This window comes from Pseudomonas sp. KH_021 (assembly GCF_057838865.1).
On sequence record NZ_CM174477.1, the window covers coordinates 793,723 to 1,253,820 of the forward strand.

General features: G+C 59.7%; 397 protein-coding genes, 2 tRNA genes, 1 other RNA gene, 15 pseudogenes and 1 riboswitch (1 of these 416 only partly in view). Of the genes and pseudogenes, 247 read left to right on the top strand and 168 right to left on the bottom strand.

Annotated features, from left to right (window positions below):
- Positions 1–428, bottom strand: the 5' portion of a protein-coding gene (locus tag AC3IX4_RS03805; RefSeq protein WP_489259301.1) for a DUF1780 domain-containing protein. Its footprint begins 202 nt before the window's first position; only the first 428 of its 630 coding nucleotides appear in the window; the start codon lies at positions 426–428; the stop codon falls past the left edge of the window.
- A gap of 146 nt (positions 429–574) precedes the next feature.
- Between AC3IX4_RS03805 and AC3IX4_RS03810 the strand changes: the two genes are divergently transcribed.
- Positions 575–1,273, top strand: coding sequence for an energy-coupling factor ABC transporter permease (locus tag AC3IX4_RS03810; RefSeq protein ID WP_489259302.1), 699 nt, complete (start codon positions 575–577; stop codon positions 1,271–1,273).
- A 6-nt stretch (positions 1,274–1,279) separates the two neighbouring features.
- Here AC3IX4_RS03810 and yacG read toward each other — a convergent pair whose 3' ends face one another.
- From yacG to AC3IX4_RS03835, 5 genes and pseudogenes are all read right to left on the bottom strand, one after another.
- Positions 1,280–1,483 (bottom strand): DNA gyrase inhibitor YacG, encoded by a 204-nt coding sequence (gene yacG / locus AC3IX4_RS03815; RefSeq protein WP_489259303.1) that lies wholly within the window; start codon positions 1,481–1,483, stop codon positions 1,280–1,282.
- Positions 1,480–2,103 carry a dephospho-CoA kinase gene (gene coaE, locus AC3IX4_RS03820; RefSeq protein WP_489259304.1) on the bottom strand — a complete coding sequence of 208 codons (624 nt, stop codon included), beginning with the start codon at positions 2,101–2,103 and terminating at the stop codon, positions 1,480–1,482. The genes yacG and coaE overlap by 4 nt, the downstream gene beginning before the upstream one ends.
- Entirely contained in the window at positions 2,103–2,972 is an 870-nt protein-coding gene (locus AC3IX4_RS03825) for a prepilin peptidase (RefSeq protein ID WP_489259305.1), read from the bottom strand. The genes coaE and AC3IX4_RS03825 overlap by 1 nt, the downstream gene beginning before the upstream one ends.
- A 2-nt stretch (positions 2,973–2,974) precedes the next feature.
- Entirely contained in the window at positions 2,975–4,192 is a 1,218-nt protein-coding gene (locus AC3IX4_RS03830) for a type II secretion system F family protein (protein ID WP_489259306.1), read from the bottom strand.
- Positions 4,193–4,195: 3 nt separating this feature from the next.
- Positions 4,196–5,302 (bottom strand): annotated as a pseudogene (locus tag AC3IX4_RS03835) (ATPase, T2SS/T4P/T4SS family); the annotation flags it as partial.
- Positions 5,303–5,707: 405 nt separating this feature from the next.
- Between AC3IX4_RS03835 and AC3IX4_RS03840 the strand changes: the two are divergent.
- From AC3IX4_RS03840 to AC3IX4_RS03850, 3 genes are all read left to right on the top strand, one after another.
- Positions 5,708–6,136 carry a pilin gene (locus AC3IX4_RS03840; RefSeq protein ID WP_489259307.1) on the top strand — a complete coding sequence of 143 codons (429 nt, stop codon included), beginning with the start codon at positions 5,708–5,710 and terminating at the stop codon, positions 6,134–6,136.
- Positions 6,137–6,244: 108 nt separating this feature from the next.
- Positions 6,245–6,583: a pilin gene (locus tag AC3IX4_RS03845; protein WP_489259308.1), complete on the top strand. Its 339-nt coding sequence runs from the start codon at positions 6,245–6,247 to the stop codon at positions 6,581–6,583.
- A gap of 75 nt (positions 6,584–6,658) precedes the next feature.
- A tRNA-Thr gene (locus AC3IX4_RS03850) sits at positions 6,659–6,734 on the top strand.
- Between the two features lie 273 nt (positions 6,735–7,007).
- On the opposite strand, the gene AC3IX4_RS03855 is transcribed toward AC3IX4_RS03850, so the two are convergent.
- The 3 genes from AC3IX4_RS03855 to nadC form a co-directional block, all read right to left on the bottom strand.
- On the bottom strand, positions 7,008–7,187 hold the full coding sequence (locus AC3IX4_RS03855) for a hypothetical protein (protein ID WP_489259309.1): 180 nt from the start codon (positions 7,185–7,187) through the stop codon (positions 7,008–7,010).
- 194 nt (positions 7,188–7,381) lie between these two features.
- Positions 7,382–8,173, bottom strand: coding sequence for a type I methionyl aminopeptidase (gene map / locus AC3IX4_RS03860; RefSeq protein ID WP_489259310.1), 792 nt, complete (start codon positions 8,171–8,173; stop codon positions 7,382–7,384).
- Positions 8,174–8,340: 167 nt separating this feature from the next.
- Positions 8,341–9,189 (bottom strand): carboxylating nicotinate-nucleotide diphosphorylase, encoded by an 849-nt coding sequence (nadC, locus tag AC3IX4_RS03865; RefSeq protein ID WP_489259311.1) that lies wholly within the window; start codon positions 9,187–9,189, stop codon positions 8,341–8,343.
- Positions 9,190–9,398: 209 nt separating this feature from the next.
- Here nadC and AC3IX4_RS03870 point away from each other — a divergent pair, with 209 nt between their 5' ends.
- From AC3IX4_RS03870 to AC3IX4_RS03885, 4 genes are all read left to right on the top strand, one after another.
- Positions 9,399–11,531, top strand: a complete 2,133-nt coding sequence (locus AC3IX4_RS03870) for a DUF1631 domain-containing protein (protein WP_489259312.1) — start codon at positions 9,399–9,401, stop codon at positions 11,529–11,531.
- Positions 11,532–11,631: 100 nt separating this feature from the next.
- The gene (ampD, locus tag AC3IX4_RS03875; protein WP_489259313.1) at positions 11,632–12,180 is read left to right on the top strand and encodes a 1,6-anhydro-N-acetylmuramyl-L-alanine amidase AmpD; all 549 of its coding nucleotides are present in this window, start codon (positions 11,632–11,634) and stop codon (positions 12,178–12,180) included.
- A 12-nt stretch (positions 12,181–12,192) separates the two neighbouring features.
- A complete protein-coding gene (ampE, locus tag AC3IX4_RS03880) occupies positions 12,193–13,029 on the top strand; it encodes a regulatory signaling modulator protein AmpE (RefSeq protein ID WP_489259314.1) in 837 nt (278 codons plus the stop codon).
- A 167-nt stretch (positions 13,030–13,196) separates the two neighbouring features.
- Positions 13,197–13,595 carry a hypothetical protein gene (locus AC3IX4_RS03885; protein WP_489259315.1) on the top strand — a complete coding sequence of 133 codons (399 nt, stop codon included), beginning with the start codon at positions 13,197–13,199 and terminating at the stop codon, positions 13,593–13,595.
- Here the strand turns inward: AC3IX4_RS03885 and AC3IX4_RS03890 are convergent.
- Entirely contained in the window at positions 13,577–14,362 is a 786-nt protein-coding gene (locus AC3IX4_RS03890) for a TatD family hydrolase (protein WP_489259316.1), read from the bottom strand. The two genes, AC3IX4_RS03885 and AC3IX4_RS03890, sit on opposite strands and share 19 nt — an antisense overlap.
- Positions 14,363–14,367: 5 nt before the next feature.
- Positions 14,368–15,363: a catabolite repressor/activator gene (gene cra, locus AC3IX4_RS03895; RefSeq protein ID WP_489259317.1), complete on the bottom strand. Its 996-nt coding sequence runs from the start codon at positions 15,361–15,363 to the stop codon at positions 14,368–14,370.
- A gap of 324 nt (positions 15,364–15,687) precedes the next feature.
- Here cra and ptsP point away from each other — a divergent pair, with 324 nt between their 5' ends.
- The 3 genes from ptsP to AC3IX4_RS03910 are packed head-to-tail and all read left to right on the top strand — an operon-like array spanning position 15,688 to position 21,241.
- Positions 15,688–18,549, top strand: coding sequence for a phosphoenolpyruvate--protein phosphotransferase (gene ptsP, locus AC3IX4_RS03900; protein WP_489259318.1), 2,862 nt, complete (start codon positions 15,688–15,690; stop codon positions 18,547–18,549).
- The gene (gene pfkB / locus AC3IX4_RS03905) at positions 18,549–19,505 is read left to right on the top strand and encodes a 1-phosphofructokinase (RefSeq protein WP_489259319.1); all 957 of its coding nucleotides are present in this window, start codon (positions 18,549–18,551) and stop codon (positions 19,503–19,505) included. The genes ptsP and pfkB overlap by 1 nt, the downstream gene beginning before the upstream one ends.
- Positions 19,502–21,241, top strand: coding sequence for a PTS fructose transporter subunit IIBC (locus AC3IX4_RS03910; protein WP_489259320.1), 1,740 nt, complete (start codon positions 19,502–19,504; stop codon positions 21,239–21,241). Before pfkB ends, AC3IX4_RS03910 begins: the two co-directional genes overlap by 4 nt.
- 1,519 nt (positions 21,242–22,760) lie before the next feature.
- Here AC3IX4_RS03910 and AC3IX4_RS03915 read toward each other — a convergent pair.
- Together AC3IX4_RS03915 and AC3IX4_RS03920 are read right to left on the bottom strand one after the other, a co-directional pair.
- A complete protein-coding gene (locus tag AC3IX4_RS03915) occupies positions 22,761–25,322 on the bottom strand; it encodes a PepSY domain-containing protein (protein ID WP_489259321.1) in 2,562 nt (853 codons plus the stop codon).
- A 124-nt stretch (positions 25,323–25,446) separates the two neighbouring features.
- The gene (locus AC3IX4_RS03920) at positions 25,447–27,729 is read right to left on the bottom strand and encodes a TonB-dependent receptor (protein WP_489259322.1); all 2,283 of its coding nucleotides are present in this window, start codon (positions 27,727–27,729) and stop codon (positions 25,447–25,449) included.
- Positions 27,730–27,949: 220 nt separating this feature from the next.
- Between AC3IX4_RS03920 and AC3IX4_RS03925 the strand changes: the two genes are divergently transcribed.
- The 3 genes from AC3IX4_RS03925 to AC3IX4_RS03935 all read left to right on the top strand — a co-directional run bounded on the left by AC3IX4_RS03925 (position 27,950) and on the right by AC3IX4_RS03935 (position 30,129).
- Positions 27,950–28,630 (top strand): Fe2+-dependent dioxygenase, encoded by a 681-nt coding sequence (locus AC3IX4_RS03925; RefSeq protein ID WP_489259323.1) that lies wholly within the window; start codon positions 27,950–27,952, stop codon positions 28,628–28,630.
- Positions 28,631–28,633: 3 nt separating this feature from the next.
- The gene (locus tag AC3IX4_RS03930; RefSeq protein WP_489259324.1) at positions 28,634–29,386 is read left to right on the top strand and encodes a tetratricopeptide repeat protein; all 753 of its coding nucleotides are present in this window, start codon (positions 28,634–28,636) and stop codon (positions 29,384–29,386) included.
- Positions 29,387–29,577: 191 nt separating this feature from the next.
- A complete protein-coding gene (locus tag AC3IX4_RS03935; protein WP_489259325.1) occupies positions 29,578–30,129 on the top strand; it encodes a hypothetical protein in 552 nt (183 codons plus the stop codon).
- 60 nt (positions 30,130–30,189) lie between these two features.
- Here AC3IX4_RS03935 and AC3IX4_RS03940 read toward each other — a convergent pair whose 3' ends face one another.
- Positions 30,190–31,353 (bottom strand): type III PLP-dependent enzyme, encoded by a 1,164-nt coding sequence (locus tag AC3IX4_RS03940; protein WP_489259326.1) that lies wholly within the window; start codon positions 31,351–31,353, stop codon positions 30,190–30,192.
- Between the two features lie 423 nt (positions 31,354–31,776).
- Here AC3IX4_RS03940 and AC3IX4_RS03945 point away from each other — a divergent pair, with 423 nt between their 5' ends.
- Together AC3IX4_RS03945 and AC3IX4_RS03950 are read left to right on the top strand one after the other, a co-directional pair.
- Entirely contained in the window at positions 31,777–33,021 is a 1,245-nt protein-coding gene (locus tag AC3IX4_RS03945) for a sigma-70 family RNA polymerase sigma factor (RefSeq protein WP_489259327.1), read from the top strand.
- Between the two features lie 129 nt (positions 33,022–33,150).
- The gene (locus tag AC3IX4_RS03950) at positions 33,151–35,595 is read left to right on the top strand and encodes a TonB-dependent siderophore receptor (protein ID WP_489259328.1); all 2,445 of its coding nucleotides are present in this window, start codon (positions 33,151–33,153) and stop codon (positions 35,593–35,595) included.
- 132 nt (positions 35,596–35,727) lie between these two features.
- On the opposite strand, the pseudogene AC3IX4_RS03955 reads toward AC3IX4_RS03950, so the two are convergent.
- Positions 35,728–35,847 (bottom strand): annotated as a pseudogene (locus AC3IX4_RS03955) (choline ABC transporter permease); the annotation flags it as partial.
- A 317-nt stretch (positions 35,848–36,164) separates the two neighbouring features.
- Between AC3IX4_RS03955 and AC3IX4_RS03960 the strand changes: the two are divergent.
- Positions 36,165–36,758, top strand: coding sequence for a hypothetical protein (locus AC3IX4_RS03960; protein ID WP_489259329.1), 594 nt, complete (start codon positions 36,165–36,167; stop codon positions 36,756–36,758).
- A 123-nt stretch (positions 36,759–36,881) separates the two neighbouring features.
- Complete coding sequence (locus AC3IX4_RS03965; protein ID WP_489259330.1) at positions 36,882–38,465, top strand: peptide chain release factor 3; 1,584 nt, start codon at positions 36,882–36,884, stop codon at positions 38,463–38,465.
- 167 nt (positions 38,466–38,632) lie between these two features.
- On the opposite strand, the gene AC3IX4_RS03970 is transcribed toward AC3IX4_RS03965, so the two are convergent.
- From AC3IX4_RS03970 to AC3IX4_RS04010, 9 genes are all read right to left on the bottom strand, one after another.
- Complete coding sequence (locus AC3IX4_RS03970; RefSeq protein WP_489259331.1) at positions 38,633–39,601, bottom strand: peptide ABC transporter ATP-binding protein; 969 nt, start codon at positions 39,599–39,601, stop codon at positions 38,633–38,635.
- A complete protein-coding gene (locus tag AC3IX4_RS03975) occupies positions 39,601–40,569 on the bottom strand; it encodes an ABC transporter ATP-binding protein (protein ID WP_489259332.1) in 969 nt (322 codons plus the stop codon). The genes AC3IX4_RS03970 and AC3IX4_RS03975 overlap by 1 nt, the downstream gene beginning before the upstream one ends.
- Before the next feature lie 10 nt (positions 40,570–40,579).
- The gene (locus AC3IX4_RS03980) at positions 40,580–41,503 is read right to left on the bottom strand and encodes an ABC transporter permease subunit (protein ID WP_489259333.1); all 924 of its coding nucleotides are present in this window, start codon (positions 41,501–41,503) and stop codon (positions 40,580–40,582) included.
- Positions 41,504–41,513: 10 nt separating this feature from the next.
- Positions 41,514–42,524 (bottom strand): ABC transporter permease subunit, encoded by a 1,011-nt coding sequence (locus AC3IX4_RS03985; RefSeq protein ID WP_489259334.1) that lies wholly within the window; start codon positions 42,522–42,524, stop codon positions 41,514–41,516.
- Between the two features lie 73 nt (positions 42,525–42,597).
- Positions 42,598–44,193 (bottom strand): ABC transporter substrate-binding protein, encoded by a 1,596-nt coding sequence (locus AC3IX4_RS03990; RefSeq protein ID WP_489259335.1) that lies wholly within the window; start codon positions 44,191–44,193, stop codon positions 42,598–42,600.
- A 72-nt stretch (positions 44,194–44,265) separates the two neighbouring features.
- The gene (locus tag AC3IX4_RS03995; RefSeq protein WP_489259336.1) at positions 44,266–45,639 is read right to left on the bottom strand and encodes an OprD family porin; all 1,374 of its coding nucleotides are present in this window, start codon (positions 45,637–45,639) and stop codon (positions 44,266–44,268) included.
- 154 nt (positions 45,640–45,793) lie between these two features.
- On the bottom strand, positions 45,794–47,389 hold the full coding sequence (locus AC3IX4_RS04000; protein ID WP_489259337.1) for an ABC transporter substrate-binding protein: 1,596 nt from the start codon (positions 47,387–47,389) through the stop codon (positions 45,794–45,796).
- Positions 47,390–47,685: 296 nt separating this feature from the next.
- The gene (locus AC3IX4_RS04005) at positions 47,686–49,311 is read right to left on the bottom strand and encodes an ABC transporter substrate-binding protein (RefSeq protein ID WP_489259338.1); all 1,626 of its coding nucleotides are present in this window, start codon (positions 49,309–49,311) and stop codon (positions 47,686–47,688) included.
- 523 nt (positions 49,312–49,834) lie between these two features.
- Positions 49,835–50,545 (bottom strand): SIMPL domain-containing protein, encoded by a 711-nt coding sequence (locus AC3IX4_RS04010; RefSeq protein ID WP_489259339.1) that lies wholly within the window; start codon positions 50,543–50,545, stop codon positions 49,835–49,837.
- Between the two features lie 190 nt (positions 50,546–50,735).
- Here AC3IX4_RS04010 and AC3IX4_RS04015 point away from each other — a divergent pair, with 190 nt between their 5' ends.
- The 5 genes from AC3IX4_RS04015 to AC3IX4_RS04035 all read left to right on the top strand — a co-directional run bounded on the left by AC3IX4_RS04015 (position 50,736) and on the right by AC3IX4_RS04035 (position 56,936).
- The gene (locus AC3IX4_RS04015; protein ID WP_489259340.1) at positions 50,736–51,992 is read left to right on the top strand and encodes an ATP-binding protein; all 1,257 of its coding nucleotides are present in this window, start codon (positions 50,736–50,738) and stop codon (positions 51,990–51,992) included.
- The gene (locus AC3IX4_RS04020) at positions 51,989–52,549 is read left to right on the top strand and encodes a response regulator transcription factor (RefSeq protein WP_489259341.1); all 561 of its coding nucleotides are present in this window, start codon (positions 51,989–51,991) and stop codon (positions 52,547–52,549) included. Before AC3IX4_RS04015 ends, AC3IX4_RS04020 begins: the two co-directional genes overlap by 4 nt.
- Before the next feature lie 87 nt (positions 52,550–52,636).
- The gene (locus tag AC3IX4_RS04025; protein WP_489259342.1) at positions 52,637–54,370 is read left to right on the top strand and encodes an ABC transporter ATP-binding protein/permease; all 1,734 of its coding nucleotides are present in this window, start codon (positions 52,637–52,639) and stop codon (positions 54,368–54,370) included.
- A gap of 194 nt (positions 54,371–54,564) precedes the next feature.
- Positions 54,565–55,506, top strand: a complete 942-nt coding sequence (locus AC3IX4_RS04030; RefSeq protein WP_489259343.1) for an AEC family transporter — start codon at positions 54,565–54,567, stop codon at positions 55,504–55,506.
- 47 nt (positions 55,507–55,553) lie between these two features.
- Positions 55,554–56,936, top strand: a complete 1,383-nt coding sequence (locus tag AC3IX4_RS04035; protein WP_489259344.1) for an amino acid permease — start codon at positions 55,554–55,556, stop codon at positions 56,934–56,936.
- An 18-nt stretch (positions 56,937–56,954) separates the two neighbouring features.
- Here the strand turns inward: AC3IX4_RS04035 and AC3IX4_RS04040 are convergent, their stop codons facing one another.
- The 5 genes from AC3IX4_RS04040 to gatC form a co-directional block, all read right to left on the bottom strand.
- Positions 56,955–57,992, bottom strand: coding sequence for a calcium/sodium antiporter (locus AC3IX4_RS04040; RefSeq protein WP_489259345.1), 1,038 nt, complete (start codon positions 57,990–57,992; stop codon positions 56,955–56,957).
- Between the two features lie 62 nt (positions 57,993–58,054).
- Entirely contained in the window at positions 58,055–58,426 is a 372-nt protein-coding gene (locus AC3IX4_RS04045) for a septal ring lytic transglycosylase RlpA family protein (protein ID WP_489259346.1), read from the bottom strand.
- A gap of 177 nt (positions 58,427–58,603) precedes the next feature.
- Positions 58,604–60,049 carry an Asp-tRNA(Asn)/Glu-tRNA(Gln) amidotransferase subunit GatB gene (gatB, locus tag AC3IX4_RS04050; RefSeq protein ID WP_489259347.1) on the bottom strand — a complete coding sequence of 482 codons (1,446 nt, stop codon included), beginning with the start codon at positions 60,047–60,049 and terminating at the stop codon, positions 58,604–58,606.
- A gap of 11 nt (positions 60,050–60,060) precedes the next feature.
- Positions 60,061–61,512 (bottom strand): Asp-tRNA(Asn)/Glu-tRNA(Gln) amidotransferase subunit GatA, encoded by a 1,452-nt coding sequence (gatA, locus tag AC3IX4_RS04055; protein WP_489259348.1) that lies wholly within the window; start codon positions 61,510–61,512, stop codon positions 60,061–60,063.
- A 17-nt stretch (positions 61,513–61,529) separates the two neighbouring features.
- A complete protein-coding gene (gene gatC, locus AC3IX4_RS04060) occupies positions 61,530–61,817 on the bottom strand; it encodes an Asp-tRNA(Asn)/Glu-tRNA(Gln) amidotransferase subunit GatC (RefSeq protein WP_489259349.1) in 288 nt (95 codons plus the stop codon).
- Positions 61,818–62,025: 208 nt separating this feature from the next.
- Here gatC and mreB point away from each other — a divergent pair, with 208 nt between their 5' ends.
- The 8 genes from mreB to tldD all read left to right on the top strand — a co-directional run bounded on the left by mreB (position 62,026) and on the right by tldD (position 73,189).
- Positions 62,026–63,063, top strand: a complete 1,038-nt coding sequence (mreB, locus tag AC3IX4_RS04065; RefSeq protein WP_015093487.1) for a rod shape-determining protein MreB — start codon at positions 62,026–62,028, stop codon at positions 63,061–63,063.
- A gap of 200 nt (positions 63,064–63,263) precedes the next feature.
- On the top strand, positions 63,264–64,298 hold the full coding sequence (gene mreC, locus AC3IX4_RS04070) for a rod shape-determining protein MreC (RefSeq protein ID WP_489261203.1): 1,035 nt from the start codon (positions 63,264–63,266) through the stop codon (positions 64,296–64,298).
- Positions 64,298–64,786: a rod shape-determining protein MreD gene (mreD, locus tag AC3IX4_RS04075; RefSeq protein ID WP_489259350.1), complete on the top strand. Its 489-nt coding sequence runs from the start codon at positions 64,298–64,300 to the stop codon at positions 64,784–64,786. Before mreC ends, mreD begins: the two co-directional genes overlap by 1 nt.
- Before the next feature lie 52 nt (positions 64,787–64,838).
- Positions 64,839–65,438 (top strand): Maf family protein, encoded by a 600-nt coding sequence (locus AC3IX4_RS04080; RefSeq protein WP_489259351.1) that lies wholly within the window; start codon positions 64,839–64,841, stop codon positions 65,436–65,438.
- Positions 65,439–65,517: 79 nt separating this feature from the next.
- Positions 65,518–66,975 (top strand): ribonuclease G, encoded by a 1,458-nt coding sequence (gene rng / locus AC3IX4_RS04085; protein WP_489259352.1) that lies wholly within the window; start codon positions 65,518–65,520, stop codon positions 66,973–66,975.
- An 87-nt stretch (positions 66,976–67,062) separates the two neighbouring features.
- Positions 67,063–70,878, top strand: a complete 3,816-nt coding sequence (locus AC3IX4_RS04090) for a YhdP family protein (RefSeq protein WP_489259353.1) — start codon at positions 67,063–67,065, stop codon at positions 70,876–70,878.
- Between the two features lie 14 nt (positions 70,879–70,892).
- Positions 70,893–71,744 carry a carbon-nitrogen hydrolase family protein gene (locus tag AC3IX4_RS04095; protein ID WP_489259354.1) on the top strand — a complete coding sequence of 284 codons (852 nt, stop codon included), beginning with the start codon at positions 70,893–70,895 and terminating at the stop codon, positions 71,742–71,744.
- 2 nt (positions 71,745–71,746) lie between these two features.
- Positions 71,747–73,189, top strand: a complete 1,443-nt coding sequence (gene tldD, locus AC3IX4_RS04100; RefSeq protein WP_489259355.1) for a metalloprotease TldD — start codon at positions 71,747–71,749, stop codon at positions 73,187–73,189.
- A 41-nt stretch (positions 73,190–73,230) separates the two neighbouring features.
- On the opposite strand, the gene yjgA is transcribed toward tldD, so the two are convergent.
- Positions 73,231–73,752 carry a ribosome biogenesis factor YjgA gene (gene yjgA, locus AC3IX4_RS04105; RefSeq protein WP_489259356.1) on the bottom strand — a complete coding sequence of 174 codons (522 nt, stop codon included), beginning with the start codon at positions 73,750–73,752 and terminating at the stop codon, positions 73,231–73,233.
- A gap of 108 nt (positions 73,753–73,860) precedes the next feature.
- Between yjgA and pmbA the strand changes: the two genes are divergently transcribed.
- Together pmbA and aspA are read left to right on the top strand one after the other, a co-directional pair.
- On the top strand, positions 73,861–75,207 hold the full coding sequence (pmbA, locus tag AC3IX4_RS04110; protein ID WP_489259357.1) for a metalloprotease PmbA: 1,347 nt from the start codon (positions 73,861–73,863) through the stop codon (positions 75,205–75,207).
- Between the two features lie 337 nt (positions 75,208–75,544).
- A pseudogene (gene aspA / locus AC3IX4_RS04115) lies at positions 75,545–75,799 on the top strand (aspartate ammonia-lyase); the annotation flags it as partial.
- 216 nt (positions 75,800–76,015) lie between these two features.
- Here the strand turns inward: aspA and AC3IX4_RS04120 are convergent.
- The 10 genes from AC3IX4_RS04120 to AC3IX4_RS04165 all read right to left on the bottom strand — a co-directional run bounded on the left by AC3IX4_RS04120 (position 76,016) and on the right by AC3IX4_RS04165 (position 83,033).
- The gene (locus tag AC3IX4_RS04120; RefSeq protein ID WP_489259358.1) at positions 76,016–76,288 is read right to left on the bottom strand and encodes an HPr family phosphocarrier protein; all 273 of its coding nucleotides are present in this window, start codon (positions 76,286–76,288) and stop codon (positions 76,016–76,018) included.
- A gap of 16 nt (positions 76,289–76,304) precedes the next feature.
- Complete coding sequence (gene rapZ / locus AC3IX4_RS04125; RefSeq protein WP_489259359.1) at positions 76,305–77,162, bottom strand: RNase adapter RapZ; 858 nt, start codon at positions 77,160–77,162, stop codon at positions 76,305–76,307.
- 2 nt (positions 77,163–77,164) lie between these two features.
- A complete protein-coding gene (gene ptsN / locus AC3IX4_RS04130) occupies positions 77,165–77,629 on the bottom strand; it encodes a PTS IIA-like nitrogen regulatory protein PtsN (protein ID WP_489259360.1) in 465 nt (154 codons plus the stop codon).
- A 12-nt stretch (positions 77,630–77,641) separates the two neighbouring features.
- Complete coding sequence (hpf, locus tag AC3IX4_RS04135) at positions 77,642–77,950, bottom strand: ribosome hibernation-promoting factor, HPF/YfiA family (protein ID WP_489259361.1); 309 nt, start codon at positions 77,948–77,950, stop codon at positions 77,642–77,644.
- 82 nt (positions 77,951–78,032) lie between these two features.
- Positions 78,033–79,526 (bottom strand): RNA polymerase factor sigma-54, encoded by a 1,494-nt coding sequence (locus AC3IX4_RS04140; RefSeq protein WP_489259362.1) that lies wholly within the window; start codon positions 79,524–79,526, stop codon positions 78,033–78,035.
- Between the two features lie 169 nt (positions 79,527–79,695).
- Positions 79,696–80,421 carry an LPS export ABC transporter ATP-binding protein gene (lptB, locus tag AC3IX4_RS04145; protein ID WP_489259363.1) on the bottom strand — a complete coding sequence of 242 codons (726 nt, stop codon included), beginning with the start codon at positions 80,419–80,421 and terminating at the stop codon, positions 79,696–79,698.
- Positions 80,421–80,963 (bottom strand): lipopolysaccharide transport periplasmic protein LptA, encoded by a 543-nt coding sequence (gene lptA, locus AC3IX4_RS04150; RefSeq protein WP_489259364.1) that lies wholly within the window; start codon positions 80,961–80,963, stop codon positions 80,421–80,423. Before lptA ends, lptB begins: the two co-directional genes overlap by 1 nt.
- Positions 80,950–81,525 carry an LPS export ABC transporter periplasmic protein LptC gene (gene lptC / locus AC3IX4_RS04155; RefSeq protein WP_489259365.1) on the bottom strand — a complete coding sequence of 192 codons (576 nt, stop codon included), beginning with the start codon at positions 81,523–81,525 and terminating at the stop codon, positions 80,950–80,952. Before lptC ends, lptA begins: the two co-directional genes overlap by 14 nt.
- 8 nt (positions 81,526–81,533) lie before the next feature.
- The gene (locus tag AC3IX4_RS04160) at positions 81,534–82,058 is read right to left on the bottom strand and encodes a KdsC family phosphatase (protein ID WP_489259366.1); all 525 of its coding nucleotides are present in this window, start codon (positions 82,056–82,058) and stop codon (positions 81,534–81,536) included.
- A complete protein-coding gene (locus AC3IX4_RS04165) occupies positions 82,059–83,033 on the bottom strand; it encodes a KpsF/GutQ family sugar-phosphate isomerase (protein ID WP_489259367.1) in 975 nt (324 codons plus the stop codon). It abuts the gene before it with no gap.
- A gap of 234 nt (positions 83,034–83,267) precedes the next feature.
- Between AC3IX4_RS04165 and AC3IX4_RS04170 the strand changes: the two genes are divergently transcribed.
- The 10 genes from AC3IX4_RS04170 to hisC all read left to right on the top strand — a co-directional run bounded on the left by AC3IX4_RS04170 (position 83,268) and on the right by hisC (position 91,198).
- Complete coding sequence (locus AC3IX4_RS04170) at positions 83,268–84,077, top strand: ATP-binding cassette domain-containing protein (protein WP_489259368.1); 810 nt, start codon at positions 83,268–83,270, stop codon at positions 84,075–84,077.
- On the top strand, positions 84,077–84,874 hold the full coding sequence (mlaE, locus tag AC3IX4_RS04175) for a lipid asymmetry maintenance ABC transporter permease subunit MlaE (protein WP_489259369.1): 798 nt from the start codon (positions 84,077–84,079) through the stop codon (positions 84,872–84,874). Before AC3IX4_RS04170 ends, mlaE begins: the two co-directional genes overlap by 1 nt.
- Entirely contained in the window at positions 84,874–85,341 is a 468-nt protein-coding gene (mlaD, locus tag AC3IX4_RS04180; RefSeq protein WP_489259370.1) for an outer membrane lipid asymmetry maintenance protein MlaD, read from the top strand. Before mlaE ends, mlaD begins: the two co-directional genes overlap by 1 nt.
- Positions 85,342–85,357: 16 nt before the next feature.
- Positions 85,358–86,020, top strand: coding sequence for an MlaC/ttg2D family ABC transporter substrate-binding protein (locus tag AC3IX4_RS04185; protein ID WP_489259371.1), 663 nt, complete (start codon positions 85,358–85,360; stop codon positions 86,018–86,020).
- The gene (locus tag AC3IX4_RS04190) at positions 86,017–86,322 is read left to right on the top strand and encodes an STAS domain-containing protein (protein ID WP_489259372.1); all 306 of its coding nucleotides are present in this window, start codon (positions 86,017–86,019) and stop codon (positions 86,320–86,322) included. The genes AC3IX4_RS04185 and AC3IX4_RS04190 overlap by 4 nt, the downstream gene beginning before the upstream one ends.
- Positions 86,323–86,428: 106 nt before the next feature.
- The gene (locus AC3IX4_RS04195; protein ID WP_489259373.1) at positions 86,429–86,668 is read left to right on the top strand and encodes a BolA family protein; all 240 of its coding nucleotides are present in this window, start codon (positions 86,429–86,431) and stop codon (positions 86,666–86,668) included.
- A gap of 22 nt (positions 86,669–86,690) precedes the next feature.
- A complete protein-coding gene (gene murA, locus AC3IX4_RS04200; protein WP_489259374.1) occupies positions 86,691–87,956 on the top strand; it encodes a UDP-N-acetylglucosamine 1-carboxyvinyltransferase in 1,266 nt (421 codons plus the stop codon).
- Positions 87,957–88,066: 110 nt separating this feature from the next.
- Positions 88,067–88,702 carry an ATP phosphoribosyltransferase gene (gene hisG, locus AC3IX4_RS04205; RefSeq protein WP_489259375.1) on the top strand — a complete coding sequence of 212 codons (636 nt, stop codon included), beginning with the start codon at positions 88,067–88,069 and terminating at the stop codon, positions 88,700–88,702.
- Positions 88,703–88,826: 124 nt separating this feature from the next.
- Positions 88,827–90,152, top strand: coding sequence for a histidinol dehydrogenase (gene hisD, locus AC3IX4_RS04210; protein ID WP_489259376.1), 1,326 nt, complete (start codon positions 88,827–88,829; stop codon positions 90,150–90,152).
- Positions 90,153–90,154: 2 nt separating this feature from the next.
- A complete protein-coding gene (gene hisC / locus AC3IX4_RS04215) occupies positions 90,155–91,198 on the top strand; it encodes a histidinol-phosphate transaminase (protein WP_489259377.1) in 1,044 nt (347 codons plus the stop codon).
- A gap of 155 nt (positions 91,199–91,353) precedes the next feature.
- Here the strand turns inward: hisC and algW are convergent, their stop codons facing one another.
- A complete protein-coding gene (gene algW, locus AC3IX4_RS04220) occupies positions 91,354–92,508 on the bottom strand; it encodes a Do family serine endopeptidase AlgW (protein ID WP_489259378.1) in 1,155 nt (384 codons plus the stop codon).
- A gap of 221 nt (positions 92,509–92,729) precedes the next feature.
- Between algW and AC3IX4_RS04225 the strand changes: the two genes are divergently transcribed.
- The 3 genes from AC3IX4_RS04225 to cysN all read left to right on the top strand — a co-directional run bounded on the left by AC3IX4_RS04225 (position 92,730) and on the right by cysN (position 96,466).
- On the top strand, positions 92,730–93,488 hold the full coding sequence (locus tag AC3IX4_RS04225) for a Nif3-like dinuclear metal center hexameric protein (RefSeq protein WP_489259379.1): 759 nt from the start codon (positions 92,730–92,732) through the stop codon (positions 93,486–93,488).
- 144 nt (positions 93,489–93,632) lie between these two features.
- A complete protein-coding gene (gene cysD, locus AC3IX4_RS04230; RefSeq protein ID WP_489259380.1) occupies positions 93,633–94,550 on the top strand; it encodes a sulfate adenylyltransferase subunit CysD in 918 nt (305 codons plus the stop codon).
- 14 nt (positions 94,551–94,564) lie between these two features.
- Positions 94,565–96,466: a sulfate adenylyltransferase subunit CysN gene (cysN, locus tag AC3IX4_RS04235; RefSeq protein WP_489259381.1), complete on the top strand. Its 1,902-nt coding sequence runs from the start codon at positions 94,565–94,567 to the stop codon at positions 96,464–96,466.
- A gap of 570 nt (positions 96,467–97,036) precedes the next feature.
- Here the strand turns inward: cysN and AC3IX4_RS04240 are convergent.
- Positions 97,037–97,474 (bottom strand): Z-ring associated ZapG family protein, encoded by a 438-nt coding sequence (locus AC3IX4_RS04240; protein ID WP_489259382.1) that lies wholly within the window; start codon positions 97,472–97,474, stop codon positions 97,037–97,039.
- A 139-nt stretch (positions 97,475–97,613) separates the two neighbouring features.
- On the opposite strand from AC3IX4_RS04240, the gene AC3IX4_RS04245 reads away from it, so the two are divergent.
- The 3 genes from AC3IX4_RS04245 to zapE all read left to right on the top strand — a co-directional run bounded on the left by AC3IX4_RS04245 (position 97,614) and on the right by zapE (position 100,803).
- The gene (locus tag AC3IX4_RS04245) at positions 97,614–98,249 is read left to right on the top strand and encodes an alpha/beta hydrolase (protein WP_489259383.1); all 636 of its coding nucleotides are present in this window, start codon (positions 97,614–97,616) and stop codon (positions 98,247–98,249) included.
- A 25-nt stretch (positions 98,250–98,274) separates the two neighbouring features.
- Entirely contained in the window at positions 98,275–99,621 is a 1,347-nt protein-coding gene (locus AC3IX4_RS04250) for a tryptophan--tRNA ligase (protein WP_489259384.1), read from the top strand.
- An 87-nt stretch (positions 99,622–99,708) separates the two neighbouring features.
- Positions 99,709–100,803, top strand: coding sequence for a cell division protein ZapE (gene zapE / locus AC3IX4_RS04255; RefSeq protein ID WP_489259385.1), 1,095 nt, complete (start codon positions 99,709–99,711; stop codon positions 100,801–100,803).
- Positions 100,804–100,920: 117 nt separating this feature from the next.
- On the opposite strand, the gene AC3IX4_RS04260 is transcribed toward zapE, so the two are convergent.
- Both AC3IX4_RS04260 and AC3IX4_RS04265 read right to left on the bottom strand, forming a co-directional pair.
- A complete protein-coding gene (locus AC3IX4_RS04260; RefSeq protein WP_489261204.1) occupies positions 100,921–101,817 on the bottom strand; it encodes a GlxA family transcriptional regulator in 897 nt (298 codons plus the stop codon).
- Between the two features lie 216 nt (positions 101,818–102,033).
- Positions 102,034–103,074 (bottom strand): NADP(H)-dependent aldo-keto reductase, encoded by a 1,041-nt coding sequence (locus AC3IX4_RS04265; protein WP_489259386.1) that lies wholly within the window; start codon positions 103,072–103,074, stop codon positions 102,034–102,036.
- Between the two features lie 247 nt (positions 103,075–103,321).
- On the opposite strand from AC3IX4_RS04265, the gene rplM reads away from it, so the two are divergent.
- From rplM to AC3IX4_RS04305, 8 genes are all read left to right on the top strand, one after another.
- Positions 103,322–103,750, top strand: a complete 429-nt coding sequence (gene rplM / locus AC3IX4_RS04270) for a 50S ribosomal protein L13 (protein ID WP_166568140.1) — start codon at positions 103,322–103,324, stop codon at positions 103,748–103,750.
- Between the two features lie 14 nt (positions 103,751–103,764).
- Entirely contained in the window at positions 103,765–104,157 is a 393-nt protein-coding gene (gene rpsI / locus AC3IX4_RS04275; protein ID WP_489259387.1) for a 30S ribosomal protein S9, read from the top strand.
- Positions 104,158–104,444: 287 nt separating this feature from the next.
- Complete coding sequence (gene petA / locus AC3IX4_RS04280; protein WP_489259388.1) at positions 104,445–105,038, top strand: ubiquinol-cytochrome c reductase iron-sulfur subunit; 594 nt, start codon at positions 104,445–104,447, stop codon at positions 105,036–105,038.
- On the top strand, positions 105,038–106,249 hold the full coding sequence (locus tag AC3IX4_RS04285; protein ID WP_489259389.1) for a cytochrome b: 1,212 nt from the start codon (positions 105,038–105,040) through the stop codon (positions 106,247–106,249). The genes petA and AC3IX4_RS04285 overlap by 1 nt, the downstream gene beginning before the upstream one ends.
- Positions 106,249–107,031, top strand: coding sequence for a cytochrome c1 (locus tag AC3IX4_RS04290; RefSeq protein ID WP_489259390.1), 783 nt, complete (start codon positions 106,249–106,251; stop codon positions 107,029–107,031). Before AC3IX4_RS04285 ends, AC3IX4_RS04290 begins: the two co-directional genes overlap by 1 nt.
- Before the next feature lie 202 nt (positions 107,032–107,233).
- The gene (locus AC3IX4_RS04295) at positions 107,234–107,851 is read left to right on the top strand and encodes a glutathione S-transferase N-terminal domain-containing protein (RefSeq protein ID WP_489259391.1); all 618 of its coding nucleotides are present in this window, start codon (positions 107,234–107,236) and stop codon (positions 107,849–107,851) included.
- Positions 107,852–107,866: 15 nt separating this feature from the next.
- A complete protein-coding gene (locus tag AC3IX4_RS04300; RefSeq protein ID WP_489259392.1) occupies positions 107,867–108,301 on the top strand; it encodes a ClpXP protease specificity-enhancing factor in 435 nt (144 codons plus the stop codon).
- 88 nt (positions 108,302–108,389) lie between these two features.
- Positions 108,390–109,493 carry an IS110 family RNA-guided transposase gene (locus tag AC3IX4_RS04305; protein WP_489261185.1) on the top strand — a complete coding sequence of 368 codons (1,104 nt, stop codon included), beginning with the start codon at positions 108,390–108,392 and terminating at the stop codon, positions 109,491–109,493.
- A gap of 373 nt (positions 109,494–109,866) precedes the next feature.
- Here the strand turns inward: AC3IX4_RS04305 and AC3IX4_RS04310 are convergent, their stop codons facing one another.
- The 6 genes from AC3IX4_RS04310 to arcD (AC3IX4_RS04335) form a co-directional block, all read right to left on the bottom strand.
- Positions 109,867–111,378: a sigma-54-dependent transcriptional regulator gene (locus AC3IX4_RS04310; RefSeq protein WP_489259393.1), complete on the bottom strand. Its 1,512-nt coding sequence runs from the start codon at positions 111,376–111,378 to the stop codon at positions 109,867–109,869.
- A gap of 556 nt (positions 111,379–111,934) precedes the next feature.
- Complete coding sequence (locus AC3IX4_RS04315; RefSeq protein WP_489259394.1) at positions 111,935–112,294, bottom strand: DUF5064 family protein; 360 nt, start codon at positions 112,292–112,294, stop codon at positions 111,935–111,937.
- 59 nt (positions 112,295–112,353) lie between these two features.
- On the bottom strand, positions 112,354–113,283 hold the full coding sequence (arcC, locus tag AC3IX4_RS04320) for a carbamate kinase (protein WP_489259395.1): 930 nt from the start codon (positions 113,281–113,283) through the stop codon (positions 112,354–112,356).
- 10 nt (positions 113,284–113,293) lie between these two features.
- On the bottom strand, positions 113,294–114,304 hold the full coding sequence (locus tag AC3IX4_RS04325) for an ornithine carbamoyltransferase (RefSeq protein ID WP_489259396.1): 1,011 nt from the start codon (positions 114,302–114,304) through the stop codon (positions 113,294–113,296).
- Between the two features lie 69 nt (positions 114,305–114,373).
- Positions 114,374–115,630, bottom strand: a complete 1,257-nt coding sequence (gene arcA / locus AC3IX4_RS04330; protein WP_489259397.1) for an arginine deiminase — start codon at positions 115,628–115,630, stop codon at positions 114,374–114,376.
- Positions 115,631–115,662: 32 nt separating this feature from the next.
- A complete protein-coding gene (arcD, locus tag AC3IX4_RS04335; RefSeq protein ID WP_489259398.1) occupies positions 115,663–117,090 on the bottom strand; it encodes an arginine-ornithine antiporter in 1,428 nt (475 codons plus the stop codon).
- A 387-nt stretch (positions 117,091–117,477) separates the two neighbouring features.
- Between arcD (AC3IX4_RS04335) and arcD (AC3IX4_RS04340) the strand changes: the two genes are divergently transcribed.
- Positions 117,478–118,905 carry an arginine-ornithine antiporter gene (gene arcD, locus AC3IX4_RS04340; protein WP_489259399.1) on the top strand — a complete coding sequence of 476 codons (1,428 nt, stop codon included), beginning with the start codon at positions 117,478–117,480 and terminating at the stop codon, positions 118,903–118,905.
- Positions 118,906–118,929: 24 nt separating this feature from the next.
- On the opposite strand, the gene gap is transcribed toward arcD (AC3IX4_RS04340), so the two are convergent.
- Positions 118,930–119,931, bottom strand: coding sequence for a type I glyceraldehyde-3-phosphate dehydrogenase (gap, locus tag AC3IX4_RS04345; RefSeq protein WP_489259400.1), 1,002 nt, complete (start codon positions 119,929–119,931; stop codon positions 118,930–118,932).
- Between the two features lie 267 nt (positions 119,932–120,198).
- Here gap and edd point away from each other — a divergent pair, with 267 nt between their 5' ends.
- From edd to AC3IX4_RS04360, 3 genes are all read left to right on the top strand, one after another.
- Positions 120,199–122,025, top strand: coding sequence for a phosphogluconate dehydratase (gene edd / locus AC3IX4_RS04350; protein ID WP_489259401.1), 1,827 nt, complete (start codon positions 120,199–120,201; stop codon positions 122,023–122,025).
- Positions 122,022–123,011 carry a glucokinase gene (locus tag AC3IX4_RS04355; protein WP_489259402.1) on the top strand — a complete coding sequence of 330 codons (990 nt, stop codon included), beginning with the start codon at positions 122,022–122,024 and terminating at the stop codon, positions 123,009–123,011. Before edd ends, AC3IX4_RS04355 begins: the two co-directional genes overlap by 4 nt.
- 101 nt (positions 123,012–123,112) lie before the next feature.
- On the top strand, positions 123,113–124,495 hold the full coding sequence (locus AC3IX4_RS04360) for a T6SS phospholipase effector Tle1-like catalytic domain-containing protein (RefSeq protein ID WP_489259403.1): 1,383 nt from the start codon (positions 123,113–123,115) through the stop codon (positions 124,493–124,495).
- An 823-nt stretch (positions 124,496–125,318) separates the two neighbouring features.
- Here AC3IX4_RS04360 and AC3IX4_RS04365 read toward each other — a convergent pair.
- Positions 125,319–126,410 (bottom strand): group II intron reverse transcriptase, encoded by a 1,092-nt coding sequence (locus AC3IX4_RS04365; protein ID WP_489259404.1) that lies wholly within the window; start codon positions 126,408–126,410, stop codon positions 125,319–125,321.
- A gap of 41 nt (positions 126,411–126,451) precedes the next feature.
- Here AC3IX4_RS04365 and AC3IX4_RS04370 point away from each other — a divergent pair.
- From AC3IX4_RS04370 to AC3IX4_RS04380, 3 genes and pseudogenes are all read left to right on the top strand, one after another.
- A pseudogene (locus tag AC3IX4_RS04370) lies at positions 126,452–126,673 on the top strand (DUF5372 family protein); the annotation flags it as partial.
- A 40-nt stretch (positions 126,674–126,713) separates the two neighbouring features.
- A complete protein-coding gene (locus AC3IX4_RS04375) occupies positions 126,714–126,878 on the top strand; it encodes a hypothetical protein (protein ID WP_489259405.1) in 165 nt (54 codons plus the stop codon).
- On the top strand, positions 126,871–129,084 hold the full coding sequence (locus tag AC3IX4_RS04380) for a recombinase family protein (RefSeq protein ID WP_489259406.1): 2,214 nt from the start codon (positions 126,871–126,873) through the stop codon (positions 129,082–129,084). Before AC3IX4_RS04375 ends, AC3IX4_RS04380 begins: the two co-directional genes overlap by 8 nt.
- A gap of 14 nt (positions 129,085–129,098) precedes the next feature.
- Here the strand turns inward: AC3IX4_RS04380 and AC3IX4_RS04385 are convergent.
- The 3 genes and pseudogenes from AC3IX4_RS04385 to AC3IX4_RS04395 all read right to left on the bottom strand — a co-directional run.
- Positions 129,099–129,677 (bottom strand): annotated as a pseudogene (locus tag AC3IX4_RS04385) (reverse transcriptase N-terminal domain-containing protein); the annotation flags it as partial.
- A 614-nt stretch (positions 129,678–130,291) separates the two neighbouring features.
- Positions 130,292–131,844 (bottom strand): IS3 family transposase gene (locus AC3IX4_RS04390; protein ID WP_489259407.1). Its coding sequence is split into 2 segments (ribosomal slippage): positions 130,292–131,382 and positions 131,382–131,844, totalling 1,554 coding nucleotides; the frame shifts between segments, so codons are not numbered across the junction.
- A 1,546-nt stretch (positions 131,845–133,390) separates the two neighbouring features.
- Entirely contained in the window at positions 133,391–134,251 is an 861-nt protein-coding gene (locus AC3IX4_RS04395) for a MurR/RpiR family transcriptional regulator (RefSeq protein ID WP_371924738.1), read from the bottom strand.
- A 214-nt stretch (positions 134,252–134,465) separates the two neighbouring features.
- On the opposite strand from AC3IX4_RS04395, the gene zwf reads away from it, so the two are divergent.
- From zwf to AC3IX4_RS04410, 3 genes are read left to right on the top strand one after another with little or no spacing between them, the layout of a single operon-like run.
- The gene (zwf, locus tag AC3IX4_RS04400; protein ID WP_489259408.1) at positions 134,466–135,935 is read left to right on the top strand and encodes a glucose-6-phosphate dehydrogenase; all 1,470 of its coding nucleotides are present in this window, start codon (positions 134,466–134,468) and stop codon (positions 135,933–135,935) included.
- Positions 135,922–136,635, top strand: coding sequence for a 6-phosphogluconolactonase (gene pgl / locus AC3IX4_RS04405; RefSeq protein ID WP_489259409.1), 714 nt, complete (start codon positions 135,922–135,924; stop codon positions 136,633–136,635). Before zwf ends, pgl begins: the two co-directional genes overlap by 14 nt.
- 17 nt (positions 136,636–136,652) lie before the next feature.
- Positions 136,653–137,330 (top strand): bifunctional 4-hydroxy-2-oxoglutarate aldolase/2-dehydro-3-deoxy-phosphogluconate aldolase, encoded by a 678-nt coding sequence (locus AC3IX4_RS04410; RefSeq protein ID WP_489259410.1) that lies wholly within the window; start codon positions 136,653–136,655, stop codon positions 137,328–137,330.
- 71 nt (positions 137,331–137,401) lie between these two features.
- Here the strand turns inward: AC3IX4_RS04410 and AC3IX4_RS04415 are convergent, their stop codons facing one another.
- The 4 genes and pseudogenes from AC3IX4_RS04415 to AC3IX4_RS04430 all read right to left on the bottom strand — a co-directional run.
- Positions 137,402–137,590, bottom strand: coding sequence for a hypothetical protein (locus tag AC3IX4_RS04415; protein WP_489259411.1), 189 nt, complete (start codon positions 137,588–137,590; stop codon positions 137,402–137,404).
- Between the two features lie 9 nt (positions 137,591–137,599).
- Positions 137,600–138,796 (bottom strand): aminotransferase class V-fold PLP-dependent enzyme, encoded by a 1,197-nt coding sequence (locus AC3IX4_RS04420; protein ID WP_489259412.1) that lies wholly within the window; start codon positions 138,794–138,796, stop codon positions 137,600–137,602.
- A 16-nt stretch (positions 138,797–138,812) separates the two neighbouring features.
- Positions 138,813–139,043, bottom strand: a complete 231-nt coding sequence (locus AC3IX4_RS04425; RefSeq protein ID WP_489259413.1) for a DUF3820 family protein — start codon at positions 139,041–139,043, stop codon at positions 138,813–138,815.
- A gap of 201 nt (positions 139,044–139,244) precedes the next feature.
- Positions 139,245–139,415 (bottom strand): annotated as a pseudogene (locus AC3IX4_RS04430) (IS30 family transposase); the annotation flags it as partial.
- Positions 139,416–139,593: 178 nt separating this feature from the next.
- Between AC3IX4_RS04430 and AC3IX4_RS04435 the strand changes: the two are divergent.
- Positions 139,594–139,785 (top strand): hypothetical protein, encoded by a 192-nt coding sequence (locus tag AC3IX4_RS04435; protein WP_489259414.1) that lies wholly within the window; start codon positions 139,594–139,596, stop codon positions 139,783–139,785.
- A gap of 794 nt (positions 139,786–140,579) precedes the next feature.
- On the opposite strand, the gene AC3IX4_RS04440 is transcribed toward AC3IX4_RS04435, so the two are convergent.
- Genes AC3IX4_RS04440 through AC3IX4_RS04455 form a run of 4 tightly spaced genes read right to left on the bottom strand, consistent with a single transcriptional unit; the run spans position 140,580 to position 146,884 of the window.
- Entirely contained in the window at positions 140,580–141,965 is a 1,386-nt protein-coding gene (locus AC3IX4_RS04440; protein WP_489259415.1) for a heavy metal sensor histidine kinase, read from the bottom strand.
- A complete protein-coding gene (locus AC3IX4_RS04445) occupies positions 141,940–142,617 on the bottom strand; it encodes a heavy metal response regulator transcription factor (protein ID WP_489259416.1) in 678 nt (225 codons plus the stop codon). Before AC3IX4_RS04445 ends, AC3IX4_RS04440 begins: the two co-directional genes overlap by 26 nt.
- An 8-nt stretch (positions 142,618–142,625) precedes the next feature.
- A complete protein-coding gene (locus tag AC3IX4_RS04450) occupies positions 142,626–145,724 on the bottom strand; it encodes a multidrug efflux RND transporter permease subunit (RefSeq protein ID WP_489259417.1) in 3,099 nt (1,032 codons plus the stop codon).
- Positions 145,721–146,884: an efflux RND transporter periplasmic adaptor subunit gene (locus tag AC3IX4_RS04455; protein WP_489259418.1), complete on the bottom strand. Its 1,164-nt coding sequence runs from the start codon at positions 146,882–146,884 to the stop codon at positions 145,721–145,723. The genes AC3IX4_RS04450 and AC3IX4_RS04455 overlap by 4 nt, the downstream gene beginning before the upstream one ends.
- Before the next feature lie 278 nt (positions 146,885–147,162).
- Between AC3IX4_RS04455 and AC3IX4_RS04460 the strand changes: the two genes are divergently transcribed.
- Positions 147,163–147,429 (top strand): hypothetical protein, encoded by a 267-nt coding sequence (locus AC3IX4_RS04460; RefSeq protein ID WP_489259419.1) that lies wholly within the window; start codon positions 147,163–147,165, stop codon positions 147,427–147,429.
- Here the strand turns inward: AC3IX4_RS04460 and AC3IX4_RS04465 are convergent.
- From AC3IX4_RS04465 to norR, 3 genes are all read right to left on the bottom strand, one after another.
- Positions 147,416–147,736, bottom strand: coding sequence for a hypothetical protein (locus AC3IX4_RS04465; RefSeq protein ID WP_489259420.1), 321 nt, complete (start codon positions 147,734–147,736; stop codon positions 147,416–147,418). The two genes, AC3IX4_RS04460 and AC3IX4_RS04465, sit on opposite strands and share 14 nt — an antisense overlap.
- 77 nt (positions 147,737–147,813) lie before the next feature.
- Entirely contained in the window at positions 147,814–148,752 is a 939-nt protein-coding gene (locus tag AC3IX4_RS04470) for a chemotaxis protein CheV (RefSeq protein WP_489259421.1), read from the bottom strand.
- A 73-nt stretch (positions 148,753–148,825) separates the two neighbouring features.
- Positions 148,826–150,385: a nitric oxide reductase transcriptional regulator NorR gene (gene norR, locus AC3IX4_RS04475; RefSeq protein ID WP_489259422.1), complete on the bottom strand. Its 1,560-nt coding sequence runs from the start codon at positions 150,383–150,385 to the stop codon at positions 148,826–148,828.
- A 153-nt stretch (positions 150,386–150,538) separates the two neighbouring features.
- Here norR and hmpA point away from each other — a divergent pair, with 153 nt between their 5' ends.
- The 8 genes from hmpA (at position 150,539) to alaC (ending at position 159,558) form a co-directional block, all read left to right on the top strand.
- A complete protein-coding gene (hmpA, locus tag AC3IX4_RS04480) occupies positions 150,539–151,717 on the top strand; it encodes an NO-inducible flavohemoprotein (RefSeq protein WP_489259423.1) in 1,179 nt (392 codons plus the stop codon).
- A 587-nt stretch (positions 151,718–152,304) separates the two neighbouring features.
- The gene (locus AC3IX4_RS04485; RefSeq protein WP_489259424.1) at positions 152,305–152,820 is read left to right on the top strand and encodes a disulfide bond formation protein B; all 516 of its coding nucleotides are present in this window, start codon (positions 152,305–152,307) and stop codon (positions 152,818–152,820) included.
- Between the two features lie 556 nt (positions 152,821–153,376).
- Positions 153,377–154,315, top strand: coding sequence for a ubiquinol oxidase subunit II (gene cyoA / locus AC3IX4_RS04490; protein WP_489259425.1), 939 nt, complete (start codon positions 153,377–153,379; stop codon positions 154,313–154,315).
- Positions 154,316–154,318: 3 nt separating this feature from the next.
- Positions 154,319–156,337, top strand: coding sequence for a cytochrome o ubiquinol oxidase subunit I (gene cyoB, locus AC3IX4_RS04495; RefSeq protein WP_489259426.1), 2,019 nt, complete (start codon positions 154,319–154,321; stop codon positions 156,335–156,337).
- 3 nt (positions 156,338–156,340) lie between these two features.
- Positions 156,341–156,964 (top strand): cytochrome o ubiquinol oxidase subunit III, encoded by a 624-nt coding sequence (gene cyoC, locus AC3IX4_RS04500; RefSeq protein WP_489259427.1) that lies wholly within the window; start codon positions 156,341–156,343, stop codon positions 156,962–156,964.
- Positions 156,964–157,296: a cytochrome o ubiquinol oxidase subunit IV gene (gene cyoD / locus AC3IX4_RS04505; protein ID WP_489259428.1), complete on the top strand. Its 333-nt coding sequence runs from the start codon at positions 156,964–156,966 to the stop codon at positions 157,294–157,296. The genes cyoC and cyoD overlap by 1 nt, the downstream gene beginning before the upstream one ends.
- Before the next feature lie 10 nt (positions 157,297–157,306).
- Complete coding sequence (gene cyoE, locus AC3IX4_RS04510) at positions 157,307–158,194, top strand: heme o synthase (protein ID WP_489259429.1); 888 nt, start codon at positions 157,307–157,309, stop codon at positions 158,192–158,194.
- Between the two features lie 155 nt (positions 158,195–158,349).
- Complete coding sequence (gene alaC, locus AC3IX4_RS04515; RefSeq protein WP_489259430.1) at positions 158,350–159,558, top strand: alanine transaminase; 1,209 nt, start codon at positions 158,350–158,352, stop codon at positions 159,556–159,558.
- 104 nt (positions 159,559–159,662) lie between these two features.
- Here alaC and AC3IX4_RS04520 read toward each other — a convergent pair whose 3' ends face one another.
- From AC3IX4_RS04520 to AC3IX4_RS04530, 3 genes are read right to left on the bottom strand one after another with little or no spacing between them, the layout of a single operon-like run.
- The gene (locus AC3IX4_RS04520) at positions 159,663–160,712 is read right to left on the bottom strand and encodes an alkene reductase (protein WP_489259431.1); all 1,050 of its coding nucleotides are present in this window, start codon (positions 160,710–160,712) and stop codon (positions 159,663–159,665) included.
- 19 nt (positions 160,713–160,731) lie between these two features.
- Complete coding sequence (locus AC3IX4_RS04525; RefSeq protein WP_489259432.1) at positions 160,732–161,898, bottom strand: MFS transporter; 1,167 nt, start codon at positions 161,896–161,898, stop codon at positions 160,732–160,734.
- An 11-nt stretch (positions 161,899–161,909) separates the two neighbouring features.
- Positions 161,910–162,212 (bottom strand): ArsR/SmtB family transcription factor, encoded by a 303-nt coding sequence (locus AC3IX4_RS04530; protein ID WP_489259433.1) that lies wholly within the window; start codon positions 162,210–162,212, stop codon positions 161,910–161,912.
- Between the two features lie 155 nt (positions 162,213–162,367).
- On the opposite strand from AC3IX4_RS04530, the gene AC3IX4_RS04535 reads away from it, so the two are divergent.
- A complete protein-coding gene (locus AC3IX4_RS04535) occupies positions 162,368–162,937 on the top strand; it encodes an acyl carrier protein phosphodiesterase (protein WP_489259434.1) in 570 nt (189 codons plus the stop codon).
- Positions 162,938–163,075: 138 nt separating this feature from the next.
- Here the strand turns inward: AC3IX4_RS04535 and AC3IX4_RS04540 are convergent, their stop codons facing one another.
- Complete coding sequence (locus AC3IX4_RS04540) at positions 163,076–163,858, bottom strand: lysophospholipid acyltransferase family protein (protein ID WP_489259435.1); 783 nt, start codon at positions 163,856–163,858, stop codon at positions 163,076–163,078.
- Positions 163,858–164,613 carry an L-ornithine N(alpha)-acyltransferase gene (gene olsB / locus AC3IX4_RS04545; protein ID WP_489259436.1) on the bottom strand — a complete coding sequence of 252 codons (756 nt, stop codon included), beginning with the start codon at positions 164,611–164,613 and terminating at the stop codon, positions 163,858–163,860. Before olsB ends, AC3IX4_RS04540 begins: the two co-directional genes overlap by 1 nt.
- 133 nt (positions 164,614–164,746) lie before the next feature.
- On the opposite strand from olsB, the gene AC3IX4_RS04550 reads away from it, so the two are divergent.
- From AC3IX4_RS04550 to AC3IX4_RS04570, 5 genes are all read left to right on the top strand, one after another.
- Entirely contained in the window at positions 164,747–165,640 is an 894-nt protein-coding gene (locus AC3IX4_RS04550; RefSeq protein ID WP_489259437.1) for an acyl-CoA dehydrogenase middle domain-containing protein, read from the top strand.
- A 36-nt stretch (positions 165,641–165,676) separates the two neighbouring features.
- A complete protein-coding gene (locus tag AC3IX4_RS04555; RefSeq protein ID WP_489259438.1) occupies positions 165,677–166,771 on the top strand; it encodes a serine hydrolase domain-containing protein in 1,095 nt (364 codons plus the stop codon).
- Positions 166,768–167,073, top strand: coding sequence for an amidase (locus AC3IX4_RS04560; RefSeq protein WP_489259439.1), 306 nt, complete (start codon positions 166,768–166,770; stop codon positions 167,071–167,073). Before AC3IX4_RS04555 ends, AC3IX4_RS04560 begins: the two co-directional genes overlap by 4 nt.
- Positions 167,074–167,142: 69 nt before the next feature.
- The gene (locus tag AC3IX4_RS04565; RefSeq protein WP_489259440.1) at positions 167,143–167,724 is read left to right on the top strand and encodes a YceI family protein; all 582 of its coding nucleotides are present in this window, start codon (positions 167,143–167,145) and stop codon (positions 167,722–167,724) included.
- A 1-nt stretch (position 167,725) separates the two neighbouring features.
- Positions 167,726–168,883, top strand: a complete 1,158-nt coding sequence (locus AC3IX4_RS04570; RefSeq protein ID WP_489259441.1) for a phospholipase D-like domain-containing protein — start codon at positions 167,726–167,728, stop codon at positions 168,881–168,883.
- A 325-nt stretch (positions 168,884–169,208) separates the two neighbouring features.
- Here AC3IX4_RS04570 and AC3IX4_RS04575 read toward each other — a convergent pair whose 3' ends face one another.
- Together AC3IX4_RS04575 and AC3IX4_RS04580 are read right to left on the bottom strand one after the other, a co-directional pair.
- Positions 169,209–170,513, bottom strand: a complete 1,305-nt coding sequence (locus tag AC3IX4_RS04575) for an IS4 family transposase (protein ID WP_489261189.1) — start codon at positions 170,511–170,513, stop codon at positions 169,209–169,211.
- Positions 170,514–171,125: 612 nt separating this feature from the next.
- The gene (locus AC3IX4_RS04580) at positions 171,126–172,649 is read right to left on the bottom strand and encodes a fumarate hydratase (protein ID WP_489259442.1); all 1,524 of its coding nucleotides are present in this window, start codon (positions 172,647–172,649) and stop codon (positions 171,126–171,128) included.
- Positions 172,650–172,920: 271 nt separating this feature from the next.
- Between AC3IX4_RS04580 and AC3IX4_RS04585 the strand changes: the two genes are divergently transcribed.
- Positions 172,921–173,835, top strand: coding sequence for an iron-sulfur-binding ferredoxin reductase (locus tag AC3IX4_RS04585; protein WP_489261205.1), 915 nt, complete (start codon positions 172,921–172,923; stop codon positions 173,833–173,835).
- An 83-nt stretch (positions 173,836–173,918) separates the two neighbouring features.
- Here the strand turns inward: AC3IX4_RS04585 and pyk are convergent, their stop codons facing one another.
- Entirely contained in the window at positions 173,919–175,370 is a 1,452-nt protein-coding gene (gene pyk, locus AC3IX4_RS04590; RefSeq protein WP_489259443.1) for a pyruvate kinase, read from the bottom strand.
- Positions 175,371–175,522: 152 nt separating this feature from the next.
- Here pyk and AC3IX4_RS04595 point away from each other — a divergent pair, with 152 nt between their 5' ends.
- The 3 genes from AC3IX4_RS04595 to sbcB all read left to right on the top strand — a co-directional run bounded on the left by AC3IX4_RS04595 (position 175,523) and on the right by sbcB (position 177,837).
- Positions 175,523–175,879 (top strand): tetratricopeptide repeat protein, encoded by a 357-nt coding sequence (locus AC3IX4_RS04595; RefSeq protein WP_489259444.1) that lies wholly within the window; start codon positions 175,523–175,525, stop codon positions 175,877–175,879.
- Positions 175,880–176,002: 123 nt separating this feature from the next.
- Positions 176,003–176,362: a PilZ domain-containing protein gene (locus AC3IX4_RS04600; protein WP_489259445.1), complete on the top strand. Its 360-nt coding sequence runs from the start codon at positions 176,003–176,005 to the stop codon at positions 176,360–176,362.
- Between the two features lie 44 nt (positions 176,363–176,406).
- Entirely contained in the window at positions 176,407–177,837 is a 1,431-nt protein-coding gene (gene sbcB / locus AC3IX4_RS04605; RefSeq protein ID WP_489259446.1) for an exodeoxyribonuclease I, read from the top strand.
- Positions 177,838–177,921: 84 nt separating this feature from the next.
- Here sbcB and mvaT read toward each other — a convergent pair whose 3' ends face one another.
- Positions 177,922–178,302 carry a histone-like nucleoid-structuring protein MvaT gene (mvaT, locus tag AC3IX4_RS04610; RefSeq protein ID WP_489259447.1) on the bottom strand — a complete coding sequence of 127 codons (381 nt, stop codon included), beginning with the start codon at positions 178,300–178,302 and terminating at the stop codon, positions 177,922–177,924.
- 341 nt (positions 178,303–178,643) lie between these two features.
- Between mvaT and purU the strand changes: the two genes are divergently transcribed.
- Positions 178,644–179,495, top strand: a complete 852-nt coding sequence (gene purU / locus AC3IX4_RS04615; RefSeq protein ID WP_489259448.1) for a formyltetrahydrofolate deformylase — start codon at positions 178,644–178,646, stop codon at positions 179,493–179,495.
- A 516-nt stretch (positions 179,496–180,011) separates the two neighbouring features.
- Here the strand turns inward: purU and gpgF are convergent.
- The 3 genes from gpgF to gpgS are packed head-to-tail and all read right to left on the bottom strand — an operon-like array spanning position 180,012 to position 182,891.
- Positions 180,012–181,007 (bottom strand): glucosaminyl phosphatidylglycerol flippase, encoded by a 996-nt coding sequence (gene gpgF, locus AC3IX4_RS04620; protein ID WP_489259449.1) that lies wholly within the window; start codon positions 181,005–181,007, stop codon positions 180,012–180,014.
- A complete protein-coding gene (gpgD, locus tag AC3IX4_RS04625) occupies positions 181,004–181,777 on the bottom strand; it encodes an N-acetylglucosaminyl phosphatidylglycerol deacetylase (protein WP_489259450.1) in 774 nt (257 codons plus the stop codon). Before gpgD ends, gpgF begins: the two co-directional genes overlap by 4 nt.
- Positions 181,770–182,891 carry an N-acetylglucosaminyl phosphatidylglycerol synthase gene (gpgS, locus tag AC3IX4_RS04630; protein WP_489261206.1) on the bottom strand — a complete coding sequence of 374 codons (1,122 nt, stop codon included), beginning with the start codon at positions 182,889–182,891 and terminating at the stop codon, positions 181,770–181,772. The genes gpgD and gpgS overlap by 8 nt, the downstream gene beginning before the upstream one ends.
- A 171-nt stretch (positions 182,892–183,062) precedes the next feature.
- On the opposite strand from gpgS, the gene AC3IX4_RS04635 reads away from it, so the two are divergent.
- Complete coding sequence (locus AC3IX4_RS04635; protein ID WP_489259451.1) at positions 183,063–184,544, top strand: helicase HerA-like domain-containing protein; 1,482 nt, start codon at positions 183,063–183,065, stop codon at positions 184,542–184,544.
- Between the two features lie 184 nt (positions 184,545–184,728).
- Here AC3IX4_RS04635 and AC3IX4_RS04640 read toward each other — a convergent pair whose 3' ends face one another.
- Positions 184,729–186,201, bottom strand: a complete 1,473-nt coding sequence (locus AC3IX4_RS04640) for an inorganic phosphate transporter (protein WP_489259452.1) — start codon at positions 186,199–186,201, stop codon at positions 184,729–184,731.
- Between the two features lie 350 nt (positions 186,202–186,551).
- Positions 186,552–186,752: a hypothetical protein gene (locus AC3IX4_RS04645; protein WP_489259453.1), complete on the bottom strand. Its 201-nt coding sequence runs from the start codon at positions 186,750–186,752 to the stop codon at positions 186,552–186,554.
- A 672-nt stretch (positions 186,753–187,424) separates the two neighbouring features.
- Here AC3IX4_RS04645 and pcaR point away from each other — a divergent pair.
- The 7 genes from pcaR to pcaC all read left to right on the top strand — a co-directional run bounded on the left by pcaR (position 187,425) and on the right by pcaC (position 194,375).
- Positions 187,425–188,267: a pca regulon transcriptional regulator PcaR gene (gene pcaR, locus AC3IX4_RS04650; RefSeq protein WP_489261207.1), complete on the top strand. Its 843-nt coding sequence runs from the start codon at positions 187,425–187,427 to the stop codon at positions 188,265–188,267.
- 402 nt (positions 188,268–188,669) lie between these two features.
- Positions 188,670–189,527: a CoA transferase subunit A gene (locus tag AC3IX4_RS04655; RefSeq protein WP_489259454.1), complete on the top strand. Its 858-nt coding sequence runs from the start codon at positions 188,670–188,672 to the stop codon at positions 189,525–189,527.
- The gene (locus AC3IX4_RS04660; RefSeq protein WP_489261208.1) at positions 189,524–190,306 is read left to right on the top strand and encodes a CoA-transferase subunit beta; all 783 of its coding nucleotides are present in this window, start codon (positions 189,524–189,526) and stop codon (positions 190,304–190,306) included. Before AC3IX4_RS04655 ends, AC3IX4_RS04660 begins: the two co-directional genes overlap by 4 nt.
- Positions 190,303–191,508, top strand: coding sequence for a 3-oxoadipyl-CoA thiolase (gene pcaF, locus AC3IX4_RS04665; RefSeq protein WP_489259455.1), 1,206 nt, complete (start codon positions 190,303–190,305; stop codon positions 191,506–191,508). The genes AC3IX4_RS04660 and pcaF overlap by 4 nt, the downstream gene beginning before the upstream one ends.
- A 300-nt stretch (positions 191,509–191,808) precedes the next feature.
- Complete coding sequence (locus AC3IX4_RS04670) at positions 191,809–193,173, top strand: 3-carboxy-cis,cis-muconate cycloisomerase (RefSeq protein WP_489259456.1); 1,365 nt, start codon at positions 191,809–191,811, stop codon at positions 193,171–193,173.
- 10 nt (positions 193,174–193,183) lie between these two features.
- Complete coding sequence (pcaD, locus tag AC3IX4_RS04675) at positions 193,184–193,972, top strand: 3-oxoadipate enol-lactonase (RefSeq protein WP_489259457.1); 789 nt, start codon at positions 193,184–193,186, stop codon at positions 193,970–193,972.
- 10 nt (positions 193,973–193,982) lie between these two features.
- Positions 193,983–194,375: a 4-carboxymuconolactone decarboxylase gene (gene pcaC, locus AC3IX4_RS04680; protein ID WP_489259458.1), complete on the top strand. Its 393-nt coding sequence runs from the start codon at positions 193,983–193,985 to the stop codon at positions 194,373–194,375.
- A 106-nt stretch (positions 194,376–194,481) separates the two neighbouring features.
- Here the strand turns inward: pcaC and AC3IX4_RS04685 are convergent, their stop codons facing one another.
- The 4 genes from AC3IX4_RS04685 to AC3IX4_RS04700 all read right to left on the bottom strand — a co-directional run bounded on the left by AC3IX4_RS04685 (position 194,482) and on the right by AC3IX4_RS04700 (position 201,745).
- A complete protein-coding gene (locus tag AC3IX4_RS04685; RefSeq protein WP_489261209.1) occupies positions 194,482–195,696 on the bottom strand; it encodes an OprD family porin in 1,215 nt (404 codons plus the stop codon).
- A 290-nt stretch (positions 195,697–195,986) separates the two neighbouring features.
- The gene (locus AC3IX4_RS04690) at positions 195,987–197,432 is read right to left on the bottom strand and encodes an AdeC/AdeK/OprM family multidrug efflux complex outer membrane factor (RefSeq protein ID WP_489259459.1); all 1,446 of its coding nucleotides are present in this window, start codon (positions 197,430–197,432) and stop codon (positions 195,987–195,989) included.
- Positions 197,429–200,581 (bottom strand): efflux RND transporter permease subunit, encoded by a 3,153-nt coding sequence (locus tag AC3IX4_RS04695; protein WP_489259460.1) that lies wholly within the window; start codon positions 200,579–200,581, stop codon positions 197,429–197,431. Before AC3IX4_RS04695 ends, AC3IX4_RS04690 begins: the two co-directional genes overlap by 4 nt.
- Before the next feature lie 3 nt (positions 200,582–200,584).
- Positions 200,585–201,745, bottom strand: coding sequence for an efflux RND transporter periplasmic adaptor subunit (locus tag AC3IX4_RS04700; protein ID WP_489259461.1), 1,161 nt, complete (start codon positions 201,743–201,745; stop codon positions 200,585–200,587).
- Positions 201,746–202,005: 260 nt separating this feature from the next.
- On the opposite strand from AC3IX4_RS04700, the gene AC3IX4_RS04705 reads away from it, so the two are divergent.
- A complete protein-coding gene (locus AC3IX4_RS04705; protein WP_489259462.1) occupies positions 202,006–202,638 on the top strand; it encodes a TetR family transcriptional regulator in 633 nt (210 codons plus the stop codon).
- A gap of 59 nt (positions 202,639–202,697) precedes the next feature.
- On the opposite strand, the gene AC3IX4_RS04710 is transcribed toward AC3IX4_RS04705, so the two are convergent.
- Positions 202,698–204,221, bottom strand: a complete 1,524-nt coding sequence (locus AC3IX4_RS04710) for an MDR family MFS transporter (RefSeq protein WP_489259463.1) — start codon at positions 204,219–204,221, stop codon at positions 202,698–202,700.
- Positions 204,222–204,312: 91 nt separating this feature from the next.
- Positions 204,313–205,497, bottom strand: a complete 1,185-nt coding sequence (gene pobA / locus AC3IX4_RS04715) for a 4-hydroxybenzoate 3-monooxygenase (RefSeq protein WP_489259464.1) — start codon at positions 205,495–205,497, stop codon at positions 204,313–204,315.
- Between the two features lie 179 nt (positions 205,498–205,676).
- On the opposite strand from pobA, the gene AC3IX4_RS04720 reads away from it, so the two are divergent.
- A complete protein-coding gene (locus tag AC3IX4_RS04720) occupies positions 205,677–206,570 on the top strand; it encodes a helix-turn-helix domain-containing protein (RefSeq protein ID WP_489259465.1) in 894 nt (297 codons plus the stop codon).
- Between the two features lie 227 nt (positions 206,571–206,797).
- Here AC3IX4_RS04720 and AC3IX4_RS04725 read toward each other — a convergent pair.
- A pseudogene (locus AC3IX4_RS04725) lies at positions 206,798–206,917 on the bottom strand (LysR family transcriptional regulator); the annotation flags it as partial.
- Positions 206,918–206,950: 33 nt separating this feature from the next.
- Complete coding sequence (locus tag AC3IX4_RS04730; RefSeq protein ID WP_489259466.1) at positions 206,951–207,832, bottom strand: LysR substrate-binding domain-containing protein; 882 nt, start codon at positions 207,830–207,832, stop codon at positions 206,951–206,953.
- A 122-nt stretch (positions 207,833–207,954) separates the two neighbouring features.
- On the opposite strand from AC3IX4_RS04730, the gene AC3IX4_RS04735 reads away from it, so the two are divergent.
- Together AC3IX4_RS04735 and AC3IX4_RS04740 are read left to right on the top strand one after the other, a co-directional pair.
- A complete protein-coding gene (locus AC3IX4_RS04735) occupies positions 207,955–209,595 on the top strand; it encodes a 5-guanidino-2-oxopentanoate decarboxylase (RefSeq protein WP_489259467.1) in 1,641 nt (546 codons plus the stop codon).
- Positions 209,592–211,031, top strand: a complete 1,440-nt coding sequence (locus AC3IX4_RS04740; RefSeq protein ID WP_489261210.1) for an aldehyde dehydrogenase family protein — start codon at positions 209,592–209,594, stop codon at positions 211,029–211,031. Before AC3IX4_RS04735 ends, AC3IX4_RS04740 begins: the two co-directional genes overlap by 4 nt.
- Before the next feature lie 5 nt (positions 211,032–211,036).
- Here the strand turns inward: AC3IX4_RS04740 and AC3IX4_RS04745 are convergent.
- A pseudogene (locus AC3IX4_RS04745) lies at positions 211,037–211,438 on the bottom strand (helix-turn-helix domain-containing protein); the annotation flags it as partial.
- A 362-nt stretch (positions 211,439–211,800) separates the two neighbouring features.
- On the opposite strand from AC3IX4_RS04745, the gene AC3IX4_RS04750 reads away from it, so the two are divergent.
- Together AC3IX4_RS04750 and AC3IX4_RS04755 are read left to right on the top strand one after the other, a co-directional pair.
- Positions 211,801–212,136 (top strand): putative quinol monooxygenase, encoded by a 336-nt coding sequence (locus tag AC3IX4_RS04750; RefSeq protein ID WP_489259468.1) that lies wholly within the window; start codon positions 211,801–211,803, stop codon positions 212,134–212,136.
- Between the two features lie 5 nt (positions 212,137–212,141).
- Positions 212,142–212,372, top strand: a complete 231-nt coding sequence (locus AC3IX4_RS04755; RefSeq protein ID WP_489259469.1) for a hypothetical protein — start codon at positions 212,142–212,144, stop codon at positions 212,370–212,372.
- A gap of 9 nt (positions 212,373–212,381) precedes the next feature.
- Here the strand turns inward: AC3IX4_RS04755 and AC3IX4_RS04760 are convergent, their stop codons facing one another.
- From AC3IX4_RS04760 to AC3IX4_RS04770, 3 genes are all read right to left on the bottom strand, one after another.
- Positions 212,382–212,993, bottom strand: coding sequence for a flavin reductase family protein (locus AC3IX4_RS04760; protein ID WP_489259470.1), 612 nt, complete (start codon positions 212,991–212,993; stop codon positions 212,382–212,384).
- A 178-nt stretch (positions 212,994–213,171) separates the two neighbouring features.
- On the bottom strand, positions 213,172–214,608 hold the full coding sequence (gene rhlB / locus AC3IX4_RS04765; protein WP_489259471.1) for an ATP-dependent RNA helicase RhlB: 1,437 nt from the start codon (positions 214,606–214,608) through the stop codon (positions 213,172–213,174).
- Between the two features lie 102 nt (positions 214,609–214,710).
- On the bottom strand, positions 214,711–215,367 hold the full coding sequence (locus AC3IX4_RS04770; protein ID WP_489261211.1) for an alpha/beta hydrolase: 657 nt from the start codon (positions 215,365–215,367) through the stop codon (positions 214,711–214,713).
- A 337-nt stretch (positions 215,368–215,704) separates the two neighbouring features.
- Between AC3IX4_RS04770 and AC3IX4_RS04775 the strand changes: the two genes are divergently transcribed.
- From AC3IX4_RS04775 to AC3IX4_RS04815, 9 genes are all read left to right on the top strand, one after another.
- Positions 215,705–216,733: an amino acid ABC transporter substrate-binding protein gene (locus AC3IX4_RS04775; protein WP_489259472.1), complete on the top strand. Its 1,029-nt coding sequence runs from the start codon at positions 215,705–215,707 to the stop codon at positions 216,731–216,733.
- A 65-nt stretch (positions 216,734–216,798) separates the two neighbouring features.
- Positions 216,799–217,977, top strand: a complete 1,179-nt coding sequence (locus AC3IX4_RS04780) for an amino acid ABC transporter permease (protein ID WP_489259473.1) — start codon at positions 216,799–216,801, stop codon at positions 217,975–217,977.
- Between the two features lie 10 nt (positions 217,978–217,987).
- Complete coding sequence (locus AC3IX4_RS04785) at positions 217,988–219,082, top strand: amino acid ABC transporter permease (protein ID WP_489259474.1); 1,095 nt, start codon at positions 217,988–217,990, stop codon at positions 219,080–219,082.
- 10 nt (positions 219,083–219,092) lie between these two features.
- A complete protein-coding gene (locus AC3IX4_RS04790) occupies positions 219,093–219,857 on the top strand; it encodes an amino acid ABC transporter ATP-binding protein (RefSeq protein WP_489259475.1) in 765 nt (254 codons plus the stop codon).
- 146 nt (positions 219,858–220,003) lie between these two features.
- The gene (locus tag AC3IX4_RS04795; protein ID WP_489259476.1) at positions 220,004–220,663 is read left to right on the top strand and encodes a FadR/GntR family transcriptional regulator; all 660 of its coding nucleotides are present in this window, start codon (positions 220,004–220,006) and stop codon (positions 220,661–220,663) included.
- Positions 220,653–221,951: a CynX/NimT family MFS transporter gene (locus tag AC3IX4_RS04800; RefSeq protein WP_489259477.1), complete on the top strand. Its 1,299-nt coding sequence runs from the start codon at positions 220,653–220,655 to the stop codon at positions 221,949–221,951. Before AC3IX4_RS04795 ends, AC3IX4_RS04800 begins: the two co-directional genes overlap by 11 nt.
- A 41-nt stretch (positions 221,952–221,992) precedes the next feature.
- On the top strand, positions 221,993–222,457 hold the full coding sequence (locus AC3IX4_RS04805; RefSeq protein ID WP_489259478.1) for a nuclear transport factor 2 family protein: 465 nt from the start codon (positions 221,993–221,995) through the stop codon (positions 222,455–222,457).
- A 150-nt stretch (positions 222,458–222,607) separates the two neighbouring features.
- Positions 222,608–222,898, top strand: coding sequence for a GIY-YIG nuclease family protein (locus AC3IX4_RS04810; RefSeq protein WP_489259479.1), 291 nt, complete (start codon positions 222,608–222,610; stop codon positions 222,896–222,898).
- 34 nt (positions 222,899–222,932) lie between these two features.
- Positions 222,933–223,868 (top strand): glutathione S-transferase family protein, encoded by a 936-nt coding sequence (locus AC3IX4_RS04815; protein WP_489259480.1) that lies wholly within the window; start codon positions 222,933–222,935, stop codon positions 223,866–223,868.
- Between the two features lie 160 nt (positions 223,869–224,028).
- On the opposite strand, the gene yejK is transcribed toward AC3IX4_RS04815, so the two are convergent.
- Entirely contained in the window at positions 224,029–225,036 is a 1,008-nt protein-coding gene (gene yejK, locus AC3IX4_RS04820) for a nucleoid-associated protein YejK (RefSeq protein ID WP_489259481.1), read from the bottom strand.
- 395 nt (positions 225,037–225,431) lie between these two features.
- Here yejK and AC3IX4_RS04825 point away from each other — a divergent pair, with 395 nt between their 5' ends.
- Positions 225,432–225,713 (top strand): HU family DNA-binding protein, encoded by a 282-nt coding sequence (locus AC3IX4_RS04825; protein ID WP_489259482.1) that lies wholly within the window; start codon positions 225,432–225,434, stop codon positions 225,711–225,713.
- A gap of 51 nt (positions 225,714–225,764) precedes the next feature.
- Here AC3IX4_RS04825 and rlmF read toward each other — a convergent pair whose 3' ends face one another.
- From rlmF to AC3IX4_RS04850, 5 genes are all read right to left on the bottom strand, one after another.
- Positions 225,765–226,727, bottom strand: a complete 963-nt coding sequence (gene rlmF, locus AC3IX4_RS04830) for a 23S rRNA (adenine(1618)-N(6))-methyltransferase RlmF (protein ID WP_489259483.1) — start codon at positions 226,725–226,727, stop codon at positions 225,765–225,767.
- A 121-nt stretch (positions 226,728–226,848) separates the two neighbouring features.
- On the bottom strand, positions 226,849–229,695 hold the full coding sequence (locus AC3IX4_RS04835) for a valine--tRNA ligase (protein ID WP_489259484.1): 2,847 nt from the start codon (positions 229,693–229,695) through the stop codon (positions 226,849–226,851).
- Between the two features lie 520 nt (positions 229,696–230,215).
- Positions 230,216–230,575: a DNA polymerase III subunit chi gene (locus tag AC3IX4_RS04840; RefSeq protein ID WP_489259485.1), complete on the bottom strand. Its 360-nt coding sequence runs from the start codon at positions 230,573–230,575 to the stop codon at positions 230,216–230,218.
- A 7-nt stretch (positions 230,576–230,582) separates the two neighbouring features.
- Positions 230,583–231,011: a DNA polymerase III subunit chi gene (locus AC3IX4_RS04845; protein WP_489259486.1), complete on the bottom strand. Its 429-nt coding sequence runs from the start codon at positions 231,009–231,011 to the stop codon at positions 230,583–230,585.
- A 53-nt stretch (positions 231,012–231,064) separates the two neighbouring features.
- The gene (locus AC3IX4_RS04850; protein WP_489259487.1) at positions 231,065–232,558 is read right to left on the bottom strand and encodes a leucyl aminopeptidase; all 1,494 of its coding nucleotides are present in this window, start codon (positions 232,556–232,558) and stop codon (positions 231,065–231,067) included.
- 298 nt (positions 232,559–232,856) lie between these two features.
- Between AC3IX4_RS04850 and lptF the strand changes: the two genes are divergently transcribed.
- On the top strand, positions 232,857–233,972 hold the full coding sequence (lptF, locus tag AC3IX4_RS04855) for an LPS export ABC transporter permease LptF (protein WP_489259488.1): 1,116 nt from the start codon (positions 232,857–232,859) through the stop codon (positions 233,970–233,972).
- Positions 233,965–235,026 carry an LPS export ABC transporter permease LptG gene (gene lptG / locus AC3IX4_RS04860; RefSeq protein WP_489259489.1) on the top strand — a complete coding sequence of 354 codons (1,062 nt, stop codon included), beginning with the start codon at positions 233,965–233,967 and terminating at the stop codon, positions 235,024–235,026. Before lptF ends, lptG begins: the two co-directional genes overlap by 8 nt.
- 62 nt (positions 235,027–235,088) lie before the next feature.
- Here lptG and AC3IX4_RS04865 read toward each other — a convergent pair whose 3' ends face one another.
- From AC3IX4_RS04865 to AC3IX4_RS04910, 10 genes are all read right to left on the bottom strand, one after another.
- On the bottom strand, positions 235,089–235,577 hold the full coding sequence (locus tag AC3IX4_RS04865; protein WP_489259490.1) for an RDD family protein: 489 nt from the start codon (positions 235,575–235,577) through the stop codon (positions 235,089–235,091).
- A 101-nt stretch (positions 235,578–235,678) separates the two neighbouring features.
- The gene (locus AC3IX4_RS04870) at positions 235,679–235,891 is read right to left on the bottom strand and encodes a cold-shock protein (RefSeq protein ID WP_007931076.1); all 213 of its coding nucleotides are present in this window, start codon (positions 235,889–235,891) and stop codon (positions 235,679–235,681) included.
- Between the two features lie 377 nt (positions 235,892–236,268).
- The gene (gcvT, locus tag AC3IX4_RS04875; RefSeq protein ID WP_489259491.1) at positions 236,269–237,393 is read right to left on the bottom strand and encodes a glycine cleavage system aminomethyltransferase GcvT; all 1,125 of its coding nucleotides are present in this window, start codon (positions 237,391–237,393) and stop codon (positions 236,269–236,271) included.
- A 9-nt stretch (positions 237,394–237,402) separates the two neighbouring features.
- A complete protein-coding gene (locus AC3IX4_RS04880; protein ID WP_489259492.1) occupies positions 237,403–238,779 on the bottom strand; it encodes an L-serine ammonia-lyase in 1,377 nt (458 codons plus the stop codon).
- A 100-nt stretch (positions 238,780–238,879) separates the two neighbouring features.
- Positions 238,880–241,741 (bottom strand): aminomethyl-transferring glycine dehydrogenase, encoded by a 2,862-nt coding sequence (gcvP, locus tag AC3IX4_RS04885; RefSeq protein WP_489259493.1) that lies wholly within the window; start codon positions 241,739–241,741, stop codon positions 238,880–238,882.
- A 15-nt stretch (positions 241,742–241,756) separates the two neighbouring features.
- Complete coding sequence (gcvH, locus tag AC3IX4_RS04890) at positions 241,757–242,134, bottom strand: glycine cleavage system protein GcvH (protein WP_489259494.1); 378 nt, start codon at positions 242,132–242,134, stop codon at positions 241,757–241,759.
- A gap of 399 nt (positions 242,135–242,533) precedes the next feature.
- Positions 242,534–243,112, bottom strand: coding sequence for a BON domain-containing protein (locus AC3IX4_RS04895; protein WP_489259495.1), 579 nt, complete (start codon positions 243,110–243,112; stop codon positions 242,534–242,536).
- Entirely contained in the window at positions 243,109–243,702 is a 594-nt protein-coding gene (locus AC3IX4_RS04900) for a phosphoheptose isomerase (protein ID WP_489259496.1), read from the bottom strand. Before AC3IX4_RS04900 ends, AC3IX4_RS04895 begins: the two co-directional genes overlap by 4 nt.
- Positions 243,703–243,843: 141 nt before the next feature.
- A complete protein-coding gene (locus tag AC3IX4_RS04905; protein WP_489259497.1) occupies positions 243,844–244,215 on the bottom strand; it encodes a YraN family protein in 372 nt (123 codons plus the stop codon).
- A complete protein-coding gene (locus AC3IX4_RS04910) occupies positions 244,215–246,029 on the bottom strand; it encodes a penicillin-binding protein activator (protein WP_489259498.1) in 1,815 nt (604 codons plus the stop codon). Before AC3IX4_RS04910 ends, AC3IX4_RS04905 begins: the two co-directional genes overlap by 1 nt.
- Before the next feature lie 209 nt (positions 246,030–246,238).
- Here AC3IX4_RS04910 and rsmI point away from each other — a divergent pair, with 209 nt between their 5' ends.
- The 18 genes from rsmI (at position 246,239) to lpxC (ending at position 265,658) form a co-directional block, all read left to right on the top strand.
- Positions 246,239–247,111 carry a 16S rRNA (cytidine(1402)-2'-O)-methyltransferase gene (gene rsmI, locus AC3IX4_RS04915; RefSeq protein WP_489259499.1) on the top strand — a complete coding sequence of 291 codons (873 nt, stop codon included), beginning with the start codon at positions 246,239–246,241 and terminating at the stop codon, positions 247,109–247,111.
- A 116-nt stretch (positions 247,112–247,227) separates the two neighbouring features.
- Positions 247,228–247,587: RNase P RNA component class A (gene rnpB, locus AC3IX4_RS04920), an RNA gene on the top strand.
- A 307-nt stretch (positions 247,588–247,894) separates the two neighbouring features.
- Positions 247,895–248,350: a division/cell wall cluster transcriptional repressor MraZ gene (gene mraZ, locus AC3IX4_RS04925; RefSeq protein WP_489259500.1), complete on the top strand. Its 456-nt coding sequence runs from the start codon at positions 247,895–247,897 to the stop codon at positions 248,348–248,350.
- Complete coding sequence (gene rsmH, locus AC3IX4_RS04930) at positions 248,347–249,294, top strand: 16S rRNA (cytosine(1402)-N(4))-methyltransferase RsmH (protein ID WP_489259501.1); 948 nt, start codon at positions 248,347–248,349, stop codon at positions 249,292–249,294. The genes mraZ and rsmH overlap by 4 nt, the downstream gene beginning before the upstream one ends.
- Positions 249,291–249,584, top strand: coding sequence for a cell division protein FtsL (ftsL, locus tag AC3IX4_RS04935; RefSeq protein WP_489259502.1), 294 nt, complete (start codon positions 249,291–249,293; stop codon positions 249,582–249,584). Before rsmH ends, ftsL begins: the two co-directional genes overlap by 4 nt.
- Complete coding sequence (locus tag AC3IX4_RS04940; RefSeq protein ID WP_489261212.1) at positions 249,584–251,314, top strand: peptidoglycan D,D-transpeptidase FtsI family protein; 1,731 nt, start codon at positions 249,584–249,586, stop codon at positions 251,312–251,314. Before ftsL ends, AC3IX4_RS04940 begins: the two co-directional genes overlap by 1 nt.
- Positions 251,314–252,777, top strand: a complete 1,464-nt coding sequence (locus AC3IX4_RS04945; RefSeq protein ID WP_489259503.1) for a UDP-N-acetylmuramoyl-L-alanyl-D-glutamate--2,6-diaminopimelate ligase — start codon at positions 251,314–251,316, stop codon at positions 252,775–252,777. Before AC3IX4_RS04940 ends, AC3IX4_RS04945 begins: the two co-directional genes overlap by 1 nt.
- Positions 252,770–254,137, top strand: a complete 1,368-nt coding sequence (locus AC3IX4_RS04950) for a UDP-N-acetylmuramoyl-tripeptide--D-alanyl-D-alanine ligase (RefSeq protein WP_489259504.1) — start codon at positions 252,770–252,772, stop codon at positions 254,135–254,137. Before AC3IX4_RS04945 ends, AC3IX4_RS04950 begins: the two co-directional genes overlap by 8 nt.
- Complete coding sequence (gene mraY / locus AC3IX4_RS04955; protein WP_489259505.1) at positions 254,137–255,219, top strand: phospho-N-acetylmuramoyl-pentapeptide-transferase; 1,083 nt, start codon at positions 254,137–254,139, stop codon at positions 255,217–255,219. The genes AC3IX4_RS04950 and mraY overlap by 1 nt, the downstream gene beginning before the upstream one ends.
- A gap of 5 nt (positions 255,220–255,224) precedes the next feature.
- Positions 255,225–256,571, top strand: a complete 1,347-nt coding sequence (murD, locus tag AC3IX4_RS04960; protein WP_489259506.1) for a UDP-N-acetylmuramoyl-L-alanine--D-glutamate ligase — start codon at positions 255,225–255,227, stop codon at positions 256,569–256,571.
- Positions 256,568–257,782 (top strand): putative lipid II flippase FtsW, encoded by a 1,215-nt coding sequence (ftsW, locus tag AC3IX4_RS04965; RefSeq protein ID WP_489259507.1) that lies wholly within the window; start codon positions 256,568–256,570, stop codon positions 257,780–257,782. The genes murD and ftsW overlap by 4 nt, the downstream gene beginning before the upstream one ends.
- Positions 257,772–258,842 carry an undecaprenyldiphospho-muramoylpentapeptide beta-N-acetylglucosaminyltransferase gene (gene murG / locus AC3IX4_RS04970; RefSeq protein ID WP_489259508.1) on the top strand — a complete coding sequence of 357 codons (1,071 nt, stop codon included), beginning with the start codon at positions 257,772–257,774 and terminating at the stop codon, positions 258,840–258,842. Before ftsW ends, murG begins: the two co-directional genes overlap by 11 nt.
- Complete coding sequence (gene murC / locus AC3IX4_RS04975; protein WP_489259509.1) at positions 258,835–260,292, top strand: UDP-N-acetylmuramate--L-alanine ligase; 1,458 nt, start codon at positions 258,835–258,837, stop codon at positions 260,290–260,292. The genes murG and murC overlap by 8 nt, the downstream gene beginning before the upstream one ends.
- Positions 260,289–261,245: a D-alanine--D-alanine ligase gene (locus AC3IX4_RS04980; protein ID WP_489259510.1), complete on the top strand. Its 957-nt coding sequence runs from the start codon at positions 260,289–260,291 to the stop codon at positions 261,243–261,245. Before murC ends, AC3IX4_RS04980 begins: the two co-directional genes overlap by 4 nt.
- Positions 261,246–261,249: 4 nt before the next feature.
- Positions 261,250–262,116, top strand: a complete 867-nt coding sequence (locus AC3IX4_RS04985; protein WP_489259511.1) for a cell division protein FtsQ/DivIB — start codon at positions 261,250–261,252, stop codon at positions 262,114–262,116.
- Positions 262,117–262,129: 13 nt separating this feature from the next.
- Entirely contained in the window at positions 262,130–263,386 is a 1,257-nt protein-coding gene (gene ftsA, locus AC3IX4_RS04990; protein ID WP_489259512.1) for a cell division protein FtsA, read from the top strand.
- Between the two features lie 57 nt (positions 263,387–263,443).
- Positions 263,444–264,634, top strand: coding sequence for a cell division protein FtsZ (ftsZ, locus tag AC3IX4_RS04995; protein ID WP_489259513.1), 1,191 nt, complete (start codon positions 263,444–263,446; stop codon positions 264,632–264,634).
- Between the two features lie 112 nt (positions 264,635–264,746).
- Positions 264,747–265,658, top strand: a complete 912-nt coding sequence (gene lpxC, locus AC3IX4_RS05000) for a UDP-3-O-acyl-N-acetylglucosamine deacetylase (protein WP_489259514.1) — start codon at positions 264,747–264,749, stop codon at positions 265,656–265,658.
- 555 nt (positions 265,659–266,213) lie between these two features.
- Here the strand turns inward: lpxC and AC3IX4_RS05005 are convergent.
- Positions 266,214–266,672 carry a DUF721 domain-containing protein gene (locus tag AC3IX4_RS05005; RefSeq protein ID WP_489259515.1) on the bottom strand — a complete coding sequence of 153 codons (459 nt, stop codon included), beginning with the start codon at positions 266,670–266,672 and terminating at the stop codon, positions 266,214–266,216.
- Positions 266,673–266,955: 283 nt separating this feature from the next.
- Here AC3IX4_RS05005 and secA point away from each other — a divergent pair, with 283 nt between their 5' ends.
- From secA to AC3IX4_RS05025, 4 genes are all read left to right on the top strand, one after another.
- Entirely contained in the window at positions 266,956–269,700 is a 2,745-nt protein-coding gene (gene secA / locus AC3IX4_RS05010) for a preprotein translocase subunit SecA (RefSeq protein WP_489259516.1), read from the top strand.
- A 127-nt stretch (positions 269,701–269,827) separates the two neighbouring features.
- Positions 269,828–271,045 carry a bifunctional glutamate N-acetyltransferase/amino-acid acetyltransferase ArgJ gene (gene argJ / locus AC3IX4_RS05015; protein WP_489259517.1) on the top strand — a complete coding sequence of 406 codons (1,218 nt, stop codon included), beginning with the start codon at positions 269,828–269,830 and terminating at the stop codon, positions 271,043–271,045.
- A gap of 167 nt (positions 271,046–271,212) precedes the next feature.
- Complete coding sequence (locus AC3IX4_RS05020; RefSeq protein WP_489259518.1) at positions 271,213–271,845, top strand: glutathione S-transferase family protein; 633 nt, start codon at positions 271,213–271,215, stop codon at positions 271,843–271,845.
- On the top strand, positions 271,842–272,789 hold the full coding sequence (locus AC3IX4_RS05025) for a Nudix family hydrolase (protein WP_489259519.1): 948 nt from the start codon (positions 271,842–271,844) through the stop codon (positions 272,787–272,789). The genes AC3IX4_RS05020 and AC3IX4_RS05025 overlap by 4 nt, the downstream gene beginning before the upstream one ends.
- Positions 272,790–274,713: 1,924 nt before the next feature.
- Here the strand turns inward: AC3IX4_RS05025 and tnpC (AC3IX4_RS05030) are convergent.
- A pseudogene (tnpC, locus tag AC3IX4_RS05030) lies at positions 274,714–275,301 on the bottom strand (IS66 family transposase); the annotation flags it as partial.
- 156 nt (positions 275,302–275,457) lie between these two features.
- On the opposite strand from tnpC (AC3IX4_RS05030), the gene AC3IX4_RS05035 reads away from it, so the two are divergent.
- Genes AC3IX4_RS05035 through AC3IX4_RS05045 form a run of 3 tightly spaced genes read left to right on the top strand, consistent with a single transcriptional unit; the run spans position 275,458 to position 278,616 of the window.
- Entirely contained in the window at positions 275,458–276,684 is a 1,227-nt protein-coding gene (locus AC3IX4_RS05035; protein WP_489257779.1) for a tyrosine-type recombinase/integrase, read from the top strand.
- The gene (locus AC3IX4_RS05040) at positions 276,681–277,625 is read left to right on the top strand and encodes a tyrosine-type recombinase/integrase (protein WP_489257780.1); all 945 of its coding nucleotides are present in this window, start codon (positions 276,681–276,683) and stop codon (positions 277,623–277,625) included. The genes AC3IX4_RS05035 and AC3IX4_RS05040 overlap by 4 nt, the downstream gene beginning before the upstream one ends.
- Positions 277,618–278,616, top strand: a complete 999-nt coding sequence (locus AC3IX4_RS05045; RefSeq protein ID WP_489257781.1) for a tyrosine-type recombinase/integrase — start codon at positions 277,618–277,620, stop codon at positions 278,614–278,616. The genes AC3IX4_RS05040 and AC3IX4_RS05045 overlap by 8 nt, the downstream gene beginning before the upstream one ends.
- Before the next feature lie 76 nt (positions 278,617–278,692).
- Here AC3IX4_RS05045 and tnpC (AC3IX4_RS05050) read toward each other — a convergent pair.
- The 6 genes and pseudogenes from tnpC (AC3IX4_RS05050) to AC3IX4_RS05075 form a co-directional block, all read right to left on the bottom strand.
- Positions 278,693–279,646: pseudogene (gene tnpC, locus AC3IX4_RS05050) on the bottom strand (IS66 family transposase); the annotation flags it as partial.
- Between the two features lie 81 nt (positions 279,647–279,727).
- A complete protein-coding gene (tnpB, locus tag AC3IX4_RS05055; RefSeq protein ID WP_489259520.1) occupies positions 279,728–280,063 on the bottom strand; it encodes an IS66 family insertion sequence element accessory protein TnpB in 336 nt (111 codons plus the stop codon).
- On the bottom strand, positions 280,060–280,443 hold the full coding sequence (tnpA, locus tag AC3IX4_RS05060; protein WP_489259521.1) for an IS66-like element accessory protein TnpA: 384 nt from the start codon (positions 280,441–280,443) through the stop codon (positions 280,060–280,062). Before tnpA ends, tnpB (AC3IX4_RS05055) begins: the two co-directional genes overlap by 4 nt.
- A 269-nt stretch (positions 280,444–280,712) precedes the next feature.
- Entirely contained in the window at positions 280,713–281,288 is a 576-nt protein-coding gene (locus tag AC3IX4_RS05065) for a cob(I)yrinic acid a,c-diamide adenosyltransferase (RefSeq protein ID WP_489259522.1), read from the bottom strand.
- A 3-nt stretch (positions 281,289–281,291) separates the two neighbouring features.
- The gene (locus tag AC3IX4_RS05070; RefSeq protein ID WP_489259523.1) at positions 281,292–283,328 is read right to left on the bottom strand and encodes a sensor histidine kinase; all 2,037 of its coding nucleotides are present in this window, start codon (positions 283,326–283,328) and stop codon (positions 281,292–281,294) included.
- A gap of 46 nt (positions 283,329–283,374) precedes the next feature.
- The gene (locus AC3IX4_RS05075) at positions 283,375–284,292 is read right to left on the bottom strand and encodes a putative 2-dehydropantoate 2-reductase (RefSeq protein WP_489259524.1); all 918 of its coding nucleotides are present in this window, start codon (positions 284,290–284,292) and stop codon (positions 283,375–283,377) included.
- A gap of 99 nt (positions 284,293–284,391) precedes the next feature.
- Here AC3IX4_RS05075 and AC3IX4_RS05080 point away from each other — a divergent pair, with 99 nt between their 5' ends.
- Positions 284,392–284,877 (top strand): YajQ family cyclic di-GMP-binding protein, encoded by a 486-nt coding sequence (locus AC3IX4_RS05080; protein ID WP_489259525.1) that lies wholly within the window; start codon positions 284,392–284,394, stop codon positions 284,875–284,877.
- Positions 284,878–284,960: 83 nt separating this feature from the next.
- Entirely contained in the window at positions 284,961–285,794 is an 834-nt protein-coding gene (locus tag AC3IX4_RS05085; RefSeq protein WP_489259526.1) for a mechanosensitive ion channel family protein, read from the top strand.
- 146 nt (positions 285,795–285,940) lie between these two features.
- Here the strand turns inward: AC3IX4_RS05085 and AC3IX4_RS05090 are convergent, their stop codons facing one another.
- Entirely contained in the window at positions 285,941–287,518 is a 1,578-nt protein-coding gene (locus AC3IX4_RS05090) for an AmpG family muropeptide MFS transporter (RefSeq protein WP_489259527.1), read from the bottom strand.
- Between the two features lie 42 nt (positions 287,519–287,560).
- A complete protein-coding gene (locus tag AC3IX4_RS05095; protein ID WP_489259528.1) occupies positions 287,561–287,914 on the bottom strand; it encodes an MGMT family protein in 354 nt (117 codons plus the stop codon).
- A gap of 155 nt (positions 287,915–288,069) precedes the next feature.
- Here AC3IX4_RS05095 and AC3IX4_RS05100 point away from each other — a divergent pair, with 155 nt between their 5' ends.
- The 5 genes from AC3IX4_RS05100 (at position 288,070) to groL (ending at position 292,657) form a co-directional block, all read left to right on the top strand.
- Complete coding sequence (locus AC3IX4_RS05100; RefSeq protein ID WP_489259529.1) at positions 288,070–289,077, top strand: DUF481 domain-containing protein; 1,008 nt, start codon at positions 288,070–288,072, stop codon at positions 289,075–289,077.
- A gap of 80 nt (positions 289,078–289,157) precedes the next feature.
- Positions 289,158–289,889, top strand: coding sequence for a HugZ family pyridoxamine 5'-phosphate oxidase (locus AC3IX4_RS05105; RefSeq protein WP_489259530.1), 732 nt, complete (start codon positions 289,158–289,160; stop codon positions 289,887–289,889).
- A gap of 65 nt (positions 289,890–289,954) precedes the next feature.
- Entirely contained in the window at positions 289,955–290,425 is a 471-nt protein-coding gene (locus AC3IX4_RS05110; protein WP_489259531.1) for an FxsA family protein, read from the top strand.
- A 250-nt stretch (positions 290,426–290,675) separates the two neighbouring features.
- The gene (locus AC3IX4_RS05115) at positions 290,676–290,969 is read left to right on the top strand and encodes a co-chaperone GroES (RefSeq protein ID WP_489259532.1); all 294 of its coding nucleotides are present in this window, start codon (positions 290,676–290,678) and stop codon (positions 290,967–290,969) included.
- A 47-nt stretch (positions 290,970–291,016) separates the two neighbouring features.
- Positions 291,017–292,657, top strand: a complete 1,641-nt coding sequence (gene groL, locus AC3IX4_RS05120) for a chaperonin GroEL (RefSeq protein WP_489259533.1) — start codon at positions 291,017–291,019, stop codon at positions 292,655–292,657.
- Positions 292,658–292,873: 216 nt separating this feature from the next.
- Here the strand turns inward: groL and AC3IX4_RS05125 are convergent.
- Positions 292,874–293,266 (bottom strand): annotated as a pseudogene (locus tag AC3IX4_RS05125) (phosphatase PAP2 family protein); the annotation flags it as partial.
- 240 nt (positions 293,267–293,506) lie between these two features.
- On the opposite strand from AC3IX4_RS05125, the gene colR reads away from it, so the two are divergent.
- From colR to AC3IX4_RS05150, 5 genes are all read left to right on the top strand, one after another.
- Positions 293,507–294,190, top strand: coding sequence for a two-component system response regulator ColR (colR, locus tag AC3IX4_RS05130; RefSeq protein ID WP_489259534.1), 684 nt, complete (start codon positions 293,507–293,509; stop codon positions 294,188–294,190).
- Positions 294,180–295,463 carry a sensor histidine kinase gene (locus AC3IX4_RS05135; RefSeq protein ID WP_489259535.1) on the top strand — a complete coding sequence of 428 codons (1,284 nt, stop codon included), beginning with the start codon at positions 294,180–294,182 and terminating at the stop codon, positions 295,461–295,463. The genes colR and AC3IX4_RS05135 overlap by 11 nt, the downstream gene beginning before the upstream one ends.
- Before the next feature lie 139 nt (positions 295,464–295,602).
- Positions 295,603–296,283 (top strand): class I SAM-dependent methyltransferase, encoded by a 681-nt coding sequence (locus AC3IX4_RS05140; protein WP_489259536.1) that lies wholly within the window; start codon positions 295,603–295,605, stop codon positions 296,281–296,283.
- 7 nt (positions 296,284–296,290) lie between these two features.
- Entirely contained in the window at positions 296,291–297,010 is a 720-nt protein-coding gene (locus AC3IX4_RS05145; RefSeq protein ID WP_489259537.1) for a lipopolysaccharide kinase InaA family protein, read from the top strand.
- A complete protein-coding gene (locus tag AC3IX4_RS05150) occupies positions 297,007–297,234 on the top strand; it encodes a hypothetical protein (protein WP_489259538.1) in 228 nt (75 codons plus the stop codon). Before AC3IX4_RS05145 ends, AC3IX4_RS05150 begins: the two co-directional genes overlap by 4 nt.
- A 187-nt stretch (positions 297,235–297,421) precedes the next feature.
- On the opposite strand, the gene AC3IX4_RS05155 is transcribed toward AC3IX4_RS05150, so the two are convergent.
- From AC3IX4_RS05155 to AC3IX4_RS05195, 9 genes are all read right to left on the bottom strand, one after another.
- Entirely contained in the window at positions 297,422–300,472 is a 3,051-nt protein-coding gene (locus tag AC3IX4_RS05155; RefSeq protein ID WP_489259539.1) for a multidrug efflux RND transporter permease subunit, read from the bottom strand.
- Positions 300,473–300,487: 15 nt separating this feature from the next.
- Positions 300,488–301,639 (bottom strand): efflux RND transporter periplasmic adaptor subunit, encoded by a 1,152-nt coding sequence (locus tag AC3IX4_RS05160; RefSeq protein WP_489259540.1) that lies wholly within the window; start codon positions 301,637–301,639, stop codon positions 300,488–300,490.
- A 135-nt stretch (positions 301,640–301,774) separates the two neighbouring features.
- Complete coding sequence (locus AC3IX4_RS05165; RefSeq protein WP_489259541.1) at positions 301,775–302,872, bottom strand: DUF1513 domain-containing protein; 1,098 nt, start codon at positions 302,870–302,872, stop codon at positions 301,775–301,777.
- Between the two features lie 2 nt (positions 302,873–302,874).
- A complete protein-coding gene (locus tag AC3IX4_RS05170) occupies positions 302,875–303,939 on the bottom strand; it encodes an imelysin family protein (RefSeq protein ID WP_489259542.1) in 1,065 nt (354 codons plus the stop codon).
- A 16-nt stretch (positions 303,940–303,955) separates the two neighbouring features.
- Positions 303,956–305,383, bottom strand: coding sequence for a di-heme oxidoreductase family protein (locus tag AC3IX4_RS05175; protein ID WP_489259543.1), 1,428 nt, complete (start codon positions 305,381–305,383; stop codon positions 303,956–303,958).
- Positions 305,384–305,587: 204 nt separating this feature from the next.
- A complete protein-coding gene (locus tag AC3IX4_RS05180; RefSeq protein ID WP_489259544.1) occupies positions 305,588–306,916 on the bottom strand; it encodes an imelysin family protein in 1,329 nt (442 codons plus the stop codon).
- Positions 306,917–307,077: 161 nt separating this feature from the next.
- The gene (locus AC3IX4_RS05185; RefSeq protein ID WP_489259545.1) at positions 307,078–309,129 is read right to left on the bottom strand and encodes a putative bifunctional diguanylate cyclase/phosphodiesterase; all 2,052 of its coding nucleotides are present in this window, start codon (positions 309,127–309,129) and stop codon (positions 307,078–307,080) included.
- Between the two features lie 165 nt (positions 309,130–309,294).
- Positions 309,295–309,891 carry a superoxide dismutase gene (locus AC3IX4_RS05190; protein WP_489259546.1) on the bottom strand — a complete coding sequence of 199 codons (597 nt, stop codon included), beginning with the start codon at positions 309,889–309,891 and terminating at the stop codon, positions 309,295–309,297.
- A 193-nt stretch (positions 309,892–310,084) separates the two neighbouring features.
- Positions 310,085–310,684 (bottom strand): LysE/ArgO family amino acid transporter, encoded by a 600-nt coding sequence (locus AC3IX4_RS05195; RefSeq protein WP_489259547.1) that lies wholly within the window; start codon positions 310,682–310,684, stop codon positions 310,085–310,087.
- A 129-nt stretch (positions 310,685–310,813) separates the two neighbouring features.
- Between AC3IX4_RS05195 and AC3IX4_RS05200 the strand changes: the two genes are divergently transcribed.
- The 10 genes and pseudogenes from AC3IX4_RS05200 (at position 310,814) to AC3IX4_RS05245 (ending at position 320,671) form a co-directional block, all read left to right on the top strand.
- A complete protein-coding gene (locus AC3IX4_RS05200) occupies positions 310,814–311,710 on the top strand; it encodes a LysR family transcriptional regulator ArgP (protein ID WP_489259548.1) in 897 nt (298 codons plus the stop codon).
- A 48-nt stretch (positions 311,711–311,758) separates the two neighbouring features.
- The gene (locus tag AC3IX4_RS05205) at positions 311,759–312,757 is read left to right on the top strand and encodes an NAD-dependent epimerase/dehydratase family protein (protein ID WP_489259549.1); all 999 of its coding nucleotides are present in this window, start codon (positions 311,759–311,761) and stop codon (positions 312,755–312,757) included.
- A gap of 97 nt (positions 312,758–312,854) precedes the next feature.
- The gene (locus AC3IX4_RS05210) at positions 312,855–313,691 is read left to right on the top strand and encodes an ATPase (protein ID WP_489259550.1); all 837 of its coding nucleotides are present in this window, start codon (positions 312,855–312,857) and stop codon (positions 313,689–313,691) included.
- 219 nt (positions 313,692–313,910) lie between these two features.
- Positions 313,911–314,300 carry a YkgJ family cysteine cluster protein gene (locus tag AC3IX4_RS05215; protein WP_489259551.1) on the top strand — a complete coding sequence of 130 codons (390 nt, stop codon included), beginning with the start codon at positions 313,911–313,913 and terminating at the stop codon, positions 314,298–314,300.
- Positions 314,301–314,355: 55 nt separating this feature from the next.
- A riboswitch (cobalamin riboswitch) is annotated at positions 314,356–314,561 on the top strand.
- A gap of 107 nt (positions 314,562–314,668) precedes the next feature.
- Complete coding sequence (locus AC3IX4_RS05220; RefSeq protein ID WP_489259552.1) at positions 314,669–316,813, top strand: TonB-dependent receptor; 2,145 nt, start codon at positions 314,669–314,671, stop codon at positions 316,811–316,813.
- Positions 316,814–316,913: 100 nt separating this feature from the next.
- Positions 316,914–317,699 carry an ABC transporter ATP-binding protein gene (locus AC3IX4_RS05225; RefSeq protein WP_489259553.1) on the top strand — a complete coding sequence of 262 codons (786 nt, stop codon included), beginning with the start codon at positions 316,914–316,916 and terminating at the stop codon, positions 317,697–317,699.
- Positions 317,696–318,667, top strand: coding sequence for an ABC transporter substrate-binding protein (locus AC3IX4_RS05230; RefSeq protein WP_489259554.1), 972 nt, complete (start codon positions 317,696–317,698; stop codon positions 318,665–318,667). The genes AC3IX4_RS05225 and AC3IX4_RS05230 overlap by 4 nt, the downstream gene beginning before the upstream one ends.
- A gap of 59 nt (positions 318,668–318,726) precedes the next feature.
- Complete coding sequence (locus AC3IX4_RS05235) at positions 318,727–319,689, top strand: FecCD family ABC transporter permease (protein ID WP_489261213.1); 963 nt, start codon at positions 318,727–318,729, stop codon at positions 319,687–319,689.
- Positions 319,690–319,746: 57 nt separating this feature from the next.
- Positions 319,747–319,858 (top strand): annotated as a pseudogene (locus AC3IX4_RS05240) (IS1096 element passenger TnpR family protein); the annotation flags it as partial.
- A 420-nt stretch (positions 319,859–320,278) separates the two neighbouring features.
- Positions 320,279–320,671: a hypothetical protein gene (locus AC3IX4_RS05245; RefSeq protein WP_489259555.1), complete on the top strand. Its 393-nt coding sequence runs from the start codon at positions 320,279–320,281 to the stop codon at positions 320,669–320,671.
- Positions 320,672–321,359: 688 nt separating this feature from the next.
- Here the strand turns inward: AC3IX4_RS05245 and AC3IX4_RS05250 are convergent.
- Both AC3IX4_RS05250 and AC3IX4_RS05255 read right to left on the bottom strand, forming a co-directional pair.
- Entirely contained in the window at positions 321,360–323,723 is a 2,364-nt protein-coding gene (locus tag AC3IX4_RS05250; protein WP_489259556.1) for a TOTE conflict system archaeo-eukaryotic primase domain-containing protein, read from the bottom strand.
- A gap of 218 nt (positions 323,724–323,941) precedes the next feature.
- Positions 323,942–324,026: transfer RNA gene (locus tag AC3IX4_RS05255), tRNA-Leu, on the bottom strand.
- A gap of 109 nt (positions 324,027–324,135) precedes the next feature.
- Here AC3IX4_RS05255 and queA point away from each other — a divergent pair.
- From queA to AC3IX4_RS05285, 6 genes are all read left to right on the top strand, one after another.
- A complete protein-coding gene (gene queA / locus AC3IX4_RS05260; RefSeq protein WP_489259557.1) occupies positions 324,136–325,185 on the top strand; it encodes a tRNA preQ1(34) S-adenosylmethionine ribosyltransferase-isomerase QueA in 1,050 nt (349 codons plus the stop codon).
- A gap of 14 nt (positions 325,186–325,199) precedes the next feature.
- Positions 325,200–326,315, top strand: a complete 1,116-nt coding sequence (gene tgt / locus AC3IX4_RS05265) for a tRNA guanosine(34) transglycosylase Tgt (protein ID WP_489261214.1) — start codon at positions 325,200–325,202, stop codon at positions 326,313–326,315.
- 45 nt (positions 326,316–326,360) lie between these two features.
- Positions 326,361–326,699, top strand: coding sequence for a preprotein translocase subunit YajC (gene yajC / locus AC3IX4_RS05270; protein WP_489259558.1), 339 nt, complete (start codon positions 326,361–326,363; stop codon positions 326,697–326,699).
- A gap of 64 nt (positions 326,700–326,763) precedes the next feature.
- Complete coding sequence (gene secD / locus AC3IX4_RS05275; protein ID WP_489259559.1) at positions 326,764–328,632, top strand: protein translocase subunit SecD; 1,869 nt, start codon at positions 326,764–326,766, stop codon at positions 328,630–328,632.
- Between the two features lie 9 nt (positions 328,633–328,641).
- Entirely contained in the window at positions 328,642–329,553 is a 912-nt protein-coding gene (gene secF, locus AC3IX4_RS05280; RefSeq protein ID WP_489259560.1) for a protein translocase subunit SecF, read from the top strand.
- Between the two features lie 601 nt (positions 329,554–330,154).
- Positions 330,155–330,706 (top strand): glycine zipper 2TM domain-containing protein, encoded by a 552-nt coding sequence (locus AC3IX4_RS05285; RefSeq protein WP_489259561.1) that lies wholly within the window; start codon positions 330,155–330,157, stop codon positions 330,704–330,706.
- Between the two features lie 60 nt (positions 330,707–330,766).
- On the opposite strand, the gene suhB is transcribed toward AC3IX4_RS05285, so the two are convergent.
- Positions 330,767–331,582, bottom strand: coding sequence for a type III secretion system regulator SuhB (gene suhB / locus AC3IX4_RS05290; protein WP_489259562.1), 816 nt, complete (start codon positions 331,580–331,582; stop codon positions 330,767–330,769).
- Between the two features lie 144 nt (positions 331,583–331,726).
- On the opposite strand from suhB, the gene trmJ reads away from it, so the two are divergent.
- From trmJ to AC3IX4_RS05400, 22 genes are all read left to right on the top strand, one after another.
- The gene (trmJ, locus tag AC3IX4_RS05295) at positions 331,727–332,497 is read left to right on the top strand and encodes a tRNA (cytosine(32)/uridine(32)-2'-O)-methyltransferase TrmJ (RefSeq protein ID WP_489259563.1); all 771 of its coding nucleotides are present in this window, start codon (positions 331,727–331,729) and stop codon (positions 332,495–332,497) included.
- A 2-nt stretch (positions 332,498–332,499) separates the two neighbouring features.
- Positions 332,500–333,282: a serine O-acetyltransferase gene (gene cysE, locus AC3IX4_RS05300; RefSeq protein WP_489259564.1), complete on the top strand. Its 783-nt coding sequence runs from the start codon at positions 332,500–332,502 to the stop codon at positions 333,280–333,282.
- Between the two features lie 152 nt (positions 333,283–333,434).
- Positions 333,435–333,926, top strand: coding sequence for a Fe-S cluster assembly transcriptional regulator IscR (gene iscR, locus AC3IX4_RS05305; protein ID WP_489259565.1), 492 nt, complete (start codon positions 333,435–333,437; stop codon positions 333,924–333,926).
- A gap of 45 nt (positions 333,927–333,971) precedes the next feature.
- Positions 333,972–335,186 (top strand): IscS subfamily cysteine desulfurase, encoded by a 1,215-nt coding sequence (locus AC3IX4_RS05310; protein WP_489259566.1) that lies wholly within the window; start codon positions 333,972–333,974, stop codon positions 335,184–335,186.
- A gap of 46 nt (positions 335,187–335,232) precedes the next feature.
- Complete coding sequence (iscU, locus tag AC3IX4_RS05315) at positions 335,233–335,619, top strand: Fe-S cluster assembly scaffold IscU (RefSeq protein ID WP_002552476.1); 387 nt, start codon at positions 335,233–335,235, stop codon at positions 335,617–335,619.
- Between the two features lie 28 nt (positions 335,620–335,647).
- Positions 335,648–335,971 (top strand): iron-sulfur cluster assembly protein IscA, encoded by a 324-nt coding sequence (gene iscA, locus AC3IX4_RS05320; RefSeq protein ID WP_489259567.1) that lies wholly within the window; start codon positions 335,648–335,650, stop codon positions 335,969–335,971.
- A gap of 8 nt (positions 335,972–335,979) precedes the next feature.
- Complete coding sequence (hscB, locus tag AC3IX4_RS05325; protein ID WP_489259568.1) at positions 335,980–336,501, top strand: co-chaperone HscB; 522 nt, start codon at positions 335,980–335,982, stop codon at positions 336,499–336,501.
- Positions 336,502–336,544: 43 nt separating this feature from the next.
- Positions 336,545–338,407 (top strand): Fe-S protein assembly chaperone HscA, encoded by a 1,863-nt coding sequence (hscA, locus tag AC3IX4_RS05330; protein WP_489259569.1) that lies wholly within the window; start codon positions 336,545–336,547, stop codon positions 338,405–338,407.
- 2 nt (positions 338,408–338,409) lie between these two features.
- Complete coding sequence (gene fdx / locus AC3IX4_RS05335; protein WP_489259570.1) at positions 338,410–338,751, top strand: ISC system 2Fe-2S type ferredoxin; 342 nt, start codon at positions 338,410–338,412, stop codon at positions 338,749–338,751.
- Between the two features lie 13 nt (positions 338,752–338,764).
- Complete coding sequence (iscX, locus tag AC3IX4_RS05340; protein WP_489259571.1) at positions 338,765–338,965, top strand: Fe-S cluster assembly protein IscX; 201 nt, start codon at positions 338,765–338,767, stop codon at positions 338,963–338,965.
- 90 nt (positions 338,966–339,055) lie between these two features.
- Positions 339,056–339,481: a nucleoside-diphosphate kinase gene (ndk, locus tag AC3IX4_RS05345; RefSeq protein ID WP_008092560.1), complete on the top strand. Its 426-nt coding sequence runs from the start codon at positions 339,056–339,058 to the stop codon at positions 339,479–339,481.
- 30 nt (positions 339,482–339,511) lie between these two features.
- The gene (gene rlmN, locus AC3IX4_RS05350) at positions 339,512–340,660 is read left to right on the top strand and encodes a dual-specificity RNA methyltransferase RlmN (RefSeq protein ID WP_489259572.1); all 1,149 of its coding nucleotides are present in this window, start codon (positions 339,512–339,514) and stop codon (positions 340,658–340,660) included.
- 13 nt (positions 340,661–340,673) lie between these two features.
- Positions 340,674–341,432 (top strand): type IV pilus biogenesis/stability protein PilW, encoded by a 759-nt coding sequence (gene pilW, locus AC3IX4_RS05355; protein ID WP_489259573.1) that lies wholly within the window; start codon positions 340,674–340,676, stop codon positions 341,430–341,432.
- Positions 341,432–342,466 (top strand): RodZ domain-containing protein, encoded by a 1,035-nt coding sequence (locus tag AC3IX4_RS05360; RefSeq protein WP_489259574.1) that lies wholly within the window; start codon positions 341,432–341,434, stop codon positions 342,464–342,466. Before pilW ends, AC3IX4_RS05360 begins: the two co-directional genes overlap by 1 nt.
- A 3-nt stretch (positions 342,467–342,469) precedes the next feature.
- On the top strand, positions 342,470–343,579 hold the full coding sequence (gene ispG / locus AC3IX4_RS05365; RefSeq protein WP_489259575.1) for a flavodoxin-dependent (E)-4-hydroxy-3-methylbut-2-enyl-diphosphate synthase: 1,110 nt from the start codon (positions 342,470–342,472) through the stop codon (positions 343,577–343,579).
- 36 nt (positions 343,580–343,615) lie between these two features.
- On the top strand, positions 343,616–344,905 hold the full coding sequence (gene hisS / locus AC3IX4_RS05370) for a histidine--tRNA ligase (RefSeq protein WP_489259576.1): 1,290 nt from the start codon (positions 343,616–343,618) through the stop codon (positions 344,903–344,905).
- A 39-nt stretch (positions 344,906–344,944) separates the two neighbouring features.
- A complete protein-coding gene (locus AC3IX4_RS05375; RefSeq protein WP_489259577.1) occupies positions 344,945–345,586 on the top strand; it encodes a YfgM family protein in 642 nt (213 codons plus the stop codon).
- Between the two features lies 1 nt (position 345,587).
- Positions 345,588–346,730: an outer membrane protein assembly factor BamB gene (gene bamB, locus AC3IX4_RS05380; RefSeq protein ID WP_489259578.1), complete on the top strand. Its 1,143-nt coding sequence runs from the start codon at positions 345,588–345,590 to the stop codon at positions 346,728–346,730.
- A 116-nt stretch (positions 346,731–346,846) separates the two neighbouring features.
- A complete protein-coding gene (gene der / locus AC3IX4_RS05385; protein ID WP_489259579.1) occupies positions 346,847–348,310 on the top strand; it encodes a ribosome biogenesis GTPase Der in 1,464 nt (487 codons plus the stop codon).
- An 856-nt stretch (positions 348,311–349,166) separates the two neighbouring features.
- Positions 349,167–350,315: a pyridoxal phosphate-dependent aminotransferase gene (locus AC3IX4_RS05390; protein WP_489259580.1), complete on the top strand. Its 1,149-nt coding sequence runs from the start codon at positions 349,167–349,169 to the stop codon at positions 350,313–350,315.
- A complete protein-coding gene (locus AC3IX4_RS05395; protein ID WP_489259581.1) occupies positions 350,303–351,094 on the top strand; it encodes an amidohydrolase in 792 nt (263 codons plus the stop codon). The genes AC3IX4_RS05390 and AC3IX4_RS05395 overlap by 13 nt, the downstream gene beginning before the upstream one ends.
- A gap of 81 nt (positions 351,095–351,175) precedes the next feature.
- A complete protein-coding gene (locus AC3IX4_RS05400) occupies positions 351,176–352,279 on the top strand; it encodes an IS110 family RNA-guided transposase (RefSeq protein ID WP_489261215.1) in 1,104 nt (367 codons plus the stop codon).
- A gap of 419 nt (positions 352,280–352,698) precedes the next feature.
- Here the strand turns inward: AC3IX4_RS05400 and leuA are convergent, their stop codons facing one another.
- The 3 genes from leuA to xseA all read right to left on the bottom strand — a co-directional run bounded on the left by leuA (position 352,699) and on the right by xseA (position 356,890).
- Positions 352,699–354,369, bottom strand: coding sequence for a 2-isopropylmalate synthase (gene leuA / locus AC3IX4_RS05405; protein WP_489259582.1), 1,671 nt, complete (start codon positions 354,367–354,369; stop codon positions 352,699–352,701).
- A 311-nt stretch (positions 354,370–354,680) separates the two neighbouring features.
- Positions 354,681–355,508, bottom strand: coding sequence for a peptidoglycan DD-metalloendopeptidase family protein (locus AC3IX4_RS05410; protein WP_489259583.1), 828 nt, complete (start codon positions 355,506–355,508; stop codon positions 354,681–354,683).
- Positions 355,509–355,510: 2 nt separating this feature from the next.
- Complete coding sequence (gene xseA, locus AC3IX4_RS05415; protein WP_489259584.1) at positions 355,511–356,890, bottom strand: exodeoxyribonuclease VII large subunit; 1,380 nt, start codon at positions 356,888–356,890, stop codon at positions 355,511–355,513.
- A gap of 109 nt (positions 356,891–356,999) precedes the next feature.
- Between xseA and AC3IX4_RS05420 the strand changes: the two genes are divergently transcribed.
- From AC3IX4_RS05420 to guaA, 3 genes are all read left to right on the top strand, one after another.
- Positions 357,000–357,557, top strand: a complete 558-nt coding sequence (locus AC3IX4_RS05420) for a sugar ABC transporter ATPase (RefSeq protein WP_489259585.1) — start codon at positions 357,000–357,002, stop codon at positions 357,555–357,557.
- Between the two features lie 83 nt (positions 357,558–357,640).
- Positions 357,641–359,110 carry an IMP dehydrogenase gene (gene guaB, locus AC3IX4_RS05425; protein ID WP_489259586.1) on the top strand — a complete coding sequence of 490 codons (1,470 nt, stop codon included), beginning with the start codon at positions 357,641–357,643 and terminating at the stop codon, positions 359,108–359,110.
- Positions 359,111–359,190: 80 nt separating this feature from the next.
- Complete coding sequence (guaA, locus tag AC3IX4_RS05430) at positions 359,191–360,768, top strand: glutamine-hydrolyzing GMP synthase (protein WP_489259587.1); 1,578 nt, start codon at positions 359,191–359,193, stop codon at positions 360,766–360,768.
- Between the two features lie 69 nt (positions 360,769–360,837).
- On the opposite strand, the gene AC3IX4_RS05435 is transcribed toward guaA, so the two are convergent.
- Positions 360,838–363,786, bottom strand: a complete 2,949-nt coding sequence (locus AC3IX4_RS05435) for a membrane-targeted effector domain-containing toxin (RefSeq protein WP_489259588.1) — start codon at positions 363,784–363,786, stop codon at positions 360,838–360,840.
- Between the two features lie 201 nt (positions 363,787–363,987).
- Here AC3IX4_RS05435 and AC3IX4_RS05440 point away from each other — a divergent pair, with 201 nt between their 5' ends.
- On the top strand, positions 363,988–365,370 hold the full coding sequence (locus AC3IX4_RS05440; protein ID WP_489259589.1) for a multicopper oxidase family protein: 1,383 nt from the start codon (positions 363,988–363,990) through the stop codon (positions 365,368–365,370).
- Positions 365,370–365,852: a tRNA adenosine(34) deaminase TadA gene (gene tadA / locus AC3IX4_RS05445; protein WP_489259590.1), complete on the top strand. Its 483-nt coding sequence runs from the start codon at positions 365,370–365,372 to the stop codon at positions 365,850–365,852. Before AC3IX4_RS05440 ends, tadA begins: the two co-directional genes overlap by 1 nt.
- Before the next feature lie 111 nt (positions 365,853–365,963).
- On the opposite strand, the gene mltF is transcribed toward tadA, so the two are convergent.
- A complete protein-coding gene (mltF, locus tag AC3IX4_RS05450) occupies positions 365,964–367,424 on the bottom strand; it encodes a membrane-bound lytic murein transglycosylase MltF (protein ID WP_489259591.1) in 1,461 nt (486 codons plus the stop codon).
- Between the two features lie 227 nt (positions 367,425–367,651).
- Here mltF and purL point away from each other — a divergent pair, with 227 nt between their 5' ends.
- Both purL and AC3IX4_RS05460 read left to right on the top strand, forming a co-directional pair.
- A complete protein-coding gene (gene purL, locus AC3IX4_RS05455; RefSeq protein WP_489259592.1) occupies positions 367,652–371,548 on the top strand; it encodes a phosphoribosylformylglycinamidine synthase in 3,897 nt (1,298 codons plus the stop codon).
- Between the two features lie 2 nt (positions 371,549–371,550).
- On the top strand, positions 371,551–371,862 hold the full coding sequence (locus tag AC3IX4_RS05460; protein ID WP_489259593.1) for an NGG1p interacting factor NIF3: 312 nt from the start codon (positions 371,551–371,553) through the stop codon (positions 371,860–371,862).
- Positions 371,863–372,217: 355 nt separating this feature from the next.
- On the opposite strand, the gene AC3IX4_RS05465 is transcribed toward AC3IX4_RS05460, so the two are convergent.
- The 3 genes from AC3IX4_RS05465 to AC3IX4_RS05475 form a co-directional block, all read right to left on the bottom strand.
- Positions 372,218–373,522 (bottom strand): IS4 family transposase, encoded by a 1,305-nt coding sequence (locus tag AC3IX4_RS05465; protein WP_489261189.1) that lies wholly within the window; start codon positions 373,520–373,522, stop codon positions 372,218–372,220.
- A 532-nt stretch (positions 373,523–374,054) separates the two neighbouring features.
- Entirely contained in the window at positions 374,055–374,576 is a 522-nt protein-coding gene (locus AC3IX4_RS05470; protein ID WP_489259594.1) for a L,D-transpeptidase family protein, read from the bottom strand.
- 66 nt (positions 374,577–374,642) lie between these two features.
- Positions 374,643–375,197, bottom strand: coding sequence for an NUDIX hydrolase (locus tag AC3IX4_RS05475; RefSeq protein ID WP_489259595.1), 555 nt, complete (start codon positions 375,195–375,197; stop codon positions 374,643–374,645).
- 131 nt (positions 375,198–375,328) lie between these two features.
- Between AC3IX4_RS05475 and AC3IX4_RS05480 the strand changes: the two genes are divergently transcribed.
- The 5 genes from AC3IX4_RS05480 to AC3IX4_RS05500 all read left to right on the top strand — a co-directional run bounded on the left by AC3IX4_RS05480 (position 375,329) and on the right by AC3IX4_RS05500 (position 382,657).
- Positions 375,329–375,928 (top strand): CoA pyrophosphatase, encoded by a 600-nt coding sequence (locus tag AC3IX4_RS05480; RefSeq protein WP_489259596.1) that lies wholly within the window; start codon positions 375,329–375,331, stop codon positions 375,926–375,928.
- 42 nt (positions 375,929–375,970) lie between these two features.
- Positions 375,971–376,498, top strand: a complete 528-nt coding sequence (locus AC3IX4_RS05485) for a gamma carbonic anhydrase family protein (protein WP_489259597.1) — start codon at positions 375,971–375,973, stop codon at positions 376,496–376,498.
- Positions 376,495–376,695, top strand: coding sequence for a DUF1289 domain-containing protein (locus AC3IX4_RS05490; RefSeq protein WP_489259598.1), 201 nt, complete (start codon positions 376,495–376,497; stop codon positions 376,693–376,695). Before AC3IX4_RS05485 ends, AC3IX4_RS05490 begins: the two co-directional genes overlap by 4 nt.
- A 66-nt stretch (positions 376,696–376,761) precedes the next feature.
- On the top strand, positions 376,762–377,943 hold the full coding sequence (purT, locus tag AC3IX4_RS05495) for a formate-dependent phosphoribosylglycinamide formyltransferase (RefSeq protein WP_489259599.1): 1,182 nt from the start codon (positions 376,762–376,764) through the stop codon (positions 377,941–377,943).
- A gap of 124 nt (positions 377,944–378,067) precedes the next feature.
- On the top strand, positions 378,068–382,657 hold the full coding sequence (locus AC3IX4_RS05500; RefSeq protein ID WP_489259600.1) for a dermonecrotic toxin domain-containing protein: 4,590 nt from the start codon (positions 378,068–378,070) through the stop codon (positions 382,655–382,657).
- A 513-nt stretch (positions 382,658–383,170) separates the two neighbouring features.
- Here the strand turns inward: AC3IX4_RS05500 and AC3IX4_RS05505 are convergent.
- The 3 genes from AC3IX4_RS05505 to AC3IX4_RS05515 all read right to left on the bottom strand — a co-directional run bounded on the left by AC3IX4_RS05505 (position 383,171) and on the right by AC3IX4_RS05515 (position 386,640).
- Positions 383,171–384,475: an MFS transporter gene (locus AC3IX4_RS05505; protein WP_489259601.1), complete on the bottom strand. Its 1,305-nt coding sequence runs from the start codon at positions 384,473–384,475 to the stop codon at positions 383,171–383,173.
- A gap of 116 nt (positions 384,476–384,591) precedes the next feature.
- Positions 384,592–385,821 (bottom strand): transporter associated domain-containing protein, encoded by a 1,230-nt coding sequence (locus AC3IX4_RS05510; protein WP_489259602.1) that lies wholly within the window; start codon positions 385,819–385,821, stop codon positions 384,592–384,594.
- Positions 385,822–385,827: 6 nt separating this feature from the next.
- Positions 385,828–386,640, bottom strand: coding sequence for a cytochrome C assembly family protein (locus AC3IX4_RS05515; RefSeq protein WP_489259603.1), 813 nt, complete (start codon positions 386,638–386,640; stop codon positions 385,828–385,830).
- A 145-nt stretch (positions 386,641–386,785) separates the two neighbouring features.
- Here AC3IX4_RS05515 and ffh point away from each other — a divergent pair, with 145 nt between their 5' ends.
- The 11 genes and pseudogenes from ffh to AC3IX4_RS05570 all read left to right on the top strand — a co-directional run bounded on the left by ffh (position 386,786) and on the right by AC3IX4_RS05570 (position 396,214).
- A complete protein-coding gene (gene ffh, locus AC3IX4_RS05520; RefSeq protein ID WP_489259604.1) occupies positions 386,786–388,168 on the top strand; it encodes a signal recognition particle protein in 1,383 nt (460 codons plus the stop codon).
- A gap of 240 nt (positions 388,169–388,408) precedes the next feature.
- Positions 388,409–388,660: a 30S ribosomal protein S16 gene (gene rpsP, locus AC3IX4_RS05525; RefSeq protein ID WP_489259605.1), complete on the top strand. Its 252-nt coding sequence runs from the start codon at positions 388,409–388,411 to the stop codon at positions 388,658–388,660.
- A gap of 5 nt (positions 388,661–388,665) precedes the next feature.
- Positions 388,666–389,202 carry a ribosome maturation factor RimM gene (gene rimM, locus AC3IX4_RS05530; RefSeq protein WP_489259606.1) on the top strand — a complete coding sequence of 179 codons (537 nt, stop codon included), beginning with the start codon at positions 388,666–388,668 and terminating at the stop codon, positions 389,200–389,202.
- 2 nt (positions 389,203–389,204) lie between these two features.
- Positions 389,205–389,957, top strand: coding sequence for a tRNA (guanosine(37)-N1)-methyltransferase TrmD (gene trmD / locus AC3IX4_RS05535; RefSeq protein ID WP_166568941.1), 753 nt, complete (start codon positions 389,205–389,207; stop codon positions 389,955–389,957).
- A 42-nt stretch (positions 389,958–389,999) separates the two neighbouring features.
- Positions 390,000–390,350 carry a 50S ribosomal protein L19 gene (rplS, locus tag AC3IX4_RS05540; RefSeq protein WP_489259607.1) on the top strand — a complete coding sequence of 117 codons (351 nt, stop codon included), beginning with the start codon at positions 390,000–390,002 and terminating at the stop codon, positions 390,348–390,350.
- 138 nt (positions 390,351–390,488) lie between these two features.
- Positions 390,489–391,385: a site-specific tyrosine recombinase XerD gene (xerD, locus tag AC3IX4_RS05545; protein ID WP_489259608.1), complete on the top strand. Its 897-nt coding sequence runs from the start codon at positions 390,489–390,491 to the stop codon at positions 391,383–391,385.
- A gap of 109 nt (positions 391,386–391,494) precedes the next feature.
- On the top strand, positions 391,495–392,223 hold the full coding sequence (gene dsbC, locus AC3IX4_RS05550; RefSeq protein WP_489259609.1) for a bifunctional protein-disulfide isomerase/oxidoreductase DsbC: 729 nt from the start codon (positions 391,495–391,497) through the stop codon (positions 392,221–392,223).
- 79 nt (positions 392,224–392,302) lie between these two features.
- Positions 392,303–393,607, top strand: a complete 1,305-nt coding sequence (locus tag AC3IX4_RS05555; protein WP_489259610.1) for a homoserine dehydrogenase — start codon at positions 392,303–392,305, stop codon at positions 393,605–393,607.
- 27 nt (positions 393,608–393,634) lie between these two features.
- Complete coding sequence (gene thrC / locus AC3IX4_RS05560) at positions 393,635–395,044, top strand: threonine synthase (protein ID WP_489259611.1); 1,410 nt, start codon at positions 393,635–393,637, stop codon at positions 395,042–395,044.
- 354 nt (positions 395,045–395,398) lie between these two features.
- Positions 395,399–395,773: pseudogene (locus AC3IX4_RS05565) on the top strand (response regulator); the annotation flags it as partial.
- Positions 395,774–395,923: 150 nt separating this feature from the next.
- Positions 395,924–396,214, top strand: coding sequence for a DUF3509 domain-containing protein (locus AC3IX4_RS05570; protein WP_489259612.1), 291 nt, complete (start codon positions 395,924–395,926; stop codon positions 396,212–396,214).
- Between the two features lie 172 nt (positions 396,215–396,386).
- Here the strand turns inward: AC3IX4_RS05570 and AC3IX4_RS05575 are convergent, their stop codons facing one another.
- Positions 396,387–397,268, bottom strand: coding sequence for a TIGR02285 family protein (locus AC3IX4_RS05575; protein ID WP_489259613.1), 882 nt, complete (start codon positions 397,266–397,268; stop codon positions 396,387–396,389).
- Positions 397,269–397,318: 50 nt separating this feature from the next.
- On the bottom strand, positions 397,319–398,518 hold the full coding sequence (locus AC3IX4_RS05580; protein WP_489259614.1) for a CaiB/BaiF CoA transferase family protein: 1,200 nt from the start codon (positions 398,516–398,518) through the stop codon (positions 397,319–397,321).
- 154 nt (positions 398,519–398,672) lie between these two features.
- Between AC3IX4_RS05580 and AC3IX4_RS05585 the strand changes: the two genes are divergently transcribed.
- From AC3IX4_RS05585 to AC3IX4_RS05600, 4 genes are all read left to right on the top strand, one after another.
- Positions 398,673–399,215 carry a YaeQ family protein gene (locus AC3IX4_RS05585; RefSeq protein WP_489259615.1) on the top strand — a complete coding sequence of 181 codons (543 nt, stop codon included), beginning with the start codon at positions 398,673–398,675 and terminating at the stop codon, positions 399,213–399,215.
- Positions 399,216–399,288: 73 nt separating this feature from the next.
- A complete protein-coding gene (gene recJ, locus AC3IX4_RS05590; protein WP_489259616.1) occupies positions 399,289–400,998 on the top strand; it encodes a single-stranded-DNA-specific exonuclease RecJ in 1,710 nt (569 codons plus the stop codon).
- 151 nt (positions 400,999–401,149) lie between these two features.
- On the top strand, positions 401,150–402,256 hold the full coding sequence (locus tag AC3IX4_RS05595; protein WP_489259617.1) for an NADH:flavin oxidoreductase/NADH oxidase: 1,107 nt from the start codon (positions 401,150–401,152) through the stop codon (positions 402,254–402,256).
- 317 nt (positions 402,257–402,573) lie between these two features.
- Positions 402,574–402,975 (top strand): hypothetical protein, encoded by a 402-nt coding sequence (locus AC3IX4_RS05600; protein ID WP_489259618.1) that lies wholly within the window; start codon positions 402,574–402,576, stop codon positions 402,973–402,975.
- Between the two features lie 7 nt (positions 402,976–402,982).
- Here the strand turns inward: AC3IX4_RS05600 and AC3IX4_RS05605 are convergent, their stop codons facing one another.
- Entirely contained in the window at positions 402,983–404,095 is a 1,113-nt protein-coding gene (locus tag AC3IX4_RS05605; RefSeq protein ID WP_489259619.1) for an enoyl-CoA hydratase/isomerase family protein, read from the bottom strand.
- A gap of 131 nt (positions 404,096–404,226) precedes the next feature.
- Here AC3IX4_RS05605 and ung point away from each other — a divergent pair, with 131 nt between their 5' ends.
- Both ung and AC3IX4_RS05615 read left to right on the top strand, forming a co-directional pair.
- On the top strand, positions 404,227–404,925 hold the full coding sequence (gene ung / locus AC3IX4_RS05610) for a uracil-DNA glycosylase (protein WP_489259620.1): 699 nt from the start codon (positions 404,227–404,229) through the stop codon (positions 404,923–404,925).
- A 423-nt stretch (positions 404,926–405,348) separates the two neighbouring features.
- Positions 405,349–405,705: an OsmC family protein gene (locus tag AC3IX4_RS05615; RefSeq protein ID WP_489259621.1), complete on the top strand. Its 357-nt coding sequence runs from the start codon at positions 405,349–405,351 to the stop codon at positions 405,703–405,705.
- A 368-nt stretch (positions 405,706–406,073) separates the two neighbouring features.
- On the opposite strand, the gene AC3IX4_RS05620 is transcribed toward AC3IX4_RS05615, so the two are convergent.
- The 5 genes from AC3IX4_RS05620 to AC3IX4_RS05640 all read right to left on the bottom strand — a co-directional run bounded on the left by AC3IX4_RS05620 (position 406,074) and on the right by AC3IX4_RS05640 (position 411,471).
- Positions 406,074–407,120, bottom strand: coding sequence for an AbrB family transcriptional regulator (locus AC3IX4_RS05620; RefSeq protein WP_489259622.1), 1,047 nt, complete (start codon positions 407,118–407,120; stop codon positions 406,074–406,076).
- Positions 407,113–408,627, bottom strand: coding sequence for a tripartite tricarboxylate transporter permease (locus tag AC3IX4_RS05625; protein WP_489259623.1), 1,515 nt, complete (start codon positions 408,625–408,627; stop codon positions 407,113–407,115). Before AC3IX4_RS05625 ends, AC3IX4_RS05620 begins: the two co-directional genes overlap by 8 nt.
- Before the next feature lies 1 nt (position 408,628).
- On the bottom strand, positions 408,629–409,087 hold the full coding sequence (locus AC3IX4_RS05630) for a tripartite tricarboxylate transporter TctB family protein (protein ID WP_489259624.1): 459 nt from the start codon (positions 409,085–409,087) through the stop codon (positions 408,629–408,631).
- A gap of 79 nt (positions 409,088–409,166) precedes the next feature.
- A complete protein-coding gene (locus AC3IX4_RS05635) occupies positions 409,167–410,153 on the bottom strand; it encodes a Bug family tripartite tricarboxylate transporter substrate binding protein (protein ID WP_489261216.1) in 987 nt (328 codons plus the stop codon).
- A 28-nt stretch (positions 410,154–410,181) separates the two neighbouring features.
- Complete coding sequence (locus tag AC3IX4_RS05640; protein WP_489259625.1) at positions 410,182–411,471, bottom strand: OprD family porin; 1,290 nt, start codon at positions 411,469–411,471, stop codon at positions 410,182–410,184.
- Between the two features lie 210 nt (positions 411,472–411,681).
- On the opposite strand from AC3IX4_RS05640, the gene AC3IX4_RS05645 reads away from it, so the two are divergent.
- Entirely contained in the window at positions 411,682–412,353 is a 672-nt protein-coding gene (locus tag AC3IX4_RS05645) for a response regulator (protein ID WP_489259626.1), read from the top strand.
- Positions 412,346–413,722: a sensor histidine kinase gene (locus tag AC3IX4_RS05650; RefSeq protein ID WP_489259627.1), complete on the top strand. Its 1,377-nt coding sequence runs from the start codon at positions 412,346–412,348 to the stop codon at positions 413,720–413,722. Before AC3IX4_RS05645 ends, AC3IX4_RS05650 begins: the two co-directional genes overlap by 8 nt.
- A gap of 110 nt (positions 413,723–413,832) precedes the next feature.
- On the opposite strand, the pseudogene AC3IX4_RS05655 reads toward AC3IX4_RS05650, so the two are convergent.
- Positions 413,833–414,560: pseudogene (locus AC3IX4_RS05655) on the bottom strand (Tn3 family transposase); the annotation flags it as partial.
- Positions 414,561–414,603: 43 nt separating this feature from the next.
- Here AC3IX4_RS05655 and AC3IX4_RS05660 point away from each other — a divergent pair.
- Together AC3IX4_RS05660 and tnpB (AC3IX4_RS05665) are read left to right on the top strand one after the other, a co-directional pair.
- A complete protein-coding gene (locus AC3IX4_RS05660) occupies positions 414,604–414,846 on the top strand; it encodes a transposase (protein ID WP_489259628.1) in 243 nt (80 codons plus the stop codon).
- An 87-nt stretch (positions 414,847–414,933) separates the two neighbouring features.
- Positions 414,934–415,287 (top strand): IS66 family insertion sequence element accessory protein TnpB, encoded by a 354-nt coding sequence (gene tnpB, locus AC3IX4_RS05665; RefSeq protein ID WP_489259629.1) that lies wholly within the window; start codon positions 414,934–414,936, stop codon positions 415,285–415,287.
- A gap of 482 nt (positions 415,288–415,769) precedes the next feature.
- On the opposite strand, the gene AC3IX4_RS05670 is transcribed toward tnpB (AC3IX4_RS05665), so the two are convergent.
- The 3 genes from AC3IX4_RS05670 to AC3IX4_RS05680 all read right to left on the bottom strand — a co-directional run bounded on the left by AC3IX4_RS05670 (position 415,770) and on the right by AC3IX4_RS05680 (position 420,048).
- The gene (locus AC3IX4_RS05670) at positions 415,770–417,026 is read right to left on the bottom strand and encodes an OprD family porin (protein ID WP_489259630.1); all 1,257 of its coding nucleotides are present in this window, start codon (positions 417,024–417,026) and stop codon (positions 415,770–415,772) included.
- A 176-nt stretch (positions 417,027–417,202) separates the two neighbouring features.
- The gene (locus AC3IX4_RS05675) at positions 417,203–418,975 is read right to left on the bottom strand and encodes an acyl-CoA dehydrogenase family protein (protein WP_489259631.1); all 1,773 of its coding nucleotides are present in this window, start codon (positions 418,973–418,975) and stop codon (positions 417,203–417,205) included.
- Between the two features lie 365 nt (positions 418,976–419,340).
- Positions 419,341–420,048, bottom strand: a complete 708-nt coding sequence (locus AC3IX4_RS05680) for a TetR/AcrR family transcriptional regulator (protein ID WP_489259632.1) — start codon at positions 420,046–420,048, stop codon at positions 419,341–419,343.
- A 146-nt stretch (positions 420,049–420,194) separates the two neighbouring features.
- On the opposite strand from AC3IX4_RS05680, the gene AC3IX4_RS05685 reads away from it, so the two are divergent.
- From AC3IX4_RS05685 to AC3IX4_RS05725, 9 genes are all read left to right on the top strand, one after another.
- The gene (locus tag AC3IX4_RS05685) at positions 420,195–421,019 is read left to right on the top strand and encodes an enoyl-CoA hydratase (RefSeq protein WP_489259633.1); all 825 of its coding nucleotides are present in this window, start codon (positions 420,195–420,197) and stop codon (positions 421,017–421,019) included.
- Positions 421,020–421,030: 11 nt separating this feature from the next.
- Positions 421,031–422,626: a long-chain-fatty-acid--CoA ligase gene (locus tag AC3IX4_RS05690; protein WP_489259634.1), complete on the top strand. Its 1,596-nt coding sequence runs from the start codon at positions 421,031–421,033 to the stop codon at positions 422,624–422,626.
- On the top strand, positions 422,626–423,435 hold the full coding sequence (locus AC3IX4_RS05695; protein WP_489259635.1) for a crotonase/enoyl-CoA hydratase family protein: 810 nt from the start codon (positions 422,626–422,628) through the stop codon (positions 423,433–423,435). Before AC3IX4_RS05690 ends, AC3IX4_RS05695 begins: the two co-directional genes overlap by 1 nt.
- A 188-nt stretch (positions 423,436–423,623) precedes the next feature.
- Complete coding sequence (locus AC3IX4_RS05700) at positions 423,624–425,015, top strand: MFS transporter (RefSeq protein ID WP_489259636.1); 1,392 nt, start codon at positions 423,624–423,626, stop codon at positions 425,013–425,015.
- Between the two features lie 708 nt (positions 425,016–425,723).
- Positions 425,724–427,829: a 3-hydroxyacyl-CoA dehydrogenase NAD-binding domain-containing protein gene (locus AC3IX4_RS05705; RefSeq protein ID WP_489259637.1), complete on the top strand. Its 2,106-nt coding sequence runs from the start codon at positions 425,724–425,726 to the stop codon at positions 427,827–427,829.
- A 40-nt stretch (positions 427,830–427,869) separates the two neighbouring features.
- Positions 427,870–429,066, top strand: coding sequence for an acyl-CoA dehydrogenase family protein (locus tag AC3IX4_RS05710; protein WP_489259638.1), 1,197 nt, complete (start codon positions 427,870–427,872; stop codon positions 429,064–429,066).
- Positions 429,067–429,080: 14 nt separating this feature from the next.
- Positions 429,081–430,223: an acyl-CoA dehydrogenase family protein gene (locus tag AC3IX4_RS05715; protein ID WP_489259639.1), complete on the top strand. Its 1,143-nt coding sequence runs from the start codon at positions 429,081–429,083 to the stop codon at positions 430,221–430,223.
- A 47-nt stretch (positions 430,224–430,270) separates the two neighbouring features.
- Complete coding sequence (locus tag AC3IX4_RS05720) at positions 430,271–431,020, top strand: electron transfer flavoprotein subunit beta/FixA family protein (protein WP_489259640.1); 750 nt, start codon at positions 430,271–430,273, stop codon at positions 431,018–431,020.
- 2 nt (positions 431,021–431,022) lie between these two features.
- Positions 431,023–431,952, top strand: a complete 930-nt coding sequence (locus tag AC3IX4_RS05725) for an electron transfer flavoprotein subunit alpha/FixB family protein (RefSeq protein ID WP_489259641.1) — start codon at positions 431,023–431,025, stop codon at positions 431,950–431,952.
- Between the two features lie 64 nt (positions 431,953–432,016).
- Here AC3IX4_RS05725 and AC3IX4_RS05730 read toward each other — a convergent pair whose 3' ends face one another.
- The 5 genes from AC3IX4_RS05730 to AC3IX4_RS05750 all read right to left on the bottom strand — a co-directional run bounded on the left by AC3IX4_RS05730 (position 432,017) and on the right by AC3IX4_RS05750 (position 437,794).
- Positions 432,017–432,805, bottom strand: coding sequence for an IclR family transcriptional regulator (locus tag AC3IX4_RS05730; RefSeq protein WP_489259642.1), 789 nt, complete (start codon positions 432,803–432,805; stop codon positions 432,017–432,019).
- A gap of 175 nt (positions 432,806–432,980) precedes the next feature.
- On the bottom strand, positions 432,981–434,309 hold the full coding sequence (locus AC3IX4_RS05735; RefSeq protein WP_489259643.1) for a hypothetical protein: 1,329 nt from the start codon (positions 434,307–434,309) through the stop codon (positions 432,981–432,983).
- Complete coding sequence (locus AC3IX4_RS05740; protein WP_489259644.1) at positions 434,306–434,737, bottom strand: PaaI family thioesterase; 432 nt, start codon at positions 434,735–434,737, stop codon at positions 434,306–434,308. Before AC3IX4_RS05740 ends, AC3IX4_RS05735 begins: the two co-directional genes overlap by 4 nt.
- Positions 434,738–434,883: 146 nt before the next feature.
- Positions 434,884–436,068 carry an acetyl-CoA C-acyltransferase gene (locus tag AC3IX4_RS05745; protein ID WP_489259645.1) on the bottom strand — a complete coding sequence of 395 codons (1,185 nt, stop codon included), beginning with the start codon at positions 436,066–436,068 and terminating at the stop codon, positions 434,884–434,886.
- 52 nt (positions 436,069–436,120) lie between these two features.
- Positions 436,121–437,794 carry a long-chain fatty acid--CoA ligase gene (locus AC3IX4_RS05750; protein ID WP_489259646.1) on the bottom strand — a complete coding sequence of 558 codons (1,674 nt, stop codon included), beginning with the start codon at positions 437,792–437,794 and terminating at the stop codon, positions 436,121–436,123.
- Between the two features lie 675 nt (positions 437,795–438,469).
- Here AC3IX4_RS05750 and AC3IX4_RS05755 point away from each other — a divergent pair.
- On the top strand, positions 438,470–438,691 hold the full coding sequence (locus tag AC3IX4_RS05755) for a PAS domain-containing protein (protein ID WP_489259647.1): 222 nt from the start codon (positions 438,470–438,472) through the stop codon (positions 438,689–438,691).
- Between the two features lie 6 nt (positions 438,692–438,697).
- On the opposite strand, the gene AC3IX4_RS05760 is transcribed toward AC3IX4_RS05755, so the two are convergent.
- The 3 genes from AC3IX4_RS05760 to AC3IX4_RS05770 are packed head-to-tail and all read right to left on the bottom strand — an operon-like array spanning position 438,698 to position 439,925.
- Positions 438,698–439,255, bottom strand: coding sequence for a recombinase family protein (locus AC3IX4_RS05760; protein ID WP_489259648.1), 558 nt, complete (start codon positions 439,253–439,255; stop codon positions 438,698–438,700).
- Positions 439,249–439,638 (bottom strand): HepT-like ribonuclease domain-containing protein, encoded by a 390-nt coding sequence (locus tag AC3IX4_RS05765; RefSeq protein ID WP_489259649.1) that lies wholly within the window; start codon positions 439,636–439,638, stop codon positions 439,249–439,251. The genes AC3IX4_RS05760 and AC3IX4_RS05765 overlap by 7 nt, the downstream gene beginning before the upstream one ends.
- Positions 439,635–439,925, bottom strand: coding sequence for a nucleotidyltransferase family protein (locus AC3IX4_RS05770; protein WP_153438977.1), 291 nt, complete (start codon positions 439,923–439,925; stop codon positions 439,635–439,637). The genes AC3IX4_RS05765 and AC3IX4_RS05770 overlap by 4 nt, the downstream gene beginning before the upstream one ends.
- A gap of 159 nt (positions 439,926–440,084) precedes the next feature.
- Between AC3IX4_RS05770 and AC3IX4_RS05775 the strand changes: the two are divergent.
- Positions 440,085–441,038: pseudogene (locus AC3IX4_RS05775) on the top strand (DUF4158 domain-containing protein); the annotation flags it as partial.
- Here the strand turns inward: AC3IX4_RS05775 and ygfZ are convergent.
- The gene (gene ygfZ / locus AC3IX4_RS05780) at positions 441,035–441,976 is read right to left on the bottom strand and encodes a CAF17-like 4Fe-4S cluster assembly/insertion protein YgfZ (protein ID WP_489259650.1); all 942 of its coding nucleotides are present in this window, start codon (positions 441,974–441,976) and stop codon (positions 441,035–441,037) included. The pseudogene AC3IX4_RS05775 and the gene ygfZ overlap by 4 nt on opposite strands.
- 142 nt (positions 441,977–442,118) lie before the next feature.
- Between ygfZ and AC3IX4_RS05785 the strand changes: the two genes are divergently transcribed.
- A complete protein-coding gene (locus AC3IX4_RS05785) occupies positions 442,119–442,373 on the top strand; it encodes an FAD assembly factor SdhE (protein ID WP_489259651.1) in 255 nt (84 codons plus the stop codon).
- A complete protein-coding gene (locus AC3IX4_RS05790) occupies positions 442,357–442,809 on the top strand; it encodes a protein YgfX (protein ID WP_489259652.1) in 453 nt (150 codons plus the stop codon). Before AC3IX4_RS05785 ends, AC3IX4_RS05790 begins: the two co-directional genes overlap by 17 nt.
- On the opposite strand, the gene nadB is transcribed toward AC3IX4_RS05790, so the two are convergent.
- A complete protein-coding gene (gene nadB / locus AC3IX4_RS05795) occupies positions 442,778–444,394 on the bottom strand; it encodes an L-aspartate oxidase (protein WP_489259653.1) in 1,617 nt (538 codons plus the stop codon). The two genes, AC3IX4_RS05790 and nadB, sit on opposite strands and share 32 nt — an antisense overlap.
- A gap of 522 nt (positions 444,395–444,916) precedes the next feature.
- On the opposite strand from nadB, the gene rpoE reads away from it, so the two are divergent.
- From rpoE to AC3IX4_RS05815, 4 genes are all read left to right on the top strand, one after another.
- Positions 444,917–445,498, top strand: a complete 582-nt coding sequence (gene rpoE, locus AC3IX4_RS05800; protein ID WP_489259654.1) for an RNA polymerase sigma factor RpoE/AlgU — start codon at positions 444,917–444,919, stop codon at positions 445,496–445,498.
- 31 nt (positions 445,499–445,529) lie between these two features.
- Entirely contained in the window at positions 445,530–446,120 is a 591-nt protein-coding gene (locus tag AC3IX4_RS05805; RefSeq protein WP_489259655.1) for a sigma-E factor negative regulatory protein, read from the top strand.
- An 8-nt stretch (positions 446,121–446,128) separates the two neighbouring features.
- Entirely contained in the window at positions 446,129–447,094 is a 966-nt protein-coding gene (locus AC3IX4_RS05810) for a MucB/RseB C-terminal domain-containing protein (protein WP_489259656.1), read from the top strand.
- Positions 447,095–447,435: 341 nt separating this feature from the next.
- Positions 447,436–448,812 carry a DegQ family serine endoprotease gene (locus tag AC3IX4_RS05815; RefSeq protein ID WP_489261217.1) on the top strand — a complete coding sequence of 459 codons (1,377 nt, stop codon included), beginning with the start codon at positions 447,436–447,438 and terminating at the stop codon, positions 448,810–448,812.
- Between the two features lie 219 nt (positions 448,813–449,031).
- On the opposite strand, the gene AC3IX4_RS05820 is transcribed toward AC3IX4_RS05815, so the two are convergent.
- Genes AC3IX4_RS05820 through dapE form a run of 3 tightly spaced genes read right to left on the bottom strand, consistent with a single transcriptional unit; the run spans position 449,032 to position 451,409 of the window.
- Positions 449,032–449,409, bottom strand: coding sequence for a hypothetical protein (locus AC3IX4_RS05820; RefSeq protein WP_489259657.1), 378 nt, complete (start codon positions 449,407–449,409; stop codon positions 449,032–449,034).
- A 39-nt stretch (positions 449,410–449,448) separates the two neighbouring features.
- Entirely contained in the window at positions 449,449–450,258 is an 810-nt protein-coding gene (locus tag AC3IX4_RS05825) for a putative RNA methyltransferase (protein ID WP_489259658.1), read from the bottom strand.
- Positions 450,258–451,409 (bottom strand): succinyl-diaminopimelate desuccinylase, encoded by a 1,152-nt coding sequence (gene dapE, locus AC3IX4_RS05830; protein ID WP_489259659.1) that lies wholly within the window; start codon positions 451,407–451,409, stop codon positions 450,258–450,260. Before dapE ends, AC3IX4_RS05825 begins: the two co-directional genes overlap by 1 nt.
- A 295-nt stretch (positions 451,410–451,704) precedes the next feature.
- On the opposite strand from dapE, the gene AC3IX4_RS05835 reads away from it, so the two are divergent.
- Positions 451,705–452,334: a DUF1120 domain-containing protein gene (locus AC3IX4_RS05835; protein ID WP_489259660.1), complete on the top strand. Its 630-nt coding sequence runs from the start codon at positions 451,705–451,707 to the stop codon at positions 452,332–452,334.
- A gap of 212 nt (positions 452,335–452,546) precedes the next feature.
- Here AC3IX4_RS05835 and AC3IX4_RS05840 read toward each other — a convergent pair whose 3' ends face one another.
- Positions 452,547–452,726: a hypothetical protein gene (locus AC3IX4_RS05840; protein ID WP_489261396.1), complete on the bottom strand. Its 180-nt coding sequence runs from the start codon at positions 452,724–452,726 to the stop codon at positions 452,547–452,549.
- Between AC3IX4_RS05840 and AC3IX4_RS05845 the strand changes: the two genes are divergently transcribed.
- The 7 genes from AC3IX4_RS05845 (at position 452,658) to AC3IX4_RS05875 (ending at position 459,791) form a co-directional block, all read left to right on the top strand.
- Positions 452,658–453,179 carry a DUF1120 domain-containing protein gene (locus tag AC3IX4_RS05845; protein ID WP_489261218.1) on the top strand — a complete coding sequence of 174 codons (522 nt, stop codon included), beginning with the start codon at positions 452,658–452,660 and terminating at the stop codon, positions 453,177–453,179. The two genes, AC3IX4_RS05840 and AC3IX4_RS05845, sit on opposite strands and share 69 nt — an antisense overlap.
- Before the next feature lie 31 nt (positions 453,180–453,210).
- The gene (locus AC3IX4_RS05850; RefSeq protein ID WP_489259661.1) at positions 453,211–453,873 is read left to right on the top strand and encodes a DUF1120 domain-containing protein; all 663 of its coding nucleotides are present in this window, start codon (positions 453,211–453,213) and stop codon (positions 453,871–453,873) included.
- A 67-nt stretch (positions 453,874–453,940) separates the two neighbouring features.
- Positions 453,941–454,606, top strand: coding sequence for a DUF1120 domain-containing protein (locus AC3IX4_RS05855; protein WP_489259662.1), 666 nt, complete (start codon positions 453,941–453,943; stop codon positions 454,604–454,606).
- Between the two features lie 183 nt (positions 454,607–454,789).
- Entirely contained in the window at positions 454,790–455,482 is a 693-nt protein-coding gene (locus AC3IX4_RS05860; protein ID WP_489259663.1) for a fimbria/pilus chaperone family protein, read from the top strand.
- 1 nt (position 455,483) lies between these two features.
- Positions 455,484–457,919, top strand: coding sequence for a fimbria/pilus outer membrane usher protein (locus AC3IX4_RS05865; RefSeq protein ID WP_489259664.1), 2,436 nt, complete (start codon positions 455,484–455,486; stop codon positions 457,917–457,919).
- 11 nt (positions 457,920–457,930) lie between these two features.
- Positions 457,931–459,079 carry a DUF1120 domain-containing protein gene (locus tag AC3IX4_RS05870; RefSeq protein WP_489259665.1) on the top strand — a complete coding sequence of 383 codons (1,149 nt, stop codon included), beginning with the start codon at positions 457,931–457,933 and terminating at the stop codon, positions 459,077–459,079.
- Positions 459,080–459,137: 58 nt separating this feature from the next.
- Entirely contained in the window at positions 459,138–459,791 is a 654-nt protein-coding gene (locus AC3IX4_RS05875; RefSeq protein ID WP_489259666.1) for a DUF1120 domain-containing protein, read from the top strand.
- Positions 459,792–460,098: the final 307 nt, after the last annotated feature.

The window sequence follows — 460,098 nt, forward strand, 5'->3', positions numbered from 1 at the left end:
GCGATGATATCCAGTTCACTCAAATCCAGCCCACGTTCGCGGTAGTTGTGCGATTTTTTGCGCAAGGTCGGTGCCAGCCGCTGCAACAGCTCCTGGGCACTGATACGTCGGGGCTTGGCTTCGCGGCGCACCAGTTGGCTGAGCGAAAAGGCGCTGCGCCTGCGCTGTAGCTCTTCGCGCCATTCATCATTGAGGCGGCGCCCCTCGTCTAGCACGAAAAACACTTCAAAACTGGCATCGCGAAACAGCACATCCGGTGGTTCTTGCCCGGCAGGGGTGAAGTCTTCGCCGCGGTAGGGAATATTCAGGCCTTGCAGCAGGCGCTGGCAGACCCAACGCTCACGTTCCCATTTACGAGCATTGGAGAGGAACGCATTGGCTTGTTCGGCCTGAATCGTGAGCAGGCGCAAGTAATCTGAGTCATCCATGAGAAACAGCTTAGCGTCCAATTGCTGACAAAATTGATTTAACGCGATGGGTGCGAAAGAAATTCTTGCACAGCGTATGAACCCGCTCGTGGTCTGGGCAGGCGATGTAGACTTTGGCTTGCACCGTCGATAAAGGAATCTGATGCATGATTTCCGCCCAGGTTTTGTCCGACCAGAGCCTGACCTTCGGCTGGCTGATCTATGTGCCTTTACTGGCCTGGGCCATTGCCAAGGCGCCGTGGGTCGAGCTGTTCAGCGACAGTCGCCGTCAGCATTTGCTGTTCGGGACGGTGTTTGCGCTGTTCGTGCTGTGGCTGATACGACGGGATTTCGATACCGGCGTGTCGTATCACTTTATCGGCATGACCGCAGTCACGCTGTTGCTGGACTGGCCGCTGGCAATCATCGGCGGCCTGATCGCGCAGATGGGCCTGGTGGCGCTGGGGCGTCAGGACTTGATGGCGGTGGGGGTGAACGGCATATTGCTGATCGGCCTGCCGGTGCTGGTCACCGAAGCCTGCGCAATGCTGGTGGAATACAAACAGCCGCGTAATCCCTTTGTGTACATCTTCTGCTCGGGCTTTCTGGCCGCGGCGTTGTCGGCTTTGTGCTGTTTGCTGGCGGGGCTGGGTTTGCTGTGGGTCGATGGGCGCTTCGCCATGCCGGAATGGATCACCGACTTTATCGGCTACCTGTGGTTGATCATCTTTCCCGAGGCCTTTATCAACGGCATGATCGTCAGTGCGCTGGTGGTGTTCAGCCCAGAGTGGCTGGAGACCTTCAATCGCACCCGTTACCTGCAGGCCCCCTGGAAAGACGACGAACCGCCGGGCGGCGGTTCGTGATGATACTCAGTGCCCGCGTGGCGTGAGCTCTTCGGAAAACAGCTCGTCCTCGGCATCCGGTGCGACAGGGATCTTGTGTTCCTCCGAGGCCCAGGCCCCCAGGTCGATCAGCTTGCAGCGATCGGAACAGAAAGGGCGGTTTTTGTTGGCGGCGGTCCATTCCACGGGGGCGCCGCAGGTAGGGCATTCAACGGTCAAGGGCTGGCTCATGGCTGGCCTCCACGTAATGTCAGGTAAAAGTGATGCAGGCGGTCGATTTCTGAATGCAACCAAACCAGGTCGCGGTCATTGACCAGAACATCATGGGCATGGCGCAGGCGTTCTTCGCGGCTGGCCTGGGCCTTGAGGATGGCCGCCACCTGCTCGGGGGTGGTGTTGTCGCGCAGCAGGGTACGCTGCACCTGCAAGGTCTCGGGTGCATCGATCACCAGGAGGCGCTGGGTGTTGCGCACTTGTCCGGATTCGATCATCAGCGGCGAGACCAGCACGGCATAAGGTGATTCAGCCTTGGCCAGGTAACTGAAAATCTCTTGGCCAATCAAGGGATGCAAAAGCGCTTCCAGCCAGCGTCGCTGTTCGGGGTCCTCGAAGATCAGCTTGCGCAGGGCAGCGCGGTCGAGCTGGCCGTCCCCTTGCAGCACGCCAGGCCCAAAGCGCTCGACAATACTGGCCAGCGCAGGGCGCCCAGGCTCCACGACCCAGCGTGCGGCCTGGTCGGCATCCACCAAGTGGACACCCAGCTCGACGAAGCGCTCGGCGGCGGCACTCTTGCCGCTGCCAATGCCACCGGTCAGGCCGAGAATCCAGGGAGTAAAAGCGGGTTTGGTCATCACAGGCCAGCAAATTGCAGATAGGAAGTGGTTATTTGACCACCCCAGAGCAATGCGATCCAGCCCGCGATCGCCAAGTAGGGCCCAAAGGGAATCGGCGTGCTGGTTTGGCGATTGCTCAAGCGCAACAGCAAAAGGCCCAGCAGGGCGCCCACCAGCGACGACATCAACAGGGTCAGCGGCAAAATCTGCCAGCCGCCCCAGGCCCCCAGCATGGCCAGCAGCTTGAAGTCGCCATGGCCCATGCCGTCCTTGCCGGTGACCCACTTGAATACCCAGAAGACCGACCAGAGGCACAGATAACCCGCCACGGCGCCCCAGATCGCATCGTGCAGCGGCACGAACAGTTCGAAGGCATTGACGATCAAGCCCAGCCACAGCAGCGGCAACACCAGCACATCGGGAAGCAGTTGGTGGTCGGCATCGATCAGGCTCATCGCCAGCAATCCCCAGCTCAGCAGCATGAAGCAGGCGGCGGCCCAGCCAAAACCGAAATGCCAGGCGATAAAGCCGGTGAGCGCGGCACTGGCCAGTTCGACCAATGGGTAACGTGCACTGATCGGCGCCTTGCAGCCCGAGCAGCGGCCGCGCAGAAACAGGTAGCTGAGCAGCGGCAGGTTTTCCCAGGAGCGAATGCGATGGGCGCAGTGCGGGCACTCTGAGTGCGGAAGCATCAGGTTGTAGCGCGGTTGCTCCGGCGTTGCCGGCAGGCTCAGGATCTCGCGAGCCTGCGTTTGCCAGTCGCGTTCGAGCATTTTTGGCAGGCGATGGATCACCACATTGAGAAAGCTGCCGACGATAAGCCCCAGAATAATTGCGCAGGTGATGAAGGCCGGCGGGTACTGCGCCAGAAGATCGAAGAAAGACATGCTTAGATAACGTCGCCCAGTTGGAAGATCGGCAGGTACATGGCAACCACCAGGCCACCGACCAGTGTGCCGAGAACCACCATGATAAGCGGTTCCATCAGGCTGGTCAGGCTGTCGACCATATTGTCGACCTCGGCTTCGTAGTAAGTGGCGACTTTATCGAGCATGTCATCCAGCGCACCCGACTCCTCGCCAATGGCGGTCATCTGCACGGCGAGGGTCGGGAAAACCGCTGTGGTACGCATCGAGAAGTTCAACTGCATGCCGGTAGAGACGTCCTGGCGGATACGCTTGACCGCTTTGCGAAAGACCACGTTGCCTGTGGCACCCGCCACCGAATCCAGAGCTTCTACCAGTGGAACCCCCGCGGCAAAGGTTGTGGACAGCGTGCGGGCATAGCGGGCCACGGACGATTTGTAGATAAGCCCGCCAATGATCGGGAACTTCAACAGGCCACGGTCGACCAGATCCCGAAATTTCTGGTTGCTGCGGTGGGCGTGACGCCAGCCGAAAAAGGCCGCGACGATGCCGATGAGGATTATCCACCAGGCTTTCTGCACGAATTGTGAGAGCCCCACCACTTGCTGGGTGAACCACGGCAGTTCGGCGCCGAAGCCTGCAAACAGCGACTCGAACTGCGGCACCACGTTCACCAACAGAATCCCGGTGACCACCACGGCCACGATCAGCACCATGATCGGGTAGGTCATGGCTTTGCGAATCTTGGCCTTCAGGGCTTCGGTCTTTTCCTTATAGGTGGCCACGCGATCGAGCAGGGTGTCCAGCGCGCCGGCCTGCTCGCCGGCGTCTACCAGGTTGCAGTACAGCTCATCGAAATATTGCGGCTTCTTGCGCAGCGACGTGGCGAAGCTGTTACCCGCGGCGACCTCCTGTTTGACCTCATCGACCAGCTTGCGCATGTTCGGGTTGTCGAAGCCTTCGCCAATGATGTCGAACGACTGCAACAGCGGTACACCGGCCTTCATCATGGTTGCCATTTGCCGGGTGAAGAGGGCGATGTCCAGCGGCTTGATACGCTTGCCCGCGCTGAACAGCGAGAAGCCTTTCTTGCGGACTTTGCTGGGGTTGATTCCTTGCTTGCGCAGCTGCGCCTTGACCAGCGTCGGGTTCTGGCCACTGAGTTCGCCAGAGATTTTCGCGCCTTTCTTGTCGACGCCTTCCCAGGTATAGGTGCTGATTTTCGCCGCTTTCGCCGCCATCGGTTAATCCTTGGTGACGCGGTTGACTTCTTCAAGGCTGGTGACGCCTTGTATGACTTTGAGCAGCCCGGATTTACGCAGGTCGTTGAAACCGTCCGCCCGCATCTGCCGGGAAATATCCAGCGCGTTGCCTTCGGACATGATCAATTGCTGCATGGCCGGGGTGTTCTTGACTACTTCATAGATGCCGACCCGTCCTTTGTAGCCATTGTTGCAGTGGTCGCAGCCCTTGGGCTCATAGACCGTGAAGGTGCCGATCTGTTCAGGCGCGAAACCCTCCTTGATCAGCGCCTCGCGCGGTACGTCGATCGTCCGCTTGCAATGCGGGCACAGTTTGCGCGCCAGGCGCTGGGCGATGATCAGGTTAACGGAGGTGGCGATGTTGAACCCGGCCACGCCCATGTTCTGCAGGCGCGTAAGGGTTTCGGCGGCGCTGTTGGTGTGCAGGGTCGAGAGCACCAAGTGGCCGGTCTGGGCGGCCTTGATGGCGATCTCGGCGGTTTCCAGGTCACGGATCTCGCCGACCATGATCACGTCCGGGTCCTGGCGCAGGAACGAGCGCAAGGCCTGGGCAAAGTCCAGCCCCTGCTTGGGATTGACGTTAACCTGGTTGGCGACTTCACGCAGAATGCCGTCGGTACGCACTCGCACGCGATAGGATTTTTCGTAAGGCTCAAAGTGCAGGTCGGACGAGCCGCCCCTGATCGCGTCCAGCAGCATTTTGTTGACGAAGCGCACCACGGGCGCGTCCTCGGCATCCTGCCCGCCGTGAGGGTCGTGTTCCTTATCGTCGACCGCCTCGACATCGACGCTGTCCAGGTCCACATCGGCCATGTCTTCCAGGCCGGTGTGGCCGGTATCGAACAGGCGCTCGATGGCTTCGGCAAGCTTGTCCTCTTCAACCAGAATCGCTTCGGTGATCAACCCGGTACTGAACTGGATATCAGTAATGGCTTGATGGTTGGTCGGGTCAGAAAGGCCGACAAACAATTTATTGCCACGGCGCCACAAGGGCAGGGCATGGTGCTGGCGCACCAGCTTTTCGCTGACCAACCACTTGGGTTGGCTGTCTTTATCCAGGCAACTGAGGTCGAACAGGGCCACGCCGTAATGTTCGGTGGCGATTTCAGCGACTTCGCGGCTGTGCACCATCCGGTTCTGCACCAGAAAATGCACCAGCGGGACCTTATTGCGACGGGCTTGCTGCAACGCCTGCTGCGCGGATTTTTCGGTCAGCAGTTCGGCATCGACCAACTGCCTGGCCAGACCTGTGAGGGCTAAATCATTCATTTGAAAACCAGGCTCCTGCGGTCAGAGGTTTATAGCCTAGACGAGCGCGGGTGCCAACTTGGAGAGTGGGGCGGTGACAAAAAGTGTCAGCTTTGGCCCTTGAGGGGCATCGGTAGTGATGCCCCGACGCGCTGGGGCTGTAACAAGTCATTGAAATAGAACAATGGCATGGCACTTGCTCTACTCTGTGCAGGTCAACAGGCCTCATTCTCAGGGAGACGTTCTATGAAAGGTCAGAATCAGAAAGGTTTCACCCTAATCGAGCTGATGATCGTGGTTGCGATCATCGGTATTCTTGCGGCAATTGCGATTCCGGCGTATTCGAAGTATCAGGCGAGGGCGAAGGTGACGGCGGGTTTGGCTGAAGTCTCTGCACTGAAGGCCGGTTTCGAAGACGCTGTTAATAACGGCGCGGCAGTGACCCCAGTAACAATCATTGGTGCTGCCCAGGAAACCACTTCGAACTGTGCACTGACTGCATCGTCTACAGCATCCGGGACTACAACCGGCGTGATGACCTGTACTTTGCAAAATCCTCCAGCCGCTGTTACCGGTGGCGTGATTACACTGACTCGTCAGACCAACGGTGGCTGGATATGCACGACCAACGTTGCGGACGATTACAAACCCAAAGGCTGTACTGCAGCATCTTGATAATTGGGTGAGCGGTAGCGATACGGCTGCCGGCGGCTAAACAAAATTCCCGCTCACGTAGCGGGAATTTTGTTTTCAGAGCCCCATCAGGGGCAGGAGAAAGTAGTCATGAATGACAACCGCGGCTTCACTCTGATAGAAATCATGATCGTGGTCGCCATCATCGGTATCCTGGCAGCCATCGCGATTCCCAGTTACAACAACTATCAATCGCGGGTGAAAGTCTCTGCGGGGTTGGCAGAAATCTCTGCGCTGCGAACGCCTTTCCAGGACAGCCTCGACCAGGGCATCGACATTGCGAGCACCGCCGCACTCGGCGGTCAACCCAACGCCCCCGCCCAAGTGCAAGGCAAAACCATCACCCTGACCCATTCCAACGCCAACGGCTGGGTGTGCACCACCAACAGCGGCGCGGCCTACGCCCCCAAGGGCTGCACCAGCTCCTGACCGCTGCAGGCTTTTCAAACCGTTATTAAACAGTGAGTTGTACAACGCCAACGGCAGTGGTAGCGTTAGCGCCACGCCGGTGTAGCTCAGTCGGTAGAGCAGCGCACTCGTAACGCGAAGGTCGCAGGTTCGATTCCTGTCTCCGGCACCAATCTCTACAAAACACCATCAAACCTGTGTAGGAGCCAGGCTCGCCTGCGATACAGCCACCGCGCAGTGTCAGGCACGACGCCTCGCGGGTAAACCCTGCTCCTACCGTTCAGTCCCGCAGGAAAATCATGGGTTTGTCAGCAACCTGAAAGCCAATTGTGCGCAGTGCCTGACCCATGAGCGCCGAATGGCCCGCCTCATCAATGCAAGCTTCAAGACGTAGTAAGGTGGCCGGTGATAATCCACCTGGTCAGCCTAATGGTCATACCTGTAATTACTTTGGCGTGTGTGTATTGAACCGGTCGACGTGCTTAGGCTGGAGCATTTCATTGGCCTGGGCCTTGCCGAACAATCCCGGCAACACGTCGCTCGCCGGCCTGGCCTTGGCGAAGTCTTCGAGCATCCACTCAGGGTTGGTCTCATTGACCCTTTCAGATTTGAGCTGCTTGCTCATAGCTTTTGACTTCCCGTTTATTGGCTTTTCGAAAACTGATGACGTGAACGGCATCGTCTCGAGGGGCGCCGAACCGTCGCGATTCAGACGCCGTGGTGAACCAGCTATACCGTGGTGATTTCATCGCAAGCAAGCTTTGCTCCTACAAAATGAGCGAGCTGAGCAGCTCCTCAGGTTGCTGTCAGCAAGAGCCATCAAACCATCACCGGAAACTCTTCCGAGCTATCCGGCCAAGGCGTCAGCACTTCAAACCCGTCCTCAGTCACCAGCACCATATGCTCCCACTGGGCCGACAATGACTTGTCCTTGGTGATCACCGTCCAACCATCGCTGAGCATTTTCACCGCGTGTTTGCCAGCGTTGAGCATTGGTTCGATGGTGAAGATCATCCCGGCCTTGAGTTTCATGCCGTGGCCTTTGATGCCGTAGTGCAGCACCTGGGGTTCGTCGTGGTAGACCTTGTTAATGCCGTGGCCGCAGAACTCGCGTACCACGCTGTAGCCGTCGCGATGGGCGACGGTCTGGATGGCGTGGCCGATGTCGCCCAGGGTGGCGCCGGGGCGCACGGCCTTGATGCCGGCCCACATGGCTTCAAAGGTGGTGTTCACCAGGCGCTTGGCCTCGGGGGAGGCTTCGCCCACGTAGTACATGCGGCTGGTGTCGCCGTACCAACCGTCTTTGATGACGGCGATGTCGAGGTTGATGATGTCGCCGTCTTTAAGGGTTTCGCTGGAGGGGATGCCATGGCAGACCACATGGTTGACCGAGGCGCAGACGGTTTTCGGAAAGCCCTGGTAGCCGACGTTGGCCGGCACCACTTTTTGCACTTTGACGATGTAGTCGTTGCAGAGCTGATCGAGCTCGTCAGTGGTCACGCCCGGTTTGACGAAGGGGGTGAGGTAGGCGAGCACCTCGGCGGCCAGTTTCCCGGCTGCGCGTGATTTGGCGATGTCTGCCGGGGTGTTGATGACGACTTGCTTATTCATGTGCGGTATCCGTTTCTAAAGCAACAGCAGCGGTACTTTCAAAGCTCGAAAGCCCGGAAATCCATTTGCCGGAAAATCGCGGGCAAGCCCTGATGCCAGTCAGTTAAGGCAACCGCGGTGTGCCCATCGCGGCTAAAGCCTGCTCCTACCCTGAAGTCAAAGCCGTCTCAGAGACTCAAGCGCATCGACAGATCCACTGCCTTCACGTCTTTGGTCAGCGAGCCGATCGAGATGTAGTCCACGCCGGTTTCAGCGATTTCTACCAGGGTGCTTTCATTCACGCCGCCGCTGGCCTCAAGCTTTGCCTTGCCTGCGGTCAGGCGGACGGCTTCGCGCATGTCATCCAGGCTCAGTTCGTCGAGCATGATGATGTCGGCACCGGCGTCCAGGGCTTCACGCAGCTCGTCCAGGCTTTCGACTTCAACTTCCACAGGTTTGCCGGGGGCGATTCGATGGGCTGCGGCCACGGCCTGGGCAATGCCGCCTGAGGCCGCGATATGGTTTTCCTTGATCAGGAAGGCGTCATACAGGCCAACGCGATGGTTGTGGCAGCCGCCACAGGTAACAGCGTACTTCTGGGCCAGGCGCAGGCCAGGGACGGTCTTGCGGGTGTCGAGCAACTTGACCTGGGTGTGCGCCACCTTGTCGGCCATGAACTGCGAACGCGTTGCCACGCCAGAGAGCAATTGCAGGAAATTAAGTGCGCTGCGCTCGCCGCTCAACAGCGCGCGGGCGGGGCCTTCGAGGTGGAACAACACCTGGTTGGCTTCGGCCCGGTCGCCGTCACTCACTTGCCAATGCACGGTCACACGAGGGTCCAGTTGACGGAATACGGCATCGACCCAAGCGGTGCCGCTGATCACACAGGCGTCACGGGTGATGATTCTGGCGGTGGCCAGGCGTTCTTCAGGGATGAGCTGGGCGGTGATGTCGCCGCTGCCGATGTCTTCCAACAGTGCGCGGCGCACATTGGCTTCGATTTCGGCAGTCAGGTCGGCGAGGCGAAGATTTGGCATGGCAGGCTCCAATACTAAGTGGCTGGGATTATAGGGCAGTGGACCCAGCGGGGCGACAAGCGTGTTGCAAGCAGCTGCCCGTCAAGCATTTGGTCGCGTCAATGGACCTTTTCGCGTTTTTTTCGGTCTCTTTTTTGAGGCGCTCCGCTGTTCCGGTTTCCGGGCAGGGGGAGGGAGGTGCAAACCAGCACCTTTGCATGGAGACCGGTATGCACAATGACGGGAAAGTGGTGCCACTCAAGGGCACTGCCGATCAATCGAGCTCAACGCCACTGCTGCGTTTTCCCGTCGCCTTGTTGCAGGTGCGTGACTTGGCCGTGATGCAACTGCGCCAGAACTTGCGTGTGTTGTTCGACAACGCCGACGACACACTGTTCGAAATGGCCGACAAGGCCTGTGATGTTGCCGATCAGAATCTCTTCTTCGAAGCCATGCGTGACCTGCGCCTCAAGCGCAAGCGGATCGAGTGCGACTTTATCGAGAAACTCCAGCTGACCTTCACCGATCTTGCCCAGCCTGGGCGCCGTGCCCCGATCAGAGGCGAAACACTGTTGTTGGTCGAGAATGATGAGCTCGAGCGCACGGTGGCCATCGATACCATGGTGGATAAAGTCTTTGCCCATGAAGGCTTCGCGCTACGGCAATTGACCATGCGCTTGGCAGAGCTGCTTGGCCGTCCTCTGGAGGACCGTGAAAACCCGTTGGCACCGGGGATGTTATGTGAGTGCTTTTTACAGTCCGGCCGCGGCCTGGGCGTGGTCATCACGGTCGAGCTGATTGTGCTTAAGCTGTTCGAGAAATATGTCTTGGGCAATGTGCGCCAACTCTACACCGACGCCAATCAACTGTTGGCCGCCGCCGGCGTGCTGCCGAACCTGGCGATGTCGCCCGGCCGGCGCAGCATGGATCGCAGGGCTCCCCCGGCAATGCGAGCGGTGCCGGGAACGTCCGCTGCCGCTGCGCCCATGGCTTTTGCCCAGTGGAAAGGCCTGCTTGAACCGCGGCGAGGGTACTTCGCGCGGTGTGGCGATGACAGCACGGAGGTCCAGCCGATCGCCACGCGTGACTTGCTGCGCTTGCTTTCCCATCTTCAGCACGTTGTGCCGGTGCAAGAGGCGCGGGTCGAGTTTGACCTGCGCGACCGGCTCAAGCAGATGTTGTCCCAAATCAACGTCAAGAAGGGTATCCGGCGGGGGCTCGCCGGGGTCGATGAAGATGTACTCAACCTGATGGCCCTGTTGTTTGAAACCATCGACAGCGAACAGAGGCTGCCCCCTGCCTTCAAGACCTTGATCGCTCGTTTGCAGATCCCTCTGTCGAAGGTGGCGCTATCGGACCCTGGGTTGTTCAGCCGAACCCAGCATCCGGCGCGACGCTTGCTCAACGAGGTGGCGAATGTGGCCCGAGGTTGGGATGAGAAAGACGCCACTTCACAAGACGATCCGCTGCCCTTTATCGAGCAGATCGTTCAGCGCTTGCTCGATGGATACGCCGACGACCCGACGATCTTTTCCGAGTTGCTGGCGGAGTTTCTGGCCGTGAGTGGCGAGCAGCGTCGGCGCAGTGAATTGCTGGAGCAGCGCACCCGTGATGCGGAGCTTGGGCGCGCCAATGCCGAGCGCGCGCGCCTGCGAGTGGAAGATGAGCTGAACCTGCGCCTGGTCGGCAAGACGTTGCCCGAGGACGTGGTGTGCTTGATTGAGGAAGCCTGGAGTCAGTATCTGTTGCTGGTCTGGCTCAAGCATGGCGAAGCCTCGGTTCAATGGCGCGAAGGTCTGGCGACTCTGGATCAGTTGATCTGGAGTGTGGCGCCCGCACAAGAGCCCGACTTCCAGTTGCGTTTGCTTGAATGCGTGCCCGAATTGCTCAAGGCGCTGCGTGATGGCCTCACACGCTCGGCGTTCGATCCCTTTGCCACGGGAGATTTCTTTGCCCGCCTGGAGGTCCTGCATCTGCAGGCTTTACAAAGCAGTACACCGGCACTTGATTCAACGTGGCTTTGGGTCACTCGCCCTATCGTGCTTCACGCGCTTGGAGAGCCACAACAGCCATCATCGGGTATCGACCTGACCTTCGATGATGCCAGTATGTTGAAGGTTGATACTTTGCTGCCCGGCACCTGGTTCGCGATGATCGTGCCTGGGGGTAACGAGATACGCTGCAAGCTGGCGGCACTGATTAACGCTACCGGAAAATACCTGTTTGTGAACCGCAATGGGCTCAAGGTGCTGGAGATGTCGCGCCTGGAGCTTGCGGCTTGCTTGCACCGTGGCCATGCGCAGCCGTTGGATGATTCGCCGTTGTTTGACCGTGCGCTGGAGCGGGTGCGTGCATTGCTTTAAAAAAATTGAATTGTTTGTGGGCCAAATGTATCGAGGCGCTGCCCAGCAGGCGCCTGGCGCGGCATACTGAGGCCCTGATGTCCGCGATCAAGGAACGCCCATGCAGCTGGACCCCGCAAGTGGTTGGTGCGACGGCATAACGCATTGCCCATCGCCCAATTTCAATACTCGCCCCCAGGGCGAAATCTCCCTGTTGGTTATCCACAATATCAGCTTGCCGCCGGCGCAGTTCGCCACCGGCAAGGTGCAGGAGTTCTTCCAGAACACCTTGGATGTAACTGAGCACCCTTACTTTGAAGGCATCGCCGAACTGCGTGTTTCCGCTCATTTTCTGATTGAGCGCAACGGCCATGTGACGCAGTTTGTCTCGTGCCTGGACCGCGCCTGGCACGCAGGGGTTTCCCGCTTCGAGGGGCGCGAGGGTTGCAACGACTTCTCATTGGGGATTGAGCTGGAAGGCACTGATGACCTGCCGTTCACCGATGCCCAGTATCATGCCCTGGCAACATTGACCCGGCAGTTGCAGGCCGCTTGGCCTGCCATCACCGCGAAACGTATCCAGGGTCATAGTGACATCGCTCCGGGACGCAAGACCGACCCGGGCCCGGAGTTCGATTGGCCGCGTTATCTGGCCAACCTTCAGGATTGAAGAGGAATGACGATGAGTTTTCTGGTGTTGTTATTGGTGCTGTGGGTCGAGAAATTTTCCGCCTTGCGCCAGCGTATTCAGCATGATGGCTTCTATTTACGTGAGCTGGCCCGCCTTGAGCGTGGCCCCAGGCTCAAGGCGCAGCCCTGGCAGGTATTGGCCGTTTGCGTGTTCCTGCCAGTGCTGGTGCTGGCGTTTCTGTTATATGCGCTGGAGCCGGTGGCCTATGGCTTGCTGGCGTTTCCAATCCATCTGTTGGTGATCATCTATAGCCTGGGTCGTGGCGACGTCAAAGCGTCTCTGGGCCCGTTTCGTGATGCCTGGCGTCGGGGTGATCTGCAGGCCGCCGAGCATGTGGCCGAACGCGACCTTGGGCTGGGGGCCGACAGTGGTGCACAGCTTCTGGAACGGGTGCAGGGGCATATGCTCTGGCAGGCGTATCAGAGTTTCTTCGCCGTCATCTTCTGGTATTTCCTGATGGGGCCGGCAGTGGCCCTGGGTTATCGTTTGTTGGCCCTGACCGAGGCGCACGCACACAACACCGAAGTTCGGCGGCTGTCTCACCAATTGCGCCATGCCTTCGACTGGCTCCCGGTACGCTTGCTGGCGGTGAGCTTTGCCCTGGTGGGTAACTTCGTCGCCGTCGTGCGGGTGATGATTCATGAGCTGCTGAACTGGCACCTGTCCGCCGCGCACCTGATTGCTCAGGTCGGCCGTGCCGCAGGTGAGTTGCCGGTGCCCGCCACGGGTGCTGATGGCGTGGCCAGTCTCGACAACCTGTGGGAACTGTTATTGCGTTCGGCTGTGCTGTGGTATGCGGTGTTCGCCCTCTGCACTGTGATCTTGTGATCCCCTGCCTGAATCGAGCCTCGCCCTGAGGCTCGGTCGTTCAGGACCTTTCCCTGTAGGATCAGTCCTGTTTTTGTGTAGCCTGATTCTGTTTATGACATTACTGTTACAGGGGATTTTGCACAGTCGCAGAAAGCGCACACGTATTCCAACGCAAGGAAGTGGTCGTGAAGGAGAACAACGAAGTTCGAGGCGTTTGCAGCCATTGTCAGGTGACGTTCGCGCTGCGCCATTGGCAGATCAATGCACTGGCTATCGATGAGCCATTGTCGTGCCGTGGTTGCGGCCGCAGTTTGTTGCTCCACGGCCCTAGTGAGCGGCGCAAATTGCACAGGGGTAACTACAAGACTTGGTTGAAGTTCGCCCTGATGCTGGTGGTGGTAAAGACACTCATGCTGACATGGGGTCTCAAGACCATTGGAGTCCTTAGCCATACCCAGCAGTATGTAAGCTCGGCAGGCGTGGTCCTGGTGTGCCTGGCCGTCATGTGGGGCATTCGTGCCAGGCGGCAATCGACGTTGACGCTAAAAGCCGTGTCGAGGCCCGGTCACAAATCCCCCCATTGAAACACCTGCTCGCTATTGCGCGTGCTGGCGCTGGCCAGTGCCTCGACATCGATACCCATCAGCTCAGCCAGCGCGCTGGCAATGTGTGGCAAGTGCTCGGGGCTATTGCGCACGCCGGGGAACATCGCCGGCGCCATGTCCGGTGAGTCGGTTTCCAGCACCACCGAGTCCAGTGGCAGGGCGGCAATGACCTTGCGCAGGCGCAGGGCCTGGGGCCAGGTGGCGGCGCCGCCCAGCCCCAGCTTGAAGCCGAGCTTGAGGTATTCACGGGCTTCTTCGAAGCTGCCGGCAAAGGCATGAATAATACCGGCCCGCTTGAGCTTGAAGCGCTTGAGCGTTGCGATCACAGCGGCGTGGCTGCGACGCACATGCAACAACACCGGTAGTTCGAATTCCGCAGCCAGTTTGAGTTGGGCTTCGAACAGTGCCTGCTGGCGCTCACGGTCCAGGTGTTCCAGGTAGTAATCCAGCCCGAACTCACCGACGGCACACAACTGCCGATGGCCGGCCAACTGGCTCAGCCAGTGCTTGAGCTCAACCAGATGCTCGGGGCGATGGTCGTCCAGATAGACCGGATGCAAACCAAAGGCGGCATAGAGGTGAGGATCACGTTGCACCAGCTCCCACAGCCGCTGCCAATTACCCTGGTACACCCCCAAAACGACCATGCGCTCGACACCCAAGGCGCGGGCGTTGTTCAGCAGCGCCTGGCGATCCACGTCGAAATCCGGGAAGTCCAGATGCGTATGGGTGTCGATCAGGCGCATGTTTTTCAGCTCTCGAAGATACGCTGCTTGAATGTCCGGGCAATGGCATGCACGCCGGGCTCGTAGCGTTTCTCTTCGATCGCTGCCAATGCTAGGCGTAGCGCGGTTTCGGCTATCGCTGCGTGCTGTTGGCCCATGGCGTTGATGGGCAGAGGCAAGAAGTCCAGCAGTTGGGTATCACCAAAGGTACCCAAGTGCAGCGAACGCGCATTGGCAGGCTGTTGCGCAAGCTCGTCAAATACGCCCTGCAGCAGCACATAAGAGGTGGTGACCAAGGCATCGGGCAGTTGTCCGAGGCGCGCGACCAATGCCTGCATGGCTTGGCGCCCACACTCGCGGCTGAACGAGGAAGCCTGCTCGATGACGACCGTTGCGCTAAACCCTTTCACAGCCTCATTGAAGCCTGCGGCCCGATCACGGCTGACGCTCAGCTCCGGCCGGGCGCCGATCAAGGCGATATGTCGAGGGGTGGGCGTCAGCAGACTGCGGGTCAATTGCAGGCTGGCCTGGTGATCGTCACTGACCACCGAGCAGAAATGCGCGGCGTCCATGGCCCGGTCGATTGCAATCACCGGCATGCCCTTGGCTTGCAATTGGCGATAGCAATCATCGTCTTCAGGCAGACAACTGGCGACAAACAGGGCGTCACAACGGCGCGCGCGGAACAGCTGTAGCAGTTGGCGTTCGCTGTCTGGATCATCGTCGCTGCTGGCGATCAACAGTTGATAACCCTGGGCGCGGGCGCCTTGCTCCAATTGCTTGGCGATGCGGGCGTAGCTGGGGTTTTCCAGGTCCGGCAGGATAAAGCCCAGGGTGCGCGTGTGTCGGCTGCGCAGCCCGGCAGCTTGCGGGTTGGGCGTGAATCCATGTTGGTCCACCACCGCACGCACGCGTTCGACGGTGGCATTGCTGATGCGTTGCTTCTCGGCCTTGCCATTAATGACATAGCTGGCAGTTGTCACAGAAACCCCTGCCAGGCGGGCGATATCGCTGAGTTTCAACCGTATATTCCTTGTAGTACAGGCGAAGCGTAGGGGCATTCTCGCTTATCTGTAGGCCACTGGCAGCCCGCGAATGTCTCAACGGGCTGACGGGATGGGGCTTTATGGTTGGTAGAATATCGAGTAACGTGCCAACTGTTGAAGGTTAAACGATTCAGCCTACATATTTTCTGCCAAAAAACAGCAACCAAGGCGGCTGGAAAATTATTCCGACTGCGTGTCCGCTGGGTCTGCGTTCAAGCGGTAGGGGCATCGAACAGCCTTATGCTGGAAACATTCACAACAATACCTCAGCGTCTGCCGGGCGCTGCAAAGGAGAGTGTCATGCTTGAACTCACTGCAGAGCAGATCTGCATGGGCCAGAAGGCCGTGGACAAACCCGCCGCTTTGCAATTGCTGGCTGACCAACTGGTTGCCGATGGTTTGGTCGCCGACGGATACCTGGCCGGTCTGCAGGCGCGTGAAGTCCAAGGCTCGACCTTCCTGGGCCAGGGCATTGCCATTCCCCACGGAACGCCGCAAACCCGTGACCTGGTCTTTGCCACCGGTGTGCGTTTGCTGCAGTTCCCCGAGGGCGTGGATTGGGGCGACGGGCAGATCGTCTACCTGGCCATTGGTATTGCTGCCAAATCCGATGAGCACTTGCGCTTGCTGCAATTGCTCACCCGAGCGCTGGGCGAAACTGATCTGGGTGAGGCATTGCGCCGTGCCAGCTCGCCCGAGGCACTGCTGAAGTTACTGCAAGGCGCACCGCAGGAATTGGCGCTCGATGCGCAACTGATCGGCCTGGGCGTGCCAGCTGATGATTTTGAAGAGTTGGTCTGGCGAGGTGCCCGCCTGCTACGCCACGCCGATTGTGTGAGCAATGGCTTTGCTGGCGTACTGCAACAAGTTGAAGCCTTGCCGCTGGGCGAGGGCTTGTGGTGGCTGCACAGCGAGCAGACCGTCAAGCGCCCAGGCCTTGCTTTCGTCACCCCGGAAAAACCGCTGCGTTATCTGGGGCAGCCACTGACGGGGCTGTTCTGCCTAGCGAGCCTGGGAGAGGCCCATCAGGCCTTGTTGGAGCGCCTGTGTGGCCTGTTGATCGAAGGGCGGGCCCAGGAACTGGGACAGGCCACCAACCCCCGTGTGGTGCTACAAGCTTTGGGCGCGGATGTGCCGGCCGACTGGCCGACTGCCCGTATCGCGCTGGCCAATGCCCATGGCCTGCATGCCCGCCCAGCCAAGGAGCTGGCGCAAGTGGCCAAGGCGTTTGAGGGCCAAGTTCATTTGCGCGTGATCGACTCCAATCAGCCACCGGTCTCGGCGAAAAGCCTGAGCAAGTTGTTGAGCCTGGGGGCCCGGCGTGGCCAGATCCTCGAGTTTATTGTCGAGCCCGGCATTGCCGCCGATGCCTTGCCGGCGCTGCTGGCGGCGGTGGAGCAGGGCCTGGGTGAAGAAGTCGAAGCCTTGCCAATCGCTGTCGTGATCGCCGAAGAGGTGGTAGAGCCAATCGCTCAGGTACTGGCGCCCACGAAAGGGTCGGTGGTGCAAGGTATTGCTGCATCACCTGGGATTGCCATGGGGCCTGCGCATGTTCATGTCGTGCGTGAGTTCGAATACCCGCTGCGGGGTGAGTCATTGAGCGCCGAGCGCGAGCGCCTGCAGCACGCGTTGGCCCATGTTCGCCAGGATATCGAAGGGCTGATCCAGCGCAGCAAGGCCAAGGCCATCCGGGAAATTTTCATCACCCATCAAGAGATGCTCGATGATCCGTCCTTGAGCGACGATGTCGCGCAGCGCCTCAAGCAGGGCGAAAGCGCAGCAGCGGCCTGGAACAGTGTGATCGACAGTGCTGCCCGCCAACAGGAATCGTTGGCCGACGCCTTGCTGGCCGAACGCGCCGCGGACCTTCGCGATATTGGTCGTCGAGTGTTGGCGCAGCTGTGCGGCGTGCACACCCTGGAAGAGCCCGAGCAGCCTTACATTTTGGTCATGGACGAAGTGGGCCCCTCGGATGTCGCGCGCCTGGACCCGGAGCGCGTAGCGGGCATTCTGACCGCGCGTGGCGGAGCAACAGCACACAGCGCCATCGTTGCTCGCGCGCTGGGCATTGCGGCGGTGGTCGGGGCGGGTGAGGGCGTGTTGCTGCTGGAATCCGGTTGCCCCTTGTTGATTGATGGCCAGCGAGGTCGCCTGACCGTTGCCCCTTCGCCTGAAGCCCTGGCGCGCGCCATCGAAGACCGTGACAACCGCGCTGCCCGGCTCCAGGCAGCCGCCGCCCAGCGTCATGAGCCTGCGCGTACCCGCGATGGGCATGGCGTTGAAGTGGCCGCCAATATCGGTGAAAGCGCAGGGGTTGCCCTGGCGGTTGAACAGGGCGCCGAAGGCATCGGCCTGTTGCGCACCGAACTGATTTTCATGGCCCACTCCCAAGCCCCCGATGAGGCCGTGCAAGAGGCTGAGTATCGCCGTGTGCTCGATGGCCTGGGCGGTCGCCCGTTGGTGGTACGCACCCTCGATGTGGGGGGCGACAAGCCGTTGCCCTATTGGCCGATCGCCAAGGAAGAAAACCCGTTTCTAGGCGTGCGCGGTGTGCGCCTGACCCTGCAACGCCCACAGATCATGGAAGCGCAATTGCGTGCGCTGTTGCGTGCGGCCGACAACCGGCCGCTGCGGATCATGTTCCCCATGGTCGGCAGTGTCGAAGAATGGCGGCAGGCCCGCGACATGACCGAGCGCCTGCGCCAGGAAATCCCGGTTGCCGACCTGCAACTGGGGATCATGATCGAGGTGCCGTCCGCGGCCCTGCTTGCGCCAGTGCTGGCGCGCGAAGTGGATTTTTTCAGCATCGGCACCAATGACCTGACTCAGTACACCCTGGCCATCGACCGAGGTCATCCCACCCTTTCGGCCCAGGCCGACGGCTTGCACCCGGCCGTGCTGCAACTGATCGATATCACCGTGCGCGCTGCCCATGCCCATGGCAAATGGGTGGGGGTGTGCGGAGAATTGGCCGCCGACCCTGCAGCGGTGCCGCTGCTGGTCGGGCTAAAAGTTGATGAGCTGAGCGTTGCGGCGCGCAGCATTCCCGAGGTCAAGGCTGCGGTGCGCGCCTTGAACTTCAGTGAGGCCATTGAGTTGGCCCAGCGAGCCTTGGTGCTCGGCAGTGCCAGCGATGTTCGCGCGCTGGTGGAGAATCTGTAATGGCAAGCATCCTGACGATTACCCTCAACCCGGCGCTGGACTTGACCGTGGAGCTGGCAGCCCTGCGCGTGGGCGAAGTGAACCGTAGCGAGCTGATGCACAGCCATGCGGCCGGCAAGGGCCTGAACGTGGCCCAGGTACTGGCTGATCTTGGCCATCAAGTGACCGTTAGCGGCTTTCTTGGGCTGGACAATGCCCAGCCGTTCGATGCGCTGATTGAGCGGCGCGGTTTTGCCGATGCCTTTATCCGTGTGCCGGGCGAGACGCGCACCAATATCAAGTTGGCCGAACGCGACGGCTGCATTACCGATGTGAACGGGCCAGGCCTGCAGGTTGATGAGGCCGCACAAGTGGCCTTGCTGGAGAAGCTGTCGCAGATCGCGCCGGGGCACGACGTGGTGGTGGTGGCCGGCAGCCTGCCGCGGGGCGTCAGCCCACAGTGGTTTCAGCAACTCCTGCTGCGTATCAAGGGTATGGGCCTGAAGGTGGCACTGGACACCAGCAGCGAGGCGTTGCGTGCCGGGCTGCAGGCGCAACCCTGGTTGATCAAGCCCAACACCGAGGAGTTGGCCGAGGTGGTCGGCTGCAGCGTGCAAACGCTTGGCGCACAACAACGGGCCGCCGCGCAGTTGCGGGCGCAAGGCATCGAGCATGTGGTGATCTCTCAGGGCGCCGAGGGTGTGAACTGGTTCAGCGCCCAGGCAGCGTTGCATGCCCAGCCGCCCCAGGTGCGGGTCGCCAGCACCGTGGGTGCCGGTGATTCATTGCTGGCCGGTATGGTTCACGGCCTGCTGGGAGGTGACAGCGCCGAGCAATGCCTGCGAACCGCTACCGCCATCGCGGCCATGGCAGTGACCCAGATCGGTTTTGGGGTCGACGACCCACTTCAATTGAAGCAGCTTGAAGAAGGCGTGAGCGTGCGCGCTCTGACAGAAGAACAAGAGGAACGCCCATGAATGTCGCGATTATTACGGCCTGCCCCAATGCCATGGTTTCGAGTGTACTCAGCGCCCGCCTGCTGGCGGCTGTGGCGCAACGCCTGGGCTGGAGCACGAGTGTTGAAGTGGTCGATGCGCAACACCCGGAACGGCAACTCTCGCAAGCGGTGATCAATGCCGCCGACTGGGTGCTGGTGATCAGCAGTGGGCCGGTCGCACTTGATCGTTTTGTCGGCAAGCGTTTGTTGCAGAGCACGCCCGCGCAAGCCTTGCAGGACAGCGAAGCGTTTCTGACCGCAGCGGCGGAGCGGGCCCAGATTTATTCGCCGCAGGTCGCTGACGCGCCAGCCGATACGGTGGCCGCGACCCCTCGCATTGTGGCGATCACGGCGTGCCCGACCGGGGTGGCGCACACCTTCATGGCCGCTGAGGCCTTGCAGCAGGCCGCCACCCAGTTGGGCTTCAAGCTGCAAGTGGAAACCCAGGGCTCGGTGGGCGCGCGCAACCCGCTGTCTGCCGCGGCTATCGATGAGGCAGACGTGGTGCTGTTGGCAGCGGACATCGACGTGCCCACCGAGCGCTTTGCTGGCAAACGCATTTATCGCTGCGGCACCGGTATTGCGTTGAAGCAGGCGCAGGCCACCTTGAAAAAAGCCTTGGCCGAGGCCAAGACAGAAACGGCGGCCAGCACCACCAAGAGTGCCTCGGCCACGGAGAAGAAGGGCGTCTACAAGCACTTGTTGACCGGCGTGTCATTCATGCTGCCGATGGTGGTGGCGGGGGGGCTGCTGATTGCCCTGTCGTTTGTCTTCGGTATCAACGCGTTCAAGGAGCCGGGCACTTTGCCAGCGGCTTTGATGCAGATCGGCGGTGAGGCCGCCTTCAAGCTGATGGTGCCACTGCTGGCCGGTTATATCGCCTATTCGATTGCCGACCGCCCGGGCCTTGCGCCGGGGATGATCGGTGGCTTGCTGGCCAGTACCTTGGGGGCGGGTTTTATCGGTGGCATCGTGGCGGGTTTTCTGGCCGGCTACAGCGCCCAGGCGATCAACCGTTGGGCCCGCCTGCCCAGCAGCCTTGAGTCGCTCAAGCCGATCCTGATCATTCCACTGCTGGCCAGCCTGTTTACCGGCCTGGTCATGATCTATGTGGTGGGTGCGCCGGTGGCCGGCATGTTGACGTCGTTAACCCACTTCCTCGACAGCATGGGCACCACTAACGCGATTCTGTTGGGTGTCTTGCTCGGTGGCATGATGTGCGTCGACTTGGGTGGGCCGATCAACAAGGCTGCCTATGCATTTTCGGTCGGCCTGTTGGCCTCCCAGAGCTATGCCCCGATGGCGGCGACCATGGCCGCCGGGATGGTACCGCCGATAGGGCTGGGCCTCGCCACTTTCCTGGCCCGGCGCAAGTTTGCCCAAAGCGAGCGTGAAGCCGGCAAAGCCGCGTTGGTGCTGGGGTTGTGCTTTATTTCCGAAGGCGCCATTCCCTTTGCCGCCAAAGACCCGCTGCGGGTGATTCCGGCGAGCATCGCAGGCGGAGCCTTGACCGGTGCGCTGTCGATGTATTTCGGCTGCAAGTTGATGGCGCCCCATGGTGGGCTGTTCGTGATGCTGATCCCCAATGCCATCAACCATGCCTTGCTGTACCTGCTGGCGATTGTGGCAGGCAGTGTGCTGACGGCAGTGGTGTATGCGCTGATCAAGCGAGGTGAAGGCGTGGAGCTGGTCGCGGGCGAGCCAGCCAAAGCGTGACCCACACCGTGGGCAAGCCACAACATTGGGGGTTCGGCTTTTGATTTTTGTGGTTTCGGTGGGGATTGCGCGTGGCTGGCAACTCCAATCTCACAGGCCATGGCACGTTGCAACCAATGTAGGAGCCGGCTTTAGCCGCGATGCGCCGCGCGGGCGGCGCTCGATCTCAAGAACAAAGAAAAAACCAAGGCGGGCACCATGCGGCTCATGCGATCTGTTGCCAGGCACTCTAGAGGTGCACCATGAGAATGAAGAGGATCGCATCAAGGCTTCCAGGCGCTTGCCTTGGGTTTTGCGGTGTTGCCCAAATCGAGCGCCGCCCGCGCGGCGCATTCGCCGGCTCAAGCCGGCTCCCACATTTGTTGCAACGTGCCATTTTCTGTGGGATCGGCGTTGTTAGCCTTGGTGGTTCGGCTTTGGATTTTTTGGGGTTTCGGTGGGATTGCGCGTGGCTGGCAACGCCAATCTCACAGGCCATGGCACGTTGCAACCAATGTAGGAGCCGGCTTTAGCCGCGATGCGCCGCGCGGGCGGCGCTCGATCTCAAGAGCAAAAGAAAAACCAAGGCGGGCACCATGCGGCTCATGCGATCTGTTGCCAGGCACTCTAGAGGTGCACCATGAGAATGAAGAGGATCGCATCAAGGCTTCCAGGCGCTTGCCTTGGGTTTTGCGGTGTTGCGTAGATCGAGCGCCGCCCGCGCGGCGCATCGCGGCTAAAGCCGGCTCCTACATTTGTTGAAACGTGCCATTTTCTATGGGATCGGCGTTGTTAGCCTTGGGGGTTCGGCTTTGGATTTTTGTGGGATCGGTGGGGATTGCGTGATTGCGCGTGGCTGGCAACGCCAATCTCACAGGCCATGGCACGTTGCAACCAATGTAGGAGCCGGCTTTAGCCGCGATGCGCCGCGCGGGCGGCGCTCGATCTCAAGAACAAAGAAAAAACCAAGGCGGGCACCATGCGGCTCATGCGATCTGTTGCCAGGCACTCTAGAGGTGCACCATGAGAATGAAGAGGATCGCATCAAGGCTTCCAGGCGCTTGCCTTGGGTTTTGCGGTGTTGCCCAGATCGAGCGCCGCCCGCGCGGCGCATCGCGGCTAAAGCCGGCTCCTACATTTGTTGAAACGTGCCATTTTCTGTGGGATCGGCGTTGTTAGCCTTGGGGGTTCGGCTTTTGATTTTTGTGGTTTCGGTGGGGATTGCGCGTGGCTGGCAACGCCAATCTCACAGGCCATGGCACGTTGCAACCGATGTAGGAGCCGGCTTTAGCCGCGATGCGCCGCGCGGGCGGCGCTCGATCTCAAGAGCAAAAGAAAAACCAAGGCGGGCACCATGCGGCTCATGCGATCTGCTGCCAGGCACTCTAGAGGTGCACCATGAGAATGAAGAGGATCGCATCAAGGCCTCCAGGCGCTTGCCTTGGGTTTTGCGCGGTTGCGTAAATCGAGCGAATGAAAGCACCGAGTTTCTTCAGGCGTTGCGCGTCGCATTCATTCGCGGTGTGGGAGTGGGCCAGCGTCAGTAGACATCCCGGCGATAGCGCCCGGTTTCGATCAGGCGCTCGACTTCAGCGGCGCCCAGTACTTCGTTCAACACCTCATCCACTCCCGCCGCCATGCCTTGCAAGCTACCGCAAATGTAAATGGCGGCGCCTTCGGCCAGCCAGGAGCGGAGTTCGTCGGCGTTTTCGCGCAGGCGGTCCTGGACGTAGACCTTGGTCGCCTGATCCCGCGAAAACGCCAGGTTCAGCCGCTGCACATCACCTCGGGCCAGCCACTCATGCAGTTCATCCTTGCAGAGGAAGTCGTGGGCAACATTGCGCTCGCCGAACAGCAGCCAATTACGTGTCTCACCGGCAGCAATGCGTGCCTTGAGCAGGCTGCGCAAGCCCGCCAGGCCCGTGCCATTACCCAGCAGAATCAGTGGCACTGGATCCTGGGGCCGATGAAAGTTGCTGTTGCGGTGCAGGCGCAGGCTGATGTTTGAGTCCAGCGCTGCATGTTCGGTCAGCCATCCCGAACCCAGGCCCAGCGAGCCGTCGATGTGTCGCTCTTGGCGGATCATCAGTTCCAGTCGGCGGTCGCTGGCAATCGAGGCGATCGAGTATTCCCGTGGGGCGATCGGTATCAATGCCTCGACCAGCGCCTGGGCATGCAAGCCCACCAAATGCTCGCGGCTGCGGGGCAGTTGACGGCTGGCCAGCGCCTGGATCAGGGTTTCGCGCAAGCCGTCTACCAGGACCTGAGTGTCGGCGTTCAGCCCCAGGCCTGCAAGGAACTGGGTGAGTGCGTCGGCACTGTTGCGTGGCAATACATCGACCAGGTCACCCGCTTCCCAATAGGCGTCGGCAGGTGGGGTCAATGCGATCAGATAAATAGGTTCACCCTGACTGCCGGGGTTCAGCACCTGGCGACGGCTTAGGGTCCAGGATTCAAAACTGGGTGCCTGCCAGGTCGTCGCGGCTTGCGCGCCGGTCAGCCGTGTCAGTTGTTGCTGCCAGTGCTGCAAGGCAGCCGGATCGGCGCTATCGACCTCCACCGGGGCGAAGGCGGCGCTGGCGCCTCGCTCGCTCAGCCAGCCATGCAAGCGATGGGCGAAGCCGCAGAACTGCGGATATTGCCGATCACCCAAGGCCAGCAAGGCGTAGTTGAGATTGTTCAGCGCCCAGGGCTGGCCCAGTACTTTACGCTCGAAACCCCGCGCACTGTCCGGCGCCTCGCCGTCACCAAAAGTACTGACCACGAACAGCGCTTTTTGCGACTCGCGCAAGTCCGCTTCAGTCAGGGCGGCTAGCGGTTCAACGCGCACCGGGTAGCCTGCCGCCTGCAGTTGGCCGGCACTTTGCCAGGCCAATTGTTCGGCAAAGCCGCTCTGGCTGGCAAAACCGATCAGCCAACCTTCGGCCTGGGTGTCGGTGGCGGCCAGGCTTTTACGAGCCTCGCGAACCTTGCGTTTCTTGCGTCGACGATCCAGGTACAGCAGCCAGCCGGTCACAAAGAACAGCGGCATCGCGACACTGGCCAGGGTGTTGAGGATCCGCCCGACCATGCCGAAGTAACTGCCCACGTGCAGGGCATAGATGCTGGTCAGCAGTTGGGCCTTGAGTGACTTGTCGGCATAGCGATCAACCTTGCTGATCTTGCCGGTGGCAGGGTCCAGGGTAATGGTGTTCAGCGCGCGGTCGTGGGTCGAATCGCTGAGCAGGTAAAAGACGGTTGCCGGTTGCCCGCCGACCGGTGGCAGGCGAAGGTTCCAGGCACTGAGTTTGGGCCCCGCGGTTTCGCGGATGCTGTTCCACACCGCGTCGTAGTCGACCACCAGCTTAGGCGCGTCCTTGTCGATTTGTGGCGGGCCTCGACGACCGCCCTGGCGGCCTTCGCCACCCTTGCGCTGTTCGCCTGCGGCAGGAGCATCGCTCAGTAATTTGGTCAGGCCTTCGCGGTACCAGTCGTAAGACCAGAACAACCCGGTCAGCGCCAGCAGCAGATAAAAGAACAGGCACCAGGTACCCGCCACCGCGTGCAGGTCCCAATTGAAGCTGCGACCTTTCTTGGCCCAGTCCAGCGTCAGCCAGACCCGCCAGTTCAAGGCCTTGCGCGGCCAGCGCAGGTACAGGCCCGAGAGGCAGAAAAACACCAGGATCAACGTACAGGCGCCGGTGATCTGCTGACCGGTGTCACCCATGGCCAGGAAGCGGTGCAGTTTCAGCATCAAGCCGAAGAAGCCTTGCCCGGCCGCTTCGTCTTGCAGCTCGCCGGTGAAAGGGTCGAAATAGCGCATGGGGCCGCGACGTTCACCCGGCGGTGGGGTAAAGAACACCCGCGAGGCGATGCCGCTGTCCATCTCGACCCACAGGGCTGAAACGGTCTTGGCTTCGATCGCTTCAATCTTGCTGACCAGTTCTGACGGTGGCAGCACACCGGCGTCCTGCACTTGGACAGTCAACTCCTGCGGGTTGATCAGGCGCAGCAGTTCGTCCTGGAAGGACACCAGGGCACCGGTGATGCCCATCAGCGCCAGGACCAGCCCCGCGGTGATGCCGAAGAACCAGTGCAGTTGAAACAGCGTTTTCTTGAACACGTGCGAGCACCCTTGCTAATTCATGCAGCCTTTGCCGGTGCGCATTATGCCGCGCCCGATACCCCTTGCCTTACACACAAAAGCCCCGCTCACCGAAGTGAGCAGGGCTTTGCGACCAAACGTCTTAGAAGTGGACGTTGGTCGAGAACAGCGCCGTACGGCCCGCCGCCTGGTTGGCGAAGTGAGTCGAGAAGGCTTTATCGTAGTAGGTTTCGTCGGTCAGGTTCTGCACGTTCAGCTGCAGGTCGACGTTTTTGGTCAGCTTGTAGCTGGCCATCGCGTCGTAGCGAACATAGGAGTCGACCATGGTGGTGTTGGCCACGCTGCCGAATACGTCGTCGACGTAGAACGCACCGCCGCCGATGGTCAGCTTTGGCGTAACGGCGTAGGTCGTCCAGACCGAGGCGCTGTTGCGCGGGGTGTTAGGCATTTCGTTGCCATCGTTGGCGGTATTGAATGGGCCACCTTTGACCAGTTCGCTGTCCATGAACGCGTAACCTGCGAAGACTTGCCACTGATCAGTGATCTTGCCGGTTGCCGACAGTTCGATACCGTCTACACGGGATTTGCCGACGTTTTCATAGGTGGTGGCGTCGACCTGCGCACGAGCATTGTCTTTCTCGGTGCGGAAAATCGCGCCGGTCAGGGACAAGCGTTCGTTCAGCAGATCCCACTTGGTGCCGATTTCGTAGTTCTTGGTGGTTTCAGGTTCCATGTCGCTGCTTAGCAAGGCGGTGGCAAACGGGTTGCCTTCCTGTCCTTCGCCCACGGCGTTGCCTGGTGGTGTGGCCGAGGTGGCATAAGAGGCATAGATGCTGCCGTTTTCAGCGGGCTTGTAGACAACACCGAACTGGCCGGTCACGAATTCGCTGGTGTCTTTGGCCTTGGCGGTGGTGGTGCCCGCTGCGGTATGGGTTTTGAACTTGGTGTCGAAATGGTCATAACGCAGACCCATGTTCACCAGCCATTGTGGCGACAGTTCCAGCGTATCGAAGATGTAGATAGCGCGAGTGTTGGCGTCGGTGTCGGTGCTGGTGTAGTTACGCGAGATCGCGCCATTCCACGGATCATTCGGGGTCGGGTTGGACAGTGAGGTGCAGTTGTAGTTGCTGGCTGCACCAATCATGGCCGGTGTGCACGTGTTCGTGACAGCCGCTGTGCCTGGCGTGGTGTCGGTATTGACGTTGTAGGTCGACTTCTCGGATTCCTCACGGGTGAACTCGATACCGGTGGAGAAGCTGTTCTTGAAGCCTGCGATGTACACGTCGCCAAACAGATCGGTTTGGTTGGTGGTGGTGTCGGTGTTGCTGACACGAGTGTTAGCACGACGCCAGACGGTGCCGTTGTTCACGTTGCCTTTGCTGTCGTCGGGCTGGGTCAGGATGTAATCCTGCATGCTGCTGCCGTGGCGCAGGGTGTTCTTGATGGTCAGCGCGTCGGTCAGGTCGTGCTCGATCGCGAGGGTGGCGATGTCGGTGCGGCCTTTACGGAAGTCACGGTCCAGGCCATAGAAATTGCTGGAATCGCCGCCGTCGTTCGGCTTGTCCGGGTTGGACTTGTTACGGGCCGCCGAGCCACCGGTAGGAATCGTATAAGGAATCCCCGAATCCGGTGTGTCGTTGCTTTCCAGATGGTAGTAGTCGAGGTTTACGCGGGTGTCGGTGCCCAGGCCGAAGACCACCGAGGGTGCGATACCCCAACGGTCGTATTCGACTTTGTCGCGGCCAGCGACATTGCTCTCGTGGCTCATCAGGTTCAGACGTCCAGCGGCAGTGTCGGTGAACTGGTAGTTGCCATCCAGGGTGTAACGGCGAGTCTGGTCCGAACCGTAGGTGAAGCCACCGTCGAACGAATTACCCAGGTGGGCTTTCTTGCTCACCATGTTGATGCTGCCGCCAGCAGCGCCACGACCGCCGATAGCGGAGTTCGGGCCTTTGCTGACTTCAATGGATTCGATGGAAAAGATCTCGCGGCTCTGGGAGCCGGTATCACGCACGCCATCCAGGTAGGTGTCGCCCTGGGCGTCGAAACCGCGAATGAACGGGCGGTCGCCTTGAGGGTTGCCGCCTTCACCGGCGCCAAAGGTGATGCCAGGCACTGTGCGCAGGGCATCCTGCATCGAGAGGGCGTTGGTGTCCTTGAGGACCTGTTGTGGCACAACGGTTACAGAGCGCGGCGTATTGACCAGCGGCGCGGTGTACTTCTGCGACTGGGCTTTTTCGGTCTTGTAGGAGGTCTGCTCCTGGACGGCTTGACCGCTGATGCTGGTGGCATCCAGGGCGATCGACTTTTCGGTGCTCTCGGCAGCCTGGATATGGGCCACGGAAGTCGCAGAAATCGCCACGCCGATGGCGCAGGTGAGCAATCGTGGTGAACTGACAGACGTTGGCACGTGTTGGCGCGGCATGGTGAATGTTCCTTCCCCAAGGAGTTGAGGCCGCGGAATATAGGGTAAACAAGTATTTGTATCAATTGAGATAAATTGTTATTCGCACTAAATTTACATTCTTTACAAAGTTTTCTGGCGGTTTTTTGCGACTCGTCCGTCTGGAACCCTAATGGGGGCTATGCCAAGACAATAAGAATCAATACCATTGGCATCTTTTCCTGCTTCCAGGTGCCGAGCCATGCTTTTACATATCCCCGGCGTTTTCTCCCGCGATGAGGTGCTGCGCATCCGTCAGGCCCTGGAGCAGACCGATTGGGCCGACGGCAAGATCACGGCCGGCTTCCAGTCGGCCAAGGCCAAGCACAATTTGCAGTTGCCCGAAGGCCATCCCTTGGCTCGCGAAATCGGTGAGGCCATGCTGGAGCGGTTGTGGGCCAACCCTTTGTTCATGTCGGCAGCCTTGCCTCACAAGGTGTTCCCACCCCTGTTCAACTGCTATCAGGCCGGCAACAATTTCGGCTATCACATCGACAACGCAGTGCGCCAACCCAAGGGCAGCCCGGAGCGGGTGCGCACCGACCTGTCCGCGACGCTGTTCTTCAGCGACCCTGATGAATACGACGGCGGCGAGTTGGAGATCCAGGACACCTACGGTGTTCGTCAGATCAAGCTGCCAGCCGGCGACATGGTGCTATACCCCGGCACCAGCCTGCACAAGGTCAATGCCGTCACCCGTGGGGCGCGGTATGCCTCGTTTTTCTGGACCCAGAGCCTGGTGCGTGAAGACAGCCAGCGGGCACTGCTGTTCGAGATGGACGAGGCGATTCGTAAGCTGACTGCGGATGTGCCCGATCACCCCGCGCTGATCCAGCTCACCGGTACTTACCACAACCTGTTGCGTCGCTGGGTCGAGGTGTAAGCGATGACCTTCCAGATTCGTCGCGAAGAGCTGCTGGATACCGAGCAGTTGGGCCAGATGCTCGAACACAGCCCGGCCAAGGCGGCCCAGGCCCTGCTGCTGGCAGCCGGGCAAAATAATGTCGAAGCGCAGGCGCTGTTGGGGCAGATCCTGCTCGATGGCCGCGGTATTGAAAAAGACCCGGTATTGGCCCGCCGTTGGTTTGCCATCGCAGCCCAGGGCGGCAGCGCCATGGCCCATAACATGCTCGGGCGTTGCCTGGAGCATGCGTGGGGAGGGGAGTCGGATGCGGTCGGCGCTGCCCGGCATTACCGCGCCGCAGCGGAGTCAGGCCTGGACTGGGGGCTCTACAACTACGCCAATTTGCTGGCCACAGGTCGTGGTGTCATTCAGAACCAAGCGGCGGCACTAGAATGCTATCGCCAGGCGGCCGAGCTTGGGCATGCCAAATCAATGAATTTATTGGGGCGCTATCTGGAGCAGGGCTTGGCCTGTAATGCCGACTCCGCGCAGGCTGAGCATTGGTATCGGCGCTCGGCCGAGGCCGGGGACTTTCGTGGGCAGTTCAGCCACGCCAGTGTTCTGCTTGAGCAAGGTCAAGTCGATCAAGCGTTGCATTGGTATAAGCAGGCACTGGAGACAGGCAACCTGAATTTTTTGCGCGTCTGCACACCGCTGCTGCAACGTCATACTGACCCACGTCTACAGGGCATCGCACAGGCCTACGCCCAGCGCTTGAGCGAACTGCACGGGTAGGAGCCGGCTTTAGCCGCGATGAATGCACCGCGGTTTGCCTGGTGAACCGCGGTGTGTCCATCGCGGTGGTCCGGCACACCGGTAAAGCCAGCTCCTACCCTGGAATTGTTCTCCAGGCAGGAGATTTTTCAGTCTGACCGTGAGCCTCTTGATCCTTCACTTTGTGAACTCACTTTGAAGGAGAAAAGATCATGTACGAATACAGCCAACAGCTTTCGTTCATTGCCCGGTTCAGCGCCGACACCCCATCCGGCAGGGCAAGCCTGATTGCCGGTGAGTTGAAGAAATCTCGCGGGAGTTTTGGCAGCAACGAGGTCAATCGTGTCCGTCATGTGACCATGGCCGACCCTACATTCGGCCCGATGGATTCATTCTGGTTTGGTTGCACGGCCGACGACCCGGAGCTGACGTATGAAATTCGGACCTATGCGCCAGGCCAGCCTCATCACAATCTGCGGTTGTGCTGGGGCAGCAATGGCCGCTTGCAGTTAGAAGCCGCGACCAAGGACACGCTTGGCATCTGGACCTTCACACGCAACGGCGGTCCGGTTGTACCCGGTGATTTCGGGGAAGGGGGCACTCGCTACGGATTCAGGCTGCTCAGTGATGGCTGCGCACTCAAGTGTGGTGCTCGAGTCGCGGTCAGTGGGTCAGGGTGGTATCACACCCTAGGCCTGCGCGAGGGCAATGAGCTTGATCTTTCGCTGGCAGTTACTTCGGTAAACGCAAGCGAGCCGCGTTAAGCAAAAAAGGCGACGGGCCTGTACGCCCCGTCGCCTTTTGAGTTAACGCTTGGAAAGCGCTTAGATGTAGAACGACTTCAGCGGCGGGAAGCCGTTGAATTCCACCGCGCTGTAGCTGGTGGTGTAGGCGCCGGTCGACAGCCAGTACAGGCGGTCACCGATGGCCAGGTTCAGCGGCAGGCCGTACTTGTAGTTTTCGTACATGATGTCGGCGCTGTCGCAGGTTGGGCCTGCAATCACCACTTCTTCCACTTCTCCGTTCTTCTCGGTCCAGATCGGGAACTTGATGGCTTCGTCCATGGTTTCGATCAGGCCGGAGAATTTGCCCACATCGGTGTACACCCAACGCTCGACGGCGGTACGCGATTTACGCGCAACCAGCACCACTTCGCTGACCAGGATACCGGCGTTGGCGATCAACGAACGGCCTGGCTCCAGGATGATTTCCGGCAGCTCGTCACCGAAATCTTCCTTGAGGAAACGGATGATTTCTTCAGCGTAGGTTTCCAGGCTGTTGGTACGGGTGATGTAGTTGGCCGGGAAGCCGCCACCCATGTTGATCAGCTTCAGTACGATGCCGTCTTCTTCTTTCAGGCGCTCGAAAATCACTTTGACCTTGGCGATCGCCGCGTCCCAGACACTGATGTCACGCTGCTGGGAGCCGACGTGGAAGGAGATGCCGTACGGCACCAGGCCCAGGTCGCGAGCGAGGATCAGCAGGTCCATGGCCATGTCGGTCTGGCAGCCGAATTTACGTGACAGAGGCCAGTCGGCGGTGGTCGAGCCTTCGGTCAGGATGCGCACATAGACTTTCGAGCCTGGCGCGGCCTTGGCGATGTTGCGCAGGTCCGCTTCGGAGTCGGTGGCGTACAGGCGCACACCCTTCTCATAGAAGTAGCGGATGTCCTTGGACTTCTTGATGGTGTTGCCGTAGCTGATGCGATCAGCGCCGACGCCACGGCTCAGGACCTTGTCCAGCTCGTAGATCGAGGCGATGTCGAAGCTCGAGCCTTTTTCCTTGAGCAGGTCGATGACTTCGACCGCAGGGTTGGCCTTGACCGCGTAGTAGACCTTGGCGAACTCGAAACCGGCGCGCAGGTCATCGTAGGCCTGGCTGATCATCTGGGTATCGATGAGTACGAATGGGGTTTCTTGCTTGTCGGCGAATGCCTTCATTTTTTGGAAGGTATCGCGCGCGAAATAGTCTTCGACCTGGATCGACATGCTAGGGCTCCTACTGGCAAACGTTGTAATTCAATGGGTTCAAATGAACGCCCTCCGTATCCCCACTTTGGTTCGCCTACTTCCCAAGGCATGTCCGCCGAAAGCAAAAAGGCCATTGGAAACGGGGTTTCCTCATGGCCTTGCTGTCTCGTCGTCAGTACTTGAGCCGGATGGATCGTTTCCAGCATGGACGTTCGGCGCGAACTTTAGGGCGTGAGACGTCTGAGATCAACAAAAAATGTCGCGTTTTTACACACGCTCGTCGCGACTGGCCGTGCAGCCTCCTTTTAACCGACTCCAATGACAGCCTGATGTTCCCGCTGGTCGGTTGCCGCCGGACGGCCTGCGTGTCGAGCAGTTGGCGATTGCTCGCGTTAATAAGAAACATTACTATTCGCGCCTCCTTCATCTCAGCCCCTGCCGATGACCTCCAAGCCGCCCCGAGATTCCGGTTTCCTGGCTCACTATCAAGAATTGATCGGGACCTGGACGCGCCGGCTACGCAATCGCGAGCAAGCCGAAGACCTGGCCCACGATGCATTCGTGCGCGCGCTGGAAGCCCGGCAGGAGCATGTCGAGCAGCCGCGTGCCTACCTGCATCAGATCGCGCGCAATATCGCAGTCGATAAATTGCGTCGCGAAGAGCGCCGTGCCGGGCTTGAACAGGACGCCATCAGCGCCGAATCGATGCTCGGCGATGGCCCGGAGGCGGATATGCACGCTATTGAATTGGCCGACGCCATCGAGCGAGCCCTGGCAGAGCTGCCGCTGAACTGCCGCAAGGTGTTTGTCTGGCAGAAACTGGAGGGTTTGAGCCAGGCCGAGATCGCCGAGCGCATGGGCTTGAGCCGCAACATGGTCGAGCGGTACATGATCCGCACCCTGCGGCATCTGCGCGAGCAACTGGAACCCGATGATGTCAAAGTGCTCCCGCGGCGCCGTTGGCCACGCTATGCCATCGCTGTCAGTGTGCTGGCCTGCGCGTTCGGTCTTGGGTTGTTTTCGGCTCTACGTGACAACAGCTTCGATGCCCAGTACCAGACGGTGGCTGGGGAGCGGCGCCAAGTCGAATTACCCGACGGTTCAGTGATTGAGCTCAACAGCCGCACCGTCCTGAGCGTACATTTTGAATCCGCGAGGCGCTCGGTCGAACTGAGCCAGGGCGAAGCCATGTTCAGCGTCCATCACGATACGAGCCGACCCTTTGTGGTTTCGGCCGGGGCGGGGCAGGTGACGGTGACGGGGACGCGTTTTGATGTGCGCCACGACAATGACTTGACCCAGGTGGCCGTTGAATCAGGTTCGGTGAAGGTGCAAGGACGCGAGCAGCCGAACCTCAAGGCGGTCATGCTCAGCGCAGGCCTCGGCTCACGCATTGATGCCCAGGGCCAGGTTGCTCCGGCCTATGCGGTGAATACCGCCAACCTCACGGCCTGGCGCAAGGGCAAGCTGGTGTTCGACAACACCCCTTTAAGCGAAGTGGCACAGGAAGTCTCGCGCTACCGCGACAAGCCGTTACGAGTCGCCCCCGATAAAACGGCCGATCTGCGCGTGAGCAGCGTGTTCGATTCCGATGACACAGACGCTCTGCTACGGGCCTTGCCGGGCATATTGCCCGTCAGTGTCCGGACCTTGCCGGACGGCTCCGAAGAAATATTTTCACGTTAGATTCAGGTTTTCTTTCAGTGGTTCGTCTTCTGCTTATCTGAGACTGGTTTGCATTTTCAGTCGCATCAAAATCCCACTGAATCAGCACCACCAGGACCTGTCTCCGACGTGAACAAAAACACACCTTGCATGTTATCCCTCGCCGTCCATTGCGCCTCCCGATCACGCTTGCTGCCGTGGGTCCTGGCCCTGGCGGTCAGCGGCCCGATCGCGGCCAGCCACGCCGAACAAGGCGTCAGCAGCATTCATATCCAGGCCCAGCCGCTGGCGTCGGCACTGACCCAACTGGGCCAGCAAAGCTCGCTGCAGTTGTTCTTCAAGCCGGAACTGGTGGCTGGCAAGCAGGCGCCTGCGGTCAACGGTGATCTGGCCCCGGAAGCCGCGCTTCGCGCCCTGCTGCAAGGCAGTGGTCTGGATTACGAAATCTCCCAGGGCACCGTTGTCCTGCACCCTCAACAAGACGGTGCCAGCCTGACGCCCAGCGGCTCCCTGGAACTGGCCCCGACCGATGTGAAAGTGGTCGGCGACTGGCTGGGCGATGCCGACCAGGCTGTGGTGCAGAACCACCCCGGTGCGCGAACGGTGATCCGCCGCGAAGCCATGATTGAGCAGGGTGCGATGAACGTGAAGGACGTGCTGCGCAAGGTCCCCGGTGTGCAAGTGCAGGACTCCAACGGCACCGGTGGCAGTGATCTGTCGCTGAACGTCGGGGTGCGCGGCCTGACCTCGCGCTTGTCTCCGCGGTCTACCGTGTTGATCGATGGCGTGCCCGCCGCCTTTGCGCCCTACGGCCAGCCACAGTTGTCGATGGCGCCCATTTCGTCCGGCAACCTGGACAGCATCGACGTGGTGCGCGGCGCCGGCTCCGTGCGTTACGGGCCACAAAACGTCGGCGGCGTGATCAACTTTGTCACCCGCGCCATCCCGGAAAAACTGACCGGTGAAGTCGCCACCACGCTTGAAACGTCGCGCACGGGTCACTGGAAACACATCGAGTCGGCGTTTATCGGCGGCACGGCCGACAATGGCATCGGCGCGGCGTTGCTGTACTCGGGCGTGAACGGCAATGGCTACCGCAGCAGCAACCAGAGCAATGACATCGACGATGTGTTGCTCAAGACCCACTGGGCGCCCACCGAGGCCGATGAGTTGTGGTTGAACTTCCACTACTACGACGGCAAGGCCGACATGCCTGGTGGCCTGACCCAGGCGCAGTTCGATGACGACCCCTATCAGTCGGACCGCGACTACGACAACTTCAGCGGTCGTCGCAAGGACGTCTCGCTCAAGTACAAACGCCAGCTCGACGACGTGACCCAGTTCGAAGTGCTGACCTATTACACCGACAGCTTCCGTGGCAGCACCATTGCCGCGCGCGACCAGAAAACCCTGTCCTCCTACCCGCGCACCTACCACACCTTCGGCATCGAACCGCGAGTGTCACGCCTGTTCTTCGCAGGCCCCACCACTCAGGAAGTCAGTGTTGGCGCGCGCTACCTCAAAGAAGCGATGCATGAGCAGTCCAGCCGCCTGGCGCTGGTCAACAACACGCCAGTGGTGCGTCCGGGTTCCGATGGCCACGTGTTTCAGGACCGCACCGGCGGTGCCGAAGCCACTTCGGTCTATATCGATGACAAGATCGATGTCGGCAACTGGACCATCACCCCGGGCGTGCGCTTTGAACACATCAGCACCGACTGGCATGAGCGTGCGGTGATCGGTACCAACGGCACGCGTGTGCAGGCAAAGAACCGCAGCATCGAGAGCAACGAACCGCTGCCGGCCCTGAGCGTGATGTATCACCTGTCCGATGCCTGGAAACTGTTCGCCAACTACGAAACATCGTTTGGCAGCCTGCAGTACTTCCAGTTGGGCCAGGGTGGTATTGGCGATCAGCCAGCCAATGGCCTGGAGCCGGAGAAGGCCAAGACCTACGAGATCGGTACGCGCTATGACGACGGCGTCTGGGGCGGCGAGCTGACAGCGTTCTACATCGACTTCGATGACGAGCTGCAGTACATCAGCAATGACATCGGCTGGACCAACCTGGGGGCAACCAAGCACCAGGGCATCGAGGCCTCCGTGCACTATGACCTGGCGGCCCTGGATGCGCGCCTGCAAGGCCTGACCGCCAACGCCGGTTTCACCTACACCCGCGCCACCTATGAAGGTGATATCCCCGGCTTCAAGAGCCGTGACCTGCCGTTCTATTCGCGGCAGGTCGTCAATGCCGGCCTGCGTTATGAGGTCAATCGCTGGACCTGGAACCTGGACGCCTTTGCCCAATCCAAACAGCGCGCGCCCGGCACCGGCATGAACGCCGATGGCAGTTTCAATGGCAACTACATCACCGAACCGAGCGCCGACGGCCAGTACGGCAACATTCCCGGCTACGTGACCTGGAGTGCCCGCGGCGGTTATGACTTTGGCAAGGAGCTGTCGAACCTGAAGGTAGGCGTGGGCGTGCGTAACCTCTTCGACAAGCAGTACTACACCCGTTCCAGCGACAACAACTCAGGGATCTACCTGGGCGAGCCGCGCACAGTGTTCGTACAGGCGAGCGTCGGATTCTAACCTTGTGGCCCTGGGCCCTGTAGGAGTCGGGTTTACCGGAGTGCCGGACCACCGCGATGAACGCGCCGCGGTCTTCCTGAATAACGGCGGTGCATTCATCGCGGTGGTCCGGCACTCCGGTAAACCCGGCTCCTACAGGGGGCAGTTTACCCGCGATGCGCGGCGCATTAGCAGGTCGGCGATGATCGCCAAGAGGATGACCAATACCGCGCCGACGATCAGCATCGACATATCGTTGCGGCCCGTGGCAGCTGCCATTCCAGGCAGCAGGCAATGTGTTCGCGATAAGCAGCTCGTCGCCACCCAAGCGGGCGGTCGAAGTAAGCCATAAGCGCAGCCTCGTCAGACCAAATTGCAGGTATTACATGCCCTGACGAATGGTCGTATCAGGGGGATGGACGTCTCCACGCTTTAAAAGCGTTCCCATCTAAAGCTCCGTTTGGCCAGCATTGATTGTCCCGCAGGGGATATTTCCCGGGCTTCAATCGCCTCCAACAACCTGTAGTTTGAAACTTGGCGCAGGGTAGGTGCGCCATCACCAGACGACTTAAGGGCAGGAGGTCCGAACAATGATGAGGCATAACTGGAACAAATCATTTGTGGCATTTGTTGAGTGTAATACCGAAGGTTTCGAAGGCTATCTGGATGCGTGCAAGTTGAAGATGGGCCCGATAAAGGGTGATCCCGAGGGCCGAGAGGCTGCCTATCGGCTTGACGCGGATTGGTTGTCGGTGACCTCATACAAGGGCAAGGATCCCCATCGGTTCTGGTTCCGTTGCTTTGAAGACAGCGCGGGCAAAAATTTCTACGACATTCAGTCCTGGGACCGCAGAACAGGTCGTAACTTCAACAGCAAACTTCGTCATTTCTATCTCAATGACGACGGCTTTATCGGCTTGTATCAACTGCCCCCTGCGCAAGAGCAACTCTGGAGCGTCGAGATATTCGAAGACGGGAAATACAGCGATCTGGCCGAATTGTCCGCCAAGAGTCGGGTCGCTTCCGTACGGATCACGACCTTTAGAGGCACCGTGCTCTGTGCCGAGCAACGCAAACAGACAGGCGATTATTGGTATGGTTACGCCTCGCAGAAGGGCGTCCCTCTGCTGCTCACGCTGGATATCCAGGATATCGGCGAAGAACTGCTGGATTCGCAGGCCTGATAATACCCGGCGACTCCCACGGTCTGGATGTTGCGCATGCCGTTGGGAGCCGTCGATTTTGGTCTGCTGGTAAGTTCGGGTATAATTTTCGCCCTTTTGAATCCCCCAGTCAGGCGATTTCCCATGACCCACCAGGCCGCCGAAGTCGCGAAGCGCCGCACTTTCGCAATTATTTCCCACCCCGATGCGGGTAAAACCACCATCACCGAGAAACTCTTGCTGATGGGCAAGGCCATTTCCGTCGCCGGTACGGTGAAATCGCGTAAATCCGATCGCCACGCCACCTCCGACTGGATGGAAATGGAGAAACAACGCGGCATCTCCATCACCACCTCCGTGATGCAGTTCCCGTACCGCGAGCACATGATCAACCTGCTCGACACCCCCGGGCACGAAGACTTCTCTGAAGACACCTACCGCACCCTGACGGCCGTGGACTCGGCGTTGATGGTGCTCGACGGCGGTAAGGGTGTAGAGCCCCGGACCATCGCCCTGATGGACGTTTGCCGCCTGCGCGACACGCCCATCGTCAGCTTCATCAACAAGCTGGACCGTGATATCCGTGACCCAATCGAGCTGCTCGACGAAATCGAAGCGGTCCTGAAGATCAAGGCCGCGCCGATCACTTGGCCAATCGGCTGCTACAAGGATTTCAAGGGCGTCTACCACCTGGCGGACGACTACATCATCGTCTACACCCCGGGCCACGGCCACGAGCGGACCGAGACGAAGATCATCGAAAAGCTGGACTCCGACGAAGCCCGTCACCATCTGGGCGATGAGTACGAGCGCTTTATCGAGCAGCTGGAACTGGTGCAGGGCGCTTGCCATGAGTTCAACCAGGACGAGTTCATCAACGGTCAACTGACGCCGGTGTTCTTCGGCACCGCCCTGGGCAACTTCGGCGTCGATCATGTGCTTGATGCCGTGGTTGACTGGGCACCTCGCCCGCTGGCCCGTGTGGCACGCGAGCGGAGGGTGGAGCCGATCGAAGAGAAGTTTTCCGGCTTTATCTTCAAGATCCAGGCGAACATGGACCCCAAGCACCGCGACCGTATCGCGTTCATGCGCATCTGCTCGGGCAAGTACGAGAAGGGCATGAAGATGCGCCATGTGCGCACCGGCAAGGACGTGCGGATCGGCGACGCGCTGACCTTCTTCTCGTCCGAGCGCGAGCAGCTGGAAGAGGCGTTTGCCGGCGACATCATCGGCTTGCACAACCACGGCACCATCCAGATCGGCGATACCTTCAGCGAAGGCGAAAGCCTGGGCTTTACCGGTATCCCGCACTTCGCCCCGGAACTGTTCCGTCGCGTGCGCCTGAAAGACCCGCTCAAGTCCAAGCAATTGCGCCAGGGCCTGCAGCAGTTGGCGGAAGAGGGTGCCACCCAGGTGTTCTTCCCTGAGCGCAGCAACGACATCATCCTCGGCGCCGTCGGTGTGCTGCAGTTCGATGTGGTCGCCAGCCGCTTGAAGGAAGAATACAAAGTCGAGTGCGGCTATGAGCCGATCACCGTCTGGTCGGCCCGCTGGATCGAGTGCGCCGATAAGAAGAAGCTGGAAGAGTTCAAGGTCAAGGCGGTGGAAAACCTGGCACTGGACGGCGGTGGTCACCTGACCTACTTGGCGCCAACCCGGGTCAACCTGGCGCTGATGGAAGAGCGCTGGCCAGATGTGAAATTCCGCGCAACCCGCGAGCACCACTAAACCTGTAGGAGCAGAGTTTACTCGCGATGGCATCGCCGCGGTCTATCCAAATACGGCGGTGATGCCATCGCGACCAAGGGCTAGGCGCCCCCGTCGCTCCTACAGAGCCGTGAGTTCAATGGTCCACCTCAATGCCCGCGATGGCGACATCGCGGGCATTGTCGTTTTTAGAGGAACTGCTCGGCGTAGTGACACGCCACCTGCCGCGTTCCTACTCGGCGAAATTCCGGCACTTCATTGGCGCAGCGCTCAGTCGCATACGGGCAGCGCTTATGAAAAGCACAGCCGCTGGGCGGGTTGAGCGGGTTGGGCAATTCACCGACGATCTTGATCTTTGGCTTCAGAGGATCCGGGTGAATGGTCGGCGTCGCCGAGAGCAATGCCTGGGTGTAAGGGTGCAGCGGCTTGGTGTAGATATCCTCCTTGGGCCCCATTTCAGCAGGCCGGCCCAGGTACATCACCAACACGTCATCGGCCACATGGCGCACCACCGCCAAGTTGTGGGAGATGAACACATAGGCCGTCTGGTATTGCTCCTGCATGTCCATGAACAGGTTTAGCACCTGCGCCTGGATCGACACATCGAGTGCCGAAGTGGGCTCATCGGCCACCAGCACCTTGGGGTGCAGCATCATCGCCCGCGCCAGGGCGATCCGCTGGCGCTGCCCTCCGGAAAACATGTGCGGATAGCGCTGGTAATGCTCAGGCCGCAGCCCCACCTGCTGCATCATCGCCTGGACTTTTTCCCGGCGTTCGGCACGGGACAGGTTGGTATTGATCAACAGCGGCTCGCCCAGTTGGTCACCGATTTTCTGCCGTGGGTTGAGCGAGGCGTAGGGGCTCTGGAACACCATCTGCACATCGCGGCGCAGTTGCTTGCGCTGCTGCTTGTTGGCACCGGTGACTTCCTGGCCGGCAATTTTCAGCGAGCCGGAAGACGGCTCTTCGATCAGGGTCAGGGCGCGGGCGAGGGTGGATTTGCCGCAACCCGATTCGCCGACCACGGCGAGAGTCTTGCCGGATTCCAGTTCAAACGACACACCATTGAGGGCGCGCACCAGCGCATGGCCCTTGAACAGGCCGCGAGAGACTTCGTAGTGACGGGTAAGGTCGCGGGCGGTAAGAACGACGCTCATCACGCCACCTCCTGGTTCAACGGGTAGAAGCAGCGGGCCAGGCTGTGGGCCTTGGGATCAAGGCCTGGGCGCTGTTGGCGGCAGTTGTCTTTGACATAGGGGCAGCGAGGCGACAGCAGGCAGCCCTGGGGGCGGTCATAGCGACCGGGGACAATGCCTGGCAGGGTCGCCAGCCGTTCTGCGCCTTCGCTGTGCTCGGGAATCGCCGCCAGCAAGGCCTCGGTATAGGGGTGTGCCGGGATGTCGAACAGCTCGGGTATCTGGCCGACTTCAACGGCTTGGCCGGCGTACATCACGCAGACGCGCTGGGCGGTTTCGGCCACCACGGCCAGGTCATGGGTAATCAGGATCAGGGCCATGTTCTGCTCGCGCTGCAGGTTCAGCAGCAGCTCCATGATCTGCGCCTGAATGGTTACGTCCAGGGCCGTGGTGGGTTCGTCGGCAATCAGCAACTTGGGTTCGCCGGCGATGGCCATGGCAATCGCCACCCGTTGGCTCATGCCGCCGGAGAGCTGGTGGGGGTAGGCATCCAGGCGGCTTTCGGGGGCCGGGATCTCTACCTTTTTCAGCAGCTCCAACGCCCGCTGGCGCGCGGCCTTGCCGGACAGCCCAAGGTGTTGGCGGATCACTTCTTCGATCTGAAAGCCTACGGTGTAGCTGGGATTGAGCGCGGTCATCGGGTCCTGGAAGACCATGGCGAGGTCCTTGCCGACCACTTTGCGGCGTTGCCGGTTGCTCAGTTTGAGCATGTCGTTGCCATCGAAGCTGAGGGCGTCGGCCGTGACTTTGCCAGGGGCATCGATCAGGCCCATCAACGCCATCATGGTCACGGACTTCCCCGAACCGGACTCACCGACGATGGCCAGTACTTCACCTTTGTCCACAGAGAGGTCCAGGCCATCGACCACCGGTACCGCGCTGGCATCGCCAAAGCGCACATTGAGATTCTTGATTTGCAGCAGTGACATGGGAATCTCCTCAGGCGGCATTCTTGAGTTTAGGGTCCAGGGCATCACGCAGCCCGTCCCCCATCAGGTTGATGGCCAGCACGCTGAGCAAAATAGTCAGGCCAGGCAGGCTCACGACCCACCAGGCGCGTTCGATGTAGTCGCGCGCGGAGGCCAGCATGGTCCCCCACTCAGGCGTAGGAGGTTGAACGCCCAGGCCAAGGAAACCCAAGGCAGCGGCATCCAGAATCGCCGAGGAAAAACTTAAAGTGGCCTGCACGATCAGCGGCGCCATGCAGTTGGGCAGCACGGTGATGAACATCAGGCGCGGCAAGCTGGCACCGGCCAGGCGCGCCGCGGTGACGTAGTCACGATTGAGCTCGCCCATCACGGCCGCGCGGGTCAGGCGTACATAGGAAGGCAGCGAGACGATGGCAATGGCGATGACGGTGTTGATCAGGCCAGGGCCGAGGATGGCGACAATGGCCACGGCCAGCAGCAGCGATGGCAGTGCCAGCATCACGTCCATCAGGCGCATGATGCCGGGGCCCAGGAGACGCGGGAAGAAACCGGCCAGCAGGCCGAGCAGGATGCCCGGGATCAACGACATCACCACCGATGACAAACCGATCAGCAGCGACAGCCGTGAACCGGTAATCAAGCGGGACAGCAAATCACGCCCCAGCTCGTCGGTGCCCAGGATAAATTGCCATTGGCCGCCTTCCAACCACACCGGAGGGGTGAGCAGAAAGTCGCGGTATTGCTCGCTCGGGTCATGGGGCGCGACCCAGGGGGCGAACAGGGCGCAGAACACCACCAGCAGCATGAACAGCAAGCCGGCGACAGCCCCCTTGTTCTTGGAGAAGTGCTGCCAGAATTCTTTGTACGGCGACGGATACAGCAGGCTCTGGTCGGGCGCTGCTGCGGGCACGGGGGTGGGGATAGGGGTATTCATTGCTTGGACCTCAGCGCTGATGACGGATGCGTGGGTTGGCCAGGCCGTAGAGGATGTCCACGACGAAATTGACCAGGATCACCAGGCAGGCGATCAGCAGGATGCCGTTTTGTACGACGGGGTAGTCTCGGGCGCCGATGGCTTCGATCAGCCATTTGCCGATGCCGGGCCACGAGAAGATGGTTTCGGTCAGTACCGCGCCAGCCAGCAGGGTGCCGACTTGCAGGCCGAACACGGTCAGCACCGGGATCAGCGCGTTGCGCAGGCCGTGGACAAACACCACGCGGGCCGGCGACAGGCCCTTGGCACGGGCGGTACGCACATAGTCTTCGCGCAATACTTCAAGCATCGAGGAGCGCGTCATGCGCGCAATCACTGCAAGCGGAATGGTGCCGAGCACAATCGCCGGCAAAATCAGGTGCATGAGGGCATCCTTGAAGGCGCCTTCTTCATCGCTTAGCAGCGTGTCGATCAGCATGAAGCCGGTTGTCGGCTCGATGTCGTAGAGCAGGTCGATGCGCCCGGAGACCGGCGTCCAGCCAAGGCTCACCGAGAAGAACATGATCAGGATCAGGCCCCACCAGAAGATCGGCATCGAGTACCCGGCCAGGGAAATGCCCATCACCCCATGGTCGAACAGCGAGCCTCGCTTGAGCGCCGCGATGACGCCCGCCAAAAGGCCCAGGGTGCCGGCGAAGATCAGGGCGGCAATCGACAGCTCCAGCGTCGCGGGAAACAATTGAGTGAACTCATGCCACACGCTTTCGCGGGTGCGCAACGACTCGCCCAGATCGCCCTGGGCCAGTTTGCCGACATAGTCCAGGTATTGCGCGTACAGCGGTTTGTTCAGACCGAGCCGTTCCATGGCCTGGGCGTGCATTTCGGGATCGACTCGGCGTTCACCCATCATGACTTCTACCGGGTCACCGGGTATCAGGCGTATGAGGGCGAACGTCAGCAGGGTGATGCCGAAAAAGGTCGGGATTAACAATCCCAGGCGTCGGGCAATAAAACTAAACATCTTCTGTGGTACCTCATCAGCCGGTCTGGCGTTCCCGCCGCAAGCCCTTGCGGGCTGCGGGCGAGCGTTCGATCTACTTCACCTGGGTGGTGGCAAAGTTATTATTGGTCAGCGGGCTGATCTGATAGCCCTCTACGTTGCTGCGCATTGCGGTGAACATTTTCGGGTGGGCCATGCTGATCCATGGCAAGTCCTGGTGGACGATGGCCAGGGCTTTTTCATAGAGGGCGGCGCGCTCGCTCGGTTCGGTTTTGATGCGCGCGCTGTCGATCAGGTCCTGGAAGGTCTTGTTGCACCAACGAGCGTAGTTTTCGCCGTTTTTGGCGGCATCACAACCCAGTAATGGTGTGAGGAAGTTATCCGGGTCGCCGTTGTCACCGGACCAGCCGGTCGACACCAGGTCGTGTTCACCGTTTTTGGCCCGCTTGAGCATCTCGGCCCATTCCATCACACGGATGTCCAGGGTGAGGCCTATCTTGGCCAGGTCCGCCTGCATCATCTGGGCGCCGAGCAGGGGGTTGGGGTTGGTCGGGCCGCCGCCGTTGCGAGTGAACAGCGTCAGGACGGTGCCGGGTGGTACCCCGGCTTGCTTGAGCAGATCGCGGGCGTGGTCCAGGTCTCGCGGCGCATCTTTAAGCGTGGCATTGAAGCCCAGCAGCGTCGGTGGGTAAGGGTTGATTGCCACCCGTGCGTTGCCTTTGCCATACAGGCTGTTGGTGTAGGCCTGCTTGTCGAATGCGATATTGATCGCTTGGCGCACCCGCACATCGCCTAGGTATTTGTGCGTGGTGTTGATGGCGGTGTAACCGGTCATCAAGGCTTCCAGTTCGGTCACCTTGAGATTGGGGTCGGCTTTCATGCCGGGAATGTCATCGGGTTTGGGGTACAAGGCGATCTGGCATTCGTTGGCCTTGAGCTTTTGCAGGCGCACGTTGTTGTCGGTGGTGATCGCCAGCACCAGCGTCTTGCTGGGCGGCGCGCCCCGGAAGTAATCCGGGTTGGCCTTGAAGCGCACCTGGGCATCCTTGGCGTAACGCACGAAGATGAACGGCCCGGTGCCGACGGGCTTGCTGTTGAGCTCCTGGGGCTTGCCGGCCTTGAGCAACTGGTCGGCGTACTCGGCGGAATAGATCGACGCAAAGCCCATCGCCACGTCACGCAAGAAGGGTGCCTCGGGGCGAGTCAAGGTCATGCGCACCGTGTGCTCGTCGACCTTCTCGACGCTTTTGAGCAGTTCCTTGAAGCCCATGCTTTCGAAGTAGGGAAAGCCCACGCTGGTCTTGTTATGCCAGGGGTGTTTCACATCGCGCTGGCGCTCGAAGCTCCAGACCACATCATCGGCGTTGAACGCGCGGCTGGGTGTGAACCCGTCAGTGGTGTGGAACTTCACGCCTTGGCGCAGATGAAAGGTATAGGTCAGGCCGTCCGGGCTGATCTCCCAGGACTCGGCCAGGGCTGGCTCGATATCGGTGGTGCCTGGCTTGAAGTCGACCAGGCGATTGAAGACGGTTTCGGCAGCGGCATCAAAGGTGACTGCGGTCGTGTACTGGACCACATCGAAGCCCTCGGGGCTTGCCTCGGTGCAGACCACCAGCGGTTTGGCCGAGATGCCCATGGTGACGCTCAACAGGGCGGCTGCCAGGGCAGCCTGTGGGGAAAGCAGTTTCATGTATGCCTCTGCAATCAATAATCCAGATTAGCCGCTGCGGCCGATTCGTCGAATCGGCCGCCCCGGTTGAACCTACAGAATGTTGAACGGAATGGTCGTCACCACGCGGAACTCGTTGATGCTGCCATCGGCCTGGAACTCGCTGGCGCGGTGGGTGGTGTAGGTGGCCCGGATCGAGGTGCTTTTCAGTGGGCCGCTCTGCACAGCGTAGGACGTGCCGACGCCGTACTCATAATGGTGTTCACCATCTTGATCACGCACGTCATAGGCGGTGCCCTTGTAGTGGGTGCCATCAATACCCCAGCCACGTGCCTGGTAGATATTGAATTTCAGGCCTGGAACGCCGTATTGGGCCATGTCCATCACGTATGAGATCTGGAAGGACTTCTCGTTCGGGCCGTTGAAGTCCGAGAGCAGGGAGTTGGCCAGGTAGATACCGTTGGTTTCATGCAGGTAGTCGAAGTACTCGTTACCCGACACTTGCTGGTAGGCGAAGCTTAAGGTGTGGCCCAGGTGACGCAGGCCCAGGGACAGGCTGAAAGTGTCATTGTCTATGTCGCCCAGTTTCTTGCTGCCCGAATCCTGGGTCTTGTAGTAATTCAGGCCGGTGGTCAGGCCGAGCACCGAGCTATCACCCAGTTCGTGGTTGGCACCGAAGTAGTACTGGTCCCAGAAGTCCTCCGCACGGGTGGCATAGAGGCGGGTGGTCAGGCTATGGAGTGGCTGGTAGGTCAGCCCGGCAACCCGCACGTGGTCCGTCTCGGCCCCGTTGGCCGAATATACGGAGCGAAACTTCGACAGGCTCTGCTCGGTTCGTGGCGAGACCCGATCAAAGGTCGCCAGGTCAAAGGACAGGTTGTCGAACTCGGCGCTGTGCAAGCTGATGCCCTGGAAGCTCGACGGCAGCGCGCGGTTGCCGATTACATCAACCGTGGGGCTGGAAAAGTTCTGCCGGCCGGCCGTCAGGGTGGTGTTGGAAATCCGCGCCTTGACGTTGGCCAGGCCCAACTTGCTCCACTGATCCACTGCATCGCCGTTGTTCTTGGCCAGGGTCCGGTTGGAGCCGTTGGCGATGTCCTTGCGGCTGTGGTCCAGCACCAGGGCGTTGTAGGCGGCGACCTCGGTGCTGATGCCGACGGTGCCTTCAGTGAAGCCTGAGGTGTAGTTGAGAATCGTGCCCTGGACCCAGTTGATCCGGCGTGGCGTTTCGAGAAATTCGCCATGCTTCTGGTAGACGAAGCTGTCGCCGCGGCGCAGCAACTCGTTTGCGTACCAGTTGCGGGTCGAGCCCCCCAGGCTTTGCCCCTCGATGAACCCTGGCGCTTCGGCCTGGGCGTTGCCTTTGAGTGAGAAGGGCACGTATTCCTGACTGGCGGATTCGCCGTGGGCCAGGGTCGATAACCCGCTTATGGAAAGTGCCAGTATTGCCTTTTTGGTCAATCGCAAGGTGAAGCTCCTTTATTTTCTATTTTTATGGTTGACCTCATGGGTCGGTGCTGCGGTGAAACCTGGTCAAAAACGGCTGCTCACATTTTTTGAGCAAAACCGGCCTCATCGCGGCTGTTGTGAGCAGTCGCGAAGAGAGGTGAAAAGGGTTAGGTCACTCGATACTTACACCCGAAAACACCGTGCGGCCGAAGGGGCTGACGACAAATCCTTCCACCTTGGCGCTCAGCGGCTGGTGGACAGTGGAGTGGGCAATCGGAGTGATGGGCACTTGCTGCTTGAGGCGTTGTTGCGCCTGCTTGTAGAGGTTGGAGCGCTCGTCCTGGTCGGTGATGGCCTTGGCTTGCTTGACCAGCGCATCGAACTGCGGATCGCACCACAGCGACATGTTGTTGCTGCCGATCGAATCGCAGCTGTACAGGGTGCCGAGCCAGTTGTCAGGGTCGCCGTTGTCGCCGGTCCAGCCCAGCAGGACGACGTCGTGTTCGCCGTTCTTGGCACGCTTGACGTACTCGCCCCACTCATAGCTGACGATCCTGGCCTTGATACCGATTTTCGCCCAGTCAGCCTGGAGCATCTCGGCCATCAGTTTGGCGTTGGGGTTATACGGACGCTGGACCGGCATGGCCCAGAGGGTGATCTCGGTACCTTCCTTGACCCCGGCTTCCTTGAGCAGGGCCTTGGCTTGCTCAGGGTTGTAGGGGGCGTCCTGGATGCTGTCGTCATAGGACCACTGGGTCGGCGGCATGCTGTTGCTGGCCAACTGGCCAGCCTGTTGATACACGGCCTGGATGATCGCGGGTTTGTTGACCGCCATGTCCATGGCCTGGCGCACTTTGAGGTTATCGAAGGGGGCGTGCTGGACGTTGTAAGCGATGTAGCCGAGGTTGTAGCCGGGGTGCTCGATCACTTGCAGTTTCGGGTCGGCCTTGAGCGCAACCAGGTCGGCCGGGCGTGGGTTTACCGTCAACTGGCATTCATTTTTGCGCAGCTTCTGTACCCGTACCGAGGCATCGGTGTTGATGGAGAAGATCAGCTGGTCCAGCTTGACCTGGTCCGGGTCCCAGTACTGTTTGTTGGCGGCATAGCGGATCTGCGTGTCTTTCTGGTAGCGCTGGAACACGAAGGGGCCGGTGCCGATCGGTTTCTGGTTGATATCGCTGGGTTTGCCGGTGGCCAGCAGTTGGCCTGCGTACTCGGCGGAGAGGATGGCGGCGAAGCTCATCCCCAGGTTCTGGATAAAGGCAGCGTCTACCGAGTTGAGCGTGATCACGACCGTGTGATCGCCGGCCTTTTCGACGTTGGCGATGTTCTTGTCCAGGCTCATGCTCACGAAGTAGGGGAACTCGGTGGGATAAGCCGCGCGGAAGGGGTGTTGCTTGTCGAGCATGCGATTGAAGGTGAACAGCACGTCGTCGGCGTTGAAGTCTCGGCTGGGTTTGAACGCCTTGTTGGCGTGGAACTTGACCCCTTGGCGAAGGTGGAAGGTATAGGTCAGGCCATCGGGGGAAATTTCCCAGCGTGTGGCCAGCGCAGGCTGCACCGAAGTGCCGCCTTTTTCGAATTCGACCAGGCGGTTGTAAAGAGGCTCGCTGGCGTCGTTGTCGGTCGCGGTGGTGTGCTGCGCCGTATCGAAGCCGGCCGGGCTGCCTTCGGAGCAAAATACCAGACTGCTGGTGGCCTGGCTGGGCAGGGCGAGGGCGAACAGGCCCAGGCCCAGCAATGAGGCGAATGTACGAGTGTGGCGCATGGCAATCCCTAATCTCTTTTTGTCCAGGAGCTGGCCCGAGGCGTGCGAATTCATGCGAAGCCGACGAACCAGGGCGAGTCGCGCCACTGATTCAACGCAAAGCAGCGGCTACCCATGGACGGTATGTGGTCAATGGGAGCGCGCCTATGCGCGAAAGCTCTTAGGCTTGTAGGAAGTGTCCGATTAAGACGAGCGTGCTTGTGAAAGCACGGACTCCAGGTGCCTGCATGAGTACACATCGGGCCAATGGCGATGCGTCCCGGTCATACCGTCCTTGGCGTACCGGGAGCCGTTCGCTATTTGCTGACGCTGACCCCATAGAAGGAGTTCAGGCCGAACGGGCTGATCTTGAAGCCCTGCACGGTCTTGCTCATCGGCTGGTACACCGTCGAGTGGGCGATCGGGGTGATCGGAACGTCGGCCTTGAGGATGTGCTGGGCCTGTTTGTACAGTTCGGTGCGCTTGGTCTGGTCGGGGGTGGCCTTGGCGTCCTTGATCAACTTGTCGTAGTCGGCTTTGCACCACTTGGAGAAGTTGTTGCCGTCGATGGCATCGCAGCCATAGAGGGTGCCCAGCCAGTTGTCCGGGTCGCCGTTGTCACCGCTCCAGCCAATCAGCATGGCGCCTTGCTCACCGCCTTTGGAGCGCTTGATGTACTCACCCCACTCGTAGCTGACAATCTTGGCCTTGATACCAATCTTGGCCCAGTCGGACTGGAGCATCTCGGCCATCAGCTTGGCGTTGGGGTTGTAGGGGCGCTGGACCGGCATGGCCCATAGCGTGATTTCAGTGCCTTCCTTGATACCGGCTTCCTTGAGCAGGGCCTTGGCTTTTTCCGGGTCGTAAGGGGCGTCCTTGATGCTGGTGTCGTATGACCACTGGGTCGGCGGCATGGCGTTGACCGCCAGCTGTCCGGCGTCCTGGTACACCGATTCGATGATCTTTTTCTTGTCGACCGCCATGTCCAGCGCCTGGCGAACCTTGAGCTGGGCCAAGGGGTTGGGCTGGTCGCTACCTTTGATCTTGTCCATCACGTTGTAGGCGATATAGCCCAGGTTGAAGCCGGCCTGGTGCGGCATCTGCAGTTTCTCGTCGGCTTCCAGCGGCTTGATGTCGGCCGGTCGCGGGAACAGAGTCACCTGGCATTCGTTTTTCTTGAGCTTCTGCATGCGCACCGAGGCATCGGTGGTGATGGCGAAGATCAGGTTGTCGATCTTCACATCGTCCGGCACCCAGTATTCCTTGTTGCCCTTGAAGCGAATCTGCGCATCTTTCTGGTACTTGCTGAACACGAACGGGCCGGTGCCGATCGGTTTCTGGTTGATGTCTTGCGGCTTGCCGGCCTTGAGCAACTGGCCGGCGTATTCGGCGGACTGGATCGAGGCGAAGCTCATGGCCATGTTCTGGATAAACGCGGCGTCGACGCTGGCGAGGGTGAACTTGACGGTGTGGTCGTCGACTTTCTCAACCTTGGCGATGTTCTTGTCCATGCCCATGTCGGTGAAGTACGGGAACTCGGTGGGGTAGGCCTTGCGGAACGGCATGTCCTTGTCGAGCATGCGGTCGAAGGTGAAGACCACGTCGTCGGCGTTGAACGCGCGGGTCGGCTTGAAGTAGTCGGTGGTGTGGAATTTCACACCTTCGCGCAAGTGAAAGGTGTAGCTCAGGCCATCATCGGAAATGTCCCAGTTTGTTGCCAGGCCGGGTACGACGGCGGTGCCGCCCCGTTCGAACTGGCTCAGGCGGTTGAACATGGTTTCGGCGGAGGCGTCGAAGTCGGTTCCGGTGGTGTATTGGCCAGGATCGAAACCGGCCGGGCTCCCTTCGGAGCAGAACACCAGGTTAGTCGCTGCATGGGCGAACGGTGCGCTGGCGAGTAAACCTGCACCAACTAATAGCGGAATGACTGCGTTCTTGAGCATGGTGGCCTCATTGTTGTCATTTTTGAGTGAGGGCAGCCTTGTGGGCCGACCTGCGGATGTTTATGCAGGGGCCGTACCCAATGCAAGACCTCAAAACGCACGCGCACCGGATTAGTGGGACGTTCGTACAGGAATGTCGCATTGGTGTAACTAATGACGAAGTTGTACCTTGGATAGTGGCATTTTGCTAATTTTTGCAGAAATTAAGGGTTGTTCGGTAGGTGTCCGCCTTGGTTTTTCCTTTGTTCTTGAGATCGCGCGCCGCCCGCGCGGCGCATTCGCCGGCGAAAGCCGGCTCCCACATTTTTTGCAACGTGCCATGGCCTGTGGGGTTGGGGTTGTTAGCCTTGGTGGTTCGGCTTTGGATTTTTGTGGTTTCGGGGGGCGCGCGTGGCTGACAACTCCAATCTCACAGGCCATGGCGCGTTGCAACAAATGTGGGAGCCGGCTTGAGCCGGCGAATGCGCCGCGCGGGCGGCGCTCGATTTGGGCAACAGCGCAAAACCCAAGGCAAGCGCCCTCATCACGGCATCAACACTTCAATCATGCCATCGGCATTAAGCGTCACCTGGCTGGTCCCCGCTTCGATCTCAGGCGTGACCGGCGCAGCATCGGCCATGCTCGCCTTCATCATCATCGGCCCGCGCGGATAGGGGTGTGGATAACCACTACTGCTCAAGTTCAGATTGACCACCTTGTAACCTTTACCGCCCAGGGCCTCGGTGGCCAGTTGTGCCCGTGCCTTGAACGCTGCCACGGCTTCCTTGAGCAAAGCATCTTCGCTGGCCTTGCGAGTGGGGGTAGCAATGGCGAAGTCCATGCCGCCCATCTTCAGGTCTTGCAGCAGTTCGCCGGTCAGCTTGGAGAGGGCGGCGAAATCGGTGCTTTCCAGGCGCAACTCGGCGCGTTCGCGCCAGCCGGTGATCTTCTGGCCCTTGTCGTCATAGATCGGGTAGCTGTTGCGGCTGCCCTGGCTCAATTTGATGTCTTTGACCTGGCGTGCCTGCTCCAGCGCCTTGTTCAGGGTCTGGGTGATTTCGCCGGCCAGTTTGCCCGGGTCGATGTTCTGCGCTTCGCTGTAGAGCGTGACGATCATCAGATCGCGAGGGACTTCCTGGCTGACTTCGGCGCGCAGGGACACCTGGTTGTAGCGCGGCTCCTCGGCCAAGGCCGGCAGGCTGACGAGGGTGCTCGCGGCCAGTGCCCAGGCGGCGTGGCGACTGAGGTTGTGCATGTGAAACTCCTTGAGAACGAGGGCGTGGCGTATCGAAGGTCCGTGCCACGCAGATTCATCAGACTCTAGCGCCTGGGGGCGGGTTCACAAGCGGGCAAAAAACTGTGGCGCTTTGCCGCACCAGGCCTGCGTCGGTCGCCGCTTGGTTATACTCAGCACGATCCGCCTGGAGCGCTCATCAGGAGAGCTCATGCTCGCCCCCATACAAATGCTGTCTGCCTCCCGCCAGAACCTCTGGCGACTGACCTTTATCCGTATCCTGGTCCTGGCGGCCCAGGCCGGTTCCGTGGGCGTTGCCTACTGGACCGACTTGCTGCCACTGCCCTGGTTCGAACTCTGTATCACCTTGGGATGCTCCACGGCGCTGTGCCTGCTCACCGCGATCCGTTTGCGCACCTCGTGGCCGGTCACCGAACTTGAATACGCGGTGCAGCTTGCCTGTGACCTGCTGATCCACAGCGCCTTGCTGTATTACTCAGGCGGCTCGACCAACCCGTTCGTCTCCTATTACCTGGTGCCGCTGACGATCGCGGCGGTCACGTTGCCCTGGATCTATTCATTGATCCTGTCGGGCATCGCCCTGGTGGCCTATACCTTGTTGCTGGTGCAGTTTTATCCACTGGAAACGCCGTTGTCGCGCGAAAAGCTGCAGATCTACGGCATGTGGCTGAGCTTTGCGCTGGCTGCCGGGGTCATCACCTTTTTTGCCGCGAAAATGGCCGAAGAGCTGCGCCGCCAGGAACAATTGCGCGGTCAGCGCCGCGAAGAAGGGCTGCGCGACCAGCAATTGCTGGCCGTGGCCACCCAGGCCGCCGGCGCTGCTCACGAACTGGGTACGCCCTTGGCGACCATGAGCGTGCTGATCAAGGAGATGCGCCAGGATCACAATGACCCGTTGCTGCAGGACGACCTGCAAGTGCTGTCCGATCAGGTCAAGATGTGCAAGGAAACCCTGCAGCAGCTGGTGCGCGCCGCCGAAGCCAATCGCCGGCTGGCCGTCGAAGACCAGGAAGTGACCTTCTGGCTCGATGAAGCACTCAATCGCTGGCACCTGATGCGCCCGGAGGCCAGTTATCGCTTCCAACGCTTGGGCCAGGGCTGCGTGCCGCGCCTGGCGCCGCCACCGGACCTGACCCAGGCCCTGCTGAACTTGTTGAACAACGCGGCCGACGCCTGCCCCGAAGGGTTGGAAGTGCATCTGGACTGGAGTGCCGAAGACATCGTCATCAGCATTCGTGACCACGGACCGGGCGTGCCACTGGCGATTGCCGAACAGATCGGCAAACCGTTTTTTACAACCAAGGGCAAAGGCTTCGGCCTGGGCCTGTTTTTGAGCAAGGCCAGCGTGACACGCGCAGGCGGCTCGGTGAAACTCTACAGTCACGAGGAAGGCGGCACGCTCACCGAGCTGCGCCTGCCCCGCGACGCCCGAGGAGACGAAACATGAGTGACGAAACCCAGGTCGAAGTCGAAGAGCTGCCGCACCTGTTGCTGGTTGATGACGACGCTACCTTTACCCGCGTGATGGCCCGTGCCATGGCCCGTCGTGGTTTTCGCGTCAGTACTGCAGGCTCTGCTGAAGAGGGCCTGGTCGTGGCTCAACAGGACTTGCCTGATTACGCGGCGCTGGATTTGAAGATGGACGGCGATTCGGGCCTGGTGCTGCTGCCCAAGCTGTTGGAACTCGACCCGGAAATGCGCGTGTTGATCCTCACCGGCTACTCGAGCATCGCCACGGCGGTCGAAGCCATCAAGCGCGGCGCCTGCAACTACCTGTGCAAACCTGCCGACGCCGATGATGTATTGGCCGCGTTGCTGTCCGAGCACGCCGACCTGGACACCCTGGTGCCAGAGAACCCCATGTCGGTCGACCGCCTGCAATGGGAGCACATCCAGCGTGTGCTGACTGAGCACGAAGGCAATATCTCCGCCACTGCCCGCGCCCTGGGCATGCACCGCCGTACCTTGCAACGCAAGCTTCAGAAGCGGCCGGTTCGGCGCTGAGCCCCTGTGTCATGCGCACCGTCACAGCCTGGAAGATCGTTATCGACCTGCCAGGCTGTGCATCACCTCTTTCCAAGAGCCTGAACGATGAATCAGAACGCTGAATATTCCGCGGTCAACGATGCCGTGCACGGTCACTTCTGGCGGCGAGTCTGGGGCCTGATCACACCCTATTGGCGCAGCGAAGAAAAACGCATGGCCTGGCTGCTGCTGATTGTGGTGATCGCGCTGTCGCTGTTCGACGTCGCCGTATCGGTGGCCATCAACCGCTGGTACCGGGGCTTCTACAACTCGCTGGAAAGCAAGGATCTGGCGACCTTTACCCACCTGATGCTGGTGTTTTGCGGCATCGCGGCAGTGGCGATCCTGGCGGCGGTGTACAGGCTCTACCTCACGCAGATGCTGACCATCCGCTGGCGGCGTTGGCTCACCGAGCAGCATTTTGGTCGCTGGCTTTCGCACAAGAATTTCTACCAACTGGAGCAGGGCGGCTACACCGATAACCCGGACCAGCGCTTGAGTGAAGACTTGAACAGCTTCACCGCCGACACCCTGACCCTGTCACTGGGGCTGATCAGTACGGTGGTCAGCCTGGTGTCGTTCTCGATCATTCTGTGGGGGGTGTCCGGCAGCCTGGAGGTGTTCGGGGTGACGATACCGGGCTATATGTTCTGGTGCGCACTGATCTATGCCGGCGTCGGTAGCTGGCTGGCACACTTGATCGGTAAACGCCTGATCGGCCTGACCAACAACCAGCAACGCTTCGAGGCGGACCTGCGCTTTGCCATGGTGCGGGTGCGCGAAAATGCCGAAAGCATAGCCTTGTACAACGGCGAAGCCAGCGAAAATCGTCGCTTGAGTGCGCGCTTTAGCAAGGTATGGCAGAACTTTCGCGACATCATGATGGTGCAGAAACGCCTGAAGTTCTTCACCACTGGTTACGGCCAGATCGCGATCATCTTCCCCTTCGTGGTCGCCGCGCCGCGCTATTTTTCCGGCAAGATCCAGCTGGGCGAGCTGATGCAAATCAACTCTGCGTTCGGCAACGTGCAAGAAAACTTCAGCTGGTTTATCGATGCCTATGTGACCCTGGCCGGGTGGCGGGCGACCTGCGATCGACTCTTGAGTTTCCGCCAGGCCATGCTCGACAACGAAACGCGACATGCGCAAATCCATGTCCAAGAGCAGGGCGATGCCGTCGATGTGAAACACCTGACGCTGGACATTGCCAACGGCAGGCGCTTGCTCGATAACGCCAGCCTGAGCGTCGCCGCGGGTGAGCGGGTCATGCTCAGTGGCCGCTCCGGCAGTGGCAAGAGCACACTGCTGCGGGCCATGGGTAATTTGTGGCGCAATCGTGAAGGCCAGATCCGTATGCCGAGCCAGCGGGCGTTGTTTCTGCCGCAAAAGCCGTATCTGCCGATTGGCAGCCTGCGCGAGGCGATGAGTTATCCACAAGCGGTGGACACCTATGCCACAGAACGGTATCCGCAGGTGCTGGAAACTTGCCGGCTGGCGCACCTGATCCCACGCCTGGATGAAAGCAACCACTGGCAGCGCATGCTATCGCCGGGCGAGCAACAGCGGCTGGCCTTTGCGCGTGCCCTGTTGTTTGAGCCGCAATGGATCTATATGGATGAGGCGACCTCGGCCATGGATGAAGAGGATGAAGCGGCCATGTATCAGGCATTGATCGATCAGTTGCCGGGGTTGAGCGTTATCAGCGTGGGGCACCGCAGCAGCTTGCGACGCTTCCATCCGCGCCATGTGCGGATTGAAGGAGGGCATCTTCACACAATGCCGGCCAGTGTAACGATGTAGCCGCTGCCGATAGGCTGCGATCGCCCGCAGAGCGGGCGCCATGGGATTGTGATACAGCGTTGGCGCCCCTGACGGGCCGCATCGCAGCCTTCGGCAGCGGCTACAATGCGCCGACCTGTAGATTTACCAGACCTTCAAACCGCGCGGTGGCTTATCATGAGCCACCTGACAACAGGCCATAGGTCCTCTCTCGCATGCTTGCTCTTTTTATCCAGACCCTGAACATCACGGCACCTGTGTTTACCATGCTGTTCATGGGCGTGTTTCTCAAGCGTGTAAAACTGATCGACGACTCTTTTATCCACAGCGCTTCGACGCTGGTGTTCAACGTCTGCATGCCGGCGCTGATGTTCCTGGGGATCTACCACGCCGATCTGGGCGCGGCGATGAATCCTGGCCTGTTGATCTATTTCACCCTGGCCACCTTCGCAGGCTTCGCCCTGGTTTGGGGGGTTGCGATCTGGCGTTGCCGGCCAGAGGATCGCGGTATCTACACCCAAGGCGCGTTTCGCGGCAACAATGCCGTCATTGGCCTGGCGTTGGCGGGCAGTATGTATGGAGACGCCGGCATCTCGCTGGGGTCGGTCCTGGCCGGGTTGGTGATCCTGTTGTACAACTCGCTGTCGACAGTGGTACTGGCGATCTACAGCCCCAGCATCAAGTCCGACCCGTGGAGTATCTTCAAAAGTGTTCTGTGCAACCCGCTCGTCATGGCCGTATTGGTGGCGACGCCCATGGCCTATGGGCAGGTCCCCTTGCCCAATTGGTTGCTGACCTCCAGCGATTATCTGGCCCAGATGACGCTGCCGCTGGCGCTGATCTGCATTGGCGGTACGCTGTCGTTGGCATCGCTTCGGGCCAGCGGCAAGCTGGCGGTCAGTGCGAGCCTTTGGAAAATGGTCTGGCTGCCCGCGTTGGCTACACTGGGCGCTTTCCTGTGGGGTTTTCGCGGTGTGGAGCTGGGCATCCTGTTTCTTTACTTCGGTAGCCCCACTGCAGCGGCCAGCTATGTCATGGCCCGCTCGGCCAATGGCAATCATGAGCTGGCCGCTGCAATCATTGTAATCACCACCCTGGCGGCGGCAGTGACGACCAACGTCGGCATCTTCGTGCTGCAATGGGGTGGTTGGATCTAGAACGCGTTAGAAAAAACAGTGCTGCCGCGGCAGTCAAAGGAACTCCAATGGAAGAACTATCTGCCCCCGAGCGTCAGCTGCATCGGGGCCTGAAAAACCGACATATCCAACTGATCGCCCTGGGGGGCGCCATCGGTACGGGTTTGTTCCTGGGCATTGCCCAGACCATTCAACTGGCCGGGCCATCGGTGTTGCTGGGCTATGGCGTTGCCGGGTTGATCGCCTTTTTCATCATGCGCCAGCTGGGCGAGATGGTGGTGGAGGAGCCGGTTTCCGGCACCTTCAGCCATTTTGCCCACAGTTATTGGAGCGAGCTGGCCGGCTTTATGTCGGGCTGGAACTATTGGGTACTTTACGTGCTGGTGGGGATGGCCGAACTGACCGCCGTCGGTATCTATATCCAGTACTGGTGGCCGGATTTCCCGACCTGGGCTTCGGCGGCGGTGTTTTTCGTGCTGATCAACTTGATCAACTTCAGCGAGGTGAAGGTCTATGGCGAAATGGAGTTCTGGTTCGCACTGATCAAGGTAGTGGCCATTATCAGCATGATCGCCTTCGGCACCTGGATGCTGGCCACCGGCACCGGTGGGCCGGATGCCAGCGTTGCCAACCTATGGCAGTTCGGTGGGTTCTTTCCCAATGGCGTAGGCGGCCTGATGATGGCCATGGCCGTGATCATGTTTTCCTTTGGTGGCCTTGAACTGGTGGGCATCACTGCCGCCGAGGCCAGCGACCCGAAGCACAGCATCCCGCGCGCCACCAACCAGGTGATCTACCGCATCCTGCTGTTCTATATCGGCGCCCTGGCGATTCTGTTGTCGCTCTACCCGTGGACCAAAGTCGCTTCCGGTGGCAGCCCATTCGTGATGATTTTCCACGCGTTGGACAGCAACGTGGTGGCCACCGTCCTTAACCTGGTGGTGTTGACTGCGGCATTGTCGGTCTATAACAGCTGCGTGTATTGCAACAGTCGCATGCTGTTCGGCCTGGCCGTGCAGGGTGATGCGCCGCGTAGCCTGCTGAAGGTCAACAAGCGTGGCGTGCCGCTCTCGGCACTGGGGATCTCCGCACTGGCCACGGGCCTTTGCGTGGTGATCAACTATGTCATGCCGGCCGAGGCGTTTGGCCTGTTGATGGCGCTGGTGGTGTCTTCGCTGGTGATCAACTGGGGCATCATCAGTATCACCCACCTCAAGTTTCGTCGCGCCAAGGAAGCGGCCGGGCAGACCACCTTCTACAAGAGCTGGGGCTACCCGCTGACCAACTACATCTGCCTGGCCTTCCTGGCAGTGATCCTGGTGATCATGTACATGACCCCTGGCATCCGCATCTCGGTTCTGCTGATCCCGGTGTGGTTGGTCGTGTTGGGTGTGACCTACTGGCTCAAGAAAAAGAGCGATAAGGCCACCAAGACGCCTGTGGCCTCCTGACGACTGGCCTGGCCTCTCCTAGTGTTGGCGACGCCAGGCCCGCACCGTACTGAACAGCAAATACAGGGCAAGCACTGGCATCAGGTAGAACTGCATCAGGTGCTCGAGCCGGTTGGCCAATGGCATGCCGGTGGTAAACGACACCACATGCAGGCCATAGGCAAGGTAGAGGCTCAGAAACAGCAGGCCTTCGGCGCGGGTCACGCGGTAGCCGGAGTAGAAGACTGGCAAGCTCAGGACAGCGACCGCGAGCATCACCGGCAGGTCGAAATCCAGCGCATTGGGCGACACCGACAAGGGCGCTGGTGCGAGCAGGGCGGTGATCCCCAGCACGCCCAGCAAGTTGAACAGGTTGCTGCCAATCACGTTGCCCACGGCAATTTCGCGCTCGCCGCGAATGGCTGCGATCAGCGAGGTGGCCAGTTCCGGCAATGAGGTGCAGACAGCTACGACGGTCAGGCCAATGATCCGCTCGGAAAGCCCCAGGTCAACGGCAACCTCGACGGCGGCTTCCAGCACCAGATGGCCGGCGATGATCAGCAGTGCCAGTGCGCCAAGCATGAGTGCTGCGCAACTGAGCCAAGGCACACGCGTGGCTGTTTCACTGGCATGTGGATAAGTACGGCCATGATGACGAGACTGATGCCACAACAGGCCCAGGTAACCCACCAGCGCGACCATCAACAGCAGGCCCTCCAGTGGTCCGAGCACTTCGTTCCAGGCCAGCACGCACACCAGCAGGCTGGCGCCAATCATCAGTGGGATGTCCAGGCGCACCAATTGCCGGGAAACCCGCAGTGGGATGATCAGTGCCGAGAGGCCCAGGGTGACCAGGATATTGAAGATGTTGCTGCCCAGCACGCTGCCCACGGCGATGTCGGGCGCGCCGCTGATCGTGGCTTGCAGGCTGACCGCCAGTTGGGGGGCGCTGCTGCCGAAGGCGACCATGCTCAGGCCCATGATCAGCGGGCGAACCTTGAGGCCGGCCGCCAGGCGAATGGCGGCACGCACTAACAGCTCTGCACCCAATACCAGCAGCAACAGGCCAAAGATCAATTGCAGCAGGCTAAAGGTGGGTAAGGCGGCCAGGTCGAAAATGGTCGAGGCTCCGAGGCAGGTCAGTCGTCGAGGCTTTGTATTCGAACACGGGCGGTACCACTGCGCACCATGCCCAGCTTGTTGGCGGCAGCCTTCGACAGGTCGATCAGGCGCCCACGGGTGTACGGGCCGCGATCATTGATACGCACCACAACATACCGGTCATTGGCCTGGTTAGTCACGCGAACGCGAGTGCCGAAAGGCAAACTGCGGTGGGCGGCGGTGAGGCCGTGTTGGTTGAAGCGCTCGCCACTGGCCGTGCGCTTGCCATGGTGGCGAGAGCCGTAATAGGAGGCGACGCCTTTTTCGTCATAACCGCGAGGGTTGATGTCGTGGCTGGCGCAACCGGCCAGCAGGGTGAGCATCAGGCTCGCAGTCAACAGTCGCCACATTCAATGAACTCCACTCGTTGTAGGAGCCGGCTTTAGCCGCGATGGGATCACCGCGGTATATCCGACAGATCAAGGTGACCCCATCGCGGCTAAAGCCGGCTCCTACCGTCCTGTGTAGGAGCCGGGTTTACCGGAATGCCGGACCACCGCGATGAACGCACCGCGGTTTGCCGGCAATCAGCCTTCGAGTTTGCTTTTAAGCAATTGGTTCACTTGCTGCGGGTTGGCCTTGCCTTTGGAGGCTTTCATCGCCTGGCCGACAAAGAAGCCGAACATCTTGCCGCGCTTGGCTTCGTCAGCGGCGCGGTACTGTTCGACCTGCTCGGCGTTGGCCGCCAGCACTTCGTCGAGTACCTTCTCGATGGCGCCGCTGTCGGTGACCTGTTTCAAGCCGCGCGCTTCGATGATCTGGTCAGCATCGCCTTCACCGGCGGCCATGGCCTCGAAGACCATCTTGGCGATTTTGCCGCTGATGGTGTTGTCGGTGATGCGCTGGAGCATGCCGCCCAATTGTTCGGCCGTGACCGGCGCCTGGTCGATTTCCAGGCCCAGCTTGTTGAGCAGGCTGCCCAGCTCGACCATGACCCAGTTAGCGGCAAGCTTGGCGTCGCCAGCAATGCTCACGACTTTCTCGAAGTAGTCCGCTTGCTCACGGCTGGAGGCCAGCACGCTGGCGTCGTAGGCCGAAAGCCCGAACTGGGCCTGGAAGCGCTCGCGTTTTTGCGGTGGCAGTTCCGGCAAGGTAGCGCGAGTAGCGACCAGGAACGAGTCCTCGATGACCACCGGCAGCAGGTCAGGGTCGGGGAAGTAACGGTAGTCGTTGGCTTCCTCCTTGCTGCGCATGGCGCGGGTTTCGTCCTTGTTCGGGTCGTACAGGCGAGTTTGCTGAATGACCCTGCCGCCGTCTTCGATCAGCTCGATCTGGCGTTGCACTTCGGTGTTGATCGCGCGCTCGATAAAGCGGAACGAGTTGACGTTCTTGATCTCGCAGCGGGTGCCGAATTCGACCTGGCCCTTCGGGCGCACCGACACGTTGCAGTCGCAACGCAGCGAGCCTTCGGCCATGTTGCCGTCGCAGATCCCCAGGTAGCGCACCAGCGCGTGGATCGCCTTGACGTAAGCCACGGCTTCCTTGGCGCTGCGCATGTCCGGCTCGGAGACGATTTCAAGCAAAGGAGTGCCGGCGCGGTTCAGGTCGATGCCGGTCGAGCCGCTGAAGTCTTCGTGCAGGCTCTTGCCGGCATCTTCTTCAAGGTGCGCGCGGGTGATGCCGACGCGCTTGACCGTACCGTCATCCAGGGTGATGTCCAGGTGGCCCTTGCCGACGATCGGCAACTCCATCTGGCTGATCTGGTAGCCCTTGGGCAGGTCCGGGTAGAAGTAGTTCTTGCGCGCGAACACGTTGTGCTGGCCGATTTCGGCATCGATGGCCAGGCCGAACATGACGGCCATGCGCACGGCTTCCTGGTTCAGCACTGGCAGAACGCCAGGCATGCCCAGGTCAACCAGGCTGGCCTGGGTGTTCGGCTCGGAGCCGAACGTGGTGGCGCTGCCGGAGAAAATCTTCGACTGGGTGGCAAGCTGGGTGTGAATCTCCAGCCCGATGACAACTTCCCATTGCATGTGTGGACCCCTCAGAAGCCGGTTGGTGTGCGCGTGTGCCAATCAGTCACTTGCTGATAGCGGTGCGCAACGTTGAGCAGGCGGCCTTCCTGGAAATACGGAGCCAGCAGCTGTACGCCGACCGGCAGACCTTCGACGAAACCGGCCGGCATCGACAGGCCAGGCAGGCCGGCGAGGTTGGCGGTGATGGTGTAGACGTCTTCCAGGTAGGCTGCGACCGGGTCGTTGTTCTTGGCGCCGATTTTCCAGGCCGGGTTCGGTGTGGTCGGGCCCAGGATCACGTCGACTTCACCAAAGGCGGTCATGAAGTCGTTCTTGATCAGGCGACGGATTTTCTGCGCCTGCAGATAATAGGCATCGTAGTAGCCGGCCGACAGGGCGTAGGCACCGACCATGATCCGGCGCTGTACCTCGGCACCGAAACCTTCGGCGCGCGAGCGCTCGTAGAGGTCGGTGAGGTTGGCCGGGTTCTCGCAGCGATAGCCAAAACGCACGCCATCGAAACGCGACAGGTTGGAGGAGGCTTCGGCCGGCGCGATCACGTAGTACGCCGGGATGGCGTGCTGCATGTTCGGCAGGCTGATTTCCTTGACCACGGCGCCGAGCTTCTCCAGCTCCTTGACGCTGGCCATGACCAGCTCGGCGATGCGTGGGTCCAGGCCTGCCCCGAAGTATTCCTTCGGCAGGCCGATGCGCAGGCCTTCGAGCGAACCGTTGAGGTTGGCACTGTAGTCGGGCACCGGTTCGTCGATGCTGGTGGAATCCTGCGGATCGAACCCGGCCATGCCTTGCAGCAGCAGCGCGCAGTCTTCGGCGGTGCGGGCCATCGGGCCGCCCTGGTCGAGGCTGGAGGCGTAGGCAATCATGCCCCAGCGCGAAACGCGACCGTACGTCGGTTTCAGGCCGGTCAGGTTGGTCAGTGCCGCCGGCTGGCGAATCGAGCCGCCAGTGTCGGTACCGGTGGCGGCAGGCAGCAGACGAGCGGCAACGGCCGCGGCCGAACCACCTGACGAGCCGCCGGGAACGTGTTCAAGGTTCCAGGGGTTCTTCACCGCGCCATAGTGGCTGGACTCGTTGGCCGAGCCCATGGCGAATTCGTCCATGTTGGTCTTGCCCAGCGTGACGGTGCCGGCCGCGGCCAGTTTGGACACCACGGTGGCGTCGTACGGGGCCTTGAAGTTGTCGAGCATCTTCGAGCCGCAGCTGGTGCGGATGCCCTGAGTGCAGAACAGGTCCTTGTGCGCCAGCGGGGCACCCAGCAGGGCGCCGCTTTCGCCGGCTGCGCGCCGGACGTCGGCTGCCTGGGCCTGGGCGATGGCCAACTCGTCAGTGACGCTGATGAAGCTGTTAAGCTGCGGGTCGAGTTGATGGATGCGCGCAAGTAGCGCACGGGTCAGCTCTTCGGAGGAGAACTTCTTGTCGGCGAGTCCGCGGGAGATCTCGGCCAGAGTCAATTCATGCATGGCAGGCTCTTTTTCCCTTACTCGATGACTTTCGGAACCAGGTACAGGCCGTTTTCGACGGACGGTGCGATGGCTTGATAAGCGTCGCGCTGGTTATGCTCGGTCACCACGTCTGCGCGCAGGCGCTGACTGGCTTCCAGCGGGTGGGCCAGGGGTTCGATGCCGGTGGTGTCGACGGCTTGCATCAGGTCGACCAGCCCGAGAATACGGTTTAATGCATCGGTAGTGCGTGGGAGATCGGCTTCATTAAGGCCCAGACGGGCCAGATGAGCGATTTTTTCCACGTCGGAGCGTTCAAGCGCCATGGGGTTCTCCAGTGGAAAACGAAACGGAATTTTACCGTTCGTCGATATTGGAACACTTCAACGATTCTACGGTCAGATGGCCGCGATCGGGTGAGGGCATGCTCGGAAAAACAGCCAATTTAACATATTGGCGCCTTGCCCAAAATCCCTGCCATTGTTAGAGTTTGCCGCACTTTTTTACCCACGCGTTGCCTAGGGTCACTTTCCCATGTTCAAGAAACTGCGTGGCATGTTCTCCAGCGATCTTTCGATCGACTTGGGAACGGCCAACACCCTTATTTACGTGCGTGAGCGCGGTATCGTCCTGAATGAGCCATCGGTTGTGGCCATTCGCACCCACGGCAACCAGAAAAGTGTCGTCGCTGTCGGTACCGAAGCAAAGCGCATGCTGGGCCGTACGCCTGGCAACATTGCTGCCATTCGTCCGATGAAGGACGGCGTCATCGCCGACTTCAGCGTTTGCGAAAAGATGCTGCAATATTTCATCAACAAGGTTCACGAGAACAGCTTCCTGCAGCCCAGCCCTCGCGTGCTGATCTGCGTGCCGTGCAAATCCACCCAGGTGGAGCGCCGTGCCATCCGTGAATCGGCCCTTGGTGCCGGTGCGCGTGAAGTATTCCTGATCGAAGAGCCGATGGCCGCTGCCATCGGTGCCGGCCTGCCGGTTGAAGAAGCGCGTGGTTCGATGGTCGTCGATATCGGTGGCGGTACCACTGAAATCGCGCTGATCTCCCTGAACGGCGTGGTCTATGCCGAATCCGTGCGTGTGGGTGGCGACCGATTCGACGAAGCGATCATCACTTACGTGCGCCGCAACTACGGCAGCCTGATCGGTGAATCCACCGCAGAACGCATCAAGCAGGAAATCGGTACTGCCTACCCAGGCGGCGAAATACGCGAAGTGGACGTTCGCGGCCGTAACCTGGCCGAAGGCGTGCCGCGTGCCTTTACCCTGAACTCCAACGAAGTGCTCGAGGCCCTGCAGGAATCCCTGGCCACTATCGTTCAGGCAGTCAAGAGTGCCCTGGAGCAATCGCCTCCAGAACTGGCTTCGGACATTGCCGAACGTGGCCTGGTGCTGACCGGTGGTGGCGCGTTGCTGCGTGACCTGGACAAACTGCTGGCCCAGGAAACCGGCCTGCCAGTCATCGTCGCCGAAGACCCGTTGACCTGCGTGGCGCGTGGCGGTGGCCGTGCGCTGGAAATGATGGACAAACACACCATGGACCTGCTCTCCAGCGAATAAGCCGGGGGCCGCACTTCATGTTGCGCCGTTTACAGGTCGCGCCAGCGGTGCTACCTGTATGCGTCGTGCCGGCGCCTGTTGGGCGTCGTTTTTTGTCAATCAATCCGCATTCAGACCGGTTCGCTGCCGCATGACTGACCTACTGATCATTTGCCCACGAGGAGCGGCTTATTAAACCGCTTTTCGCCAAAGGCCCCTCACTGGGCGTTCGCGTACTGGTGTTGGTCGTGCTATCGGTCGCACTGATGGTGGTCGACGCCCGCTTCACGGTGTTGAAGCCCGTGCGCAGCCAGATGTCTCTGGTATTGATGCAGTCCTACTGGGTGACTGACCTGCCGCAGCGCTTGTGGCAGGGCGTGGCCAGCCAGTTCGGCAGCCGCACCGAGCTTGTCGCCGAAAACGAAAAACTCAAGACCGAAGCCTTGCTGCTTCAGGGACGCCTGCAGAAATTGGCAGCCCTGACCGAGCAAAACGTTCGGCTGCGCGAGTTGCTCAATTCCTCGGCGCTGGTCAACGAGAAAGTCGAAGTGGCCGAGTTGATCGGCATGGACCCGAACCCCTTCACCCATCGCATCCTGATCAACAAGGGTGAGCGCGACGGCGTCGTGCTCGGCCAGCCTGTGCTCGATGCGCGCGGCCTGATGGGGCAGGTGGTCGAGTTGATGCCCTACACCTCACGGGTTCTGCTGCTGACCGACACCACCCACAGCATCCCGGTGCAGGTCAACCGCAACGGCCTGCGCGCCATCGCCAGTGGCACCGGCAACCCGGAACGCCTCGAGCTGCGCCACGTGGCCGACACCGCCGATATCAAGGAAGGCGACCTGCTGGTCAGTTCCGGTCTGGGTCAACGGTTCCCTGCCGGCTACCCCGTGGCGACCGTCAAGGAAGTCATTCATGACTCCGGCCAGCCATTCGCCATTGTTCGCGCCGTACCGACCGCCGCATTGAACCGCAGCCGCTATTTGTTGCTGGTGTTCACCGACAGCCGGTCACCCGAACAGCGCGCCAGCGATGCAGCCCAAGCCCAGGAAGCGGCCGACCGGCAAGGTTTGCCTGGGGGAGCACAGGCGGCTCCAGCTGCTCCGGCTGGCCCGACCATTTCCCCTGCGCCGACCGGTAATCCGGTTACCGCTCCCGCGGCGCCTGTCGTAACGCCGATAGCGCCTGGCGCTACACCTGCGCCCAACACTAGCCACGGCGCTGCGTCGAACACTTCTCGGGAGAGGCACTGATGGTGACTACACGTGCCAAAAATGGCTGGGTTGTCTGGCTTACGTTCCTCATTGGCCTGCTGCTCAGTATCTCGCCCTTGCCGCAATTCATGGAAATCCTGCGGCCGCTCTGGCTGGCCTTGCTGCTGGCCTTTTGGTCATTGGCGCTGCCGCACAAGGTGGGCATGACGACAGCGTTCCTGTTGGGATTGGCCGAGGACGTGTTGTACGGCACATTGCTAGGCCAGAACGCCTTGATCCTGACGCTGATCACCTTCCTCGTATTGACGTTGCAGCAGCGCCTTCGCATGTTTCCCATGTGGCAGCAAAGCCTGGTGATCCTGGTGATCTTCGGCCTTGCCCAACTGGTTCAGCTCTGGCTCAGTGCCTTGACCGGCAATCGCCAACCGACCCTCGCCTTGCTATTGCCTGCTGTCGTCAGCGCCTTGCTCTGGCCGTGGGTCAGCTACGGGCTGCGCGGTCTGCGTCGTCGACTGAGTATCAATTGAGTCAGGTACGAGCCGCGTTCCACTATGTCGGCTCTGACAGGGAGAAGTCTTGATGAACCCGCTTTACCTGGCCTCCGGGTCACCTCGTCGACGCGAATTGTTGACCCAGATCGGCGTGCCTTTCACCACTCTCAGCGCCACCATCGATGAAACCCCCAGGCTCGGCGAGAGCCCTGCAGCCTATGTCGAGCGCCTGGCGTGTGACAAGGCCGCAGCAGGCCTGGCCCTGCTGGCGACAGTCGACACACCGACCGTCGTGCTCGGCGCTGATACCGCTGTGGTGCTCGATGGTCAAATCCTCGGCAAGCCGGTTGATGAGGCCGATGCACTGGCCATGCTGGCGGCCTTGTCCGGGCGCGAGCACGAAGTACTGACGGCCGTAGCTGTACTCGATGGCCAACGCTGCGAAGTCCGTCATGTGCGCAGCCAAGTCGGTTTTCGCCCTATCACGGCGCAAGAAGCGCAGGCCTATTGGAACAGCGGCGAGCCGCAAGACAAGGCAGGCAGCTATGCGATCCAGGGCCTGGGTGCAATCTTCGTGACCCACTTGCACGGCAGTTATTCGGCCGTTGTCGGCTTGCCCCTGTGCGAAACCGCAGCACTACTGGCCGGTTTCGGCATACCCTGCTGGCAAAGCCTGCGGGCGCGCTGAGTGCGCGTACCCTAGCCGACTCACAGACAGCCGGCGCAGGATTCATCATTTAGCTTGTACATCTTGACGAGACCCAGCCATGAGTGAAGAGATCCTGATCAACATCACGCCAATGGAATCGCGTGTGGCGGTGGTAGAAAACGGTGTTTTGCAAGAAGTACATGTCGAGCGGACCCAGCGTCGGGGCATCGTAGGCAACATCTACAAGGGCAAGGTCGTACGCGTACTGCCTGGCATGCAGGCGGCCTTTGTCGACATCGGCCTGGACCGCGCGGCGTTCATTCACGCTTCGGAAATTTCCATGCGTGAAGGGCCGTCGGTGGAAACCATCAGCGCACTGGTACACGAAGGGCAAAGCCTGGTGGTGCAAGTCACCAAGGACCCCATCGGCTCCAAGGGCGCACGCCTGACCACTCAGTTGTCGATCCCCTCGCGCTATCTGGTCTATATGCCCAAGACCAGCCACGTCGGCATTTCCCTGAAGATCGAAGATGAAGCCGAGCGTGAGCGGCTCAAACAGGTGGTCAGCGACTGCGTCGCGCAAGAAGGCATCAAGGAAGTCGGCGGGTTTATTTTGCGCACCGCGGCGGAAGGCGCCGGTGCAGACGAAATCCTGATGGACATTCGCTACCTGCGCAGGCTCTGGGATCAGATCGGCGCACAGATCAAGACCGTGGGAGCCCCGAGCGAGATCTACGAAGACCTGGGCCTGGCCCTGCGTACGCTGCGCGACTTGGTCAATCCGAAAATCGAGAAAATCCGCATCGACTCGCGGGAAACGTTCCAGAAAACCACGCAGTTCGTCGGCGAGCTCATGCCAGAGATCGCCGACCGCCTGGAGCATTACCCGGGCGAGCGGCCAATCTTCGACCTGTACGGCGTGGAAGATGAAATCCAGCGTGCGCTGGACCGCAAGGTGCCGCTCAAGTCTGGCGGCTACCTGGTGGTGGACCCGGCAGAGGCCATGACCACCATCGACGTCAACACCGGCGCGTTCGTGGGCCATCGCAATCTGGAAGAGACCATCTTCAAGACCAACCTGGAAGCGGCCACCGCCATTGCCCGGCAACTGCGCCTGCGCAATATCGGCGGCATCATCATCATCGACTTCATCGACATGGAAGATGAAGAGCACCAGCGCCAAGTGCTGCGCACCCTGGAAAAACAACTGGCGCATGACCACGCCAAGACCAACATCATTGGCATCACTGAGCTTGGCCTGGTGCAGATGACCCGCAAGCGCACCCGTGAAAGCCTTGAGCAAGTGCTCTGCGAGCCATGCTCCTGCTGCCAGGGGCGCGGCAAGCTGAAAACCCCTGAGACGATCTGTTACGAGATTTTCCGCGAAATTATGCGAGAAGCGCGGGCTTACCAGGCGGAAGGCTATAGAGTGCTGGCCAATCAAAAGGTCGTCGACCGGCTGCTGGACGAAGAGTCGGGCAATGTCGCCGAGCTTGAGGCCTTTATTGGGCGAACCATTCGCTTCCAGGTCGAGTCCATGTATTCCCAGGAACAATACGACGTGGTGCTTCTCTGAATCAGGATGTACAGGCCCGGCGCCAGGTACTGGCGAAAACCAGACTCAAGGCCATAGTTATTCCAGCATATTTCGGGGACCGCTGACATGGAGCGTCTGACTCGCTTTCTGGCTGCCGCGATCCGATGGGGTCTAGGGTTGTGTGCGCTGGTGTCGGTGCTCGTGGCCTTGTATGTCAGCCTTGGCCGCGAGCTGGTGCCGCTGGTCGCCGAATACCGCGATCAGGTTCAGGATAAAGCCGAGCAGGCGCTGGGCTTGCCCGTTCAGATCGGCAGCCTCGAAGGTCGCTGGAGCGGTCTGGCACCTGTACTGCTGGCGCATGATGTACAGGTAGGCGAGGGCGCCAGCAGCCTGCGCCTGGATCAGGTGCGCGTGGTGCCGGATGTCTGGGCCAGCCTGGTTGATCGCAGTGTGCGTATTGCTCACCTTGAGCTGGGCGGCCTGCAACTGAACCTGTCGGAAGATGAAAGTGGTCGCTGGACCCTCAGGGGGCTGCCGGCGCAGGATGACAAACCCATCGACCCGGAACAGTTACTCAAGCAGATGCAAGGGGTGACCCGGCTGGCGGTGCTGGACAGCCAGGTCACCGTCGAACCTTTTCAGCACGACCCGATAACTTTTACCTACGTGGGCGCGAGCCTTCAGACCGGCAGCGTGCGCCAGCGCCTGGACGTGCGCCTGACCTTGCCGGACGGCCAGCCGATGGCCATGAACTTGCGCTCGCGCCTCCGTGCCAGCCAGTGGCGCGAAGCCGAAGTCGAGGCTTACCTGAGCCTGCCGCAAAGTAACTGGGCGGCTTGGTTGCCGTCACGTCTGACGCGGGAATGGAGACTCAAGGAGGCTCGCGCAGGCGGCGAGCTCTGGCTGACCTGGGGGCAGGGTGCGCTGCAGAGCGCGGTGGTCCGCCTCAATGCTCCGGCCCTTCGGGGGGCTTATGCCGACCGCAAGCCGGTCGGTGTCAGCAACCTGGCACTCAATGCCTGGTTCCAGCGCAATCAGGGCGGCATGGAAGTGCTGGTCAATTCCCTGGCCATGAATCTGGGCGAAAAACGCTGGGAGTCGCATGTGCACGCTCGCCAAACAACGGGCGCCGAGCCGAGCGAAGAACACTGGCACATCCAGGCTGACCGTCTGGACCTGACCCCCCTGACTCCGCTGATCGACGCTTGGGTGCCTTTGCCGGAAAAGGTCGCTGCGGTGGTCGATGGCTTGAAGGTGACCGGCGGCGTTCGCAACCTCTTGCTGGATGTGCGCCCCAAGGCCACCGGCGACAAGCGCCTGAGCTTCGCCGCCAACCTCGACAACGTCGGCTTCAATGCCTATCACGGCGCGCCGGCGGCCGGAAATGTCAGCGGCAGTATCAGCGGCGATCTGGGGCAGGGCGAACTGCGCCTGGACACCGAAAAATTCATGTTGCACCTGGACCCGATCTTCGCCGACCCCTGGCATTACCTCAAAGCCAATGCCCGTCTGACCTGGAAACTTGATCAAGAAGGTTTCACCCTGGTAGCGCCCTACCTGAAAGTGCTGGGCGAAGAAGGCAAGATTGCCGGCGATTTCCTCATCCGCCTGTTGTTCGATGAGGCGCGTGAAGACTACATGGACCTGCGCGTGGGCCTGGTCGATGGCGACGGCCGCTATACCCCCAAATACCTGCCCAAAATGCTCAGCCCGGCTGTGGATCAGTGGCTGCGTACCGCTATTGTCAAAGGCGCGGTGGATGAGGGTTATTTCCAGTATCAAGGCTCGCTGGCCCATGGCGCGCCAGAGCATTCACGCAGCATTAGCCTGTTCTTCAAAGTCCATGACGTCACCTTGGATTACCAGCCCGGCTGGCCGGCTGTCAGCAAGGTCGACGGCGACGTGTTTATCGAGGGCGGTGGCGTACGCATCAAGGCGCGTAGTGGCCAGTTGCTCGATACCCAGGTGCGCAATGTCAACGTCAGCGTGCCCCATGTACCCAGCGGCCAGCACCCGCATCTGTACCTGGACGGCGAGTTCGACGGCGGGCTAGGCGATGGCATCAAGATCCTGCAGGATGCCCCTATCGGCACCGGGCCGACCTTCGCGGGCTGGGAAGCGCAAGGTCCATTAAAGGGCAAGCTGAACCTCGATATCCCACTGCACAAGGGTGAACACCCCAAGGTGGTGGTCGATTTCAATACCCGCAATGCCCGCCTGAAAATCCGCGAGCCAGAACTGGAACTGACCCAGCTCAAGGGAGATTTCCGCTTTGACTTCGATAAGGGTTTGAGTGCCCAGAACATCGGCGCCCAGGCTTTCGGCAAACCCATCACCGCGCAAATTTTCGCTGAAGGCAAACCCGATGCCTTGCGCACCCGAGTCATGGCCAAGGGGCTGGTGGAAGTCGGAAAACTCACCGACTGGCTGAAGGTGCAGCAAAAATTGCCGGTGAGCGGCCAGATTCCCTACCAGCTGCAATTGACCCTGGGCGGAAACGACAATCTGCTGAGCATCAATTCCAACCTCAAGGGCGTGGCGATCGATCTGCCAGCGCCGCTTGGCAAGCCGGCTGACGAAAGTCGGAACACTGTGTTCAGCATGACCCTGCAGGGCGACGAGCGACGCTACAACGTCGACTACGCCGATGTGGCCAACCTGGCCTATGCGGCGCCATCGGCCAGCCCTTCAGAGGGGCGAGGTGAGCTGGTGCTGGGCGGTGCCGATGCGCAGTTGCCTGGCACCAAGGGCGTGCGTGTTCGTGGTGTGCTCAAAGAGCTGGACCTGGCACCTTGGCGGGCCCAGACCGAACGCTATGCCGGCGTCGACGCCGAAGGCAGTGCCAAGCAGTTGCTGCGCAGCGCCGACATCTCCATCGGCCGTGTGATCGGTGGTGGTGTCGACCTGGACCAGGTGGTACTGGCGTTGCGCCGCAATCCGGACAGTTGGGCCTTGCGGCTCGACAGCAAGCAGGTCACTGGCAACCTGCACGCGCCCGATGCCAAGGGTGCACCGATTGCGATCAAATTGAGTTCCGTGCGCCTGCCAGCGCCTGATCCCGCCACCGTCATCGATGACAATCCACCCGATCCATTGGCGTCCAGCGATCCGCGCAAGATCCCCTCTATGGATGTACATGTCGCCAAACTCTATCAGGGTGATGATTTGTTGGGCGCCTGGTCGATCAAGCTGCGCCCGACAGCGACGGGTGTTGCCTTCAACAACATGAGTCTTGGTTTGAAGGGCATGACGCTCAACGGCAGCGGCGGTTGGGAAGGGGCTCCGGGTGCGAGTAGCAGCTGGTTCAAGGGTCGCCTGGAGGGCAAGAACCTTGCCGACGTGCTGAAGGCCTGGAAGTTTGCCCCCACGGTGACCAGCGAGGACTTCCATCTGGACGCCGATGGCCGTTGGCCGGGCTCGCCGGCCTGGGTCGGCGTCAAGCGCTTTTCCGGCAGCCTCGATGCGACCTTGCGCAATGGTCAATTCGTTGAAGTCGAAGGCAGCGCCCAGGCCTTGCGCGTCTTTGGCTTGCTCAACTTCAATTCCATCGGCCGCCGCCTGCGCCTGGATTTCTCCGACCTGTTCGGCAAGGGGCTGGCCTATGATCGGGTCAAGGGCCTGTTGCAAGCCAGCAAGGGTGTGTACGTGACCCGCGAGCCCATCACCATGACCGGTCCTTCCAGCAACCTTGAACTCGATGGCACCTTGGACATGGTTGCTGACCGCGTCGATGCCAAGCTGATGGTGGCCTTGCCGGTCACCAATAATCTACCGCTGGCAGCCTTGATCGTGGGCGCCCCGGCTATTGGAGGTGCACTGTTTCTGGTCGATAAGCTGCTGGGTGATCAGGTAGCCCGCTTCGCCAGCGTGCAGTATCGAGTCGAAGGTCCGTGGAAAGCGCCTAAGATTACTTTTATCAAACCTTTCGAAAAGGCCCGCTAGGCCCGGAGTCGAGCATGTCGTTAGCGGTGATTCAAATGGTCAGCCAGAGTGATGTGCTGGCCAACCTGGCCCAGGCCAGGGCATTGCTTGAACGGGCCGCCGAGGGTGGTGCGAAGCTTGCGGTTCTACCGGAAAATTTTGCAGCCATGGGCCGCCCTGATGCGGCCGCCATTGGCCAGGCCGAAGCCCAGGGCCTGGGCCCGATCCTGCCGTGGTTGAAACAGGCCGCCCGCGACCTCAAGTTATGGATAGTGGCCGGGACCTTGCCCCTGCCGCCTGTGGATCAACCTCACGGCAAGTCCCATGCCTGCTCGCTGCTGGTGGACGAGCACGGTGAAACGGTGGCCCGCTATGACAAATTGCACCTGTTTGATGTGGATGTAGCCGACAGCCGGGGCCGCTATCGTGAGTCAGATGACTACGCCCATGGTCAAAACGTTGTCGTGGCCGATACACCCGTTGGGCGGGTTGGCCTGAGCGTGTGTTATGACCTGCGCTTTCCAGAGCTCTACACAGCGCTGCGCGAAGCCGGTGCCGAGATCATTACCGCACCTTCGGCGTTTACCGCCGTGACCGGTGCGGCCCACTGGCAGGTGCTGATACGCGCACGTGCCATCGAAACCCAATGCTATGTCCTGGCCGCGGCCCAGGGCGGTGTTCATCCAGGGCCCCGGGAAACCTACGGGCATGCGGCCATTGTCGACCCCTGGGGGCGCATTCTGGTCGAACAGGATCAAGGCGAAGCCGTACTGCTGGCCGAACGTGACAGCAGTGAACAAGCGTCCATCCGGGCGCGGATGCCGGTGTCCAGTCACCGGCGATTTTTCTCGCAGGACGCATTGCGGCCTGCGCACACCTCGGAGTGACTATGAGCGAGTTGTTATCCACTGTCAGTGACCACCTGCTTGCGCCGGGAGGCTTGACCATCGAGAGCCTGCAGTCGGTGTTGAGCGAATTGGCAGGCCCCGGCATCGATGCCGCCGACCTGTATTTCCAAGGCCAGATTTCCGAGTCATGGGCCCTGGAAGATGGCATCGTCAAGGAAGGCAGCTTCAACCTTGACCAAGGGGTGGGCGTGCGCGCTCAGTCGGGTGAAAAAACCGGCTTCGCCTACAGCAACACCATCACCCAGGATGCCTTGCTGCAAGCTTCCCACGCGGCGCGCTCCATCTCTCGCGCCGGCCAGAACGGCACCGTCCAGGTATTTGCCCCTCAAGACATTCCTCGCCTGTACGGTGAAGACAACCCACTGGAAGTGCTCAGCCGTGCAGAGAAGGTCGACCTGCTCAAGCGTGTCGACGCTGCAACCCGTGCGCTAGACCCACGCATCCAGCAAGTAACCGTCAGCATGGCCGGGGTTTGGGAGCGCATCCTGATCGCCGCAGCCGATGGGAGCCTGGCCGCCGATGTTCGCCCGCTGGTGCGTTTCAACGTCAGCGTGATTGTCGAACAGAACGGTCGTCGCGAGCGGGGTGGACACGGTGGTGGCGGTCGTACCGATTACCGTTATTTCCTCAGTGACGATCGAGCCATGGGCTATGCCCGCGAAGCCCTGCGCCAAGCGCTGGTCAACCTTGAAGCCATTCCGGCGCCGGCCGGTACCTTGCCCGTGGTGCTGGGTTCTGGCTGGTCGGGTGTGCTGCTTCACGAAGCGGTCGGTCATGGCCTGGAAGGCGACTTCAACCGCAAGGGCAGTTCTGCCTACAGCGGCCGCATGGGCGAAATGGTTGCTTCCAGCCTGTGCACCATCGTCGATGATGGCACCCTGGCGGGTCGTCGTGGCTCGCTGAGCGTCGACGACGAAGGCACCCCGACCCAGTGCACCACCCTGATCGAGAACGGCGTGCTCAAGGGCTATATGCAAGACAAGCTCAATGCGCGCCTGATGGGTGTGGCCTGCACGGGCAACGGTCGTCGCGAGTCCTACGCGCACCTGCCGATGCCGCGCATGACCAACACCTACATGCTCGGCGGCCAGAGCGACCCTGCCGAGATCATCGCCTCGGTGAAAAAGGGCATCTATTGCGCCAACCTGGGTGGTGGCCAAGTGGACATCACCAGCGGCAAGTTTGTGTTCTCCACCAGTGAGGCTTACTTGATCGAAGACGGCAAGATCACCACGCCCGTCAAGGGCGCGACCTTGATCGGCAATGGGCCGGAGGCGATGAGCAAGGTATCGATGGTCGGCAACGACCTGTCGCTGGACAGCGGCGTGGGCACGTGTGGCAAGGACGGGCAATCGGTGCCGGTCGGCGTGGGCCAGCCGACATTGAAGATCGATGCGATCACGGTGGGTGGCACCGGCGCATGAAAAAAGGCGCGGGCAGCGTTATCGGCTGCCCGCGTTGACGGTCAGCGCAAGCCGCGCTGGGTTTCGTCCAGCTCGCGGATGTACTTGAAGATCTTGCGGCTGGCGGCAGGCGGTTTGTTCTGCGCCTGTTCGTGCTGGGCCTGACGAATCAGGGAGCGCAGTTGCTGGCGATCGGCCTCGGGGAACTCGCCAACGAAACGCTCCAGGTCCTCGTCGGTGCCAGCGATCAGGCGATCGCGCCAGCGTTCGAGGTTGTGGAAACGTTCGTTGTATTGCCGGGTGGAGGCATCGAGTTGGTCGAGCAGCACCAAAATCGCGTCGATCTCCTGATCACGCATCAGCTTGCCAATAAACGACAAATGCCGTTTACGGGCGATATGCGCGGTGTGCTTGGGCGCATCGGCCAGCGCCTTGCGCAGTGGATCGGTCAGGGGCAGGCGAGCCAGGGTGTCGGGCTTGAGTGTGGTCAAGCGCTCACCAAGATCAACCAGCGCATGCAGCTCGCGCTTGACCTGAGATTTGCTTTTTTCGCCGTCGTCGAAGGCGTCGTCGTAATCAACCATGGGGGCAGTCCGCTAATAAACGCCGCCATGATAACCAGTCGGGGGCCGCTTGTCCGGCCCGGTCGTAGCTTGACCCGCGCCGAAAGCAGAATTTGAGTGGAGAAAACTATGAACGCAGTCCAAAGCGTCGGTCCGCAGGCCTTGCCGGCTTTGCAGGAGCAGGTCGAGCAGATCATCGAAGAAGCTCGCCGCCAGGGCGCCAGCGCCTGCGAAGTGGCAGTGTCGCTGGAACAGGGCCTGTCCACCAGCGTACGCCAGCGCGAAGTCGAAACCGTTGAGTTCAACCGCGACCAGGGTTTCGGCATCACCCTTTATGTTGGGCAGCGCAAAGGCTCGGCCAGCACCTCGGCCAGCGGCCCTGAGGCCATTCGTGAAACCGTGGCGGCTGCCCTGGCAATCGCCAAGCACACCTCCGAGGACGAATGCTCGGGCCTCGCCGACAAAGCGTTGATGGCTCGCGATCTGCACGATTTCGATCTATATCACGCCTGGGACATCACCCCCGAGCAAGCCATCGAGAAAGCCTTGATCTGCGAGGCGGCGGCTTTTGACGCCGATTCGCGCATCAAGAACGCCGATGGCACCACGCTCAATACCCACCAAGGCTGCCGTGTGTACGGCAACAGCCACGGCTTTATCGGTGGTTATGCCTCGACTCGCCACAGCCTCAGCTGCGTGATGATTGCCGAAGGCGATGGCCAGATGCAGCGCGACTACTGGTACGACGTTAACCGCGAGGGCAAGTTGCTGGCTGCTCCCGAGATCATCGGGAAGCGTGCCGCAGAGCGTGCGGCTGCCCGCCTGGGTGCACGGCCGGTGCCGACCTGTGAAGTGCCGGTGCTGTTTTCGGCAGAACTGGCGGGCGGCTTGTTCGGCAGCTTCTTGTCGGCCATTTCCGGCGGCAACCTGTACCGCAAGTCTTCCTTCCTGGAAGGTACCATGGGTCAGCGCCTGTTCCCCGAGTGGCTGACCCTGGACGAGCGTCCTCACCTGCCGCGTGCCTTGGGCAGCGCATCCTTCGACGGAGACGGGCTGGCGACCTACGCCAAACCGTTCGTCGAAAATGGCCACTTGGTCTCCTATGTGCTGGGGACTTACTCAGGTCGCAAGCTGGGCCTGCCCAGTACCGCCAACTCCGGTGGCGTGCATAACCTGTTCGTGACTCACGGGGATGAAGACCAGGTAGCGCTGTTGCGCCGTATGGGCCGTGGGCTGCTGGTCACCGAACTGATGGGGCAGGGGCTGAACATGGTCACTGGCGATTATTCGCGTGGCGCGTCGGGTTTCTGGGTCGAAAACGGCGAGATTCAGTTTGCAGTCCAGGAAGTGACGATTGCCGGGAATATGAAAGACATGTTCAAGCAAATAGTCGCGATTGGCAGTGATCTTGAAACCCGCAGCAATATTCACACTGGGTCGATCCTGATCGAAAAAATGACCGTGGCCGGTAGCTAAAACGCTTCGCGGTGGTCCGGGATACCGGCAAGCCTACTCCCACATTCAATCAAAAGCCTTGACCTTGTGGGAGTTGGCTCTGCCAGCGAATGAGACCCTCAAAGCCCCATTGAGGGCTTGGATGGGTGGAGCCGGGTGGGGGCTTATCCGCTGTGTGATGTGGCTTTGCAGGGTATTTCTGTGGTGGGCCTATTCGCTGGCAGAGCCAGCTCCCACAAAAGCCAGCGCACCTCCCTTAAAGCCCGACCACCGTGTCGGGCTTTTTGCTGTCCGTCGCACACAGATGTTGTAATGATTCTATTTATTATTTAGTAATTAATACCATTACCTAGGTGGTCAGCTGTTGGCCGACAAGGCGATCGCCACCTTCAAGGTCAACGAAGCCAAGCTCAAGGAAGCGTTGGCGCGCAACCCGATTCTGGTGACGGCCCTGAACCCGATCATCGGCTACCAGAAGGCTGCCGAAATAGCCAAGACTGCCTACAAGGAAGGGCGCCCGATCATCGATGTGGCGCTGGAGCACACCGACCTGGATCGTCAGCAGCTTGAAGTGCTGCTGGCCCCGGAAAAACTCACTGCGGGCGGCGTGTAATCACGCGTGATGCCGCCCTGGCCAGCCTTGGCTTGTGCATCGGGTTTTGTTTGATGATGGTGATGGATACGGCGTTGGCTTGAGGCCGTCATCGCGGGTAAACCCGGCTCCTACACCGACCCTTGTAGGAGCGCGGCTTGCCGGAACGCCGGACCGCAGCGATGGCTGCACCGCGGTGTGTCAGGCAGACGGTGTAGTTTATCGGGGGGGGGGCTGTCACTCGCCTTCATCAAAGTAGTTGTTGATCAACTTCACCAGCGCATCCAGCGCTTCCTGTTCGTTGTCGCCTTCCGTTTTCAGGTGAACATGGGTGCCCTTGCCGGCAGCCAGCATCATGACGGCCATGATGCTCTTGCCGTCGACCATGGTCTCGGGTGTGCGCCCGACTCGGACCTGGCAGCGGTGCTGGCCAGCGACGCCGACGAACTTGGCTGCCGCGCGAGCGTGCAAGCCAAGCTTGTTGATAATGGTGATTTCAAGAGCGGGCATCGCGGGGAGGGTCCTTTCAGCTGAGGTCGCGGTGGCGAACCTGAACATTCTTGAGGGATTGCTGCAGGACTTGGCCCAGGCGCTCGGTCAGATAAACGGAGCGATGGTGTCCGCCTGTGCAGCCAATGGCGATCGTGACGTAGGCACGGTTACTGGCGGCAAAGCGCGGCAGCCACTTGAGCAGATAGCTGGAGATGTCCTGGAACATTTCCTCGACATCGGGCTGGGCAGCGAGATAGTCGACCACGGGTTGTTCAAGCCCTGAATGATCGCGCAGTTCCGGCTTCCAGTAGGGGTTGGGCAAGCAGCGCACATCAAACACCAAGTCGGCATCGACTGGCATGCCGCGCTTGAAGCCGAACGATTCGACCAAAAACGCCGTACCCGCCTCGGGTTTGTCCAGCAGGCGCAACTTGATGGTGTCACGCAGTTGGTAGAGGTTGAGGTTGGTGGTGTTGATCTTGAGGTCGGCAAGGTCTGCGATCGGGCCCAGCAGATCGCTCTCGACACGGATGGCTTCTGCCAGCGAGCGCGAGGGATTGGTCAGTGGATGGCGCCGACGTGTCTCGGAGAAACGCTTGAGCAGGGTTTCTTCATCGGCATCCAGGTACAACACGTCGCAATGGATGTGCCGGCCACGTGCTTCATCGAGCAGTTCGGGAAAGCGCGTCAAGTGGCTGGGCAAGTTGCGCGCATCAATGGAAACGGCAACCTTGGGTTGCAGCAACTCGGTATTGATCAGCGCATTCTCGGCCAATTGCGGCAGCAGGCCTGCCGGCAAGTTGTCGATGCAGTAGAAGCCGTTATCCTCCAGTACATCGAGTGCAGTACTTTTACCTGAGCCGGATCGGCCGCTGACGATGATCAAACGCATGATTAGTGACCGCTCTGTTCATCCAGGACGACTTGATACAGGGCTTCGTTGCTGCTCGCGGTACGCAGGCGATCACGAACGTCCTTGCGATCAAGCATGCTGGCTATCTGGCGCAGCAGCTCCAGGTGAGCATCGGTGGCAGCCTCCGGGACCAGCAGAACGAACAGCAGGTCTACCGGTGCGCCGTCGATGGCGTCGAAATCTATGGGTGCATCAAGGTGAAGCAGGGCGCTGATGGGGCCGTCGCACCCCTTTAGCCGGCAGTGAGGAATGGCAATGCCATTGCCGAAACCGGTAGAGCCCAGTTTTTCACGGGCAATCAGGCTTTCGAACACAAGTTGCATATCCAGCTGGGGTACTTCCCGGTGGATCAGATTTGCAATTTGTTCGAGTACACGCTTTTTACTGCCGCCCGGCACGTTCACAAGAGAACGGCCGGCGGTCAGGATAGTTTCAAGTCGGATCATGTGAGGGGGGTGTCAGCGAGCAGCCTGGCCATTCAGGAGGCTCTGCTGTTTTTCCTTGTGTTTTTTCAGTTGGCGATCGAGCTTGTCGGTAAGGGAGTCAATAGCGGCATACATGTCTTCATGCTCGGCATTGGCAACAACCTCATTGCCGGGAATCTGCAGGGTAGCCTCGATCTTCTGCTGCAACTTTTCGACCTTGAGGATGATCTGCACATTGGTAATCTTGTCGAAGTGACGCTCCAGTCGATCGAGTTTTTCCCCGATGTAGGTGCGCAATGGCTCGGTGACTTCTACATGTTGTCCACTGATGTTGACTTGCATACAGCTTCTCCTATGTTGCCAGTGCATAAAGAGGCAAGCCCACGGGCTTGCCACTGAAACGCTGTGGCTCATCTCAAGGCCGTTACATCAATCGCTTGCGTTCGCTCGACGGTGCAATGCCGAGGGACTCGCGGTACTTGGCGACGGTGCGACGGGCTACCTGGATGCCCTGTGCCTCCAGTAAACCAGCGATCTTGCTGTCACTCAATGGCTTTTTCTGATTTTCCGCGGCAACCAGTTTTTTGATGATCGCGCGGATGGCTGTAGACGAGCATTCACCGCCTTCAGAGGTGCTGACGTGGCTTGAGAAAAAATACTTCAGCTCGTAGATACCGCGCGGGGTATGCATGTATTTCTGGGTGGTAACCCGCGAAATAGTTGACTCATGCATGCCTACTGCCTCGGCGATATCGTGCAGCACCAAAGGCTTCATGGCTTCGTCGCCGTGGTCCAGGAAGCCGCGCTGGTGCTCGACGATCTGGGTGGCAACTTTCATCAGCGTTTCGTTGCGGCTTTGCAGGCTCTTGATGAACCAGCGGGCTTCCTGCAGTTGATTGCGCATGAAGGTGTTGTCGGCGCTGGTGTCGGCGCGACGAACGAAGCCTGCGTATTGCGGATTGACGCGCAAACGCGGCACTGATTCCTGGTTCAGCTCCACCAGCCAGCGCTCGCTGTCCTTGCGCACGATCACGTCTGGCACCACGTACTCGGGTTCGGACGACTCGATCTGTGAACCGGGGCGCGGGTTGAGGCTCTGCACCAGCTCGATCACCTGGCGCAGTTCGTCTTCCTTGATTTTCATGCGGCGCATCAGCTGGCTGTAGTCACGGCTGCCGAGCACGTCGATGAAATCGGTAACCAGACGCTTGGCTTCCGTTAGCCAAGGCGTCTTGGGCGGCAGTTGGCGCAGTTGCAACAACAGGCACTCGCCCAGGTTGCGGGCGGCGATGCCGGCGGGCTCGAATTGTTGCACGCGGTGCAGGACGGCTTCGATCTCGTCCAGTTCGATGTCCAGCTCCGGGTCGAACGACTCGCAGATTTCCTCGAGGGTTTCGTCCAGGTAGCCCTGGCTGTTGATGCAGTCGATCAAGGTGACGGCAATCAGGCGGTCGGTGTCGGACATCGGCGCCAGGTTCAACTGCCAGAGCAGGTGGCTCTGCAGGCTTTCGCCGGCGGACGTGCGGGTGGTGAAGTCCCACTCGTCATCGTCGTTGCTGGGCAGGCTGCTGGCGCTGGTCTGGTAGATGTCTTCCCAGGCCGTATCGACCGGCAATTCGTTGGGGATGCGTTCGTTCCACTCGCCTTCTTCAAGGTTCTCCACGGTCGGTGCGTTTTCCTGGTAGCTGGGCTCCTGGAGGTCCGACGGGGTTTTCTGTTCGATGTTATCGGCCAGTGGGTCACTGTTGTCGAAGTCGTCGCCTTCTTCCTGGCGTTCGAGCATCGGGTTCGATTCCAGTGCTTCCTGGATTTCCTGTTGGAGGTCCAGGGTCGACAGCTGGAGCAAACGGATGGCCTGTTGCAACTGAGGTGTCATCGTCAGTTGCTGGCCCATTCTTAGGACGAGCGATGGTTTCATGGCAGGGGCTTTACACCTTATTTGCCGGCGCACATGCGCCATCCACTACAGGGCGCCGGAGCGCCAAACATAAGCAAGTTATATGCCTGAATCTGAAGTGTTTGCCTAGAGCACCGTAACAATTTAGTGACAGTCAAGCGCTCCAGGCAACTCGCCAAACACCTCGAAATTACAGGCGGAACTCGTGGCCGAGGTAAACCTCTTTCACCAGTTCGTTGGCCAGGATGGCGTCCGAGTCGCCCTCGGCGATCAGTTGGCCATCATTGACGATGTAAGCGGTTTCGCAAATATCCAGGGTTTCACGAACATTGTGGTCGGTGATCAGAACGCCGATGCCCTTGGCTTTCAAGTGATGGATGATCTGCTTGATATCACCTACGGAGATCGGGTCGACACCGGCAAAAGGTTCGTCGAGCAGGATGAACTTGGGCGCGGTTGCCAGTGCGCGGGCGATTTCGACCCGGCGCCGCTCGCCACCCGACAGGCTCATCCCCAGGTTGTCGCGGATATGGCTGATGTGGAACTCCTGCAGCAGGCTTTCCAGCTCCTTGACCCGGCCGGCCTTGTCCAGCTCCTTGCGGGTTTCCAGGATGGCCATGATGTTGTCGGCCACCGACAGCTTGCGAAAGATCGAGGCTTCCTGCGGCAGGTAGCCGATACCGGCACGGGCGCGACCGTGCATGGGTTGGTGGCTGACGTCGATGTCATCAATCAGCACGCGGCCCTGGTCAGCCTGCACCAGCCCTACGATCATGTAGAAACAGGTGGTCTTGCCAGCGCCATTGGGGCCCAGCAGGCCGACGATCTGACCGCTGTCGATGGACAGGCTGACGTCGCGCACGACCTGGCGGCTTTTGTAGCTTTTGGCCAAGTGTTGGGCTTTCAGAGTCGCCATTACGGGGCCTTTTGCTCGTCGGTTTTCTTTTTCGGCTGGATGACCATGTCGATGCGTGGGCGTGGTGTTTTCACACCGCCTCCAGCGCGGCCAGCGGTTGCCACCTGAGTGGCGGTGTCGTAGACGATCTTCTCGCCTTCGGTGGTGTTGCCCTGGTTGATCACCTTGGCCTGGTCGATCAACACGATACGGTCTTGCGTGGAGTGATACTGGATGGTCACAGCATAGGCCTTGACCTTTTCCGGGTCGGTGGCTTTTTGCTGTTGCTCGAAGTACGCCAGGCTACCGATGGCGGTCACCACATCGACATCGCCAGCGGGGGTGCGGGTCAGAGTGACGGTGTTGCCGGTGATCTTCATCGAACCTTGAGTGATGATGACATCACCTTTGTACGTGGCAATGCCTTGCTTGTCATCGAGCTGCGCGTCATCAGCCTGAATACGGATAGGCTGGTCGCGGTCGGTCGGCAGAGCCCAGGCGCTCACGCTTCCCAGTGCTGCGCCCACGCTGAGCAAGAAAGGAAGGGTTTTAACGAGCCTCATACTGTCCTCTTACGTTGGACAGCAGGTTGATCCTGCTGTCGTTCAAATACGCTTTCATGCCTGTGGCCGTGGTCACGCCGCCAGCGCCCTCGATTCTAACGGCTTGCTCGGTTTGCGCATATTCCTTCTGCGGGAATACCGTGATGCGCGAGGAAGTGATGAGCGTGGCGCGGTTTTTCTGGTCGGTGCGGGCGATGCGCACGGAGTCGATCAGCTCGACCTCGGTGCCGTCGGGGTTGACCTCGCCGCGCTCGCTCTGCACATGCCAGGGGTAGGCGGTACCGCGATACATCTGCAGGTCGGGTTTGGTCAGCAGGGTGACCTCGCTGGCCATGACATGCTCCACCTTGTCGGCGGTCATTTCATATTGCAGCTTGCCATCGGGCAGGAACTGCACGCTGCGCGCATTGAGGGCGTAGTAGTCGATGGCGTTCTCGTCGACGGTCACGACCGGTTTATTGTCGAGAAAGCTTTGCGGGCTGATGTTCCAGTAGCCGACGGCTGCCAGCAGCGCGGCAGCGACACAGAACAGCGCAATATTGCGGGCTTTTTTAATGAACATGAATCGCTCTACAGATAATGGGCGTGAGCCGCTTCAAGGTTGCCCTGGGCACGCAGGATCAGCTCGCAGAACTCACGCACGGCACCTTCGCCGCCGCGTGCCTGGGTGACACCATCGGCGTGCTCGCGCACAAAGGCGGCAGCATTGGCCACGGCCATGCCCAGGCCCACCCGGCGAATCACCGGCAGGTCAGGCAGGTCGTCACCCAGATAGGCCACTTGTTCATAGCTTAGGTTGAGTTGGCCGAGAAGCTCGTCCAGAACCACCAATTTATCTTCCCTGCCCTGATAAAGATGCGGGATGCCGAGGTTGCGGGCGCGTCGCTCCACTGCTGGGGTCTTGCGGCCACTGATGATGGCGGTGGTCACGCCACTGTTCATCAGCATCTTGATGCCTTGGCCGTCCAGGGTATTGAACGACTTGAATTCGCTGCCATCTTCGAGGAAATACAGGCGACCGTCGGTCATCACGCCGTCCACGTCGAAGACAGCCAGCTTGATGGCTTTACCGCGTTGCAGTAGATCGTTACTCATTTACATCACTCCGGCGCGCAGCAGGTCGTGCATGTTGAGGGCGCCCACCGGCTTTTCGGCCTTGTCGACCACCACCAGCGCGCTGATTTTGTGGTCTTCCATGATCTTCAAGGCTTCGGCGGCCAGCATGTCCGGGCGGGCGGTCTTGCCGTGCGGGGTCATGACATCTTCGATTTTTGCGGTATGGATATCGATGCTGCGGTCCAGGCTGCGGCGCAGGTCGCCGTCGGTAAAGATCCCGGCCAGGCTGCCATCGGCTTCCAGCACCACGGTCATGCCCAGGCCCTTGCGGGACATTTCCAGCAGGGCGTCCTTGAGCAGGGTGCCACGGACCACCTGCGGCAGTTCTTCGCCGCCGTGCATGACGTTTTCCACTTTCAGCAGCAAGCGACGGCCCAGGGCGCCGCCGGGGTGCGAAAAGGCGAAGTCTTCGGCTGTAAAGCCGCGGGCTTCGAGCAGGGCTATGGCCAGGGCGTCGCCCAGCACCAGTGTTGCGGTGGTCGAGGAGGTCGGTGCCAGGTTCAGCGGGCAGGCTTCCTGGGCAACGCGCGCGTCGAGGTTGACCTCGGCGGCCTTGGCCAGGGGCGAATCAGGGTTGCCGGTCAGACTGATCAGCTGGATGCCCAAGCGCTTGATCAGCGGCAGCAGGGTGACGATCTCGGCGGTGGAGCCTGAGTTGGACAGCGCCAGGATGATGTCATCCTTGGTGATCATGCCCATGTCGCCATGACTGGCTTCGGCCGGATGCACAAAAAAGGCGGTTGTGCCGGTGCTGGCCAAGGTGGCGGCTATTTTGTTGCCGATGTGGCCAGACTTGCCCATGCCGACCACGACGACGCGGCCCTTGCTGGCCAGAATCATCTCGCAGGCACGGACGAAATCGGCATCGATGTGCGCCAGCAAGCCTTCAACGGCCTCAAGCTCGAGGCGGATGGTGCGCTGTGCGGATTGGATCAGGTCGCTGGATTGGCTCATGTCGGAAATCGGATTGCCTGATGAAAAGGCGACGATTATAGCGGTAATGCGCGAAAGCCTCACCTGCGATCGTCGCCAAGCGCCTGTCGCAGGGCTGAACAAGCGCGGCGCAGGCCTTGGGGCGAGGGTGTCAGCGGTGATATAGTTCGCCGCCAGTTCGGCCCGCCCAGTGTCCGCGTGCCTCCAAGAAGGGGGTGAGCGTCTGAGTAAGAGGCTGCATCGCAAGGAGTTTAGATGAGTGCCGATAACGCCTACGCGGTCGAGCTGAAGGGCCTTACCTTCAAGCGCGGTGCGCGCAGTATCTTCAATAACGTCGATATTCGTATTCCGCGTGGCAAGGTCACCGGAATCATGGGGCCATCGGGGTGCGGTAAGACGACGCTGTTGCGGTTGATGGGGGCGCAGTTGCGGCCTACCAGTGGCGAGGTCTGGGTCAATGGCCAGAACCTGCCGAAGCTCTCGCGCAGCGATCTGTTCGATGCCCGCAAGCACATGGGCGTGCTGTTCCAGAGCGGCGCCCTGTTCACCGATCTGGATGTATTCGAGAACGTCGCCTTTCCGCTGCGGGTGCACACCCAACTTCCCGAAGAAATGATTCGAGACATTGTTTTGATGAAGCTGCAGGCCGTTGGCCTTCGCGGTGCCATCGAGTTGATGCCTGACGAGCTTTCCGGTGGCATGAAGCGCCGTGTAGCGCTGGCCCGGGCCATTGCCCTGGATCCGCAGATCCTGATGTATGACGAACCCTTCGTGGGTCAGGACCCGATCGCCATGGGCGTGCTGGTGCGCCTGATTCGCCTGCTCAATGATGCCCTGGGCATTACCAGTATCGTGGTCTCCCACGATCTGGCCGAAACCGCGAGTATTGCCGACTACATCTACGTGGTCGGCGACGGCCAGGTATTGGGGCAGGGCACGCCGCAGGAGTTGATGAACTCCGATAACCCGCGCATTCGTCAATTCATGAAAGGCGACCCGGACGGGCCAGTCCCTTTCCACTTTCCTGCGCCGGATTACCGCGCTGATTTACTGGGGAAGCGTTGATGCGCAGAAAATCTCTACTGGAACGCATTCGGCGGTTCGGTCGCTCGGCCATCGATGTGTTGGCGGTGATGGGGCGCTCGACGCTGTTCCTGATCCATGCCCTGGGCGGGCGTGGCGGCATCGGCGGCGGCTTTCAACTGCTGGTCAAGCAGCTCTACTCCGTCGGCGTGATGTCGCTGGCAATCATCGTGGTCTCGGGTGTGTTCATCGGCATGGTGCTGGCCCTGCAAGGCTTCAGCATCCTGACCAAATATGGCTCGGAGCAGGCCGTGGGGCAGATGGTCGCCCTGACGCTGTTGCGTGAGTTGGGGCCGGTGGTCACCGCATTGTTGTTCGCCGGGCGCGCAGGCTCGGCGCTGACAGCTGAAATCGGCAACATGAAATCGACCGAGCAGCTTTCCAGCCTGGAAATGATCGGTGTCGACCCCCTCAAATATATCGTTGCGCCCAGGCTTTGGGCCGGATTCATTTCGCTGCCACTGCTGGCCATGATCTTCAGCGTGGTCGGCATTTGGGGTGGTTCGTGGGTGGCGGTTGACTGGCTGGGCGTCTATGAAGGCTCGTTCTGGGCCAACATGCAAAACAGCGTGTCGTTCACCGATGACGTACTCAATGGCGTGATCAAGAGCCTGGTGTTTGCTTTTGTGGTCACGTGGATTGCCGTTTTCCAAGGGTATGACTGCGAGCCCACCTCAGAGGGGATCAGTCGTGCCACGACCAAGACCGTGGTATATGCCTCATTGGCAGTGCTGGGCCTGGACTTTATTTTGACCGCCTTGATGTTTGGAGATTTCTGATGCAAAACCGCACCCTGGAAATCGGTGTCGGCCTGTTTTTGCTGGCCGGGATTCTGGCGCTGCTACTGTTGGCGCTGCGCGTCAGTGGCCTGTCGGCTACTCCGAGCACCGACACTTATAAACTTTACGCCTACTTCGACAATATCGCAGGTTTGACTGTCAGAGCTAAAGTGACCATGGCCGGTGTGACCATCGGCAAGGTCACTGCAATCGATCTGGACCGCGACACCTTTACCGGTCGGGTGACCCTGGAGCTGGAAAAACGCGTGGACAACCTGCCCGCCGATTCCACTGCCTCGATCCTGACCGCGGGGTTGCTGGGTGAAAAGTACGTCGGCATCAGCGTGGGTGGTGAAGACAAACTGCTCAAGGATGGCGCAACGATTCACGACACCCAGTCCTCGCTGGTGCTTGAGGACCTTATCGGCAAATTCCTGCTCAATAGTGTTGGCAAAGAAGCCAAGTGAAATGAGGAGTTATTCCATGATGTCTATTCTGCGACGTGGCCTGCTGGTTCTGTTGGCGGCCCTGCCGATGCTGGCGCATGCCGTTACTGGCCCGTCGGCCCATGAGCTGATCCAGGACACCACCACGCGTCTTCTGGCAGACCTTGAGAAAAACAAAGAAATCTACAAGACCAATCCGAGTGCGTTCTACGATGCGCTGAACGGCATCGTCGGGCCGGTCGTGGACGCCGACGGTGTCTCTCGCAGCATCATGACGGTCAAGTACTCGCGCAAGGCGACCCCGGAGCAGATGGCCCGCTTCCAGGAGAACTTCAAGCGCAGCCTGATGCAGTTCTATGGCAACGCGCTGCTGGAGTACAAGAACCAGGGCATCACCGTTTCGCCTGCCAAGGATGAAAGTGGCGATCGCACCAGCGTTGACATGAAGGTCAAGGGTCAAAGCGGCGCCATCTACCCGGTTTCCTACACGCTGGAAAAAATCAATGACGAGTGGAAAGTCCGTAATGTCATCATCAATGGCATTAACATTGGCAAACTGTTCCGTGACCAGTTCGCCGATGCCATGCAGCGCAATGGCAATGACCTGGACAAGACCATCAATAACTGGGCCGGCGAAGTAGCCGACGCCAAGGCCAAGACCGACCAAGCCGCTGAAACACAGAAGCAGAACTCACAATGACGACCAGCGAAGTACGCGCTGACGCTCCAGGGCAGTTGAGCCTGCATGGCGTGCTCGACTACCGCTCGGGACCCACCTTGCTTAAGCAAGGCCAGGCGCTGATCAAGGCCTGCGCGGAACCGGCGTTGGTGGTTGACTGTTCTGGTGTTGAGAAGTCCAGCAGCGTGGGCTTGTCCTTGCTACTGTCTTTTATGCGCAGTGCCCGGTCGTTGGGTAAAACGCTGTCGATCAGGACCATGCCCGACGATATGCGAGAAATTGCCCAGGTCAGCGAGTTGACCGAATTGCTGGTCCAGGATTGAAATCCCGAGGCCCTTTGTCAGAGTTCCCCATTGCGGGGTTCGCAGGCGAAGGGCTTTTTTGTATGATGGCCGACCCGCGCGCGTTGGGCGCCGATTGAGGTTGAGCATGCAGGCCGTAGAAGTTAAGAGCTTTCTTGAAGGAAAGTTGCCAGGAATCCAGGTCGAAGTTGAAGGCGAAGGCTGCAACTTCCAGTTGAACGTGATCAGCGACGAGTTGGCAGGCCTGAGCCCTGTCAAGCGTCAGCAGGCGGTTTATGCTCATCTGAACCCTTGGATTGCCGATGGCAGCATCCACGCGGTCACCATGAAATTTTTCAGCAGCGCAGCCTGGGCTGAGCGTACCTGAGCCAATTGGCGTCGAGATCCCTATGGACAAACTGATTATTACTGGCGGCGTTCGTCTTGATGGCGAAATCCGCATCTCCGGGGCAAAGAACTCTGCCCTGCCGATTCTTGCCGCGACTCTGTTGTGCGATGGCCCGGTCACGGTCGGCAACCTGCCGCACCTGCACGACATCACCACCATGATCGAGCTGTTCGGGCGCATGGGCATTGAGCCTGTGATCGACGAAAAGCTGTCGGTGGAAATCGATCCACGCACCATCAAGACCCTGATCGCGCCCTACGAGCTGGTGAAAACCATGCGCGCCTCGATCCTGGTACTGGGCCCGATGGTTGCTCGCTTCGGTGAAGCCGAAGTCGCGCTGCCGGGCGGTTGCGCCATCGGCTCGCGCCCGGTTGACCTGCACATTCGCGGCCTGGAAGCCATGGGCGCGAAGATCGAGGTCGAAGGTGGCTACATCAAGGCCAAGGCGCCTGAGGGTGGCCTGCGCGGTGCGCACTTCTTCTTCGACACCGTCAGCGTGACCGGTACCGAGAACATCATGATGGCCGCGGCCCTGGCCAAAGGCCAGAGCGTACTGCAGAACGCTGCGCGCGAGCCAGAAGTGGTGGACCTTGCCAACTTCCTGATTGCCATGGGCGCCAAGATCAGCGGCGCCGGTACCGACACCATCACTATCGACGGTGTCGAGCGCCTGCATCCGACGTTCTACAACGTGATGCCTGACCGTATCGAGACGGGTACCTATCTGGTGGCCGCAGCCGTTACCGGTGGCCGCGTCAAGGTCAAGGACACCGATCCGACCATCCTTGAAGCGGTACTGGAGAAACTCAAGGAAGCGGGCGCCGAGATCACCACCGGCGTTGACTGGATCGAGCTGAACATGCACGGCAAGCGGCCCAAGGCTGTCAACCTGCGTACCGCGCCGTACCCTGCCTTCCCGACTGACATGCAAGCGCAGTTTGTCTCGCTGAACGCCATTGCCACCGGCACCGGCGCTGTGATCGAGACCATCTTCGAAAACCGTTTCATGCACGTCTATGAGCTGCATCGCATGGGCGCCAAGATCCAGGTTGAAGGCAACACTGCCATCGTCACTGGTACCGAAAAGCTCAAGGGCGCGCCGGTCATGGCGACCGACCTGCGGGCTTCGGCCAGCCTGGTCATCTCGGCACTGGTAGCCGAGGGCGATACCCTGATCGACCGCATCTACCACATCGACCGTGGTTATGAATGCATCGAGGAAAAACTGCAAATGCTGGGCGCGAAGATCCGTCGCGTGCCGGGCTAGTTTTTCTTGAGGGGCGCAGGGAGGCGCCCCGACATGCCGGACTGAATTGATTCGCGTCGAATCGGCTTACCATTCGACGAGAAGTATCCTGATAAGGAACGACGTTTCCCATGTTGACCATCGCGCTGTCCAAGGGCCGTATTCTTGACGATACCCTGCCGTTGTTGGCAGAGGCCGGCATTGTGCCGACCGAAAATCCGGATAAAAGCCGCAAGCTGATCATTCCTACCACTCAGGCAGATGTTCGCCTGCTGATCGTCCGGGCGACTGACGTGCCGACTTACGTCGAGCATGGCGCCGCCGACCTGGGCGTTGCTGGCAAGGACGTGCTCATGGAGTACGGCGGCCAGGGCCTGTACGAGCCACTGGACTTGCAGATTGCCCGTTGCAAGCTGATGACCGCGGGTGCTGTCGGTGCGGTCGAGCCCAAGGGCCGTCTGCGCGTGGCAACCAAGTTCGTCAACGTTGCCAAGCGTTACTACGCCGAGCAAGGCCGTCAGGTCGACATCATCAAGCTGTATGGCTCGATGGAGCTGGCGCCGCTGATTGGCCTGGCTGACAAGATCATCGACGTTGTCGATACCGGTAACACCCTGCGTGCCAACGGCCTGGAACCCCAGGAGATGATCGCTGAGATCAGTTCCCGGCTGGTGGTCAACAAGGCATCGATGAAGATGCAGCACGCCCGCATTCAGAGCCTGATCGACGTCCTGCGTCAGGCTGTGGAATCGCGACACCGCGGCTGACAGTATTGCGCGACCCCAGGTCGCGCCCGTCTATCCGTGTCATAGCCAGAATTCTCAGGTGCCCGCGCGGATCGACTGCTACTTTAGGGCGCCTGAGCATTTGCCAATTATCGAGGCCCACGCTATGACCACGTCCACTGCAATTCGCCGACTCAACGCTGCTGACCCGGATTTCGCCCGACATCTGGATCATCTGCTGAGCTGGGAAAGCGTGTCTGACGATTCGGTCAACCAGCGCGTGCTCGACATCATCAAGGCGGTGCGCGAGCGCGGCGACGCGGCGCTGGTGGAGTTCACCCAACGTTTCGACGGTGTCCAGGCGACCTCCATCGACGACCTGATCGTCAACCGCGAGCGCCTGGAACTGGCGCTGACCCGCATCACGCCCGAACAGCGCCAGGCCCTGGAAACAGCTGCCGAGCGTGTGCGCAGCTACCACGAAAAGCAAAAACAGGATTCCTGGAGCTATACCGAAGCCGACGGCACCGTGCTTGGCCAGAAAGTCACGCCATTGGATCGTGCTGGTTTGTATGTCCCTGGCGGCAAGGCTTCCTATCCTTCGTCGGTGCTGATGAATGCCATTCCTGCCAAGGTGGCTGGCGTGACTGAAGTGGTCATGGTGGTGCCGACGCCTCGCGGTGAGATCAACGAACTGGTACTGGCGGCGGCCTGCATCGCCGGTGTCGATCGGGTTTTCACCATCGGTGGCGCCCAGGCCGTTGCAGCCTTGGCCTATGGCACTGAAAGCGTGCCGCGTGTCGACAAGGTGGTTGGCCCAGGCAATATCTATGTGGCCACTGCCAAGCGCCATGTATTTGGCCAGGTCGGCATCGACATGATCGCCGGCCCTTCGGAAATCCTGGTGGTGTGCGATGGCCAGACTGACCCGGACTGGATCGCCATGGACTTGTTCTCCCAGGCCGAGCACGACGAAGATGCCCAGTCGATCCTGGTCAGTACCGATGCCGAATTCCTCGACAAGGTCGCCACCAGCATCGACAAGCTGCTGCCGACCATGGACCGCGCCGACATCATCAAGACGTCGATCAACACTCGCGGCGCCCTGATTCTGGTCAGTGACATGCAGCAGGCTATCGAAGTCGTCAACCGTATCGCGCCTGAACACCTGGAATTGTCGGTCGCCGACCCGCAAGCCTGGTTGCCACAGATCCGCCACGCGGGCGCGATCTTCATGGGGCGCCACACCAGCGAAGCGCTGGGCGACTACTGCGCAGGCCCCAACCACGTATTGCCCACCTCGGGCACCGCGCGGTTCTCCTCGCCGCTGGGGGTATATGACTTCCAGAAGCGCTCCTCGATCATTTTCTGCTCGCAGCAGGGCGCCTCGGAGTTGGGCAAGACCGCATCAGTACTGGCCCGGGGTGAATCCTTGAGTGCCCACGCCCGCAGCGCTGAATACCGCATCATCGCCGACAAGAAAGGGGAATGAACATGAGCAAATTCTGGAGCCCCTTCGTCAAGGACCTGGTGCCTTACGTGCCGGGTGAGCAGCCGAAGCTGACCAAGTTGGTCAAGCTCAACACCAACGAGAACCCTTACGGGCCGTCGCCCAAGGCGCTGGAAGCCATGCGCGCCGAGGTCAACGACAACCTGCGCCTGTACCCGGACCCGAACGGTGACCGCCTCAAGCAGGCCGTGGCCGAGTACTACGGTATCGAAACGCGCCAGATTTTCCTCGGCAACGGTTCGGACGAAGTACTGGCGCATGCCTTCCACGGCTTGTTCCAGCACGGCAAGCCGCTGCTGTTCCCGGATATCAGCTACAGCTTCTATCCGGTTTACTGCGGCTTGTACGGCATCGAGTTCGACGCGCTGCCCCTGGATGAGCAGTTCCAGATTCGCGTCGAAGACTATGCTCGCCCCAATGGCGGGATCATTTTCCCCAACCCCAATGCCCCCACCGGTTGCCTGATGGCGCTGGAGGCCGTGGAGCGCCTGCTCCAGGCCAACCCGGACACCGTCGTGGTGGTCGATGAGGCCTACATCGATTTTGGTGGCGAAACGGCGATCACGCTGGTTGATCGATACCCGAACCTGCTGGTTACCCAAACGCTCTCCAAGTCGCGTTCGCTGGCAGGCCTTCGGGTTGGTCTGGCGGTTGGGCACCCGGATCTGATCGAGGCGCTGGAGCGCATCAAGAACAGCTTCAACTCCTACCCGCTGGACCGCATGGCCATCGTTGGCGCAGCGGCTGCGTTCGAAGACAAGGCTTACTTCGAGCAAACCTGCAAGGCTGTGATCGACAGTCGCGAGCAATTGGTTACGGCGCTTGAACGGCGTGGTTTTGAGGTGTTGCCGTCGGCTGCGAACTTCATCTTCGCTCGCCACCCTCAACAGGATGCGGCCACCCTGGCGGCGCGTCTGCGTGAGCAGGGCGTGATCGTTCGGCACTTCAAGCAGGAGCGGATTGCTCAGTTCCTGCGGATCAGCATCGGTACCCAGGAACAGAACCAGGCGCTACTCGACGCTCTTTGATTCGTTGTAGGAGCCGGCTTTAGCCGCGATGGCTTCACCGCGATGCATCAGGCAAACCGCGGCGACTTCATCGCGGCTAAAGCCAGCTCCTACATTAGTCCGTGTAGGAGCCGGCATTAGCCGCGATGGGCGCGACGCAATCCACCCGTTCGCGGTTATTCTTCCTGGGCTGCTGGAGCTGGCGGTGGTCGCAGGCCGATTTCGGCGGTCAGCTTCATTTCCTTGCCGTTGCGTATGATCTCGATGGGAACCCTGTCGTTGGGCTTGGTCTGCGCAACCTGGTTCATGGAGCGACGTCCATCTCCGGCCGGCTGACCGTTGATGCTGAGGATCACGTCACCCAGTTGCAGACCGGCCTTCTGAGCCGGGCCATCGCGGAAAATACCGGCTACAACGATGCCAGCGCGGCCTTGCAGGCCAAACGACTCGGCCAGTTCCTGGCTCAGAGGCTGCACTTCAATCCCCAGCCAACCACGAATCACCTGACCATGCTCGATGATGGCCTTCATTACGCTTAGCGCCAGCTTGGTGGGAATGGCGAAGCCGATCCCCTGGGAGCCACCGGATTTGGAGAAGATCGCGGTGTTGATACCCGTCAGATTACCGTTCGCATCGACCAGCGCGCCGCCTGAGTTGCCGGGGTTGATCGCGGCGTCGGTCTGGATGAAGTCTTCATAGGTATTGAGGCCCAGCTGATTACGGCCGGTGGCACTGATGATGCCCATGGTCACGGTCTGGCCAACGCCGAAGGGGTTGCCGATGGCCAGCGCCACGTCACCAATATGAATATTGTCAGAGCGGCCGATGGTGATCGATGGCAGGTTTGGCAGGTCGATCTTCAGCACCGCCAGGTCTGTTTCAGGATCGCTGCCGATGACCCGGGCCAGCGTCTCGCGACCGTCCTTGAGGGCCACTACGATCTGGTCGGCACCGGAGGTCACGTGGTTGTTGGTCAGCAGATAGCCTTCCGGGCTCATGATCACCGCCGAACCCAGGCTCGATTCCCAGCGCCGCTGCTTGGGCAGGTTATCGCCGAAGAAGCGCCGGAACTGTGGGTCTTCGAACAGCGGATGGCTGGACTTGTTCACAACCTTCGTCGTGTAGAGATTGACCACGGCCGGTGCGGCGGTGCTGACCGCATCGGCGTAGGAAACTGGCCCCTGCATCACTTTCGTGGTTTGCGGCGCCTGCTGCAGGTTGACGTCCTGGCTCGGCAATCCCACCCACTGCGGAAAGCGCAGAATGATCAGCAGGGCGATGAGTACGCCTGTCAGCAGTGGCCAGCCAAAATAACGCAGTGCCTTGAACATTGAGCGAGTCCCGGAAAATCTAAAAAGCCAGAGGGCAGCAGGGGAGAATCAAGCGCGCGATCATACTCAAGCCGGGCCCGTGCAGGAATAAGCAGGGTAATAAAAGCTGTAAGGATTGCGTAAAGCTGGCCGGCGGTTTCCCCCACGTCATCCGACGGCTCATAATGGCGGGCATTATAGAGGGCGCAAGCTCGCTTGACGGTTAAATCGGGAGTCTTTTCATGGCAGTTGCACTCAGTACGCTGGTTGAAGAAGCGGATCGCTACCTGGGTAGCGCCCGAATCCAGGATTACTGCCCCAACGGGCTGCAAGTCGAAGGGCGCCCGCAGGTTTCCCGGATTGTTACCGGCGTCACTGCAAGCCAAGCCCTGCTCGATGCAGCTGTTGAAGTCGACGCTGACCTGGTGCTGGTGCATCACGGTTATTTCTGGAAGGGCGAGAACCCTTGCATCACTGGCATGAAACAGCGGCGCCTGAAAACGCTGTTGACCAACGACATCAGCCTGCTCAGCTATCACCTGCCGCTGGATCTGCACCCGGAGGTCGGCAACAACGTGCAGTTGGCACGCCAGTTGGACATCACCGTTGAAGGCCCGCTGGACCCTGACAATGCCCGTGTGGTCGGCCTGGTGGGCTCGCTGGCCGAGCCGATGACCGCCCGCGACTTTGCCCGTAAGGTCCAGGAGGTATTGGGTCGCGAACCGTTGCTGGTCGAGGGCAGCGCAATCATTCGTCGGGTGGGCTGGTGCACCGGGGGCGGCCAAGGCTATATCGACCAAGCCATCACAGCGGGTGTCGACCTGTTTATCAGCGGCGAAGCGTCCGAGCAGACATTCCACAGCGCCCGCGAAAACGACGTCAGCTTTATTGCCGCTGGCCACCACGCCACCGAGCGCTATGGCGTCCAGGCGCTGGGCGACTACCTGGCCAAACGCTTCGCGTTGGAGCATTTGTTCATCGACTGCGCCAATCCGGTCTGAGGTCAGAGCGCTAAAACGGCGGGGTATATTCTTATACCGTTTCGATCTAGTTGGCCTGATCTATAGAATAGATCGCTGTGCTAGAGTGGCTCGCTCGAACACGGCCCGCTGGCCGTCCATAAGATCGATATTCCGTGAGTAGCCATGGTCGACAAACTGACGCATTTGAAACAGTTGGAGGCGGAGAGCATCCACATCATTCGTGAGGTGGCCGCCGAGTTCGATAATCCGGTGATGCTGTACTCCATCGGCAAGGACTCTGCCGTCATGCTGCACCTGGCGCGCAAAGCCTTCTTCCCGGGCAAACTGCCGTTTCCGGTGATGCACGTCGACACCCAATGGAAATTCCAGGAGATGTACAGCTTCCGTGACCGCATGGTCGAGGAAATGGGGCTGGACCTTCTGGTACACGTGAACCCCGAAGGTGTGGCGCAGGGCATCAACCCCTTCACCCACGGCAGTGCCAAGCACACCGACATCATGAAGACCGAGGGCCTCAAGCAGGCGCTGGACAAGCACGGCTTCGATGCAGCCTTTGGCGGCGCGCGTCGCGACGAAGAGAAGTCGCGAGCCAAGGAACGTGTCTACTCCTTCCGCGACAGCAAGCACCGTTGGGACCCGAAAAACCAGCGCCCGGAGCTGTGGAACGTCTACAACGGCAAGGTCAACAAGGGCGAGTCGATTCGCGTATTCCCGCTGTCGAACTGGACCGAGCTGGACATCTGGCAGTACATCTACTTGGAAGGCATCCCGATCGTGCCGCTGTACTTCGCCGCCGAGCGTGAAGTAATCGAGAAAAACGGCACCCTGATCATGATCGACGACGAGCGCATCCTCGAGCACCTGAGCGATGAAGACAAAGCCCGTATCGTCAAAAAGAAAGTACGTTTCCGTACCCTTGGTTGCTACCCGTTGACGGGCGCGGTGGAGTCCGAGGCCGAAAGCCTGACGGACATCATTCAGGAAATGCTCCTGACGCGAACTTCCGAGCGCCAGGGCCGGGTCATCGACCACGATGGCGCAGGCTCAATGGAAGACAAAAAACGTCAAGGCTATTTCTAAGTTAGGGTCAGACCATGTCGCACCAATCCGAATTGATCAGCGAGGACATCCTCGCGTACCTGGCCCAGCACGAGCGTAAAGAACTGCTGCGCTTCCTTACCTGCGGTAACGTCGACGATGGCAAGAGCACCCTGATCGGGCGCCTGCTGCACGACTCCAAGATGATCTACGAAGACCATCTGGAAGCCATTACTCGTGATTCGAAGAAAGTCGGTACCACCGGTGACGATATCGACCTGGCGTTGCTGGTAGATGGCCTGCAGGCCGAGCGCGAGCAGGGCATCACCATTGACGTGGCCTACCGCTACTTCTCGACGGCCAAGCGCAAGTTCATCATTGCCGACACCCCAGGCCACGAGCAGTACACCCGCAATATGGCCACCGGCGCCTCGACGTGCGACCTGGCGATCATCCTGGTGGATGCTCGCTACGGCGTGCAGACCCAGACCCGTCGCCACAGCTATATCGCCTCTTTGCTGGGCATCAAGCACATCGTCGTTGCGGTCAACAAAATGGACCTCAAGGGCTTCGATGAGCAGGTGTTCGAGTCGATCAAGGCCGATTACCTGAAGTTCGCCGAAGGCATCAACTTCAAGCCGAGCAGCCTGCACTTCGTGCCGATGTCGGCGCTCAAGGGCGACAACGTGGTCAACCACAGCGAGCGTTCGCCGTGGTACACCGGCCAGTCGCTGATGGAAATCCTCGAGACCGTGGAAGTGGCGGGTGATCGCAACTTCACCGACCTGCGTTTCCCCGTGCAGTACGTCAATCGCCCGAACCTGAACTTCCGTGGCTTTGCCGGCACCCTGGCCAGCGGCGTCGTGCACAAGGGCGACGAAGTGGTTGTGTTGCCGTCGGGCAAGAGCAGCCGGGTCAAGTCCATCGTTACCTTCGAAGGTGAGCTGGAGCAGGCTGGCCCAGGCCAGGCCGTGACCCTGACCATGGAAGACGAGATCGACATCTCTCGTGGCGACTTGCTGGTGCATGCCGACAACGTACCGCCGGTCACTGACCAGTTCGACGCCATGCTGGTGTGGATGGCTGAAGAGCCAATGCGCCCGGGCAAGAAATACGACATCAAGCGCGCCACCAGCTACGTGCCAGGCTCGATTGCCAGCATCACCCACAAGGTCGATGTGAACACCCTGGAGCACGGCGCTGCCAGCGAGTTGCACCTGAACGAGATCGGCAAGGTCAAGGTCAGCCTGGACGCACCGATTGCCCTGGACGGCTACGAGAGCAACCGCACCACCGGTGCCTTCATCATTATCGACCGCCTGACTAACGGCACCGTCGGTGCCGGCATGATCATCGCCCCGCCGGTGGTTCCGCACGGCAGCATTGGCCACCACGGCAAGCAGGCCCACGTGGCCACCGAAGAACGTGCCTTGCGCTTCGGCCAGCAGCCGGCGACCGTGCTGTTCAGCGGCCTGTCGGGCGCTGGCAAGAGCACCCTGGCCTACGCGGTGGAGCGCAAGCTGTTCGACATGGGCCGTGCGGTCTACGTGTTGGATGGTCAGAACCTGCGTCACGACCTGAACAAGGGCCTGCCACAGGACCGCGCCGGCCGTACCGAGAACTGGCGCCGTGCCGCGCACGTTGCACGACAGTTCAACGAAGCGGGCCTGCTGACCCTGGCCGCTTTTGTTGCCCCGGATGCCGAAGGCCGTGAACAGGCCAAGGCCCTGATCGGCAAGGAGCGCTTGGTCACTGTCTACGTCCAGGCTTCGCCACTGGCTTGCCGCGAACGTGACCCGCAAGGTCTCTACGCGGCAGCTGGGGATAACATTCCAGGCGAGTCCTTCGCGTATGACGTGCCTCTGGATGCGGACCTTGTGGTCGACACCCAGAGCGTGTCGGTGGAAGAGGGCGTGAAATTGGTGTTGGATGTGCTGAAGGCACGCGGCGCGATTTAAGCGCTGTCTGCAACTAGAAAAACCCGTCATGGCGCAGGCCCTGACGGGTTTTTTTATGGTGCCTGCGGCACCGGGCTGAGAACACCAATCTCACCACAAAAATCTAAAGCCGAGCCACCAAGGCTAACAGCGCCGATTCCACAGGCCATGGCACGTTGCAACAAATGTAGGAGCAGACCTTGGTCGCGATGCGCCGCGCGGGCGGCGCGCGATCTCAAGAACAAAGGAAAAACCAAGGCGGACACCTCGTGTAGCTCATGCGATCTGTTGACAGGCACTCTGCGGTTCACCCTGAGGATGAAGGGAGAGAGACCGTATTAAGGCTTCCAGGTGCTTGCCTTGGCTTTTGCGCTGTTGCCAAAATCGAGCGCCGCCCGCGCGGCGCATCGCGACCAAGGTCTGCTCCTATGTTTGGTTGCAACGTGCCATGGCCTGTGGGGTTGGGGTTGTTAGCCTTGGTGGTTCGGCTTTAGGTTTTTGTGGTTTCGGGGGGGGATTGTGCGTTGAGCCAATAAAAAGCCCGTCACTCTTTCAAGTAGCGGGCTTTTTGTTGCGTCGGTTTAATGCGTATTAACGCTTCAACCCATACTTCTCATCCAGCATCCCCGGCGAATCCGGCGAGGTTTTTGGTGCATAGTCCAGCGGCACGCCGGGGGTGCGTGGCGGGGTGAGGCGCTCGCGTGGGCCTTGGGTGGCATCGGCGTGCAGCGACGCCAGCAGGCGTTGGCGGGTCAGTTCGTCCAGCGCCAGGCGGTTGGCGCCTTCGGCCAGATGGTCCTGGACCTCCTGGTAGCTCTGGGTGAGTTTCTTCACCAGGGCTGCCGTGCTGTTGAAGTGGGTCACGACGTCATTCTGATAGCTGTCGAAACGTTCCTGAATGTCATCCAGTTGGCGTTGGGTACTGCTGGGGGCTGCGTTAGGCAGCAACCGGGCGATGAGGAACCCGGCGACGACGCCCACGACCAGGGCCAGTGTCGGCAACAACCAAACCAAGAGCGATAGTTCCACGAGTCCTTCCTCTATAAACGGCTTTGCTTTACGTTAACGGCTCGGACCTGCGCTGTATACCGCGAAACGCTCGCAAATATGTCAGACAGAATCTTTCAGCTAGACGAGTCGACCCACTCTGAGGTCACGGAGATCTTCCTTGCTCATCCGCGAAACCCCTTTATTCATTGATGGCCCTGTCGGCCAGCTTGAGGCCCTCTATCTCGATGTTCCCGATGCACACGGCGTGGCGCTGATCTGCCACCCCAACCCAGTGCAGGGCGGAAACATGCTCAACAAAGTGATCTCGACCCTGCAGCGCACAGCGCGGGACGCCGGGCTGATCACGTTGCGATTCAACTATCGCGGCGTCGGCCAGAGCGCCGGCAGCCACGATATGAGCATAGGTGAAGTTGAAGACGCCCAGGCTGTCGCCCAATGGGTGCGCGAGAAGCACCCTGAACTGCCGCTGACGCTGCTGGGTTTCTCCTTTGGCGGCTTTGTCGCCGCGAGCCTCGGCGGGCGCCTGGAGGCGGCTGGAGTGCCTCTTGAGCATCTATTCATGGTCGCGCCCGCCGTCATGCGCCTGACCGAGCAAACACCTCTGCCGCAGGCATGCCCGCTCACGGTGATCCAGCCGGACACTGACGAAGTGGTCGCGCCGGAGCTGGTCTATGACTGGTCCGCTAAGCTCGACCGTCCCCATGAGCTGCTGAAAGTGGCAGAATGCGGGCACTTTTTCCATGGCAAGCTGACGGATCTGAAGGATCTGGTGCTGCCACGCCTTTCGAACTGAATACACGACTGACAAGCGATAAGCCATGACCACTCGTATCCTGACCGGCATTACTACCACCGGCACGCCGCACCTGGGCAACTACGCAGGCGCCATCCGCCCGGCCATTGTTGCCAGCCGCCAAAGCGACGCCGACTCGTTCTATTTCCTGGCCGACTATCATGCGCTGATCAAGTGCGATGACCCGCTGCGCATTCAGCGCTCGCGTCTGGAAATCGCCGCGACGTGGCTGGCGGCCGGCCTGGATGTCGATCGCGTGACCTTCTACCGCCAGTCCGATATCCCGGAAATCTCGGAGCTGACCTGGTTGTTGACGTGCGTCGCTGCCAAGGGCCTGCTCAATCGCGCCCACGCCTACAAGGCGTCGGTCGACAAGAACGTCGAGAACAACGAAGACCCGGATGCCGGCATCACCATGGGGCTGTACAGCTACCCGGTGCTGATGGCCGCGGACATCCTGATGTTCAACGCCCATAAGGTGCCGGTTGGTCGGGACCAGATCCAGCACGTGGAAATGGCGCGTGATATTGGCCAGCGCTTTAACCACCTGTTCGGCCAGGGCAAGGAATTCTTTGTCATGCCTGAAGCGCTGATCGAGGAAAGCGTGGCGACCTTGCCAGGCCTGGACGGTCGCAAGATGTCCAAGAGCTACGACAACACCATCCCGCTGTTCTCCAGCGCCAAGGACATGAAGGACGCGATTTCGCGGATCGTGACCGACTCGCGCGCACCGGGCGAGCCGAAAGACGCCGACAACTCCCACCTGTTCACCCTGTTCCAGGCGTTCGCAACCACCGAGCAGTCTGCTGAGTTCCGTGGCGAGCTGATGCAAGGGCTGGGTTGGGGCGAGGCCAAGGCGCGCCTGTTTACGCTGCTGGACGGCGAGCTGGGCGAGGCGCGCGAGCGCTATTACCAGTTGATCGAGCGCCCGGCTGATCTGGAAGACATCCTCCAGGCTGGCGCCCAGAAGGCCCGCAAGGTAGCGAGTCCGTTTCTCAATGAGTTGCGCGAAGCCGTAGGCCTGCGTTCGTTCCGCAGCCAAGTGCAAACCGCTGCCGGCACCAAGAAGAAAGCCGCCAAGGCCGCGCGCTTTGTCAGCTTCCGTGAAGATGACGGCAGCTTTCGTTTCCGCCTGCTGGCCGCCGATGGCGAGCAACTGCTGCTGTCGCGCAGCTTTGCCGATGGCAAGGCGGCTGGCGCGGTGACCAAGCAACTGCAGCAAGGTGGCGAACTGGACCTGCGCACCGAAGGCGAAGGTTTCAGCCTGTGGCTCGATGGCCAGTGCGTGGCAGACAGCCCGGCCTTTGCCGACGGCACTGCCTGTGAAGCGGCCATGGCCACATTGCGCGCAGCCTTGCAGCCTCAGGACTAATCGACGGGTTGTCGAAAGGTCTGATTGCCATTATCCAGGGCCGTCGCTACAGTGTCGGCCCGCTTTTGTTGCCCTGTATAACGAATTATGACGCCCCTAGAACGATACCAAGCCGACCTCAAACGCCCCGAATTCTTCCATGATGCCGCGCAAGAAACGGCCGTGCGTCATTTGCAGCGCCTGTACGACGATCTGGTCGCGGCGCAAAACAACAAGCCGGGTGTGTTCGGCAAGTTGTTCGGCAAGAAGGAGCAGGCGCCGGTCAAGGGCTTGTACTTCTGGGGTGGGGTAGGACGGGGCAAAACCTATCTGGTCGACACCTTTTTCGAAGCGCTGCCGTTCAAGCAGAAAATGCGCACGCACTTTCACCGCTTCATGAAGCGCGTACACGAAGAAATGAAGGGCCTTAAGGGCGAGAAAAACCCGCTAACCCTGATCGCCAAGCAATTTAGCGAAGAAGCGCGGGTTATCTGCTTCGACGAATTCTTTGTCTCTGACATCACCGATGCCATGATCCTTGGCACGCTGATGGAAGAGCTGTTCAAAAACGGCGTAACCCTGGTAGCGACCTCCAACATTGTGCCAGACGGTCTGTACAAGGACGGCCTGCAGCGTGCGCGGTTCCTGCCAGCCATTGCGTTGATCAAGCAGAACACCGACATCGTCAACGTCGACAGTGGCGTCGACTACCGGCTGCGTCATTTGGAGCAAGCCGAGCTGTTCCACTTCCCGCTCGACGAGGCGGCGAACGAAAGCCTGCGCAAGAGCTTCAGGGCGTTGACGCCCGAGTGCACGGCAGCCGTTGAAAACGATGTGCTGATGATCGAAAACCGTGAGATTCGTGCCGTGCGCACCTGTGACGACGTGGCCTGGTTCGACTTCCGTGAACTGTGCGACGGCCCGCGCAGCCAGAACGACTACATCGAACTGGGCAAGATCTTCCATGCGGTGCTGCTCAGCGACGTCAAGCAGATGGGTGTGGCCACCGATGACCTGGCCCGTCGCTTTATCAACATGGTCGACGAATTCTACGACCGCAACGTCAAGCTGATCATCTCGGCCGAGGTCGAGCTCAAGGACCTGTACACCGGCGGTCGCCTGACCTTCGAGTTCCAGCGCACCCTGAGCCGCTTGCTGGAGATGCAGTCGCACGAGTTCCTGGCGCGCGCGCACAGGCCTTAAATCATGATGCACCGCGGCGTAGCCATCGCGACGGTTCGGCGCCCCGACAAGCTCTGCTCCTACACGGGCCTGTAGGAGCAGAGCTTGCTCGCGATGAGCGCGCCGCGGTTTGCCTGATCAGGCCGCCTGCACGAACTGTTGGCGATACTGGTTCGGTGACAGTTCGGTGTGCTGGCGAAACAGGCGGGCAAAGAAGCTGGCATCGTCGTAGCCCACTTCATAGCTGATGGTCTTGATGCTCTTGCGGGTCCCTGAGAGCAATCCCTTCGCCGTTTCGATGCGCAGCCGCTGCAGGTAGTGCAGGGGTTTGTCGCCGGTGGCAGTCTGGAAGCGGCGCATAAAGTTGCGGATGCTCATGCCATGATCGCGGGCCACGTCTTCGAAGCGGAACTTGTCGGCGAAATGCTCCTCCAGCCATTGCTGGATCTGCAGGATGATCAGGTCCTGATGCAGCTTCTGCCCACCAAACCCCATCCTTCCCGGTGTGTAGCTGCGCTGAACCTCGTAGAGGATGTCGCGGGAGACGGCCTGGGCGACGTTGGCGCCGCAGAAGCGTTCGATCAGGTAGATGTAGAGATCGCACGCCGAGGTGGTGCCGCCAGCGCAATACAGGTTGTCGGCATCGGTCAGGTGCTTGTCCTGGTTGAGCTGAATGTTCGGGAAGCGCTCCTCGAAGGTCTTGAAGAACCGCCAGTAGGTGGTTGCTTCCTTGCCGTCGAGCAAGCCGGCCTCGGCCATCCAGAACACTCCGCTGGCCTCGCCGCACAGTACCGCGCCACGGGCATGCTGCTGGCGTAGCCAGGGCAGGACCTGTGGGTAGCGACGGCACAGGATGTCGAAGTCTTCCCAGAATGCCGGCAGTACAATCACGTCGGCATTGCCGAGTTCGCCGTCGACCGGAATGATCACATCACTGAAGCTGCGAACCGGTTCGCCGTCGGGGCTTACCAGGCGAGTCTCGAAGACCGGGGTAAGGCCCTGGCCCGTTTGCTTGCCGTAGCGCAGGCTGGCCAGGTGGAAGAAATCCTTGGCTTGCATCAGTGTGGAAGCAAACACTTTATCGATGGCCAGGATGCTGACGCGTCGCAAGGACGCCGTATTCGGATTCAACGTCATTTCTTTATTCTTATAGGGGATAGTGGTCAATGCACGGCTGGATCGTCTTATTTTTTGGCGCAAGTGTCCAGTACCGATGCATCGAGGGGCCGTGGCCCCTCGATCGACCCTGGCTTATGGCGCGGGGTTGGGTTGTTGCTGGTGGATGCCTTCCAATGCGCTGAGCACTTCTTCACTGAGGGTGAGCTCGGCGCTGGCCAGGTTGCTCTCCAGCTGTTCGAGAGAGGTGGCGCCGATGATATTGCTGGTCACGAACGGCTGCGCGGTCACATAGGCCAGGGCCATCTGTGCCGGGTCCAGGCCGTGCTCACGGGCTAGTTCGACGTAACGGCTGCACGCTGCCACCGCTTGCGGGTTGGAATAGCGCTGGAAGCGGCTGAAGAGGGTCAGGCGGCTATTGGCAGGGCGCGCACCGTGTTCGTATTTGCCAGACAGCATGCCGAAGGCCAGGGGCGAGTAGGCCAGCAGGCCGCACTGTTCGCGAATGGCGACTTCCGCCAGGCCCACTTCAAAGCTGCGGTTGAGCAGGTTGTAGGGGTTCTGAATCGAGACCGCCCGTGGCCAGCCGCGACTTTCGGCCAGCTGCAGGAACTTCATGGTGCCCCAAGGCGTTTCGTTGGACAGCCCGATATGGCGGATCTTGCCGGCCTTGACCTGTTCGTCGAGGACTTGCAGCGTCTCTTCCAGCGGTGTGAACTCATTGTCGGCCTGGTGTTGGTAGCCCAGTTTGCCGAAGAAGTTGGTGCTGCGTTCCGGCCAGTGCAACTGGTAGAGATCGATCCAGTCGGTTTGCAGGCGCTTGAGGCTGGCGTCCAGCGCGGCGACGATGTGCTGGCGGTCATGCTTGAGCTGGCCGTCGCGAATATGGGCGATGCCATTGCCTGGGCCTGCGATTTTGCTGGCCAGGACCCAGTCGGCGCGGTCGCCCTGGGCCTTGAACCAGTTGCCGATAATGCGCTCGGTGCTGGCGTAGGTTTCGGGGCGAGGCGGCACCGGGTACATTTCGGCGGTGTCGATAAAATTGATGCCGGCGGTCTTGGCCCGTTCGATCTGCGCAAACGCCTCGTCCTGCTCGTTCTGTTCGCCCCAGGTCATGGTCCCCAGGCACAAGGCACTGACGGAAATATCGGTGCGGCCGAGCTTGCGGTAGTCCATTTGCATCTCCCTAAAGGCAAAAGTCCATAAAAGCAGGTTGATATTTTTTTCGCAATCTGGATAATCGTGCAGCTCTCTGTGGTGGGAGTGATGCCCCGCCTCAAGAAGAATCTTGCCGTGTACCGGACGCGCTGACCCGAGCCCCCGATAGCGTCTGTATCCGGCTGCCTTTGACTTGTCAAAGTAAGCACTATTCAGTAAGATCCGCCGTCTTAATTTTGCTGGGCGGCCCCTGAGGCTATAGAGAATGAAAACTTTTACTGCTAAACCGGAAACAGTAAAGCGCGACTGGTTCGTCGTTGACGCTGCTGGTCAGACCCTGGGTCGTCTGGCCACCGAAATCGCCAGCCGTCTGCGTGGCAAGCACAAGCCTGAGTACACCCCTCACGTTGACACCGGCGACTACATCGTCGTGATCAATGCTGAGCAGGTACGTGTTACTGGTGCCAAAACCACTGACAAAATGTACTACTCCCACTCCGGTTTCCCAGGCGGCATCAAGGAAATCAACTTCGAGAAGTTGATCGCCAAAGCCCCTGAGCGCGTGATCGAGACCGCGGTTAAAGGCATGCTGCCGAAAAACCCGCTGGGTCGTGACATGTACCGTAAGCTGAAAGTCTATGCGGGCGCTGCACACCCTCACGCTGCTCAGCAGCCCCAAGAACTGAAGATTTAACGGAATAGTTCATTATGTCGGCGACTCAAAATTACGGCACTGGCCGTCGCAAGACTGCAACCGCACGCGTTTTCCTGCGTCCGGGCACTGGTAACATCTCCATCAACAACCGTTCTCTGGACGTGTTCTTCGGTCGCGAAACTGCCCGCATGGTAGTTCGTCAGCCGCTGGAACTGACCGAGACCACCCAGAAGTTCGACATCTACGTCACCGTTATCGGTGGTGGTGTCAGCGGTCAAGCCGGCGCAATCCGCCACGGCATTACCCGCGCTCTGATGCAGTACGACGAATCCCTGCGTGGCGCACTGCGCAAAGCGGGCTTCGTGACTCGCGATGCACGTGAAGTAGAGCGTAAGAAAGTGGGTCTGCGTAAAGCGCGTAAGCGTCCGCAGTACTCCAAGCGTTAATTCGCTGCTACATTCAAAAGAGCCCGATCCTCAAAAAGGATCGGGCTTTTTTTATGGGCAAATGAAAAAGAACTAGTATGGACATCAGCATTATCCGCACATTGAATGTGGCAACTTGCCGCATGGTCGAAACCCACGTGCTATAAGGGGTGCAGCCGTTGGTCACTGGTAATTACCTTGAAAAAACAAGGGCTTTTATTTACCATTCGGCAGTTTTTCAGCAGTTCAGAAAATAACCAAGTAGATGCCTGATTCAACAGGCCATAAAGCTGATGGGAGAGGACTGAATGAGCAATGACGGCGTGAATGCAGGCCGGCGTCGCTTCCTCGTAGCGGCCACGTCCGTGGTGGGTGCTGCAGGAGCGGTGGGGGCTGCGGTCCCGTTCGTGGGGTCATGGTTCCCGAGTGCCAAGGCAAAGGCTGCCGGTGCACCGGTGAAGGTCAATATCAGCAAGATCGAGCCGGGGCAGCAAATGATTGCTGAATGGCGCGGTCAGCCGGTGTTCATTGTTCGTCGAACCGAGGAAATCCTCACCAACCTGACCAAGATCGAAGGCCAGCTGTCCGATCCCGAATCCAAGAATTCGGTCCAGCCTGAATACGTTGATCCCAAGGTTCGCTCCATCAAGCCTCAAGTCCTGGTCCTGGTTGGCTTGTGTACTCACCTGGGCTGTTCGCCGACCTTCCGTCCAGAAGTGGCCCCGGTGGACTTGGGCAAGGATTGGGTCGGTGGCTATTTCTGCCCTTGCCACGGCTCCCACTATGACCTTGCAGGTCGCGTCTACAAGTCGCAGCCGGCGCCCCTGAACCTGCCGGTTCCTCCGCACAACTACGAGTCGGATGACCTTATCGTTATCGGCGTCGATCAGGAGAAAGCGTGATGAGCAAGTTCATGGATTGGGTAGATGCCCGCTTCCCCGCGACCAAAATGTGGGAAGACCACCTCAGCAAGTATTACGCGCCTAAAAACTTCAACTTCTTCTACTTTTTCGGCTCCCTGGCCCTGCTGGTGCTGGTCAATCAGATCGTCACTGGCATCTGGCTGACCATGAGCTTCACCCCGTCGGCCGAAGAGGCGTTCGCCTCGGTCGAATACATCATGCGTGACGTCGAATACGGCTGGATCCTGCGTTATCTGCACTCCACCGGCGCTTCGGCGTTCTTCGTCGTGGTGTACCTGCACATGTTCCGTGGCCTGCTGTACGGCTCCTATCAGAAGCCTCGCGAGCTGGTCTGGATCTTCGGCATGCTGATCTACCTGACGCTGATGGCCGAGGCGTTCATGGGCTACCTGCTGCCGTGGGGCCAGATGTCCTACTGGGGCGCCCAGGTGATTATCTCGCTGTTCGGCGCCATTCCGGTGATCGGCGGCGACCTGACTCAGTGGATCCGTGGCGACTACCTGATCTCCGGCATCACCCTGAACCGTTTCTTCGCCTTGCACGTGATCGCGCTGCCGATCGTGATCCTGGGCCTGGTGGTGCTGCACATCCTGGCGTTGCACGAAGTGGGCTCGAACAACCCTGACGGCGTCGACATCAAGAAGCACAAGGACGAGAACGGCATCCCGCTCGATGGCATCGCCTTCCACCCGTACTACACGGTGAAGGATATCGTCGGTGTCGTGGTGTTCCTCTTCGTGTTCTGCGCCGTGGTGTTCTTTTTCCCGGAAATGGGCGGCTACTTCCTCGAAAAGCCGAACTTCGAGCAAGCCAACGCCTTCAAGACGCCTGAGCACATTGCGCCGGTCTGGTACTTCACGCCGTTCTACGCAATCCTTCGGGCGATACCGGACAAACTGCTTGGCGTGATTGCCATGGGCGCGGCGATTGCTGTGCTGTTCGTGCTGCCGTGGCTGGATAGAAGCCCGGTCAAGTCCATGCGCTACAAGGGCTGGCTCAGCCGAATCTGGCTGGTGGTGTTCTGCATTTCCTTTGTCATCCTCGGCATCCTCGGGGTATTGGCGCCAACGCCAGGTCGTACCTTGCTGTCACAGGTCTGTACCTTCCTGTACTTCGCCTACTTCATTCTGATGCCGTTCTACACCAGGCTCGAGAAGACCAAACCGGTTCCGGAAAGGGTGACTGGCTGATGAAAAAACTATTCGCAGTTTTGATGCTTGCAATGTTGCCTGCCCTGGCTTTCGCCGCTGGCGAGCACGGTCCTGAGCTGGACAAGGTCGATATCGACGTGGCCGACAAGGCCGCCATGCAGGATGGCGCACGTACCTTTGCCAACTACTGCATGGGCTGTCACAGCGCCAAGTTCCAGCGCTATGAGCGTGTGGCAGACGACCTGGGTATCCCCCATGAGCTGATGCTTGAAAAGCTTGTGTTTACGGGGGCCAAGATCGGTGACCACATGACGATCGGCATGCAACCGGCAGACGCCAAGGCCTGGTTCGGCGCAGCACCGCCCGACCTGACCCTGGTTGCGCGGGTACGAGGTACCGACTGGCTGTACAGCTACCTGCGCTCTTTCTATGAAGACCCAACGCGTCCATGGGGGGTCAACAACAAAGTGTTCCCCAACGTCGGCATGCCAAACGTACTGGTAGGCCTGCAAGGTCGCCAGGTGGTGGGCTGCAAACAGGTCCAGACCGTGGCCGATGGCAAGAAGCAATACGACCCTCTGACCGGCAGCCCGTTGACCCATGAGGCCTGTGATCAGCTGACCATCGTGCCAAAATCCGGTACCCTGAACGAGGAGCAGTTCGATGAGAAGGTCAAGAATCTGGTGACCTTCCTGGCTTATTCGGCCAACCCGGTCAAGCTGCAGAGCCATCGCATCGGCACCTATGTGCTGTTGTACCTGGCTTTCTTCTTCGTATTCGCATATCTGTTGAAACGCGAGTACTGGAAAGACGTACACTGATCAGGTTGCACGATGTACTGTTGATTGCACGCGCCCTGGGGCGTCTCTGAACAGTAGCGAGCCTGGAACAGGCAAATGGGCCGCACCGGAGTGATCCGGTTCGGCCCATTTGGCACTCTGGTCCGGCAATTCGTTACAGGAGCGCCCACAGGGCGCGTTTGTATTTGGTTTTTCATAATTTTTATACGCGAGGAGGACCGCCATGGGCGTGACCAACCGGTTGGCCTGTTACTCCGACCCCGCCGACCACTATTCTCATCGGGTGCGCATCGTTCTCGCCGAGAAGGGTGTCAGCGCTGAAATCATCGATGTCGCCGCGGGCACTCAGCCGCGCAAACTGATCGAAGCCAACCCTTATGGCAGCGTCCCGACGCTGGTTGACCGTGATTTGGCCTTGTATGAGTCCACGGTAGTCATGGAATACCTGGACGAGCGCTATCCGCATCCGCCACTGTTGCCGGTATACCCGGTGGCGCGCGCCAACAGCCGTTTGCTGATACACCGCATCCAGCGCGACTGGTGTGCACTGGTGGACCTGATTCTCGACTCCAGGACCAAGGAAGCTGCCCGCGTCCAGGCCCGTAAGGAGCTGCGCGAAAGCCTCACCGGCGTATCGCCGTTGTTTGCCGACAAGCCTTTTTTCCTCAGTGAGGAGCAAAGTCTTGTGGATTGTTGTCTATTGCCAATCCTTTGGCGTTTGCCCAAGCTTGGTATTGAACTGCCGCGGCCAGCCAAGCCGTTGCTCGATTACATGGATCGTCAGTTTGCGCGTGAGGCCTTCCAGGCAAGCCTCTCTGCCACTGAACGTGATATGCGTTAGGTTTTAGGAGCCAAGATGAACTCCAGTCGTCCCTATCTGGTGCGCGCGCTCTACGAGTGGATCGTAGACAATGATTGCACGCCGCATATGTTGGTCAATGCGGAATTCCCCGGTGTACAAGTACCCCAGGGGTTCGCCAGCGATGGCCAGATCGTGTTGAACGTTTCACCCACCGCTGTGCGTCAATTGCACATGGACAACGAAGCGGTCAGCTTCGAGGGTCGCTTCGGTGGCGTCACCCATTCGCTCTACGTGCCCAGCGCTGCGATCCTGGGGATTTATGCCCGCGAGAACGGCCAGGGCATGGTTTTCGAACTGGAGCCGCCGATCAGCGATGATGACGAGCTCGAGTTTGAAGAAGACGGCCAGGGTGGTGATGACACCGACCCGCCGCCCGGCAACGAGCCTCCACGTCCAAGCGGCCGCCCGAGCCTCAAGGTTGTGAAATAACCCGTAATTACATGGACTCGCCCCAACCGAGGCGTCTATGCGCCACGGTGGCATCTATAAAGAAGCCAACGACAGCGAGGGCGAGCCCATGAAAAAGCATACGACCAACAATCACTCTTTGTCTTCAGCCGACCTAGCAACCTGTTCGACCGTCTCGGTAGATCTTGCCAAGAGGGTCTTCCAGGTGGCCGGGGAAAACGCCCTGGGCCAAGTGGTGTACGAGGACCGAATCAAATCGCGCGAAGCCTTCCAGGCGTTTCTTCGCCAACTGCCCATGAGCGTCATGGTGCTGATGGAAACAGGCCCAGGCGCTCAGGCATGGGCGCGGTTGCTGCAGGCCCAAGGCAACCCGGTGCGGATCCTGCCTGCGCAGCATGTGGCCGATCATCGCAGCGGGCCGAAGAATGATCGCAACGATGCACATGCGATCTTGCGGGCGGGTCGAGATAGTCGGATTGTCTCAGTGCCGGTCAAAAGTGCCGCGGCGCTGGCCATGCAGGCACTGCATCGCGCCCGCCAGGGCTATGTGCGGCGGCGCACGGCCATGGGTAATCAGATGCGTGGCTTGCTGCTCGAGCATGGCGTGGCCTTGGCGCAAGGTGAGGCGGCGATCAGCCGGGTGGTGCCGCGGATACTCGAGGATGCCACCCAGCCGCTGCCGGATCTGCTGCGCGAGCTGATTGCTGAGCTGCTCGGCGAATGGAGCCAGTTGGGCGAGCGCGTCAGCGTATTGACCGGCCGGCTGGAAACGGCTGCACAGCAGGATGAGACGGCAAAAAGGTTGATGACGGTGCGTGGCATCGGTCCGATCATCGCCACCGCGCTGCTGGCCAAGCAGGTCGAGCCTGAGCGCTTCGCCAACGCACGCCAGTTTGCCGCCTACTTTGGTTTGGTGCCCACTCAGCACAGCAGCGGACAGAAAATCCGGCTGGGCAAGATGAGCAAGCAGGGCGACGCCTACCTACGCAGCCTGGCGATCCAGGGCGCGCATGCGGTCTTGAGACAGGTGCGGCCTGATTCGGAACAACCCGATGACCGGCGCTTGCTGCGCTGGCTGTGTCGCTTGGGTCGCAAGGAAACGGCCGTCCGATTGGCCAACCGTACCCTACGCATCGTCTGGGTATTACTGAAAACCGAGCAGACCTATCGTCGCCACATGGGCAATGTCCAGGAGGCGACGATGAGTCACTGATCGACAGAGTTCTGCCACCGGGGCGTTAAAGCGCTCCAACCCTTGCTAAAGAACATTGACCCCAGGTCAGACCGTCGCGGATTGATGCCTGTGCTCCTACTGGCCCTTGAGGCCTTAACGTAATTGGCATACCGCGAGCTTATTGAATGTTGGCCAGAAGCCGATCAGGCTTCCTCGAGTAGGCCTTATACATAGATGCAGCCGGGTAGCAGTGTTCAAAAGCGGGTTGATAGTGGGGGCGAGTCCATACATAGGAGCAAGGCTTGCCTGCGATGGCCGCGCCGCCGTACATCAAGGCAAACCGCGTTGCCTTCATCGTAGGCAAACCGCGGTGCATTCATCGCGGGTAAACCCGGCTCCTACAGCCAAGAGATCAGTTGTTTTTGTTGGCAATGCCGTACTTGCGAAGCCGATGGGCGATGGCCGTGTGCGAGGTTTGCAGGCGGCTAGCCAATTGGCGGGTCGAGGGGTAGCTGACGTAGAGCTTTTCCAGCAGCGCTTTTTCGAAGTTCTCCACAGCCTGCTCCAGGCTGCCAACCTCGCCGTCGTTCTGTCGGGCCACCGAGGTGCCGGCGATATCCAAGTCCCCAATATCAACCAGGCTGCTTTCGCAAATCGCGGCGGCACGGAATATCACGTTTTGCAATTGGCGCACGTTGCCGGGCCAACGGTTGTCCAGCAGCGCCGGATAGGTGCCGGGCGCCAGGCGGCAAACCGGGCGTTGGATCTGGGTGCAGGCCTGTTGCATGAAATAGCGCGCCAACATCAGGATGTCCTGGCCGCGTTCACGCAACGGCGGTACTTCCAGGTTGAGCACATTGAGTCGATAGAACAGGTCTTCGCGAAAGCTGCCCTCGGCCACCATCTTTTCCAGATCGCGGTGAGTGGCGCTGAGAATGCGCACATTGACCTTGATCTCGCGATCGCCCCCCACCCGTCGGAAGCTGCCGTCATTGAGGAAGCGCAGCAGTTTGGCCTGCAGGTAAGGGGACATCTCGCCGATCTCATCGAGAAACACCGTTCCTTCGTTGGCCAGCTCCATCAGCCCTGGCTTGCCGCCGCGCTGGGCGCCGGTAAAGGCGCCCGGGGCATAACCGAACAGCTCGCTTTCGGCCAGGCTTTCGGGCAAGGCTGCGCAGTTCAAGGCGAGAAAAGGTGCGCTGTGGCGGGCGCTGATGGCATGGCTGGCCCGGGCCACCAGCTCTTTGCCGGTACCGGTTTCGCCATGGATCAACAGCGGCGCGTCCAGCGTTGCCACCCGTTGCGCCCGAGCCTTGAGGGTGCGGATCGGAATCGAGTCGCCCAGCAGGGCATCGAAACCTTCGGCGTGGTCGTGGTGCAAGGCTGACAGCCGTTCGCCGATGCGATTGGGCGGATACAGGGTCAACAGGGCGCCGGCGTCGGTGATGGGGGTGGCGTCCAGCAACAGGGTCTGGCCGTTGAGCAGCACTTCGCGCATGGGCAGGTGAAAGCCTTGATCCAGCAAGGCCCCGAGCAGGTCGGGGTCGGCAAACAGATCAGCCACCGAGACACCGGTTGGCTCCTGGCCATACAGTGCGATCAAGGCGGGGTTGGCCAGCAGCACGTTGCCACGGCTGTCCAGTGCCAGCACCGGGTCGGTCATCGCCGCCAGCAAAGCCTCCAGCTGCAGGTGACGACGCTGTCCGGGCAGAATGTCGACCACCGTCACGGCCTGCACGCCATGCACGCTGAGCAGGGCGTCATGCAGCTCCTCAAGCACCAGCGGGCTCAGGGTCGGGGCATCAATATAGACGTTCGGGGGGACCATCTCGACCGCATCCAGGTTGAGATTACGTGCACCCAATAGGGCGAGCACTTCCTGGGTGATGCCGACGCGGTCGATGAAGCTGACGTGGATACGCATGGGGTGCTACGGGTTCCGGGACAGCAGGGGCGGCAAGTATGCCTTGTCCGGGCGGATTGGTGAATTGATTCGCTTGTAGGAGCTGGGTTTACCCGCGATGGCCATAGGTATCTACACAATTCTGGGGCAGCGCGGCTCTTGTAGCCGCTGCCGAGGTACGAGGCTGCGATCGGCGGCGAAGCCGTCGTAAATTCAGGCCCTTCGGTGTGCCTGATGGATTACGGTCTCAGGTTTTACGGCCGCTTCGCTGCCGATCGCAGCCTCGTACCTCGTCAGCGGCTACATTCGTAGCAGTAGACGAGTTCAGCGAGGCCAGGTCCGGGGACGTAGTCCTCGCAAAGCCTGTACTCGCGGTGTATCTGAATACTGAAGTGCCAGGTTTTACGACTGCTGCGCAGCCGGACGTGGCCTCGTTCTACTCGTCCACTGCTACGAAATGCAGTACACCAAAAGATGTGTAGATACCTATGCCGCGATGGCATCACCGCGGTCTAGATGGCATTCACCGCGATTTATCCGGCTACGGCGGTGATTTCATCGCGAGTAAACTCTGCTCCTACGCCAGGTGTTCGGGATCTACTGGGTCGCCGGATTTTACGTCCAGTTGCTTGCGCACATCCTCGAACATCTCGTCGTAATACTTGTGCATCGAGCCGATGCTGGCGGATTTCGGCATGCCGTATTTCTGGGCGATGCGGGTGGCGTGGCGGGCGAAGTCGAAGGCCTGGTCCTTGGGCAGGAAAAACGACTCTTCCACTTCTTGTTTTTCAACGGAGCCATGCAGGCGAAACTCCATGCCTTTGCCTTCCTTGGGGTCCTGTACGACGTGATAGTCGATGCTAAGGTTGTAGCTGAAGTCATCCTTGTTCAGTGCGTGGCGCTCCATATGTAAATGACCGGGTTCGAACTGGGCCATGGCCTGTGCTCCTTCAGCGAAAGGGGGAGGGCGGGCCGCACGCGACCCGCCTCGAAGGTTCAACGATAGCTGATCCCCGGCTTGGCTGTGCTGACACGGGTACCGGCGGTGCCTTTGACGATGTCCTCAATGTCGGCCAGTGAGCCAATCACCGCGACCTTGCCGGTATGACGGGCAAACTTGCAGGCAGCCTGGACTTTCGGCCCCATGGAGCCTGCGGCGAAACCTAGCTGTTCGAGCTCGTCGGGGTGGGCCTGGGCAATGGCTTTCTGGGTTGGTTTGCCCCAGTCGACGAACGCAGCAGCCACGTCTGTGGCGATCACCAGCAGGTCGGCATCGAGCTGTTCGGCCAACAGCGCCGAGCACAGGTCTTTGTCGATGACGGCTTCAACCCCTTCGAGCTTGCCGGGCTGGCTGTACAGGGTGGGAATCCCGCCGCCGCCCGCGCAAATCACGATGCTGCCTTTCTCCAGTAGCCATTTGATAGGGCGAATCTCAAAGATGCGCTTGGGTCTGGGGCTGGCCACCACGCGGCGGAACGTGTCGCCATCGGCTGCAATCGCCCAGCCTTTCTCCTTGGCCAGGCGCTCGGCCTCTTCCTTGCTGTAGACCGGGCCGATGGGCTTGGTCGGGTTCTGGAAGGCCGGATCCTTGGCGTCCACTTCCACCTGGGTCAGCAGGGTGGCGAATGGCACCTCGAAATCCAGCAGGTTGCCCAGTTCCTGTTCGATCATGTAGCCGATCATGCCTTCGGTCTCAGCGCCCAGCACATCCAGTGGATAAGGGCTGACCGAGGTGTAGGCGGCCGCCTGGAGCGACAGCAGGCCCACCTGCGGCCCGTTGCCATGGGCCACCACCAATTGGTTGCCAGGGTAGATCTTGGCGATCTGCTCGGTGGCGATGCGGATATTGGCGCGCTGATTGTCAGCGGTCATCGGCTCGCCTCGACGCAGCAGGGCGTTACCGCCCAATGCAACAACGATACGCATGATGATGTCCTTACAGGTCGGCCAGGGTCGATACCAGGATCGCCTTGATGGTGTGCATGCGGTTTTCCGCCTGCTCGAAGGCAATGCAGGCCGGCGACTCAAACACGTCGTCGGTCACTTCGATGCCATTTTTCAGGTGCGGGTATTGCTCGGCGATCTGTTGGCCGACTTTGGTATCGGAGTTGTGAAAGGCGGGCAGGCAGTGCATGAACTTGGTTCGTGGGTTGCCGGTGGCCTTCATCATGTCGGCGTTGACTTGATAGGGCAGCAGTTGCTGGATACGTTCGGCCCAGGCTTCAACCGGCTCGCCCATCGACACCCAGACGTCGGTGTGGATGAAATCCACGCCTTTGACGGCCTGTTTCGGGTCTTCCGTCAGGGTAATGCGGGCGCCGCTTTCCTCTGCATATTGCTTGCAGCGTGCCACCAGGTCGTCATGGGGCCACAGGGCTTTCGGGGCGGCGATACGCACGTCCATGCCAAGCTTGGAACCCACCAACAGCAGCGAGTTGCCCATGTTGTTGCGTGCATCGCCCAGGTAGGCGTAGCTGATTTCATGGATTGGTTTGTCGGCGTGCTCACGCATGGTCAGCACATCGGCAATCATCTGGGTCGGGTGGTATTCATCGGTCAGGCCGTTGAACACCGGCACGCCGGCGAACTTGGCCAGTTCTTCAACGACTTCCTGCTTGAAACCCCGGTACTCGATGGCGTCGTACATGCGCCCCAGCACACGGGCGGTGTCTTTCATGCTCTCCTTGTGGCCGATCTGCGAGGAGTTGGGGTCGATATAGGTCACGTTGGCGCCTTGGTCATAGGCGGCCACTTCGAAGGCGCAGCGGGTACGGGTGGAGGTTTTTTCAAAGATCAGGGCGATGTTGTTGCCCTTCAGGTGCTGTTGTTCGGTGCCGGTATATTTGGCCCGCTTCAAATCGCGAGACAGGTCCAGCAGGTAGCGCAGTTCGCGAGGGGTATGGTGTTCCAGGCTTAGCAGGTTACGGTTATGAATATTGAACGCCATGATGATGCTCCTTGGATTCGGTGATCGCCCCGCAGGTGCCGGGTAGGCGCCTGCGAGGGGGATGGTCGTCTAGTAGTCGATAGGGTCGCGGATGATCGGGCAGGTCATGCAGTGGCCGCCGCCGCGGCCGCGGCCCAGTTCACCGGCACTGATGGTGATGACCTCTATGCCGGCCTTGCGCAGCAGGGTATTGGTGTAGGTGTTGCGGTCGTAGCCGATGACCACGCCGGGCTCCAGGGCCACCACGTTGTTACCGTCGTCCCATTGCTCGCGCTCGGCGGCGAAGCTGTTGCCGCCGGTTTCCACGACGCGAAGCTTGGGCAGGTTGAGGGATTCGGCGACCACCTCGATGAAGGGCTTGTTCTCTCGGCGCACGTCCATGCCATAAGGCTTGCTCTCGTCCTTGCGGATCACGAACGGCACGATTTCCTTGACCACTTCCGGGAAGACGGTGACCAAGTCGCGGTCGCAGAAGCTGAACACGGTGTCCAGGTGCATCGCCGCGCGGGACTTCGGCAGGCCGGCCACCACGATTTTTTCCACGGTGCTCCTGGCAAACAGCGACTGCGCCAGTTGGGCGATGGCCTGGCGAGATGAGCGCTCGCCCATGCCGATCAGCACCACACCATTGCCAATCGGCATCACGTCGCCGCCTTCCAGAGTAGCCGCGCCATGATCCTTGTCGGGGTCGCCGTACCAGACTTCAAACTCAGCCCCGGTGAACGCGGGGTGGAACTTATAGATAGCGCTGGTCAGCAGGGTTTCCTGGCGGCGTGCCGGCCAGTACATCGGGTTGAGGGTTACCCCGCCGTAGATCCAGCACGTGGTGTCGCGGGTGAACTGGGTATTGGGCAATGGTGGCAATACGAAGCTTGAGTGGCCCAGGTAGTCGCGGTACATCTTGATCACACTGGCGCCTTCGCTTTCAGGCAGGTCTTCACCGGCCACGCCACCGATCAAGAATTCCGCCAGCTTGCGTGGCTCCAGGCCCTCAAGCCAGCTACGCACTTCGTTGCTCAAGCCGACACCGACGCTGTCGGGGGTAATCTTGCGATCCAGAATCCATTTCAGCGCTTCAGGGTTCTGGACGGTTTCGGTCAGCAGGTTGTGCATCTCCAGCACTTCCACGCCACGCTCGCGCATCTTGGTGACAAAGTCGAAGTGGTCGCGCTTGGCCTGGTTGACCCAAATCACATCGTCGAACAATAGCTCATCGCAGTTGCTCGGCGTCAGGCGCTGGTGGGCAAGGCCTGGCGAGCAAACCATCACTTTGTGCAGTTTGCCGGCTTCTGAATGAACGCCGAACTTAACTTTTTCCGTGGACATTTTTCATCTCCTCCAAAGTGTCGAAACGAGTATCAAAGCGTTAGAAATCCGTCATACAGGCCATAGGCAGCCACCAGGGCGGCCACGACCACGGCGGCGAAGATCAACATCTCCACGTGGGTAAAAATCGGTTGGCCTGCTTCACGCTTGGCCTTGGCGAACAGGATCGCGCCAGGGGCGTAGAGCAGGGCGGACAGCAGCAGGTACTTGACCCCACCGGCATACAGCAGCCAGATCGCGTAGATCAGGGCGATAGCGCCGATGATCAGGTCTTTCTTGCGCTCGGCCAGGGCTTGCTCATAGGTTTCGGCACGCACCGCCAGCAAAAAGGCATAGGCCGCCGACCACAGGTATGGCACCAGGATCATCGAGGTGGCGAGGTAGATCAGCGACAGGTAAGTGCTGGCGGAAAACAGCGTGATGATCAAGAAAAGCTGGACCATGGCGTTGGTTAGCCACAGGGCATTGGCGGGCACCTGGTTGGCGTTTTCCTTGCTCAGGAAGGCCGGCATGGTGTGATCCTTCGCCGCGGCAAACATGATCTCGGCGCACAGCAGAACCCACGATAACAGTGCCCCCAATAGCGAGATGATCAGGCCGACGCTGATTAGCATTGCGCCCCAGTGACCGACCACATGTTCCAGCACCGCGGCCATCGACGGATTCTGCAACTTGGCCAGTTCCGGTTGGGTCATGATCCCCAGCGACAGCACGTTGACCAGTACCAAAAACAACAGCACGGTGATAAAGCCAATCACCGTGGCCTTGCCCACGTCCGAGCGCTTTTCGGCACGGGCCGAGAAAATACTCGCGCCTTCGATGCCGATAAACACCCACACGGTCACCAGCATCATATTGCGCACCTGGTTCATGACGCTGCCAAGCTCTGGGTTCATCGAGCCCCAGATATCAGCGGTGAAGATGTCCAGCTCGAACGCAAACAGAGCGATCAATACGAACAGCGCCAAGGGCACTACTTTCGCCACGGTGGTGACCAGGTTGATGAAGGCCGCTTCCTTGATGCCGCGCAGCACTAGAAAATGCACCGCCCACAACAGGATCGAGGCGCCAATGATAGCGGCTGGCGTGTTGCCTTCGCCAAAGATCGGGAAGTAGTAACCCAGGGTGCTGAACAGCAGGACGAAGTAGCCGACGTTGCCCAGCCAGGCGCTGATCCAGTAACCCCAGGCTGACGAAAAACCCATGTAGTCGCCGAAGCCGGCTTTGGCGTAGGCATACACCCCGCCGTCCAGGTCGGGCTTGCGATTGGCCAGGGTCTGGAACACAAAAGCCAGGGTCAACATGCCGACGGCGGTGATAGCCCAACCTATTAAAACAGCGCCGACATCGGCACTGGCGGCCATGTTTTGTGGCAGTGAAAAGATACCGCCGCCAATCATCGAGCCGACGATCAGTGCCACCAGTGCTCCAAGCTTTAGTTTTCCGGGTGATGCTGCCATTAGCTAACTCCAGTCCAGGAGAGTTGAGTCGTCAGGGTATGTCTGCGTGGCAAGTTGCTGGATGACTCAGATCAATTCATATCGACATTCCATGGCTGATTAATGAATGGCTAAGTAATAATTGATGGCGTGCGAAGACGCCGGAGTGCCAGGTTTTATTAACCTCCTGGTGAGTTTTAGAGCAACCGCTCTGATGCGTGCGAACTTTGACGCTAGCCATTTTTTGTGCGGATGCAACTTTTCGCTGAGAAAATATCTTATTAATGTGCTTTAGTTTTAAAGTGCATAAAAACCCACTGTTTAGTTCGCTGCTTATAGAAAGGTTGGCGATTAAAGTAAGTCGCAATGGCCACTTTTATACTAACTGCAGTAAAGGGAGTTGGCAGCATGAGCGAAGCAGGGCAAAAGCTGAAACTCGGGGCACTGATTGCGCTGGTGGTGGGCTCGATGATTGGTGGCGGGATCTTTTCGTTGCCGCAAAACATGGCGGCCCGCGCGGACGCGGGAGCGGTGCTGATTGGTTGGGGTATTACCGCGGTCGGCATGCTGGCGCTGGCATTCGTGTTCCAGATACTGGCCAACCGCAAGCCAGAACTGGACTCGGGCGTGTATGCCTATGCCAAGGCCGGGTTTGGCGACTACATGGGGTTTTCCTCGGCCTGGGGTTACTGGATCAGCGCCTGGCTGGGCAATGTGGGTTACTTCGTTCTGCTGTTCAGCACACTGGGCTTTTACTTTCCGATCTTTGGTGAAGGCAACACCCCGGTTGCCATCGCCTGCGCATCGCTGTTGCTGTGGGCGGTGCATTTTCTGGTGATGCGCGGCATCAAGGAAGCGGCCTTTATCAACCAGGTCACCACGGTGGCCAAGATCGTGCCGCTGGTGATGTTTATCGTCATCGCGGCGGTGGCTTTCAAGGCGGATATCTTTACGCGCGATATCTGGGGCCAGAGCAACCCCAGGTTTGGCAGTGTGATGGATCAAGTGCGCAACATGATGCTGGTGACAGTGTTCGTCTTCATCGGCATCGAAGGCGCCAGCGTGTATTCGGGCAAGGCGCAACGCCGCTCGGACGTGGGCAAGGCCACGGTCATCGGCTTTCTCGGTGTGCTGGCCTTGTTGGTGCTGGTCAATGTGCTGTCGTTGGGCGTAATGAGCCAACCGGAGCTCGAGAAGCTGCAGAACCCGTCGCTGGCGTCGGTGCTGGAGCATATCGTCGGCCCCTGGGGCGGGCTGTTGATCAGCATTGGCCTTGCGGTGTCGCTGTTGGGGGCGCTGCTGTCGTGGGCATTGTTGTGTGCCGAGATTCTGTTTGCGACCGCGCGGGACCAGACCATGCCGCGCTTCTTGACCCGAGAAAATGCCAACCATGTGCCGGTGAACGCGCTGTGGATGACCAACATCATGATTCAGCTGTTCTTGCTGATCACCTTGGTCTCTGCCGGTACCTACACCAGTCTGATCTACTTGGCATCGTCGATGATTCTGGTGCCGTACCTGTGGTCGGCGGCCTACGCTGTGCTGCTTTGTGTGCGTGGCGAAAGCTACGCGGGCCAGGGCGGTGAGCGCTGGAAAGACCTGTGCATAGGCCTGCTGGCACTGGTGTATGCGATCTGGCTGCTGTACGCCGGCGGGGTCAAATATTTGCTGCTGTCGGCGCTGTTGTATGCGCCTGGCGTGCTGCTGTTTGCACGCGCCAAGCGTGAACAGGGCAAGCCCCTGTTCACGCATTGGGAGAAGCTGATTTTCGCGGGCGTGGTGGCGGGGGCGTTGCTTGCAGCCTACGCCCTTTACAGCGGTCTGATGACCCTCTGAAAGCACTGACACCTTGCCATCAGGTCACGGCGCGTTGCACAGCGCCAGGCAGTTATCCAGCATGCGGTTGGAGAAGCCCCATTCGTTGTCGTACCAGGCCAGCACTTTGAGCAGCTTGCCATTGGCCTTGGTGTGGCTGGCGTCGAAAATCGACGACAACGGGTTGTGGTTGAAGTCGCACGACACCAGCGGCAGCGTGTTATAGCCCAGTACCCTGGAGTGCTGGCTGGCCTCCTTGAGCAGGGCATTGACCTCGTCGGCGCTGGCCTGTTGCTTGAGGTTGATGGTCAGGTCGACCAGCGACACATTGATCACCGGCACTCGCACCGCCATGCCGGTCAACTTGCCAGCCAACTCCGGCAGTACCAGGCCGACGGCTTCGGCGGCGCCGGTCTTGCTCGGGATCATTGATTGGGTGGCGGAGCGGGCCCGGTACAGGTCGCCGTGGTAGACGTCGGTCAGCACCTGGTCATTGGTGTAGGCATGGATGGTGGTCATCAGCCCCTGTTCGATACCCAGTTCTCGGTGCAGCACCTGGGCCACCGGGGCCAGGCAGTTGGTGGTGCAGGAGGCGTTGGAGATGATCTGGTGCGATTGGCGCAAAATGTCGTGGTTGACGCCATACACCACGGTGGCATCGGCACCCTTGGCTGGCGCCGAGATGATGACTTTGCGCGCGCCGGCAGTAAGATGCGCAGCGGCTTTGCTGCGGTCGGTAAACAGCCCTGTGCATTCGAACACCACATCGATAGCTTCGGCCTTCCAGGGCAGGTCGGCGGGGTTACGAATGGCGCTGACCGCAATCCGGTCACCCTTGACCGTCAGGCTTTCCTGATCGAACTCTACGCTGGCATCGAACGTCCCATGGACACTGTCGTACTTAAGCAAGTGGGCATTGATCGCGCTATCGCCCAGGTCGTTGATTGCGACGACTTGCAAGTCCTGTCGATAGCCTTGGGTATAGAGTGCACGAAGGATGTTGCGGCCGATGCGGCCAAAGCCATTGATTGCGATACGCAGCGTCATAGGGGTACCTCTGTTGTCTCTGATCGGTGAGCCCGCAAATGGGAAAACCCTCACTGAATCTGATTTTGTTGTTGGAATTACAAGATTATTCGTAAAAAAATAGAAAACAAGCCTTTTTGGTGGCAGTATTTTGTTCAACAAACAACGAGTGATCGGTAGGTTGGCCCCGCCAACCGGATTTACCCCCTGTCTTGAGCCTAGGCGGCGAACGGCAGAAAGGGAAACCCGAGCCCAAAAAGGTCACACCCATAGCCTGGAGTTCAGCACATGCATCCCCGCGTTCTTGAAGTCACCGAACGGCTGATCGCCCGTAGTCGCCAGACGCGTGAGCGTTACCTGCAATTGATCCGTGGCGCTGCAACCGATGGCCCGCAACGGGCCAAGCTGCAATGTGCAAACTTTGCCCATGGCGTAGCCGGTTGTGGCTCGGACGACAAACAGGCCCTGCGCCTGATGAACGCGGCGAACGTTGCCATTGTGTCGTCCTATAACGACATGCTTTCGGCGCACCAGCCCTACGAGCATTACCCCGAACAGATCAAGCAGGCCCTGCGCGAGATTGGCTCGGTGGGCCAGTTCGCCGGTGGTGTACCCGCCATGTGTGATGGCGTGACTCAGGGCGAACCGGGTATGGAGCTGGGCATTGCCAGCCGCGAGGTGATCGCGTTGTCCACCGCCGTGGCGCTGTCGCACAACATGTTCGACGCCACCTTGTGCCTGGGCATCTGCGACAAGATCGTCCCGGGCTTGTTGATGGGCGCTTTGCGCTTCGGTCACTTGCCCACCCTGTTTGTGCCGGGTGGGCCGATGGTCTCGGGTATTTCCAACAAGGAAAAGGCCGATGTGCGCCAGCGTTATGCCGAGGGCAAGGCTAGCCGCGAAGAGCTGCTGGAGACGGAGATGAAGTCTTATCACAGCCCCGGCACCTGCACCTTCTACGGCACCGCCAACACCAACCAGTTGTTGATGGAAGTGATGGGCCTGCACTTGCCGGGCGCCTCGTTCGTCAACCCGAATACTCCCCTGCGTGATGCGCTGACACGCGAAGCCGCGCACCAGGTCACGCGCATGACCAAGGCCAGCGGCAACTTCATGCCGTTGGGCGAAATCGTCGACGAGAAGGCCCTGGTCAACTCCATCGTTGCCCTGCACGCCACCGGCGGCTCGACCAACCACACACTGCACATGCCGGCCATCGCGATGGCAGCAGGCATCGTGTTGACCTGGCAAGACATGGCCGACCTCTCCGAGGTCGTGCCGACCCTGTCCCACGTTTATCCCAACGGCAAGGCCGATATCAACCATTTCCAGGCCGCGGGCGGCATGGCGTTCCTGATCCGTGAACTGCTCGAAGCGGGGCTGCTGCACGAAGACGTCAACACCGTGGCAGGCCATGGCCTGAGCCGCTATACCCGCGAGCCGTTCCTGGACGGTGGTGAGTTGGTGTGGCGCGAAGGTCCAAGACAGAGCCTGGACGAAGCGATCCTGCGCCCGATCGCTCGACCGTTTTCGCCCGAGGGCGGCTTGCGAGTGATGGAGGGCAACCTCGGTCGCGGTGTAATGAAAGTGTCTGCGGTCGCCGAAGCGCATCAGGTCGTCGAAGCCCCGGCACGCGTCTTCCAGGATCAGCAGGAGCTTGCCGATGCGTTCAAGGCCGGGGAGCTGGAGCGGGACTTTGTCGCCGTCATGCGCTTCCAGGGGCCGCGCTCCAACGGCATGCCCGAGCTGCACAAAATGACTCCGTTCCTGGGGGTGCTGCAGGACCGTGGTTTCAAGGTTGCACTGGTGACCGACGGGCGCATGTCCGGTGCCTCGGGCAAGATTCCGGCGGCCATCCATGTCTGCCCTGAAGCCTTTGATGGCGGCCCGCTGGCTCGCGTGCGCGATGGCGACATTGTGCGAGTGGACGGCGTTCACGGCACCTTGCAAGTGCTGCTGGAACCGGCAGAGCTCGCAGCCCGTGAGCTGGCGGTAACCACGGTGGACAGCAGCGTTGGCTGCGGTCGCGAGCTGTTCGGCTTCATGCGCATGGCCTTCAGCTCGGCCGAGCAGGGCGCCAGCGCCTTCACCAGCGGCCTTGAGGTTCTCAAATGAAACGCTCGTTGGTGGGCGATATTGGCGGCACCAATGCCCGCTTTGCGCTGTGGGAAGATGACCAGATGCATTCGGTCCAGGTCTTTGCCACGGCGGACTACAGCAGCCCCGAGCAGGCTATCCAGGCCTACATGGATAGCTTGAAGCTGGCGCGAGGCTCGATCGGTTCGGTCTGCTTGTCGGTAGCAGGCCCGGTGGACGGTGACCTGTTTCGCTTTACCAACAACCACTGGCATCTGAGCCGTCAGGCGTTCTGCAAGACCTTGCAGGTCGATGAGCTGATGCTGGTGAACGACTTTTCGGCCATGGCGTTGGGCATGACCCGATTGCAGCCGGACGAGTATCGGACCGTGTGCGAAGGCACCCCCGATGCTGGCCGCCCGGCGGTGGTGATCGGGCCAGGCACGGGGCTTGGCGTGGGCACCCTGCTGCACTTGAGCCATCAGGCAGACCAGCCGCACTGGATGGCCTTGCCGGGGGAGGGAGGGCACGTCGATCTGCCCGTCGGTAATGCCCGTGAGTCGGCGATTCGCCAGCAGATCGAGCAGCAGGTCGGCCATGTCAGCGCGGAAACCGTGGTGAGTGGTGGTGGCCTGCTGCGTTTGTACCAGGCCATGTGCGCGCTCGATGATGCTTCCCCTACCTTGCAGGCCCCCGCCGACATCACCAAGGCGGCCCTGGCCGGTGATCCGCAGGCCTTGGCTGTGATTGAGCAGTTCTGCAGGTTTCTTGGCCGGGTGGCTGGCAACCATGTGCTCACGGTGGGCGGGCGCGGCGGCGTCTACATCGTCGGCGGCGTGATTCCGCATTTTGTCGATCTGTTTCTGGCCAGTGGATTTGCCCGGTGTTTTGCCGACAAGGGCTGCATGAGCGACTACTTCGAGGGTATTCCAGTCTGGGTAGTGACGGCTGAGTTCAGCGGCCTGCTCGGCGCCGGTGTAGCCTTGCAACAAGCCTGGGCACAGGGTTCGCAACATCCGGCATGAGTGAGGGAATAATCCTTGGGTCGCAAGCCCATTGGCCGATATCCCAGGTGAGGTAAACGCGGTGCGATAGCTCCTTGTGTTCATGCATAAGGAGATGCGTCATGTTTGAGTCGCTCAAGTCCCCATCGTTACAACCCCTCCTATCCCCCAGGCGTTCGATCAACGTACGACTGGGGATATTTTTCGACGGCACAGGCAATAATCGGGTCAATAGCGAGGCTGCCGAGACGGGCAGCGATGGCAGTTACGATAACGATCCGAGCAATATTGCCCACCTGCATGCGCTGTATCACGATCAAGGCGACAGCCCGTTGGCGGAAGATGCCAGTCAGGCCTGCCTGAGTATTTACGTTGAAGGCATTGGTACTCGCACCGGCGAGGCTGACGCCCTGTTTTCCCAAGGCACGGGTCGTGGCAGTCACGGCGTGCTGGCGCGGGTCGAGCGCAGTGTCGTGTTGATCCACCAGCGCCTGCAGCAGCTGCTGGCGACCAACCCTTCTCTTGAGGTGGCTCGCCTTGAGTTCGACCTGTTCGGGTTCAGCCGAGGCGCGGTGGCGGCGCGGCACTTCGCCAATGATCTTCAAAAAGCCCAGCGCGGCTTACTGGCCTCGACCCTGGCGCATGGCTCCATGCCGTTCAAAACGGGCTTCGCCTGGCGCCAGCAGGGCGACCTGGCCATCCATTTCATTGGCTTGTTCGACAGCGTAGCGGCCTTCGTGGCGCCGCTTCGGTGTGACTTCGATCCTTCCAACGCTCGCTATCACGGCATCGAAGTAGGTCTTGCACCGGGCATCGCGGGCCGGGTGGTGCAGTTGGTCGCGCGCGATGAATGGCGCCATAACTTTCCGTTGATCGGCACCGACCAGGATATTGTCCTACCCGGCGCGCACTCGGACCTGGGCGGTGGTTATCGCCCCCGTGTGCAAGAGCGCCTGTTGTTGCACAAGCCGCTGAGTTGCCTGGTGCCCAAGACGTCAGCGGACAGCGAGAGCAAGGCTTTCGCCTGCGCCCAGGCCTTGCTAGAACAGGGGCAGCAGCAGTGGCAGGCCCAAGGGTTTTCGTTGCAAATCGTGCATTGGTCCAGGGACCAGCCCTACAACCGCCACCGTGATATGCACCCGGAAAAGCGCGTGTATGCCGCCGTACAAGGTCAACGTGAAGTGGCATCGGACCTCGCGCGGGTTTATCTGGGTATCTTGCATGCGTTGGCCGTGCGTGAACGGGTGCCATTAGCCGCGATTGCCGAGACGCTTCAACCTTGCCAGGCGTTGAAGCCCATCGCCACCAAGCTTATGGCATTCGCATTGGGTGAGGCGGCCCATCCTCACCTCACCGACACAGAAGAGGCCATGCTCAGGCGCGACTATATTCACCTCTCGTCCCATTGGAACGCTGCCAAGGGCCTGAACGACAGCGCCCTGGACGCCATCTTCCTCAATCGCCCAAGTGCCACCGGCGAGCGCGTGCGCCATCCCAATCGATAGCTCGGCGGGCGCGAGCGCCGCCCGCGCGGCGCATCGCGGGTAAACCCGGCTCCTACATTTGTTGCAACGTCCCATGGCCTGCGGGATTGGCGTTGCCAGCCACGCGCAATCCCACCGAAACCACAAAAAACCAAAGCCGAACCACCAAGGCTAACAACGCCGATCCCACAGGCCATGGCACGTTGCAACAAATGTAGGAGAGGCGGGGGCGCCTAGCCCTTGGCCGCGATGCGCCGCGCGGGCGGCGCTCGATCTCAAGAGCAAAGGAAAAACCAAGGCGGGAACCTTGTGGGGCTCATGCGATTTGTTGCCAGGCACTCTGCGGTTTCACCCTGAGAATGAAGGGAGAGAGACCGAATCAAGGCTTCCAGGCGCTTGCCTTGGGTTTTGTGCTGTTGCCCAAATCGAGCGCCGCCCGCGCGGCGCATCGCGGGTAAACCCGGCTCCTACATTTGTTGCAACGTGCCATGGCCTGCGGGATCGGCGTTGCCAGCCACGCGCAATCCCACCGAAACCACAAAAAACCAAAGCCGAACCACCAAGGCTAACAACGCCGATCCCACAGGCCATGGCACGTTGCAACAAATGTAGGAGCCGGCCTTGGCCGCGATGCGCCGCGCGGGCGGCGCTCGATCTCAAAAACAAAGGAAAAACCAAGGCGGGCACCATGGGGCTCATGCGATCTGTTGGCAGCGGCGTTTGTCGGGTAGCCAGACGCGGTTGCCCGCGTCCAGCCCCCTAAGAACCGTGCATGCGCCTTTCAACGCACACGGCTCAAGCCTCTACTAAGGCATCTTTCGACACCCGGTTACCCAACTTCGTTTTAGGCGTGTTGCTGATTTCTACGGCAATTGAGATGGTGCATTTGCAGGTTGCTTGCTGCATCTGATCCGCCGTCAGTCCGTTTTACAATACAGCGAACATCCCAAGGGGTGTTCTTTGTGATTGGTTTCTGACAGGTAGAGCACATGCCATCTTGCCTCCGCCAGACACGGTAAAGCTTCCCGCGACCTTTCGACGAGTACAGCATTTTCTTGCTCCATCGGGACTCGAAATACTGCTCCCACTGTGGGTCGTGCGGGTTCGCGTCCGCTTTGATCTTGATGTGCCGCTGTATTGGCGTATCCGACTCTGCGAGCAGGATGCGCTCCCTTTTCGCTCCATCTTTTCTTTCTTCTGTTGCGGCAAATACCCAAGTTCGGGTGCCTCTGGTCTTGAAGTAGTGCTCCTTAACCCACCGGGCTCCTTTGTTCGGGTGCCTTCTTACCGCCCATCGCCATAGCATTGACCATACGTTGGAGTCGATTCGATTAAAGGTTTTCTTGGCGACTACATGGCTGTGGTAATTCGCCCATCCTCGTAACACAGGATTGAGCTGTTTTATCAGGTCAGTCTGTTTAGCCGGCCTGTTGGCCTTTATGACTTCGCGGATTTTGTCAAGATGCGCTTTGACGTTCGCTTTCGACGGCTTCATCAACAGCTTGCCGCTGTACTTGCGGATGTTCCATCCGAGGAAGTCAAACCCATCCTTGATGTGCGTTACTTTGGTTTTTTCAGGTGACAGGACTAGCCCACGCTCTGCCAGAAATTCAACCACTGCGGGCTTGACCTCTTGTTCCAGCCACTCTTTCGAATTACCAGTAATAATGAAGTCATCCGCGTAACGCACCATGTTCATTTTCCGGCCTGTTCTCTTCGCTTTCGGGAATTTTTCCGAGAGCATCAGTTCGAGGCCATCCAATGTCATGTTTGCCAACACTGGCGATATTATGCCCCCTTGCGGGGCGCCGGAGTCGGTGGGAAAGAGTTTGTTTTGATACACGAATCCCGCCTTGAGCCACTTATTTAAAACCACCTTGTCCGTTGAGATATTGGTGATCATCCAGTCGTGACTGATTTTGTCGAAGGAAACCACGACAGACTACCCCTCTCCACGACGTTCCTGAATCGGTCGTCATCACGCGAACGGGTCACCCGTTCGAAGGCCAACGCCTCAAGGTCATCAACCGAAGGCAGCGCGCCGGACGATTGCACCTTCTGCTGATTTTTCCCGATGAGTCACGCGGATTGATTCCCGTCAATTGGACCGATTTTTTCGTCGATTCCGACGAGGTTCTCAAGGCCTCGGTGGCCGACGCGATTGGCTCACTTGCCGACTTACTCCACGCTCGCCTGATCATTGATGCTTTGCTGCGCCAGACGGAACAGGAGAGCAACGATGCAACTGAACCTAACCCTCGCAGACCTGCCCCCGGACGACGACAGTCTGTGGGAACAACTCGACGAAACAACACGCCAAGCGGTGATCGACAGGCTGGCTCAAGCGATCGCGAAGGTCATGACGGGCAACGAGCCGACCCACAGGGAGAACGCTGATGAGTGACACTGCCAACAAGATCGGTCCCAGCCATTTGCAGCGTGCGGCGTTCGTCTACATTCGACAGTCCAGCGCGAGCCAGGTAGAGCACAACCGGGAATCGACGCAACGCCAGTACGCGCTCGCACAACGGGCGACTGGCCTCGGCTGGTCCCAGCAGCAGGTTAATGTTGTCGACGATGATTTGGGACTCTCGGGGGCCAGCACCGCTCGCCGGGGCGGCTTCGCGCGGATGACCGCCGAAGTCGCGCTCGGTCACGTCGGCATTATTCTAGGATTGGAGGTCTCCCGTCTGGCGCGTAATAACGCTGACTGGTACCGACTGCTCGACCTCTGCACCATGACCGATACGCTCATCGGCGATGCCGACGGCGTGTACAACCCCGCGCACTTCAACGATCGCCTGTTGCTTGGACTCAAGGGCACTATGAGCGAGGCCGAACTGCACATTCTGCGCGCGCGTCTGGACGGCGGCATTCGCAACAAGGCTGCTCGCGGTGAGTTGCGCCGGGGGCTGCCGACCGGACTGGTGTGGGGTGAGGCCGACGGCGAAGTCAGGTTGCATCCCGATGAAGCCGTCGTGAGCGCACTACATGCCGTGTTTGCACGTTTTAACGAGTTTGGCTCTGCCCGCCGTGTTTGGCTGTGGTTGCGTACCGAGAACTTATCGTTCCCTCTGCAATTCAACCGCAACGAGCAAATCCGCTGGGTCGCACCGACCTACAACGCCATTTACAATGTGCTCACCAACCCGGTTTATGCGGGAGCCTACTGCTATGGCAAGACGCGTACGGAACGCTATGTCGATGAACACGGCACGCTCAAGACACGCTTGCGGCGTCTACCTCAATCTCAATGGGCCGTGCTCATCCGTGAGCACCATGAGGGTTATATCGATTGGGCAACCTACGAGGCCAACCAAGTGCGTCTGGCTGCAAATACCAAGCCCCGGCCCCATGAAGCAGGGGGAGCCGTGAGGGAAGGTGCCGCCTTGCTGCAAGGCCTGGCCATCTGCGGCCACTGCGGCCGGTCGCTTAAAACCCACTACCGCGGCACGAATCAGACGCCGGGTTACCATTGTTCGAACAAAGGCATCGAGAATGGCCGTGGCGTCTACTGCCTCAATATTGGTGGCCTGCAGATTGACGCCGCCGTTGCGCAGGCCTTCCTGCACGCCGTTGAGCCGGCCGGCCTCGAAGCGGCCGTACAGGCCGCAGAACGTCTTGAGGCCGATCACGATGCAGCGCTTGCGCAGTGGCGCCTGACTGTCGAACGGACGCACTACGAAGCCCTGCGTGCCGAGCGACGCTACCGTGCCGTGGACCCTGAGAACCGTTTGGTCGCGCGCGGACTTGAAACACAATGGGAGACACAGCTGCGTGAACTCGAACAGGCCCAGGCAGAGCTTTCCCGGCGCGAACAGCTTCGACCACGTACGCTGAGCCCTGAACAGCGCAAAAACCTGCTGGCACTCGGCAAAGACCTCAAACAACTGTGGGACGCACCCAATCTCACCGTGCGTGACAGGAAGCAATTGCTGCGCACGTTGCTCGAGGAAGTCTCCATCACCGTCCAACGCGAGCACTATCAGGCTCATCTGAAATTACGTTGGCGAGGCGGCAAACTCACCGAGTGCGATATCGCGCTACCGCGATCGCGACCCGCGACCATCCGCACCGACGAAGACACCATTGCCTTGGTTCGTCGTCTGGCGGAACATCATCCTGATGCCATCATCGCCGGAATCCTCAATGCTCAAGGTCGGCTGACCGCACGTGGCTTGCGTTTCAACCAAAGCCTTGTGGGCAACCTTCGACGCCATTGGCACATCCCTTGTTTCGAACGTCCCGCCGTACTCCCTGACGGCGAGTTGCTCAGCATCCGCCAAGCCGCCCGAGCGTTGGGCACTGCGCCGTCCACGCTGCATCGCTGGGTCAACGATGGCTTCATCGCCGCCGAACAAACAACGCCCGGTGCGCCTTGGCGTATTCGCATCACCGACTCGTTGCGACGCCGCTTCGTTGAACACCCCCCAGAGGGCTACGTCGTGATGCAGGAGGCAACCAGGCTACTCGGTGTTTCCCGTCAAACCGTGTTGCAACGTGTAAAGCGCGGCGAACTCGACGCCGTCCTGGTCTGCCACGGACGACGCAAAGGCTTGCGTATCAAGGCTGTCAACGATCAACCTGACCTCTTCGAACACTCTTCATGAACCAAAGGGTATTGCGATGCACGATCCAAACAGCCTTGAATATCAGCCTCCAGCACCCACTGCGCGCTCGCCTTTTGCGCCAAACAAGTGAAGCATTGTTCACCGGCATCGGCAGTTGAGCGTTCCGGCCTGAACCCATAAGAATTCAGGTCGGCGGTGGTTTCCGCGATCGGTTCCAGGGCCAGCAAGTGCAACGCTTGCATAGCCCTACACTTCATCACGGGTATGCCGAGCGGCCTCGTCTTGCCATTTTTTTTCGGAATCATCACTCTCCGAAGCGGAAGAGGCGAGTAACCTCGCCGCTTCAACGACGCAATCGCGTTGGTCTTTGCCCTCGGCGTTTTCCACGTCACCTTGTCCACGCCGGGGGTATTCTTGCCTTTGTTTTCAGTCACTCGCTTGACGGCTAATGCCTTGCCACAAAACGAGTGGGTCAGCAGCCATTGCAAGGCTTTCGCCTTGTTGTGCCTGCCGGCCTGGGTGGCCTTCACAATACGCGTTTGCAGCCGTCTTACATGGCGCTGGACATCGATCCAATTAATGCCGTCCCATGCCACGCCGGAAGGTGCACACGCCAGTGTTGCAGCATTCATTTGCTCTCCTCCCGTTTAGATGGTTCTAAAAATTCTCTTGTGAAGAGAGACCAAGAGGAAGTCTGCCCGCTTTCGCGTGGGGTGATGTTGCAATCCCTATCCGTCCCATTACAGGGCGGCGTTCGCTTTGTCCTCGATCCTGTTCCCGCACCGCCATTGGCAGACCTTGCGGCCTACTGTCCCCGCAGGGCGCGATACGGGGTTCCCACGTTCCACTTGCAGAAGTATGTCGGGTTAGGTGCCTGCTATGAGCCGGGAGGCGTGCGGGTCACGAAGGCGCACTTGAAAAGCGCTCTTCCCACCTCCGTTACCGTTTTGGTTCAAGCGCAATAGCCATTTCCGCTTGTTCAACTTAACGACCTTTAGCGCAGATTCACATGTGTTCACCATACCAACTATCTAGCACTACACCGGCGTATGGCTGCCAGAAGAGTACGCCTCTCGCGATTGATACCCCGCACCTCGCAGTGCTTCGTTACATTGTCAGAGTCGCTCTTTATTCAGACTCCTAGATTCACCAAGTGACATTGGTGGTTCCCTCAGTTGAAGCGGGAACAACTTCTACAAACGACTTCGTGTCGCACTTCAAGGTACTTGTCGCGTCAACCGTCTAACTATGCCGCTCTTTTCTCCACTTGTTGCTCTCGATCCGGGTTCAACAACACGGTACCGATCGGCTCCCAATTACGCGTCCGGCCTGACCAGCGTTCCGGGTTTTTCTCCTTGGCTCGTTCGTACACCGCATGTCGCCGGGCCAAGACTTGATAGTCCAGCCCTCGATGCCGCTCGGCTGGCGTGACGAAGCGGATACGGCTATGCCGGTGCTCGTGGTTATACCAGCGCATGAAATCCCTCACCCAAGCGCGTGCGGCGTCCAAGCTGGCAAAGCCATCCGGCGGCCATTGCGGGCAGTATTTCAGCGTTCTAAACAGCGACTCCGAGTAAGGGTTGTCGTTGCTGACCCGCGGTCGTCCCCGCGAGGGCGTGATGCCCAGGTCATACCTCTTGTTCAACAGCGTCACCGATTTCATCGGCGCTCCGTTGTCCGAGTGCAGCACCAGAGGCTCGCGCAAACACTGCTCGCCGATCACGCTGCGTTGCAGCAGCGCAGCGGCTTTCTCGCCGCTTTCCGCGTCGTAAACCTCCCAGCCCACGGCTTTGCGGCTGTAAATATCTTCGATCAAATAGAGGTAGTAATACTTTCCACGTATCGGCGACGGCAAATAGGTGATGTCCCACGACCACACCTGATTGGGCCCTTTGGCCGCATGCGTCGTCGGTGCGGCATGCCGCCTGGGGCGTTGGCTACGACCTCGGTGTTGCTGTTGACCCGCCGCCCGCAAGACGCGATAAAACGTCGCCTCCGACGCCAGATAACGCCCTTGATCGGCCAGGCGCGGCACGATCTGACTCGGCGGTAGATGGGCGTACTCAGAGCTGTTGCACAGCGTCACAATCACCTGTCGCTCGGCCTCGCTCAGTGCGTTACAGGGCGTTGGCCGCACGACCGTCGTTCGAGCATCGGCCTGAACGACTTCAGTTTCGGTCCAGCGTTGCAGGGTTCGCAGCGATAAACCGACCTCCTGGCAGGCCCGGATTTTTCTGGCTCCCGCCATGACCGCTTCACTCAGCCAGTCAACGAACAACTGCCGTTGCGGCAAAGACGTCAGTTGTCCTCGTTGTCGGTCCCCCAGTAGTCGTTGAGCTTTTTTCGCAGCACCAACAACGCGGCTGTTTCAGCGAGCGCCTTATCTTTGCGGCGCAGTTCTCGCTCAAGCTCCTGGATACGCTTCTTATCCTTGCGCGACTGCTCTCGATCCTCTTTTTGCAGGGCTTTATCCGACTTCTGGCCGGTAATGAAGGCTTGTCGCCAAGCAGTGATTTGCTCGGGGTAAAGGCCTTTGCGCCGGCAATACTCGCCCAGGTCGATCTCGGACAAGCCGGCCGCTTCAAGGACAACAGCAAACTTGGTTTCGGCTGACCAGTTCTCGGTCAGCGGCTTGTTTTCGGACACTGCATTTCCTTCAGAACTGAGCTGCTTGCGCCAGTTGGACAAAGACATTTCGCTGACCCCTTCGCGCCGAGAAACCTCGGCCATCGTCAGGCTCAGTGGGGGAAGCAGCATCTTGAGCAATGCGGCTCTGCGTTCAGGTGAATAATACGGCACGACCAGTCTCTTTCCGCCCCCGATATGCTTTTTTAGGAAAAATCGGAGAGGCGACAACTATCCTGACACCGGGGGGTTGCAACAAATGTAGGAGAGGCGGGGGCGCCTAGCCCTTGGCCGCGATGCGCCGCGCGGGCGGCGCTCGATCTCAAGAGCAAAGGAAAAACCAAGGCGGGAACCTTGTGGGGCTCATGCGATTTGTTGCCAGCCCCACTCTGCGGTTTCACCCTGAGAATGAAGGGAGAGAGACCGAATCAAGGCTTCCAGGCGCTTGCCTTGGGTTTTGTGCTGTTGCCCAAATCGAGCGCCGCCCGCGCGGCGCATCGCGGGTAAACCCGGCTCCTACATTTGTTGCAACGTGCCATGGCCTGCGGGATCGGCGTTGCCAGCCACGCGCAATCCCACCGAAACCACAAAAAACCAAAGCCGAACCACCAAGGCTAACAACGCCGATCCCACAGGCCATGGCACGTTGCAACAAATGTAGGAGCCGGCCTTGGCCGCGATGCGCCGCGCGGGCGGCGCTCGATCTCAAAAACAAAGGAAAAACCAAGGCGGGCACCATGGGGCTCATGCGATCTGTTGGCAGGCACCTAAGGGTTCACCCCTGAGAATGAAGGTTGGGAGGCCGTATCAAGACCTCCAGGCGCTTGCCTTGGGTTTTGTGCTGTTGCCCAAATCGAGCGCCGCCCGCGCGGCGCATCGCGGGTAAACCCGGCTCCTACATTTGTTGCAACGTGCCATGGCCTGCGGGATCGGCGTTGCCAGCCACGCGCAATCCCACCGAAACCACAAAAAACCAAAGCCGAACCACCAAGGCTAACAACGCCGATCCCACAGGCCATGGCACGTTGCAACAAATGTAGGAGAGGCGGGGGCGCCTAGCCCTTGGCCGCGATGCGCCGCGCGGGCGGCGCTCGATCTCAAGAGCAAAGGAAAAACCAAGGCGGGAACCTTGTGGGGCTCATGCGATTTGTTGCCAGGCACTCTGCGGGTTCACCCTGAGAATGAAGGGAGAGAGACCGTATCAAGACCTCCAGGTGCTTGCCTTGGGTTTTGCGCTGTTGCGTAGATCGAGCGCCGCCCGCGCGGCGCATCGCGGCCAAGGCCGGCTCCTACATTGGTTGCAACGTGCCATGGCCTGGGAGATTGGCGTTGCCAGCCACGCGCAATCCCACCGAAACCACAAAAAACCAAAGCCGAACCACCAAGGCTAACAACGCCGATCCCACAGGCCATGGCACGTTGCAACAAATGTAGGAGAGGCGGGGGCGCCTAGCCTTTAGCCGCGATGCGCCGCGCGGGCGGCGCTCGATCTCAAAAACAAAGGAAAAACCAAGGCGGGCACCATGGGGCTCATGCGATCTGTTGGCAGGCACCTAAGGGTTCACCCCTGAGAATGAAGGTTGGGAGGCCGTATCAAGGCTTCCAGGCGCTTGCCTTGGGTTTTGTGCTGTTGCCCAAATCGAGCGCCGCCCGCGCGGCGCATTCCGGCTAAAGCCGCACACAGGAACTGTGTCTTTCAATGCCTTATCTGACTGCCCCCTCAATTGAACTCGTCGTCGACCGGGTAACGGCTGGCGTTGAGGCTTTCCTTGATTTTGCGCAGGTGCGGCTGGAAGTCCACGCCTCGGCGCAGGGTCATGCCAGTAGCGAGTACGTCGAGCACGGTCAGTTGAATGATGCGCGAGGTCATCGGCATGTAGATGTCGGTGTCTTCGGGCAACGGGATATTCAGGCTCAGGCTGCAGGCCTTGGCCAGGGGCGAGTCGGCCGCGGTCAGGCCTAGCACCGAGGCGCCGTTTTCGCGGGCCAGGCGGGCGACTTCTACCAACTCGCGGGTGCGGCCGGTGTAGGAAATGATGACAAACAGCTCGCCGGTGTGGGCCACCGAAGCCAGCATGCGTTGCATCAGTACGTCGGCATGGGCAGACACCGCCAGGTTAAAGCGGAAGAATTTGTGTTGGGCGTCCAGCGCGACCGGTGCCGAGGCGCCGAGGCCGAAGAAGTGGATCTGGCGGGCCTGGATCAGCATGTCGACGGCGCGGCTGATCAGGGCAGGGTCCAGTTGCTGGCAAGCGCTGTCGAGCGACGCAATGGCGCTGCCGAAGATTTTTTGCGTGTAGGCCGCCGGATCATCGTCGGCTTCCACCGCACGGCTGACATAGGCTGCGCCGCTGGCCAGGCTCTGGGCCAGTTGCAGCTTGAGTTCGGGATAGCCGCTGACGCCGAATGAACGGCAGAAACGGTTAACAGTGGGCTCGCTGACATCGGCAGCGCGAGCCAAGGCTGCAATGCTGAATCGGGTGGCTTGCTGAGGGTTTTGCAAAATGGCTTCAGCGACTTTGCGCTCGGCCTTGTTCAGTTCTTCAAGACGGCCCTGGATATGCTCCAGGAGGTTGCGCACGCGGTCCATGTAAGGTCCTTGGGTCGAGGATGCAGCCGGCGGGCAGGCGCGGCCAGGCTGCTTTTCACGGGTGGCCTATCGTACTGATGGCGTGGTGGCTTAACCACTCGAATCTACCGATGGGGGAAAATGTTGTGGTTATTACTACATTTTCCCTTGAAGGGTCGCTTTAAAAAAGGTATTTCTAGTCTAACTTGATAAAAGAACAAACATCATGCCATCGATAACCGTTGAACCTTGCACGTTTGCCCTGTTCGGGGCGCTGGGCGATCTGGCGCTGCGCAAACTGTTCCCGGCCCTTTATCAACTGGATCGCGCCGACCTGCTGCACGCCGACACGCGCATCCTGGCGCTGGCCCGCGAGTCAGGTGAGGCCAACCAGCACTTGGCGAGCATCGAGCAACAATTGCGGGCTTACGTCCAGCCGGCGCAGCTGGAAGAGCCATCACTGCAACGTTTTCTGGCCAGGCTTACGTACCTGCGGGTGGATTTCCTGCAGGCTGACGACTATCGCGCCCTGGCCGAAACCGTCGGCGACAGCTCGCCGCTGATTGCCTACTTCGCCACCCCGGCTGCGGTGTACGGCGGCATCTGCGAGAACCTGTCCAAGGTCGGTCTGGCTGAGCGTACCCGCGTCGTGCTGGAGAAGCCCATCGGCCATGACCTGGGCTCTTCACGGCGAGTCAACGATGCGGTGGCGCAATTCTTCCCGGAAAACCGTGTTTACCGGATCGACCACTACCTGGGCAAGGAAACGGTCCAGAACCTGATTGCCCTGCGCTTCGCCAACAGCCTGTTCGAAACCCAGTGGAACCAGAATTACATCTCCCACGTGGAAATCACCGTGGCCGAGAAAGTCGGCATTGAAGGTCGCTGGGGCTATTTCGACCAGGCCGGGCAACTGCGCGACATGATCCAGAATCACCTGCTGCAGCTGCTGTGCCTGATTGCGATGGACCCACCCAGCGACCTGTCGGCCGACAGCATTCGTGACGAAAAGGTCAAGGTGCTCAAGGCGCTGGCACCGATCACTGCCGAAGGCCTGGGTACCCAGGTGGTGCGTGGCCAATACATCGCAGGCTACAGCGAAGGCAAGCCGGTGCCGGGGTACTTGGAGGAAGAGAACTCCAACACCCAGAGCGACACCGAAACCTTCGTGGCGCTGCGGGCCGATATCCGCAACTGGCGCTGGGCAGGCGTGCCGTTCTACTTGCGTACCGGCAAGCGCATGCCACAAAAACTGTCGCAGATCGTTATCCATTTCAAGGAACCGCCGCACTACATCTTCGCCCCGGAGCAGCGTTTGGAGATCAGTAACAAACTGATCATTCGCCTGCAACCGGACGAAGGTATTTCCTTGCGGGTGATGACCAAGGAACAGGGCCTGGACAAGGGCATGCAGCTGCGCAGCGGCCCGCTGCAACTGAATTTCTCCGACACCTACCGCAGCGCACGCATCCCCGATGCTTACGAGCGGTTATTGCTGGAAGTGATGCGTGGCAACCAGAATCTATTTGTGCGCAAAGACGAAATTGAATACGCGTGGAAATGGTGTGACCAGTTGATCGCCGGGTGGAAAAAGGCCGGTGATGCACCCAAGCCTTATGCGGCTGGCTCCTGGGGCCCGATGAGTTCCATTGCACTGATAACCCGAGATGGGAGGTCCTGGTATGGCGATATCTGATCTGCAACTACCCAAAGCCGTGCAGGCGCACGATTTCGCAGGCCCTACGGAGCTTGCGCAGGCGTTGGCCAAGCGCGTGGCGAAACAGTTGCGTGAAGCGATCAAACAGCAAGGCGTCGCCACGTTGGTGGTGTCGGGCGGTCGCAGCCCCGTCGCGTTCTTCCAGAGCCTGGCGCATGAAGCGCTGGACTGGTCGAACGTGGTCATCAGCCTGGCTGATGAGCGTTGGGTGCCGACCGAGCATCCTGACAGCAATGCGGGGCTGCTCAAGCGTTATTTGCTGGTCGGCCCGGTCGCCAAGGCGCGCTTTATCGACCTGTATGGCTCCAAGGTGTCCCAGGAGGATGCCGCCCAACAGGCCGACCAGTTGCTCGCCGACCTGCCACCGATTGACGTCTTGGTGCTGGGCATGGGCGATGACGGTCATACCGCTTCGCTGTTCCCGGGTAGCCCGAACCTGGCGCAAGCCTTGCTTGCAGATGGTAAGCAGCATTGCCTGCCGATGATGGCGCCCACCGTGCCACACCAGCGCTTGAGCATGACGCTGCCTTTGTTGGCCTCGGCACGCTTGAAGATTCTATCCGTGCAGGGCCAGGGCAAGTTGTCCACCCTGCGCACCGCGCTGGCCGGCAAGGACATCGCCCAGATGCCGATCCGCGCGTTTCTTAATACCTCTCTAGAGATTTACTGGTGCCCATGAGCCAAGGATCAGCCGCTATGTCAACGCTCGAAAACCAACAGGCGCTGCAAAACCGCATGGAGGAAAAAACAGCCCGGATCGATGCCATTTGTGCCAAGGCCCGCATTCTGCCGGTGATCACCATCGCCCGTGAGGAAGACATTCTTCCGCTGGCCGATGCCTTGGCCGCCGGTGGCCTGACCACGCTGGAAATCACCCTGCGTTCCGAGCACGGGCTGAAAGCCATTCGTGTGTTGCGCGAGCAGCGCCCGCAACTGTGTGTCGGTGCGGGCACTGTGCTGGACCGCAAGATGCTGGCCGAGGTGGAAGCCGCCGGTGCCCAGTTCGTGGTCACGCCGGGCTGTACTCAGGACATGCTTGAGGCGGGTGTAGAAAGCGCCTTGCCGATGCTGCCGGGGATCAGCAGCGCTTCGGAAATCATGATGGGTTATGCCCTCGGCTATCGACGCTTCAAACTGTTCCCAGCGGAGATCAGTGGTGGCGTGGCCGCGATCAAGGCCTTTTCCGGGCCGTTTGGCGAAGTGCGCTTTTGCCCGACGGGTGGGGTCAATCCAGGCAACCTGAAATCCTACATCGCACAGCCAAACGTGATGTGCGTGGGCGGTACCTGGATGTTTGAAAGTGCCTGGGTGAAGAGCCGCGACTGGGCGCGCATCCAGCAGTGCAGTGCAGAGGCCTTGGCGCTGTTCGACTGATACCAGAATCGTTGTGTGCTTTACGGCTTTAACGGTGCGCTCGGTCGGCGCACCGTTTTTTTTGCCCGCCGTTACTGCTGTTGCTGCTGCTGTTGCTGTTGCTGTTGCTGTTGCTGTTGCTGTTGCTCCTGCTCCTGCTCCTGCTCCTGCTCCTGCTCCTGATCTTGATCTTGATCTTGATCTTGTTGTAGGAGCCGAGCTTGCTCGCGATGAAGGCGCCGCGGTCTATCTGGCATACGTGGTGATCTCATCGCGAGCAAGCTCTGCTCCTACACATACAGCCGGCGGGTCAGGGCCTTTAGGGCGTTTACCAAGGCCTCGATATCAGCAGGCGTGGTGGTAAAGCCTGGCGTCACACGAATACACGGCCCACACGCCGAGCCCTCCCGGGCGACGGTCAGCAGGCTGTATTCCTCGAGCAGCCGCTGCGCCATGCGGGGGTGATCCGTTTCGCGGGTAAACCGAAATGAGCTGATCCCGCAGTACAAGCGTGGATCATCCGGCGTCACCACTTCGATACCGTCCAAGTCCCGGACCTGGCTGACCCACAGGTCGCGCAGGTATTTCAAACGCTCGCCCTTGGCCTTTGGACCGCCCATTTGCCGATGCTCCTCGAAGACCGTCGCCAGCGTCATCCAAGCCGGGATGTTCGGCGTCCCGTAGGGCACCCGGGAGAGGATGACGTCTGGGCGATAGTCCAATGCGGCCATATCCGGGTCGATGTCTTGCAACCGGCCCGATGCGATGTAAAGCACGCCAAGGCTCAGCGGTGCGCCGATCCACTTCTGCAGGTTAAAGGCTGCAAAGTCGACGCCCAGCTCCTCCAGGCGAAAATCCAGCTGCCCCAGCGCGTGTGCGCCGTCCAGGATGACATCGACGCCATAGTGGCGGGCGCGTTCGGCGATGGCTTTGACTGGCATTACCAGCCCCGTGCGGTGGGTGACGTGGGTAAGCACCATCAGCTTGAGGCGTGGGTACTGCTCGAAGGCTTGCTCATACCCTTGCACCAGGCTTTCGTAGGTGGCGGGGTGGGTGTGCGTGACCTCGATCAATTCCACGCCTCGGCTACGGGCCAGCCATTGCATGGTGTTTTGAACGCTGTCGTAGTCCAGGTCGCTGACCAGCACCTGGTCACCGGGTTTCAAGGCGTTGTAGTTACGGATCAGCGTCTGCACCGAGGCCGATGCGCTTTGGGTCAATGCCACCGTGCGCTCGGGCACTTCCAACAGCTGTGCCAGTGCCGTATGAGCCGATGGCGCGTCCACTTGCTCGAAACGTTGGCGTACATGGACGGAATTGCTGCGGTTGATGAATTCGATGTGCTGCTGGTAGACCTGCGCAACGCGGCGGGTCATGCGCCCGAAAAAAGCGTATTCGAGGTTGATCGGGCCGGGTGCGACATCGAAGCGGGCCGCGATTTTCTGCCAGTGGTCTTCATCACGGGCCAGCTGGGAAGCTTCGGTCATGGCATTGGGCTCGTTTTCAGGGGCGGGGGCGGGCGTATTTTTTACGCAGCGGGTCGAGCAAGGCCGACAAACCGTTGTGGTCGATTTCCTGCATCAGGGCCAGCAACCCTCCCAGTTCTCCGTGGGGGAAACCTTGGCGAGCAAACCAGTTCAGGTACTCGCCCGGCAGGTCTGCAATGACGCGACCCTTGTATTTGCCGAAGGGCATCTGGCGGGTCAACAGCAGTTCGAGTTTTTCTGGATTCATGGGCACAACCTTGCAAGCGACAACGGCAACCTACAGGCATTCTGCACGAAGGCCAATTGACAGTTCATGCAGAAAGAACGAGTACAGTCTTTGGCTTAAAAATTAACTGATTGATATTTATAGATATTTTATCGATGGCGGTCGCTGGGGCCGAGTGCAACACGGCTATTGAATTGAAGTTGGAGCAGCATGATGCATGCCCATCGCTGCGCTGAATCCCTCGACTGCCGAGGTCGCGGTGGCATCGCGCATTTTTACCAGGATCAGATAACCGCTGGTGCGCTCAACAAGTGTGCCGACCGCCGAGGCATTGTCCTTACCTTTGATCAGGTCGCCTTCCCAGTGGCCGGGCATTTGCCGTTCTTCGATCTCTTCCTGAGTGGATGCCGCCGCGAAATCTTTGTATCGGGGGGCGAGAACCTAAACTCAAGGTCCGTGTCTGATGAGGGTGGAATTCAATCGCCGGGAGGCATCATGTTTATAAGAAAGAAAAATTTTATGGTTGTTGCTGTTTGCGCCCTGATGCTTGCGGGGACAACCATGCTGCCGGGTGAGCTATCGCTCGTCTCCTCTGCTGAGGCCGCAAACGGTGGTGGTGGTGGTGGTGGTGGTGGCCATGGTGGTGGTGGTGGTCATGGTGGTGGCCATGGCGGCGGTAATGGCGGCGGTCACGGTGGCGGTACTGGCGGTGGCGCCGGTCATTCCGGTGGCTCGGCCGGACATGGCATTGGCAAGGGGCTAAGCAGCGATCACGCCGGGAAAGCCGTTCGGGATAGAGGCGACAGCGGCAAGCATTACGGCAGTACGCGCAATGATGACAATGGCCATGGTTCGGTGACATCCGGCGTGGCACATGACAGAGATACCCGGGGGTTGTCCAAGGCGACTGCGATCTCTCGCACCACGCCAAGCGATCACAATACCAAAGGCCTGCGTAATGCTGGCGCCTCAAGCAGCAAGAACGACCGCTGACGGTTGGTTTTGACTCGTGGGTGCCAATGCCGGTCAGTTGAGCAATTTGAGCGATCAATACCCTGTGGGCGCGAGCCTGCTCGCGATGGACTCAAGGATGGCGCGTTTATTCAGACAGTGCGCGTTATCCTTAACGTCTATCGCGAGCAGGCTCGCTCCCACAGGTTCTGTGTTTTAACTGACCGACATTGGGGCAGGCGCCCTCGTCAGTGTTGGGTTTGGGCGTCCTGTCCTGACCTTCGAAATAAGTCTGCGGAGTACGCGAAGCGGACTTTCTCTGCCATTCCTCATGGCCATATTTCCCTCTAAGTTGCGTTGTCCATCAGGCGCTGTGCTGTCTGTCATTCACGCCGGCATCGGCAAGCGGGCAGCTGAATTCGGCAACAGGTCAAGACCTCAAGATTCAGGCCGATAGAGTCAACAGGTGCATAGGGTTGCGCCCGGTTGCAGGCATTCCTGAACAACCTGGGCCTTGAAGGGTTTCGGGTAAGAGCTTCGTTGGCGCATGGAAATCCTGTCGGTTAAGCCCTTTGGTGATCGGTGAGGCGGCACCGTTTGCAACAGTCAACCCGGCAAGTTAATGCCAAAGGTATTGCTACCGGGTTCGCTATGAACAAACACCGTCCCCCCATGCATCAACGCAATCGCCTTGACGATAGCCAACCCCAGCCCATGATTGCCACCGGTATTGGAACGCGCAGCATCCACCCGGTAAAACCGCTCAAACAACATCGGCAAATGCTCGCGCGCAATGGCAGTACCTGGGTTGGTCACCGCAATGCTGACCTGGCCCTCTTCGGCACGAATATCCACATGAATCACCTGTTGCGCCGCCGTATGCTGCACCGCGTTGTTCAACAGATTGATAAGAGCACGTCGCAAGTGAGCCTTCTCAATCCGCACACTGGCATCCCCCCGCACTTCAACCCGTACTTGCGCGTCTTCAAGAATAAACTCCAGATAGTCCAGGGTCGTGGCCACTTCCTGAGCCAGCGACGAGGAGGTCAGTTCGGTAGCCTTGCTGCCCTGATCAGCACTGGCAAGGAACAGCATGTCATTGATGATGCTGCGCAAGCGCTCCAACTCCTCAAGGTTGGATTGCAGCACTTCAAAGTAATGTTCAGCCGACCGCCCGCGCGTCAAAGCCACTTGGGTCTGGCCGATCAAGTTGGTGAGAGGGGAGCGCAATTCGTGGGCCACATCGGCATTGAAAGCCTCCAGCCGCGAATAGGCCTGATCAACCCGCTCCAGCGTGGCATTGAACGCATTGACGAATTGGTCCAGTTCCGGTGGCAGCGGCGACAACTGCAAGCGCCCGGTGTGGCGCGGCGGTGCAAGTTTTTGCGCGGCCTGAGACAGCGCATCCAGGGGCTTGAGGCCGATGCGTGCCACCCAGTAGCCGAGCAAGGAGGCCAGCACCACGCCAATAGCAGCAAGGCTGAGCAAAGCGATCAGCAGGGTGTGCTGGGTCTGCAGAAAAGTGTCGGTGTCGATGGCGATCATGAAACGCAGGGGAGGGCGCTGGTCCTTGGCTGGCAACTCCGTGAGCAGCACGCGGTAGGGATCATCGAGCGACAGGTCGCGCATGCCCAGCGGGCCCATGGCGAAGCGGCGCATCGCGGCATCGGGCTCGCCATACTCGAAGCGCGGGTCGCTGCTGACCACCCAGAAACGGATGCGCTTGTCCTCTTCACTCAGCAGTTTGAGCTTGGTGCGAATCTTGGCCCAGTGTTCTTCGGTGCCATAACGGGTCAGGGCCGATTCGAGCACGCTGTAGCGCGCATCCAGCTCCGCTTCAGGCAGCAACCCCAGGCTCTTGTCGACCTGGCGGTAGAGCGCACCACCAATCAGCAGAAACACCAGCAGCGCCACCAGCGTGAACAACAGGCTCAAGCGCAGTGCGATGGAGTCGGGGAGGCGCCCCTCAAGACGCCCGGTTTTCCAGGACATAACCCATGCCTCGAATAGTGTGCAGCAGTTTGTCTTCAAACGGCCCGTCGAGCTTGGCGCGCAGGCGCTTGATCGCCACTTCGACCACGTTGGCGTCGCTGTCGAAATTGATATCCCAGACCAGCTCGGCAATCGCGGTCTTGGACAGGATCTGGCCCTGGCGCCGGGCCAACACGCTGAGCAGGGAAAACTCCTTGGCGGTGAGGTCCAGGCGCTGGCCAGCGCGGGTAGCCTTGCGACTGATCAGGTCGACCCACAGGTCGGCAATCTGCACTTGCACAGGCTCATGGTTGTTGCTGCTGCGGCGGGTCAGAGCCTGCAGGCGAGCCACCAGCTCGAGAAAGGAAAATGGTTTGCCCAGGTAGTCATCGGCACCTTCGCGCAGACCGTGTATTCGGTCTTCAACCCGCTCGCGAGCCGTCAGCATGATCACCGGTGTCTGCTTGCGTGCACGCAAGGCGCGCAACACACCATAGCCATCCAGGGCCGGCAGCATCACGTCGAGCACGATCACGGCGTAATCACCTTCCAGCGCCAGGTGCAGGCCTTCGATGCCATCGACGGCAACATCCACCGTATAGCCCTGCTCGGTGAGGCCGCGACGCAGGTAGTCGGCGGTTTTCTCTTCGTCTTCAATAATCAGCACGCGCATGATGGTTCTCAATGGGTCTGCGGCTGAGGTTGGGCAACGCTACGACGCCGGTGGAACAGCCGCTCCAGTGTCAAGTATATGACCGGCGTGGTGAACAGGGTCAGGGCCTGGCTCACCAGCAGTCCACCGACCACGGCAATACCCAGGGGTTGGCGCATTTCAGCGCCGGCGCCTTGGCCGAACATCAGGGGCAGGGCACCGAGCAGCGCGGCGAGGGTGGTCATGATGATCGGCCGAAAGCGCGTCACGCAGGCTTGATGGATGGCATCCTCCGGCGATAAGCCCAGCCTGCGCTGGGCATCGAGGGCAAAGTCGATCATCAGGATGCCGTTTTTCTTGACGATGCCGATCAGCAACACGATCCCGATCAACGCCATGATCGAAAAGTCCTGGCCCCATAGCCACAGCAGCAGCAAGGCGCCCAGGCCCGCCGAAGGCAGTGTGGAAATGATCGTCAGTGGGTGCACGAAACTCTCATAAAGCACACCCAGAATGATGTACACCGCCACCAACGCCGCGAGGATCAGCCACGGCTGGCTCGACAGCGAACTCTGGAAGGCTTGTGCGGCGCCCTGGAAAGTCCCGATGATCGAGTCGGGCATGCCCAGCTCGGCCTGGGTCTGGTTGAGAATAGTGACCGCATCGCCCAAGGCGACACCGGGTGCCAGGTTGAACGACAGGTTGGCGGCCGGGAACAGGCCATCATGGCTGATCGAGAGCGGACCCATGGTCGGCGGATCAACCTTGGCCAGCGCCGAGAGTGGCACCATTTGGCCACTTTGCGGTGAGCGCAGGTAAAAATAGTTGAGGCTTTCGGCCTTGCCTCGCTGTTTGGCGTCCAGCTCCAGAATGACTTTGTACTGGTTGGTCTGGGTCTGGAACTCGCTGATCTGGCGCTGGCCAAAGGCGTCATAAAGCGCCTGATCGACATCGGTGGTGGTCAGGCCGAAGCGCGCAGCAGCCTGGCGGTCAATGCTGATATGAGTGACGCTGCCGCCCAGTTGCAAGTCATTGGACAGGTCGCGAAAAGTCGGGATGGCGCGCAAGCGTTCGGTCAGGCGTTGGGTCCAGAGATTGAGTGCATCGCCGTCATTGCTCTTGAGGACGTACTGGTACTGGCTGCGGCTGGGGCCGGAGCTGAGGTTGATATCCTGCCCTGCGCGCAGGTACAGGACGATGCCCGGCACCTTGGACAGTTTGGAGCGGATGCGATCAATGAACTGGCTGACAGAAACATCCCGATCGCTTCGATCCTTGAGGGAGATCCAGAAACGACCGTTGGCGATGGTCTGGTTGCTGCCGGTCACGCCCACCGAATGAGAGAAGGCCTTCACCGCGGGGTCGGCGCCGATGATCTCGGCCAGTGCCTTGTGCTTGGCGACCATGTCCGGGTACGACACATCGGCGGCGGCTTCGGTGGTGCCCAGCACGAAGCTTGTGTCCTGCACCGGGAAAAACCCTTTGGGAATGGCGATATAGCCAACGACCGCCAGGCTCAGGGTCAACCCGAAAACACCCAGCATCAGCTTCTGATGGGCCAGGGCACGGACCAGCAGGCGCTCATACCCACGCAAAAGGCGCTCTCCGAAGGCCGGGCCGTGGCGATGGCCGGGATTGCGCATGAACTGCGCGCAGAGCATCGGCGCCAGGGTCAGCGACACCAGGGCTGAGATCAGGATGGTTGAAGTGGCTGTCAAGGCGAACTCCTTGAACAGCCGCCCGACCACGCCCCCCATGAACAGCAGCGGAATGAACGCCGCCACCAGCGAAAAGCTGATCGAAAGCACCGTAAAGCCAATTTCGCCTGCGCCCTTGATGGCGGCGGTGCGCATGTCGTCGCCGGCTTCCAGGTGGCGATGGATGTTTTCCACGACCACGATGGCGTCGTCGACCACAAAGCCTACCGCGATCACGATGGCCACCAGCGTCAGGTTATTCAGGCTGAAGCCCATCAGGTACATCAGGGCAAAGCTTGCAATCAGCGATACCCCCAGCACGCTGGTCACGATCAACGTGGCCGACCATTGACGCAGGAACATCGCCATCACTGCCACCACCAGCAAGACGGCGATCATCAGGGTCAGCTCGACTTCATGCAGCGAGGCGCGAATGGTTTTGGTGCGGTCGTTGAGCACCGAGACATTGACCGAGGCCGGCAGCATTTCTTCCAGTTTAGGCAGGGCGCCCAGCACCCGGTCGACCGTCTCGACAATGTTGGCACCCGGTTGGCGGAACACCACCAGGTTCAAGCCTTGCTCATTTCCGGACCAGGCCTGGACGTAGGCGTTTTCCGCGCCATTGATCACCTTGGCCACGTCTTTGAGGTGGACCGGTGCGCCATCGCGGTAGGACACGATCAAGCGTGCGTAGTCTTCTGGGTGAAACAGCTGGTCGTTGCTCGACAGGGTCGACACGCTGCCCTCGCCATACAGCGCGCCCTTGGCCAGGTTCAGGCTGGTTTGCTGGATGGCCAGGCGCAGGTCGGCCAGGGTCAGGCCAATGGCCGCGAGTTTTTCAGGGGCGGCCTGGACCCGAATGGCCGGCCGTTGCTGGCCGGTGATGTTGATCAGGCCAACGCCGTCGATCTGGCTCAGTTGCCGGGCCAGCAAGGTTTCGGTGTAGTCACTCAGTTCGTTGGCGGGCATTTGTGCTGAGCTTACGGTCAGGATCAGCACCGGGCTGTCGGCCGGGTTGACCTTGCGCCAGGTCGGCAGGTTGGGCATGTCCTGGGGCAGGCGCCCGGCAGCCGTGTTGATGGCGGCCTGGACTTCCTGGGCGGCGGTGTCGATGCTTTTGTCGAGGGTGAACTGCAAGGTCAGGTTGGTTGAGCCCAAGGCGCTGCTGGAGGTCATCTGGGTCATGCCGGGGATGGCACTGAATTGCACTTCCAGCGGTGTAGCCACCGAAGAGGCCATGGTTTCCGGGCTTGCACCGGGTAGCAGGGCGTTGACCTGGATGGTGGGGAACTCGGCCTCTGGCAGCGGTGCAACGGGCAGGCGTACAAAAGCCAGGACGCCGAGCAGCACCAGGGCCAGGTTCAGCAGGCAGGTGGCAACCGGGTGATCGACGCACCAGGCCGAAATCGAACCTCGACCCTTGATGTTCATGGCTGCCTCCGACTGGCGGCCACTTCTTCGTTATTGGCAGGTTCCGGGGCAATGGCAATGCGGGCCCCCGGCTTGAGCCGAGATTGCCCATCGATCACCAGCACATCGCCTGCGCCGACACCTTCGATGATGTTCTGGTCACTGTCCTGATACAGCACCTTGATCGGCACGGATTCAACCTTGTCGCCCTGCACCCGGTAGACAAAATGCTGGTCAATTCCGCGTTGCACCACCTGTGGCGGCACCACCAGGGCGTCGCGGTCCAGGGCGGTCTGGATTTTTACCGTGACCAGTTGGCCCGGCCAGAGTTTGGCTTGGGGGTTGTCGAATTCGGCCTTGACGCGGATGGTGCCGGTCGTGCCGCTGACCTGATTGTCGATCAGGCTCAAATGCCCCTCGGCCAGCAGCGAGGTTTCATCCGAGCCATCACCGCCCAGATAGGCTTTCACGTGTGCCGGTGACGGGGCAGCGATCAGCTTTTGCAGGGTGGGCAGCAGCTGTTGCGGCAAGGAAAACTCGACACCGATCGGATCGATCTGGGTCACGCTGAACAGGCCTTCAGTGTCAGCGACGCGCAGCAGGTTACCTTCGTCGACATTGCGGATGCCGACACGACCGGTGACTGGAGAGCGAATCTGTGTGTAGGAAAGCTGCACCTGCGCTGCGGCAATCGCCGCTTGGTTGCCCTGGAGGGTGGCGTTGAGCTGGTTGACCAGCGCTTGCTGCTGGTCCAATTGTTGGCGGGAGATGCCGTTGTCCTCGCTGAGCAGGCGATAGCGCTTGAGATCTACACCGGCTACCTGAAGTTGCGCCTGGCTCTGGCTGAGCTGGGCCTGTGCCTGGGCAAGGCTGGCGCGAGTCGAGCGGTCATCGATGGTGGCCAGCAGATCACCGGCCTTGACCCATTGACCCTCCTTGACCGCCAGCTTGGTCAGCACGCCTTCGACTTGCGGGCGAATCGTGACGCTGTGCAGCGACAACACTGTGCCAATGCCACTGGCGTAGCGGGGGACATCATGCTGGCCCACGGATATCACGCGTACCGGGACGGCGGCGACGCTGGCAGGTTTAGTCGTTGTTGGGCGATTGATGACCCAATAGGCCGCCGCCAGGGCAATCAGCAGGCCGACAATTAAAGAAGCTTTCAGAGGGGTACGCATGGATGCGGTGCGCCGAATAATGGGCTGACGATATTCACTTATAAACCTGAGTGCCGGTCACCAGTGTGACGGCTAACTGACAGCGCTGTCAGTTAGCTTCTGGCAGCCACCCATGGCGGTCAAGCCGAAACCTGTCAGTGAAGTCGTCATTACGGTTAATTCTTTCAGCTAATTCCTACTCATCCGCCGGAAATGCCCCGTAGAGCCAGGTGCAGCGACTGGAGAGACTTGCTGTCTTCTCTATCAGCCCAAAACAAGGCGGCCTTTTGACTAGCCTGATGCACAAGAAATTGCTGACAGTGTCGTTGGTACTGATTCCGATATTGCTACTGTCGACTTCACCCTGGCTCAATGGCATCCAGGGCAGCCTGGCACTGCTGCCCTGGATGCTTCTTACCCTACTGGCGGTGGGCAGGAATGATCCGCTGATTCGATGGGCGCTGTCCGCGAGTGTGGCAATCAGCCTGGTGCTGGTTGCCAGCCTTTATGACTCGCCGTTGCTGAGTGTATTGATCCGAGGCTTGAGCTTTTTTATCTGCCTTTAAGGACGGGTGCTGGGTTCCATTCGGTCACGAAGGCGGCCTTGCGCTTTTTGTCGAACAGGCAAAGCTCGGTGCCTTTCTGGTTTTTCATGTGCGCTTGAGGGTAACGCCCCTCCAGCAGCAGCGCGACATAGCCAACCCGGTCGTCGAACTGCGCGGTCTTGCCAACGGCCTTGGCCTCTTTCAATTCACTGACAGATAAACAGGCACGTGTGACCTGCTTGTCGAGGGCGGCCCAGGCTTGTGGGCTGGAGGCTGCGGCGTGGCCTGCAAAGGCGAGGGCCAGAAACGCTGGGATGAAAGCTTTCATGAAAACGTCCGGTGGGCACGGTGGGCTGATTATGCCGTAGCCTTTAGGATGCGCAAATCGTTTGCGCGGCCGTGTGGTTACAGTGTGTATCCTGGTGCTGGCTTAGTACTGGCAGCGTCTCCCGTCTGAAGTGTCACGGTGCGCGCTGCCCTGATCAGGCATTCGGTCAGCTCCGGCGAGGAAAACTTGGTCAACACGGCGTCGGCACCTGCGGCCCGGGCTTTTTCACTGTTCATGGCGCTGTTCAGTGAGGTGTGCAGCAACACGTAGAGGTGTTTGAAATCCGGTGTTTCGCGCAAGGTGCGGGTAAAGGCATACCCATCCATTTCCGACATTTCGATATCAGACACCACCACATTGATCTCTGCCTGGGTGCCCTGCAATTCAAGCAGCGTGGCAATGGCGTCCTTGGCGCTGCGGGCGGTGTGGCAGTCGATCCCCAGTGAGCGCAGGGCAAGCACCGATTGCTGCAAGGCCACCTGGCTGTCGTCCACGATCAGAATGTTGGCATGCCCCAACAATTCAGCCTCTTCCATCGTCAACTCCCCCAGCATGTCCTCATCGGGATTGGGCGCGATGCCATGGATGACCTTTTCGATATCCAGTATTTGTACCAGCACGCCATCGACCTGAGTCACCCCGGTGATAAACGAGCGAGCGCCGGCGCCGTAGGGCGGTGGGCGGATGTCGGCGCTCTGGCAGTGGATGATCTTGCTCACCGCCTGTACATGCAGCCCCTGTTTGGAGCGGCTGATATCGGTGACGATCAGGCAGCCGCCGTCAGGGTCGAGCAGCGGCAATTGGCCAATCGCCCGGCTCAAGTCAATGACCGACAGCGCCGCGCCACGCAGGGTCGCTATGCCTTTAACGTGCGGGTGTGATTCGGGCAAGCGCGTCAGGGTAGGGCAGGGGATGATCTCACTGACTTTCAGCAGGTTGATTGCCATGAGCTTGCCAGTGCGCAAGGTAAACAGCAGGAGTGACAGCGAGTCTGCGCGAGCATTGTTGGAAGCCATGGAAACCTTCTGGGTCAGAGCATAAAAAGAGGCATTGCCGGGTTATCGACCTGAAGAGGCTGGCCTTTAGCCTTTACTTAAGGCCCAGTCGCCGTGCCAGTCGACTCAGGTTGGCGCGATCCAGTCCCAACTCTCTGGCCGCACTGGCCCAGTTGTGTTCATGGCGGATCAAACAGGCTTCGATCAGTTGACGCTGGTAGTGGTCTAGCGCTTGGCGCAGATCGCCGCTGGGCAGTGCAGCGGCAGCCATGTCTGCGCCAGCGGTAGCAGGTTGTGTGGGGCCGATTCCGAACACGGGCAACTCCAGATCGGCGGCGCTCAGGCTCAGAATGCGGGGGCGATCGTGATGACGGCCCAGTGCCTTGAGCGCGGATCGCCCGATCAGATGTTCCAGTTCACGGACATTGCCCGGCCAGTCGTAGGCCAGCAGTGCGGCCTGGGCATCGGACGTCAGCCGCAGGCTGCCCAGGCCCATGCGCGATCGATTCTGCTCCAGCATGTAACCCGCGAGCAGCAGGACATCACGGCCGCGTTCACGCAAGGGGGGGATCTGTAGGGGATAGACGCTCAGGCGGTGATAAAAGTCGGCGCGATAGCGTCCGCTGCGCACTTCTTCTGCCAGGTCGCGGTTGGTGGCGGCGATCAAGCGCACATCGACACGATGCTCCTGGTCCGAACCCAGGCGTTGCAGTTGCCCGCTTTGCAGCACACGCAACAGTTTGGCCTGAACCTGCAAAGACAACTCGCCCACTTCATCCAGAAACAAGGTGCCGCCATTGGCCAGTTCGAACTTGCCGCGCCGATCGCTCGTGGCGCCGGTGAAGGCGCCGCGCACATGGCCGAACAATTCACTTTCGACCAGCGTATCGGGCAGCGCCGCACAGTTAAGACTGATCATGGGTTTGTTGGCGCGCGTGGAGGCCGCGTGCAGCGCCTGGGCAACCAATTCCTTGCCAACGCCTGTCTCGCCGGTGACCAGCACTGTCAGATCGCTTGCGCCGACCAGCCCGACTTCTTCGAGCAATTGCTTGTGCGGCTTGCTCTGGCCGATCAGCTCATGGGGTTGCTGGCCGCTGGCCTGGCGATAGACCTCCGCGCGCTGGTGTTCATCCTCTACTTTGAGGGCCAGACGCTCTATTCGAGCGGCCACCGTGACGGTGGCCGCTGCGAGGCTTGCGAAGGCTTGCAGCGCATCCAACTCGATGGTTTCGAAGCGTTCCGGGGCCAAGGCGTCCAGGGTGAGCAAGCCCCAGGGGCGTTCATCGACAAACAGGGGGCAACCCAGGCAGTCGTGCACCTCCAGCTGCTGGTGCAAGCCTTCGATCAGGCCGTCGTAAGGGTCGGGTAGCTCGCTGTCACTGGCAAAACGTGTGGGCTTGTGGCTCGCCAGGATGATTTTGAAGCGTGGATGATCGCTGACCTTGAATCGTCGGCCGAGGGTGTCGTCACTGAGGCCATCGACTGCCAGGGGCACCAACCATTCGCCGTCCAGGCGCAGCAAGGCCGTGGCATCGCACGGTAGCAACGAGCGCATGGCTTCGAGCAGGCGTCGATAGCGCTCACCTTCAGGCAGGTCGCGAGAAAGATCGCTGACCAGTGGCAGTAACGATGTCAGTAGGGATTTTGCGGTCATAATGACTCCATGAAGTCTTATAGACTCTAACTCCTTCTGAGTCAAAATGACCACAAATAATTTAAGTTATTGATTTTATTAGTTTTTATTGTTGGCACGAATACTGTTACCCCTAGGCATCTTTTAATAAGCCTAGCGGCTGAGGAGTCACCCATGCTGAGTGCCCAGGATCGTGCCATCATCAAAGCCACCGTGCCCCTGCTGGAAAGCGGTGGTGAGGCGCTGACCACTCACTTCTATCAATTGATGCTGCACGAATACCCACAGGTGCGACCGCTGTTCAACCAGACTCACCAGGCCAGCGGTGATCAGCCCCGTGCCTTGGCCAACGGCATACTGATGTACGCGCGTCATATCGACCAGTTGGACCAACTGGGCGGCCTGCTGGCCCGAATCGTCAATAAGCATGTGGCCTTGCAGATCTTGCCGGAGCATTATCCGATCGTTGGCAGCTGCCTGCTGCGCGCCATTGAAGAAGTACTGGGCAGCGAGATCGCGACACCTGAGGTGATTAGCGCCTGGGGAGCGGCATATCAACAGCTGGCCGATATCCTGATCGAGGCTGAAGGCGGCGTTTATGAACAGAAGGAACAGGCCGAGGGTGGATGGCGGGGCGCCCGTCGCTTCCGAGTCTCTAAAAGAGTGGAGGAAAGCCCGGAGATCGTTTCCTTTTATTTCACGCCGGTGGACGGCGGCGACATTCTGAAGTTTCAGCCAGGCCAGTACATCGGACTGAAGCTGATCATCGAGGGAGAAGAGCACCGCCGCAATTATTCGCTCTCCGCCCTGGCCGATTCCGGCTTGTACCGCATTAGCGTCAAGCGCGAGCCCAACGGCAAGGTGTCCAATTATCTCCACGATCATCTGCAGGTCGCTGACACCTTGGACCTGTTCCCGCCGTCGGGTGATTTCACCCTCGACGACAGCGACAAGCCTCTGGTGCTGATCAGTGGCGGCGTTGGCATCACGCCCACCCTGGCGATGTTGCAGGCGGCCTTGGGTAGCGGTCGTGTGATTCATTTTATTCACTGCGCGCGCAACGGTGCGGTGCATGCGTTCCGTGACTGGGTCGACGACCTGGCTGCGCGTCACCCTCAGCTCAAGCGCTTCTATTGCTATGCCGAAGACGATGGCGTCAGCCCGCCAGCCGACGCACTGGGGCTGTTGAGCCAGGAGCAATTGGGGGAATGGCTACCAGCGCGGGATGTGGATGCCTACTTCCTGGGGCCGAAACCGTTCATGGCAGCAGTCAAACGCCATCTCAACAGCCTGGGTGTGCCGGAGCAACAGAGCCGCTACGAGTTCTTCGGCCCGGCCTCGGCGCTGGAGTGATCCTGCACCTGTAGGAGCCGGCTTTAGCCGCGATGAACGCACCGCGGTTTGCCTGATGCACCGGGGCGCGTTCATCGCAGCCAAGGCTGGCTCCTACCCGGTTAGGCCCGGCCTCGGCGCTGGAGTGATTCTGCACCTGTAGGAGCCGGCTTTAGCCGCGATGAACGCACCGCGGTTTGCCTGATGCACCGGGGCGCGTTCATCGCAGCCAAGGCTGGCTCCTACCCGGTTAGGCCCGGCCTCGGCGCTGGAGTGATTCTGCACCTGTAGCCGGCTTTAGCCGCGATGAACGCACCGCGGTTTGCCTGATGCACCGCGGCGCGTTCATCGCAGCCAAGGCTGTCTCCTACCCGGTTAGGCCCGGCCTCGGCGCTGGAGTGATTCTGCACGGGTGCCGGAACGGGCAGGCGCTCGCCTGTAGGAGCAAGGCTTGCCTGCGATGAAGACACCGCGGTTGTTCAGCAGTGCGCGTCATCGTTTTTTTCGCGGGCAAGCCTCGCTCCTACATGTTTTGTTCAGCAAACCCGTATATAGGCTGGTGTAGACTTGCTCGCTGTCGAGCCAACACCTCTATTTAAGGAAAGCGAATGACTGAACAATTGCTGCGGCTGAATCGCGAGAGGCGGTTTCTCGTTCTGCTCGGGGTGATTTGCCTCGCCTTGATCGGTGGCGCCTTGTACATGCAGGTGGTGCTGGGCGAGGCGCCGTGCCCGCTGTGCATCCTGCAGCGCTATGCGTTGCTGCTGATTGCGTTGTTCGCCTTCATCGGCGCCGCCATGCGGGGGCCACGCGCCATGACCGTCTGCGAAGGGCTGGTGGTGCTCAGCTCCATCGGCGGCATCATTGCGGCCGCACGACACGTGTACATCCTGGCGAATCCGGCCGTCAGCTGCGGTATCGATACGCTGCAGCCGATTGTCGATGGCTTGCCGCTGGCGTCGATTCTGCCATTGGTGTTCCGGGTCGATGGCTTCTGTTCCACGCCTTACCCTCCCGTGATGGGGTTATCGCTGGCGCAATGGGCGTTGGTGGCGTTCGTGCTGACGACAATTCTGGTGCCGCTGGGGATCTATCGTAACCGTCGTGGTGCTCGACCTTTGTAGGGGTGCAAAACATAAACCAGTGGGTGCGCGGAACTTTTTAAAAGCGCGCCGCACTGGGCGCTTGCGATGAGATAAAACCCCTCTAATACGGGCTTTTAAGGCGAGATTGGCGGGTGCGACAATGTGTCGCGAAGCTGCCCGGAAAGGGTTGATTGTTACACATTTGGTAAAGAACTGTTGCTAAATTAGTCATAGTCAAGGGTAGGCGAGCTCACTACAATCGCCCCCAATTTCCGTTCGGCACCGCTTGCGAGTCGCAGAATCGAGTGAGCTTCAACGCTCTCTTCTGGCTGACTCGGATAAGCATCGCCTGCGGCGATGCTGGGCTGACACCCTCCAATGATATCCACACCAAATGGATTTGGTCTGAATACAGGGCACCTAGCCTAAAGAAGTCAGAATAATTAACACCGCACTACACAGGCCTTGCCGCGCAGCCGCAGCTGATTTCTGGGCATGCCCGTACTCAATTCCGATAAATGCTAACGCTTGGCAGGAAGAAGTGTTGGCGATCAAAACACAATTGCATTGAAGCAGCCGCTTTAGAGGTCCTGAGATGAGTAAAAAGCGTTACCCCAGACTGTTTGGCATTTTGCCCTTTTTAGGCATGCTTTTTCTCAGCGGGTGTGAATACACGCTGCTGGACCCAAAAGGGCAGGTCGGCATTGAGCAAAAAAACCTTATCCTGATCGCTACCGGCCTGATGCTGCTGGTGGTGATTCCCGTCATTTTCATGACCATCGCTTTTGCCTGGAAATATCGCGCTTCCAACAAGCAAGCGACCTACACGCCTGACTGGTCGCACTCGACCAAGATCGAAGTGGCTATTTGGACCATTCCCGTCCTGATCATTATCGCCCTGGGCTACTTCACCTATGTCTCCACCCATGAGCTGGACCCGTACCGTCCGCTGGAGTCCGACGTCAAGCCTGTGACCATCGAAGTGGTCGCGATGGACTGGAAGTGGCTGTTCATCTATCCGGAACAAGGCATCGCCACGGTCAACAAGATCGTCTTCCCTGCCAACACGCCGATCAACTTCAAAGTCACTTCCGACTCGGTGATGAACTCGTTCTTCATCCCGGGCCTGGGCGGCCAGATCTACGCGATGGCGGGCATGACCACCAAGCTGCACTTGATCGCCAACCAGAACGCCGAGTTTGACGGGATCTCCGCCAACTACAGCGGCGCCGGCTTCACCGGTATGAAATTCAAAGCGACCTCCACCTCTCAGGAAGATTTCGACGCCTGGGTCAGTGAAGTCAAAAAGGCACCTAAACAGCTTGAGAAAGCTGAATACGAAGCCTTGCTCAAACCAAGCGAAAACAACCCGGTTGAGCTTTACGGCAACGTGCCGGCTGACCTGTTCCAGACCATCGTCGACAAGTACGAAGGTATGAACCGTGGTAAGCCGCACAAAAAAGCCGAGGCCGAAGTCAAAGAAGTCGCCGGGCTGGACACGAGTATGCATTCAGCTGCTGGGGCAGAGGAGTAAGAGATGTTCGGTAAATTAAGTCTGGACGCGATACCGCACGATCCGATAGTCATGGTGACACTCGCCATGATCGCGCTCGGCGGGATCGCGTTGGTTGGTGCTATCACCTATTACCGCAAGTGGACCTACTTGTGGACCGAGTGGTTGACTTCGGTCGACCACAAGAAAATCGGCGTGATGTACATCATCGTCGCGATGATCATGCTGCTGCGCGGTTTTGCCGACGCCATCATGATGCGTTCGCAACTGGCCATGGCCACCGGCGGTGGCGAAGGCTACCTGCCACCCGAACACTATGACCAGATCTTCACCGCTCACGGTGTGATCATGATCATCTTCATGGCGATGCCATTCTTCACCGGCCTGATGAACCTTGCAGTGCCGCTGCAGATCGGTGCCCGTGACGTTGCCTACCCGTTCCTGAACTCCCTGAGCTTCTGGCTGCTGGTGTCGGGCGTCGTGCTGGTCAACCTGTCCCTGGGTGTGGGTGAGTTCGCCAAGACCGGCTGGGTTGCGTACCCGCCGCTTTCGGGCATTCAATACAGTCCTGGCGTGGGTGTGGACTACTACATCTGGGCGCTACAGATATCGGGACTGGGGACGACGCTAACGGGCGTCAACTTCCTGGCCACCGTTCTGAAAATGCGCGCGCCTGGCATGAAACTGATGGACATGCCGATCTTTACCTGGACCTGCACCTGGGCAAACGTCCTGATCGTGGCTTCGTTCCCGATCCTGACCGCTACCCTGGCAATGCTGACGCTTGACCGTTACATGGATTTCCACATTTTCACCAATGAACTTGGTGGCAATCCGATGATGTACGTCAACCTGTTCTGGGCGTGGGGCCACCCTGAGGTTTACATCCTGATCCTGCCGGCATTCGGCGTGTTCTCGGAAGTGATCTCGACCTTCACCGGCAAGCGCCTGTTCGGTCACAAGTCCATGATCTACGCCAGCGGCGCGATCAGTGTCCTGGGCTTCGTGGTCTGGCTGCACCACTTCTTCACCATGGGTTCGGGTGCCAGCGTCAACGCCTTCTTCGGGTTGGCAACGATGCTGATTTCCATCCCGACGGGTGTGAAGCTATTCAACTGGCTATTCACCATTTACCAGGGTCGTCTGCGCTTCACCGCGCCAGTACTCTGGACCCTGGGCTTCATGATCACCTTCTCCATCGGTGGCATGACCGGCGTACTGCTGGCCGTACCGGGTGCTGACTTCGTGCTGCACAACAGCCTGTTCGTGATCGCGCACTTCCATAACGTGATCATCGGTGGTGCTGTATTCGGCTACATCGCAGGTTTTGCGTTCTGGTTCCCTAAAGCGTTCGGTTTCACCCTGAACGAGAAGTGGGGCAAGGCAGCGTTCTGGTTCTGGATCTCCGGTTTCTACGTGGCCTTCATGCCGCTGTACGCACTGGGCTTCATGGGCATGACGCGTCGTCTGAACAACTCCGATAACCCACTGTGGGAACCCTACCTGTACGTCGCCTTCGCCGGTGCCGTGCTGATCCTGTTCGGTATCGCCTGCCAGCTGATCCAGATCTTCGTCAGTATCCGTGATCGCAAGCAGAACATGGACGTGACCGGTGACCCGTGGAACGCCCATACCCTGGAATGGTCGACTTCGTCGCCACCTCCGTTCTACAACTTCGCTCACCTGCCAGTTGATGCGGGTCTGGACGCCTTCACCGAAGCCAAGCGCAACGGTACCGCGTACAAGGTCCCAGGCAAGTACACCGCGATCCACATGCCTAACAACACCAACACCGGTGTTTATATGGGTGCGCTGATCACTGTGTTCGGTTTTGCCATGATCTGGCACATCTGGTGGCTGGCCGCTGTTGGCCTGCTGGGCACCATCGCAGTCTTCGTTGCTCACGCTGCGCGTGACGACCAGGGCTACTACGTGCCGGCCGAAGAAGTTGCACGCATTGAAGGCGAGCGCCTGAAGTCCATGGGCCTGGCGACCGGTGTACCGGCGCATGCCGCACCTGTGAAATCGTTGGAACGGGTTTAAACAATGTCCAGTCATGTAATGAATGCTGATGCTGCTCATGGTCACGACCATGGGCACGACGAACACCACGACACCGGCGGGATGACCGTATTCGGTTTCTGGATCTACCTGATGACCGACTGCATCTTGTTTGCGTCGATCTTCGCGGCCTACGGCGTGCTGTCCAACAGCTTCGCCGGTGGCCCATCGGGTCATGACATCTTCGAACTGAACTACGTTCTGGGCGAAACCGCACTGCTGTTGCTGTCGAGTATCACCTTCGGCTTCGCCATGCTGAATGCCTACAAGGGCAAGAAGGGCGGCGTGCTGGCTTGGCTGTCCGTGACCTTCCTGCTGGGCCTGGGCTTCATCGGGATGGAAATCAACGAGTTCCACCTGCTGATCTCCGAGGGCTACGGCCCTCAGCGTAGCGGCTTCCTGTCGGCGTTCTTCACGCTGGTCGGCACCCACGGTCTGCACGTGACCAGCGGTCTGATCTGGATGGGCGTGATGATGTACCAGATCCAGAAGAAGGGCCTGACCGCCACCAACATGACGCGCATGAGCTGCCTGAGCCTGTTCTGGCACTTCCTGGACGTTGTCTGGATCTGCGTATTCACCGTTGTTTACCTGCTGGGGGTTATGTAATGGCTAACGCACATAGCAGCCACGATTCGGGCAGTCACGGTAGCGTGAAGTCCTACATGATCGGCTTTGTACTGTCGATCATCCTGACCGCGATTCCGTTCGGCCTGGTGATGTACCCATCGCTGTCCAAGGAATTGACCCTGTTCATCGTCGTTGCTTTCGCGGTGATTCAGGTCCTGGTCCACCTGGTGTATTTCCTGCACCTGGACCGCTCTGCTGCACAACGCCAGAATGTCTGGGTATTCGCCTTTACCGTGATGGTCATTGCGTTCCTGGTCGTCTTGTCGCTGTGGATCATGTTCAGCATCCATCACAACATGATGGCGCACTGAGGAACACTGCATGTCCCTTAAGCACTTTATCCAAATCACCAAACCGGGGATCATTTTCGGTAACGTGCTTTCGGTGGCAGGTGGTTTCTTCCTGGCCTCGCAAGGGCATGTGGATTTCGCCCTGTTCCTGGCTGCGGTGATTGGCACTTCGTTGGTGGTGGCGTCCGGTTGCGTGTTCAACAACTGCATCGACCGTGACATCGACCTGAAGATGGAGCGCACCAAGAACCGCGTCATGGTCCAGGGTGGCATGTCCATGAAGGTAGCCTTGGCCTACGCGACCCTCCTGGGGGTTGCAGGCCTGGGGCTGCTGTACCAGCAGGCCAATGCGCTGGCAGCCCTGTTCGGGCTGATCGGCTTCGTCATCTACGTGGGTTTCTACAGCCTGTATCTGAAGCGTAAGTCGGTGCACGGCACCCTGGTTGGCAGCCTGTCCGGTGCCATGCCTCCGGTGATCGGCTATTGCGCCGTGAGCAACAGCTTCGACCTGGCTGCCTTGACCCTGCTGGTGATGTTCAGCCTCTGGCAGATGCCGCATTCCTATGCCATCGCGATCTTCCGCTTCAACGACTACCTCGCAGCGAGCATTCCGGTCCTGCCGGTCAAGCGCGGTATCGTGGTTGCCAAGAAGCACATCCTGATCTACATCCTGGCATTCCTGCTGGCGACCTTGATGCTCACGATCGGCGGTTACGCTGGCATGAGCTACCTGGCTGTCGCAGCCGCCATGGGCGTGTACTGGTTGTACATGGCTTGGACCGGCTACAAGGCTGTGGATGACCGGGTCTGGGCGCGCAAGCTGTTCGTGTTCTCGATCTTCACCATCACTGCCCTGAGCGTGATGATGTCGCTGGACACCAAGGTCCCGACCGAGCTGCTGCTGACCTACGCACATTGATCCTGATGCGCTAAAAAAGAACGCCCCGCGCCGCAAGGCCTGGGGCGTTTTTTTGCTGGACAACCTCGCACGCCAACGTCTATCTTCGCCCCACGGTCACCGCAGTGGCCGGCGTCGCTCGGACGGTTCCGGGCGCTTACGTTTGCGAGAACACCATGGCTGAACAAGGTTCGCCGCGCCGCTTTGCGCGCATCGATCGACTGCCCCCTTACGTTTTCAACATCACTGCCGAACTCAAGATGGCGGCTCGTCGTCGTGGCGAAGACATCATCGACCTGAGCATGGGCAACCCTGACGGCGCCACCCCGCCGCATATCGTTGAAAAGCTCGTGCAGGTCGCCCAGCGCGACGACACCCACGGTTACTCCACCTCTCGCGGTATCCCGCGCCTGCGCCGCGCCATTTCGCGCTGGTACAAAGAGCGCTATGAGGTGGACATCGACCCGGAAGACGAAGCCATCGTCACCATCGGCTCCAAGGAAGGCCTCGCGCACTTGATGCTCGGCACCCTGGACCACGGCGATACCGTGCTGGTGCCCAACCCCAGCTACCCGATTCACATCTACGGCGCAGTGATCGCCGGCGCCCAGGTGCGTTCGGTGCCACTGGTACCGGGTGTGGATTTCTTCAATGAGCTGGAACGGGCGATTCGCGAATCGATCCCTAAGCCTAAGATGATGATCCTGGGCTTTCCGTCCAATCCGACCGCCCAGTGCGTGGAGTTGGACTTCTTCGAGCGCGTGGTGGCCCTGGCCAAGCAATACGACGTGCTAGTGGTACACGACCTGGCTTACGCCGACATCGTCTATGACGGCTGGAAGGCGCCTTCGATCATGCAGGTACCGGGCGCCAAGGACATTGCGGTGGAGTTCTTCACGCTGTCCAAGAGCTACAACATGGCAGGCTGGCGGATTGGTTTCATGGTCGGCAACCCTGAGCTGGTGAGCGCCCTGGCGCGGATCAAGAGCTACCACGACTACGGTACTTTCACGCCCCTGCAGGTGGCGGCGATTGCTGCGCTGGAAGGCGACCAGCAATGCGTGCTCGACATCGCCGAGCAATATCGCCAGCGCCGTAATGTGCTGGTCAAAGGGCTGCATGAGATTGGCTGGATGGTGGAAAACCCCAAGGCCTCGATGTACGTCTGGGCGAAAATTCCTGAGCAGTACGCCCATCTGGGGTCACTGGAATTTGCCAAGAAGTTGCTGTCTGAAGCCAAGGTCTGCGTGTCGCCGGGGATTGGCTTTGGCGACTATGGCGACGACCATGTGCGCTTTGCCCTGATAGAAAACCAGGACCGGATTCGCCAGGCATTGCGCGGCATTCGGCAGATGTTCCGGGCCGATGGCGTGAAGCCTGCCTGAAACACCGCGGTGTTTTCATCGCCGGCAAGCCGTGCTCCTACCCGGTATGTGTACGCCACCCGCTGTAGGAGCACGGCTTGCCGGCGATGAACGCGCCGCCGTAATTACAGGCGTGGATAGTCGATATAGCCGACCGGCCCTTTACCGTAGAAGGTTTGAGGGTTCGCCTCATTCAACTCGGCACCGGCCTGCAACCGCGCTGGCAAATCCGGGTTGGCAATGAACGGTACGCCGAATGCCACAGCGTCCGCCTTGCCACTGGCTAGCGCTGCGTTGGCGCTGTCCCTGGTGAAGCGCTCATTGACGATGTAAGGGCCACCAAAGGCTTCCTTGATCAACGGCCCAATGCTGTCGTCGGCCTCTTGCTCGCGCGAGCAGATGAAGGCAACGCCACGCTTACCCAGCTCGCGAGCGACATAGGTGAAGGTCTCGGCACGGTGATCGTCGCCCATGTCGTGGAGGTCGGCGCGGGGAGACAGGTGCATGCCCACACGATTGGCGCCCCAGACATCAATGACAGCATCCGTCACTTCCAGCAGCAGGCGCGCACGGTTTTCCAGCGAGCCGCCGTAGGCGTCGGTGCGCTGGTTGGTGCTGCTCTGCAGGAACTGATCGAGCAGGTAGCCGTTGGCACCGTGGATTTCCACGCCATCAAAACCGGCCGCCTTGGCGTTCTCCGCACCAGTGCGGTAGGCCTCGACGATGTCGGCGATCTCAGCGGTTTCCAATGCGCGAGGGGTGATGAATTCACTGAGTGGGCGAACCAGGCTAACGTGGCCCTTGGGCTGGATAGCGCTCGGTGCGACCGGTGCTTCACCGTTCAGGTAGCTGGGGTGGGAGATACGCCCCACGTGCCACAGCTGCAGGAAGATTCGCCCACCGGCTGCATGGATAGCCTTGGTAACGTTTGTCCAACCGCGGACCTGGTCGTTGGACCAGATGCCGGGGGTGTCGGGGTAACCGACGCCCATTGGAGAGACGGAAGTGGCTTCGCTGAGAATCAGCCCCGCACTGGCGCGTTGCACATAATACTCAGCCATCAGGGCATTGGGGACTCGGCCTTCATCGGCACGGCAGCGGGTCAGCGGTGCCATGATGATGCGGTTAGGCAGTTCGAGGTCGCCGAGTGTAATCGGATCGAAAATCGTCTTCATGGATAGAGCCTCGTCAGTATCAGTTGGCAGTGGCCAGTTCGGCGTCGGCGCCGCGCTGGTTCAAGGTAATCAGGGTTACGATCAGGGCCAGCACCGCCAGTACGGCGGCTGCCAGCGGCACGCGGGTCAGGCCCAGGCCTTGAGCGATGACAGTGCCGCCCACCCAGGCGCCCAAGGCATTGCCCAGGTTGAAGGCGCCGATGTTGAGGGTCGACACCAGGTTCGGTGCGGCACTGCCGAAGGCCACGACGTTCACTTGCAAGGCCGGGACGGCGGCAAAGGCGGCGGTGGCCCAGAGGAACAGGGTGATTTCGGTCGGGATCAGCGCCACGCTGGTCCAGCTCAAGACGGTGGAGATCACCGCCATGGAGGCAAACACGCCCAGCAGCGTGGCGCCCAGGCGCCGGTCAGCCAGCTTGCCGCCGAGGATATTGCCCAGGGTCAGGCCCAGGCCGATCAGCAGCAGGGTCCAGGTGATACCCCGCGGCGAGACGCCGGTGACTTCGCCCAACAGCGGTGCGATGTAGGTGAACAGGGCAAACATCGAGGCGGAAAACAGCACCGTCATGCTCAGCGACAACCAGATACCCGCACCCTTGAGTGCAGCCAGCTCAGCGCGCATGTCGACCTTGGCTTCTTCGCGTTGCAGCGGCAAGAAGCGGATCAGGCCGATCAGCGCAACCACACCGATCACCGTGACCGCCCAGAAAGTCGAGCGCCATCCCGCGTATTGGCCCAATGCCGTGCCTAATGGCACGCCGAGCACGTTGGCCAGGGTCAGGCCGGTAAACATCAGGGCTACCGCCGAAGCACGGCGATTGGCCGGTACCAGGCCTGCGGCCACCACCGAACCGATACCGAAGAAGGCGCCATGGCAGAGGGCGGTGACCACGCGGGCAAACATCAGTACGTTGTAATCGCTGGCTACAGCGCAAAGCAGATTGCCGACGATAAAGATGCCCATCAACGCCACCAGCGCGGCCTTGCGCGGTAGCCTGGCGGTGGCCAGCGCCATGAATGGCGCGCCGATGGCCACGCCCAGGGCGTAGCCGGTGACCAGCCAGCCGGCGCCGGGAATCGACACACCCAAGTCCAGCGCTACATCGGGCAACAGACCCATGATGACGAACTCGGTGGTGCCGATGGCAAAGGCGCTCAACGCCAGGATAAGGAGCGGGAGGGGCATGCTGTGTCCTATCAGAGCTCTTGGCTCATTTGCTTGAGGAAGGCCTGGATGGTTTCCTCGTTGCGTTTAAAAAAATGCCACTGCCCGACCTTCTGGCTGGTGATGAGGCCTGCGCGTTGCAGGGTCGCCAAGTGGGCTGAAACGGTCGATTGCGACAGGCCGCAGCGTTGGTCGATCTGCCCGGCACAGACACCGTGCTCGGTGGTGTGGTACTGGTCGGGGAACTGCACGGCAGGGTCTTTCAACCAGTTGAGGATTTCTCGTCGGACCGGATGGGCCAGGGCTTTTATTATTTCGTCGAGATCAAGAGGCATGGCAGGGCTCGGTGATGGCTATAACGCTGTATCGCGATGGGGCGAAATGTATATCGATATTTCGCGATACACAAATATGATCTAGGACTAGCAGCCGTCAAATTCGATATATCGAGTTATAACGATATAGGCAGGTGGATGCTAAGCTGCGCTGCATGAACTATCTCGCGCATCTGCACCTCGGCGGTCAGGCCCCCCAGCAATTGCTGGGCAGCCTCTATGGCGATTTCGTCAAAGGCCGTATCGAGGGCCAATTCCCGGAGCCGCTGGCGGCGGCCATTCAACTGCATCGACGCATTGATGCGTTCACCGACAGCCACCCATTGGTGCTGACGGCATTGGGTCGATTTCCCAAGGCGCGCCGGCGCTATGCCGGGATTATTCTCGATGTGTTTTTTGACCATTGCCTGGCAGCGAACTGGCAGGACTATGCCGAGCAGCCGCTGGAACAGTTCACCGCCCACGTGTACCGGGTGCTGGCGGCCGAGCCTGCGCTACCGGGCCGTCTGGCGCGCATTGCACCGTACATGATGGCCGATGACTGGTTGGGGTCCTATCGGCAATTCGACGTGCTGGAGCAGGTGTTCAACGGCATTGCCCGGCGCTTGTCGCGACCGGAAGGGATGGCTGGAGCGATGGAGGAGCTGGAGCCGCTATACGATCCACTGATGGAGGATTTTCGGCTTTTCTACCCGCTGCTTCAGCAGTTTGCGAAACCCCTGTAGGAGCCAGCCTTGGCTGCGATGAACGCACCGCGGTTTGCCTGATGCGCCGCGGTGTGGCCATCGCAGCCAAGGCTGGCTCCTACATTAGAGGCTTTGTAGGAGCGGGCCGGAGTGCCGCGAATGATATCCCCGCCGATCTCAAGCAGCCTTGGCTCTGCGTATTTGAACCGGCTCACTTTCACCAAACAATGCCACCTGCACGGCCTGCTGCGCTTGATAGGCCAGCACTGCACGCTCTAACCCAACGCTCTGGATCGGCTCAAGCAGTTGAATCTCGACCTCTCCCGGATCATTGGCGAACAGCCGCATCAGGTGCGAGAGCAGGTCGTCATCGCCGATAAACGGCGCAATCGGGCAAGCCGCCCCCTGACGCAAGTAACGCAAGGCCACCGGTTGCAGCGGTACGCCCGCATCGATGGCGCTGGCCAGCAGGCGCCCGTGGAAGGTCCGAAGGCTGCGTCCGTCGGTGGTGGTGCCTTCGGGGAAGATCAGCAGTGAATGCTGTTTGTGCAAATGCCCGGTGATTTGCCGGCGCAACAGCTGGCTGTCACCCGCGCCTCGGCGAATAAACAGCGTCCCGGCCTTTTGCGCGAGCCAACCGGCAATCGGCCAGGTGCGCACTTCAGCCTTGGACAGGAACGACAGCGGCGCCAGCATGCCCAACAAGGGGATGTCGGTCCATGACACATGGTTGCTGACCCACAGCACCGGCTGGTTCGGCAAGGTCCCTATGACTCGGACCTTGAAGGGCAGGGCGCGGCTCAGGCGGGTCATGAAGAACCGTGACCAGCGCTGGCGCCGATCCATGGCATTGTGAACCCCCAGGCGCTCATACAGACTGAAGATTGCCGCCATGCCCATTCCCAGCATGACCACCAGCAACACCCGGATTACGCGCCCATACACGCGTAGGCGCTTCATCAGGCGGCTGCCTTGAAGTGACGGGCGTAGCGGGGGCACAGCTCATCCCGCTTGAGCAGGATAAACACGTCGGCGACCTGGAAGTCTTCATCCCAGCACGGCTCGCCGCATACTTTCGCACCCAGGCGCATATAGGCCTTGAGCAGCGGCGGCATCTCGGCGATTACATCACCTGGGACTTCCAGCGGCGGCAGGGGTTTTTTCGGCTCTGCGCGCAGGTGGTCGGTGCACAGGTAACGTTCGCGCAGGCGTTGCATAATGGCTTGGGCCTGCACGCCGCCGTCCTGCATCGGAATGCTGGCACAGCCCATCAGATAACTGTAATGGCCCTGGTTCAGCACTTCGGCAAGTTCCGCCCAGAGCACGGCGATCGTGCCGCCATTGCGGTAGGCTGGGTCGACGCAGGTGCGGCCGATTTCCAGGATCGGGCCCTGCAAGTGGCCAAGGCCGTGCAGGCTGAATTCTTCTTCGCTGTAGAAGCGCCCCAGGTCATGGGCGGCCTGATGGTCGAGCAAGCGGGTGGTGGCGACCAGACGACCGGTAGTGAGGTCACGCACACCGATATGGCTGCAGTGCACGTCATAGTCGTCCATGTCCAGGCCCAGTTCGGCACCGTTGAGGCGGGCGTTGAATTCACCGCTGAACACGTTGAAACGCAAGGTTTGGGCTTCGCGCAGGGCGGCAGGGCCCACCAGGCGTTCGGCTTGTAGACGGCGTTCAGTGCTGTTGTCGCCAGAGCGTGCGATTCGAGTCATTGCGAGTCTCCATAAGCCAGCCATGGGTTGCGGCCGGTCGACTTTGTTGTGCAATCTCAGCCTATGTAGCCCCGGTGTCATCGACATGAAGTTTCGGTGATGCTTGTATGACAGCCCCCCAAGGAGTGTTTCGATGTCCTGGCTTGATCGACTCAATGTGCGTGAACGCCTGCCGGTCTGTGCAGCGCTGGGCGACACCTATGCCGCGCTGTTGCAACAACTGGGCACGGTCACCCCCTTTGAACTGGCCGTGCTCGGCGGTCGAGCGGTATCCACCCCAGGCCTTGCATTTCTGGTGGGCTACCAGGCCGCGCTGCGCGTGCTATGGCCCAGTGCCCCGGCAAGCCTGGGTGCGCTGTGCGCCACCGAGCAACGCAGCGTGCGCCCGGTGGATATGCGCACGCGCCTGAATGATTTACGCCTGACCGGGCGCAAGGACTTCGTCACCGCCGGCAATGCCGCCGAATGGTTGCTGGTGGCGGCTCGTAGCGAGCCCGAGCAGGCGCCCGTGCAATTGAGCCTGGCGGTGGTCTATGTGGGGGAGCCAGGCGTTCGCCTGGAAACCTTGCCGGTGTTGCCATTGATGCCCGACATCGGCCATGCCCGCGTGCACCTGGACAACGCCTTGTGCGAGCGTCTGGCCGGCGATGGCTGGGATGACTATGTGAAGCCGTTTCGCTCGCTCGAGGATTTATATGTGCTCGCGGCGATGTCGGCCTGGTTGTACGGCGTCGGCCAGGAATGTGGTTGGCCTCAAGGCCTGCTACTGCGTCTGGTTGCAGTACTGGGGGGCTGCGCCGAAGCCAGTCGCCAGCACGTTGATCAGCCGGCCAGCCATCTATTGCTCGGTGGCTTGTTTGAACAGTTTGCCTTGCTCAAGCAACCGTTGAACGACGTCTTTACCGCAGGGCCGGAGTATTGGGCGCAGCTGTGGCAGCGCGATCAGGACGTGCTGGAAATGGCTGCCGCGGCGCGTGCCAAGCGGCTGGAGAAAGCCTGGCACAGCGTTGTCACAAGCCGTTGCTAAACTGGCGGGACGGAACTGTTGTTTCAGGTCGCTTCGATGTTCAATGCAACGCTGATGTCCCTTTTTCTACTGATGTGGGCCGCTCTCGCGCAGGGGCAGACCTGGCCTGGTGAGGACTGGCAGGCTCAGCTATCCCCCCCAGGCCCGGCCCTTCAGGCATTGGAGGACTATACCTTTGCGCAGCGAGACGATGAGACCCGCCAGGGCGTGCGCACCGACGCTTTGTTGGTGATTCGAGACGGCATCCTGGTCTATGAACGCTATGCGCCACCGACCTCACAAGCCACCGCTCACCTGACTTGGTCGATCAGCAAAAGTATTCTGGCGACTGTCCTGGGCGTTGCCTACGGCCAGGGACGATTCCAGATGCAGGACCCCGTGGCCCGTTACTTTCCCCCCTTTGCCGCACACCCGGCCGTCCATATGGAAGACCTGCTGCATTGGGCCAGTGGGCTGAACTGGCAAGAGGACTACGAATTCGCGCCACTGAAGTCCTCGGTGGTGGCCATGCTCTACACCCGCGGGCGTGCCGACATGGCGGGTTTTACCGCTGGGCACAAGGCGTTCGCCCAACCGGGCCAGGCCTATCGTTACTCCAGTGGCGATAGCACGGTGTTGGCCGCGGCCTTGCAGCAAATCGTAGGCGTCCAGGCTTATCCCGACTACCCATGGCAGGCTTTATTCGAACCCCTTGGCATTCGCGGTGCCGTCTGGGAAACCGATGCCAGTGGTGTCTATGTGGGTTCGTCCTATGTCTACATGACCGCTCGCGACCTGGCCCGGATCGGCCTGCTGATGCTGCGTGAAGGGCGCTGGCAAGATCGCCAGTTAGTGCCGGCCGAGTGGGTGGCGTTCAACCGCACGCCCTTTGCCATGGCACACACCGTGCCCGGTGAAGCGACACCGGGCGGGCATTGGTGGCTCAACACGCCCATCGGCGATTCGCCGAGGCCGTGGCCACAGGCGCCAGCGGATACCTTTGCGGCGCTTGGCCACTGGGGGCAGGCGTTATACATCGTGCCCAGTGAAAAACTGGTGATTGTGCGATATGGCGATGATCGCGATGGCCAGTACAGTCATGACGAACTGCTGCATCGGGTGTTGGCCGCTTTTGCCGGAGCCACGCCATGATCCGCCGCGTGCTCTGGGTGCTGTTACTCATCTTGATCGCCTGGGGCTGGCACGAGCGTGTGGCCTTGCAAGCCTTTCCCGGAATACTCAGCGCCTATTCAGCCAAGGAATATTGTTCGTGTCGTTATGTCATGCAACTGCCTGCCGACTACTGCACAGGTTATGTGAAGCAGTGGTTGCCCTTGAGCGAGCTGATTGATGACGCAGCGCTGCGCCGGGTAACGGCGTCGGGATTGGGGCGAAGCAACAGTGCCATCTGGGTTGGAGAGAGGCGAGGTTGTCGCCTGCTGCCCATCCCTTGAGCACGGGGAAGTTTGCCAGTCACGGGGTAGCCGGTTAAGGTTGACGGCAAATGTGTTTCTGGAACGTTCATGCGCCGCTCGATGCGACTTTTATTGCCCCTGCTCGGGGCCTTGGCACTGCCTGCACAGGCCAACTGGTATCTGGATAACGAGTCGTCACGGCTGTCATTCGTCACCACCAAAAATGTCGAGATTGCAGAGGTCCAGCGGTTTCTGGTCCTGCATGGCAAGGTCGACGCCAAGGGGGTGGCTGAGCTTCAGATTGAAATGGACTCGATCAACAGCGGTATCCCATTGCGTGATGAGCGCATGCGCAACGCGTTGTTCGAGGTCCAGGCGTTCCCCGATGCGCGGGTACAGGCGCAGATTGACCTGCAACCGATCAACGATCTGGCACCCGGTGCGCAGTTGGAATTGCGCTTGCCGCTGAAAGTGTCCCTGCACGGCAAGTCTCAAAGCTATAGCGCTGAACTGTTGGCCACGCGCCTGGATGATCGACGCTTTCAAGTCGTGACGCTGGAGCCTCTGGTTCTACGCGCCGAAGACTTCGACCTGGCGCCCGGTGTAGCCGCCTTGCGCAAAGTGGCGGGGCTCAAGTCCATCAGCCTTGCCGTGCCGGTCGGTGCGGTGCTGATTTTTACGGCGCGCTGACGTGGCCGGGCCGATCTTTCCGTGGCGCAGTGGCAATCAATTCGAACTGTTGATCGACGGCCCCCAATTCTTCCCGCGCATGCTCACGGCCATTGTTCGCGCCGAGTATCAGGTGGACCTGGAGTTGTATCTGGTCGAGGCCGGGGCCTGCGCCGAGGCCATGGTCCAGGCACTGGTGCAAGCGGCTGAGCGTGGTGTGCAGGTGCGCTGTCTGTTCGATGACTATGGGGCAATGGCCTTCACCCTGAGCTTGCGCCAGCGCCTGATCGACGCCGGGGTGGAGTTGCGCTGGTATAACCGTATTCGCTGGCGACGTGGCTTGCGCAATCTCTATCGTGACCATCGCAAACTCCTGCTGGTCGATCAGCAGTGGGCGGTGGTGGGTGGCACGGGGGTGACCGATGAGTTCTGGCGACCCGGCGAAGACGTCAGTGAGTGGCATGAGGCGATGGTCGCCATGGAGGGGCCATTAGTGGCCGACTGGCAGATGCTGTTCGACCGTCAGTGGCGTGCCAACGAGCGTCGTACTGCCTGGCGACCCCCCACGCATTTTGGCTTGCCGCGCCTGCCGCGTATCCCCATGACCGGCGCTGGCCTTGGCCGTGTTGCTTATGCCGACGCCCGTCAGCATCGAGATATCCTGCAATCACTGGTGCGTGCACTGAACAGCGGCCAGCAACGGATCTGGCTGGCCACCCCCTATTTTCTACCCACCTGGAAAGTGCGTCGTTCCCTGCGTCGCGCGGCTGGGCGGGGCGTTGATGTGCGGCTGCTGCTGACCGGCCCGCGCACCGATCACCCCTCGGTGCGCTACGCGGGCCATCGTTACTACCCCAGGCTGTTGCGTGCGGGGGTACGGATCTTTGAATACCAGCCGTGTTTCTCTCACCTGAAGATGGTCCTGATCGATGATTGGGTCAGCGTTGGCTCGTGCAATTTCGACCATTGGAACCTGCGTTTCAATCTGGAAGCCAATGTCGAGGCCATCGACCCACCGTTGACGCTGGCGGTGGCCGAGAGCTTTGAGCGTGACTTTGCCCGCAGCCTGCAGATCGATTTGGAGTTGTGGCAGTTAAGACCGTTCTGGCGTCGAGTGCAGCAACGGCTTTGGGGTTGGCTGGACCGGGTGGTGGTCAACCTGTTCAAGTCGCGCAATTGACCCAGCTTAGTTTGAAGGCATCGTTGGCTTTTGATTTTTCATGCCGGTGATTTAGCTCGTGCTTTTGGCTTTTGATCTTCAGACACAGATAGTCCAGACACCGCGGATGTCCCTTCAGGAGGCCGAGTGGAGCGCCTGCGTAGTGGGGTAAGGGCCATGGATGGCCCGCAAGCGCCGATGGGCCATGGACGGCCCGTCGGCGCGGCCCCACGGAGCAGGTGCGGAAGGAGGGAACCCGGAGCGAAGCGCAGGGCCGTATGCGGGGACCAGGCGTTTTGGTTACTTTTTCGCCAAAAAAAGTGACCCGCTGTAAGAGCCAGCCCTTTCAAGGTCTTTCATCTTTTTTGGCCTTGAGCACCCGGTCCGTCGATACATGAGCACGCGCAGCTTTGCCCTCGAGCCATTCCTTGGGTTTATCTACTTTGGGGCCGCGTTTGCTTTTAGCGACCTGTCGGGGCTGGATATTCCTGGCCAGCGCCAACAGACGCTCCGCCAGAGTTTCTGAGGTCGTTTGGAGTGATAGGTAATCCGAGGGCAACGCGATCTGCATCCCCTCATAACTGCTGCGCACCTGCACCGCCAGGTGGAAGATCGAAGCTTCCCAGCCCTCGGGCTGCGTCTGGCGATGGGCCTGTTCAACACTGCGCTTAAGGACCGACAAAACGTTGTAGGCCAAGATCGCCGAGGCAAAACCGAGCAAGGCCGCTCGGGGGTTGCCCAGGCTTGCGATTTCACTGTCCAGCACCGATTCCAGGCGTTGGAACATCCCTTCGATACTCCAGCGACGACGGTACAAATCAGCGATCTGCTGAGCACTGATGCTGTCGGGCAAATTGCTCCAGAATAAGAGCGTGGAGTCACCCGACTCAGTGGGCGTTCGCAAGCTCAGTTCAATTCGCCGCCAGCAGCGTCCGCCTTTCAATTCGATGGTTTGTTCACGCACCGTTCCAGCCTCGACAGACACGGGTTCTTGCCAGTCGTTTTCCTGGATCAGGCGTGGATGGTGACTCTGCTGACGAATAATGAACGAGGCGCCCGACTCCTCGCAGGCTTCCATGACGGGGAGCGTGCAATAGAGCCGATCGGCCATCCACAGCTGTCCCGCCCTCGCACTCGCCAGCAACGGCAGTACGCTGACGCGTTCACTGGCGTAGGCATCTTCGCAGGGCTGAAGGTCAACGACCTGATCCAGGTCGGGGTCATAGACCACGACCGAAAAACCAGGCCGCGCGGCGCCTCGTTCACGCCGCAAAGCCCCCAGACGTTTTTCGGTAGAAGGCAGGTGGTTGCCGTCGACGATACGCAGTTGCCAGCCGGGCAAAATGGCTGAACAGCCCAACGCTTCTATGGTCGGGGTCAACCGCTCTGCGCTGCCGGTGACCAGGGCCCGCAGCAACGCGGGTTCTGTGCGGCTGACCTTGTCATAGAGCGCTGCCAAGGTAACCGGAAGGTCCTCCATCTGACGTGCAGCGGCATGCAGTGAAGGTCGTAAACCCAATGAAACAAGGGACATCAGCTCAACGATGGTCGAAAACAAAAGCTCACGCGGGTACTGGCGTTGGCGATGGTTTTCGAACACCTGATCGACCCACTCGGCCGGGATGGCCTGCTCCAACGCCAACTTGGCCATGACGCTGGCCGGTGCTTTTTTTTCAAACCGCGCTAAGACTTCTTCCCACATCGTTTCGTCATCCTGGACCGTAGATGGGAGAGAGTTTAAACGAAGACCTTGAAAGGGCTGGCTGTAAGAGCGGAACAGTGAGTCCGCGTCTATGAATTGTCTGGATATGCTCGCTATCAGTTGAACCAAAGCCAAGGTTCTTGAATCGAGTGCTTATCCGTTTGAGAGGGTGACGCTTAGTCACCTTTCCGCCTTTACGGCGTCCTACTTTTGTTGGGGCAAAAGTAGGCAAAACCCCTGGTCCCCGCATCCGGCCCTACGCTTCGCTCCGGGTTCCCTCCCTCCGCACCTGCTCCGTGGGGCCGCGCCGACGGGCCGTCCCTGGCCCATCGGCGCTTGCGGGCCATCCATGGCCCTTACCCCACTACGCAGGCGCTCCACTCGGCCTCCTGAAGGGACATCCGCGGTGTCTGGGCTTTCTGTGTTTGAAGATCAAGATCAAGATCAAGATCAAGATCAAGATCAAGATCAAGATCAAGTGCTGGAGCTGGGCTCCAGAAAAAACAAACCCCCGCTAATAAGCAGGGGTTTGTTTTTTCTGGTGAAGGTCGCTTTTTGCGCTTACTTCACTTCCACCGCCAGGCTTTCGGCGATCTTCTTTTGCCAGATCGCAGGGCCTGTGATGTGAACCGACTCACCTTTGCTGTCAACAGCGACGGTGACTGGCATGTCTTTGACTTCGAACTCGTAGATCGCTTCCATGCCCAGTTCGGCAAAGGCTACAACCTGCGATTTCTTGATCGCCTGGGCCACCAGGTAGGCAGCGCCGCCCACGGCCATCAGGTACACCGCCTTGTAGTCCTTGATCGCCTCGATAGCGGTCGGGCCGCGCTCGGACTTGCCGATCATACCCAACAGGCCGGTTTGATCGAGGATCTGGCGAGTGAACTTGTCCATCCGCGTGGCGGTGGTCGGGCCGGCAGGGCCAACCACTTCTTCGCGTACCGGATCAACCGGGCCGACGTAGTAGATAAAGCGACCCTTCAGGTCGACCGGCAGGGTTTCGCCCCTGTTCAACATCTCGACCATGCGCTTGTGCGCAGCGTCGCGGCCAGTGAGCATCTTGCCGTTGAGCAGGACGGTCTCGCCGGGCTGCCAGGTTTGCACTTCTTCTGGCGTCAGGGTGTCGAGATTGACACGGCGAGCCGACGGGCCCGCTTCCCAGACGATTTCCGGGTAGGCGTCCAGGTCCGGCGCTTCCAACTCTGCAGGGCCCGAACCGTCGAGCACGAAGTGAGCGTGACGGGTGGCGGCGCAGTTGGGGATCATGCACACCGGCAACGAGGCGGCGTGGGTCGGGTAGTCCATGATCTTGACGTCAAGCACGGTGGTCAGGCCGCCCAGGCCCTGGGCACCGATGCCCAGCTGGTTGACCTTCTCGAACAGCTCCAGGCGGATCTCTTCGATACGGTTCTGTGGGCCACGAGCCTTCAGTTCGTGAATGTCGATGGACTCCATCAACACTTCCTTGGCCATGACGGCGGCTTTCTCGGCGGTGCCGCCGATGCCAATACCCAGCATGCCCGGTGGGCACCAGCCAGAACCCATGGTCGGAACGGTCTTGAGCACCCAGTCAACGATCGAGTCGGACGGGTTGAGCATGGCCATTTTCGACTTGTTCTCGGAACCGCCGCCCTTGGCCGCCACGTCCACTTCCACGGTGTTACCCGGAACGATGGAATAGTGGATGACTGCCGGGGTGTTGTCCTTGGTGTTTTTACGTGCGCCAGCCGGGTCGGCCAGGATGGAGGCACGCAGGACGTTTTCTGGCAGGTTGTAGGCGCGACGCACGCCTTCGTTGATCATGTCGTCCAGGCTCATGGTCGCGCCATCCCAGCGCACGTCCATGCCCACGCGGACAAACACGGTCACGATACCGGTGTCCTGGCAGATCGGGCGGTGGCCAGTGGCGCACATGCGCGAGTTGATCAGGATCTGGGCGATGGAATCGCGTGCAGCGGCCGATTCTTCACGCAGATAGGCCTCGTGCATGGCCTGGATGAAGTCAACGGGGTGGTAGTAGGAAATGAACTGCAGGGCGTCGGCAACGCTCTGAATCAGGTCGTCTTGCTTGATCACGGTCATGCGGCGCGCTCCTCTTAAAGACGGGAACATTCAATAAGGTATTCCAACAAGGTCGAGCCGACTCGTCGAAAAAACTTTTCAGGCGCGCCGACGGGTGACATCGACGCAAAAAAGGCGCGGCAGTATACCCTGCCTGAAGCCTGGGCACACGCGCCGGTGGACAGACGAAGGTCGAGTTCCTTCTATCCGCAGCGTCGACGAATGGCGACGGCCCAGTTGGCCGGGCTGTACAATCGCCCCAATTTCATGGAAAGCCCGGGAGGGCGACGTGATGCCTGAGCTGGCGGTGGGCGCTAGGCGCTGGACGGTAGAACCTGGCAGCAACCTGCTCGATGCCCTGAATACGGCAGGCTTTGCCGTGCCTTACAGTTGCCGGGCGGGCAGCTGTCACGCTTGCTTGGTGCGTTGCGTGCAAGGCGAGCCACTGGATATCAATCCAACGGCCCTCGATGCGCTAAAGCGCGAGCAAGGCTGGCGACTGGCGTGTCAGTGCCGGGTTGAAAATGACCTGAGTGTGGCGGTGTTCGATCCGGCCAGCGACGGTATACCGGCACAGGTCGTGGGCTGTGATTGGTTGCAAGGCGATGTTTTGCATCTGCGCCTGGCGCCGCAGCGGCCATTGCGTTATCAGGCAGGTCAGCATCTGGTGCTGTGGGCGGGTGCCGTGGCACGCCCCTATTCGCTGGCCAGCCTGCCTCAGGAAGACCCCTGGCTGGCCTTTCATATCGACTGCCGCTACCCCGGCGCCTTCAGCGATGCTGCGAGAGCATTGCGCCCGGGCGATCAGGTGCAGTTGGGTGAGTTGCGCGGTGGTGCATTGCATTACGACCCCGACTGGCAGGCGCGACCGCTCTGGCTGTTGGCCGCGGGCACGGGGTTGGCGCCCTTGTGGGGGGTGTTGCGCGAAGCCTTGCGCCAGGAGCATCAGGGGCCGATTCGGCTGGTGCATACCGGGGTGCAGTACTGGCAAGAGCCCTTGCAAGAGATGGCGCGACGTTTTCCGCAATTGCAGGTGGAAGGGTTTGAAGCGGGGGAGGTGCCGTCGATGCGGTTGCAGTCTCGGCAGACGGTGGCGTTGCTATGCGGGTCGCCCGCTAGCGTCGAGCTGTTTTCCCGGCAGTTGTACCTGGCGGGATTGCCCCGGAACCAGATGCTGGCGGATGTGTTTGTGGGGCGTGGGGTTTAGGCGTTGGGTGAAGTCCGTGGTGTGGCCATCGCGAGCAAGCTCTGCTCCTACAGGCGATGGCCGCGCCGCGGTATTACGCTAAATCAGACCAGCGGATCGCCCACGTGCAGGATCTTCATGCCGTTGGTGCCGCCAATGGTGTGATAGCTGTCACCTTTGGTCAGGATCACCCAGTCGCCTTGCTCGACTACGCCGCGCTTGAGCAACTCGTCTACCGCTGCCTGGCTGACTTTCTCAGGAGGCAATGCAGCCGGGTCGAACGGTACGGTGTAGACGCCACGGAACAAGGCCACGCGGGCCTGGGTTTCGCGGTGCGGCGAAAAAGCGAAGATCGGGATCGAGGAGCGAATGCGCGACATGATCAGCGGGGTGTAGCCGCTTTCGGTCAGTGCAATGATCGCTTTCACGCCCGGGAAGTGGTTGGCGGTGTACATCGCAGCCAGCGCAATGCTCTCGTCACAACGGTTGAACTGAGTGCCCATCCGGTGGCTGGAGGTCTTGCTGGTCGGGTGCTTCTCGGCGCCGACGCAGATGCGCGCCATGGCCTGGACCGCTTCGATCGGGTAGGAGCCAGCAGCACTTTCGGCCGACAGCATGACCGCATCGGTGTAGTCGAGCACGGCGTTGGCCACGTCGGACACTTCAGCGCGAGTCGGCATCGGGTTCTGGATCATCGACTCCATCATCTGGGTCGCGGTGATCACAGCCTTGTTGTGGCGGCGTGCATGCAGAATGATTTTTTTCTGGATGCCTACCAGCTCCGCGTCGCCGATTTCCACGCCCAGGTCGCCACGAGCAACCATGACCGCATCACTGGCGCGAATCAGGCCGTCGAGGGTTTCATCGTCCGCGACCGCTTCGGCGCGTTCGATCTTGGCCACCAGCCAAGCGGTGCCGCCGGCTTCGTCGCGCAGGCGACGGGCGTATTCCATGTCGGCGGCATCGCGAGGGAAGGAGACGGCCAGGTAGTCCAGGTCCATCTCGGCAGCCAGCTTGATGTCGGCCTTGTCTTTTTCGGTCAATGCCGGTGCGGTCAGGCCGCCACCACGGCGGTTGATGCCTTTGTGGTCCGACAGCGGGCCACCGATCAGGACCGAGCAGTGCAGGGAATCAGCGGTCGCGGTTTCGACGCGCATGACCACGCGACCGTCGTCGAGCAGCAGTTCGTCGCCCACGCCACAGTCTTTGACCAGGTCTGGGTAGTCGATGCCGACGATGGACTGGTTGCCATCGGTCAGCGGGTGGGCGGTCGAGAACGTGAAGCTGTCGCCCACCTGAAGTTCGATACGCTTGTTGGCGAACTTGGCGATACGAATTTTCGGGCCTTGCAGGTCACCGAGCAGCGCGACATGGCGGCCGTGTTTGGCGGCGGTGTCGCGGATCAGCTTGGCGCGGGCCTTATGCTCATCGGGCGTGCCGTGGGAAAAGTTCAGACGGGCAACATCCAGGCCGGCCAGGATCAGTTGTTCGAGAACTTCCGGCGAGTTGCTGGCTGGGCCAAGCGTGGCGACAATTTTGGTACGGCGAACGGTCATGCACAGACTCCTTTAGTGAAGCGCAGCCAAAGGCTACTCCTCAATCTTGCTGTAGTCATTGTTGCCGTTCACTACTTTTGTCAGGGCCATTTGTCGGCCGCCTTCAGATTCTCAAGGCCAGGCCGATACGCTGCCAAGCACAGGAGATGTTCATGCGAGCCTTGATTCTCATAGCCCTGGCGACCAGTGTCGTCGGCTGTACCCGGTGGTCGATGGACCACCATCTGAACAACGCTTACCGGGCGTACGATCGGGGCAATTGCGAGCGCGTGATGCTGGAGCTGTCCGAAGTCGATCGCGCCAGCCGCTCGCGGCGTTTCATCCAGCCGGAAGTCTCGATGCTGCGGGGGCAGTGCCTTGAGCGTCAGAAGCTGTACCTGGACGCGGCCCAGACCTATCACTTCATACTCAACCAGTATCCTTCCAGCGAGTACGCCTATCGGGCTCGGGCTCGGCTGCAGACCCTGGAGCAACTGGGCCATGCCGCGGCGAGCCAGTCTGCCCTTTGATGAGTAATAAAGAAGCACGTCAGATTGTGACTGTCGAGCCACATTGGGCTAGTCTTGATGTAGAGAACCATCATCAAGGTACTAGTGCGACCATACTCAATGGTCTTCGACAGTGAAATCAGCATGTTTACCGAGCGTCGCATCGAGCGTCACCAGCTCCCTTATTATCTTAAGGTGTTCAACCGCCATACTGATCAACCCATCGGCTATCTGGGCAATGTCTCAGAGTCCGGGTTGATGCTGATCAGTTCGCTGCCCTTGCTGGTGGGGCCGGACTTCGAACTCCAATTGAAGGTGCCAGGCCGCGATGGCGTGGTCCATCTGATCAACCTGACCGCCAGTTGCCTGTGGTGTCACGAAGATCAAACCCCTGGCCATTACGATTCTGGCTTCATGCTCCTGCAAGCCCCGCATGAGTACGAGCTCCTGGTCAGTGCGTTGCGCAACTATTTCAGTTTCTATCCGTTGAATGCCTCGGCCTGACCCTTGCGCTAGACTTCCCTGAATTTGATTCAAGGACAGCCCCCGTGAGTTCCAGCCTTTTCTGGTATGACTACGAAACCACCGGTATTGACCCGCGCCGCGACCGCCCGTTGCAGGTGGCGGGCATTCGCACCGACCTGGACCTCAATGAGATAGAGGCCCCCATCAACCTCTACAGCAAGCTCAGCGACGATATCCTGCCGCACCCTGCCGCTTGCCTGATCACCGGCATTACGCCTGCGCGACTGGCCGAGCAGGGGCTGGATGAGGCGCATTTCATGGCTCGGGTGCATGCCGAGCTGTCCAGGCCCGGTACCTGCGGCGTGGGCTATAACACCTTGCGTTTCGACGACGAAGTCACGCGTTATAGCCTGTATCGAAACTTTTTCGACCCTTATGCGCGGGAATGGCAGGGTGGTAATAGTCGCTGGGACCTCATTGATGTGGTGCGCGCGGCTTATGCGCTACGCCCAGACGGCATTATTTGGCCTCAAGTGGAGGGGCGCACCAGTCTGAAGTTGGAGCTATTGACCGCGGCTAACGGCATCGATCATGGCCAGGCACACGATGCATTGTCGGATGTCAGGGCAACCATTGGACTTGCACGTTTGATTCGGCAGCGACAGCCGCGATTGTATGACTGGTTATTTCAAATGCGCAGTAAACAAAAGGTGACGGAACACATCCGATTGTTGCAGCCCTTGATACATATTTCCGGGCGCTTTTCCGCCGAGCGTCATTATTTGGGCGTTGTCTTGCCACTGGCCTGGCACCCTCATAATCGAAATGCATTGATTGTCTGCGACCTTCATCTGGACCCTAAGCCGTTGCTCGAAGAACCGGCCGAGGAATTGCGCAAGCGTTTATACCGGCGTCGCGAGGAATTTGCCGAGGGTGAATTAGCGGTGCCGCTCAAGTTGATTCATATCAATCGGTGCCCGGTAGTGGCGCCGTTGAACGTGTTGCGCGCAGAAGATCAACAACGTTTGGGAGTGTCGCTGGATGATTACTTGACGCAGGCCAGGCGGCTTATTGACATGCAACCCTGCTGGCAAGAAAAACTGGCCAGTATTTATGCTGGGGAAGAGTTTGCGCCTACGCAAGACCCGGAACAGCAGTTGTATTCAGGTTTTCTCGGAGAGCGCGATCGGCGTTTATGCGAGCAGGTCCGCACTGTGCACCCGGATCAATGGGCGGGTTCACAATGGATGTTCGATGATGAGCGTTTACCGGAACTTTTGTTTCGTTACCGCGCCCGCAACTTCGCCGACACCTTGAATAGCGAAGAACAGCAACGCTGGCGCCAGTTCTGTCAGCAGCGCCTGACGCAGCCCGAGTACGGAGCGCCCAATACACTGGCCCAATTCGACCAGGCGTTGCAGGAGCAGGCTGTCAGTGCTGGCCCTGCACAGCAGCAACTGTTGCAGCAATGGCGGTTGTATGCGCAAGGCCTTGCGACACGTCTTGAAATCTAAGGCCGTCTTGAAGGTGTAATAAAAAACGCCAGCAGTGCTGGCGTTTTTTATGGCAGGCATTGCCCTTTTCAGGGCGCGGGCAATTTAGCCCAGCAGAGTTGCCCAACCTTCAACCACATCGCCGCCCCACTTGGCTTTCCATTCTTTCAGGGTCTTGTGGTTGCCGCCTTTGGTTTCGATGACTTCACCATTGTGCGGGTTCTTGTATTGTTTAACCTTGCGCGCGCGCTTGGTGCCGGTGGTTTTCACGGCGCCGCCACGGGGAGCCTTGTTAACTTTGGCTTCTGGGTCCAGCAGCGCGATGATGTCACGCAGCGACTTGGAGTATTCGCCCATCAGGGTGCGCAGTTTGCCTTCGAATTCCAGCTCGGTTTGCAGTTTGTCGTCTTGCGACAGGTTCTTCAGGCGTGCTTGCAGTTCTTTGATAGCTTCTTCGGTGGCGCGATATTCGTTGATCAACGACATGGGCATGACCTTATCTTGAAAGGGGGGAAAGGGAGACAGTGGGGGCAATAATAGTCAGACGGTTTGTTCAAGTAAACATTAAATAGTGCAGCAGGACAAATTACTTTAAATTTAACTACACCCGGAGTCGCCTGAATTAGATATAACGCCAAGGCTTCGATTCTCGCTGCGTTGTTGCTGCCTGTCGCTTGGGTACACACTCCCGCTTGGGCCTGGGCACGTTACAACCCAATGCCGCGCCGGTTCCCCTGCCAGTCGGCGTCTACTGTGCACGGAATACTGCAGATTCGTCCGGCAGTCGCTAGAATGGCGGCCTTTGCGAAGTTCTTGGAGTTTCCTACATGCGCACCTATCGGCTGGTGATTGCCTGCCCTGACCGCGTTGGCATCGTTGCCAAAGTCAGTAATTTCCTGGCTTCCTACAATGGTTGGATTACCGAAGCGAGCCATCACTCTGATGATTTGAGCGGATGGTTCTTCATGCGTCACGAAATCCGTGCCGATACCTTGCCGTTTGGCATCGAGGCGTTTCGTGAGGCCTTTGCGCCCATTGCCAAAGAGTTTTCGATGGTGTGGCACATCACCGACACCGACCAGAAAAAACGCGTGGTATTGATGGCCAGCCGTGAATCCCACTGCTTGGCGGACTTGCTACATCGCTGGCACAGCGACGAACTCGATTGCGAGATCGCCTGTGTTATTTCCAACCATGACGACCTGCGCAGTATGGTCGAGTGGCATGGCATCCCGTACTTCCACGTACCGGTCAATCCTCAGGACAAACAGCCTGCCTTTACCGAGGTCTCGCGCTTGGTCAAGGAACACCAGGCCGATGTGGTGGTGCTGGCGCGCTACATGCAAATTCTGCCGCCACAGCTGTGCCAGGAATACGCAGGTAAGGTGATCAATATCCATCACAGCTTTCTGCCGTCGTTCGTGGGTGCCAAACCCTATCACCAGGCCTCGCTGCGCGGCGTCAAGTTGATTGGCGCGACCTGCCATTACGTCACTGAAGAGCTGGATGCTGGCCCTATCATCGAGCAAGACGTAGTGCGTGTCAGTCACAGCGACAGCATCGAAGACATGGTGCGCTTCGGCCGTGACGTGGAGAAGATGGTGCTGGCCCGTGGCCTGCGTTATCACCTGGAAGACCGCGTCCTGGTTCACGGCAACAAGACGGTGGTCTTCAACTGATGTTTCTGGCCGGGCTTGCCGGCGATGGCATCCCCGCGGTGTATCTGGCAAACCGCGGTGCGTTCATCGCGGCTAAAGCCAGCTCCTACCTCGGCCGGTGATGCACCCTGTAGGAGCACGGCTTGCCGGCGATGGCATCCCCGCGGTGTATCTGGCAAACCGCGGTGTGTGTCCATCGCGGCTAAAGCCAGCTCCTACCTCGGCCGGCGATGGCATCCCCGCGGTGTATCTGGCAAACCGCGGTGCGTTCATCGCGGCTAAAGCCAGCTCCTACCTCGGCCGGTGATGCACCCTGTAGGAGCACGGCTTGCCGGCGATGGCATCCCCGCGGTGTATCTGGCAAACCGCGGTGCGTTCATCGCGGCTAAAGCCAGCTCCTACCTCGGCCGGTGATGCACCCTGTAGGAGCACGGCTTGCCGGCGATGGCATCCCCTCGGTGTATCTGGCAAGCCGCGGTGTGTCCATCGCGGTGGTCCGGCACACCGGTAAAGCCGGCTCCTACATGGACCTTGCGTTCAGGCCTGCTTGAGTTTCCTCAGCTTGTGCAGCAGCGGGCGCCCCAGCATTGCCAGAAACACGGGCCCGCCCGCAATCAGATAGAAGTAGTAGGTCACTGCCCGCCAGATCACAATGGCCGCGGCCGCCGTGGACTTGCCAACCATCGGTGCCAAGAGCGCCGCCGAGGTCAACTCGGCGGCGCCTGCCCCGCCTGGCAGCAAACTCAACTGGCCTGCACTTAGCGACAGCATCTGGATCAGAAAGCTGTAGCCCCATTGCAGATCGGCGCCCAGGCCCCTGAGCGCCAGGTACAGCACGCTGTAGCGCAATCCCCAATGCAGGCAGGTCAGGGCAAATACTTTCAACAGCACCCGCCTGGGTAATGTGCACGTATCGCCAAAGGCTTGCAGAAAGTGCAGCAGCTTGCGTGCCCAGTGTCGGCGAGTCCGAGCCGACACCTTGCATCTTCGTAGCAGCCGCCCGTTGAAGCGAATCAAACGCCGGTGCAGGCGTATCATCACTAGGCACAAGACCACCCCTGCGCCCATGACCAGGGCACTGCTGAGCAACAGGGATTCCTGGCTGCGACTGAAATTGTGCAGCAGCGCGTAGATCAGAATGCCGACCACTGCGCAGAGGAAAAACACCAGGTCACTGAATTGGTCCATCGCATACACGGCGCTGCTGCGCGCGGGGCGTACACCCAGCCGTCCCAGCAGAGCCATCAGCGTCAGTGGACCGCCACTGCCACCTGGGGTGGCGCAAATGGCGAACTCGGTCGACATCACCACGGCGAGACTGCGCAAGTACCCCAGTCGATCGACCTGTTCCCCCAGCAATAGACGCAGGCGCAGGGCGTTGATCATCCAGCAGAAGACAATCATGCCGAGCATGATCACCAAGAGATAAACAGGAAAGCGCTGTAGGCGCGGCCATAGGTCGCTGCCGCCGATCCATAAGGGAATCAGGACAGCCGCCAGCAGGGCGACCAGCAACCCGATCAAGCGATTCATGCGCCGGCCTGGCTTGCCATCCAGGCGGCCTTGGTCATGGGTTCGCGGCCTTGCGCCAAAAGGCGCTGCAACAATTCCAGCCAGTAATCCCGAGAGAAACGATGGCGCATATCGACCGGATGCAGCCCGAGGCGAATCGTCCGGGCCTTGCGCAAGCGTAGTTCCCGGGCGTCGCAGGCCAGCCTGGACACCCCGCGTCGCCAGGCACTACGAGCGCTCCAGACAAGTCCGGGAGCAGGCACGGGGCTGAAGTCGGGAAGCCGAAACAGCGTTTGCGGGGCGCTGGTATAGGCCAGTGGCAGACTGCTCAAGGCCTCTCGGGTGCCTTGGCTCATCAGCCAGGCAGGCGCGACAAAACCGTGCAGTGGCCAGCCAAAGTGTTCGAACAAAGCGATTCCGGCTTGCAATCGCGCCATCGCCTGATCACGGTTCAAGTCATAAAACTCGCCCTCCCAGGTGTAGATCCGACGCATGAAATATTCGCGAGGCGAGCGGGGAGCCGGGCTTTCGTCGGCGTGGCTATAACCATGCAGTGCCAGTTCATCGCCTCGGGCCAGGCGCTTTTCCAGGATTCTGCGAAACGGGGCATTGCCGTCCAGGGCGTTATGGCGATGAAAGTCCGGCACCACCAGCAGTGTCATCGGGACCGAGCCGATGGCATCCACAGCCTCGACGAAGGGCTGGTAATCGGCCCATGTTTGCGGCGTGACATCGTGCAACACCAACAGCAGGCTGGGCTGTTGGAATTCGTTGCAGGCGTTGTCAGGCATGGGCGTGCAGCACCAGGCTGCTACCCAGCACCGCCCGATAATGGGCCAGCAGGCCATTGACCACGGTATCCCAGGCATAGTGCTGTTCAGCGTGCAGGCGCGCCGACTGGCCGAGCTTGACCGGATCGCCCTCGAACAACTGGCAGACCGTGCGGGCCATGGCCAGGGCGTCGTTAGGTGTACAGAGCACGCCGCAGTCCGGTTGAACGATTTCGTTGAACGCGCCAGCAGCAACGGCCACCACAGGGATGCCGCTGGCCATGGCCTCGAGAATGACCAGCCCAAAAGTCTCCTGGTCTCCAGCGTGGACCAGCGCATCGGCGCTGGCCATCAGGCGGGCGACTACCTGGGGCGGGCAGAAGTGATCGATCACCGTGACATTGTCCGGGGTGCCGGCGGGCATGTGTGAACCCACCAACAGCAGGTGGTAATGCATACCCAGGCGCTTCATGCAGCCAAGCAGGATGGGCAGGTTTTTTTCCCTCGAGCCACGGCCGGCGAAGATCAGCAGATGGGTGTCATCACTGATGCCCAATTGCTGCTTCAGGCACGGTTCGCGCAGGCTTGGGTTGAAGGTGGCCAGGTCGACGCCCAGGCGTTGCACATGGACATTGCGGATACCCAGGCTGCGCAGCTTGTCAGCCATTACTTGGCTGGGGGCCAGCACGCGGTCGAAATTGCCATAGAGCTTGCTGACATAAGCCTCGACATTGGGGGTAAACCAGTTACCCATGCGGTTGCTGACCAAAAGCGGTAGGTCGGAGTGATAAAAGCCAATGACCGGCACGTCCAGTTGCCGTCGTGCATCGAGTGCGGCCCACGCCGTCAGATAGGGGTCGCCGACCTCGATCAGGTCCGGTTGCAGGTCGTGCAGTACATTACGCCAAGGGGCCAGGCGCAGTGGAAAACGGTAGCCGTTGCCGAAAGGCAGGGCGGGGGCAGGCACTTCGTAAATTCCGTTTTGCCGGGTCAAGTTGGCGCCGGGGATGAGCAAGCTGTGGCGTACACCCGGATGCAGGCCCAGGCGGCGGTGTTTGGCATCAAGATAGGTACGCACGCCGCCACTGGCTGGGGCGTAGAACATGGTGATGTCAGCGATGTGCACGATCAGCATCCCTCCGGGGTCGTCATCCATAAGGTTGACCTCTATGAAGAATAGTTGTTCGATCGCTTAGTGGTACGCCACGCGTTCGGGTCAATAAATCGTGGGCAACGGCGTGTTGTGTCCGCTAAGGTTCTAGAGTCCGTTTGCATCAACTAATGGTATGCACGAAAGGGCAAAAAAATGTCTGATTCCACACAACTATTATTGGGGGCGGACCTGCAGGGTCAGCCTGTTGCTCAGGATTGGCGCCTGGCCAACCGTCATGGCTTGATTGCCGGCGCGACCGGGACCGGCAAGACGGTGACCTTGCAGCACATGGCCGAAGCCTTCAGCGATGCCGGAGTGGCGGTGTTTGCCGCGGACATCAAGGGTGACCTGTGTGGCTTGGGAGCAGTGGGTAATCCACAGGGCAAGGTCGCCGAGCGGATTGCCGGCATGCCCTGGTTGAATCATCGACCTCAGGCTTATCCGGTCACGCTGTGGGATATCAATGGCGTCAGTGGCCACCCGCTGCGCACCACCATCAGTGAAATGGGGCCGCTGTTGCTGGGCAGTTTGTTGGAACTGACCGACAGCCAGCAGGCAGCTTTATATGCAGTCTTCAAGGTGGCGGACCGCGAAGGCTTGTTGCTGCTGGATCTCAAGGACCTCAAGGCGCTGCTCAACCACCTCAAGGACAATCCGCAATGGTTGGGTGAGGACAGCGCCCTGATGACCACCGGTTCCAGCCAGGCGTTGTTGCGCCGGCTGGCGACCCTGGAGCAGCAGGGTGCCGAGGCGCTGTTCGGAGAGCCGGCACTGCAGCTTGAAGATATTCTCCAGCCGACCGCCCAGGGGCAAGGACGCATTCACCTGCTTGATGCCAGTCGCCTGGTGCATGAAGCGCCTAAGGTGTATGCGACGTTCCTGTTGTGGCTGCTGGCGGAGTTGTTCGAGCAATTGCCAGAGCGGGGCGATGCGGACAAGCCGTTGCTGGCGCTGTTCTTCGATGAAGCCCATTTGCTGTTTGCCGGTACACCCAGGGCCTTGCAGGAGCGCCTGGAGCAAGTGGTGCGTTTGATTCGCTCCAAGGGCGTGGGGGTGTATTTCGTGACCCAGTCGCCGACCGACCTACCGGATGATGTTCTGGCTCAGTTGGGCTTGCGAGTACAGCATGGGCTGCGAGCGTTCACCGCCAAGGAGCAGAAGTCCCTCAAGGCGGTGGCCGATGGCTTTCGCCCGAATCCGGCTTTTGATTCGTTGGCCGTACTGACCGAGTTGGGAATAGGTGAAGCACTGGTTGGAACGCTACAGGACAAGGGTACGCCAGCGATGGTCCAGCGCGTACTGATCGCCCCGCCGCAATCACGCATCGGGCCTTTGAGCGAGGCCGAGCGCAAGGCCTTGATCGCGCAATCGCCGCTGCTCGGGCGTTATGACCAGGCAGTGGATCGCGAGTCGGCCTATGAAATGCTGGCTGCCCGCAAGGCTGTGGCTCCTGAAGAGCAGCCAGAACAGCCCGTGCCGGCCGAAGAGAGCTTTGGCGATAAGGCCGGGGAGTTTCTGGGTGGCATCGCGGGGCAGGCATTGAAGTCGGCTATGCGCCAAGCGGCTAACCAGATCGGGCGCAATTTGGTGCGGGGATTGATGGGGTCGTTGCTGGGAGGGAGCAAGCGGCGATGAGCGCGCTGCGGTTTGCCTGATGGATTACGCGGTGTTCATTGCAGGCAAGCTTCAGTGTAGGAGCCAGCCTTGGCTGCGATGGCTACACCGCGGAGCATCAGGCAAACCGCGTCGCGTTCATCGCGGCTAAAGCCTGCTCCTACACATGTCGGAGCAGGCTTTACGATGGACGCGATGCGGGCATTTAACCTAGCGCTTTGGTCGCTAGCCAGAACAGCCCGGCTGCCAGACCCATGGAAGCAGGCAGGGTCAACACCCAGGCCAGCAGGATGGTCCTGACGGTACCGCCTTGCAGGCCGCTCTTGTTCGCGACCATGGTGCCGGCTACACCCGAGGACAACACATGGGTGGTGGAAACCGGCAGGCTGAACACGTTGGCCATGCCGATGGCGCAGGCGGCGGTGATTTGTGCCGACATGCCCTGGGCGTAGGTCATGCCTTGCTTGCCAATTTTTTCACCGATGGTCAGTACCACGCGCTTCCAGCCGACCATGGTGCCGATGCCCAGTGCCAGGGCGACCGCGAGAATCACCCAGAACGGTGCATATTCAGTGGTGGCGGTCAGATCCTTGCGCAACTTCTCAAGGTCAGCCTTTTCACGTGGCTGAAGGCCCGGCAACTTGCCGACTTTCTTGGCAGTGTCGTCCAGGCAGAGCAGGTAGCGACGCACTTCGATGCGCTTTTCAGGCGTCAGCGTATGGTAGTCAGCCACACCATTGAGTGTGCCCAGCAAGGCTTTGATAGTCGGCTCGGTTTGCTGCGGGTTGCAGCTGAACTGCTCTGGAAGATCGCCCTCGCGCGCCTTGCCCAGGGCCAGGAATTCGCCCAGCGTATCGCTGTTGCGTTCGTAGAACTGGCTCAGGTGCAAGGTGGCATCGCGGGTGCGTTCGATCTGGTAGGTCGTGCTGTTCAGGTCCAGAACAAATTGGGCAGGCACGATACCAATCAGTACCAGCATGATCAGGCCGATGCCTTTCTGGCCATCGTTGGAACCGTGAACGAAGCTCACGCCCATGGCCGAAATCACCAACACCAGGCGGTTCCAGAAGGGAGGGTGCTTTTTATCGTCCAGCTCGCGGCGCTGCTCCGGGGTCTTGTGCATCTTGGACAGCGGACGCCACCATTTAAGCCCCAGCAATAACAGGGCAGCCACGGCAAAACCGGCCATCGGCGACACGACCAGTGAGGCGGCGATATCAATTGCCTTCTGCCAGTTGACGCCATCGCCCAGGGGGATGTCGCTGAGCAGCGCATTGGCAAGGCCCACACCCAGGATCGACCCGATCAGCGTGTGCGAACTGGAGGCGGGAATACCGAAATACCAGGTACCCAGGTTCCAAGTGATCGCGGCTGCCAATAGAGAGAAGACCATTGCCAGGCCATGCCCGGTGTTCACATTGATCAACAGTTCGACCGGCAGCAGGTGAACAATGGCGTACGCCACGCCAACCCCTCCGAGCAACACGCCAAGAAAGTTGAACACACCGGAGAAGAACACAGCCAGGTGTGGCGGCATCGCTTTGGTATAGATGACAGTCGCTACCGCGTTAGCGGTGTCATGAAAGCCGTTGATGAACTCGAAGGTGAGGACAAAGGCCAGGGCGAGCAGGAGGCTCACAAGAACCCAAGCGTCGAGCCCGCTGAATAAATCGATCATGAAGGTTTTCTGACCCGGTCATAAGGGGCGGCGATTATGCCAGAAATCACTTCTAATCAATGCACTAGCTGCCGATTGGTTACACCTCGATCGGAGGGGAATGAGGAGCAGCGGGTAGAGGGAAATCCCGCTAAATTTCCGAAAAATCTGAGTATTTTGCAGCGAACGCCCAAGAAAAAAGCGTTCCAACGTGTGAAAGAATTATTTCAAACGGTTGTATGAAATTTGTGTAATTGAGTAACCGGGTATTTTCATGGAGCGGGCGAATTGTCCGATCAGACAAAAAAATACCCTCTTCGGTTCACTGCCGAATGCACAAAATTGCACAGCGCTAATGCCACATTGCCATCTCAGGGGTGTTCGGGCTTGAGCTCCTTTTCCATTTTTTCCAGTTCCTGGGCAAAGTTCTGGTCATGGACGGTCGCCCGTTTGCGCCAGGGTTTGCGTTCAGGATCGGGTTGGGCGGCATAGGTGGTGACTTCGCCACCGTAAACTTCCTTGAAGCGTTGTTCCTGGCGCTCAAGTTCGGCGCGCAGTTCTTCTTTTGTCACATTCTTACCTTTATAGAGTTGGAGTCCATCTGGTGAATACGTGCACCCGACCATCACAGCATGTTCAGCCAGTAAATCAATCGGCGAGCAGAACAATGAGGTTAAGAAAGCACGGCCACGGCACCAGACAACAATAGCTGTCGTAGCAACAGACTGCCTGCGCTAGCTGCAAGGGGCAACGAGTATTGCCCGGGGTATCGAGCCTGCGCCTGAATGTGCACTGCCAATGTGCAGCACCCAGTATGAGAACACGCCATCAATGATAGAACGTTCGTCAATGTGTTCGATTATAGCCGGTTAACGCGATAACACTATCGCGCATCATAAACATGATGCAACTTTCGTTTAGAGGATTTGTTTCAAGCGAGTGTTGTGCCAACTCGCGAGGGCGAGCAACGCTCCCTTGAGTCTGCCTTGCCGAAAAAGGGTTTGGCCAGGATTGAGCCGGACATAGAAAAAAACGGCCTCGCTTCGTGGGCAAGGCCGTGCCTGGGACTTCTTCGGTGGGTACCTGACCAAGATCTCCAAGAAGCCACATAGTGGCAGTGGAAAGGTATAAGCAACGCGGCAAATGGTCAATTGCGATTATCGGTCGTTGGTTCGATAATCGGACTCGGATGTGTGTTTTTGAGGTGAGTCATGAGTCAAGATCAACGCCCTGGCGGCCCGGGTTTGAATGACCAGTTGCGCAATTCCTTCACGTCGTTGGCGCCTCCGATCGTCGCCTCGCCGGCCAAGCGTATTCAGGCGTTTACCGGCGACCCGGACTTTATGACCTCGCTGGCGCGGGGGCTGGCAGTGGTTCAGGCGTTCCAGGAGCGCAAACGCCACCTGACCATTGCCCAGATCAGCCATCGCACGGAAATCCCTCGCGCCGCCGTGCGGCGTTGCCTGCATACCCTGATCAAGCTGGGCTACGCGACCACCGATGGTCGAACCTACTCTTTATTGCCCAAGGTGCTGACGCTGGGGCATGCCTATCTGTCGTCCACGCCGCTGGCGGTGTCTGCGCAGCCGTACCTGGACCGCATGAGCGAGCAGTTGCATGAGGCGTGCAACATGGCGACCCTGGAAGGCGATGACATCCTTTATATAGCGCGCTCAGCGACCACCCAGCGATTGATCTCCGTTGACCTGTCGGTCGGCGGTCGTCTGCCGGCCTATTGCACGTCGATGGGCCGTATTCTATTGGCGGCATTGGACGATGCGACGCTTGAGGAATACCTGGATCACGCCGACCTGCAGCCCAAGACCAGTCGCACGATCATCGACGCTGGCGCATTGCTTGAGTGCCTGCAGTTGGTTCGTCAACAAGGCTTTTCAGTCGTCGATCAGGAGCTTGAGCAAGGGCTGCGCTCTATTGCTGTCCCGGTTTATGACGCTTCAGGCCAGGTGCTGGCGGCGCTTAATGTCAGTACTCACGCGGGCAGGGTCAGCCGTAGCGAACTTGAGCAGCGTTTTTTACCGATCATGCTGACCGCCAGCCGAGACCTGAGCGCGCAACTATTCGCGTGATCCGATAGGTACGTTCCTGTTCGAAAAGCCCTGTGGGAGCGGGCTCTTCCGGATTGCCGGACCACCGCGAACAAAGACAACGCGTAGTAACTGAAAAATCGCGGGGGCATTCATTCGCTGTGGTCCGGCAATCCGGCAAAGCCAACTCCCACAAAAGCCGTCTACGGGATTCCCGTCAACCATCTCCCACCAGGGTTGTGTCGTTCAAGGTCTTAACTGATCGGCGTTAGGTCATGGCCTTTTTCTCAGGTGATTGTTCAATGACATTTGGTTCGATAATCGAACAGATAGTCGATTATCGGATTGTGCGGCAGGGGGGCCAGGCTTAATCTGGTTTCAATTCGGCGCCGCCCGAGCGTCTCTCACCCCCTGTAATCGGCGCAGTGAACAAAGGAGTCTCCCATGGCTGAAATCCTCTCGCTCCACGATGCAGTGAAGCAATTCATCAACGACGGCGATGCTGTCGCGCTCGAAGGCTTCACGCATTTGATCCCGACTGCTGCCGGTCATGAAATCATTCGTCAGGGCAAGAAGGACCTTACGCTTGTGCGCATGACCCCTGACCTGATCTACGACCAGTTGATCGGGGCCGGTTGCGCCAAGAAGCTGATTTTCTCCTGGGGCGGTAACCCAGGCGTTGGCTCGCTGCACCGCCTGCGTGATGCCGTGGAAAAGCAATGGCCGCACGCGATGGAAATCGAAGAGCACAGCCATGCGGACCTGGCCAACGCCTACGTTGCCGGTGCTTCGGGCCTGCCGTTCGCGGTGCTGCGCGCCTACGCAGGCTCCGACCTGCCCAAGGTCAACCCGCTGATCAAGACCGTGACCTGCCCATTCACCGGTGAAGTGCTGGCCGCCGTGCCCTCGGTTCGCCCGGACGTCACCGTGATCCACGCCCAGAAAGCCGACCGCAAGGGCAACGTATTGCTCTGGGGCATTCTCGGTGTGCAAAAAGAAGCTGCGCTGGCTGCCAAGCGCTGCATCGTGACTGTCGAAGAGATCGTCGACGACCTGCAGGCCCCGATGAACGCCTGCGTGCTGCCAACCTGGGCGCTGTCGGCGGTCTGCCTGGTTCCCGGTGGTGCGCATCCTTCTTACGCCCATGGTTACTCCGAGCGCGACAACCGGTTCTACCAAGCCTGGGACCCGATTGCCCGTAGCCGTGAAACCTTCAGTGCGTGGATCGACGAGTACATTCTTGGCACCCGCGACTTCAACGAATTCAGGGCGAAACTGGCCAGCGCTTCGGAGGCTAAATAATGACTTACTCCACCAATGAAATGATGACCGTGGCGGCCGCCCGCCGCCTGAAGAACGGCTCGGTCTGCTTCGTCGGTATCGGCCTGCCGTCCAAGGCGGCCAACCTGGCCCGCCTGACGTCTTCGCCTGATGTGGTGTTGATCTACGAATCTGGCCCGATTGGCGCCAAGCCGAGCGTACTGCCGCTGTCCATTGGTGACGGCGAACTGGCTGAAACCGCGGACACCGTAGTGCCGACCGGCGAAATCTTCCGCTACTGGCTGCAAGGCGGTCGCATCGACGTGGGCTTCCTGGGGGCTGCCCAGGTGGACCGCTTCGGCAACATCAACACCACCGTGGTGGGCGACTACCACAACCCTAAAGTCCGTCTGCCGGGTGCCGGTGGCGCGCCTGAGATTGCCGGCTCCGCCAAGAGCGTGCTGATCATCCTCAAGCAGTCCAACCGTGCGTTTGTCGACAAGCTGGACTTCATCACCTCTGTCGGCCACGGCGAAGGCGGCGATTCGCGCAAGCGTCTGGGCCTGCCGGGTGCTGGCCCGATCGGCATCATCACCGATCTGTGCATCATGGAGCCGGAAGCCGAAACCAACGAGTTTGTGGTGACGTCCATCCACCCAGGCGTAACGCGTGAACAGATCGTCGCCGCTACCGGCTGGGCTATTCGCTTTGCTGACAACGTCGTTGAAACCGCCGAGCCGACCGAAGTGGAACTGGTCGCCCTGCGCGATCTGGAAGCCCGCACGGCGGCAGCCCACGGCCAGGCACCAGGAGAAGCATGATGCGTGAAGTATTCATCTGCGATGCAATTCGCACCCCGATTGGCCGGTTTGGTGGCGGTTTGTCCACTGTTCGTGCCGACGATTTGGCCGCAGCCCCGATCAAGGCGCTGATCGAGCGCAACCCCTCGGTGCGTTGGGAAGAGGTGGACGAGGTCTTCCTGGGCTGCGCCAACCAGGCCGGCGAAGACAACCGCAACGTCGCTCGCATGGCGCTATTGTTGGCTGGTCTGCCGGACACAGTGCCGGGCGTGACCCTCAACCGTCTTTGCGCCTCGGGCATGGATGCGGTGGGTACGGCCTTCCGTGCCATTGCCAGTGGCGAGATGGAGCTGGCCATTGCCGGTGGTGTCGAGTCGATGTCCCGTGCTCCGTTTGTCATGGGCAAGGCTGATGCTGCGTTTTCCCGCAACATGAAGCTGGAAGACACCACTATCGGCTGGCGTTTCATCAACCCGTTGATGAAGGCACAGTACGGTGTGGATGCCATGCCGCAAACCGCTGATAACGTGGCCGACGACTACAAGATCTCCCGCGAAGACCAGGACGCATTTGCCCTGCGCAGTCAGCAGAAGACGGCTGCCGCTCAGGCAGCAGGCTTCTTCGCTGAAGAAATCGTGCCGGTGCGCATCGCTCATAAAAAGGGCGAAACCGTGGTGTCCCAGGACGAGCATCCGCGTGCTGACACCAGCCTGGAAGCCCTGGCCAAGCTCAAGCCGGTCAATGGCCCGGACAAAACGGTCACCGCAGGCAATGCTTCGGGCGTTAACGACGGTGCCGCCGCGCTGATTCTGGCGTCGGCCGAAGCCGTCAAGAAGCATGGCCTGACCGCGCGTGCCCGTGTGCTTGGCATGGCCAGCGCCGGTGTAGCCCCGCGTGTGATGGGCATCGGCCCGGTCCCTGCGGTGCGCAAACTGACCGAACGCCTGGGCGTTGCCGTCAGCGATTTCGATGTGATCGAGCTCAACGAAGCGTTCGCCAGCCAAGGCTTGGCCGTGATGCGTGAGCTGGGCCTGGCTGACGATGCCCCGCAAGTGAACCCCAACGGCGGTGCTATCGCCCTGGGTCACCCGCTGGGCATGAGCGGCGCACGTCTGATCCTGACTGCGCTGCACCAGTTGGAAAAAACCGGTGGCAAAAAAGGTCTGGCGACCATGTGTGTAGGTGTCGGCCAAGGCCTGGCACTGGCCATCGAGCGCGTATGACCTCTCAAGGCCCGGTTTTCCGGGCCTTGACGTTAAATCCATTGCCCGAAATACAGGCAGCCTCCACGCGGGCGGTCGGTGTCTCGGGTTTTGGGCCGTGGAACGGGATTGTTTCTGAGTGTGTCTAGACTCTGATAAGTCCTCAGGAGTGAAGCAACTATGATCTCTACATCATGGGTGATGATGGCCATCGCGTTCCTGTTCAGCTTGCGGTTTCCGAAGCAGGCTGCCTATCTGCAAAACGATTATTGATCCGTTCGGGCACGTCGGCAGCGGCGCGCCATTCAAAAGGATGTTTTCATGAGTCAGAGACCGGGCAACCAGTTGTTCGATGCCTACTTTACGGCCCGTAGCATGCGTGAAGTGTTTTGCGACCATGGCCGGGTTCAGGGCATGCTCGATTTCGAAGCGGCACTGGCACGGGCCGAGGCCAGGGTAGGGGTGATCCCTGCTGAAGCCGTGGCGCCTATTGCGGCTGCCTGCAAGGCGCAGCTATATGACTTTGCTGCACTGGGCGAAGCTATCGCCACGGCAGGCAATTCGGCCATTCCCATGGCCAAGGCCCTGGGGCGGGAAATTGCTCGCAATAACCCTGAGGCTGAGCGCTACGTGCATCTGGGTGCTACCAGCCAGGATGCGATGGACACAGGCCTGGTGTTGCAATTGCGTGCTGCGCTGGCCTTGATTGAGGCAGATCTGGCGCGCCTCGGTGATGCCTTGGCCAAACAGGCCCAGCACCATGCCGACACCCCCATGGCCGGTCGCACGTGGCTGCAGCATGCAACGCCGGTGACCCTGGGCATGAAAATCGCCGGCTGGCTGGGCGCCGTCACACGCAGTCGCCAGCGTTTGCGTGAGCTTGCACCGCGCTTGTTGACGCTGCAGTTTGGTGGCGCATCCGGCACCTTGGCGGCCTTGGGCGACAAGGCTTTTGCGGTGGCCGAGGCCCTGTCTGAAGAACTGGATTTGAGCTTGCCTGAGCAGCCATGGCACACCCAGCGTGATCGCCTGGTCGAATTCGGCTCGGTGCTGGGCCTGATCGCTGGCAGCCTGGGCAAGATGGGGCGCGATGTCAGCCTGTTGATGCAGACCGAGGCGGGTGAGCTATTTGAGCCTGCAGCCCCGGGCAAGGGCGGGTCCTCGACTATGCCCCACAAGCGTAACCCGGTCGGCGCTGCCGTATTGATCGGCACCGCAACCCAGGTCCCGGGCTTGGTGGCCACGTTGTTCAGTGCCATGCCCCAGGAGCACGAGCGCAGCCTGGGTCTGTGGCACGCCGAATGGGAAACCCTGCCGCAGATTTGCTGCCTGGTGTCCGGTGCCTTGCAGCAAGCCGTGTTGATTGCCGAGGGCATGGAAGTGGATGCCGCCCGCATGCGCCGAAATCTGGAACTGACCCAGGGGCTGGTGCTGGCCGAGGCGGTCAGCATTGTCCTGGCGCAACGGCTGGGCCGCGATGCCGCCCACCATTTGTTGGAAACCTGCTGTAAACGCGCGGTGGCCGAACAGCGCCATCTGCGGGCGGTATTGGGCGACGAGCCCAAGGTGACCGCCGAACTTTCGGCAGACGAGCTGGATCGTCTGCTCGACCCCGCCCATTACCTCGGCCAGGCCACCACCTGGGTCGAGCGTGCTGTGGCAGAACATACCCGTTTGAGTGCCTGAGGAGATTGCTGTGGGACGTGTACAACTGCCTGATGGCGAACTGAATTACCAAATTGACGGCCCGGAAAACGCGCCGGTATTGGTGCTGTCCAACTCGCTGGGCACCGATCTGCACATGTGGGATACCCAGATCCCGGCCTTTGCCGAACATTTCCGGGTGGTGCGCTACGACACCCGCGGCCATGGCCAATCGCTGGTGACGCCTGGGCCTTACAGCATCGAGCAACTGGGCCACGACGTACTGGCGTTGCTGGACGCATTGCAGATCGAACGCGCGCATTTTTGCGGCCTGTCGATGGGCGGCCTGATTGGCCAGTGGCTGGGGATCAACGCTGGCGAACGACTGAATCGGCTGATCGTCTGCAATACGGCGGCCAAGATCGCCAACCCGGACGTTTGGAACCCACGCATTGAGATGGTGCTGCGTGACCGTCAAGAAGCCATGATCGGCCTGCGTGATGCTTCGATCGCCCGCTGGTTCACCCCTGATTACGCCGCCGCGCATCCTGACCAGGCCAAGCGCATTACCGACATGCTGGCGACCACCTCGCCTGAAGGCTATGCCGCCAACTGTGGGGCCGTGCGCGATGCAGATTTCCGTGAGCAGCTGGGTGCTGTAAAAGCGCCGACCCTAGTGATTTCCGGTTCCGAAGATGCGGTCACGCCGCCGTCGGGCGGGCTGTTCATTAAAGAGCACATCGCAGGGGCTGAATACGCCGAGTTCCATGCGGCGCACCTGTCCAACGTTGAAGTCGGCCAGCCGTTCAGCGATCGCGTCATCACATTCTTGAAGGCTTGAGGATTCGTTCGTGGACGAGAAAGAACGTTACGCAGAAGGCATGAAGGTTCGCCGCGCCGTGCTGGGCGAGGCCCATGTCGACCGTAGTCTGAAGAACTTGACCGATTTCAACGGTGAGTTCCAGGAGATGATCACCCGCCACGCCTGGGGTGATATCTGGACTCGTCCGGGGCTGCCACGGCATACCCGCAGCCTGATCACGATTGCCATGTTGATCGGCATGAACCGCAACGATGAGCTCAAACTGCATCTTCGCGCCGCCGCCAACAACGGCGTGACCCGTGATGAAATCAAGGAAGTGCTGATGCAGAGCGCGATCTATTGTGGCATTCCGGCGGCCAACGCCACCTTCCACCTGGCAGAGTCGGTGTGGGATGAGCTGGGCGTCGAGTCGCGCAGTTGACCTCTTGTAGGAGCCGAGCTTGCTCGCGATAGTATCTCCGCGATCTAGTAGACAGATCGCGTCGTCTGCATCGCCAGCAAGCTGGGCTCCTACATTGTTAAGCGCGTTACAGGATGTTGATTGGGTAACTGATGATCAGCCGGTTCTCGTCGAACTCGTTAGTGCTGTAGTCGCGACGGATGCTGGAATTGCGCAGCTTCATCGACAGGCTTTTCAGCGCACCTGACTGCAGCACATAGGCCAGTTCCGTTTCGCGCACCCATTCCTTGCCATCGGTGATCACGCCGGTGTGCACGTCACTGCCGCTGATATAGCGGTTCATCAAGGTCAGACCCGGCACACCCAGCCCTGCAAAGTTGAAGTCATGGCGCACTTGCCAGGACTTCTCCTTGGCGTTGTCGAAGCTTGAGTTGTAACTGTCGTTCGCCAGGGTGCCACCGCTGGTGCCGTTGACGCGCATCCAGGCGCTGTCGCCGGTGATTTTCTGCAGGCCGACATAGAAGGTGTTGCTGCCATATTTGGCCGACAGCAGCGCCGAGGCGGTCTTGTTATCCAGATCCCCTGCCAATTCACTGCCATCCTCTTTGCCAATGAAATAACCCAGGTTGGCGCCTAGTGTCCAAGCGCCCAAGGGCTGGCTGTGGACCAAATTGATGTACTGCTGGTTGTAGATGTCCTTGAGCTCGGCATTCCACAAGCCAACCATCGTGCGCTTTTCGTTGAAGGTGTATTCGCCACCGACAAAGTTGAAACGATCGGAGGTAAAGGCCGCTTTGCCGTTCATGGACATCTCTTCCATGCTCGCATCATTGCGTGGGCTGTTAGCGTGGAACTGGCCGCCATACAGGGTCAGGCCGTCGATTTCTTGCGAGGTGAGCTGGCCGCCGCGAAAGGTTTGCGGCAGCGAACGACCATCGTCGGAGCGCAAGATCGGCAGCACTGGCATCCATTCGCCGACTTTCAATTCAGTCTTGGAGATCTTGGCCTTCAAGGCGACGCCCAGTCGGCCGAAATCATCGGCCGGGCGCCCGCCATCATGGATTGGCAACAGTTGAGTGCCGCCGGTACCGCGTCCGCTATCAAGCTTGAGCGAGTAAAGCCCGAGCACATCGACCCCGAAACCCACCGGACCCTGAGTGAACCCTGAACGGGCATCGAGAATGAAACTCTGCGTCCATTCTTCCGCCTTGCCTTGAGGATAAGACGGGTTAGTGAAATTGCGGTTGATGTAGAAATTTCGCAAGTTCAGACCGACCTTAGCGTCTTCGACAAAGCCCGCTGCAAAGCTCGGCAGGCTCAGGCCGGCGAGTGCCAGGGCCATCAGGTAGGGAAGGGTGGGGCGCAGGACGCATGAGTGCATACGGGTAACCTGTTGTTATTGGTTTAGGTCGGGATGGGCATCGCCGTAGCGAGTGGAGCCGATGGTGCTGGCTTGGGAGGGGTGAATCAATTCGTCCTGGGTGGATTTGTGCGATAAACGAACACTAACTGACTGGTTAATTCATTTTGAGAGGGGGTTTTGAAGCGCAAAAAGCATCGCGGGCAAGCCCAAATCCGTGTAGGAGCCGGGCTTGCCCGCGATTGGGGCACAGACGATTTAAAGCCTTGCGATCAACCTCTAGGCGCAGTGCTCGCCGGGTTCTGCGCCGTCTGCTCGTACCAGCCTCCACCGAGGGCCTTGTACAGATTGACCTCACTGACCAGCTGCGACAGGCGGTCGCTGATCAGCGATTGCTGGGCGCTGAACAGCGAGCGCTGGGCATCCAGGAAGGTCAGGTTGCTGTCCACACCGATACGATAGCGACGCTCGGCCAGGCGGTAGTAGTCCTGGTTGGCAGCTACCAAATCGCGCTGTGCCTGCAACTGATCGTTGAAGGTCTGGCGTGCGGCCAGACCATCGGAGACTTCCTGGAAGGCGGTCTGGATGGTCTTTTCGTACTTGGCGATGTTGATGTCTTTCTGGATCTTGGAGTAGTCCAGGCTGGCCTTAAGAGCACCGGCATTGAAGATCGGCAGGCTGATGTGCGGCTGGAACAGCCAGGTCCCTGAACCACCCTTGAACAGGCCGCCCAGGTCCGGGCTCAAGGAGCCGGCATTGGCCGTCAGGCTGATGCTGGGGAAGAAGGCTGCACGGGCAGCGCCAATATTGGCATTGGCGGCCTTGAGCAAGTGCTCGGCTTCAAGGATGTCCGGGCGACGCTGCAGCAGGTCAGACGGCAGGCCTGCTGGCACCTCACGCAATACATCGGCGTCCAGCGGCTGGCCGGTGGGCAGGTCGGCCGGGATACCGGCACCGACCAGCACGGTCAGGCTGTTCAGGTCCTGGGCCACCAGGCGTTGGTACTGGGCCAGCTTGACCTTGGCGCCTTCAACCGAGGTACGGGCCTGGCTCAGATCCAGCGCCGAAGCGACACCCACTTCGTTGCTGCGCGAGGTCAGCTTGTAGCTTTGCTCGTAGGTCTTCAGGGTTTCCTGGGTCAGCTTGAGCAAGGCCTGGTCGGCCTGCCAGGTGAAATAGGCATTGGCGACGCTGGCGACCAGACTGATCTGGGTCGAACGCCGTGCTTCTTCACTGGACAGGTAGGTTTCCAGGGCCTGTTCGCTCAGGCTGCGCACCCGGCCAAACAGATCCAGCTCATAGGCACTCACACCCAAGGTCGCCGAATACTGGCTGGTGATAGTCGACTGGCCAGTGGTGGAGAGGTTGCCCGGGATGCGCTGGCGGCTGCCAGCGGCATCGGCGCTCACGGCCGGGAACAGATCGGCGCGCTGAATGCGATATTGGGCGCGATAAGCGTCGATGTTCAGGGCTGCCACGCGCAGGTCGCGGTTGTTGACCAGCGAACTCTGGATCAGCTGCTGCAGCGCCGGGTCCTGGAAGAACTGGCGCCAGCCTTGCTCCGCCGCCGCGACGTTGGCCGACTCGATCGGCGAGTAGGCCGGACCTTGCGGCCACTGTGCCACCACGGGCGACGCGGGCTGCTGGTAGTCGGGGATCAGCGAGCAGCCGCTCAGAACAATGGCGGTTACCGCCAGGGACAATAGGGACTTGCTCATTCGCCAGCCTCATAACGTGGATTTTGTGCGGTGTCTTTTTCTTCGGCTTTCTTGTCGGCAAACATCGAAGACACGGCCACGAAGAACAGCGGTACCCAGTAGATCGCCAGCACCGTTGCTGTCAGCATACCGCCGATGACGCCCGTACCGATGGCATGTTGGCTACCGGAGCCTGCACCGGTGGAGATCGCCAGTGGGACCACACCCAGCACGAAGGCCAGCGACGTCATGATGATGGGGCGCAGACGCATGCGGCAGGCCTCGACGGCAGCGTCCATCAGGCTGCGGCCCTGCTCATGCAGTTCTTTGGCGAACTCGACGATCAGAATGGCGTTTTTCGCGGCCAGGCCGATGGTCGTCAACAGGCCCACCTGGAAGTACACGTCGTTGGACAGCCCGCGCAGGCTAGTGGCCAGCAGTGCACCGATGATCCCCAGCGGTACGACCAGTACGACAGCGATCGGGATCGACCAGCTTTCGTACAAGGCCGCCAGGCACAGGAATACCATCAGCAACGACAAGGCGTACAGCGCAGGCGCTTGGGAACCCGACAAGCGCTCCTCATACGACAGGCCTGTCCAGGAGATGCCGACACCCGCTGGCAGTTTTGCGGCAATCGCCTCGACTTCCGCCATGGCCTCACCGGTACTGTAGCCTGGTGCCGGAGCCCCGAGCACTTCCATCGCCTCGACGCCGTTGTATCGCGAAAGCTTCGGCGGGCCGTAGATCCATTCGCCAGTGGCGAAGGAGGAGAACGGCACCATCTCGTTGTTGCTGTTGCGCACATACCACTTCTTCAGGTCTTCGGGGTTCATCCGCGCGCCGGGCTGGCCCTGGATGTACACCTTCTTGACTCGACCGCGGTCGATGAAGTCGTTGACGTAGCTGGCACCCAGGGCAATCGACAGGGTGCTGTTGATATCGGCGATGGTGACGCCCAAGGCACTGGCACGCTCGTCGTCGATGCTCAACTGGTACTGTGGTTCATCGTTCAGACCGTTCGGGCGCACGGCAGTGAGCACTTTGCTTTGTGCGGCCATGCCGAGGAACTGGTTACGGGCTTCCATCAGCTTCTCATGGCCGATACCGGCTCGGTCTTGCAGGTACACGTCGAAACCGGTGGCGTTACCCAGCTCCAGTACTGCCGGTGGCGCGAAGGCAAACACCATCGCATCGCGGAAACTGAAGAAGTGCTGTTGGGTGCGGGCTGCCAGGTTGAAGACACTGTTCTCGCTCGAACGCTCGCCCCATGGCTTGAGCATGATGAAGGCCATGCCCGAGCTCTGGCCGCGACCGGCGAAGTTGAAGCCGTTCACGGTAAACACCGAGCTTACGGTGTCGCTTTCCTTGTCGAGCAAATACTCGCGCATCTGATCGACCACCGCTTGCGTGCGCTCGGCCGTGGAGCCGGCTGGCGTCTGGACCTGGGCAAAGAGTACGCCCTGGTCTTCTTCGGGCAGGAACGCCGTTGGAATCCGGGTGAACAGCCAGCCCATGCCGACCACGATGATCAGGTAGGCGATCAGGTAAGGGGTCTTGTTGCGCAGGATGCTGCCGACACCGCGCTCATAGCTGCGTACGCCGCGGTCGAAATTGCGGTTGAACCAGCCAAAGAAGCCGCGCTTGGGTTGACCGTGCTCGCCGTGCGGAATGTCCTTGAGCATGGTGGCGCACAGCGCCGGGGTGAAGATCAGGGCCACCAGCACCGACAATACCATGGCCGAAACGATGGTGATCGAGAACTGTTTGTAGATCACACCCGTGGAGCCGCCGAAGAACGCCATGGGCAGCAGTACGGCCGACAGTACCAGGGCGATACCGACCAACGCGCCCTGAATCTGGCTCATGGACTTCTTGGTGGCTTCCTTGGGTGACAGGCCTTCTTCGGCCATGACCCGCTCGACGTTTTCCACCACGACGATGGCATCGTCCACCAGCAAGCCGATGGCCAGAACCATACCGAACATGGTCAGGGTGTTGATGCTGAAACCGAAGGCCGCGAGGATACCGAAGGTGCCGAGCAGTACCACCGGTACTGTCATGGTGGTGATCACCGTGGCACGGAAGTTCTGCAGGAACAGGTACATCACCAGGAACACCAGCACGACCGCTTCGATCAGGGTGTGGATAACCCCGGAAATCGACTCGGTGACGACCGGAGTAGTGTCATACGGGAAGACCACCTTCATGCCCTCTGGGAAGAAGGGTTCCAGGTCAGTGACGGTCTGGCGTAGGGCTTTGGCTGTGTCCAGGGCGTTTGCGCCGGTGGCCAGTTTGATGGCCAGGCCCGACGCGGGTTTGCCGTTGAACTGCGCGCTGACGGCGTAGTTCTCGCCACCCAGTCCGACTTCGGCGACATCGCCCAGGCGAACCTGGGAGCCATCACGGTTGACCTTGAGCAGGATATTCTTGAACTGTTCGGCGGTTTGCAGGCGGGTCTTGCCAATAATGGTGGCGTTCAGCTGCTGGCCGGCAACGGCAGGCAGGCCGCCGAGTTGGCCGGACGATACCTGCACGTTCTGGGCGGCGACGGCCGTCTTGACGTCAACCGGGGTCAGCTGGAATTTATTCAGCTTGGCCGGGTCGAGCCAGATGCGCATGGCGTACTGCGCGCCGAACACCTGGAAGTCACCGACGCCCGCGGTACGCGAGATCGGGTCCTGCATGTTGGAGACGATGTAGTTGGCCAAGTCATCCTTGGTCATGCTGCCGTCTTCAGACACCAGGCCGATCACCATCAGGAAGTTTTTCACGGCCTTGGTCACGCGGATACCCTGCTGCTGTACTTCTTGCGGCAGTAGCGGGGTCGCCAGGTTCAGCTTGTTCTGTACCTGGACCTGGGCGGTATCAGGGTTGGTACCCTGGTTGAAGGTTGCGGTAATGGTCATGCTGCCGTCGGAGTTACTTTCCGAGGAGACATAACGCAGGTTGTCGATACCGTTGAGCTGCTGCTCGATGACCTGCACCACGGTGTCCTGCACGGTTTGCGCAGAGGCACCTGGGTAGCTCACGGCAATGGCGATCGCAGGCGGAGCGATGCTCGGGTATTGGTTGATCGGCAGTTTCAGGATCGAGAGGGTGCCGACCAACATGATCACCAGGGCGATTACCCAGGCGAAAATGGGACGGTCGATAAAGAATTTCGACATGTTTTACTCCCCTTTCTCGCCCGCTGCCGTGGAGGCAGTGGCAGGTACCGCTGGCGTTTGGGCCGGCTTGACATTGGTGGCTTCCGTTGCCTTGACCTCAACCCCAGGCTTGACGAACTGCAGGCCTTCGGTGATCAGGCGATCCCCCGGATTCAAGCCTTCTTCGATCAGCCACTGGCTACCGACGGTGCGGCTGGCCTTGAGCTGGCGAAGTTCAACTTTATTGTCCTGGTTGACCACCAGCGCTGTTGGCTCGCCCTTGAGGTTACGGGTCACGCCTTGTTGTGGTGCCAGAATCGCTGAGCCGTTGACGCCCGCATTCAAGCGAGCATGCACGAACATGCCGGGCAGCAAGGTGTGATCGGGGTTGGGGAAAACGGCTCGCAGCGTGACGGAACCGGTGGTTTCATCGACCGAGACTTCGGAGAACTCCAGTTTTCCTTCATGGCGGTAGATACTTCCGTCTTCCAGTTTCAACTTGACCTGGGCTGCGTTGTTGCCTGCCTTTTGCAATTGTCCGGATTCCAATTCACGGCGCAGCTTCAGCAGATCGGCCGATGATTGCGTGACATCGACGTAGATCGGGTCCAACTGTTGGATGACCGCCATGGCGTCGGCCTGGCCATTGCTGACCAATGCGCCTTCGGTCACGGCCGAGCGGCCAATGCGGCCGGAGATCGGTGCCAGTACCTTGGTGTAGCGCAGGTCGATCTGGGCGCTCTTGAGCGTGGCCTCGGCTTGCAAACGTTTGGCTTGTGCATCGTCGTATTCCTGGCGGCTGACAGCTTGCTCGGCTACGAGTTGCTTGTAACGATCAGACAGGGATTTGGCCGATTGCAGGTTGGCCTGGGCGCTGGCCAGGGTCGACTCGTAGACAGCCGGGTCGATTTGATAGAGCTGTTCGCCGGCTTTGACTTCGCCGCCTTCCTTGAACAGCCGCTTGAGAATGATGCCATTGACCTGAGGGCGAACTTCAGCAATACGAAATGCCGTGGTGCGACCTGGCAGTTCGGACGTCAGGGTGTAGGCCTGGGATTGAAGGGTGACCACACCGACCTGAGGGGTTTGCGGGACAGGTGCCGCTTCTTCCTTTTTACAGCCACTGAGCAGCGTAGCCAGGGCGACGGCGGAAACCAGAGCGGTAACAGCTGGCTTGAATTGCATGAAGATCCTCGGGTCGTAAGCGCGAAAGACGCTCAAGAATAATTGAAAGGCGAAAAATATGTTTCGATAAGTAGCTTGCTAATGAATATACTTACATTCATGCTTGTTTGTAAATACCCTTGTCCGGGCCAATGAGTCGCGGCAGGTACAACAAAAAATAGTCACTAAATAGTCATTAGGCCGTCTAGGACGGTATTTTGACCACGATCTCGGGAGGCCAAACAGCCGACCCGGGGCTGCCAGATGGAGATCGCACTGCCATGGTTCGTCGCACCAAAGAAGAAGCCCAGGAAACCCGTAAGCAGATTCTGGAAGCTGCGCAGAAGGCCTTCTATGAACGTGGCGTGGCGCGAACCACCCTGGCGGACATCGCGACCCAGGCAGGCGTGACCCGCGGGGCTATCTACTGGCATTTCGAAAACAAGGCAGACTTGTTGCAAGCGATGCTTGATACGCTGCATGAGCCGCTGGACGCCCTGGCCCGCGCCAGCGAGAACCAGGATGAGATGGACCCTTTGGGTTGTATGCGAAAATTGTTGATCCAACTGTTTCAACAAGTGGCCCTTGACCCGAAAACCCGGCGCATTAACGAGATTCTGTTCCATAAGTGCGAATTCACCGATGAAATGTGCGATTTGCGCCGCCAGCGTCAAACCGCCACCGTGGAATGCAACATCCGTATCGAAATGTCGCTGCGCAATGCAATCAATCGCGGCCAGTTGCCCCATGACCTGGATACCGCCCGCGCCACCTTATCGTTGCACGCCTACATAGATGGCATGCTGGGGCAGTGGCTGCTGCTGCCCGAGAGTTTCGAAGTGCATGAAACCGCTGAGCGCTGGGTGGACACCGGGTTGGACATGCTGCGCCTGAGCCCGGCCCTGCGCAAATGAACCTTTGAATCCAGTTATTTCCCTGGAAACGCGTTGAATCAATATTGGCGATTATCCGTCTACTTCGAACTTTCAAATATGACTTTTTCTTCACGGCCACGCAGGATCTGGTTGGGCATCGCAATGGCTGCTGCCAATCCCAGTAGCGAGATGGCAGCGCTGCCCAATAGTAGATGCCTGAAGGTGATCAACAACTCGGCCTGTAACGCCCGCAACTGATCACCGCTGGCGGCGTTCAGGCCATCGAGCAACGGGTTGCCTGATGCGCCTTCTGCACCGATTGCCATGTTGCCCAAATGACCGAAGCTTGAATGCTCGAGCATCGCCAGCAGCAGCGCCGACATGCAGGCCACGCCCATGGCGCCGCCCAATGAACGGAACAGGTTAGTGGTGCTGGTCACCACGCCAATATCACGAGCCTGTACTGCATTCTGTGAACCCACCAGGGAGGTGGGGAACTGCATCCCGCTGGCGATCCCGGTCATCAACATGAACAGCCCGCTGGCCAGCATTGCCTGCGGCGGGCTGTAGGCCATGCCGACAATGGCGAACGGCATGATCAACGCGCCAGCAAGAATTTGCGGCTTGAAGCGGCCCGTGAACGAAGTCATACGCCCCGCGAAATAAGCGCCTATGGGTAAGCCTATGGCCAGCGGCAACAGGTGCAGGGCAGCACTGTCAGCGCCAGCACCGGTCACCGTCTGGTAGCGCAAAGGCAATAAAACGGTCAGGGAAATGGCCTGGAAACTGGTGAAAAACACCGTGCACCAGCACAGCGTCGCGTTGTGGTTGGCAAATAGCTGCATGGGCAGCAAAGGCTCGGGCACGCGCAACTCGTACCAGGCGAACAGCGTCAAGGTGAGGATGCCGGTCAGCAGCAACGCCGTCACGGCCGGGTCGCGCCAGCTATGGCCTTGGCCAATCTGAGTAATGCCGAGCAGCAGGGCGGTCAGGCCTATGATCAGCATGACCGTGCCCAGATAATCGATCACCACTGCCCGTTGGGGGATTGGCAGGCTACGCAGTGTGTTCCTGGCAATCACCCAGGCAACGAGCCCCAATGGCAGGTTCAGCCAGAACACCCAGCGCCACGACAGGTACTCGGTCAAGTAACCGCCGAGCACCGGGCCCGCCACGCTCGCCACCGCGTACATGCCGCTGAAATAGCCCTGATACCGTCCACGCTCGCGGGGCGGCACGATGTCGCCGATGATCGCTTGTGCCACCGAGATCATGCCGCCGGCGCCGATGCCCTGGATGATTCGGGCGAGCACCAGTTGTTCCATGCTCTGAGCCATCGCGCAGAACACCGACGCCAGAGTAAACAGGCCGACCCCGAACAGCATCAGGCGCCTGCGCCCATACAAGTCGCCCAGCTTGCCGTAGATGGGTACCGCCACGGTCATCGCCACCATATAGCCGGAGATGACCCAGGCCAGCAGGTTGACGTCATTGAATTGGGCGGAGATAGCCGGCATCGACACCGCCACGATGGTTTGATCGAGGGCGCCAAGAAAGATTGCCAGCATCAGCGCAACCAGCACGCTGCGCAGGGCAGGTTTGGGAGTGTTCAGATCGGTCACGGGGCAGCTCTGAAAACAGCAAATGCCCACATGCCGTTCAGCATATGGGCGGGCAGAGCGCCAGTGTACTCGATAGCTTGCTAAGAGTGTCTTATTCGATCGCTTCGTACGGCAAACCCACGTAGTTCTCGGCGATGGTCTTGCGACCGGCCTCGGAGTTTACGTAGTAGTCCAGTTCGGTCTGCTGGATGCGTTGGCTGAAGGCATCGGTGTCTGGGAACTGGTGCAGAATCGAGGTCATCCACCAAGAGAAACGTTCGGCTTTCCAGATTCGGCGCAGACAAATCGAGGAGTACTTTTCCAGCAGGTCCGTGCGGCCTTCGGCGTACACCTTACGCAGGATGTTGTACAAGGTGCTGACGTCACTGGCGGCCAGATTCAGGCCCTTGGCACCGGTCGGCGGTACGATATGGGCGGCGTCGCCCACCAGAAACATCCGACCGAACTGCATGGGCTCGACAACGAAGCTGCGCAGCGGCGCGATGCTTTTTTCGATCGAAGGCCCGGTCACCAGGCTGTCGGCCAGATCCTGTGGCAAGCGCGCCTTGAGCTCATCCCAGAAACGCTCATCGGACCAGTCCTCGACCTTCTCTTGCGCATCGACCTGCACGTAGTAGCGCGTGCGGGTGGGGGAACGCATGCTGCACAGGGCGAAGCCACGTTCGTGGTTGGCGTAGACCAACTCCTCGCTGACCGGCGGGGTGTCGGCGAGGATGCCGAGCCAGCCAAAGGGGTAAACACGTTCGAAGACCTTCAGCGACTCGGCCGGGATCGATTGCCGAGCCACCCCGTGATAGCCGTCGCAGCCGGCAATGTAGTCGCAGTCGATGCGCAGCACTTCACCGTCTTTTTCATAGGTGACGTAGGGCTGGTCCGACTTCATGTCGTGGGGGCGTACGTTGCCTGCCTGGTAAATGGTTTGTGCACCACAGGCTTCACGGGCGGCCATCAGGTCGCGGGTGACTTCGGTCTGGCCGTAGATCATGACGGTCTTGCCGCCGGTCAGCCCCTTGAGGTCGATATGCTCACGCTTGCCGCCGAAGGCCAGTTCGAAGCCGGTGTGTACCAAGCCTTCGTTGTCCATGCGCTCATTGACGCCGGCTTCACGCAACAGATCGACCATGCCTTGCTCTAGCACACCGGCACGAATACGGCCCAGTACATAGTCCGGGCTTTGACGCTCGAGGATGATGTTGGAGATGCCAGCCTTGTGCAGCAGTTGGCCGAGCAGTAGACCGGAGGGGCCAGCACCGATAATCGCAACTTGAGTCTTCATTGTTGTTGTCTCCGCAAGCTTCGGCTGAACCAGCATTCGCCGAAAGGTTTTTTATGTTTAGATGGCTTGCATTTTTCGCTTATGATCGGCGTGTATGAAGGGTGTATTCGCGTATTTATCGGTACTTTTCGCCAATCCGTGCGATTATCGGTCAATCCATTCAGAAGCCAGGATGAGAGATGAGCGCTGCCTCAAACCCGACTATTCCGGTGTTCAAGCTCTATGGCGAAGCCCAGGACTGGTCTACGCCCGACTTGATGCATTGCGAGACCATTCCCAAGCGCAGTCGTCTGCATCATTGGGAAATTCAACCGCATCGGCATGCCGATCTATGGCAGTTGCTCTATGTACACAAGGGGCAGGCCGAAATTGAAGTCGAGGGTCAGCGCCAGACTGTCAGTGAGTCGGCATTGCAACTGGTGCCGCCGCTGTGCGTGCATGGATTTCGCTTTTCGGAGAATGTCGAGGGCTATGTGATTACCCTGGCCGCTCCGCTGATCAGTCAGTTGCAGGAGCAACTCGGCACCTCCAAGGACTTCCTGGCGCGGGCCGTCAATTACCCCGCAGGCAGGGACCGTGCCTACCTCTACAGCCTGTTTTCAGCGATCCAGAGCGAATACCAGGGTAATCGCCCGGCGCGCGATCTATTGCTGCGTTCGTTGATCAACGTTTTGCTGGTCTGGATCAGCCGCCAGGCCTTGCAGCGCCGGGCTGCGAATCAGCCGGCCGAACGCGGGCACGAATACCTGAGCCGCTTCAATGAATTGGTCGAGGCGCACTATCGCGAGCATTGGAGTGTGGAGCGAATGGCCCACCAGGTCGGTATCTCGGTGGCGCATCTGAATAATGTCTGTCGAGACATGGCGGGGCAGTCAGCTTTGCAAATCATGCACAGCCGACTGTTGCTGGAAGCCAAGCGCAACCTGTTGTACACCAACATGTCCATCAACCTGCTGGCAGACAACCTGGGCTTTGCTGACCCTGCCTACTTTTCTCGGTTTTTTCGCCGCACCAGCGGCGTTTCTCCCAAGATTTACCGGCTGCAGGGCGGCAAGGCCCCGACGCCTACCTGACCGACGCCAGCGAGGCGGTATGGGGCACGCATTGCGTAAACATGCATGACGTCAGGCTGTGAGGTGCATTACGTGCTTGTTCGACACGATAAGCCGCTGCGGCATACAAGCCGATCACGGCAGCTATAGCAAAGACAAAGGCACATTTTCTTGTTTTTATGATCATGATCTTACCTCCTGCAAGAGCAAAGGTACTTTTAAAGTGTAGGACGATTTTTAGCAAGTAGTCAGAACAATCCACGATCCCATTCGGGTTGAGGGTCGAAGCGTTCAGCCAGGAAGTCCAACATGCTGCGCAAGCTCACCGGCTTGTTTTCACGAGAGGTGTACGCCGCGTATAGGGCAAGTTATCGCGACAAATGGCCAGCCCCGGAGTGAGCTCAGCGCTCGCTGGCCTGTTGGCTCAACCAGTCCATCAACTCCAGCAGCCCGGCGGACGGCGTACTGCGCGGTGGCACCACCACGTAGTACGCAAGCCCCGTCGGCACCTTCAACTCAAAGGGCATCACCAGTCGCCCACTGGCCAAATCCTCGGCGATCAAGGCCCAATCGCCAATGGCCACGCCCGTCCCTTGCGAGGCCATCGACATTGCCAGGTCCAGCGTTTCGAAATGCTGGCCCTTGCCGATATTGTTCAAGGTAATCCCCGCCACCTTCAGCCACTTTTCCCAGTCTTGTTCGTCGCAGGTCGGGTGCAGCAGCATGTGTTTGTCTAGGTCACTGAAGTCGTTCAGCGGCCGCGTGCCTTCCAGCAGCTTCGGCGAACAGACCGGTGTTAACTGCTCATCGAACAGGTGTCGTGCCGTCAGGCCATGATTGGGTGGCGGGCCATACACCACGGCGGCATCGAACGCCTCGCGACGAAAGTCCACCCCGTGGGCGACCGTGGTGGTCAGTTCCACCGGTACGTCCGGGCGTTGGGCTTGCCACTGCATCAGGCGTGGCAGTAGCCAGCGCATCACGCAGGTAGGGGCCTTGAGCTGCAACGTCTCGCGCCTGGCGCCCACCTGTTCGACCGCTTCGGTGATCAGGCTGAACACCTGCTGGATACGTGGGAACAACTCGCGCCCTTGCGGGGTCAGGCTCAAGCCACGGGCCTGGCGGAAAAACAAGGCATAGCCCAGGTGGTCTTCGAGCCCGGCGATTTGTCGGCTCACGGCGCCCTGGGTGATGTGCAGTTGTTGTGCGGCCCGGGTGAAATTGCAGCACTGGGCCGTGATCAGGAAGGTGTGCAAGGCGGGTAGGGGTGGCAGGCGCTTCATGGCAGTACCAGGCATGATCTGTGGACATGGCTAGTATGACTTTTTTTGCATTGTGCGGGTATGTCAGCGCCGGTTCCAATGAGGCCTCTTTCAGCATTACCAGATAAAACAGGCATCCGAACATGGCGACTTGTGGCGAAGTGTTGGTAAAACTGCTCGAACGTTATGGCGTCGATCAGGTATTTGGCATTCCCGGCGTGCATACCGTGGAGTTGTATCGCGGTTTGGCCCGCTTCACGATTGAGCACGTGACCCCTCGCCACGAACAAGGTGCCGGCTTCATGGCGGATGGCTATGCACGCACCCGCGGCAAGCCCGGCGTCTGCTTTATCATCACCGGCCCCGGCATGACCAACATCACCACGGCCATGGGCCAGGCCTACGCGGATTCGATTCCGATGCTGGTGATTTCCAGCGTCCAGACCAGCACCCAACTGGGTGGTGGGCGCGGCAAGTTGCACGAGCTGCCGAACCAGAGTGCCCTGGTTGCAGGTGTGGCGGCGTTTTCCCATACGCTGATGAGTGCGGACGATCTGCCCAGCGTGCTGGCGCGTGCCTTTGCCGTGTTCGAGGGGGCTCGTCCGCGTCCTGTTCATATCGAAATCCCGTTGGATGTCCTGGTCCAGCCGGCTGACCATCTGCTGGACAGTACGCCGGTGCATATTGCGCGCGCCGGTGCTGCGCCGCAGGCCGTGGCGCAAATGGCGGCTCTGCTCGCCGAAGCCCGGCGACCGCTGATTCTCGCGGGCGGCGGTGCCATCCATGCCGCTGCAGCCCTGACCCGCCTGGCCGAGCATCTGCAAGCCCCGGTGGCGCTGACCATCAATGCCAAGGGCATGTTGCCGGGCGCTCACCCCTTGCTGATCGGTTCGACGCAAACCCTGGACAGCACCCGAGCGCTGATCAGTGAGGCCGATGTGGTGCTGGCCATCGGCACCGAGCTTGCCGAAACCGACTACGACGTGACCTTCGCAGGCCAGTTCAGGATTCCGGGCACGCTGCTGCGCGTCGACATCGACGCGGATCAGACCGTGCGCAATTACCCACCGAAAGTGGCTTTGGTGGCCGATGCCGACATCGCCGCCCAGGCCCTGCTTGAGGCGGTGGTTGCCCTGCCGCTGACCGAGCGCGTGGCCGATTGGGGCCCAGCCAGGTCCGCGGCATTGCGCAAGGTCAATGAGGCGTCCTGGGATGCCGCCATGCGCGGTCAGACGCTGTTTTTGAACACGGTGCTCGAGGAGCTGCCGGACGCGGTGCTGGTCGGCGACTCGACCCAGCCGGTCTACACCGGCAACCTGACACTGAACCCAGACCATCCGCGGCGCTGGTTCAACGCGTCCACCGGCTACGGGACACTGGGTTATGCCTTGCCGGCGGCCATGGGCGCCTGGCTTGGCCTGAGCCCGTGGCGTGATTCGCGCACACCGGTGGTGTGCCTGATTGGCGACGGTGGCTTGCAATTCACCCTGCCAGAGCTTGCCAGCGCTGTTGAGGCGCAAATTCCGGTCATCGTCCTGCTGTGGAACAACCAGGGCTATGAAGAGATCAAGAAATACATGGTCAACCGTGCCATCGAGCCGGTTGGCGTGGATATTCATACCCCAGATTTTATCGGTGTGGCCAAGGCGCTGGGGTGCGCAGCGCAAGCGGCAGATGGGGTAGAGGAGCTGCGCGTGGCACTGCGTGCCGCCAGCGAGCGCAGCGGCCCGACGTTGATTGAAATTGACCAGAATGTCTGGATGAAGGGGCTCCAAGCATGCTGAGCTTCTCTCAAACCCAGCCGGGTCTCTACATCAACGGCGTGTGGCAACACGGCAACACGCTGCTGACCGTGATCAACCCTGCCACCGACCAGGCATTGGCGCAGGTGGCCGGTGGCGACGCTGGGGCGGTAGGGCAGGCGGTGGAGGCTGCGCAGGTTGCCTTTGCAGGTTGGTCCCGGACCTCGCCCAGCGAGCGCGCCGCGTGCTTGCGCGCTATTGCAGCGGGTGTTGCGGCGGGGCGCGAACACCTGATGCAGTTGCAATCGAGCAACAACGGCAAACCCCTGTTTGAGGCCGGCATCGACGTCGATGATGTGATCGCCACCTTCCACTATTACGCAGAGTTGGCCCAAGCCCAGCAGGACAGCACCGTAGAGTTGCCCAGCGAAGATTTCAGTGCCCGTCTTCGCCGCGAACCATGTGGCGTGGTGGGTTTGATCGTGCCGTGGAACTTCCCAATGGTGACCACCGCCTGGAAGCTGGCGCCCGCGCTGGCGGCAGGTTGCTGTGTGGTGCTCAAGCCTTCGGAAGTCACGCCGTTGGCGGAGCTGGAACTGGCCGCGATCATCGCCCAGAGCGGTTTGCCCAATGGAGTGTTCAACCTGGTGTGTGGCACGGGCCTGGACGTCGGCGCGCCGATGGCAGCAGACCCGCGCATCGCCAAGATTTCATTTACTGGCAGTAATGCGGTTGGCGTGCAGGTGATGCAGCGGGCGGCAGAAACGGTCAAGGGCGTCAGCCTGGAGTTGGGCGGCAAGTCGTCCTTGCTGGTGCTCGAGGACGCCGACCTGGACCTGGCCGTGGAACTGGCCAGCGGTGGAGGCTTCTTCAATGCCGGGCAGATGTGTTCAGCCACCAGCCGGGTTGTGGTTGCCGCTGCCCTGTATGAGGAGTTTTTGCAGCGCCTGAAGGTGCGTGCCGAAGCCGTCAAAGTGGGTGACCCGTTTGCGGCAGACACCGAAATGGGGGCACTGGTGAACCAGGCCCAATACGAGCGAGTGTTGCGGCATATCGATCGTGGCTTGAGCGACGGTGCCCGATTGGTGTGCGGCGGCCAGCGCCCTGCGGCATTGCCCAGCGGCTACTTTCTGCAGCCCACGGTATTTGCCGATGTGCCGCTGGACAGTGCCTTATGGCGAGAAGAAATCTTTGGCCCGGTATTGTGCGTGCGCCGTGCTGCCAGCGAGGCCGAGGCCATTGCCTTGGCCAACGACAGTGAATTCGGGCTGGTCGCCACAGTCGTCGGGGCGGATGTTGAACGGACCGAGCGGGTCGCCAACGCCTTGCAGGCCGGGATGGTCTGGATCAACGCACCTCAAGTGATTTTCCCGCAGACGGCCTGGGGTGGATACAAACAGAGCAGCATCGGTCGCGAATTGGGCCCATGGGGCTTGAGCGCCTTCCAGGAAATCAAGCACGTGGTGCGAGCGGTGTGATAGCCCTAGGGCAAACTGCGTAACCGGGCCATGTCCCGCAGCGGCGGTGCTCCATACAAGCGGCTGTATTCACGGCTGAATTGCGATGGGCTTTCATAACCCACTCGATAGCCCGCCGCAGAGGCTTCCAGCCCTTCGCTGAGCATCAGTCGTCGAGCCTCCTGCAAGCGCAGCTGCTTCTGGTATTGCAGGGGGCTCATCGAGGTCACGGCCTTGAAGCGATGGTGAAGGGTCGACACACTCAAGTTCACCTGCCGCGCCAGGTCATCGATGCGCAATGGGCTCTGGAAATTGCCATTGAGCCAATGGATCGCCTGGCTGACACGATGCGTCTGGGTGTTGCCCAGGGCGATCTCGTACAGGCGATGCCCCTGTTGACTGCGCAGCAAGCGGTAGAGGATCTCGCGGCGAAATTGTGCAAGCCTGGGCGGTAGGCGGATTCTGCGAGGTTCTTGCCTGATCCTGTCGTGGCGGCCTTGCCCGAAATGATAAACCGCGTGCTCTTCATCGCGGGCAAGCCCAGCTCCTACCTGATGGTGGCGCGATCTGGGGTAGGAGCTGGGCTTGCCCGCGATGATGGGCACGCGGTTTGTCTGAGGTGCCGAGGTGTGGCCATCGCAGTGGTCCGGCACTCCGGCAAGGCTGGCTCCTACTTACGCAGAATCAGGCAATGAATCGACAGGAATCGTCTACCGGCCGCTGGCGGCTGCCCCGTAGTCTGGGCAGCGTGGCCTGATGGGGGTCGCTATCAACCTGGGGAGAGTCCTTCATGAGCCTGCAATCACCGGTTAGTCATCTTGCGTTGGTGCGTGCCAGCGCTGGCGCGTCCGTGGCCTTGGGCGAACGCTTGCACAGCATGATCGAGCCATCCCGACAGGCACCGGGGTGCTTGCACTTCGCCTTGCAGCGTTCCCAGTGCGATGCCGATTTATGGATGGTCAGTGGTTTTTGGGCGAACGAGCCGTCCATGACGGCCTATTTCGCCTCACCCGCCATGCAAGTGTTCGGCGAGTTGGTGCAACACTTGATGGTCGACAGCCTGGACCTGCACACCTTCAGCGAGGTCTCGGCTAGAATGCCGGCCGTTGAACAATTGGCAGGGTAAATAACATGGCACGTAGAGAGTTCGCCCACTTCGAAGCCGTATCGGCCGCAGTGCCGGGCGAGGGTGGTTATAGCGCGGCAATTGCCGTCAAGGGCTTGGGTGCTGGCGGCGCACCCCGCTTTCACAAGGTGCTGGAAGGGCAACGCTTCAAGACGGCAATGAGCGCTGACGAAGCGGCCAGCGCTGAACTGGAAAAACTGCTGGATGTGAACAGCGAAGGCGAGCTGGTCTGGTAAAGCGGCCGTTTAAGGGCGGCGCATTTTGAACAGCTCGCCCAGGCGGAAATAATCGGCCGGGCCGCCCCCGCGCAGTATCGGGTCGGCGGCGGCGGTGTCATAGATGCCGTCCTTGAGCAATGCCTTGTCGATATGCACAGCCACCACTTCACCAAGAATCAGCCAGCTGGGGACCAGCACTTCATCGGCGCGTTGCAGCTGGATGACTTGCGTTACCTTGCATTCGAACGAAACGGGGCTTTCCTGCACCCGTGGAACTGATACCACGCGTGAGGCCACCGGGGTCAAATGGCTCAGGGCGAACTCATCGACTTCTGGTGGCACGGGCACACAACACTGATTCATCTGTTCGGCCAGCGGGAAGGTCGCCAGGTTCCAGACGAACTCGCCGGTTTGCTCGATGTTGTTCAGGCTGTCTTTGCGCCCGACACTGGAAAAACCAATGATCGGGGGAATGTAGTTGAAGGCATTGAAGAAACTGTAAGGGGCAAGGTTCAGTTGCCCTTCGCGGTTGTGCGAGGAAATCCAGCCAATCGGGCGGGGGCCGACGATGGCATTGAACGGGTCGTGGGGCAGGCCGTGGCCTTGTGCCGGTTCGTAGAAATACTTGTCGTCGGACATGTCAGATCCCTTGGTGTCGCGCCCGTACGTCGGTAAACCGCGGTGTCTTCATCGCAGGTAAACCTGGCTCCTACCACAGTCGGATGTAGGAGCCAGGTTTACCTGCGATGAAGACACCGCGATGGTCCGGCACTCCGGTATATCGGAGCGCTGAACCGCCGACACGCGAATGATGCGATTAATGATGCTTGCGCGGCGGAGCCTTGAGCAGCTCGGTTGGTGGCGTTTCACACTTGATCTTGCGCCCCAGCAACGCTTCAATCCCGGGCAACTGGTAGGAGTCGTCTTCACCCGCGAAGCTGATCGAAACACCGCTCATGCCCGCACGGCCCGTACGGCCGATGCGGTGCACGTAGTCGTCCGGGTCTTCAGGCAGGGTGAAGTTGATCACGTGGCTGATGCCGTCGATGTGAATGCCGCGGCCGGCCACATCGGTCGCCACCAATACGGTGATGCGGCCTTCGCGGAAGCTCTCCAGGGTCTTGATGCGCTTGTGCTGCGGTACATCGCCGGACAACTGGGCGGCGTTGACGCCGTCACGCACCAGGCGCTCTTCGATGCGGCGCACTTCGTCCTTGCGGTTGGCGAAGACGATGACCCGTTCCCACTTGTTTTCGGTGACCAGGTTGTACAGCAGCTTGTACTTGTCGCTGCCAGCCACGGCGTAGACGTGCTGCTCTACGGTCTCACTGGCGACGTTCTCCGGCTCGATCTCGACGATGGACGGCTCCGTGGTCCACTGCTTGGCCAGGTTCATCACATCTTCAGTGAAGGTCGCGGAAAACAGCAGGGTCTGGCGCTCGGTTTTGGGCGGGGTCTGGCGGATGATCTGCCGAACTTGCGGAATAAAACCCATGTCGAGCATGCGGTCGGCTTCATCCAGCACCAGCACTTCGACCATGTCCAGGTGCGCTTCACCGCGCTGGTTGAAGTCCAGCAGACGGCCGGGCGTGGCGACCAGGATGTCACAGTGGCGGGCTTCGAGGGCCTTGAGTTGCTTGTCGAAGTCCATGCCGCCGACGAAGGTCATCACGTTCAGGCCGGTGTATTTGGTCAGGGCCGCAGCGTCCTTGGCGATCTGCACCACCAGTTCACGGGTAGGCGCGATGATCAGCGCACGCGGTTCGCCCATGTAGCGTTCCTTGGGCGGTGGCGTCTGTTGCAACTGGGAAATGATCGAGATCAGAAAGGCAGCGGTTTTGCCGGTGCCGGTCTGGGCGCGACCAATGGCGTCTTTGCCGCTCAGGGTGAACCCCAGCACCTCGGCCTGGATCGGCGTGCAATAGGGGAAACCCAGGTCGTGGATGGCATGCATCACTTCTGGCGACAGCTTGAAGTCGTGGAAGCGGGTCTTGCCTTCTTGTGGTTCGACAGCGAAATCTTCGAGTTTCCAGGTCGAGGCAGCCGGTTTTGGCTTGCGTTCGCGACGTGGGCGTTCAGTGACAGGCTCGATGTGTGGCGCGGCCTGCGCCACAGCTGGGCTGGCCGAATGGGGAGCAGTGTTGGCCGACTGCGGCTCGCGGGCAGCAGGCGCCGGCGTGGTGATCGGTGCCGTGTCGGGCGCGAGCTGCTCAGCCTCGCTTTTTCCGAACATTTTCTTGAGTGCTTTGAGCACGGTTATCTCATCAATTGGTTAAGGAATGTACGCCGGGCAGTGTAAAGCAAGAAGCGGGCTCGGCGTAGTGGATTGCTGTTGCGGCTACAGGAAGTTTCGTACTTAGCGCAAGCGCTCGCTCAGCCATACGCCGATATCGTCGATTTCTTCGGGTAACACTTCGTGGCCCATTGGGTATTCCTGCCATGTCACGGTGACGCCCCATTGCTTGAGGTGCTCATACGCGGCGAGGCCCATGGCGGGTTGCACAACGTCGTCGTACTCGCCGTGCATACACAGCACTGGAATGCGCTGCTGGCTGGCCGACAGTTGCACCTTGTCATGGAAGGTGGGGGCGTAGGTCGACAGCGCCAGGACGCCACCCAAAGGTCCCTGCCAGCGCAAGAACGCCGCATGCAGGACGACCGCACCGCCCTGGGAGAAGCCCGCCAGGAAGATGCGATTAGGGTCGATGCCTTTTTGGCGCTGGCTTTCGATCAGCTCGATAACGCTCTGCGCCGAGGCTTCCAGCTGGCTCTCGTCAATCGCGCGCGCCGGGGTCATGGCCTTGATGTCGTACCAGCTCGACATTTCATAGCCGCCGTTGACCGTGACCGGGCGGGTCGGTGCCTGGGGAAACAGGAAGCGAGTGGTCAGCATTTCCCGTTGCAGGATTTCAGCCACGGGCATGAAGTCATAGCGGTCGGCACCCAGGCCATGCAGCCAGATCACACACGCATCGACTTCATTTTGAGGATCAATAACCAGCGGTTCCGAGATATTCATGCGGGCTCCAAATTAGTGCATGCGCGCAGCGACGGTGCATCGCGCTTGAGCGCACAGGGTCATTCCAGACAGAAGATGTCGCAAGGCTACAAGTTTTACGCTTGACGTGCACTGAAACGCTTAAGCGCTGGGGAGTGGTACGCGCTTTGCTATGGAACAGGTCAAGTGCCAATCGTCGTTTTCGACGGTAACACTATCAGCCAGCTAGGCTGAGACCAAACAACGATATTGCGCCAATTGACCCAAAACCAAGCCAACACGGGTCCGATGCGCCTCATAAGGGTGCGGTGCAACAGGCTCGAACACAACAAGAGCAAATTGGAGGTTGTTGATGAAGATGTTGAAATCCACCCTGGCAGTCGTGACTGCTGCAGCAGCACTGGGCCTCAGTGGTTTTGCGCAGGCAGGTGCCACCCTCGATGCAGTTCAGAAGAAGGGTTTCGTTCAATGTGGCGTCAGTGATGGTTTGCCGGGCTTCTCGGTGCCGGACGCCAAGGGCACTATCCTGGGGATTGACGCCGATGTATGTCGCGCCGTCGCCGCGGCGGTGTTCGGCGATGCCAGCAAGGTCAAATTCAGCCAGTTGAACGCCAAGGAGCGTTTCACCGCGCTGCAGTCGGGTGAAGTCGACGTGCTGTCGCGCAACACCACCTGGACCAGCTCCCGCGACTCGGGCATGGGCCTGGTGTTCGCCGGCGTCACCTACTATGACGGCATCGGGTTCCTGGTCAACAACAAGCTGGGCGTCAAGAGCGCCAAAGAGTTGGACGGCGCCACTATCTGTATCCAGGCCGGCACCACCACCGAACTGAACGTTTCCGATTACTTCCGTGGCAATGGCCTGAAGTACACCCCGATCACCTTCGACACTTCCGATGAAAGCGCCAAGTCGCTGGAAGCGGGTCGTTGCGACGTCCTGACCTCCGACAAATCGCAGCTCTATGCACAGCGTTCCAAATTGGGCACCCCGACGGACTACGTGGTCTTGCCGGAAACCATTTCCAAGGAGCCCTTGGGCCCGGTCGTGCGCAAGGGCGACGAAGAGTGGTTCGCCATCGTCAAGTGGACCCTGTACGCCATGCTCAACGCCGAAGAAATGGGCGTGACCTCGAAAAACGTCGAAGCCGAAGCCAAGTCCACCAAGAACCCGGACGTTGCTCGTCTGCTAGGTACCGACGGCGAATACGGCAAGGACTTGAAGCTGCCCAAGGATTGGGCTGTACAGATCGTCAAGCAAGTCGGCAACTACGGTGAAGTGTTCGAGAAAAACCTCGGCAAGAGCACTCCGCTGGAAATCGACCGTGGCCTGAACGCCCTGTGGAACAACGGCGGCATCCAGTACGCACCGCCTGTGCGTTGATGGGTTCGGCCTGCGCAGGCATTCGCTTGCGCAGGCTGTCTCGTTCCTTTTCTTCGGGGCACTTCATGCAAAATAAAATCGGAGCACCCAAGGGCTTGTCTCTGAGCGACCCACGGGTGCGTGCCTGGCTATTCCAGATCATTACCATTGTTGTGGTGGTCTCGCTGGGCTGGTACTTGTTCCACAACACCCAGACCAACCTGCAACACCGAGGCATCACCTCCGGTTTCGACTTTCTTGAGCGCAGCGCCGGCTTCGGTATCGCTCAACACCTGATTTCCTATACCGAGTCCGACAGCTACGCACGCGTCTTTGTCATAGGCTTGCTCAACACGCTGCTGGTGACCGTTATTGGCATCATTCTGGCGACCTTGCTGGGTTTTATCGTCGGCGTTGCACGCTTGTCGCCCAACTGGATGATCAACAAGCTGGCGACCGTCTATGTCGAGACCTTCCGTAATATCCCGCCGCTGCTGCAGATCCTGTTCTGGTACTTCGCCGTGTTCCTGACCTTGCCGGGGCCGCGAGGCAGCATCAATTTTGGCGATATGTTTTTCATCAGTAACCGGGGCCTGAACATGCCCGGAGCGTCCATGGCCGAAGGGTTCTGGCCGTTCGTGGCGGCCGTGCTGGTGGCAATTGTCGCAGTCGTGCTGATGGCCCGCTGGGCCACCAAACGCTTCGAAGAAACCGGGCAGCCGTTTCATAAGGTCTATGCGGCCATCGGGTTGCTGCTGGTGATTCCCGGCCTGAGCGTACTGGCCGTGGGCAGCCCAGTGCAGTGGGAATCGCCCGAACTCAAGGGTTTCAACTTTGTCGGTGGTTGGGTGCTGATCCCGGAACTGCTGGCCTTGACCCTCGCGCTGACGATCTACACCGCTGCCTTTATCGCTGAGATCGTGCGTTCCGGTATCCGTTCGGTCAGCTATGGCCAGACCGAGGCCGCCCGTTCGCTGGGCCTGCGCGAAGGGCCGACGCTGCGCAAGGTCATCATCCCGCAGGCACTGCGAGTGATCATTCCGCCGTTGACCAGCCAGTACCTGAACCTGGCGAAAAACTCCTCCCTGGCCGCCGGTATCGGTTACCCGGAAATGGTTTCGCTGTTTGCAGGCACCGTGCTGAACCAGACCGGCCAGGCCATCGAGGTGATCGCTATCACCATGAGCGTTTACCTTGCGATCAGCATCAGCATTTCGTTGCTGATGAACTGGTACAACAAGCGCATTGCGCTGATCGAACGGTGAGGATTTGCGCATGACTTCCCATGTTTTCAAACCCGATATGCCACCACCGGTCAAGGCCGTGGGGGTGCTGGCCTGGATGCGCAGCAACCTGTTCTCAAGCCCGCTCAACACCCTGCTGACCCTGTTTGCCGTGTACCTGGTCTGGCTGATCGTGCCGCCCTTGCTGCAATGGTCGATCTTTGACGCCAACTGGGTCGGCACCACCCGCGCCGACTGCACGAAGGAGGGCGCCTGCTGGGTCTTTATCCAACAGCGATTCGGCCAGTTCATGTACGGCTACTACCCCAGCGAATGGCGCTGGCGGGTTGACCTGACCGTATGGCTGGCGGTCATCGGTGCCGCGCCGCTGTTTATCTCACGCTTCTCGCACAAGCTGGTCTACGGCCTGGGCTTTCTGGTGCTCTACCCAGTCATCGCTTACCTGCTGCTGCACGGCGGCCTGGGCTTGCCACAGGTGCCGACCAGCCGGTGGGGCGGGCTGATGCTGACCCTGGTGATCGCCACCGTCGGTATCGCCGGTGCCTTGCCGCTTGGCATTCTGCTGGCGCTGGGGCGTCGCTCGGATATGCCGGCGGTGCGGGTGGTGTGCGTGACTTTCATCGAGTTCTGGCGCGGGGTGCCGTTGATCACCGTGCTGTTCATGTCCTCGGTGATGCTGCCGCTGTTCCTGCCCGAGGGCATGAGCTTCGACAAGCTGTTGCGGGCGATGATTGGGGTGATTCTGTTCCAGTCGGCTTATGTGGCCGAGGTGGTGCGTGGCGGCATGCAGGCCATTCCCAAGGGCCAGTATGAAGCGGCCGCGGCCATGGGCCTGGGCTACTGGCGCAGCATGGGCCTGGTGATCCTGCCGCAGGCCTTGAAGCTGGTGATTCCAGGCATCGTCAACACCTTCATTGCCCTGTTCAAGGACACGAGCCTTGTGATCATCATCGGCCTGTTCGACCTGCTCAACAGCGTCAAGCAGGCGGCAGCCGACCCCGCCTGGCTCGGCATGGCGACCGAGGGCTACGTGTTCGCGGCCCTGGTGTTCTGGATTTTCTGTTTCGGTATGTCCCGCTACTCCATGCATCTGGAGCGCAAGCTGGACACAGGCCACAAGCGTTAGGAGTGTTCTCATGAGTGAAGCGATCAAACAGCCTGTGGGCCCTGAAGGCATTATCCAGATGCAGGGCGTGAACAAGTGGTACGGCCAGTTCCACGTACTCAAGGACATCAACCTCAATGTGCGCCAGGGCGAGCGCATCGTCTTGTGCGGGCCGTCGGGCTCGGGTAAGTCGACCACCATCCGCTGCCTCAACCGCCTGGAAGAACACCAGCAGGGGCGGATCGTGGTCGATGGCGTGGAGCTGACCAACGACCTCAAGCAGATCGAAGCCATCCGTCGTGAAGTTGGCATGGTGTTCCAGCACTTCAACCTGTTCCCGCACCTGACCATCCTGCAGAACTGCACGCTGGCGCCGATGTGGGTGCGCAAGATGCCCAAGCGCAAGGCCGAGGAAATCGCCATGCACTACCTGGAGCGGGTGCGTATCCCCGAGCAGGCGCACAAGTTTCCGGGGCAATTGTCCGGTGGCCAGCAGCAGCGGGTGGCAATTGCCCGTGCGCTGTGCATGAAGCCCAAGATCATGCTGTTCGACGAACCGACTTCGGCCCTCGACCCGGAGATGGTCAAGGAGGTGCTGGATACCATGATCGGCCTGGCCGAAGACGGCATGACCATGCTCTGCGTGACCCACGAGATGGGCTTTGCCCGCACCGTGGCCAATCGGGTGATCTTCATGGACAAGGGCGAGATCGTCGAGCAGGCCGCACCGTACGACTTCTTCGACAATCCGCAGAATGAGCGGACCAAGCTGTTCTTGAGCCAGATCTTGCATTAAACCCTGTTGGTCGCGATGGCCTTACCGCGGTTTATCTTGGATCGCGGCGATGCCATCGCGACTAAAGTCTGCTCCTACGGGGATTTGCCAAATCCCGGAATTCTCTTTAGTCTCGTACATCCAAATTCGTCCGATGATTGGATGTTATGCCCGACGCTCCCCTGCTCATCAAACGCTCGCTGGTCGATCAAGCCCTTGATCAACTGCGCCAACGCATCGCCAGCGGCACCTGGGTCGTAGGCCAGAAGCTGCCGACCGAACCAGAACTTGCCGCCGAACTTGGCATCAGCCGCAACACTGTGCGTGAAGCCATGCGCGTGTTGGCGTTCACTGGCCTGATCGAAGTGCGCCAGGGCGATGGCAGTTACCTGCGTGGCTGTGTCGATCCGCTCGACACGCTCAAGGCATTGTCGCGTTGCACCCTGGAGCAGGCCCGCGAGACCCGACACCTGATCGAAGCCGAGGCCATCGGCCTGGCGGCCTTGCGGCGTACCGAAAAAGATCTGCAAGATCTGCGCGAGGCGCTGGAAGAATCCCGCAGTCACTTCCATGCCGACCTGGATTGCTACATCGCGTGCGACATGGTGTTTCACCGTCGCCTGATCGATGCCGCGCACAACCCGGCGTTAAGTGAGCTGTACCGCTATTTCTCCAATGTCGTGGCTGGTGCCATTTGCCACAGCATGAGCCAGGGCCCTCGCCAACAGCGGGTTTTCGACCTGCATGTGGACATCCTCGACGCCGTCGAGCAAGGCGACGCCGAGCGCGCCAAGGCGCTCAGTCGCATGCTCATCAATGAACCCTGATACCGAGACATCCATGACTGATCACCTGAAACAGGCCCAGCCTGCGCCAGCCCTCGAAGAGCTGTTGATTGACTGCGAGGCTGATGATGAGCAAGTGCAACGACAGCCCGTGCAGCTGAACCGGCCCTGGTTGTTGTTGCTGGGCCTGGTGTTGGTGGCACTGAACCTGCGCCCGGCGCTGTCGAGCATGGCGCCCTTGCTGAGCCAGGTCAGCGAAAGCCTTCACTTGAGCGCTTCCCAGGCAGGCTGGCTGACCACGTTGCCGGTGCTTTGCCTGGGCCTGTTTGCGCCACTGGCGCCGCTACTGGCGCGGCGCTTGGGCAGCGAGCGGGTGGTATTACTGATTCTGCTGACATTGGCAGCAGGTATTGCCCTGCGCAGTACGCTGGGCAGTTTCGGTGTGTTTGCTGGCAGCATTCTGGCCGGCGCCAGTATTGGCGTGATTGGCGTATTGCTGCCGGGCATCGTCAAGCGAGACTTTGCCAAGCAGGCCGGGACCATGACCGGGGTCTACACCATGGCCCTGTGCTTGGGCGCCGCCCTGGCGGCGGGTGCCACCGTACCCTTGAGCCATAAGCTTTCGGACACCTGGCAACTGGGGTTGGGTTTCTGGTTGATCCCGGCCTTGATCGCGGCAGTGTTCTGGCTGCCACAGGCCAAGCGGGGCCTTGGCGCTCATCAGGTGGCGTATCGGGTCCGTGGCCTTATGCGCGACCCCCTTGCCTGGCAAGTGACCTTGTACATGGGGTTGCAGTCGTCGTTGGCCTATATCGTATTTGGCTGGTTGCCTTCGATCCTGATCGGCCGCGGCCTGACCCCCACCCAGGCGGGCCTGGTGCTGTCTGGCTCGGTGATTGTCCAATTGGTCAGCTCGCTCACGGCACCCTGGCTGGCCACCCGTGGCAAGGACCAGTGCCTGGCTATCGTGATTGTCATGCTGCTCACGTTGGCCGGCCTGTTTGGCTGCCTGTATGCACCGCTCGATGGCCTGTGGGGCTGGGCGATAGTTCTGGGGCTGGGGCAGGGTGCGACCTTCGCCCTGGCCTTGACCTTGATTGTGCTGCGCTCACCTGATGCCCATGTGGCGGCAAACCTGTCGAGCATGGCCCAGGGGGTGGGCTACACCTTGGCGTCCATGGGGCCCTTTGCGGTCGGATTGGTGCATGACATGACCGGCGGTTGGAGCGCCATCGGCTGGATCTTTGCCATCGTTGGGCTGGGGGCCATCATTGCCGGCCTGGGCGCTGGCCGTGCACGGCATGTGCAGGTGGTCAGCGAGCGGGTGTGAGACTATCGTGCAGGACATTACTTCCTGCACGGATGACGTTCATGAGCGAAGCCAACAGCGCCCTGATTACCCGCTTCTATCAAGCCTTCCAGCGCCTCGATGGCGAGGCCATGGCGGCCTGCTACAGCGACGATGTGGTCTTCAGCGACCCGGTCTTCGGCACATTGCGCGGCAAGGACGCAGGGGACATGTGGCGCATGCTCACCACCCGCGCCAAGGATTTCTCCCTGACTTTCGATAATGTCCGTGCCGATGAACGCAGCGGTGGCGCCCACTGGGTGGCCACCTACCTGTTCAGCCAGACGGGTCGCACAGTGGTCAATGATATCCAGGCTCGCTTTGTGTTTCGCGACGGCAAGATCTGTGAGCATCACGACAGCTTCGACCTGTGGCGCTGGGCTCGTCAGGCGCTGGGTGCCAAGGGCCTGCTGTTGGGTTGGACGCCACTGGTGCGAGATAAGGTTCGCCAGCAGGCACTAAAAGGCCTACATAGCTTCCAGGGGTAGGAGCCAGCCTTGGCTGCGATGAACGCACCGCGGTTAGCCTGATGCACCGCGGTGCGTTCATCGCGGCTAAAGCCGGCTCCTACCCCGAGTAAACGCCGTACCCTGCGTGTTAGCATTGCGCGTCTTTCCAACCTGTTACCAGACCTGCCAGTGAACGATTCAATCTCCCCCAAGCCCTGGTTCGTCTATCTGGTGCGTGCCGCCAACGGTTCGCTCTACTGCGGCATCAGCGACAATCCCCAACGCCGTTTCGCCTCGCATCAAAGCGGCAAGGGGGCGCGCTTTTTCAGTACCAGCCCTGCGGTCGCACTGGTGTATGTGGAACCTTGGCCAAGCAAGGCCGAGGCCCTGCGCCATGAACGCTTGATCAAGCAGCTGAGGAAGAGCGCCAAGGAAAAACTGGTCGAGTCATGGGTAGGCCCGATAACGCTTGGCGGGTAAGCTAAACCCTTCCCCCAGCCAAACGGATGTCCCGATGAGCGAGCTGATCCTGCATCATTACCCGACCTCACCCTTTGCGGAAAAAGCCCGGTTGCTGATGGGCTTCAAGGGCCAGTCGTGGCGTTCTGTCCTGATAGCTCCGGTGATGCCCAAGCCGGACCTCACTGCCCTGACCGGCGGTTATCGTAAAACGCCGGTGCTGCAAGTAGGCGCCGATATCTATTGCGACACGGCGTTGATTGCAAGGCGCCTGGAACAGGACAAGGCTCTGCCAGTCCTCTTTCCAGAAGGCCGGGAAATGGTCGTGGCAAGCTTCGCCGCCTGGGCCGATTCAGTGGTATTCCAGCATGCAGTCAGCCTGGTGTTCCAACCTGAATCCGTTGCCGTTCGGTTTGCTCGCCTGGCCCCTGAAGCGGTCAAGGCGTTCGTTGAGGATCGCAAGGCGTTGTTCAGCGGCGGCAGCACTCAGCGCTTGTCAGTCGAGCAGGCCAAACACCAGTGGCCCACCATAATGGCTCGGCTGGAGCAGCAGTTGCAGCGCGAGGAGGGCGACTACCTGTTCGGCGAGCCGTCGATTGCCGATTTTTCCATGGCCCACCCATTGTGGTTTCTCAAGGCTACGCCGGTGACCGCGCCGTGGGTGGACGCATACCCTGCGGTGCATGCCTGGCTCGGACGAGTACTCGGATTTGGTCACGGCGCCTACAGCGAGCTGAGCGCCGAAGATGCACTGGCGATTGCTCATGACGCTACGCCTGCAGAGCTGCCGGAAGAAATGTTCACCGAGCCCAATGGTTTCAAACCCGGTGATCGGGTTGCGATTGCGGCAACGGACTATGGTGTGGATAGCGTGGAAGGCGAATTGGTATTCGCAGGCGTCGAGGAGCTGATTGTGCGCCGGGAAGACCCGCGGGCAGGCGTGGTACACGTCCATTTCCCACGGTTCGGCTTCAGGATCGAAGCCCGCTGAACGACACAATCCGGAAAACCCAATGCCGGACCACCGTGGTTTATCCGGACACGGCGGTGATGCCATCGCGAGTAAACTCTGCTCCTACCGGTGTAGGAGCAGAGTTTACTCGCGATGGGCGCGCCGCGGTGTATCAGGCAGGCCGCGGCGCGCGAAGTTTTTAATCCTTGCGGCGCTTGAGCTGGTCGGTCAGTTGAGTCGGCAGGCCTTTGATGATCAGCGTCCCGGCTTCTTCGTCGTACTCGATCTTGGAGCCCAGCAAGTGCGCTTCAAAACTGATCGACAAGCCCTCGGCGCGGCCAGTGAAGCGGCGGAATTGATTCAGGGTGCGCTTGTCTGCCGGGATCTCCGCTGACAAGCCGTAATCCTTGTTGCGGATATGATCGTAGAACGCCCGTGGACGGTCTTCGTCGATCAGCCCCGACAGTTCTGTCAGGGTCACCGGCTCACCTATCTTCGTCTGGCTTGTGGCGTAGTCCACCAGTGTCTGGGTCTTTTCCCGGGCGGCTTCCTCTGGCAAGTCTTCGCTTTCGACAAAATCGCTGAAAGCCTTGAGCAGGGTGCGCGTTTCGCCCGGTCCGTCAACGCCTTCCTGGCAGCCGATAAAGTCGCGGAAGTATTCCGAGACCTTCTTGCCGTTCTTGCCTTTGATAAAGGAAATGTACTGTTTGGAGTTTGGGTTGTGCTGCCACTCGGAAATATTGATCCGCGCGGCCAGGTGCAACTGGCTCAGATCCAAGTGGCGGGAGGGGGTCACATCCAGCTCGGCGTTCACCGCCACGCCATCGCTATGGTGCAGCAGGGCAATGGCCAGGTAGTCGGTCATGCCTTGTTGGTAATGGGCAAACAAGACGTGCCCGCCCACTGAGAGGTTAGATTCCTCCATCAGCTTCTGCAGGTGCTCCACGGCCACGCGGCTGAAGCCAGTGAAGTCTTTGCCGTCGTCCAGGTATTCCTTGAGCCAGCCACTGAAAGGGTGGGCGCCGGACTCAGCGTGGAACAAGCCCCAGGCTTTGCCTTGTTTGGCGTTGTAGCTGTCGTTGAGGTCGGCGAGCAGGTTTTCGATGGCAGTCGACTCGGCCAGTTCCGAATCGCGGGCATGCAGCACAGCAGGGGTGCCGTCGGGTTTCTTGTCGATCAGGTGGACGATACAGTGACGGATCGGCATGGGTTTCTCGGCTGAAAAAGGGCTGGTGGCGGCCAGGGCGCAGCCGCGCGACAAAGGCGCCAAGTGTAGCGCATCGGCCGTAAACATGGGCCCGAACGGTGGTTGTGATCGTTTTTTGATCGTTTTTTGTTCGTTTGTGCGCGAAACCTGAACAAATGGCCAGGATGAGGCGGATATTTATCTGTTCGTATGGTAGTTTTGCGCGGTCTTGCGCCGTACAGCGGCGTATAGCTTGCAGTCTGCAATGGTCTGGTCGAACCAAACGCGGTTTTTAGTATCTACATCCCCGATTGGCGTGGCTATAACCGGATCGCCAACCATCGGCAGGTCCGGCCTCGATGACTGACGTTGCACTCTGCAATCCAACTGAATTTGATTAGGGAAGGAACACCACCATGGCATTGACCAAAGACCAACTGATCGCCGATATCGCTGAAGCTATCGACGCGCCGAAAACCACCGCGCGTAACGCACTGGAGCAACTGGGCCAGATCGTTGCCGACCAGCTGGAAAATGGCGCTGAAATCACTTTGCCAGGCATTGGCAAACTGAAAGTCACCGAGCGTCCTGCCCGTACCGGCCGCAACCCTTCGACTGGCGCTGCCATCGAAATCGCTGCCAAGAAAGTCGTCAAGTTTGTTCCAGCCAAAGTGCTGACCGATTCTGTAAACAAGTAATTGTAAACAGAAACGAAAACCGCGCCCGAGCATGCTCAAGGCGCGGTTTTTTTATGCCTGTGATTTGGCCCAGCGTTGTTGCCGCCAGGCCTGACGGGCTTGCGGCGCGTGGAAGGTCCAGGCCACCAGGCGGCTTTGCTTCTGCCCTTGGCCCATCTCCACCACACGGCTGTCTTGCACGCCGGCCTTCTTCAAGGCTGTCTGAATCGCCGGTAGGTTCGAAGCCTTCGAGACCAATGTGCTGAACCACAGCACCTGCTTGGCGACGTGCGCGCTTTCGTTGATTAACTGGCTGACGAAACGAATTTCACCGCCTTCGCACCAGAGCTCGTTGTTCTGCCCGCCAAAGTTCAATACCGGCAGTTTACGCTTGGGGTCAGCCTTGCCCAAGGCGCGCCATTTGCGTTGGCTGCCACGGGTGGCTTCTTCGCGAGAGGCATGGAAGGGCGGGTTGCAGAGGGTGATGTCGAAACGCTCATCCTCGCTGAGCATGCCCAACAGGATGTGCTTGCGGTTGCCTTGGGCGCGCAAGCTGATGGCCTTGCTCAAGCCATTGGCCTTAACGATCGCCTGGGCGGCAGCCAGCGCCACTGGGTCGATGTCCGAGCCGACAAAGCGCCAGCGGTAATCGCTGTGGCCGAGAAGAGGGTAGATGCAGTTGGCACCGACACCGACGTCCAGCGCCTGCACCATCGAGCCTCGCGGAATATCCCCGGCGTTTTCTTCGGCCAACAGGTCGGCCAGAAAATGCAGGTAATCGGCGCGACCAGGAATCGGCGGGCACAAGTAATCCGCCGGGATGTCCCAATGCTGGATGCCGTACTGGGCCTTGAGCAGGGCACGGTTGAAGACTCGCACGGCCTCGGGATCGGCGAAGTCGATGCTGGGCTTGCCATAGGGGTTGGTGATCATGAAACGGCCCAGCTCGGGGCTGCTCTTGATCAAAAGCGGGAAGTCGTAGTGGCCTTGGTGGCGGTTGCGCGGGTGCAGGGTGGGTTTGTTGGGTGTGGTCATGGGTGTTCCTTAAAGCATCGCGGGCGAGCCCTGCTCCTACAGAAAACCGTGGTGGCTCTGTAGGAGCAGGGCTTGTCGGGTCGCCGCACCGCCGCGATGGCGTCGCTACAGTCAGCGAGTCTTACAAGCTGGCAATCCGCGCATGTTGCTCGGTGAAGTTGGCCAGGGCCTGTTCGGCGTCAGCCAGCTTGGCGCGTTCCTTGTCGATCACGGCAGGCGGTGCCTTGTCGACGAAGGCTGCGTTGGACAGCTTGCCGCCCACGCGCTGGACTTCGCCTTGCAGGCGCTGGATTTCCTTGTTCAGGCGAGCCAGTTCTGCGTCCTTGTCGATCAGGCCGGCCATCGGCACCAGCACCTGCAGGTCGCCAACCAGGGCCGTAGCGCTCAGCGGCGCCTCGTCCTGTTCGCCGAGCACGGTGAAGGATTCGATCTTCGCCAGCTTCTTGAGCAGCGCTTCGTTTTCTTGCAGACGGCGCAGGTCTTCGGCGCTGGCGTTTTTCAGGAACAGTTGCAGAGGCTTGCCCGGGCCGATGTTCATTTCGGCGCGGATGTTGCGCACGCCCAGCATCAGCTCCTTGAGCCACTCGATATCGCCTTCGGCAGCCACATCGATGCGGGCATCGTTGGCCACTGGCCATGGCTGCAGCATGATGGTCTTGCCTTCGGCACCGGCCAGCGGCGCCAGGCGCTGCCAGATTTCTTCGGTGATGAACGGCATGAACGGGTGCGCCAGGCGCAGGGACGCTTCCAGTACCCGCACCAAGGTGCGACGCGTGCCACGGGCGCGCTCGACCGGGGAATTTTCGTCCCACAGTACCGGCTTGGACAGCTCCAGGTACCAGTCGCAGTACTGGTTCCAGATGAACTCGTACAGGACCTGGGCGGCCAGGTCGAAGCGGAACTGCTCCAACTGGCGGGTCACTTCGGCTTCGGTACGCTGCAGCTGGGAGATGATCCAGCGATCAGCCAGCGACAACTCGTAGGCCTCGCCGTTCTGGCCGCAGTCTTCGCCCTTGTCGAGCACATAACGGGCGGCGTTCCAGATCTTGTTGCAGAAGTTGCGATAGCCTTCGACGCGGCCCATGTCGAACTTGATGTCGCGGCCAGTGGAGGCCAGCGAGCAGAACGTAAAGCGCAGGGCATCGGTACCGTAGCTGGCGATCCCTTCGGGGAACTCGGCCTTGGTCTGCTTGGCGATCTTGTCGGCAAGCTTTGGCTGCATCATGCCGCTGGTGCGTTTTTCCAGCAGCGCGTCCAGGGTGATACCGTCGACGATGTCCAGCGGGTCAAGGACGTTGCCCTTGGACTTGGACATCTTCTGGCCCTGGCCGTCACGGACCAGGCCGTGTACGTACACGGTCTTGAACGGAACCTGTGGGGTGCCATCCTCGTTCTTCACCAAGTGCATGGTCAGCATGATCATCCGGGCAACCCAGAAGAAAATGATGTCGAAACCGGTCACCAGCACGTCGGTGGAGTGGAAGGTCTTGAGGAATTCGGTCTGCTGCGGCCAGCCCAGGGTGGAGAAGGTCCACAGCCCCGAACTGAACCAGGTGTCGAGCACGTCGTTGTCCTGGTTCAGGACCACGTCGGCACCCAGGTTGTGCTTGCTGCGAACTTCTTCTTCGCTACGGCCGACATAGACCTTGCCCGACTCGTCATACCAGGCCGGAATCCGGTGGCCCCACCACAGCTGGCGGCTGATGCACCAGTCCTGGATGTCGCGCATCCAGGAGAAGTACATGTTCTCGTATTGCTTGGGCACGAACTGGATCTGGCCATCTTCCACGGCGGCAATGGCAGGTTCTGCCAAAGGCTTGGTGGAGACGTACCACTGGTCGGTGAGCCACGGCTCGATCACGGTGCCGGAACGGTCGCCTTTCGGTACTTTCAGGGCGTGGTCATCCACGCTGACCAGCAGGCCAGCGGCTTCGAAGGCCGCAACGATTTCACGGCGGGCCTGGAAGCGATTGAGGCCTGCGTATTCGGCCGGCAGGCGTGCGTCGATGCTGTCGTTCAGGGTGCCGTCCAGGTTGAACACCTGGGCTGCCGGCAACACGTGAGCATTCTTGTCGAAGATGTTCAGCAGCGGCAGGTTGTGACGCTTGCCGACTTCGTAGTCGTTGAAGTCGTGGGCCGGGGTGATTTTCACACAGCCGGTGCCGAATTCCGGGTCGCAGTAGTCGTCGGCGATGATCGGGATGCGGCGGCCTACCAGTGGCAGTTCGACAAACTTGCCGATCAGGGCCTTGTAGCGCTCGTCTTCAGGGTTTACCGCGACGGCCGCATCACCCAGCATGGTTTCCGGGCGGGTGGTGGCGACGATCAGGTAGTCCTTGCCGTCGGCGGTCTTGGCGCCATCGGCCAATGGGTAGCGCAGGTTCCACAGGTGACCTTTCTCGTCGTGGTTCTCCACTTCAAGATCGGAAATCGCCGTGTGCAACTTGGTATCCCAGTTCACCAGGCGCTTGCCGCGGTAGATCAAGCCGTCTTCGTGCAGGCGCACGAAAGCTTCCTTGACCGCTTCCGACAGGCCGTCGTCCATGGTGAAGCGCTCGCGGCTCCAGTCTACGGAGGAGCCCAGGCGGCGGATCTGGCGGCTGATATTGCCACCGGACTGCTCTTTCCATTCCCAGACTTTATCCAGGAACTTCTCGCGGCCCAGATCGTGGCGGTTCAAGCCCTGCGCTTCGATCTGACGCTCGACCAGCATCTGCGTGGCGATACCGGCGTGGTCGGTACCTGGCTGCCACAGGGTGTTGCGACCCTGCATGCGGCGGAAACGGATCAAGGCATCCATGATCGCGTTGTTGAAACCATGACCCATGTGCAGGCTGCCGGTGACGTTCGGCGGCGGGATCATGATGGTGTACGAGTCGCCCGCGCCTTGCGGGGCGAAGTAATTCTCGGACTCCCAGGTGTTGTACCAGGAAGTTTCAATGGCGTGCGGCTGGTAGGTCTTATCCATGCGCGGCGGGACCCTTAGGCATTTATTCAGGAAAGCCGGCAAGTATAACGGGGATAAGGCGCGGGGCGTAGCGCGAGGTGATGGCAGGCGGGAGAAATGTTGTGGCGTGGCCTTACCCGGGCAACGGCCCCGTGCATTCTCATGGTGAACCCGTAGAGTGCCTGTCAACAGATTGCATGAGCCACACGGGGTGCCTGCCTTGGCTTCTCCTTTGTTCTTGAGATCGAGCGCCGCCCGCGCGGCGCATCGCCGGCTAAAGCCGGCTCCCACATTGGTTGCAACGTGCCATGGCCTGTGGGGTAGGGGTTGTTAGCCTTGGTAGTTCGGCTTTAGATTTTTGTGATTTCGGGGGACGCGTGGCTGACAACTCCACTCTCACAGGCCATGGCACGTTGCAACCAATGTGGGAGCCGGCTTTAGCCGGCGATGCGCCGCGCGGGCGGCGCTCGATTTGGACAACAACACAAAACCCAAGGCAAGCGCAAAGAAGCCTTGATACGGCCCTACGCTCCGGGCAGCACTATTTCCCGAGCAACCGCTCCAGCCGAGCATCCAACCGGCGCTTGATCTCGTTTTCAATATGCGGGGCGAAGTCGTCAATCACCTCTTGCATGATCACCTGTGCCGCAGCGCGCAGTTCGGTATCCAGGTGCAACAGGGTTTGTTGGCGCTGGCTGGCTGGGTCCGGCTGTTGAGCAGGTTCCGGCTCAGCCAAAGGCGTTTGCTCAACCTGATCGGACAACAGCGGAATCTGCTCTTGCGGCTCGACGGTATCGGTCAGCAGTGGTGGTTGCAGGGTGTCGTCGCCGAGCAATTGGCGAATCGACTCAAGGTCGTCCAGCAAGAGTGCGGATTTGGGCAGGGGGTTCGGAGTGTCCATCGTGAGCTCAAAGTCGGTGTAGGCGGTGATCTTGCAAAGGATAGCCCTGTTCGCGGTAGAAACGGAAACTCTCCCGCGCGGCCTGACGAATCGCCGGGTCTTCGACCACGACCTCGGCAATCCGAGCAAATTGCTTGAAGAAGGCGGGCACGCGTAGATCCAGATTGACCAGCAGGTCGTGATGCGTGCCGGCATCAAGGGTAAAACCCAGGGCCACGACGGCCGTGGGGTCTTGCTCGACCAAGCTGTGCGGTACGAAACTCTCGCCCTTGAATTGCCACAGGCGGGCATCCAGTGCATCGCGCTGGGCTGCGTCAGTGCAATGCAGGTAAACCCGATGCCCCAGGCGCCAGGCTTTTTCCGTGAGTTTGCAGGCAAAATCCAGGCGAGCGGCCGGGTCGCTGCTCGGGAGGATATAGAAATCGACTTTGGTCATGGTCCTTCCACACCGGCCCTGCACCCCATCGGGTGCAGGGCCGGTGATCAGTTTCAGGCGTTGGCGCGATCAAGCAGGTACTGGGTCAGCAGGGGCACCGGGCGGCCGGTGGCGCCCTTGTCCTTGCCACCGCTGACCCAGGCCGTGCCGGCGATGTCCAGGTGAGCCCACTGATAGGCCTTGGTGAAGCGCGAGAGGAAGCAGCCTGCGGTGATGCTGCCGGCTTTCGGACCGCCGATGTTGGCGATGTCGGCGAACGGGCTGTCCAATTGCTCCTGGTATTCGTCGAACAGCGGCAGTTGCCAGGCGCGGTCATCGGCGCGCTTGCCGGCGCTGAGCAGTTGCTCGACCAGGGCGTCGTCATTGCCCATCAGGCCCGACGTATGGCTGCCAAGGGCAACGATGCAGGCGCCGGTCAGGGTGGCGATGTCGATCACCGCTTGAGGTTTGAAACGCTCGGCGTAGGTCAGGGCATCGCACAGCACCAGGCGGCCTTCGGCGTCGGTGTTGAGGATTTCCACGGTCTGGCCGCTCATGGTGGTGACAATGTCGCCCGGGCGGGTAGCGCCGCCGCTTGGCATGTTCTCGGCGCAGGCCAGGATGCACACCAGGTTGATTGGCAGTTCCAGCGCCAGCACCGCATGCAGGGTACCGAATACGCTGGCGGCACCGCACATGTCGTATTTCATTTCATCCATGCCGGCACCGGGCTTGAGGCTGATGCCACCGGTGTCGAAGGTGATGCCCTTGCCGACCAGCACGAATGGTTTTTCGGTTTTCTTTTTCGCGCCCTGATAATTGAGCACGATCAGGCGGGGTGGCTGGTCGCTGCCCTGGCCCACGGCCACGAACGCGCCCATGCCCAGTTCCTTGAGCTTTTTCTCGTCGTGGATTTCGACTTTAAGGTTCTTGTTGGCCTTGCCGAGGTTTTTCGCCTCTTCGGCCAGAAAGCTTGGGTGGCACAGGTTAGGTGGCAAGTTACCCAGGTCGCGCGTGAAGCTCATGCCTTCAGCGATGGCGCTGGCGTGTTTGACGGCGCGTTCGACGTCCGCCTGATTGGCCTTGGTGGTCAATAGGGTGATTTTCTTCAGCGCGGACGGCTCGCCTTTCTGGCTCTTGAAACGATCAAACACATATTCGCCGTCAAGCAGGGTTTCGGCCAGCAGGCGGGTCTTGCCATAGGCGTCGCGGCCCTTGACGACCATTTCGTCCAGTACCAAGGTGGCATCGCTGCCGCCCAGGCCCTTGAGGGTGTTGAGCGTAGCGCTGGCGATCTTGCGCCAGGTGCGATCACCGATTTCGTCATCCTTGCCGGTGCCGATCAACAGCACGCGTTCGGCCTTGAGGTTGGCGACAGCGTGCAGCAGCAGGCTTTGCCCGGCCTTGCCAGCCAGGTCGCCACGCTTGAGCACAGCGCTGATGGCGCCGCCGCTGACAGTGTCCAGTGCCTGGGCCGTGGTGCCGAGCTTGCGACCTTCGCCAACCGCGATCACCAGCGTTGCGGTTTTAATCGATTCTGCAGCTACGCTTTTTACAACCAATTCCATTTTCGGGTCCCCGAATGAACTGTCAGTGTGTGCACGGTCTAGATGTGCGCTCAATGCAGCCCGGCCCATCCGGCCAAGGCTGTGAGAAAGCCGCCAGTTTGAGCTTGCACAAGGGAGCCTGACAACCCTGATTTAGTGCATTGCGTGACGGTTTGAGTGTGCCAAGTGACAGGCAGGGGCAATCACAGGATAATGCGCCGACTTTTTCAATGGTTCGTGCGCACGAGCCGAAAACTGTCCTGGCTGCTACGTTTTCCTTGTTTGGCCGCCTGAGCCTGACAATCCTGGAGTGTCTGGTTTGATCGTCTTCCGTTATCTGTCCCGCGAGGTCATGGTGACCTTGAGTGCCGTCAGCGCCGTGCTGTTGGTCATCATCATGAGCGGGCGCTTCATCAAATACCTGGCCCAAGCGGCGCAAGGCATCCTTGATCCGGGCGTGCTGTTCCTGATCATGGGCTTTCGCCTGCCGGGCTTTTTGCAGCTGATCCTGCCCCTGGGGCTGTTTCTCGGGATCCTGCTGGCATATGGCCGGTTGTACCTTGAGAGTGAAATGACCGTGCTGTCGGCCACCGGCATGAGCCAGCAGCGTCTGCTGGCCATGACCATGGCGCCGGCGGCAGTGGTCGCCTTGCTGACAGCCTGGCTGAGCCTGAGCCTGGCGCCACAAGGTGTGACCCAGGTGGCCCAGATCATCAACCAGCAGGACGCCCTGACGGAGTTCGATACCCTGGTGCCAGGCCGATTCCAGACCCTGCGCGATGGCACGCGAGTGACCTACACCGAGGAGTTGTCCGAGGATCGCGCGAGCTTGGGCGGGGTATTCATCTCCGAGAAGCGCGTTTCGCAGGACAAGAGCAAGGACCGTGGCATTTCGGTGCTGGTGGCCGAGAAAGGTCGCCAGGAAATACACCCCGACGGCAATCGCTACCTGATCCTGGAAAACGGCTACCGCTATGATGGCAACCCGGGCCAGGCCGATTACCGCGCCATTCAGTACGAGACCTACGGGGTGCTGTTGCCCAAGCCTGAAGTCAGCGAAGACATCACCGAGCGTGAAGCCATCCCGACCCGCGAGTTGATTGGCGCCGAGGGCCTGCGTGAGCGTGCCGAGCTGCAATGGCGCCTGTCGCTGCCATTGCTGGTGTTCGTAGTGACCCTGATGGCCGTCCCCTTGTCTCGGGTCAATCCGCGCCAGGGCCGCTTCCTCAAGCTGCTACCGGCGATTCTTTTGTATATGGCTTACCTGACAATGTTGATTGCCGTGCGTGGTGCCCTGGAGAAGGGCAAGTTGCCGATAGAGTTGGGGGTATGGTGGGTGCATGGCATCTTCCTGCTGATCGGCCTGGGGCTGATGTACTGGGAGCCGATGCGCCTCAAGCGCGCCGCTCGCCGTGCGGAGGTGGCCCGTGGTTAAACTGGATCGGTATATCGGCTCAAGCGTATTGGTCTCGATCCTTGGGGTATTGGGAATCATTCTTGGCTTGGCGTCGCTGTTCGCCTTTATCGACGAGATGAGCGACATCAGCGATTCCTACACACTGCTGGATGCTGGCAATTTCGTTTTGTTGACCGCTCCTCGGCGGCTCTACGACATGCTGCCGATGGCCGCGTTGATCGGCTGCCTGATCGGCCTGGGCAACCTGGCCAGCCACAGTGAATTGACCATCATGCGAGCGGCCGGGGTCTCCATCGGCCGTATCGTCTGGGCAGTGATGAAACCGATGCTGGTGCTGATGCTGGCGGGCATCCTGATTGGCGAGTATGTGGCGCCTATCAGTGAAAACAAGGCCCAGGCCGACCGTTCGCTGGCCCAGGGCAGCGGTGATGCACAGTCGGCCAAGCGCGGCTTGTGGCACCGTCAGGGCGATGAATTCGTCCACATCAACACGGTGCAGCCCAATGGCTTGCTGTATGGCGTGACGCGTTATCGTTTCGATAAGGAGCGTCACCTGCTGACCTCCAGCTTCTCGAAAAAAGCTCAGTACGACACGGATCACTGGCAGCTCACGGACGTGACGACCACCCATTTCCGGGGTGATCACACCGAGGTCATCAAGGAACCCCAGGAGCGTTGGGAGGTGGCCTTGACGCCGCAACTGCTCAGCACCGTGGTGTTGGCGCCTGAATCCCTGTCGATTTCCGGCCTGTGGAGTTACATCCATTATTTGGCCGATCAGGGCCTGAACAATGAGCGCTACTGGCTGGCGTTCTGGACCAAGGTCCTGCAGCCACTGGTGACGGCGGCGCTGGTGCTGATGGCGATATCGTTCATCTTTGGCCCATTGCGCTCTGTCACCCTGGGCCAGCGCGTTTTTACCGGCGTGCTGGTGGGCTTTGTGTTCCGTATCGCCCAGGACTTGCTGGGGCCGTCGAGCCAGGTATTTGGCTTCTCGCCGTTGTTGGCGGTGGTGATTCCGGCGGGTGTCTGTGCATTGGCGGGCGTCTGGTTGTTACGACGAGCCGGATGACACAAACCGCAACAAAAAACGCCGACCTCAAGGTCGGCGTTTTTGTGTGCGATTGAATGTGGCTATTTTTTCTGCTTTGGAATACGCACCAATTGGGTGTCGGAATAGATGTCGTGCCAACCGCGTTTGCGCTTGTCCACCAGTGCCCAGAGAAAACCCAGTCCCAGGCATAGCCACGAACCGATAGACACCACAAAGCGCAACAAGGCTTGCCACAGGCTGATCGCACTGCCATCGGCATTCTGTACTCGAATGCCCCAGACTTGCATGCCCAGGGTCTGGCCCGAGTGGGTCCAGAATTTGGCGAAAAACCCGAACAACATGAACAGCAGAAGGGTTGAGAGCAGGGGGTCGCGGTCCAGTGCCCCGGCATCCGACAGCTCTCTCAGGCGTGCCTCGCCTATGAACGCCATCATCACCAGCTTGTAGGCCAGGGTGGTGACCATCAGCAGGGCAGTGCACAGCAAAAAGTCATAAAACATCGCTGCCAGCCGCCGACCAAGGCCAACGGCCGGGAAGTCGCCCTGGGGGCGCAACAGGTGCTTGGGCATGGTGACAGGCTCTCCTTGCGCTAAAAAACCGCCATTCTACGGAATGCCGGGCACAAAAAAGCCCTTGCTGTTGCCAGCAAGGGCTTTTTTGAAAAGACGAATCAGCCTTCTGCTTGAACTTCGTCAGCTTGCATGCCTTTCTGGCCCTGCACAGCGATGAAGGTCACTTTTTGGCCTTCTTTCAGGCTCTTGAAGCCGTTGCCCTGAATAGCGCGGAAGTGCACGAACAGATCCGGGCCGCTTTCTGGAGTAATGAAACCAAAACCTTTCTCGTCGTTAAACCACTTGACGGTACCGCTCTGACGTTGCGACATAGCTTATTTCCTATGAAACTTAGAATTAGTAACAGCTTCTTCCAAATGAAAGAGTACTGGGCTGGGTTGCAGGAAAGTAAGAGACGACGAACGGGTTGTAGCAACATTCAGAGCTACTGCCCAGGTCACGAACCATAGCGACCCATGCAAACACAGTGAACAGACTCTACGCCAACTCCCAAGGCAAAAACAAGCCCTGGAAGCCGCTGTTTTGCTACCTTTTGACCTAAGTCAGGCAGGTTATTGACTCGTCATTCCTGACAGGTTTTTCACCTGTGTTCGAATGTTACAAAAAGGTTCGATATTGAAACGTCGCTGCCCATTTGAGTGGGTAGCGACGTAACAGAATCACGTCGTTAGTATGAATTTTCAGTGACTTAGCCGCGATAGTAACGCTGGGCAACGAATGGCAACTTGGCAACTTTCATTGCCACTCGCTTGCCACGAACAATGGCCCATACTGGCGTATCAAGAGCGGTATGCGCGACATCCAGATAGCCCATGGCCACCGGGCCACCCAGGGTCGGGCCAAAACCGCCACTGCAGACATTGCCAATGATCTCACCCGCTTCATTGACGATTTCAGCGCCCTCACGCACTGGCGTGCGCTCTTGCGGCAACAACCCTACACGCTTGCGTGCCACCCCCGTCTGTTGCTGATCGAACACCCGCTCAGCCCCCGGGAAGCCGCCGGCACGCACGCCATCGGCGCGGCGGGCCTTGGAAATCGCCCACAGCAGGCTGGCTTCGATCGGCGTGGTTTCAGTGCTCATGTCGTGGCCATACAGGCACAGGCCGGCTTCCAGACGTAGCGAGTCACGCGCGCCCAGGCCGATGGCGGCGACTTCCGGTTCAGCCAGCAGGGCACGCGCCAGGGCATCTGCGCTGTCGCTCGGAACCGAGATCTCGAAACCGTCTTCGCCGGTGTAGCCGGAGCGGCTGACGTAGCACTCCACGCCCAGCAACACCACGCGGGTGAACTGCATGAAAGTCATGCTCGCCACTTCGGGCGCCAGGCGCGCCAGCACCGTGACCGCAGCCGGGCCTTGCAGGGCCAGCAGGGCGCGTTCTTCGAACAGCGGCTGGATCTCGCACTGGCCGGCCAGGTGCTGGCGCAGGTGGGCCAGGTCCTGGTCCTTGCAGGCGGCGTTGACCACCAGGAACAGTTCGTCGTTGCCTAGGTTCGCGACCATCAGGTCGTCGAGGATGCCGCCGTTGGCATCGGTGAACATCGCATAGCGCTGCATGCCCACCGGCAGGTCGAGGATGTCGACCGGCACCAGGGTTTCCAGGGCCTGGGCGGCACCTGCGCCGAGCAGGCGGATCTGGCCCATGTGCGAGACGTCGAACAGGCCGGCCTGTTCACGGGTGTGCAGGTGTTCCTTCATCACGCCCAGCGGGTATTGCACCGGCATGTCATAGCCGGCGAACGGCACCATGCGTGCGCCCAGCTCCAGGTGCAGGGCGTGCAGCGGGGTTTTCAACAGGGATGGGGTAGACATGCACAACTCCTAGCATTCGATAATGTTGACAGCCAGACCGCCGCGGGCGGTCTCTTTGTATTTGCTTTTCATGTCGGCGCCGGTCTGGCGCATGGTGCGGATCACCTTGTCGAGCGAGACAAAATGCTGGCCGTCACCGCGCAAGGCCATGCGCACGGCGTTGATGGCTTTGACCGAGCCCATGGCGTTGCGCTCGATGCAGGGCACCTGCACCAGCCCGCCAATCGGGTCGCAGGTCAGCCCCAGGTTATGTTCCATGCCAATTTCGGCGGCGTTCTCGACCTGCTGGACGGTCCCGCCGAGCACCTCGCAGAGCGCGCCGGCCGCCATCGAACAGGCCACCCCGACTTCGCCCTGGCAGCCGACTTCGGCGCCGGAAATCGAAGCGTTTTCCTTGTAGAGAATGCCGATGGCGGCGGCGGTGAGCAGAAAACGCACCACGCCGTCCTCGTTGGCACCGGGGATAAAGCGCATGTAGTAATGCAGCACCGCCGGCACGATTCCGGCCGCGCCGTTGGTGGGCGCGGTGACCACTCGCCCGCCGCTGGCGTTTTCTTCGTTGACGGCCAGGGCGTAGAGATTGACCCAGTCGAGAACCGAGAGCGCGTCGCGCAGGTTGGCTTCGGGGTGCTCGCACAGCTGTCGGTGCAGTGCTGCGGCCCGGCGCTTGACCTTCAATCCACCGGGCAGGATGCCTTCACTGTGGCAGCCAGTTTCGACGCAATCCTGCATCACCTGCCAGATATGCAACAGGCCAGCGCGGGTCTCGGCTTCGGGGCGCCAGGCCGCTTCGTTGGCCAGCATGATCTGGCTGATCGAACAACCCTGGGCTACGCAGTGGCCAAGCAACTCCTTGGCGGTCTTGAACGGGAAGGGCAGCACTGTACTGTCTTCAACAATCCGGTCGGCCCCGGCCGCATCTTCATCGACCACGAAACCGCCGCCGACCGAGTAGTACTCGCGGCTGCGAATCTGCAGGCCAGCGCCATCGAAGGCACGAAAGACCATGCCGTTGGGGTGATAGGCGAGGGGTTTGCGGATCATTGCCAGGTGCTGCTTTTCGACGAACTCGATGGCATGCCTGCCCAGCACATTCAGCCGTCCACTGCTGCGGATCTGCTGCAAGCGCTCGGGGATGGCGTGGGTATCGACGGTGTCCGGGTGTTCGCCCTCAAGGCCCAGCAACACCGCCTTGTCACTGCCGTGACCTTTGCCGGTGGCGCCAAGCGAGCCATAGAGCTCAGCCCTGATCTGGGTGGTGCTTTCGAGAAGGCCGTCGCGCAGCAGGCCTTCGGCAAAGCGAGCGGCGGCCCTCATGGGGCCGACCGTATGGGAACTGGAGGGGCCAATGCCGATCTTGAACAGGTCGAACACGCTCAAAGACATAACATAAACCCCTTGGTGTTGAATCTGGGGCCCTGGTCGCGATGGCATCCCCATGGTTTATCGTAGACTGCGGTGATGCCATCGCGACCAAGGTCAGCTCCTACAGCTCCTGGTAGCTCTCGATCGACGGGCAGGCGCAGATCAGGTTACGGTCACCGAACACGTTGTCGACACGCCCGACCGGTGGCCAGTACTTGGCTTCGATCAAGGAAGCCAGCGGGTAGACCGCTTGCTCACGGCTGTAAGGGTGGCTCCACTCGCCGATCAACTCTTCGGCAGTGTGTGGGGCGTTCTTCAGCGGGTTGTCGTCTTTGTCCAGTTGGCCGTTCTCGACTGCGCGAATTTCTTCGCGAATGCAGATCATTGCGTCGCAGAAGCGGTCGAGTTCCTGCTTGGATTCGCTTTCGGTAGGCTCGATCATCAGCGTGCCAGCTACCGGGAACGACATGGTCGGTGCATGGAAACCGAAGTCAATCAGGCGCTTGGCCACGTCGTCGACGCTGATACCGCTGCTGTCCTTGATCGGGCGCAGGTCCAGGATGCATTCATGTGCAACCAGGCCATTGCTGCCGCTGTACAGCACAGGGTAGTGCTCTTCCAGGCGACGGGAGATGTAGTTTGCGTTGAGGATCGCCAGCTGCGAAGCGCGCTTGAGGCCTTCGCCACCCATCATCCGAATATACATCCAGGTGATCGGCAGGATGCTGGCGCTGCCGAACGGCGCCGCGCAGACTGCACCTTCCTTGCGCTCCATATGGGCGTGGCCGGGCAGGAACGGGGCCAGGTGCGACTTGACGCCAATCGGGCCGACGCCCGGACCGCCACCGCCGTGAGGGATGCAGAAGGTCTTGTGCAGGTTCAGGTGCGACACGTCGCCACCGAACTTGCCGGGTGCGCAGAGGCCGACCATGGCGTTCATGTTGGCGCCATCGATGTAAACCTGGCCGCCGTTGTCGTGGATGATCGCGCAGATTTCGCGAATACCTTCCTCGAACACACCGTGGGTCGACGGGTAGGTAATCATGATCGCGGCCAAGTGCTCGCGGTGCTGGATCGCCTTGGCGCGCAGGTCTTCGATATCGACGTTGCCGCGCTCGTCACAGGCCGTGACCACAACACGCATGCCGGCCATGTGTGCGGTGGCCGGGTTGGTGCCGTGGGCGGAGGACGGGATCAGGCAGATGTCGCGACGGTCATCGCCACGGCTCTGGTGATAGGCACGAATGGCCAACAGGCCTGCGTATTCGCCCTGGGAGCCGGCGTTGGGCTGCAGCGACACGGCGTCGTAGCCAGTGGCGGCGCAGAGCATGGCTTCAAGCTCGCTAGTCAGCGCCTGATAGCCCTGGCTTTGCTCGGCGGGCGCGAAGGGGTGCAGGTTGCCGAATTCGGCCCAGGTCACCGGGATCATTTCGCTGGCGGCATTGAGCTTCATGGTGCAGGAACCCAGCGGGATCATGGTGCGATCCAGTGCCAGGTCCTTGTCGGCCAGACGGCGCAGGTAGCGCATCAGCTCGGTTTCGGAGTGATAACGGTTGAACACCGGATGAGCGAGGATCTGAGACTGGCGCTGCAGGTTAGCGGGCAGGGCAGCCTCGGTGCTGTCGGCCAGGGTGGCGAAGTCCGGCTGCGCTGCACCTGCGCCGGCAAACAATTGCCAGAGCGCTTCAACGTCGGCCTGACGGCTGGTTTCGTCCAGGGACAGGCCCAGGCGAATACCGTCGATTTCACGCAGGTTCAGGCCTGCGCCCCGCGCCTTGGCGTGCAGCTCAGCCGTTGCTGCGCCGGTGTTCAGGCTCAGTGTGTCGAAGAAGTGCGTCTGCTCGACCGTAACGCCAAGGGCCTTGAGGCCTTGGGCCAGGATCGCGGTCAGTTGGTGAGTGCGGCGGGCGATTTGTTGCAAGCCCTGTGGGCCGTGGTAAACGGCGTACATGCTGGCGATGTTGGCCAGCAGCACTTGGGCGGTGCAGATGTTACTGGTGGCTTTCTCGCGACGGATATGTTGCTCGCGGGTTTGCATGGCCAGACGCAGGGCGGTCTTGCCGAAGCGGTCGATGGAAGCACCGACCAAGCGGCCCGGCATATCGCGCTTGAACGCGTCACGCGTCGAGAAGTAGGCGGCGTGCGGGCCGCCGAAGCCCAGCGGGACACCGAAGCGTTGTGCGCTGCCGATGGCCACGTCTGCGCCGAATTCGCCTGGAGGCGTCAGCAGCGTCAAGGCCAGCAGGTCGGCCGCAACGGCAACCAGCGCATTGACGGCGTGGAAGCGTTCGACCAGCTCGCGATAGTCGAACACATCGCCATTGCTGGCCGGGTATTGCAGCAAGGCGCCAAAGTAGTCACTGACATCGCCCAGCTCGCGCTCATCAGCCACGACCACTTCGATGCCCAATGGCTCAGCGCGGGTACGCAGCACGTCCAGGGTTTGCGGGTGGCAATGAATCGAGGCGAAGAAGGTGTGGCTACCTTTGTTCTTGCTCAGGCGCTTGCAGAAGGTCATGGCTTCGGCAGCGGCGGTGGCTTCGTCGAGCAACGAGGCGTTCGCAATCGGCAGGCCCGTCAGGTCGCTGATCAAGGTCTGGAAGTTGAGCAGCGATTCCAGGCGGCCTTGGGAAATTTCAGGCTGATAAGGGGTGTAGGCGGTGTACCAGGCTGGGTTTTCCAGCAGGTTGCGCAAAATCGGAGCAGGGGTATGACAGTTGTAGTAGCCCTGGCCAATAAAGGTCTTGAACAGTTGGTTCTGGGAGGCGATCGCCTTGATCGCAGCCAGCGCATCGGCTTCGCTCTGGCCTGCGGACATGCCCAGTACGCTGGTGCCCTTGATGCTTTCCGGGATGACGCTGGCGCTCAAGGCCTCCAGCGAGTCGAAGCCCAGGGTTTGCAGCATTTGCTGCTCATCGGCCTGGCGGGGGCCGATGTGGCGGGCAATAAATTCGTTTTCGGTGCTCAGATTAACGTGGCTCATGGTGGCTCCCCGAGATCAGGCTTGGGCTTTGATCAGATTGTCGTAGGCGTCCTGATCCATCAGTTCTGTCACTTGATTGGCATCGGCAGGTTTAAAGCGGAAGAACCAGCCTTCGCCCAGCGGGTCTTCGTTGACCAGCTCAGGGCTTGAGTCGAGCGCAGGGTTGGTTTCGAGCACTTCGCCGTCGAGCGGCATGTACACACCGCTGGCTGCCTTGACCGATTCCACGGTGGCGGCTTCGCTGCCCTTGTCATAGGCCTGAAGCTCAGGGAGTTGCACAAATACCACATCACCCAGCGCATTCTGGGCGAAGGCGGTGATGCCGACGGTCACGCTGCCATCGGCTTCGGTGCGCAGCCATTCGTGATCTTCGGTAAAACGCAACTCGCTCATGGAAACTCCTCAAGGGCCAGCAGGCGCTGGCAAACGCGATTGAATGCACGGCGGTGGGCTGTGCTTTGATTGGGAGTTCTGTAGCAAATATGCGGCCATCTTTAATAAACCCATTTAATTCAAGGGTTTGATGGCTTTTTTGGCGGGGTGAGGGAAGTGCGTTTGTAACGAAATCGCTACGGGTGGCGAGGTGTCGCAAGCCGTAATGCGATCAGGGGATTGTCATTTGAAGGGCTGGAGCGATCTGTAATGAAATCATTACGTCGTAATGATTTCATTACGTGTGGCTTTGGGGCCTCATTCGCTGGCAGGCCAGCTCCCACACGTTCAGGCTTTTGCTTGAGTGTGGGAGCTGGCCTGCCAGCGAATGCCGAACCGCATAAAGCATTGTCAGTAGGGTCAGTCGATGTACTCAAATAGTTTGACGATCTTCTGCACACCGGAGACCCCCTGCACCACGCTGGTGGCACGGGCAGCTTCCGACTGTGTCACAAGGCCGAGCATGTAGACGATACCGTTTTCGGTAATCACCTTGACGCGCGAGCCTGGCACGGAAGTGTCGGCCAGCATCTGGGCCTTGATCTTGGTGGTTAGCCAGGTGTCGTTGTTACGTGCCAGCAGTGAGGAGGGTTGCAGGATCTGCAGTTGGTTGTGGACCTTCTTGACCCGCTGAACCGAGCCTGCAGCCTGTTCGGCCTGGGCCTTGAGGTCTGCGCGCGGGGTCTGGCCGGCCAGCAGCACGACACCGTTGAAGCTGCTGACAACGATGTGTGAGCCGCTGTCCAGGTCCGGGTTGGCCTTGGCAACGTTGACCGCCACCTTGGTTTCGATCAGCGAGTCGTCGATCTTGCTGCCGATGGTACGGGTGCCGCGGTCGTCTTCAATGGGTGCATCGCGGGTCGCGGTAATGAAAGAGCTGCAACCGGTCAGGGACAGGCATAGGGTCAGGGCCATCAGGCCTAGGCGATTAGGGGTCATTCTTCACTCCCGAACAATTGGCTGTCGATCAGATCGCAGAGGCAATGGATCGCCAGCAGGTGAACTTCCTGGATACGTGCAGTGACGGTGGACGGTACGCGAATCTCGACGTCCTCGGGCAGCAGCAAGGACGCCATGCCGCCGCCGTCTCGCCCCGTCAATGCTACGACAATCATTTCGCGATCATGTGCGGCCTGGATCGCTTGAATAATGTTTGCCGAATTACCGCTGGTGGAAATCGCCAGGAGTACGTCGCCTGGTTGGCCCAGGGCGCGGATCTGTTTGGAGAAGATCTCGTTGTAGCTGTAGTCGTTGGCGATCGAGGTGATGGTCGAGCTGTCGGTTGTCAGGGCGATCGCTGGCAAACTCGGGCGTTCACGCTCGAAACGATTCAACAGTTCGGACGAAAAGTGCTGGGCGTCGCCTGCCGAGCCGCCATTGCCGCAGGCAAGCATCTTGCCGTCTGCGAGCAAGGCGCCAACCATCACCTGGCTGGCTTGCTCGATGTACGGTGCAAGAACTTCCATCGCCTGCTGCTTGGTGTTGATGCTGGCCTGGAAAAGCTGGCGAATTCGGGATTGCATGTCCATCAATGTGACCTTAAGTAGCGCGGCTGGTCGAGCGCTGTCTGACGGAGGCCAGACGCTGCCCGGCACATATTAAAGTGCGGCCCGCAAAGCAAAGAGCAAAAAATCGTTGAATGAAGGGTGTTGCCTGAGGGTAATGCGCGCTCAACTGTCAAAGGCATTACGCACCCAATTGAGCGGTGCTGCACCGCCGCTGGTGCCTTCCAGGGCAATCACGTCGAATCGGCAAGGATGCCCTGACCAGCGCGCTTCCTTCTGCAGGAATGTCTGCGCAGCATGGGTAAGCCGTGCTTGCTTGCGCCGGTCGATACTGCCCAGTGCACCTCCCCAATTGGCGTGCAGTCGGTAGCGGACTTCGACGAATACTACTGTATCGCCGTCCAGCATGACCAGATCAAGCTCGCCTCCTTTGCACAGCCAGTTTTGCGCCAGCAGCCGAAAGCCCTGCTTTTCGAGAAAGATCAGGGCCTGCTGCTCGGCCTGCCTGCCGGAGTGCTGGCGAGGCGTGACTGGCATCAGCGAGGCGTATCCGGCAGGCGCTTGACTTGGCCGTGATCAAATTCGGCCCAGGGCAGTTGACGCTCGATGCGCTGGTTGGCGCTCATGGTCAGGCTGCCGGAGAAGCCTTCGATGCGGTTGTCCGGCAGCGCCTTCAACTGGCCCAGGCGCGGCGCCAGGCTATAGGCATCGATGCCCATCGCATAGAGGCGGCCCAGGCTGCCGGCAGCTTGTGGCCACTGGCGGACTACTTGTTGACGCAAGCTGTTGCCGCTGTCGAGCAGCCAAGGCGTTTCGCAGAAGCGAATGCCATTCATGTCGTTGTATTGCGCCTGGTCACCCGAGGCGCTGAACAGGTGCGAAGTGGCATAGACCGGCACATCACCTGCGTACTGAAAGTTCAGGGTCGGCTTGATTTGCTGAGCTTGTTGCGGGGTTGCGGCGAGGAAGATGAAGTCGATGTCCTGGCGGCGCGAGGGTTGTGCGGCAACGGCACCGCCCACTGTGCTTTGCAGGCTCTTGGCGCGGCCTTCGCTCTGGCGCAACTGGAACAGGTCGGCGATCTGCTGGGCCAGGGCCACAGGTGAGCTTACGTGTTCGGCGCCGATCAGGGTGCCACCGTTGGCTTCCCAGTCCTGGCGGAAAGCCTTGAGCACGCGGTCTCCCCATTCGCCTTTTGGCACCAGGGCCACAGCGCGTTGCATGCCGTCGGCGCGGGCCCGGCGGGATACTTCGCGGGCTTCGTCTTCGGCCGCGAGGCCAAACTGGAACAGTTGCGGTGGCCCGACCTGGCCTGCGTCGCTGTAGTTCAGCGCGAGGGTGGTAATCGGCAGTTGCGAGCGTGCGGCCAGTTGCTTGACCAGTGGTTTTTCCAATGGGCCAATGACCAATTGCACGCCGGCGGCCTGGGCCTGGCGGTAAAAGTCATCCAGCGAGGTCACGCGAGAGCTGTCATACACTTCAATGGCTGGCGGCTTCTGGCCAGCTTGCAGGGCCTGGTAATGGGCTGCCATGAAGCCTTCGCGCAAGGCGCGCGCCACTGCAGCCAGCTGGCCGTTTTGCGGCAGCAGCAGGGCGATCTTGGTCAAGGGTTGGCTGGCCAATTCTTTAAGCTTGGTCAGCGAGGTGGGCAATTGCTTGGCAGCCGGGTGATCGGCATATTGCTTGCGCCAGTCATCGATGGCGGCCTGTTGCTGTTCCAGGGTGCCGGCGCTTTTCACGGCCAGCGCCAGGCTCATCCAGCCAGCCAGGTCATCGTTGCCGGTGGGTTGAAGCTGCTCGGTGGGCAATGAGGCTACCAGGCTCCAGATCTCATCGTGGTTGCTGGCAGCGGCAGGGCCGCTGAGCAGCGGCGCCATGAAAATGCGCTCGCGAGCAGCGGGCAGGATCTGGCCGTCGGCTTCCAGCGCCGCGGCGCGAACCGCATGGGTACGTACCTGCTGGGTTTCTGGGAGTTTTGCCAGGTGCTCGAAGCTTGGGTGGCTGAGTGCGGCCAGTGCAGCCTTGGGCTGGTTGCGGGTCATCGCAAGCTCGGCGGCCAGGGTGTTGGCGAATATCTGTTGGGCGGGCTTGAGTTGATCGACAGGTACCTGTTCCAGGATGCGGGCGGCACGTACGTTGTCTTTTTGCCGGTAGGCGAGGTCAGCTGCACTCAGTCGCAGCAGTGCGGCAGCTTCGGGCTTCTTGCTGGTGGCGGCTTGCTCGAGCAGTTGCTCGATGCTGGCATCCGGGGTACGGGGTAATTCACCCAGGCTGGACGAAGGCGAACTGGCGCAAGCTGCCAATAGGGCAGCAAGGCAGAGGGCGGAGAGCAGCCGCAGGCAAGCAATCATGAATGAATCCCGACTTGATCGAATTAACGTGCAAGTGTACCCAAGCACTGGCAAAGGCGCGATGTTAGCGCCAATAAAGCTTGATGATGCTCATGGAAATGTTTCAACAAACTGGACGGTTGCCAGCCCTTGAGGTTTCGTCGATTGCCCACGCATCTGTTTTGACGCTGTACAATGGCGGCTTTTGACCAACAAGACAGGTGTGTGCCGTGACTGCTCAAGGTGCTTCGAATTCCTCTGCCGGCACTCTATTTGTGGTCGCCACCCCCATTGGCAACCTGGACGACATGAGTGCGCGGGCGCTCAAGGTGCTGACCGATGTTGCACTGATTGCTGCCGAAGACACGCGCCATTCCATTCGCCTGTTGCAGCACTTCGGTATCAGCACGCCTCTGGCGGCTTGTCATGAGCACAATGAGCGCGAGGAGGGCAGTCGCTTTCTGACTCGTTTGTTGGCCGGCGATAACGTCGCGCTGATTTCCGATGCCGGAACGCCATTGATCTCGGATCCAGGCTATCACTTGGTGCGCCAGGCTCGAGCGGCGGGCGTCGCCGTGGTGCCAGTGCCCGGTGCCTGCGCCTTGATCGCGGCGTTGTCGGCCGCAGGGCTGCCATCGGATCGCTTCATCTTCGAGGGGTTTCTGCCGGCCAAGTCGGTGGGGCGTCGTGCCCGCCTTGAACTGGTTAAAGAGGAAGCGCGCACCCTGATTTTTTACGAGGCACCGCACCGGATCCTTGAATGTCTTCAGGATATGGAGTCGATTTTTGGTCCTGAGCGCCCGGCTTTGCTGGCCCGTGAGTTGACCAAGACCTTTGAGACGCTCAAGGGTCTGCCGCTGGCGCAATTGCGGGAGTTTGTCGAAGCTGACAGCAACCAGCAGCGCGGCGAATGTGTGGTGCTGGTGGCGGGCTGGACGGCGCCGGAAAGTGAAGAGGCCATCAGCCCTGAAGTCGAGCGGGTGTTGGATCTGCTGCTTGGCGAATTGCCACTCAAGCGTGCGGCTGCATTGGCGGCAGAAATTACCGGCGTGCGTAAAAATGTGCTGTATCAGGTCGCACTGGATAAACAAAAAGCGCAATAAGCGGCTACGCTTATAAGTTTTGGACGCAAAATTTCCTGGCACTGAGAGTTATCAAAGTGCCATCATCACTTTTAAAGCTTGTTCTTGAACGCCTCTACCGTTAATCTTTGCAGCGGAGAGTCGATTGGACAGTCGCTGCCTTCTTTTGTTCCGCAAAAGAGGGGGGAGGAAAGTCCGGGCTCCATAGGGCAGAGTGCCAGGTAATGCCTGGGGGGCGTGAGCCTACGGAAAGTGCCACAGAAAATAACCGCCTAAGCACTTCGGTGCCGGTAAGGGTGAAAAGGTGCGGTAAGAGCGCACCGCATGACTGGCAACAGTTCATGGCTAGGTAAACCCCACTCGGAGCAAGACCAAATAGGGTTCCATATGGCGCGGCCCGCGTTGGAACCGGGTAGGTTGCTAAAGGTGTCCAGTGATGGCCATCGTAGAGGAATGACTGTCCTCGACAGAACCCGGCTTACAGATCGACTCTCCACCTTTTCCTTCCCTGCCCAATCAACAGCAGCGGCCAATTCGTAATACCGAAAAAATCTTACTCTTAATAAATTACTTTAAGTTCGGGCTGTATCCCTCTGAGTGAGTTCGATTTTCATTGTCATACAAAATGACAATTCCTTCATTTTCCTCTCGGTTACCTCCTTAAATCTCCGATCTGTAAGGGATTTCCCTATAAGCGCGCCTTGACGGTGTGGTGGGCGCATTCCTATAGTGTGCGTAAGTGGCGGAAAGTGGCATGAAGTGGGTTTTTTAGGCAGAAAAAGCTAAATTCAAGGGGTCAATGCCGTGTTTCGCGGAGCCAATGTCGTCAGTCTCGACGCTAAGGGCCGTCTCGCTATGCCGAGCCGGTACCGTGACGAGCTCGATACGCGCTGCTCCGGGCAACTGGTCATCACTATTGATGCCGCCGAAAAATGCTTATGTGTCTATCCCCTCGATGAGTGGGAAGTGATTGAAACCAAGTTACGGACATTGCCGTCGTTGCACGAAGAAACCCGCCGCCTCCAGCGATTGCTGATCGGGAATGCGGTGGATCTCGAGCTCGATGGCAGTGGTCGTTTTCTGGTGCCCCCGCGATTGCGTGGACATGCCAGCCTCGATAAGAGAGTGGTGCTGGTAGGGCAATTGAACAAGTTTCAACTGTGGGACGAGGATGCCTGGGACGCTATCAATGCAGCGGACCTGGTAGCCATTCAACAACCGGGCGCGATGCCTAACGAACTGCGTGATTTGATCCTGTGACTATAGATAGCGGCTTTAACCACATCACCGTACTGCTTGACGAAGCCGTCGAGGCCCTCGCCGTACGCGCCGATGGCTGCTACCTGGACGGTACCTTTGGCCGTGGCGGGCATAGCCGGCTGATTCTTAAAAGCTTGGGGCCCGATGGGCGGCTGCTAGGGTTCGATAAAGACCCTCAAGCGATTGCGACTGGGCAAACGCTGGCGGCCGAAGACGGCCGCTTTGTTATTGTGCAGCGCAGTTTTGCAGAGATGGGTGAAGAAGTCGCCGCTCGCGGGCTGGCTGGCAAGGTCAGCGGCGTACTGCTGGACCTGGGCGTGTCCTCGCCGCAATTGGACGACCCGGAACGCGGTTTCAGCTTCCTCAACGATGGCCCCTTGGATATGCGCATGGACCCGACGCGCGGCGTCAGTGCCGCTGAGTTCATTGCCACCGCGCCAGCGGAAGAAATCGCTCGAGTGTTCAAGGAATACGGCGAAGAGCGATTTGCCAAGCGCATGGCCAATGCTGTGGTGCAGCGCCGCGAAACCAAGCCTTTCGAGCGTACCGCGGACCTTGCAGAAGTATTGAAAGTCGCCAACCCCGCCTGGGAAAAGGGCAAGAATCCAGCGACCCGTGCATTCCAGGGGCTGCGTATCCACGTCAATAACGAGCTGGGAGACCTCGAGGCGGGTCTTGAAGCAGCCCTTGAGTCGCTGGAAATCGGCGGCCGCCTGGTGGTGATCAGCTTCCACTCGCTGGAAGATCGAATCGTCAAACTGTTCATGCGTCGCCTGGCCAAGGGCGAGGCGGACAATCTTCCGCGCAATCTTCCGGTTCGTTTCGAGGCCTTTGAACCCAAAATCCGTGTCCATGGCAAGGCTCAGTTTGCTTCCGAAGCCGAGCTCAAGGCTAATCCTCGTTCGCGCAGTGCTGTCATGCGTGTGGCGGAGAAGCTTCGGTGAGCAAGCTTTTTGCCAAGCCATTGCCAGGCGGAAGCTTCCTGATGCTTCTGCTGTTTATCGGCGTGCTCGTTTCGGCTATCGCCGTCTCGTACAGCGCGCACTGGAACCGGCAATTGCTCAACACCCTCTATAACGAACTCAGCGAGCGCGACAAGGCGCAAGCGGAGTGGGGTCGGCTGATTCTCGAGCAAAGTACCTGGACGGCGCACAGCCGTATCGAGTCGCTGGCGGCTGAGCAACTGAACATGCACATTCCAGGTGCCGCCGACGTAAGAATGGTGGCGCCATGATGAAACTCGAAGGGGCACTTTTCCCCTGGCGGTTCCGTGTCGTCCTCGGCCTGTTGGCGCTGATGGTAGGTGCCATCTGCTGGCGCATCATCGATCTGCAGGTGATCGACCATGACTTCCTCAAGGGTCAGGGCGATGCGCGCAGCCTGCGTCATATCCCGATTCCTGCACACCGTGGCCTGATCACCGACCGCAACGGCGAGCCGCTGGCGGTCAGTACTCCGGTGACCACTCTATGGGCCAACCCCAAGGAAATGCAGCTTGCCAAGGACAAGTGGCCTGAGCTTGCCGCGGCGCTCGGGCAAGATTCCAAGAAGCTGAGCGCGCGCCTTGAGCAGCAAGCCAGTAAAGAGTTTATCTATCTGGTTCGCGGCTTGACCCCTGAAGCGGGCCAGATCGTGCTCGATCTGAAGGTTCCGGGTGTCTATGGCATCGAGGAATTTCGTCGTTTCTATCCGGCCGGTGATGTAGCCGCCCATATGGTTGGTTTTACCGACCTTGACGACCATGGCCGAGAAGGTGTCGAGCTTGCCTATGATGAATGGCTGGCCGGGGTGCCCGGCAAGCGGCAAGTGATCAAGGACCGGCGCGGCCGGCTGATCAAGGACATCCAGGTTACCAAGAACGCCAAGGCCGGCAAGACCTTGGCGTTGTCCATCGACCTGCGCCTGCAATACTTGGCCACTCGTGAATTGCGCAACGCCATTACCGAAAACGAAGCCAAGGCTGGCAGCCTGGTGATCATGGACGTGAAAACCGGCGAAGTGCTGGCGATGGTCAACCAGCCAACCTACAACCCGAACAACCGCCGCACCATGTTCCCCTCGGCGATGCGTAACCGCGCGATCATCGACGTGTTCGAGCCGGGCTCCACGGTCAAGCCGCTGTCGATGAGTGCTGCCCTGGAGTCGGGTCGCTGGAAGCCGACCGACAAGGTCGAGGTCTACCCCGGCACGCTACAACTGGGTCGCTACACCATTCGTGACGTGTCCAGGAGCGAAGGCCCGGTCCTGGACCTTACCGGTATCCTGATCAACTCCAGTAACGTAGGGATGAGCAAAGTTGCCTTTGATATCGGTGGCGAAGCCATTTACCGAGTGATGTCGCAACTGGGTCTGGGCCAGTACACTGGCCTGGGCTTTCCGGGCGAGCGTGTCGGCAACCTGCCGAACCACCGCGAGTGGCGCAAGGCTGAAACGGCCACCCTGTCCTACGGCTATGGCTTGTCGGTCACTGCCCTGCAACTGGTACACGCCTACGCGGCACTGGCCAACGACGGCAAGATGGTGCCCCTGAGCATTCTCAAGACCGACAAGACGCCGGAATCGACCCAGGTGATCCCCGAGCAAACCGCCAAGACCATTCAGGGCATGCTGCAGCAGGTGATTGAAGCGCCACGCGGCGTATACCGTGCGCAAGTACCGGCCTATCACGTTGGCGGCAAGAGTGGTACGGCCCGTAAGGCCACCATTGGCGCCAAGGGCTACACCCAAAATGCCTATCGCTCATTGTTCGCAGGCTTCGGCCCGATGAGTAACCCGCGCTACGCCATAGTCGTAGTCATCGATGAACCGAGCAAGGGCGGCTACTACGGTGGCCTGGTTTCGGCACCCGTTTTCAGCAAAGTCATGTCCGGCACCCTGCGGTTGATGAACATTCCGCCAGATAACCTGGAATCAATCCCACAGCAGCAAGCAGTCGCTGCGCCGGTCAAGGGAGGGCGCGGATAATGTCCATGCCTCTGGAAAAACTGTTTCCTCAAGCGGGCCACAACCCGCTGATTCGTGAACTGACCCTGGACAGCCGTGCAGTACGTCCGGGTGATCTATTCCTGGCCGTCAAAGGCACCCGTCAGGACGGTCGCGGACATATCGCCGACGCTTTGGCGCGAGGTGCGGCAGCGGTGGCCTATGAGGCCGAAGGCGCTGCCGTACTGCCGATTACCGATGCGCCGCTGATCCCGGTACGAGGGTTGGCGGCTCAGTTGTCGGATATCGCCGGGCGTTTTTATGGCGAGCCGAGCCGTTTGCTCAATCTGGTCGGTGTCACCGGCACCAACGGCAAGACCAGCGTGACTCAATTGGTTGCGCAGGCACTGGATGACCTGGGTCAGCACTGTGGTCTGATCGGTACCCTGGGCACCGGCTTTTATGGTGCGCTGCAGAGCGGGCGCCTGACCACGCCTGACCCGATAGCGGTGCAGGCCACCCTTTACGACCTGAAAAAGGCCGGTGCTCGCGCCGTGGCCATGGAAGTGTCCTCCCATGCGCTGGATCAAGGTCGTGTCGCGGCCTTGGCCTTCGATATCGCGGTCATGACCAACCTGTCTCGTGATCACCTCGATTACCACGGCAGCATGCAGGCCTATGAAGAGGCCAAGGCCCGGTTGTTCTCTTGGCCGAACCTGCGCTATCGCGTCGTCAACCTCGATGATGACTTTGGCCGCCGGCTGGCCGCAGGGGGCCGTGAATCACGTCTGATCAGCTACAGCTTGCAAGACCCAAGGGCAACCCTGTATTGCCGCGAAGCCCATTTTGATGATGAAGGCGTGCGTGCGGTACTGGTCACCGCCCAGGGTGAGCGCACGCTGCGCAGCCAACTGCTGGGGCGTTTCAACTTGAGCAACATGCTGGCTGCGGTGGGTACGTTGCTCGCGATGGATTATCCGTTGGACGACATTCTCAAGGTCACTCCTGCGCTGGAGGGGCCGGTGGGGCGCATGCAGCGCCTGGGTGGTGGCAAGCAGCCGCTGGTGGTGGTCGACTACGCCCACACCCCTGATGCGCTGGAAAAAGTCCTTGAAGCCTTGCGTCCGCATGCCAAAGGCCAACTGCTCTGCCTGTTCGGCTGCGGCGGCGACCGGGATCGCGGCAAACGGCCGTTGATGGCTGAGGTTGCCGAACGTCTGGCCGATCGCGTGCTGGTGACCGACGATAACCCGCGTACTGAAGACCCACTGCACATTTTCGATGACATCCGTCCTGGCTTCGGTACCGCCGACGCTGTCCGCTTTGTGGCTGGCCGCGGTGAGGCGATCGCCCAGCTGATTGCGGATGCGGGTGCTGATGATGTGATCGTCTTGGCCGGCAAGGGGCATGAGGATTACCAGGAAATCCAGGGCGAGCGTCATCCATTCTCTGACTTGATTGAAGCCCGCAAGGCACTGCAAGCCTGGGAGGCTGCCCATGCTTAAGCCATTGACCCTATCTGAGTTGACAGCGCCCTTGCAGGGGCGCCTGAAGGGCAGCGACGTCGCCTTCGACGGCGTCAGCATCGACAGCCGTGCAATCAAGCCTGGGCAACTCTTTGTTGCATTGGCAGGGCCGCGTTTTGACGGCCATGACTACCTCAATGAGGTAGCGGCCAAGGGCGCGGTTGCAGCCCTGGTGGAACGTGAGGTGAAGGGCACTGACCTGCCACAGTTGATCGTGGCCGACACGCGCCTGGCCCTAGGGCAACTGGGCGCACTCAACCGTGCAGCCTTCAGTCATCTTGTGACAGCGATCACCGGTTCCAGCGGCAAGACCACCGTCAAGGAGATGCTCGCCAGCATCTTGCGCACTCGTGGCGCGGTATTGGCCACCCGTGGCAACTTGAATAACGACCTTGGGGCACCGCTGACGCTGCTCGAGCTGGCGCCTGAGCACATGGCAGCAGTCATTGAGCTGGGTGCCTCTCGCATTGGCGAAATCGCCTATACCGTTGGCCTGGCGCAGCCTCATGTGGCGTTGATCAATAATGCCGGTACCGCGCACGTCGGCGAATTCGGTGGCCCGGAAAAAATTGTCGAAGCCAAGGGTGAAATCCTTGAAGGCCTGCGCGATGGCGGCACTGCTGTGCTCAACCTGGATGACAAGGCTTTCGCCATCTGGAAGGCTCGTGCAGGCCAGCACCCGGTGCTGACGTTTGCCTTGAGCAATCCGGCTGCTGACTTTTATGCCTCCCACCTCAACCGTGATGCGCGCGGTTGCCCAGCGTTCGAACTGCACGGCCCAAGCGGTACTGCCAAGGTGCAGTTGAATCTACTCGGTACCCATAACGTACAGAACGCCCTGGCCGCTGCGGCGGCTGCGCATGCCTTGAACGTACCCCTGGCGGGTATCGTCGAAGGCCTGAGCAATGTCCAGCCGGTCAAGGGCAGGGCGGTCGCGCAGTTGGCGAGTTCAGGCGCTCGAGTAATTGATGACAGCTACAACGCAAACCCCACCTCTATGTGCGCGGCCATTGATATACTGGCCGGCTTTTCCGGTCGCACTGTCCTGGTGCTCGGGGATATCGGCGAATTGGGGCAGTGGGCAGAGCAAGGGCACCGTCAGGTTGGCGAATACGCCAAAGGCAAGGTGTCGGCACTTTATGCCGTCGGTCCGATGATGGCCCACGCTGTCACGGCGTTTGGGCCAAATGCTCGCCATTTTGCTACTCAAGCTGACCTGATCGAGGCCGTTCGCGCCGATCAGGACACCAATACCACTATTTTGATCAAGGGTTCGCGTAGCGCTGCGATGGAGAACGTCGTAGTGGCGCTGTGCGGTTCCAGCGGGGAGAAACATTAATGCTGCTACTGCTGGCTGAGTATCTGCAACAGTTTTACAAAGGCTTCGCGGTCTTCCAGTACCTGACTCTGCGCGGGATCCTGGGTGTACTGACCGCGCTGTCGCTGGCCCTCTGGTTGGGCCCATGGATGATTCGTACACTGCAGATTCGCCAGATCGGTCAGGCTGTTCGTAACGATGGCCCGCAATCGCACTTGTCCAAATCCGGTACCCCGACCATGGGCGGTGCGCTGATCCTGTCTGCCATTGGTATCAGCACCTTGCTGTGGGCGGACCTGAGCAACCGCTATGTCTGGGTGGTGCTGATCGTCACTCTGCTGTTTGGCGCCGTGGGCTGGGTGGATGACTATCGCAAGGTGATCGAGAAAAACTCCCGTGGCTTGCCGAGTCGCTGGAAGTATTTCTGGCAGTCGGTGTTCGGTCTGGGCGCCGCTGTGTTCCTGTACATGACCGCACCCAGCAGCGTCGAAACCACCTTGCTGGTGCCAATGTTCAAGGACCTGACCATTCCCCTGGGGGCAGGCTTCATTGTCCTGACCTACTTCGTGATCGTGGGTTCGAGTAACGCCGTCAACCTCACCGACGGCCTCGATGGCCTGGCGATCATGCCGACCGTGATGGTGGGCGGCGCGCTGGGCATCTTCTGCTATCTGTCCGGTAACGTGAAATTCGCCGAATACCTGCTGATCCCTTACGTGCCGGGCGCCGGCGAACTGATCGTGTTCTGCGGTGCGCTGATCGGTGCGGGCCTGGGCTTTCTGTGGTTCAACACCTACCCCGCACAAGTCTTCATGGGTGACGTCGGCGCGCTGGCGCTGGGCGCAGCCCTGGGCACCATTGCCGTGATCGTTCGCCAGGAAATCGTGCTGTTCATCATGGGCGGTGTGTTCGTGATGGAAACCCTGTCGGTGGTCATCCAGGTGGCGTCCTTCAAGTTGACGGGTCGTCGCGTGTTTCGCATGGCTCCAATCCACCACCATTTTGAACTCAAGGGCTGGCCCGAACCGCGTGTGATTGTCCGTTTCTGGATCATCACCGTGATTCTGGTGCTGATCGGTCTTGCCACCCTGAAACTGAGGTAGAACACGTGTCGTTGATCGTTTCTGACCAATTCCGCATCGTTGTCGGCCTCGGCAAGAGCGGCATGTCCCTGGTGCGTTTCCTGGCGCATCAGGGGTTTGCCTTTGCCGTGGCCGATACACGCGAGAATCCGCCGGAGCTGGCCACGATCAAGCGTGACTACCCGCAGGTGGAAGTGCGTTGCGGCGAGCTGGACGTGGAGTTCCTCTGCCGCGCGAGCGAGTTGTACATCAGCCCCGGCCTTGCCGTGTCCACCCCGGCACTGCAGCAGGCCGCTGCCCGTGGCGTAAAACTGTCCGGCGATATCGACCTGTTCGCGCGCTACGCGAAGGCGCCGATCGTGGCCATCAGCGGCTCCAACGCCAAGAGCACCGTCACCACCCTGGTGGGCGAAATGGCTGCGAAAGCGGGCAGGCGCGTGGCGGTGGGGGGCAACCTCGGCACTCCTGCGCTGGATCTGCTGGCTGACGACGTCGAGCTGTATGTACTGGAACTTTCGAGCTTCCAGTTGGAAACCACTGATCAGCTCAATGCCGAAGTCGCGACCGTACTCAACGTCAGCGAAGACCACATGGACCGCTACAGCGGCTTGCCGGCTTATCACTTGGCCAAGCACCGGATCTTCCGTGGTGCACGCCAGGTCGTGGTCAACCGTCAGGATGCCCTGAGCCGTCCGTTGGTAGGCGAAGGCTTGCCGTACTGGACCTTCGGCCTGAACGCGCCCGATTTCAAGAACTTCGGCCTGCGTGAAGAGGGCGGTGAAAAGTACTTGGCATTCGGGTTCGATAACCTGATGCCCGTGCGTGAGCTGAAAGTTCGTGGCGCACATAACCAGTCCAATGCCCTGGCCGCCTTGGCGTTGGGGCACGCTGTGGGCCTGCCGTTCGACGCTATGCTGGACAGCCTGCGCGAGTTTGCAGGCCTGGCACACCGTTGCCAGTGGCTTCGCGAGCGCAATGGCGTGAGCTGGTACGACGACTCCAAGGCCACCAACGTGGGTGCTGCGCTGGCGGCCATTGAGGGGTTGGGCGCTGATATCGCTGGCAAGCTGGTGCTGGTCGCCGGTGGTGACGGCAAGGGCGCCGATTTCTCCGCTTTGCGTGCCCCGGTTGCTGCCCATTGCCGCGCTGTTGTGCTGTTGGGTCGTGATGCCGAGCGCTTGGCCCAGACCCTGGACGGTGCCGTTGATCTGATTCGGGTCAATACCCTTGAAGAGTCTGTGCAGCAATGCGCGCAGATTGCCCAGCCGGGCGATTCGGTGCTGCTGTCGCCAGCCTGCGCCAGCCTGGACATGTTCAAGAACTTCGAAGAGCGTGGGCGTCTGTTTGCCCTGGCTGTGGAGGGTTTGTCATGATCTTTGGCATCCTCAAGCCTTATCCGTCCCCGCTGATCACTGGCCGTGGCATCGACCTCGATTTCGCCATGCTGGCCGGCTGCCTGGCTTTGTTGGGCCTGGGCCTGGTGATGATCACCTCGGCTTCTTCGGAGGTGGCCGCGGCGCAATCGGGCAACCCTCTTTATCACATGATCCGCCACCTGATTTATTTGGTGCTGGGCCTGGGTGCCTGTGTGTTGACCATGCTGGTACCGATTGCCACTTGGCAGCGCATGGGCTGGTTGTTGCTGATGGGTGCCTTCGGCCTGCTGGTGCTGGTGCTGGTGCCGGGTATTGGCCGTGAGGTGAACGGTTCGATGCGCTGGATTGGCTTCAGCTTCTTCAACGTGCAGCCGTCGGAAATCGCCAAAGTGTTCGTGGTGATCTACCTCGCCGGCTATCTGGTACGACGCCAGCGTGAAGTTAGGGAAAGCTGGATGGGCTTTTTCAAACCCTTTATCGTCCTCTTGCCGATGGCGGGCCTGCTGCTGATGGAGCCGGACTTCGGCGCCACCGTGGTCATGATGGGCGCTGCAGCGGCAATGCTGTTCCTCGGTGGGGTGGGGCTGTTTCGCTTCAGCCTGATGGTGATTCTTGCCGTGGGGGCGGTGTTCCTGCTGGTACAGGCACAGCCCTACCGGATGGCGCGTCTGATTACCTTCACCGACCCTTGGTCTGATCAATTCGGTTCCGGGTATCAATTGACCCAGGCGCTGATTGCCTTTGGCCGTGGCGAGTGGCTTGGCGTGGGGTTGGGCAACAGCGTGCAGAAGCAGTTCTACCTGCCAGAAGCGCATACCGACTTCGTGTTCTCGGTGTTGGCCGAAGAGCTGGGTATGGTCGGCTCCCTGGTGACCGTTGCACTGTTCGTCTTCGTCAGTGTGCGTGCCATGTACATCGGACTGTGGGCCGAGCGCGCACGTCAATTCTTTGCAGCCTATATGGCCTATGGCCTGGCCTTCCTGTGGATCGGCCAGTTCCTGATCAACATTGGTGTGAACGTCGGCCTGTTGCCGACCAAGGGCCTGACCTTGCCGTTCCTCAGCTACGGCGGTAGCTCCCTGGTAATCTGCTGTGCCAGCCTTGGGCTGTTACTGCGAATCGAATGGGAGAGCCGCACGCACTTGGGCAGCGAAGAGACGGAGTTCAGCGAAAGCGACTTCGCCGAGGAGCCGACTCATGGGCGCTAATGTGCTGATCATGGCCGGCGGCACCGGTGGGCATGTATTCCCGGCGCTGGCCTGTGCACGCGAGTTCCAGGCCCGTGGCTATACCGTCCACTGGCTGGGCACCCCACGCGGAATCGAGAACGAACTGGTTCCTCAGGCTGGCCTGAAACTGCACTTGATCAACGTCACTGGCCTGCGTGGCAAGGGCAAGCTGTCCCTGCTCAAGGCGCCGTTCACGCTGATCAAGGCCGTTCTGCAGGCGCGCAGCATCATTCGTCAGGTCAAGCCTGTTTGCGTCGTCGGTTTTGGTGGCTATGTCACCGGCCCCGGTGGCGTTGCAGCCAAGCTGTGTGGCGTGCCTGTGGTCATTCACGAGCAGAACGCCCGCGCCGGTACCGCGAACCGCATGCTGGTGCCTTTGGCGGCTCGTGTCTGCGAAGCCTTCCCTGAAACCTTCACCGGTACCAGCAAGCGACGCACCACGGGTAACCCGGTGCGCGGCGAGCTGTTCCTGGAAACCCCTCGCCAGTCCCTGGCCGGGCGCAAGCCACGGCTGTTGGTACTGGGCGGCAGCCTGGGCGCCGAGCCCTTGAACAAGCTGTTGCCCCAAGCGCTGGCCAAGGTCCCGGAGCACCTGCGCCCCGAGGTGTTCCACCAGGCTGGCAAGAAACACGATGAAATCACCGTGCAGCGCTACAAGGACGCCGGTGTCGAGGCGCAGGTCGCGCCGTTTATCAAGGACATGGCCCAGGCTTACGGCTGGGCTGATCTGGTGGTGTGCCGCGCGGGCGCATTGACCGTCAGCGAACTGGCCGCCGCAGGGCTGCCTTCGGTGCTGGTGCCGCTGCCCCACGCGATTGACGACCACCAGACCCACAACGCCAACTATCTGGCTCGTGAAGGCGCTGCCTTCCTGATGCCGCAAGCGACAACTGGCGCAGCCGAACTGGCTGACCGCCTGAACGAGGTGCTGATGCAACCGGAAAAACTCAACACCATGGCGACCACTGCGCGTCGTCTGGCAAAACCTGATGCCACCCGCACCGTGGTCGAAATCTGCCTGGAGGTGGCCCATGGTTGAGAATCAGAAAGCCATGCCCCATCCAGAAATGCGCCGTATCCGCCGTATTCACTTTGTGGGCATCGGTGGTGTGGGCATGTGCGGCATCGCCGAAGTCTTGCTGAACCTGGGTTATGCCGTATCGGGCTCGGACCTGAAGGCTTCGCCTGTGACCGAGCGCCTGGAGTCTTTTGGTGCCGAGATTTTCATCGGGCACCGTGCCGAGAACGCGGCCAGCGCCGACGTGCTGGTGGTGTCCAGCGCGGTCAACACCTCCAACCCGGAAGTTGCCAACGCCCTGGAGCGCCGTATCCCGGTGGTCCCGCGTGCCGAGATGCTGTCTGAGCTGATGCGTTATCGCCATGGCATCGCTGTGGCTGGCACCCATGGCAAGACCACCACCACCAGCTTGCTGGCCTCGGTGTTCGCCGCTGGCGGCCTGGACCCGACCTTCGTGATCGGTGGCCGCCTGAACGCTGCCGGTACCAATGCGCAGTTGGGCACCAGTCGTTACCTGATCGCCGAAGCCGACGAGAGCGATGCCAGCTTCCTGCACCTGCAGCCGATGGTGGCCGTTGTCACCAACATCGACGCCGACCACATGGCCACCTATGAGGGCGACTTCAACAAACTGAAGAAAACCTTTGTCGAGTTCCTGCACAACCTGCCGTTCTACGGACTGGCCGTAATGTGCCTGGACGATCCGGTGGTGCGCGAGATCCTGCCGCAGGTCAAGCGTCCAACCGTGACCTACGGCTTCAGCGAAGAAGCTGACGTGCGTGCGATCAACATCCGCCAGGAAGGCATGCTGACCCACTTCACCGTGCTGCGCCGCGACCGCGCACCGTTGAACGTGTCGGTGAACATGCCGGGCAACCACAACGTCCTGAACTCGTTGGCAACCATCGCCATTGCCACCGATGAAGGCATTAGCGACGAAGCGATCGTCCAAGGCCTGTCGGGCTTCCAGGGCGTGGGCCGGCGCTTCCAGGTCTACGGTGAACTGCCGGTGGAATACGGCAGCGTGATGCTGGTCGACGACTACGGCCACCACCCCCGTGAAGTGGCGGCAGTGATCAATGCCGTGCGCGGTGGCTGGCCGGATCGGCGTCTGGTGATGGTCTACCAGCCGCACCGCTATAGCCGCACCCGCGACCTGTACGACGACTTCGTGCAAGTCCTGGCGGATGCCAACGTGCTGCTGTTGATGGAAGTCTACCCGGCGGGCGAAGAGCCGATTCCCGGGGCCGACAGCCGCCAGCTGTGCCATAGCATCCGCCAGCGTGGCCAATTGGACCCGATCTACATCGAGCGCGGCATTGAGCTGGCGCCGCTGGTCAAGCCGCTGCTGCGTGCTGGCGACATCCTGCTGTGTCAGGGGGCAGGGGACATCGGCGGACTTGCACCGCAACTTTTGAAAAGTCCGTTGTTCGCCGGGGCGGTCGTCGCCGGTGAGGGGAAAGTGAAATGACTGCTGACTACGCCAAGCTGTTCTCGACTATCGCGCCGAAGGATTTCGGGCGCGTCGCCGTGCTTTACGGCGGCAAGAGCGCCGAGCGCGAAGTCTCGCTCAAGTCCGGCAATGCCGTGATCGAAGCGTTGACCTCGGCCGGTGTGGACGTGGTTGCCATTGATGTCGGCGACGACCTGCTGCAACGCCTGCTCAACGAAAAAATCGACCGCGCCTTTATCATTCTTCACGGCCGTGGCGGTGAAGACGGCAGCATGCAAGGCTTGCTCGAGTGCCTGGGGATCCCCTACACCGGCAGCGGCATCCTGGCTTCGGCGCTGGCCATGGACAAGTTGCGGACCAAGCAGGTCTGGCAAAGCCTGGGCATTTCCACTCCGATGCACGCGGTACTGGCCAGCGAAGCCGATTGTATTTCTGCTGGCATGGAACTGGGCTTTCCTTTGATCGTCAAACCGGCCCATGAAGGTTCCAGTATCGGTATGGCCAAGGTGAGCGACACAGACGCATTGATCGCTGCCTGGAAAGACGCCGCCACCTACGATTCGCAAGTGTTGGTCGAGCAATGGATTCAAGGCCCTGAGTTCACCGTCGCGACGCTGCGTGACCAGGTTCTGCCGCCCATCGCCCTAGGCACCCCCCATTCGTTTTACGACTACGACGCCAAGTACCTGGCGTCCGATACCCAGTACCGCATTCCCTGCGGCCTGGACAGCGCCAAGGAACAAGAACTGATCGACCTGACCGCTCGCGCTTGCGAAGCGATTGGCATCAGCGGCTGGGGCCGCGTGGATGTCATGCAGGACGCTCAGGGCAAGTTCTGGCTGCTGGAAGTGAACACTGCACCAGGCATGACCGATCACAGCCTGGTCCCCATGGCAGCACGTGCAGCCGGCCTCGATTTCCAGCAATTGGTGCTGGCAATCCTGGCGGTCAGCGTAGAGGCGCGAGGTTAATACCATGCAAGGCGCGATGTTACGTCATCAGCAACCCGCCACCGGCCGCAAGCCGGTGCCGCGCGGTGCCAGCCGAATGGTGGCCAAGGAGCCACTGTCGGCGCGCCTGCCAAAACCTGGGTTTGGCTTTCTGAAGAAAGTGCTATGGCCAGTGGCGCTGGTCGCATTGGGCTTTGGCACCTATGAGGGCGCTCAACGCCTGATGCCGTATGCCGATCAACCGATTACCAAGATCGCCGTGCAGGGCGACCTCAGCTACATCAGCCAACAGGCGGTGCAGCAGCGGATCGCGCCATATGTAGCGGCGACCTTTTTCACCATCGACCTGGCAAGCATGCGCACAGAGCTTGAAAAAATGCCGTGGATCGCCCACGCCGAAGTGCGTCGGGTGTGGCCGGATCAGGTGGTGATTCGATTGGAAGAGCAACTGCCCGTCGCCCGTTGGGGTGAAGAAGCACTGCTCAACAACCAGGGGCAGGCTTTTACCCCGCGGGAACTGGCCAACTACGAACACCTGCCACAGTTGGTCGGCCCGCAGCGCGCCCCGCAACAAGTGATGCAGCAGTATCAGGTGTTGAGCCAGATGCTGCGCCCGCTGGGCTTCTCGATTGCGCGTCTGGAGCTGCGCGAGCGTGGCAGCTGGTTCCTGACCACCGGAGCCGGCAGTTCCGGGCCAGGCATTGAGCTGCTGCTCGGGCGAGATCACTTGGTGGAAAAAATGCGCCGTTTCATTGCCATTTACGACAAAACACTGAAAGAACAGATCACGAATATCGCGCGCATTGACCTTCGCTACGCCAACGGCTTGGCTGTGGGCTGGCGGGAACCGATTGCGCTGCCGACGGCCCAACCCGCCGTCGCGAAGAATTAAGAGAGGCAGGACCATGGCAAATGTGCAAAGCGGCAAAATGATCGTTGGCCTGGATATCGGCACCTCCAAGGTGGTGGCGCTGGTGGGCGAAGTAGCGGCTGACGGCACCCTGGAAATCGTCGGGATCGGTACCCATCCATCGCGCGGCCTGAAGAAGGGTGTGGTGGTCAATATCGAATCTACCGTGCAGTCGATCCAGCGCGCGATCGAAGAAGCACAGCTGATGGCTGGCTGCCGGATCCACTCCGCCTTCGTGGGCGTTGCCGGTAACCATATCCGCAGCCTGAACTCCCACGGCATTGTGGCGATCCGTGATCGGGAAGTCAGCACGGCTGACCTTGAGCGCGTGCTGGATGCGGCCCAGGCCGTGGCGATTCCGGCCGACCAGCGCGTCCTGCATACCCTGCCGCAGGATTATGTGATCGATAACCAGGAAGGCGTGCGCGAGCCGCTGGGCATGTCGGGTGTGCGTCTGGAAGCCAAGGTTCACGTGGTGACCTGCGCCGTCAACGCCGCCCAGAACATCGAGAAGTGCGTGCGTCGTTGTGGCCTGGAAATCGACGACATCATTCTTGAGCAACTGGCCTCGGCCTACTCGGTACTGACTGACGACGAGAAAGAACTGGGCGTATGCCTGGTCGATATCGGCGGCGGCACCACCGACATCGCCATCTTCACCGAAGGCGCCATTCGCCACACGGCGGTGATTCCAATCGCGGGCGATCAAGTCACCAACGACATCGCCATGGCGTTGCGCACGCCGACCCAGTACGCCGAAGAAATCAAGATCCGTTACGCCTGCGCCCTGGCCAAGCTGGCCGGTGCCGGCGAAACCATCAAGGTCCCAAGCGTGGGCGACCGTCCACCGCGTGAGCTCTCGCGCCAGGCGCTGGCCGAGGTGGTCGAGCCGCGTTACGACGAGCTGTTCACCTTGATCCAGGCCGAACTGCGTCGCAGCGGCTACGAAGACCTGATCCCGGCGGGCATCGTACTCACCGGCGGCACTTCGAAGATGGAAGGCGCCGTGGAACTGGCCGAAGAAATCTTCCACATGCCCGTACGGCTGGGCGTTCCGCACACGGTACACGGCCTGGCCGACGTGGTGCGCAACCCAATTTATTCCACCGGTGTGGGCTTGCTCATCTATGGCCTGCAGAAGCAGTCCGAGGGCGTGTCCTTGACCGGTATGAGCAGCACTAATAGCTATGGCGATGAACCTAAGGCTCCTGTGCTTGAACGATTCAAGCGTTGGGTTCAGGGCAACTTTTAAAGTTTCAAAGCAGTAGTAGTAGGCGCGAAAACTAGAGAAATGGAAAGGAGAGGGCAAATGTTCGAACTCGTAGACAACGTCCCGCAAAGCCCGGTAATCAAGGTTATCGGTGTCGGTGGTGGTGGCGGCAATGCCGTTAATCACATGGTCAAGAGCAACATCGAAGGCGTGGAATTCATCTGCGCCAACACCGACGCACAAGCGCTGAAAAACATTGGTGCACGCACCATTTTGCAACTGGGTACCGGTGTGACCAAGGGCCTGGGTGCTGGTGCAAATCCTGAGGTTGGCCGTCAAGCCGCCCTGGAAGATCGCGAGCGCATCGCTGAAGTACTGCAAGGCACCAACATGGTGTTTATCACCACCGGCATGGGCGGCGGTACCGGCACCGGTGCAGCGCCTATCATTGCTGAAGTGGCCAAGGAAATGGGTATCCTCACCGTAGCCGTGGTGACCCGTCCGTTCCCGTTCGAAGGTCGCAAGCGCATGCAGATCGCTGACGAGGGTATTCGTGCCCTGTCCGAAAGCGTCGATTCGCTGATCACCATCCCGAACGAAAAACTGCTGACCATCCTGGGCAAGGACGCAAGCCTGTTGTCGGCTTTCGCCAAGGCTGACGATGTACTGGCCGGTGCCGTTCGCGGTATCTCCGACATCATCAAGCGTCCAGGCATGATCAACGTCGACTTCGCGGACGTACGTACCGTGATGAGCGAAATGGGCATGGCCATGATGGGCACTGGCTGCGCCAGCGGTCCAAATCGCGCGCGTGAAGCCACTGAAGCGGCCATTCGCAACCCGCTGCTCGAAGACGTCAACCTGCAGGGCGCTCGCGGTATTCTCGTCAACATCACCGCAGGTCCTGACCTGTCGCTGGGCGAATACTCGGACGTGGGTAGCATCATTGAGGCGTTCGCATCGGATCACGCCATGGTCAAGGTCGGTACTGTTATCGATCCAGACATGCGCGACGAGCTGCACGTCACCGTGGTTGCCACAGGCCTGGGTGCGAAAATCGAGAAGCCGATGAAGATCATCGACAATACCCTGCAAACCGCCGCTCAGCACGCACCTCAAGCTGCGCCTGCGCGTCATGAGCAGTCGTCGGTGAACTATCGCGATCTCGACCGTCCGACCGTTATGCGCAATCAGGCCATCGCAGGTGCTGCGGCGGCTGCTAAGCTCAACCCACAGGACGATCTGGACTATCTTGATATCCCTGCATTCTTGCGTCGTCAGGCTGATTGATGGAATTTATCAGGGGTATTAGGGTGATTGGTTTTCAGCAAAGGCCGGGTCTGCTATTATCGCCAGTCTTTGTTGATACCAGTTCGCAATTTGCGCTGAAGCGGCCAATGCCATGATTAAACAACGCACCCTGAAGAATATTATCCGTGCCACAGGTGTCGGCCTGCACTCCGGCGAGAAGGTCTACCTGACCCTCAAACCTGCGCCTGTGGATACCGGCATCGTGTTCTGCCGTGCTGACCTTGACCCTATGGTGCAGATTCCTGCCCGTGCGGAAAACGTCGGCGAGACCACCATGTCGACCACGTTGGTCAATGGTGATACCAAAGTCGATACGGTGGAGCACTTGCTCTCGGCCATGGCCGGTCTGGGCATCGATAACGCCTACGTCGAGCTCTCCGCGTCCGAAGTGCCGATCATGGACGGCAGTGCAGGTCCCTTTGTATTCCTGATTCAATCGGCTGGTCTTGAAGAGCAGGACGCTGCCAAGAAATTCATCCGTATCCTGCGTGAAGTGACAGTGGAAGACGGCGACAAGCGCGCCACTTTCGTCCCTTTCGAAGGCTTCAAGGTGAGTTTCGAGATCGATTTCGATCACCCAGTTTTCAAAAACCGCACCCAAAGTGCCAGCGTGGATTTTTCCAGCACCTCCTTCGTGAAGGAAGTCAGTCGCGCCCGTACCTTTGGTTTCATGAGTGATATCGAGTACCTGCGCAAGCACAACCTCGCACTCGGCGGCAGTGTTGAAAACGCCATTGTGGTAGACACGGACGGTGTGTTGAACGAAGACGGCCTGCGTTACGAGGACGAATTCGTCAAGCACAAGATTCTGGATGCTATCGGCGATCTTTACCTGTTGGGCAACAGCCTGATTGGTGAATTCCGTGGGTTCAAATCCGGTCACGCACTTAACAACCAGCTCCTTCGCAAGCTCATCGAGCAGAAGGATGCCTGGGAAGTGGTGACTTTCGAAGATGCCAGTACGGCACCGATCTCTTACATGCGACCGGTAGCGGCGGTGTAAGTTACAACTCTCTTTCTCTAGTTTTTTTTGAGGCCACCTTCGGGTGGCTTTTTTTTTTTGGCTGTTGATCTTGATCTTGATCTTTAAACGCCGAGTGCCTGCCAACAGATCGCATGAGCTTCACAAGGTGTCCGCCTTGGTTTTGCTTTGTTCTTGAGATCGCGCGCCGCCCGCGCGGCGCATTCGCGGCTAAAGCCGCTCCCACATTTGTTGCAACGCGCCATGGCCTGTGAGAGTGGAGTTGTCAGCCTCGCGCCCCCCCCGAAGCCGCAAAAATCTAAAGCCAAACCACCAAGGCTCACAACCCGAACCCCACAGGCCATGGCACGTTGCAACCAATGTGGGAGCGGCTTTAGCCGCGAATGCGCCGCGCGGGCGGCGCTCGATTTAGGCAGCAGCGCAAACCCCTGGTCCCCGCATCCGGCCCTACGCTTCGCTCCGGATTGCTCCTTCCGCACCTGCTCCGTGGGGCCGCGCCGACGGGCCGTCCGTGGTGTCTGGCTTTTCTGTGTTCGAAGATCAGGATCAAAAGCGCCGGCGGGGAATTGCGAGATTCTATGGGGCCTTGCGATTGGCGTGGCTGGCGAGGCGTTCCAGGGCGGCGCGCAGGCTCGGGTCGGTGATCCCTTCGGCGGTGGCCTGGATATTCTCGGCCGACTCAGTGGACAGGTCGATGGTGTGTCCCACGGCACGGCTCTGGGTGGTGATCGGTTGCACCTTGAAAAGAATGCGCGTCAGGTTGCTGAAAGCTTCCAGCGTCTGCAGCTGTCGCTGCAAGCGCTTTTGCTGGTAGCGCAGGCGAGTCGCCCAATGACCATCGGTGACGATCAGCAACAGCGTCCCCTCACGCCACGAAGCGATATGGCAGTGTTCGCGGGCCGCCGGTTGTAATTGGCTGTCGAGCAGGCGCTGCAGGTGGGCAAGTCGCTGGGCCTGGCTGAACAGCGCTTTGAGCGGACGCGCCTCGCGCAGCAGGACTGATGGAGCCCGTGCGGGAAGAGGGCGAAATGCCATGGCTGGATACCTGAAGTTACAGAGCCGCCATGGTAACAGAAAGCCTGTTTTTCTTCGTCTGCACGCCCACTAGACGCATTCTCTTGGCCTCATGGGTTGAAGTTGGCCGAAAAGGCCTTATTTTAAAAAGGCCCCGCTACAGCGCTGTGCCAGCATCGTGGAATAACGCCACTTTCCTCACCATCGTTTCCGGGTAGAATGCTCGTTCGCATGCGGCCATAAGGGCTGCACGGGCGACTCACGGGGCCGCCCTCCATCCCTACGTGTGGAAGATCCTGTCGATATGTTTGCGCCTTTGTTAAAAAAACTTTTTGGAAGCAAGAATGAGCGTGAAGTCAAACGCATGCTCAAGACGGTAGCCATCGTCAATGCCTTCGAAGAGCAGATGGTCGCCCTCTCGGACGAGCAATTGCGCGCCAAGACTGCAGAGTTCAAAGCGCGCCTGGCCAAGGGTGAATCCCTCGACGATCTGCTGCCCGAAGCCTTTGCGGTTGCCCGCGAAGCCGGTAAGCGCATCATGGGCATGCGTCACTTCGACGTGCAGCTGATCGGCGGCATGACCTTGCACGAAGGCATGATCGCGGAAATGCGTACCGGTGAAGGCAAGACCTTGGTCGCAACCCTGGGCGTTTACCTCAATGCGCTGTCCGACAAGGGCGTGCACGTGGTCACGGTGAACGACTACCTGGCCCGCCGCGACGCCAACTGGATGCGCCCGCTGTATGAATTCCTCGGCATGAGCGTTGGTGTTGTAACGCCATTCCAGCCGCCGGAAGAGAAGCGTGCTGCCTATGCCTGCGACATCACCTACGGCACCAACAACGAATTCGGTTTCGACTACCTGCGCGATAACATGGCGTTCAGCATGGAAGAGAAATTCCAGCGTGAGCTGAATTTCGCCGTGATCGACGAAGTCGACTCCATCCTGATCGACGAAGCCCGTACGCCGCTGATCATCTCCGGCCAGGCCGAAGACAGCTCCAAGCTGTACACCGAGATCAACAAACTGATCCCGCGCCTGATCCAGCACATCGAAGAAGTCGAAGGCGAAGTGACCAAGGCCGGGCATTACACGGTCGATGAGAAAACCCGCCAGGTCGAGCTCAACGAAGCCGGTCACCAGTTCATCGAAGAGATGCTCACCCAGGTCGGCTTGCTGGCCGAGGGCGAGAGCCTTTATTCGGCCCACAACCTGGCCTTGCTGACCCACGTCTACGCTGGCTTGCGTGCGCACAAACTGTTCAACCGCAACGTCGAGTACATCGTCCAGGACGGCCAGATCCTGCTGGTCGACGAGCATACCGGTCGCACCATGCCGGGCCGCCGCTTGTCAGAAGGCCTGCACCAGGCCATCGAAGCGAAGGAAAACCTGAACATTCAGGCCGAGAGCCAGACCCTGGCCTCGACCACCTTCCAGAACTACTTCCGCCTGTACGAAAAGCTGTCCGGCATGACCGGTACCGCTGATACCGAAGCGTTTGAATTCGCGCAGATCTATAACCTCAACGTTATGGTCATCCCGCCGAACAAGCCGCTGGCCCGTAAGGACTTCAACGACCTGGTGTACCTGACCGCCGACGAGAAATACGCCGCGATCATCGCCGACATCAAGGAAAGCATGACCCAGGGTCGCCCGGTACTGGTCGGTACCGCCACCATTGAAACGTCCGAACACATGTCGGCGCTGCTGCAAAAAGAAGGCATCGACCACAAGGTCCTGAACGCCAAGTATCACGAGAAAGAAGCCGAAATCATCGCCCAGGCCGGTCGCCCAGGCGCGCTGACCATCGCCACCAACATGGCCGGTCGTGGTACCGACATCCTGTTGGGCGGCAACTGGGAAGTGGAAGTTGCCTCGTTGGAAAATGCAAGCGCTGAGCAGATCGCCCAGATCAAGGCCGACTGGCAGAAGCGTCACCAGCAAGTGATCGAGTCGGGTGGCTTGCACGTGATCGCTTCCGAGCGTCATGAATCGCGCCGTATCGACAACCAGCTGCGGGGTCGTTCGGGCCGCCAGGGTGACCCAGGCTCGAGCCGTTTCTACCTGTCGCTGGAAGACAGCCTGATGCGTATCTTCGCCTCTGACCGGGTGAAGAACTTCATGAAGGCACTGGGCATGCAGTCCGGTGAGGCCATCGAGCATCGCATGGTCACCAACGCCATCGAGAAGGCCCAGCGTAAGGTCGAAGGCCGCAACTTCGATATCCGCAAGCAATTGCTGGAGTTCGATGACGTTGCCAACGAGCAGCGTAAAGTGATCTACCACATGCGTAACAGCCTGCTGGCAGCGGACAACATTGGCGATACCATCGCTGAGTTCCGCAAGGAAGTGCTGGACGCCACCGTCAGCCTGCACATCCCACCGCAATCGCTGCCGGAACAGTGGGATGTCGCAGGTCTGGAAGCTGCCCTGACCAGCGACTTCGGGGTGAAGTTGCCGATTCAGCAATGGCTCGACGAAGACGATCACCTGTACGAAGAAACCCTGCGCGAGAAGCTCATGACCGAGCTGCTCAATGCCTATAACGAGAAGGAAGAGCAGGCCAGCGCCGATGCCCTGCGTACCTTCGAGAAGCAGATCCTGCTGCGCGTGCTGGACGATTTGTGGAAAGACCACCTGTCGACCATGGATCACCTGCGTCACGGTATCCACCTGCGTGGCTACGCCCAGAAGAACCCGAAACAGGAATACAAGCGCGAGTCGTTTTCCCTGTTCCAGGAATTGCTGGACTCGATCAAGCGCGACACCATTCGCGTCTTGTCCCACGTTCAGGTTCGTCGCGAAGACCCGATCGAAGAGGAAGCACGCCTGCGTCGCGAAGCCGAAGAGCTGGCCCAGCGCATGCAGTTCGAGCACGCGGCAGCGCCTGGCCTTGAACAAGCCGTGGCGGCTGAAACCGCAGAGGAGGGCGCCGATGTTGCTGTCGCCGCTGCCCCTGTTCGCAACGATCAGAAACTGGGTCGCAACGAGCTGTGCTGGTGTGGTTCGGGCAAGAAATTCAAGCACTGCCACGGCCAGATCAACTGATCCAACCCTGGCTTGATGCCGTGTAACATTGACACCGCGCCGCGACCGGCCTCCCGCCGTCGCGGCGTTTTACCATCTCATGCGCAGGGGAAGTCCCCGGCGCGGATTATTTTCTAGGAGCGCTTTCATGGCTGTTGGTCTTGGTCCTTTGCCAACGTTGCACCCGGTTCCCGGCTTCGAGCTGGGCATCTCCTCCGCGGGCATCAAGCGCCCGGGGCGCAAGGACGTTGTAGTCATGCGCTGTGCCGAGGGCTCCAGCGTTGCTGGCGTGTTCACGCTGAACGCCTTTTGCGCAGCGCCGGTGATCCTTTCCAAGCAACGCGTGCAAGGCACCGTGCGTTACCTGCTGACCAACACCGGTAATGCCAACGCCGGTACTGGCGCCCCAGGCCTGGCTGCGGCCGAGCGCACCTGCGCGAAGCTTGCGGAGCTGACCGGTGTCGACGCCAGCGCCGTGCTGCCGTTCTCCACCGGTGTGATCGGTGAACCGCTACCGGTTGAAAAGATTGAAGGCGCACTGCAAGCCGCCCTGGACGATCTGTCGGAAAACCACTGGGCAGAAGCCGCCACTGGCATCATGACCACTGACACTCTGCCTAAAGGTGCCAGCCGTCAGTTCCAGCACAACGGCGTCACCGTCACCGTGACCGGCATCAGCAAGGGCGCGGGCATGATTCGTCCGAACATGGCGACCATGCTGGGCTACATCGCCACCGACGCCAAGGTCGCGCCAGCGGTCCTCAAGGACCTGCTACTGGACGGCGCCAACAAGTCGTTCAACCGCATCACCATCGACGGCGATACCTCGACCAACGATTGCTGCATGCTGATCGCCACCGGTAAGGCCGATGTGCCAGAAGTCACCGAAGCCAGCGGCCCATTGTTCGCAGCCCTGAAGCAGGCTGTGTTCGAAGTCTGCATGGACGTTGCCCAGGCGATCGTGCGCGATGGCGAAGGCGCGACCAAGTTTGTGACCGTTGAAGTCAATGGCGGCGGCAATCATCAAGAATGCCTGGACGTCGGCTACGCCGTGGCTCACTCGCCATTGATCAAGACTGCGCTGTTCGCCTCCGACCCGAACTGGGGCCGTATCCTGGCCGCTGTGGGCCGCGCCGGCGTGCCAGACCTGGACGTCAGCCTGATCGACGTGTACCTGGGCGAAGTCAACATCGCCAGCAAGGGTGGCCGCAGCGCGACCTACACTGAAGACCAGGGCTCGGCGGTCATGGCGCGTGAAGAAATCACCATTCGCATCGAGCTGGGTCGTGGCGATTGCAGCGAGACGATCTGGACCACCGACCTGTCCCATGAGTACGTCAAGATCAACGCCGAGTACCGCACGTAGCCGCTGCCGTCAGGCTGCGATCGACCGCACAGCGGGCGCAGTGATCTAAGCCCCGCATTGGCGCCCCTGACGGGCCGCATCGCAGCCTTCGGCAGCGGCTACAGGGTTTACCAGCAATACCAGGGGGCCAATGGCCCCCTTTCTTTCCCTGAAGATGGAGCCGAAGCATGAGCCTTCACCTGATCATCGGCGACAAACTGTATTCCTCCTGGTCCCTGCGCGCCGCCTTGGCGATCGAAATGACCGGCGCACCTTATACCGAGCAAATCATCAAGCTGAACCAGGCCGATACCCATGCGCGAATCATGGAGCATTCGGCCACCGGCAAGGTGCCGCTGCTCAAGAGCAAGCACGGTACTATCGAAGATTCCCTGGCGATTGGCGAATACCTGGCCGAGCGTTTCCCGCAGGCCAATCTCTGGCCACAGAACATCACCGCACGTGCCCAGGCGCGTTCGGCCTGTGCGCAGATGCACAGCGGCTTTTTCGCCCTGCGCGGCAATATGCCGTTTGACCTGAGTCGTGACCAGGCGCTGACACCCATGCCAGCCGACGTACAGGCAGACATCGATCGTATCGTCGCGTTGTGGGCCGAGTGCCGGGCGAAGGCTCATGGCCAAGGGCCTTATCTGTTGGGTGAGTTCAGCCTGGCCGATGCCTTTTTCGCGCCGGTGGCTGTGCGCTTGCGGTCCTATCGGGTGCAGTTGCCGAGTGAAGCGGCGGCTTATATCGATGCCATCTACCAATGGCCAGCCTTCAAGGCTTGGCAACAAGCAGGTCTGGCGGAGCGTGTGAAGTGAAGCGAGTACATGTAGCGGCCGCGGTGATTCGTGGCAATGATGGCCGGATCCTGATTGCCCGGCGTGCCGATGGCCAGCACCAGGGCGGTTTGTGGGAGTTTCCAGGCGGCAAGGTCGAGGAGGGTGAAAACGTCGCCCAAGGCCTGGCGCGGGAGCTCAAAGAAGAGCTGGGCATTACCGTCGGCGCTGCCCGGCCGTTGATTCAGGTCAAGCACGATTACCCGGACAAACAGGTTTTGCTGGATGTCTGGGAGGTCTCGGCGTTTACCGGCGAGCCTCACGGTGCGGAGGGCCAGCCACTGGCCTGGGTGACGGCACGCGAACTGCCGGGTTACGACTTCCCTGAAGCCAATCAGCCGATTGTCGCCGCGGCGCGCCTGCCAAGCGATTACCTGATCACCCCTGAAGGCCTGGAGACCCCGGCATTGCTGCGCGGTATGCAAAAGGCCATCACCAACGGTACACGCTTGCTGCAACTGCGGGCGCCCAACGGCTATGACCCCACGTACCGTGACTTGGCCGTGGATGCGGTGGGTCTGTGTGCCGGCAAGGCGCAATTGATGCTCAAAGGGCCGCTGGAGTGGCTGGGCGACTTCCCGGCTGCCGGTTGGCACCTGACCTCGGCCCAACTGCGCAAATACGCCAGCAAAGGCCGTCCGTTCCCCAAGGAGCGTTGGTTGGCGGCGTCTTGCCATAATGCCGAGGAATTGTCGCTGGCTGAGCAGATGGGGGTGGATTTTGTCACGCTATCGCCGGTGCAGCCGACCCAGACGCACCCCGATGCACAGCCGTTGGGCTGGGAGCAGGCTGCGCGCTTGATCGAAGGCTTCAGCAAGCCGGTGTATCTGCTGGGTGGCGTTGGCGCCCCGAATCGCGAACAAGCCTGGGCGGCTGGAGCGCAAGGTGTGGCGGGAATCCGCGCCTTCTGGCCACAACCTGACTGAAACGGACACCGCTTGCTGGCGATACACGCACTGCGGATTGGTGGGTGAAAAGCGGTGCGTCACCCCCTGAGCGGACCCGGCCGCGATGGGCTGCGCAGCGGCCCCAGAGGCCAGTGGCATTGCGATGCAGGCCTGCGGATTGAGTCGCTTTCAGCATCGCAAGGGCCGCTTCGCAGCCCATCGCGGCCAGGTCCGCTCCTACGAATGGCCGGTTGCCTCAAGGCTTGTCAGCACCTCGCACAATCTGCCGTAGGAGCGGACCCGGCCGCGATGGGCTGCGCAGCGGCCCCAGAGGCCAGTGGCATTGCGATGCAGGCCTGCGGATTGAGTCGCTCTCAGCATCGCAAGGGCCGCTTCGCAGCCCATCGCGGCCAGGTCCGCTCCTACGAATGGCCGGTTGCCTCAAGGCTTGTCAGCACCTCGCACGATCTGCCGTAGGAGCGGACCCGGCCGCGATGGGCTGCGCAGCGGCCCCAGAGGCCAGTGGCATTGCGATGCAGGCCTGCGGATTGAGTCGCTTTCAGCATCGCAAGGGCCGCTTCGCAGCCCATCGCGGCCAGGTCCGCTCCTACGAATGGCCGGTTGCCTCAAGGCTTGTCAGCACCTCGCACAATCTGCCGTAGGAGCGGACCCGGCCGCGATGGGCTGCGCAGCGGCCCCAGAGGCCAGTGGCCTTGCAATGCAGACCTGCGGATTGAGTCGCTTTCAGCATCGCAAGGGCCGCTTCGCAGCCCATCGCGGCCAGGTCCGCTCCTACGAATGGCCGGTTGCCTCAAGGCTTGTCAGCACCTCGCACAATCTGCCGTAGGAGCGGACCCGGCCGCGATGGGCTGCGCAGCGGCCCCAGAGGCCAGTGGCATTGCGATGCAGGCCTGCGGATTGAGTCGCTCTCAGCATCGCAAGGGCCGCTTCGCAGCCCATCGCGGCCAGGTCCGCTCCTACGAATGGCCGGTTGCCTCAAGGCTTGTCAGCACCTCGCACAATCTGCCGTAGGAGCGGACCCGGCCGCGATGGGCTGCGCAGCGGCCCCAGAGGCCAGTGGCATTGCGATGCAGACCTGCGGATTGAGTCGCTTTCAGCATCGCAAGGGCCGCTTCGCAGCCCATCGCGGCCAGGTCCGCTCCTACGAATGGCCGGTTGCCTCAAGGCTTGTCAGCACCTCGCACAATCTGCCGTAGGAGTGGACCCGGCCGCGATGGGCTGCGCAGCGGCCCCAGAGGCCAGTGGCATTGCGATGCAGGCCTGCGGATTGAGTCGCTTTCAGCATCGCAAGGGCCGCTTCGCAGCCCATCGCGGCCAGGTCCGCTCCTACGAATGGCCGGTTGCCTCAAGGCTTGTCAGCACCTCGCACGATCTGCCGTAGGAGCGGACCCGGCCGCGATGGGCTGCGCAGCGGCCCCAGAGGCCAGTGGCATTGCGATGCAGGCCTGCGGATTGAGTCGCTTTCAGCATCGCAAGGGCCGCTTCGCAGCCCATCGCGGCCAGGTCCGCTCCTACGAATGGCCGGTTGCCTCAAGGCTTGTCAGCACCTCGCACAATCTGCCGTAGGAGCGGACCCGGCCGCGATGGGCTGCGCAGCGGCCCCAGAGGCCAGTGGCATTGCGATGCAGGCCTGCGGATTGAGTCGCTCTCAGCATCGCAAGGGCCGCTTCGCAGCCCATCGCGGCCAGGTCCGCTCCTACGAATGGCCGGTTGCCTCAAGGCTTGTCAGCACCTCGCACAATCTGCCGTAGGAGCGGACCCGGCCGCGATGGGCTGCGCAGCGGCCCCAGAGGCCAGTGGCATTGCGATGCAGGCCTGCGGATTGAGTCGCTTTCAGCATCGCAAGGGCCGCTTCGCAGCCCATCGCGGCCAGGTCCGCTCCTACGAATGGCCGGTTGCCTCAAGGCTTGTCGTAAGCGTCCGGGCATCCCGTCTTGCGTAATTAAACCGGTTGCCACTGATGCGGTAGCAACTCGTCGATAGCACTCGCCCGCTGCGTTGGCAGGCGCGTGAGAACATCCTTCAGGTAAGCATACGGATCATGTCCGTTGAGCCGTGCCGACTGGATCAGGCTCATGATTGCTGCGGCCCGTTTGCCACTGCGCAACGAGCCCGCAAATAACCAGTTCGAGCGGCCAATGGCCCACGGCCGGATCTGGTTTTCGCACCAGTTATTGTCAATGGGCACCGCACCGTCTTCGAGATAACGTGACAGCGCCGTCCAGCGCTTGAGGCTGTAATCCAGGGCTTTGGCGATGGCCGAGCCATCGTGCACGAGCTGGCGCTGGGCGATCATCCAGGCATGCAGAGTGTCCATTACCGCTACGGCTTTTTCCTGCCGTATTCGCTGTCGTAAATCCGGCTCGAGGTCGCGGACTTCGCGTTCTATTTCGTACAGCAGCTGGATGTAGCGCAAGGCCTGTTCGGCGAGCTGGCTCTTGTTGGTGGTGTGCAGCTCGAAGAACTTGCGCCGCGCATGAGCCATGCAGCCGATCTCGGTGACACCGAGTACAAAGCTGGCCTTGTAGCCGCCATTATGTGTTGGAGCACATAATGGCGGTTATGTTGCGGCCTGAGTTATGTGATTCCGACCGGGCGAATAGGCAGTTTCTATGTTGTCGATAGGCGATTGACGCAACATAAATTGCAGCGCCTTGGTAGACCTTCATCCCCTGGAGTGTCTGCCATGTTCGAAAATATCTATTCTTCAAACGCTGCCTGTAAACGCCATCGTGCGGGGTCGCTGGCCGCTGAACGCGAGCGATATCTACAGCACTGTGCTGAGCAGGGCTGTACGCATGCCTCCCTTTACTTAAAGGCGTGCTGCTTGCTTTGGATCGCCGAGCGGGTGCAGCCAAGCGACCTCAATGCAATCAATTCGTCGCGGCTGCGCCAGATTATTCACGAAGGGCCATTGCCGGCCAATTCTCCTGCAACTGCTACGACGTTGATAAACACCGCGAGACCTTGGTTTAAGTTCCTAGGCTGGTGGCAAGAGCCAACGGCGGAGCCAATTCCATTCGAGGAGAATCTTGAGCTTTTCGTCTCGTGGATGCGGGACGAACGCGGTTTGACACCATGTACCATCAGTCAATGGCGCAGTCGAGCGGCAACCTTTTTACGCTGGTGCTTCAACACAGGCCGTAGATTTTCGACGCTTAGCCCCGAGGATATTGATGCCTACTTCATCACCTACGGTGCGCAACGGTGGTCGCGAATTTCGGCAGGGCACGTCGCAACAATGTTGCGGGTATTCCTGCGCTACGCGGCAACGCAGGGATCATGCAGCAGTACATTGGCCGACTCGATCCGCTCCCCGCGACATTACGCCCTGGAGTCACTTCCCTATGCACTGAGCTGGGAGGATGTTCAGCGGTTACTCGCAACTACAGATTCAAGTTCTGAACGCGATGTGCGCGATCGAGCCATTCTGATGCTTCTCGCCATCTACGGCTTACGCCGGGGAGAAGTTGCTGCACTCCGGTTGGATCAGATCGACTGGGCTGCTCGCCAATTGCGTATTTGGCGATTGAAGCGCCGTCAGCCGCAGGTTTACCCATTGGTCTCCACAGTGGCTGAGGCATTAGCGCAATACGTTGACACAGTGCGTCCGAAGGTACTGCACCCTGAGATATTCATCCGAATTCGGGCGCCGCGAATCCCCATCTCCGCTGCAGGTCTATACAACATCGTCAGCGGCAGATTGCGTCTGCTCAACATACAAGCTGCACATTTGGGGCCGCACGCGCTTCGACATGCATGCGCGGCCAGGCTGCTCGCCAATGGGCTGAGCCTCAAGGAAATTGGCGACCACCTTGGCCACCGAAGCACATCGGCGACGATGACGTACACCAAGGTTGATCTGGTCTCGTTACGTGAAGTCGGTGACTTCGACCTGGGAGACCTGCAATGAGAACCTTGGACGTAGTCAATGCCTACGTGGCTGTCCGTCGTGCCCAAGGCGTGGGCCTGAATAGCAGTGCCAGAGTGCTGCGTCAGTTTGCACGTGAGACTGGAAATCTCCCGCTCCCCGAAGTTACTCCAGAGGCTGTAGCCGCATTTCTGCACGGGCACGGTGAGCTAAGCGCTACGTGGAAGACGAAGCGAGGATTACTTGTTAGCTTTTATCGCTTCGCAATCGCACGTGGCCACACAACGATCCAGCCCCTGCCGGAACGACCACCACAGCTTCCACCGGCACAGACTCCCTATGTCTATGCCGCCGCAGAAATACAGCACCTATTAGATGCCACCGTCATACTGAGTACCTCGCTCAGTCGCCTTCAAGCTGTGACATACAGAACTCTGCTGCTGATCCTTTACGGTGCCGGGCTGCGCGTCGGAGAGGCGATCAGACTAAACCTCTGTGACGTCGACCTCGAGCAGCGAATCATCACCGTTCGTGACACAAAGTTTTATAAGACAAGGCTGGTGCCGATTGGGCCCAGGCTGGCATCGAAACTGCGAGTTTATCTACGACAACGTTGCGCGCTAGCACTTCCACTAGGCCAAGACTCTGCCCTGCTGTGCACTCGTACTGGCCATCGCCTGAACTATCAATACGTCATAACTCTGTTCCAACGCGTTCGTTTGGCGGCAGGTATTGCTCGCCCAACTGGCGAGCTACGGCCTCCGCGTCTCCATGATCTGCGGCATACAGCCGCCGTTCATCGTGTACTGGGATGGTATCGCGCCGGTAAGGATGTACAGCGGCTATTGCCGCAATTGGCAACGTATTTGGGGCATTTCGACATAAGGTCGACCCAGCGCTATTTGCATATGACTCCCGAACTGTTGCACGAAGCGAGTCGCCGATTTGCCATTTATTCAGGCCAGGAGATTGATCATGATTGACCGCAATCGCCTCGGGGCATGGGTACGTCGCTTCTTGTTGGAGTATCTGGTCGCCGAGCGCAACCTTTCCCACAACACTCAGATCAGTTACCGCGACACGCTGACACTCCTGCTTCCATTTGTCAGTCGAAGAGCCTCGGTGGCAATCGACCATTTGTCGGTGCTCGACATATCGCCCGCCATCGTGCGCGCATTCCTTGAACACGTCGAACACGAGCGCGGTTGTGGCATTGTCACGCGCAACCAGCGGCTCTGCGCGATTCATTCATTAGGGCGCTTCATCGCTATGCGATCGCCAGAGCATTTGGCGTGGTGCACAGAGATCCGTTCTATCCCGTTCAAAAAAACTACCCAGGCGGTCATCCACTACCTCGACAAGCCAGAAGTGGAGGCTCTGCTCCGGGCACCTAATCGAGCTACGAGCCAGGGTGCACGGGACTATGCGATTTTGCTTTTTCTGTACAACACTGGCGCCCGCGCTGATGAAGCTGCCTGCCTCAGCGTTGGTAATTTGCAACTTGGGACTTCACCCTCCGTGCGCATTCTGGGTAAGGGAAACAAATGGCGCGTCTGCCCCCTGTGGGCAGTAACAGCTACAGCGCTGCGGCCACTCATCGTCGAACGCAGAACAGAGGATCGCGTATTCATAGGTCGTACCGGGAATCCCATGACTCGATTCGGCATGTATCGCGTTGTGTCGGTGTATGGACGAGCAGCCGGCAAGTGGGTTGATTCCATGCAAGGCAGGCGCATCAGCCCGCACACTATTCGACACACGACCGCCGTTCACCTGTTAAGAGCCGGGGTCGATATCAATACAATTCGGGCCTGGCTGGGGCATGTCTCCTTGGACACAACCCACATCTACGCGGAAGTCGATCTCGAAATGAAGGCCAAGGCGCTTGCATGTTTGGACGTCACAAATGTGCCTGAGGCTGTGCGCCTGCGACCGAATTCAGCATCTCTCATGGCGTTCATGCGAGGGCTGTAGCATGAATTTATGTGCCACTTTTTGCGCCGAACTCCCGATTGGGAGGCGGCGCCTCTTACCCCCGCAACATAACTCAGGCCGCAACATAACCGCCAAAATCGTCGCAGACCAGCTTGCCCTTCCAGTCTTTCAGGAAGTTGCGGGCGTGTTCTCCGGCGCGGCTGGGGCTGAAGTCGTAGACCACGGCCTTCACGTCGGCAAACTGGCTGGTGGCATAGGCCCAGACATAGGCGCGATGGGTTTTCTTAGCACCCGGCGTGAGCATCTGTACCGGCGTTTCATCGGCGTGGATGACGCCATGCCCGAGCACTACATCGTGCAGTGCATCGACCAGCGGTTGCAGTTGTACGCCACACACGCCGACCCATTGGGCCAGCGTTGAGCGGGCGATGGCCAAACCGGCTCGACCAAAAATCGATTCCTGGCGGTAGAGCGGCAAATGGTCGGCGAACTTCGCGATCATCACGTGAGCCAGCAGCCCTGCGGTCGGGATGCCCTTGTCGATGACTTGCGCCGGAACCGGTGCCTGAGTCAGCGTTTCGCACTCATCGCAGACCCACTTGCCACGGATATGGCGCTCGACGGTGAACACGCCCGGCGTGTAGTCGAGCTTCTCGCTGACATCCTCGCCAATACGTTTGAGGGTGCAACCGCAGGTGCACTGCGTGTTGTCCGGTTCGTGGTGGATCAGGGTGCGCGGAAACTGCGGCGGCAAAGCCGTGCGTTTCGGCTTTTGCCGAGCCTCGGTCGAAACGGGAGCCGGTTGTAGAGCCTCAAGCTCGGCTTCGATGGCCGCGATGTCGGTGTCGATCAGGTCATCAAGCAGGCTGGCCTGGGCCGGGCTTAGCTGCTCGCTGCGCTTGGCAAACTTGAAGCGCTTGAGCTGTGCGATCTCGTGGGCCAACTTCTCGTTGACCGTTTTGTGATGGTGGATTTGTTTGTCCATTGACTCGACGCGCTGCATCAACTGCGCAGCCAGAGCGCGCAGTTGTTCAGGGTTTAGTTGGTCGAGATTTGGAAACGAAGTCATGCCGCCGATTTTGCCAGAGAGGGCTTTGGACGGCGACAGTCTGATAGGCCAATTGCGCGGGCAAGCTGGCCGTGCTGAGCATCAGAGCGCGGTGATGACACCTCCAGCGCCGACCCGTTGCCAGGGCAAACCGAGCACCAGTGCCTGAAGTTGTTCCGCATCCAGTTCGAGTTCTAATCCGTGTCGCGGGTTTGGCCAAAAAAAATGTCCTTGATTCAACCGGCGTGCCGCTAGCCAGATGCCCACGCCGTCATGAACCAGCACCTTCATGCGATTGGCGCGACGGTTGGCGAAGATGTACGCACAGTGCGGCTTCGCCGCACCGAACACTGCCACCACCCGGGCCAAAGCAACATCAGTGCCGGCCCGCATGTCCATCGGTTCGGTGGCGAGCCAAATAGCATCGATACGGATCATCTCAGTACCTCGCTGAGCACGGCGGCGCAGATGGCGGCTTGTTCGAACGGGATGCTGACAATGACCGTACCGCGCGGGTGCGGGATTTCGATGCGGATACCTTGGGGGGTACGCGGTGGTTCGAGTTTTACCGGAACGAATGCAGGTGCAGGTGCAGGTGCCGCTAATGGTCGGCGTTGCAGCGCAACGATCCATTTATGCACGAGGTTCGAGTTGAGGTTATGCCGCTGGGCCACACCGGCGATGGTGGCGCCTGGAGCAGAACATTCCTGGACGATCTGGAGCTTGAAGGTTAGGTGATGGTAACGACGTGGCGGTTTCATGCTGATCCGGCTGCGATAGAGAGAGAGGGTGTCCACCATGGATTTGGTGGACACCATGCTCCCAAGCGTTGGGATCAGGTAGATGGGTTGGCCGGACGCTTACGGCTTGTCAGCACCTCGCACAATCTGTCGTAGGAGCGGACCCGGCCGCGATGGGCTGCGCAGCGGCCCCAGAGGCCAGTGGCCTTGCGATGCAGGCCTGCGGATTGAGTCGCTTTCAGCATCGCAAGGGCCGCTTCGCAGCCCATCGCGGCCAGGTCCGCTCCTACGAATGGCCGGTTGCCTCAAGGCTTGTCAGCACCTCGCACGATCTGCAAGCTCGGCTCCTACAGAATGATGGCGGGTTGCCAGAGGATTTCAGCTACCCCTTGGCGGCGTCCGATCAGCCGCGCCGCCACAAAGAGTAAATCCGACAGCCGATTGATATACGCCAAACCCACTCCCTGCAACGGTTCTGCTGCGTTCAACGCCTGACAGCGCCGCTCGGCGCTGCGGGCCAGGCTGCGGCAGACGTGCGCCTGGGCAACCAGTCGCGAGCCGCCCGGCAGGATGAAGTTTTCCAGTGGGCCAAGCTCTTCGTTCCACAGGTCGATGATCGACTCCAGCCGCTGCACCTCGGCATCATTCAGGGCCTGATAAGCAGGCATCGCGAGTTCGCCACCCAGATCGAACAGTCGATGCTGGCAAGGTGAAAGTACCTCGATTATTTCTGATAGCGCCGGGCAGCCGGCTTGTTGCTCTGCCAACCCTGCCAGCAATACACCCAACTGGCTATTGAGGCTGTCGACCTCGCCAATGGCCTCGATGCGCGGGTGATCCTTGGGCACCCGGCGGCCGTCACCGAGGCCGGTTTCGCCCTTGTCACCGGTGCGGGTGTAAATCTTCGACAAGCGAAAACCCATCTTCTAAAGCTCCACGTTGGTTGGCAGCGCTGGCGTCACCGGGTTTGCCGTCAGTGGCAAGCGCAGGGTAAAACAGGTGCCTACGCCAGGGGTGGAATGCACTTCCATCTGGCCTTTGTGATTGTTGGTAATAATGAAATACGAGACCGAAAGCCCGAGCCCCGTGCCCTGGCCAATTTCCTTGGTGGTGAAAAAGGGCTCGAATGTACGCTTGCGAACGCTTTCAGGCATGCCGATGCCGTTGTCTTCTACCTGGATTTCGGCCCAGGGTGGATTGAGCCGGGTACGCAGGGTAATGCGCCCGGGTTCGCGGGTATCGGTGCGTTGGTGGATCGCTTGGGCCGCGTTCTTGAGCAAATTGAGCAACACTTGCTCCAGCTCGTTGGCGGTGCAGGGCACAGGACCCAGGGCCGGATCGAACTGACGCATGATGGCCTGGCCCTTGAAGTCGAATCCAATGGCCAGGTCGAAGTCATTGCTGGCAATTTCCAGGGCTTGGTCGATCAGCGCCGGCAGGTCGCAAGGTGCCAGTTGACGGTTGCTGCGGCGGCTGAAGCTGAGCATGTGGGTCACGATCTTGGCTGCTCGGGCACCGGCTTGCTGAATACCATCCAGCAGCTGGGGCACTTCGCGCCCTTGCAGGTAGCGATTGACGGTGATCAAGTCGATACCGGCTTCGTCGGCCAGCTCGATATTTTTCGGCAAGTCTGAAGACAGGCGCCGACGGATGTTCTGCACGTTGTGCAAAATGGCACCCAAGGGGTTGTTGATTTCATGCGCCATGCCGGCTGCCAACCCACCGACCGAGAGCATTTTTTCCGATTGCACCATCATTTCTTCCAGCGACAGGCGCTGGGTGATGTCGTCGATGCGGATCACCACCCCGCGCCCGGCACCTCCCATCAAGGGGTAGAACGTCAGTGCGTAATGGTGCGACACATCATCCTTTGTCCAGGTGACCCGCTCGATCTTGGCCACGGTGTGGCGCTCTACGGTGTTCTTGAGCTGCGGCAGGAAAGGCTTGAGAGGCTCGAAGGCGAGAAAGATCGGCTGGTTAAGCGCCTCATCCAGTGGTGTGCCGGAGAGCGCGCTGGCTTCCTGGTTCCACTGGGTGACGTAAAGCTGCTCGTCCAGGGCGATCAGTGCCGAGGGCATGGAGTCGATGATGCTGTTCAAGTAGTTTTGAAAGCCGGTGAGTTTTTTCTCGATCTTGCTGCGCACCTGGACCTCCAGTTCCAGCTTGCGGTTGGTGTGGCGGGTCTCCTCGGCCAAGCCCTGGGCTTGGTCGAAAGCGGCCTGGAATTCGTCTCGGGCACGCTTGAGCTGTTGCTCTCGGGCCTCGATGCGCGACAGCATGGTGTTGAAGGCTTCTGCCAGGCTGCCGATTTCGTCGTGGTTGCCGCGCTGGGCACGCAGGGCGTAGTTCTCCTCACGCGTCACCTGGCGCGACAGTTCTTCGAGTTGGTAGATCGGCTGGGTGATCAGGCGCTTGATCTGGCGAGCAATCACCATCCACAACAGAATACTGAACACCAGGATGCCCAGGCTTGCGGTCAAGGTGCCGGTATAGAACGCCATTGGCAATTCGCTGCTGGCAACCAGCAGCATATGGCCAGGTGGGCTGCCGTTGCGCGGCAGGGTAATCACCTGGGTGGTGCGAAATTCGGTCATCCGCCAACTTTCGATATGCCGGTAGCGTTTGGGCAGCGGCAGATAATCGCCGTGTTGCAGTTGCGCGAGCAGCACGCCATCACTGTCATACAGCGCCGCGGCGCGCAGGGGCGAATAGCTGTTGAGCTCATTGAGCAGGGCTTGGGCAGACAGCTCGGAGTCCAGGGCCTGCGCCGCCAGGTTCGGGTTGGACACCAGTCGACCGATGGTTTGCAGGGCTTGGGGCGCCATGCTTTCCTGGGAGATCCAGTAGGCGGCACTGATAAAAGTCAGGTTGGCGACCAACAATACCGTGGTCAATAGCACCAGCAAGGCGGCCAGTAGCTTCTGGCCGACCGGCAGGTTTTCCAGGCGTTCGCGCAATGGCATGGTGAAGGCGTGATCCCGGTGGGTGGAAGGGCAGGGTAGGCTCGATTCAGTCGCTGGGCAATCCGTGTGCTGTGAGGTGTTCGACCAGGCGCCGGTGCAGCCGTTCCAGATGCGGCAGCGACAGGTCGTGGCGAGCCGCGACACGGCAGGCATGCCCCAGCAGGTAATGGATTTCTGTACGGCGGCCCTGTGCGACATCCTGATACATCGAAGAGTAGTTGGCGGCCGTTGCCTGGATTACCCGTTCCACTTCCTCGCCTAGCTGATCGGCAGCCTCGGGCTGACCGCAGCGCTGCAGCAGTTCGGCGAGCTCCACACAAAGGGTCGCGACCTCACAGTGGTGGGCCTGCAGGCCACCGTTGCGGCAATCATGCAGCACGGTCAGGGGGTTGATCGCACAATTGAGTGCCAGTTTGCGCCACAACCGGGTGAGGATATCCGGGGTCCACTGATGAGGGATGCCGCAGTCCTGCAGGTCACTGAGCCATTCGGGTGGCAGCGGATTGGCCGGGTCGCCCAGCCAGTTGAAACCGTGGCCTGCGAAGACCACCTGCCAATCGGCCTGGCGAAAGGCGCCTTCGGTGCTGGAGGCAAAGATGCAGCGGGCATGGGGGACGCTGGCAGCCACTTCGTCCTGGCTGCCCAGGCCGTTCTGGAGCAGGATGACTTCGGCTCCGTGCACAAGCCTGGGTGCGAGCCGGGCAACCGCCTGTTCGGCGTCATAGGCTTTGCAGGCCACCAGCAAGCGATGAATCGGTGCTGGGTCATCCGGGGTTTGTGCCGGAATGGCCAGCGTCATGGGTTGGCCGTGCTCGACCAGAGTCAGGCCGCCCGCATCCGTGTAGGCCTTGAGCCGCGCACTGTCGCGCAAGATCAGTTGCACGGCCTTGCCACCGCGCGCCAAGCGGGTCGCCCATAAACTGCCTAGGCTGCCTGCGCCTAGAATGTGCCAGGTGCTGCTCATCAGAGTTTCGCAACCGTTATAATGATCCGGCATTTTAACCGTCAAACCAGGCGTGCTCCATCTTCAACCGAGCAACGCCATTTTTTTTTGGAGAAATACATGCCGTCGTTCGACGTGGTATCAGAACTGGACAAGCACGAAGTCACCAACGCGGTCGACAACGCGATCAAGGAACTGGACCGCCGTTATGACCTCAAGGGCAAAGGTAGCTTCGAATTCAAGGAAAAGGACCTGCAAGTCAACCTGACCGCCGAGGCCGAGTTCCAGCTCGAGGCGATGATCGAAATTCTCAAGCTTGCCATGGTCAAGCGCAAGCTCGATGTCCAATGCCTGGAAGTCAAGGATGCCTACCCTTCGGGCAAGGAGATGAAACAGGAAGTCAAACTGCGCGAAGGTATCGACAAGGAATTGGCGAAGAAAATCGTCGCTCATATCAAGGACGCCAAACTCAAGGTCCAGGCGGCTATCCAGGGCGAGCAGGTTCGCGTCACCGGCAAGAAGCGTGACGACCTGCAAGAGGCCATCGCAGCCTTGCGCGCCAAAGAGTTCGGCATGCCGCTACAGTTCAACAACTTCCGCGATTAAGTCCGCTGTTGGCTGCACAGGCCGGGTTTAAATCCGGCCCTGTGCAGCACGTCTTTTTTGCCCTCGGCTTTCAGGAGAAAGAAATGGATTTGAACGCCCAAGTGGACAATCTGGTCAAGCAATCGCAGACCTGGGTCCCGATGATGATGGAGTACGGCAGCCGGGTGCTGCTGGCAGTCATTACCCTGGCCATTGGCTGGTGGTTGATCAACAAGGTGAGTTACCGGTTGGGCAAGCTTCTGGCTTTGCGCAATGTCGATCTGGCCCTGCAAGGGTTTATTTGCAGCCTGGCCAATATCATTCTCAAAGTGCTGTTGATGGTCAGTGTCGCATCGATGATCGGCATAGAAACCACCTCGTTCGTTGCGGCGATCGGTGCGGCTGGCCTGGCCATCGGCCTGGCACTGCAGGGGAGCCTTGCGAACTTCGCCGGTGGGGTGCTGATTCTGTTGTTCCGCCCCTTCCGCCTGGGCGACTGGATTGAAGCCCAAGGCGTCAGCGGCACCGTGGACTCGATCCAGATCTTCCACACCGTGCTGCGCACCGGCGACAACAAGACGGTGATCATGCCAAACGGCAGTTTGTCCAATGGAATCATCACCAACACCAACCGCCAGCCGACCCGCAAGGTGGTGTTTGATGTGGGTGTCGACTACGACGCAGACCTGCACAAAGCCCGGCAAATTCTGTTGGAATTGGCCAAGGATCCGCGGGTGTTGGCGGACCCTGCGCCTGTGGCGGTGGTTTCGACCCTGGGAGACAGCTCTATCACGGTCTCCCTGCGGATCTGGGTCAAGACTGCAGACTACTGGGATGTGATGTTCATGCTCAACGAGCATGCCCGTGACCGGCTGAGGGCGGAGGGTATCGACATTCCCTTTCCGCAGCGTGTGATCCGCGTGGTCCAGGAACTGTAGGAGCAGACCTTGGTCGCGATGGCGTCGACATGGATCTTCCGTCAACCGCGGAGCATTCATCGCGGGTAAACCCTGCTCCTACAAGACGTTGCATGACCCACAAAAAAGCCCCGGTGCAGTTCGATTGCCCGGGGCTTTTTTGTGCTTTACGCCTTGCTCGAAGGTGGCTCGCTGACAGGGGTCTCAGGCGCCGGGGGCTGCACCTGTGCCTCGTCGCCGTTGCGCCGGTGCTCCTGATGCCAGTGCAAGGCAATCAGGATCAGCGTCGGCACGCCCAGCAGGGCCGTGATCAGGAAGAAATCATGGTAACCCCAATTCTCGACCATGACCCCCGAGTAGCCACCGATCAGGCGCGGTAGCAGCAGCATGATCGAACTCAACAAAGCGTACTGGGTGGCAGAGAACTTCAGGTTGGTGAGGCTGGACAGGTAAGCCACGAATGCCGACGTTGCAAGCCCAGAGCTGAAGTTGTCGAGCGAAATGGTCACCACCAGCATCTGCAGGTTGGGCCCCATACCGGCCAGCATCAGGAACAGGATATTGGTACCCGCCGAGGCGACACCGCCGATGAACAGGATCGGCAAGATGCCAAAGCGCACGATCAACAACCCGCCGAAACCGGCGCCAAGCAAAGTCATGATCAGGCCGAAGATCTTGCTGACGCTGGCGATCTGATCCTTGGTAAAGCCCTGATCGATGTAGAACACATTGGCCATGACGCCCATGACCGTATCGGACATGCGGTAGGTCGCGATCAACCCTAGCAGCAGCAGTGCCTGCCAGCGATAGCGCAGGATAAAATCATTGACCGGTGTGAGCACTGGCGCCAAGCCTCGACGTCCCATGGACGACAGACACAGGCCGGTCAGCAGCGTGTAGAGAATGGCGCGCAGGAAGGCGCGGTCTTCAAACAGCAGGTCGAGCAGGCTGCCCCCTTCGAACAGCACACTGGCAAAGTCGGTGTTGTAGAGCTGGGTGAACATGGCCGGTACCGACACCAGCAAGATGATCAGCACGAACACCGAAACCAGTTGATGACTGAAACCGTAACGGGCGGCAGACAACTGGGTTTTCAGCGACACCGGGGGTTCACGCATCAACAGGGTGGTGAGCAACGCGGGCACCATCAGCACGCCAAACAGCACGTAGGTGCCGGTCCAGGCTTTGTGCAGGTAGCTGAAACCGGTCGAGCCGAAGCCTTCGGCAAAAAACAGCGCCCCGGCGGTCGCCAGCAGTGCTGCCACCCGATAGCCGGCCATATAGCTGGCGGCCAGAGCGGCCTGGCGGCTTTCTTCGGCAATCTCCAGGCGATAGGCGTCCACCGCAATATCCTGGGTGGCGGAGGCGAACGCCACCAGCACTGCCAGGGCAATCAGCCAGGACAGATGTTTTTGTGGGTCGCAAAAGCCCATGCCAATCAGGCCGATAATCACCAGCACTTGCGATAGCATCAGCCAGGAACGCCGCCTGCCCATCCGCGCCAGCAGGGGCAGGCGCCATTGGTCGAGCAGGGGCGACCAGACCCATTTGAAGGCATAGGCCAAGCCGATCAGGCTGGCATAACCGATGGTTTCGCGCGCTACACCGGCCTCGCGCAACCACACCGAAAGCGTTGAAAACACCAGCATGTACGGCATGCCGGCGGCAAAGCCGAGCAGCAGTAGCACCAGTGTGGAAGGGCTGGCATAAGCGGCGAGCGCAGCGCGCCAGGTTTTACGGGGCATGAGCTGGAATCTGCCTCAGTTTACGAAAACAAAGCGCGCACTCTAACCGCTGTGCTCCATCGGGCGCCAGCCATGGCACTTAATATCCACACGGTTGTTCTGGACAGTGATGCCCTCGGCACGCAGTCGAGCGCGTTGTTCATTACCCGAAACCGTGCCCAGTGGCAGGCTGATTCGCCCTCCGGCGCCCACTACCCGATGCCATGGCAGGCGCGTGCCCTCGGGCAACTGGCTGAGGGTGCGGCCGACCCACCGTGCAGCGCGACCCAAGCCTGCGAGCTCCGCCAATTGACCATAGCTGACGACTTTACCCTCAGGCACCTGGCCAAGCGCCACATACAGGGCCGTTCGTCGGGCCACGGCCTCGTTGTCAGCAGAAGCCGATGCGCTGTTCATCGCCCACGCTCACTGGGCTTGAGGTGTGCCGAGCCGACATCGATATTGCCAGTGGCTATTGAACTCATCGCTATTCGTCCGGTCAGTCCTTGCTCAGGGTACGTCTATCAGGATAATGCCCGAAATTTTCGCGAACCAGAGCGTTGTATTTGCTTATGTTGTCCAGAGTCCTGATATGCCTTGCCGTTGCTGGCGCCTCGTCGGCAGCCGTCGCCGATACCGTGTGGATGAAGAATGGAGATCGCTTGAGCGGCAAGATCAAGTTCTTCGATGGCGGCAAGCTGCTGCTTGATACTGAGTATGGCGGATCAGTGGCCATCGACATGAAGAAGGTCAAGACCCTGGAAAGTGATCAGGAGCTGCTGGTCAAGCAGGATGAGTACAGCGGCGAGAAGGCCAAGTCGTTGAGCGCGGCCGAAGACGGCAAGGTCACCCTGGCCAATGGCGAGACGCCAAAGACCGTCGAATTATCCAGCATCCAACAGATCCTCAAGCCCAAGCCCGTGGTTGAAGACCTGATGATTAAGGGTAATGTCGATGTGGCTTTGGACTACAAGCAGGCCGAATCCGACACCGAAAACTACGACATCGACTTCAAGACCACTGCCCGCCACGGCCGCTGGCGCCACAACGTTGAAGGCGAATACAACCGCGAAGCCCAGGATGAGGTCACGACGACCAACAACTGGAGCGCCGAGTACGCCCTGGACCGGTTTATCACTGACAAGTGGTTCTGGCAGGGTCGCCTGGATTACAAGCGCGACCATATCGAAGAGCTTGCCCGTCGACGCACCATCGGTACCGGCCCGGGTTATCAGTTCTGGGATGACGAGCTGGGCGCCTTCTCGCTGGGTTCGCTGCTCAACCGTACCGACTTCGAATATGCCGACGGCGGCAAGGACAACTTCTATTCCCTGGGCGTGAAGTGGGACTACAACCGCTACCTGATCGGCAAGAGAGTCGAGTTCTTCACCAATGGTGAAGTCGGCAAGCCACTGGGCAACGTCGCTAACTACAGTCTCGACGCTGAAGTTGGCCTGCGCTACAAGGTCACCGAGTGGGCGTCGCTGAACCTCAAGGCCGAGAAAGACATCATCAGTGGCACCAAGGACAGCGACCTGGACAAAACCCGCTATACCGCAGGGTTTGGTGTGACCTGGTAACAGCTGCCCAGCGGTGTCTTGGCAAATGCGGGTGATAATGCTTACCTTGTGACCGAATACCGTGTTCAAGGAGTCACAGGGTGAGCCTAAAAGCTGCCAAGCAAGCGCGTACGCTTCTGCTTAAAGAATACCGGGGGGTGCTCTCCACCCACTCCAAATCGATGCCGGGCTTTCCGTTCGGCTCCGTCGTTCCTTACTGCCTGGACGCCCAGGGCAATCCACTGATCCTGATCAGCCGCATAGCCCAGCACACCCATAACCTGCAAAAAGATCCGAAGTGTTCGTTGCTGGTCGGCGAGCGAGGGGCTGAGGATGTACAGGCGGTCGGGCGTTTGACGGTGCTGGCTGAAGCCAGCCAGTTGACCGACCCGGCAGCCATCAATGCCGCCGCTGAGCGTTACTACCGGTATTTCCCCGAGTCGAGCAACTACCACAAAGCCCACGATTTCGATTTCTGGGTGCTCAACCCGGTGCGTCACCGCTATATCGGCGGTTTCGGGGCGATTCACTGGGTTGATGAACTGACCGTGGCCAATCCGTTCGCCGGCAAGGCGGAGCTGAGCATGATCGAGCACATGAACGCCGATCATGCCAAGGCCATTGCCCATTATGTCGAGCTGGCCGGATTGCCCCAGCATACCCCTGCAAAAATGGCGGGCATCGACAGCGAAGGCATGCACCTGCGCATCGGCCAGGGGCTGTATTGGCTGCCTTTCGCAGCGTCTTGCAATACGCCGACACAGGTTCGTGAAGCCTTGGTTTCCCTGGCGCATGCGGACGAATGGCCGACTGTTGTCGCGGCGGCGACTTGAAAAAACGGGAAGTCGCCGTCATTTAGGGGTTTACTGCAAGGATGTCTTGCGTAGAGGACCCCGTAATGCGTGCATTTCTACTGTTGTTTCTTCTTTTTCCGGTGCTGGAGCTGTACGTCTTCTTCAAGGTCAGCACCGCGATCGGCTTTTTCCCGGCGCTGCTATTGATCATCGCAGGCTCCGCCCTGGGTGTGCTGGTGGTGCGAGTGGCAGGTCTTGCCACTGCATTGCGTGCCCGTGAAAGCCTGCAGCGCGGCGAACTGCCCGCCGAGCAGATGTTCCAGGGCATGTTGTTGGCAGTGGGAGGCGGCTTGCTGCTGTTGCCAGGCTTTATCAGCGATGTGATCGGCCTGGTGTGCCTGCTGCCGTTCACCCGGCGCTTGCTGGGCCGCAAGATGCGCGAGCGCGCCGAGGCGCAAGCCATGCGCCAGCGTGCCTTTGCCGATGACCTCTATGCTCAGCGCCCCGATGCCACTCCCGGCAGCCCGCGCAAGCCGGATGTCATCGAAGGCGAATACGAGCGACGTGACCGCTAAGCCACCTTGTTCTGACGCGGCCCCTTCATGGGGCCGTTTTTTTTGTGCCAGGCGATGCAAAAAATTTCAGGGGTTGCACTTGTAATCCACTTGGGCGACCTCATGTATGGGTCACCGCAAGGTTTCTGGTCGCTGGCCAGACATTTAACTTACACGGCTCGCCTGGCGAGTCGTGACCGGCACAGCCGGATGAACCAACTTGCCGGTGCCGATACCGGCCGATGAAAACCACAATTAGGAGAGATCGACAATGAAGCTTCGTCCTCTGCATGACCGCGTCGTAATCCGTCGCAGCGAAGAAGAATCGAAAACCGCTGGCGGTATCGTTCTGCCGGGTTCGGCCGCTGAAAAGCCTAACCGTGGCGAAATCGTCGCTGTAGGTGCCGGCCGTGTGCTGGACAACGGTGAAGTACGTGCGCTGGCTGTGAAAGTGGGTGACAAGGTCGTTTTCGGCCCGTACTCCGGCAGCAACACTGTGAAAGTTGACGGCGAAGACCTGCTGGTGATGAGCGAGAACGAAATCCTCGCTGTCATCGAAGCTTGATTACCGCTGGTTTCCCGTTACTACAAAGTATTTAAGGAATAACGATCATGGCTGCTAAAGAAGTTAAATTTGGCGATTCCGCCCGTAAGAAAATGCTGGCTGGCGTTAACGTTCTGGCTGACGCGGTAAAAGCGACCCTGGGCCCGAAAGGCCGTAACGTGATCCTGGCCAAAAGCTTCGGCGCACCGACCATCACCAAGGATGGCGTGTCTGTAGCCAAGGAAATCGAACTGAAGGACGCCTTTGAAAACATGGGCGCCCAGCTGGTCAAAGACGTGGCTTCGCGCGCTAACGACGACGCAGGCGACGGCACCACCACCGCTACCGTCCTGGCTCAAGCCATCGTCAACGAAGGCCTGAAAGCCGTCGCTGCCGGCATGAACCCGATGGACCTGAAGCGCGGCATCGACAAGGCGACCATCGCCATCGTTGCCCAGCTGAAAACCCAATCCAAGCCATGCGCTGATTCCAAGGCCATCGCTCAGGTCGGCACCATCTCCGCCAACTCCGACAACTCCATCGGCGACATCATTGCCGAAGCCATGGAAAAAGTCGGTAAAGAAGGCGTGATCACCGTTGAAGAAGGCTCGGGCCTGGAAAACGAACTGTCGGTCGTAGAAGGCATGCAGTTCGACCGTGGCTACCTGTCCCCGTACTTCGTCAACAAGCCAGAAACCATGGTTGCCGAGCTCGACGGCCCGCTGATCCTGCTGGTCGACAAAAAGATCTCCAACATCCGCGAAATGTTGCCAGTACTGGAAGCCGTTGCCAAAGCCGGTCGTCCTCTGCTGATCGTTGCCGAAGACGTTGAAGGCGAAGCCCTGGCGACTCTGGTAGTGAACAACATGCGCGGCATCGTTAAAGTCGCTGCCGTCAAGGCACCAGGCTTCGGCGACCGTCGCAAGGCCATGCTGCAGGACATCGCCGTTCTGACTGGCGGTACCGTTATCTCCGAAGAGATCGGCCTGAGCCTGGAAAGCACCACCCTGGAGCACCTGGGTAACGCCAAGCGCGTTGTTCTGTCCAAAGAAAACACCACCATCATCGACGGTGCTGGCGTTGAAGCCGACATCCAGGCTCGCGTTGTCCAGATCCGTCAGCAAGTGGCCGACACTTCCTCGGACTACGACCGTGAAAAACTGCAAGAGCGTCTGGCCAAGCTGTCTGGCGGCGTTGCAGTGATCAAGGTTGGCGCTGGCTCCGAAGTTGAAATGAAAGAGAAGAAAGCCCGCGTTGAAGACGCCCTGCACGCTACCCGTGCAGCCGTTGAAGAAGGCGTGGTGCCTGGCGGTGGTGTTGCTCTGGTACGTGCCCTGCAAGCTATCGACACTCTGAAAGGCGACAACGCTGATCAGGACGTAGGTATCGCTCTGCTGCGTCGCGCTGTCGAAGCACCTCTGCGCCAGATCGTTGCCAACTCCGGCGACGAGCCAAGCGTTGTGGTCGACAAGGTCAAGCAAGGTAGCGGCAACTACGGCTACAACGCTGCAACCGGCGAATACGGCGACATGATCGAAATGGGTATCCTGGACCCAGCCAAAGTGACCCGTTCGGCACTGCAAGCTGCTTCCTCGATCGCCTCGCTGATGATCACCACCGAAGCGATGGTTGCCGAGGTTCAAGACGACAAGCCATCTGGCGGCATGCCAGACATGGGCGGCATGGGTGGCATGGGCGGCATGATGTAAGCCAGCCTTACCCCCGTAGCAACTAAAAGGCCCGGTGCGAAAGCACCGGGCCTTTTATTTTTGTACGCATATTCCACACGGCATGTGGCATGGGCCTGGTGTGGCCATTGCCTGTAGGAGCTAGGCTTGCCGGAGTGCCGGACCACTGCGATGGCTTCACCTCGGTCCAACAGACAACCGCGGCACCTTCATCGCCGGCAAGCCGTGCTCCTACATCTATGGGCGCTGCATGGCAGGAACAGCGGTGGTTGAAGCCTGACTCTCCCGTCGGTAGAGCACCGCATAATAGGAGCCCAGGCAGATCAGCCAGCAGAAGATCGCGGTCCAGACGTTGTGGGAGAAAAAATGCGCGCCCTGCAGCATTCGTCCAACTGAAAAGATCGTCCCCAGCGAGAATGCAAAGATGAAGGCGGCCTTGGCCAGGCGCGGGCGACGGTCTCGCAGCACGAAAAACAGCGCAAACAAGGTGAGCCCGGTTGCAGCATGCCCACCCGGCCAGCAGCGGCCTGGCTTGTCGGTGGCTGGCCGATGCTCCAGCAGCTAGCTATAGGTTTCCTTGCCGCCGAATTCTTTCAGGCTCCAGGGACACTGCACGGCAGTGACTGCTTGGGTAAAGGCATCTGGAGTCCACACGGTAATTGAATATACGGTTAGCCTGAATCAACGGCCCTGGAGTCGGGCGTAACACAACGCCGCGAAAGTGCGCGCAGGGTAGCGTCGCGAAGGTGTGAATCGTGAGTGAAAAAATGTTATGACGCCACGAATCCCACATGCCCTAGCCCTGTGCCCCGGCAGGCCTTAAGCTGCGCCTGCCACGAGGGCGAAAGCTGCGGACAAAGAGGGAGCCCAATGCGAATTCTACTGGTTGAAGACAACCGCGATATCCTGGCCAACCTGGCTGACTACCTGGGTATGAAAGGCTATATCGTTGACTGCGCCCAGGACGGTTTGTCGGGCCTGCATCTGGCGGCCACCGAACATTACGACCTGATCGTGCTGGACATCATGTTGCCTGGCATCGACGGCTATACCCTGTGCAAGCGTCTGCGAGAAGATGCCCGCCGCGATACACCAGTGATCATGCTGACCGCACGAGATCAACTCGACGACCGGCTGCAGGGGTTTCGCTCCGGTGCCGACGACTACTTGCTCAAGCCTTTTGCCTTGTCTGAGCTGGCGGCGCGAATAGAGGCTGTGCTGCGTCGCAGCCAAGGGGGTGGCAAGCGCTGCCTGCAAGTGGGCGACCTGAACTACGATCTGGACACGCTTGAGGTGACCCGCGAAGGGCGTCTGCTCAAGCTCAACCCTGTCGGCCTGAAGCTACTGGCAGTGCTGATGCAGAAAAGCCCCCATGTGCTGCGGCGTGAAGTGCTCGAAGAGGCCCTGTGGGGCGATGATTGCCCGGACAGTGACAGCCTGCGAAGCCATGTCCACCAACTGCGCCAAGTGATCGACAAGCCGTTCGACAAGCCACTGCTGCAGACCGTGCATGGTGTTGGCTATCGCCTGGCCGAGGGGCGTGATGGAGTTTAAGCAGAGCCTTGCTCAGCGGATCATCATTGCCTTTGCCTTGATGACTGCACTGGTAGCCGGGGCCTTTGCCATCGGGATCATCTCGACGGTTCATCTGGTCGAGGAAAAGCTTATCTCCGCAGGCTTGGGCGGAGACCTGCAGCGTCTGTTGTTGATGGACAAGGTCAGCGATTGGAGCCATCGCCCCGAACCCGACCAACTCTTCTATTACAGCAGTGGCACGGGAGACTTCGAGCTGCCCAAGGACCTGCGGCACCTGGACCCAGGTTTCCACGAAGTCTTTCGCGAAGAACTGTCCTACCACGCCATGGTTGAAGTGGTGGATGGTCGCCGCTACGTGCTTCTACAAGACCAGAGCGACTTCGAAGAGCGCGAGCGGGTGCTTTTTGCCGTGGTCGTCATAGGGTTCGTCCTGAGCCTTGCACTGTCGGTGGTGCTGGGATGGATGTTGGCTCGCAAGGTCATGGCACCCGTGGTGCGCCTGGCGCGCCAGGTGCGTCACCGCGATCAATTGCTGGGTCTGGCGCCACCCTTGGCACCGGATTATGCCGCGGACGAGGTGGGTGAACTGGCGGTTGCCTTCGATGCAACGCTGGGTCGACTGCGTGACACCTTGAATCGCGAGCGTCTATTCACCAGCGATGTGAGTCATGAGTTGCGCACGCCCTTGATGGTGTTGGCCAGCTCCTGTGAGCTGTTGCTGGAGAACCCTGCCCTCGATCAGCGTGCCCGTGCCCAAGTAGAGCGAATCTTCCGGGCGTGTGCGCAAATGCGTGAATTGGTTCAGACCTTCCTGATGCTGGCCCGTTCCGAGCATGAAGATACCGCAGGTGCTTCCCTGGCAACCGTGGCACAAGTCGCCGATGAACTGATAAACCTGTGGCGCGAGCCTATCGAGCAAAAGGGATTGGCCTTGAGCGTGAAGGTTCTTACGGTGTCACAAACTCTCTACAACACCACTTTCCTGCACGCGGTCATGGCTAACCTGATCCGCAACGCTGTGCACTACACTGACCATGGATTTATCCACCTGACGCTCGATGGCGACCACTTCTGGGTGGAGGACAGCGGAGTGGGGATTCCGGAAGAGAAACGCGAAGCCATGTTTCAGCCCTTTGTGCGCGGTAACAATGAGAAGCGCGGCGAGGGCCTGGGGTTGGGGCTTTCGTTGGTGCAGCGGATTTGTGATAACCAAGGCTGGACCGTCGAGCTGTCGCCCACGCAGCCTCACGGTTGCCGATTTGATGTTGAGCTGTCGCCAAAAAAACGGTGAATCTGTCAGAACGTGGTATTTAGCCCCGTAAAACCTCGAAATGTATAAGGATCCAAACTCACAAAATTTTCACATTTGTATGACCTGGCGATGACGAGCGCATGAATAAGGTGGGCTGATCAGAGCCAGGAGATGCATCATGAGCGACCCGATCAAGCTGGAATTTTCCGAGAAATATGACCAGCAGCACGCGCAGAATTATTTCATCAAGCATCAGGACGGGCTGGCGCGCAGGCTCTCTCACTATCGTGACGAACAACTGGCCCAACGCGCCCTGGCGTTGGCAGGCGAACCCAGCCTGGTGCTGGACCTGCCTTGCGGCGCCGGTCGATTCTGGCCATTGCTGGCGCAAAAAACCAACCGTGTGATCATCGGTGCCGACAATTCGGCTGACATGCTGGCAACCGCTTGCCATTCGCAACCGGCAAAGGTGGTGGAACGGGTTCGACCTTTGCAAACATCGGCGTTCGATATCGATTTGCCTGACAATGCGGTCGACAGCATTTTCTGCATGCGTCTGATGCATCACATCGGTGAGTCCTCGAACCGTTTGGCAATGCTCAAGGAGTTTCAGCGCGTGACACGTGACAGCGTGATCCTCTCGTTGTGGGTCGATGGAAACTTCAAGGCGTGGCGTCGCAAGAAGCTTGAAGAAAAACGCCGGCTGAAAGAAGGCGAGGGCAGTTTCCAGAACCGTTTTGTGTTGCCAGCTGCTACAGTCGAGGCCGAATTCAAGCAGTCGGGTTTCCGAATTCAGGAACGTTTGGACTTCTTGCCGCTCTACGCCATGTGGCGCGTTTACGTTTTGCGTAAGGAGTAAGAAGCGAATGGCAGTAGAGTGTGCAACCGAGGTCGTTTCGATGAGTGAAAACCGCTTTGAGCATTACTGGCAGCAGCGTGGCGAGTGGGTTGAAGAGCCCAACCAGCGGCGCGGCGGCGAAAGTGGCGTGCAGCGGTTACGAGGCGAAGACGGGCGCTTGTTGTATGCCAAGCGCCAGGTTGGGCACATCTATCGCAGTTTGTTGCATCCTTTGGGTCGACCTACGGTACTGCGTGAGCATGATGCACTGAGGGCGTTCCAGGCCCTGAAGGTGCGGGTGCCAGAAGTGGTTTATTGCGGTGTCGAACGCAGCGAAGATCGCCAATGGCGAGCGTTGTTGGTGACGGCAGCGCTGGAAGGCTTCGTAGAACTGGACGACTGGTATGCCTCGGGTGGTCGTGAGCGACACGGCGAGGCTGTCCATAAACAGATGCTTCAAGACTTGGCAGAAAACCTGGCCCGCATGCACCGTGGCCATTGGCAGCACGGTTGCCTGTATAGCAAGCATGTATTTGTCCGGGTGCTGGGCGAGGGGGAAAAGGCTCGCGCCGAAGTGGCCCTGCTGGACCTTGAGAAATGCCGTCGGCGGTTCAGCAGTCAGCGCGCTGCGGCCAACGACCTGCGCCAACTGCGTCGCCACTCGTCGTTCGCCGATGCAGACTGGGCCCAGTTGCTCTACTTTTATAGAAAGGCGTATGGCAGTTCTATCAAAGGTTTAGGCCAATGAAACTAGAAATAGCTCGAGGTATGTTTCTCATGATGGCGCTGGGCGTAGCAACCGTTGCAGCCGCTGCCTGGGAAATACCTCGGCCTGAGATACTTATTTCAGCAATAGGCAGCGGGCATTGCCCTCTGCCTCGGCTCGTCAAGGCTCAGGAAACCATGCGGCCCGACCAGGATCTGCTCCTGCTGATGTTCGGGCTTGCTCAAGGGAAGGGCCCGCAAGGCTGACGCTGCTTCGTAACACATGAAGGCCCCGTTTAATGACGGGGCTTTTTGGTTTCTGACAAACCCCAAATTTTCCTGAACTGCGATATGGCCATCGCCGCGGTCGGTAGGAGCCGGCTTTAGCCGCGATGAAGGCACCGCGGTTTGCCGGAAGGATTGCGGTGCATCCCATCGCCGGCAAGCCGTGCTCCTACAGAGCTTCAGGTTGCGTCTGGGGGGCTTTGTCCTTGGCCGCGAGCAAGGTGTAGACGCACGGCAACACGAACAAGGTGAACAAGGTGCCGATCGACATGCCCGTGGCAATCACAGTGCCGATATCGAACCGGCTCACTGCCCCGGCCCCCGTGGCCAATATCAACGGCACCATGCCGAACACCATGGCCGCGGTCGTCATCAGGACCGGGCGCAAGCGAATCGATGCGGCTTCTTCCACGGCTTCGCGCGCTGACAGGCCTTTTTCATGGCGCAACTGATTGGCAAATTCGACAATCAGAATGCCGTGCTTGCTGATCAGGCCAATCAAGGTCACCAGCCCCACCTGGGTGTAGATATTCATGCTCGATAGCCCCAGGAACAGCGGTATCAACGCACCGCATATGGACAATGGCACGGTAACCAGGATGACCAGTGGATCACGAAAGCTCTCGAATTGAGCCGCCAGTACCAGAAAGATGATCGCCAGCGCCAGGCCAAAGGTCACCCACAACGCACTGCCTTCCTGTACGAACTGACGCGCCTGGCCCCCATAGTCGAAGGCAAATCCTGCCGGTGCTTCTTCGCTGGCGATGTTACGCAGAATGGAAATGGCCTCACCCATGCTCACCATCGGCACACCCTGAATGATCGCCGAGTTCAACTGTTGGAACTGGTTCAACTGGCGGGGGCGGGCACGGTCGCTGACAGTGATCAGGGTGGAGAGCGGCAACATCTCGCCCTTGTTGTTGCGCACGTAATATTGAGTCAGCCAATCGGGGTTGTCGCGATAGGCCCGTTCAACCTGGGCGATGACTTTGTAGCTACGTCCTTCGATGGTGAAGCGGTTGATCTCGGCTTCACCCAGCAGTGTTGCCAGTGTGCCGCCCAGGGCATCCATGGAGACCCCCATCTGCGCCGCCTTGGCGCGATCGATGTCGACTACCACCTCCGGTTTGTCGAATGCCAGGTCAATGTCCAGGAACGCGAACTTGCCCGACGCCAGCGCCCGCTCCTGGACCCGTTCGGCGACCTGCAGCAAGGATTCATAATCGTTGGGTGTATTGATCACGAACTGCAATGGCAAGCCTTCGCCTGTGCCCGGCAGGGACGGCAGGTTGAAGCCAAAAATTTGCAGGCCGCTGATGTTGGAAAGTTTGGCCTGGACCTCTGGCAACAACTGCATCTGGGTACGGTCGCGTTCATCCCAGGGCTTGAGCAGAAAGCCGCCGATACCGGATTGCACACCGTTGAATCCGTTGATCTGGAACGAGGAGTAGTACTCGGGGAACTCCTTGAAGATCGAGATGAACTCATCGGTGTAGCTGCTCAGGTAATCCAGGTTGGTCGGCTGTGGGGCGGTGGCCATCATGAAAATAATGCCTTGATCTTCGTCTGGCGCCAGCTCCGAGCGGGTAAACATCAGCAATACCGGGATCAGGCACATCACGATGGCCGCGAATACCAGCACCACCGGCCGCGTGTTGAGCGTGCCATGGAGAGTTTTCTGGTAACGCCGTTTCAAGCGTTCGAAGATCTGGTCCAGGCGATGGGCCAGGCCGGAGGGGTTTTCGTCGTGGCGCAGCAGCAGGGCGCACATCATCGGCGAAAGGGTAAGGGCGACGATGCCGGAAATCACCACGGCCCCGGCCAGGGTCAGGGCGAACTCCTTGAACAATGCTCCCGTGAGGCCTTGCAGAAAGCCGATGGGGGCATAAACCGCAGCGAGGGTGATGGTCATCGAGACCACCGGCATGGCGATCTCCCTGGCGCCTTCCAGCGCAGCGTCGTACGGCGTCTTGCCTTCCTCGATATGGCGGTGGATGTTTTCCACCACCACAATCGCGTCATCCACCACCAGGCCGATGGCCAGCACCATCGCCAGCAGGGTCAGCAGGTTGATCGAATAGCCCATCAACTGCATGAAGAACAGCACGCCGATCATTGACAGCGGAATCGTGATAACCGGGATCAGCACCGAGCGCAGCGCCCCCAGGAACAGGAACACCACCACGATCACGATCAGCACCGCTTCGAACAGGGTCTTGACCACCTCGTTGATCGAGGCCTGGATAAAGCGTGTGGCATCGTAGGCGATTTCGACCTTGAGGTTGGGCGGCAACTGGGACTCCAGCTCCGGCATGATCTTGCGCACTTCCTTGATCACATCCAGCGGGTTGGCGCCAGGCGTGGCCTTGATGCCGATATACACCGAGGGGGTGCCGTCGAAGGAGCTGACGCTGTCGTAGTTCTCCGCGCCCATCTGCACTCGCGCCACGTCACCGAGCAGCACCCGGCTATCGCCTTCGGTCTTGAGTGGGATGGCGGCAAAGGCTTCGGCGGATTTCAGTTCGGTGGTGGCATTGATGCTGGTGACGATGTACTGGCCTTTCACTTCACCGGCCGCCGACAGAAAGTTGTAGCGGCGCACGGCGTCGGTGACGTCGGTGGCGCTCAGGCCGTAGCCGGCCAGCTTGACGGGGTCGAGCCAGATACGCATGGCGAACACCTGGTTGCCAAGGATTTCTGCCTCAGCCATGCCCGGCAAGGTCGCAAGCTTGGGCTGGATGATGCGCGACAGGTAGTCGGTGATCTGCGGGTTGCTCAGCTCACTGCTGAAGAAGCTGATGTACATCAGTGCCGAGGCGTCGGCGGCCTCCTTGCTCAACACCGGGTCTTCGGCGTCCTGGGGCAGCTTGTTCTTGACCTCATTGGCCTTGGCCAGCAGTTCGGTGAACAGCCGGTCACTGTCGGCGCCGATACGCGCGTAGATGGAAATCACCGAGAAGTTCTGGCGACTGACCGAGGTCATGTAGTCAATGCCTTCGGCGCTTGCCAGGCTCTGCTGCATGGGTTGGGTGATATAGCCCTGGATGGTCTCGGCGTTGGCGCCGGGGTAGGCGGTGGTCACGGTGATCAGAGCGTTTTCCATCTGCGGATATTGGCGGATGGTGAGCTTGCCGTAGGCCTGAAAGCCCAGCAGCACGATCAGCAGGCTGATCACCGTGGCCAACACCGGGCGGCGGATGAACGGATCTGTAAAAGCCATGGGGGTTGTCCTTGATCAGTCCGCGCGAGGCGGGCTGTTCTTGTCGGCCTCGAGGGCCTTGTCTGGGCTGATCGCGATTTCTGCACCCTGTTTGAGCTTCAACTGGCCGGCGGTCACGACCTGCTCGCCACCGTTCAAGCCCTTGTCGATCACTACCCAGCCATCGCGGCGCTCGCCGGTTTCGACAAAGCGCCGATCAGCGATCAGCACGGGGTGACCTTCGGCGTTTTTCTGGACTTGGCCGTCCTCGGCCTTTTTCTCGGCGACCACATACACCGAGTTACCGTACAAGGTGTAAGTGATGGTGCTTTCCGGCACGACGATCGACGGCCTGGGTTCTGGCAGCAGCACCTGAAGTTTGGCGAACATGCCGGGTAGCAATTTGCCGTCCGGGTTGGCCAGGGTGCCGCGCACCATCACGTTGCGGGTGGTGTCTTCGACCTTGGGGTTGATGGCGCTGATGCTGCCTTCAAAGGATTGCCCGGGATAAGCCGCGACACTGACCCTGATCTTCTGCCCCAACGCCAGTTTGGGGACCTGTTGCTCGGCGATAAAGAAGTCGACGTAGAGGCTGCTCAGGTCCTGAAGTGTGGCGATGACAGTGCCGCTGGCCAAGTAATCGCCGACATCAATCTGGCGGATGCCGATGGTGCCGGAGAAGGGTGCAGCGATGCTTTTTTTCGCCAGGGAGGCCTTGAGCTGGGCGACGGTGGCCCTGCTTTTCAGTAATACGGCATTGAGGCGGTCGAACTCGCCCTTGGAGATGGCCTGGCTGCCGACCAGTTGCGCGCCGCGACCGTAGTCGACCTGGGCCAGGCCCAAGTCCGCCTGGGCGGTGCCGAGCAAGGCGGTTTCGACATCGCTGTCGAGTTGCAGCAAGGGTTGGCCAACCTTGACCTTTTGGCCGGACTCAAATTGCACGGCCTTGACGGTGCCGGCGACTTCCAGGCTCAGGTCGACCCCTTGCAGGGCCTTGAGGCTGCCCACTGCCGGCAAGCGGATCTGCCAGGCGCGCTGTTCAGCCGTGGCGACGGCCACGCTGACGGGTGGCTGGGGCACGGAGAACTGCTGTATTTGCTGGTAGACAGAAAAGGCTTTGTAGCCCCCCAGTACCAGTACGATCAGCAACACAACCCCTAGCATGATCAACATGCGGCGTCGCAGCATATTCCAGTTCCTTGGAAAAAGACGTTGTAAGCAGGCGCGCACCTTATTCCTGCGCAGGAGGCAACGCCAATGTGCAATATTGCGAAATATTACCCTTTTGACCGCGTCTGAGAAGTCAGTTTCTCGATGTTTACTTCAAATCAGGTGCAGATGGTTGTCCCAGAGCCCTGCTGGCAACTGTAGCGGTGTAGCTGCAAGCTCGGCCTGGGTGCAATCGTAGAAGCGGCAGCGACCTTGGCCGGAAGTCACCACAAAACCATCCTTGACGGCGCCCACGCCTGCGCAGTCCGGCAACGGGGCATCGAGGCGCACGGCGGCGGTGTCCAGGTCCCAGATGAAAAAGCGATTGGCACGCGGCGCCGTCAGCGCCACCAGTCGCAGGTCGCTGTGAACGGCGACACTGGCGGTGTAGTGGGCCATCGACTGCAACTGCTGCTCGCCAACCGGGAAGGCCTTGAACGACTCGCCAGGTCGCTTGATGGCCAGTAGTTCTGCGGTTTCATGGGACGAGCCCATGAATTGCTGCCCGGCGACGACGGTGCCGTCAGTTGCGATGGCCAGGTGACGTACGCTGTTCATCGGCTGGCTGAGGACTTCCTTGCTGATCAGGGTGCCGTCGCGTTGCATGAGCACCAGGCTTGGCTCCATGGCATCGAGATTCATCTCCACACGGCTTTCGGCCTCGGTGCGGATGCCGCCGTTGGCCACCACCAGGGTTTCGCCGTCCGGCAACCACGACACCTGATGTGGACCGATGCCGTGGGTCGAAATCTCACCGCTGTGTACCAACCGCTCGCCCTCGAAGCGGTACACACCCAGTAATCCCCGACCGGGGTCGGTGGTGTCGTTCTCGGTGGTGTACAGCCATTCGCCACTTTGATGGATCACTGCGTGACCATAGAAGTGGCGATTGGGCTGCGAAACCACGGTCTGCAGCAGCGTCCCGTCACGTAGATCAACCAGGTAGCTTTCGGTCCAAGGCCTGCGTGCGACAAACAGGGCAATGGGCAGTTGCGGGTGGTTGATGATGTCGTGGCAGCGCTGGGCGACTTGCGTTGCGAACACTTGGCTGCCGTCCAGCCGATAACCGACGGCATAGTGGTTGCCATCGCTGTCGTCCCTTGCCGAAAGCAACAGGGGTTGCTTGTCCTTTGCCTGGAACAGTTTCCAGCCACCCAGCGTCAATGCGCTGAGCAGCAGGCTACCTACCGCGAGGACCTGACGTCGCAACATGATCAGTCACCGTCGTTGGCGTTGAAGCCGAGTTGAATATTCAGGGCCTTGGCCAGATCGCCTTCATGCAGGCGATGGACGACATTGAGGCGTTCGTAGAGATCGTTCAGCTGTTGGCGACCCGCCTCGCTGTCGAGCAATTCGGTCAGCGTGCCTTTAGTGTCGGCAAAGTGCTTGAGTGCATCGGCATAAGCGGCGTCGATCTTGTCTGACAGGGCCTTTTGCTCTTTGGGCAACAGGCCGCGCAGGCCTTTGTTGTCCACACCTACCCAGACGGTCTGGGCAGCGGTCAGGCTGGCTTCCAGGCTCTTGAGCGACGACTGGCTGCGCCAGGCTTCGGCCTGCATCGGTTGAGCGATGCCTTTGGTCTGGCGGCCCATGGGCGTACCGAGCTTTTTCTTCAGGGTGTCCAGGGCGGTGACTTGGGCGCGCAGCAGGTCGGCAATGGCTTCGTGCGAATCGGCATACCGCTGGTTCGGGAACTTGGTCATCTGAGCGAGCATGCCGTCTTGGGTGTTCCAGCCGCTGAGGATTTCTTCAGCCAGGAGCTTCTGACGCTCGCCGATGGCGACCAGCAATGGGCAGTAACGGGCTTTTTGGGCCGCATCGGCCACATCGGGCTTGCTGTCGAAAAGGATGTATTCGTAAGCGGAGAGGCCCTGGACCACGACGCTGGACTTGGCCAGGGAGGCGGCGTCTGGCGGCGTTTCGGCATTCGCGATTTGCTCGACCTGACGGCCGACCAGGTTCTTCTTGTCTGGCCAGAACTGTATTTGCCAGGCGCGGTTGCCCTCAGCCAATGGCCCGATCAGCAACGGTTGCAGTTCGGCCCAGGCTTTTTGCGCATGCAGGAAGTCGGCGCGGGCTGTCTCCAGGCTGGATTTGCCTTCGCAGAAGGCCAGGGCACTGACGGCCAGCTGGCGGTCAGCTTCAACCCAGCGGCTGTAGGTCGGCAGGATGACCTGCTGGGCGATGGCAGCAGAGGTCACGGCCTGCGGATCTTGCGGTGAGCAGGCGCCCAGGGCGAGGGCGGCAAGGCTGGTGAACAACAGCTTGGGACGGAACATGTCCGGCTCCTTTTCTCTAGAGTGAGTTCAAAAACGCCAGCAGCGCAGTGCGCTGATCGGCATTGAAAGTCAAAACTTTTTCTTGGGCCGCCTGGGCTTCGCCGCCATGCCAGAGCACGGCTTCGAGGAGATTGCGGGCTCGGCCGTCATGCAGGAAACGGGTGTGGCCGCTGACCGTTTCGGTCAGCCCAATGCCCCACAACGGCGCGGTGCGCCAGTCGCGGCCACTGGCCTTGAATTCGGTACGGTTGTCGGCCAGCCCCGGCCCCATGTCGTGCAGCAACAGGTCGCTGTAGGGGCGAATCACCTGATTGGCCAGTTCGGGCTCGGCGGCAGTGGCCGACGTCGTGAAAGCAGGGGTGTGGCAAGCTTGGCAGCCGGCCTGGAAGAACAGGTTTTTGCCGGCCAGGACTTGTGCGGAGTCGACATCGCGGCGTACGGGCACGGCGAGGTTGCGGGTATAGAACAGCACCAGGCGTTGAATGTTGTCGCTGACTTCCGGTTCTCCTTCGGGTCCATTGCCGTTGGGAGCGGCCAAGCAGCCGGTCTGGGCGGAAGTGCAGTCATCGAAGGGCCGCAGGGTGGTGGTCAGGCCCAAGTCACCCGAGAACGCGTGAACGTTTTGTTGATCCAAGGTTGGTTGGCCGGCTTTCCAGCCAAACCGGCCAAGCACCGTCTTGCCCAGCGCATCGTCCCAGACTTGATTGGGTCGGCCCTTGATGCCGTCACCATTGCGGTCCTGCGGGTCGGCGTTGGCCAGGATCGCTTCCTCAGGTATTGCTTCAAGCAGGCCCAGGCCAATCATGGGCGGCGCGATGCGGGCCGAGAATTGGGTCTGGGGGTGCATCGGGCCATAGCCCAGTTGGGTGATTTTCAGCGTCGGGCGTTGCAGCTCGACCTCGGTGCCATCCTTGAAACGAACGGTAACCGGACTGTAGTCAACCCGTACCTTGCCTTCGGGGATAACGCCCGGTACGGACATGTCTTGAAATTGGCCGCCATACACAGGTTCCGGCACGATGCCCATGCGCTCGATCTCTTTGGCATAGGCCGGTGAGTCGGGGATAGACAAGCGCACCAGCATCGATACGGCGTTATGGTCGAAAGGTTCGGGCGGATGACCGCGGCCGTCCTTGATGTGGCAGTTCTGGCAGGCATTGGTATTGAACAATGGGCCCAGGCCATCGCGCGCGGTGGTGGTCGCGGGGGCGATCACCCATGGGTTCTTGAAGAAGCTGTTGCCGACACTGAAATCCAGGCGGCGCAAGGGCGTCAGATTGGCTGATGGCATGGAAAAGGCATTCTGGTCGCGCCTGTTCACGGTCGCACTGCCGCCGGCTTTGGATTCGCCAGGTTCTGCCTGGGTAAAGCGCGGGGCGTCGTCACAGCTTGCCAGCAGCAAGGCCAGCAACAGCAAGGACAGACGGGAAAACAACAGGGGCATCGAGAATCCAGACAAGCGGGTAAAAACGGAATGTAGGAGCAAGGCTTGCCTGCGATGAAGGCAACGCGGTCTTTACATAAACCGTGTTGCCTTCATCGCAGGCAAGCCTTGCTCCTACAGGTGACCACGCCGCGATGAAGTGGGTGAGCCGCGGTGAGGCCACCGCGGCGTATCAATCAGACCGCGGTGCTTTCATCGCGCCAATCAGAATTCGTGATCGGCGCTGTCGGGGTTCAGGTCATTGATGCCCAGCTTGCCAGCCGCCTGCTCGATGGAGCCGGTCTGCTTGACCAGCGAAGCAATGGCGTCACTAACGATCTGCTTGCCAGCGGCGTTGCCTACGGCGATCAGTTGGTCGTAGTGCTCGCCTTTGTTGGCGTGGTCAACGATGACTTGCATCTTGGCTTCGGTCGCTTCCAGGTCCGCCTTCAGGGCCGCGTCCGCAGCGGGGTCAGCCTTGGCTACCAAGGCCGACAGGCTGGCGCCGGTCAACTTAGTGCCGTCAACACGGGTGTACTCGCCCAGGTAGACGTTGCGGATGCCCTTGGCGTCATAGAACTGCGAGTTGTGGGTGTTGTCGCTGAAGCAGTCGTGCTCGTCTTCTGGCGAGTTGGCTTCCAGCGAAACTTTCATGCGTTCGCCCGCCAGTTCGCCCAGCGACAGGCTACCCATGCCGAACAGCATCTTGCGCAGGCCGCTTTCTGCAGGCTCGGCTTGCAGGGTAGCGCGGTAGTTGTCGGCGACGTTCGGCTTCCAGTTGCCGACCATTTCTTCCAGGTCGCTAACCAGCAGTTGGGTGACGGCCTTCAGGTAGGCGCGACGACGGTCGTTGTGCCCGCCGGTGGCGCCAGCGCCTTCGAGGTAGTCACTGGCAGGACGAACGCCTGCGCCTGGGCCGGTGCCGTTCAGGTCCTGGCCCCACAGCAGGAATTCGATGGCGTGGTAGCCGGTGGCGACGTTCGCCTCGGAACCGCCCAGTTCATTCAGGGTGGCCAGCTTCTCTGGGGTGATTTGTTTTACATCGACCTTGTCTTCGCCCACCTGGATTTCAGTGTTGGCAATGATGTTGGCTGAGGCCGCCGGGTTACCCAAGGCGTGCTCGTAGCTCTTGTCGACGTAGTCGATCAGGCCTTCGTCCAGGGGCCAGGCGTTAAGCTGGCCTTCCCAGTCGTCGATGATGGTGTTGCCGAAGCGGAACACTTCGCTCTGCAGGTAAGGTACGCGTGCCTCGACCCAGGCAGCCTTGGCGGCGTTCAGGGTTTGATCGTTGGGCTTGGCCAGGAAGGCGTCGATGGCGGTTTGCAGGGTTTTCGCAGTGGATTCCGCATCGCTGTAAACCGCATAGACGATATCAGCGTAATGCGCGACGACGGCTTTGGCGGCGACTTCGTCAATCGCGCCAGTTGCAGTGGCAGTAGCGGCAGCAGGGGTGGGTGCTGGTGCGGCAGCCTTTTCCTTGTTGTCGTCGCCGCAGCCGGCGAGAGAAATGGCAATGGCCAGCAGACTGGCGGTGGCCAGAGGCATACGAATCATGGCGAAATCCTGCGTCGAGAGGTTGAACAGGTGTGCAAGTGCACAAAAATCTGCGACATAATGCGAAAGATTTGCATTTTATGTAAAGGGGTTAAACGCTAATTATTCAGGGTTTCATCAAGTATTCCCGGGCCCTGACACTCGCACAGGGGCGACTGGGCTCAGAATGCCGAGACTTGATTGCGCTGCGACTGCTTGAGAAAGGCCGTCAGCTCGCGAGCTGGCAAGGGCTTGCTGTAAAGGTAGCCCTGACCCTCGTGGCAGCCTTCAGAAATGATGTAGGCCTCTTGCGCCGCGCTCTCCACGCCTTCAGCGATGACCTGCATATTCAAGCTTTTGCCCAACTGAATGATGGCGCGAACAATGGTCGCATCATCCTCATCGTCGAGTACGTCCTGGACAAAGCTCTTGTCGATCTTGATCTTGTCCAGCGGCAAGGATTTCAAATAACTCAAGGAGGAGTAGCCCGTACCGAAGTCATCGATGGCGATCAGTGCCCCTGAGCGGCGAAGGCTCAGCAAGTGCTGGGCTGCTGTGCTGATGTCTTCCATCAGGCCGGTCTCGGTCACTTCCAGTTCCAGGCTGCGCGGCGGCAGGCGGTAGATCTGCAGTAGGTTGTTGACCACCCGTGGCAACTCATTGTGGTGCAACTGCACGGTCGAGAGGTTGACCGCCATGCGCAGTTGAGCGAACCCTTGGTCGTGCCACTCACGCAACTGGCGGCAAGCCTGGTCAAGCACCCATTCACCCAGGGTAATGATGTAGCCATTCTGTTCGGCCAGGGGAATGAACTGGTCGGGCGGAATCAGCCCCAACTGGGGATGTTGCCAGCGCAGCAACGCTTCGACGCCCACCACGCTGTGATCCAGATAGCTGACCTGGGGTTGGTAGACCAGGTAAAGCTGGTCGCGCTGCAGCGCTTCACGCAAGTCCTTTTCCATTTCCCGCCGACGGCGCATCTCACTGTCGACACTGGCGATGTAGAACTGGTAGCGGTTGCGCGAACGGGTCTTGGCCAGAGTCATGGTCTGCTCGGCCTTTTGCAGCAGCTTTTCGGTGGTGGCACCGTCTTCAGGGAACAGTGTGATGCCGATCGTGGCGCGCAGCCGGATCTCCTGTTGGTCGAGGGCAAAGGGCGCCTCCAGGTCATCGAGGATGCTCTGTGCCAGCTCTGCGGCTTCGTAAGGTTGCTCGATATCGGCTTGCACCAGGGCAAGCTGATCGCCGCCCAGGCGCGCCAGGGCTCCCAAGCGGCCGCTATGGGCACGCAGGCGGTCAGCCAGGGCCAGCAACAATTGGTCGCCAACTTGATAGCTGTATTGCTCGTTGATGCTCTTGAAGTCGTCCAGACCCACGCACAGTACGGCGACTCGCCGCTGCAGACGGCCAGCATCAATCAGGATCTTGTCCAGTTGCTGTTGTAACTGCTGGCGGTTTGGCAAACCGGTCAGAAAGTCGTACTGGGCCATGCGCAGCAAACTGTTCTCGGCTTCATGACGCAAGTGGGTATTGCGCTCGATCGAGGCCAGCAGTTGGTTGGCGGTATTGATCCAAACGCCCAGCTCGTTTTTCTCATGGCCCTTGAGCAGCGGCAATTTGTGTTCGCTGGGACGGTCGGGATTGATCTGGGTGAGGCTCTCGATAATTTTCGACAGCGGCTTGGTCAGCAGCCAATGGTAGACCAGGTACAGCACCAGGCCCATGGCCAGGGCTCGCAATACACCGGAAATGAAAATGATGACCGAACTGACAATGAAATCGGTGCCGTAGGTGGCGGTGTCGAGGGTGATACGCAAGTCACCGTAATATTCGCTATAGGGGCCGCGGCCCACCAACGGCGTAGCGAATTCGCGTTGCTGGCCAAGAATCAGGTCGGTCAACCAGCGATTGGGAGAAGCCTGAAGGTCGCGGGATTTTTCCGCGAGCATGGTTTCATGGGGGTGGCCGATCGAGGCCTTGCGTACTGCCTCATCCTGGAACAGACCTTCGATAACTTGCATCGCCATCTCTCGGTCCAGGCTATAGACCGCTTGAGTCGAGGGATCGCGAAACATGTCGAGGATGCGTTCGGCGTCATTGGCGACGGCCTGGCGAATCTTGTAGGCATCGAAGACAATCTGCGCGCAGCTAAGCACCACGCCTACTATCAATGCCGATAGCAGCACGACCCTGAGCAACTTAACCGACAAGCTGTTTTTGAGCTCCAGCTTCAAAGGGTTCTTCCTTAATCCATTCCCATAGTGTCAAGTTGCCATGTGATTTTGGCTGTTTTCCCGGAGTTTGATGTTAGCGCGCTATGGCCCCGCAGCAAGAGGGGAAAAGCCCTGCGTAAATGAAAAAACCCGGCAGAGGCCGGGTTTTTTCGTGCTCAAGCGGACTTAAGCGGTGAAAGTCTTGCCTTCGAACTGCTCGGCAACGAACTTCCAGTTGACCAGGTTCCAGAACGCTTCGACGTACTTCGGACGAACGTTGCGGTAGTCGATGTAGTAGGCGTGTTCCCAGACGTCGCAGGTCAGCAGCGGGGTGTCGCCGTTGGTCAGCGGGTTGCCGGCGCCGATGGTGCTGGCCAGGGCCAGGGAACCGTCAGCCTTTTTCACCAGCCAGCCCCAACCGGAACCGAAGGTGCCAATGGAAGTCTTGCTGAACTCTTCCTTGAACTTGTCGAACGAACCGAACGCAGCGTTGATGGCTTCAGCCAGGGCGCCGGTAGGTTGGCCGCCAGCGTTTGGCGCCATGCAGTTCCAGTAGAAAGTGTGGTTCCAGACTTGAGCGGCGTTGTTGAAGATGCCACCCGAAGAAGTCTTGACGATTTCTTCCAGGGTCTTGCCTTCGAACTCGGTGCCAGGCACCAGGTTGTTCAGGTTCACGACATAGGTGTTGTGGTGCTTGTCGTGGTGGTACTCCAGGGTTTCCTTGGAGATGTGCGGCTGCAGGGCATCGTGAGCGTAGGGCAGCGGCGGCAATTCAAAAGCCATGGTTATTCTCCTAGTCAGGTCTGTTGCGGTAGGCGCAAGGCCGATCACGGGCGGCCGTACAATGCGCCGGTGAGTTTGTACCCAATTTTCGGCGCAGGGTCCGGATCATAGCACTGGGACTGGGCCATAACCACGCAACAACTGTGTGGAAAAGAGGTTCCAGAGCCTTCCCCTGCGACGGACAAGTGGCAGGTCAGCTAAAGATGAGTTGCGCGGCCACCGCGAACATCATCACCGCGACCATCAGGTCCAGCAGCCGCCAAGTGCTCGGGCGTGCCAGCCAGGGCGCCAGCCAGGCCGCGCCGAGTGCCAGGGTGAAGAACCACATCAGGGACGCGCTGGCGGCGCCGGCAACATAGGCGCCGGGCACGGTTTGCTGGGCACCGAGCGAGCCGATCAGCAACACCGTATCCAGGTAAACGTGTGGATTGAGGAGGGTCACTGCCAGGGCGCTGAGCAACACCGCCTTGCGTGAGCGCAATCCCTGGCCCTCGCCTTGTGCAAGGCTTTGAACCGAAAAGGCGCGCCGCAGTGCTTTGCTGCCGTACCAGATCAGGAACACCGCGCCCCCCCAACGAGCGACCGCCAGCAGGGTAGGGTTTTGCGCCAGCACCGTGGCCAGGCCAAATACCCCCAGTGCGACCAGCACGGCATCACAGAACACACAAAGCGCTGCCACGGGCAGGTGATGTTCTCGGCGCAGGCTTTGTGCCAGAACAAAAGCATTTTGAGTACCGATGGCCATGATCAGGCCGAAAGCGACCAGCAAACCGTTCAGGTAGCTTTGCCACATAAAAAGACTCCGGTTGAATGAACCGAAGCGGCGAAAGCAGCGGCGGTCAGGTGAAGGATTGGAAGGCATTTTCCAAGGTTTACCTGTATAAGAAAAACCAATATTGCTGATCGCTCATTAGGTAAATTCATGTTCGATTACAAATTGCTTTCTGCCTTGGCGGCTGTGGTCGAACAAGCCGGTTTCGAGCGTGCGGCCCAGGTGTTGGGGCTCTCTCAGTCGGCAGTGTCGCAGCGCATCAAATTGTTGGAGGCGCGGGTGGGGCAACCGGTGCTGGTGCGGGCTACGCCGCCCAGTCCGACGGAAATCGGCCGGCGCCTGCTCAACCATGTCCAGCAAGTGCGTTTGCTTGAACGTGACCTGCAGGGCCAGGTCCCGACGCTAGATGAAGAGGGTTTGCCTGAACGCCTGCGGGTGGCCCTGAATGCCGACAGCCTAGCGACCTGGTGGGCGGTGGCCGTCAGTGATTTTTGCGCCGAGCAGCATCTGTTGCTCGACCATGTGGTGGAAGACCAGGAAGTCGGACTCAAGCGCATGCGGGCTGGTGAAGTGGCCGCCTGCCTGTGCGCCAGCGAACGTCCCGTATCGGGGGCACGTAGCGTTGCGCTGGGGGCCATGCGCTACCGTGCCTTGGCCAGCCCGCAGTTCATGGCCCGCCACTTTCCAACGGGTTTCGAGGCGGCACGACTGCCTCGCGTGCCGGCCTTGGTGTTCGGGCCGGACGATTTCCTGCAGCATCGCTACCTGGCGTCATTGGGCATTGAAGGTGGTTTTCTTCACCATTTGTGCCCCTCGTCTGAAGGATTCATTCGCTTGACAGAGGCGGGGCTTGGCTGGGGGTTGGTACCCGAACTGCAGGTTCGGGAGCAGTTGGCCGCAGGAACACTGGTGGAGGTCATTGCCGATAAACCCATTGATGTGCCTTTGTACTGGCATCATTGGCGCAATGGTGGACAATTGCTCGCTCGGTTTACCGAGCATTTGACCCGCACGGCCGGCCAGTGGCTGGTGCCGTTGGCGGGCTAGCTGGCGTCAAGCAGTGCGTAGCATCAACAACGTAGAGTGGAGCGGTTCATGAAGATTCTGGTCACCGGCGCAAGCGGCTTCATCGGCGGACGCTTTGCGCGTTTTGCCCTGGAGCAGGGCTTGGATGTCCGGGTCAATGGGCGTCGCGCCGAAGGTGTCGAGCACCTGGTTCGGCGAGGGGCGCAGTTTGTCCAGGGTGATTTGAACGAACCGGATCTGGTCCGGCGCTTGTGCCAGAACGTCGACGCCGTGGTTCATTGCGCAGGGGCGGTGGGCAATTGGGGGCGCTATCAGGATTTTTATCAGGGCAACGTCATAGTGACCGAGAATGTGGTCGAAGCTTGCCTTAAGACTGGTGTGCGACGGTTGGTACACCTGTCGTCGCCCTCAATCTATTTTGATGGCCGCGCAAGGCTCAATATTCGCGAAGAGCAAGTGCCCAAGCGCTTCTACGATCACTATGGCAGCACTAAGCACCTGGCTGAGCAAAAGGTCTTTGGGGCGGCGGAATTCGGGCTTGAGACCATCGCCTTGCGGCCGCGTTTCGTGACCGGCGCAGGTGATGTGAGCATTTTCCCGCGCTTGCTCAAGATGCAAGAAAAGAACCGTCTGGCGATCATTGGCAATGGCTTGAACAAGGTCGACTTCACCAGTGTGCAGAACCTCAATGATGCCTTGATGAACGCCTTGCTGGCCGGTGAGTCGGCTTTGGGGCGGGCCTACAACATCAGTAATGGAAGCCCGGTACCCTTGTGGGATGTAGTCAATTACGTGATGCGCCAGATGCATTTGCCTCAGGTGACTCGCTACCGATCCTTTGGCCTGGCCTACAGTGTTGCGGCGCTCAACGAAGGCTGCTGCCTGTTGTGGCCGGGTCGGCCCCAGCCAACCTTGTCGCGGCTGGGGATGCAGGTCATGAACAAGGACTTCACCCTGGATATCAGCCGCGCCCGCCACGCACTGGATTACCAACCCCGAGTCAGCCTGTGGTCGGCGCTGGATGAATTCTGCGGCTGGTGGCAGGCGCAGATGCCGATCAAGCACTGAAGGAACCGGCTTGACACGGTGTGGTCGATTCTGGCGCGTTTTTCGCGCTTTAGATTAGGTATTATTTTGCCATTACGGCAGTTCACGAAGGTTTTCCATGCGTAAAGACGATGAGTTTGACTTGCCCAGCCTGAGCGCCGGTCACCGCGATGATGACGATGATTTCACCGGCACCTCTTCTGCCCGTGAACGCACCACCGTCTACTCGCGCACCACACCCGTGGTCAAGGTCAAGGCGCCGAGCACCGGGCCTCTATGGGCCATGATCGGTGCTTTGCTGATTGCGGTGGTGGGCCTGGGGTGGTGGAGCTTCCAGCAGATTTCGCTGATGGAGCAACAATTGGTCGCGACCCAAGAAAGCTTTGCGCGCATCAGTGAAGAGGCGGCCGGGCGTCTGCAGGCCATTTCCGGCAAGGTGGTGGCGACCGAATCTACGGCCAACAGTGGTAGCGAAGCCCTGAAGCTGGAAATTCGTCAACTTCAAACCAAGCTGCTTGAGCAAAGCAAGCAGCAACAGGGTGTGGCGGGGCAGCAGAGTGGCTTGGACAAGCGCCTGGAGCAGATCCAGGCAGCCGCCAGCGAGCAAAAGGCTGTGAACGATCAATTGCAGGCGCAGCTCAAGAGCCTGGGCGCTGACCTGGCTTCGCTCAAGTCGGCTCAGGTTGATCAGGGCAAGGTCGATGCGCAGTTTAAAAGCGTTGCCGCAGACATTGCCGCGCTGAAAAAACAGGGCAATCAAAGTGCCGCCATCGATCGCCTGGAGCAAGACATGCTGGTGCTCAAAAGCGAGCAGGACCATCGTCCAGCGGCCAGTCAAGGCGGCGGGGCGAGTGTTGCCGAGTTTGACGCCTTCCGTGGGCAGACCACGCGCAACATCAACACACTTCAGAGCCAGATCCAAAACCTGCAACAGCAGATCAGCGCTCGTCCGTAACCAGCCCCGGCAGTGCCGTTTCAGGCGCTGCCGGGTTTCCCTGGCGATTCTCGTCATTGAAATGACTTCGCAGCGAAGTGCCTGAAAAATGGCGTCAAATCGACCGCGCACTGGCCAAATATTTCTTTTTCAAACCCCCCTTCTCAAGCGCTTGGCGAAGCATAGAATGGCGGCGCTGTTCAGCGCTCCATAACGACAACATTTCGACGCCTCCCCATCATGTCCAAACCGAACCCTTGCTTGAGTTGCGGCGCCTGCTGCGCGCATTTCCGTGTGTCTTTCTATTGGGGTGAATGTACTTCTGCGAGCGGCCCGGTGCCCGATGAGCTAGTTGTCCAGGTCGCGCCCAATCGGGTTGCCATGCTCGGCACCCAAAGCAAACCCTGCCGCTGTGTGGGCCTTGAGGGTGAAGTCGGCAAGGCCGTGAGTTGCGGCATGTATGAACAACGCTCCAGCACCTGCCGGGAGTTCGATGCCTCCTGGTATGACGGCGAGCCCAATAGCCACTGCGATACTGCTCGCGCCGCCTACGGGCTGCCGCCTCTGCTACCGCCGCCCGGCTTGATTGCAGTCGTGCAGCTGGATCCGGTGGCTGTCCCAGCCCTTTAGGCGTTCGTTGAATCAATCCTGGTTGATTCTTGACTGAAAAACGGATGAGTGGTCATATGCGCGCCAGTTTCAGGTGCTCCCTGCCGCCGTGCAGGGAGTGAAACGGGAAGCCGGTGCGTCACCTCATGTGATTAGTCCGGCGCTGCCCCCGCAACGGTAAGCGAGCGAAGCATTCGATACACCACTGTGCCAACGGCATGGGAAGGTGAATGCTTCATGACCCTCGCAAGCCCGGAGACCGGCCTGAAGCCTTGTTTGGCAAACCCGCGGTGGGCGGGCGCAGGCCGGTTCCGTGGGCTGTCCTGCCCGCGATTCCTCGTGCGTTGTTCCCTCCGGGATTCATTCTTCCTGTTTCAAGTTGGAAAGACATGTCCCGAAATACCTTCTCCCAGACCCTGGCCCAGGCCGGCCTGGCGTCTTGCGTGCTGATTTCCTTGCAAACCGTTGCTGGCGAAGATTCGCCCGGCGTGCTGGCGCTGCCTTCGACGGCCATTACCGATACTGCTCGAAGCACCGCGATCACGCTCGCCATGCCAGCCACGGCCGGCTCCCGCCTGCACCTGAGCGCACTGGAAAATCCAGCCAGTACCAGCACCCTTGGCTCGGCGCAGGTCAGCAATCGCAATAATCTCACGGTACAGGATGCTGTGACCCGTTCGCCGGGTATCACCACCATCGCCGCGCCGGGTAATGGCAATACGGCCCTTTCTGCTCGTGGCTTTACCGGACATTCATCGGTGATGACATTATTTGATGGTGCGCGCCTGTACCCTGGTGCAGGTACCCTGACCTTTCCGGTCGACCCCTGGATGGTCGAGCAGATCGATGTCATTCGTGGGCCGGCCTCGGTGCTGTATGGCGAAGGTGCCACAGGCGCTGTGATCAACGTCATCCCCAAGAAACCATTCGAAGGCGAGAGGCGTAACCGCCTGCGCCTGGGCTATGGCAGTGATGGTCGCCAGCAACTGGGCCTGGACAGCGGCGGCTCGCTCAGCGAGACCTTGAGCTACCGCTTGACCCTCAACCACCAGCAAAGCCATGGCTGGATCGACCGCGGCGACTCTGAAAGCCTTGCCCTGAGTGCCGCGCTGCGCTGGCAGGCTACCGATGACTTGAGTTTTACCCTGGCCCATGAGCGCGGGGACAATGAGCCGATGAACTACTTCGGCACGCCGCTGATCGAGAGCAAGTACCACGACAGCCTGCGGGAGAAGAACTACAACGTTCGCGATGACGTGCAGCGCTATCACGATGAGTGGATGCGGTTGAACACCGCCTGGACTATTAGCGATCAGATCAGTGCCAGTAACCAGCTCTACTACATCAAGAGCCGCCGCCACTGGCGTAACGCCGAAAGCTACAGTTGGGACAGTGCCCAGGGGCAACTGCTGCGCAGTGATTTCCTGGAGATCAAGCACCATCAGGAACAGATTGGCGACCGCCAGAGTTTCACCTTCAATCACTCGTTGTTTGGTTTGGACAGCCGCACGGTTGTGGGCGCCGAGTACAACAAGATCCGCTTCGGGGTGACCAATAATTCGCCCTACATCGATGTTGGCGGGGATTTCATCGATCCATGGGCACCTGCGCCGGGTTACTTCCAGAGCCAATCGGCACTGCGCCCGCAAGCTTTCAGCCAAACCCATACCTTCGCGCTGTTTGCCGAGAACCGCACGCAGCTGTCCGAGCGCTGGTCTCTAGTGACCGGTGTTCGTCGCGACCAGAACCATATCGACCGTGACGATGAACGGGCCGACACTCGCTCGAACCGCAGCCTGAGCGGCGGTAACTGGCGCGCCGGGCTGGTGTTTGCGGTCACCAACGACCTGTCGCTGTATGGCCAGTACTCCACCAGTGAAGACGGGGTGAATAACCTCATCAGCCTGAACCCGACCCAGCAGCAAATGGACCTGACTGAAGCCAAACAGACCGAGTTCGGCCTCAAGCAATTGTTCTGGGATGGCCGGGGTGAGTGGACATTGGCGGCCTATCACATCGTCAAGAAAAAGCTGTTGACCACGGACCCTGTGACTCGCCTCGCGCAGCAGATTGGCCAGCAAACCTCGGACGGCCTGGAGGCCAGCCTGGAGCTGGCGTTGGCCCATGAGTGGCACCTATCGGCCAACGCTTCGGTGGTGCGCGCCCAATATGACGACTTCAACGAAACGTCCAATGGCCAACTGGTTTCAAGGGCCGGCAACCGACCAGCCGATGTACCTCGGCGCACGGCCAACCTGTGGCTGAACAAGGCCATTACCCAAGACCTGGACGCCGGCATGGGTGTGCGCTACGTCGACAAGCGATATGCCAACACCGCCAACACCGCTCAGATACCAGGCTACACGGTGCTCGACGCCAATATCGGCTGGAGCGTTTTGCCTGATGTTCGCCTGGGCCTGCAACTGAACAACCTGCTCGACCGTCGTTATGTGTTTGCGCAGCAGAACAGCGGCGATCAGTGGTTGGTGGGTGAGCCTCGTTCATTCTTCGTCACCGCTGACTACAGCTTCTGATGTAGGAGCTGACCTTGGTCGCGATGGCATCGCTGCGGTTTCTCAGGAAGACCGCGGTGAGGCCATCGCGACCAAGGTCGGCTCCTACAAGGGTATTACCATGTCCACATTGAATATCAACGGCCTGGGCTGGGCACCGCATAAGGCACCTGGCGAACAGGGCTGGCAACTTCAAGGCGTCGACCTGCAGGTGGGCGAGGGCGAGTTCGTTGGCTTGATCGGGCCCAATGGTAGCGGCAAGACAAGCCTGTTGCGCTGCGCCTATCGCTTCAATCAGCCGGCCGGCGGTGTCGTCCAATTGGACGGATCAGACCTGTGGCGTCAGTCGCCGCGCTGGAGTGCCCGTCGTATAGCCGTAATGTTGCAGGAGTTTCCACAAGAGTTCGGCCTGACGGTGACTGATGTGGTGGCCATGGGTAGAACACCGCACAAAGGGCTGTTCGATGGCGACACCCGTGAAGATCGCTTGCTGGTCGAAGAAGCCTTGGGTCGAGTTGGACTGACCGCGTTTCAGGCGCGTCCATTTGCCGAATTATCTGGCGGCGAAAAACAGCGGGTTTTGCTAGCCCGTGCCCTGGTGCAACAGCCAGGCCTGCTGATTCTTGACGAGCCGACCAATCACCTCGATCCGCGCTACCAACTGGACCTTCTCACGCAACTGCGGCGCCTGCGCCTGAGCACCCTGGCCAGCTTCCACGATCTCAACCTGGCGGCCGCTTTCTGTGACCGGCTGTATGTGATCGACGGTGGGCGAATCGTCGTCAGCGGTAAGCCAGCCGAAGTCCTGACCCATGAATGCCTGCGCGATGTGTTTGGCGTTCAGGCGCTGGTCGACACCCATCCGCTGGCAAACCACCCGCGTATTACCTGGATCACTGAACCATGAAATCAGCAATGGCTGTCGCCGTGCTAGCAGGCGCCTGTGCCTTGGGCGCACATGCCGGTGACTACCCCTTGACCCTGCGCAGTTGCGAGCGCGAGGTCACCTTTGAACAGGCCCCCCAACGTGCCGTCAGCCACGACATTAATATGACCTGCATGCTGGTCGCCCTAGGCTTGCAAGATCGCATGGCCGGTTACACCGGTATCAGCGGCTGGAAGACCCTGGCCCCGTCGTTGCGCACTGCCCTTGAGGGTCTGCCGGAGTTGGCCAGCCGTTACCCTTCGGTGGAAAACCTGCTGGCGGCCGATACCGACTTCTTTTTTGCCGGCTGGAGCTATGGCATGCAAGTGGGCGGGCCCCTCACGCCCGCTACATTGGCACCTCTGGGTATCCCCGTTTATGAGCTGACTGAGTCGTGCTCCAAGATCATGCGCGATCCCCATCAAGCCAGCCTTGAGGATCTATACCGCGACCTGGGTAATCTGGGCCGCATCTTCTCGGTGGAGCCGCGAGCCGAAGCCCTGATCGCAGGCATGCGAGGACGAATCGCCGCTGTCCAGTCCAGGCTGCCGACCGAGAATGAGCGGCCCCGGATATTTCTCTATGACAGCGGCGAAGATCGGCCCACCACCTCGGGACGCATGGGCATGCCCCAGGCACTGATCGCCAGCGCAGGAGGGCGCAACGTGATGGAAGATGTGCCCGCCAGCTGGACGCAGGTCAACTGGGAGAGCGTGGTAGAGCGCGATCCTCAAGTGATCCTGATCGTCGACTACGGGCCGATTACCTGGCGGCAAAAGCGCGATTTCTTGCTCAACAACCCGGCGCTGCAAGCGGTACAAGCCATCAGGCAACAGCGCTTTATCGTGTTGTCGTATCTGGAAGTCACGCCTTCGGTTGAGAACGCCCACGCCATCGAAACCATCGCCAAGGGCCTTTATCCCCAGTCATTTGCCGAGGCTCGCCAGTGATCTGGGTTCGTAGTGCGGCGGGGTACCGGCTGTTGGTGTTGGGGTTGCTTGCCTTGCTGATGGTGTCATGTGCGCTGTCACTGACCTTTGGCTCGGCGCAGGTCCCGCTGGCGAATGTGTGGGGCATTCTCGGCCAGCAGATCGGTTGGGGCAGCGGGGGCGAGTGGAGTCGAGGGCAGGAGAACATCGTCTGGCTGATACGCGCCCCGCGTGTTCTGCTGGGTGCGCTGGTCGGGATAGGTCTGGCCCTGGTGGGCACCGCACTACAAGCGGTTACCCGTAACCCACTGGCCGACCCGCACCTGCTGGGCGTCAGCTCTGGCGCAGCCTTAGGCGCGGTAGTGGTCGTACTTTACCAGGGCGAATTTGCCGGCCCTTTCAGCCTCCCGATTGCAGCCTTTATCGGCGCCTTGTCGAGCATGCTACTGGTGCTTGTCGTGGCCAGCCGACAAGGCCGACTGGAAAGCGACCGGTTGCTGTTGGCCGGGGTGGCGGTGTCGTTCGTGCTGATGGCGCTGGTTAACCTGCTGCTTTATACAGGCGACCAGCACGCCAGCACCTCGGTCATGTTCTGGATGCTTGGCGGCCTGGGGCTGGCGCGTTGGGAATTGCTTTGGCTACCGGCACTGTGTGTAGTGATGGGACTGACAGTTCTGCTGGTGCTGGCGCGGGCCCTCAATGCCTTGATGAGCGGTGAACAAACTGCCGTCAGCCTGGGGTTCAGTACACGGCGCATACGCCTGGCGGTGTTTGTCTGCACCTCATTGCTGACGGGGGTCATGGTGTCATTGTCGGGTGCGATCGGTTTTGTCGGGCTGATGCTGCCGCACATGGCCAGGCGCCTGGTGGGTGCCGAGCATCGCCGCCTGTTGCCGGTCAGTGGGCTGCTGGGAGGGCTGTTCATGGTCTGGGTCGATGTTGCCGCTCGGACGTTGATCGCGCCGCAGGACCTGCCCATTGGGATCGCTACGGCAGCAATCGGCGGGGTGTTTTTTGTGGCGCTATTGCGTCGGCGTGGGTGATTGATCACTGTCACCGAATGAGAGGCACAAAAAAATCGGCTCATTTGGCCGGTTTCTGGTGACAGCTGGCATCACAGTATCAAGGTCGGAAAAATGCTACCTGCTATTTCCTCAGGTGCCGTGCAGCATCGAGGGCGCCAATGCTTGCCCACCGGAAGACGTTGGTGGCGGGTAGTCCGGAGGCGGCGGCTTTTGAAGTGGCTTTTCTGAAAACGACTTTGTCTGAAGCGGCTATCCTGAACGCGGCTGCCAGAAACAAGGAGGCCCCGCAGAGCGGGGCCATCACATAACCTAGTCTCATCACCGTTTCGTGTAGCACGGGAGTGGAGGTTCCTAGGGCTGCGGAGCTAGATTACCACCCTCGAATTGGACGTCAACCCCTGAGTTCGGAAATGAGCGCTCAGACTCCAACATGGGAAATGAACGAGTCACCCGTGCCCAGCACTGCTGCGAGCGCTGCACATTGCCTGGCAATCCGCAGGTACGCGCTAACGTCATGCGCGATGGCTTTTAACTTTCCGGAGCAGAGTCATGACTGTACCATCGCCCGGGTTCTTTACATTTTTCAGCATGGGGGCTCGCAGGGTAGATGGTCTGGCAAACATTGGAGGCGAAGCTCTCCACTCCAAGAATGAGCCGCTACCTCAAAGGGCATCAGGGCAACCAAGACCACGCGGCTGAAGCCTACGTGCATAACATGCGCATCGCGGAATCGCTCGTCTCGATTTTTCACGTGCTTGAGGTTGGACTGCGCAATGGAATCCAGCGCGAGATGGTGCGTGAGTATAAGCGTGACGATTGGTACGAAGAGCTCAATGGTACCAACGCTGAACTGCTGGCCAGTTACGAAAAGGTGAAGGATGCTCGGGCAGCGCTCCGTAAGCGCGGCACCAAGCTCAGCCCTGATGACATTACCGCTGAGCTGAGTTTTGGACATCGTTGTTCAACCGGAAGGCATTTCTGGGGGTTTCCAAGCCGCTGATGCGGGTCTTCCACCATTGCCCGAAGCACTCCAAAAATGCAGACACCATTCGTAGTCGGCTGAACAAGGCGCGCGATCTTAGGAATCGCTGTTTTCACCATGAACCGCTCCTGTGGCAGCCGCTGTTCGAGCTGCATCGAGACATCACTGAAATCGTGCAGTGGGTCGATCCTGGGTTGTGCACTTGGATCAAAAGTCATGATCGATTGCCGGCAGCGCTGGCTGGCTGGAATACCTGGAAGGAAGCTGCCAAGCGCACCCGGGCTGCCTCAGCCCCTGCGAAAGCCGAGCCTGAGGTAAAGGCATCCGCGCCCCAAAAAGTGTCGCAGGCAGTCGAAGCTACAACGGCCAAAGAGATGTCAGATTCCGAATCCGCTCAAGGGGAGGTAGCTTCGCGGGGGGCGGATGCTTCTTAGAGTGAGGCTGGGCCAAAAGGCTCAGCTGGATCATCATGAGGTGCTGCTGGCTCCAGTCCAGAACTACCGTGATACTCAATTCCGGCAGCTTTTGTGATGTCTATCGATTTTTTAATTTCGCTTAGAACTTAATGACGTCCTGCAAATGATCTGTTGATAGGTGAGAATGCCGCATCATCATCGGGTACGAGATGTGTCCGAGGATGTTCTGCACGTCGCGATGCGTTCACCATTCATGATGAAGTGGCTAGCAAGGTAAACCGTCAATCACGTTAAAGTAGATCCATGGTGGCCATGGAGTCAGCCATCCGGTAGCCCATCGCTTTGTAGCCCGCCTGGCGCTTATCCCACATCCTCAGTAGCGCGACATTACCCTCGTCAACGAAGTCGATCACTCGTACGTCGGCCTTATCGGCATGCGATCGATGCAACCGCCCCGCATATTGCTGAAGGACTCCTTTCCATGAGATGGGCATTGCCAGCACCAGCGTGTCCAGCGGTGGGTGATCAAAGCCTTCACCAACTAGTTTTCCTGTTGCCAACAGCACCCGTGGAGCATCAGGGGGAAGGGACTCAAGCTCATGTATGCGTGAAATTCGCTGTTTCTTAGGCACTCGCCCATGAAGCGTGAAAAGATTATGCACGCGCTGCTTCAATTCTAATTCCAGGGCATCAACATGTTCTGTCCGCTCCGTTAGCACCAGAATTTTTCTACCTTCGCTGTACGCCAGCTCAATTTCCGAGACGATTTTGGCTGTCCGCTCAGAGTCGTCGGCTAGGCGCCGAAATATCTCCTGAATTCCAACGCCGTCGGGGACCGCTATTGGTTTGGGCAGCAATCGAGGCACGACAGAGAGGTCACGGGGCGCACTCGCTGGTCGAGCAGCAGAATGTCGGATCGGTCCGCACTGCATGAAAATAATGGGCTGCTGCCCGTCTCGGCGCACAGGGGTTGCCGTGAGTCCCAGCACGTACCGCGCGGTCGCGCTCCTCAGTAGTGCCTCGAATGACACTGCTGATAGGTGATGACACTCATCAACGATGATCTGGCCATAGTTTTTTACCTGATCGCTGATCTCGCCTTTTCGCGATAATGACTGCATTACAGCAATGTCGATGATGCCGGTAAGCTTCGTTTTTCCGCCTCCAAGAGTTCCAACGACACCATTCCCGACTCCCAGGAATGCCTGTAGGCGCTCCTGCCACTGCCTTAACAACTCCGTCCGATGCACAAGCACTAATGTGTTAACGCCACGTTTAGCAATCAACGCAGCGGCACTCACTGTTTTACCGAACGCTGTCGGCGCGCAGAGGATGCCGGTGTCATGACTTAGCATTGTGTTGATCGCATCTTCCTGGTCGGGGCGTAGAGTACCGAGGAAGCTTACGTCGATGGGATTGCCTGCAAAGCGTTCATCTTGAAAAACTGGCGTAATGCCGTTTTCCCTTAAAAGCTCCAGCACGGCATCCAGGCAACCACGTGGCAGCGCTATATGTTTGGGGAAATTCTGCGCACAGCCGATGACCCTTGGCTTATTCCACACCGACATACGCATGGCCTGAGCTTTATAGAATTCGGGGTTTTGAAACGCAGCGAGCCGGACAAGCTGGTTTGCCAATGGCTGTGGCAATACGGATTTTTCAAAGTAAATCAGGTTAGCCAGCGTAATATTGACGGACGCCGGCAGCGGGCATGTCAATTTGCGTGATCTTGACTCACTACCTTTCCAGGGTTCTGCATCGCCTTCATCATCAACATAGATGACACCTATAGGATCTCGATTACCCATCGCGCGGGTAACAACGGCCTGGATATCCTCTGGGTGCATCCGCTGAACCGATGTCAGAAAGGCCCACTGATCGGGATGGGGCTCAAGCGTGTCGTCTACAAATACGCTGTTGTTTTGGGCCCGAGCCCGCTTTTGCAAAGGAAGCGCGATGAGGTTTCCGAAGCCGCCCTTAGGCATATAGTCCTGATTCGGAAACAGTCGATCATAGGAGCTGAGCGCCAATTGGCGTGTGCGTTCACATGCATGACTGATAATTGCAGCACCCAGGCGGCGCGCATCAAGAGCAGGAACATTTCGCTCGAAAAAAACCCAGCAGTGAGCCCCGTTACCTGAACGCGATATTTCCAGTGCTACGGGGACGTCCAGTTCATGGCACGACTGAACAAAAGCTCGGGCATCGTCTCGCCAGTCGGCTTCATCGAAGTCGACAGCCAAGAAATAACAGGTGTCATCCGGAAGTAAGGGGTAGATACCAATAACCACTTCACCTGCTAGATGGCGATAGATCACCTCATCGGTCAATGGAAGTAGCTGACGGTTATTGCAGTCGCCACATTTAATTCGAGGTTTCTCACAAACGCCAGGCCGCCATTCATTTGCGCAAGCGGGGGCGTATCCTGATTTGCCTGCCTTGCTTTCCCAGCGGATGGGATAAACGTCCGTCCTGCCACGAAACAAGCTTCGGAACAGGGCAAGCTTTCCTTCGGTATCGAGTTGCTGTGAGTGTTCTGCTTGGACAATCTTGACTGGTTCAGCAAGTGGGCGCCAATCGATGCCATGAGCATCCAGCAAGGCAACCAATCTTGCATTCTCAGCCCTTAGCTTCGCCACCAGACTTGTGTCCATCGCCGCCTTCAGCCTCTACGTCTCAGGTGAAGCCTATAGCCTAGAGCTACAACCCTCAGCCCCTTTGTAAAACGTAGAGGTTATCAAACCACAGGGGTTTGGATCAGGGGCTCAAGAGCCCCGAACACAGAGCTCAAATCGCGGGCACAAAAAAACCGGCTCATCTGGCCGGTTTCTTTGATTCTGCAAGCCGGTAGGGACTCACAGCTACTGCTGTTTGGTGCCCCCGGGGAGACTCGAACTCCCACTCCTTTCGAAAACGGATTTTGAATCCGCCGCGTCTACCGATTCCGCCACAGGGGCTTGCTGGGCGCGAAGTATAGAGAGACGCATACCGTTGGTCAATCAGGTTTCATGGAAAATTTCACATGTTTCCGCTAAGCTTTGCGACCCTGACAAACCGAACTCCATCATGCGCGTCGCCGATTTTGCCTTCGAGCTCCCAGATTCCCTCATTGCTCGCCACCCGCTGGCAGAGCGTCATAGCAGCCGCCTGCTGACCCTGGACGGGCCGAGCGGGGTGCTGTCTCATCGTCAATTCACCGATTTGCTGGAGTATCTGCGCCCCGGCGACTTGATGGTGTTCAACAACACCCGGGTGATTCCGGCGCGTGTCTTTGGCCAGAAGGCCTCTGGCGGCAAGCTGGAAATCCTGGTCGAGCGCGTCCTGGACAGCCATCGTGTGCTGGCGCATGTGCGTTCGAGCAAGTCGCCCAAGCCTGGCTCGCAGATTTTGCTCGAAGGCGGTGGCGAGGCCGAGATGGTTGCTCGTCACGACACGCTGTTCGAGTTGCGGTTTGCCGAAGAGGTACTCCCGCTGCTCGACCGAGTCGGGCACATGCCGCTGCCTCCTTATATTGATCGCCCGGATGAAGGCGCTGATCGCGAGCGCTATCAAACGGTCTACGCTCAACGCTCCGGTGCCGTGGCTGCGCCGACAGCGGGGTTGCATTTTGATGAGGGCCTGCTGGCACAAATCGCGGCCAAGGGCGTGGAAACCGCCTTTGTCACCTTGCACGTCGGCGCGGGTACTTTCCAGCCAGTGCGGGTGGAGCGCATCGAAGATCACCACATGCATAAAGAGTGGCTGGAAGTCAGCCAGGACGTGGTGGATGCGGTGCAGGCCTGCAAGGCTCGCGGCGGTCGGGTAGTAGCGGTGGGCACCACCAGCGTGCGCTCGTTGGAAAGCGCAGCCCGTGATGGCGTGCTCAAGCCGTTCAGTGGCGACACTGATATCTTTATCTTCCCGGGCCGGCCGTTCCATGTGGTCGATGCCCTGGTGACCAATTTTCACTTGCCTGAATCCACGCTGCTGATGCTGGTTTCGGCCTTCGCTGGTTACCCGGAAACCATGGCGGCCTATGCGGCGGCGGTGGAAAACGGTTACCGCTTCTTCAGTTACGGTGATGCGATGTTCATCACCCGCAATCCGGCGCCGCGTGGCCCCGAGGATCAAGCATGAGTCGCACCTGTCGTATGTCCTTTGAGTTGCTGGCCACCGATGGCAAGGCGCGTCGTGGCCGCTTGACCTTCCCGCGCGGCGTTGTCGAAACCCCGGCGTTCATGCCTGTGGGCACCTATGGCACGGTCAAGGGCATGTTGCCGCGCGACATCGAGGCCATCGGTGCGCAGATGATCCTGGGCAATACCTTCCACCTGTGGCTGCGCCCGGGCATGGAAGTGATCAAGGCTCACGGCGACCTGCACGATTTCATGCAGTGGAAAGGCCCGATCCTGACCGACTCCGGTGGTTTCCAGGTGTTCAGCCTGGGCGCCATGCGCAAGATCAAGGAAGAGGGCGTGACCTTCGCGTCGCCGGTCGATGGGTCCAAGGTGTTCATGGGCCCGGAAGAGTCGATGCAGGTCCAGCGCGACCTGGGCTCGGACGTGGTGATGATTTTCGACGAATGCACCCCGTACCCGGCTGACGAAGACGTTGCCCGTGTTTCCATGGAGCTGTCCCTGCGCTGGGCCCAGCGCTCCAAGAATGCCCATGGCGAAAACACCGCCGCGCTGTTTGGCATCGTCCAGGGTGGCATGCACCAGGACCTGCGCATGCGTTCGCTTGAAGGCCTGGACAAGATCGGCTTCGATGGCCTGGCCATTGGCGGTCTGTCGGTGGGCGAGCCCAAGCACGAAATGATCAAGGTACTCGACTACCTGCCGGGCCTGATGCCTGCTGACAAACCTCGTTACCTTATGGGGGTGGGCAAACCTGAGGATCTCGTTGAGGGTGTGCGCCGCGGAGTCGACATGTTCGACTGCGTGATGCCGACACGCAACGCGCGTAACGGTCATCTGTTTATCGACACGGGTGTGCTAAAGATACGCAATGCGTTCCATCGCCATGATGATTCGCCGCTGGATCCGACCTGCGACTGCTACACCTGCCAGAATTTCTCCCGTGCTTATCTGCATCACTTGGATAAGTGCGGCGAAATGCTGGGTAGCATGTTGAATACCGTGCATAACTTGCGACATTACCAGCGCCTGATGGCTGGTTTGCGCGAGGCAATTCAACAAGGTACATTGGCCGCCTTTGTCGATGCCTTCTATGCCAAGCGCGGGCTGCCTGTGCCGCCTTTGGACTAAGCTGTTTCGAACTTTTTTGAGTCCCTTTTGCAACTGGAGTGCTAAATGAGCTTTCTGATTCCTGCCGCTTACGCGGATGCCGCTGCCCCTGCTGCTGCCGGCCCGGCTGGTACAGGTTTTGAGTGGATCTTCCTGGTAGGTTTTCTGGTCATCTTCTACCTGATGATCTGGCGTCCACAGGCCAAACGTGCCAAAGAGCAGAAAAACCTGCTGAGCAACCTGCAAAAAGGCGACGAAGTGGTGACCTCTGGCGGTATCGCCGGCAAAATCACCAAGGTTGCCGATGACTTTGTAGTGATCGAAGTGTCCGACACTGTCGAGCTCAAGTTCCAGAAGGGCGCCATTGCCGCCACTCTGCCGAAAGGCACGCTCAAAGCGATCTGAGATCCACGAACTTTACCCATCGACGGGGCGCGCAACGCGCCCCGCGTCTTGAACGGGCGGCGTGATGCTGAACAAATATCCTCTGTGGAAATACGTACTGATCCTGGCGGTGCTGGCGGTCGGTTTAATTTATTCCGCTCCCAACCTCTATCCTGACGATCCGGCCATTCAGGTCGGTGGCGCAAGCACTGCCCTGCAAGTGACCCAGGCTGATCTGGATCGTGTCAGCAAGGCGCTGGCCGATGCGGGTATTCAGGTCAAGGCGGCCACCGTGGCCGAGAAAGGCAAGGGCGGCTTGGTGCGTCTGGTCAACAAAGACGATCAATTGCCGGCCAAGGATGTGGTGCGCAAGACCCTGGGTGACGATTATGTCGTAGCCCTCAACCTGGCGCCGACCACGCCGACCTGGCTGCGCAACCTCGCGGCTCACCCGATGAAGCTGGGTCTGGACTTGTCCGGTGGTGTGCACTTCCTGCTGGAAGTGGACATGGACAAAGCCATGGATGCCCGCCTGAAGGTGTACGAGGGCGAAGTCAAAAGCTTGCTGCGCAAAGAGCGCGTGCGTTATCGCAGCCTGCCGCAACAAGACGGTGGCATCCAGCTGGGCTTCAGCGACGATGCAACCCGCGAACAGGCCCGTGCCCTGATCCGCAAGAATTTCAACGATTTCGAGATCATCCCCAGCGAGCGTAATGAGCTGTTGGTGCTGAAGCTGGCGCTGACGCCGGCCAAGATCGCCGAAATCCGGGAGTACTCGATCAAGCAAAACTTGACCACCGTCCGTAACCGGGTCAACGAGCTTGGCGTTGCCGAGCCGCTGGTGCAGCGCCAGGGTGCCAACCGCATCGTGGTCGAGCTGCCGGGTGTACAAGACACCGCCGAAGCCAAGCGTATCCTCGGCAAGACGGCTAACCTTGAGTTCCGCCTCGGTGCTGAGCCAGGTGCTTCGAAGGCGACCACCGAGACCTTCGAGTTCCGTGAAGGCAATCGCGCGCCCGCAGCCGTCGAGCGTGGCCTGATCATCACCGGTGACCAGGTAACCGACGCCCAGGCCAGTTTCGACGAGCACGGCAGCCCGCAAGTGAACATCCGCCTGGATGGTCATGGCGGTGACCTGATGAGCCGCGCCACGCGCAGCAACGTCGGTCGCAGCATGGCGGTGATCTTCATCGAGCAGAAGCCGGTGACTCGCTACGAGAAGAAGCTGGTCGACGGCGTCGAGAAAGACGTTGCCATCCAGACCTTCAGCGAAGAAAAACGCATTATCAGCCTGGCAACCATCCAGTCGCCGCTGGGTAGCCAGTTCCGTATCACTGGCCTGAATGGCCAGGGTGAGTCGTCTGAACTTGCGCTGCTGCTGCGTGCCGGTGGCCTGGCTGCACCGATGTACTTCGCTGAAGAGCGCACCATCGGCCCGAGCCTGGGTGCGGACAACATCACCAAGGGTGTCGACGCATCCCTGTGGGGCATGCTCTTTGTCTCGCTGTTTATCATCGCCATCTACCGCTTCTTCGGCATTATCGCCACGGTCGCGCTGACGGTGAACATGGTGTTGCTGCTGGCACTGATGTCGCTGCTGGGGGCAACCCTGACTTTGCCGGGTATCGCCGGTATCGTCTTGACCATGGGGATGGCGGTGGACGCCAACGTGCTGATCTTCTCGCGGATTCGCGAGGAAATCGCCAACGGCATGTCCGTGCAGCGGGCTATTCATGAAGGTTTCGATCGGGCCTACACGGCGATTCTCGACGCCAACCTGACCACCTTGCTCGTGGGCGGCATTCTCTTTGCGATGGGCACAGGCCCCGTCAAAGGTTTTGCCGTCACCATGTCCCTCGGGATCTTTACCTCGATGTTCACGGCCATCATGGTGACCCGCGCGATGGTCAACCTGATCTTCGGCGGTCGTGACTTCAAGAAGTTGTGGATTTAAGGGGCTGCCATGTTACGTACCATTAACTTCATGGGCGTTCGCAACATTGCGTTCGCCGTCACCATGCTCCTTACGGTACTGGCGTTGTTCAGCTGGTTTCAAAAAGGGCTGAACCTCGGTCTGGACTTCACCGGCGGTGCGCTCATCGAGCTGACCTACGAGCGTCCTGCGGACCTTGCCAAGGTGCGTGAGCAACTGGCCGAGGCGGGCTACAAGGACGCCGTGGTGCAGAGCTTTGGCGCCACGACCGACGTGGTCGTGCGTATGGGGGGCGATGACCCGCAACTGGGTAACGAAGTGGCCGAGGCCCTGCGCAAGTTCGGTGCGGACAACCCGGCAGTGGTCAAGCGCGTCGAATTCGTCGGCCCTCAGGTCGGTGAAGAGCTGCGCGACCAGGGTGGCTTGGGCATGCTCCTGGCGCTGGGCGGGATCATGATCTATCTGGCGTTCCGCTTTCAGTGGAAGTTTGCCGTCGGCGCGATCGTCTCGCTGATTCACGACGTCGTGGTCACCATGGGGATTCTGTCGTTCTTCCAGATTACCTTTGACCTGACGGTGCTCGCCGCGATTCTGGCGATCATCGGTTACTCGCTCAACGACACCATCGTTGTCTTTGACCGGGTGCGAGAGAACTTCCGGGTGCTGCGCAAGGCTCCGCTGATCGAGAACATCAACATCTCGACCACCCAGACCTTGCTGCGGACCATGGCGACCTCGATCTCGACCTTGCTGGCCATCGCTGCGCTGCTGGTCTTTGGTGGTGACAACCTGTTCGGCTTCTCCATTGCGCTGTTCATCGGCGTACTGGCGGGTACTTACTCGTCGATCTACATCGCCAACGTGGTGCTGATCTGGCTGAACCTGAGCAGCGAAGACCTGATTCCACCGGTCAAGAGCGAAGGCGTGGACGACCGTCCTTGAGCAGAAATAGCTCTGAATGCTTGGGTAGGAGCAGAGCTTGCTCGCGATAGGGGCGCCGCTTAATGCCTGATACACCGCGGTGACACTATCGCAGCATAGGTATCTACACATCTTTTGGTGTACTGCATTTCGTAGCAGTGGACGAGTAGAACGAGGCCACGTCCGGCTGCGCAGCAGTCGTAAAACCTGGCACTTCAGTATTCAGATACACCGCGAGTACAGGCTTTGCGAGGACTACGTCCCCGGACCTGGCCTCGCTGAACTCGTCTACTGCTACGAATGTAGCCGCTGACGAGGTACGAGGCTGCGATCGGCAGCGAAGCGGCCGTAAAACCTGAGACCGTAATCCATCAGGCACACCGAAGGGCCTGAATTTACGACGGCTTCGCCGCCGATCGCAGCCTCGTACCTCGGCAGCGGCTACAAGAGCCGCGCTGCCCCAGAATTGTGTAGATACCTATGACTATCGCAGGCAAGCCTGGCTCCTACAGCAAATTGTCGGCAGTCCCAAAGGCGCGAGTATTGAACTCGCGCCTTTTTTTGTGCTCCAAGGCTGGGAGAAGCGCGGACATTGTTCCGCCGGTATGGTCAGGAGGTTCACGTGAACAAGTCGATGCTAGTGGGTGCGGTACTGGGTGCTGTCGGTGTGACTGCCGGAGGCGCTGTGGCAACCTACAGCTTGATGAAAAGTGGCCCGGAATACGCTGATGTGATGGCGGTGGAGCCGATCAAGCAAACCATCAAGACTCCACGGGAAGTCTGCAAGGACGTCACTGTGACCCAGCAGGCGCCGGTCAAAGACCAGCATCAGATCGTGGGTAGTGTGCTGGGGGCTGTGGCAGGGGGTCTGCTAGGCAATCAGGTGGGTGGCGGTACCGGTAAGAAGATCGCTACCGTGGCAGGCGCCGTCGGTGGCGGTTATGCCGGTAACAAGGTCCAGGAAAACATGCAGGCCAAGGATACCTACACCACCACCCAGACGCGCTGTAACACCGTCCACGATATCAGCGACAAGGTTGTTGGTTACAACGTGAAGTATGAGCTCGATGGCAAGGTCGGCCAGGTGCGCATGGATCGTGATCCGGGTTCGCAGATTCCGGTCGACAAGCAAGGTAAGCTGATTTTGAGTCAGGGCGAGCCTGAGCAGCAGTAACAGGCAGCAAGCATAAAAAAAGCACCCCTAGGGGTGCTTTTTTATGGGCGGCGTTCGCGATTAGCGCTTGAGCGAGGCCGGCAGGTGCGGCTGGATAGCCGTCAGGACTGCCTTGAAGCATTTGGTGTTGCCAGCAACGATATGGCCTTTTTCAAGGAATTCGTGGCCACCGGTGAAGTCGCTGATCAAGCCGCCTGCTTCTTGAATCAGTAGCGCGCCAGCAGCCATGTCCCACTCAGACAGGCCCGATTCCCAGAAGGCGTCGTAACGACCAGCGGCCACGTAGGCCAGGTCCAGGCTGGCGGCGCCAGCACGGCGGATACCGGCAGTCTGGCCAACCAGGGCGCGGAACATGCCCAGGTAGTTGTCCAGGTTGTCCATTTGGTTATCGCGGAACGGGAAGCCAGTACCCAGTAGGGCGCCTTCCAGGCTCTTGCGTGGGCTGACGCGCAGGCGGCGGCCGTTCAGTGCGGCGCCACGGCCACGGCTGGCGGTGAACTCTTCCTGGCGAACGGGATCCAGCACCACGGCGTGCTCAAGGCGGCCACGGTATTTGCAGGCGATGCTGACTGCAAAGTGTGGAACGCCACGCAGGAAGTTGGTGGTGCCATCGAGCGGGTCGATGATCCACAGGTAGTCTTCGCCTTCGCCGCTGCCTGCGTGCAGGCCGGTTTCTTCGCCGAAGATACCGTGGGTCGGATAAGCCTTGCGCAGCGCCTTGATGATGCACTCTTCGGCTGCACGATCGACTTCAGAGACGTAATCCTTCGCGTCTTTTTCATCAACCTTGATGCTATCCAGGCGCTCGATGGAGCGGAAAATCAATTCACTGGCGCTGCGGGCGGCGCGCAGCGCGATATTCAGCATGGGCTGCATGGACGTTTCACCTAGGTCGTTAAAGAAAGCCGAACATTCTAGCAGAAAACTTTGCGACAAGAAGAGGGACATTCGCTTTCGTAGCGTAAAGCCTGTCGGTTCTGTAAGATTTCCTCCCCAAACTCCTGTCTGAGAGCGCCGGTAGTGCTGCAAAATATTCGTGTTGTCCTGGTCAATACCAGCCACCCCGGTAACATCGGCGGAGCTGCGCGTGCCATGAAAAACATGGGATTGTCGCGGCTGGTGCTGGTCGACCCGCTGTCCTTTCCCCACCATGAAGCCAGCGCGCGCGCCTCCGGTGCCGACGATGTGCTGGCCGGTGCCCAAGTGGTCGCCACACTTGAAGAGGCGCTGGTGGGTTGTAGCGTCGTACTCGGTACCAGTGCCCGTGACCGGCGTATCCCCTGGCCGCTACTCGACCCGCGCGAGTGCGGTACCAAGGTCGTCGAGCAAGTGGGAGAGGGCGTCGAAGTCGCATTGGTGTTCGGCCGCGAGCACTCCGGGCTGACCAACGACGAGCTGCAGCGATGTCATTTTCACGTGCATATCCCGTCCAATCCCGACTTCAGTTCGCTGAACCTTGGGGCTGCCGTGCAGGTGCTGGCGTACGAAGTGCGCATGGCCTGGCTGGCGGCGCAAGGGCAGCCAACCAAGGTCGAGAAGGTTGAGGTGGCGTCGGCTCGCAGTGAAGAGCTGGCGACGATGGACGAGCTGGAGCTGTTCTACGAGCATCTGGAAAAGACCTTGGTCGATATCCGCTTCCTCGACCCAGAGAACCCCAGGCACCTGATGTCACGCATGCGTCGTCTGTTTGCGCGTAGTTCGGTCAATCGTTCGGAAATGAATATTTTGCGCGGTATCCTCACCGAGACCCAGAAAATGGCCCGGGGCGAGCCGCATAAGCGCAAGGAATAGAGATGTTCGAGCGTATTCGTGAAGATATCCAGAGTGTTTTCCATCGGGATCCGGCTGCCCGCAATACGCTGGAAGTACTGACCTGCTACCCCGGTATGCATGCGATCTGGTTGCACCGCGGGGCGCACGCCTTGTGGCAGATGGGCTGGAAGTGGCCGGCGCGGGTGGTTTCCAACTTCGGTCGATGGTTGACCGGTATCGAGATCCACCCTGGTGCCAAGGTTGGGCGGCGTTTCTTTATCGACCACGGTATGGGCATTGTCATTGGTGAAACCGCCGAAATCGGTGATGACGTCACCCTTTACCAAGGTGTGACCCTGGGTGGCACCAGCTGGAACAAGGGCAAGCGCCATCCAACGCTGGAGGACGGCGTTGTGGTGGGTGCCGGTGCCAAGGTGCTGGGGCCGTTCACGGTGGGTGCCGGGGCCAAGATCGGTTCCAATGCGGTGGTCACCAAGCCGGTTCCGGCTGGCGCCACTGCGGTAGGGATCCCAGGTCGCATCATCATGAAAGCCGATGACGCACAGGAAGCCAAGCGCAAGGCCATGGCCGAAAAGATCGGTTTCGATGCCTATGGGGTTAGTGGCGACATGCCGGACCCGGTCGCTCGGGCTATCGGTCAGTTGCTCGACCATTTGCATGCCGTTGATGGTCGCCTGGAGGACATGTGCGGCGCGCTCACTAAAATGGGCAGCGACTACTGCGCCAAGGAGCTTCCGGCCCTGCGCGACGAAGACTTCGCCGAGGTCAAGGGCGAAGCATGCGACGGCCGTCGGGCCAGTTGACAAAATCGGGGCGTGTGCTTGGGTCCCGGCTTTGCTATCATGCGGCCGCTCTTTTTGCGTGTATTCCCGAGTAAATCGCTAGGTCTTAAAGTTGACTTAAATACTCGGGAATAGCATACTCGCAACCATTCCGAAACTCCGTGGTACTAGCCATGCGACTGACTACAAAAGGCCGATACGCCGTGACCGCCATGCTTGATCTGGCGTTGCATGCGCAGCATGGGCCGGTGTCTCTGGCCGACATTTCCGAGCGCCAAGGTATTTCCCTGTCCTACCTCGAGCAGCTCTTCGCCAAACTGCGTCGCGGCAATCTGGTTTCCAGTGTTCGCGGCCCAGGCGGTGGTTACCAGCTGTCGCGCAATATGGAAGGCATCCAGGTTGCCCAGGTGATCGACGCCGTCAATGAGTCGGTTGACGCCACTCGCTGCCAGGGGCTGGGTGATTGCCATCAGGGCGATACTTGCCTGACCCACCACTTGTGGTGTGACCTCAGTCAGCAGATCCACGAATTTCTGAGCGGTATCAGCCTGGCTGACCTTGTAACCCGCCGCGAGGTGCAAGAAGTCGCCCAGCGCCAAGACCTGCGCCACAGTTCGGGCAGGACGCCGCATCTTGAAAAGATTGAAACGTCCGCCGTCGAATGACCGCCACAGAGCGCAACGACGCGCCAGCCTGATTAGGAGATTTTCATGAAGTTGCCGATTTACCTCGATTACTCCGCGACCACCCCGGTTGACCCACGTGTCGCGCAAAAGATGAGCGAATGCCTGCTGGTTGACGGGAACTTCGGTAACCCGGCGTCGCGCTCTCACGTGTTCGGCTGGAAAGCCGAAGAGTCGGTCGAGAATGCTCGTCGTCAGGTCGCTGACCTGGTCAATGCCGACCCGCGCGAAATCGTCTGGACCTCCGGTGCCACCGAGTCCGACAACCTGGCGATCAAGGGTGTTGCGCACTTCTACCAGACCAAGGGCAAGCACCTGATCACCTCCAAGATCGAGCACAAGGCGGTCCTGGACACCACGCGCCAACTGGAGCGTGAAGGCTTTGAAGTCACCTACCTCGAGCCTGGCGCAGATGGCGTAATCACTCCTGCCATGATCGAAGCGGCACTGCGTGACGACACCATCCTGGTGTCGGTCATGCACGTGAACAACGAAATCGGCACCATCAACGACATCGCTGCCATCGGCGAGCTGACCCGCTCACGCGGCGTGCTGCTCCATGTCGATGCCGCTCAGTCCACTGGCAAGGTCGAGATCGACCTGCAGAAACTGAAAGTCGACCTGATGTCGTTCTCTGCCCATAAAACCTACGGTCCTAAAGGCATCGGCGCACTCTATGTCAGCCGCAAGCCTCGCGTGCGCCTGGAAGCGGCCATGCACGGTGGTGGTCATGAGCGCGGCATGCGTTCGGGCACCCTGGCAACCCACCAGATCGTCGGCATGGGTGAAGCCTTCGCCATCGCCAAAGAAGAAATGGCCAGCGAAAGCGTACGCATCAAGGCCCTGAGCGATCGCTTCTTCAAGCAGGTCCAAGGCCTGGAAGAGCTGTACGTCAACGGCAGCATGACCGCCCGCGTTCCGCACAACCTGAACCTGAGCTTCAACTACGTTGAAGGCGAATCGCTGATCATGGCCCTCAAGGACCTGGCTGTTTCCTCGGGCTCGGCCTGCACCTCCGCTTCGCTGGAACCGTCCTATGTCCTGCGTGCCCTGGGTCGCAACGACGAACTGGCGCACAGCTCGATTCGTTTTACCTTCGGCCGCTTCAGCACCGAAGAAGAAATTGACTACGCCGCACAGAAAGTCTGTGAGGCAGTGACCAAGCTGCGCGAATTGTCGCCGCTTTGGGATATGTTCAAAGACGGCGTCGACATCTCCAAGATCGAGTGGGCTGCGCACTAAGTAGCTGCCGATAAGAGCGGCTCTCTGATGAGGAAGGAATTGCACCATGGCATACAGTGAAAAGGTCATCGACCACTACGAAAATCCGCGTAACGTCGGCAAAATGAATGCCGAAGACCCGGATGTCGGCACCGGCATGGTCGGCGCCCCTGCTTGCGGCGACGTGATGCGCCTGCAGATCAAGGTCAACGAACAGGGCGTTATCGAAGACGCCAAGTTCAAGACCTATGGCTGCGGTTCGGCTATCGCCTCCAGCTCCCTGGCCACCGAATGGATGAAGGGCAAGACGCTGGACGAAGCAGAAACCATCAAGAACACCCAGCTGGCCGAAGAATTGGCCCTGCCACCGGTGAAAATTCACTGCTCGGTTCTCGCTGAAGACGCCATCAAGGCGGCTGTTCGCGATTACAAGCAGAAGAAAGGTTTGCTTTAAGTCGCTTGCTTGCAAGTAAGGAGTCTCAATGGCTATCAGCATGACAGAAGCCGCCGCCCAGCATGTGCAGCGCTCCCTGGATGGGCGTGGCAAGGGTCTCGGTATTCGCTTGGGTGTGCGCACCACCGGCTGTTCAGGCCTGGCCTATGTGCTGGAGTTCGTCGACGAAGCGCAGGCTGAAGATGAGGTGTTCGAGAATCACGGTGTCAAAGTGATCATCGACCCTAAAAGCCTGGTGTACCTCGATGGTACGGAACTGGATTTCGTCAAGGAAGGGTTGAACGAAGGCTTCAAGTTCAACAACCCCAACATGCGCGGTGAATGTGGCTGCGGCGAAAGCTTCAACGTCTGAGGCAGCTTGTGGGAACTCCTTGTCATTTTGCTTTGTTTGATCTGCAGCCAGGCTTTCGCCTGGATCTGGAGCAGTTGGCCACGCGCTACCGTGAATTGGCGCGCGAGGTCCACCCTGATCGATTTGCTGATGCGTCCGAGCGCGAGCAGCGTGTGGCGCTCGAGCGTTCCGCGGGCCTGAACGAGGCTTACCAGACGCTCAAGAGCCCGCCAAAGCGTGCGCGCTATCTGCTGTCGATCAGCGGGCACGAAGTGCCCCAGGAAGTCACCGTCCATGATCCCGAGTTTCTTTTGCAGCAGATGCAAATGCGCGAAGAGCTCGAAGATCTGCAGGACGCCGGCGACCTGGACGGCATTGCTCCGTTCAAGCGGCGCTTGAAGACTGCGCAGGAAGATCTGAACGAAAGCTTCGCCGCTTGCTGGGATGATGCAGCGCAACGCGAACAGGCTGAACGCCTGATGCGGCGCATGCAGTTCCTCGACAAGCTCTCCTACGAAGTGCGCCAGTTAGAAGAGCGCCTCGACGATTAACCCAGTGCCGCCGCGTGCGGCACGCCGGATACCCTGATAAGCAATGGCCCTACTGCAGATCGCCGAACCCGGCCAAAGTCCTCAGCCTCACCAGCGTCGTCTGGCGGTCGGGATTGACCTGGGTACTACCAATTCGCTGGTCGCTGCGTTGCGCAGCGGTATCAGTGCGCCTCTTGCCGATGCCGACGGGCAGGTCATCCTGCCGTCCGCTGTGCGCTATCACGCTGGTCGTATCGACGTGGGCCAATCGGCCAAGGATGCGGCTGCCAGTGACCCCTTCAATACCGTGCTCTCGGTCAAGCGCCTGATGGGGCGTGGCCTTGAAGACGTCAAGCAGTTGGGCGAGCAATTGCCTTACCGCTTTGTCGGCGGTGAATCGCACATGCCGTTCATCGACACCGTTCAGGGCCGGAAAAGCCCGGTAGAGGTGTCGGCTGACATTCTCAAGGTACTGCGCCAGCGTGCCGAGGCCACCCTGGGGGGTGAGCTGGTGGGTGCGGTCATCACAGTCCCGGCCTATTTTGACGACGCCCAGCGCCAAGCGACCAAAGATGCCGCGCGCCTGGCTGGGTTGAATGTCCTGCGCCTGCTCAACGAGCCAACGGCTGCGGCGGTCGCCTACGGGCTGGACCAGCACGCCGAAGGCCTGGTGGCCATCTATGACCTGGGTGGCGGCACTTTCGACATTTCTATCCTGCGTCTGACCGGCGGTGTGTTCGAGGTGTTGGCTACTGGTGGCGACACTGCCCTGGGTGGTGACGACTTCGATCATGCGATCGCCACCTGGATTGTCGAGCAGGCTGGCCTGTCTTCGGATCTGGATCCTGGTACTCAGCGCCACCTGCTGCAAACCGCCTGTGCGGCCAAAGAGGCACTGACCTCGGCGCAGTCGGTGGAAGTGGTCCATGGTGCCTGGCGTGCCGAGCTGACTCGCGATGCCTTCGATGCCCTGATCGAACCCATGATTGCCCGTAGCCTCAAGGCTTGCCGGCGCGCGGTGCGCGATGGCGGTATCGAGGTCGAGGAAGTCGGTGCAGTGGTCATGGTCGGCGGTTCGACCCGCGTTCCGCGTGTTCGCGATGCGGTGGGCGAGCTGTTCGGTCGTCGCCCATTGACCGAGATCGACCCGGATCAAGTCGTCGCCATTGGCGCTGCCATTCAGGCCGATACCCTGGCTGGCAACAAGCGTGACGGTGATGAGTTGTTGCTGTTGGACGTTATCCCGCTGTCCTTGGGGCTCGAAACCATGGGCGGGCTGATGGAAAAGGTGATTCCGCGCAACACCACGATCCCGGTGGCGCGTGCCCAGGAATTCACGACCTACAAGGATGGCCAGTCGGCCATGATGATTCACGTGTTGCAGGGCGAGCGCGAGCTGATCAGTGACTGCCGCTCCCTGGCACGGTTCGAATTGCGGGGTATCCCGGCCATGGTCGCCGGTGCCGCCAAGATCCGAGTGACCTTCCAGGTCGACGCCGATGGCTTGCTGAGCGTGTCTGCTCGCGAGCTGGGTTCAGGTGTGGAGTCGAGCATTCAGGTCAAGCCGTCCTACGGCCTGACCGACGGCGAGATTACCCGCATGCTCAAGGACTCCTTCGAGTACGCCGGGCTCGACAAGGTGGCGCGCCAGTTGCGCGAACACCAGGTTGATGCCGAGCGTTTGCTCGAAGCGGTGCAGGGTGCCCTGGATGCTGATGGCGAACGCCTGCTCGATGCCGACGAGCGCCTGGCCATCGAGCATCAAATGCAAGAATTGCGTGATTTGATCAACGGTACCGATGGCGCGGCCATCGAGCAGCAGACTCGCCGTCTGTCGCAAGTGACCGATGCCTTTGCCGCCCGTCGCCTTGATTCGACGGTCAAGGCCGCATTGGCCGGGCGCAACCTGAATGAGATTGAGGAATAACGATGCCGCAGGTGATTTTTCTGCCTCACGAGAAGTTTTGCCCAGAGGGCATGGTTGTAGAGGCTGAGCCTGGTACTTCCATTCTCGAGCTGGCCCATGAGCACCATATCGAAATGGAAAGCGCTTGCGGCGGCGTCTGCGCCTGCACGACCTGCCACTGCATCATTCGTGAAGGTTTCGACACGCTGGAAGAGGCTGACGAGCTGGAAGAAGACTTCCTGGATCGCGCCTGGGGCCTGGAGGCGCAGTCGCGCTTGGCGTGCCAAGCCATTGTCGGTACCGAAGACCTGACCGTCGAAATTCCGAAATACTCGCTCAACCATGCCGCCGAAGCGCCGCATTGATCAAGGAACTGTCATGAGTCTTAAATGGACTGATGTACTGGAAATCGCGATCCAACTGGCTGAATCCAAGCCGGATGTAGATCCAATGTCGGTCAATTTCGTCGATCTGCGCAAGTGGGTCATGGAGTTGCCGGAATTTGACGACATGCCTGAGCATTGTGGCGAGAAGATCCTGGAGGCCATTCAGGCCCACTGGATCGAAGAACGCGACTGAACCACGCCGCAGGTTAGGCAATACCCAAGAACCCGCGTATAATTCGCGGGTTTAATTTTTCGCATCAATTACTGTTTCTGGAGTTTCACCATGGCTGTTCAACGTACTTTCTCCATCATCAAGCCTGACGCCGTTGCCAAGAATGTGATCGGCAAGATCACCACTCGTTTCGAAGAAGCTGGCCTGAAAATCGTCGCTTCGAAAATCAAGCAACTGTCCAAAGCCGAAGCCGAAGGTTTCTACGCTGAGCACAGCGCTCGTGGTTTCTTCGGTGACCTGGTCGCCTTCATGACTTCCGGCCCTGTTGTTGTTCAGGTTCTGGAAGGCGAAAACGCTATCGCTCTGAACCGTGAGCTGATGGGCGCTACCAACCCTAAAGAAGCTGCTGCTGGCACCATCCGTGCTGACTTCGCTGAGTCCATCGACGCCAACGCCGTTCACGGTTCGGACTCCGAAGCCGCTGCAGCTCGCGAAATCGCTTACTTCTTCGCAGCTACCGAGGTAACTACTCGCTAAGCGAAAGCTTGTGAGTATTGAGGTGAATCCATGACGACATCGACTGGCAAAATCAACCTGTTGGGGCTTACCCAGCCGGAAATGGAACAATTCTTCGACTCAATCGGGGAGAAGCGCTTCCGTGCCGGTCAGGTAATGAAATGGATTCACCACTTTGGCGTCGATGATTTCGACGCCATGACGAACGTCGGCAAGGCCCTGCGCGAGAAGCTCAAGGCTGTTGCCGAGGTCCGTGGGCCAGAGCTCGTCAGCGAGGACATTTCCAGCGATGGCACCCGTAAATGGGTGGTGCGCGTGGCGTCCGGCAGCTGCGTCGAGACGGTCTACATTCCCCAGGGCAAACGTGGCACCTTGTGCGTTTCGTCCCAGGCAGGCTGTGCCCTGGATTGCAGTTTCTGCTCCACCGGCAAGCAAGGATTCAACAGCAACCTCACCGCCGCCGAAGTCATCGGCCAGGTGTGGATTGCCAACAAGTCGTTCGGCAGCGTACCGGCCACCATTGACCGCGCCATCACTAACGTTGTGATGATGGGCATGGGCGAGCCACTGCTGAACTTCGACAACGTCATCTCCGCCATGCGGCTGATGATGGATGACCTGGGCTATGGCATCTCCAAACGCCGGGTCACCCTGTCCACTTCCGGCGTCGTGCCGATGATCGACGTGCTCGCCGATCATATCGACGTCTCCCTGGCCCTGTCGTTGCACGCGCCCAATGACGCGCTGCGCAACCAGCTGGTGCCAATCAACAAGAAATATCCACTCAAGATGTTGCTCGAATCCTGCCAGCGCTACATGTCCCAGCTGGGCGAGAAGCGTGTGCTGACCATCGAGTACACCTTGCTCAAGGACGTCAACGACCAGCTCGAACATGCAGTAGAAATGGTCGAATTGCTCAAGAACGTGCCTTGCAAGATCAACCTGATTCCTTTCAACGCGTTCCCGCATTCGGGCTACGAACGGCCGAGCAACAATGCTATCCGCAGGTTCCAGGACCACTTGCATCATGCAGGCTTCAATGTCACGGTGCGTACCACCCGCGGTGAAGACATCGACGCCGCCTGTGGTCAATTGGTAGGGCAGGTGATGGACCGCACCCGCCGCAGCGAGCGTTATATCGCCGTCCGTCAGCTCAATGCCGAGGGCGATGTGGCGCAGAACGCTACGGACCGTATTTGAAGAGAGGATCTCCATGACCCTGCGCGTGGCGCTGTCATTGTTGTTGGTTACCCTGCTTGCAGGATGTGTTTCCACCGGTAATGTAGATCCGATGGACACCGGCAAGGGCCGCGATGAGGCCCGCCAGGCCTACGTGCAATTGGGGATTGGATACTTGCAGCAGGGCATGACCGAACGCGCAAAGATTCCCTTGAAGAAAGCCCTGGAGCTCAACGCCAACGACCCTGATGCCAATGCGGCGCTGGCGTTGGTGTTCCAGGCTGAGCTCGAGCCGGAGCTTGCGACCGAGCACTACCGCAAGGCATTGGCGGGTCGGCCCAACGATGCGCGAATCCTGAACAACTATGGCAGCTTCCTGTACGAGCAGAAGCAGTACAAAGAGGCTTACGAGCTGTTTCAAAAGGCCGCCGCGGACAACCTCTACCCCGAGCGTTCGCGAGTGTTTGAAAACCTGGGCATGACGTCGCTGATGCTTGGCCAGCGTGATGAAGCCCGGGAGCAACTCGAGAAGGCGCTGCGCTTGAACCGCCAGCAACCTCGGGCGCTGTTGGAACTCGCCGAGTTGTCCTTTGAGGATCAGCATTATGTGCCGGCGCGCAACCTGTACACCCGTTTCAACCAGTTGAGCGAACAGAACGCCCGTAGCCTGCTGCTGGGTATACGCCTGGCGAAGGTGTTCGAAGACCGGAACAAGGCCGCCAGTTACGGCTTGCAACTAAAAAGACTCTATCCCGGCACGCCGGAATATCAGCAATACCTGTCGGAGCAATGATGAAAGCGGCGCATCCCGAAGTTGTAGCAGCGACTCGCGTGAACCCCGGTGAGACCCTGCGTCAGGCCCGCGAGAGCAAGAACTGGTCGCAGGCAGAGGTCGCGGTAAAACTCAATCTCACCTCGACGTCCCTGGGCAATCTTGAGGCAGGCGCTTTCGACAAGTTGCCTGGGCATACCTTCGCGCGCGGTTATATTCGCGCCTACGCCAAACTGCTCGACATGGACCAGGCCGTTCTGGTGCAGGCCTTCGACCAATACACCGGTACTGACGCCCATGGCAGCAATGTCCACAGCCTGGGTCGAATCGAGGAGCCGGTGCGCCTGTCGCACAATATTCTGCGCATTGTCAGCCTGGTGCTGTTGGTGATCGTGGTCGGCGGTGGTTTCTTCTGGTGGCAGGATCAAAGCTCCTTGCGCGGCAAGGACCAGGCCAATCTGGCCATGGAGCATGTCGAGGTCGAGAGCGCCGACGGCACCACCCAGATCCATCCGCTGGATGAGCCTGAAGACCAGGCGGTCGATGCCTCGCTACAGGGCGAAACCACCAGCCTGAGCCTGCCCGAGGCTCAAGCACCTGCCGATACGGCTGCTACACCAAACCCCGAGGCTGTGACGCCAGCTCAAGCTGCTGCTGTTCCGCTCATGGTCCCGGTTGCGCCCGCTCATTCGACTGTCGCCAGTGCCGTACCTGTTCCCGTGCCTGCACCGGTCGTTCCGGCTGCAGTACCGGCTGCCTCCGTCGCACCGGTCACGGTGGCCGCAACCCCCGCGCCGAATGCGCCGGTTGCAGGCGCAGGCAAGCTGTCGCTTAACTTTGTTGCCGACTGCTGGACCCAGGTCACCGACGGCAATGGCAAGGTGCTGTTCAGCGGCCTCAAGCGTAAGGGCCAGACCGCTGAATTCAGCGGCAAACCACCATTCTCGCTGCGTCTGGGCTATGCCCGCGGTGCGCAGGTGACCTACAACGGTCAACCTGTGGACGTGGCGCCGTTCACCAGTGGCGAGACCGCTCGCCTGAAGTTGGGGCAATAAGTCATGCACGGTGAATCTCCAATCAAACGTCGTGAATCCCGCAAGATCTGGGTGGGTAATGTTCCGGTCGGTGGCGATGCGCCCATCGCCGTACAGAGCATGACCAACACCGATACCAATGATGTGGCTGCAACCGTTGCCCAGATCAATCGCCTGGTCGACGCGGGTGTCGACATCGTTCGCATCTCGGTGCCAGACATGGACGCTGCCGAGGCCTTCGGCAAGATCAAGCAACTGGTCACGGTTCCCTTGGTCGCCGATATTCACTTCGATTACCGCATCGCCCTGCGTGTCGCAGAGCTGGGTGTGGACTGCCTGCGCATCAACCCCGGCAACATCGGTCGTGAAGACCGCGTGCGTGCAGTGGTCGATGCCGCCCGTGACCGAGGCATCCCGATCCGTATCGGTGTCAACGCTGGCTCCCTGGAAAAAGACCTGCAGAAGAAGTACGGCGAACCGACCCCGGCAGCGCTGGTTGAGTCGGCCCTGCGCCACGTCGAGCATCTGGATCGCCTGGATTTCCAAGACTTCAAGGTCAGCGTCAAGGCCTCGGACGTGTTCATGGCGGTTGAAGCCTACCGCCTGCTGGCCAAGCAGATTATCCAGCCGCTGCACCTGGGCATTACCGAAGCCGGTGGCCTGCGTTCCGGTACGGTGAAATCCGCCGTCGGCCTCGGTATGCTGCTTGCCGACGGGATTGGCGATACTATTCGCATCTCGCTGGCGGCTGACCCGGTCGAGGAAGTGAAAGTCGGTTACGACATCCTCAAGTCCCTGCACTTGCGTTCGCGTGGCATCAACTTCATCGCCTGCCCGAGCTGCTCGCGGCAGAACTTCGATGTGGTCAAGACCATGAATGAACTGGAAGGGCGTCTGGAAGACTTGCTGGTGCCACTGGATGTGGCGGTGATCGGTTGCGTTGTGAACGGTCCGGGCGAAGCCAAGGAGGCCCATGTCGGCCTGACGGGTGGTACGCCCAACCTGATCTACATCGACGGCAAGCCGGCACAAAAGCTGACCAACGATAACCTGGTGGACGAGCTGGAAAGGCTCATCCGGCAGAAGGCGGCCGAAAAGGTCGAAGCCGATGCGGCGCTGATTGCCCGCGGCTAAAGACCACGCTGTTATAAGAATCGCTAAGGATTTTCTGTGAGCAAATCTCTGCAAGCCATCCGGGGCATGAATGACATCCTGCCCGAGCAGACCCCGCTGTGGCGCTATTTTGAAAGCGCCGTCGCCGGCCTGCTGGACAACTACGGTTATCGTCAGATCCGTATGCCGATCGTCGAGTTCACCGAGCTGTTCAAGCGCTCGATCGGTGAAGTGACCGATATCGTCGAAAAAGAGATGTATACCTTCGAAGACCGCAATGGCGATTCGCTGACCTTGCGCCCCGAAGGTACCGCTGCGTGCGTGCGTGCGGTGCTGGAGCACGGCATCACGGGCGGCGGCCAGGTCCAGAAGCTCTGGTACATCGGCCCGATGTTCCGCCATGAGCGTCCGCAGAAAGGCCGCTATCGCCAGTTCCACCAGATTGGCGTGGAGGTGTTCAATCTCGACGGCCCGGACATTGATGCCGAGCTGATCGTGCTCACCTGGCGCCTGTGGGGCCAATTGGGCATTCGTGACGCAGTCAAACTCGAGCTCAACAGCCTGGGCACCAGCGAAGCCCGTGCTCGCTATCGTGATGCCCTGGTGGCCTACCTGAACGAGCGCATCGACTTGCTCGATGAAGACAGCAAGCGCCGCCTGACCAGCAACCCGCTGCGTATCCTCGACACCAAGGTCCAGGAAACCCAGGCGCTGTTGGTTGATGCACCGAAGCTGGCCGACTACCTGGACGAAGAGTCGCGCCTGCACTTCGAAGGGCTCAAGGCTCGCCTGGACGCCGCCGGCATTCCTTATGTGATCAACCCCAAGCTGGTCCGGGGTCTGGATTACTACAGCAAGACCGTATTCGAATGGGTCACCGACAAGCTGGGTGCCCAGGGCACCGTGTGCGCCGGTGGTCGTTACGATGGCCTGGTCGAGCAGATGGGCGGCAAGCCGACCACCGGCGTGGGCTTCGCCATGGGCATCGAGCGTTTGATTCTGCTGCTTGAAACCCTTGAGCAGATCCCTGAGTCGATTGCTCGTCAGGTCGATGTCTATCTGTGCGCCTTTGGCGAGCAGGCTGAGCTTGCTGGCTTGGCACTGACCGAGCGCCTGCGTGACGCACTGCCAAACCTGCGCCTGCAGGTGAATGCCGGTGCCGGTAGCTTCAAGAGCCAGTTCAAGAAGGCAGACAAGAGCGGTGCGCTCTATGCCTTGATCCTGGGGGACGACGAACTGGCCCAACAAGTGGTAGGTTTCAAACCCTTGCGTGGCCAGGGCGAACAACAAAACATTGCCTGGGATGCTCTGGCCGAGCACCTGGCGACCTGCGTCGTGCAGGGTTGAAGCGGGCTAACCGCCGATTAAGCGAATAGGAGTATTGGGGTGTCGAGTACCGATGATGAACAGCTGGCGTCGCTGAAGGAATGGTGGGAGCGTAACGGCAAGCCCCTGGCGACCGGCGTCTTGCTCGCGGCAGTAGTGGTGCTCGGCTGGAATGCCTGGCAGAAGTACCAGGGCAACCAATCCCAGGGCGCTTCGAACCTTTACCAGGCCCTGCTGGAAACGACTCTGACCCCGACCGGCCAGCCCGATGCAGGCAAGGTCGCGGAACTGGCTGGCAAGCTCAAGAGCGAATATGGCGGCTCGGCTTACGCCCAGTACGCCAGCCTGTTCGTGGCCAAGGTGGCAGTCGATACCGGCAAATTGGACGACGCTGCCGCCGAATTGAAAGCCGTTGTCGACAAGCCAGCAGACGCGACCCTGGGCGAAATCGCCCGTCAGCGCCTGGCTCGTGTCATGGCTGCGCAGAACAAGGCCGAAGACGCCTTGAAGTTGCTGGAAGGTGATGCCGACAAGGCCTTCCAGGCCAGCCGTGAGGAGCTCAAGGGTGACCTGCTGGTGCAGTTGGGTCGCAGCGACGAAGCCTATGCTGCTTACAAGAACGCCAAGGCCGCGCTGTCCGATGACGCTGCGGTAGGTAGCCTGCAACTCAAGCTCGACGACCTGGCCAAAGGGGACGCGTGAAGTGATCGGTTGGAAACAAGCAGCAGTGCTGGCCCTGGCCGTGTTGGCGGTGGGTTGCAGCAGCAATAGCAAAAAGGAACTGCCTCCTGCCGAACTGACCTCCTTCAATGAAGAAGTGGTGCTCAAGAAGCAATGGAGTCGCTCGATCGGTGACGGCCAGGGCGAAACCTTCAACATGTTGGTGCCCGCGGTCGAAAATGATCACATCTACGCCGCCGATGTCAGCGGTGTGGTGATGTCGCTGGACCGCATGAACGGTGATGTGGTCTGGAAAAAAGACTTGGAGTTGCCGGTGTCCGGTGCAGTCGGTGTCGGCTACGGCATGGTCATGCTGGGTACGCTCAAGGGTGAAGTGATTGCCCTGGATGCCAGCACTGGCGAGCAGAAGTGGAAGGCGCGTGTCAGCAGTGAAGTACTGGCGCCGCCTGCCACCAACGGTGACGTGGTCGTGGTCCAGACTCAGGATGACCGTATTATCGGCCTGGACGCCGCTTCCGGTAGCCAGCGCTGGATCTACGAAAGTACGCCTGCGGTCCTGACCCTGCGTGGTACCGGTGCGCCAATCGTGACCAACCGCCTGGCGATTGCCGGGCTGTCGACCGGCAAGGTCGTCGCCCTGGATACCCAGAGAGGCGTGCCAGTCTGGGAACAACGCGTTGCCATTCCGCAAGGTCGTTCCGAGCTTGACCGGGTTGTCGACATCGACGGTGGCTTGCTGCTGTCCGGTGGTGTCCTGTACGTTGCCACTTATCAGGGCCGCGTTGCGGGCCTTGAGCTGGAAAGCGGCCGGGTACTGTGGCAAAAAGATGCTTCCAGCTACGTGGGCGTTGCCCAGGGCTTTGGTAGCGTTTACGTGAGTGCGGCGTCGGGCACTGTCGAAGGGATCGACGAGCGCTCTTCCACCGCGCTGTGGAGCAACGATTCGCTGGCTCGTCGCCAGCTGTCGGCACCAGAAGTGTTTTCCAGCTACGTCGCCGTGGGTGACCTGGAAGGCTACCTGCACCTGCTCAGCCAGGTAGATGGCCGCTTTGTCGGCCGTGAGCGCATCGACAGCGATGGCCTGCGCGCCCGTCCGCTGGTGGTGGGCGACATGATTTATGTGTTTGGTAACAGCGGCAAGCTTGAAGCGCTGACCATTCGCTGAGTCTATGCTTGAGGCCTGTGGGCCTTGAGCTGCGGCACCTTGGGTGCCGCTTCGAACTCAGGCCGCTGCAGTGCAGCGGCTTTTGTATTTTCTGAAATAACGCAGTGGAGAGCCGCATGGTTCCCGTAATCGCCTTGGTGGGTCGACCGAACGTCGGCAAGTCCACCATGTTCAACCGCCTGACCAAGACCCGCGACGCTATCGTCGGGGACCTGTCTGGTCTGACCCGTGATCGCCAATACGGTGAGGCGCGCTGGCAAGGGCGTTCCTACATTCTGGTCGACACCGGCGGTATTTCCGGTGACGAGCACGGCATGGATGAAAAAATGGCCGAGCAGTCGCTGCTGGCCATTGAAGAAGCTGATGTGGTGCTGTTCCTGGTCGATGCCCGTGCCGGCTTCACCGCCGCCGACCAGATGATTGCCGAGCACCTTCGCAAGCGCAACAAGCGCTCGCTGCTGGTGGCTAACAAAATCGACAACATCGACCCGGAAATGGCTCGCGCCGAATTCGCGCCATTGGGCATGGGCCACGCCATTGGCGTTGCCGGCGCACAAGGCCGTGGTATCAACACCTTGCTGGAAGCCGCCCTGAGCGAATTCCCGCGTGATGTCGAGGAAGAAGACCTCGGCGCCAACGTTGCCGAAGGTGAAGAGCAGGTCCGCATTCCTGGCCCGAGCGAAAAAGATGGCATCAAGATCGCCATCATCGGTCGTCCGAACGTGGGCAAGTCGACCCTGGTCAACCGTATGCTCGGTGAAGACCGGGTCATCGTCTATGACCAGCCCGGCACCACCCGCGACAGTATCTACATTCCCTTCGAGCGTAACGAAGAGAAGTACACCCTGATCGACACCGCGGGTGTGCGCAAGCGCGGCAAGATCCACGAGGAAGTTGAAAAGTTCTCGGTGGTCAAGACCCTGCAGGCGATCAAAGACGCCAACGTGGTGATCTTCGTCATGGACGCCCGCGAAGGTGTGGTCGATCACGATCTCAACCTGCTGGGCTTCGCCCTGGAAGCCGGTCGCGCCATTGTCATCGCCCTGAACAAGTGGGATGGCATGCAGCCTGGTGAGCGCGACTATGTGAAGACCGAGCTTGAGCGCCGGTTGTTCTTCGTCGACTTCGCTGATATCCACTTCATCTCGGCACTGCATGGCACGGGCGTAGGCAACCTGTATCAATCGGTCCAGGCTTCCTTCAAGTCGGCGATCACTCGCTGGCCGACCAGCCGCCTGACCCAGATCCTTGAAGACGCTGTGGGCGAGCACCAGCCGCCAATGGTCAACAGCCGCCGGATCAAGCTGCGTTACGCTCACCTGGGAGGCGCCAACCCGCCGTTGATCGTGATCCACGGTAACCAGGTCGAGAAAGTACCGAAGTCGTACGTTCGTTATCTGGAAAACACCTATCGCCGCGTCCTGAAGCTGGTCGGTACGCCGATCCGCATCGAGTTCAAGGGTGGCGAGAACCCGTACGAAGGCAACAAGAACACGCTGACCGACCGCCAGGTCAACAAGAAGCGTCGCTTGATGTCGCACCACAAAAAGGCCGAGAAGAAGCGCCGCGACAAGCGCTGATCCAATCCTGCTCGGACGGTAGGAGCCGCCCCCCGCGGGGCGTCAGGCACGACGCCCCCTGTAGGAGCCTGGCTTGCCAGCGATAGGCCCCCCGCGGAGTGTCAGGCATGACGCCTCCTGTAGGAGCCTGGCTTGCCAGCGATAGGCCCCCCGCGGAGTGTCAGGCATGACGCCTCCTGTAGGAGCCTGGCTTGCCAGCGATAGGCCCCCCGCGGAGTGTCAGGCATGACGCCTCCTGTAGGAGCCTGGCTTGCCAGCGATGGGCCCCCCCGCGGAGTGTCAGGCATGACGCCTCCTGTAGGAGCCTGGCTTGCCAGCGATGGGCATAGGTATCTACACAATTCTGGGGCAGCGCGGCTCTTGTAGCCGCTGCCGAGGTACGAGGCTGCGATCGGCGGCGAAGCCGTCGTAAATTCAGGCCCTTCGGTGTGCCTGATGGATTACGGTCTCAGGTTTTACGGCCGCTTCGCTGCCGATCGCAGCCTCGTACCTCGTCAGCGGCTACATTCGTAGCAGTAGACGAGTTCAGCGAGGCCAGGTCCGGGGACGTAGTCCTCGCAAAGCCTGTACTCGCGGTGTATCTGAATACTGAAGTGCCAGGTTTTACGACTGCTGCGCAGCCGGACGTGGCCTCGTTCTACTCGTCCACTGCTACGAAATGCAGTACACCAAAAGATGTGTAGATACCTATGCAGCGATGGGGCCCCCGCGGAGTGTCAGGCATGACGCCTCGCGGGCAAGCCCGGCTCCTACACACACACACACACCGCCAAACCCTTGCAGCGTCTTTTGCTCAAGGGCTATCCTGCCAGACCCCCCGCGCCGCCGTGCGCAGGCTGTCTTGCAGGAAAGGCCCATGATCAGCAGTAAGTTGCCGAATGTCGGCACGACCATTTTCACCCAGATGTCCCAGCTCGCCGCCCAGACCGGTGCGCTGAACCTGTCCCAAGGCTTCCCCGATTTCGATGCCCCGCCAGCATTACTGGACGCGGTCGCAACGCATATCCGCGCAGGCCACAACCAGTATTGCCCCATGACCGGTTTGCCAGCCTTGCGCGAGCAGGTCGCTGCCAAGATTGCCCGCAGCTATGGCGTTACCGTCAATCCCGACACCGAAGTCACGATCACCCCAGGGGCGACCGAAGCTATTTTCTGCGCCATCCAGGCCGTGATTCACGCAGGTGACGAAGTCATTGTCTTCGACCCGTGCTACGACAGCTACGAGCCGTCTGTCGAGCTGGCCGGGGGGCGCTGCGTACATGTGCCATTGGGGCGTGATGACTTCGCCATCGATTGGGAAAAGCTTGAGCAAGCGCTCAGCCCGCGTACGCGGATGATCATTCTCAATTTTCCCCACAACCCCAGTGGCGCACTCATGACCCGCGCCGAACTGGACCGGCTGGCAGCGCTGATTGCCGATCGTGATATCTACCTGATCAGCGATGAGGTCTATGAACACCTGGTGTACGACGGGGTGCCGCATGTCAGCGTCTTGGCCCATGACCAGCTGTACTCGCGCGCCTTTGTGGTCAGCTCGTTTGGCAAGACCTATCACGTCACCGGTTGGAAAACGGGTTATGTGATCGCTCCGCCAGCCTTGAGCGCCGAACTGCGCAAGGTCCATCAATATGTCAATTTTTGCGGCGTAACGCCGGTGCAGTGGGGGCTGGCCGATTTCATGGCAGCCCACCCGGAGCATGTCGAAGAGCTGCCAGCGTTCTACCAGGCCAAGCGTGATCTGTTCTGCGATCTGTTGGACGGATCGCGGTTCAGCTTCAGTCGAGTCGGTGGGACTTACTTCCAGTTGATGGATTACTCGGCCATTCGCCCTGATTTGAATGATGTCGACATGTCGCTCTGGCTGACCCGCGAACATGGGGTGGCCACCATTCCTGTCTCCGTGTTCTACCAGCAACCGATGGCCGAGCAACGCCTGGTGCGTCTGTGTTTTGCTAAACGTGAGGAGACGCTGCGCGAAGCGGCGGAAAAACTATGCGCGATCTGAGTGCCTTGCCCAACCTGAACCTGGCATTGGTTCAAACCAGCCTGGCCTGGCATGACCGTGCGGCTAATCTGGCGCACTTCGACAGCTTGCTGGAGCAGGCGCGGGGTGCTGATCTGATTATTTTGCCGGAGATGTTCACCACCGGCTTTTCGATGAACTCCGAGGATCTGGCCGAGCCGGAAAACGGCCCGACGTCCAAGTGGCTCAAGGCCCAGGCCAAGAAGCTCGATGCCGTGGTCACGGGCACTGTGATCATTCAGGCCGCCGATGGTAGCCACCGTAATCGCCTGCTTTGGGCGCGCCCGGATGGCGAGTTGCTGCATTACGACAAGCGTCATTTGTTTCGCATGGCCGGCGAACACAAACACTACACGCCTGGCGAACGCCAGGTACAGTTCGAGCTCAAGGGCTGGCGGATTCGACCACTGATTTGTTATGACCTGCGCTTTCCCGTCTGGAGTCGCGATGCCCAAGACACAGACCTGATTTTATATACCGCTAACTGGCCGGGCGCTCGGCGTATGCATTGGAACCGGCTGCTGCCGGCCCGAGCGATTGAAAACCTCTGCTATGTGGCGGCGGTCAATCGGGTGGGGCTCGACGGCAAGGGCTTTGCCTATACCGGTGACAGCCAAGTGCTGGACTTCCAGGGTGAAAGCTTGCTGAGTGCTGGCGAGGCCGACGGGGTCTTCCAGGTCTGTTTAATCGCAGCGGAACTTGCGGCCTACCGCACCCGCTTCCCGGCCAACCTTGATGCCGACACCTTCCAGCTCCTGTAATTACATGGACTCGCCCCAACCGAGGCGTCTATGCGCCACGGTGGCATCTATAAAGAAGCCAACGACAGCGAGGGCGAGCCCATGAAAAAGCATACGACCAACAATCACTCTGTGTCTTCAGCCGACCTAGCAACCTGTTCGACCGTCTCGGTAGATCTTGCCAAGAGGGTCTTCCAGGTGGCCGGGGAAAACGCCCTGGGCCAAGTGGTGTACGAGGACCGAATCAAATCGCGCGAAGCCTTCCAGGCGTTTCTTCGCCAACTGCCCATGAGCGTCATGGTGCTGATGGAAACAGGCCCAGGCGCTCAGGCATGGGCGCGGTTGCTGCAGGCCCAAGGCAACCCGGTGCGGATCCTGCCTGCGCAGCATGTGGCCGATCATCGCAGCGGGCCGAAGAATGATCGCAACGATGCACATGCGATCTTGCGGGCGGGTCGAGATAGTCGGATTGTCTCAGTGCCGGTCAAAAGTGCCGCGGCGCTGGCCATGCAGGCACTGCATCGCGCCCGCCAGGGCTATGTGCGGCGGCGCACGGCCATGGGTAATCAGATGCGTGGCTTGCTGCTCGAGCATGGCGTGGCCTTGGCGCAAGGTGAGGCGGCGATCAGCCGGGTGGTGCCGCGGATACTCGAGGATGCCACCCAGCCGCTGCCGGATCTGCTGCGCGAGCTGATTGCTGAGCTGCTCGGCGAATGGAGCCAGTTGGGCGAGCGCGTCAGCGTATTGACCGGCCGGCTGGAAACGGCTGCACAGCAGGATGAGACGGCAAAAAGGTTGATGACGGTGCGTGGCATCGGTCCGATCATCGCCACCGCGCTGCTGGCCAAGCAGGTCGAGCCTGAGCGCTTCGCCAACGCACGCCAGTTTGCCGCCTACTTTGGTTTGGTGCCCACTCAGCACAGCAGCGGACAGAAAATCCGGCTGGGCAAGATGAGCAAGCAGGGCGACGCCTACCTACGCAGCCTGGCGATCCAGGGCGCGCATGCGGTCTTGAGACAGGTGCGGCCTGATTCGGAACAACCCGATGACCGGCGCTTGCTGCGCTGGCTGTGTCGCTTGGGTCGCAAGGAAACGGCCGTCCGATTGGCCAACCGTACCCTACGCATCGTCTGGGTATTACTGAAAACCGAGCAGACCTATCGTCGCCACATGGGCAATGTCCAGGAGGCGACGATGAGTCACTGATCCACAGAGTTCTGCCACCGGGGCGTTAAAGCGCTCCAACCCTTGCTAAAGAACATTGACCCCAGGTCAGACCGTCGCGGATTGATGCCTGTGCTCCTACTGGCCCTTGAGGCCTTAACGTAATTGGCATACCGCGAGCTTATTGAATGTTGGCCAGAAGCCGATCAGGCTTCCTCGAGTAGGCCTTATACATAGATGCAGCCGGGTAGCAGTGTTCAAAAGCGGGTTGATAGTGGGGGCGAGTCCATACATAGGAGCAAGGCTTGCCTGCGATGGCCCAACCGCAGTACATCAGGCAAACCGCAGCGTGTTCATCGCGAGCAAGCTCTGCTCCTACAGGGGGGTAGGAGCCGCCGCGATCAAAAACAGGGCACAAAAAAAACCGGCGCCTGAGCGCCGGTTTTTTGTTGCTGCCAGTCTTAGGCCGCTTTCGCTTCCTGCTGACCCAGCGAACGGTTCAGTGCACTGAACAGTGCCTTGAAGCTTGCGGTGGTGATGTTTTCATCAATGCCCACACCATGCACCGGGCGCTCACCATTTACGCGCAGTTCAATATAGGCCGCAGCCTTGGCATTGGTGCCCGCGCCAATGGCGTGTTCGTTGTAGTCCATGATTTCCACGGAGATCGGCAAGCCGGCCACCAGTGCCTCCAGGGCGCCGTTACCGCGGCCATGCCAGTGCAGGGTCTCACCGTCGCTGTGAACTTCGACGTCGACCTTGCTGTTGCCGTTCTCTTCCTGCAGGCGATGGCTGACCAGCGCGTAAGGATTGTTGGCTTGCAGGTACTCGCGAGTGAGCAGGGTGTAGATCTGCTGGGCAGTCATCTCCAGGCCCAGGCGATCGGTTTCACCCTGGACAACCTGACTGAATTCGATCTGCATGCGGCGTGGCAGGCTGATGCCATATTCCTGCTCGAGCAGGTAGGTGATACCGCCCTTGCCAGACTGGCTGTTGACGCGAATGACTGCTTCGTAGCTGCGACCGATATCGGCCGGGTCGATTGGCAGGTAAGGCACTTCCCACAGGGTGTCTTCTTTCTGCTGGGTGAAGCCTTTGCGGATCGCATCCTGGTGCGAGCCTGAGAATGCGGTGTGAACCAGGTCGCCCACATAGGGGTGGCGCGGGTGTACTGGAATCTGGTTGCACTCTTCAACGACTTTGCGCACGCCGTCGATGTCGGAGAAATCCAACTCAGGATCAACGCCCTGGGTGTAGAGGTTCAGGGCCAGGGTCACCAGGTCGACGTTACCGGTACGCTCGCCGTTGCCAAACAGGCAGCCTTCGACGCGGTCGGCGCCAGCCATCAGGCCCAGTTCGGTGGCGGCAACGCCAGTGCCACGGTCGTTGTGGGTGTGCAGGCTGATGATCACGCTGTCACGGCGCGAAACATTGCGGCCAAACCATTCGATCTGGTCGGCGTAGATGTTCGCGGTCGACACTTCCACGGTGGCCGGCAGGTTGAGGATGATCTTTTTCTCAGGCGTCGGGTTCCAGACCTCGATCACGGCGTCGCAGACTTCCTTGGCGAACTCAAGCTCGGTGGCGCTGAAGGTTTCTGGCGAGTATTGGAAGGTCCACTCGGTTTCAGGCTGTTGTGCGGCGTACTTGACGAACAGTTTGGCCGCGTTGACCGCGATGTCTTTCACGCCTTGCTTGTCTTGGTTGAAGACAATGCGGCGGAACGACGGGCTGGTAGCGTTGTAGAGGTGAACGATGGCTTTTTTCGCGCCGCGCAGCGACTCGAAGGTGCGGGCGATCAGGTCTTCACGCGCCTGGGTCAACACCTGGATGGTGGTGTCGTCCGGGATGTGGCCGTCTTCGATCAGGGAGCGTACGAAGTCGAAATCGGTTTGCGAAGCGGAGGGGAAGGAGGCTTCGATTTCCTTGACGCCCACGCTGACCAACGTCTTCCAGAAGCGCAGTTTCTTGGCTGCATCCATAGGCTCGATCAGCGACTGGTTGCCGTCGCGCAGGTCGGAGCTGCACCAGACGGGTGCCGTGGTGATGGACTTGGATGGCCAAGTGCGATCAGGCAGGTCAATGGTCGGGAACGCGCGGTACTTCTTCGAAGGGTCTTTGAGCATGGTCATCGGAGCAATCCTTTTGAGGTGCGGCCTTGAAAAGGTGGCCTGCCAGATAAAAAGTTGGAGAGGGCGAGGCGACGCGATTCAGCCAGGCAGTCGTGCACTGACCAGGCAGAGGCTGCGATGTTGACGACGTTGGATGAGGGTGTGCGTAGTGTTCATGTCTCAACCCTAACCATTGGGGTTAAAGATGGCAAGTACGCGAGAAAAATTGAGATAAATGTGCAGCTATTGCAATATTTCGAGATTTTATGCTCCTGTAAAAGCAAAAAGACCGCGAAAATTGCGCGGTCCTTTTGATTGGCGCAAGCCAGGGCTCAGGGCTGGAATGCACCAATGAAAATAGCCGGATCGACCCGTGCATCGTTGAGGCTGATATTCCAGTGCATATGCGGGCCCGTCGCACGGCCGGTTGAGCCGACTTTGCCGACCACGCCACCACGAGGCATGGCTTGGCCCACCTTCACGTCGATCTTCGACATGTGGCAGAACATGCTGATGAAGCCTTGGCCGTGATCGACGAAGACAGTATTGCCATTGAAGAAGTAGTTGCCGATCAGGATGACCTTGCCAGCGGCTGGCGTCTTGATCGGGGTCCCGGCCGGGACGGCAAAGTCCAGGCCGGCATGCGGGTTGCGCTCTTCGCCGTTAAAGAAGCGGCGCACGCCAAAACGGCTGGACAGCGGGCCGTTGACCGGTTTGTCCAGCAACAAATTGCTGGGGATATTGGGGCTGAAGCTGCGATAGGCCTGGAGTTGCTCGGCCAACTCGGCCTCGATGCGCTTGAGGTCGGCGGGGTTGGGGTTGACCTGACGCTGGTTCTTCAGGGTGATGCGTTGCTCGGGGTAACGCTTGGCGTCGACTGAGAAACTGAAGTTTCGGCCATTGCTGCTGAGCTGGGCAGGGCCTTGTTTTTGAGTCAATGGCAGGCCAACGATGGCCAGCCAGTTGTTCTTTTCTTTGATCACCAGCACCGGCTTGCCTTCAAAGCGCGCCTGAGGGGCGCTGGCTGCCGGCCCCAGTTTGATGACCGCGACGCCGCCCGGCACCGGTTTGTTGAGCAGGCGGGTGATATAGCTATCGGCATTGGCGGTGACGGTCAAGGGTAGGCATAGCATCAACAGCAGGGTAAACAGACGGGGCATGATCAGTCCAATAAAGAGAGCGTGACAGGCGTCAAGTGATTGTCTTCGACCCGCACCTGCAACTTGCCTTCGCCCAGAAGGGCGGTCAGGCGTTGGCCCGTATGGGTTTGCTCGGCACGACGTACGGCCTCACCGCGTTCATCCAGCAAAATACTGTAGCCGCGCCCCAGCGTTGCCAGCGGGCTGACCACGTGCAGCATCTGCACTTGCGCCTGCAATTGCAGCTGCTTGGCCTTGAGGTTTTCGCGCAGCGTTCGGGGCAGGCGTTCGGCCAGGTTATCCAGGCGTTGCTTGAGCAGCGCCAGGGTGCGCCCCGGGTGTTGGGCCGCCAGCTGAGTTTGCAGGCGGCCAAGGCGCTCGCGACGGTTGTTCAAGCGATGCTCGAAGGCGCGACGCAAGCGCATGTCCAGATCGTCCAGGCGCTGTGCCTGCTGGCGCAAGCGTTCGCCGGGGTGGCGCAGGCGCTTGGTCAGGCCATCGAGGCGCAGGCGATCGTGCAACAGCCTTTGCTGGATGCGCAGCAGCAAGCGGCGTTGCAGGGATTCGACCCGGCGTTGCAGGTCGCTACTGTCCGGGGCAAGCAGTTCAGCGGCTGCCGAAGGCGTGGGCGCGCGCACATCGGCGACGAAATCGCTGATCGAAACATCGGTTTCATGGCCCACTGCGCTGACGATAGGTGTGACACAGGCGGCCACGGCGCGAGCGACGTCCTCTTCGTTGAAACACCAGAGGTCTTCCAGCGATCCACCGCCACGGGCCAGGATGATTGCGTCAAAACCTGCGCGATCGGCGAGCTTGATGGCCCGGACGATCTGGCCAATGGCATCGCGACCTTGCACGGCGGTCGGGATCAAGGTCAGCTCGACTTGCGGTGCGCGACGGCGAAACACACTAATAATGTCGCGTATGACAGCGCCGGTCGGTGAACTGACGATACCGATGCGTTGCGGGTGCGCAGGCAACGGCACTTTGCGATCCGTACCGAACAGCCCTTCGGCCCCCAGTTTTTCTTTCAGGGCATCGAAGGCCAGGCGCAGGGCGCCGTCACCGGCCGGCTCGACCGTATCGAGAATCAGTTGGTAGTCACCCCGGCCCTCGAACAGCGAGACTTTGCCGCGCACCTTGACCGCCAAGCCGTCCTTGAGCGCTTGGCGCACACGCGCTGCGTTCTGGCGGAACAACGCGCAACGCACTTGGGCATTGCTGTCCTTGAGGGTGAAGTACACATGGCCGGAGGCTGGGCGCGCGAGGTTGGAGATCTCGCCCTCGACCCAGATATTGCTGAACACATCCTCCAGCAACACCCGGGCGCGGCCGTTGAGCTGGCTGACGGTGAGAACTTCGCGGTCCAGACCGAGTCTGGCAAAGGGATCTTTAATCATGGGCGGCATGATACGGCGACTATCGCGTGGGTCGCCACGCTATTTGAGCGCTTGACGCAGCGGGGCAGGGGATTAAGCTGCCGGTTTACGTAGTCTGCAGGCCGGTTTGATGAATACCCAGAGCATTATTGTCCCGCGGATTTCCACATTGCCGGTGCATGAGCCCCGGGCGCGGGCGATCCTGCGCTGGCTGGTGAGAAAGGACATCGTCAGCGAAACGCTCAGCACGTGCGGGCGCACCGGCAACCGTATGGGCTACGCCATTGCCCCAGGTGCCCGGCAGGTGGTCAAGCACCCTGAGTTGCTGCCGTTCGATGAACCGGTCAACGGCCTGGAAGTGATCACCAAGCGCTGCATCTATACGCCGCAGCAAGGGTTTCTGGGCGAGGCCGGTTGCGCAAATTGCCGCAAGGAAGTGGGCGAGGCACTGTTCGAGAGCCTTGAAGACTGGATGCCGGGCTCCACCGATAACTTCACCTGCCCGTTATGCGGCCATGAAGACGACATCAACGGTTTTCTGTTCCTGCAGCCGTGCGCGTTTTCCAACCTGGGTTTTATCTTCAACAACTGGTCGGCGGCCGTGCTACGCCAGGAATTTGTCGATGAATTTGCCGATTGGCTAGACCAGCCAGTGGCACTCGTCGAGGTACTCATCGGAGAGATGTGAACCCGCGCAATGTTCACATTGAGCCCGAGGGCATGTATGAGTATAATGGCGCGCTTCCATTTTCCCGCCCGGGAGCCCCCGCGATGCTGCGTATCAGCCAAGAAGCCCTGACCTTCGACGATATTCTCCTTGTACCTGGTTATTCCGAGGTACTGCCGAACGAAGTCAGTCTCAAAACCCGTTTGACCCGTGGCATCGAGCTGAATATCCCACTGGTTTCTGCCGCCATGGACACCGTCACCGAAGCGCGCCTGGCTATTGCCATGGCCCAGGAAGGCGGCATCGGGATCATTCACAAGAACATGACCATCGAGCAGCAAGCTGCCGAAGTGCGCAAGGTCAAGAAGTTCGAAGCCGGCGTGGTCAAGGACCCGATCACCATCGAGGCAGACGCCACGATTCGTGATTTGTTCGAACTGACCCGCATGCACAACATCTCCGGCGTCCCGGTATTGCACGATGGCGAATTGGTCGGCATCGTCACCTCCCGTGACGTGCGTTTCGAAACTCGCCTTGAGGCCACCGTTCGTGAAGTGATGACGCCTAAAGAGCGTCTGGTCACTGTGCGCGAAGGCGCCGACAAGATCGAAGTGCGTGACCTGCTGCACAAGCATCGCCTGGAAAAAGTCCTGATCGTCGACGACAAGTTCGCGCTCAAGGGCATGATGACCGTCAAGGACATCGAAAAAGCCAAGGCCTACCCACTGGCCAGCAAGGACGATCAGGCGCGTCTGCGCGTTGGCGCTGCGGTCGGTACCGGTAAAGACACGGGCGATCGCGTTGCTGCCCTGGTTGCAGCGGGCGTTGACGTGGTGGTGGTCGATACTGCCCACGGTCACTCCAAAGGCGTGATCGACCGCGTTCGTTGGGTCAAAGAGAACTTCCCTCAGGTTCAGGTGATCGGCGGCAACATCGCCACCGGCGCTGCCGCCAAGGCACTGGCCGAAGCTGGCGCTGATGCGGTCAAGGTCGGTATCGGCCCAGGTTCGATCTGCACCACCCGTATCGTTGCAGGCGTCGGCGTGCCGCAAATCAGTGCCATCGCCAACGTTGCCGCTGCCCTTGAAGGCACTGGCGTGCCACTGATCGCCGACGGCGGTATCCGTTTCTCCGGTGACCTGTCCAAGGCCATCGTTGCCGGTGCTTCCTGTGTGATGATGGGTTCGATGTTCGCCGGTACTGAAGAAGCGCCGGGCGAGATCGAGCTGTTCCAGGGCCGTTCGTACAAGGCTTACCGTGGCATGGGTTCGCTGGGCGCAATGTCCCAGGCCCAGGGCTCTTCGGACCGTTACTTCCAGGACTCCTCCGCGGGTGCCGAGAAGCTGGTGCCGGAAGGTATCGAAGGGCGTGTCCCGTACAAGGGCACCCTGACTGCCATCATCCATCAACTGATGGGCGGCCTGCGCTCTTCCATGGGCTACACCGGTAGCGCCGACATCGAAGAAATGCGCACCAAGCCAGAGTTCGTCCGTATCACGGGCGCCGGCATGGCCGAGTCGCATGTACACGACGTACAGATCACCAAGGAAGCACCGAACTACCGCGTAGGTTGATGCTTCGGGCAACACCATCAAGCGGGGCTGTTTTCGACAGCCCCGTGTCGTTTCTGAATTACCACTGACGAGATTGAGTCATGGCCCTCGACATTCACGCTCACCGAATCCTGATCCTCGACTTCGGTTCCCAATACACCCAACTGATCGCCCGCCGCGTGCGCGAAATTGGCGTGTACTGCGAACTGCACCCGTTCGACATGGACGATGAAGCGATTCGCGAATTCGCTCCGCGCGGGATCATCCTCGCAGGCGGCCCTGAGTCCGTTCACGAAGCCGACAGCCCTCGTGCTCCACAAGCCGTCTGGGACCTGGGCGTGCCAGTCTTCGGTATCTGCTACGGCATGCAGACCATGGCCGAACAACTGGGCGGCAAGGTAGAAGGCTCACAGCTTCGTGAGTTCGGTTATGCCCGTGTTGATGTAGTCGGCAAGAGCCGCCTGCTCGACGGCATCGAAGACCACGTTGACGCTGACGGCGTCTTCGGCCTGGACGTCTGGATGAGCCACGGTGACAAGGTCACCAGGATCCCGGACAACTTCCATATCCTGGCCAGCACCCCAAGCTGCCCGATCGCCGGCATGGCCGACGACACGCGTGGCTACTACGGCGTGCAGTTCCACCCGGAAGTGACCCACACCAAGCAAGGCGGCCGCATCCTGTCGCGCTTCATCCTCGACATCTGTGGTTGCGAAGCCCTGTGGACGCCGTCGCACATTGCTGATGACGCCATCGCTCAGATCCGTGCCCAGGTCGGCACCGACAACGTCCTGCTCGGCCTGTCCGGCGGTGTTGACTCCTCGGTGGTCGCAGCCCTGCTGCACAAGGCCATCGGCGACCAACTGACCTGCGTGTTCGTCGACAATGGCCTGCTGCGCCTGCACGAAGGCGAGCAAGTGATGGCCATGTTCGCCGAGAACATGGGCGTCAAGGTGATCCGCGCCAATGCCGAAGACCAGTTCCTGAACAATCTGGCTGGCGAAGCGGACCCAGAGAAGAAGCGCAAGATCATCGGCCGCACCTTTATCGATGTGTTCGACGCCGAATCCTGCAAGCTGGACAACATCAAGTACCTGGCCCAGGGCACCATCTACCCGGACGTGATCGAGTCGGCTGGCGCCAAGAGCGGCAAGGCCCACGTGATCAAGTCGCACCACAACGTGGGCGGCCTGCCGGAAGAAATGAACCTCAAGCTGGTAGAACCCCTGCGCGAGCTGTTCAAGGACGAAGTCCGTCGTCTGGGCCTGGAACTGGGCCTGCCGTATGACATGGTCTACCGTCACCCGTTCCCGGGCCCAGGCCTGGGTGTGCGGATCCTCGGTGAAGTGAAGAAGGAATACGCCGACCTGCTGCGTCGCGCCGACCACATCTTCATCGAAGAGCTGCACAAGGCCGACTGGTACCACAAAGTCAGCCAGGCGTTCGTGGTGTTCCAGCCGGTCAAATCGGTGGGCGTGGTCGGTGACGGCCGTCGTTACGCTTGGGTCGTGGCCCTGCGTGCGGTAGAAACCATCGACTTCATGACGGCACGTTGGGCGCACCTGCCTTACGAGCTGCTTGAGACGGTCAGCGGCCGGATCATCAACGAAATCGAAGGCATCTCTCGCGTCACTTACGACGTGTCGAGCAAGCCGCCTGCGACCATTGAGTGGGAATGATCCTGCCTTGATTGGTTAAACAAACGCCCCGACATGTCGGGGCGTTTGTTTTTGTGGGCACGGCAAGCCTCAGACCCTAGTCATCCCATGAAGCTCCAGCGCGTTACTCAATTCTGCCAGGTTATTGAAGCGACGCCCGTTGATCATCGACCAGAACGTACCGGGCCGACTGGTCTGGATTGTGAGAGCCCCTGCATCCTGGATGACGGGCGTGATGTGAATCAGGCCATCCCTGCTGCGGTGGTAGAGCGCGTAGCTGTTATCGGCTTTTAGCTTGAGGGTGAATGTTCCGGGCGTCGTCAGGCCTTTCTGCAGATCCGAAGGAATCACGGAGGCGGAGTGAGGCACAGGTTCGGCAGTGGCGTGGACCTCTGGCAGCTTGCCCAGCAGGAAGTCGTTCTTGACGTGATACGACGGGCCATTGAACTTTAGTGGCCCGACCCTGCCAGTGTCCGGGCTGATGGCCACGGTGTCGCTTGGCCAAACATCGGTGATGCGAATACTCACACCATTGTCCAACTCGCTGAGCCCCGGGACGTTTTCGAACGTGTTGGCATGCACTTCGCCGACCAGTGCCACCCATTTTTGCGGGGTTGCCTGGGACGCCTGGATGACCGTGTGGGCGTAAAAGTTCATCATCTTCGCTCGCAGCGTGCCTTCAAGGTCGGTCAAGCCAGTACGCAGGGCGCTGGCCATGCAGTCGATGGCCTGGATGTGAATGTGATGAAGCTGCGCGGTCTTAACCAGGTTCAGAAAGTTGTATTCGCCCTTGATGGCGAATTGCCTGTCCAGATACTGCAAATACGCTTCAAGATTGGCTGGCATCTTGCCGGTGGCCATGAAGATGTCCAGATCGGCTTGGTGAAAATCGGTCATCAGGTGTTCCAGATACAAAAATCGAACCTTCAGCTTGCTGAGCAGGGCCATGTTTTCGATCAGGAACCTTTTGCTGGCAATGGTGGTGTGTGCTTCGCCAATCACCAGGCCTTGCGCCTTTTCATAAACACTTTCAATGATGGTTTTAGGCGACGAAGTGCTTGGAATGTCGGGCAATGGCGGTCGAGCGTCCAGCGCATGGCTATCGAAAAACGCCTCGCTGTCTCGCACCAGCGTTTGCCTGAGATCCTTGAACGTGTTGAGTGCTTCATTGGTTTTGGGGTCTTGCGCCATATAGCCGGGGCGCAGTCCGCGCGGATCGCTGCGACCACTCACGTACTTTTCCAAGGGCTCCCGGGATACTTGCGGGATGTCATAGCCGGTGTCCAGTACAGACGACTCCCGAGGGGTGGTTGATGAGCCGAAGGGCCATTTGCCAAAGAATTTTATCCCTCCCCTCAAGGCCAACTTCGGAACGGGCTCCCAAGTGCCGCGTGCAGTGAAACGAACGGGCTGTTGCTGGAAAAAGGCATAGGGTTTTTTTTCGTCAATGATGACCCAGCTGCCCAGCTGTTTTTCGTAACGCACCGCATAGGGCAGGTCATCGATACTGATATAGAACTTGTCATCGACCCGGTATACGCCCTGCATGATGCCCTCGGACTCCGGTTGGCTGGTATCGAGCAGCAGGTTGGCCATCGGGGTGTCCTGGGGAAGATAGAACGTGTCGGCAATCGGGCTCTCAGCTACGGGGACGTGAGGGCGGTGGAAGGTGGCGGCGAAGGGGCCTGCATCCAGTTCTGCCCGCAGTTGTGCCATTTCTTCCTTCAATTCGCCGGCTGGGCCTGAGCCAAATACCGCCAACAGATCCATACCGGCGGCAATCGAGCTTTCAATCGCGCCGCGGACACCTGCCTTGCGGCTGGCAGTGTCATCGCCATTAATGGCACGGTCGATGCTCAAGCCCATGCTCGCGAGGTCGGCCCCCACGGCAGCCAATGCCACTGGCCAGCACAGCGCGCCGATCACGCCCGCCACATGAGCAAAGGCCTTCAAGTAACCTATCCACATCTGCTTGCGCAACTCTGCATTGGAAGTAGTCGCAGTACGGGCGTCGGCTACCATGCGCTGCTTGGCCTGGTTGGCCAGGTAGTTGAAGATGTCCCCTTCGATGGTGCGATCGACGGTATTGAGCAGCCTGTGATCACCCTTGCCGTAGGTGCTCAGCAGAAGGCCAATCAAACTGTTCAAGCCTGTGCGCGAATCACGGGTTTCGTAGTCGGACAGATGAAAGTGGCATTGAAAGCGGGCCAGGGAATCCAGGCCGGTACAGCACTGCTGCAGTGTCCAGTAGTGAAGGTCATAAACGGTTGGAAAATAGTGAAACGCAGTGAGTTCTCCGCAGATATAGAGCACCTGCTCACCCTGCGCATTGACGAAACGAAGGATGTCGCTGGCAATGTACCCGCCGATATCGAAGGTACGCACCTGCCAGTCCGTGCCAGGTGTCTTGTTGGTTGCAAGGCTGGCGAGCGTGTAAGGCTCGGGCAGGTTGCCCACCATCGATTGCACCAACGAGGCCAGCTTGTGCCCTGAGAGCCCTCCGCTCAGGTAGTCTGCCTTGGCCCTGGCCAGGAAATTGACTTTGGCCATGAGGCGGAAGTCGTCAAATCGGTGTTTCCAGAAAGTATCCAGGGAACGCTGGAAGGCCGAAGGGAAGTCCAGCGTCCAGAAGTCCGTCAATACGTCCTGGCCCAGCAGCCTGACTTCGTTGCTTTCATCGAATCGCGCAGCATCGCGCCCGGCTGTATAAAAGCCGCCCATCTGTTGCAGCAGGTCGGCATTGTCCTGGTCGTTGCTGCTGAAACGGCGCATGACCAACTGCGGCAAACTCATGCTTTCCAAGGGTGGGCCAATATGCTCCCAGCCGGTAAAGCTCTTGGCGCTGCTTTGGGCATTGCCGAAACGATGCCAATAGACCTGGTCTGGCTCTAGTGCCACGCCTGCGTGTTTTTGCAGAATCCGTGTGGCCTCCTCGCGAGCCATTTGCCAGATGTCCGGGCAATCGTTGACAAGCGCATTGGCCATTTCGTTGAGTTGCGCGACCAGGGGGGAGGTTTTTACGATACCGGAAGCCTGCATGCTCAATTTCCTTGTTGAGAATGAAAGCGCCATTGCAGCAACTTGGGGTTGAGGGAGTGCGTTGCATATTGCTCAGGGGCGATTGACAACGCTTTCACTTAATCTTTCGCAAATGCAGGTGTATCTTATTCGCCCTTCTCGCCAAGACTCCCCACGGGGCTGGCATGCAATTGATTCTGGAATCACGAGGTACCTGCTTTCATGTCCTTTACTCGTCGACAAATGCTCAAGGGGCTAACCGGCCTGATGGTGGTTGGCCTTGGAGCTGGCGGTGCGGCGCGCTATTGGCTGGGCAGGGCGGATGCCAACGCGGGTCACGACTATGAGCTGATTGCGGCGCCGCTGGATGTGGAGCTGGTTCCGGGGCACAAGACACAAGCCTGGGCTTTTGGGCCTTCAGCGCCGGGTACCGAATTAAGGGTGCGCCAGGGCGAGTGGCTGCGTGTGCGATTCATCAACCATTTACCGGTGGCCACCACCATCCATTGGCATGGCATCCGCCTGCCGCTGGAAATGGACGGCGTGCCCTATGTCTCGCAGTTGCCCGTACTGCCGGGCGAGTACTTCGATTACAAGTTCCGTGTACCGGATGCCGGCAACTTCTGGTACCACCCCCATGTCAGCAGTAGCGAGGAACTGGGGCGTGGCCTGGTCGGGCCATTGATCGTTGAAGAGCGCGAGCCGACCGGCTTTACGCATGAAGCCACATTGAATTTCAAGAATTGGCATGTGGACGAGCAGGGCGGCTTCCTGCCCTTCAGTATCCCCCGCGAGGCCGCGCGCAACGGCACCTTGGGCCGCCTGACCAGTATCAACGGCGTGCATAAGGCGACCGTTGACCTCCCGGCCGGGCAGATCGTGCGCCTGCGGCTGTTGAACCTGGATAACACCGCGACTTACCGGCTCAACCTGAAGGGCAACTTCGAGGCACGCCTCTATGCGCTCGATGGTAATCCGATCACCCCGCGGCCGTTGGGCAAGGATTACTGGCTGGGCCCAGGCATGCGCCTGTGCCTGGCGATCAAAATGCCGCCAGCGGGCGAGGAGATCGCCTTGCGGGACGGATCAGTGCGCCTTGGCACGTTGCGCTCGGTGGCCAGTCCATCAGCCCCGGACAGTCAATGGCCCAAGGCACTGCCGCCCAATCCGGTTGCCGAGCCGGATGTGGCCAATGCCGAAAAGATCAACTTCAACTTCGAATGGGTAGGATCGGTGTCGGTCAATGTGGACAATGGTCGACCGCCGAGCTTGTGGCAGATCAACGGTACGGCTTGGGATATCACTGACATTACCTGCGCCGACCGCCCGATTGCGACGTTGCACAAGGGCAAGAGCTATATTTTCGAATTGAAGAACATGACCCAGTACCAGCACCCGATTCACCTGCACGGTATGAGCTTCAAGGTGATCGCTTCCAACAAGCGCAAGATCATTGAGCCGTACTTTACCGACACCTACTTGCTCGGCAAGAACGAGCGCGCCCAGGTCGCCCTGGTGGCTGATAACCCGGGTACCTGGATGTTCCATTGCCATGTCATCGACCACATGGAAACCGGCCTGATGGCCGCCATCGAGGTGGTTTGATGCGCCAGCCACAGATTATTGACCGTAGCCAGGACCAGCAGTACATGCGTGAAGCCCTGGCGTTGGCGGCGCAAGGCGCGGCCATGGGGGAGGTGCCGGTGGGGGCGGTGCTGGTTCAGCACGGTGAGATCATTGGTCGTGGCTTCAATTGCCCCATCAGCGGCAGCGATCCCAGCGCCCATGCCGAAATGGTCGCCATCCGCGCTGCCGCCCAGGCCGCGAGCAATTACCGGCTGCCGGGCAGCACGCTGTATGTGACGCTTGAGCCGTGCAGCATGTGTGCCGGGCTGATTGTGCATTCGCGGATCAACCGGGTGGTTTATGGGGCGCTTGAGCCCAAGGCCGGGGTGGTGCAGAGCCAGGGGCAATTCTTTACCCAGGGTTTTCTGAATCACCGCGTGCTGTATGAAGGCGGGGTACTGGCCGAGGAGTGCGGGGCGATCCTGAGTGAGTTCTTCAAGGCCCGACGCAGTAGGAGCTGACCTTGGTCGCGATGATATCACCGCGGTCTGTCTGGATTACCGCGGCGTTCTTATCGCCGGCAAGCCGGGCTCCTACAGCCGCGGCGTTCTTATCGCCGGCAAGCCGGGCTCCTACAGCCGCGGGGTTTGCTCGGGCGGCTTGGTCTTGTTCACCCCCGGCACATGCAGGCTGCTATCGGCCACTTGGCTGCCTTCGAGCTGTGGCTGGGTCACCCAGGTGAGAATGTCGTAGTAGCGGCGGATGTTGGCCACGAAATGCACGGGCTCGCCGCCCCGGGCATAACCGTATTTGGTCTTGCGGTACCACTGCTTCTGCGACAGGCGCGGCAGCATTTTTTTCACGTCCAGCCACTTGTTCGGGTTCAGGCCTTCGCTCTTGGCCAGCTTGCGGGCGTCGTCCAGGTGGCCGCCGCCCACGTTGTAGGCGGCCAGGGCGAACCAGGTGCGGTCGGGCTCGACAATATCATCGTCCAGCAGGCCTTTGACGTACATGAAGTATTTGGCGCCGCCACTGATGCTCTGCCTGGCATCCAGGCGGTTGGTGACTCCCATGGCCGCAGCGGTGCGCTGGGTCAGCATCATCAGCCCGCGTACGCCAGTCTTGGACGTGACGGTGGGTTGCCACAGGGATTCCTGGTAGCCAATGGCGGCCAGCAAGCGCCAGTCGACCTGCTCCTTTTTGGCCGAGTCCTTGAAATGCTTCTCGTACTTGGGTAGCCGTTGTTGCAGGTGCTGGGCAAAGGTGTAGGCGCCCATATAGCCCAGTACATCCACATGACCGTAGTAGCGATCCTTCAGGCGTTGCAGGGTGCCATTCTTGCGCACCTTGTCGAGGTACTCGTTGATCGCATTGAGCAGGCTGTTGTCGTCTCCGGTGGCGACAGCCCAGCGCTGGTCGCGCGCATCGCCCAGGTCAAAGGCAACCCGCGCATTGGTGAAGTAAACCTGGTTCATGGCCACTTCATTGGAGTCGACCAGGGTCAGGTCGATTTGCCCTTCATCGACCATGCGCAGCAGATCGACCACTTCAACCGCGTCCGACTCTTCGTATTCAAGCTTGGGATACTTTTTTTTCAGCTCTGCCAGTTGATCGGCGTGGGTGCTGCCCTTGAGCACCATGATGTGCTTGCCGACCAGGCCGGCTGCAGAGGTGGGGCGCGACTTGCCGTTGCGGTAGATGACCTGAGGCGTGACTTCAAGGTAGGGGTGGGAAAAGCGAGCCTGTGACTTGCGATTTTCGCTGCTGACCAGCCCCGCTGCCGCGATGACCGGCCCGGAAGGCTTGCCCAGGCTTGAAAAAATATCGTCGAGGTTGTCGGCGGTTTCGATTTTCAGCTCCACGCCCAGGTCTTCGGCGAAACGCTTGACCAACTCATACTCGAAACCGGTTTCGCCGTTGCGGTCTTCGAAGTAGGTGGCCGGGCTGTTTCGGGTTATTACGCGCAGCACGCCGTCCTCCTTGACTCGCTCAAGGGTGCTTGGTTTATCAACACAAGCACCGAGCATAAGGAAGAAGACGATTGCGATGAGCCAATTGGCGCAGCGCTGGCGCACAGCTGTCTGGGCAAACATGAGTGCAGTATACGCAAAGGACAACCAGTGCCATATCTCGACAGCAAATAGCTTGTCTGTTAGCGCGACAGCAGGCTTTGGCTCTGAAAAACCCGGGATTGCCCCGGTGCTGCCTGCCCGGCCGACGTTCGGCGATTGCAATACACGCCGTTTCGGGTGCCGTGGGCCGCGGATTAGGCTAGAATGCACGGCCTCTAAGCACACCCCTTCCTGAGGCTGTCCCGAAGATGTTGATCCTGCGCGGCGCTCCTGCCCTTTCTGCCTTTCGCCACGGTAAATTACTCGAGCAATTGAGCCAGAAAGTCCCCGCTGTTAGCGGCTTGTATGCTGAGTTCGCTCATTTCGCCGAGGTTGATGGCGTCTTGTCCGACGACCAACAACAAGTCCTGACTCGCCTGCTCAAGTACGGCCCGAGTGTGCCGGTTCAGGAACCTGCTGGCCGGATGTTCCTGGTATTGCCACGTTTCGGCACTATCTCCCCCTGGTCGAGCAAGGCCAGCGACATTGCCCATAACTGTGGCCTGAGCAATATCCAACGTCTGGAACGCGGTATCGCTTTCTACGTCAGCGGTGAGTTCGGCGAAGCCGAAGCGGCCCTGGTAGCCGATGTGCTGCACGACCGCATGACTCAGATCGTGCTGGGCAAGCTTGAAGAGGCTGCCGGCCTGTTCAGTCATGCCCAGCCCAAGCCGCTGACCGCTATCGACGTGCTCGGTGGTGGCCGTGCTGCGCTGGAAGTGGCCAACGTCGAGCTGGGCCTGGCCCTGGCCGAAGACGAAATCGACTACCTGGTGACCAGCTTCCAGGGTTTGAAGCGCAACCCGCACGACATCGAACTGATGATGTTCGCCCAGGCCAACTCCGAGCACTGCCGCCACAAGATTTTCAACGCCAGTTGGGATATCGACGGCCAGAGCCAGGAAAAAAGCCTGTTCGGCATGATCAAGAACACCTACCAGATGCACAGCGAAGGTGTCCTGTCGGCGTATAAAGACAACGCCTCGGTCATCGTAGGTTCCGTTGCCGGTCGCTTCTTCCCGAACCCTGAAACGCGCCAGTACGGTGCGGTGCAGGAGCCGGTACACATTTTGATGAAGGTCGAGACCCACAACCACCCGACCGCCATCGCACCCTTCCCGGGCGCCTCCACCGGCTCCGGGGGCGAGATCCGCGACGAAGGTGCCACCGGCCGCGGCGCCAAGCCCAAGGCTGGCCTGACCGGCTTTACCGTCTCCAACCTGCAGATCCCAGGCTTCGAACAACCATGGGAAGTGCCGTACGGCAAGCCTGAGCGCATCGTCACTGCGCTGGACATCATGATCGAAGGCCCACTGGGTGGCGCTGCGTTCAACAACGAATTCGGTCGCCCGGCCCTGACCGGCTACTTCCGTACCTTCGAGCAGTCGATCAGCACCCCACACGGCGACGAAGTGCGCGGCTACCACAAGCCGATCATGCTCGCCGGTGGCATGGGCAACATCCGCGAAGACCATGTCCAGAAAGGCGAGATCACCGTTGGCGCCAAGCTGATCGTGCTCGGTGGCCCGGCCATGCTCATCGGCCTGGGCGGCGGTGCGGCTTCCTCGATGGCGACCGGTACCAGCTCGGCTGACCTGGATTTCGCCTCGGTACAGCGCGAAAACCCAGAAATGGAACGCCGCTGCCAGGAAGTGATCGACCGTTGCTGGCAGCTGGGCGACAAGAACCCGATCGCTTTCATCCACGACGTGGGTGCCGGTGGCCTGTCCAACGCCTTCCCTGAACTGGTCAACGACGGTGGCCGTGGCGGTCGTTTCGAGCTGCGTAATGTGCCGAACGACGAGCCAGGCATGGCACCGCTGGAAATCTGGAGCAACGAATCCCAGGAGCGTTACGTTCTGGCGGTTGATGCGGCGGATCTGGAGCGCTTCCAGGCCATCTGTGAGCGTGAGCGTTGCCCGTTCGCGGTAGTCGGTGAGGCTACTGCCGAACCGCAACTGACCGTGACCGACAGCCATTTTGGCAACAGCCCGGTCGACATGCCTCTGGAAGTGCTGCTGGGCAAAGCCCCGCGCATGCACCGTTCGGTGACGCGTGAAGCGGAAATGGGCGATGACTTCGACCCAAGCGGCCTGGATCTGGCCGACTCGATCGAGCGCGTCCTGCACCACCCGGCTGTCGCCAGCAAGAGCTTCTTGATCACCATCGGCGACCGCACCATCACAGGCCTGGTGGCTCGTGACCAGATGGTCGGCCCATGGCAGGTACCGGTGGCCGACGTTGCCGTCACCGCCACCAGCTTTGACGTCTACTCCGGCGAAGCCATGGCCATGGGTGAGCGTACCCCGCTGGCCCTGCTCGACGCTCCGGCGTCCGGGCGCATGGCGATCGGCGAGACCCTGACCAACATGGCAGCCTCGCGCATCGGCAAGATCTCCGACATCAAGCTGTCCGCCAACTGGATGTCCGCCGCTGGCCACCCTGGTGAAGACGCCCGTCTGTATGACGCGGTCAAGGCCGTGGGTATGGAACTGTGCCCTGAGCTGGGTATCACCATTCCAGTGGGCAAGGATTCCATGTCCATGAAGACCCGCTGGAGCGAAGAGGGCGCCGAGAAGAGCGTGACCTCGCCGATGTCGCTGATCGTGACCGGTTTTGCTCCGGTTACCGACATTCGCCAGACCTTGACCCCAGAGCTGCGCATGGACAAAGGCGAGACCGATCTGATCCTGATCGATCTGGGCCGTGGCCAGAACCGCATGGGCGCCTCGATCCTCGGCCAGACTCACGGCAAACTCGGCAAGCAGGCCCCGGACGTCGATGACGCCGAAGACCTGAAAGCCTTCTTCGCCGTGATCCAAGGCTTGAATGCCGACGGTCACCTGCTGGCCTACCATGACCGCTCTGACGGCGGTTTGCTGGTCAGCGCCGTGGAAATGGCCTTTGCCGGCCACTGCGGCTTGAACCTGCACTTGGAATCGCTCGCCGAATTCAAGGAAGAGATCGCAGCGGTGCTGTTCAACGAAGAACTGGGTGCGGTCATCCAGGTTCGTCAGGATGCCACGCCAAGCGTACTGGCACAGTTCAGCGCCGCAGGCCTGGGCGATTGCGTCGCCGTGATCGGTAAGCCGGTCAACAACGGTGAAGTGATCATCAGCTTCAATGGCGAAGTGCAGTTTGAAGGCCAGCGCCGTCTGCTGCAGCGCCAGTGGGCTGAAACCAGCTACCAGATCCAGCGTCTGCGCGACAACGCCACCTGCGCCGAGCAGGAATTCGACCTGCTGCTCGAGGAAGACAACCCGGGCCTGAGCGCCAAGTTGGGCTTTGACGTCAACCACGACATCGCCGCGCCGTACATCAAAAAAGGCGTGCGCCCGCAAGTGGCGGTCCTGCGTGAGCAGGGCGTCAACGGCCAGGTAGAGATGGCGGCCGCGTTCGATCGTGCCGGCTTCAACGCCATCGACGTGCACATGAGCGATATCCTTGCTGGTCGTGTCGACTTGAACGAGTTCAAGGGCCTGGTGGCCTGCGGTGGCTTCTCGTACGGCGACGTACTGGGCGCCGGTGAAGGTTGGGCCAAGTCTGCACTGTTCAACACCCGTGCGCGCGACGCCTTCCAGGGCTTCTTCGAGCGTGACGACAGCTTCACGCTGGGTGTGTGCAACGGTTGCCAGATGCTCTCCAACCTGCACGAGCTGATTCCGGGCACCGAGTTCTGGCCGCACTTCGTGCGTAACCGTTCCGAGCAGTTCGAAGCCCGTGTTGCCATGGTCCAGGTGCAGGAGTCCAACTCGATTTTCCTGCAGGGCATGGCCGGTTCGCGCATGCCAATCGCCATCGCTCACGGCGAAGGCCATGCCGAGTTCGCAAGCCCGGAAGCACTGCTCGAAGCCGACCTGTCCGGTTGTGTGGCGCTGCGCTTTGTCGATAACCACGGCAAGGTCACCGAAACCTATCCGGCCAACCCGAACGGCTCGCCGCGCGGGATCACCGGCCTGACCAGCCGCGACGGTCGCGTCACCATCATGATGCCGCACCCTGAGCGGGTCTTCCGTGCTGTCCAGAACTCCTGGCGTCCTGACGACTGGAACGAAGATGCAGCCTGGATGCGCATGTTCCGTAATGCGCGGGCCTGGGTGAACTGAGGATGTACAAGCTCTGCTTCTTCGTGCCGCCCAGCCACGTCGAAGTGGTCAAGAGCGCCATATTTGCCGCCGGTGGCGGTCGGATTGGCGCTTATGACAGCTGCTCCTGGCAGGTACTAGGCCAAGGGCAGTTTCGCCCGCTCGATGGCAGCCGACCCTTTCTGGGGCAAACCGGTGTGGTCGAGCGGGTCGAGGAGTGGAAGGTTGAACTGGTGGTTGCCGATGCCCTGGTTGCATCGGTTGTCACGGCCCTGAAGCAGAGCCATCCTTACGAAACACCTGCCTATGAAGTCTGGCAACTCGCAGACTTCTGACCGGCACAAAAAAACCGGCGCCCGATCACTCGGACGCCGGTTTTTTTACGCCTGCAGCTTGGTGCTCCAGCCCCAGCTCCAGCTCCAGCTTCGAGCTTTTGATCTTCATACACAAATGGTCCAGACACCGCGGATCGTCCCTTCAGGAGGCTTCGCTGCGCACTTGCGTAGTGGGGCGAGGGCCATGGATGGCCCGAGAGCGCCGTAGGGCCAGGGACGGCCCGTCGGCGCGGTCCCCACGTAGCAAGTGCGGGAGCGAGGGAACCCGGAGCGAAGCGTAGGGCCGTATGCGGGGGCGCGGCGTTTTGGTTACTTTTTCGCCAAAAAAAGTGACCCGCCGTAAGGGCCAGCCCTTTCAAGGTCTTTCATCTTTTTTGGCCTTGAGCACCCGGTCCGTCGATACATGAGCACGCGCAGCTTTGCCCTCGAGCCATTCCTTGGGTTTATCTACTTTGGGGCCGCGTTTGCTTTTAGCGACCTGTCGGGGCTGGATATTCCTGGCCAGCGCCAACAGACGCTCCGCCAGAGTTTCTGAGGTCGTTTGGAGTGATAGGTAATCCGAGGGCAACGCGATCTGCATCCCCTCATAACTGCTGCGCACCTGCACCGCCAGGTGGAAGATCGAAGCTTCCCAGCCCTCGGGCTGCGTCTGGCGATGGGCCTGTTCAACACTGCGCTTAAGGACCGACAAAACGTTGTAGGCCAAGATCGCCGAGGCAAAACCGAGCAAGGCCGCTCGGGGGTTGCCCAGGCTTGCGATTTCACTGTCCAGCACCGATTCCAGGCGTTGGAACATCCCTTCGATACTCCAGCGACGACGGTACAAATCAGCGATCTGCTGAGCACTGATGCTGTCGGGCAAATTGCTCCAGAATAAGAGCGTGGAGTCACCCGACTCAGTGGGCGTTCGCAAGCTCAGTTCAATTCGCCGCCAGCAGCGTCCGCCTTTCAATTCGATGGTTTGTTCACGCACCGTTCCAGCCTCGACAGACACGGGTTCTTGCCAGTCGTTTTCCTGGATCAGGCGTGGATGGTGACTCTGCTGACGAATAATGAACGAGGCGCCCGACTCCTCGCAGGCTTCCATGACGGGGAGCGTGCAATAGAGCCGATCGGCCATCCACAGCTGTCCCGCCCTCGCACTCGCCAGCAACGGCAGTACGCTGACGCGTTCACTGGCGTAGGCATCTTCGCAGGGCTGAAGGTCAACGACCTGATCCAGGTCGGGGTCATAGACCACGACCGAAAAACCAGGCCGCGCGGCGCCTCGTTCACGCCGCAAAGCCCCCAGACGTTTTTCGGTAGAAGGCAGGTGGTTGCCGTCGACGATACGCAGTTGCCAGCCGGGCAAAATGGCTGAACAGCCCAACGCTTCTATGGTCGGGGTCAACCGCTCTGCGCTGCCGGTGACCAGGGCCCGCAGCAACGCGGGTTCTGTGCGGCTGACCTTGTCATAGAGCGCTGCCAAGGTAACCGGAAGGTCCTCCATCTGACGTGCAGCGGCATGCAGTGAAGGTCGTAAACCCAATGAAACAAGGGACATCAGCTCAACGATGGTCGAAAACAAAAGCTCACGCGGGTACTGGCGTTGGCGATGGTTTTCGAACACCTGATCGACCCACTCGGCCGGGATGGCCTGCTCCAACGCCAACTTGGCCATGACGCTGGCCGGTGCTTTTTTTTCAAACCGCGCTAAGACTTCTTCCCACATCGTTTCGTCATCCTGGACCGTAGATGGGAGAGAGTTTAAACGAAGACCTTGAAAGGGCTGGCTGTAAGAGCGGAACAGTGAGTCCGCGTCTGCGCGTAATCTGGATATGCTCACAAGATTCAAAACCAAGGTGCTTGAACCTGGAGCATATCCGTTGGCGATGGTGACGCTTAGTCACCTTTCCGCCCTTACGGCGTATCACTTTTTTTGGCGAAAAAGTAACCAAAACGCCTGGTCCCCGCATCCGGCCCTACGCTGCGCTACGGGTTCCCTCCCTCCGCACCTGCTCCGTGGGGCCGCGCCGACGGGCCGTCCCTGGCCCATCGGCGCTTGCGGGCCATCCATGGCCCTTACCCCACTACGCAGGCGCTCCACTCGGCCTCCTGAAGGGACATCCGCGTCGTCTGATCCTTTTGTGTACGACGATCAAGATCAAGATCAAGATCAAGAGCAGAGCGGTTTATGGGAGCGATAAAGTCGGTCAGGGCCGAATTTCAACCATCGTCCCGTCCTTGACCATGCTCCACACCTCACGCATATCGTCGTTGCGCATGGCGATACAACCTTCGGTCCAGTCCAAAGTCTGGAAATACCACTCAGGGTACTCCTCGGACAACGGCGTACCGTGGATCATGATCATGCCACCAGGCGGAACACCCTGGTTACGGGCGCGGGCTGAGTCGGTGATGTTGGGATAGGACACGTGCATCGCCAGGTTGAAGCGGTCGCTGACCTTGCGCCAGTCAATCCAGTAGAAACCCTCAGGCGTGCGCTTGTCGCCTTCGCGCTCCTTGGCACCATTGGGTTGCTTGCCCAAGGAGATACGGTAGCTTTTCAGCGGTTCGCCACGGCTGATCAATTGCAGCTGGCGGGCCGACTTGAGGACCAGGATCTTGTCGATCGACGGTTGCGCAGTGACCGGTTTGGACTCGATGGTCTGGGTGAAGGATGCCGACGCCGAGGTGGCGACAAAAAGGCAGAAGAGGGCGAGCAAACGGCGCATCTTGGATCGGTATCCCTGAATGTGAACGCACCGCTATTGCGGGTGCCGGTATTGAGCGAATTATAGTCAAGCCTTGGGAGGCGGTGCCATTAGTGGTGCCAGTATCTCATTGCGGATCGGATACTGATGTTCCCGTCGGTCGGCGAAATAGCACTCAAGGGTTCGCCCGACAGTGCGAAACGCCAATTCATCCCATGGGATTTCATCTTCGCGAAACAGCCGTACTTCCAAGCTCTCAATGCCAGCGGCAAAGTCGTTATCGGTCAGTTCCGCGCGGAAAAACACATGGACCTGACTGATATGTGGCAAATCGAACAGCGTATACAGATGCATGTCGGCGAGCCGTGCGCTGGCTTCTTCGTCGGTTTCCCGGCGCGCCGCCTGTTCCAGGGTCTCGCCGTTCTCCATAAAGCCACCGGGCAGGGTCCAGAAGCCCCGCCGCGGCTCGATGGCGCGCCGGCATAGCAACACCTGATCACCCCACAGCGGCAAGCAGCCGGCGACGATATTGGGGTTCTGGTAGTGGATGGTTTCGCACTTCACGCAGACGAAACGCAAGCGGTTGTCGCCTTCCGGGATGCGATAAGTGACGGGTTGGCCGCACAGACTGCAGAATTTCATGCTTATATTCCTAATGGCTGCCGCTATCTTGGGGCCAGCCAACGGTGGCGGGCAAGTCCGATTGACGCAGGGGTTGGGTGGGCGCGCGCTTTGGTGCATGATGCAAGATAGGCTTTGATTCGAGAGTGACCATGCTGGACGAGCTATTTCGACGAGTAAGCGCCCATACGCCGCGCACACTGGAAACGGACCGACGTTTTCCTGAAGCTGCCGTACTATTGCCGATTACCCGTAGTGAAAAGCCGGAGCTGGTGCTGACGTTACGCGCCCAGGGGCTTTCGACCCACGGCGGCGAGGTGGCTTTCCCCGGGGGGCGGCGAGACCCGGAAGACCCGGACCTGATCTTCACCGCCTTGCGCGAAGCCGAGGAGGAAATCGGCCTGCCGCCCGGCCTGGTCGAAGTCATTGGTCCACTGAGCCCACTTGTCTCCTTGCATGGGCTGAAAGTCACGCCGTATGTCGGGTTGATCCCGGATTACGTCGAATACCGCGCCAACGACGCAGAAATCGCCGCCGTTTTTACCGTCCCGCTGGAATTCTTTCGCCAAGACCCTCGCGACCATACCCATCGCATCGACTACCAGGGCCGCAGTTGGTATGTGCCCAGCTATCGGTTCGGTGAGTACAAGATTTGGGGGCTGTCAGCCATCATGATCGTCGAGCTGATCAACGTGCTTTATGATGAGCGGATCAGCCTGCACCAGCCGCCTGAGCGGTTCACCAATATTTGAGCGGGTCAACCCGCCGTCAGCCGAGCCTTGAGGAATAATTGCATGAAATACCGCCTGGGCGACTCGCGGGTCGAAACCCATCCTTCCAGTTGGGTTGCCCCCAACGCCACCCTGATCGGCAAGGTTCGCCTGCAAGAAGGCGCCAGCGTCTGGTTTGGTGCGGTACTGCGCGGCGACAACGAGCTGATCGATATCGGCGCCAACAGTAATGTCCAGGATGGCACGGTCATGCACACTGACATGGGGGTGCCGCTGACGATCGGTACTGGCGTCACCATCGGCCATAACGCCATGCTGCACGGCTGTAGCGTTGATGACTACAGCCTGATCGGTATCAATGCAGTCATCCTCAATGGCGCGCGTATTGGTAAGCATTGCATCATTGGCGCCAACTCGTTGATCGGCGAAGGCAAGGTCATCCCGGACGGCTCGCTGGTGATGGGCTCGCCCGGCAAGGTCGTGCGCGAACTGACCGATGCCCAGAAGAAGATGCTTGAGGCCAGCGCCGCCCATTATGTTCACAACGCCCAACGCTATGCCCGAGAGCTCGCCCCGCAGGAAGAATCATGAGTGAAGAACGCCCGGTGCGCTCTCCGTGCATCAATGTCTGTGCCCTGGACAACGACGATATCTGTGTTGGCTGCCAGCGTACCGGTGATGAAATCACCCGCTGGGGTCGCATGGACAACCTCGAACGTCGCCACGTGTTGGGCTTGTGCGACCAGCGAGCGCGGGCCAGCGGGGCGTTGATTGCCCAAGTCAGGTAAAATGCCAGCCTTTCACGGGGTTGCACTACGCCTGCAGCCCTCGAACTGTTGCATTGAGGATCTGAAATGACCCGTATCGGAACCCCGTTGTCGCCGTCCGCGACGCGCGTACTGTTGTGTGGCTGTGGCGAACTGGGCAAGGAAGTGGCCATCGAACTGCAGCGCCTGGGCGTTGAAGTGATTGCCGTTGACCGCTACGCCGATGCACCGGCCATGCAGGTTGCGCACCGCAGCCATGTCATCAATATGCTCGATGGCGCGGCCCTGCGTGCTGTGATCGAGGCTGAAAAGCCGCACTACATCGTCCCGGAAATCGAAGCCATCGCGACCGCCACGCTCGTGGAACTGGAGGCCGAAGGCTTCACCGTGGTCCCGACCGCACGTGCCGCGCAGTTGACCATGAACCGCGAAGGTATTCGCCGTCTGGCAGCCGAAGAGTTGGACCTGCCTACCTCGCCTTATCACTTTGCCGACACCTTCGAGGACTACCGCAAGGCTGTTGAAGACCTGGGCTTCCCTTGTGTGGTCAAGCCGGTAATGAGCTCTTCGGGGAAGGGCCAGAGCCTGCTCAAGAGCAATGATGATCTGCAAAAAGCTTGGGACTACGCCCAGGAGGGCGGCCGTGCCGGTAAGGGCCGGGTGATCGTCGAGGGCTTTATCGATTTTGACTACGAAATCACCCTGCTGACCGTATGCCACGTGGGCGGCACCACCTTCTGCGCACCGGTCGGTCATCGTCAGGAGAAGGGCGACTACCAAGAGTCTTGGCAGCCGCAGGCCATGAGCCCGGTAGCCTTGGCTGAGTCCGAGCGTGTGGCCAAGGCCGTCACCGAGGCCTTGGGCGGTCGAGGGTTGTTTGGTGTGGAGCTGTTCGTCAAAGGCGATCAGGTCTGGTTCAGTGAAGTCTCGCCACGCCCGCACGACACTGGCCTGGTCACCCTGATTTCCCAGGACCTGTCCCAATTTGCCCTGCACGCCCGTGCGATTCTCGGCTTGCCGATTCCGTTGATTCGCCAGTTCGGCCCTTCGGCGTCGGCGGTGATCCTGGTGGAAGGCCAGTCTACCCAGACCGCATTCGCCAACCTCGGCGCGGCCCTGAGCGAACCGGACACCGCGCTGCGCCTGTTTGGCAAGCCGGAAGTCAACGGCCAGCGCCGCATGGGCGTTTGCCTGGCGCGTGACGAATCGATCGAGGCAGCTCGTGCCAAGGCCACCCGCGCATCCCAGGCGGTCAAGGTCGAGCTGTAAGCGTCTGACAGGTCGCGGGTAGGGGCTGAACCCTGCTCGCGGCCTGCAAGGTGGTAGCTTCCTAACACCGATACCCTCCAGCGATACGGTTGACTCAGGATTCCTCTCTACCTGGAACCTGAAGATGACCAGCACCTTTTCACCTTCCGGCCTGATTGCTGCCAGCGCATCCATGGCCAACAACCTCAGTAAGCACTTTTCTAGCCGCCCATCGCTGCGTCGCGTCGCCTGTGATCTGCTCCTTGAGCGCTGGGGTCAGCGCTTTCCAGCAGTGGCCCAGACACCCGATCAGCTCTACCTGATAACACCCATCGCTGTCAGCGATCCAGACAGTCAGGCCATTGAAGGGTACGACTGTGTGGCATTGCCTGATCTGGTGATCCGGCGATATTGCCTCGACCGGACCTTGAACCTGACACCCGAGGTGCAATTTCTGAGCGCTGAAGCCGGCGCCGAATTTCCTCGGCAGTTGGTCGTGGATCTGCATGTGCTAGAGCAGCTCGTCAATGAACTCGGCGCTGACCTGCTGGAGCGTTATTGCTCACGTCTGGTCGATTACTGGGCCTTGGCCAAGGCTGGTTCGGTGAGCCCTTGGCAGTGGCTTGTCACACATCTGCAAGCGCAATTGAAAGCAGCAGTGACGGCGCGGATTGCCGACCATTCGATTGACTCGCTGGAAGGGGCCACGGCCCTGGCGTTGACGGCTTTCCCCGAAGCTGAAAGCAGGGCGCAGCTCAATGGGGGCGGGCAGACGCTGGCGTACTTGCTGAGCCTGGACCCGACCGGCGCCCTGGGTATTGATCCACAACTGGCCAGTGCCATAGTGATTGAGCGGCATATTGAAGCATCGGGGCGAAATATAATTCTGTTGTTTACCTTGACCGGTGAGTTGCATCGCTATGCATCCCGGGAGGCATTGGCGCAAGCGGTGGCTGGCGATTTGGACGGTGCTCTGACGGCTCGCGATCTGAACCTTCATATCCCCTCGGGGAATATTTTTCAGGCGCAGGCCCGGACGCTGTTGGAGCAGCAACTGCTCTGCATCGACAACATTGCCGGTTCATGGCAAAGACACTCGCCTGCACAATTGCTGCCTGCGCTCGAACAGGCAACCTCATTGTTCAATACCACGAGCCTTGAGCAGCAGAGCCGGCTGGAGCAACTGTGGAGGGCATTGCCGACCTGGCTTACCCAGGCCGATACAGACGAAAGGCGCCAATACCGGGATGGAATGCTGGCGTTGGCGCAGGTTCAGAGCGAGAGCAAGGGCGCCTGGGTGCTGGAGGACGTCGAGTCGATTGAGACTTATGCCGAACGTGTGCTGGGAGAGCAAATCGGCAAGGACCGCATTGATTTGGGCGGCCTTGCCTTGACCGATATCGAAATCGTCAATAATCAGGTGACTGCGGTGCCCATGGGTGGGGTGGGTAATGTTTCGGCAGTGGGCGAGGTCAATGAAGTCAGGCTGTCGTTGGTTCGCTTTTCACTGGAAAACCTGGCGGCACTGCGTCCTGGTCGGGTAGAGGTGAGCTCGACCAGTGGCCGGGTTTTGCCGGGTGGCGTGACAATTGCTTATCTCAAAAAACTGGTGCAGCAGGTCGACGTGGGAGGGAACTACCCGAAGTACCTGCGTGCTGTGTTGCAGGCAGATTCGGCGCAGGTTGAGCGACGACAAACCCTGTTCAAGCAGCACCTGCAAGTGCAGGTGCCTTTGCTGGCGCTGCAATACAGTCTCCAGGGTCGTAACCGGCTCGATGATCGCGGGTGGGCGTGCGTGAACGGCGTTTTTCAACCGCCAGGACAGCGCCGGGCTCGCGGTCGGGTTGTTACCCTGGCTCGGCTGGGTTTTATCGCACAAGCGGGCGAAGAGGCCGATAGTGCGCTGGGGGCTTATGTTATCGGCTATGCGGGCCCTGCGGATGAGCCGGTCATCCTCTATCGAACCCTGCATGCAGAGTCGCTGATTCAGTTCGGCAGTCGACAGGAATTGCTCGCTACCCTCAAGACAGATACCGCACTGCAGGCCGATATTCTCAGGCGTCTACCTGAAGGGAGGCGCCCGGTCTATGCCTTGGGCGGCTTTGAGTCACCCCATATCGTGCGCTTCGGGTCTGGCTCCGAGTTTGCGCCCATCAGTACTCCAGCCCCGGCAACCTTGAGTCATGACACCCTGCAAGGTGACCTGACCGCACTGCTTTATCAGGATGTCGTCGATGAACTGGTCGAATTGGCTCGCGAGCAGTCGGTGTCGACAGCACAGAGTCGCTGGGAGAGCTATCGACAGCTGGGATGGTTGATGTTCAATACCCTGTTGCCGTTTGTTTCAGGCCCCGTTGCAACCGCGGGTTGGTTGCTGCAGGCGATGGCATCGGTTCAGGGAACCCTTCAGGCCGAGTCGGCTGGAGACAAGACTGTTCAGGCCGAAAATCTGGTGGATTTGCTTTTCAATATCGTGCTGGTGCTGTCGCTGCGACGTCATGAGGTCGAACCTGCCGCACGTCCTGCGTCGAACAAGGTCGCAGTGCTTTTACCCAAGATTACCCAGCAAGCCCTGACCAGCCCCACCGGCCACTCTTTGCAGCGTCTGGATTTTTCTTGGGCAGCGTCGGTACCGGTCCTGTCCACGTCGCAAACAACCCGGTTGGCGCAGTTGAAGGTCCAGCCCCCTGCCGGGAGGCTTTCGCCGGTGCCTCATGGCCCCTATAAAGGTTTGATTGAGTACGACGAGGCCTGGTATGCGCAGGTCGACCTTGAGTACTACCGGGTGGCCTTGGGTGATGGTCGAGCCCGTATCATTGATATTCAAGAGCAGAGCAATCCGGGGCCCTGGTTGCGTTCTGATACCCAAGGCCATTGGTCTCTGGACCTCAGGCTGGGCTTGCGCGGTGGGGGAGACCGTCCCGATCCGACTGAGCAGGCTCGCAAGGTCAATGCGCTACAGCGACTGTGGAGCAGCTTTGATGCTCAGAAAGCTGCACTGCAAAAGGCTCTTGGCACCCAGTTAGATGTCCTTGAGGGCATGCCGGAGTCGGAGGCAACGACCGATCTGCATGAGGCGTATGCAGCTGAACTTGAAAAATACATGGCGCGCTTGAGCCTCGCAGATGACGCCCTGAAAAAGCAAAATGCGTTACAGATAATCGCACGCTTCCAAGAAAAACATGCCGACTACAGTTATGAGTTGGGGTTGAGATCGCAGGAGCAGGCGACCCATCTACATGTGCTGATTTACGAGCAGAGCAACCGCTTCCTCACCTTCGCGGATCGCCTCAAGGACAGCTTGAACACCCTTTTTGAGGCGAGTGATGAGGAAGATCGCCGTAACATGTTTCAGTATTTCGTCGATGGCCTAGGGTTGATTGACCGTCTGATCGTACTGCTCGAGAGGGTTGAACGATTAAGGTCCGAGCTCCCTGGCTTGCCACCGTCTGGAAGGAAGTATGCGGCCATTTTGGAACGCACGGGGCGTGATCTAAAATCGCCCCTTACCTGGAAAGTCCGCCGACTGGCGTTCCTGGCCATTCTGGCTGGCCGCAATCTAGGGAAATCGCACGAGGCCGTTGAGCTAGTAAGGAATGCGGGCAAGCGTGCGCGGCTCAATGGCCAGACCTTACTTGGATTGGAGCGGGGCTACAGTCCTGAGCAGATGATCGAACCGTTACAAAGCGTAATTGAGCAGTTTTCCCGCGCAGAGGACAATGTCGAAAACATCAGGCTCAATCTGGAGGCGCAGCAGCGTCTACCGGAACTTGATCGCTTGATCGTCTGCCTTGGGGAACTGCGCGAGTTGGCTCAGGCCAGGCTAAATAGAGCGCAAGAGTTGCTTGATGAGGCCCTTGCGGTGCCCTCCCAATCGGGCCAACGTACTGGCAAGCTGATCCGTACTCGTCACCGGGGCTTGCTGATCGGGCATTTGCGGCCAGCGGGCAATGCCGACGAGTCACCGGTGGTCGACCTGGTTGAGCCGCTCAAGAACGAAGTGCTAGCCACTTTTCGGCAAAACTCAGGTGATCAGGTTTGGGATGAGGTGGTTCCCGAGCGCGCCTCTGGCGTCAGTGCAGGGCGCTCGCTGGAGTCGATTGTGGGTGATGCTCGCAAGTGGCTGAGCGGTACCGATCGGGCCATCGAAAATGCTCAATTGCAATCGAGAACGGCGAAGATCCCGGTTGAAATGGAAGAAATACTGCAGCAGCGCGCCACGCGCTTGCTCGGCCTGGCCGATGAAATAGAGACAGCACTGACCCGCACCAACGACACTGATCGCCCAACACTGGAACAGGGCTCCAGTGTGATACTTGATCATGCCTTGACGACCGCGGCAGAGCGCTGCAATCGAGAGGGGCAGCGGTTAAGGATTGCCATGACCAAGGCGCGGCCGCCCACTGATACTGGGGTGGACTACCTGGTCCAGCACCAGCAGGTGACTATTTCGGCCGTAAATGGCCGAGTGCCAACGGCGGACAAGAAAGCGTCGGACTTTTTGCAGGAGTACGTGATCAAGGACCTGGATGGCAGCGCGCTTTGGTACGCCCACTTTCATTATCCAAGCCGCTCCGGTGCTGCTGCCGGATTCAAGGTCGCCCACTTGAAAACGGCCGACCAGAGGCGCTTGGGATTCAAGAAACAAATGCAGGATGGCGTGCCGGTGGTGCCGGTTTATCGCTACCCCATCAGCCCCAGATTGGCCGAGCGACTGTTTCTCGGCACGCTGTAGGAGCCGGCTTTAGCCGCGATGGGCATAGGTATCTACACATCTTTTGGTGTACTGCATTTCGTAGCAGTGGACGAGTAGAACGAGGCCACGTCCGGCTGCGCAGCAGTCGTAAAACCTGGCACTTCAGTATTCAGATACACCGCGAGTACAGGCTTTGCGAGGACTACGTCCCCGGACCTGGCCTCGCTGAACTCGTCTACTGCTACGAATGTAGCCGCTGACGAGGTACGAGGCTGCGATCGGCAGCGAAGCGGCCGTAAAACCTGAGACCGTAATCCATCAGGCACACCGAAGGGCCTGAATTTACGACGGCTTCGCCGCCGATCGCAGCCTCGTACCTCGGCAGCGGCTACAAGAGCCGCGCTGCCCCAGAATTGTGTAGATACCTATGCCGCGATGGGCGCACCGCGTTTGCCTGATGTATTGCGGTGTGGCCATCGCGAGTAAACTCTGCTCCTACAGCGGTCTGTAGGAGCCGGCTTTAGCCGCGATGGGCGCACCGCGGTTTGCGGCTTAAAGCTCCGAATGGCGGGTTTCTTTCAGGCACAGCACGGCAATCAGGCTCAGCAGGGCCGCGGCTGAAACATACCCGCCCACCCAGCTCAAGCCGCCCATCGCCACCAGTTTCTGGGCGAAGAACGGTGCCGCCGAAGCGCCGACGATACCGCCCAGGTTGTAGGCGGCCGAAGCACCGGTATAGCGCACATGGGTCGGGAATAATTCAGGGAGCAGAGCGCCCATGGGGGCGAAGGTCACGCCCATCAAAAACAGCTCGATAACCAGGAACAGCGTGACGCCAGCCGTCGAGCCTTGGGTCAGCAGCGGCTCCATGAGAAAGCCCGACCCAATGGCCAGCACGCTGCCCACGATCAGTACCGGTTTGCGCCCGTAACGGTCACTGGCCCAGGCCGACAGCGGTGTGGCAGCGGCCATGAACAGCACGGCAAAGCACAGCATGCCCAGGAAACTTTCGCGACTGTAACCCAGGGTCGAGACGCCATAGCTCAGGGAAAACACCGTCGAAATGTAGAACAGCGCGTAGCACACCACCATGGCTGCGGCGCCCAGCAGCATCGGTGCCCAATACTGAACCAACAACTCCACCACCGGCATTTTGACGCGTTCGTGGCGAGCCACGGCTTTAGCGAAAATCGGCGTTTCTTCCAGTTTCAGGCGGACATACAAGCCCACCATCACCAGGGCTGCGCTCAGCAGAAAGGGGATGCGCCAGCCCCACTCGCGAAACTGCTCGTCGCTCAGCAGCATTGCCAGGGTCAGAAACAGCCCGTTAGCCGCCAGAAAGCCGATCGAGGGACCCAATTGAGGAAACATGCCAAACCAGGCGCGCTTGCCTTTAGGGGCATTTTCGGTGGCCAGCAGCGCGGCGCCGCCCCATTCCCCGCCTAGCCCCAGGCCTTGGCCGAAGCGCAGGACACACAAAAGGATCGGGGCCCAGGCGCCGATGCTGTCATGACCTGGCAGCACCCCGATCAGCGTGGTACACACACCCATTAGCAGCAGCGAGGCGACCAGCGTCGATTTGCGCCCGACCCGGTCCCCAAAATGGCCGAACAGCGCCGAGCCCAGTGGGCGTGCCAGGAACGCGATACCAAAGGTCAGGAAGGCTGACAGCATCTGCGCGGTGCCGGAGGTCTGCGGAAAGAATACCGGCCCGATCACTAGTGCAGCGGCGGTGGCATAGACATAGAAGTCGTAGAACTCGATGGCGGTGCCGATAAAGCTGGCAGTGGCCACGCGTGCAGGGGAATTGCCCGCTGGCACGTCGGTTGTGTCGTTGAGTGTGCTGCTGGTTGTCATGCGATGATCCCTGACAGTCGAATGCTCCATGGGCGGTGTGCAGCCACACTTAAACGGCCCGGGGCTGGGCTGGGTAAGCGTTGGACGATTATAGGAACCGCCTGCTTGAGGGGCAACTAGCGCGAGCGGGTGACGGTCCAGGCCATGACGCGGCTGACGCGGTTGTCCTCGGTTTCAAGGATCTCCAGCCGATAACGGCCAATTTTCAGGCATACCGCGCTTTCCGGGATGGTTTCCAGTGCTTCGGTAATCAGGCCGTTGAGCGTCTTGGGGCCGTCACTGGGCAGGTGCCAACCCAGGCTTTTGTTCAGTTCCCGAAGGGAGGCAGCACCTTCGATGACGAAGCGGCCATCGGCCTGTGGGTGGATATGCGGGTTGTCGAGCTCGTGTTCCTCTTCGAACTCGCCGACGATTTCTTCCAGAATGTCTTCCAGGGTGATGATGCCCTGCACCTCGCCGTATTCGTCAACCACAACGGCCAGGCGCCGTTGTTGCTTGTGAAAGTTGAGTAACTGCAGCGGCAGGGGCGTGCTTTCCGGGACGAAGTAGGCGGGGTGGCAGGCTGCCAGCAATGCCTCGCGGGTCAATTGGCCGTTGGGCAGCAGGTGACTGATCTGGCGGGTATTGAGCACCGACTCGACCTGGTTGATATCGCTGTGAAACACCGGCAGCCGAGTGTGACGGCTGATGATCAATTGATGGGTGATGTCCTCGATCGAGTCATTTAGGTTGATGCCATCGACTTCGCTGCGCGTCACCAGAATGTCGTTGACGGTGATGCGTTCCAGGGCCTGGATGCCGCTGAGCAGGTGGGGTTTGGGGTGACGCCCGTCATGGTCAGGCTTATCAGGCGCAGGCTCGCTGGGTTCTTCATCTTCTTGTCGGGCCACGATTGTCGGCCTGGTCGTGAAGGGGCGCAGCAGCAGGCGGGCGCTTCCCTCCAGCAACCAGGCCAGTGGGTACAGCCCCTTCAGCGGCAGTGTCAGCAAGCCATTGCCCAGGCTGATGAAGGCCTGCGGCTGACGTCTGGCAAGCAGGCGCGGCAGGTAGTCGGCAAACACCAACAGGATGAGCAGTGCGCAGGCCCCCCCCAGCCAAATGCCTGGCTCGCCCCATTCACGCTGGGCCAGTACGATGGCCGAGATAATAGCCAGGGCCTTGCACAACAGATTGCCCAGGATCAGGCTTTGCAGAGGGAAGTCCAGGGCGGGGCGGTCGCCGGCCCTTGATTTTGGACGTCGTACCGACAAGTACTGATGGGCGGCCTCGATGCCGCCCAACAGGACCGACCATAATAGCGCCAGGGCGAAGAGGCCCAGTAGTGGGCCGGTAGGCAGGTTGGTCATGAGCACTCAGATATGCAAGATGTATTCGCGTACCAGCTTGCTGCCAAAGTACGCCAACATCAGCAGGCAGAAACCGGCGAGTGTCCAGCGGATGGCCTTGTGGCCGCGCCAGCCGAGTCGATTGCGTCCCCACAGCAATACGCTGAAGACAATCCAGGCCAGGCAGGCGAGCAGGGACTTGTGTACCAGGTGCTGGGCAAACAGGTTGTCCAGGAACAGCCAGCCAGACATCAGTGACAGCGACAACAATACCCAGCCAGCCCACAGGAAACCGAACAACAGGCTTTCCATGGTTTGCAGCGGTGGGAAGTTGCGAATCAGGCCGGAGGGGTGTTTGTGTTTGAGTTGGTGATCCTGGCGCAACAGCAAAAGGCTCTGCATCGCGGCGATCGTGAACATGCCGTAGGCCAGGATAGACAGCAGGATATGCGCCAGGATCCCGGGTGATTCGTTGATCAGCGGTACGGTGCCGGTGGGGGCGAACTGGGCAATCAAGGTGGTCAGCAGGCCCATGGGAAACAACAGCAAGAGCAGGTTTTCCACCGGAATACGGGCACAGGCCAGCAGGGTCAGGGCAATGACGGCAGCGGCAATAAGGCTGGCGGCGCCGAAAAAGTCCAGGCTCAGGCCCAGGGGCGTGAGCAGCTGCCAGAACAGCGCGGTGCCCTGGCCAATGACCGCCAGTGCGCCAAGCAGGCACAGCAGCCGTTTGTCGGCCTTGGCACCTTGTCCTAGGTGCAGGCCTTGATAGAGGATCGCAGCGGCATACAGCACGGCGGCGGCGAGGCTGGGAAGCAAGCTGGGTGACAAGGGGAGCATAAGTCCTGTTAGGCGAACCCGAAAGTCGCTGAGTTTGGCATAGAACGCCGTGCACACGAAAGACTGTGGCACCAGACAGATGGTGTCCGTGTCGCGCAGTCTTCGCTATAATCCGCGACCTGCTCACGCCACAGGCTCGCCGAGAATGTTTGAAAACCTTACCGACCGTCTTTCACAGACGCTGCGCCATGTCACTGGCAAGGCCAAACTGACTGAAGACAACATCAAGGATACGCTGCGCGAAGTGCGTATGGCCCTGCTCGAGGCCGACGTGGCCTTGCCGGTCGTCAAGGACTTCGTCAACAAGGTCAAGGAGCGCGCGGTCGGTACCGAGGTGTCGCGAAGCCTGACGCCGGGCCAGGCGTTCGTGAAAATCGTCCAGGCCGAACTCGAAGAGCTGATGGGCGCGGCCAACGAAGACCTGTCGCTCAACGCGGCGCCACCTGCGGTCGTGCTGATGGCGGGCCTGCAGGGTGCCGGTAAGACGACCACGGCTGCCAAGCTGGCTCGCTTCCTTAAAGAGCGCAAGAAAAAAACCGTGATGGTGGTCTCGGCCGACGTTTACCGTCCGGCGGCGATCAAGCAGCTCGAAACCCTGGCCAACGACATTGGCGTCACCTTTTTCCCGTCCGACCTGAGCCAGAAGCCGGTAGAGATCGCGCAGGCTGCGATTCGCGAGGCCAAGCTCAAGTTCATCGACGTGGTGATCGTCGACACCGCCGGTCGCCTGCACATCGACGCCGACATGATGGCCGAGATCCAGAGCCTGCATGCGGCGGTCAAACCGGTCGAGACGCTGTTCGTCGTCGATGCCATGACCGGCCAGGATGCGGCCAACACCGCCAAGGCCTTTGGTGATGCGCTGCCGCTGACCGGCGTGATCCTGACCAAGGTCGATGGCGACGCCCGTGGTGGTGCGGCCCTGTCGGTGCGTGCCATCACTGGCAAGCCGATCAAGTTCATCGGTATGGGCGAGAAAACCGAAGCCCTTGAGCCGTTCCACCCTGACCGGATCGCCTCGCGCATTCTGGGCATGGGTGACGTGCTCAGCCTGATCGAACAGGCCGAGCAGACGCTGGACAAGGAAAAGGCCGACAAACTGGCCAAGAAGCTGAAGAAGGGCAAGGGTTTCGACCTGGAAGACTTCCGTGACCAGCTGCAGCAAATGAAGAGCATGGGTGGCCTGGGCGGCTTGATGGACAAGCTGCCGAACATGGGCGGCGTCAACCTGGCCCAGATGGGCAATGCCCAGGGCGCTGCCGAAAAACAGTTCAAGCAGATGGAAGCCATCATCAATTCGATGACCCCGGCCGAGCGCCGCGACCCTGACCTGATCAGCGGTTCACGCAAGCGCCGGATCGCCATGGGCTCCGGCACCCAGGTGCAGGACATCGGCCGCCTGATCAAGCAGCACAAGCAGATGCAGAAGATGATGAAGAAATTTTCTGCCAAGGGCGGCATGGCCAAGATGATGCGCGGCATGGGTGGAATGTTGCCCGGTGGCGGCGGTATGCCCAAGCTCAAATGAATTCCGATGAGTGGCAGTAGGCTGTATTGGCCGCTGTCATTCGTCCGAACCCGCTCAGGCGGGAACCTAGCGCCGCTGCTTGCAGCGGCTTGAATGGCAAATCATGACGGTGAGCGTTCGCCCGCCGGAAAAAGGCATTTGCAAATGTCCGTGTATTCCTTGAGAATATGCGGCCTTTCGGGCACCCGTGTGCCCGCTGTGCATTATGATTTGCAGCACCGACTACAGGAACGATGTTCAATGCTAACCATCCGTCTTGCCCGTGGTGGCTCTAAAAAGCGCCCATTCTACCAACTGACCGTAACCGACTCCCGCAATCCGCGTGACGGTTCCCACATTGAGCACGTTGGCTTCTTCAACCCAGTTGCTCGTGGTCAGGAAGTAAAACTGTCTGTGAACCAAGAGCGCGTAGCCTACTGGCTGAGCGTTGGCGCACAGCCTTCTGAGCGTGTTGCTCAGTTGCTGAAGGAAGCTGCCAAGGCCGCGGCCTGAGCAATATGAACGCGACGCCAGAAAATGCAGGCGACCTGATCGTCGTCGGCAAGATTTTTTCGGTTCACGGCGTTCGCGGCGAGGTGAAGGTCTACTCCTTTACCGATCCGATTGAAAACCTGTTGGATTACCGCAACTGGACGCTTCGGCGTGACGGCGTGGTGAAACAGGTAGAGCTGGTCAGTGGCCGTTCCACTCAAAAGGACCTGGTCGCCAAGCTCAAAGGCCTCGACGATCGCGATGAAGCCCGTCTTCTGAGCGGTTATGAGATTTGTATCTCGCGTAGCCTTTTGCCCAACCTGCCTGTCGACGAGTACTACTGGTACCAGTTGGTGGGTCTGAAAGTCATCAATCAGGACGAACAGCTGTTCGGCACGATTGATCACCTGTTGGAGACCGGCGCGAACGATGTAATGGTGGTCAAGCCTTGCGCAGGCAGCCTGGATGATCGCGAGCGTTTGTTGCCCTATACGGAGCAATGCGTGCTGGCTATTAACCTGGGTGCAGGCGAGATGAGGGTTGAATGGGACGCGGACTTCTAACGATGGCGAGCCTTCGTGTCGAAGTCATTACGTTGTTCCCCGAAATGTTTTCGGCCATCAGCGAGTACGGCATTACCAGCCGTGCGGTGAAACAGGGGTTGTTGCAACTGACCTGTTGGAATCCGCGGGACTACACCACAGATCGTCACCATACGGTAGATGATCGGCCGTTTGGCGGTGGTCCGGGCATGGTGATGAAGATCAAGCCCCTCGAAGATGCCCTGGTTCAGGCCAGGCAGGCAGCAGGGGAAGCGGCGAAGGTTATTTACCTGTCGCCACAAGGCCGTCAACTGAATCAGTCGGCGGTACGCGAGCTGGCGAATGCAGAGTCGTTGATTCTCATCGCAGGTCGTTATGAAGGCATTGACGAGCGGTTCATTCAGGCTCATGTCGATGAAGAGTGGTCGATTGGTGACTATGTATTGTCTGGCGGCGAGCTGCCGGCAATGGTCCTGATCGATGCGGTTACACGATTGCTGCCCGGAGCTTTAGGGCATGCGGACTCTGCCGAGGAAGATTCCTTTACAGATGGTCTGCTTGATTGCCCGCATTACACCCGACCGGAAGTATATGCGGATCAGCGTGTTCCCGACGTGTTGCTAAGTGGCAACCATGCACATATCCGGCGATGGCGTTTACAGCAGTCCCTTGGGCGGACCTATGAACGACGCGCCGATCTTCTGGAAAGTCGCTCACTTTCTGGAGAAGAGAAGAAGCTGCTGACGGAGTATCTCCGTGAGCGGGACGATAGTTAACGTATCGATGGTAGATCAGACGATTTACCTTAGGAGCACAGCATGACCAACAAAATCATTCTGCAACTCGAAGCCGAGCAGATGACCAAAGAGATCCCGACCTTTGCCCCGGGCGACACCGTCGTCGTTCAGGTGAAAGTGAAGGAAGGTGACCGTTCCCGTCTGCAGGCGTTCGAAGGCGTTGTCATTGCCAAGCGCAATCGCGGCATCAACAGCGCATTCACCGTTCGCAAAATCTCCAACGGTGTTGGCGTTGAGCGTACTTTCCAGACCTACAGCCCGCAAATCGACAGCCTGGCCGTGAAACGTCGTGGTGACGTGCGTAAAGCCAAGCTGTACTACCTGCGTGACCTGTCTGGTAAAGCAGCTCGCATCAAGGAAAAACTGGCTTAAGTCCAGCTTTGCCAGCGGTCACGGGGCCGCGATGCAGAAAAAAGCAGCCTTCGGGCTGCTTTTTTGTGCCTGCGATTTATAAAGTTATGGAAGACTAGCGCGGCGTCTTGCCTCTCTTTTTCTATTTTTCGAGCCTCCATGCCTGCCGTCGAACACCCTCTGATCGATCAATACCTCGATGCCCTCTGGCTGGAAAAGGGGCTTTCGGACAATACCCGCGAGTCCTACCGCAGCGACCTTGCGCTGTTCAATGGCTGGTTGCAGGAGCGTGGGGTGCAATTGCCGAACGCCGGGCGGGAGTTGATCCTCGATCACCTGGGGTGGCGCCTGGACCAGGCCTACAAGCCTCGTTCCACGGCACGGTTTCTCTCCGGTGTGCGTGGCTTCTATCGTTATCTATTGCGTGAAAAGCTGATTTCGCTCGACCCGACCTTGCAGATCGAAATGCCCCAGCTAGGTAAACCCTTGCCCAAAACCTTGTCGGAAGCCGATGTAGAGTTGCTGTTGCAAGCGCCTGACACCAGCGAGGCGCTGGGGCAGCGTGACCGAGCCATGCTGGAAGTCCTGTATGCCTGTGGCTTGCGAGTGACCGAGTTGATCAGCCTGACCCTGGACCAGGTCAACTTGCGCCAAGGTGTCCTGCGGGTCATGGGCAAGGGCAGCAAAGAGCGCTTGGTGCCCATGGGCGAGGAGGCGGTGGTGTGGCTTGAGCGCTACCTGCGTGATGGTCGCAACGACTTGCTCGCAGGGCGCCCCAGCGATGTGCTGTTCCCCAGCCAGCGGGGCGAGATGATGACGCGCCAGACGTTCTGGCATCGTATCAAGCACCATGCCACTGTGGCCGGTATCGGCAAGGCCCTGTCGCCGCACACCCTGCGCCATGCCTTCGCCACCCACCTGCTCAACCATGGCGCGGATTTGCGTGTGGTGCAGGTGCTGCTGGGGCACAGTGACCTGTCGACCACACAGATCTATACCCATGTGGCCAAGGCGCGGTTGCAGGAGCTGCATGCCAAGCATCACCCGCGTGGGTGAGGGCTGCACGAAGATAAGAAAAGCTGCCGTATGGCGCTCAAGCGCAGTCGGACACGCCGGGCATCTATGGTAGGCTTGCTCGGTTTGATGTCCGCCTTCAGGAGCTTTCATGCGCGTGACCCAGTTTTTTGCCGCCGCCGCGCTTGCGTTGGTGAGCACTTTCGCCCTTGCCGACAACCCCGAGCAGGCCATTCGCAAGACCCTCGACACCTTGAGCCTTGAAGTCCCGGTCGACAGCATCGCTGCCAGCCCCGTCAATGGTTTGTATGAAGTCAAACTGCAGGGCGGCCGCGTGTTGTACGCCAGTGCCGACGGCCAGTACTTCATGCAGGGCTACCTGTTTCAGATGAAGGATGGCAAGCCAGTCAACCTGACCGAGAAGGTCGAGCGCCAGGCGATCGCAAAAAGCATCAACGGTATTCCGGCCGCTGAAATGGTCGTTTATCCGGCGGTAGGGGAAACCAAGTCCCACATTACCGTGTTCACTGATACCACCTGCCCGTATTGCCACAAACTCCACGAAGAAGTGCCTGAGCTGAACCGTCGCGGTATCGAAGTGCGCTATGTCGCCTTCCCGCGTCAGGGCCTGGGCTCTGAAGGCGACAAGCAGCTGCAAGCCGTGTGGTGCTCCACCGACCGCACCAAGGCGCTCGACAGCATGGTCGCAGGCAACACCATCAAGGCACCGAAGTGCGCCAACCCGGTTGCCCGTCAGTTCCAGTTGGGCCAGTCGATCGGTGTCAACGGCACACCGGCCATCGTTCTGGAAGACGGCCAAGTCATACCGGGCTACCAGCCGGCACCGCAAGTTGCGAAACTGGCCCTGGCAGCAAAATAATTTCAACAGCACGCCGCAGGTGAGCCTGCGGCAGTTTTTACGGCCGGCCTCGCGTCGGCTGTTTCATGGGGAGTTCACAGTGAAACCGGTCAAAGTAGGCATCTGTGGGTTGGGGACCGTCGGTGGCGGTACCTTCAATGTACTTCAGCGCAACGCCGAGGAGATTGCCCGCCGTGCCGGGCGTGGAATCGAAGTGGCACAGATTGCCATGCGTTCGCAAAACCCGAATTGCCAGATTACCGGTACCCCCATTACCGCTGATGTATTCGAGGTCGCGACCAATCCCGAAATCGATATCGTCATTGAGTTGATCGGCGGCTATACCATCGCTCGCGAACTGGTGCTCAAGGCCATCGAAAATGGCAAGCACGTGGTCACCGCCAACAAGGCGCTGATCGCCGTGCACGGTAACGAGATTTTCGCCAAGGCTCGTGAAAAGGGCGTCATCGTCGCCTTCGAAGCGGCCGTGGCCGGTGGCATCCCGGTGATCAAGGCGATTCGCGAAGGCCTGTCGGCCAACCGTATCAACTGGGTCGCGGGCATCATCAATGGCACCGGCAACTTCATCCTGACCGAGATGCGCGAAAAAGGTCGTACCTTCGAAGACGTGCTGGCCGAAGCGCAGGCGCTGGGTTATGCCGAGGCAGACCCGACCTTTGACGTAGAAGGTATCGACGCCGCCCACAAGCTGACCATCCTGGCTTCGATCGCCTTTGGCATCCCCTTGCAGTTCGACAAGGCCTACACCGAAGGCATCACCAAGCTCACCACCGCCGACGTCAACTACGCCGAAGCGCTGGGCTATCGCATCAAGCACCTGGGCGTGGCCCGTAGCACCGCCAGCGGCATCGAGCTGCGTGTGCACCCGACGCTGATTCCGGCTGACCGCCTGATCGCCAACGTCAATGGCGTGATGAACGCTGTGATGGTCAATGGCGACGCTGCCGGCTCGACCCTGTTCTACGGCGCTGGCGCCGGGATGGAGCCGACCGCCTCGTCAGTGGTTGCCGACCTGGTGGATGTGGTCCGTGCCATGACATCGGACCCGGAAAACCGCGTACCGCACCTGGCCTTCCAACCCGATTCGCTGTCGGCGCACCCGATCCTGCCGATCGAGTCTTGCGAAAGCGCCTACTACCTGCGCATCCAGGCCAAGGACCACCCGGGCGTACTGGCCCAGGTTGCCAGCATCCTGTCCGAGCGTGGTATCAACATTGAGTCGATCATGCAGAAGGAAGTGGAAGAACAGGATGGCCTGGTGCCAATGATCCTGCTGACCCACAGCGTGGTCGAACAACGCATGAACGATGCCATCACCGCGCTGGAAGCCTTGCAGGATGTGGTTGGCAGCGTCGTGCGTATCCGTGTCGAACAATTGAATTGAGCAGCAACTGATTTAGAGGAATAGGTCATGCGTTATATCAGTACTCGCGGCCAGGCCCCGGCCCTGAACTTTGAAGACGTGCTGCTTGCAGGTCTTGCCAGTGACGGTGGCCTGTATGTGCCCGAGAACCTGCCACGGTTCACCCAGGAAGAGATCGCTTCCTGGGCAGGCCTGCCGTACCACGAGCTGGCATTCCGGGTCATGCGCCCGTTCGTCACCGGCAGCATCGCCGATGCCGATTTCAAGAAAATCCTTGAAGAAACCTACGGCGCGTTCGAGCACGCCGCTGTTGCACCGCTGCGCCAACTGAACGGTAACGAATGGGTGCTGGAGCTGTTCCACGGCCCGACCCTGGCGTTCAAGGACTTTGCCCTGCAACTGCTCGGCCGTCTGCTGGATCACGTGTTGGCCAAGCGTGGCGAGCGCGTGGTCATCATCGGCGCCACCAGCGGTGACACCGGTTCTGCCGCCATCGAAGGCTGCCGTCGTTGCGATAACGTCGACATCTTCATCTTGCATCCACACCAGCGTGTGTCGGAAGTGCAGCGCCGCCAGATGACCACCATCTTCGGCGAGAACATCCACAACATCGCCATTGAAGGCAACTTCGATGACTGCCAGGAAATGGTCAAGGCCAGCTTCGCTGACCAAAGCTTCCTGAAAGGTACTCGCCTGGTAGCGGTCAACTCGATCAACTGGGCGCGGATCATGGCCCAGATCGTCTACTACTTCCATGCAGCCCTGCAGCTGGGTGGCCCGGCTCGTTCGGTGGCGTTCTCGGTACCCACCGGCAACTTCGGTGACATTTTTGCAGGCTACCTGGCGCGCAACATGGGCCTGCCGATCAGCCAGCTGATCGTCGCCACCAACCAGAACGACATCCTGCACCGCTTCATGAGCGGCAACCAGTACGTCAAGGACACCCTGCACGCGACCCTGTCGCCGTCCATGGACATCATGGTGTCGTCGAACTTCGAGCGCCTGCTGTTCGACCTGCACGGTCGCAACGGTGCGGCCATCGCAGGCCTGATGGATACCTTCAAGCAAGGTGGCGGTTTCAGTGTCGAAGAAGACCGCTGGACCGAAGCGCGCAAGCTGTTCGACTCGCTGGCAGTGGATGACGAAGCCACCTGCGAGACGATTGCCCAGGTTTACGCTCAGACCGGTGAAGTGCTCGACCCGCACACCGCCATCGGCGTGAAGGCCGGTCGTGAATGCCGCCGCAGCCTCGACACTCCGATGGTGGTGCTGGGTACCGCTCACCCGGTCAAGTTCCCGGATGCGGTCGAGAAGGCGGGTGTCGGCAAGGCCCTGACCCTGCCAGCGCACCTGACCGACCTGTTCGAGCGCGAAGAGAAGTGCACCGTACTGCCGAATGACTTGAAAGCCGTTCAAGCCTTCGTCAGCCAGCACGGCAATCGCGGCAAACCGCTGTAAGGCTTGCCTGTAAACCGCGGTGCCTTCATCGCGGCTAAAGCCTGCTCCTACAGCACCGCCATGCGTGTGGGGGTGTAGGAGCCAGGCTTGCCGGTGTGCCGGACCACTGCGATGGCCACGCCGCGGTATTTCAGACACACCGCGTGGTCCGCATCGCGGGTAAATCGGAGCGCCGAACCGCCGGCTTGTGTCTTTAGCCGCGATGGGCGCTACGCCGTACATCAGGCAAACCGCCATCCATTCGGAAATTGGCGGGCAGTCGTCAGAAAATTCCGAGAATATTTAGGAATCGTCCTATGGGACTGGCCTACATCATTCTCTAGAGTGCCGCTTCGTCGTGAGGGAGAAACGCCGATGCAGTCACTCAAAGTCCTGATTCTAGAAGACCACCCCTTTCAACTGATGGCCTTGCACCAGATGCTCAACGCCAATGGCGTCTATGACGTCTTGACTGCCGAGAGTGTCGAGTCCGCCTGCCAGTCCCTGGAAAAGCGTGGGCTGATCGACATCGCAATCTGCGATCTACAAATGGAAGGGCCCGACGGTCTGGCCTTTATCCACCATCTTGCTGACTGCCAAAGTGCGCGGGCAATTATTCTGCTCAGCAATGCCGAACGTTCAGTGCTCGACAAGGTAGCCCATCTGGCAGAGCGCCGTGGTTTGCAGGTATTGGGTTGCGTGCAAAAGCCGGTCAGCATTACTGGCCTGCGACATCTGCTCGATCAGTATCATTTCCAGCCTCTGCAATTCAATCTGTCACATTAGCCCGGCATCCTCGAAATGAGTGACGGTGTTGCTGCAGTGCCCGCGAATTGTGTGGGCCGACCATCGGTCATCGATTAGCACCCTTTGGCGTTGAACAAGAGAATGGTGATCAAGATGGAAAGTATCAGCGTGTTGCTTAACGAAGCCCTGACGCCCTATCAGGTAAGCCTGGATGCCTGGGACCTGCAAGGCGGCTGCCGTGTCACCCTGACGGACACCAACGGCAGCCTGGTGCTGGCCCGAGGATTGAGCGGAGCCCAATTGGCCGACAAGCGCTTGCTGATCGATGCCGTCGATGGCTTGCACCGTGACCTTCGAGTGGCCGAAGGGCGCCTCCAGCCTTGCGTGATTGCCGCGCTGCGCAATGCTGAACAGGGCAGGGCCTTTGCCAGTCCACTGGCATAAACCCGCAGGCATAAATCAGGGAACCTTCGGTGATTGTTGTACTCCTACTTGCAGGACAGGTCGGTAAACATTCAGCTCCGGTGCTTGCCGTCCCTGTCATGCTGGTCCCCATCCGGACCTGGTTTAGCCCCGATTGGCCTCCCCACCAATCGGGGTTTCTTTTTGCCCGGATTCAGGGCGCAGGCTGAGCGAAAAAGCGTTGGGAGTCCTGAAGGTACTGCTCGCGCATGGCTGGGGCCAGCCACCTTGCATAGAAAGCGGCACCCCGTGAGTCCTGGCGCAACCGTTGTAGGCGGCTATTGATCTGGGCAATGACTTCACGACCCTGGGGAGTATCAGAGCAGCCAATATAGATCGATTGGTACTGATCCACGTCCTTGATCGGGATAAATTCGAACTCATCGGCGTTCAGGCCCAGCCGCTCGCGACGGTAGCGTATTTCCGGCCAATAGCCGAGAACTGCCTGCAGACGTCCCAAGTGCGCCATCTGCAGGAGGCTGCCGACGGCGTCATTGCCATAGTGGGGGGTAAGAACCTCGGGCGGTGCGGAAGTGAGCATCTGGTCTATCTGGGGGCCGTAACTGCGCTCTCCCATCAGCCCGACCTTGACCGTATTCGCTGCCAGTAGTGCCCGCAAATCCACTAAGTGGTCGCGCATGAAGGGGGCCAGCAACGCGCGATCCTGCTGGCGTACCACAAGGCCGTTACTCAAGGTGCGGAAAGTGGGAATGGAATAGGCGATGTGTTTGGCCCGCTCGGCTGTCCACAACAGGCTCGGGTCGCACGCCAGCAGCTCGCCCTGGAGTACCTGCAAGCCCCGCGCCCGGTTTGCCCGCAAAATACTGTGTTGGTACTGCGGTAATTCCTCAACCAGCAGCGCCAGCAGTTGATCAACGGCGCCTTGACCTTTGAGTTCGCCTTCCAGAATGGTCAGCGGTGGCAAATCGAGCAGCAGCCAGACCAACGGTTGCCGGGATTCGGCCACCGCAGGCGCACAGACCAGTATCAGAGCCAGCCACGCAGACCATTTCCACGGCATCCAGCGTTGGGTCATTGCTTTTTTGTCCTTGAAAGTGAATGAGCCCATGCCGGTTGTGCCTGCGCTTAGATAGCCCCTAGTTCACGCAAACGTGTGATGGCTTGTGAATCATAGCCGAGCGTTGCCAGGACTTCGTCGCTGTGGGCACCCAGTTCCGGGCCCACCCAGTCGGCGCTGCCGGGGGTGTCAGACAGTTTGGGCACGATACCTGGCATCTTGAACGGTTTGCCGTCCGGCAAGCGCGCCTGGAGGAACATTTCCCGGGCCAGGAATTGCGGGTCCTGGAACATGTCCTCGGCCGAAAAAATTCGGCTGGCCGGAACCTGTGCCTGGGTAAGCACGGTCATCACCTCATCGAGCGACAGTGTGCGAGTCCAGCGATCGATCACCCCGTACAGCTCATCGCGGCGCAGGTCGCGGCCGTCGTTGCTGGCCAGGGAGGGATCGTTGGCCAGGTCGTCACGACCGATGGCGCTCATGAAGCGCTTGAAGATCGCATCGCCGTTGGCACCGATCTGTACATGCCGGCCATCGGCGGCGGTATGGATAGAGGAGGGCGTGATGCCGGGCATGATATTGCCGGTGCGCTCGCGAATGAAACCGAACACATCGAATTCCGGCACCATGCTTTCCATCATGGCAAAGATGGCTTCGTACAGGGCGACGTCCACCACCTGGCCCTGGCCGCCATTGACTTCGCGATGGCGCAGCGCCATCAATGCGCCGATCACACCCCAGAGTGCGGCGATGGAATCGCCGATGGAAATTCCGGTGCGCACCGGTGGGCGGTCTTCGAAGCCGGTGATGTAGCGCAGGCCGCCCATGGACTCACCGACCGCGCCAAAGCCCGGTTGGTCTTTCATCGGGCCGGTCTGGCCGAAGCCTGAAAGACGCACCATCACCAGTTTTGGGTTCAGGGCATGCAATACATCCCAGCCCAATCCGAGCTTTTCCAGTACGCCAGGGCGGAAATTCTCGATCAGGATGTCAGCGTCGGCCAGCAGCTTTTTCAGCACGTCGATGCCGTCAGGATGCTTGAGATTGAGTGTTAATGACTTTTTGTTGCGCGCCTGCACAAACCACCACAGCGAAGTGCCTTCGTAGAGTTTGCGCCATTTTCGCAGCGGATCGCCGCCATCCGGCGACTCGACCTTGATGACATCGGCGCCGAATTCGGCGCAGATGCGCGAGGCGAAGGGACCGGCAATCAAAGTGCCGAGTTCAATGACTTTAAGGCCCGCGAGAGGTTTGGCGGCGAGTGACATGAAAGGTCCGTGGCAGCTGGGCAGAGGCGAAGGTTTTATCACAGGCTGGGGGTGCTCAGAAATACAATCGGTGAATCCATTTCAAGGGGCGTTCGTTCAGGGCCTGTGCATCGGTTAGACTGTGCGACTTTTCTCTGATGCAAGAAGTCCGTACATGGCCCAGCCGTCCACGACCTACAAGTTTGAACTGAACCTTACTGACCTCGATCGGGGCGTGTACGAGAGCGTCAAGCAGACCATCGCCCGTCATCCGTCGGAAACCGAAGAGCGCATGACCGTGCGCCTGCTGGCCTACGCGCTGTTCTACAACGAGCGTCTGTCCTTCGGCCGTGGTCTGTCGGATGTGGATGAGCCTGCCCTGTGGGAAAAAAGCCTGGATGACCGCGTATTGCACTGGATCGAAGTCGGCCAGCCGGACGCTGATCGCCTGACCTGGTGCTCGCGGCGCACCGAGCGCACCAGCCTGTTGGCCTACGGCAGCCTGCGCGTCTGGGAGACCAAGGTGGTGGGTGCGGTCAAGGGCCTGAAAAACCTTCACATCGCCGCGGTGCCTCAGGAAGTGCTGGAAACCCTGGCCCAGGACATGCCACGCGTTATCAAGTGGGATGTGATGATCAGCGAAGGCACGGTCTTCGTCACCGACGACCGGGGCCAGCACGAGGTGCAGCTGGAATGGCTGCTCGGCGAGCGCGGCTGATCCACCCCTTCAGAACGGCGGCCTGACGTGCGCCGTTTACTTTTACCCAAGCTACGGAATGTCCTGTCGCCCCATGCGTATCGAACCGCGTTTGCTGCCCGAAGTCCTGCCTTTTCTCGGTGACCTGCCGCCCCTGCTGACCCGGCTGTATGCCGCACGCGGGGTGCAGTCCGAAGCAGAACTGGACAAGAGCCTGGCGCGGCTGATTCCGTTTACGCAGCTCAAGGGCATCGATGCCGCGGTAGACCTGCTGGTCGAGGCGCTGGACCAGCGTCAGCGCATTCTGATCGTGGGCGACTTCGACGCCGACGGTGCCACGGCCAGCACCGTCGGCGTGCTCGGCCTGCGCTTGTTGGGCGCCGCGCATGTGGACTACCTGGTGCCGAACCGTTTCGAGTTCGGCTACGGCCTGACCCCGGAAATCGTCGCGGTGGCGCTGCAGCGTCAACCGCAGTTGTTGATTACGGTGGACAACGGTATTTCCAGCACCGATGGGGTGGCCGCGGCCAAGGCGGCCGGGCTCAAGGTATTGGTGACGGATCACCACTTGCCCGGCCATGAACTACCGGCTGCCGATGCCATCGTCAACCCGAACCAGCCTGGCTGTGAGTTCCCGAGCAAGGCGCTGGCCGGCGTCGGGGTGATTTTTTACGTACTGATGGCCCTGCGCGCTCGCCTGCGCAGCCTCGGGCACTATGAAACGCGGCCACAGCCCAATATCGGCGAATTGCTGGACCTGGTGGCACTGGGCAGCGTGGCGGACGTCGTGCCGCTGGACGCCAACAACCGCATTCTTGTCCATCAGGGCCTGGAGCGTATTCGTGCAGGCCGGGCGCGACCGGGGCTCAAGGCGATCCTGGAAGTAGCCCGGCGCGAGCATGGCCGCATTACCTCAACGGACCTGGGCTTTATTCTCGGGCCACGCCTGAACGCAGCGGGGCGGCTCGACGACATGAGCCTGGGGATTGAATGCCTGCTCTGTGACGACCCGGCCCTGGCGCGAGAAATGGCCGTGCAACTGGATGAACTGAACCAGGACCGAAAATCCATCGAGCAGGGCATGCAGCGCGAGGCCCTGGCCCAGCTCAAGGATCTGCCGCTGGAGTCCATGCCGTTCGGGCTGTGCCTGTTCGAAGCGGATTGGCACCAGGGCGTGATCGGGATTCTTGCCTCGCGCCTCAAAGAGCGTTACCACCGACCCACCATCGCGTTTGCCGACGCGGGTGAGGGCATGCTCAAGGGCTCGGCCCGTTCGGTGCCGGGTTTTCATATTCGTGACGCGCTGGATGCGGTGGCGGCGCAGAACCCGCAGTTGATCAGCAAGTTCGGCGGCCACGCCATGGCCGCTGGGCTGTCATTGCCGGCTGAGAATTTCCAGGCTTTCGCCACTGCATTCGATACCGAAGTACGTCGCCAGCTGTGTGAAGACGACCTGACCGGACGGCTGCTGTCCGACGGCACACTGGCGGTCGAGGAGTTCCATCTGGAACTGGCTCGCGCCTTGCGCCATGCCGGGCCTTGGGGGCAGCACTTCCCTGAGCCACTGTTCCATGGCGTGTTCCAGTTGGAGCAGCAACGGGTGGTGGGGGAGCGCCATCTGAAAGTGGTACTCAAGACTGAATGCGGCTCGGTGAGACTCGATGGCATCGCCTTTGGCATAGACCGAGACGTATGGCCCAACCCCTCCGTGCGCTGGGTGGAGCTGGCCTACAAACTCGACCTCAACGAGTTCCGTGGCCAGGAAACAGTACAGCTGATGATCATGCACATGGACCCTCGCTGAGCGAAAGCCGGTGGTTAATGCCGGGCATACCGCAATCTGGTCTAGGCTCAAATAACTGTCTGAATAGTCGTGTGAACCTGCGGGGAAGATTCTCGTCGTTGGCTATACAAACAGCATCTGGAGCCTTACCACTTGATTTGAGAGGTGCCCCATGAGTCTGCTGCTCGAACCTTATACCCTGCGCCAATTGACCTTACGCAACCGGGTCGCGGTATCGCCCATGTGCCAGTACTCAAGTGTCGATGGCCTGGCCAATGACTGGCACTTGGTCCATCTTGGCAGCCGAGCGATTGGCGGTGCCGGGCTGATCATCACCGAGGCAACCGCGGTAACGGCCGATGGCCGCATCACCCCTCAGGACCTCGGTTTGTGGAATGACGAGCAGATCGAGCCGTTACAGCGCATCACTCGTTTCATTACCGCCCAAGGCGCAGTCCCCGGTATTCAGTTGGCCCATGCCGGGCGCAAGGCCAGCACCTATCGGCCCTGGTTGGGCAAACACGGCAGCGTGCCGGTCAGCGATGGCGGTTGGGTGCCGGTCGGGCCTTCGAAAATCGCTTTTGACCCCGAACACGCCGTGCCGACCGAGTTGACCGAAGCCCAGATCCAGGAGGTGATCCAGGCCTTTGCCGATTCGGCAAAACGCGCCCTGGAGGCCGGCTTCAAAGTGGCCGAGGTCCATGCCGCCCACGGTTACCTGTTGCATCAATTCCTCTCACCGTTGAGCAACCAGCGGCGTGACCAGTACGGCAGTTGTTTTGAGAACCGGATTCGTCTGACCTTGCAAGTCACTGAAGCGGTGCGGGCGGTGTGGCCGCAAGAGCTGCCAGTGTTTGTCCGCCTGTCCGCGACCGACTGGGTCGAGGATGGCTGGAACCCTGAGGAGACGGTGGAACTGGCCCGTCGCCTGAAAGCCTTGGGGGTAGACTTGATCGATGTGTCTTCGGGTGGCACATCGGTGAAAGCCGAAATTCCAATAGGCCCGGGTTATCAGACTCAATTTGCCGAAAAAATCCGCAAGGAATCGGAAATTGCCACCGGCACGGTGGGCATGATCACTGAACCTGCCCAGGCTGAACATATTTTGCGCACCGGTCAGGCTGATATCATCCTGCTGGCCCGTGAGCTGTTGCGCGATCCGTATTGGGCGCTGCATGCCGACGACGACCTGGGCGGGCACAAGGCTGTCTGGCCCGCGCAATACCATCGGGCAACCCATCGAGATCAACCGATCCACGAGTCCGATCTACGCGATTGAAACCTTCATAACGTAGGGACCTGCGGTGTGTCAGTCGAGACGCCTCGCAGGCAAGCCTGGCTCCTACCCCGATCGGCGGTGTACACACACCTGTAGGAGCCGGGTTTACCGGAATGCCGGACCACCGCGATGAAGGCACCGCGGTGTATTAGGCAGGCCGCATCCAAGGTGGCTAGTTGATATCTGTTGTATCTATTTATTTCGGCAATGGCACCGGACCCTGGATCCGCTGTCTGATTCTGTGTCGACAAGTATCCGCGCGTCGACGCCGACCAGCGCCGCTGGGATGTGCAGTTTCGCGGTCCAGGAGGCCGCTTATGTATCGCCGACTTTTGCTGATCGCTCTGCTGGGTTTGCTGATGACCGCTTGTGTCCCTTATGAAGGAGCCAGTTACTATCGTACCGATGTGTACACCGTAGACCGCTATTCCTATCCGGGTTACCGCACCTATTCTCCTTACCCATATGGCCGCGGTTACTATCTGGCCCCGCAACCGCGTTATTACTATGCGCCGCAGCCGCGCTACTATCGCGCGCCCCCGCCGCCGCACTATTACCACCCGGCGCCTCCAGGCTATCGAGGCCACCCGAACCAGGGTTACTACCCGCGCTATCGCCAAGGGTCGCGGCACGGCTATGACCGAGGCTATAACCGAGGCTACGACCGAGGCTACGACCGCAACCACGACGGTCGCCCTGATCGCGGTTGGCACCGTTGATTGTTGATCAGTAACTGCAAAGGTCCGCCAGCGGATGGCGGCCTTCCCAGGCCTTGCTGAAGTGCGCCTCAACCACCGCTGGTGGGATGGCGGCGATGTCCGGCCAATGCCAGCGGGGCTTCTGGTCTTTATCGATGAGCCGGGCACGCACACCTTCACTGAATTCCGGATGCCGACAGCAATTGAGGCTCATGCTGTATTCCATCTGGAGAACCTGTGCCAACGACAGGTGTCGCGCGCGTTTTATTTGCTCCCACACCAAGTGTGCAGTCAGCGGGCAACCTTCGCTCAGGGTGCGGGCCGCCCGAGAGAGCAAGGCGTCGGTGTGATTGTGCAACGTGCTGATGGCCCGCCAGGCACCGACCACATCACTGACATCCAGCAATGTGTCGATCTGCTTGCGTCGTGGTAGCCACTGCGCTTGGGGCAAAGCACCCTGCGCCTCTTGCTCCATGGCCTTGAGCAGGCTGTTGAGTTGCATGCAGGTCTGTTCCTGCCAGTTCAGTTGCAGCAGGCGATCGAGCAATTCCTCTTGATGTTCATCGAGCAAAAAGCGGTCGGCCAAGCCCAGGTCGATTGCATCCTGGCCGTTCATATGGGCGCCCGTCAGCCCCAGGAACAAGCCCAGCTTGCCGGGCAGTCGGGAGAGATACCAACTGGCGCCGACATCGGGGTAAAGACCAATGCTGATCTCCGGCATGGCCAGGCGGCTGCTGGGGGTGACGATGCGAATCCTGGCACCCTGCAGCAAGCCCATGCCGCCGCCCAGCACATAGCCGTGGCCCCAGCAGATCAGCGGTTTTGGATAAGTGTGCAGGGCATAGTCGAGCCGGTATTCAGCCGCAAAGAAATGGGCGGCCAGTGGTGGTACTTCGCCGGGGCGTCGGCGGCAGGCTTCAACCAGGCTTCGGACTTCGCCACCTGCGCAAAATGCCTTGCTGCCACTGCCGCGCAACAGTACGCAAACGATCTGATCATCCTGGGTCCACTCCGCCAACCGCTCGCTGAGCATCTCGATCATGGGCAGCGACAGTGCGTTCAGGCTTTTTTCGGCGTTAAGTGTGGCGATGCCGATCCGGGCACCATCGACGCCAGTCCGCTCCTCGAATTCCAGGTTCATGGCAAACCTCTTTCGGTTGTCTGACAGAACAGTATGGCGCCTCGCTGGTAAAGCGCTGGTTATCGGTCGGATCGATTGACAAGCGAGGCGCTGTTTCCTAGTGTCCGCCCATTGATTTTTCAGGTAGCCCCATGACCACCGACAACGACCGCATCAAACTTGAAGCCAGTTGGAAGCAAGCCCTTCGCAATGAGTTCGACCAGCCCTACATGCACCAGCTGCGTGAGTTCCTGCGCCAGGAACACGCCGCCGGCAAGGAGATCTTTCCGCCAGGGCCAATGATTTTCAACGCCTTGAATTCGACGCCGCTGGATCAAGTCAAGGTGGTGATTCTCGGCCAGGACCCCTATCACGGCCCAGGCCAGGCCCATGGCCTGTGTTTCTCGGTGCAGCCGGGCGTGACGACGCCGCCGTCGCTGGTCAATATCTATAAAGAGCTCAAGCGCGACCTGAATATCGACATCCCCAACCACGGCTATCTGCAGTATTGGGCCGAGCAGGGGGTGTTGATGCTCAATACCACCATGACCGTGGAGCGGGCCAACGCCGCCTCCCATGCGAACAAGGGCTGGCAGCATTTCACCGACCGGATCATCAGCCTGGTCAGTGAGCATCAGCCTCATCTGGTGTTCCTGCTGTGGGGTGCTCATGCCCAGGGCAAGCAAAAGCTGATCGATGCCACCAAGCACCTGGTACTGACGTCGGTACATCCTTCGCCGCTGTCTGCCTATCGCGGCTTCATCGGCAATGGGCACTTCAGCAGGACCAACAAGTACCTCGAACAGTGCGGCCTGACGCCCATAGACTGGCGTTTGCCACCGCTGCTGTAGGAGCACGGCTTGCCGGCGATTGGGCCAACGCGGTGTGTCAGGTCTGACGCCATCGCGATGGTCCGGCATTCCGGCAAGCTCGGCTCCTACATTAGGATCGCGGCGATGCCATCGCGAGCATCTTCCCCAAGCCTTTCTCTAAGCATCTCCGGTTTGCATGGTCTTCCCGCAAGCGCTGCAGGTGGCTACTCATGGATAAGGATTATTACGCGCTATTTCAAGGGGTCGAGTAAAAAACAAGCTGAAAGCTAGAGGTCTTGGAGAATTCTTACAGCATACTCTCACAATGTCATCGGACTTTCCTGATTGACCTGAAATTTTGATTCAACAAAACTTGCTCGGGTTGAGGTACGACAGATGAAGAGATATTTTCTTATACGTCCTTCAATCATTTCAAAATACGGATCAATGAGAGTCCTCAGCATGAGTGAGCACAGTTACGAAGTCGAAATCTGCTGGACCGGCAATCGCGGAACCGGCACTTCTTCCTATAAGGCATATGGGCGCGATTATACAGCCACATCAAAAGGCAAGCCTGCCCTGCAAGGATCGTCTGACCCTGCTTTCCTGGGTGATCCTGCCAAATGGAATCCAGAGGATATGCTGGTTGCGTCGATTTCGGCGTGTCACAAGTTATGGTATTTGCATTTATGTGCCATAAATAACGTTGTGGTTGTTGGTTATGTTGATAACGCGATAGGTTATATGGTGGATGAGCATCCCACCCGTAAAGGTCATTTCACTAAAATTGTATTGCGCCCGAAAGTCGAGATTGCATAGGATTCGGATAAGATTCTTGCCAGTAAACTGCATGAGCAGGCGCACCATGAGTGCTTTCTGGCCAACTCTATGAATTTTGAAATTTTATGTGAGCCGGTAATTAAGTAACTGCCTGAAAATGTTTTGATGAACGTCAGGGAAAGATCCTGAATATCAGACAAATGCAGATTTGCTGCACGGACTTCGTCGCGGGCAAGCCCGAATGCCAGTCAGTTAAGCAATTGCAGTTTTGTGGGAGCGTGGCTTGCCCGCGAATGAAGTTGGCGCGGTGTGCCAGAAGCCGAGAGGTGTTTCCATTCGCTGGCAAGCCAGCTCCCACATCTAGCACTGCGTCTTGCGATGGTCCGGCATTCCGGCAAGTCGAAACCTTACCGTTGTACGGTTGTATCGGGTTGTCTGTTCCAGCGCCGGAACAAGGGCTCGGCCAAAAACAGTACAAACAGCAGCCGCATCACCTGCAGTGCCGTGACCAGCGGCACGGACAATTGCAAGGTTTCAGCCGTGAGGCTCATCTCGGCAATGCCGCCGGGCATCATGCCCAAGGTCAGCGAACGCAGGTCAAGCTGGGTCAAGGCACTCAAGGCCCAGGCTGAACTGCCAGCAATCAACATAGTCAGGGCTGTGCCCAGCAAGGTCCGGCCGAGAAACGACGGCGCGCGACGGAAGAACGCACGATTGAAGTGGCAACCCAAGCCGCTGCCGATCAACCATTGGCCGATCTGGCTGGCCCCATGGGGCAGGCCGATATGCAGGTCCCAGCCGATGCTGGCCACTGCCCCAACCAGTAGCGGGCCGAATAGCCATGGGTTGGGCTGCTTGAGCTTTTGCCAGAGACAGGCCGCCAGTGCGCCGAGAGGAAACACCACCGCCAGCCAGCGCCAGTCAACGGAACCTGCATGCACCACTGGTACACCGTCGCCCAGCAAATACTTGAACACTGCTGGCACGCACAACACCACCACCAGTACCCGAAGGCTCTGACCTGCGGCCACACGGCCCAAGGATGCATTATGGCGTGCGCCAAGGTTGACCATCTCGCCCGAACCGCCAGGCATGCTGGAGAAAAACGCCGTGGCGCGGTCTTCGCCGGTACGCCGCAGCAGCCAGACACTGACCACGCTGGCGATGCTGGTCACCAGCGCGCCAAAAAAGATCAGGCCGAAGTGGCTCAGTACCTGCTCGATCACCTGGGGGGTGAAGTGCAGGCCGATGCCGATGCCGATAATCCATTGACCGACTTTACGCCCGCCCGGAATTTCGGCCAGTTGCCAAGGCGTCAGGCAGCGCACCAGCAGGATCGCCAGCAGGGAGCCGACCATCCAGGGCAAAGGCCAGCCAACCTGGCTGGCCAGGAACCCGCCGGCCAGGCCGACCAGCGGGGTTCCCCACCACGATTGCAGAAAGCGTTCAGACATCGGCCAAGGCACGACGCGAAACGCTGCGCTTGCGCCAGATTCGCAGCAGCGGAACCAGCAGCATGATGGCGGTCAGGACCCACACACCGAAGGTGATCGGGCTCGACCAGAGGATGTCCAGTGCCCCATTGGAAATCGACAGGGCGCGACGCAGGTTCTGCTCCATCAGGCCACCCAGGATAAAGCCCAGCAGCAGCGGCGAGAGTGGGAAGTCCAGCTTGCGCAGGATGTAGCCGAAGATGCCGATAGCAATCATCAGGAACAGGTCGAAAGTCGTGGCATGGACAGCGTACACGCCGATCGCCGTGATGATTGCAATCACCGGTACCAGCGCCCAGTTCGGCACGGCCAGGATGCGGGTGAAGAGGCGGATCATCGGAATGTTGAGGATCACCAACATGATGTTGGCGATAAACAGCGAGGCGATCAGGCCCCAGACAATATCCGGTTGCTGCTGGAACAGCAGCGGGCCAGGGGTGATGTTGTACAGCGACAGGGCGCCGATCATCACCGCCGTGGTGCCCGAACCCGGAACTCCCAGTGTCAGCATCGGCACCAGCGCGCCGCAGGCTGAAGCACCAATGGCGGTTTCCGGCGCCGCGAGGCCGCGCTTGTCGCCTTGGCCAAATTTACCGCTGGCACCGGCCAGGCGTTTCTCAGTCATGTAGGCCACGGCACTGGCCAGTGTCGCACCGGCGCCCGGCAACACCCCCATGATGAAGCCCATCAGCCCGCAGCGAACGTTGACCGCGAACACCGAAGCCGCTTCCTTGACGTTGAACATCATCCGCCCGGTGGCCTTGACGGCTTCCTGGCCATGATGGGTCTTCTCCAATAGCAAGAGGATTTCGCTGATCGAGAACAGGCCCAGTACCAGCACCACGAACTGGATACCGTCGGCCAGGTGCACGCTGTCACCGGTAAAACGGTAGACCCCACTGTTGGCGTCGATGCCCACGCAGGATAAAAACAGCCCCATCAATGCCGCCAGAAACGTCTTCAGCGGCTTGTTCCCGGCCATGCCGCCCAGGCAAACAATGGCAAAGACCATAAGCACGAAGTATTCGGCCGGCCCAAAGGCAATCGCCCACTTGGCCAATAGTGGTGCAAACAGCACCATGCCACAGGTGGCGATAAAGGCACCGATGAACGAACTCCAGGCCGACAGGGACAAAGCCACGCCGGCCATGCCCTGGCGAGCCATGGGATAACCGTCGAGCGTGGTCATCACCGTGGACGCTTCGCCGGGAATGTTGAGCAGGATCGAGCTGATTCGCCCGCCGTATTCGCAGCCCAGGTACACCGCGGCCAGCAGGATCAACGCCGACTCGGGCGGCAGACCGAGGGCGAAGGCAATCGGGATCAACAGGGCCACGCCGTTGATCGGGCCCAGGCCCGGCAGCAGGCCAACCACCGTGCCGATCAGGGTGCCGCACAGGGCAGTGACCAGGTTGTAAGGGCTCAGCGCAACACCGAAGCCCTGGCCCAGATAGCTGAAAGTATCCATATCAATTCTCCAGAACGTCGAGTAGGCCAAGCGGCAGGGGCACGTCCATGGTCTTGTCGAACAATAGGTAAAGACCGACGCTCATCAGGCTGATGATGGCCACGCTGGGCAGCCAGCGCCCGCCATACAGGCGCGCCATGGGCACGCCGATGAGGATGCTGCTGAGAATGAAACCGAGGGATTCGAACAGGCCGGCGAACACCAGCAGCAAGATCACGCACAGGCCGATCTTGGTCAGCGTTTCGCGATCCAGCTCGTGTTCATCGTCGCCGCGCACGATCGGTGTGGGCCGAAAGGCCAGGTAGAGCAGGGCGGCGGCCATCAGGCCGAGCATCAACAACGGGAAGGCGCGCGGGCCAACGGGTTCGTAGGAAAAGGCGGCCTGATAGGGCCAGGCCATGACGGCCAGTACGGCGCAGACGAGCAGCAGCACCAGCGCAAAGAGGCGTTGCAAGACCATGGGGGGAAACTCCTTCGTGGCGCCCGGGCTTGGCCGGGCGCAACCTTGGACATGCCTTGTGCTCAAGGCAGAGGGCTCATCACTGGATCAGGCCAAATTCCTTGGCCAGCACTTTGTAGTCAGCCACTTGCTTCTTCACGTAGGTGTCGAGCTCTGGGCCGGTCATGGCGAAGGGGAACAGCTCGCGTTGGTCACGCAGCTTGGCGAACTCTTCGGACGCCAGCAGCTTGTCGAAGGACTCTTTCCACCAGTTGTATTCCTCGTCGCTGACCTTGGGGCCCACGTAGAAACCGCGTACCACGGGCCAGACGATGTCGTAGCCTTGTTCCTTGGCGGTCGGAATGTCTTTCATTTCCGGCTCGTCCAGGCGCTCCTCGGAGAACACCGCCAGCAGGCGCATGTCGCCGCTGAGGATGTGCGGCATGGAGTCGGAAATGTCGGTACTGCCCACCTGGATGTGGCCGCCCAGCAGCGCGGTGGCGATTTCGCCGCCGCCTTCGAGCGCAACGTAACGCAGGTCACGCGGGTTGATGCCGGCGGCCTTGGCAATCAGCGCGGTCTGCATCCAGTCCTGGCTGCCGACGGTGCCGCCCGAGCCGATCACGACTTTGCTCGGGTCTTTTTTCAAGGCTGCGACCAGGTCGTCGAGGGTCTTGTAGGGCGAATCTTTCTTCACGGCGATGGCGCCGTAGCTGGTCCCGACCGCGGCCAGCCAGCGCACGGCGTTTTCATCGAAGCGACCGAATTTGCCTTGGGCCAGGTTCAGCAGCGAGCCGCTCGACCAGGCCACCACGGTGCCGGCGTCGCCTGGACGCTGGGCGACCACGGCGTTGTACGCCACCGCGCCAACCCCGCCAGGCATGTAGGTCACGCGCATCGGCTTGGTGAGGATTTTCTCGTTGAGCAGGGCGCTCTGGATCAGCTTGCACGTCAGGTCGAAACCGCCACCGGGCGAGGCCGGGGCAATGCACTCAGGGCGTTTGGGTTCGGCGGCGAGCACGTTGCCAGCCAGCAGCAGGCAAGTGGTAGCGAGGGCGATGCGGCGCAGTGAAAGATTCATCGACAGTCTCCAGGGGTATTGTTGTTATGGGTTATTACCAAAGAGCCACGCTGTAGCTCACCAGCAGTCGCACTTCGTCGGCGTCGCGAGCGAAGTTCGAACGGTAGGTGGCGTTGCGCAGGCGCACAGCGACGTTTTTCAGAGTGCCGCTTTGCACCACGTACTTGATTTCACTGTTGCGCTCCCACTCCTTGCCAGTGCTGCCGTTTGCCAGCGCTACATTGTCGCCATTGACATAACGGCTCATGAAGGTCAGGCCGGGGATGCCCAGTTTGGCGAAGTCGTAGTCATAACGCAGTTGCCAAGAGTGTTCTTCTGCGCCGGCGAAGTCGTTGATCTGGACGAAGTTGACCAGATACGGGTCGGAGCCATCGACATAAGGGAAGGCGGTGTCGCCGGACATATGCTGGTAGGCGGCGCTTAGCTTGTGGCCGCTCAGGGCGTAGCTGACCAGGCCGTTGAGCGATGTATTGTCGATGTCGCCGCCACGGGCCTGGCCCTGGTCGTCGCTGAAGGCCATGCGCAGGTCGGTGCCGACAGTGCCCGGGCCGAACGGTTGCGAGGCGATCAGGCCGACAAAGTGCTGGCGGTATACGTCATCCAGTTGGGCGAAGTGATAGCTGCCGGTGATCTTGTCGGTGAACTTATAGTCAAGGCCGGCCATGTCGAAGTGATTGCCGGACGCCGTGCCCAGGAAGCGACCGTTCTTGTTGTTGAGCGCGATGTCTTCCTGGTTGGTGTCATCACGGTCCTTGGCCTTCTCCAGGCGCCCGCCGGTGAAGGTCAGGCTTTTTATTTCCTTCGAGGTCAGCAGGCCGCCTTCGAAGGTCTGCGGCAGAATGCGGCCATCGTTGGGGCGCAAGGTGGGCAGTTCAGGGATCAGGGTGCCGACTTTCAGCTCCGTGGCCGAGAATTTCACCTTGCCGGTCAGGCCCAGCTTGGAGTACTCATCGGCGGCGCGCCCATCATCGTGGGTCGGCAGCAGGCCGCTGCCGGTGCGGTCGGGGCTGGAGTCGAGCTTGACGCCCACCATGCCCAGGGCATCGACGCCGAAGCCGACGATACCGTCGGTGTAGCCCGATTCCAGGTTGAGCATGAAGCCTTGCGCCCACTCGTCACGCTTGGACTGTTGGGCACTGGTGCCATCGCGAAAATCGCGGTTGAAGTACATGTTGCGGGTTTCGAAGGTGGCGCTGCTGTCTTCGATGAAGGCGGCTTGGCCGAGCGGCGAGAAGCCTGCTAGTGCGGCTGCGCTGGCAAGAACGGTAGGGCGGGTACGGAAGCTGCGGGCAGGCTTGGCAGCCTGGGTCTGCATGGACGGCATCGAGTCATGACTCCGTTATTGTTCTTATTAAGTCGAAAACGCATCGGGGCGAATTCGCTGTACAGCCCTTCTGGAGAGAGCCGTGAGGGGATACTAGAGCTTGAATCTTTCGCTAACCTTTCAAAAGGCTTTCATTGCTGCAAGGCTTCACAGGCGCTGATCCGCCTGTAAACTCCGCGCCTTCAAACGTCCTCCCACCAGGAGAAAACGATGCGTGTGCTGCTCGTCGAAGACCATCTGCAATTGGCCGAAAGTGTCGCCCAGGCCTTGAAAAGTGCAGGCCTGACCGTGGACGTGCTGCATGATGGCGTCGCGGCCGACCTGGCGTTGGCCAGCGAGGAATATGCGGTGGTGGTGCTCGATGTGGGCCTGCCACGCATGGACGGCTTCGAGGTACTGGCTCGACTTCGGGCCCGTGGCAAAAACCTGCCCGTGCTGATGCTGACGGCTCGCAGCGACGTCAAGGACAGGGTCCATGGCCTGAATCTTGGGGCTGACGATTACCTGGCCAAGCCCTTCGAACTGACCGAACTGGAAGCACGGGTCAAGGCGCTGCTGCGTCGCAGTGTGCTGGGCGGAGAGCGCCAGCAGCGCTGCGGGACGCTCGTTTACGACCTTGATACTCGGCGCTTCTCTCTGGCCGGTGAGCTGTTGACCCTGACCTCCCGTGAACAGGCCGTGCTCGAAGCGCTGATCGCGCGCCCTGGCCGCGTGATGAGCAAAGAGCAACTGGCAGCCCAGGTGTTCGGCCTGGACGAGGACGCCAGCGCCGATGCCATCGAAATCTATGTGCATCGATTGCGCAAGAAACTCGATGGCCAGGCGGTGGCTATCGTCACCTTCCGGGGGCTCGGCTACTTGCTCGAGAGCCGCGATGCGTGATGCCAGCAGCCTGCGCTGGCGACTGCTGTGGAACCTTGCGCTGCTGCTGGTGGTGCTGATGCTCGCCAGCGGCCTGAGCGCCTACTGGAACGGCCGGGAAGCGGCTGACACCGCCTATGACCGAACCCTGTTGGCCTCGGCCCGGACCATTGCCGCCGGGCTGTCCCAACGTGACGGCAGCTTGAGTGCCGATGTGCCTTACGTTGCCTTGGACACCTTCGCCTACGACAGTGCCGGGCGTATCTACTATCAGGTCAACGATATCCACCAGCAGTTGATTTCCGGTTACGAGAACCTGCCCGCGCCACCGCCCGGTACTCCGCGTACCGATGATTACCCGGCGCTGGCACGTTTCTACAACGCTCAATACCTGGGCCAGGACGTGCGGGTGGTGAGCCTGCTCAAGCCTGTGACCGAGCCCAATATGAACGGCATGGCCGAGATCCGCGTGGCGGAAACCGAAGAGGCGCGGGTGCGCATGGCCCGTGGGTTGATGGCCGATACGCTGCTGCGGCTGGGAATGCTGGCCGTGGGCGCACTGCTATTGGTGTGGTTTGCCGTCAGTGCCGCATTGCGCCCGCTGGAGCGGCTGCGCACAGCCGTGGAGGAGCGCCAGCCAGATGACCTTCGGCCATTGCCGCTGGTTGAGGTGCAACGGGAATTGTGGCCGTTGGTACAAAGCCTGAATCATTTTACCGAGCGCCTGCGTGGGCAGTTCGAGCGCCAGGCCCAGTTTATTGCTGAAGCTGCCCACGAATTGCGTACCCCCTTGGCGGCCCTCAAGGCGAGGGTCGAGTTGGGATTGCGTTCCAAAGAACCGCCCGTATGGCGCGAAACGCTAGAGTCCGTGGCACAGGGCACGGATCGATTGACCCACCTGGCCAACCAATTACTGTCGTTGGCTCGGGTCGAAAATGGTGCTCGCGCCATCGCCGAAGGTGGCGCTCAACGCTTGGATCTGAGCCAGTTGGCCCGGGAGCTGGGGATGGCCATGGCGCCCTTGGCCCATGCGCGTGGTGTGGCACTGGCGCTGGAAGCCGAGCAGCCCATGTGGCTGCGTGGTGAGCCGACCCTGCTCAATGAGTTATTGAGCAATCTGGTCGACAATGCGCTGGCCCACACCCCACCTGGCGGCAACGTGATCCTGCGGGTCAGCCCCGGCGTGCTGGAGGTTGAAGATGATGGCCCTGGCATCCCGGCAGATGAACGGGAGCGAGTGTTTGAGCGTTTCTATCGGCGTGGTGCCAAGGGCACGGGCCTGGGGCTTGCGATTGTGGGTGAGATAGTCCGCGCCCACCTGGCCCAGATCAGCTTGCACGACGGCGAACTGGGTGGCCTGAAAGTGCGCGTCAGTTTTGTGACCGAGTAGCAGTGTTCTCTAGCGGGGATGCAGGCCACCGGCTGCCGACCCGGAGGGCGGCGGCGAGGGTGGCTTGTGTAAAAAATGGGGTCGTCTCAGAAAACGGAATTTAAAGCACGTTAAGCGGGTGGCAGCGCTCGTAATGGCCTGAACCTCCCCGCACCGACCTTGATGCGGCTGCGCCACAGGTAGTCGCCGGTCAAGTTGATGTGTTCCCAGCCCAGCGGGGATAGGTATTGCAACAGCGCGTCGTCAACGCCTTGGCCGTGATTGCGCAAAGCGTTCACGGCCCGATCCAGATAAACGGTATTCCACAGCACGATAGCCGCCGTCACCAAGTTGAGGCCGCTAGCCCGGTAGCGCTGCTGCTCGAAGCTACGGTCGCGAATTTCCCCCAAACGGTTAAAGAATACAGCCCGGGCCATTGCATTTCGTGCCTCACCCTTGTTGAGTCCGGCCTGGACGCGGCGGCGCAGTTCGACGCTTTGCAGCCAGTCCAGAATGAACAACGTGCGCTCGATGCGCCCCAACTCGCGCAAAGCCACGGCCAGGCCGTTTTGCCTTGGATAGCTGCCGAGCTTCCTGAGCATCAATGAGGCCGTTACTGTGCCCTGTTTGATCGAGGTGGCCAGCCGCAGGATTTAAGCGATTCATAGGCGGCATCGCCCCCCTTCGGGATGAACAGCTTGGTGTCGCGCAGATCACGTATGCGCGGCGCGAAGCGAAACCCCAATAGATGCATCAAGCCAAACACATGGTCGGTGAAGCCTGCTGTGTCGGTGTAGTGTTCCTCTATCCGCAAGTCTGATTCGTGGTACAGCAGACCATCAAGCACGTAGGTCGAATCAATTTAAGTGGGCACCAGTTCTAGCGTTTTAAGCGAGTATTTCATGCAGCCAACACGCCGTTCCTATTCCAAGTCCTTCAAGGCCCAGGTCATTCTAGAATGTGCTCAGCCTCGCGCTTCGATTGCCAGCATCGCACTCTGCCATAGCCTCAACGCAAACCTCGTCCACAAATGGATTCGAGTGCACACGCAGAAAAGCACGGCGCTGCAACTTGCATTTATTCCGTTACCCAAGATGTCGGCCGGAGCCAAATTTGCAAGCCGCATCATCGAATATCTGCGTTGAGATCCAGCACCCGCGTGGCACCGTCAAAGTGAACTGGCCAACTGAGAGTGCTGCTGCCTGCGCGATTGTTCTTCGAGACCTGCTGCGATGATCCGCATCGACTCCATCTGGCTCGCCACCGAGCCGATGGACATGCGAGCGGGCACCGAGACTCCATTGGCCAGAGTGATCGCGGTCTTCGGTGCGGCGCAGCCGCACTGCGCTTATCTGTTCGCCAACCGCCGCGCCACTCGCATAAAAGTTCTGGTGCATGACGGGTTTGGCATCTGGCTGGCGGTGCGCAGATTGAACCAAGGCAAGTTTCACTGGCCAGGCATTCGCCATGGCGCTGAAATAGAGTTGGATACCGAGCAACTTCAGGCGTTGGTGCTGGGCCTGCCCTGGCAACGTGCGGGGAGGGGGCTGGTGGTGCGATCACACTGCTTTAACAGCTGCCATTAGCCTATCGGTCTATCGCCGCGAAAAGTAATCCACCTGTGGTTAATTGGGTTTGAGTGTCGATCCTGCTGCAATCGGACGTCTGTTTTACCCTCCCGCGATCTAACTGAAATTTATATCTACGGCTTTCTCATATCCCATATCCCATACCGCTGACCGCTCCCACGGAGGTTTATCTTCCGAAGAACGCTACACACTTGCCGCGCTACATTCTGAACGGCGTCGGTGGTCGTCGTCAGTAACAACGACGGAAGGATGGTAATGTTAGTAATTACAGCCTCTGCCATGCCCCGGTTCGGTGCAGCTCCACGCCTTGCAGCCCATTCAAAATGAACAGTGCCAGCTCGAGCAAGGCCACAGCCAAGCCGATCTGGCACGGATAACTGCTGAGCTAACGCAGCACAGCGAGGCATCGACAGTGCCCTGATTGATCGACGCGGTATACCGCTAACCGTCGATAAGGGAAGGCATTGATCGAAACCTGCTTACCTGAGTGGAAAGCTGTAGCTGAGGATCAGACGATTCTCGTCGATGTCGTTGCCAAAGTTCGTCGAGCGGACGGTCGCGTTGCGCCACTTCAGGGCCAGGTTCTTCATAGGGCCTCTCTGGATCACATAGGCAATGTCGGTATCGCGCTCCCATTCTTTACCTTCCGGCCGACCGGCGCCTAGGTCGATGTCGTTGCCGGACAGGTAGCGGGTCATGAATGTCAGACCGGGGACGCCTAAGGCCGCGAAATTGTAGTCGTAACGAGCTTGCCAAGAGCGCTCTTCGACGTTGGCGAAGTCGCTGTTCTGCACGAAGTTCACCATATAGGCGTCGCTGCCGTTGACGTAAGCAAAGCCGGTGTCGCCGCTCATGCGCTGGTAGCCTAAGCCCAGAGCGTGACCGCCCAGGGAGTAGGTGAACATTGCGCTGAAGGCGCTGTTGTCCACGTTGCTGTTGCCTTCAGCGTTGGAGCGAGCGTACCGGATGTCGCTCTTCAACGTCTGGCCTCCACCCAGTGGTAGCGAATGGTTCAGGGTCAGCATGTGCTGGCGGTAGAAGTCGTCTAGGCGGCCAAAACCGTAGCTGGTGGTGAGCTGGTCGCTCCATTTGTAGCTTAGGTTGGCGAAGTCGAAGCCATCGCTGGTGGTCTGACCGGCGCGGATGTTCTTGAAGCCGGTTGTGGTGATACTCAAGTCCTCGTTGTCGGAGGAATCGCGTTGATTCACCTGGGTCAGATGGCCGATATCGAGAGTCAAGCCATCCAGTTCCAGGGAGTTGAGTTGTCCTCCCTTTAAAGTTTGCGGCAGCAAGCGCGAATCGTTGGCTTGCAATACCGGTAATCTGGGGGTCAAGGTGCCGAGTTTGAGCACGCTTTTCGAGGCACGCAGCTTGGCGGTCAGGCCGACCTCGCCATATTCGTCTTGAGCCGCGCGTGGGGACTCGCGATCTCGCTGGAGCAGGCCAGTGCCAGCGCGGCCGGGGCTAGAATCGAGCTTTATGCCAAGTAGGCCGATGGCATCTACGCCGAACCCGATGGGGCCTTCGGTGAAACCTGACTCATAGCGTAGCAAGAAGCCCTGAGCCCATTCCTCAGCTTTCGATTGAGGAGCGTTCGCTTGGCGGAAATCACGATTCATATAGAAGTTGCGCAACTCCAGTTTAGTTTTTGAGTCCTCGATAAATCCGGCGTGGGTTGTGCCGGCGCTGACGCAGCCGCAGGCCAGGAACAAGCTAGTGCAGGTGTTACGGTCCATGGTATTCCTCTTTTATTTTTGTTTTGAAACAGCTGGGCTCGCACCGGGTGTGAGAACCCGATGGTGAAGAGATTTGGGGGGGGGAGCCAATCAGTCCCGATGCAGTTGTATAAATGCGTGGTCTAAAGAGTTAGAGCTGCGACCACGCCCAGTCGCTATATCCGTGTTAGCGAATATCAGTGAAATTCATCGTTTTCCAGAGACATCAGCGGAATACTTCCCGTCTTGATGGCGCGATAATGAAATGCGGTCATAGGCAGTACTCGCAGAAAAAAGAACTGGGCGGTCTTCAACTTATTGCTGGCAATCGCCATGTCCTCCGTCGGTAGTCGGAATAGCGCTGCGTGGGTGATTTTTGCCCAGGCGAAGCCCATGGCTACTAAGCCAAACAGTTGAAGATAGTTATGGCTAGCGGCAGCTTTGGTATGGACGTCATCCGCCGTGAGGATGAAGTCTGTAGCTGCTTGCAGATGTTCCAAAGACTCATCTAACACTCGAGCAAATTCGGGACGATCTTCCGAAATACCCTGAACTTCCTGCGCCACCAATGCCAGAAATTCGGTCAGCGTCTGACCGTTACGCAGAGTTATCTTGCGGTTGATTAAGTCAAGTGCCTGAATGCCATTTGTGCCCTCGTAGAGGGGAATAATTCGGCTATCCCGGACAAATTGTTCCACACCGGTTTCTCTGATGTAGCCATGTCCGCCAAACACTTGGACCGCTGCATTGGTGGCTAGGAAGGCATGCTCGCTAAAAAATGCTTTTAACACCGGGGTAATCAAAGCGAGCATGTCGTCGCACGCAATTCTCACCGCTGGATCCGGATGGTGATGGTGACGATCCAGTTGAGTGCCCGCCCACATCCATAATGCTCGCGCACCTTCGACGAAAGCTTTGCCTGTTAGCAATTCACGGCGAACGTCGGCGTGATTAATGATCGCCATCGGGCCACTATCCACACTCTCTCCCGCAACACGGCCCTGCTTACGTTCTTGGGCATAGCGAGTCGCGTGCTGTCGTGCGGCTTCGGCTAAGCCCACCGCTTGGACTGATACTCCCAAACGCGATGAATTCATCATCGTGAACATGGCCCGCATGCCGCGATGCGGTTCGCCGATTAACCAGCCGGTAGCCCCTTCAAATGCCAGACTGGCGGTAGCGGATGCGCGCAACCCCATCTTGTGCTCGATTCCGGTGCACACGACCGCGTTGCGTTCGGACCAGTTGCCATCCTCCGCAGGCAGAAATTTCGGTACGACGAACAGAGAGATTCCCTTAATACCAGGTGGCGCGTCCGGCAGTCGAGCCAACACCAGATGGACGATGTTCTCTGCAAGGTCATGCTCGCCGCCTGTCACGAATATTTTTGTACCATTGAGACGATAACCGTTGTCCTCAGCCGGCTCGGCCCGTGTCTTCATCAGACCCAGGTCAGACCCGCACTGGGGTTCGGTAAGGCACATCGTGCCAGTCCAACGGCCCTCAACAAGCGGCGCAAGAAAGCGTTGCTTGAGCTGGTCCGATCCGTGCGCGGCAATGGCTTTGTATGCGCCTTGGCTAAGCCCGGCATAGGTACCGAATGACGAGTTGGCAGCACTGACAATTTCTCGGAGAACAAGACCAATGACATGGGGTAGGCCCTGACCACCGTGTTCATGGGCAGCGATCAGGCCAAGCCACCCCCCGTCGCAGTAATTGCGGAAGGCTTCCTTGAAGCCGGAAGGTGTACTCACCTCGCCGTCCAGCCATGAACATCCCTCTTCGTCGCCGCGACGATTAAGCGGCGCCAACTCATTTTCGGCAAAGCGTGCGCCTTCCTGGATTACCGCCTCGATCAAATCCGGCGTGCATTCCTCGTAGCCAGGCAGACACGCGACCTCATTTCCATAGTCGAGAACATGATTCAGCAGAAATCGATAATCGGATAAAGGCGCTGAGTAAATAGACATTGGAATGACCTAGTAGGTGGGGGACAGGTGCCCAAGATCGAGGTTGAACAATGGGGCTCCGTCGCGATCTTGACAGTGAGCATATCGATGCAATCTGTTCAGTGTCAAGATAGATTCGGTGGCAATTTCATCAGCAATGGAAGCGATGCTTGGCTCAAGTCACGGGTTGGAAATGAAAGGGGGTGTGAATATTTGCGGTGAGAGCATCAAGTCGCAAACAGGATATTGGGAGATGGGGAAGTGAAGCAGGACAGACATTGCTGCGTGGACGCAATGCTGGGGAGTCCCTGAAGGCGGGAATCACCAAAGTGATTTCTGGCGTGTCAGACCGGCTACGGCGGGCCTTGTCACGCCAAGTTAGGGATCTAAATAGATGCGAGGGATTTACTGGGTGTCTCGGGTTGAATTTTGGTCCTCGGCTGAAAACCAGACACGAACAGACGAGCGGCTTGTTCCACCAGGCTTCGTTCGTCATCAATCACTTCGGCCAGCATCGGTGAGACGGGGCGGTCGAGAATCAGGTGTGCGAGCCCGTGGTTTAGGCTTAGCAGGGTGGCGGTAGCCTGCTTTGAGTCGATGTGATCAATACCGAAGTCAATCATCATTTCCTCGACACGGGCTGCCAAGGCTCCAAAGGCCTCAGTCGAAGCGGCGACCAGTTCAGGATATTCATTCTTGCGCTGGACCGTTGTGCCATACATCAGACGAAAGAGTTCGGGTTTTTCCCGGGCAAATCGTATGTAGCCGGCGCACACCCCTCTAACGCGTCTCTCTAACGAATGATGCTTAAGAGATGCCTCGCGAAGAACACTCCCCGCCCGCCGAAACCCTTCTGCAGCCAGTGCTGCCAACAAGGCGTTCTTGTCTTGGAAATGGTGGTAAGGGGCTGTCTGTGACACGCCCAATTGTCGAGCCAGCAAGCGCAGGCTCAATTCGGCGACACCATGTTCCTCAAGCAGCGAAAGGGCTCCATCGACTAATGCCTCTCTTAGATTTCCATGGTGGTAAGAGGACCTGCGCTGCCGCGGCTCGCGCGATTTTGAGGAGGTAATGGGCTCTGCTGGATCGGTCATGAGGTCACCTTTTTGGACTTCATACATTGTGGGTTGGACTCAAGCGATGTGCAACTGCCCCATCTTGACGGTGATCAGATTCCATGATCTTATCAGTGTCAAGATTGGTGCGTTGATGCATCACTCCCACATCTTCGACGAACCAAATGGGTAAAACAAAAATGACTTTTCAAGATATTTCCTACGAGAAAATTGGCCCCGTTGCTCGCCTGTGGCACAACCGACCAGACCAAAGGAACGCTGAAAACACCCGTCTGCTTGAAGAGTTGAACAGCGCTTTGGCGCTGGCCGAGGCGGATAAGGAAGTGCGCGTCATCGTGCTTGCCGGTAAAGGTGGGCATTTCTCTGCCGGACATGATTTGAAAGAGGGGCGGGCGCTGCGGGCGGGGTTCGGCATGGAGGAGCGTTGGGAGTACGAGTATCAGCATTACCTTACCTACTGCCTCAATATCCTGAACTGCCAAAAGCCGACCATCGCTCAGGTAGATGGCGCGTGCATCGCGGGTGGCTTCATGGTTGCGAACATGTGCGATCTTATGGTGGCCTCTGAGAATGCCTATTTTGCCGATCCCGTGGTCCATACCATGGGAGTTGCCGCGGTTGAGGTGCTGATTCACCCTTGGGTGCTGGGCGCACGTAAGGCTAAGGAATTGCTATTTACAGGTCAGCGCCTGACGGCCGCCGATGCGTTGGCAGCCGGCATGGTCAACCAGGTTGTCCCTGTCGAGGCATTGGACGAAACCGTGTTGGCGATGGCCAACCGCGTCGCCCAAGCACCCGCCTTCGCTCTCAAAATGGTGAAAAAATCGATCAACCGCACGTTCGACATCATGGGGCGTGAGGCCTCTCTTCGGGCTCATTTCGACACACACACAGCAAGCCACTACAGCGATGAGGCTAAAGCCCTCAGAGAGAGTGGTGCTACGCACACGATCCGTCGTGACGAGAGCGGTCGCCCATCGAACGTATGAGGTTGCAACAAATGAATACTCAGCCTTGGGTCAAGTATTACCCAGCCGGAGCATTGGACGATCTTGGCGTCGCGAATAAGTGCCTGCCTGATCTGTTGCACAATGCCATTCGTGAGTTCCCGGGGAATACGGCGCTCACTTCACCGACAGAGAGCTGGACTTATGAGCGTTTGGGTCTGGAAGCTCAGCGTCTAGCAGAGCAGTTTCGTACAGCCGGAATAACGCCTGGCAGTCGGGTAGCAATCTACCTCCCCAACTTGCCTGAATATGTCGCGGCCCTATTTGCTACCTGGTTGGTGAAGGGCGTTGTTGTTCAGGTGAATCCTGCTTATGTGGCGGCCGAGGTTTCCCGCATCCTCGAGCATGCGGATGCTGCATTGCTGGTTACCACAGCTGACCAGCTATCCCGGTTACGCGAATCGAGCGTAAACATCCACTGGCCTATCTGCTTGCTAGGCGACGGTATTGAACCAGTGTTTAGCGGTGCGCTGGATTTGGTGATACAGCGTGACAGTCCGGACATCCCTGCAGACTTGGCCGTATTGCAATACACAGGGGGTACCACCGGCTTGCCTAAGGCGGTGATGCTGACCCACCAAAACATCATGTCCAACATAGAACAGCGTCTGCGATTGACTTTCCGCACCCTTGAAGTGCCAGCGGGAGCAAAAGTCGTTAATACCTTGCCTATGTGCCATGTTTTTGGACTTACTTGTGTGACGCTTATGAGTATCGCGACCGGCATGAATCAATTGATTGTGCCGCGTTTTCATACTCGCCAAGTACTCGAATTGATCAGGGACGAGAAGCCGTTTGCGTTTTTTGGCGTGCCAACAATGTACACCGCATTCCTTCGAGAGCCAGAGCTCGAAGCTTTTGGGCTTGATCGGGTATCGATTTTTAACTCTTCGGGTGCGCCGATACCGCTTGCTCATCAAGCACAGTTCGAGTCACGAGTTGGTGTTCGAATTTTAGATGGTTTCGGAATGAGCGAGGCCTCACCCACTACTCACACCAACCCGCCTTTCTTGCAGCGGCGCAGCGGTAGCTCGGGCATTCCAGTTCCGTTCACCGAAGCCAGGGTAGTCGACGTAGAAAATGGCATGGTGGATGTTGCCCCCGATGAAGTTGGCGAACTTGTTTTACGTGGGCCGCAAATCATGAAGGGTTATTGGGGTGATCCAGAGCTGACGGCAAAAACTTTACGCGATGGTTGGCTATTGACCGGTGATCTGGCACGGATCGATGAGGATGGCTACCTGTATGTGGTAGGCCGTCTCAAGGATGTCATCGTCGCCAGCGGGTACAACATTTATCCCGCCGAGATTGAACGAGTCCTCGCCCAGATGGATGGAGTCGCCGAGGTTGCCGTGGTCGGCATTGCGGACGAATACCGTGGTGAAACGGTTAAAGCGGTCGTTGTTATACGTCCAGGCAGCAGCATTGATCGTGACGCAATAATCGCTCACTGCCGCCGAGAATTGGCGCCCTTCAAAGTGCCGACTGTGGTGGAAATCGTTGACACATTGCCCCGCACTGCCGTCGGCAAGATCGATAAACGTCGATTATTGCAGGCGGATGCCCCCTACACTGAGGAGACTGAATAATGCACGTTGACACTCTTGACCTGAATGGTGATGCGCGAAGCGTAACTCGGCACAAGGTGGGTCACCTGCTATTGATTGGCCTTAACCGGGTGCCCAAGCGCAATGCTTTCGATGTTGATATGCGCGAACAGCTAGCCCTGGCGTTTGGTGAAATGGAACGTGACCCGGAGGTTCGTTGTGGTGTGCTCTATGCACACGGCAATCATTTTACCGGTGGGCTAGATCTCGCCCAGGTCAGCGATGCGCTGCAAGGTGGCAATGGCGGCATTCCTGAAGGCGGCGTGGATTGGCGCGGGTTTTTTACCGAACCGCGTACCAAACCAGTTGTTTGCGCTCTACAGGGTTGGTGTCTGACCCTGGGTATTGAGATTGCTTTGGCTGCCGACGTACGCGTCGCGGCTGAAGATACCCGTTTCTCTCAAATGGAAGTGAGCCGCGGTATTTATCCTTTTGGTGGCGCGACCATTCGCTTCCCTCGTGAGGTCGGCTGGGGCAATGCCATGCGCTGGATTCTTACTGGAGACACTTTTGATGTGCAGGAGGCTCTGCGCATAGGTTTGGTTCAGGAGGTTGTGCAAACCGGGAGTCAATTGCAGCGCGCCATGGAAATCGCACAAAAGATCTCGGCCCAAGCACCACTTGGCGTGCAAACAGCGTTGCGCTCGGCACTCCGTGCAGTGCGTGAGGGTGAAATTGTAGCTGCAGCACAGCTGACGCCTGATTTAGTCGCGCTGCTCGATTCAGAGGACGCTGTAGAAGGAAAACACTCATTCATTGAACGTCGCCCCGCGACTTTCAGTGGACGCTGACGGCGGAAATTAGCAAAGCGCCTCGGTGCTCCAGGCTCAAGGCAAATCAATGCCAAGCAGGTACCGAGGAGGCCCAAAAAGAGGTCGTGATTACGATGAGTTCTAATCCCAATCTCGCCGGCAGCGCAGCAGTCAACGGCAACATCCAAGAACGAATCGACAAACAAGAATAATAGGAGACCCATCTCATGGGGTTCTGCCAAGGCTCTTCCCGAACTACTGGTCTTAATCCGACTCAGCCATCAAACCATAAGATTCAGGCATGGTCAGTCACCGCGATGATTGTCCTCTTTGCCACGCTCAACTGGGCAGACAAAGCTATTATTGGAATTGTGGCTGGAGCCCTCAAAGAGGATCTTGGGCTCACTTCAACGCAGATAGGGTTTGCTGGGAGCGCATTCTTCCTTCTCTTTAGCATAAGCGGTGCGACGGTTGGCTTCCTTGGCGATCGTATCCAGATCCGCTGGATTTTGTTCACCCTTGCTCTCCTTTGGGGCCTGATTCAGTTCCCCATTATTGTTTCAGGCACCTTTTTTGTATTGGTAGCCACTCGAATACTATTGGGTGCTGCCGAGGGACCTGCGACGTCAATGGCGATGACCGCCGCCTTCCAGTGGTTTCCACCAGAAAAACGTGGCTTTCCAGCAGCTCTGGTAACCTCGGGAAACTCTTTGGCGAAGATCGCGATAGCTCCTATATTGGCGCTGATTCTGGCTCACTGGGGCTGGGCCGCATGCTTCGTGGTGATGGGTGTAGCTAGCTTCGTCTGGTGCTTGCTCTGGTTGTTCATTGGTAAGGAGGGGCCGTATGGACGCAGTGCCTTGGCTGAAAGAAATAATGAACGAGGTAATGAAACCGGCGTAGCCGAGCCTGTTGTTCGGTTGCCACTGCGCAAGATAATGCTAACCCGTTCGTTCATCGGCGCTCTCATAGGCACTTTTGCTGTATATGGCCTGGTTGCCGCGCTCATCACCTGGCTACCGTCTTATCTGGAGGCTGGGCTGGGATACTCTCGGCTGCAATCGGGAATGATGTTCGGCTTACCCAGCATTGCTGCGCTCGTCATGATGTTCGGTTCAACTTTCATTGCAGACCGGCTCTCAAGCCGCAACAAACCTGCCCGTATTACCCGTGGGCTCACCACCATGGTTTTTCTGTTGATTGGGGGATCTCTATTGGCTTGTCTGCCATTCATTGGGACGCCAATGACGGTGGTAACCATTCTCGTCTTGGGTTATGGCTGTGCCAGTGTCGCCCTGCCGATGATGAACGCGGTTATTTCACAAATCACTCCGACACAACAGATCTCTAGCACAATGGGTGTCTACCTAGCGCTTCAGAATCTCTCGGGTTTAATTGCCCCCGTGTTGGTTGGGGTCCTTGTGGATCATGCAAGCACGCCACTGGCGGGCTTCTCGATGGCTTACCAGATACTTGGTATTACGCTGGCTTTAGGGGGAATAGCGATCGGTCTCTTGGTCAACCCAGAGCGCGATGCGGCGGAGTTGAAAGCGATGCAGTTCCAAATGGCCGCAGTTCAGCAAGATGTCCTTTCCGATGCGAAACTCTCTCCGCGCTAAGATGGGTCAATATTTAGCTAATCAACTGAATTGTCTTTCACTTGATCAATGACAGTTATTGACAATGAACAGATGTGACTCAACGGCAGCATGATGGGGGCTGGGGTTTTCTAAGGCTGCGTGGGTGGTTGGCTTTGCGATTGGTTTGACAGACCCTGTAAAAGTTGCCTTCTTTCGGATCGCGATCCACGTAGCCTTGCTGACATCGTCGTTCAACCTGACTGGTAGAGAACAAGACTCTGGCATTGGTGTTAATTGGGTTGCATGTTTTCGTGAGCAGGCGGTTCGGCGTCGGTCCATTTACCATTCAGCAGCCTAGCCCGATGCATGGGCTGGCTGCTGCAATGCCTCAATTTGCTGTGACATTGATAGATATGGGTATTTAACCGACTGCAATGGCGCTGGGGGTTGACCGTAAATAAGGCAGCGACTCATCTATAGCCTTATCACCAGGACCAGGAATATTTCATATCTGGCCTCCAGGGATCAGAACACATTCTGCCGGATAGGTAGGCCGAAGTGTCTGTCGCCCGAATACGTTTTTCTTTCAATCCTTCGTCTGACTGACTGACATCTTGGTTGTCAGTTTTTATTCCTATCCCATTTTTCCCTAAATCTGTTGCCTAGACCTATTTCACTGTTAATATTGCTCATGTTGTTTTGCACTGCGGAATACAGTTTCAGTTAACGTTGGTATTTGAGGTTAAAATGAACTCCAGTGTGATCTATGAGCGTCAAGGTGAAATTGCTCTCATTACCGTGAGCAACCCTCCAGTCAATGCACTGGGACAATCAGTGCGTGAAGGTTTGCTCCATGCGTTACAAGAGGCGCAGGGCGATGCTCTGGTTAGGTCTCTGGTTTTGCTGTGCAGTGGCCGCACCTTTATTGCTGGAGCCGATATCAAGGAGTTTGGTCAACCGCCGCAGACACCGAGCTTGTCAGAAGTCGTAAATGCTTTTGAGCAAAGTGATAAGCCCTGTGTCGCGGTGATTCATGGCACCGCGTTGGGCGGGGGGCTGGAGGTTGCCCTGGGGTGCCACTACCGTATTGCCCGTCATGACGCCAAGGTTGGATTACCAGAGGTCAAGCTTGGGCTGCTACCGGGAGCAGGTGGTACGCAACGACTGCCGCGCCTGGCGGGTGTCGCCAAAGCATTGGAGATGATCGTTTCCGGTATGGCTGTCGATGCCGATCAGGCAATGAAGCACTGTATTGTCGATGAGTTGTTCGAGGGTGATCCCCGTTCGGCTGGGATCATCTTTGGTCAGCGCATGTTGGCCGAGTCCATGGGGGTGCGGCGTACCGGCGAACAGACTGTTCCGCTTAGCGCTGCGGACAACGCGAAGTTGATTGCGGACAAGCGCGCAGAGGTGGAACAACGTATGCCGGATGCTTTCTCTTCACCTCGGTGCATTACGGCTGTGGAAGCGGCTACGCGTCTGCCGCTGGCCAAAGGCCTGGAGCTAGAGCGGGGGCTGTTCGAGGAGTGTTTGGCATCTGAGCAAAGCGTGGCACTGGTGCATGCCTTTTTCGCGGAGCGCCAATGCGGGCACATCGCTAACGTGCCGAGGCAAACTGCGGTGCGCTCAGTCAAACAGGTCGGGGTGATCGGTGGGGGCACCATGGGGGTCGGCATTGCCCTGAGCTTTGCCAACGCTGGCATTCCGGTGAAGCTATTGGAGGTTAACGCTGAAGCCTTGGAGCGCGCTATGCAACGCGCTCGCGATACTTATTCAGCCAGTGTCGCGCGCGGAAGCCTGAGCCATGAGGCGATGGAGCAGCGTCTAGGATTGTTGCAAGGGGTGCTGGATTACAACGAGCTGGCCGAGGAGGATTTGGTCATCGAAGCGGTGTTCGAGAGCCTGGAGGTTAAGCGTCAGGTATTTGAACGTCTGGATCGGGTCTGCAAGACTGGAGCTATTTTTGCGAGCAATACTTCTTCACTGGATCTGAACACCATCGCGGCGTTCACCTCGCGTCCACAAGATCTGATAGGCCTGCACTTCTTTAGCCCTGCCAACATTATGCGCTTGTTGGAAGTGGTGCGCGGCCGGCACACCAGCGCCGAGGTCCTGGCAACGGCAATGGGCTTGAGTAAGACACTGAATAAAGTCGCGGTAGTGGTGGGCGTCTGCGATGGTTTCGTCGGTAACCGGATGTTCTTCCAATATTGCCGCGAGGCCGAGTTCCTATTGGAGGAGGGAGCTACGCCAGAACAGGTGGACGCTGCCCTGCGTCATTTCGGTCTGGTCATGGGCCCCAATGCCGTGCGCGATTTATCAGGTCTGGACATCGGCTGGAACATCCGCAAGCGTCAACGCGAGACTCTGCCAGCCGACTATCCACTGCCAGTCGTGCTCGACAGGCTCTGCGAGGCAGGCATGCTCGGGCAGAAGACCGGCAAAGGGTTCCATTGCTATGCACCTGGATCGCGCCGCCCTGAACGTAATCCGGAGTTGTTGCCGCTGCTGGAAGCGGTTTCTCGCGAGAAAGGCCTCGAACGCCGTGCGCTGAGTGATGACTACATCATCGAACGCTGCATCTTGGCCCTGATCAATGAGGGCGCGAAAATTCTTGAAGAGGGTATCGCCCAGCGTAGCGGCGATATCGATGTGATCTATCTAAATGGATATGGCTTTCCGGCCTGGCGCGGTGGTCCGATGTTCTATGCCGACAGCCTTGGCTTGGACCAGGTGCTGTCGCGTATCCGCGAGTTCCATCAGCGTTTCGGCGCATGGTGGAAACCGGCGCCGTTACTGGAAAAATTGGCCGCCGAAGGCCGTCGCTTCGCCGACTGGAATCTGAATTCATAACAGCCCGCTCCACGGTCTCTCAATGGCTTAGAGGAATAGCATGGACATTCATTTTACCGCTGAAGAATTGGCCTTTCGCGACGAAGTAAAGGCCTTCTTGAAAAGCAAACTGCCACAGGACCTGGCGGACAAAGTACGCCTTGGTAAGCACCTATCCAAGGCCGACCACCAGCACTGGCAGGCCATTCAGAACGAGCAGGGCTGGTATGCCACGCATTGGCCGATGGAGTTTGGAGGTACCGGCTGGAGCACGGTGCAAAAACATATCTACGAAGAGGAGTCTGCGTTGTTCGGTGCACCGCGCAACATTCCATTCGGGGTCAGCATGGTGGCTCCGGTGCTCATCAAGTTCGGCACGCCGCAACAACAGGCACATTATCTGCCGCGCATCCTCAATGGTGAGGACTGGTGGTGCCAGGGTTATTCCGAGCCTGGCGCAGGGTCAGACCTGGCCTCGCTGAAAACCCGCGCGCTGCGCGACGGTGATCATTACATCGTCAATGGCCAGAAGACGTGGACCACCTTGGGTCAGCACGCCAACATGATTTTCTGCCTGGTGCGCACCGATCCCCAGGCGCAAAAGCAACGTGGTATTTCCTTTCTATTGATTGATATGAACAGCCCGGGCATCAGCGTACGTCCAATCATCACTCTTGATGGCGAACATGAGGTCAACGAGGTGTTTTTCGACAATGTCCAGGTGCCAGTAAAGAATCTGGTCGGCGAGGAAAACCACGGTTGGACCTGCGCCAAATACCTACTCACTTACGAACGTACCGGGTTGGCGGGGATAGGCTTGTCCAAGGCTGCGTTGGCACAGCTCAAGCGCATCGCTCGCCGGCAGATGAGCGGGGGCAAACCGATGCTCGACGATCCATTATTTCGGGCACAAGTATCGGAAGTGGAAATGCAGCTCATGGCCACCGAGATGAGCACGCTGCGAACGCTTGCGGCGACAAAGGACGGCGGCGTGCCTGGGGCGGAAAGCTCAATCCTCAAGGTAAAGGGTACGGAAATCCGTCAGGCCATCAGCCACCTACTGCGTAAGGTGATCGGTCCCTACGCCTTGCCGTTTCTGGAAGATGAATTGTACCTGGACTACACGGGTGAGCCGTTGCATGCCGACTACAGTGCTGCGCTGGCCAGCCAGTACTTCAATCTGCGCAAGCTGTCCATCTTCGGTGGTTCCAACGAAATTCAGAAAAACATCGTCTCGAAGATGATTCTCGAACTGTAAGGGGTGCTCTGATTATGGATTTCAAACTGACCGAAGAGCAGCAGATGCTGCAAGACACCGCTGCACGCCTGGTGCGCGATGCCTACAGTTTCGAGGCGCGCGAGCAATATGCACGCAGCGAGGAAGGTTTCAGCCGTGCCTTCTGGCAACAGCTCGGCGAGCTGGGGCTGACAGCCGTGCCGTTTCCTGAAGCGCTGGGAGGCTTTGGCGGCAGCGGCGTCGAGAGTATGCTGATGATGACCGAGCTGGGTCGAGGCTTGTGCCTGGAACCCTATGTGCAATCGGTGATCTATGCCGGTGGGTTGATCGCCCAGCTCGGTACCCCGGCTCAACAGCAAGATTGGCTGCCACAGGTGGCCAGTGCGCAGTTGCTGCTTGCCGTGGCCTTTGAGGAGCCGCAGAGTCACTACCATTTGAACGATGTACAGACGCGCGCCGAATGCGACGCTGAAGGCTGGACGCTTACCGGTAAAAAGGCTGTGGTAATCGGTGGTCATCAGGCCAGCCTGATTTTGGTCAGCGCCAGGGTCAGCGGCGAGAGCCGTGACGAGCACGGTATTGGACTATTTCTGATCGACCCGAAGGCGGCAGGCGTCGAGCGTTGCAGCTACCAGACAGTGGATGGCCACAAAGGCTGCGACCTGTATCTGGACAAGGTCCGGGTGTCCAGCGATTACGTGTTGGGTGAGCCGGGCCAGGTCTTTGCGGCGCTGCGTTACCAGCAAGGTCGGGCAATCGCTGCGCAGTGCGCCGAAGCGCTGGGCAGTATGCAGGAAGCCTGTCGCCTGACCCTGGACTACCTTAAAACCCGTCAGCAGTTCGGTGTAGCGATTGGTCAGTTCCAGGTGCTGCAGCATCGTATGGTCGATATGCGTACCGAATTGGAGCAGGCCACCAGTATGGCGATCCTTGCCGCATGCTGCGCCGACCAGGCTGACAGCGCCGAGCGCAGTCGAACCCTGGCTGCGGCCAAGTTCATTGTCACGCGGTCTGCACGCGACATTGCAGAGCAGGCGATCCAGTTGCACGGCGCTATTGGCATGACCTGGGAGTACGCACTGGCTCACCATGCAAAACGCCTGGTCATGCTCAGTCATCAATTTGGGGATGACGACCATCACTTGAAGGCGTATTCGACATTGCTTGACGTCACCTGAACACCGTTTTTACTCGGGCCGAGAGGCCCGTTTTTTGGAGGTTATTTATGAAAGTCCTCGTCGCAGTCAAACGAGTGGTCGACTATAACGTCAAGGTTCGCGCCAAAGCGGATAACTCCGGTGTCGATCTTGCTAACGTCAAGATGTCGATGAACCCGTTCTGTGAAATCGCCGTGGAAGAAGCCGTACGCCTGAAAGAGCAAGGTGTGGCGACTGAAATCGTCGTCGTCTCCATCGGCCCGTCCACCGCCCAGGAGCAACTGCGCACCGCGCTGGCGCTGGGTGCCGACCGCGCCATCCTCGTCGAATCCGCCGAAGACCTGACGTCCCTGGCCGTTGCCAAGTTGTTGAAAGCTGTTGTCGACAAGGAACAGCCGCAGCTGGTGATCCTTGGCAAACAAGCCATCGACAGCGACAACAACCAGACTGGCCAGATGCTCGCTGCACTGAGCGGTTATGGTCAGGGTACGTTCGCTTCGAAAGTCGAAATCAGCGGCGACAGCGTGGCTGTAACCCGTGAAGTCGACGGCGGCGCGCAGACGGTTTCCCTGAAACTGCCGGCGATCGTCACCACCGACCTGCGGTTGAACGAGCCGCGTTATGCGTCCCTGCCAAACATCATGAAAGCCAAGAAGAAGCCTCTCGAAGTGCTGACTCCGGACGCTTTGGGCGTTTCCACCGCCTCCACCAACAAAACCGTGAAAGTCGAAGCGCCGGCTGCACGCAGCGCGGGTATCAAGGTCAAGTCGGTGGCTGAACTGGTCGAGAAACTGAAAAACGAAGCGAAGGTAATCTAATCATGACTATCTTGGTAATCGCTGAACACGACGGCAAAGCAGTGGCCCCGGCCACGCTAAACACCGTTGCCGCTGCTGCCAAAATCGGCGGCGACGTGCACGTACTGGTTGCAGGCCAAGGCGTTGGCGCGGTGGCGGAAGCCGCTGCGAAAATCGCTGGCGTGGCAAAAGTGCTGGTGGCCGACAACGCCGCCTACGCTCACCAGTTGCCGGAAAACGTCGCTCCTCTGGTAGCAGAGCTGGGCGCTGGCTACAGCCATATCCTGGCTGCCGCGACTTCCAACGGCAAAAACATCCTGCCGCGCGTTGCCGCCCAGCTGGACGTTGACCAGATCTCCGAGATCATCTCGGTAGAAAGCGCCGACACCTTCAAGCGCCCGATCTACGCCGGTAACGCCATTGCTACCGTTCAGTCCAACGCTGCGGTGAAAGTCATCACCGTGCGTGCTACCGGTTTCGACCCGGTGGCAGCTGAAGGTGGTTCGGCATCGGTTGAAGCCGTTGCGGCTGCCCACGACGCTGGCATTTCCAGCTTCGTTGGCGAAGAGCTGGCCAAATCTGATCGTCCGGAACTGACCGCTGCCAAGATCGTCATTTCCGGCGGTCGCGGCATGCAGAACGGCGACAATTTCAAACACCTGTACGCCCTGGCCGACAAGCTGGGCGCTGCCATTGGTGCTTCCCGCGCCGCGGTCGACGCAGGTTTTGTTCCCAACGACATGCAGGTCGGTCAGACCGGCAAGATCGTTGCTCCACAGCTGTACATCGCGGTCGGTATCTCCGGCGCGATCCAGCATCTGGCCGGCATGAAAGACTCCAAGGTGATCGTTGCGATCAACAAGGACGAAGAAGCGCCGATCTTCCAGGTGGCCGATTATGGCCTGGTGGCTGATCTGTTTGAGGCTGTCCCCGAGCTAACTGGCGCTCTGTAATGCAAAAGGCCATCCGTGACAAGGTTACCGGTGGCCTTCCTGCTTGATGATTGAGCTGGGCGTGTCAGGCGCCGAGGCTTTCGATATCCTGGGCCAGCATTACCAATTGGTGAGCTAACGAGCTCTTCAGTTTTTCAATGGGCAATTGGAAACTGGGGGCACCACAAGTCAGCGCCATGATGCTGCCATCAGCCAGACGTAGCGGAACCCCGGCACCATTGATGTTGCGATCCCACTCGCCGAGGGACAGGCAAAAACCGAATTCCTCATACTCGCGGAAAGAGTCTTTCAGCGAGGCTTCCAGAGCAGACCATTCGTCACCGGATCTCTTGGCAATTGTATCGAGCAAATGGGCGCGCTCGTTTTCCGGAGTGGCTGCCAGGTACGCACGACCGGCAGCAGTGGTGGTCAGCGGCAGGCGCACCCCCGCTTCCATGCGCAGGCTGGCAACCTCTGGCGGCCGGCAACTTTCAACATAGATCATCGAGAGGCGGTCACGGCAGGTGAGACCCACAGTAGTGTTGGTACGACGTGCGAACTCATCCATGAGTGGCTTGCCGAGCTGACGCACTCGCAGGTTACTGACATAGGCATAACCCAGTGCCAGTACGCCAGAGTCGAGCTGATACTTCTCCAGATCCTGGTTGTAGCTGAGATAGCCAAGTTGGGTCAAGGTGTAAGTCAGGCGTGAAACGGTCGGCTTTGGCAGGCCGGTAATCCGTGCAATGTCCTGATTGCCACGTACCACATTACCGTGAGTGAAGGCGCGCAGCACTTCGAGACCCCGACCCAGGGCCTCGACAAATTTCCGATCCTTGGGGCTGTTCTCGGGCGTTTCGATTTCTTCGTTCATGGAGGCTCGTGTGGCAGCGGATGGGCAGAGGGAAGGACGACAACCGATCATTGCCAATCAAGGTAATTACTTAAACATAGTTTGCGCAGTAAACGTGCTAATTTCAATCCACTTGCATTCAAATCGGAACCAAATACTACTTGATGAAACCCGATTCCGTTATTTCGTACTGCTGTCAGGCCTGAACGCACCAAGACAGAAACAGCAGTACCGGTATGGCTATCAGGGTGAAGCCACCATTCCAGTTGAAGGCGATTTTCCACGGTGAGGTATTCCCGTAGCGCGCCAGCATTAGCGTCGAGGGACCAAAGGGCGATAGCAGCATTGCTAGTGAAAAGGCGCAGACCAAAGTGACAGCGGGCCCCAGTGGATTGACACCGGCGGCCTGCACCTGAGCCAACAGGCCCGCGCAGATGCTCAAGGTGATGATCGGCGCGATGCCCATCAGCGATAGCAGCACGATACCCAGCAGGGCGGCGATCTGCAGCAGGAAAATCTGTGATGAGCCGGCCAACAGCGGCGCGAGGTGGTCAAGGGAGATCAATTGATTGAATAGCCCGCCGAGCAATGCGGAGCAGGCGAAGATGAAAATCTCATTGCGCATGCCCGCAAGGTGCTCGGCCAGTTCGTCGTAGGCGTTGCGTGGGTTTTCCAAAAACAACCAGCTGCTGACCAACAGCGGAATCAATAACAAGGCAGCTTGGGTGATGTTCAGATAAGTCAGGCTGGCCAGTGCTGCGATGGCGGCAATGCTCGCCGCGGTGCCGAGGGCGAGCGGGTTCAGGGAGGCGGCCGGGATCTGCTGGGTATCGTCGTATAAGTTCTGCAGGCGCCGGTTTTCCGTGCGCCAGCCGATCAGCATCAACAGGGCGGTGGCGATAGCCCCATAGGGCAACAAGTCGCTCCAGGTCAGGCTGGGTACTTCGCGGGTGATGATCGCCACTACGACGCTGGTCGGCGCAACGAGCGGCACCAGTGCAAAGCCGCGCAAGGCTGCGGTCAGTACACCACGTTGTCCCTCGCGGTGCGCAGGGTGATTATGCGGGAAGGGCTGCAGGTAGCTGTGCAAGGTTGCACACATCAGGTTGAGCATGCCAAAGCTCAGTATCGACCCTAGCCCTAGGGCTACCAGCAGGTAGCGCGGATAGAGCAGTGGGGTAGGGCCGCGTAGCAGGAACCGATGCAGCTCACGCAGCGACGGCAGACGTTTGACCAGGCAACCCATCAGGCCCAGGCCTCCGACGAAGGCCGCGTAATAGGCCGCGGCGCTGCTCATCCGTTGGAGGCTGGGCAGATCGACCGGCACCTTGTTGGTTGCCCAGATGCCCAGCAAAGCCAGCGTGGCGAGCCCCAGGCGACGGGGATAGGGCATGAGTGAACGCCAATGGCGGATGAAGAACAGGCCGAACAATACGCCAGCAACCAGGCTGAACGCTGAAGTCCGGGTACTCAGGGCCAGCAGCTCAGCCAGTAGCGCCACTGGCAGCAGGCGGGTCAGCTTCACTCGGCCTCACGGCGCAGGCGGCCGCGCTTGAAAACGCCCTCGGCACTGGCTAGCAGTTGATCCTCGGCGTCGAGCAGATCGCAGGCGGCCATAAAAATCTTCGCCCCGCCGCCTCGTACTCGCGCAACCACGCGAATTCGACTGCCGGCTCGTGCCGCTGCCATGTAGTTCAGGTTCAGCGACAAGGTCAGGGACAGGCGCCATTGATCCGGATCAGCATGCCAAGTGCCGCTCATGCCCATAGCAGAGTCGGCAATGGAGGCGAACACGCCGCCATGAAGGTTACCGGCATGGTTGAGGTGTTCGGGGCGGATCTGTAGGGCGATGACCGTGCGCGCCTGACTGTATTCGAGCAGCTCAAGGCCCAAATAAGCGGCAAAGCCGTGGAACATTTTTTCCAGTCTGATCGCAGGCGATAAGGCGGTCATGAGTGCTCTTTTCCTGTTATAAAATTACGTACTTATTGCCGCGTACCGAGGCGTTACTAGCACGCCTGTAAAGCGCTAACACCAATAGGTATGACCGCGGGGTAACGCGCCTTGCACTACCCCGGGCTCTTACCGCTTAGTTCCTATCAAATCACTTCGAACAGACCGGCGGCGCCTTGCCCGCCGCCGATGCACATGGTCACCACGACATACTTCGCGCCTCGGCGTTTACCCTCGATCAGCGCATGCCCCGTCAGGCGTGAGCCGCTGACACCGTAAGGGTGGCCAATTGAGATAGAGCCGCCGTTGACGTTCATTTTTTCCAGCGGGATGTCCAGCCGCTCACGGCAATAGATTACTTGCGAGGCGAAGGCTTCGTTGAGTTCCCATAGGTCGATATCGTCCATTTTCAGACCGTTGCGCTGGAGCAGACGGGGAACGGCATAGACCGGACCAATGCCCATCTCATCCGACTCGCAGCCTGCTACTGCGAAGCCACGGAAGATGCCTAGGGGTTCGATATTGTTGCGCTCGGCATACACACTGTCCATGACCAGGCAGACCGATGCACCGTCGGAAAGCTGGCTCGCATTGCCAGCTGTGACGAACTGATCGGCCCCGCGCACCGGTTCCAGCAGGGCCAGGCCTTCAAGGGTGGTGGAAGGACGGTTGCACTCGTCTCGCTGCAGAGTCACGGTCTGCTCACTGAGCTCGCCACTGTGCTTGTCCTTGACCAGCATCTGTGTGGTGATCGGGACAATTTCATCATCGAACAGGCCGGCTGCTTGTGCGGCGGCGGTGCGCTGCTGGCTGAGCAGGGCATACTCGTCCTGGGCCTCACGGCTGATGCCATAGCGCCGGGCAACGATATCGGCGGTTTCGATCATCGACAAATAGAGTTCAGGCTTGTGCTCCATCAGCCACGGATTGAGGCTGCGGTAAAGGTTCAGTTTGTCGTTTGGCAACAGGCTGATGGACTCAACGCCTCCAGCGATCATTGCTGGGACCTTTTCCGACACAATACGCTGGGCCGCGAGGGCAATGGCTTGCAGACCCGAGCTACAGAAACGATTAATCGACAACCCTGCGGTAGAGGTGGGCAGCCCCGCGCGAATGGCTGCCAGGCGCGCCATGTTCTTGCCTTGCGCGCCTTCATGAAAGGTCGCCCCTAGAATCACATCTTCAATCAGCTGTGGGTCGATACCGGCGCGTTGTACGGCATGCCGAATGACATGGCCGGCCAGATCAACGCTGTGGGTATTGTTCAGGGCACCACGGTGGGATTTTCCCAATGCCGTGCGTGCGGTGGATACGATAACTGCGTCGGACATCAATCAGGTTCCTGTGAAAGTAGGGGAAGTTAAGCCAGCGCTATCAAATCTTTTACGAGTTCTGCGCTGCGCATCTGGACCATTCTTCGTCCTGCAGTTGGCGCCAGAGCAGTTTGCCTGAGGCCGACTGCGGCAACTGCTGGCGGAACTCGATGGACGAGGGCACTTTGTAGGCCGCCATGTTGCCCTTGCACCATTCGATGATGGTTGCCGCGCTCATGCCTTGTTGCTCAGGGTGCAGGGTCACCAGAGCCTTCACTGCTTCCCCTCGGCGTGGGTCGGGAGAGGAGATGACGCAGCACTGCTTTATCGCGGGGTGTCGATACATCAGACTCTCGATCTCGGAAGGCCAGACCTTGTAACCGGAGGCATTGATCATTCGCTTGATCCGGTCGACCATGAAAAAATAACCGTCTTCGTCGTAATAACCGAGGTCACCGGTGCGCAGAAAACGCTTACCGTCCAATTCGATAAAGGCTTTTTCGGTTTCTTCAGCAAGCTTCCAATAGCCCTTGAATAATTGTGGACCATGGCAGACGATTTCCCCTACCTGATTGGGCTCCAGTTCCTTCTCGGTGGTACTGTCAATCACCCGTGAATCCACATCGAACAATGGAATACCCAGGCATTGCGATTTGCTCCGCGCTTTCGGATTCATATGGGTGATGGCCATGGTTTCTGACAACCCATAAGCCTCGATGTAGTCCAGCCCGAACTGCAGTTTGAGCTTTTCTTTGATCGGGCCGGGAATGGCTGCGCCACCGCCGCTGATACTCTTCAGGCTGGAAAGATCGAAACGCTCAAGATCGTCTTGAGTCAGAAAGTCCACCGCCATGGTGACGATATTGGGCCAGCAACTGACACGGTAGCGCTGCATCAATTCGGCTGCGACTTCGCGGTTCCAGCGAGTCATGATCACCATGCAGGCGCCGATGAAAATTGGCCCGTTCATTGCCGATTGCATTCCGGCAACGTGGAAAAGCGGCAAGGTAGTGAGTACGACATCTTCGCTGCTGAGCGGAATCCAAGCCTGACGCTGAATGGCAGTTGCCATCACGGAACGATGGGTATGCAAGCAACCCTTGGGTACACCGGTGGTGCCGGAGCTGTAAGGCATCGTGCAATGGTCGTCCGGGCCACTCAAATGAGGACTGGGGTGCTGCCCACAATCGAGCGCGGCCTGCCAGCCAACCACGCCAGGCAATAGCGGTGTTTCAACTTCGGCTTTTAGCTCTGGCGGCAAAGGCAAGTCTGTGCTGCTGCGCAGGTACTGGGAGTAAGCGGTGGTAATTACTTGCCGGAGCTTGAAGCGGCCAATCAGGGGCGTGATAAAGGGCACGAGATCCTGGGCACAAACCAACATCTGTGCCTCAGTGTCGTCCAGATAGTGTTCAAGTTCGGCGGCGCGGCTCATGGGGTTCAGCGGCACAACCATGGCATCGGCGCGCAGCACAGCATAGTAGGTGATGATGAATTGAGGAGAATTCTGCATATAGAGCAGAACTCGGTCTCCACGCTTGACCCCTTGTGACTGTAAGTAGCCTGCCAGGCGTTCCACTTCGTCGAGCAACTGGGCATAGCTGATGAGGGTGTCGTAGTAGATGATCGCCGTCTTGTCAGGATAGCGCTTGGCGGAAGTTTCCAGGTTGCAGAAGAGGCTGGTGGCCGGAAGAGTTAGGTGGTGTGGTAAATCCTTGGGCCAGTGAGGCAGATGACGATTGAACATTCTAGAACCCTTATTGTGATTTGACTCGGGCTAACTCGACGTATAGGGCGAAACATTTGTTATATTTCGATGATATTTTCATAAATTGCTCATCTGCGTCAATCTATCGGAATGATATTCCGCACTGCGAAATTCACAGGGTCGGCATCAGGATGCCCCCACGGGACAGAGTCGATTGCAGCTGCGTGATGCATCGCGCATCAATAGGCCTCATACACTGCGCGCGCCGCCCGCGTAGATTCGATCAAGTGATTCTGTTGACTAGCCGGGCCAGCGCCAAGGTTTCCCCCTCGTGCATCCCGATTCTGGCGCGGTGAGGCTCCGGATAGTGGCAGCGCAACGCCGACAAGGGTTTTTCGGCCGCAGCACAGCCCCCACTTAGAGATAACGCCGTTACTAGTACTAAATGTTTTTGTTTTTTTCATTGTCACAATTGCCTTTTCATTGTCTCGCTGTCTTCCATGAATACGCCCGCCACTCCGCCTGCCTCCGACGTTCAATAGGCAAAGCCAAGGGGGAATGACGCGAGTTTCACCGGGCGTGACGGATCTATCAGGATGCCCTCGATCCCATTAAGGGGTTAGCTGAGACTGGCGGACAAGCGGGGCGTCAAGTGCGGTTGGTATAAGATGAGTTGGCAGAAACCCGAGAGGTAATTTCCATGGAGCGACAACTTTGACGCCTGAAGAATTCGACGACATTCCCTGGAAAGGCATCGTCGAACAATCCATCGCTGGAATCTTCGTGATCCAGGACGGCTGCTATGTGTACGCCAACGAAACTTTTGCCGAGATGACGGGCTATAGCCGTTCGCGAATGATTGGTGCGGCTGTAAAAGATCTCACCGGTCCGTCTGATCAGACGGCGGCATCGGTCGTCTCAGAAAACGGAATTTAAAGCACGTTAAGCGTGCGAAGTGGCGGGAACCCAGCGGTACAGCGTGGGAACAGACACACCGAGGTTCTTGGCCACGTCCCTGGGCGGAACACCGCTGGCCAGCAGTTTTTTGGCAGACTCGATTTTGCTCTCAGTCATCTTGGGCTTGCGGCCACCTTTACGGCCAAGTTGTCGGGCAATGTCGAGCCCCGCACGGGTACGCTCAACGACCAGCTCTCGCTCCATTTCAGCGAGGCTGGCCATTACATGGAAAAAGAACCGGCCTGACGGGGTACCGGTATCGATGGCGTCGGTCAGGCTCTTGAACTGAACGCCCTGTTTGTGCAGCTCGCCGACCAGATCGACCAACTGTTTGACGCTACGCCCCAGGCGATCCAGCTTCCACACCACCAGGGTGTCACCCTCACGCAATATTTCTTGCGCTTTACCCAGTCCAGGTCGGTCTGCCCGCGTACCACTTACCTTGTCCTCGAAGATTTTCTGACATCCCGCCAGGGTCAAGGCTTCGCGTTGTAGTTCAAGGTTTTGATCCAGCGTCGAGACTCGTGCATAGCCGATTAGCATGACTTGTCTCTTGGTGGATTGTTGTTTTTGCCTTCAGCGTCCTGGAGAACAGTGGGGAGCTGCGTCAACAACTCCGGCAACGCCGTTTTAACCGTCTCCCACACGACATCCAGGTTGATCTCGAAGTAACCGTGAGCAATGCGGTTGCGCATCCCACGCATGCTGCGCCATGGCACTTGCGTGTGTACCTGGATGAACTCGGCGTAACCGTCCATTACCTTTGTCGCCGCCTCACCTATGATGATGAGGCTCATAATGACGGCTTGCTGGGTACGTTTATCTTCAAGGAACTCGACTTTATCCAAGCCCTCTATGAAGCCACAGGCATCCAGTGCGGCTTGTTGCATGTGGCCGAGGTAATCAGCCAGGCGATTCTCATTCATACCGGCTTGGCCTCTGCAAGAACTTGGCCTCGGAACTTCGACGGCAAATCGGTGGGGGTCAACAGGTCAACATGGATGCCAAGCAGTGACTCTAATTCGACTTGTAAGCCGCCCAGGTCAAACAGTGTTGTGCCGGGTAGTGCATCGACCAGTAGATCAAGGTCACTGCCATCCAGGTCGGTACCGCGAAGCACTGAACCGAAGATACGTGGATTAGTCACGCGAAAGCGGCTTACCGTTTCACGGACGGCACTTCGCTTGAGGTCAAGAGCGAGTGAAGGGCGCATAGGGGCTTTTCCTTATCGAAACTCATTGAAAGGCTAGGGGATCGAGAATAGTGTTTCAAGAACTATTTTCGAGAACCACTGATCCTTGGTTTTCCGTGTGCAACTCGCGTCCTGGTTTAGCCTCTCGAAAACCCTCGTTTTCAAGAAGAAGGAAACTGCATGCCACGCCGTTCGATCCTGTCTTCCACTGAGCGCGAAAGCCTGCTCGCACTGCCCGACGCCAAAGATGAGTTGATTCGGCTCTACACCTTTAGCGATGCTGATTTGGCCATCATCAGACAGCGGCGAGGCGCAGCTAACCGGCTTGGATTTGCCATACAGCTCAGCTATATGCGCTATCCCGGTGTGACGCTGGGTGTGCATGACGAGCCCTTCGCGCCGCTGATAAAACTGGTAGCTGGCCAACTCAAGGTCTCGCAAGATTCGTGGCAGGATTATGGGCAACGGGAGCAGACCCGACGTGAACATCTGGTTGAGTTGCAAACAGCGTTCGGCTTCCAGCCCTTCACGACGCTCACTCATTATCGGACAGCGGTGCATAGCTTGGACGAGCTTGCCTGGCAAACCGATAAAGGCATTGTGCTGGCGACGGAGTTGGTGCAGCAACTTCGCCACAACGGCGTGTTGTTGCCGTCAACTGACGTCATCGATCGCGTTTGCGCCGAAGCGATTACCCGTGCCAACCGGCGCATTCACGCTGCACTGAGCGACTCTCTGGAAACCGTTCACCGTCGGCGGCTGGACGAATTGCTCAAGCGCAAAGAGGGCAGCAAGACGACTTGGCTGGCTTGGCTGCGCCAGTCGCCTGCCAAACCGAACTCGCGCCATATGCTTGAACACATCGAACGCCTCAAAGCCTGGCAGGCTCTTGACCTACCCGCAGGCATTGAGCGTCAGGTGCACCAAAACCGCTTGCTCAAAATCGCCCGAGAGGGGGGCCAGATGACGCCTGCTGACTTGGCCAAGTTCGAGCCACAGCGACGTTACGCTACCCTAGTAGCGCTAGCCATCGAGGGCATGGCCACCGTTACCGATGAAATCATTGACCTGCACGACCGAATCATCGGCAAACTGTTCAATACCGCCAAAAACAAGCATCAGCAAAATGATCAGCGCTGGATTTCGCGGTCGCGATCCAGCTCGTAAGGCAGGGTCAGCAGGGACAGGCGCGGACCCTCCAGGCTGCCCAGGTGCAGGATGCCAGCTTCAACGGCTTCAGCTTGCAAGACGGCCAACAGCTCGATGCCAGACTCGGCATGGGCGGCGATTGAGACCTCACCGATCGCGCTGTTGTGAGTCGGCGAAAACACCTGGGCTCCAGGCTCCGGCAGGCTGTTGTCTGGCAGGGCAAGGCGATACAGGCGGCGTTTGAGCTTGCCCAGGTATTGCATGCGCGCCACGATTTCCTGGCCGGTGTAGCAACCCTTTTTGAAGCTCACGCCCCCGACAGCCTGCAGGTTGAGCATTTGCGGGATGAACAGCTCGCGCGTCTGGGCCATGACCTGGCCGATGCCGGCGCGAATCTGCCCCAGCATCCAGGCGTTCAGGTCTGCTTCGGCAAGCGTGCTGGCCAATTGCGCCTTGATGGCATCGGCTTGCTCGGCGGGTGCCCACAGCTCGGCGCGCCCAGGCGATACGCGGGTGGCAATCAGGTCATTGGCCCGTGCCACGCTGTGCTCCTGTTCAGGCAGCGCGAGGCCCAGGCTGGCCAGTGCCGCATCGCCCTGGCTCAGGCCCAGGCGCACCCAGGCCGCACTCTCGTCAGTCAACTTGGACTTGGAAAAAACCGCGTACTTTTTCAGGTCCAGCAACTGCGGCTCGACCAGTTCACGGGCCATCGCCAACAGGCAACCATCGCCCTGCAGCACCAGTCGGAAACTGGACTGCATGCGGCCCTTCTGGGTGCAGCGTGCGCCCAGGCTGGCAGTGGTTTCATTGACGTAATTGAGGTTGCAGGTCAACTGGCCTTGCAGGAATTTGCTGGCGTCGGAACCGCGGACGGCAAGGATGCCTTCGTGGGAGAGCGTGCAGAAAAAAGCTGAGTCGGCCATGGTTCATCGCAAGGTAAAAAGACTGGTGCTCATGATAGAGCGCTCGACGGAAAATAGGTAGGCAGTAACTTTTTGGACCAACGGAGAAGTGCTGCCCAAGGCTTGGCTCTGTATACTGTGCGGCCTATTTGAGGAGAGCTCCATGGTCGAAGATGTTGAACTCAACCGGCTCTACTGGCATAGCCGCCGCGGCATGCTGGAGCTGGACGTGCTGCTGGTACCTTTTGTGAAGGAAGTCTACCCGCACTTGAACGACGTGGATCGCGAGTGCTATCGCAAGCTGTTGACCTGTGAAGACCAGGATATGTTTGGCTGGTTCATGGAGCGTGCAGAGTCCGAAGACCCAGAACTGCAGCGCATGGTTCGGATGATCCTGGATCGTGTCCAGCCCAAGTGAAGGCTTTACCTGCCGCTGGCAGCGCTCAAGGCGTTTGCTGGTGGCTTATGTGCTGGCGCAATGCCTGGCACTGTTCGCCCTGTTGATGCTGGCGGTGCCGGTCTGGCTGAGCCTGATCGGTATCGCAGCCTGTCTGGCCCACGCTCTGTGGGTCTTGCCACGTCACCTGTTGTTGACCAGCGCCCATGCGGTCAGCGGCCTGCGCCGCGACGCCAATCATTGGTATCTGTGGACGCGCGCCGGTGGCTGGCAAGCAGTGCAGTTACGACCCGATAGCATGGCGCTGCCCGGGTTGGTGCTGCTGCGCTACCGCCGCCCCGGCCAACGCGGGACGCGAACCGCCTGCATTTTGCAGGATGCGCTGGAGCCGGTGCAGCACCGGCGCCTGCGCTTGCGGCTCAAGTTCAGCCGGCGTAGGTGGGCGGCACCAGAATAGTGTCCAACGCCTCGGGCAGCATGTCCGGGTAGTCGAGCGTGTAGTGCAACCCGCGGCTTTCCTTGCGGCTCATGGCCGAGTGGATCATCAGTTCGGCGACCTGGGCCAGGTTGCGCAGCTCGATCAGGTCACGGCTGACCTTGTAGTTGCTGTAGAACTCGTCGATCTCATCGAGCAGCAGGCGAACCCGGTGCTCGGCACGTTGCAGGCGCTTGTTGGTTCGCACGATCCCCACGTAGTCCCACATGAAACGTCGCAGCTCATCCCAGTTGTGCGCGATGATCACGTCTTCGTCCGAATCGGTCACCTGGCTTGCGTCCCAGCAGGGCAATGGGTCCGGGACCTTCACCGCATCGAGCTTGGCGATGATGTCGTCGGCGGCCGAGCGTCCGTATACGAAGCATTCCAGCAATGAGTTGCTGGCCATCCGGTTGGCACCGTGCAGGCCGGTGAAGGTGGTTTCGCCGATGGCATAGAGGCCTGGTACATCGGTGTGGCCTTGTTCGTCGACCATCACGCCGCCGCAGGTGTAATGAGCCGCGGGTACCACGGGAATGGCCTGGCGGGTGATATCGATGCCGAACTCCAGGCAGCGCTCGTACACCGTCGGGAAATGGCTTTTGACGAAGGCTTCGGGCTTGTGGCTGATGTCCAGGTAGACGCAATCCACGCCTAGGCGCTTCATTTCGTGGTCGATTGCCCGAGCCACGATATCGCGCGGGGCCAGTTCAGCGCGTGGGTCGAAACGCGGCATGAACCGTTCGCCATTGGGCAGCTTGAGCAGGGCACCTTCGCCACGCAGCGCTTCAGTCACCAAGAAACTCTTGGCCTGGGGGTGATACAGGCAGGTCGGGTGAAACTGGTTGAACTCCAGGTTGGCGACTCGGCAACCGGCTCGCCAGGCCATGGCAATGCCATCACCGCAGGCGCCGTCCGGGTTGCTGGTGTAGAGGTAGACCTTGGCCGCGCCACCGGTGGCAAGCACCGTGAAACGGGCCCCATAAGTGTCGACTTCGCCGCTGCGGCGGTTGAGCACATAGGCGCCCAGGCAGCGATCTCCGTCCAACCCCAGGCGGCGCTCGGTGATCAGGTCGACCGCTACCCGTTGCTCCAGCAGTTCGATATTGGGGCGCAAGCGAGCCTGGGCCAATAGCGTGGTGAAAATCGCCGCCCCGGTCGCGTCGGCAGCGTGAATGATCCGTCGATGGCTGTGCCCGCCTTCGCGCGTCAGGTGGAACTCGAAGTTACCTTCTTCGACATTGGCGTGCTCATCGCGAGTGAAGGGGACACCCTGATCGATCAGCCACTGGATCGACTCGCGGCTATGCTCGACCGTAAAGCGCACAGCGTCTTCATGGCACAGGCCGCCACCGGCATTGAGCGTATCTTCAACATGGGACTGCACCGTGTCGGTGTCGTCGAGCACCGCGGCAACGCCGCCCTGGGCCCAGAACGTCGAGCCATTGGCCAGGTCACCCTTGCTCAATACCGCGATGCGCAAATGTCCCGGTAATGTCAGGGCCAGGCTCAAGCCTGCGGCGCCGCTGCCAATCACAAGAACGTCATGTTGAAACTGCTGGCTCATGTCTGGATTCCACGCAAAACAACTTGAAAGGTGCCGGGCTGATGGGGCCGGCCCCACTAGTATATAGAGGGGGGGATCGGCACAATAGTCGGGCACTTATGGCAATGTGAAACTATCGTGAACGGGTACAGGGCGGTCTTTATAGCAGTGGTGCCGCAGGCTTCGCCACGTCCACCGTTGTCTTTTGTCCTGTCTGGCCGCTCAAACACCGGTTTTGACCCATAAATACGGGTTGTGGCGGCCACCACCGGGAACTTTCACAGGCGCCCGGTAATCCATAGCAGGTTGCCCGTCATAAGGGAAAACAGCATCGAGGCGAGTCCCCACGGGGGTGCCTGGTTTCGATGACCGGATTATTGACACAGCCGGCTTTGATCGCGCTGCGTTTTTCGTGCAGAGCCCGACGAAGTGCCTGCAGGAAACTTGCTGGAGGGGAGAACTTTTGCGAAAAGCCCGAGTCTATGTTTGCAAGCCTGATCGATGGCTTTTGCAGCGCTCCTTCCCGCTTAACGAGGAGTGTTCATGCTAACCCAGGAAGAGGATCAGCAGCTTGTCGAGCGCGTGCAGCGCGGCGACAAGCGAGCGTTCGATCTGTTGGTGCTGAAGTATCAGCACAAGATTCTCGGGTTGATCGTGCGATTCGTGCACGACGCCCATGAAGCACAGGACGTGGCACAAGAAGCATTCATCAAGGCCTACCGTGCGCTTGGCAATTTTCGCGGTGACAGCGCGTTTTATACGTGGCTGTACCGTATCGCCATCAATACGGCGAAAAACTACCTGGTGTCCCGCGGACGGCGGCCACCGGATAGTGATGTGAGTTCCGAAGATGCAGAGTTCTACGACGGCGATCATGGCCTCAAGGATCTCGAATCACCGGAGCGTGCATTGCTCCGTGATGAGATCGAAGGCACTGTCCATCGAACCATCCAGCAACTGCCAGAAGATTTGCGTACGGCGTTAACTTTACGGGAATTTGATGGTCTGAGTTATGAGGACATTGCGAGCGTCATGCAGTGTCCGGTGGGTACCGTGCGCTCTCGGATTTTCCGCGCCCGGGAGGCCATCGATAAAGCCCTGCAGCCGTTGTTGCAGGAGTCCTGAGACAGCGGCGACAGCCAAGAGAGGAACCGCCATGAGTCGTGAAGCTTTGCAGGAATCGCTGTCCGCGGTGATGGATAACGAAGCGGACGAATTGGAATTGCGTCGGGTCTTGAATGCCCTGGACGACGCCGAGACACGTGCTACCTGGTCACGCTATCAAGTGGCGCGCGCCGTGATGCACAAGGACCTGCTGGTGCCGCGCCTGGATATCGCCGCCGCAGTGTCTGCCGCACTGGCCGATGAGGTCACCCCGGTCAAGGCCTCCCGTGGCCCATGGCGTAGCCTTGGACGCCTGGCAGTTGCTGCGTCCGTCACGGTTGCCGTGCTGGCGGGGGTGCGTATGTACAATCAGGACGAAATGTCCGGCGTTGAATTGGCCGCACAACAGCCTCAACAGGGCCTGGTTGCGCCACAAGTTCAAGGCCCGGCCGTTTTGGCAGGCTATAGTGAAAGCTCCGAGCAAGCGACGGGCCCTATGGCCAGTGGCGTACTGCAAGGCCAGCCCGGTTGGCACGACCAGCGTTTGCCAGGCTACTTGCGTCAGCACGCCCAGGAAGCAGCCCTGAAGGGAACCGAAAGCGCTCTGCCTTATGCCCGTGCGGCTAGCCTGGAAAACCGTTAAGGAGGATCATGCGCGCCATACCCCTCATCACGCTATTGCTCGGTGGATGTTTGGCTTTGCCGGCCTTTGCCGCTCCATCATCGACCGAGGCGACAGACTGGCTCAACCGTCTGGCGCAGGCCGAGCAACAGCAGAGTTTCCAGGGCTCTTTCGTTTACGAGCGTAACGGCAGCTTTTCCACCCATGATATCTGGCATCTGGTCCAGGACGGCAAGGTCAGCGAGCGGCTGTTGCAGCTTGATGGCTCTGCCCAGGAAGTCGTGCGCGTGGATGGGCAGACCCAATGCGTGAGCGGGGCTCTGGTGGCAGGGGTGGGAAGTACGTCCAACACCTCCAAGCGGGTCATGGACCCGCTCAAGCTGATGAGTTGGTACAACATCGGCATTGTCGGCGAGTCACGCGTCGCCGGTCGCAAGGCAGTCATTATCACTTTGGCCCCGCGTGACCAGCATCGTTTTGGCGTCGAGTTGCACCTGGACCGCGAGACGGGCCTTCCACTCAAGTCCCTGCTGCTCAACGACAAAGGTCAGTTACTCGAACGCTTCCAGTTCACCCGCCTGGACACTGCCGATGCGCCGTCAGCCGGGCAGATTCGCCCAAGCGCCAACTGCAAGCCTGTCAATCCGTCTGCTGCATCGGCCGAGAATACAGCGGTCAACTGGCGTTCTGACTGGTTGCCACCAGGTTTTGAGCTGATCAGTAGTGCCGTGCGGCAAGATGCACGGACCAAAAGCACTGTCACCAGCCTTATGTATGACGATGGCCTGGCTCGGTTTTCGGTATTCCTGGAACCATTGAGCGGTGGCGGAGCCACTGACACGCGTACCCAGCTCGGCCCAACGGTTGCTGTTTCGCGCAGGTTGACTACGCCTAAAGGTGAAGTCATGGTGACGGTGGTGGGTGAAATACCGATCGGTACTGCCGAGCGGATCGCGCTGTCCATGCGCGCCCAGGATGCCCAGGCCAGCAAATGAGTGAATGCATGCAATGACTGTAATGACTGCTCGATCAAGGGACTGGCTGACGCGAGGTGATACATGTCCCTCGCGAATCTGAGAGACAGACATGATTGGTGAGCATTGCAGGTTGCAAAATGCCGGAAATTTTTCTATAGGTCAGATCCCCCAGGGTCTGGCCTTGCTTGCTTGTGACAGCAACATAAAAGCCGATACGCAGAACCTGGTCTCAGCCTTCAGGGTGGGTCCGGGTTTTTTGCGTTTGCAGGGCCCTAATGCTTAACCACGCTCGTTTTGACGGGAGCCGTATGTCAATACCACGCTTGAAATCCTACTTAACACTGTTCGCCGCCGTGCTCATGCTCGGCCAGACGGTCACGGCCCAGGCTGAAGCCTTGCCTGACTTCACGACGCTAGTCGAGCAAGCCTCGCCAGCGGTGGTGAACATCAGTACGAGCCAGAAGCTGCCGGAGCGTAGAGCCTCGGCGCAGATGCCAGACCTGGAGGGTTTGCCGCCGGGTATCCGCGAGTTCTTCGAACGCAACATGCCACAGCAGCCGCGCACCCCGCGTGGTGATCGTCAGCGTGAAGCCCAGTCGCTGGGGTCGGGTTTTATCATCTCTGCCGACGGCTATGTGCTGACTAACAATCACGTGATCGAAGGCGCCGATGAAATCGTCGTTCGCCTGTCGGACCGTAGCGAGCTGCAAGCCAAACTGGTGGGTACTGATCCGCGTACTGACGTGGCACTGCTGAAGATCGAAGGCAAGGACCTGCCGATCGTCAAGCTGGGCGACTCCAGCAAGCTGAAAGTGGGTGAGTGGGTGCTGGCCATCGGCTCGCCGTTCGGCTTCGACCATTCGGTGACCAAAGGCATCGTCAGCGCCAAGGGCCGGACCCTGCCCAATGACACTTATGTGCCCTTTATCCAGACTGACGTGGCGATCAACCCGGGCAACTCCGGTGGCCCGCTGTTCAACATGAATGGCGAAGTCGTGGGGATCAACTCGCAGATCTTCACTCGCTCCGGTGGCTTCATGGGGCTGTCTTTCGCGATCCCGATCGACGTGGCGCTGGATGTCTCCAATCAGTTGAAAAAAGACGGCAAGGTCAGCCGCGGCTGGCTGGGCGTCGTGATTCAGGAGGTCAACAAGGACCTGGCTGAATCCTTCGGCCTGGACAAGCCGGCCGGTGCACTGGTTGCCCAAGTGCTTGAAGACGGCCCGGCAGCCAAGGGTGGCCTGCAGGTGGGTGACGTGATCCTGAGCATGAACGGTCAGCCGATCATCATGTCCGCCGACCTGCCGCACTTGGTTGGCACCCTCAAGGATGGCGCCAAGGCCAGCCTGGAAGTGATCCGTGAAGGCAAGCGCAAGACCCTGGATGTCACCGTAGGTGCAATGCCGGACGATGATCAGGAAGTGGTCGCCACCATCAAGGGCGGCGCAGAGCGCAGCAGCAACCGGCTGGGCGTTTCGGTGACTGACTTGACCGGCGAGCAGAAGAAATCCCTGGACCTCACGGGCGGTGTCGTCATCAAGGAAGTGCAGGACGGCCCGGCGGCGCTGATCGGCCTGCAGCCGGGCGACGTGATCACCCACCTGAACAACCAGGCGATCCTCTCGGCCAAGAGCTTCACCGAAGTCGCCAAGGAACTGCCGAAAAACCGGTCGGTCTCCATGCGCGTCTTGCGCCAGGGCCGTGCAAGCTTCATCACCTTCAAGCTGGCTGAATAAACCGGGGTCCTGTAGGAGCCAGGTTTACCGGAATGCCGGACCACTGCGATGGCGTCGCCGCGGTACTCAGTCAGACCGCGGTGCATTCATCGCGGGTAAACCCTGCTCCTACCTCGACCTGTGTAGGAGCCAGGCTTGCCTGCGATGAATGCGCCGCGGTCTGACTGAGTACCGCGGCGACGCCATCGCAGGCAAGTCGGAGCGCCGAACCGCTTGCTCCTACACTGTGCGCCAGGTGATTTCTTCTTCGCCATCGGCGCTGATCCGGACCCAGCGATCGGCATCTGCTTCGCCTTCCTCTTCAACCCAGCTTCCCGGCGCGCAGCGTACTTCTACGTTCAGGGCGGCGAAGGCTGCACGGGCGCAGCCGATGTCGTCTTCCCAAGGTGTCTGGTCGCTTTCCAGGTACAGGCTGTTCCATTTGCCCACAGCCTTGGGTAGCCAGGTCACAGGAATGCTGCCTGCCGTGCATTTCCAGGTTTGACCCTTTTGCGTCCACTCCGAGCAGGGGCCCAGGGCGCTGCCGAGCCAGGCAGCAATGGCCTTATGGTCGACGTCAGCGTCTTTTAGGTAAATCTCGATATCGGGTTGGCGCATGGACATCCTCACAGGGTGGTTAAACAATCCATTCGCGGATTATTGCAAAACAAAATAATCGTAACGCATCGAGACCGTGACCTCGAAGGGTTCGGCTTGCTCGATGACCCGTGCCCGGCGTTCGGCGCTTGCGCGCCAGCCATGAGGGGTCATCGCTAGCAGATCGGCGCGGGCCTTGCTGTCGGCCAGGCTCAAGGTGAAACGCAAGGTCTCGCTGTGCACATGCTGCATGCCGTCCGGGACCTGAGCCAGGTGCTTGTCATCGACATAGTCGCGCACTTCGTCATAGAGACTCTGGCGCAGTTCCATCAGATGCTCGCTGGTTGGGCCAACCCGCATCAGGCCGCCACCGGGGCTGAGCACGCGCTTGGCTTCAGTCCAGTCCAGTGGGCTGAAGACGCTGGCCAGGAACTGACAGCTGGCATCGGCCAATGGAATACGCGCCATGCTTGCCACCAGCCACGTCACTGCCGGGTTACGTCGGCAGGCACGCTTGACCGCCTCGCGGGAGATATCCAGCGCGTAGCCTTGGGCTTGGGGCAGGGCATCGGCGATCTGGGCGGTGTAATAGCCTTCACCGCAGCCGATATCCAGCCATTGTGCGGGCGCGCGTTCAGCGGCAAGTTCCGCCAGGCGGCGAGCGACTGGCGCGTAATGGCCGGCGTTGAGAAAGTCGCGGCGGGCTTCGACCATGGCCTGGTTGTCGCCCGGGTCGCGGCTGTTCTTGTGCTGTACCGGCAGCAGGTTCAGGTAACCCTGGCGGGCACGGTCGAAGCGGTGGCCGGCGGGGCAGGCGACACCATTGTCCTGCGCCGCGAGCGCGGCGCTGCAAATCGGGCAGGTGAGCATCAGGCGAGCAGCTTGATCAGGGTGTGGTAGTAGATTTCGGTCAGCACATCCAGGTCGCTGGCCAATACGCGTTCGTTGACCTGGTGAATGGTGGCGTTGACCGGGCCCAGTTCAACCACCTGGGTGCCCAAGGTGGCGATAAAGCGGCCGTCGGATGTGCCGCCCGTGGTCGAGGCCTGGGTTTCGCGGCCCGTGATCTGCTTGATGCTGGCCGACACGGCGTCAAGCAATGCGCCCGGTTCGGTCAGAAAAGGCAGCCCCGACAAGGCCCAGTCGATGTGCCAGTCCAGGCCGTGTTTGTCGAGGATCGCCGCCACCCGCTGTTGCAGGCCTTCAACGGTGGATTCGGTGGAAAACCGGAAGTTGAACAACGCCACCAACTCGCCTGCGATCACGTTGGTCGCGCCGGTACCGGCGTTGACGTTGGAGATCTGGAAGCTGGTCGGCGGAAAGAAGGCATTGCCATGGTCCCAATGCTCGTCCGCGAGTTCTGCCAGGGCGGGGGCGGCCAGATGGATCGGGTTCTTGGCCAGGTGCGGATATGCCACATGGCCCTGCACGCCGCGCACCGTCAGCTTGGCGCCGAGGGAGCCACGGCGACCGTTCTTGACCACATCACCGACCAAGGAGGTGCTCGAGGGTTCGCCGACGATGCACCAGTCCAGGCGCTCGTTGCGTGCGGCCAGGCGTTCGACCACCGCTTTAGTGCCGTGGTGCGCCGGGCCTTCTTCATCGCTGGTGATCAGGAACGTCACCTTGCCCTTGTGGTCCGGGTAGTCCGCCACAAAGCGCTCGGCAGCCACCAGCATCGCGGCCAGGCTGCCCTTCATGTCAGCAGCGCCACGCCCGCAAAGCATGCCGTGTTCGTCGATCAATGCATCGAATGGATCGTTGTGCCAAGCCTGGACCGGGCCGGTGGGCACCACGTCGGTGTGGCCGGCAAAACACAGTACAGGCCCGTCCTGGGTGCCGTGGGTGGCCCAGAAGTTATCGACGTCTTCGATGCGCATCGGTTCCAGCGCAAAACCGGCATCGCCCAGGCGCTGCATCATCAGTTTCTGGCAGTCGGCGTCGATTGGCGTGACCGAGGGGCGACGGATCAGGTCGCAGGCCAGTTGAAGGGTAGGCGAGAGGTCGGCTGGGGCCGTCATGGAAAACTCCGAGTGCAGGGCAAGGCGGGCAAAGGGCGACAGTTTAAAGCAAAACCTGTGAAGGGATGCAGGTCGATGGTCAAGTCGTGGGAGAAGAAGAGAGGGGTTCCAGAGGCTTCGGAGTATTCCTGACAAGCTTGGGAAATTTCTCAGAAAATTTGGGAAATGATGCGTCGTCGCGCGATCGAGCCGTCCCTATTCTTGCGCCTCGACTTGGAGAGTAGCCGCTTGAACCCTTTCTGCGGCTCCAATTGATCGATCTACACGATTCACTGACCTGAAGGAAAACAGCTACATGAAATTGACTCGCCTGCTGGCATTGGGCCTGCTGACCGTTGCAGCGCCCATGACATTCGCAGCCTCCACGACTGACGTAACAGTGACAGGTGTTATTACTCCGGCTGCTTGCACGCCTTCGCTTGCTGGAGGCGGTGACTTTGATCTGGGAAGGATTTCTGCGCAGGACGTCAGTTCGAGTGGGACTCAACTCCCAGAGCAGCAAAAAGTGTTCAGTGTGATCTGTGATGCCCCTGTCCGTTTTGCACTGCGAGGAATAGATGGCAAGGCAGGAACAGGATATTTTCCAGGTCATGCCTATGGCCTTGGTCTCAATGGCGCTGAAAAGATCGGCTTCTACGTACTGACGTTGATTGACTCCCTCGCCGATGGCAACTCTGCGGTTAACACTCTGCACTCGACAGACAGCGGTGCTTCGTGGAGCGCAGGCTGGTCCTCACCCATTATTTATCCTTCTCACGCTAACACGCTCATTGGCGTGGGGTTGGCCGGAGAGCTTGAGCCAGCGGCGATTGGCAGATTGTCAGCGAACATAAATCTGCGTGCTGTTCTTGCTGTTGACGGTTCTACGGTAACCGACGACATCCAGATCGACGGCGCGTCCACGATTGAGGTCGTTTACCTGTAAGCCAGAGTTCGGCCGGTACGCCGGTCGATCTTTCTCGCCCCACGTTTTTCTGCTTAGGAAATTTCCCGGCGCGCTTCGGAAATTTCTGAATTTCTTTGGGAAATGGAGCCTCGAAACGCGCTTGAGGCTACCTCTACCATTGCGCCATGCCTTGGAAGGCAAAGGTTACGAAAGCAACCCACTCCCTACAGGAATGAATCGCAATGAGATATTCACGCCATTTTACTTTCGCTGCCCTGTTCGCCGTTGCGCCATTTGCAATGGCTCAGTCCACGACTGACATCACAGTCACCGGCGTCATTACGCCAGCGGCGTGTACCCCGATGCTCAGCGGTGGAGGCGAATTTAATTTTGGAAAGATCGCGGCGCAGGACCTTAACCAGAATGAGCACACAGGGTTCGTGTCGCCAACAAAACAGCTGAACGTGGCGTGTAACGCACCGACACGATTCGCGCTACGCGCCATCGATGGGCGGGCAGGCACTCAACCCACGGTCAGCCGCACCAACTTCGGCCTTGGCTTGAGCGGTGTTGAGCGCATTGGCAGTTATCAATTGCTGACACAACGCTACTTCGCAGATGGCGATGTAGCCGTCGATGTACTGGAGTCATTCAACGGCGGCGACTCTTGGTTGAACGTGCAGGGTAACTCGTCCTTTCTCTTCAATACCACCGGCCCAAACCTGACCGCCGTGGGGAGTGTTGGCGCCAGCGAGCCCGGCGCATTCCAAACGTTGACCACTGACCTGGTCGTAAGAATGGCCATCGCGCCAGCCAACGACTTGACCCTGACCGATGAAGTCAAGATCGACGGCGCTGCCACGTTGGAAGTCGTCTACCTGTAATCGCACATGCCGATACATAGGAGCTTTTTTGATGAAGTATTCTGCCTTGCTCATCGCCGCCACCGCACTGTCGGCCGTGCCGACGGCGTTCGCGCAATCGACTACCGACGTCACTGTGACCGGCACCCTGACACCCTCGGCCTGCCGCCCGGCCCTGGGTGGAGTGGGTGTCATCGATTTTGGCCGAATCGCCTCTCATGACCTGGATGAGGGGGCACATACGCCTATGCCAGAGAAAACACTGGCACTGACGGTCAACTGCGATGGGCCGACCCGCTTTGCCCTGCGCTCGATCGACAATCGGGAAGGCTCGGCCACCGTGCCGACTGGACGCAGTGCAAGGGCCGCCTATCGGGCGCATGGCCTGGGGATGTCAGGTGAAGAGAAGCTTGGCCATTACTTGTTGGACATTGAACCCTTCAATACTCAGATCGATGACGCAACGGCCTTCGCCACCTACACCCTGGACCAAGGCCTGACATGGAGTAATACGGCGGATGCCGTTCACCCACTCTCGCCCCTTGAATGGGTGGGATTCAGTTTTAACACTGGACATACCCTAGGCCCTGATGCGGTGACTCGCCTGACAAGCCTGCTGCGCATCTCGGCGCATATTGCACCGGCCCAGGAATTGAGCCTGACCGATGAAGTCGCTATTGATGGTTCCGCGGTAATAGAAGTGAAGTACTTGTAATAAAACGATTCTATGGGCTGCCCCTTGGGATGATTGCAATAACTAACTTAATGATGGATACGTTGATATGAATCGCACTTCCTTGTTTTTATTCATGGGTGTTATGACGGCTGTCGCTCCGTCGGCTTTTGCGGCTTCCACAACAGACGTCACGGTGACGGGAACGATTACGCCAGCCGCGTGTACGCCTTCACTGGGGGGCGGAGGCACTTTCGAATTTGGCACCATTGCCGCACAAGACCTTAATGAGAATAGCGAAACTCGGTTTATTTCCACGGCTCAACCATTGAGCGTGGCGTGCAACGGACCCACTCGATTTGCGTTGCGCGGTATTGATGGTCGACTCGAAGGCGTCATTTCCGATACCCCAAATGCGTTCGGGCTGGGCTTGAACGGCACCGAGAAGGTCGGTCAGTACACGCTGCGAACCCCAGTGTCCAGCTACATGGCCGATAGCAGCACGACTGTCCGTTCGCTGTGGTCGTTTGATAACGGTGTCAGTTGGCAGGGTGGGGACTTCAACAATGGCCCGGAAATTGGGCTGGCAGGCAATATCCTGAGTCAAGGGGTCCTGAGCGGTTATACCCAGACAGGCGGCACGGAACCTGTGGCCATCAGTTCCTTTTCAACCCAGTTGATCGTTGATCTTTATATTGCACCGTCTAAAGACTTGACGGTGAATAACGATATCGCGATCGACGGGGCAGCGACCATCGAAGTGGTTTACTTGTAAGTTGCGAACGGGCCGGGATGGTCAACAGACCGGTCCCTCTTGAAGGGCGTTGCCCGCTTTATTTAATGCTTCAGTAGTTGATGATTTTATTGCCACTCTTTAACGAGTGCGTGAAGTCGTGCGCGGAGTTTTGTCATGTCCTTTTTACACCCATGTTGGCGTTTGAGCCATAGGCTCTCATTAATGGCGGGTTTGCTTTCGCTATTGACGGCGATGTCCAGTTCCGCCGACGGCATGATCCCCGAGACTTCGGTGGTCATTGTCAAGGAAGCTGACGGCGAGGCATCGATCAAGGTTCGCAATAGCGATGCCAGCACCGCTCTATTACATGTGACCTTGCAAGATGTGCCCGAAGATACCGAGCCCTTGTTGTTTCTGACCCAGCCGGTTTGGCGGGTAGAAGCCGGTAAAGAGCAATTGGTTCGCTTCATACTGCGCAGCGAAAAGCCGTTACAAACGCAAAGGCTCAAGCGGGTCATTTTTGAAGGTATCCCGCAGTCCTCCCAAGCGGCCCAGGAGGGGCATGCGCGGGTCGGTGTGAGTGTGCGGCAAAACCTGCCAGTCATCATTCACCCCAAGGGTTTGGCCCCCAATCGTGAACCCTGGACGGGTCTGCAGTGGTCGCTGGCGAACGATCAACTGACGGTGCGCAATGAGACCGCCTATGTCGTGCGTTTGGCACAGGAGCTGAAACTACTGCCTGGCCAACAGTCGGCGCGCTTGCCGCGCAGCTATGTATTGCCGGGCGATACCCTCACGGTGCCGGTCGAAGGTTCTGGAAGTACAGCGCCGACTTCGGTGAAGCTGTTCCCCGCCACTGTCTACGGTTTTGCCGTGGATGCGTATGAGTCACCCTTGCGTGCGATTGGCTCCTGATATGCAGCGCCTATTCGAACGTCCAGCTCGGGGTCTCATGGTCCAGGGTCTATTCCTGTTGAGTTGCGCCCAGGCCAGCGACAGCCTGGCCCAGGCCTCCGCTGGCAGCGTAGAGCCATTGCAGTTCGATGCCGATATCCTCCGCCAGCGTGGCATTGACCCCAGCCTGATCGAATACTTGCGCGATGCTGCACGCTTCACGCCGGGTGTGCATTCGGTCACGTTGCGTGTCAACGATCAGCCACGGGGTCGGGTCAATGCGCGATTCAATGGCGATGGCCATCTGTGCTTTGACCAGGCATTGATCAGCGCGGCGGGTCTTCAGTGGAAGGATGCGGCCGACAATGAGGCGGCTACCTGCCAGGACTTCATAGGCACCTACGAGCAAACCCGGGTTAACCTGGACCCGGCTGCGGCCGAGGTCGCTTTGATCGTGCCGACCCAGGCCTTGAAGGTGCCGGAGCACCAGCAGGATCTGTCTGCTTACCACACAGGCGGCACGGCTGGCCTTTTCAACTACGAACTGCTCGGTTTGCGAAATCAGTTCGATGGCCAGAGCAGCAACTACTGGTCAGCCAATACCGAGGTGGGTTTCAACGCCGGAAACTGGATTGTGCGCAGCCATCAAATCCATACCTCGGTGGATGGGGTTAGCCGTACCGAGCATCTGGATGCTTACACCCAGCGCACCTTTGCTGAGCTTGGGACCGTCATGCAGGCCGGGCAGATCAGCCTCGGCAACCCGGTATTGGCGGGTGCGCGCATTACCGGTGTTCAGTTGAGTTCCGAAGAAGCACTTCTGGCGCCTACCCGTCAGGCCGCCATCGAGGGTATCGCCCACAGCCAGGCGCGCGTGGAAGTGCGCCAGGCCGGCGCGCTGATCTACTCGACCGTCGTTCCGGCCGGGCCTTTTGCCTTGGGCAACCTGCCGCGCCTTGACCGGCGTACCGACCTTGAGGTGACGGTCATCGAGGCCGACGGCGAGCAGCGTACCTTCACAGTACCCTCGGCGATGGTGGCGCTGGATGTACCCGCGCCGGGGTTTGTGTTTGGCGCAGGTCAAGTGCGCGACACCGGCGGGGTGGCGCGCGAGCCTTGGGTTGTCAGTGGCGGCTGGACTCAGGCGGTCGGCATCACCTCCACCTTGAGTACCGGCTTGATGGCTGCCGAAGACTATTATGCCGGTGGATTGGGCTTTGGCCTCCAGCCATGGAACGGGGCGCAGGCGCAGTGGCTGGTGCAAGGCTCACAAGCGTCCCGCGAAGGCGTGAGCGGGGGGCAAACTCAACTATCGCTTTCCCAGCGCCTGGGCGAAGCCTGGTCGGTCAACGGCAGCTACGGTCAGCAGACCCGTGGCTATCGTGACCTGATCGATACTCAATTGGATTTCGAGCAGTCCATGCAGCGTGGACGCTATCGCGATCAATACAGCGCCGGTGTGTCTTGGGCGCAACCCTGGCTTGGCAGCCTGAGTGCTGGCTATTCTCGTTCAGCGTTATTTGATGGACGCCAGTCCAGCCGCTCCTATGCCTCCTGGGGCCAGCGATTTGGCCAGGTTTCAGTATCGGCCAGTGCCGAGTGGAATCTGGGCGGCAACGAAGGCCTCGACAACGCCGTGTATTTCAGTGTGAGCCTACCGCTGGGCGAGCGTCGCCGCCTGCGCTCTTCGTTGCGTAACAGCGGTGGAGAAAACCGCTACGGGGTGTCGATGCAGGAGCAGCTCAGCGATACCGCCAGCTATCGGCTGGGGGCCGAGCATGACAGCCGCGACGGCGAGCTGGACCTGAACGCGGGTGTGTCGCTGCTGCCGCGCTATGCACAGCTTGAGCTGGGGTATGCCGGCTACGGCAATGGCAACCGTGGCTACAGCGCCGGCATGCGCGGTGGCGTGGCGGTTCACGAAGGGGGCGTCACCTTGTCGCCGTATCCGTTGCAGGACACCTTTGGGGTGGTATCGGTTGGCGAAGTTTCAGGGGTCAAGGTCTCGACACCCGATGGTCCGGTCTGGACCGATGGCAAAGGCCAGGCGGTGATCTCGCAGCTCTCGGCCTATGGCAATAGCCCCGTTGAGGTGCAGACCAAAACCTTGCCTCGCAATATCGATATCAACAACGGCGCGACGGTAGTACAGGCAGGGCGCGGGTCGGTGGCGCGGGTCGATTTTGGCGTGGTCAGTACACGCAGGGCCTTGCTGCTGGCCACGGGGGCAGACGGCAGCGTGTTGCCAGCCGGAGCCTTGGTCACGGATGGCAATGGCGAGTTTGTCACCTTGGTGCAGGAGGGCGGCGTGGTGTTTGCCCCCAACCTTGAGCTCAGCCCAGTGCTGTGGGTCAAGGCCCCGGAACAGCCCGCCTGCGAACTGCAGTTCAGCTTGCCCGAAAAGGCCGACCTGCTGGCCTATTACGAAACCACGTCGGCCGTGTGCCGCACGCCATGAGAGAGGCCCTTGTGACCTGTTTACCTACTGTCTATCGCATGGCGTTGCCTGCCCTGGCGCTGGCGGCATCGATCGTCAGCCCCATGGCCCAGGCTATGGCGGATGGCTGCGAAGTCTCGCTCAGCCAGCCCGGAGTCGACTATGGCCTGTTCAACCGCACCACCCTCAAGTCCCAAGGGGGCGAGTTGCCCCTGGGCGTCCGAAGCCTGCGCCTGAATGTCAGTTGCGCGCAGCCACAGGCGATGACGTTGTTTTATCGTGCGATGGCTGCAAGCCCCGAGCGATATCGCTTTGCCGAGCAGGGCAGTTATGCCCTGCGCATAAGCGATGCGCTGCTTGATGGCGAGCGTGTCGACCTGGGCCAGGTGGCGGCCGAAGGGCAGCCGCCGGCTCAAGTCGATGCATCCCTCGCCTTGCGTCCCGACAAGGGGTTGGCTGCGATCAAGGCGGGTAGTGTGGCTCAAGGCCGTTCCTTCAGTGCCCGGCTTGAGATCAGTGCCTGGGGGGATCAAGCGGCATTGGGGCGGCCGGATGCCGTGAACTGGAGCAACAGCGGCGTGCTGGAGGTCGGCGGCGCACGTCGCGAATTGGGGCTGCAGGCAGGCTTCGCGCCGGCGGCCTGTACGCCGCGCCTGGGTAATGGCGGTGTGGTCGACTTTGGCAGTACCAACGCCCAGCACTTGGCCCGCGATCGCGCGACCAAGCTTTCGCGCTCCGTGTCATTGACCGTCCAGTGCGATGCGCCCACCCGCTTTGCCTTCGCCGCCCGCGACAATCGCCCCCAAGGCGTGCGTGCGCCGGCGGGCGAGGTCGACGCCACTGCCGTGTTCGGAATCGGCAAGACCCGCGTCGGTCAGTCACTCGGTAGCTTTGTCGCGTGGGTCGGCAGCAATGCCAGTGGAGATGGCCATTCCGTTGACGCTCTGCACGGGCAACCTGCCGGTGGAAGCTGGCAACCGGCCTCCATCGCCTATTTGTACCCCGACGGCCGATTGCTGGGCTTTGCCACGCCAGCCGAAAAAGCCTCAGGCCCCAGCGCCATGACTCAACTCAGCGCAACGCTGGGCGTGGACCTCTATCTGGCCCCGGCCAACACATTGACCTTGACCGAAAGGGCCGACATCGATGGGGCGGCCACGATCGAAATCATTTACCTGTAATGCTCGAGCGCCTCGGCACAGCCGAGGCGGTACATCCAGAAGGAAGGAGGTGCAACAGATGAACTACAGCACTGGATTCAAGGCGGGGATACTTGCCCTGCTGTTCGCACCCATGGTGCAGGCTCAATCCACCACCGAGCTGATCGTGCGCGGCAGTGTCACACCCGCCTCTTGCACGCCGTCGCTCTCCAGTGGCGGTGTTGTTGATTTTGGCAGGATTTCGGTCCAGGACCTGAGCAAGACCAACCGCACGCGCCTCAGGGCCCTGCCCATCGGTCTGACATTGACCTGTGAGTCCGCGACCCGCTATGCGCTGCGCATGAAGGACAATCGGGACGGCACGGCGCTGGTCAACAGCGGTATCTATTACGGCCTGGGGTTGGATAAGAGCGGCAACAAGATCGGTTTGTACGAAGTGCAATTCGACCCACAGCGTATCCAGGCCGACGACATTTCGCAGATCTACATCACCGACTCCACCAGTGGTGGGCAGGGCTGGGATGGTGCCGACTTGAGAGTGGACCGGATCGGTTCGAACAATATGCTGCTGGGATTCTCCGATACCCTGGGCAGCAGTGCGGGCCCTGTGGCCATACGTGATTTGACCGCAACGCTGATGGTTGAGGTGGTATTGGCCCCCACTCAAGAGTTGGATACCACGGAAGACATTGAATTTGACGGGGAGGGAACGCTGGAGGTGGTTTACCTCTGACCTAATATTCCTGCTGGACTGACTGTAGGAGCTGGGCTTGCCCGCGATGAACACACCGCGGTGTATCTGGCAAACCGCGGCGCATTCATCGCGGCTAAAGGCTAGGCGCCCCCGCCGCTCCTACAAGGTTCAGCCTGTAGGAGCTGGGCTTGCCCGCGATGAACACACCGCGGTGTATCTGGCAAACCGCGGCGCATTCATCGCGGCTAAAGGCTAGGCGCTCCCGCCGCTCCTACAAGGTTCAGCCTGTAGGAGCTGGGCTTGCCCGCGATGAACACACCGCGGTGTATCTGGCAAACTGCGGTGC

Excerpts from the sequence above, each read along its gene's own strand:
- AC3IX4_RS03810 (WP_489259302.1), top strand. The coding sequence starts at position 575 with ATGATTTCCGCCCAGGTTTTGTCCGACCAGAGCCTGACCTTCGGCTGG.
- yacG (WP_489259303.1), bottom strand. The coding sequence starts at position 1,483 with ATGAGCCAGCCCTTGACCGTTGAATGCCCTACCTGCGGCGCCCCCGTG.
- coaE (WP_489259304.1), bottom strand. The coding sequence starts at position 2,103 with ATGACCAAACCCGCTTTTACTCCCTGGATTCTCGGCCTGACCGGTGGC.
- AC3IX4_RS03825 (WP_489259305.1), bottom strand. The coding sequence starts at position 2,972 with ATGTCTTTCTTCGATCTTCTGGCGCAGTACCCGCCGGCCTTCATCACC.
- AC3IX4_RS03830 (WP_489259306.1), bottom strand. The coding sequence starts at position 4,192 with ATGGCGGCGAAAGCGGCGAAAATCAGCACCTATACCTGGGAAGGCGTC.
- AC3IX4_RS03840 (WP_489259307.1), top strand. The coding sequence starts at position 5,708 with ATGAAAGGTCAGAATCAGAAAGGTTTCACCCTAATCGAGCTGATGATC.
- AC3IX4_RS03845 (WP_489259308.1), top strand. The coding sequence starts at position 6,245 with ATGAATGACAACCGCGGCTTCACTCTGATAGAAATCATGATCGTGGTC.
- AC3IX4_RS03855 (WP_489259309.1), bottom strand. The coding sequence starts at position 7,187 with ATGAGCAAGCAGCTCAAATCTGAAAGGGTCAATGAGACCAACCCTGAG.
- map (WP_489259310.1), bottom strand. The coding sequence starts at position 8,173 with ATGAATAAGCAAGTCGTCATCAACACCCCGGCAGACATCGCCAAATCA.
- nadC (WP_489259311.1), bottom strand. The coding sequence starts at position 9,189 with ATGCCAAATCTTCGCCTCGCCGACCTGACTGCCGAAATCGAAGCCAAT.
- AC3IX4_RS03870 (WP_489259312.1), top strand. The coding sequence starts at position 9,399 with ATGCACAATGACGGGAAAGTGGTGCCACTCAAGGGCACTGCCGATCAA.
- ampD (WP_489259313.1), top strand. The coding sequence starts at position 11,632 with ATGCAGCTGGACCCCGCAAGTGGTTGGTGCGACGGCATAACGCATTGC.
- ampE (WP_489259314.1), top strand. The coding sequence starts at position 12,193 with ATGAGTTTTCTGGTGTTGTTATTGGTGCTGTGGGTCGAGAAATTTTCC.
- AC3IX4_RS03890 (WP_489259316.1), bottom strand. The coding sequence starts at position 14,362 with ATGCGCCTGATCGACACCCATACGCATCTGGACTTCCCGGATTTCGAC.
- ptsP (WP_489259318.1), top strand. The coding sequence starts at position 15,688 with ATGCTTGAACTCACTGCAGAGCAGATCTGCATGGGCCAGAAGGCCGTG.
- pfkB (WP_489259319.1), top strand. The coding sequence starts at position 18,549 with ATGGCAAGCATCCTGACGATTACCCTCAACCCGGCGCTGGACTTGACC.
- AC3IX4_RS03910 (WP_489259320.1), top strand. The coding sequence starts at position 19,502 with ATGAATGTCGCGATTATTACGGCCTGCCCCAATGCCATGGTTTCGAGT.
- AC3IX4_RS03920 (WP_489259322.1), bottom strand. The coding sequence starts at position 27,729 with ATGCCGCGCCAACACGTGCCAACGTCTGTCAGTTCACCACGATTGCTC.
- AC3IX4_RS03925 (WP_489259323.1), top strand. The coding sequence starts at position 27,950 with ATGCTTTTACATATCCCCGGCGTTTTCTCCCGCGATGAGGTGCTGCGC.
- AC3IX4_RS03930 (WP_489259324.1), top strand. The coding sequence starts at position 28,634 with ATGACCTTCCAGATTCGTCGCGAAGAGCTGCTGGATACCGAGCAGTTG.
- AC3IX4_RS03935 (WP_489259325.1), top strand. The coding sequence starts at position 29,578 with ATGTACGAATACAGCCAACAGCTTTCGTTCATTGCCCGGTTCAGCGCC.
- AC3IX4_RS03940 (WP_489259326.1), bottom strand. The coding sequence starts at position 31,353 with ATGTCGATCCAGGTCGAAGACTATTTCGCGCGCGATACCTTCCAAAAA.
- AC3IX4_RS03945 (WP_489259327.1), top strand. The coding sequence starts at position 31,777 with ATGACCTCCAAGCCGCCCCGAGATTCCGGTTTCCTGGCTCACTATCAA.
- AC3IX4_RS03950 (WP_489259328.1), top strand. The coding sequence starts at position 33,151 with ATGTTATCCCTCGCCGTCCATTGCGCCTCCCGATCACGCTTGCTGCCG.
- AC3IX4_RS03960 (WP_489259329.1), top strand. The coding sequence starts at position 36,165 with ATGATGAGGCATAACTGGAACAAATCATTTGTGGCATTTGTTGAGTGT.
- AC3IX4_RS03965 (WP_489259330.1), top strand. The coding sequence starts at position 36,882 with ATGACCCACCAGGCCGCCGAAGTCGCGAAGCGCCGCACTTTCGCAATT.
- AC3IX4_RS03970 (WP_489259331.1), bottom strand. The coding sequence starts at position 39,601 with ATGAGCGTCGTTCTTACCGCCCGCGACCTTACCCGTCACTACGAAGTC.
- AC3IX4_RS03975 (WP_489259332.1), bottom strand. The coding sequence starts at position 40,569 with ATGTCACTGCTGCAAATCAAGAATCTCAATGTGCGCTTTGGCGATGCC.
- AC3IX4_RS03980 (WP_489259333.1), bottom strand. The coding sequence starts at position 41,503 with ATGAATACCCCTATCCCCACCCCCGTGCCCGCAGCAGCGCCCGACCAG.
- AC3IX4_RS03985 (WP_489259334.1), bottom strand. The coding sequence starts at position 42,524 with ATGTTTAGTTTTATTGCCCGACGCCTGGGATTGTTAATCCCGACCTTT.
- AC3IX4_RS03990 (WP_489259335.1), bottom strand. The coding sequence starts at position 44,193 with ATGAAACTGCTTTCCCCACAGGCTGCCCTGGCAGCCGCCCTGTTGAGC.
- AC3IX4_RS04000 (WP_489259337.1), bottom strand. The coding sequence starts at position 47,389 with ATGCGCCACACTCGTACATTCGCCTCATTGCTGGGCCTGGGCCTGTTC.
- AC3IX4_RS04005 (WP_489259338.1), bottom strand. The coding sequence starts at position 49,311 with ATGCTCAAGAACGCAGTCATTCCGCTATTAGTTGGTGCAGGTTTACTC.
- AC3IX4_RS04010 (WP_489259339.1), bottom strand. The coding sequence starts at position 50,545 with ATGCACAACCTCAGTCGCCACGCCGCCTGGGCACTGGCCGCGAGCACC.
- AC3IX4_RS04015 (WP_489259340.1), top strand. The coding sequence starts at position 50,736 with ATGCTCGCCCCCATACAAATGCTGTCTGCCTCCCGCCAGAACCTCTGG.
- AC3IX4_RS04020 (WP_489259341.1), top strand. The coding sequence starts at position 51,989 with ATGAGTGACGAAACCCAGGTCGAAGTCGAAGAGCTGCCGCACCTGTTG.
- AC3IX4_RS04025 (WP_489259342.1), top strand. The coding sequence starts at position 52,637 with ATGAATCAGAACGCTGAATATTCCGCGGTCAACGATGCCGTGCACGGT.
- AC3IX4_RS04030 (WP_489259343.1), top strand. The coding sequence starts at position 54,565 with ATGCTTGCTCTTTTTATCCAGACCCTGAACATCACGGCACCTGTGTTT.
- AC3IX4_RS04035 (WP_489259344.1), top strand. The coding sequence starts at position 55,554 with ATGGAAGAACTATCTGCCCCCGAGCGTCAGCTGCATCGGGGCCTGAAA.
- AC3IX4_RS04045 (WP_489259346.1), bottom strand. The coding sequence starts at position 58,426 with ATGTGGCGACTGTTGACTGCGAGCCTGATGCTCACCCTGCTGGCCGGT.
- gatB (WP_489259347.1), bottom strand. The coding sequence starts at position 60,049 with ATGCAATGGGAAGTTGTCATCGGGCTGGAGATTCACACCCAGCTTGCC.
- gatA (WP_489259348.1), bottom strand. The coding sequence starts at position 61,512 with ATGCATGAATTGACTCTGGCCGAGATCTCCCGCGGACTCGCCGACAAG.
- gatC (WP_489259349.1), bottom strand. The coding sequence starts at position 61,817 with ATGGCGCTTGAACGCTCCGACGTGGAAAAAATCGCTCATCTGGCCCGT.
- mreB (WP_015093487.1), top strand. The coding sequence starts at position 62,026 with ATGTTCAAGAAACTGCGTGGCATGTTCTCCAGCGATCTTTCGATCGAC.
- mreD (WP_489259350.1), top strand. The coding sequence starts at position 64,298 with ATGGTGACTACACGTGCCAAAAATGGCTGGGTTGTCTGGCTTACGTTC.
- AC3IX4_RS04080 (WP_489259351.1), top strand. The coding sequence starts at position 64,839 with ATGAACCCGCTTTACCTGGCCTCCGGGTCACCTCGTCGACGCGAATTG.
- rng (WP_489259352.1), top strand. The coding sequence starts at position 65,518 with ATGAGTGAAGAGATCCTGATCAACATCACGCCAATGGAATCGCGTGTG.
- AC3IX4_RS04090 (WP_489259353.1), top strand. The coding sequence starts at position 67,063 with ATGGAGCGTCTGACTCGCTTTCTGGCTGCCGCGATCCGATGGGGTCTA.
- AC3IX4_RS04095 (WP_489259354.1), top strand. The coding sequence starts at position 70,893 with ATGTCGTTAGCGGTGATTCAAATGGTCAGCCAGAGTGATGTGCTGGCC.
- tldD (WP_489259355.1), top strand. The coding sequence starts at position 71,747 with ATGAGCGAGTTGTTATCCACTGTCAGTGACCACCTGCTTGCGCCGGGA.
- yjgA (WP_489259356.1), bottom strand. The coding sequence starts at position 73,752 with ATGGTTGATTACGACGACGCCTTCGACGACGGCGAAAAAAGCAAATCT.
- pmbA (WP_489259357.1), top strand. The coding sequence starts at position 73,861 with ATGAACGCAGTCCAAAGCGTCGGTCCGCAGGCCTTGCCGGCTTTGCAG.
- AC3IX4_RS04120 (WP_489259358.1), bottom strand. The coding sequence starts at position 76,288 with ATGCCCGCTCTTGAAATCACCATTATCAACAAGCTTGGCTTGCACGCT.
- rapZ (WP_489259359.1), bottom strand. The coding sequence starts at position 77,162 with ATGCGTTTGATCATCGTCAGCGGCCGATCCGGCTCAGGTAAAAGTACT.
- ptsN (WP_489259360.1), bottom strand. The coding sequence starts at position 77,629 with ATGATCCGACTTGAAACTATCCTGACCGCCGGCCGTTCTCTTGTGAAC.
- hpf (WP_489259361.1), bottom strand. The coding sequence starts at position 77,950 with ATGCAAGTCAACATCAGTGGACAACATGTAGAAGTCACCGAGCCATTG.
- AC3IX4_RS04140 (WP_489259362.1), bottom strand. The coding sequence starts at position 79,526 with ATGAAACCATCGCTCGTCCTAAGAATGGGCCAGCAACTGACGATGACA.
- lptB (WP_489259363.1), bottom strand. The coding sequence starts at position 80,421 with ATGGCGACTCTGAAAGCCCAACACTTGGCCAAAAGCTACAAAAGCCGC.
- lptA (WP_489259364.1), bottom strand. The coding sequence starts at position 80,963 with ATGAGGCTCGTTAAAACCCTTCCTTTCTTGCTCAGCGTGGGCGCAGCA.
- lptC (WP_489259365.1), bottom strand. The coding sequence starts at position 81,525 with ATGTTCATTAAAAAAGCCCGCAATATTGCGCTGTTCTGTGTCGCTGCC.
- AC3IX4_RS04160 (WP_489259366.1), bottom strand. The coding sequence starts at position 82,058 with ATGAGTAACGATCTACTGCAACGCGGTAAAGCCATCAAGCTGGCTGTC.
- AC3IX4_RS04165 (WP_489259367.1), bottom strand. The coding sequence starts at position 83,033 with ATGAGCCAATCCAGCGACCTGATCCAATCCGCACAGCGCACCATCCGC.
- AC3IX4_RS04170 (WP_489259368.1), top strand. The coding sequence starts at position 83,268 with ATGAGTGCCGATAACGCCTACGCGGTCGAGCTGAAGGGCCTTACCTTC.
- mlaE (WP_489259369.1), top strand. The coding sequence starts at position 84,077 with ATGCGCAGAAAATCTCTACTGGAACGCATTCGGCGGTTCGGTCGCTCG.
- mlaD (WP_489259370.1), top strand. The coding sequence starts at position 84,874 with ATGCAAAACCGCACCCTGGAAATCGGTGTCGGCCTGTTTTTGCTGGCC.
- AC3IX4_RS04185 (WP_489259371.1), top strand. The coding sequence starts at position 85,358 with ATGATGTCTATTCTGCGACGTGGCCTGCTGGTTCTGTTGGCGGCCCTG.
- AC3IX4_RS04190 (WP_489259372.1), top strand. The coding sequence starts at position 86,017 with ATGACGACCAGCGAAGTACGCGCTGACGCTCCAGGGCAGTTGAGCCTG.
- AC3IX4_RS04195 (WP_489259373.1), top strand. The coding sequence starts at position 86,429 with ATGCAGGCCGTAGAAGTTAAGAGCTTTCTTGAAGGAAAGTTGCCAGGA.
- murA (WP_489259374.1), top strand. The coding sequence starts at position 86,691 with ATGGACAAACTGATTATTACTGGCGGCGTTCGTCTTGATGGCGAAATC.
- hisG (WP_489259375.1), top strand. The coding sequence starts at position 88,067 with ATGTTGACCATCGCGCTGTCCAAGGGCCGTATTCTTGACGATACCCTG.
- hisD (WP_489259376.1), top strand. The coding sequence starts at position 88,827 with ATGACCACGTCCACTGCAATTCGCCGACTCAACGCTGCTGACCCGGAT.
- hisC (WP_489259377.1), top strand. The coding sequence starts at position 90,155 with ATGAGCAAATTCTGGAGCCCCTTCGTCAAGGACCTGGTGCCTTACGTG.
- algW (WP_489259378.1), bottom strand. The coding sequence starts at position 92,508 with ATGTTCAAGGCACTGCGTTATTTTGGCTGGCCACTGCTGACAGGCGTA.
- AC3IX4_RS04225 (WP_489259379.1), top strand. The coding sequence starts at position 92,730 with ATGGCAGTTGCACTCAGTACGCTGGTTGAAGAAGCGGATCGCTACCTG.
- cysD (WP_489259380.1), top strand. The coding sequence starts at position 93,633 with ATGGTCGACAAACTGACGCATTTGAAACAGTTGGAGGCGGAGAGCATC.
- cysN (WP_489259381.1), top strand. The coding sequence starts at position 94,565 with ATGTCGCACCAATCCGAATTGATCAGCGAGGACATCCTCGCGTACCTG.
- AC3IX4_RS04250 (WP_489259384.1), top strand. The coding sequence starts at position 98,275 with ATGACCACTCGTATCCTGACCGGCATTACTACCACCGGCACGCCGCAC.
- zapE (WP_489259385.1), top strand. The coding sequence starts at position 99,709 with ATGACGCCCCTAGAACGATACCAAGCCGACCTCAAACGCCCCGAATTC.
- AC3IX4_RS04265 (WP_489259386.1), bottom strand. The coding sequence starts at position 103,074 with ATGGACTACCGCAAGCTCGGCCGCACCGATATTTCCGTCAGTGCCTTG.
- rplM (WP_166568140.1), top strand. The coding sequence starts at position 103,322 with ATGAAAACTTTTACTGCTAAACCGGAAACAGTAAAGCGCGACTGGTTC.
- rpsI (WP_489259387.1), top strand. The coding sequence starts at position 103,765 with ATGTCGGCGACTCAAAATTACGGCACTGGCCGTCGCAAGACTGCAACC.
- petA (WP_489259388.1), top strand. The coding sequence starts at position 104,445 with ATGAGCAATGACGGCGTGAATGCAGGCCGGCGTCGCTTCCTCGTAGCG.
- AC3IX4_RS04285 (WP_489259389.1), top strand. The coding sequence starts at position 105,038 with ATGAGCAAGTTCATGGATTGGGTAGATGCCCGCTTCCCCGCGACCAAA.
- AC3IX4_RS04290 (WP_489259390.1), top strand. The coding sequence starts at position 106,249 with ATGAAAAAACTATTCGCAGTTTTGATGCTTGCAATGTTGCCTGCCCTG.
- AC3IX4_RS04295 (WP_489259391.1), top strand. The coding sequence starts at position 107,234 with ATGGGCGTGACCAACCGGTTGGCCTGTTACTCCGACCCCGCCGACCAC.
- AC3IX4_RS04300 (WP_489259392.1), top strand. The coding sequence starts at position 107,867 with ATGAACTCCAGTCGTCCCTATCTGGTGCGCGCGCTCTACGAGTGGATC.
- AC3IX4_RS04305 (WP_489261185.1), top strand. The coding sequence starts at position 108,390 with ATGAAAAAGCATACGACCAACAATCACTCTTTGTCTTCAGCCGACCTA.
- AC3IX4_RS04310 (WP_489259393.1), bottom strand. The coding sequence starts at position 111,378 with ATGCGTATCCACGTCAGCTTCATCGACCGCGTCGGCATCACCCAGGAA.
- AC3IX4_RS04315 (WP_489259394.1), bottom strand. The coding sequence starts at position 112,294 with ATGGCCCAGTTCGAACCCGGTCATTTACATATGGAGCGCCACGCACTG.
- arcC (WP_489259395.1), bottom strand. The coding sequence starts at position 113,283 with ATGCGTATCGTTGTTGCATTGGGCGGTAACGCCCTGCTGCGTCGAGGC.
- AC3IX4_RS04325 (WP_489259396.1), bottom strand. The coding sequence starts at position 114,304 with ATGGCGTTCAATATTCATAACCGTAACCTGCTAAGCCTGGAACACCAT.
- arcA (WP_489259397.1), bottom strand. The coding sequence starts at position 115,630 with ATGTCCACGGAAAAAGTTAAGTTCGGCGTTCATTCAGAAGCCGGCAAA.
- arcD (WP_489259398.1), bottom strand. The coding sequence starts at position 117,090 with ATGGCAGCATCACCCGGAAAACTAAAGCTTGGAGCACTGGTGGCACTG.
- arcD (WP_489259399.1), top strand. The coding sequence starts at position 117,478 with ATGAGCGAAGCAGGGCAAAAGCTGAAACTCGGGGCACTGATTGCGCTG.
- gap (WP_489259400.1), bottom strand. The coding sequence starts at position 119,931 with ATGACGCTGCGTATCGCAATCAATGGCTTTGGCCGCATCGGCCGCAAC.
- edd (WP_489259401.1), top strand. The coding sequence starts at position 120,199 with ATGCATCCCCGCGTTCTTGAAGTCACCGAACGGCTGATCGCCCGTAGT.
- AC3IX4_RS04355 (WP_489259402.1), top strand. The coding sequence starts at position 122,022 with ATGAAACGCTCGTTGGTGGGCGATATTGGCGGCACCAATGCCCGCTTT.
- AC3IX4_RS04360 (WP_489259403.1), top strand. The coding sequence starts at position 123,113 with ATGTTTGAGTCGCTCAAGTCCCCATCGTTACAACCCCTCCTATCCCCC.
- AC3IX4_RS04375 (WP_489259405.1), top strand. The coding sequence starts at position 126,714 with ATGCAACTGAACCTAACCCTCGCAGACCTGCCCCCGGACGACGACAGT.
- AC3IX4_RS04380 (WP_489259406.1), top strand. The coding sequence starts at position 126,871 with ATGAGTGACACTGCCAACAAGATCGGTCCCAGCCATTTGCAGCGTGCG.
- zwf (WP_489259408.1), top strand. The coding sequence starts at position 134,466 with ATGCCATCGATAACCGTTGAACCTTGCACGTTTGCCCTGTTCGGGGCG.
- pgl (WP_489259409.1), top strand. The coding sequence starts at position 135,922 with ATGGCGATATCTGATCTGCAACTACCCAAAGCCGTGCAGGCGCACGAT.
- AC3IX4_RS04410 (WP_489259410.1), top strand. The coding sequence starts at position 136,653 with ATGTCAACGCTCGAAAACCAACAGGCGCTGCAAAACCGCATGGAGGAA.
- AC3IX4_RS04420 (WP_489259412.1), bottom strand. The coding sequence starts at position 138,796 with ATGACCGAAGCTTCCCAGCTGGCCCGTGATGAAGACCACTGGCAGAAA.
- AC3IX4_RS04425 (WP_489259413.1), bottom strand. The coding sequence starts at position 139,043 with ATGAATCCAGAAAAACTCGAACTGCTGTTGACCCGCCAGATGCCCTTC.
- AC3IX4_RS04440 (WP_489259415.1), bottom strand. The coding sequence starts at position 141,965 with ATGTCCTGGAAAACCGGGCGTCTTGAGGGGCGCCTCCCCGACTCCATC.
- AC3IX4_RS04445 (WP_489259416.1), bottom strand. The coding sequence starts at position 142,617 with ATGCGCGTGCTGATTATTGAAGACGAAGAGAAAACCGCCGACTACCTG.
- AC3IX4_RS04450 (WP_489259417.1), bottom strand. The coding sequence starts at position 145,724 with ATGAACATCAAGGGTCGAGGTTCGATTTCGGCCTGGTGCGTCGATCAC.
- AC3IX4_RS04455 (WP_489259418.1), bottom strand. The coding sequence starts at position 146,884 with ATGCGTACCCCTCTGAAAGCTTCTTTAATTGTCGGCCTGCTGATTGCC.
- AC3IX4_RS04460 (WP_489259419.1), top strand. The coding sequence starts at position 147,163 with ATGCACAAGAAATTGCTGACAGTGTCGTTGGTACTGATTCCGATATTG.
- AC3IX4_RS04465 (WP_489259420.1), bottom strand. The coding sequence starts at position 147,736 with ATGAAAGCTTTCATCCCAGCGTTTCTGGCCCTCGCCTTTGCAGGCCAC.
- AC3IX4_RS04470 (WP_489259421.1), bottom strand. The coding sequence starts at position 148,752 with ATGGCTTCCAACAATGCTCGCGCAGACTCGCTGTCACTCCTGCTGTTT.
- norR (WP_489259422.1), bottom strand. The coding sequence starts at position 150,385 with ATGACCGCAAAATCCCTACTGACATCGTTACTGCCACTGGTCAGCGAT.
- hmpA (WP_489259423.1), top strand. The coding sequence starts at position 150,539 with ATGCTGAGTGCCCAGGATCGTGCCATCATCAAAGCCACCGTGCCCCTG.
- AC3IX4_RS04485 (WP_489259424.1), top strand. The coding sequence starts at position 152,305 with ATGACTGAACAATTGCTGCGGCTGAATCGCGAGAGGCGGTTTCTCGTT.
- cyoA (WP_489259425.1), top strand. The coding sequence starts at position 153,377 with ATGAGTAAAAAGCGTTACCCCAGACTGTTTGGCATTTTGCCCTTTTTA.
- cyoB (WP_489259426.1), top strand. The coding sequence starts at position 154,319 with ATGTTCGGTAAATTAAGTCTGGACGCGATACCGCACGATCCGATAGTC.
- cyoC (WP_489259427.1), top strand. The coding sequence starts at position 156,341 with ATGTCCAGTCATGTAATGAATGCTGATGCTGCTCATGGTCACGACCAT.
- cyoD (WP_489259428.1), top strand. The coding sequence starts at position 156,964 with ATGGCTAACGCACATAGCAGCCACGATTCGGGCAGTCACGGTAGCGTG.
- cyoE (WP_489259429.1), top strand. The coding sequence starts at position 157,307 with ATGTCCCTTAAGCACTTTATCCAAATCACCAAACCGGGGATCATTTTC.
- alaC (WP_489259430.1), top strand. The coding sequence starts at position 158,350 with ATGGCTGAACAAGGTTCGCCGCGCCGCTTTGCGCGCATCGATCGACTG.
- AC3IX4_RS04520 (WP_489259431.1), bottom strand. The coding sequence starts at position 160,712 with ATGAAGACGATTTTCGATCCGATTACACTCGGCGACCTCGAACTGCCT.
- AC3IX4_RS04525 (WP_489259432.1), bottom strand. The coding sequence starts at position 161,898 with ATGCCCCTCCCGCTCCTTATCCTGGCGTTGAGCGCCTTTGCCATCGGC.
- AC3IX4_RS04530 (WP_489259433.1), bottom strand. The coding sequence starts at position 162,212 with ATGCCTCTTGATCTCGACGAAATAATAAAAGCCCTGGCCCATCCGGTC.
- AC3IX4_RS04535 (WP_489259434.1), top strand. The coding sequence starts at position 162,368 with ATGAACTATCTCGCGCATCTGCACCTCGGCGGTCAGGCCCCCCAGCAA.
- AC3IX4_RS04540 (WP_489259435.1), bottom strand. The coding sequence starts at position 163,858 with ATGAAGCGCCTACGCGTGTATGGGCGCGTAATCCGGGTGTTGCTGGTG.
- olsB (WP_489259436.1), bottom strand. The coding sequence starts at position 164,613 with ATGACTCGAATCGCACGCTCTGGCGACAACAGCACTGAACGCCGTCTA.
- AC3IX4_RS04550 (WP_489259437.1), top strand. The coding sequence starts at position 164,747 with ATGTCCTGGCTTGATCGACTCAATGTGCGTGAACGCCTGCCGGTCTGT.
- AC3IX4_RS04555 (WP_489259438.1), top strand. The coding sequence starts at position 165,677 with ATGTTCAATGCAACGCTGATGTCCCTTTTTCTACTGATGTGGGCCGCT.
- AC3IX4_RS04560 (WP_489259439.1), top strand. The coding sequence starts at position 166,768 with ATGATCCGCCGCGTGCTCTGGGTGCTGTTACTCATCTTGATCGCCTGG.
- AC3IX4_RS04565 (WP_489259440.1), top strand. The coding sequence starts at position 167,143 with ATGCGCCGCTCGATGCGACTTTTATTGCCCCTGCTCGGGGCCTTGGCA.
- AC3IX4_RS04575 (WP_489261189.1), bottom strand. The coding sequence starts at position 170,513 with ATGGCCAAGTTGGCGTTGGAGCAGGCCATCCCGGCCGAGTGGGTCGAT.
- AC3IX4_RS04580 (WP_489259442.1), bottom strand. The coding sequence starts at position 172,649 with ATGACCGTGATCAAGCAAGACGACCTGATTCAGAGCGTTGCCGACGCC.
- AC3IX4_RS04585 (WP_489261205.1), top strand. The coding sequence starts at position 172,921 with ATGCCTGAGCTGGCGGTGGGCGCTAGGCGCTGGACGGTAGAACCTGGC.
- pyk (WP_489259443.1), bottom strand. The coding sequence starts at position 175,370 with ATGACCGTTCGCCGTACCAAAATTGTCGCCACGCTTGGCCCAGCCAGC.
- AC3IX4_RS04595 (WP_489259444.1), top strand. The coding sequence starts at position 175,523 with ATGCGAGCCTTGATTCTCATAGCCCTGGCGACCAGTGTCGTCGGCTGT.
- AC3IX4_RS04600 (WP_489259445.1), top strand. The coding sequence starts at position 176,003 with ATGTTTACCGAGCGTCGCATCGAGCGTCACCAGCTCCCTTATTATCTT.
- mvaT (WP_489259447.1), bottom strand. The coding sequence starts at position 178,302 with ATGTCGTTGATCAACGAATATCGCGCCACCGAAGAAGCTATCAAAGAA.
- purU (WP_489259448.1), top strand. The coding sequence starts at position 178,644 with ATGCGCACCTATCGGCTGGTGATTGCCTGCCCTGACCGCGTTGGCATC.
- gpgF (WP_489259449.1), bottom strand. The coding sequence starts at position 181,007 with ATGAATCGCTTGATCGGGTTGCTGGTCGCCCTGCTGGCGGCTGTCCTG.
- gpgD (WP_489259450.1), bottom strand. The coding sequence starts at position 181,777 with ATGCCTGACAACGCCTGCAACGAATTCCAACAGCCCAGCCTGCTGTTG.
- gpgS (WP_489261206.1), bottom strand. The coding sequence starts at position 182,891 with ATGCTGATCGTGCACATCGCTGACATCACCATGTTCTACGCCCCAGCC.
- AC3IX4_RS04635 (WP_489259451.1), top strand. The coding sequence starts at position 183,063 with ATGTCTGATTCCACACAACTATTATTGGGGGCGGACCTGCAGGGTCAG.
- AC3IX4_RS04640 (WP_489259452.1), bottom strand. The coding sequence starts at position 186,201 with ATGATCGATTTATTCAGCGGGCTCGACGCTTGGGTTCTTGTGAGCCTC.
- AC3IX4_RS04655 (WP_489259454.1), top strand. The coding sequence starts at position 188,670 with ATGGCTGAAATCCTCTCGCTCCACGATGCAGTGAAGCAATTCATCAAC.
- pcaF (WP_489259455.1), top strand. The coding sequence starts at position 190,303 with ATGATGCGTGAAGTATTCATCTGCGATGCAATTCGCACCCCGATTGGC.
- AC3IX4_RS04670 (WP_489259456.1), top strand. The coding sequence starts at position 191,809 with ATGAGTCAGAGACCGGGCAACCAGTTGTTCGATGCCTACTTTACGGCC.
- AC3IX4_RS04685 (WP_489261209.1), bottom strand. The coding sequence starts at position 195,696 with ATGGCCCTGGCACTCGCCGGCCTGAGCCTGCCGAGCTTTGCAGCGGGC.
- AC3IX4_RS04690 (WP_489259459.1), bottom strand. The coding sequence starts at position 197,432 with ATGAGCAAGTCCCTATTGTCCCTGGCGGTAACCGCCATTGTTCTGAGC.
- AC3IX4_RS04695 (WP_489259460.1), bottom strand. The coding sequence starts at position 200,581 with ATGTCGAAATTCTTTATCGACCGTCCCATTTTCGCCTGGGTAATCGCC.
- AC3IX4_RS04700 (WP_489259461.1), bottom strand. The coding sequence starts at position 201,745 with ATGCAATTCAAGCCAGCTGTTACCGCTCTGGTTTCCGCCGTCGCCCTG.
- AC3IX4_RS04705 (WP_489259462.1), top strand. The coding sequence starts at position 202,006 with ATGGTTCGTCGCACCAAAGAAGAAGCCCAGGAAACCCGTAAGCAGATT.
- pobA (WP_489259464.1), bottom strand. The coding sequence starts at position 205,497 with ATGAAGACTCAAGTTGCGATTATCGGTGCTGGCCCCTCCGGTCTACTG.
- AC3IX4_RS04720 (WP_489259465.1), top strand. The coding sequence starts at position 205,677 with ATGAGCGCTGCCTCAAACCCGACTATTCCGGTGTTCAAGCTCTATGGC.
- AC3IX4_RS04730 (WP_489259466.1), bottom strand. The coding sequence starts at position 207,832 with ATGAAGCGCCTGCCACCCCTACCCGCCTTGCACACCTTCCTGATCACG.
- AC3IX4_RS04735 (WP_489259467.1), top strand. The coding sequence starts at position 207,955 with ATGGCGACTTGTGGCGAAGTGTTGGTAAAACTGCTCGAACGTTATGGC.
- AC3IX4_RS04750 (WP_489259468.1), top strand. The coding sequence starts at position 211,801 with ATGAGCCTGCAATCACCGGTTAGTCATCTTGCGTTGGTGCGTGCCAGC.
- AC3IX4_RS04755 (WP_489259469.1), top strand. The coding sequence starts at position 212,142 with ATGGCACGTAGAGAGTTCGCCCACTTCGAAGCCGTATCGGCCGCAGTG.
- AC3IX4_RS04760 (WP_489259470.1), bottom strand. The coding sequence starts at position 212,993 with ATGTCCGACGACAAGTATTTCTACGAACCGGCACAAGGCCACGGCCTG.
- AC3IX4_RS04775 (WP_489259472.1), top strand. The coding sequence starts at position 215,705 with ATGAAGATGTTGAAATCCACCCTGGCAGTCGTGACTGCTGCAGCAGCA.
- AC3IX4_RS04780 (WP_489259473.1), top strand. The coding sequence starts at position 216,799 with ATGCAAAATAAAATCGGAGCACCCAAGGGCTTGTCTCTGAGCGACCCA.
- AC3IX4_RS04785 (WP_489259474.1), top strand. The coding sequence starts at position 217,988 with ATGACTTCCCATGTTTTCAAACCCGATATGCCACCACCGGTCAAGGCC.
- AC3IX4_RS04790 (WP_489259475.1), top strand. The coding sequence starts at position 219,093 with ATGAGTGAAGCGATCAAACAGCCTGTGGGCCCTGAAGGCATTATCCAG.
- AC3IX4_RS04795 (WP_489259476.1), top strand. The coding sequence starts at position 220,004 with ATGCCCGACGCTCCCCTGCTCATCAAACGCTCGCTGGTCGATCAAGCC.
- AC3IX4_RS04800 (WP_489259477.1), top strand. The coding sequence starts at position 220,653 with ATGAACCCTGATACCGAGACATCCATGACTGATCACCTGAAACAGGCC.
- AC3IX4_RS04805 (WP_489259478.1), top strand. The coding sequence starts at position 221,993 with ATGAGCGAAGCCAACAGCGCCCTGATTACCCGCTTCTATCAAGCCTTC.
- AC3IX4_RS04815 (WP_489259480.1), top strand. The coding sequence starts at position 222,933 with ATGAGCGAGCTGATCCTGCATCATTACCCGACCTCACCCTTTGCGGAA.
- yejK (WP_489259481.1), bottom strand. The coding sequence starts at position 225,036 with ATGCCGATCCGTCACTGTATCGTCCACCTGATCGACAAGAAACCCGAC.
- AC3IX4_RS04825 (WP_489259482.1), top strand. The coding sequence starts at position 225,432 with ATGGCATTGACCAAAGACCAACTGATCGCCGATATCGCTGAAGCTATC.
- rlmF (WP_489259483.1), bottom strand. The coding sequence starts at position 226,727 with ATGACCACACCCAACAAACCCACCCTGCACCCGCGCAACCGCCACCAA.
- AC3IX4_RS04835 (WP_489259484.1), bottom strand. The coding sequence starts at position 229,695 with ATGGATAAGACCTACCAGCCGCACGCCATTGAAACTTCCTGGTACAAC.
- AC3IX4_RS04840 (WP_489259485.1), bottom strand. The coding sequence starts at position 230,575 with ATGGACACTCCGAACCCCCTGCCCAAATCCGCACTCTTGCTGGACGAC.
- AC3IX4_RS04845 (WP_489259486.1), bottom strand. The coding sequence starts at position 231,011 with ATGACCAAAGTCGATTTCTATATCCTCCCGAGCAGCGACCCGGCCGCT.
- AC3IX4_RS04850 (WP_489259487.1), bottom strand. The coding sequence starts at position 232,558 with ATGGAATTGGTTGTAAAAAGCGTAGCTGCAGAATCGATTAAAACCGCA.
- AC3IX4_RS04865 (WP_489259490.1), bottom strand. The coding sequence starts at position 235,577 with ATGCCCAAGCACCTGTTGCGCCCCCAGGGCGACTTCCCGGCCGTTGGC.
- AC3IX4_RS04870 (WP_007931076.1), bottom strand. The coding sequence starts at position 235,891 with ATGTCGCAACGTCAGAGCGGTACCGTCAAGTGGTTTAACGACGAGAAA.
- gcvT (WP_489259491.1), bottom strand. The coding sequence starts at position 237,393 with ATGTCTACCCCATCCCTGTTGAAAACCCCGCTGCACGCCCTGCACCTG.
- AC3IX4_RS04880 (WP_489259492.1), bottom strand. The coding sequence starts at position 238,779 with ATGTCTTTGAGCGTGTTCGACCTGTTCAAGATCGGCATTGGCCCCTCC.
- gcvP (WP_489259493.1), bottom strand. The coding sequence starts at position 241,741 with ATGAGCCACGTTAATCTGAGCACCGAAAACGAATTTATTGCCCGCCAC.
- gcvH (WP_489259494.1), bottom strand. The coding sequence starts at position 242,134 with ATGAGCGAGTTGCGTTTTACCGAAGATCACGAATGGCTGCGCACCGAA.
- AC3IX4_RS04895 (WP_489259495.1), bottom strand. The coding sequence starts at position 243,112 with ATGACCCCTAATCGCCTAGGCCTGATGGCCCTGACCCTATGCCTGTCC.
- AC3IX4_RS04900 (WP_489259496.1), bottom strand. The coding sequence starts at position 243,702 with ATGGACATGCAATCCCGAATTCGCCAGCTTTTCCAGGCCAGCATCAAC.
- AC3IX4_RS04905 (WP_489259497.1), bottom strand. The coding sequence starts at position 244,215 with ATGCCAGTCACGCCTCGCCAGCACTCCGGCAGGCAGGCCGAGCAGCAG.
- AC3IX4_RS04910 (WP_489259498.1), bottom strand. The coding sequence starts at position 246,029 with ATGATTGCTTGCCTGCGGCTGCTCTCCGCCCTCTGCCTTGCTGCCCTA.
- AC3IX4_RS04940 (WP_489261212.1), top strand. The coding sequence starts at position 249,584 with ATGAAACTCGAAGGGGCACTTTTCCCCTGGCGGTTCCGTGTCGTCCTC.
- AC3IX4_RS04945 (WP_489259503.1), top strand. The coding sequence starts at position 251,314 with ATGTCCATGCCTCTGGAAAAACTGTTTCCTCAAGCGGGCCACAACCCG.
- AC3IX4_RS04950 (WP_489259504.1), top strand. The coding sequence starts at position 252,770 with ATGCTTAAGCCATTGACCCTATCTGAGTTGACAGCGCCCTTGCAGGGG.
- mraY (WP_489259505.1), top strand. The coding sequence starts at position 254,137 with ATGCTGCTACTGCTGGCTGAGTATCTGCAACAGTTTTACAAAGGCTTC.
- ftsW (WP_489259507.1), top strand. The coding sequence starts at position 256,568 with ATGATCTTTGGCATCCTCAAGCCTTATCCGTCCCCGCTGATCACTGGC.
- murG (WP_489259508.1), top strand. The coding sequence starts at position 257,772 with ATGGGCGCTAATGTGCTGATCATGGCCGGCGGCACCGGTGGGCATGTA.
- murC (WP_489259509.1), top strand. The coding sequence starts at position 258,835 with ATGGTTGAGAATCAGAAAGCCATGCCCCATCCAGAAATGCGCCGTATC.
- AC3IX4_RS04980 (WP_489259510.1), top strand. The coding sequence starts at position 260,289 with ATGACTGCTGACTACGCCAAGCTGTTCTCGACTATCGCGCCGAAGGAT.
- AC3IX4_RS04985 (WP_489259511.1), top strand. The coding sequence starts at position 261,250 with ATGCAAGGCGCGATGTTACGTCATCAGCAACCCGCCACCGGCCGCAAG.
- ftsA (WP_489259512.1), top strand. The coding sequence starts at position 262,130 with ATGGCAAATGTGCAAAGCGGCAAAATGATCGTTGGCCTGGATATCGGC.
- ftsZ (WP_489259513.1), top strand. The coding sequence starts at position 263,444 with ATGTTCGAACTCGTAGACAACGTCCCGCAAAGCCCGGTAATCAAGGTT.
- lpxC (WP_489259514.1), top strand. The coding sequence starts at position 264,747 with ATGATTAAACAACGCACCCTGAAGAATATTATCCGTGCCACAGGTGTC.
- AC3IX4_RS05005 (WP_489259515.1), bottom strand. The coding sequence starts at position 266,672 with ATGGCATTTCGCCCTCTTCCCGCACGGGCTCCATCAGTCCTGCTGCGC.
- secA (WP_489259516.1), top strand. The coding sequence starts at position 266,956 with ATGTTTGCGCCTTTGTTAAAAAAACTTTTTGGAAGCAAGAATGAGCGT.
- argJ (WP_489259517.1), top strand. The coding sequence starts at position 269,828 with ATGGCTGTTGGTCTTGGTCCTTTGCCAACGTTGCACCCGGTTCCCGGC.
- AC3IX4_RS05020 (WP_489259518.1), top strand. The coding sequence starts at position 271,213 with ATGAGCCTTCACCTGATCATCGGCGACAAACTGTATTCCTCCTGGTCC.
- AC3IX4_RS05035 (WP_489257779.1), top strand. The coding sequence starts at position 275,458 with ATGTTCGAAAATATCTATTCTTCAAACGCTGCCTGTAAACGCCATCGT.
- AC3IX4_RS05040 (WP_489257780.1), top strand. The coding sequence starts at position 276,681 with ATGAGAACCTTGGACGTAGTCAATGCCTACGTGGCTGTCCGTCGTGCC.
- AC3IX4_RS05045 (WP_489257781.1), top strand. The coding sequence starts at position 277,618 with ATGATTGACCGCAATCGCCTCGGGGCATGGGTACGTCGCTTCTTGTTG.
- tnpB (WP_489259520.1), bottom strand. The coding sequence starts at position 280,063 with ATGATCCGTATCGATGCTATTTGGCTCGCCACCGAACCGATGGACATG.
- tnpA (WP_489259521.1), bottom strand. The coding sequence starts at position 280,443 with ATGGTGTCCACCAAATCCATGGTGGACACCCTCTCTCTCTATCGCAGC.
- AC3IX4_RS05065 (WP_489259522.1), bottom strand. The coding sequence starts at position 281,288 with ATGGGTTTTCGCTTGTCGAAGATTTACACCCGCACCGGTGACAAGGGC.
- AC3IX4_RS05070 (WP_489259523.1), bottom strand. The coding sequence starts at position 283,328 with ATGCCATTGCGCGAACGCCTGGAAAACCTGCCGGTCGGCCAGAAGCTA.
- AC3IX4_RS05075 (WP_489259524.1), bottom strand. The coding sequence starts at position 284,292 with ATGAGCAGCACCTGGCACATTCTAGGCGCAGGCAGCCTAGGCAGTTTA.
- AC3IX4_RS05080 (WP_489259525.1), top strand. The coding sequence starts at position 284,392 with ATGCCGTCGTTCGACGTGGTATCAGAACTGGACAAGCACGAAGTCACC.
- AC3IX4_RS05085 (WP_489259526.1), top strand. The coding sequence starts at position 284,961 with ATGGATTTGAACGCCCAAGTGGACAATCTGGTCAAGCAATCGCAGACC.
- AC3IX4_RS05090 (WP_489259527.1), bottom strand. The coding sequence starts at position 287,518 with ATGCCCCGTAAAACCTGGCGCGCTGCGCTCGCCGCTTATGCCAGCCCT.
- AC3IX4_RS05095 (WP_489259528.1), bottom strand. The coding sequence starts at position 287,914 with ATGAACAGCGCATCGGCTTCTGCTGACAACGAGGCCGTGGCCCGACGA.
- AC3IX4_RS05100 (WP_489259529.1), top strand. The coding sequence starts at position 288,070 with ATGTTGTCCAGAGTCCTGATATGCCTTGCCGTTGCTGGCGCCTCGTCG.
- AC3IX4_RS05110 (WP_489259531.1), top strand. The coding sequence starts at position 289,955 with ATGCGTGCATTTCTACTGTTGTTTCTTCTTTTTCCGGTGCTGGAGCTG.
- AC3IX4_RS05115 (WP_489259532.1), top strand. The coding sequence starts at position 290,676 with ATGAAGCTTCGTCCTCTGCATGACCGCGTCGTAATCCGTCGCAGCGAA.
- groL (WP_489259533.1), top strand. The coding sequence starts at position 291,017 with ATGGCTGCTAAAGAAGTTAAATTTGGCGATTCCGCCCGTAAGAAAATG.
- colR (WP_489259534.1), top strand. The coding sequence starts at position 293,507 with ATGCGAATTCTACTGGTTGAAGACAACCGCGATATCCTGGCCAACCTG.
- AC3IX4_RS05135 (WP_489259535.1), top strand. The coding sequence starts at position 294,180 with ATGGAGTTTAAGCAGAGCCTTGCTCAGCGGATCATCATTGCCTTTGCC.
- AC3IX4_RS05140 (WP_489259536.1), top strand. The coding sequence starts at position 295,603 with ATGAGCGACCCGATCAAGCTGGAATTTTCCGAGAAATATGACCAGCAG.
- AC3IX4_RS05145 (WP_489259537.1), top strand. The coding sequence starts at position 296,291 with ATGGCAGTAGAGTGTGCAACCGAGGTCGTTTCGATGAGTGAAAACCGC.
- AC3IX4_RS05150 (WP_489259538.1), top strand. The coding sequence starts at position 297,007 with ATGAAACTAGAAATAGCTCGAGGTATGTTTCTCATGATGGCGCTGGGC.
- AC3IX4_RS05155 (WP_489259539.1), bottom strand. The coding sequence starts at position 300,472 with ATGGCTTTTACAGATCCGTTCATCCGCCGCCCGGTGTTGGCCACGGTG.
- AC3IX4_RS05160 (WP_489259540.1), bottom strand. The coding sequence starts at position 301,639 with ATGCTGCGACGCCGCATGTTGATCATGCTAGGGGTTGTGTTGCTGATC.
- AC3IX4_RS05165 (WP_489259541.1), bottom strand. The coding sequence starts at position 302,872 with ATGTTGCGACGTCAGGTCCTCGCGGTAGGTAGCCTGCTGCTCAGCGCA.
- AC3IX4_RS05170 (WP_489259542.1), bottom strand. The coding sequence starts at position 303,939 with ATGTTCCGTCCCAAGCTGTTGTTCACCAGCCTTGCCGCCCTCGCCCTG.
- AC3IX4_RS05175 (WP_489259543.1), bottom strand. The coding sequence starts at position 305,383 with ATGCCCCTGTTGTTTTCCCGTCTGTCCTTGCTGTTGCTGGCCTTGCTG.
- AC3IX4_RS05180 (WP_489259544.1), bottom strand. The coding sequence starts at position 306,916 with ATGATTCGTATGCCTCTGGCCACCGCCAGTCTGCTGGCCATTGCCATT.
- AC3IX4_RS05190 (WP_489259546.1), bottom strand. The coding sequence starts at position 309,891 with ATGGCTTTTGAATTGCCGCCGCTGCCCTACGCTCACGATGCCCTGCAG.
- AC3IX4_RS05195 (WP_489259547.1), bottom strand. The coding sequence starts at position 310,684 with ATGTGGCAAAGCTACCTGAACGGTTTGCTGGTCGCTTTCGGCCTGATC.
- AC3IX4_RS05200 (WP_489259548.1), top strand. The coding sequence starts at position 310,814 with ATGTTCGATTACAAATTGCTTTCTGCCTTGGCGGCTGTGGTCGAACAA.
- AC3IX4_RS05205 (WP_489259549.1), top strand. The coding sequence starts at position 311,759 with ATGAAGATTCTGGTCACCGGCGCAAGCGGCTTCATCGGCGGACGCTTT.
- AC3IX4_RS05210 (WP_489259550.1), top strand. The coding sequence starts at position 312,855 with ATGCGTAAAGACGATGAGTTTGACTTGCCCAGCCTGAGCGCCGGTCAC.
- AC3IX4_RS05215 (WP_489259551.1), top strand. The coding sequence starts at position 313,911 with ATGTCCAAACCGAACCCTTGCTTGAGTTGCGGCGCCTGCTGCGCGCAT.
- AC3IX4_RS05220 (WP_489259552.1), top strand. The coding sequence starts at position 314,669 with ATGTCCCGAAATACCTTCTCCCAGACCCTGGCCCAGGCCGGCCTGGCG.
- AC3IX4_RS05225 (WP_489259553.1), top strand. The coding sequence starts at position 316,914 with ATGTCCACATTGAATATCAACGGCCTGGGCTGGGCACCGCATAAGGCA.
- AC3IX4_RS05230 (WP_489259554.1), top strand. The coding sequence starts at position 317,696 with ATGAAATCAGCAATGGCTGTCGCCGTGCTAGCAGGCGCCTGTGCCTTG.
- AC3IX4_RS05235 (WP_489261213.1), top strand. The coding sequence starts at position 318,727 with ATGGTGTCATGTGCGCTGTCACTGACCTTTGGCTCGGCGCAGGTCCCG.
- AC3IX4_RS05245 (WP_489259555.1), top strand. The coding sequence starts at position 320,279 with ATGGTCTGGCAAACATTGGAGGCGAAGCTCTCCACTCCAAGAATGAGC.
- AC3IX4_RS05250 (WP_489259556.1), bottom strand. The coding sequence starts at position 323,723 with ATGGACACAAGTCTGGTGGCGAAGCTAAGGGCTGAGAATGCAAGATTG.
- queA (WP_489259557.1), top strand. The coding sequence starts at position 324,136 with ATGCGCGTCGCCGATTTTGCCTTCGAGCTCCCAGATTCCCTCATTGCT.
- tgt (WP_489261214.1), top strand. The coding sequence starts at position 325,200 with ATGTCCTTTGAGTTGCTGGCCACCGATGGCAAGGCGCGTCGTGGCCGC.
- yajC (WP_489259558.1), top strand. The coding sequence starts at position 326,361 with ATGAGCTTTCTGATTCCTGCCGCTTACGCGGATGCCGCTGCCCCTGCT.
- secD (WP_489259559.1), top strand. The coding sequence starts at position 326,764 with ATGCTGAACAAATATCCTCTGTGGAAATACGTACTGATCCTGGCGGTG.
- secF (WP_489259560.1), top strand. The coding sequence starts at position 328,642 with ATGTTACGTACCATTAACTTCATGGGCGTTCGCAACATTGCGTTCGCC.
- suhB (WP_489259562.1), bottom strand. The coding sequence starts at position 331,582 with ATGCAGCCCATGCTGAATATCGCGCTGCGCGCCGCCCGCAGCGCCAGT.
- cysE (WP_489259564.1), top strand. The coding sequence starts at position 332,500 with ATGTTCGAGCGTATTCGTGAAGATATCCAGAGTGTTTTCCATCGGGAT.
- iscR (WP_489259565.1), top strand. The coding sequence starts at position 333,435 with ATGCGACTGACTACAAAAGGCCGATACGCCGTGACCGCCATGCTTGAT.
- AC3IX4_RS05310 (WP_489259566.1), top strand. The coding sequence starts at position 333,972 with ATGAAGTTGCCGATTTACCTCGATTACTCCGCGACCACCCCGGTTGAC.
- iscU (WP_002552476.1), top strand. The coding sequence starts at position 335,233 with ATGGCATACAGTGAAAAGGTCATCGACCACTACGAAAATCCGCGTAAC.
- iscA (WP_489259567.1), top strand. The coding sequence starts at position 335,648 with ATGGCTATCAGCATGACAGAAGCCGCCGCCCAGCATGTGCAGCGCTCC.
- hscA (WP_489259569.1), top strand. The coding sequence starts at position 336,545 with ATGGCCCTACTGCAGATCGCCGAACCCGGCCAAAGTCCTCAGCCTCAC.
- fdx (WP_489259570.1), top strand. The coding sequence starts at position 338,410 with ATGCCGCAGGTGATTTTTCTGCCTCACGAGAAGTTTTGCCCAGAGGGC.
- iscX (WP_489259571.1), top strand. The coding sequence starts at position 338,765 with ATGAGTCTTAAATGGACTGATGTACTGGAAATCGCGATCCAACTGGCT.
- ndk (WP_008092560.1), top strand. The coding sequence starts at position 339,056 with ATGGCTGTTCAACGTACTTTCTCCATCATCAAGCCTGACGCCGTTGCC.
- rlmN (WP_489259572.1), top strand. The coding sequence starts at position 339,512 with ATGACGACATCGACTGGCAAAATCAACCTGTTGGGGCTTACCCAGCCG.
- pilW (WP_489259573.1), top strand. The coding sequence starts at position 340,674 with ATGACCCTGCGCGTGGCGCTGTCATTGTTGTTGGTTACCCTGCTTGCA.
- AC3IX4_RS05360 (WP_489259574.1), top strand. The coding sequence starts at position 341,432 with ATGAAAGCGGCGCATCCCGAAGTTGTAGCAGCGACTCGCGTGAACCCC.
- ispG (WP_489259575.1), top strand. The coding sequence starts at position 342,470 with ATGCACGGTGAATCTCCAATCAAACGTCGTGAATCCCGCAAGATCTGG.
- der (WP_489259579.1), top strand. The coding sequence starts at position 346,847 with ATGGTTCCCGTAATCGCCTTGGTGGGTCGACCGAACGTCGGCAAGTCC.
- AC3IX4_RS05390 (WP_489259580.1), top strand. The coding sequence starts at position 349,167 with ATGATCAGCAGTAAGTTGCCGAATGTCGGCACGACCATTTTCACCCAG.
- AC3IX4_RS05395 (WP_489259581.1), top strand. The coding sequence starts at position 350,303 with ATGCGCGATCTGAGTGCCTTGCCCAACCTGAACCTGGCATTGGTTCAA.
- AC3IX4_RS05400 (WP_489261215.1), top strand. The coding sequence starts at position 351,176 with ATGAAAAAGCATACGACCAACAATCACTCTGTGTCTTCAGCCGACCTA.
- leuA (WP_489259582.1), bottom strand. The coding sequence starts at position 354,369 with ATGACCATGCTCAAAGACCCTTCGAAGAAGTACCGCGCGTTCCCGACC.
- AC3IX4_RS05410 (WP_489259583.1), bottom strand. The coding sequence starts at position 355,508 with ATGCCCCGTCTGTTTACCCTGCTGTTGATGCTATGCCTACCCTTGACC.
- xseA (WP_489259584.1), bottom strand. The coding sequence starts at position 356,890 with ATGATTAAAGATCCCTTTGCCAGACTCGGTCTGGACCGCGAAGTTCTC.
- AC3IX4_RS05420 (WP_489259585.1), top strand. The coding sequence starts at position 357,000 with ATGAATACCCAGAGCATTATTGTCCCGCGGATTTCCACATTGCCGGTG.
- guaB (WP_489259586.1), top strand. The coding sequence starts at position 357,641 with ATGCTGCGTATCAGCCAAGAAGCCCTGACCTTCGACGATATTCTCCTT.
- guaA (WP_489259587.1), top strand. The coding sequence starts at position 359,191 with ATGGCCCTCGACATTCACGCTCACCGAATCCTGATCCTCGACTTCGGT.
- AC3IX4_RS05435 (WP_489259588.1), bottom strand. The coding sequence starts at position 363,786 with ATGCAGGCTTCCGGTATCGTAAAAACCTCCCCCCTGGTCGCGCAACTC.
- AC3IX4_RS05440 (WP_489259589.1), top strand. The coding sequence starts at position 363,988 with ATGTCCTTTACTCGTCGACAAATGCTCAAGGGGCTAACCGGCCTGATG.
- tadA (WP_489259590.1), top strand. The coding sequence starts at position 365,370 with ATGCGCCAGCCACAGATTATTGACCGTAGCCAGGACCAGCAGTACATG.
- mltF (WP_489259591.1), bottom strand. The coding sequence starts at position 367,424 with ATGTTTGCCCAGACAGCTGTGCGCCAGCGCTGCGCCAATTGGCTCATC.
- purL (WP_489259592.1), top strand. The coding sequence starts at position 367,652 with ATGTTGATCCTGCGCGGCGCTCCTGCCCTTTCTGCCTTTCGCCACGGT.
- AC3IX4_RS05460 (WP_489259593.1), top strand. The coding sequence starts at position 371,551 with ATGTACAAGCTCTGCTTCTTCGTGCCGCCCAGCCACGTCGAAGTGGTC.
- AC3IX4_RS05465 (WP_489261189.1), bottom strand. The coding sequence starts at position 373,522 with ATGGCCAAGTTGGCGTTGGAGCAGGCCATCCCGGCCGAGTGGGTCGAT.
- AC3IX4_RS05470 (WP_489259594.1), bottom strand. The coding sequence starts at position 374,576 with ATGCGCCGTTTGCTCGCCCTCTTCTGCCTTTTTGTCGCCACCTCGGCG.
- AC3IX4_RS05475 (WP_489259595.1), bottom strand. The coding sequence starts at position 375,197 with ATGAAATTCTGCAGTCTGTGCGGCCAACCCGTCACTTATCGCATCCCG.
- AC3IX4_RS05480 (WP_489259596.1), top strand. The coding sequence starts at position 375,329 with ATGCTGGACGAGCTATTTCGACGAGTAAGCGCCCATACGCCGCGCACA.
- AC3IX4_RS05485 (WP_489259597.1), top strand. The coding sequence starts at position 375,971 with ATGAAATACCGCCTGGGCGACTCGCGGGTCGAAACCCATCCTTCCAGT.
- AC3IX4_RS05490 (WP_489259598.1), top strand. The coding sequence starts at position 376,495 with ATGAGTGAAGAACGCCCGGTGCGCTCTCCGTGCATCAATGTCTGTGCC.
- purT (WP_489259599.1), top strand. The coding sequence starts at position 376,762 with ATGACCCGTATCGGAACCCCGTTGTCGCCGTCCGCGACGCGCGTACTG.
- AC3IX4_RS05500 (WP_489259600.1), top strand. The coding sequence starts at position 378,068 with ATGACCAGCACCTTTTCACCTTCCGGCCTGATTGCTGCCAGCGCATCC.
- AC3IX4_RS05505 (WP_489259601.1), bottom strand. The coding sequence starts at position 384,475 with ATGACAACCAGCAGCACACTCAACGACACAACCGACGTGCCAGCGGGC.
- AC3IX4_RS05510 (WP_489259602.1), bottom strand. The coding sequence starts at position 385,821 with ATGACCAACCTGCCTACCGGCCCACTACTGGGCCTCTTCGCCCTGGCG.
- AC3IX4_RS05515 (WP_489259603.1), bottom strand. The coding sequence starts at position 386,640 with ATGCTCCCCTTGTCACCCAGCTTGCTTCCCAGCCTCGCCGCCGCCGTG.
- ffh (WP_489259604.1), top strand. The coding sequence starts at position 386,786 with ATGTTTGAAAACCTTACCGACCGTCTTTCACAGACGCTGCGCCATGTC.
- rpsP (WP_489259605.1), top strand. The coding sequence starts at position 388,409 with ATGCTAACCATCCGTCTTGCCCGTGGTGGCTCTAAAAAGCGCCCATTC.
- rimM (WP_489259606.1), top strand. The coding sequence starts at position 388,666 with ATGAACGCGACGCCAGAAAATGCAGGCGACCTGATCGTCGTCGGCAAG.
- trmD (WP_166568941.1), top strand. The coding sequence starts at position 389,205 with ATGGCGAGCCTTCGTGTCGAAGTCATTACGTTGTTCCCCGAAATGTTT.
- rplS (WP_489259607.1), top strand. The coding sequence starts at position 390,000 with ATGACCAACAAAATCATTCTGCAACTCGAAGCCGAGCAGATGACCAAA.
- xerD (WP_489259608.1), top strand. The coding sequence starts at position 390,489 with ATGCCTGCCGTCGAACACCCTCTGATCGATCAATACCTCGATGCCCTC.
- dsbC (WP_489259609.1), top strand. The coding sequence starts at position 391,495 with ATGCGCGTGACCCAGTTTTTTGCCGCCGCCGCGCTTGCGTTGGTGAGC.
- thrC (WP_489259611.1), top strand. The coding sequence starts at position 393,635 with ATGCGTTATATCAGTACTCGCGGCCAGGCCCCGGCCCTGAACTTTGAA.
- AC3IX4_RS05570 (WP_489259612.1), top strand. The coding sequence starts at position 395,924 with ATGGAAAGTATCAGCGTGTTGCTTAACGAAGCCCTGACGCCCTATCAG.
- AC3IX4_RS05575 (WP_489259613.1), bottom strand. The coding sequence starts at position 397,268 with ATGACCCAACGCTGGATGCCGTGGAAATGGTCTGCGTGGCTGGCTCTG.
- AC3IX4_RS05580 (WP_489259614.1), bottom strand. The coding sequence starts at position 398,518 with ATGTCACTCGCCGCCAAACCTCTCGCGGGCCTTAAAGTCATTGAACTC.
- AC3IX4_RS05585 (WP_489259615.1), top strand. The coding sequence starts at position 398,673 with ATGGCCCAGCCGTCCACGACCTACAAGTTTGAACTGAACCTTACTGAC.
- recJ (WP_489259616.1), top strand. The coding sequence starts at position 399,289 with ATGCGTATCGAACCGCGTTTGCTGCCCGAAGTCCTGCCTTTTCTCGGT.
- AC3IX4_RS05595 (WP_489259617.1), top strand. The coding sequence starts at position 401,150 with ATGAGTCTGCTGCTCGAACCTTATACCCTGCGCCAATTGACCTTACGC.
- AC3IX4_RS05600 (WP_489259618.1), top strand. The coding sequence starts at position 402,574 with ATGTATCGCCGACTTTTGCTGATCGCTCTGCTGGGTTTGCTGATGACC.
- AC3IX4_RS05605 (WP_489259619.1), bottom strand. The coding sequence starts at position 404,095 with ATGAACCTGGAATTCGAGGAGCGGACTGGCGTCGATGGTGCCCGGATC.
- ung (WP_489259620.1), top strand. The coding sequence starts at position 404,227 with ATGACCACCGACAACGACCGCATCAAACTTGAAGCCAGTTGGAAGCAA.
- AC3IX4_RS05615 (WP_489259621.1), top strand. The coding sequence starts at position 405,349 with ATGAGTGAGCACAGTTACGAAGTCGAAATCTGCTGGACCGGCAATCGC.
- AC3IX4_RS05620 (WP_489259622.1), bottom strand. The coding sequence starts at position 407,120 with ATGTCTGAACGCTTTCTGCAATCGTGGTGGGGAACCCCGCTGGTCGGC.
- AC3IX4_RS05625 (WP_489259623.1), bottom strand. The coding sequence starts at position 408,627 with ATGGATACTTTCAGCTATCTGGGCCAGGGCTTCGGTGTTGCGCTGAGC.
- AC3IX4_RS05630 (WP_489259624.1), bottom strand. The coding sequence starts at position 409,087 with ATGGTCTTGCAACGCCTCTTTGCGCTGGTGCTGCTGCTCGTCTGCGCC.
- AC3IX4_RS05640 (WP_489259625.1), bottom strand. The coding sequence starts at position 411,471 with ATGCCGTCCATGCAGACCCAGGCTGCCAAGCCTGCCCGCAGCTTCCGT.
- AC3IX4_RS05645 (WP_489259626.1), top strand. The coding sequence starts at position 411,682 with ATGCGTGTGCTGCTCGTCGAAGACCATCTGCAATTGGCCGAAAGTGTC.
- AC3IX4_RS05650 (WP_489259627.1), top strand. The coding sequence starts at position 412,346 with ATGCGTGATGCCAGCAGCCTGCGCTGGCGACTGCTGTGGAACCTTGCG.
- AC3IX4_RS05660 (WP_489259628.1), top strand. The coding sequence starts at position 414,604 with ATGCAGCCAACACGCCGTTCCTATTCCAAGTCCTTCAAGGCCCAGGTC.
- tnpB (WP_489259629.1), top strand. The coding sequence starts at position 414,934 with ATGATCCGCATCGACTCCATCTGGCTCGCCACCGAGCCGATGGACATG.
- AC3IX4_RS05670 (WP_489259630.1), bottom strand. The coding sequence starts at position 417,026 with ATGGACCGTAACACCTGCACTAGCTTGTTCCTGGCCTGCGGCTGCGTC.
- AC3IX4_RS05675 (WP_489259631.1), bottom strand. The coding sequence starts at position 418,975 with ATGTCTATTTACTCAGCGCCTTTATCCGATTATCGATTTCTGCTGAAT.
- AC3IX4_RS05680 (WP_489259632.1), bottom strand. The coding sequence starts at position 420,048 with ATGACCGATCCAGCAGAGCCCATTACCTCCTCAAAATCGCGCGAGCCG.
- AC3IX4_RS05685 (WP_489259633.1), top strand. The coding sequence starts at position 420,195 with ATGGGTAAAACAAAAATGACTTTTCAAGATATTTCCTACGAGAAAATT.
- AC3IX4_RS05690 (WP_489259634.1), top strand. The coding sequence starts at position 421,031 with ATGAATACTCAGCCTTGGGTCAAGTATTACCCAGCCGGAGCATTGGAC.
- AC3IX4_RS05695 (WP_489259635.1), top strand. The coding sequence starts at position 422,626 with ATGCACGTTGACACTCTTGACCTGAATGGTGATGCGCGAAGCGTAACT.
- AC3IX4_RS05700 (WP_489259636.1), top strand. The coding sequence starts at position 423,624 with ATGGGGTTCTGCCAAGGCTCTTCCCGAACTACTGGTCTTAATCCGACT.
- AC3IX4_RS05705 (WP_489259637.1), top strand. The coding sequence starts at position 425,724 with ATGAACTCCAGTGTGATCTATGAGCGTCAAGGTGAAATTGCTCTCATT.
- AC3IX4_RS05710 (WP_489259638.1), top strand. The coding sequence starts at position 427,870 with ATGGACATTCATTTTACCGCTGAAGAATTGGCCTTTCGCGACGAAGTA.
- AC3IX4_RS05715 (WP_489259639.1), top strand. The coding sequence starts at position 429,081 with ATGGATTTCAAACTGACCGAAGAGCAGCAGATGCTGCAAGACACCGCT.
- AC3IX4_RS05720 (WP_489259640.1), top strand. The coding sequence starts at position 430,271 with ATGAAAGTCCTCGTCGCAGTCAAACGAGTGGTCGACTATAACGTCAAG.
- AC3IX4_RS05725 (WP_489259641.1), top strand. The coding sequence starts at position 431,023 with ATGACTATCTTGGTAATCGCTGAACACGACGGCAAAGCAGTGGCCCCG.
- AC3IX4_RS05730 (WP_489259642.1), bottom strand. The coding sequence starts at position 432,805 with ATGAACGAAGAAATCGAAACGCCCGAGAACAGCCCCAAGGATCGGAAA.
- AC3IX4_RS05740 (WP_489259644.1), bottom strand. The coding sequence starts at position 434,737 with ATGACCGCCTTATCGCCTGCGATCAGACTGGAAAAAATGTTCCACGGC.
- AC3IX4_RS05745 (WP_489259645.1), bottom strand. The coding sequence starts at position 436,068 with ATGTCCGACGCAGTTATCGTATCCACCGCACGCACGGCATTGGGAAAA.
- AC3IX4_RS05750 (WP_489259646.1), bottom strand. The coding sequence starts at position 437,794 with ATGTTCAATCGTCATCTGCCTCACTGGCCCAAGGATTTACCACACCAC.
- AC3IX4_RS05760 (WP_489259648.1), bottom strand. The coding sequence starts at position 439,255 with ATGCTAATCGGCTATGCACGAGTCTCGACGCTGGATCAAAACCTTGAA.
- AC3IX4_RS05765 (WP_489259649.1), bottom strand. The coding sequence starts at position 439,638 with ATGAATGAGAATCGCCTGGCTGATTACCTCGGCCACATGCAACAAGCC.
- AC3IX4_RS05770 (WP_153438977.1), bottom strand. The coding sequence starts at position 439,925 with ATGCGCCCTTCACTCGCTCTTGACCTCAAGCGAAGTGCCGTCCGTGAA.
- ygfZ (WP_489259650.1), bottom strand. The coding sequence starts at position 441,976 with ATGGCCGACTCAGCTTTTTTCTGCACGCTCTCCCACGAAGGCATCCTT.
- AC3IX4_RS05785 (WP_489259651.1), top strand. The coding sequence starts at position 442,119 with ATGGTCGAAGATGTTGAACTCAACCGGCTCTACTGGCATAGCCGCCGC.
- nadB (WP_489259653.1), bottom strand. The coding sequence starts at position 444,394 with ATGAGCCAGCAGTTTCAACATGACGTTCTTGTGATTGGCAGCGGCGCC.
- rpoE (WP_489259654.1), top strand. The coding sequence starts at position 444,917 with ATGCTAACCCAGGAAGAGGATCAGCAGCTTGTCGAGCGCGTGCAGCGC.
- AC3IX4_RS05805 (WP_489259655.1), top strand. The coding sequence starts at position 445,530 with ATGAGTCGTGAAGCTTTGCAGGAATCGCTGTCCGCGGTGATGGATAAC.
- AC3IX4_RS05810 (WP_489259656.1), top strand. The coding sequence starts at position 446,129 with ATGCGCGCCATACCCCTCATCACGCTATTGCTCGGTGGATGTTTGGCT.
- AC3IX4_RS05815 (WP_489261217.1), top strand. The coding sequence starts at position 447,436 with ATGCTCGGCCAGACGGTCACGGCCCAGGCTGAAGCCTTGCCTGACTTC.
- AC3IX4_RS05820 (WP_489259657.1), bottom strand. The coding sequence starts at position 449,409 with ATGCGCCAACCCGATATCGAGATTTACCTAAAAGACGCTGACGTCGAC.
- AC3IX4_RS05825 (WP_489259658.1), bottom strand. The coding sequence starts at position 450,258 with ATGCTCACCTGCCCGATTTGCAGCGCCGCGCTCGCGGCGCAGGACAAT.
- dapE (WP_489259659.1), bottom strand. The coding sequence starts at position 451,409 with ATGACGGCCCCAGCCGACCTCTCGCCTACCCTTCAACTGGCCTGCGAC.
- AC3IX4_RS05835 (WP_489259660.1), top strand. The coding sequence starts at position 451,705 with ATGAAATTGACTCGCCTGCTGGCATTGGGCCTGCTGACCGTTGCAGCG.
- AC3IX4_RS05845 (WP_489261218.1), top strand. The coding sequence starts at position 452,658 with ATGCTCAGCGGTGGAGGCGAATTTAATTTTGGAAAGATCGCGGCGCAG.
- AC3IX4_RS05850 (WP_489259661.1), top strand. The coding sequence starts at position 453,211 with ATGAAGTATTCTGCCTTGCTCATCGCCGCCACCGCACTGTCGGCCGTG.
- AC3IX4_RS05855 (WP_489259662.1), top strand. The coding sequence starts at position 453,941 with ATGAATCGCACTTCCTTGTTTTTATTCATGGGTGTTATGACGGCTGTC.
- AC3IX4_RS05860 (WP_489259663.1), top strand. The coding sequence starts at position 454,790 with ATGGCGGGTTTGCTTTCGCTATTGACGGCGATGTCCAGTTCCGCCGAC.
- AC3IX4_RS05865 (WP_489259664.1), top strand. The coding sequence starts at position 455,484 with ATGCAGCGCCTATTCGAACGTCCAGCTCGGGGTCTCATGGTCCAGGGT.
- AC3IX4_RS05875 (WP_489259666.1), top strand. The coding sequence starts at position 459,138 with ATGAACTACAGCACTGGATTCAAGGCGGGGATACTTGCCCTGCTGTTC.